Source organism: Enterobacter sp. BWH52, from assembly GCF_001037565.1.
GTDB classification, from domain to species: Bacteria; Pseudomonadota; Gammaproteobacteria; order Enterobacterales; family Enterobacteriaceae; genus Enterobacter; species Enterobacter hormaechei_C.
The window spans coordinates 1,063,766-1,525,138 of sequence record NZ_KQ089854.1 but is presented as its reverse complement, the minus strand read 5'-3'; the positions used below and the strand labels follow the sequence as shown (position 1 = coordinate 1,525,138).

Here is a 461,373-nt window from a genome sequence, read left to right as displayed (position 1 = left end):
CCAGCGTTTCCATCAGACGCTGTTGGATCTGCGCCAGGCCACTGCTGACCGTAGGAATGATTTTGTAGCCACCAAATTCACGGATACCCGTCATTGGTGGCGCTTTTGGATAGAAGTCCATATCGACATACAACGCCCCTGTGACCAGGTTGCCGGTTTTCAGCGAGCCGCGCAGCCCGCGATTCAGCAGGTCGCTGATATGCTCCCCAATATCCTGGTCCTCGCCTATCTGGTTAATCAAACGCTCAGGCTCAATGCGGATCAGCACCGGAATACGATAATCATCATCAAGCATCTGCTTCAGTCCCGGAACAAAGTAAGGCACTTGTCCCACTGTCCCCAGACGAATACCGCGGAACTCAACTGGCGCCCCTGGCTGCAAGCCGCGTACAGAGTCCTTAAAGAACATCAGGTAGTCGATGTGATCGGTATAGAGCGCATCCTGAATGCTTTTTTGATCGTCAAACAGTCTGAAGGCGGTTTTCTCCGCCACCGGTTGTCCCAGATCTATACCTTCCGGCACGTCAAAACTGACGCCCCCACCAAACAGCGTGGTGAGTGAACCCATCTCAACGCGCATCCCCGCAGAGGTGAGATCTACCGCGATCCCGCTGTCTTTCCAGAAGCGAACGTTGCTGGTCACCAGGCGGTCATTAGGCGCGTTGATAAATAGCTGATAGCTGATGGTCCGTTTTTGCGGATCGAAGGTGCTTGTTTCAACCGAACCGACGCGATACCCACGGAACAGCACCGGATCGCCCGGCGAGAGCTGGCCCGCTTTTTTACTGTCCAGAATAACGCGGATCCCTTTTGCATCCGGTGGCGCAAGCGGCGGTGAATCCAGCAGCTGATAGTTTGCTGGCTGGGCGCCTTTGTTGCCGGGCTGGAGTTCAATATAAGCCCCGGACAATAGCGTCCCTAAGCCGCTGATCCCTTCTCTCCCAACCTGCGGTTTCACTACCCAAAAAACAGAATCTTCATGGAGCAGTTTTTCCATGCCAGCATTCAGGCGGGCCTTGATTTCAACATGGGTTAAATCATCCGTCAGGGTCGCGCTTTCCACGACACCCACATCCACGCTGCGGCTCTTGATGGTGGTTTTTCCGCCCTCAATCCCCTCTGCATTGGTGGTAATTAGCGTGACTTCCGGTCCCTGATGGCTGTAATGATAAAACAGGATCCATGCACCGATCAGCGCGGTCACGATGGGGAAAATCCACACCGGCGACCAGTTTCTGACCTTCTGCACTTTAGCCTCTCCACTCTTATTTTCCATGCTCTTACTCTTCCTCATGGCTTGAATCGGGCTCACGATCCCACGATAAACGAGGGTCGAAGGTCATGGCCGCAAACATGGTCATAATGACGACCAACGCAAACATCAGCGCTCCCATAGCGGGATAAATACTCATCAGCCCACCCATACGCACCAGCGCTGAGAGAACCGCAATCACGAACACGTCAATCATCGACCAGCGGCCAACAAATTCCACGACCTCATAAATCAGATGCATGCGCTCGCTGTCTCGCTTACCGTGCCCTTTTGCATCCCAGCAAAGCCAGGCAATGGCAATCATCTTTAAGGTCGGAACCATAATACTGGCGAGGAATATGACGCCTGCTACAGGGTAAGATCCCTCGCTCCACAGCAAAATCACCCCGGCCAGTATGGTCGAGGGCATTCTGTCGCCGAGCAAATCGGTGATCATGATCGGCAAGATATTGGCGGGCAGATAGAGCATGACAGAGGTCACCAGCAGCGCCATGGTCCATTGCAGGCTATTTTTGCGCCGGACGTGACCTTTTGTTTCACAGCGCGGACACACCTCGACATCCGCGGGCAGCACGGCGGTGCAGCACGAGCAGGAGCGAAGCCCCTGACGGATACCCGGTACGCCCACCTTTACCGTCTGCGAGAGCGTCGGCGCCGGGGCAATATCGTCCCAGGCCCAGCGTCGGTCCACGCACTGGAACGCGCGCAGTTGCAGCACGCAGTACAGACACCACGGAATAAAGCTGCTGCCAATCCCCACATCGCCGTAGGCCATCAGCTTCACGAAGCTGACCAGGATACCCGCGAGAAAAATTTCCGCCATCCCCCAGCTTTTCAGCTGGAAAAGGATCCGCGCGAGTTTGATTTTAAGGACAGTGGGCATCCTGACGCGGTTGACCAGCAGCAGAATGACGACCAGGCAAAAAGCCGGGACGATCTGCACGAACAGAAGAAAGAAGGTGCCAAGGCTGGCGTAATCTTCCGAGAACATCACGCCAGGAATTTCCAGTAAATCTACCTGGCTGGTCATCCCACCTACTTTCATATAGATGAAAGGGAAGAGATTGGAGAGCAGTAACATGAATAAGGCTGCCAGCGCATAAGCCGTAGGACGCTGCCTTGGCGCGTCCCACTCGGTCGTCAGCGTAGCGCCGCAGCGCGGGCAGGCAGCCTTATGTCCGTGACCAAGCTCTGGCAACGCCACGAGCATATCGCATTGCGAGCATAATATATGCCGATCGGCATGGTGCTGGTCACACATAGATTATCCCTGTTTATGCGCCGTTTTTCAGAGACTCAAGGTACTCCCAGCGCTCAAATGCCTCTTCCAGCGCCTGTTCAGCCTGGGAGAGTTCAGCCAATACTTTCTGAGTATAGTCGTGAGGCTGCGTAAAGAATGACGCATCAGCGACCTGGATTTGCAGTGCTTCCAGTGCAGCTTCCAGCTCTTCCAGACGCTGCGGCAGCCCCTCCAGCTCGCGCTGCAAGTTATAACTCATTTTAGCAGGAGACTTTTTGACAGTTTCTGCTTTTGCAACAACAGGTTCAGCGACATTTTTGGTCTTCGCCTGTTTTTGCGCCAGCGACTGTGATTGCTGTCCACGCGCGTCATGATAGCCGCCTACATATTGCCCGATGCGTCCTTCGCCTTCGAAGATCCAGCACTCGGTCACGGTGTTATCGACAAACTGACGATCGTGGCTGACCAGCATCACGGTTCCCTGATAACCATCAATCAACTCTTCCAGCAGTTCCAGCGTTTCGACATCCAGATCGTTAGTCGGTTCATCGAGAATCAATAAGTTACTGGGTTTCAGGAACAAACGCGCCAGCAAAAGACGGTTACGCTCACCGCCGGACAGCGCGCGCACCGGCGTCATGGCGCGTTTCGGGTGGAACAGGAAGTCCTGAAGGTAGCCCAGCACGTGACGCGGCTTGCCGTTAACCATGACCTCCTGTTTGCCCTCAGCGAGGTTATCCATCACCGTACGGTCTGGATCCAGCTCTGCGCGGTGCTGGTCGAAGTACGCCACTTCCAGTTTGGTACCGCAGTGGATACGACCGCTGTCGGCCTGGAGCTGACCGAGCATCAGTTTCAGCAGCGTGGTTTTACCGCACCCGTTCGGGCCGATCAGCGCAATTTTGTCGCCGCGCTGAACCTGAGCGGAGAAATCGTTTACCAGCACTTTGCCGTCAACCGAATAATTCACGTTCTCCATTTCGAAGACAATCTTGCCCGAGCGGGACGCCTCTTCAACCTGCATTTTGGCGCTCCCCATGACTTCACGGCGTTCGCTACGTTCGCGGCGCATCGCCTTGAGGGCGCGAACGCGGCCTTCGTTACGGGTACGACGGGCTTTGATGCCCTGACGGATCCAGACCTCTTCCTGTGCCAGCTTGCGGTCGAACTCGGCGTTTTGCAGCTCTTCGACGCGCAGGTTCTCTTCTTTCTCCAGTAGATAGGTATCGTAATCGCCCGGATAAGTCACCAGCTTGCCGCGGTCGAGGTCGACAATGCGCGTGGCCATATTGCGGATGAACGAACGGTCGTGGGAGATGAAGATAATGGTGCCGTTAAAGGTTTTCAGGAACCCTTCCAGCCAGTCAATCGCTTCGATATCCAGGTGGTTCGTCGGTTCGTCCAGCAGCAGCACCTTAGGCCCGCTCACCAGGGCACGGCCCAGCGCCGCTTTACGCAGCCAGCCGCCGGAGAGCGCCGACAGCTCCATATCCGCTTCCAGGCCAAGCTGGGCCAGCACTTCATTAATGCGGTTTTCCAGCTGCCACAGACCGTGGTGATCGAGCATCTCCTGCACTTTTGCCAGCTCGTTGAGATTCTTGTCGCTCGGGTCCGTCATCACCAGATGCGAAATCTCGTGGTAACGCTTGAGGTATTCCGCCTGCTCTGAAATCCCTTCGGCCACAAAATCGTAAACGCTGCCGGTGACGTTACGCGGCGGATCCTGTTGCAGACGAGAGACGATCAGATCCTGCTCGTAAACAATACGTCCATCATCCAGCCCCTGCTCACGGTTGAGGATTTTCATCAGCGTCGATTTACCTGCGCCGTTACGGCCCACCAGACAGACGCGCTCGTTATCTTCGATATGCAGCTCTGCATTATCGAGAAGCGGTGAGTCGCTGAAAGAGAGCCACGCGCCGTGCATACTAATTAAAGACATTTATTTTTCCTTTCAGACCGCGGAAATCAGCCAGCAGTTGTGGATTTGACGGTTACGGGCAAAGTCCTGAGACAGCGTTTTTTGGCTGATTTCTTGTGCTTTCAGTCCCAGTTCGGCCAGGCCGTCGTGATCCATGCGGAATCCGCGCTTGTTGTTCGAGAACATAATGGTGCCGCCTTTACGCAGCAGGCGCTTCAGGTCGGTCATCAGGCGCAGGTGATCGCGTTGAACGTCAAAGCTATCCTCCATACGCTTGGAGTTAGAGAAGGTCGGCGGATCGATAAAGATCAGGTCAAACTGCTCGTCGGTATCGCGCAGCCAGCCCAGCACGTCGGCCTGTAACAGGCGATGCTGACGACCGGTTAAGCCGTTAAGACGCAGGTTGCGCTCTGCCCACTCCAGATAAGTTCGTGACATATCTACCGTGGTGGTGCTACGCGCGCCGCCAAGCCCCGCATGAACGCTGGCGCTACCGGTATAGGAGAACAGGTTCAGGAAGTCTTTGCCCTTGCTCATCTGGCCCAGCATGCGGCGGGCGATACGGTGGTCGAGGAACAGACCGGTATCAAGGTAGTCGGTCAGGTTAACCCACAGGCGCGCGTTATATTCGCCCACTTCGATGAAGTCACCCTTCTCGCCCATCTTCTGATACTGGTTTTTGCCTTTCTGACGCTCACGGGTTTTCAGCACCAGCTTGTTTGGCGAAATGCCGAGTACGGCGATGGTGGCCGCAATCACATCCAGCATACGCTGACGCGCTTTTTGCGCATCGATAGTTTTCGGCGGGGCGTATTCCTGAACCACTACCCAGTCCGCATAGCGGTCAACCGCCACGTTGTATTCCGGCAGGTCAGCGTCGTACAGGCGATAACATTCGATGCCTTCCTGCTTTGCCCACTTCTCAAATTTCTTCAGGTTTTTGCGCAGGCGGTTGGCGTAATCTTCCGCCACGCCTGACGGTTTGCTATCCGCCGCTATCTCTGCCAGATGGTAGTTTTTCTGCACGCAGTCCAGCGGGCCGTTTTTCGCCTTGAACTGGCGATCGGCACGCAATTGCAGGCAGCTCAGCAGCTCCGGCGAGGCGCTAAACAGGGAGAGGTTCCAGCCGCCGAAATGCGCTTTCATGTTGCGGCCCAGCAGGCTGTGCAGTGCAATCAGCGCCGGCTCGCTGTCCAGACGCTCACCATACGGCGGGTTGCTGATCACCGTACCGTACGGGCCTTTTGGCAACGGGTTGGTCAGGTTCGCCACGTCTTTCACCTCGAAGGTGACCAGCTCGCCGATACCGGCACGACGGGCGTTGCTGCGCGCACGTTCAATCACCCGTGCATCGCTGTCCGAACCGTAAAAGTGAGAGGTGTATTCCGCCAGCCCTTTACGGGCGCGGGTCTGCGCATCGTCTTTGACCTCTTTCCAGATGGCCTCATCGTGCTGTGCCCAGCCTTTGAAGCCCCAGTGGCCGCGGTGCAGCCCTGGCGCACGGTCGGTGGCCAGCATCGCGGCTTCAATCAGCAGCGTACCGGAACCGCACATCGGATCGAGCAGCGGCGTACCTGGCTGCCATCCGGAGCGCATCACGATAGCGGCAGCCAGCGTTTCTTTGATCGGCGCCATCCCGGTTCGATCGCGATAACCGCGCAGATGCAGGCCTGCGCCGCTCAGATCAAGGGAAATACTGGCCGTATCGCCGTTCAGCCAGACGTTGATACGCAGATCCGGGTTTTCACGGTCAACGTTCGGACGTTCTTTATTACGACGCGTGAAGCAGTCCACAATGGCATCCTTAACGCGCAGGGCACCGTACTGGCTGTTGCGAATCTCATCGTTGACGCCGTTGAAATGCACCGCAAAGGTGGCGTCCGGGGTGAAGATCTCTGTCCAGTCGATCATCTGTACGCCGGTGTAGAGATCAAGATCGCTGTAGACCTTGCACTCTTTCATCGGCAGCATGATGCGCGACGCCAGACGGCTCCACATCAGGCTCTGGTAAATAAGCCGCGTGTCGCCCTCAAAATGGACACCACCCTGAACCACCCGGCACTCTTTCGCGCCCAGGGCTTCCAGTTCAGTTTTTAACAGCTCTTCCAGCCCACGGGCCGTACTGGCAAACAGAGAATTCATATCGTCACTTTTACTCATAGAAAATTGTCGCGCATTATAGCTAATATGGCGTGTATGTCATAAAGTTGAAGGCTTATTTTCTTTAGCGGGAGTGTGTAGTGGCGACGTTATCCAGGCTTTTTATTCATCCGGTGAAATCGATGCGCGGTATCGGCGTGACTCACGCGCTGGCCGATATGAGCGGATTCGCCTTCGATCGTATTTTTATGGTCACCGAGCCTGACGGTACGTTTATCACCGCACGTCAGTTCCCGCAGATGGTTCGCTTTACGCCTTCCCCGCTTCATGACGGGCTGCATTTGACCGCGCCAGACGGTTCAAGCGTCGTGATCCGCTTTGCTGATTTTGCGCCGCTTGATGCGCCAACGGAAGTGTGGGGCAATCATTTTACCGCGCGTATCGCGCCGGATAACATTAACCAGTGGCTCAGCGGCTTTTTCTCCCGTGACGTTCAGCTGCGCTGGGTTGGGCCTGCGCTGACCCGTCGCGTGAAGCGCCACGATGCGGTTCCCCTCTCCTTCGCGGATGGTTTTCCCTTTCTGCTGACCAGCGAGGCCTCGCTGCGAGATTTACAAAAACGTTGCAAAGCCAGCGTGCAGATGGAGCAGTTTCGCCCGAATCTGGTGGTGACCGGAGCGGAGGCCTGGGATGAAGATACCTGGAAAGTCATCCGCATCGGCAGCGTTATTTTTGACGTGGTGAAACCGTGCAGCCGCTGTATTCTCACCACCATTAGCCCGGAGAAAGGCCAGAAGCATCCTTCCGGTGAACCGCTAAAAACCTTGCAGTCATTTCGCACCGCGCAGGATAAAGGTGATGTCGACTTCGGCCAGAACCTGATCCCCCGCTCCAGCGGTGTGATCCGCGTGGGCGACGAGATCGAGATCCTTACCCGCGGGCCTGCCAGGGTGTACGGCGCAGGTCAGGAAGAAGAGATGGTTGACGTGGTAACCAACGTCGCTTCCGCGGTGGATATTCACTGGGAAGGCAAAGTTATCCGTGGTAACAATCAGCAGGTGCTACTGGAACAACTGGAACAGGCGGGTATCCGCGTACCGTATTCCTGTCGCGCGGGGATTTGCGGATGCTGTCGCATTAAACTGGTCGATGGTGAAGTGAGTGCCCTGAAGAAATCTGCGATTGGCGGTGACGGCACGATCCTGTGCTGTAGCTGTGTCCCGAAAACATCCGTACAGCTGGAAGCTTAAACCGCCTGTTCGAGGCTGAAGGAATCAACGCGCAGCTGTGGCTTCAGCCTGTCGTTCATCACTTTGATGGCATCACCTAACTGCATAACTCGCCCGGCAATGGTCACGCCGGGTTGGGCCAGCAAACAGAGCGCAGCGTTTTCACCGGGTTCAACCACCAGCAAATTCACCTCCTCTTCGGTATCGCTCAGATTGACGCTCGCCGCATCGCCGATAGCCGGGGTCCAGCTCATGCCGTGCGCAAGGAAATGCCAGCTTTTCGGCATTTGCGGTTTCAGGAAACGGATCGCCACCAGTGCATTTAATACTAGTTCAGCGCGCTGTTCTTTGGAGAGATCGAACTCGCGGCATTTTTCTTCGAAAGAGAAATAGAGTGCAGCATCGTCAACGCAAAAGCCTGAGGGAGCAAACGCGTCTGGGGTTAACATTCGGCGCGCAAAACGAGAGCGAAACAACATGCCATTGGCTAAGTCGAGCATCATACGGTCATGCTCTTCACAAAAATACCAGCGCCAGTTATCGTCAGGTTTAATTCGCATGTTTCTCTCCCGTCCCCTAAACGTCCTGTACTAAAAATGTCCTGTTTGCCGCTTCGCTTATAACACTAGTAATAAAAGACTATAATGTCTAAATAAGCAACAATGACGGAATATAAAACAACCAGGGCTGGAAATAAAGCCCTGGTTGTCTGATTAAGAGAAAAGATTAGATATGCGTGACGATTTCTTTAATCAGCGGCGGCCCTTTAAAAATAAAGCCGGAATAAATTTGCACCAGCGATGCGCCTGCCGCCATCTTCTCACGTGCAGCGATGACGGAGTCAATGCCACCCACGCCAATAATCGGCAGCTGGCCTTTTAATTCCGCGGAGAGTGCGCGAATAATTTCGGTGCTTTTTAATTGTACCGGACGGCCACTTAATCCACCCGCTTCGTCACAGTTTTTCATTCCCTGAACGAGAGAGCGATCGAGTGTCGTATTGGTCGCAATCACACCATCAATATTATGGCGAACTAAACTGTCGGCAACCTGGATCAATTCTTCTGCCGAAAGATCCGGGGCGATCTTAACCGCGACCGGAACATATTTATGGTGGATCGCCTGTAGCGCCGTTTGTTTATTTTTAATGGCGCTAAGAAGATCGTCGAGCGCTTCGCCATATTGTAATGAACGCAGCCCTGGGGTGTTAGGCGAGGAAATATTCACCGCAATATAACCGGCATAGGCATAGACTTTTTCCATACAAATCAGATAGTCATCTTTACCCTGCTCGACCGGCGTGTCTTTATTTTTGCCAATATTTATACCCAGCACGCCATCAAAATGGGCTTTCTTAACGTTCTCAACCAGATGATCGACGCCAAGGTTATTAAAGCCCATGCGGTTGATCAGCCCTTCGGCTTCAACCAGGCGAAACAGGCGTGGCTTGTCATTTCCCGGCTGCGGACGCGGCGTTACCGTCCCGATTTCGATCGAGCCAAAGCCCATCGCACCGAGTGCATCAATGCATTCGCCATTTTTGTCCAGACCGGCCGCCAGGCCCAGTGGATTTTTGAAAGTCAGGCCCATGCACTGAACTGGTTTTTCCGGCACGTTTTGACGCACCAGCGCGGCCAGAGGCGTTCCTGTAATACGGCGTAACTGCTGAAATGTAAATTCATGAGCGCGCTCAGGATCGAGCTGGAAAAGGGCTTTACGAACGAAGGGGTAGTACATGAACTCTCCTGGATTCCCGGTGTGCAAACCGGGAGGGGATTATGTGCGATCCCGCCCGGAAAGGGAATTGACCTGTGGCAAAAAAAGCCACGTAAAACGCAATCGTTTACTTATCGGTTCGCTTCTTATGCATTTTTCTGCATTCATCCTGAGGATAAATCATTTAGTGGAATAACCACGCAATGTCACACTCCTGAAAATTGTTATGAATGTTAGATAAAAGCAAACAATTAGTTATAAGGAGCAACCATGCGCGTCATTACCCTGGCCGGAAGCCCCCGCTTCCCCTCTCGCTCCAGCGCACTGCTGGAATACGCTCGCGAAAAGCTTAATGCTCTGGATGTCGAAGTGTGTCACTGGAATTTGCACAATTTCGCGCCTGAAGATCTGCTCTACGCCCGTTTCGACAGCCCGGCGGTGAAAACCCTGATCGAACAGCTTAAGAGTGCTGACGGGCTGGTCGTCGCGACACCGATTTATAAAGCTTCTTTTTCCGGCGCACTGAAAACGCTCCTCGATCTGCTGCCCGAACGTGCGCTGGACGGTAAGGTCGTCCTGCCGCTGGCCACAGGCGGTACGGTAGCCCATTTACTGGCGGTGGATTATGCCCTCAAGCCGGTTCTGAACGCGCTGAAAGCACAGGAGATCCTGCATGGCGTCTTCGCTGACGACTCACAGGTAATCGACTACCAGCATAAACCGCATTTCACGCCGAATCTGCAAACCCGCCTCGACAGCGCGCTTGAAACCTTCTGGCACGCCCTGAACCGTCGGGATCGCCACGCGGCGGCATTTCATCAATCACAAGGAGTGGCGCATGTTTAAAACAGTTACCCGTATCGGGCTGGCAGGTCTGCTGGCAGTGGCGTCGCTGGCTCAGGCGACGGTGAAAGCGCCGGAGAGCCTGCGTATCGGTTATCAGAAAGGCAGCGTCAGCATGGTGCTGGCGAAAAGCCATGCGTTGCTGGAGAAGCGTTTCCCGGAGACCAAATTCTCATGGGTCGAGTTCCCTGCCGGACCACAGATGCTGGAGGCGCTGAACGTCGGGAGTATTGATTTAGGCAGCACCGGCGATATCCCGCCGATCTTTGCGCAGGCTGCCGGGGCGGATCTGGTTTACGTTGGCGTTGAGCCCGCCAAGCCGAAGGCAGAGGTTATTTTGGTGCCCGAAAACAGCGAGATCAAAAGCGTCGCCGACCTCAAAGGCCATAAGGTTGCTTTCCAGAAAGGTTCAAGCTCGCACAACCTGCTGCTGCGCGCGTTGCAGGAGGCCGGCCTAAAATTCACCGATATCCAGCCCGTTTACCTGACGCCTGCCGATGCGCGCGCGGCGTTTCAGCAAAAAAATGTTGATGCCTGGGCTATCTGGGATCCGTACTACTCCGCCGCACTGTTGCAGGGCGGTGTGCGGGTGCTGAAAGACGGCACCACCCTGAAGCAGACCGGTTCGTTCTACCTGGCGGCACGTCCTTACGCTGAGAAAAATGGCGCATTTATTCAGCAGGTGCTGGATACCTTCTCTCAGGCCGATGCGCTGACCCAAAGCCAGCGTCAGCAGAGCATCACGCTGCTGGCAAAAACCATGGGCCTGCCTGAACCGGTGATCGCCACCTATCTTGACCACCGTCCTCCCACCACCATAGCACCGGTTGACGCCCACGTTGCCGCTCTCCAGCAGCAAACGGCAGACCTCTTTTATCAAAACCGCCTGGTTCCAAAGCAGGTGAATATTCGCGAACGCATCTGGCAACCCGCTGGCATTGAAGGAAAAAAATCATGAGTCTGAATCTTTTCTGGTTTTTACCCACCCACGGTGATGGACACTATCTTGGCACAGAAGAAGGCGCCCGCCCGGTCGATCACGGCTACCTACAGCAGATCGCCCAGGCGGCAGACCGCATCGGTTTTACCGGGGTGCTGATCCCGACGGGCCGTTCATGTGAGGATGCGTGGCTGGTTGCCGCGTCAATGATCCCCGTCACCCAGCGCCTGAAATTCCTGGTAGCCTTGCGCCCGAGCGTGGTGTCGCCCACCGTCGCGGCGCGTCAGGCGGCAACGCTGGACAGGCTTTCCAACGGCCGTGCGCTGTTCAACCTTGTGACGGGCAGCGATCCGCAGGAGCTGGCGGGGGATGGCGTTTTCCTCGATCATACCGAACGCTATGAAGCCTCCGCAGAGTTCACCCGCGTCTGGCGACGTCTGCTGGAAGGGGAAACCGTCACCTTCGAAGGGAAACATATCCACGTTCGCGATGCGCAGCTCTACTTCCCGCCGGTACAGCAGCCGCGCCCTCCCCTCTATTTTGGCGGATCGTCGGACGTGGCGCAGGAGCTGGCGGCCGAGCAGGTCGATCTCTATCTGACCTGGGGCGAACCACCGGAGCTGGTGAAAGAGAAAATTGCTCAGGTACGCGCTAAAGCCGCAGAACATGGCCGTACGGTACGCTTTGGTATTCGCCTGCACGTGATCGTCCGCGAAACCAACGACGAGGCCTGGCAAGCCGCCGACCGTCTGATCGCTCATCTGGACGACGACACTATCGCCAAAGCACAGGCGGCGTTTGCCAAAACCGACTCCGTGGGCCAGCACCGGATGGCCTCCCTGCACAACGGCAAGCGTGAAAATCTTGAGATCAGCCCGAACCTGTGGGCCGGGGTGGGTCTGGTGCGCGGCGGCGCCGGCACGGCGCTGGTCGGCGACGGTCCAACCGTAGCGGCACGCATTAATGAATACGCGGCGCTGGGGATCGACAGCTTTATCCTGTCTGGCTACCCGCATCTGGAGGAGGCGTACAAGGTGGGTGAACTGCTGTTCCCGCACCTGGATGTCGCTATCCCGGAAATTCCGCAGCCACGCCAGCTTCAGTTACAGGGCGAAGCCGTGGCGAACGCGTTTATCCCGAGAAAAGTCGCGCAAAGCTAAGGAGCCACCATGTCTGCAACCGCACAAAAATGGCTACTGCGCGCCGCGCCGTGGTTTCTGCCCGTCGGCATTGTCCTCGTCTGGCAACTGGCGTCTTCAACTGGCTGGCTGTCGAGCCGCATTTTGCCCTCTCCGGAGGGCGTTGTGGAAGCGTTCTGGTCGCTCAGCGCCAGCGGTGAGCTGTGGCAACATCTTGCCATCAGCTCCTGGCGCGCGGTAATCGGCTTTTCGATTGGCGGAAGCATCGGCCTGACGCTGGGGCTGATCAGCGGCCTGTCCCGCTGGGGTGAGCGGCTGCTGGATACCTCCGTTCAGATGCTGCGTAACGTGCCGCATCTGGCGCTTATCCCGCTGGTTATTTTGTGGTTTGGCATTGATGAGAGCGCCAAAATTTTCCTCGTGGCGCTGGGAACGTTATTCCCGATTTATATCAATACCTGGCATGGGATCCGCAATATCGATCGCGGTCTGGTTGAGATGGCCCGCAGCTATGGCCTGTCAGGTTTTGCCCTGTTTACCCATGTGATCCTGCCGGGCGCCCTGCCCTCCATTATGGTTGGGGTGCGTTTTGCGCTCGGCCTGATGTGGCTAACCCTGATCGTGGCGGAAACCATTTCGGCTAACTCCGGCATTGGTTATCTGGCCATGAACGCCCGCGAGTTCCTGCAAACGGACGTGGTGGTGGTTGCCATTATCCTTTATGCCCTGCTCGGCAAACTTGCGGACGTCAGCGCCCAGTGGCTGGAACGTAGCTGGCTGCGCTGGAACCCGGCCTACACCGCTCAGGAGGCGAAAGCATGAATACTGCACGACTGAACCAGGGAACACCGTTACTGCTGAACGGCGTGACCAAACGCTACGGCGACAACACCATTCTGAATGCACTGGATCTGCACATTCCTGCCGGACAGTTTGTTGCCGTTGTCGGCCGCAGCGGTGGCGGCAAGAGTACCCTGCTGCGTCTTTTAGCCGGGCTGGAAGCGCCAAACAGCGGTGACATTCTGGCAGGCACTACGCCGCTGGCCACGATTCAGGATGATACGCGCATGATGTTTCAGGATGCGCGTCTGCTGCCGTGGAAAACGGTGATGGATAACGTCGGGCTGGGCCTGAAGGGCAGCTGGCGGGAGGACGCCCGGCAGGCACTCGCTGCGGTAGGGCTGGAGAATCGCGCGGGAGAGTGGCCTGCGGCCCTGTCGGGTGGACAAAAGCAGCGCGTAGCGCTGGCACGCGCGCTGATTCATCGTCCCGGCCTGCTGCTGCTTGATGAACCGCTCGGCGCGCTTGATGCCCTGACGCGGATCGAAATGCAGGATCTGATTGAAACCCTATGGCAGACGCACGGCTTTACGGTGCTGCTGGTGACGCATGATGTCAGTGAAGCCGTGGCAATGGCAGACAGGGTGCTGTTAATAGAAGAAGGTAAAATTGGTCTGGATCTGACGGTAGATATTCCGCGTCCTCGCCGCGTGGGATCGGCCCGACTGGGGGAGCTGGAAGCCGAAGTGCTGGATCGGGTGATGAAGCGTGGGGTAAGTGAACGGGTGTTGATTAAAGCTAATGCCTGATGCCCGCACCCCGGCCCTCTCCCACAGGGAGAGGGAGAAAAAACTAAAAACGGCAACCGAGGTTGCCGTTTTGCTTTTACCTGCCCACCGGGCAATTTTTTATTACGCTAAGGCCTTAGCAATCTTCTCGTACAGATCGCCAGACAGATTTTCCAGCCCTTTCAGCTGCTCAAGCGCGGCGCGCATTTTCGCCTGACGCTGCGCATCGTAACGTTTCAGGCGGATCAGCGGCTCAATCAGACGAGACGCCACCTGCGGGTTACGGCTGTTCAGCTCGGTCAGCATTTCAACCATGAACTGATAACCGCTGCCGTCTTCGGCATGGAACGCGGCCGGGTTGCTGCTGGCGAAGGCACCAATCAGAGAGCGGACGCGGTTCGGGTTGCTCATGGTGAACGAACGGTGCTTCAGCAGGCTACGTACTTTGCTGAGTACATCGGCTGCCGGACTGGTGGCCTGAAGGATGAACCACTTGTCCATCACCAGACCATCCTGATACCACTTGTCGTCGTACTCCTGCATCAGCGCATCGCGGCACGGCAGGTCGGCGGCAACGCTTGCAGCCAGCGCGGCCAGGGCATCCGTCATGTTATCGGCTTCGTGGTACTGCTTGCTGACCAGCGTGTTCGCCAGCTCTGCCTCACCAAACGCCAGATAGCGCAGGCAGGTATTGCGCAGGGAACGTTTACCGATATCCGCATGTTCCACCCGATACGCGTCCAGCTTGTTGGCGTTGTAAATGGCGAGGAACTCATCTGCCAGTTCGGTCGCCAGCGTGCGGGTCAGCGCTTCACGCACGGCGACGATGGCAATCGGATCAATGATGTCAAACAGCTCGGCGATTTCAGTCGCAGACGGCAGCGTTAAAATTTCAGCCGCCAGCGCCGGGTCAATGTTCTCATCCAGCAGGATGGCACGGAACGCGTCTGCCACATGAACCGGCAGCGTCAACGGCTGGCCCTGCTGGTAACGGTTGACGTTCAGCTTGATGTAGGTCGCCAGCAGACTTTGTGCCGCATCCCAGCGCGAGAAATCGTTGCGCGCGTGACGCATCAGGAACGTCAGCTGCTGATCGCTCCACTTGTATTCGAGTTTCACCGGCGCGGAGAATTCGCACAGCAGGGCGGGAACGGGCTGGAAATAGACGTTATCGAAGATAAAGGTCTGCTCTGCCTGGGTCACGTTCAGCACGTTATGCACCGGGTGACCGCCCTTCTGTAACGGGATCACATTGCCTTCGTTGTCGTACAGCTCAACGCTGAACGGAATGTGCAGCGGATGTTTCTCTTCCTGCTCCGCCGTTGGCGGTGTGCGCTGGCTGATGGTCAGCGTGTACTGCTCGGTTTCCGGGTTGTAGTCGTCTTTGACCGTCACAATCGGCGTACCGGCCTGGCTGTACCAGCGGCGGAAATGAGACAGATCCACGTTAGAGGCGTCTTCCATCGCCTGAACAAAATCGTCGCAGGTGGCCGCACTGCCGTCGTGACGCTCGAAGTAAAGCTGCATCCCTTTCTGGAAATTCTCTTCGCCCAGCAGGGTGTGGATCATGCGGATAATTTCAGCGCCTTTTTCATACACCGTCAGGGTGTAGAAGTTATTCATCTCAATGACTTTATCCGGGCGGATCGGGTGGGCCATTGGGCTGGCATCTTCTGCAAATTGCAGACCACGCATAGTGCGCACGTTGTTGATGCGGTTCACCGCCCGCGATCCCAGATCGGAGCTGAACTCCTGATCGCGGAAGACGGTTAAGCCCTCTTTCAGGCTCAGCTGGAACCAGTCGCGACAGGTGACGCGGTTCCCGGTCCAGTTATGAAAATATTCGTGGCCGATAACGCGTTCGATATCGAGGTAATCTTTATCCGTGGCGGTATCGGTACGCGCCAGCACGTATTTGGAGTTAAAGATGTTAAGACCTTTATTCTCCATCGCGCCCATGTTGAAGAAATCGACAGCAACAATCATATAGATGTCGAGGTCATATTCGAGACCAAAGCGCGTTTCATCCCACTTCATGGAGTTGATGAGAGAGGTCATTGCCCACGGTGCGCGGTCAAGGTTGCCACGATCCACGAACAGCTCCAGCGCGACTTCACGGCCAGAGCGCGTTTTAAAGGTGTCGCGGAGAACATCGAAATCTCCCGCCACCAGCGCAAACAGATAGCAGGGTTTCGGGAACGGATCCTGCCACTGTACCCAGTGACGGCCATTCTCCATTTCCCCCTCGCCAATCCGGTTGCCGTTGGAGAGCAGGTACGGGTACAGCGTTTTGTCGGCAATAATTTTGGTGGTAAAGCGCGCCAGGACGTCCGGGCGATCAAGATACCAGGTAATGTGGCGGAAACCTTCGGCTTCACACTGGGTACACAGGGCTACGCCTGACTGGTAAAGCCCTTCCAGCGCGGTATTGGCGGCAGGGCTAATTTCATTCACGATGCGCAGGGTAAAGCGTTCCGGCAGGTTGTCGATGACCAGCTGGTTGCCTTCTTCTTTATAGTCTGACCAGACTTCATCGTTAATATGCAGGGAAACCAGCGTCAGGTCTTCACCATCCAGACGCAGCGGCACGGCTGTCGCGCTCTGGCGCGTCACCTGGCTTACCGCCGTCACGACGGTTTTTGTGGCATCCAGGTCGAAAGTCAGATCGATATCGCTTATCAGGTATTCCGGCGCACGGTAGTCGTGGCGGTATTTAGCTTGTGGCTGTTGTGTCATAGAAAACCTTATGCATCGTTTGTCGAGTAACGATTCAATATATTCCTGTTGTGTAAAACGCGCTATGCAGAATGTTCATCTTTTCAGGCACAACGCCCTTTTTAGCTACATTTTTATAACACGGGGCACGAAATGCTCTCGACCATAAAGTGTGCTTATGTTGTGATCGGGGTTCAATAAATCACTAAACAGGGTATACTCCGGAGTTGTTTATTGTACTAAACGCTCCCGTGAGAGGATGCTACAGCGCACCTATGACTCAATTCGCTTCTCCGGTTCTGCATACGTTGCTGGATACCGACGCGTACAAGCTGCATATGCAGCAAGCCGTGTTTCACCACTATCATGATGTCCATGTTGCGGCGGAATTTCGCTGCCGGGGTGACGACTTGCTGGGTATCTACGCAGATTCCATTCGTGAACAGGTCGAGGCCATGCAGCATCTGGCGCTCACCGATGACGAATATCAGTGGCTTTCAGGCCTGCCTTTCTTTAAAGCGGACTATCTGAACTGGCTGCGTGAGTTCCGCTATAAGCCGGAACAGGTCACCGTCACCAATGATAACGGCAAGCTGGACATTCGTCTGACCGGCCCGTGGCGCGAGGTGATCATGTGGGAAGTGCCGCTTCTGGCCGTGATCAGCGAGCTGGCCCACCGCTATCGCTCCCCTGAAACCGGTGTGACGCAGGCGGTTGCCGCTCTGGAGAATAAACTCGTTGAGTTTTCCAGACTGACCGAAGGGCTGGATATGTCCCGCTTCCGTCTGATGGACTTTGGCACGCGCCGCCGCTTCTCTCGCGAGGTTCAGGAAGCCATTGTCAGACGTCTGCAACAGGAGCCGTGGTTCGTTGGCACCAGTAACTACGATCTGGCACGTCGCCTTGATTTAACGCCGATGGGCACCCAGGCGCACGAATGGTTCCAGGCGCACCAGCAGATCAGCCCTGACCTTGCCAACAGCCAGCGCGCCGCCCTCGCCGCGTGGCTAGAGGAATACCCGGATCGGCTGGGTATTGCCCTTACCGACTGCATTACCATGGACGCATTCCTGCGCGACTTTGGCCCTGAGTTTGCCGAACGCTACCAGGGGTTACGCCATGATTCCGGGGACCCGGTTGAATGGGGTGAGAAAGCCATCGCCCATTACGAAAAGCTGGGTATCGACCCAATGAGTAAGGTGCTGGTCTTCTCTGATAACCTTGACCTGGCAAAAGCCGTCGTCCTTTATCGCCATTTCTCATCGCGGGTGAACCTGAGTTTCGGGATTGGTACGCGGTTAACCTGTGATATCCCTCAGGTGAAACCGCTGAACATCGTTATAAAACTGGTGGAATGTAACGGTAAGCCGGTCGCGAAGCTCTCCGACAGCCCTGGCAAAACCATCTGCCATGACAAAGCGTTTGTCCGCGCATTACGTAAAGCCTTCGATCTGCCTCAGGTTAAAAAAGCCAGTTAACGGCTTCGGGGGAGCCTTCATGGCTCCCCTTCTCTTATTTATTTCTTATTTCTTCTCTCAAGACGGTGAAATTTACTTGTCTGATAGCGGATGGCAGGTAACATAGATATCCCCCCTATAAGGGCGGACAAGTGTTTATTTTTTCCGACTATTAACAGAGAGAATATTATGAGCGTTGTGCCTGTAGCCGACGTACTCCAGGGCCGTGTCGCCGTTGACCAGGAGGTCACCGTGCGCGGATGGGTGCGTACTCGCCGAGATTCTAAAGCTGGCATCTCCTTCCTCGCCGTCTATGACGGTTCCTGCTTTGATCCTGTACAGGCCGTCATTAATAATTCTCTGCCCAATTACAATGATGACGTTCTGCACCTGACAACCGGCTGTTCCGTGATCGTCACCGGTGTTGTGGTGGCCTCTCCGGGCCAGGGTCAGAGCTACGAAATTCAGGCGACCTCGGTGGAAGTGACCGGCTGGGTTGAAGATCCGGACACCTATCCGATGGCTGCAAAGCGTCACAGCATCGAATATCTGCGTGAAGTTGCGCACCTGCGTCCGCGCACCAACCTGATTGGTGCGGTTGCCCGCGTGCGTCATACGCTGGCGCAGGCGCTGCATCGCTTCTTTGACGAGCAGGGTTACTTCTGGGTTTCTACTCCGCTGATCACGGCATCCGATACCGAAGGCGCAGGTGAAATGTTCCGCGTTTCAACGCTGGATATGGAAAACCTGCCGCGTACGCCGGAAGGTAAAGTGGATTACGACAAAGACTTCTTTGGTAAAGAAGCCTTCCTGACGGTTTCTGGCCAGCTGAACGGCGAAACCTACGCCTGTGCGCTGTCTAAGATCTATACCTTCGGCCCAACCTTCCGTGCGGAAAACTCCAACACCAGCCGTCACCTGGCGGAATTCTGGATGCTGGAGCCGGAAGTGGCCTTTGCCGATCTGAATGACGTGGCAGGCCTGGCAGAAGCGATGCTGAAATACGTGTTCAAAGCGGTTCTCGAAGAGCGCGCAGACGACATGAAATTCTTCGCTGAGCGTGTCGATAACGACGCCATCGCCCGTCTTGAGCGCTTCGTCTCCGCAGACTTCGCGCAGGTGGATTACACCGACGCGGTCGCTATCCTGGAAAAATGCGGTGAGAAATTCGAAAACCCGGTTTACTGGGGCGTGGATCTCTCCTCCGAGCACGAACGTTATCTGGCAGAGAAGCACTTCAAAGCACCGGTTGTGGTGAAAAATTATCCGAAAGACATTAAGGCGTTCTATATGCGCCTTAACGAAGACGGTAAAACCGTTGCCGCGATGGACGTGCTGGCGCCGGGCATCGGTGAGATTATCGGTGGCTCCCAGCGTGAAGAGCGACTGGATGTGCTGGACGCGCGTATGCAGGAGATGGGTCTGAACCCGGCGGACTACAGCTGGTATCGCGATCTCCGTCGCTACGGCACCGTCCCGCACTCCGGCTTTGGCCTGGGCTTTGAACGTCTGATTGCTTACGTAACAGGTGTTCAGAACGTACGTGATGTGATTCCGTTCCCACGCACACCGCGTAACGCAAGTTTCTAACCGACCAAATCCTTAATGGCCAGCAAATGCTGGCCATTATTTTATCCTGCAATGTCAGTTTTCGTCAGTCAAAAGTAAGCGTCTTTAAACCACAACCCCGCGATTACCTCTACCTGTTACGTTTTGTTTCCACGAAATACCCTGAGATAAAAAATTAACTCCATTTTTATGGCGCTTAATACAATCCTTACGCAATAGCACAAAAAACAACCACCCTCACAGCCATCTGGATGGCTTTTGTCGATTATAAGAAAAAATGAGCCGTTTAACTTCTGTTTATACGAAAGACCTTTAGCTAAATTAAACATAAGGAAATCATATATATAAGAATAAAGCGGAGGGTTAATTCACCAGAAAGCGCTGAAGTTTGAGGTGCTTCACAAAGTTCCCAAAAATACATATTTAGTTACATATATTTTCTTTTGGTAACTGAATTTTGAAGATTGTAGCACTTTCAGTGTAGCGAAACGGTTCTATGAATGGAAAGATGCCTGTCAGACACATAAAGACACCTAACTCTCATCAATAGTTCCGGAAATATTTATTGACAGAAATTATTGACGGCAGTGGCGAGTGTCATAAAAAAACCAATGAGGGTAATAAATAATGATGAAGCGCAATATCCTGGCAGTGGTAGTCCCTGCCCTGCTGGTAGCCGGTGCAGCAAACGCTGCTGAAATCTATAACAAAGACGGCAACAAATTAGATCTTTACGGGAAAGCAGTCGGCCTGCATTACTTCTCCGATAATGACAGCAACGATGGCGACAACACTTACGCACGTCTGGGCTTCAAAGGCGAAACTCAGATCAACGATCAGCTGACTGGCTACGGTCAGTGGGAATACAACTTCCAGGGTAACAACTCTGAAGGTGGCGATGCACAGAACGGCAACAAAACCCGTCTGGCATTCGCAGGTCTGAAATTCGGTGACGCAGGCTCCTTCGACTACGGTCGTAACTACGGTCTGGTCTATGATGCAATCGGCATCACCGATATGCTCCCTGAGTTCGGTGGCGACACCGGCGCGAGCGATAACTTCTTCTCTGGCCGTACCGGTGGCCTGGCGACGTACCGTAACAGCAACTTCTTCGGCCTGGTTGACGGTCTGAACTTTGGTGTTCAGTACCTGGGCAAAAACGAGCGTACTGATGCAGTACGTTCCAACGGCGACGGCTGGGCAACCTCACTGAGCTATGATTTCGAAGGCTTCGGCATTGTGGGTGCTTATGGTGCAGCTGACCGTACCAACAACCAGCAGACGCTGGAATGGGGTAAAGGTGACAAAGCTGAACAGTGGGCAACCGGCCTGAAATATGACGCGAACAACATCTACCTGGCAGCTATTTATGGCGAAATGCGTAACGCAGCGCGTCTGGGCAGCCGTGGTTTCGCTAACAAGTCTCAGGACTTCTCTGTCGTCGCTCAGTACCAGTTCGATTTCGGTCTGCGTCCATCCATCGCTTATTACAAATCTAAAGCGAAAGACGTAGAAGGTATCGGTGACGAAGACTACATCAACTACATCGACGTTGGTGCGACATACTACTTCAACAAAAACATGTCTACCTATGTTGACTATCAGATCAACCAGCTGAAAGACGACAACAAGCTGGGCATCAACAACGACGACATCGTGGCTCTGGGTCTGGTTTATCAGTTCTAATCAGCACACCTCGTTGTTATATGCTTAATGAACAGGGCTTCGGCCCTGTTTTTTTATTCCTGAGAGAAAATAATAGCGACTTTTGAAAAGCCGCACGCTTTTCGTCGCAAACGGTTGGCATTTTGTAAATCTACCGTTAACCTGATAGCGGATTTCACTTCTGTAATCACAATGGAACTTCGTCATGTTTGAGAACATTACTGCCGCTCCTGCCGACCCAATTCTGGGCCTGGCCGATCTGTTTCGCGCCGACGACCGCCCTGGCAAAATCAACCTGGGTATTGGTGTATATAAAGATGAAACCGGCAAAACTCCGGTACTGACCAGCGTCAAAAAAGCTGAGCAGTATCTGCTGGAAAACGAAACCACCAAAAACTACCTCGGTATTGATGGTATCCCTGAATTTGGTCGCTGCACCCAGGAGCTGCTGTTCGGCAAAGGCAGCACCATTGTGAGCGAAAAACGCGCCCGCACGGCGCAGACCCCAGGCGGTACCGGCGCACTGCGCGTGGCGGCAGATTTCCTGGCGAAAAACACTTCTGTGAAGCGTGTGTGGGTAAGCAATCCAAGCTGGCCGAACCATAAGAGCGTGTTTAATTCTGCGGGTCTGGAAGTGCGTGAATACGCCTACTACGACGCAGCCAGCCACGCGCTGGATTTCGACGGCCTGCTGGCCAGCCTGAGCGAAGCCCAGGCGGGCGATGTGGTGCTGTTCCACGGCTGCTGCCATAACCCAACCGGTATCGATCCTACGCTTGAGCAGTGGGAACAGCTGGCTAAGCTGTCCGTTGAAAAAGGCTGGCTGCCGCTGTTTGACTTCGCTTACCAGGGCTTTGCCCGTGGTCTGGAAGAAGATGCAGAAGGTCTGCGCGCATTCGCCGCCGTGCATCAAGAGTTGATAGTCGCAAGCTCCTATTCCAAGAACTTTGGTCTGTATAACGAGCGTGTCGGCGCCTGTACGCTGGTGGCTGCTGACGAAGCAACCGTCGATCGCGCATTCAGCCAGATGAAGTCCGTGATCCGCGCTAACTACTCCAACCCACCGGCACACGGTGCGTCTGTGGTCGCGACGATCCTGAGCAACGATGCGCTGCGCGCCATCTGGGAGCAAGAGCTGAACGATATGCGTCAGCGCATTCAGCGCATGCGTCTGCTGTTTGTGAACACGCTGGCTGAGAAAGGCGCTGACCGTGACTTCAGCTTCATCATCAAGCAGAACGGCATGTTCTCCTTCAGCGGCTTGACCAAAGAGCAGGTGCTGCGCCTGCGTGAAGAGTTTGGCGTGTATGCCGTTGCATCTGGCCGCGTGAACGTTGCAGGTATGACGCCTGACAACATGGCGCCGCTGTGCGAAGCCATTGTCGCGGTGCTGTAACCTGCATCCCTAAAAAAAAGCCTGCATCGTGCAGGCTTTTTTATTTTACCGGGTTTACCAGACAGGCATTTCATCCTGAAGGAACGGGTTATGCAACCGCTCATCCCCCAGCGTTGACATTGGTCCGTGTCCAGGGATAAACGTCACATCATCACCTAACGGTAATAACTTCTGCTTAATCGACTGAATCAGCTGACCGTGATCGCCGCGTGGGAAATCACTGCGTCCTACGCCCCCTTTGAAAATCACGTCACCGGAAATCAGCAGACGCGACACGTCATCAAAGAAGACAATATGGCCGGGCGTATGTCCGGGGCAATGCAACACCTGTAAAGTTACATTCCCTACGTTAACGCGATCGTCTTCGTTCAGCCAGCGGTCCGGTGTCAGTGGCTGACAGTCTTCCAGGCCAAACATACGGCTTTGAGCAGGTAATCCCTGTAGCCAGAACTCATCTTCTTTTTCCGGGCCGATAATCGGCACACCGTAGTATTCAGCCAGTTCAGCCGCTGCACCCACATGGTCGAGATGGCCATGGGTGAGTAAAATCTGCATCAGCGTTACACCGCTGGCAGCGACTTCCTGCTTGATTGTCTCAGCGTCGCCACCGGGATCAACAAGCGCGGCCAGTTTAGTTTGTTCACACCAGATCAATGAACAGTTCTGTGAGAACGCGGTAACCGGAATAATACGATAGTTCATACTGCTCCTGTGTTTCGTTATTACCAGTGCCGAACCGGCCCGGTATCAATATGCACAAAGTTGCTACGTGGGTAGTATCCTACACCACCTGCGCGCATAGATAACGCCGCTTTGCGAATATTGGCTAACGAAACGCCCTCAATATGGAAATCCATCGCCTGCCCTTTGGTGTGATAGCTTTTTTTCGCTACCCCACGGCTGTGAGCACGCAGTTCATTGTTGGTATCCAGAGAGCGATAGCCAGAGATGAGCTGCACCGGCCTTTTGGTCCCCAGCAGTCCCTGCAAGCGGTAAAGCTGATCGAATAATCCAGGGTCGATGGCTTTGATTTTATTCGCGCGGAAATCACGGAAAAAATGGTTGAGTCTTGCTAATTCATCCTGAATATAGCCTCTGCCATCGAAAAATTCCGCTTTAAGCGTCTCACCAGTATGCAGATTGTTGAGCGTTAAAATACGCGGACGAGGTGTCGAGAGGGTGGCAAATGCTGGCGTCGGAAGGATGGCTGCTGCGCCCAGCGCAACGCCACCTAACGCCAGCAATTTGCGGCGATTAGCGTCAAATTTGTCCATGATAATCAGGTCTACAGGTAAAAGAAATTGTCAATATGCTTAGCGCACGAAGGGCACCATAACTGGCAAAACCTGTTACGTCAAGGCGCCCAACCCCAGTAAATACGCGGCTTGCAGCCAGATCGCCTCATATTCACCATAACTTACGACAATCATTTTTACCGAACTACTTCATTTACCTGATTAATTGTTCCGCTTTTGGCAAAATTTGTGCGCCGGATCGCGCTGTCAGATCATAATTGTAAATATCTGTACGATACTGGGTACGTCCGTCTGCCCCTACAAACGCCGTCAGATAGTAAAGATTGACCGGAATATTGTGGCGGATATTGACGTAACGCGTATCTCCCTGCTTCAGCGCATCTGATATCCGCGTATCGTTCCAGCCTGCATCCTGCAACAGCATATTTGCCAGCTCAGAGGCCTTGTTCACGCGGACACAGCCCGAGCTGAGCGCGCGTGCGTCTTTCTGGAACAAATTATGGTTCGGGGTATCATGCAGATAGATTGCGTCCGAACTTGGCATATTGAATTTGTAACGTCCCAGCGAGTTATGTGCGCCCGGTGCCTGCTGGAAACGGAACGGCAGGTTCGAAGGCGTAATCGTTGACCAGTCCACCATCCAGGGGTCAATCGCTTCTTTGCTGTTCCAGCCACGCATCACCGTATAGTTATGTCGCTCCAGATAACCCGGGTCATTCCAGACCTTAGGCAGAATATCTTTGCGCGCCAGCGTCGGCGGCACGTTCCACGGCGGGTTAACCACCACGTTATTCAGCGCGCTGCTCATCATTGGCGTTTTACGGTCAGGTCGGCCGACAATCACGCGGGACGCCAGCACTTCACTACCGTCCTGATAGTAGACCAGGGAGTACGCCGGAATGTTGACCATAATGCCGGTGGATAACGTGCCCGGCAGCAAGCGCAAGCGCTGGATATTCAACGCCAGCACTCCAGCCCGCTGGGCCGGAGAGACGTTCAGCCAGTCGCGAGTAGATGGACCAATCACGCCGTCAGCGCCCAGCCCCTGCGCGGCCTGGAACTGCTTCACTGCGGCGACCAGCTCGCGATCGTAAGCGGCGGGCTTATTGCTCAACGCAACGGCGGTTTTCTCTTTTACCGGCGCCGACGGGCTGACGACCGCATTTTGCGTCTCGTCACCGGGCAGCGCAATTTTAGGGCCGCTGTCGAGAATGCCGGAGCGTTTCATAATTTCGCGGATCGCAGGCACATCGCTACTCCACTGCCCCGGACGCAGCGTTGTGGTGCCGCGCAGCTGAGGCCACGGGCGGGAATCCGCAACCAGCTCAAGAAGCGACTGATGCATCGTGGCATACTGCGGATGGGCAGGCGCAAGGCTTGCGATAAAGCGCGGCAGTTCGCCGTTATCCAGCGACAGCTGCCACTGGTTAATGACGGACAGCGCAGGCGTCGCCAGCTTGTACGGCTTACTGCTGTATAACCAGCGGTTGCCGTTCACCGAAATCCCCGCAACAAATTGTAAGTAGCCCATCATGGCATCAGACAGCACCACGTCACGCGCTTGTCCGGTCACGGCAGGATCGGTCAGGAGTTCAACCCAGGTCGTGAACTGCGGCTGAAAACCTGCAATCGCCACTTCAGCCAGCTGCTGCTGGAAGGCACGTACCGCCTCGCGATTTTCCCACATCGGTTTCATATCGCGCGCAGCGTAAAGCAGCGTGAGCTGGTTAATATAAGCGGGAGTATAGCCCGAGGGCAGCCCGGTCATAAGCTGCTGACGTAATGATCCAGTATCGATGCCTTCCGGCAGTGGTTTAATGCCGGCCATGATGGCCGTCGCCGGAGACTGATCCAGCGGTTGTGACAGCGACGTCGGCTGCGCGCCCATCGTCGCGGAGCTGTCAGTCGGTACAATTTCAGGCTCATCGGCCTGAGCGGTAAACAGTGGAGCAAACATCACTGTCAGGCACAAACTCAGCGCAGACAGCTGACGACCACGATTCTTCTTAAGCAACATCCCTTGCCCCCTGTTTTTCACGACATGCCCAGTATTCTGGAGCTTTCCTTCAGTATAGAAAGGCATACACGCTGCTGCCTTGCCTTATGTAAAGAAGTTTAAAGATAACGCAGCCCTGAACACAAGTTAAGTGAATAAAAAAAGCGGCGCATGAGCGCCGCTATTTGTCGCACCCCAGGTTAAGAGGCGTCAGCCGTGCCCGGTAATGACTCCGGTGGCTGCGGGGCGAAACCACGCAGGCCCACGACGTGCACGTGTTCACTGTTCTGGAACACCTTACGCACCAGCTTATAGGTTGTCCCTTTTTCCGGACTGATGTTTTCCGGCGCCGCGATGATGAGCTGCATATCGAGTCGCTCGCAAAGCTCAAACAGCGTGGCGATGGAGCGGGCGTCGAGACGCGCGGCTTCATCGAGGAACAGCAGACGACATGGAGAGATGTCTTTGCCGCGCAGACGACGCGCTTCATCTTCCCAGCTCTGCACCACCATCACCAGAATCGACATACCGGTACCGATGGCTTCACCGGTAGAGAGCGCACCGGATTCCGCGCGCAGCCAGCCGTCTGAGCCACGGTTAACCTCAACTTCCATTTCCAGATAGTTGCGGTAGTCCAGCAGCTCCTCGCCGATGGTTTGCGGCGTACGCTGGCCCATGTCAATCTGCGGATTCAGACGCTGATACAGCTTCGCCAGCGCTTCGGAGAAGGTCAGGCGGTTACTGTTGAACAGATCCTGGTGCTGCTCATGCTGTTCAGACAACACGTCCAGCAGCGTGGAGTGCGCCTCACGCACGTTCACGTTCAGCCTCACGCTGTTGACCTGGCCAAACGACACGCTTTGCAGGCCCTGGTTCAGCTGACGGATACGGTTCTGCTCGCGCTGAATGGTTTTACGAATAATATTCGCCACGCTGCGGGAGCTGATTGCCAGCTTTTGCTCGCGGGAGGTCAGCTCTTCCGTCAGACGGCCCAGCTCGATCTCCATCTGTTCGATCGCTTCAACCGGATCGTCGGTACGGATGATGTCCTGACGGATACGCTCGCGCAAGTGCTGATACACCGCCACGAAGAACTGGATTTTGCGCTCAGGACGCTTCGGATCTTCGGACATGCGCAGCACGTCGCGCAGGTGTTCGTTATCCGCCACCGCCAGACGCAGCGCGCCCAGCGCCTTATCCGACATAGAACGCAGTTCATCGGCCGACAGATACGCCAGCTCGCGGCGGTGCAGACGACGCTCCACGTTGTTGTCTTTCACCATGCGCATCACCGCGCACCAGCCCGCCTTCGCGGTCACAACCTGCTCGCGCATCTCGTGATAGTCACGTTCCAGCTTGCGCAGGCGACGCGTCAGGTTGTCCATCTCCGCTTCACAGAAGGTCAGCGCTTTTTCCAGCTGATTACGACGCGCACGGTTGTTGCTGAGCTGAGCATGCAGCTCATCGCGGCGAATACGTGCCCGCTCTTCTGCACCGCTGTCGGCGCGCACGCCAATGTCCTGCAACTCTTTATGCAGGTCGTTTAACAGCTCTTTCTTGGTGTCGAAGGAGCTTTTCAACGACGCCATCACCTGACTGTACTGGCTCAGCTGTGCGGCGTGAGTACGCATCGCTTCGCGCGCGCGCGTACGTTCCGCTTCCGCCTGCTCAAGGCGCTGGCGCAGCTTTTCATTAAGATCGCTGTTCCCGCTCAGCATTTCTGCTGAATCGGAGTAGCCGAAGTGCGCGCGACGTTGCACCACTTCCGTCAGGGCAAACGCCTGCTGACGCGCTTCGCGCTGCACCTGCTGTGACCAGGCGTAATCCTCTTTTAACTGTTCAAACTGTTCCGGGTCGCTCTGGAGAACGGAAACCATCGGCTCCAGCTTCGCCAGCTGATTGCCGTGCTGCTGCACAAAGCGCGCGGCTTCCTGCGCCTCGTCCAGTCGTTCCTGAATTTCATCCACGCGGTCGGCGAGCGTATCGTCCGCCAGCAGGTTCAGACGCGGCAGAATGCGGTTAAGCGCCGCAACGCCCTCTTTCGCCTGCTCGAACTGGACGCGGCTCTGCTGGTTGTCATTTTCATGGCTAGCCAGCGCACGCTCCAGCTCACCGCGGCGGGTGTTGAGCTTGCGAATTTCGGCTTCCGGATCGGGCTCAAAGGCCACGCCCAGATGGCTGCCGATAAAGCGGCTGAACGCCTGATGCAGACGCTGCGTTTTTTGTACATCAAACGACAGGGTCGCAAAACGTTCAGAAAGCGTTTCGCGCTCGGCATGCAGGCTTTCAATGCGGCTTTCACGCGCGGCGCGGCCAAACAGCGGCAGTTCCGGGAAGCGCGAATAGCGCCACTGGCGATCGGCGATTTTCACCACCACCGCTTTTTCCAGCTCGTCAACGCTGAATACGCTGTCATCAAACGACTGCGGATCTCCTTCGATGAGGTAGAGATCTTCCGGGCAGTCTTCCAGCCCTGCAAGCTGGTCAGAAATCAGCGACAGATCCGGCACCACAATCGCGTTACGGGATGGACCGTACAGCGCGGAGAAGTACGGCGCATCGTCCAGACCAACATCGTCGTAAATTTCAGACAACAGCACGCCGCCGAAACGCTCGGCTAAGGCATTCAGACGCGGATCTTCTGAGCCGCCTGGCTGGCTTAAACGCTCGATCTCCTCATCGACGTCACGCTTGCGCGCGCCCACTTCGTCACGCTCAACAATCGCTTCGCGCTCGCGCTCCAGCAGCTGTTGCATGTATTCGGTGACGTCCTGGCTGGACGCAAACTCCTGGCCACACTGCTCGCTGAGTTGGTTCAGGCTGCTTTGTGCGGCCAGCCAGATCGGCGCACGCTGCAAGAGCGTCTTCGAACGGGACTGAAGCTGTTCCAGCTCCTGGCGCAGCGTCATGCGCTGTTCGCTGGCATTCGATACGGTATCGGACAGGGCCGCAATACGCGCTTCCAGTTCCTGATGCAGGGCCTCAAGCTCGTCGAAATCGTAATTTTTACCCTGACGCTTGCAGAATTCCGCCAGCAGACGCTCGGCTTCCTGCTGTTCACGCAGACGCTGTTCCAGCTCGTTCAGGCGCATGCGCAGCGGCTGCACCTGTTCGGCCAGATGGCGTTGATTGACGCCGTCGCGCAGCAGCTCACGGGCAACGTCCCACGCTTCGTTACGCGCCAGCGGACCGTTAATCGCCACCACCAGCTGGTACGCCTGCTCAAACTGGCTATGCGCCGTTTGCGCCACGCTCATTTTCTGATCGAGAGAAAGCAGTTTCTCAGTAGCTTCCTGCTCTTTGGCCTGGAAGGTATCCAGCCATTCGTCAGCGCTTTCCGGGGTCAGGTCCGGCAGATGGCACAGCTCTTTGGCACGCTGCAACGCCTGCAACGCCTGGTTGTACTGAATCGCACGCGTCTGCTGCACGTCCAGCGCCTGTTGGTAGTCAGCGAGCTGGCTTTTCAGCTCATCCACTTCCAGCTCGGCGGCTTCCGCGCGGGCTTCGTTCTCTTCCTGCAATTCGGCAGCTTCGGCCACCACTTCATTTTGCTCTTCAAGACGAATTTGCAGCTCATCAAGATCGGCTTCGTAGCGCTCGATTTTTTCCTGCTGACGCAGCGCGGTCTGCACCAGATTCAGATGATCGCTGGCCGCCTGGTAATCGGCTTCCAGATCCCCTTCCGCACCATTGTGCTCGCCCAGTTCGCGCGCCATTTCGACATGCTTATACTGCTCGGCCACCAGCTGTTTGCGGGAGGTAAACAGCTCGCGGCGATACTCCAGCGCCTGATCGAGATGAATACGGCGCTCGTTGGCGTGGCGCATATAGTCCGCCGCCACGTAGTTGGTGGCTTCGCTGATCAGGTGTTTAAACAGGTCCCGGTCAGACTGCGTAACGCGAATCGCTTCCAGCGTCATGCGGTTTTCACGCAGCGCGGCTTCCATATCCTGGAAGGCCTTACGCACGCCGCTGTTTTCCGGCAACAGGTAGTCGCGCAGGGAGCGGGTAATGGCGCTGGAGATACCGCCGTACAGGGAGGCTTCAATCAGACGGTAGTATTTACTACGATCTGACGCGCTGCGCAGACGACGGGCTACCACGCCGAGATCGAACATCAGAGAGTGGTAGTCGGTAATGGAATTAAACTGCTTAAACTGTACGCCTTCGATGGCTTCCAGCTTGTCTTTCAGCTCCTGGAGCGTCAGGACGCGCGCCTGACGTTCATTCAGGGTTTCCGTCAGCAGCGCGGTTGGCTGTACGGAGGTAGGCAGCCCCTGGATCGCAAACGGTTTGATATCTACTTTACGGTCGCGGCCGGCAACCTGTTGCAGACGCACGCCTACAACCACGCGCTGATGGCGGGAGTTGATCACGTCCAGCACTGAATAACAAACGCCCGCTTTCAGCTTACCGTGCAGACCTTTATCACGAGAGCCGCTCGTGGCGCCCGCTTCAGTGGTGTTACGGAAGTGCAGCAGGGTCAGGTCAGGTATCAGCGCCGTCACGAAGGCCGCCATGGTGGTGGATTTACCCGCCCCGTTACCGCCGGAGAGCGTTGTCACCAGCTCATCCAGATCGAAGGTTCGGGCAAAGAAGCCGTTCCAGTTAATCAGCGTCAGTGAGCGAAATTTACCGCGTTCAATCATTACTCTTCCTCCCCGCTATCCGGCTGATTCTCTTCGTGCTCGTCATTGAGCTGCAAATGGTTTTCCACCGGCATCGCTTCACCGTCACGGATCATGCGCAGCTGCGCTTCACGCGCATCATCACCCGCACGCACGTCGGCGCCAAAACGGAAGACCGATTCGGTGATGCGGAACTTGCTGCTGTCGTGACCCATGAACCAGACCATTCCCAGACGGCGTAGACGGTTAAGGGATGAGCGAACTTTTTCCTGTAATTTCTGACGGTCCAGATCGGACCCCGTTGAGCGGTTATTCACCAGCTTGAGCAGCTTGCTTTCATCCGCCAGCGACAGCAGCTCATCGTAAAGCTCCTGCTGGGTGAAGATCCCTTCATTCGCCAGACGTTCCGGGCTGAGATAGAGGTAGCAGAGAATTTTGCCGACCATCATATCCAGTTCGGAAAGCACCGAGCGCGGAATAAGCGTGGTAGAGCGCGGACGCAGGTAGAAAAACCCTTCCGGCGCGCGGATCAGCTCAACGTTATAGCGAGCGTAAAACTCTTCCAGGTACTCCTGAAAGTCCATCAAAAAGGCGTGATTATCCAGCTCGTCAAGGCCAATGTGACGACCGGCACGCAGCTGGCTGTCCAGCGCCGGAAACAACGGATTCGCCAGCGCCTGTGCCAGCTTAACTGGCATCACTTGTTCAATATTTGTCAATGACATGCGCCTGTACCTTGGCTCCGTAATCGTTAATCGGCTGCCACTTCGGCGGCAGTCCGGTGAAATCGGCTTGTGCGATGCCCAGGCGCACCGCCTGGTCTACAACAATGCGGGCAACATCGAAGTGGCGCGCGCGCGGATACTGCGCCAGATAGTCGCGTACCACGAGGCCAAGATCCAGCGGTGCTTGTCTGGTTTTGTAGACAGCGAGCTGTTCTTCGATCATCGCCGCAAGCTGCTCGCGAATTTCGTTAAATTCTTCGTATTCCAGATCCGGCGGCAGTTCACCGGTGACCTCTTCATCGCGCAGCGCCATCTCTTCGTCGCGCATATCCAGCAGACGATCGGCGTTGGCGTGGGTCAGCGCCCACGGCGCATCGAAATAGGTCTGTACCGACTGGCGCAGACGTTGAGCAAAGACGCGATTCTTATCCATATCGATGGCGGTACGGATAAATTTATGCACGTGGCGGTCGTAACCGATCCACAGGTCGATTGACTGCTGGCCCCAGCTGATAATGCGGTCAAGCTTGCTCTGCAAATCAAACACCAGACGGTCGATAAAATGCAGATCGTCGTGCGCCATTGTCGCGTCCTGGATGCGCAGCAGATTGGCCTGTAGCTTATCCCCCGCCGCCTCCAGCGTATCCTGCAACTCACGCAGCGTACCGGACGTTTCTGACAGCAAGAGTTCACAGCTGGAGATAGCCGCACGCCAGTCTTTATTAAGCAGTTGAGCGATATCGTCTTTCACCTGCTGCTGCTGTTCGTCCATCAGACGTTGAGTCAGATCGATACTGTCGAAAATCTCGGCGACCGAGTATTTCAGCGGCGCGTAAACGTTGCGATGCCAGTGGAATTCGTCACCGTTTTCATCAGCCGCGTCGGCGGCACGCTTCAGCTCACCTGCAACAATAGAGAGCTGCATGGAGAGACGCAGCGTGGAAAATTCGCGCTGGCGGATGTAATAGTCGGTAATGCCAATGCCCAGTGGCGTAAGACGATAGATGGCGTTTCCTTCCGCCTGCTCGCTGGTAAAGCGGTTCAGCAGACGTTGACGCACCATATCATTGATTGCGTTGTTGGCACGCACGCTAATGGTTTCGCTGGTTTGCTCAAACGCATCACTGACGTGGCGGAACGCATCCACCAGTTCGCCTTCACTCATTTCGCCATCCAGGCGTTCGCCGTTTAGCGTCGCAACCGCCAGCAGGAATGAGAGTCTGTCTACCGGCAGCGAGATGGAGAAATCGTTTTTCCTGGCCCAGGCAACCAGTTCGGGGACTGTCTGGGAAAATTCACTCATAGATTATCCTTGCATCTGCGGCTTGCGCGCGGTGACGTGTATATAGCGGCCAAGGCTCAGATAAGGCTCCTGGCGGCAGTACCGCGTCTCTATTTCTGTTAAGGCGTCTAAACAGTCATCCTGTTTTTGTTTATCACGCAGATAATCATGAAACACCCTCACGCCGGTTTTGCCGGTAATTTCCCAACCGATCTCCTCCAGCCAGCCATAGACCTGCTGCGGTTCACGGGGGAAATCCGGTGAAAGCGTGCGTCGTTTCTTTTTATACATGCCCTGCTGTACGTAGCCAAAATTGCCGACCAGCACGTTTCGCATTAGCAGGCCGTTGGCATTGTAAAACATCAGCGATAACGCACCGCCCGGGCGCAACATCGACCACAGCGTTTTTAACATCGCCTGGGGTTCGGCGATCCATTCGAGCACAGCATGAAACAATATCAGATCAACCTGCGTTTCCAAATGCTGCGGAATGTCCTGAGCGGCGCAATGTATAAAATGCATGTTGTCGCTCACACCTTTCTCTTCTGCCGCTCGCCCGGCGCGCGCAACCATCTCGGCAGAAAGATCGCAAAGCGTGACGTGATGTCCCCGCTGCGCCATCAGAATTGCAGTCTGACCTTCCCCACCGCCGGCATCCAGCACGCGCAACGGTCGGTCACCGAATTCAGCCAGCAGCTTGTCCAGATCCTGCCAGAGGATCGTCTGACGAAGCTGACCTTTGGTGGTGCCATAAATGTTGCGCGAAAACTTTTCCGCGATGTCATCAAAATTGCGATCCCGCATTGGGAGGGTTCCACTCACTGCAAAACCGCTATTTTGTCACACCCGCGCGGAGAATGAACCACTCTGGTGTAATATCACCGACAATCGCCTGCTGTATGGTTAAAAAAGGAACCAAAAAGGATGCTTTTTACCCTAAAAAAATATATCGGAGGCATGATGCTTCCCCTTCCCCTGCTGTTGCTTCTCATCGCGCTGGGGCTGGCAATGATATGGTTTAGCCGCTTTCAGAAAAGCGGTAAATCCCTTGTTACCGTGGGCTGGCTGGCGCTGCTGTTACTCAGCCTGCAACCGGTCGCTGACGGTTTATTACGTCCGATTGAAAACACCTACCCGACGTGGCAGGGAAATCAGAAGGTGGGCTATATCGTGGTGCTGGGCGGCGGGTATACCTGGGATCCGAACTGGGCGCCCAGCTCGAACCTGATCAACAACAGCCTGCCGCGCCTGAACGAGGGGATCCGCCTGTGGCTGGCCAATCCTGGATCGAAGATGATCTTCACGGGCGCTGCGGCAAAAACCAACCCGGTCAGTACCGCTGAAGCAGGAGCAAGAGTGGCTGAATCGCTTGGCGTACCGCGTTCCGCCATCATCACGCTGGATAGCCCAAAAGATACCGAAGAAGAGGCGGCGGCGGTGAAACAGGCCATCGGTGATGTACCGTTCCTGCTGGTGACCTCTGCTTCACACCTGCCGCGCGCAATAATCTTCTTTGAGAAGCAGGGCCTGCATCCGCTTCCTGCTCCGGCAAACCAGCTGGCCATTGACGCCCCGCTCAATCCGTGGGAACGGATAATCCCGTCCCCGGTATGGCTGATGCACAGCGACCGCGTCGGCTACGAGACGCTTGGCCGCTTGTGGCAGTGGCTTAAGGGTTCGTCAGGCAAGCCAGGGCAGGAGTAATTTTGCGGCCAGATCGAAACTGGCCCGATTAAAGCGCCCGGTGTTGACCAGTTGCGCCACCTCATCCCAGAGAAGATAGAGCCAGCGTCGCCAGAGAAAGGCCTCCGCAACGGGGGCGCGCTGGAGATAGTGCCAGAGCAAATCTTCCGCCGCCCCGCCCTCGCTCAGCCTGAACAGTTCGTACTCGCGCGGCGCCCAGAGCATGATCCCCGGCCCGACCATCGCCAGCAGTTGGTCGCTGCGCGAGTCTTTAAGCATACTGCGTAGCGTGAAGTTGCCGTGAACCAGCACGCAGTTGTCGTTAAAACCCTCAAACAGCGTCGGCAGACATTCCCGGGTGCGGAACAGAATACGTTTATCCTGCATCGTTAAGCCGGTGTTGTTGAACTGGTTCAGCGTGCCCCACAGCACTTCGACACGCTGGCGATACCACAGCGGCCACAGGTTTTCCTGGGTGCTGTCTACCGCGCCAACAAGACCCCGGCTGTCCTGCCGATGCCAGGCAAGCAGAGCCTCGACAATCTGATCTTTCAGCTGTTCCCAGCGCTCCGGTGTACGCGTCGGGGCTTCAACAGAAACCCCGCGTAAACGCTCGATAAGCAGAACATCCGGGCCGGGATGCTCCTCATGGGTCATCACGCCGTAGACCATCGGCATACGGACAGTCCCTTCCCGCGCCAGCATCGACATTTTCCAGGCCAGCTGTCTGGCGACGCCCGGCGAGGTAAAACTTCTGGCCATCAGCGGCATGGGGTTTCCCTGACTGTCATACAACGACCAGAGTGCGGTATCGGCCTTTTCATTCACGCATTCCACCCGGCTTAGCTTTTCGCCAAGGAGATGGCTGAGTTCAGCACGCAGCTGTTCCATATGAGATTACCCCCATTAAGACTACTGCTTTTATAATGAGCGCGCGAAACCCGGATGTCACCCGGTAGAGATCAATAATGAAAAAGAAAAGGAAAATCGCCTGGCGGGAGAGCATCCCCCCAGACGAGGGGATGCCAGCGAATTAACGCATTTCGACGCGTACGCGCTCGAGATCTTCAGGGGTATCCACGCCGGTGCCTGGGATTTCCTGGGCAACCGCAACGTGAATTTTCTCGCCGTACCACAGCACGCGAAGCTGTTCGAGCATTTCAATATGCTCCAGCGGGCTTGGTGCCCAGGCGACGTAGCGACGAATAAAGCCGGCGCGGTAGCCGTAAATACCGATGTGGCGCAGGAAGGTTTCGCCGATTGTCTCTTTCGATTGCGCGAAACGATCGCGATCCCACGGAATGGTGGCGCGGGAGAAATAGAGCGCGTAGCCCTCTGCGTCCATGACCACTTTCACCGCATTCGGATTGAACGCCTCTTCAGCGTGGTGAATCGGCACCGCGAGGGTTGCCATCCCGACCTGACGCCGAGCCAGGTTGTCGGCCACCTGACGGATAATCGCCGCCGGGATCATCGGCTCATCGCCCTGCACGTTCACAATCACCGTCTCGTCGCTGAAACCACATTTTTCGACGACTTCCGCCAGGCGCTCGGTGCCTGACTGATGATCGGCACGGGTCATGCACACTTCCCCACCCGCGGCCTCAACCGCTCGCGCGACATCCGGGTGATCGGTGGCGACGATGACACGTCCGGCGCCCGATTCGCGTGCCCGTTCAAGGACATGCACAATCATCGGTTTGCCATTGATATCCACCAGCGGTTTACCTGGCAGGCGCGTTGAAGCATAACGCGCAGGGATAATGACAACAAAACTCATGGTTTGATCTCTTCTGCCACCAGTGAACGGGCTTCATTTTCCAGCAGGACCGGAATACCGTCACGCAGCGGGAACGCCAGGCTGTCCAGTTTGCAAATCAGCTCTTGTTTATCCTGGCTGTAATACAGTTTGCCGTTGCACACCGGGCAGGCAATAATTTCTAGTAAACGGTGATCCATAGTTCCTCCGTATGGGTAATCGCTAAAGCTTATCACATTCCCTTTTCAGGGAGTGTCTGTTTCCCAGCCATCTCGACAGGTCGCAAACAGCTCCACAGGCACGCGACCGAGTACAATTTCATGCGCCCCCTGCCAGCGCGCAAATTCACTGAGCGCAGTCGTTAACCCTTTTTCCAGGCCAGCCGTCACCTTTATGCCCTCTTCCAGCCAGAGCGCGATAATTTCAAGCATGCCGGTTTTACGGTGCATTTTAGCGTCCATGCGCCCGACAAGCTGTCCTTTGTGCAGCAGCGGCAAAACAAAATAACCATACTGACGCCTGGGCGCCGGGGTGTAGCATTCCAGACGGTAGCTGAAATCAAACAGCTGTTCGGCCCGCTTTCTGTCCCAGACAACGGGGTCGAACGGCGACAGCACGGCACTGTGGGTCGCCTGGAGTTTGCCCTCCTGCGCCTGCGCCAGCAGAGGGAACAAATCCGCATGCAGCCACATTTCACCTAACGACTCTACCGAGACCGGCATAACGCGCTGTTCGCGCTGCCACGTTTCGAGCAGTGGTTTTAGCTGCGGCTGACGCAGACGATAATAATCCGCCAGCCACTGCGGGCGGAAGATGCCAAGGCTGCGGGCGCTGTTCCCGAGCATGATGGCTTCGGCTACCTCCTGAGACAGCAGGTCACGCGTATCGTCCCAGTGAGGCATAACGCGGTGCGTGAGGTCATAGACGCGCTGAAAGTTGCGGCGCTCGACCACCATCACTTTGCCCGACGTAAACAGCCCTTCAAGATGGCGTTTGTGCGGTTTCCACTCCCACCATCCGCTGGCGCCTTTTCGCGGGTGTTCAAAATCCGCGGAGCGTACCGGACCGTTTTTCTGAATATGGGCAATCAGTTGTTCTATTTCATCCGCGTGTTCCACCATCCACTCCTGGCGGTATTTCCAGCCCATTTTGTCCGGGGCGAGCATGCGGTGACGCACCAGTGCAAAATCGCTGCGCGGGAGAAAACAGGCTTCATGCGCCCAGTATTCCATCAGTTCGCCCTGACTCAGCGCATTATCCAGCCACTGCGGAGGATAGTTTCCCAGGCGGCTAAACAGGACCAGATACGGGCTACGCGCCACGATGTTAATGGTGTCGATTTGCAGCAACGACATGCGTTGCACGGTAGAGAGGATATCAGCTGGCTGCGCGCGGCGGCGGGGCTTTTTCAGAAGCCCCTGGGCGGCAAGATGCAAGTTTCGTGCGGCTGCAAGTGAGAGTTGCGGTAGAGACATGCGTTTTCCTGTCAGTCAAAGCGCCACCGGAACCGCGTAGAAGTTACTGCACTAACGCGAGCAGTTCCTTGAGCAAATGTTCCGGCTGTTCGCCGCTGAGTTCAGCGTCAACCGGCAGATACCACCAGTTTTCTTTCGCAAAGGCCCGGCATTTTACCGCGTCTTTTTCCGTCATGATCAGCGTCTGGCCCGGCGCTGCCAGCCTTTCAACCTCTTCGGCAACTAACGCCTGGTGATCGGCCAGCGGCACCCGTTTTTCCAGCCGCGCGCCGCACTGCTCCAGCGTTGCGAAGAAACGCGGCGGATGACCTATACCGGCCATCGCAACCAGATGTTCCAGTTGCGCGACATCTTTACGCTCGCCGGTCAGCATATTTACGGCCTGTCCGGGACGAAGAAGCATCGGGATTTCGCCCGCTCTGGCTTCACAACCGTTCACAATCACGGCATCGACGGTTTTCAGGCGCGACGCACGCTCGCGCATTGGACCGGCTGGAAGCCACCAGCCGTTGCCAAAACGCCGAACGCCGTCAATGACCACGATCTCTTTATCACGCGCCAGCGCGTAATGCTGCAAACCATCATCGGTAATGATGATTTGTACATCATGCTCCGCAAGCAGTGCCTTCACGGCATCACTGCGCACCGGCGATACCGCAACCGGCGCGCCTGTACGCTGGTAAATCAGTACCGGCTCATCACCGGCTTCAGCGGTTGTCGTAGCTGGGCTCAGCACCAGTGGATACTGCGCCGCTTTACCACCGTAACCGCGTGAGACAACTCCCGGGCGGATACCGCGCCTCTGGAGCTGCTCTACCAGCCAGATCACCACCGGGGTTTTGCCGTTTCCACCCGCCGTCAGGTTGCCGACCACCACTACCGGTACCGGTGCGCGCCAGGCGCGCTTGATCCCAAGGCGGTAAAGCAGACGAATAGCACCGCTCACCAGGCCATACAGCCAGGAGAGCGGGAGAAGCAGCACCCACAGAGGGGATTCACCCGACCAGATGCGTGCAATCATTGACCGAACTGCATTTTATGAAGCTGCGCGTAAACACCACGCTGTTCCAGCAGGTCCGCATGGCTGCCGCGTTCAACGATCACGCCATCTTCCACCACCACGATTTCGTCAGCCTGTTCGATGGTCGACAGACGGTGCGCGATAACCAGCGAGGTACGGTTTTTCTGTAATTCATCCAGAGCAGACTGGATAGCGCGTTCAGATTCCGTATCCAGTGCGGACGTTGCTTCATCGAGGATCAGAATCGGACTGTTGCGCAGCAGCGCACGGGCAATCGCGATACGCTGACGCTGACCACCGGAGAGCAGCACCCCGTTTTCGCCAATGATCGTATCCAGACCGTTATCCATTTTGTTAATGAAGTCCATCGCATAGGCCATACGCGCCGCATTCTCGATCTCTTCACGGCTGTACTCTTCGGTACGGGCATACGCAATGTTGTTCGCCACCGTATCGTTGAACAGATGCACGTTCTGCGAGACCAGCGCGACCTGGTTACGCAGCGACTGGAGGGTATATTCCCGCAGGTCGTGACCATCAAGCAGGATCTCGCCCTGGTCGATATCGTAGAAACGGGTAATCAGGCTGGCAATGGTCGACTTGCCCGAACCGGAACGACCGACCAGCGCGACGGTTTTACCCGCCGGGATGGACAGGCTGATATCACGCAGCGCCGGCACTTCACGGCCTGGATAGGTAAAGGTCACGTTACGGAATTCCAGGTCGCCTTTAGCGCGCTCGATCACGCGTGTACCTTCATCTTTTTCCTGTTCGGAATCGAGGATGCTGAACAGCGTCTGACAGGCTGCCATCCCGCGCTGGAACTGGGCGTTGACGTTAGTCAGCGATTTCAGCGGACGCATCAGCGCAATCATGGATGAGAACACCACGGTAATGGTACCCGCAGTCAGGGTTTCCATGACGCTCGGGAAGCTTGCGGCATACAGGACGAAGGCCAGGGCCAGAGAGGCAATCAGCTGAATGATCGGATCGGAAATCGACGAGGCCGATACCATTTTCATCCCTTGCAGACGCATTCTGTTGCTGACCTTGTCAAAGCGTTTGGTTTCGACTTCCTGACCGCCGAAGATCAACACTTCCTTATGGCCTTTCAGCATCTGCTCGGCGCTGGTAGTCACCTGCCCCATCGTATTCTGCATATTTTTACTGATGTTGCGAAAACGCTTTGATACCACGCGGATCGCGATGGAGACAATCGGCGCCAGCACAATAAGGATCAGCGACAGTTGCCAGCTGTAATAGAACATCATCGCGAACAGGCCGATGATGGATGCGCCTTCACGCACAACGGTAATCAGTGCGCTGGAAGAGGACGACGCAACCTGCTCTGAATCGTAGGTAATACGCGACAGCAGGGTACCGGTTGACTGCTTGTCAAAGAATGAGACCGGCATCCCCATCATATGGCTGAATAACCGACGGCGCATGGTCATCACCACTTTACCGGATACCCAGGAGATGCAGTAGCTGGATACATAGCTGGAGATTCCGCGTAAGATCATCAGCCCAATAACCACCAGCGGCATCCATAGCAGCACTGAACGATCCGTTTTACCGAAACCGTCATCCAGTAACGGTTTGAGAAGCGATAACATAAACGTATCGCTGGCTGCGTTGAGGATTAACGCTACGCCCGCCACGATCAAGCCTGCTTTGAAAGGAGCAATCATCGGCCAGAGCCGGCGGAACGTTTGCCACGTGGAGAGATCTTTGTCGTTATGCATTCAAAAAACCAGCATTTGTTGAAATAGCCGCATATTCTACCCGTTATCTACGGGCGCGCCAAACCACTGATGATACCAACGCGGTAAATAGTGTTCACGTAAGCGGCGAATTTGCCGACTTTGGTGCGAAAACGTCACAGATATCTGTCCGGACTGCGGAGTATCAAGCCAGAGATATCCCTCAGTTCGATAGCGCCTGACTACTTTGATGGAAGGGAAACGCCACGCGTTATAGCGGGCCATCGAGGCCAGCGAAACCTGTCCCTCCACGCGCTGTAGCAGCGGTGTTGAAGATGACGTGTTACTTCCATGATGCGGCACCTGAATCAGTGTAGACGCTAGTTGACGCCAGCGGTGGCTCAGCATTGCCAGTTCTGCCTGCCCTTCAATATCTCCGGTCAGTAAAACGCTTTGTTCGCCGTCATCGATTTTTACCACGCAGGAGCGGTTGTTACCTTTTGCCGAGGTATTTTCGGGTGGCCAGTGCACGGAGAACGTTAAACCCTGCCACTGCCATCGCTCTCCACGAAAGCAAGGAAGATGCCCGGCCCAGGATAAGGGGCTTCTGATCCACATTGCGGGCCAGGCAGCTTTTAGCGATGCCAGTCCCCCCGCGTGGTCGAGATGTTCATGGCTCAGGATCACCCCTTCCGGCCTCAGATGATGCCAGCGTAGCCAGGGGATAATCAGCTGCTGCCCGCTGTCCCCACCGGGCCATGCCAACCCAGTGTCATACAGAATGGCCTTCCCGTGACGCTCAATGACCATCGCCAGCCCCTGCCCTACATCCAGCATATGCAGGGACCAGCTGTCTGTTTTGGCCCTGTGCCAGAGGGGAAATGCCAGCACCACGCTGCCTGCCAGACAGACTGCGGGTACTGCACTGAAGGCCCTGAATCGCCAGCCAATGATCAGCAGCCATGGCAGTAACGTCAGGTATTGCCAGCGTTCATCAACGTCCTGCCAGCCATTCGGTAAACGCATCAATAGCCAGAAAAGCCCTGCCAGAGATTTATCGGCAGCCAGCCAGACGATACTTTCCAGCGTCGCCACCGGAAACAGATGCAGAAACATGCCGAGCAGGATCAGCGGAACTGAGATAAACGTGACCAGAGGAACGGCAAACAGATTCGCCGCCAGCGAGGAGAGACTGAAACCATGGAAAATCAGCACCTGAAGCGGCAACAGAAGCAGCAGCATACCGACCTGCAAATACAACAGCGTAACCAGCGGCCGCAGGCACCGGCCACGTTGCCAGAGCGGGAGAGGCAACCACTGATACCAAAAAATAAGCGCGGCGACCGCAAACGCTGATAGCGCCAGGCTTTGTGACAGGACCGCCAGTGGATCGAAAACCAAGATCGCCGCCACGCAGGTAAGCCATACCTGCCAGGGCGACCACTGGCGACCACTCATTTTTAATGCCGCCAGTACCACAAGCGCGATAGCCGTGCGCAGCGCAGGCGGCTGTAAGCCTGTTAGCCATGCGTAAAACGCGGCAAAAATCAGCCCTGCCAGCAAGGGGATTTGCCAGATAATCCAGCGGCCCGGCAGGAAGAACTGGATGCCTCGCGCCAGAAACCAGATGACAGAAGCGGCCAGCGCAATATGCAATCCCGAGATTGCCATCAGATGCATCGTTCCGGTCTCACGCATCAGGTTTTTTATCTCCCGCGAGACCGACAGCCGCTCCCCCATTCCCAGCCCCAGTATCACGGGTCCCCACTGATATGCTGAAAGCGTACTCTGTAGTGATGTCAGGTACTGCGCACGCAGGCTACAGCCTTCGTCAACGAGCGCCGCATGGGTAAACCGTCCACTCAGCGTCTGATGTCGGGCAAAGGCATTTTTCTGTGAATCATAGCCGCCATCGTTGAGTTCTCCGTGTACCGCCCTGAGCCGCAGGGTCATTGCCCAGCGTTGACCCACGCAGACGTTTTGCGGCAGATAGTTGCCATACAGCGCCACGCCCATGGCAGCCCACACACGTTCTCCATTGAGGCTGATAATCCTTCCCTGATGCATCGTTGCGCCGTCCGTTGCGGTAATGACCACCTCGGCCTGCTGCGGAACTTTCGTTAAATGGTTCATCGGCCACACGCTTTCCTGAGCGGCCAGGATCCCCCAGCACATAAAAAGCAATGCGAGGCCTGAAAACCTGAGCCATTTTCTCTGCTGTACTGATAACGCAATTCCTGCGGCAATCAGCAACCAGACAATATGCAAATCTGGCAAAACGGGTAACCAATAGAGCGGGATTATGGCCAGAATGGCGCACATACTGATAACGTGGATCCTCATCTTCACCTCCATGTTTCAGGCGATTATGCGGCGGGACTGATGCGTCGTCAGATAGAAAAGGCGTGATTTACAGCGGACGCTGCAACGTTTTTTAGCGTTTACAGTAAAGAGAAAATTTAAATGCGGCGCGTATTCAGAAATGCAGGGGCGGGATACAAAAAAAGCACCCTAAGGTGCTTTCTTTAAACTCAGTTTAACCCTGATGATTAAACTCAGTTACCGTAAATGTTGGCGCGATCGCGCAGTTCTTTACCCGGCTTAAAGTGCGGAACATACTTTCCTTCCAGCTCCACTTTATCGCCAGTCTTCGGGTTACGCCCGGTACGTGGTGCACGATAGTGCAGGGAAAAACTACCGAAACCGCGGATTTCAATGCGCTCGCCCTGGGCAAGAGTGGTAGCCATATGCTCCAGCATCTCTTTAACGGCATCTTCCACAGCCTTGGCAGGGATATGCGGTTGCTGACTGGCAAGTCTTTCAATCAATTCTGACTTGGTCATGATTCCTCCGGTTCCTTTCAAACCCATTAGCTGAACAGCTTATTAAACAAGGGCGGCCGTAGCCGCCCTTTGTTATTGATTACAGGACGAATCCTGCAATCTGTCAAGTCTGCTCTCCATCCTTCGCGCTGTAAATGCGTTACAGCTCAAATGATGGTGCGAACCTGAACTTACTCGCCTTTAGCTGCTTTGAAAGCTTCAGCCATTGCGTTGTTAGAGAAGTTTGCATCTTCCTGTTTGTTCACAGTTGCGATTGCATCTTTCTCATCAGCTTCGTCTTTAGCACGAACAGACAGGCTGATTGCACGGTTCTTACGGTCAACACCGGTGAACTTAGCTTCAACGTCGTCACCAACGCTCAGAACCAGAGTTGCATCTTCAACGCGGTCACGTGAAGCTTCGGAAGCGCGCAGGTAACCTTCAACGCCGTCAGCCAGTTCTACGGTTGCGCCTTTAGCGTCAACAGCAGTCACTTTACCGTTTACGATTGCGCCTTTCTTGTTCAGTGCAACCCAGTTGTTGAACGGATCTTCTGCAAGCTGTTTAACGCCCAGGGAGATACGCTCACGCTCTGCGTCAACTTGCAGAACAACTGCTGCGATTTCGTCGCCTTTTTTGTATTCACGAACTGCTTCTTCGCCTGCAACGTTCCAGGAGATGTCAGACAGGTGAACCAGGCCATCGATGCCGCCGTCCAGGCCGATGAAGATACCGAAGTCAGTGATAGACTTGATTTTACCTTCAACACGGTCACCCTTGTTGTGGGTTTCCGCGAACTGCTGCCATGGGTTGTTTTTGCACTGCTTCAGGCCCAGGGAGATACGACGACGTTCTTCGTCGATATCCAGAACCATCACTTCCACTACATCACCAACGTTAACAACTTTGGATGGGTGGATGTTTTTGTTGGTCCAGTCCATTTCGGAAACGTGCACCAGACCTTCAACGCCTTCTTCGATTTCAACGAAGCAGCCGTAGTCAGTCAGGTTGGTTACGCGACCAGTCAGTTTAGTACCTTCTGGGTAACGCTTAGCGATAGCTACCCATGGATCTTCGCCCAGCTGTTTCAGGCCGAGGGATACACGAGTACGCTCGCGGTCGAACTTCAGCACTTTAACAGTGATTTCGTCGCCCACGTTCACGATTTCGCTTGGGTGCTTAACGCGTTTCCACGCCATGTCGGTGATGTGTAGCAGGCCATCAACGCCGCCCAGGTCAACGAATGCGCCGTAGTCAGTGAGGTTCTTAACGATACCTTTGACTTCCATGCCTTCCTGCAGGTTTTCCAGCAGCTGATCGCGTTCTGCGCTGTTTTCGGATTCGATAACGGCACGACGGGAAACAACAACGTTGTTACGCTTCTGGTCCAGCTTGATTACTTTGAACTCAAGCTCTTTGCCTTCGAGGTGCAGGGTGTCACGGACTGGACGAACGTCTACCAGAGAACCTGGCAGGAACGCACGAATACCATTCAGCTCAACAGTGAAGCCACCTTTAACTTTGCCGTTGATAACACCGACCACAGTTTCAGCTTCTTCGTAAGCTTTTTCCAGCGTGATCCATGCTTCGTGACGTTTAGCTTTCTCACGAGACAGCAGGGTTTCGCCGAAGCCGTCTTCTACTGCGTCCAGAGCAACGTCAACTTCGTCACCTACCTGGATTTCCAGCTCGCCCTGGGCGTTTTTGAACTGCTCAGCCGGGATGGCAGACTCAGATTTCAGACCGGCGTCAACCAGTACAACGTCTTTGTCGATAGCAACAACAACGCCACGAACGATGGAACCCGGACGGGTTTCGATTTCTTTTAAGGATTCTTCAAACAGTTGAGCAAAAGATTCAGTCATGTTTAATCTTCAGGTTAATATTAACGTCCACCTGGCTCCGTGCCGGATGGGGTTGTTTCACATACCCGCCGTCAATCCATTGCAGCGGGGGTACTGCTAAATCGGTCGCGATTACGCGAGTGCCAGTTTTTGGCGCGCATATTGTAGCGCTTTTTCAATCACTTGCTCAATAGTTAAACTGGTTGAATCCAGCACTAATGCGTCTTGCGCGGGAACAAGTGGTGCGACGGCGCGGTTACGATCGCGGTCATCGCGCTCTTTTATCTCGGATAAAAGGCGATCAAAGTTAACACTAAACCCCTTTTCCTGCAACTGAAGCATGCGGCGATGGGCACGTTCTTCTGAAGAGGCGTCAAGGAAAATTTTCACTGGCGCATCAGGGAATACCACGGTTCCCATGTCGCGGCCGTCGGCGATCAGCCCCGGCGCTTCACGGAAACCGCGCTGGCGACGTAACAGCGCTTCACGAACGCGTGGGAAAGCCGCCACCTGAGAGGCCGCATTGGCCACTTCCTGGGTACGGATTTCACCGCTGACATCTTCCCCTTCCAGGATCACTTCAAGGTTGCCATCGGTCGAGACAAAGCGCACATCCAGATGCGCAGCCAGCGGTACCAGCGCTTCTTCAGACGCAACATCCACATGATGATGCAGCGCAGCCAGCGCCAGCACGCGATAGATTGCTCCCGAATCTAAAAGATGCCATTGCAATGCTTCCGCCATCGCTTTGCACAGAGTACCTTTCCCTGCGCCACTTGGCCCATCAATGGTGATTACCGGGGCAATTGCCGTCATCTTTTTCTCCTTAATTAAGGCATACCGTTTACATGAACGCCGCGCATTATACGCGCCAACGTGCGCAACTGTTACCTTTGCGTGCAAATTACGGAATGATTGAAGCAGAGTGTAGAAGAAATGAAAGAGGATGAGTGTCAGAAAGCGTAAGGAAATGCCGCATCAGGTGATGCGGCATACGATCATCAGGCCAGGGTGCTAATGCGCGTCAGCTGTTCGAAGTAGTCCGGGAACGTTTTTGCCGTACACTTCGGATCAAGGATAGTGACTGGCGTATCTGACAACGCCACCAGCGAGAAACACATCGCCATGCGGTGATCGTTGTAGGTGCCAATTTCTGCAAATTGCAGTTTTGCCGGCGGCGTGACGCGAATGTAGTCTTCGCCCTCTTCTACCTCGGCCCCCACTTTACGCAGCTCGGTTGCCATCGCGAACAGGCGGTCCGTCTCTTTCACACGCCAGTTGTAAATGTTTCGCAGCGTGGTGGTGCCTTTCGCAAACAGCGCAGCGGTAGCAATGGTCATCGCCGCATCCGGAATATGGTTCATATCCATATCAATGGCGTTCAGCTCACCGTGGGTACAGGAGATGAAGTCATCGCCCCAGGTCACCACCGCGCCCATTTTTTCCAGCACGTCAGCAAAACGGATATCGCCCTGCACGCTGTTGCGGCCAATGCCCGTCACTTTTACCGTACCGCCTTTAATCGCACCTGCGGCAAGGAAATAGGAGGCGGAGGAAGCATCGCCTTCAACCAGGTAGTGGCCCGGGGACTGATACTGCTGCGCTCCGCGCACCACGAAGCGCTGATAAGACTGGTTTTCCACCTCAACACCAAAGGTGTTCATCAGGTGCAGGGTAATATCAATGTACGGCTTAGAAACCAGGTCGCCTTTAATGCTGATGACGGTGTCCTGTGGTGCCAGCGGTGCGGTCATCAGCAGCGCGGTCAGGAACTGGCTGGAAACGCTACCGTCAACCTCTACATTGCCGCCAGTGAATCCCCCGCGCAGACGCAGGGGCGGGTAATTTTCCTGCTCAAGATAATCAATCTGCGCGCCGCCCTGGCGCAGGGCATCCACCAGATGGCCGATCGGACGCTCTTTCATTCGCGGCTCACCGGTCAGCACAATATCGTTACTCCCCAGACACAGCGCAGCGGCCAGAGGACGCATCGCGGTACCGGCGTTACCCAGGAAAAGCTCCAGCGCTTCAGCAGAATGTAACGCGCCGCCGTTACCGGTGACTTCACAACGGGTACGATCGTCAGACAGCGCGTACTGAACGCCCAACGCTTTCAGTGCATTGAGCATATGGCGCACGTCATCGCTGTCCAGCAGATTAGTGAGGACGGTGGTGCCGTTTGCCAGAGCTGCCAGCAGCAGAGCGCGGTTCGAGACACTTTTTGAACCAGGCAGATTAATGGTGCCATCTACCCGCGCGATAGGTTGTAACGTCAGGGATTCCATGAAACTCAACTCTCAACTCAACATAATAAAAACCCCGCAGGAACGCTGCGGGGGTGAAAAACAGCCAATTAACCGTGACGACGTTCGAAGTCGATCATGAAATCAGTCAGGGCTTTAACGCCTTCCAGCGGCATGGCGTTATAGATAGAGGCGCGCATCCCGCCTACCACACGGTGGCCTTTCAGCGCATGCAGACCCGCCGCGAAGGACTCTTCAAGGAACACGTTATCCAGGTTGCTGTCCGCCAGCTGGAACGGCACGTTCATGCGCGAACGGTTAGTTTTGGCGACATCGTTACGGTAGAAATCGCTCTTGTCGATCACGCCGTACAGCAGTTCAGCCTTTTGCTGATTGATCTTATCCATCTGCGCCACACCGCCTTTTAGCTTCAGCCATTTGAAGACCAGGCCGGAGAGATACCAGGCAAACGTTGGTGGGGTGTTGAACATGGAATCGTTGTCGTTCAGGACGGTGTAATCCAGAATTGACGGGCAAGACTTATGGGCTTTCCCCAGCAGGTCTTCACGCACGATAACGATTGTCAGGCCCGCAGGACCGATGTTTTTCTGGGCACCCGCGTAGATGACGCCGTAGCGGCTGACATCCAGCGGGGTGGACAGAATGGTTGAAGAGAGGTCCGCCGTCACAATGACATTTTCGCCAAAGTCTGGCTCTTCGTGAATGGCAATACCGTCGATGGTTTCGTTCGGGCAGTAGTGAAGATACGCGGCGTTGTCAGAAAGCTGCCACTCACTCATCGGCCTCACGGCGCGCAGACCGTCAACGGTCACTTTGGCATCGATGACATTCGGCGTGCAATATTTATGCGCTTCTTTTACCGCACTGGCCGCCCAGTAGCCCGCATCAACGTAATCAGCGGTGGTTTTGTCGCCCAGCAGATTGAGCGGGATACCCGCAAACTGGCCGCGTCCACCGCCGTGACAGAACAATACTTTGTAGTTCGAGGGAATGTTCAGCAGATCGCGAAAATCCTTTTCTGCCTCTTCCGCCACCTTAATAAACGCTTTACCCCGGTGGCTGACTTCCATCACCGACGTACCCAGACCGTTCCAGTCACACAGCTCCTGTTGAGCCTGTTTGAGCACATCTGTCGGTAACATTGCCGGACCTGAACTGAAATTAAAGACTTGAGCCATTTCCCCTCACCACGCTAAAAGCCATAAGTTATAACTGTGGATATCGGTTTTATCATTCAGTGACACGCGCCGCAATGTCTAAAACTGATGGCCGAAGAAATGTGCCCCTCGTCACACAAAACAATCTGCCGTACCGTTGTCACAAAACCGACAAAATCGCTGTCAGGTGATGCGTTTAGCCCGGCTAACCTTCGTCCATTCTGGATTCGTACAGCGGGGGCATAATTGATGATCGCCCGCCTGCATGACCACCACATGACTACATTTTATGCAGGCATACTCCCCCGCTTCAGGTACAGTTTTGTATCGCTCGATGAGCATATCCGGCAGGATGCACAGACCGGGCTTCACCTCATCGTCGGGATAGTAATAAACGCTGATTTGACCATTCGTTTCCATAATCGCCAGACGCACCTGCCCCAGTTGCTCAACACTGCTCAGACGGAGTTCCATAAAGAACTCAAACTCCGTCATATTGGCGCTTTGCACATTCTCCCAGGCCAGTTGACCATCTTCGACAATCACCACCGGCTTCCCTTCGAGCAGATCTTCAAGTTTCTCACTTTTCGACATCAGCCACATGACCAGCCGGTACAGCAGTGCAAGCGTCACAAAGACGATAAAGACCGGCACCATCGGCACATCGTCATAAAAGGCAACGTCCCCTGCCGCCGACCCCAGCGTCAGGATAATCAGTACTTCAAACAGCGACATCTGCCGCACGCCGCGACGTCCGGTGATTTTCAGAAACAGGAAGACGAGTACAAAGGTGTAAAGGCTACGCAACGCCACTTCGCCTAAAAACTCAGGCGGGACTTTATCAAACGCCATCCGCTGGAGATCAAATGCTTTCATTTTTCTATGCCTTAACAGTAGGTTACTGCTTATAAGCATAGCCCAGCCATTTATTTTCGCCGGAGATAGCACCCGTCACGCAAAACCCGTATCATTGCGCGCTTTACGTACGATAAAAGTGAACGCCATGACTCAAACGTTTATCCCCGGCAAAGACGCCGCTCTGGAAGATTCCATCGCTCGCTTCCAGCAGAAACTGACCGACCTGGGCTTTAATATCGAAGAAGCCTCCTGGCTGAATCCGGTGCCTCACGTCTGGTCCGTGCATATTCGCGACAAAGACTGTGCGCTGTGCTTTACCAACGGTAAAGGCGCGACCAAAAAAGCGGCGCTGGCCTCTGCGCTGGGTGAGTATTTTGAGCGTCTGTCCACCAACTACTTCTTCGCCGACTTCTGGCTGGGCGAAACTATCGCCAACGGTCCGTTCGTTCACTACCCGAACGAAAAATGGTTCCCGCTGACCGAAAACGATGAACTGCCGGAAGGCATTCTCGATGCCCGCCTGCGCGCGTTCTACGATCCGGAAAACGAGCTGACCGGCAGCATGCTGATCGACCTGCAATCCGGCAATGAGGATCGTGGGATCTGCACCCTGCCGTTCACCCGTCAGTCTGACGAGCAGACCGTTTATATCCCGATGAACATCGTCGGCAACCTGTATGTGTCCAACGGCATGTCTGCCGGTAATACCCGCAACGAAGCGCGCGTGCAGGGGTTGTCTGAAGTTTTCGAGCGTCACATCAAAAACCGCATTATTGCTGAATCCATCAGCCTGCCGGAGATCCCGGCTGACGTGCTGGCGCGCTACCCGGGCGTGGTGGAATCCATCGCCAAACTGGAAGCAGAAGGTTTCCCAATCTTTGCTTATGACGGCTCTCTGGGCGGCAAATATCCGGTTATCTGCGTAGTGCTGTTCAACCCGGCCAACGGCACCTGCTTCGCCTCCTTCGGCGCGCACCCTGACTTCGGCGTGGCGCTGGAGCGTACCGTGACCGAACTGCTGCAAGGTCGTAGCCTGAAAGATCTCGACGTGTTTACGCCGCCGACCTTTGATGACGAAGAGGTCGCCGAGCACACCAACCTCGAAACGCACTTCATCGACTCCAGCGGTTTGATCTCCTGGGATATGTTCAAACAGGACGCGGACTATCCGTTCGTGGACTGGAGCTTTGCCGGTACGACGGAAGAAGAGTTCGCCACCCTGATGGCGATCTTCCACGCGGAAGATCAGGAAGTCTACATTGCCGACTATGAACATCTCGGCGTTTACGCGTGCCGTATTATTGTGCCAGGTATGTCGGACATTTATCCGGCAGAAGATCTGTGGCTGGCAAACAACAGCATGGGCGCGCATCTGCGTGAAACCCTGCTGGCCCTGCCAGGCAGCGAGTGGGATAAAGAAGATTATCTGAACCTGATCGCCCAGCTGGACGAAGAAGGACACGATGATTTCACCCGCGTACGCGAACTGCTGGGTCTGGCGACCGGAAAAGATAACGGCTGGTACACCCTGCGCATCGGCGAGCTGAAAGCGATGCTGGCGCTGGCGGGCGGCGATCTGGATCAGGCTTTGGCCTGGACCGAGTGGACGATGGAGTTTAACCAGTCCGTCTTCTCCGCCGAGCGCACTAATTATTACCGTTGCCTGCAAACGCTGCTCCTGCTTTCTCAGGAAGACGACCGCCAGCCATTGCAGTATCTGAACGCCTTTGTGCGTATGTACGGTGCGGATGCCGTTGAAGCTGCCAGCGCGGCGCTGAGCGGTGAAGAACCATTCTACGGCCTGCAAGCGGTTGACAGCGATCTGCAAGCCTTCCCGGCGCATCAGTCACTGCTGAATGCGTATGAAAAATTGCAGAAGGCAAAAGCCGCTTACTGGTCAAAATAAGCGCATATAACATTAATGGCTGTAGGCGTATTCAATCGCCTGAGCTATATTACGGGGCAATTTCATTGCCCCTTTTTTTTATTTTTCCGCAATGACTTTTAATTGTAATAATTAAGTTAACCACGGGTAAATATAAAAACGCTTACCTGAGCTTTACTGTTACTAATTATAATAAATACTCCATTTTAATTAACTGTTCCATGGGAGGCTGAAGGAAAAAATTCAACTCTTTTCATAACTTTTAAAATTTATTTTTATACGGATAATCAAATACTTACTCCGCTTTTGCTGTAAAACCATACACACTGCGGGCCTATAAGCCAGGCGAGATATGATCTATATCAATTTCTCTTCTATAATGCTTTGTTAGTATCTCGTCGCCGACTTAATAAAGAGAGAGTTAGTGTGAAAGCTGACAACCCTTTTGATCTATTACTCCCCGCTGCGATGGCGAAAGTTGCCGAAGAAGCGGGTGTCTACAAAGCCACGAAACATCCGATGACGACGTTCTTTCTGGCCATTACGGCTGGGGTGTTCATCTCCATCGCTTTCGTCTTCTATATCACAGCCACCACCGGCACGGCCGGGATGCCTTTCGGCATAGCGAAACTGATTGGTGGTATTTGCTTCTCACTGGGCCTGATTCTCTGCGTCATCTGCGGCGCCGACCTCTTCACCTCAACGGTGCTGATTGTTGTGGCAAAAGCCAGCGGAAGAATTACCTGGGGTCAACTGGGTCGCAACTGGCTCAACGTTTACGTTGGCAACCTGATTGGCTGTCTGCTCTTTGTTCTGTTGATGTGGCTCTCTGGCGAGTATATGACCGCCAACGGCGGCTGGGGGCTTAACGTCCTGCAAACCGCCGACCACAAAATGCACCATACATTTATCGAAGCCGTTGCTCTCGGCATCCTCGCAAACCTGATGGTCTGCCTGGCGGTCTGGATGAGCTACTCTGGTCGTAGCCTGATGGATAAAGCCATGATTATGGTTCTGCCGGTTGCGATGTTTGTTGCCAGCGGCTTTGAGCACAGTATTGCGAATATGTTCATGATCCCGATGGGGATTGTTATCCGCAACTTTGCAAGCCCGGAGTTCTGGACTGCTGTAGGTTCAACCCCGGAAAGTTTTTCACACCTGACGATTATGAACTTCATTACTGATAACCTGATCCCCGTCACTATCGGGAACATTATCGGTGGGGGTCTGTTAGTTGGGTTGACATACTGGGTCATTTACCTGCGTGGCGGCGATCATCATTAATGGTTGTCTCAGGCAGTAAATAAAAAATCCACTTAAGAAGGTAGGTGTTACATGTCCGAGCTTAATGAAAAGTTAGCCACAGCCTGGGAAGGTTTTACGAAAGGTGACTGGCAGAATGAAGTCAACGTCCGTGACTTTATTCAGAAAAACTATACCCCGTATGAAGGTGACGAATCCTTCCTGGCTGGTGCGACTGACGCAACCACCAAGCTGTGGGACAGCGTAATGGAAGGCGTTAAACTGGAAAACCGCACTCACGCGCCAGTTGATTTTGACACCTCCGTTGCTTCTACCATCACTTCTCACGATGCTGGCTACATCAATAAAGCCCTTGAGAAAATTGTTGGTCTGCAAACTGAAGCACCACTGAAACGCGCAATCATCCCGTTCGGTGGTATCAAAATGGTTGAAGGTTCCTGCAAAGCGTATAATCGCGAGCTGGACCCAATGCTGAAAAAAATCTTCACCGAATACCGCAAAACCCATAACCAGGGCGTATTCGATGTTTACACCAAAGACATTCTGAACTGCCGTAAATCTGGCGTTCTGACCGGTCTGCCAGATGCCTATGGCCGTGGCCGTATCATCGGTGACTACCGTCGCGTTGCGCTGTACGGTATCGACTTCCTGATGAAAGACAAATACGCGCAGTTCGTCTCTCTCCAGTCTGACCTGGAAAACGGCGTAAACCTGGAAGCGACTATCCGTCTGCGTGAAGAGATCGCTGAACAGCACCGTGCGCTGGGTCAGATCAAAGAGATGGCGGCTAAATACGGCTGCGATATCTCTGGTCCTGCTACCAACGCTCAGGAAGCTATCCAGTGGACCTACTTCGGCTACCTGGCCGCAGTTAAGTCTCAGAACGGTGCAGCAATGTCCTTCGGCCGCGTATCTACCTTCCTGGATGCGTACATCGAACGTGACCTGAAAGCAGGCAAAATCACCGAACAAGACGCTCAGGAAATGATTGACCACCTGGTCATGAAACTGCGTATGGTTCGCTTCCTGCGTACCCCAGAATATGATGAGCTGTTCTCTGGTGACCCAATCTGGGCAACCGAATCTATCGGCGGTATGGGCGTAGATGGCCGTACTCTGGTAACCAAAAACAGCTTCCGCTTCCTGAACACCCTGTACACCATGGGTCCTTCTCCGGAGCCGAACATCACCGTTCTGTGGTCTGAAAAACTGCCTCTGAACTTCAAGAAATTCGCCGCTAAAGTGTCCATCGACACCTCCTCTCTGCAATATGAGAACGATGACCTGATGCGTCCTGACTTCAACAACGATGACTACGCTATCGCTTGCTGCGTAAGTCCAATGGTTGTTGGTAAGCAAATGCAGTTCTTCGGTGCGCGTGCAAACCTGGCGAAAACCATGCTGTACGCAATCAACGGCGGCGTTGATGAAAAACTGAAAATGCAGGTTGGTCCTAAGTCTGAACCGATCAAAGGCGACGTGCTGAACTATGACGAAGTCATGGATCGCATGGATCACTTCATGGACTGGCTGGCTAAACAGTACGTGACCGCGCTGAATGTTATCCACTACATGCACGACAAGTACAGCTACGAAGCCTCTCTGATGGCGCTGCATGACCGTGACGTCATTCGCACCATGGCATGTGGTATCGCAGGTCTGTCCGTTGCGGCTGACTCCCTGTCTGCAATCAAATATGCGAAAGTTAAACCAATTCGTGACGAAGATGGTCTGGCTATCGACTTCGAAATCGAAGGCGAATATCCGCAGTTTGGTAACAACGACGCTCGCGTTGATGACATGGCGGTTGACCTGGTAGAACGTTTCATGAAGAAAATTCAGAAACTCACTACCTATCGTAACGCTATCCCGACTCAGTCTGTTCTGACCATCACCTCTAACGTTGTGTATGGTAAGAAAACCGGTAACACCCCAGACGGTCGTCGTGCTGGCGCGCCATTCGGCCCAGGTGCTAACCCAATGCACGGTCGTGACCAGAAAGGTGCGGTTGCCTCTCTGACCTCCGTTGCTAAACTGCCGTTTGCTTACGCGAAAGATGGTATCTCTTACACCTTCTCTATCGTGCCAAACGCGCTGGGTAAAGACGACGAAGTGCGTAAAACTAACCTCGCGGGTCTGATGGATGGTTACTTCCACCACGAAGCGTCCATCGAAGGTGGTCAGCACCTGAACGTGAACGTGATGAACCGTGAAATGCTGCTCGATGCGATGGAACACCCTGAGAAATATCCTCAGCTGACCATCCGCGTATCTGGCTACGCAGTACGTTTTAACTCCCTGACGAAAGAACAGCAGCAGGACGTTATTACCCGTACTTTCACTCAGTCCATGTAAGTGGAATTGACTGAAATCACGCGTTAAAAAGCGTACAATAAAGGCTCCACGCAAGTGGGGCCTTTTTAACACCCTCGCTTCATCAGTCTCTTTTGTCCGCTATCTATACTTAATGGATAACAGCCAAAACAGACTCGACATAGCCTTTGAGCTGTGCATCTACATAGGCCCCCGGATGGGCCAAATTCGGAGATATCACCGCAATGTCAATTATTGGTCGCATTCACTCCTTTGAATCCTGTGGCACCGTCGATGGCCCGGGGATCCGCTTTATCACTTTCTTCCAGGGCTGCCTGATGCGCTGCCTGTACTGCCATAACCGTGACACCTGGGACACCCATGGCGGTAAAGAAGTCACCGTAGAAGATCTGATGAAAGAGGTGGTGACCTATCGCCACTTTATGAACGCGTCCGGCGGTGGCGTGACGGCATCCGGCGGTGAAGCCATTCTTCAGGCTGAATTTGTGCGCGACTGGTTCCGCGCCTGCCACAAAGAAGGCATTCATACCTGCCTCGACACCAACGGCTTTGTGCGCCGTTACGATCCAGTTATTGATGAACTGCTTGAAGTGACCGATCTGGTCATGCTCGATCTCAAGCAGATGAACGATGAGATCCACCAGAATCTGGTTGGCGTCTCGAACCACCGTACCCTGGAATTTGCCAAATACATTGCCAACAAAGGCGTCAAGACCTGGATCCGCTACGTGGTGGTGCCGGGCTGGTCAGATGATGATGACTCTGCACATCGTCTGGGTGAATTTACCCGGGATATGGGTAACGTGGAGAAAATCGAACTCCTGCCCTATCACGAGCTGGGTAAACATAAATGGGTGGCGATGGGTGAAGAGTACAAGCTCGATGGCGTGAAGCCGCCGAAAAAAGAGACGATGGAGCGCGTCAAAGGTATTCTTGAGCAGTATGGCCACAAGGTCATGTATTAACGAAAAGGCCCGGTGAAAACCGGGCCTTTTTATATTCTATTTAAAGACGCCGTTAATAACGGAAGTCACAATCGCTGTACTCAGCGCAATTAAGACCAGGTCGTCACCTACCACGCGCCATTCATAGCCCGGATAGGAAGGAAGCTGACCCAGCATATCGGCTGGCACGGTTTTCTTCGCAATGCCCGGAGGCAGTGGCTTACCGCGCGCCAGGTTTTTCGCAATACCCGGAGGCAGAGAGTCGTAGCCCGTTAAGCCGTAATTCAGGGCCAGATGGCGGGCATGATCGAAGCTTACGCGAGCATCCACATCATTACCGACATCTTTGCTGTTTTTAAAGCTCTTATCCGATTTCCCAGGGTTATCCTGACCGTTATTGTGCTTATTACCATGGTTACCAGAGTTCCCGTTACCATGATTGCCGCTATTACCTTGTCCGCCACCGTTTCCGTGACCACCGCCATTCCCGTTACCAGGATTAGCCATGGCCGGAGCCGTTGCAAACGTTAAAGCCAACACTACGGCAAGTGCGGTAGTGGAAAAACGACGAGTAGACATGATGGCTGCCTTTTAGTGGGAGAACTCATTGGAATTATCGCCAGGCAGTAAAAACTCACAATCAGTAAAAGTCTTATATGTGACAGGGACAAAAAAGCCTGTCATCGACAGGCTTTTAATAAATCAGGCATGGGCCACTGGCGTTGGATGTTCGCCCACTTTGCGCAGCAGCATTAGCAGATAAATAAACGACACGCTGGCGATCATAATAAACAGCAGATTATCAGAATAATTTTGCATGAGCATAGCGGTAAAAGTCGGCCCCAGTAAACTGCCGATAGTGTAACTCAGCAATAAAGCCTGGTTCATCGCCACCAGCTGGTGATGCTCAACTTTCTCACAGGCCCACGCCATCGCGACCGGATAGAGCGTAAAGCCCGCAGCCCCCAGAATGAACAGCGCGGGCGCCATCGCGGCGTTGCTGAGCATGGCGAGACAGCCCATGATGACCACGAAGACCTGAACGCGCAGCACCAGCAGACGACCAAAGCGGTCCGCCAGGCGGCCAATCGGCCACTGGCCGACAATCCCCGCGCTGACCATCACCGCCATCCAGAAACCGATCCCGGAATCACTGACGCCCTGATGGTTAAGATAGAGCGGCATCAGGCCATAGAGCGAGCCCAGCACAATCCCGGAAATAATGCAGCCGTTAACCCCCAGACGCGCCTGGCGCAGTCTCAGCATCGGCCAGACGTGGGTGGCTTCCTGATGTTCGCTGTTTTGATTCACAATACGGGTAAAGAGCAGCGGCAGGATCGCCGCCAGCACCATGCCCGTCACCCACGGCAGCACGCTCATCAGGTCGGTTGGCAGTTTGCTGACCATCAGCTGTCCCAGAACGGTACCGACGTAGTAAACCATCATATAGGCCGCCAGCAGACGCCCGCGATTACGGGACGTGCCGCTGCACATCAGCGCACTTTCAACCACCACCCAGATCATGGCGCAGCCGACGCCCGCAATAAAGCGCCAGACCATCCAGCTCCAGAAGCCGACCATAAGGCCTAAACCGGCGCAGCCGACGGCAAAGATCAGCGACGCCAGATAATAACTGCGGTTAAAACCAAAGCGCTTAATAAGGCTGCCCGTTAATAAGGTGCCCAGCAGATTGCCCGTAAAAAAGGACGAGCTAACCATACCCACCTGCCAGGTCGGTAAGTTTTCATGGGCGAGCCATAGCGGGACGAGTGTGTTTAACACCGCGATCGCCAGGGTCAGCAAAAGCAGGCCACAGAGCAACAAAAGCACCGGGCGGGTATAGGTGGTCATGGATTAAAAACCGTGAGGAAGTTCAGATTTCGTGCGCATCATGCCACTGGCAAAAACAAAGTCAATCCACCGATTCAGGCGTCACGCACGTTATGCGCCTTGTCGATTTAAAAAACTCATCCTGCTAATGCAAAGCCTGCTACTGATATTAATTATCTATTTGTTTTTATTTATTTCCGGGAATTTTTACAACGAAACATCAGTCGAAAAATTTCATGAATGAAAAAAGAAAAGCCGGGCGCTATGTCCCGGCTTTTTATAACAAAATCTAAAATTAGCTGGCGATAGCCAGACCGACCGTCATATGCAGACCATAAAATACGCCGCGACCAATTAACTCCCCTGCCAGCACCAGTACAAAGGCCAGGGACAGTAACGGCAGCGCAGGCGAGTAACCTTTAAGCTGAGGGGCAATCCAGCACACCAGCGCAGCCGTCAGCAGCACCACACGCCAGGCCATCAGCGAACCGTAATCCGGCACCAGCGCCGAAGCCTGCTGGATAGAGCTGTGAATGGTCGCCAGCTCCGCTCCCTGCATGAGCGCGACAACGGTACTGATTACCAGCGCCAGCAGCGAGACCGCGGGCAGCAGGCGCATCGCCCAACCATTAATGCCAGCCACGCGCAGCAGCAGATAACCCAGCAGGGGCCCGCCAATAAACATGGTCAGGAAGAAGCTCATCGGCGTCCAGACGCTGTACCAGGTTGGAACCGTATCAATGGTGTTGTACACCCTGACCATCATCCAGACGAAGACAACGCCCAGTACCATGGTGACGATGAGCCACAACGCGCGTAACCCTGACGGCAGCTTTTTCACCGCTGCCAGTAACCACCCCAGCCCGCCAACGGCAAAGAAGATTGCGCCGCTGGCAATCTCGTTACTCAGCGAAGAGGCACCTACGCGGTTCAGGGAGTTAAACGCGCGCATCGGTGAGCCCAGGTGCAGCGTAGAGGCGATAAACCCAATGCCCATCAACACCCACAGGCCAAACATGCTTAACACTAAACGCTGCTGCTGTTCAGTATTGAGGTTCCCTTTTAACAGCGCCAGCGCAAGAACGATAAACCCGCCCGCCACGCACTGCCCAAAGACCGTGAAGATCATCAGCGGCCATTCATGCCATCCACTTCCCATCTCACACCTCCTTCGGGTTTGCCAGGTAGCCGGTGGTGTCCCCCGTCGGACGGCTGTTGGCGTTAGGTTTAATCACAATACTCGGCTTTGTGAAGTGCGCAGACGGCAGCGGCGCGACGGCAGCAAGCTGGCCGTGTTTTTTGCGCAGCTCCTCAATCGGGCCAAAGTCCAGCGCGCGCAGCGGGCAGGATTCAACGCAGATAGGCTTTTTGCCGTCCGCCACCCGGCTGTGGCAGCCGTCGCACTTGGTCATGTGGCCTTGGGCGGCATTGTACTGCGGCGCGCCGTACGGGCAGGCCATGTGGCAGTAGCGACAGCCGATGCAGACATCCTCGTCCACCACCACAAAACCGTCGTCGCGCTTGTGCATTGCCCCGCTCGGGCAGACCTTGGTGCAGGCCGGATCTTCGCAGTGGTTGCAGGCAATCGACAGGTAATAGGCGAAAACATTCTGATGCCAGACGCCGTTATCCTCCTGCCAGTCGCCGCCCGCGTATTCATAAATACGACGGAAGCTAACCTCCGGGGTCAGATCTTTGTAATCCTTGCAGGCCAGCTCGCAGGTTTTGCACCCGGTGCAGCGGCTGGAATCAATAAAAAATCCATACTGGGTTGTCATCGGTTACTCCTTACGCCTTTTCAACCTGAACGAGGTTTGTGTGGGATGGGTTGCCCTTCGCCAGCGGCGATGGACGCTGCGTAGTGAGAACGTTGATGCAGCCCGCCTGATCGATACGGTTCGCATCCGGGTTATACCAGGCCCCTTCCCCCAGCGCGACAACGCCAGGCATCATACGCGGAGTCACTTTAGCTTCGATATGCACTTCACCACGTTCGTTGAAGATACGTACGCGATCGCCATTACTAATGCCGCGCGCTTTCGCATCCATCGGGTTGATCCACATCTCCTGTCGGCAGGCCGCTTTCAGTACGTCAACGTTGCCGTAGGTGGAGTGAACACGCGCTTTGTAGTGGAAACCGGTCAACTGAAGCGGGAATTTCTCCGTCAGCGGATCGTTGTAGTTTTCGAAGCCTGGCGTATAAATCGGCAGCGGATCGATAACGTCCCCTTCCGGCAATTCCCACGTTGCGGCAATTTTTGCCAGCTCTTCGGAGTAGATCTCGATTTTGCCCGACGGCGTGGTCAGCGGATTGGCCTGCGGATCGTCGCGGAAGGCTTTATACGCCACGTGATGCCCTTCCGGATCGCGCTGCTTGTACATGCCCTGCTTGCGGAAGGTATCGAAGTCCGGCAGGTCAGGAATGGCTTTGCGTGAGAGCTCGTGCAGATGGCGCATCCACCCTTCCTGAGTACGTCCTTCAGTGAACTGCTGCTCAACGCCAAGACGTTTCGCCAGCTCGGAAGTCATCTCATAGATGGTTTTGCACTCGAAGCGCGGTTTGATGGCCTGGTCAGTGAAGATCACATAGGACATGTTGCCGCAGGAGGCATCCAGCGCGAAATCCATCTGCTCAGACGCGGTGCAGTCTGGGAGCAGAATATCGGCATACTTTGCCGATGAGGTCATGTGGCAGTCGATCACCACAATCATTTCGCACTTCTTATCGTCCTGCAAAATTTCATGGGTGCGGTTGATCTCTGAGTGCTGGTTGATCAGGCAGTTACCGGCATAGTTCCAGATCATTTTGATCGGCACGTCCAGCTTATCTTTGCCCCGAACACCGTCGCGCAGCGCGGTCATTTCCGGGCCGCGCTCGATCGCGTCTGTCCACATAAACATGGAGATGCTGGTCTGAACCGGGTTATCCAGCGTTGGCATACGTTCAAACGGTACTTCATACGAGCCTTCACGCGCCCCGCTATTACCGCCGTGAATACCGACGTTGCCAGTCAGTATCGAGAGCATAGAAATAGCGCGGGTGGCAATTTCGCCATTCGCGTGGCGCTGAGGTCCCCAGCCCTGGCAGATATAAGCCGGTTTGGTTGAACCAATTTCACGTGCCAGCTGAACAATACGTTCGACAGGAATGCCGGTGATAGTGGATGCCCACTCCGGGGTTTTCGCCACGCCGTCGCTGCCCTGGCCAAGAATATAGGCTTTATAGTGCCCGTTAGCCGGTGCGCTGGCTGGCAGCGTCTTCTCGTCGTAACCGACGCAGTATTTATCCAGGAACGGCTGGTCGACGAGGTTTTCAGTAATCATCACATACGCCAGCGCATTGACCAGCGCCGCGTCGGTACCAGGGCGAATAGGGATCCACTCGTCTTCACGCCCTGCGCCGGTATCGGTGTAGCGCGGATCGACGATGATCATTCGTGCGTTGGATTTGGCGCGCGCCTGCTCAAGGTAATAGGTTACCCCGCCGCCGCTCATGCGCGTTTCGCCTGGGTTGTTGCCGAACAACACCACCAGTTTACTGTTCTCGATATCCGACGGGCTGTTGCCGTCTGCCCAGCCGCCGTAGGTATAGTTCAGGCCCGCGGCAATCTGTGCGGAAGAGTAGTCGCCGTAATGATTGAGATAGCCGCCGCAGCAGTTCATCAGGCGCGCCACCAGCGTTTTACCCGGCGGCCAGGAACGGGTCATGGTGCCGCCAAGCGTCCCGGTGCCGTAGTTGAGGTAGATAGATTCGTTGCCGTACTCTTTGATCAGGCGCTGCATGTTGGTCGCGATAATATCGTAGGCTTCGTCCCAGCTAATGCGCTCGAACTTCCCTTCCCCACGCTTACCGACGCGCTTCATTGGGTATTTCAGACGATCCGGGTTATATACGCGACGGCGCATTGAGCGACCACGCAGACAGGCACGAACCTGATGTAACCCTTCGTAGTTATCATCGCCGGTATTGTCGGTTTCGACATATTTGATTTCACCGTCCACCACGTGCATACGCAGTGGGCAGCGGCTACCGCAGTTAACGGTACAGGCACTCCACACCACTTTTTCCGGGGCTGAAGCGGGAGACAGAGCCTCCGCCGCCGACGCCAGTCGGGTAAAGGGGAGCGTAAAGGCGCTGCTGGCAACCGCCAGACCACCTATTGCCGTGGTTTTCATCAACCCACGGCGAGTGACCTCGGCAGCCATTAACGCTTCAGGCGCTTTGATTTTCATAAAGACTCACTTTGGTTGCTCACAAAGAAAAGAGAGGCGGCGCAAACCGCTATGTAGTTTTATTTATAACGAATTACAACGTTATTGGTGTTTTATGCTGACTTTCGTTCGGAGGAGTATTACTACTTTAGAGGGATGGGTTATTGCTTCGTATCAAATCAGAGGCATAAAAAAAGCGCCCTGAGGCGCTTTTTTGTCTTAGAGCAAATAATTATCCGATGAACTGCTGGCCTTTCATGTAAGGGCGCAGCACTTCAGGGATCTCAATGCGCCCGTCAGCCTGCTGGTAGTTTTCCAGCACAGCAACCAGCGTACGGCCTACTGCCAGACCAGAACCGTTCAGGGTATGAACCAGACGGGTTTTCTTGTCAGATTTGCTGCGGCAACGCGCCTGCATACGACGCGCCTGGAAATCCCAGACGTTGGAGCAGGAGGAGATTTCGCGGTAGGTGTTCTGCGCAGGCACCCAGACTTCAAGGTCGAAGGTTTTGCAGGCACCGAAGCCCATGTCGCCGGTGCACAGCGCCATACGACGGTATGGTAGACCCAGCAGCTCCAGCACTTTTTCCGCGTGGCCGGTCATCTCTTCCAGCGCGTCCATAGACTCTTCCGGACGAACGATCTGCACCATCTCAACTTTATCGAACTGGTGCATACGGATCAGACCGCGCGTATCGCGACCGTAAGAACCGGCTTCAGAACGGAAACATGGAGAGTGCGCAGTCAGTTTGATTGGCAGATCGTCTTCGTCGATGATCTCATCACGCACAAGGTTGGTCAGCGGCACTTCCGCAGTTGGGATCAGCGCGTAGTTGCTGCTGTCAGCTTCCTCGTCCAGCGGACGGGTATGGAACAGATCGCCGGCAAATTTCGGCAGCTGGCCTGTACCGTACAGCGTATCGTGGTTAACCAGATACGGAACGTAGGTTTCGCTGTAGCCGTGCTGCTCGGTGTGCAGATCCAGCATGAACTGCGCCAGCGCGCGGTGCAGGTGAGCAATTTGCCCTTTCATTACCACGAAGCGAGAACCGGTCAGCTTAACCGCTGCCGCAAAGTCCAGGCCCGCGTGCATTTCGCCCAGCGTCACGTGATCGCGCACTTCGAAGTCAAACTCGCGAGGCGTACCCCAGCGTTTCACTTCAACGTTGTCGTTTTCGTCTTTGCCGACAGGCACGCTGTCGTCAGGAATGTTCGGGATCGCCAGAGCAATATCGCGAATTTCAGCCTGAAGAACGTCCAGTTCAGCTTTCGCCTGATCCAGCTCTTCACCCAGTTTGTTCACTTCCAGGCGTAATGGCTCAATATCTTCCCCGCGCGCTTTCGCCTGGCCAATGGATTTCGATCGAGAATTACGCTCTGCTTGCAGATTTTCAGTTTGTACCTGCAAAACTTTACGACGCTCTTCAAGAGCGCGCAGCTTATCTACATCCAGCTTAAAGCCCCGGCGTGCCAGTTTTTCAGCGACTGCGTCTGGCTCATTACGCAGCAGATTGGGATCGAGCATGCTTATCCTGTGCTTATCGAATTAAAAAAGGAAAAAGTGACCACAGCCTGCGGCCACAGAGATATATTGCCAACATTACCGCAACGATTGAACTAACGGTAGCGTTTTATAGGGCTATTTTGATCCTGTCCGGCAAGCCAGGCGAGCTTTTCGCCAATCTTACCCTCAAGACCTCTGTTTGTAGGGTGATAATAGCGGGTTTGTGCCATCTCCTGCGGGAAATACTCCTCCCCGGCGGCGTAGGCATTGGGTTCATCATGGGCGTAGCGATACTCCTGCCCGTAACCCATCTCTTTCATCAGCTTTGTAGGGGCATTGCGAAGGTGTACCGGAACGTCGTAATCCGGACGTTCACGTGCATCCGACATCGCCGCTTTGAAGGCGGTATACACTGCATTGCTTTTCGGTGCGCAGGCCAGATAGACAATAGCCTGAGCAATGGCGCGCTCACCCTCCGCAGGCCCGACTCGGGTAAAGCAGTCCCAGGCGGAAAGCGCGACCTGCATGGCGCGCGGATCGGCATTGCCGACGTCTTCCGACGCAATCGCCAGGCAGCGACGCGCGACATATAACGGATCGCCACCTGCGGTGATAATACGCGCATACCAGTAGAGCGCCGCATCCGGGGCGCTGCCGCGCACGGACTTATGTAATGCCGAGATCAGGTCGTAAAAACGATCGCCTTTATTATCGAAACGTGCGCTGCGCTCGCCGGCTATTTCGGTCAGCAGCTCCTGCTTTAGCACCCGCTTTCCGGCATCATCCACTTCGGCCATATCGGCCATCATTTCAAGCGTATTCAGTGCCCGACGCGCATCGCCGTTGACCAGTTCAGCGATCGCACGACGCGTCTCGTCCGGCAGAACGATATCCTGTCCGCCGTAACCCCGCGCTTTGTCCTCCATCGCCTGGGTCAGAACCTTTTCGATATCCTCTGTGGTCAGGGATTTAAGCAGGTAAACGCGGGCGCGGGAAAGCAGCGCGGAGTTGAGTTCAAACGACGGGTTTTCCGTGGTTGCGCCGATGAAGAAAATCGTGCCGTCTTCAATGTGCGGCAGAAACGCATCCTGCTGGCTCTTGTTGAAACGGTGGACTTCATCAACAAACAGAATGGTGCGGCGCCCGGCATTACGGTTTTGCCGTGCGCGCTCGATCGCCTCGCGGATCTCCTTCACGCCGGAGGTAACCGCCGAGATGCGCTCAACGTCCGCGTTAGCATAGCGGGCGATCACTTCAGCGAGGGTGGTTTTGCCGGTGCCGGGTGGCCCCCAGAGGATCATGGAGTGCAGATGCCCCGCCTCAATAGCGCGCGGCAAGGGTTTCCCCGCAGCCAGCAGGTGTTGCTGGCCGATGTACTGCGCTAAATTTTCTGGCCGCATACGGGCGGCCAGAGGTTGAAACGCATTATCTGAAAAATCGAGCGACAGGTTGCTCACTCATGCCTCTTACTTATTACGTTGGTCGTCCACCGTTACGCCCTGCGGCGGGGTAAAGGTGAATTTCGAAGCATCTACAGCGCCGTTTTGCTGAGACTTAAGCTGATAGCTACTGCGCTGATCGTCCTGCTCAACCGCGCCGAACTGATTGATGGTACCGTTGCTGCTCACGTTAATCGTGAACTGCTTCAGATTACCGTTGCTGCCTTTTGGCGTCAGGACGAACTCATCACCGTTTTGTTTGATGTTGTACTGCTGCCAGTCGCTGGACTGGTTACGGGCAATGAGCATAAACGGCGTATTGCTGGTCGCGTCTTTCAGCCAGGTGGCGGTTGCCTGCTCAACAAACGGGTTGTAGAACCACAAGGTTTTCCCGTCGGACACCAGCACGCTTTCATCAGGCTGGGTCATGTGCCAGTTGAAGAGATTCGGGCGTTTCACCCACAAATCCCCCTGACCTTCCTGCACCGCGTTGCCGCTGCCGTCAGTCACTTTTTGCGTGAAGCTGGCGTGGAAGCTGCTCACTTTATCCAGTCGGCTTTTAAGGTCGCTGGCTGCATCAGCCCAGACGCTGCTGGCAACAAAACTGGAGAGTAATGCACAGGCGATGGCGATTTTTTTCATTGTTATTCCTTAAAATACGTCTTCCCGATATGGGGGTTCCGTTTCTATTCTGGACCTGCCCGAAGGCAGGCGACAGAAGAATATGCTTAATTTTTGCTGATTTACCCTTCTTTGCAATCGCTGAAGGTTAATCAAAAGGCGGTGGTGCCAGCACCTCTCGGTTACCGTTATGCCCCTGTTCGCTCACAATACCCTGGGCTTCCATCTGCTCGATAATACGCGCCGCGCGGTTGTAGCCGATACGGAACTGGCGCTGGACGCCGGAGATAGACGCCTTACGTTTTTCGGTGACGAAATTAACCGCCTGGTCAAATAACGGATCCAGTTCTTCGCCGCCGTCAAAACCACCGCCGCCACCTTCGCTTTCACTGTCGGAGGTGATGCCGTCAACGTATTGCGGCCGCCCGCGCGCTTTCCAGTCCTGTACCACCGCATGCACTTCCTGGTCGCGAACAAACGCACCGTGGACACGCACCGGCGAGGTGGAGTTCGGGCCGGAATAGAGCATATCACCCATTCCCAGCAGCGACTCTGCACCGCCCTGGTCAAGGATAGTACGCGAGTCAATTTTACTCGACACGGTAAACGCGATACGGGTCGGGATGTTTGCCTTAATAAGACCGGTGATAACGTCTACGGACGGACGCTGCGTTGCCAGTACCAGGTGGATGCCCGCCGCACGCGCTTTCTGTGCCAGACGCGCAATCAGCTCTTCCACTTTCTTACCAACGGTCATCATCAGGTCGGCAAATTCATCCACCAGCACCACGATGTAAGGCAGTTTTTCCAGCACCGGATGCTGGGCATCCATGCTGTCACCCGGCTTCCAGTATGGGTCCGGAATCGGACGGCCCATACGCGCCGCCTCGGCGATTTTCTCGTTATAACCGGCCAGGTTACGCACGCCCAGCGCCGACATCAGCTTGTAGCGACGCTCCATTTCATTGACGCTCCAGCGCAATGCGTTGGCGGCGTCCTTCATGTCGGTCACCACTTCCGTTAACAGGTGCGGAATGCCTTCGTAGACGGACAGTTCAAGCATTTTCGGGTCGATCATGATGAAACGCACATCTTCAGGCTGCGCTTTGTAGAGCATACTGAGGATCATGGCGTTCACCCCGACTGATTTACCGGAGCCGGTGGTACCCGCAACCAGCAGATGCGGCATCTTCGCGAGATCGGCAACCACCGGATCGCCGGCGATATCTTTACCCAGCACCACGGTCAGCGGGGACGGGTTGTCGCGGAATTTGGTGTTATCCAGAACTTCACGCAGATAAACGGTCTGGCGTTTCTTGTTTGGCAGCTCAAGGCCAACGTAAGGCTTACCTGGGATCACCTCCACCACGCGTACCGCCACGGTCGACAGAGAACGCGCCAGGTCACGGGACAGGTTAGAAATACGTGCCGCTTTTACGCCTGGCGCCAGATTCAGTTCGAAACGGGTGATCACCGGGCCAGGTGAGTAGTTCACCACGTCCGCTTTAATACGGAAGTCAGCCAGACGCGCTTCCACCAGACGGGCCATCTGTTCAAGGGCAAAGGTATCCACCGGCTCGACTTCCGCTGGCGGCGGCGTTAACAGATCCAGCGACGGCAGCGGCGTACTTGGTCGTTGCAGCGGACGGCTGTCTCCGTTACGCATCAGCAGCGGGTGAATCAGGCTTTCCTGCGGCTGTGGTGCTGGCTGCTGGAACTGCGGCTGCGGCGGTTGGGCAGGCGTCTGCGGCTGAGCATACGCCTGTGGCGCCGGTTGTTGCGGCTGCGCGTAAACCTGTGGCGGAGGCGACTGACGCACCGGTTCCGCTTCTGGCATCACGCTCGGCGTGAACAGCGGTTCGCTTGGGCCATCATCCACCAGATCTTTCATTGGTGAGAATTCGAAATCCGACAGCGAGAACGGGTTTGCCCCCGAAGGCTGCTCACCGGAATAACGCTGCTGCTGCGTAGCGGCAAACTGGCGCGCCAGCTCCGCTTCAGCCGCATCATCATCCTCCTGGTGTGAAGGCACGTCGTGCTGATACTCGTCGCCGTAGCGCTGATTCTGCTGGGCGGCAAACTGACGCGCCAGCTCGTCCTGATGCAGTTCGTCGGCATCATCTTCGTAGTCAGAACCACGCGCTTTCTCTTCCGCCATACGCTGGGAAGGCAGTTTAATGCCATAAGAGGCCAGCTCCCGGCGAGTCGGCACGCGCACGCGGTTAGGGCGCGGCAATTGTGGACCAATGCCCTCTTTCACCTGAGGACGCGGCGCACCGTCGGTTGCCGGGCTGAATAGCGGAGCGGACGCGGCAGCGGCTGCCGTTGCCTGCTTCACGGTTTCTGCTCCTGACGCAACGGCTGGCGCTGGGTCTACAGGTGCAACGCTCGCAGAAGGCGCTTTTACAACAGGCTCCTGCACCGGCTCAGGCACGGGCTGATACCAGGCGGCAAGCTGCTCGCGCTCACGGGCACGGCGCTCTTCCACTTCTTCAAAATAGTACAATGGCGGACGGGATGGCTTCGCTTCCTCCACCACTTCGGGTTCAGACACCGGCGCAACATATGGCTGTTCAGGCACAGCGGGTTCGGGCGTATAAGCCTGATACGGCTGTTGCGGCTCGCTGGCAGGCTCAGAGGGATGATACGATTGCTGACACTGTTCCTGCTGCACAGGAATATAGCTTTCAGGCTCCGGCGCAATGGTCGGTTCAGCCGTATGGACGCCTGGCGCAGTCTGCCAGTCCACCTGCGGTTGCTGGATCGCGGACTCCGGTGCCGGAACAGGCGAGGACGGCATCACGGCTTCAACAGGCGCAACATGGGCCTGCGCAGCCGTCGTTGCGGCAGCAGCAGCGGCTACCGGTTCAGTCACGGAATGACCATGCAACAGCGGATCGTATTCGTCATACTCACCCGGCGTAGCTCGATGACCAGAGAACAACACATCATCAGGATCGACGGCCGCACCGCGATACTCAATCTGCTCGTCTTCATCCATACGTTTGCCGGAGAAAAGCGCGGCATCCGTTTTACGGCCTAACGGGTTAGCGAATTTTTCAGCAACGCGCTGGCGGCGTGCCAGAGCACCGCGCAGAATACGGGCACGGCGGGATTCACGGCGCTGTACAGGTGCCTCGTCTTCCTCTTCGTATTCATCTTCATATTCGTCTTCATCGACCCACGTATCATCACGACGGGTACGATTGCTGGCAAACGTCAGCAGAGTCAGAATAAAGCTGCCGATTTTTTCGGCAATGCTCACCCAGGACCAGCCGGTAAACAGCGTCAGGCCCGCCGCCCAGATGCAGAGCAGCGCCAGCGTGCCGCCGCTGCTGTGAAGCATCGGTTGCAGCGCGGAGCTCAACAGGCTGCCAATCACACCGCCGGAGGCGAAATACCAGATGTCATCGGCATTGATCGCCGCCAGTCCGCAGGAGGTGAGGATCAGCGCCAGGGCGCCAATCAGGCGCAGCGAAACGGCAAAATAATCGATGTAGTCGTCGTTCTGTCGATGACGCCAGGCAAACCAGCATCCGCCAATAATGATGACAGGAAGGGTATAGGCCATCACACCGAAAATGAAGAAGAGCGTGTCCGCAAGCCAGGCGCCGGGAACGCCACCCAAATTATGGATAGGCTCATGCCATGCGGTTTGCGACCAGCTGGGATCTGAGGGGTTGAAACTGAGTAAGGCAGCCATCAGCCAGACGGCAAAAAGGGCAATAACAATCAGTAACGCCTCAAGGAGACGACGTCCGCTGCTTAGCTTAGATAATGTGACTTCTTTGTCTTCAGTGTATTCCTGGCTCAAGAAAGGCTCTCCAGGTATCAGGCATGTCCTGCCTGTGTGCTAAAACGGACAACAGCGCCGGGACTCCCCGGCACTGTTGCTGTATGGATTAACAGGAGTGTAATCAAACTACACTGATTTTGCACCTGTTCCGTGTTAGCGCGTCTTAATAACCAGACGATTGCTCTGTTTGACCTCTTCCATCACCACATAAGTACGGGTGTCGTTCACGCCTGGCAGACGCAGCAGGGTTTCCCCCAGCAGCTTACGGTAGGCGGACATATCAGGCACACGGGTTTTTAACAGGTAGTCAAAATCACCGGAAACCAGATGACACTCTTGAATTTCTTCAAGTTTTTGTACAGCGGCGTTAAATTGCTCAAACACATCTGGTGCACCACGATTCAGAGTAATCTCAACAAATACCAGAAGTGAGGCATCCAGATAATGCGGGTTCAGCAGAGCCGTATAGCCCTGAATAAAACCCTGTCTTTCCAGTCGACGCACACGCTCAAGGCACGGCGTCGGGGAAAGTCCCACACGTTTTGAAAGCTCGACGTTGGAAATACGCCCATCCTTTTGCAATTCATTAAGAATGTTACGATCGATACGGTCGAGATCTTTGCCAGGGCGCTTCTTGCTATCTACCATTATTATTGTCTCTCTGTATTCCTTCCCTACTCCTGCCTGGACCCTGTGCACATCACTGTTCAGAGCCTGTACCCGTTATTCATCACATCGCCTGGTTATGTATTAGACGCGATGTGGATTCGGGTTCTGCGGTAAGAAGACCGTTGCCCGAAAGCAGTCACAGACATCACGTATGGCGTCTGTCCACACCATGCGTAGATTTCACTGACCCGGTAAAAATGGCATTTCCGTGCATGTCTATGCGGCATGCAGTTCGTGCGTCTTTTTTTCTTCCTTGAATGTTTTCGCAAAAGCGCAGGGGATTGTCAAAGCAAAACATCGATTTTTAGTACAAGATGCCGGATATTCATTACGGAGGGGTATTAATCCTCATTTTATTGCCTTATAAACGCGCTGTTTTCAGTAGCAGACGTGATGTGACCGCCTCTGACCCATAGGGCGCGTCTATTGCATATATCGGAAGCAAAACTGCCGTGCTCTTTTTTTACGGCAACAAATTCCCTACAATCCAGCCCATTGCCTGCCAACAACAATGGGGATCTCATGGGCACGACCAAACACAGTAAGCTGCTAATCCTTGGATCTGGACCTGCGGGTTATACCGCAGCGGTCTATGCTGCACGCGCTAACCTGCAACCGGTACTGATCACCGGGATGGAAAAAGGCGGTCAGTTGACCACCACCACGGAAGTGGAAAACTGGCCGGGCGACCCGAACGACCTGACCGGGCCGCTGCTGATGGAGCGCATGCACGAGCATGCCGCCAAATTCGAAACCGAAATCCTGTTCGACCACATCAATAAAGTGGATTTGCAGAACCGTCCGTTCCGCCTGACGGGTGACAGCGGCGAATACACCTGCGATGCGCTGATCATCGCCACCGGCGCCTCTGCCCGCTATCTCGGTCTGCCGTCTGAAGAAGCGTTCAAAGGCCGCGGCGTGTCAGCCTGCGCGACCTGCGACGGTTTCTTCTATCGCAACCAGAAAGTTGCGGTGATCGGCGGCGGCAACACCGCTGTGGAAGAAGCGCTGTATCTGGCAAATATTGCCTCAGAAGTACACCTGATCCACCGTCGCGACACCTTCCGCGCGGAGAAGATCCTGATCAAACGCCTGATGGACAAAGTGGCGAGCGGTAACATTGTGCTGCATACCAACCGTACGCTGGAAGAAGTAACTGGCGATCAGATGGGCGTGGCGGGACTGCGTATCCGTGATACCCAGAACACCGATAACGTCGAAACGCTGGAAGTGGCAGGCCTGTTTGTGGCAATCGGTCACAGCCCGAACACGGCTATCTTTGAAGGTCAGCTGGAGCTGGAGAACGGCTACATTAAAGTGCAGTCTGGCATTCACGGCAACGCCACCCAGACCAGCGTTCCGGGTGTCTTCGCAGCTGGTGACGTGATGGACCATATTTATCGTCAGGCGATCACCTCTGCGGGCACCGGTTGTATGGCCGCGCTGGACGCAGAACGCTATCTGGACGGGCTGGCTGAACAAGGTAAATAATCTTTACAAGTCAGTAACAAACGTAAATAAAGGCGGCCACTGGTCGCCTTTATTTTTGCTCACGTGTAACATGCAGATGTCTAATTTCTTATAACGTCACCTGCAAAGTACGCAATGGAAAAAACCCGTCAACAAGAGTTAACCCGCTGGCTGAAACAGCAAAGCGTTCTGTCCCGCCGCTGGCTTATGATTTCCCGCGTTCTGGGATTTATCAGCGGTCTGTTGATTGTTGCCCAGGCATGGCTGCTGGCCCGCATTCTCAACCATATGATCATGGAGAACATCCCGCGCGAAGCGCTGCTGTTGCCGTTTATCGTTCTGGCGCTGGTTTTCGTTCTGCGTGCGTGGGTGGTCTGGCTGCGCGAGCGGGTTGGGTTCCATGCCGGGCAGCACATCCGCTATGAGATCCGCCGCAAGGTGCTCGATCGGCTTTCAGAAGCCGGGCCTGCGTGGATCCAGGGCAAGCCGGCCGGTAGCTGGGCGACGCTGATCCTTGAGCAAATCGACGATATGCACGATTACTACGCGCGTTATCTTCCGCAGATGGCGCTGGCGGTGTTTGTGCCTCTGATGATTGTTATCGCCATCTTCCCGGTTAACTGGGTGGCGGCGCTGATCCTGCTGGGGACCGCCCCGCTGATCCCGCTGTTTATGGCGATGGTCGGCATGGGCGCGGCTGATGCTAACCGCCGCAACTTCCTGGCGCTGGGTCGGTTGAGCGGTCATTTCCTGGACCGTCTGCGCGGTATGGAAACCCTGCGGATCTTTGGTCGTGGTGAAGCGGAAACCGAAAACATTCGCCTGGCGTCGCAGGATTTTCGTCAGCGCACCATGGAAGTGTTGCGCATGGCCTTTCTCTCTTCTGGCGTACTTGAATTTTTCACCTCCCTGTCGATTGCGCTGGTGGCGGTTTACTTTGGTTTCTCCTACCTCGGCGCGCTGGACTTTGGTCACTACGGTACGGCGGTTACGCTTTCCGCTGGGTTCCTGGCGCTGATCCTGGCCCCGGAATTTTTCCAGCCGCTTCGCGATCTCGGCACCTTTTACCATGCCAAAGCGCAGGCGGTGGGTGCTGCCGACAGCCTGAAAACCTTCATGGAAACGCCGCTGGCGCATCCGGAGCGTGGTGAGGTAACGCTGAATACGAACGATCCGGTGACCATTGAAGCACAGGATTTTTCTGTTCTGTCGCCTGAAGGCAAAGTACTGGCCGGTCCGCTGAACTTTACCCTGCCTGCCGGGCAACGTGTGGTGCTGGTGGGTACCAGCGGCTCAGGTAAAAGCTCATTGTTGAATGCGCTTTCAGGTTTTATGGCGTACACCGGATCGCTGCGTATCAACAAAACGGAGCTGCGCGAGCTCGATCCTGATGCCTGGCGTAAACAGCTAAGCTGGGTGGGGCAAAACCCGCAGCTGCCAGCTCCGACGCTTCGCGAGAATGTGCTGCTGGCACGCCCGGATGCGCGTGACGATGAGCTGCAATCGGTCCTCGACCGCGCCTGGGTCAGCGAGTTTCTGCCGCTGCTTGCGCAGGGTATCGATACCGTCATTGGCGATCAGTCTGCCGGGCTGTCAGTAGGCCAGGCACAGCGCGTCGCGGTTGCCCGTGCGCTGCTGAACCCCTCTTCGCTAATGCTGCTGGACGAACCCGCCGCCAGCCTGGACGCTCACAGCGAGCAGCGCGTGATGGATGCGCTTAACGCAGCCTCACGCCAGCAAACCACCCTGATGGTGACTCACCAGCTGGAAGGTATTGCCGACTGGGATCAGATCTGGGTGATGGAAAACGGACACATTGTTGAGCAAGGCGATTACGCCGCGCTTGTTGCCGCGCAGGGGCCGTTTGCGACCCTGCTGGCGAACCGTCAGGAGGATATCTGATGCGCGCCCTGCTTCCGTATCTTGCACTGTATAAACGCCACAAATGGATGCTGACGCTCGGGATCGTGCTGGCGATCGTCACGCTGCTGGCCAGCATCGGTCTGCTTACGCTTTCCGGCTGGTTCCTCTCCGCGTCTGCGGCCGCAGGCTTTGCCGGGCTGTACAGCTTTAACTACATGCTGCCTGCCGCCGGGGTGCGCGGTACGGCGATTACGCGAACTGCCGGGCGCTACTTCGAGCGTCTGGTCAGCCACGACGCGACCTTCCGCGTGCTGCAACACCTGCGTATTTATACGTTCAGCAAACTGCTACCCCTCTCCCCTGCCGGGCTGGCACGTTTTCGACAGGGCGAATTACTCAACCGCGTGGTCGCAGATGTGGATACGCTGGATCACCTCTATCTGCGCGTCATTTCACCCATGGTGGGCGCGTTTGTGGTGATTGTCGTGGTCACGCTGGGGTTGAGTTTCCTGGATGTTCCCATCGCACTGACGCTCGGCGGCATCATGCTGATGACGCTGATTATTCTGCCACCCCTGTTTTATCGTGCAGGTAAAACCACCGGGGAAAACCTGACGCGCCTGCGCGGAGAATACCGCCAGCAGCTCACCGCCTGGTTGCAGGGACAGGCCGAGCTCACCCTTTTTGGCGCCAGCAAGCGCTACCGCGCCCGCATGGAAAATACGGAGCTGAACTGGCATGAAGCCCAGCGTCGCCAGTCTGAACTGACCGCTTTCTCCCAGGCGCTGATGATGTTAATTGGTGGGATTGCCGTAATCGCCATGCTCTGGATGGCCTCCGGTGGCGTGGGCGATAACGCGCAGCCTGGCCCGCTAATTGCGCTGTTTGTTTTCTGTGCCCTGGCAGCCTTTGAAGCCTTAGCCCCGGTTACGGGCGCCTTTCAGCATCTCGGCCAGGTGATTGCCTCTGCGCTGCGCATTACGGATATTGCCGAGCAGGAGCCGGAAGTGAAGTTCAGCGCGGGTCAAACCGCTGTGCCGGAGCAGGTCGCGCTGACGCTCAGCAATGTCACTTTCGCCTACGACAAGCCGGCGCAAAACGCGCTGGAAGACATCACCCTTTCTGTTGATGCCGGGCAGCGCATTGCGATCCTTGGCCGTACGGGATGTGGAAAATCGACACTTCTGCAACTTCTCACGCGCGCGTGGGACCCACAGCAGGGCGAGATTCGGTTTAACGACGTTCCGCTGTCTGGTTTTAGCGAAGCGGCCTTGCGTAAAACGGTCAGCGTCGTGCCCCAGCGGGTGCATCTGTTCAGCGCTACGCTGCGCGATAATCTTCTTCTGGCGGCACCAGACGCCTCCGACGATACGCTGCGGGCAATGCTGGAGCAGGTTGGGCTGCACAAGCTGCTTGAAGACGATGGCTTGAACAGCTGGCTGGGTGAAGGGGGTCGACAGCTTTCCGGTGGCGAACTGCGTCGTCTGGCCATTGCGCGTGCGCTGCTGCACGATGCGCCGCTGATGTTGCTGGATGAACCGACAGAAGGACTGGATGCCACGACTGAGAGTCAAATCCTTGATTTACTGGCGAATGTGATGAAAGGTAAAACCGTACTGATGGTCACGCACCGTCTGCGCGGGCTGGTGAATTTCGATCAGATAATTGTGATGGACAACGGACACATAATTGAGCAAGGTAGTCACGCAGAGCTGCTGGCAAAACAGGGTCGCTACTACCAGTTTAAACAGCGCCTGTAGACTATATTTGTAGCGTCCTCTCTCGCGTACTGGAGTTCTGTTGTCATGCGCCTGGTGCAGCTTTCTCGCCATAATATTGCGTTCCCTTCACCGGAGGGGGCGCTGCGTGAACCTAACGGCTTGCTGGCTCTGGGCGGCGATCTCAGCCCGGCACGGCTCTTAATGGCTTACCAGCGCGGCATCTTCCCTTGGTTTTCGCCTGGCGACCCGATCTTATGGTGGTCTCCCGACCCGCGAGCCGTGCTGTGGCCTGGGCAGTTTCACCTGAGCCGCAGCATGAAGCGGTTTCATGCAAAATCACCCTTTCGCGTCACGCTCAATCACGCCTTCGGCCAGGTTATCGAAGGCTGCGCTGAAGATCGTCATGAAGGCACCTGGATAACCCGCGATATCATTATCGCCTACCACCAGCTTCATGAGCTGGGCTACGCGCACTCTATTGAAGTATGGAAAGAGGATAACCTCGTCGGCGGAATGTACGGCGTGGCGCAGGGCACGCTGTTCTGCGGCGAGTCGATGTTCTCCCGTGCCACGAATGCGTCAAAAACCGCGCTGCTGGTGTTTAGCGAGGAATTTGCCCGACGTGGCGGACGGCTGATGGATTGTCAGGTGCTGAATGAGCACACCGCCTCGCTCGGCGCCGTTGAAATCTCCCGCCGACACTATATCGAACACCTTGAACAATGCCGAAAAGAGACCCTTCCACGCGATTTTTGGGTTCCCAGAGCGCTCTTTATGCCCAATGCCTAAATGTTTTCCGCATATTTTTTATGAGGGTGTTATAATTATGCCGCAGAGTAGCTTCTGCCTGTTGCCCCGCCGCCGTTTGGGACCCTCGCTTCAGATAACGTCCTGACGTTTATCCTGTCGTCTCCCCTTTACGAATGCGCTTTCCGTTCGGTTATACCGTGACGCTTGGGCAATACGCTGAGACTGTTTTGCTGCGTTTTAAACGCGCAATTCTTTACTTAATTGAGGAATTTCGGCATTATCTTGCCGGTTCAAAACTTGGTAGTGATACCCCAGAGGATTAGATGGCCAAAGAAGACAATATTGAAATGCAGGGTACCGTACTTGATACGTTGCCTAATACCATGTTTCGCGTAGAACTGGAAAACGGTCACGTGGTAACTGCGCACATCTCCGGTAAAATGCGCAAAAACTATATCCGCATTTTGACGGGCGACAAAGTGACTGTTGAACTGACCCCGTACGACCTGAGCAAAGGCCGCATTGTCTTCCGTAGTCGCTAATTGTTTTCGCCTGTAATGGCAGATGAATATTTAAAAGGTCGGGATATTCCCGGCCTTTTTTATTTATGGTCTTAGTGTGGCTGTGTCGGCAGATGTATAGTCATGCACGGGTTCATAGGTACGATTAAATCTTCAGCTATCGCGTGGGTAATGTCATGCAGCAGTCCCGTCAGGTGCGGCAGCATATCGCGGTCAACATGCGATACCAGCAGCACATGGTTTAACGCCCGGCAGTAGTCGCATTTCGTTTCGGTATCTTCCAGCAGCCACTCTTTTTGTCGCGGTTGCTCCGCGTCGTCCTCAAATTCAACCACCTGAAAATCACGCATTGACTCTGTGAGGCCGGATTTCACCTCTTCCAGGTAGGCTCCGAGGCAACGGCAAACGGGCTGCGTTTGCGGAAGTGATTTGCAGTCGAGGAGGATTTCGGTGAGCAGTTTGCAGCGCTCGGCCAGGGTGGGGAGAGCGGGGTTGAGTGAGAGTTCAGTGTAGAAATGGGCGAAATTGTTTTCTGTATTCATTGGGTAATTCCTTCACACACTTTGAATTTACCACCGCAGGAAACGCCAATTTGCTGGCGGCGGACGAAAAGGAATTGGCGTACCAGTGTGTGTGCTACTGGCGCTTCAAAAGAAGCTTCCGATTCGCCCGCCAGATGCAGAATTATACCCTTTTCCTTAGGGCGAACGAAGCCTGCAGCATACTGCTGCTCACACACTTTCAGGACGCCAATCCCGGCACCTGATTTTGCAGGTGCGCCGCCATTTTATTACTGTAGATTTATCCAGCAACCAACGTAGTACGAAACTGGAAAGCGCTTCGCAAAATTCCTCTGCGGTCTGTTGCCCTCACCCCAACCCTCTCCCACAGGGAGAGGGGGAAAAGCAGGCATAAAAAAACCGGGCATTCGCCCGGTTTTTAACATTAACGTTCAATTCACTCAGTGAGCCGCTTCCGGCTTGTGCTTCGCCGCACTCTGGAAATCGTACGTCAGTTCGTTCTTCGCCTGATCCAGCCCTACCGTGACCTGGCCGCCGTCCACCAGCGAGCCAAACAGCAGCTCGTTCGCCAGCGGCTTCTTCAGGTTGTCCTGAATCACGCGCGCCATCGGACGGGCACCCATCGCACGGTCGTAGCCTTTCTCAGCCAGCCAGTTGCGGGCCTCCTGGCTCACTTCCAGCGACACGCCTTTCTGATCCAGCTGAACCTGCAACTCGACGATGAACTTGTCCACCACCTGATGGATCACCTCGGTAGACAGGTGATCGAACCAGATAATGTTGTCCAGACGGTTACGGAACTCCGGCGTGAAGATCTTCTTGATCTCTTCCATCGCATCGGTGCTGTTATCCTGGTGGATCAGGCCGATGGATTTACGCTCGGTTTCCCGCACGCCCGCGTTGGTGGTCATCACCAGCACCACGTTGCGGAAATCGGCCTTGCGCCCGTTATTATCGGTCAGCGTCCCGTTGTCCATCACCTGCAACAGGATGTTGAACACGTCCGGGTGCGCTTTCTCGATTTCATCGAGCAGCAGGACCGCGTGCGGATGCTTGATAACCGCGTCCGTAAGCAGGCCGCCCTGGTCAAAGCCCACGTAGCCCGGAGGTGCACCAATCAAACGGCTGACGGTGTGACGCTCCATATACTCGGACATATCAAAGCGCAGCAGCTCAATGCCCAGCGCTTTGGAGAGCTGAACCGTCACCTCGGTTTTCCCCACGCCGGTCGGACCGGCGAACAGGAAGGAACCAACCGGCTTGTGGTCATGCCCCAGGCCAGCACGGGCCATCTTGATCGCTTCGGTTAAGGCCTCAATGGCTTTATCCTGACCAAAGACCAGCATTTTCAGGCGATTGCCGAGGGTGCGCAGGGTATCACGGTCGCTCTGAGAAACGCTCTTCTCAGGAATACGCGCGATGCGGGCCACCACGGACTCGATATCCGCCACGTTCACGGTTTTCTTACGCTTGCTGGCTGGCATCAGGCGTGCACGCGCACCTGCCTCATCAATCACGTCGATCGCTTTATCCGGCAGATGACGATCGTTGATGTATTTCACCGCCAGCTCCACCGCCGCACGGACCGCTTTCGCGGTGTAACGCACGTCGTGGTGTGCTTCGTACTTGGTTTTCAGGCCGTTGATGATCTGCACCGTTTCGTCAACCGACGGCTCGGTAACGTCGATTTTCTGGAAACGACGCGCCAGCGCACGATCCTTCTCAAAGATGTTGCTGAACTCCTGGTACGTCGTGGAGCCCATCACGCGGATCTTGCCGCTGGAGAGCAGCGGTTTGATCAGGTTAGCGGCATCCACCTGGCCACCGGAGGCCGCACCTGCGCCGATGATGGTGTGGATCTCATCGATAAACAGGATGCTGTTGGTGTCCTGCTCCAGCTGTTTTAACAGCGCTTTGAAACGTTTTTCGAAATCACCGCGGTATTTGGTGCCCGCCAGCAGCGAGCCAATATCCAGCGAGTAGATGGTGCAGTCGGCAATCACTTCCGGCACGTCGCCCTGCACAATGCGCCAGGCCAGCCCTTCGGCAATCGCGGTTTTACCCACGCCAGATTCCCCCACCAGCAGCGGGTTGTTCTTGCGTCGACGGCACAGCACCTGGATGGCACGCTCCAGCTCTTTGTCGCGACCAATCAACGGGTCGATACCGCCAACGCGAGCAAGCTGGTTAAGGTTGGTGGTGAAGTTTTCCATACGATCCTCCCCGCCTGCTTGCTCTTCATTGCTGTTGATCTGTCCGCTGGGATCCGATGCCTGGTTAGGCTCGTCTTTTCGCGTTCCGTGAGAGATGAAGTTAACCACGTCGAGCCGGCTGACTTCGTGTTTGCGCAGCAGGTAGGCCGCCTGGGACTCCTGTTCGCTGAAGATGGCGACTAAGACATTGGCGCCAGTCACTTCGCTACGTCCGGAAGACTGGACGTGGAAAACCGCGCGCTGCAACACGCGCTGGAAGCTGAGCGTCGGCTGCGTGTCGCGCTCTTCTTCACTGGCTGGCAGCACCGGTGTGGTTTGTTCGATGAAGGCTTCGAGTTCCTGACGTAGCGCCACCAGATCCACGGAGCAGGCTTCCAGCGCTTCGCGGGCAGATGGGTTGCTAAGCAGTGCGAGCAGCAGGTGCTCGACGGTCATAAACTCATGTCGGTGCTCACGCGCTCTGGCGAAAGCCATGTTTAAACTGAGTTCCAGTTCTTGATTGAGCATAGGCACCTCCCCCAATTTTATGCCTTATCAGGCCTTTTCCAGCGTACACAGCAACGGATGCTCGTTCTCCCTCGCATAGTCGTTCACCATCGCTACTTTGGTTTCCGCGACTTCGGCAGTGAAGATGCCGCAGATCGCTTTGCCACGATAATGAACGGTAAGCATCAGTTGCGTTGCACGTTCAACATCATAAGAAAAGAACTTTTGTAGCACGTCAATAACAAATTCCATCGGCGTGTAATCATCGTTCATTAACATAACTTTATACATAGATGGCGGTTTTAGCGCGTCGCGCACTTTATCTTCCGCCAGCTGGTCAAAATCCAGCCAATCGTTGGTCTTACCCATTATGCATAACCACTTTGAATCTACCTCAGATGTTAGATAACAATCATCTATTACTGTCATCCGCGATGTCTGTCACAAACTGTTGCAATAGCGTTAACTGCCTCAAATTTTGGTTGATTATTGTCCCAACTCCAGCGCCAAACGCTTGACGGCTTCTTCCGTTTCTCTAAATTGTACAAGCGTGAGTTGGCGAGGTTTTGAACAGCCCCCACTCCACCACCGGTTCATTCCATCTTAATTTATAAGATTTACGAAGGATGTCGAAGCATGGAAATGGGTACTGTTAAGTGGTTCAACAACGCCAAGGGGTTTGGCTTCATTTGCCCCGAAGGCGGCGGCGAGGATATCTTCGCTCACTATTCCACCATTCAGATGGATGGTTACAGGACGCTCAAAGCCGGGCAGTCCGTCCGGTTCGATGTACACCAGGGGCCAAAAGGCAATCACGCCAGTCTTATCGTGCCCGTTGAAGCAGAAACGGTTGCATAGCTCTCTGATTCATTGTGTACACCCCGCAGGCAAAATGCCAGCCCGATCGGCTGGCATTTTTATTTTCGGGCTATTCCCGCGCCAGCGCATCCACCGGATCGAGCCGCGCCGCGTTTCGCGCCGGCAGCCAGCCGAAAAGAATACCGGTGAAGGTGGAACATAAAAACGCCGTCAGGATCGCCATCGGCGAGAAGCCAATTTCCCAGCCCGGTAAGAAGAGCTGGAGCGCGAAGGCGATCATCATCGAAAGCGCAATCCCCATCGCGCCTCCCACCAGACACACCAGCACCGCTTCAATCAAAAACTGCTGGAGCACGTCGCTGGCTCTGGCCCCGACCGCCATGCGGATGCCTATCTCCCGCGTACGTTCGGTCACCGACACCAGCATAATGTTCATCACCCCAATCCCGCCGACGACCAGCGAAATCACCGCCACCAGCGTCAGGAACAGCTGAAGAGTACGTGTGGTCTTTTCCGCCGTTTTCAAGAGGCCGTCCATGTTCCAGGTGAAGAAATCCTTTTTCCCGTGGCGCAGGGTTAACAGCCGCTCGAGCTGCTGTTCCGCCAGCGCGCTGTCGTAGCCCTCCTTCACTCGCACGGTAATGGAGTTAAGCCAGGACTGCCCCATAATGCGCCCGGAAATGGTGCTGTATGGCAGCCAGACGCGCAGGATCTTGCTGCTGCCAAACATGGACTGTTTCTCTTCCGCCACACCAATCACCGTGGCGGGCATGTTACCCACCAGGATCACTTCCCCCACTACACGGGTTTTATTGGGGAAAAGCTGTCTGCGCGAGTTCGCGTCCAGCACCACCACCTGCGCCCTGCCCGCCAGCTGCTCCGCGTTGAAGGTCGCCCCTTCGCTAAAGGTCATGCCGTAGACGTTGAAGTAATCTCCGCTGACGCCGTTAGCACTGGCCGCCACGTCGATGTTGCCGTAGCGCAGACGCAGGTTTTGCGACACGGCAGGCGTGGCGGAGTTCACCCACGGCTGCTTCTGAATAGCCGCCAGATCGTCGTATTTCAGCGCCTGCTGATACTGCGGCTCGTCGTCGCCAAAATCTTTGCCGGGGTAAACGTCGATGGTGTTAGTCCCGATGGCCCGAATATCCGCCAGCACCAGCTGTTTCGCCGCATCGCCCACCACCACAATCGACACCACCGAGGCAATACCGATAATGATGCCGAGCATGGTCAGCAGAGTGCGCATTTTGTTGGCCGCCATCGCCAGCCAGGCCATGGTCAGCGCCTCGCGGAAACCGCTGGAAAACTGGCCCCAGCCGGTGGACACAGGCAAAGCTTCTTTCGCCGCCGCCGCTCTGGACTGACGCGGCGGCGGGTTGCTGACCAGCTCGCCGTCGTGGATCTCGATAATGCGTTCCGCCTGCGCCGCCACCTGCGGATCGTGGGTGACGATAATCACCGTATGCCCCTGATCGCGCAATTGATGCAGGATCGCCATCACCTCTTCACCGGAATGGCTGTCGAGCGCACCGGTTGGCTCATCGGCGAGGATCACCTGTCCGCCGTTCATCAGCGCGCGGGCAATACTCACGCGCTGCTGCTGACCGCCGGAAAGCTGCGAAGGCTGATAATCAACACGCTCCGCCAGCCCAAGACGCGTTAACAGCGCCTTCGCGCGTTCAAGGCGTTTTTTGCGCTCGACGCCCGCATACACCGCCGGCACCTCCACGTTCTGCGCCGCGCTCAGGTGTGAAAGCAGATGGTAACGCTGAAAAATAAAGCCAAAATGCTCGCGACGCAGCTTCGCCAGCGCGTCGCCGTCCAGGGTGGAAACATCCGTCCCGGCCACGCGATAGGTGCCGCTGGTGGGCTTATCCAGACAGCCGAGAATGTTCATCAGCGTTGATTTACCCGAGCCCGACGCCCCGACAATCGCCACCATTTCACCGGCTTCAACGCGCAGGGAGATGCCCTTCAGCACCTCCACCGGCCCGTCGCCGGACGGATAGCTGCGACGAATGTCATTCAGCTCAAGCAGCGCCGTCATTGCGCGGCTCCGGGCAGGGTTTCGCTGGTGACCACTTCTTCACCCTCTTCCAGCCCTTTTACCACCACCACGTCGGTGTCGTTACGCGCGCCAATCACTACTTCCCGCTCGCGGGTTTCGCCGTTGCGCAGCACTTTCACCTTGTAGCGATTGTCCCCGGCGGATTCGCCCAGCGCGGAGAGCGGAACCGTCAGCACGTTTTTCACGCCGGTCAGCTGGATATGCACCTGGGCGGTCATGTCCAGACGCAGCACGCCCTGCGGGTTTGGCACCTCGAAACGCGCGTAGTAGAAGATGGCGTCGTTGACCTTTTCCGGCGTCGGCAGGATATCTTTCAGCACGCCCTCATAGCGGGTTTGTGGATCGCCCAGCACCGTAAACCAGGCTTTCTGCCCCGGCTTAAGGTGAATGACGTCCGCTTCGGATACCTGGGCTTTCACCAGCATGGTGCTCATATCCGCCAGGGTCAGGATGTTTGGCGCCTGCTGCGCGGCGATGACCGTCTGGCCTTGCAGGGTGGTTATCTGCGTCACTTCCCCGGCCATTGGCGCAACGATTTGCGTGTAATCGAGGTTGGTTTTCGCCGTATCCAGCGAGGCCTGATTCCGTTTGATTTGCGCATCGATGGTGCCAATCTGCGCCTGCTTCACCGCCAGTTCCGTGGCGGCTGTGTCCAGATCCTGTTTCGAGATGGCCTGCGTTTTCGCCAGCGCCTGCTGGCGCGTCAGGGTGACCTGAGCGAGATTACGCTCGGCCTGAGCCTGCGCGCGCTGCGCGCGCAGCTCCATCAGCGTCGCTTCCACTTCGCGGATCTGGTTTTGCGCCTGCTCAGGATCGATCACGCCCAGCAGCTGGCCTTTTTTAACCTTATCGCCAATCTCAACTGACAGGGTTTTAAGCTGACCGCTGACCTGCGCGCCCACGTCAACCTTACGCAGGGCATCCAGTTTCCCCGTCGCCAGCACGTTTTGTTGCAGCTCGCCCGGACGAACAATCAGCGTTTGATACTGTGGTACCGGCGCGTTCAGTACCTTCCATAACCAGAATCCGCCCGCTAACACCACTACCGCCAGCAGCAGAAACAGCTTTCTGCGTTTTCCCTTCAGGTTCATAAATATTCCAAATAGTTGTTCTGGCTATCATCACCGTTGATTTTATCTAAACCACTCCTCAACGAAACCCCCGATCCCCGTAATCGTCGGGAATTGTTTACCCGATGTTGATAAAGCGCCTGCTGAAATAGCGATATTCCACCAGAAGCAGGATCTAACATGTCTTCCATCGTCGATACACCTTATTCAACGCTGCCCCAGCCTAAATCGGGCTGGCAACTGTTTAAAAGCCTGACATCGGGTTCCCTCACGCCGGGGCTGGCGTGGCAAAATCCGGCCTATCGACGTAAGTTTATGTTGCGCTCGCTGGCAACGCCGTTCACCACTGCGCGCCTGCTCGGAAACCTTGCAAAACAGCCCCGTCTGATGCAGATCCTGCGCGTGCAGCCCGGCCTGCCGTGCCGCCTGCACCGGCCGTGGCTGACCGTAAATATGGGTCGTCAGAATACGCTGGACGCATTGAACGATCACTATCAGATGATGAGCCGCCATCTTCCGGCGTCGCTGCTCAACGGCTACCTCTCCAGCCAGGGCATCACGCTGGTGACGTTAACGGGCAAAGAGGAACAGCAGTTTAGCGTTCGCCTGAGCGCGGATGCGTTTCTGGACAAAGAAGGGGAAGCGACCCTCACTTTTTGCGACCACCAGAACACGGTGCTGGCCGAGCTGACCTTTACGCTGTGCAAATACCAGGGCAAGACAACGCTCTTCATCGGCGGAATGCAGGGGGCGAAAGCGCATGTCCCGCACGAGCACATTCAGCTGGCGACCAAAGCCTGTCACGGACTGTTCCCAAAACGTCTGCTGGTTGAAGCGGTCATGACGCTGGCAGGCGCCTTCCCGGTCGAGCAGATTCTCGCGGTGAGTAACGCCACCCACATCTACCGCAGCTGGCGCTATCGCAAGAAAAAAGAGGGAAAATTGCTGGCTGACTATGACAGCTTCTGGCGCTCCCTTGGCGGACAGCAGCAGGATAACGGCAACTTTGCCCTGCCACTGACCATGCCACGCAAACCGATGGAAGAGATTGCGAGTAAAAAACGGTCCGAATACCGCCGCCGCTATACCCTGCTTGATAGCCTGATCCAACAGGTTTCGCAGGCGACTGACCGCTAATCGGCCCTCCCGCGAGCCAGCCAGAGGACGCGGGAGAACATTTTACGCAGCAGCGTGGGCACCGACTCCACGCCTCGCCTGCCGGCTTCCGTCGCGACTTCAATGGCCAAATCCGGTTTTGACGACCGATGGATAGCTTTGGCAATCACCCGACGCATGTTCATGGGTACATCCACCGGGATCATCGCCACACGGTGAAAGACGTCGTCAAATCCCTGACGGTACATAAAGTGCTCCATGTCCATCGCAGGCAGCGCGGTCAGATGTTCCCGCTCCTCTTCACGATCGTTATTGAGCAGGCTGCGCACGGTCGCCGCATATTTTTTACCCGCCTCATCGCCATCCACCAGCACGTGCCACTCTATCCCCATCCGGCGCGCAAATTTGATCAGCGGTTTTAAGCCAGACTGAGCAAATTCGATCACTTTGATCCCTTCGGCATCAAAGTGGTGCCCGCACTGGCGAGCCAGCTCGTTTATCACCCAGGTTTCCGTTTCCCCTTCCACCAGCAACCAGCAGCGGGCAAACAGGGAAGAGGCACGGTTAAAACGGATATGAAACGCAATCCGTCGGCCATCTTCGGCATTTAACCCGCCGGGCCCGAGCCGGTAGGCGGTGACCCGCGACGATTCACGCACCAGGCGGCAGACATACTCTACCGGCGTCAGAGAGAGCAGCTCTCCGGAATTCGTGGTGGTGACTCGCTGCAACGGCAGCAGATTAAGAAGATGCCACGCCACGGAAAGCATAATCGGGTGGAGCCGCGTTTCCGGATCTTCCACCAGCAGCAGCGGGCGCGCGTCCCGATCCAGGCGCACCGTCCCTTTCGCCTGTAAAAGCGTGGAGAATAAACCCAGCAGGATCACCCGATGCGTGCGCCCGCCGGGGCGGTCGATCATGCGGTTGATAATATCGAGATAGCGCCAGCTTCGTTGTTCATCGTGCGAGCGGCGACGCATCAGACGGTGGCGCGCCTGCCCCGTTCCCTGCTCGGAGAAGTAGTGCTCCAGCAGTTGTACCATGGCAGACAGTCCCTGACGGATCTGGCCGTCGGTGAGGTTCTGCGGCCGTGAGACCAGTTCACGGGCGAGGAAATCCAGTTCGCGGGCGGTTACTTCCACCTCGGGCATATTCGGCACGGTGCCGTTACGGATCCGCCGCATAAAACGCGCGTCGCGTAAGCGCAATACGGGGGAGAGGCGGATAAGATGTCGGGCAAGCTCGTCAATATTATCGAGCGGGATCGGATTCCCCTTCTCATCAAGAAATTCACGCAGGGTTAATACCCCGTCGTTTTGCGCCATTTCGCCCTCAAGGCGATAGAAAATACGCTGGAACCCATCTTCACAGGGAACCCAGCAGGCCGACATAGGGCGAAAACGACGCACGCGATGGCGGCCGGGCTCGGATTCGCGGAAGGTCAGAATGATATGCAGGTGTTTCTCGCGCCCGTTGACATCCCCCGGCGGAAACCAGAAGTCATCATGAACGAAGTGGTACAAGTTCTCTTCGGGCGAAAGCAGCAGCGTCAGGGCATCCAGCAGGCTGGATTTACCCCAGGCGTTTTCGCCTATCAGGACGTTGTTCTGTTCCAGTTGCAGCGACAGGCGGTTAATCCCGCGAAACCCGACAATCTCCACACGTTCGAGTAGCATACATCCCCCGCAATTCGGCCACTTTTTCCTTCAAGTTATCAGCAGTATAGCGGCAGGCTGTGGGTCACGACAGCAGAATATACGCCCCCTTAATTATTGGGCTATGCTCTAATTACCTCCGTTCTGAACAAGGATTGACATCACATTGCCTTAAATCAAATTTAGTGAATTTATTTGAGTGGCGAAGGGATGTTGATGGTTTCAAAATACTGGCTCTTTGAGTCGTCATCCCTTTATGGCGATATAACCCGCGCGCAGGAATGGGCGCGGACGTTTATTATTGAGGTGGTTATGTTCAGAAAATTAGCGGCAGAATGCTTTGGCACATTCTGGCTGGTGTTTGGTGGCTGCGGTAGCGCAGTACTGGCAGCCGCATTTCCGGAATTAGGTATTGGATTTGTCGGCGTCGCGCTGGCATTCGGTTTAACCGTATTAACCATGGCATTCGCCGTGGGGCATATTTCCGGCGGTCATTTCAACCCGGCCGTCACATTAGGTTTATGGGCGGGCGGACGTTTCCCGGCGAAAGATATTATTGGCTATATTATTGCCCAGGTTATTGGCGGTATTATTGCCGCGGCGGTGCTGTACGTAATTGCCAGCGGAAAAGCCGGGTTTGACGCCGCGGCCAGCGGATTTGCGTCGAACGGCTTCGGCGAACACTCGCCAGGCGGCTACTCAATGCTGTCTGCTATCGTGATTGAAATTGTGCTCACCGCAGGTTTCCTGTTGGTGATCCACGGCGCAACGGACAAATACGCGCCTGCGGGCTTTGCCCCCATCGCTATTGGTCTGGCGCTGACGCTGATCCACCTCATCTCCATCCCGGTGACCAACACCTCCGTTAACCCGGCGCGCAGCACCGCGGTGGCTATTTTCCAGGGCGGCTGGGCGCTTGAACAGCTGTGGCTATTCTGGGTGATGCCAATTATCGGCGGTATTCTGGGCGGCGTGCTGTATCGCACCCTGCTGGAAAAACGCGATTAATGGTTTTCCCCCCTCTCCCTGTGGGAGAGGGCCGGGGTGAAGGCATCAGGCCGCACCACCCCAAATAGACAAGCCGGGTAAGGCGTAGCCGCCACCCGGCTTTTTTTGTAGCTTTACCTCACAGCCTTTATTGGGTAGTGTCTCTGGCGCTTAACTGATACTCAAAAGGACCGGCTGTTCATGTTCTCAGGACTCCTCATCATTCTTCTGCCCCTGATTGCGGGCTACCTTATTCCGCTGCGTCATGAATCGGCCTTAAAGCTTATTAATCGTTTTCTCAGCTGGATTGTTTACGTCATTCTGTTCTTTATGGGGATCAGCCTGGCCTTCCTGGATAATCTGGCGACGAACTTGCTTTCCATTCTGCATTATTCTGCGGTTACGGTAGTGGTTATTCTGCTGTGCAATATTGCCGCGCTGTTCTGGTTGGAACGCACTATTCCCTGGAAAAATCACCATCATCAGGAAAAGCTTCCCTCCCGTATTGCGATGGCGCTGGAATCATTAAAGCTGTGCGGCGTGGTGGTACTCGGTTTTTTACTGGGTCTGACCGGCTGGGCATTTTTACAGCACGCAACGGAAGCCAGCGAATATACGCTTATTTTCCTGCTCTTCCTGATTGGTATTCAGCTGCGAAATAATGGCATGACGCTGAAACAGATTGTCCTTAACCGCCGGGGCATGATGGTTGCCGTTATCGTTGTGGCCAGCTCACTGGCGGGGGGAGTGATTAACGCCTTTATTCTCGATCTGCCGCTGAAAACCAGCCTGGCGATGGCGTCCGGTTTCGGCTGGTATTCGCTCTCAGGTATTCTGCTGACCGAATCGTTTGGTCCGGTGATCGGCAGCGCCGCCTTCTTTAACGATCTGGCGCGCGAGCTGTTAGCCATCATGCTGATCCCCGGCCTGGTACGCCGCAGCCGCTCTACTGCGCTGGGCCTGTGCGGGGCCACCTCAATGGACTTTACCCTGCCGGTGTTACAGCGCTCGGGAGGGCTGGAGATGGTTCCTGCCGCCATCGTACACGGCTTTATTCTGAGCCTGCTGGTACCCATTCTGATGGCGTTCTTCTCAGCCTGATACTGCTTTGGCGGTAGTGAACCTGCCGCCAAAATTGCGCTAAATCAATAACCCTCCACTTAGTATAAGAAAGCACTTTTCTCTGCTGTGGCACAGGCATAACCTTAAACATGTATCTCAAATATAACTTTAACAGGTGTGATTATGTTTTGTGTGCAATGTGAACAAACCATCCGTACCCCAGCAGGCAACGGCTGCTCTTACGCGCAGGGTATGTGCGGCAAAACCGCAGAAACGTCCGATCTCCAGGATCTGCTGATTGCGGCGCTGCAAGGCTTGTCCGCCTGGGCCTTCAAAGCCCGTGAATATGGCATTGTCGATCACTATGTCGACAGCTTTGCGCCGCGCGCATTTTTCTCCACGCTGACCAACGTTAACTTCGATTCTCCACGCATTGTGGGCTATGCCCGCGAAGCGATTGCCCTGCGTGAAGCCCTGAAAGCGCAGTGCCTGAATGCCGACGCCAGCGCCCGCGTGGACAACCCGATGGCGGAGCTACAGCTGGTGAGCGACGACCTGGGCGAGCTACAGCGTCAGGCCGCAGAATTCACCCCAAATAAGGACAAAGCGGCAATTGGCGAGAACATCCTCGGCCTGCGCCTGCTGTGCCTGTACGGTCTGAAAGGTGCTGCGGCCTATATGGAGCACGCGCACGTACTCGGCCAGTACGATAACGCTATTTACGCCCAGTACCACAAAATCATGGCATGGCTGGGCACCTGGCCTTCCGACATGAACGCCCTGCTGGAATGCTCGATGGAAATCGGCCAGATGAACTTCAAAGTGATGAGTATTCTGGATGCCGGTGAAACCAGCACCTACGGCCACCCAACGCCAACGCAGGTCAACGTCAAAGCGACCGAAGGCAAATGCATCCTGATCTCCGGTCATGACCTGAAAGATCTCTACAACCTGCTGAAGCAGACCGAAGGCACCGGCGTTAACGTCTATACCCACGGCGAAATGCTGCCCGCGCACGGCTACCCGGAGCTGCGTAAATTTAAGCATCTGATCGGTAACTACGGCAGCGGCTGGCAGAACCAGCAGGTGGAGTTTGCCCGCTTCCCTGGCCCAATCGTCATGACCTCTAACTGCATCATCGACCCGACCGTCGGCGCGTATGACGACCGTATCTGGACCCGCAGCATCGTCGGCTGGCCGGGCGTGAGCCACCTTGAAGGCGACGATTTCGGTCCGGTTATAGCTCAGGCGCAGCAGATGGCAGGCTTCCCGTACAGCGAAATCCCGCACCTCATCACCGTCGGTTTTGGCCGTGAAACCCTGCTGGGTGCGGCGGATTCCCTGATTGACCTCGTCAGCCGTGAAAAACTGCGTCACATCTTCCTTATCGGCGGCTGTGACGGCGCGCGCGGGGAACGTAACTACTTCACCGATTTCGCCACCCGCGTACCGGAAGACTGCCTGATCCTGACCCTGGCCTGCGGTAAGTACCGTTTCAACAAGCTGGACTTCGGCAACATCGAAGGTCTGCCGCGCCTGGTGGATGCGGGTCAGTGTAACGATGCGTATTCAGCCATCATTCTGGCGGTCACGCTGGCAGAGAAACTGGGCTGCGGCGTGAACGACCTGCCGCTGTCGCTGGTGCTCTCCTGGTTCGAGCAGAAAGCGATCGTTATTCTGTTGACCCTGCTCTCTCTCGGCGTGACCAACATCGTCACCGGGCCGACTGCGCCAGGCTTCCTGACGCCGGACCTGCTGGCCATCCTGAACGAGAAATTTGGTCTGCGTTCCGTGACCAACGTTGAAGATGATATGAAGCAACTGCTGAGCGCGTAAGGAGTAACTCATGACCATGCCAACCTCACAATGTCCGTGGCGGATGCAGGTTCATCACATCCATCAGGAGACGCCGGATGTGTGGACGCTGTCGCTGCTGTGCCATGACTACTACCCGTACCGCCCAGGTCAGTATGCGCTGGTTAGCGTGCGTAATTCGGCGAATACCCTGCGCGCCTACACCCTCTCCTCCACGCCGGGCGTGAGCGAATACATTACGCTCACCGTCCGTCGTATTGATGACGGCGCAGGATCCGAGTGGCTGACCCGGGACGTGAAGCGCGGGGATTACATCTGGCTGTCTGACGCGCAGGGCGAGTTTACCTGTGACGACAAGACGGAAGATAAATTCCTGCTGCTGGCGGCAGGCTGTGGCGTGACGCCGATTATGTCGATGCGTCGCTGGCTGGCGAAATACCGTCCTCAGGCCGACGTGCAGGTGATTTTCAGCGTGCGTTCCCCGGAAGATGTGATTTTTGCCGAAGAATGGCGCAACTATCCGGTGACGCTGGTGGCTGAGCACAACGCGACGCACGGTTTTGTCGCGGGGCGCCTGAGCCGCGAGCTGCTGCAAAGCGTGCCGGATATTGCGAACCGTACCGTGATGACCTGCGGCCCGGCGCCTTATATGGAGATCGTGGAGAAAGAAGTGAAAGCGCTCGGCGTGACCCGCTTCTTCAAAGAGCAGTTCTTCACGCCTGTAGCGGCAGCGGCGACCAGCGGGATGAAGTTCACGAAGCTGCAACCGGCGCAGACTTTCTTTGGCCGCGTGGGCACCACGCTGCTTGAAGCGCTTGAAAGCAACAACGTGCCGGTAGCGGCGGCCTGTCGCGCCGGGGTGTGCGGTTGCTGTAAGACCAAAGTGGTTTCCGGTGAGTACACGGTCACCAGCACCATGACGCTGACCGACGCGGAAATTGCCGAGGGCTATGTGCTGGCATGTTCGTGCCATCCGCAGGGCGATCTTGTGCTCGCATAATCTGTCGTGGCTCACCTGTAGGCCCGGTAAGCGTCAGCGCCACCGGGCTTTTTGCCGGGTGGCACTACGTTTACCCGGCCTATGTTGTGCCTACTGCCTGTACGGCAGCCCGTTATTTGTTTGACTTTGCCAGGCGCGTCGCGCAGAAAAACCACCTGTACTTAAAGAGGACTGAGCAGGCAATACAGCGACTTTCTTCTAAGCTTGTAAGCGATATCACATAAAGGAGAAGGACCACCATGAAACAAACCGTGGCTGCATACATAGCGAAAACCCTGGAGCAGGCTGGCGTAAAGCGTATCTGGGGCGTCACCGGCGATTCGCTGAACGGACTCAGCGACAGCCTCAACAAGATGAAGACCATTGAATGGATGCCCACCCGCCATGAAGAGGTCGCCGCCTTTGCCGCGGGTGCCGAAGCGCAGCTCACGGGCGAACTCGCCGTCTGTGCAGGTTCCTGCGGACCGGGAAACCTGCACCTTATCAACGGTCTTTTCGACTGTCACCGCAACCATGTTCCGGTGCTGGCGATTGCCGCACATATTCCGTCATCCGAAATCGGCAGCGGCTATTTTCAGGAGACGCATCCTCAGGAGCTGTTCCGTGAATGCAGCCACTATTGCGAGCTGGTCTCATCACCGGAGCAGATCCCACAGGTGCTGGCGATAGCCATGCGTAAGGCGATCCTGAATCGCGGGGTTTCGGTGGTTGTGCTGCCGGGGGACGTGGCGCTGAAGGCCGCACCTGAAACCGCCACCACCCACTGGTACTCTGCGCCACAGCCAACCATTACCCCTGCCGAAGAAGAGCTGAAAAAGCTGGCGCAACTGCTGCGATACTCCAGCAATATCGCCCTGATGTGCGGCAGCGGCTGCGCCGGTGCGCATAAAGAGCTGGTGGAATTTGCCGGCAAGCTCAAGGCGCCAGTGGTGCACGCCCTGCGCGGGAAAGAGCACGTTGAATACGATAATCCGTACGATGTCGGCATGACCGGGCTGATCGGTTTTTCCAGCGGCTTCCACACCATGATGAACGCCGACACGCTGATCCTGCTCGGCACTCAGTTCCCGTACCGCGCGTTCTACCCGACGGATGCCAAAATTATCCAGATCGACATTAATCCCGGCAGCATCGGCGCGCACAGCAAGGTGGATATGGCGCTTATCGGCGATATCAAATCCACCCTCGCCGCCCTGCTGCCGCTACTGGAAGAAAAAACGGACCGCAAATTCCTGGATAAAGCCCTGAGCGACTATCGCGATGCGCGTAAGGGGCTGGACGATCTCGCCAAACCGAGCGAAAAAGCGATCCACCCGCAGTATCTGGCGCAGCAGATCAGCCACTTCGCCGACGACGATGCCATCTTCACCTGCGACGTGGGAACGCCCACCGTCTGGGCAGCACGCTACCTGAAAATGAACGGCAAACGACGCCTGCTTGGGTCGTTCAACCATGGCTCAATGGCCAACGCCATGCCGCAGGCGCTGGGCGCAAAAGCGACGGCACCGGAACGTCAGGTGGTGGCGATGTGTGGCGACGGCGGGTTCAGTATGCTGATGGGGGATTTCCTGTCGGTGGCGCAGATGAAGCTTCCGCTGAAAATCGTGGTCTTTAACAACAGCGTGCTGGGCTTCGTGGCGATGGAGATGAAGGCCGGAGGCTACCTCACGGACGGCACCGAGCTGCACGACACCAACTTCGCCCGCATCGCCGAAGCCTGCGGTATCACCGGTATTCGGGTGGAGAAAGCCTCAGAGGTGGACGACGCCCTGCAACGCGCCTTCGCCATCGACGGCCCGGTGCTGGTGGATGTGGTGGTCGCCAAAGAAGAGCTGGCGATCCCGCCTCAAATCAAGCTGGAACAGGCCAAAGGATTTAGCCTCTACATGCTGCGCGCCATCATCAGCGGGCGCGGTGACGAGGTGATCGAACTGGCAAAAACCAACTGGCTCAGGTAAAACATCTGGCATCGCCTTTTTAAATATAAGGACATGCCATGATTGATTTACGTAGTGATACCGTTACCCGTCCGGGCCGCGCCATGCTCGAAGAGATGATGGCCGCCCCGGTCGGGGACGACGTCTACGGCGATGACCCGACGGTCAACGAACTCCAGCGCTATGCGGCCGAGCTGAGCGGTAAAGAGGCTGCTCTGTTCCTGCCCACCGGCACACAGGCTAACCTGGTGGCGCTGCTCAGCCACTGCGAGCGCGGCGAGGAGTATATCGTCGGCCAGGGGGCGCATAACTACCTGTACGAAGCCGGCGGCGCAGCGGTGCTCGGCAGCATCCAGCCGCAGCCGATCGATGCTGCGCCGGACGGTACGCTGCCGCTGGACAAAGTCGCGGCGAAAATCAAAGCCGACGATATTCACTTCGCCCGCACTAAACTGCTAAGCCTCGAAAACACCCATAACGGTAAAGTCCTGCCGCGCGAATACCTGAAAGCGGCATGGGATTTTACCCGCGAGCGCAAGCTCGGCCTCCACGTTGACGGCGCACGTATCTTCAACGCCGTGGTGGAGTACGGCTGCGAGCTGAAAGAGATCACCCAATATTGCGACTCGTTCACCATTTGCCTCTCTAAAGGGCTGGGCACGCCGGTAGGTTCCCTGCTGGTTGGCAGCGCAGACTACATCAGACGCGCCAACCGGTGGCGCAAAATGACCGGCGGCGGGATGCGTCAGGCGGGTATTCTGGCGGCTGCCGGACTGTACGCCCTGAAAAATAACGTGTCACGCCTGAAAGACGATCACGACAATGCGGCGTGGATGGCAGCGCAGCTGCGTGAAATCGGCGCTGATGTCATGCGACACGACACCAACATGCTGTTTGTCCGCGTCGGCGATGAGCATGCTGCCGCGCTGGGCGACTTTTTGAAAGCCCGAGGCGTGCTGATCAACGCCTCCCCGGTCGTGCGACTGGTGATGCATCTTGACGTTAACCGCGAGCAGTTGACCGAGGTGGTGAAACACTGGCAGGCGTTTTTACAGCGTTAAGGAGCATACCGTGCCGCAACGTATTCTGGTGCTCGGCGCCAGCGGGTATATCGGTCAGCATCTGACCACTGCGTTAAGCCAGCAGGGGCACCAGGTGCTGGCAGCGGCACGCAACACGGAACGCCTGCAAAAGCTACATTTGCCTGGCGTGACGTGTCACAACGTTGACCTTAACTGGCCGAAAGCGCTTCCTGCGCTGCTGGAAGGGGTCGATACGCTTTACTACCTTGTCCACAGCATGGGCGAAGGCGGCGATTTTATCGCCCACGAGCGTCAGGTGGCGATGAACGTTCGTGATGCGCTGCGGCAAACGCCGGTGAAGCAGGTGATTTTTTTAAGCTCACTCCAGGCGCCTGAGAACGAGCAGTCAGATCATCTGCGCGCCCGACAGCTGACGGCAGAAACGCTGCGAAGCGCCCGTATCCCCGTCACCGAACTCCGGGCAGGGATCATCGTCGGCGCGGGTTCCGCCGCGTTCGAAGTGATGCGCGATATGGTCTACAACCTGCCTGTGCTGACGCCGCCGCGCTGGGTACGCTCGCGCACCACGCCCATTGCGCTGGAGAATTTACTCCACTATCTGGTGGCATTGCTGGATCACCCGGCGGAGCAGCATCGCGTGCTGGAGGCGGCAGGCCCGGAAGTGCTGAGCTATCAGGCGCAGTTCGAACATTTTATGCGGGTGAGCGGCCGCCGCCGCTGGCTGATCCCCATCCCCTTCCCGACCCGCTGGATATCAGTGTGGTTTTTGAATGTGATCACCTCCGTGCCGCCGACGACCGCCAAAGCGCTGATCCAGGGGCTGAAGCACGATCTGCTGGCGGACGATCGCGCGCTGCGCGCCTTAATCCCTCAGGAATTGATCCGCTTTGACGACGCGGTACGTAATACGCTGAAAGAAGAAGAGAAGCTGGTGAACTCCAGCGACTGGGGCTACGACGCGCAGGCGTTTGCCCGCTGGCGGCCCGAGTACGGCTATTATCCGAAACAGGCGGGCTGTACGGTCAAAACCACGGCCAGCCTTGCAGCGCTGTGGGAAGTTGTGAACCAGATTGGCGGCAAAGAGCGCTATTTCTTCGGCAATATTCTGTGGCAAACGCGCGGCGCGCTGGATCTGCTGGTCGGTCACCGGCTGGCAAAAGGCCGCCCTGCCCATCCCTGGCTGAAGGTGGGCGATACCGTCGACAGCTGGAAGGTGATTATCGTTGAGCCGGAAAAACAGCTGGCGCTGCTGTTTGGCATGAAGGCGCCAGGGCTGGGGCGGCTCTGCTTCACCCTGAAGGACAAGGGCGACCATCGTGAACTGGACGTTCGGGCATGGTGGCATCCGCACGGAATGCCGGGTCTGGTTTACTGGTTGCTGATGATCCCGGCACACCTGTTTATCTTCCGCGGAATGGCGAAACGGATTGCGCTACTGGCAGAAGAAAAGCGGGAAAATAACTAAATAAAACTCTTAATCTTTCACCTTTCCCATTGCAACACATCGTAATTCACGAAAGAATGCGCACGAAATTCTTTTCAACACAGTGGATTGTTATGAAGGTACTGGTTACCGGGGCGACCAGCGGCTTAGGCCGAAATGCGGTCGAGTTTCTGCGCAACAAAGGCATCAGCGTGAGGGCCACCGGTCGCAATGAGGCGATGGGTAAGCTCCTGCAAAAAATGGGCGCTGAATTTGTCCATGCCGATCTGACGGAGCTGGTCTCCTCTCAGGCCAAGGTGATGCTCGCCGGTATCGATACGCTGTGGCACTGCTCCAGTTTTACCTCCCCGTGGGGTACCCAGGAAGCCTTTGATCTCGCCAACGTGCGCGCCACGCGCCGTCTGGGTGAATGGGCCGTCGCCTGGGGCGTGCGTAACTTTATTCATATTTCCTCTCCGTCGCTCTATTTCGACTATCACCACCATCGTGATATTCAGGAAGATTTCCGCCCGGCGCGCTTTGCCTGTGAGTTTGCCCGCAGTAAAGCGGCGGGCGAAGAGGTGATCGACCTGCTGGCCCAGTCAAACCCGCACACCCGCTTTACCGTGCTGCGTCCGCAGAGCCTGTTTGGGCCGCACGACAAAGTCTTCATCCCGCGACTGGCCCAGATGATGCATCACTACGGCAGCGTGCTGTTACCGCGCGGCGGCGATGCGCTGGTGGACATGACCTATTACGAAAATGCCGTTCACGCCATGTGGCTGGCGAGCCAGCCGGAATGCGATAAGCTGGTGTCGGGGCGCGCGTATAACATCACCAACGGCGAACCCTGTACCCTGCGCAGCATTGTGCAAAGGCTGATTGACGAATTAAAAATCGACTGCCGGATCCGTTCCGTTCCCTACCCAATGCTGGACATGATTGCCCGCAGCATGGAGCGTTTTGGCAGCAAATCGGCGAAAGAGCCTGCGCTGACGCATTACGGTGTGTCGAAGCTCAACTTTGATTTTACGCTGGATATTTCTCGGGCGGAGAACGAGCTGGGATATAAACCGATTGTCTCGCTGGATGAAGGGATAGTGCGTACGGCGGCGTGGTTACGGGATCACGGGAAGTTGCACCGGTAAGCGTTCCTGCCTCATGTAGGCCGGGTAAGCGCAGCGCCACCCGGCAAAAAACAGAGAGTGCGGACTGATGCCCTCACCCCGGCCCTCTCCCACAGGGAGAGGGTGCAGACACTAAAACGGCAACCCTGGGGGTTGCCGTTTGCTTTTACAGAGCCGTCCAGGCTTCAGCCCATGCCAGACCTGCGCCTGGTTCATAGTACGTTGGAGAGTTGTTACACCAGCCGCTGTACGGGAACGGTTTGCACTGGAACAGTTTACCGTGGTTGTTCACGATATCACCGGCGTTGTACTTGCTGTTCGCGCTCCATGCCGGGTAAGACGTATCTTCTCCGGATGGCGTTGCCGCTTTCGCTTTCACGTTCAGCAGGTAAGACGTGGTGCTGCTCAGCTCGCCATCGCTGACGGTTAGGCTCACTTCATACTGCTGCGCCGTCGCAGACTCTGGCGCTGTGAAGGTCACAACCGCTTTGTCCTGACCGGTAACAGTCTGACCATCCTGGGAACGCCAGGTATACGTCAGTTTGTTGCCATCAGGATCGGTGGAGCCTTCCGCACTCAGAGAAACCTGCGCACCTGCTTCCACTGCACCGATCGGACCGGCAATCTGCGCAACCGGCGCGTGGTTCACCACAACAGGTTCGACCGGGGTTTCATCCGGCGTTGGTGTTGGCGCTGGCGTTTCATCGCCAGATGGCGTCGGTGTTGGCGTGACCGGGGTTTCGTCCGGGGTAACGGAAGAACCATCATCGTTAACGATTTTCACGTTAAAGAACTTCTGCACGCACTTGCTGTAGTCACCTTCTTTAAAGGCGCTGAACGGAGTCTGGTAGCCCACCAGCTGGCAAGAGTAGGTCTTGCCGTCCGGGGTATCCGCGCTCCATCCCCAGTCCTGTTCCCAGTAAATCTTCAGGGCGCCTGCGCCACCTTCGTCGAACTGCTTCATGTTGGCGCAACCCAACACTTCATTCGCCGGAACAGGCACTTTCAGGTAGTTTGCAAACTCTTTGTAGTATTTGATACGGTTCTGAGACTGCGCAATTTCAGTCGGGCCGCCGCACTCAACGCCGCCGTTGATGATCTGGGTGGTCACACCAAAGCCCGGAACCAGACCGTTGGCTTTATCGTGGTCGTTCGGCTGCCATGTACCGTCGATCACCTGCAACATGCTTGGTTTTGGCGGCTGCGGATAGGCGAAGAAGAAGATCGCACTCGCCAGGTTCAGCCAGGTGTCCGCCACCAGCTCAGGTTTGTCGAGCAGCGTACGCACGTCGCCGTACATCGCTTCAGAGAATGGACCGTAGTTGTAGTTGTAAGACAACTGTTTCGCACCGCGTCCGAAATAGCTCAGGAAATCGCCGTCTTTATCTTTACCGCAAGGCCAGGTCTGTCCTTGCCAGACGTCCGGGTTACATTCGCCGTTATAACCGCCCTTCTGCCCTTCGCTCCAGCCCATTTCACGTACGTGGACCAGCGCCTGACGCCATTCGGCTTCCGGACGCCAGCTTTCGTGGCCGCCAGTTTCCTGGGCAAAGTGGGCAAACATGGTGGCCAGCTCTTTGCGACAGATGGCGTCGCTGTCACGACCGTCATTATAGGTTTTACACAGCGCCGGGAATTTACCCACGGCTTTCAGGAAGTTGCTGTAGGTATAGGCCTGGGCGCGCAGCGGGAAGAGATATTCCCAGTCGCTGGCTTTCACAATCCCTTCAACGCGTTTAACGTTGTCCGGGTTCGCCGCCCGGCCTGGCTCAATCAGTTCGACCTGCGCGTTATCCAGCGTCTGGATGGTCTCTTTAACCGAAGCCATCAGCGGGAAGTCCGTCAGTTCCTTCTCTTTCTTCGCCAGATCGCTGGCTTTGATGGTGTACGTCTCACTGCTGGTCTCCTTCAGATTCGCAGCCTGGGCCATGAATGGCGCCACGCAGGCTCCCGCAATGAGTACACTCAGTAACGTCCTTTTGTTCATTTCAGTTTTCCTGTTCGTTTCAAATTAAATGTTAATATCCCGGCTTAGGTATTACTCCGTTAATACATAAACCACATTCAGCTGTTTTCACTTTTCGAAGAACACCTTCAGGAATTCTTCAAAAATAAAAAACGTTAATAACGTGCTGCTAATTTCAGTTGCTGATATTTGGCCCAGACCTTATGGGCATATTTCATCCTCTGCGGATAATTTTCTTTTTTCAGTCCGGCGTTATACGCGCCAACGGCTTCCCAGTTATAGCCATACACCCTGATCATCCCGGAAAGGATAGAAGCCCCGACCATGATCGAAGTACACGGCTCCGTGATTAATCGATATTCGTCGATGCCTCTGCTTTCCAGCGCGGTAAAATGCGAACTGTTGATTTGCATCAGCCCGACATCCCGCGTGCCATCACGGTTTTGCCCAACCGCATACGGATTCATACCGGATTCCACATTCGCTATCGCGTACAGTAAATAAGGATCGACATGATAATAATGCGCCGCTTTATCCCAACAATTTGCCAGTGCGCTTTGGCTTATTATCAATAACAACAAAATTAACTTTTTCATTTTTACCTGCTGACAGTTTCGGTTATTTCTCCTTACCAACATCCTGTAAAATGAATTTTGAATCACTCCCCCTCTAAAGGGGGAGTGATTAATGGGTTAGATTATTTGCAATCTGTTGATGCGCCTTCTTTTACCCATACGTCGCTGTTGGCTGGGTTATCACCACGGGTCCACCATTTCGCACGGTAAACGTTACCTTCATAGGTGGTAGTGTCGCCGCCGTTGTAGACCAGGTCAGAACGCCAGTTCATCTTCACGTTGCTCACCAGCTCCCATGCATCCACACCGAAGCCAGGCTGATTGCCCTGAGTCCAGTACTTCGCTTTCCACACCAGATGGTCGAAGCTTACGGTATCGCCACCGTTGTAGATTTTGCTGGATTCCCACGCCGCGTATTTGCTGGCGTTAGCATCCACAGGTGCATCGCAGCTTCCTTTGTCAGACGGAGGAGTCACATCATCAGCCGGAGGGGTAACGTCATCCACCGGGTTAGTGTCTTCGTCAGCAGGTACCGGTGCAGGCGCCGCTTTCGGATTCACGGTAACCTGGACGTTAGACTGCACGCTGGTCTTACCGTCGCTCACTACCACGCTCAGGGTGTAGGTAGACGTCGAGCTCACTTCCGGCGCCGTGATATTCACGTTCGCGGAGTCAGTTCCGGTGGCGTGCATATCTGCTGGTACGCTCCAGGCGTAGGTCAGCGCATCACCGTCTGGGTCCGCAGCCTGGGCATGCAGCGCATAGGTTTCACCAGATTCAAGCGTGATCGCTTCCATTGGGTTTAAAACCGGTGCCTGGTTAGCTTTCGGTGCCTTGTTCACCACCTGGACATCAATCGCGTTGCTCAGGCCTTTTGCATCGGTCACCGTCAGGCGGAACGTCATGGTCTGGTCGGTGGTCGCTGCCGCAACATTGAAGGTCGCTTTCGCTTTGGTGCTGTTGTTGATGGTGACAGACGGACCAGAGACCTGAGTCCATTTGTAGGTAATCGCATCGCCATCAGGATCGCTGGAAGCAGAGCCATCGAGCGTGACGGTTGCCGGGCCAGACACGTTCTGATCGGCAGAGGACGCGATTGGCGCGTGGTTGGTGACCACCGGATCAACCGGAGTCGAGTCGCCGCCCAGCAGGCTTTCGTTCATCGCATTCAGAATGTCGCCGGTATCAGAGTCGATAGACCACGCGAACAGACCGCCCAGTTTATTGGCCAGAACATACTTGCCTTTCGCCGTGGTTGAACGCGCATCTTCATACGAGATCAGGTCGCCGGTGGATTTGTTGAAGACGTAAGGGGCTTCAGCGGTCGTGTCGTAGCCGTATTCCCAGCCCGGTTTGCCTTTGTATTCGTTCACGATCTGACGATAGTCAACCACGCCCGGTTCCCAGGTGCCTTTCACCATGCCGGTTGCCGTACCGGTGAATGGATTGTCACCGGTGTAGCCATGCACGCCGGTCCAGCCGCGGCCATACATGCCCGCACCCACCACGATCTTGCCTGGCTGTACACCCTGCGCAAGCAGCGCGTTAACGCCATTTTCAGTGGTGTAATCAGTGTCCGGACGCCATGCTGGCGCACGCAGCGCAGCCTGGTGGCCGAGAACGGTGTTGCTCCAGCCGCCGTAGAAGTCGTAGCTCATCAGGAAGATGTGGTCGAGATACTGCTGAGCCGTGGTGTAATCCACGTCTTCGATCTTATCGCGGCCTGCACCGATGGCGCTGGTCAGTTCATAGGTACGGCCCGTCTGTGCAGACAGCTCGTTCAGCATGGTGCGCAGGTCGTGCATCAGTGCGGTATAGGTCGCTTTATCCTGCTGCGGGTTACCCAGGTTTTCGGTTACACCGCCACCGCCCGGGAATTCCCAGTCGATATCCACGCCGTCAAAGAATTTCCACGTCTGGAGGAAATCTTTCACAGAAGAGACAAAGCGTGCTCGGATAGCCGGGTCGCCCATGTGGAAGAACGGATCGGAAAGCGTCCAGCCGCCGATAGATGGCAGCACTTTCAGGCCTGGATGCGCTTTTTTCAGCGCCATCAGCTGGCCAAAGTTACCTTTGTACGGATCATCCCAGTTGGAGACGCCAGCCTGTGGTTTTTGCAGCGCAGCCCATGGGTCGTGGATCGCCACGGTAAAGTCAGGACGGCCCTTACAGTCGTTCTGAAGCACGCGGAAGCTGTTACCACCTTCAATGGTTTTCAGGCCGTCGTTGATGCCGTCACCGCCACAGATTGGAATGAAGCCGTACAGAATGTGGTTGAGGTTTGCCGCAGGGATCTTATCAACCGGGAAGTTACGGTCGTAAACGCCCCATTCCGGGAAGTAGGCCGCAACCACTTTATCGGTATGCTTCGCGAACGCTTTGTTGTTCTCCTGGAGAGACGTATTCAGCGGCAGCAGGTGGCTACCGTCGGTGTCAGCCACAATAATCAGCTTACTGGCGCTTTTCGCACAGCCGCTGGCATTACAGACTTCAACCTGTTCCTGATAACGCCCGCCTTTTTTCACTTTAAACGTTGCAGAGCCCGTCGCACCGGCTGCGCCGGTCCATACGGTCTGTCCGTCCAGCAGAACTTTCGCAGAAGTTGGCGCATCACCACTCCAGACGTTCCACTCAACTTTTACATCCACGCCATCGTTATGCACTTTGACAAGATTGTTATAATCCTGTGCAGCCTGATCCACTTCCACCAGGGCAAATTTGTCATTGCCATAGCCGATCGTCGGTGCACCTGGCGCTGCTGCAAATGCGGAGCTGGTTGCCGCCGCAATAAAGAGCGCCAGATATTTTGGCTTCATAAATTTCATTTTTATTTCCTGATAAATTTATTTATAACGTAGTAACCCATGTCTTCCGTGAGATCATGGATGCGTTTCGCGTAATGCGTATTTAACCAACGTGAGTGCCGTGAACAAAAAATTGTTGCTGCGTTGTATTCCTCCATTAAAAGATACAAGCCAAATCCCGTGTAGCTTATATCTCTTACGATACACTGAGCGTAAAGGATCGTCCTTTCCTTCCTCCATCAAAAAGATTTATAAAAAATCTTGACCTGTATATTTAAAATGTGAAAGCAATTTGCTGACTAATAAAAACCCCTATTCCAGCAAAGGCGAGATAAGGACCAAAAGAAATAGTGAGGTTATTTTTATTTAAATTATTTACGGCGAAATAACCGACAATACCGCTTAACGCTGCCGCCAGTTCAATAGAGGGCAACGCCTGCCAGCCGCACCAGGCGCCCAGCGCCGCCAGTAGCTTAAAATCCCCGTAACCCAGACCTTCTCGTCCCGTGATCAGACGAAAAGCCCAGTAGAGCAGCCAGAGCGACAGATAGCCCGCCACCGCGCCGAACAGCGCATCGCGTAGCGGCAACGTGTGGTCAAACACATGAAGCAAGAGACCTGCCCACAGCAGCGGCTGGGTCAGGCAGTCCGGAAGCAGCTGGTGCTGCCAGTCGATCATGGCCAGCGGCAGTAAAAAAGCCGCCAGTAACCACAAAGAGAACAGCGCCTGAACGTCCGGCATGCACCAGGCCGTGATGCCAAAAAACAAGGCGGAGATCAGTTCGACCAGAAAGAGTCGCAGCGGGATCGCGCTGCCGCACTGGTGGCAGCGCCCCCGTAATAAAAGCCAGCTGAGCAGCGGGATGTTTTCCCACGCGGCGAGGGCGTGCTGGCACACCGAACAGTGCGAGGCCGGAATGAGCAGATTACCGCTCCCCTCCTCATCCATCACCATCCCCGGTACGCGTTCGGCGACAACGCCAAGAAAACTGCCCACAATGCCGCCCAGGATCGCACTCATTATCGGGAACCCTACCGGAAAGGCATCCCGCATCAGCGCGAAGGTATTCATGCGTTTTTTGCCCAGGTGAGTTGCACCTGCGCTTTCACATCGCTGAGGTGGTCAACCGGCGTGAGGTTAATTTTTTGCAATCTCACACCGGTGGTCTGATTAATTTCACGCAGCCAGCTTTTTAATTCATACACATTAACCCGATTCACCACGAACGATAAAGTTTGCCCCTCCTGGCGCACATCCGTCAGCGAAAGGTTAATTTCATGGGCGCTATTCTCGACCACCGTACGCGGATTATCCGTTTTGACTAACTGGATCTGAAGATGATTTTTATCAATTTCACTGCGCATCCAGTTAAGCGTCTCTTTTTGTCTTTTAAGTGTCGATTTACTATTTTTAATCATATTATCCAAGGGGATCACTCCTGTGTAATACACCGCTGCCCCCACAATGGCAACGGCACATATTTTTAAAATGATTTTTTCCCGGGCGCTGTAATTCTGATAGCGCGCTTTCAGCTGTGCGATTCGCTCTTTCATTTATGTTTCCCTGCGATCATGGCGGTATACGGTTCGGTTGTTGAAACAGGCTGTAAGATAAAATCAAAATTCTCACTGGTCTGGTTAACAAACGCCTGCAACGCGGGCTGGTTTTGCGCGCTGACGCTCAGCGTCAGGGTGTTTTGCTGCGCATCGTATTCCAGCAGATCGATCTCCATCGCAGGGACTGACTGCCGGGCTTTCTCCAGCTCCTCAAGCTGAAGAAAGAACCCCTTGCTCTGTTTTTTCAGGCTTTGGCCAAAGTGATATTTGATATTGGTCTGCTGCCGCATGCTGGGGAAATGGTGCTGATAAACCTGGACGATCTCCTGCTGCACCCGATTTTCCTGCTGCACCAGCATCCAGGCCATCGCAATGCGTGGCCCCAGCAGCAGACCAACAGACAGCACGCCCGCCGCCACCATCGCGGCTTTCATCCTTTTCGCTGCCCGCCCATGACCGGCCTTAAGGCTGAATTCACCGTGAAGCAGGTTAACGCGACAGGTTTGCCACTGCGGCTGGATCAGCGCCAGCGGATGCTGCCAGGCATGCTGCACGTCAATGTGCACCTTCGCAGGCGCATCGCCGTAACACCACACTTCCCCGACCCCGGCTTTCTGCATTAACAGCGGCAGCAGGGTTGCCTCCATTTCACCCGCCACATGGGGCGATAAACGCAGCCAGTAGCCATCATCCTGCGCGACCAGCGTGCTGCCCCCTGCCGTCACGGGCAGGAGCCAGGCATCAGGCAGGGCCTGAATCACGTTTAATCCGGCCTCCTGACAGCGGGTTAATGTTGCGCGCAGGCGGTCGGCGTCAATGGCCACGGCGTCGACGTCGGCGCCTTTTTTGTGGAGTACCGTCCAGTGGAGGTTGTCCACGTCGCCAATCAGCGTCTCTTCTGCCATCCACGAGAAGGCCATTCCCTGAGAAGCCACCTTTTTCGGTAGCCTAAAATGGCGGAAAATCATGTCGCTGGCGGGTAACAGGAGACAAACGCGCGTAGCCAGGGGGTGTTCGGCCAGCATCTCCAGGCTGTCGACCACCTCGACGCGCTCGCTGCCGGACTCACACCACATTATTTTCCCGCCCTCGCGGCTGTCGGGACGAACAAAAAGTACCTGTTTCATAACGTTCTACTTTTCTTATTCAATCATTCGGTAACGACGCTGCCACGTCACGATCTCACCGGCTTCGTTATTCACCTGAAGCTGGCTGACCACGCGAAGCGTTAATTCATCGGTATTGCCGGTGTAATTCACGCGGAAGTACCGGCTGTTTATAGAAAATTGATCCACCACCTGCGGGAGATCGTCTTTTAACTGCGGGAAGGCCTGCTCCAGCGCTTTGCTGAACGCTTCCATATTTTCCCAGCCCGATTCCGGACGCGAATCCAGCAGGCGAACGGCGTCATCCCGCGTGAGTTTTCCCGGGAACATGGCCGCCAGCACGGCGGCCTGTTCCGGTTGCAGGGTGTTCACGTCCACCTTGCTGGCGGCGTCCGGCAGCGCGCATAACAGCTTGCTCACCTTTGGATATGCCGTAACAGGGAACGCCGGCAGCAGTTTGATTTCCGCGATGCTGCGCATCATCTGATTTGCCGGTTGCCGCGCGGGCACGACGCCAGCCCACGCATCGCTTTCGGCCCCCTCCTTCGCCGTGGTGCTGTCACCATCGAGATAATCCACCAGCTGGAAATAGACCGCCTCCGCCGTGCCCGGACTGAGCCCACTTTCCGTCAGAAGTTGTTCTACAATCCGCGCTTTACGCGGTGTTTCCGCCACCGCGGGAGCGCTTTGCCCCTGGGGTGCGATGTCGGCGGTCAACAGGTTATTGACGTTAAAGCAGTCCTGCGCATCTTCCACCTGGCTCACGACCGTGTAATCTTCACCCTGCGTCTCCAGCGGCTGATGCCAGTCGCCGTCCAGCGCCAGCGGCTTGCTCTCGCCGCTGGCGTCGGTCTGTAACCGGTCCTTCACCACTTTTTCCTGGGCCTGCATCGCCCAGCGCAGCTGCTGCTGGCTTACCTGATAATGCGTTTTCTGCAAATTACGGCAGAACTGCTGGCTGATTTTGGCGGCCAGCGCCGACATCATCACCAGCAAAATCAGCACCACCAGCAGGGCTACGCCCTGTTGTTGACGGATCCGCTTCATGGTCTGGTCTCCGGCGAAGGGGCAGGCGCAGGGGCTGCATCCGGGGGCGTCCCAGGCGCGTCGGCGGCTTTCTCTGGCGCCGCGGCAGCGGCCACCTCCGGCATATCACCCGGCGTGGTGAATACCCAGCGCCAGGTATCCCCGTTTTCCATCGTCAACGTAACCTCCACGCCGTCCGGCAGATGGGCGGCGTCGCTCCAGCTTTTCAGCCAGCCCTGACGATAAAACCGCCACTGCAATGATTTAACGCCGCTGACAATCGGCATTTCGTCAGGCTTAACGTCCGCCGGGCCGTCAATGACCGGCCAGACGTCGCGATACAAACGCCCCTCTTCCAGCCGCCAGCGCACGCGCTCCAGTTGGACCGTTCCGCTCACGCCATTCAGGGTGGTCAGTTCAAGGGCATCGCCCGCCTGACGAAACAGCTCCGGCTCATTACGCGGGGCGCGCGCCTGAAGCTGGAAAAAATCACGCTCCATCAGACTCCAGGCGCGCTGAAGCTGGTTGAGCTTTGCGGCGCTGGCATCCGTCGCCGAGCTGGTACGCATCGCGCCGTCCAGAATTTGCCAGGCCAGGGTGCTGATCACCGCGAAGATAGTCAGCGCAATCATGATCTCCAGCAGGGTAAATCCGCGCTGGCGTCGCATTTTCTTCACTTGCTCTCTCCCGGCGGAATGATATGCAGGGAAATAACCGGCTGGCTCTCATCGCCTTCCGCATACACGCGTATTGTATTCGCCCAGACGTTGTCGGCCGTTTTCACCCGCTGCTTACGCCAGTTCCACCTGCGCCCGCCCATGATTTCCGTCCCCTGCTGTTCAGCATCCGGGAAGTCGGTTTTCGTGAGCTGTGCTTCCGCCAGCTGGTTTTCCGCCACCCAACTAGCCTGCAAGGTATCGGCCAGGCCATGGGTAAAACGCACGTTCAGGGAGACCGAGTTCATCAGCGCCAGCGCGGCGGTGGAGAAAATCACCAGAGCGACCATCACCTCCAGCAGCGTCATCCCCTTTTGCTTTTTGTTGCCGTTAGCCATCGTTTTCTACCGATACCGGCGCCGCACCTTGCGACACCACGCGGAAATGGTGCTGTTTGTCATAACTTTGCAGCGTCAGCGTAAAGCGGCTGATTTCACCGTCCGGTAAAAAGATTACCTGCGGCTCGGACGTCACCGTCGCGGCCAGGCGCTGCGGCGAGAGCGACACATGCATCTCTTCCGGAAAATCACCTTTGGTGGAAATGCGTCCGGCAGATAATGGCACCCAGTGACGCTCGCCATTTTCATCGGCGATCGTCACCAGCTGATATTTATCGGTGGCGATCACCAGCCCGACAATATTTCCGTCCATCACCGCACGGTCTGAACCATAATCAACGAGCGCTTTTAATTGCTGGCCAAATATATCCGCGCCGCTGCGCGAAGGAAGGGTGGACACCACCATCATGGCGCAACTGGCAAATATCACCAGCGCCAGAATAATTTCCAGCAACGTAAAGCCGCGTTGATTTTTCATTATTTCTCTTTCTTATCCAGAGACCAGTTGGTAATGTCATCGGCGGTATTGGCTTCGCCGTCCGGACCGGCTGAGAAGACGTCCACCGCGCCGTGTTCACCCGGGCTCACCAGCAGATAATCATTGCCCCAGGGGTCCTGCGGCAGGCGACGGATATAGCCGTCCGTGCGGTAGCCGTTCGGGATTGGCGCGATTTCAGGTTTGGTCACCAGCGCCTGCAAACCCTGCTCTGTGGTCGGGTAGCGGTGGTTATCCAGCTTGTACATATCCAGCGAGCCTTCGAGCGCGACAATATCGCTGGTTGCTTTTTGCGTATCGGCTTTTTCCTTATTGCCCATTAAATTTGGCACTACCATACTCGCCAGTACGCCGAGAATAACAATGACCACCATTAATTCGAGCAATGTGAAGCCCGCCTGGCGAGCCAGGTTTTTACGTTTTAAAGCCATGATTTAACCTACCATATTATTAAGTTGCAGAAGCGGTTGTAATATTGAAAGCACGATGAATAAAACAATCGTCGCCATGGATACCACCAGCGCCGGTTCAAAGACCGACAGCGTTAATGTAATTCGATGTTGTAAGGCCGATTCCAGATTTTCCGCCGCGCGATCCATTAAATTACCTAATTCCCCGCTCTCTTCACCGGAGGCAATCATATACAGCATGGTGGGCGGGAATAATTTCGCCTGTTCCAGCGCCGCATACAGCGACGCCCCCTGGCGCACGGTGTCGGCGGCCTGCTCCAGCACCTGCCGGGCATAGCGGTTTTCGATACCGTCCATCGCGATATACATCCCCTCCAGCAGCGGCACGCTACTGGCCTGCAAAATACTCAGGGTACGGATATAGCGGGCGCTGTTGATGGCGCAGACCAGCTTTTTAATCGGCGAGCCGTTCACCAGCCAGCTGTGCCAGCGAAAACGGTTTTTGGCATTCCTCAGCCAGGTTTTGAAGCCGATAAAGCCGCCCCCCAGAATACCCACAATATAAATGCCCCAGGCTTGCAGGAAATCACTTACCGCAATCAGCGTCCGGGTGGTGATCGGCAGCTGCTGCTTCATGTGAGTGAACTGCTCGATCACCTGCGGCACCACCGCCACCAGCAGGATGCTGATGACCGCGATGGCGACCACGGTGAGGGTTATCGGGTAGACCATCGCCTGCGTCAGCTTACTTTTCATTTTCTGGCGCTGCTCGTTGTACTCCGCCAGCTTCTCCAGCACGTCGCCCAGGTGACCGGTTTTCTCCCCGGCCATCACCAGCGTGCAGTAAAGCTTGTCGAAGGTGCGCGGGAACTGGCTGAAGGCATCGAACAGGGTGTGGCCTTCCACCACCTTCTCGCGGATCTCCACCACCATCGCCGCCAGCTTTTTGTCTTCCGTCTGCTTCGAGATCGCTTTCAGCGCGCTCTCCAGCGGCAGCGCGGCGTTGACCAGCGTCGAAAGCTGACGGGTAAACATCGACAGCACCGGAGTGGAGAGCTTCACCCCGGTTTTCGCTTTCCCGCCAGCCGCCGTTTCGCGGGTTTCGGTAATGCTGACGGGCATCAGCTTTTGCTCGCGAAGCCACTGGCGAACCTGCTTCTGCCCCTCGGCCTGTAACGTCCCGCGCTGGGTTTTCCCCGCGGCATCCGTCGCTGTCCAGGCGTAGAAAGCCATTATGCATCCCCCCCACGCTCGGCGGTGACGCGCATGACTTCTTCCAGAGACGTCACGCCGCCGATCACCTTCAGCAGCCCGTTTTCACGCAGGCTGTAGGCCTGCTTAAAGAGCTGCGTTTCGAGGGACATTTCGTCCTTATCTTCATGGATGGCGCGGCGCATGGCGCTGTCCACCACCAGAAATTCATGAATACCGGCGCGGCCCTGATAGCCGCTCTGATGGCAGTGTTCGCACCCCACCGCGCGGTAAATCGCTTCTGGCGGCGCGTCCATAAAGCTGAACAGCGCTTTTTCATTGGCGTCCAGCGGACTGGTGGTCCGGCAGTGCGTACACAGCCGACGCACCAGACGCTGGGCAATGACACCGAGCAGCGATGAACCGATTAAAAACGACTCCAGCCCCATATCCCGCAGACGGGTTATCGCCCCTGCGGAAGGTGTGTAGCGTCGACATCACCAGGTGACCGGTCAGCGACGCCTGCACCGCGATCTGGGCGGTCTCACCGTCGCGAATTTCCCCGATCATCACCACGTCCGGGTCCTGACGCAGAATCGCGCGCAGCCCACGGGCAAAGGTCATGTCCACGCGCGGGTTAACCTGCGTCTGCCCCACCCCTTCCAGCTCGTACTCAATCGGATCTTCCACGGTCAGAATGTTGCGTTCGTGGCCGTTCAGCGCCGAGAGTATGGCGTACAGCGTGGTACTTTTACCGGAACCCGTCGGGCCGGTAACGAGGATGATCCCGTGCGGGCGGTCGATCAGCCCATTCAGCTTCTCCAGCTCTTCATCAATCAGCCCCAGCTTGTTGATGTCGGGCTTGAGATTGCTTTTATCGAGCAGGCGCATCACCACGCGCTCGCCGTACTGGGACGGAATAGTCGACACACGCACGTCGATGGCCTTCCGACCGATGCGCAGAGAGATACGGCCATCCTGCGGGAGGCGTTTTTCGGCAATGTCGAGTTTCGACATGACCTTGATACGCGACACCAGCAGCGGGGCGAGCTTACGCGCCGGTTGCAGCACCGGGCGCAGCACGCCGTCAACGCGAAAGCGAATGCTCAGGGTGCGCTCGAAGGTTTCGATATGAATATCCGACGCGCCGTCCTTCACCGCCTCGCCGAGAATGGCGTTGATCAGGCGGATCACCGGCGAGTTTTCGTCGTTATCGAGCAGATCTTCGTTATCCGGGATCTCCTCGGTTAACGCCATCAGATCGATATCCGCGTCCATGTCGTCCACCAGCTGCTGCGACACGCCGCTGCTCTGCTGCCAGATTTTAGCCAGCATCTCGTCAAACGCTTCCGGCGCCAGGGTGATCGGGACGAACGCGCGTCCCAGCACCCGGCGCACCTCCAGCAGTGCTAACGCCGGGGTGTCCTCACGGATATAGACGTCATTTTTGTAAAGCAGAACGCCGTTATCTTTTGCGTAGTTGCTGCTACACAGGGTTTTACTCAGTTCGTCCACGGTATCCCTCCGCCTTACTCTTTGAACGTATTGCGTGCCGCGGAGGTTTTCGCGGGTGCGGCGCTGGCGGCAGGGAACGCTGGCAGTACGGCGTTGTCCGTCGGTTCAATAATGCCCAGCTTCTTCTCTTCCGCTCGCTGCATCTGGCGCACCCGGATCTGGTCATATTTCTCTTTCGAGGCTGCGCTGTAGTTGTCGTCGTCACGCAGGACGGTGGTATGAATAAACACCATCAGGTTGCGTTTAGAGGTATCCTGCGAGGTGTAGCGGAACAGCTGACCGACCAGCGGGATATCGCCGAGCAGCGGCACTTTGGAGACGGACTGTTTGGTCACATTTTCCATCAGGCCGCCGAGCACCACCGTCTGGCCACTGTGAACCATCACTTCGTTATTGATCGTGCGCGTGTTGAAGGTTGGGCCGAGGCTCGAATCTTCCGTCGCGCTGTTGTCAACGCTGGACACTTCCTGCTCAATCTTCAGGTGGATCATGTCGCCATCGTTGATTTGCGGCACAATCTTCAGCTTGGTACCGACGGTTTTACGCTCAACGGAGTTAAACACGTTGTCGCCGCTGGTGGTTTGCGAACCGGAAAGCACCGGCACATCCTGACCGACGTTGAATGACGCTTCTTTGTTATCCAGCGTGACCACGCTTGGCGTGGAGAGGATGTCGTTTTTGCCGTTGGTGGAGAGCGCGGTCATCAGCGCACCGAAATCACCGTTAAAGAAGCCGGTCGCAAGGCCCGTGAAGCTCGCCCCTTTCATGGTGCCATTTTTAATCTGGCTGATTGGCAGGCCGGTAGCGCCAAACTGCACGCCGCCGTGCTTGCTGGTCCACTGCACCCCAAGATCCAGGCCGTTGCCGTCCTGCACTTCGGCAATGATCGCTTCCACCAGCACCTGCGGACGGCGAATATCCAGCTTGTCGATCACCTTCTCCAGGGAGTTCATCACATTAGGCTGCGCGGTGATCACCAGGGAGTTGGTTGACTCGTCGGCGGTGATATTCAGATCGGTTGAGGCGCTCGCGGTTTTCGCTTTGGCCGCGCCCGGCTTGTCTTTCAGCTGCTCGCCAATCCCGGTCAGCACCGGCACCACTTTGGTGGCGCTGGCATATTTGAGGTAGAAGACGCGGGTGTTCCCCTCGTTATTCTGCTCGCGATCCAGCTGATGGATAAGGGAACGGGTACGCGCGCGCGCATCTTCCGAACCGCTGATCACCAGGCTGTTGGTTTCGTCATCCGCCACCACCTTGGTCGCCAGCTGTGGCGCGTTCTGCCCTTTCTGCTCTTCGTTGTTGAGGTTGTTCAACATATCCGAAAGTTCTTTGGCAGAGGCAAAGCGCAGCGGGATGATTTCGCGGCGCTGAATACCGTCTTTATCGACGCGCTGCACCAGATCCACCAGGCGGTTCACCACCGAGGCTTTACCGGTTAACAGCAGGACGTTGGACGGCTCAAAGTGCACCACGTTTCCGATGCCAGTGGCATCGTTGAGCTGACGCAGCAGCGGGGCCAGCTCGCGAACGGGTACGTTTTCCATGCGCACCACGCGGGTGATGATCTCATCACCTTTGCCCGGGTTCTTGCTGTCTGCCAGCGGCGCACCGGCGGTACGCGCCACGCTTGAGCGCACCACTTTGACCATGCCGTTGTCCAACGGGATCACCGACAGGCCGTAGAGATCCAGCACGCTCAGGAAGAACTGGTAATACTCATCTTCCGTCAGCACGTTGTAGGTTCGGACCGAGACGGTGCCCTGGACGGACGGGTCGACCAGAATGGTTTTGTTGAGATTGCGGCCTACCGTATCGATAAACTCGCGAATATCAGTATTTTTAAAACTCGCGCTAAAGTTAGCTGCAAGCAGCGAACTGGAATATAACGACAATGCGGTCAGCGCCACGCACGCCCAGGGAAATTTTTTCATGTCTGCACACTTGTTAATTGTTTAGAACATTAACCCGAATATTTTCAAGGTGAGCGTGACGCCGCACGACGACATCCGCTTCTTTCATTTTCGACCAGTTCGCAATAATGCTTTTCGCTTTTGCTTCATCGGTCATATCGACAGAGTTAACCTGAACCGCCACATCGCCTTTTTCCAGACCTGACTGACTGTAAAAGGCGGAGGCATTCCTTGGATTTATCCTGTAGCCTTCCAGTCGGCCTTTTTCAATGATGGGTTTTAACACCAGATAATCATCAAGATGCAAACTTTCTGCGCCAGCATCTTTCGTCGATTTTGTAACCGGGCCGCTATCCACGCCCCCCTTAAAATAGTCCGGTTTATTTAACACCAGTACCTGCGTAGCACCTTCATAATTAACCACCACATTATCTTTGTTTATTTCCTGAATAAATGCGTCGTTAAATCCGGCGAGAGGTTCACCCTCACGGTAGCTTCGCTGACCGCCTGGGGTTTTGATAACAGCAAAGGAGAGCCAGGCGTCATCACTGCGCACAATGCCCTCTATCTCCGCTGCCAGCGGGGCTTTTGCCGCATCCGCTAAGTTCTCCTGACGGACGGCAGCCGTAAAAAGCGTGAAGGGTTTATCTTCGCGCGTTTTTTTCAGCGGCTGTAGATCAGCTTTAGCCAACTTATTCGTAACTTTTTTATAATCTTTTAAGGTGAGATACCCTTGCTGGCCGCTAAAAATGAGCAGCGCAAACATAATACAAGGCGTTATCCACCGTGACAGAAATGAGAACCTCATTTTTTATCCGGCCTATAGCAAAGCAAAAATAAGCAGCGTCATACTGCGCCAATATGGAGGAAAATAGTAATAAGCTGTTGCAAATACGACCACTGACTTCGCCACCAACTTTCATACAGAAAAATATTGACCGTATAAAATCCAGATGTTAGGCGCGGCCAGCTGGATATTTTTACCCTGTCTGCAAATTGACCGCTCAGGGGCATTACCTTACTTTCTGCTGCTGTTGCTATTCCTAATCAGAGACGGTCAGTCGTTATGTATCAGAGCCACTTTAATTTTAAAAATCCGCCATTCAGGACAATCACCCGTTTATCCGGTGATTTTCTGGTGCCTTATCATCAGGACGTGTTCAACCTGCTGAAAGAGAAAACCCAGCTGGCGGGTATTATCGGGCTTTTTTGCGACGACGCTCCGCTTCTGAGCCACTTCATCGACGCGCTGAAAGCCAGCAGCAATACCGTTATTGCCATCAACGCGTTTCCCAAACTGAGTGCCAGTAGCCTGCTGTACAAACTCAACCCGGGAACGAAAGCGATTAAAGATCGCATGCAGGCGGTGGATGCCGTCCTGCGCCAGTGGCAGGAGGGGAAAGCAAAATCCAGAGTGCTGACGATCGCCCATTCCGAAGCCATGAAGGAGAGCTGCCGTGAAGTCCTGGGAACGCTGCTCACGCGCGCCCAGGAGCTGAACTTCCGGCTCGCCGTGGTGCTGACGGGTGCTGCGGAGCAGGAACGACTGCTAAAGCAACCTGAACTGCGCGAATATACGCACACACATCATGTCCTGCGCCCCCTCACCTGCCGCGAATACCTGAGCTATGTGCAGGCGCAGTGCGAAGAACACGACTGTGAACATTCGCCGTTGCCGCCTGCCCGCGTGCGCAAAATGCACACGCTGACCAAAGGCAACATCAGCAAACTGAACGCGCTGGCACACCTGTCAATGCTCGCCGCCTGGACGGAACGCGCGGTGCAGGTCAGCCCACGCCATTTACGTCTGGCGGCGGGAGAGATCCTGCCCGCCAAAAAACACGGTAAGCGCCTGGCAACCGTGGGGCTGTTTGCGTCCGTGCTGTTTGCCGCCTGCGGCTGGTATTTTACCTCGTCGATCGGCGCGCGCCTGCCGATCCAGCTGCCGGTACCCGTCAGCTGGAAACAGCAGACGCCAAAACCTGAGGCAGCCGTAGTGCCGGTTATCGACAACGAAATAGTTAATCAGCCGGATGCGATGCATCAGCTTTATCTCATGTGGGGGTATGACGCCTCGGCCGACGATGCGCTGTGCCAGAACGCCGCTAAAGTGAACCTGATGTGTAAACAGGGGAACGCGTCCCCGCAGACGCTGGCGCAGGAAGGGTATCCGTGGGTCAGTGAGCTGAAAACCAGCGGTCACCTTAACTATGCAGTGGTCGCCAGGGTCGGAGATACATCAATTGACTTGTTAATGAATAACCGGACCTGGCAGGTAAGCCGCAGCTGGTTTAACCGGCATGCGACCGGCAACTTCACCCAGTTGCACCGCCTGACACCGGAAGGAAAAGACGCGATCGGCACGGCCAGCGACAGCAAAGACATGGCCTGGCTCGATCAGCAGTTAAGCATCGCGTTGAGCCAGCCCGAAACGCATGCCCGGATCTGGACCGCAGAAATGATGAAACGCACCCGCGAGTTCCAGCAAAAAATGCATCTGCACGTGGATGGTATCCCCGGTGAAGAAACGCTGATGCAGCTGATGCGCGTGACCAACAGCACGCCGGGCGTACTGATTCAGGCAACCCGCACCACCCCGGACGCAAAAATGCAGGAGAAGAAAGCCTAATGTCGACCATCTGCCTTGCGGCTCAGCGCAGCTATACAACCGGGGAAGCGGTCTGGTTTTCGTACCGCCTCCCCAGCCTGAAAAACGTATTCGGCAAAACAGCGTTATGGCTGGTCGGCCTTTGCGCCATGCTGGTTGTCGGCCTGTATATGCACGTCTACTGGAACCTGCGCCACCCGGCACCTGAACCGGTCAACGCCAGCGTTGCCAAACCGGAAACGCAGCTTTCGGAAATGCATTACGTGTACGTGAGTAAACCGTTCCCGCATCCGCAGCCTAAAGTTGCGCCAGTGCATGTTGATGTTCCACCGATGCAGGATCTGCCGATCAGCAGTGATGATGCCGACTGGCAGCAGGCGCCCGAGGGCGCGGTGCCGCACGATACCTCGCGGGATACCTTACCCGGAACCGAGGCGCATGAGCACGATATCGCCCCCGCCAGCACGAGCAGTGAAGAGTCATCATTAACGGAATTATTTAAGCAGGCATTAAAAGAGCAGGAGCAGGATTATTCTCAAGGAAAAATTCCCGCGCCGCCGGTTGACGAAACGCAGGATAATTCACAAGCGAGTGTAAAAAACAGTGGAAATAGCCGTTCTCCTTTGAGTGAGAAAGGAGAACAGCGGGAGTAAGTATTAATATTTTTCAGGCAGTGCGGTGAGGTTAAGCAATCGACCTTTTTCCACCACAATATATTGACCTTTTTTCAGATCGGAGAGGATTTTGATAATAGTACTACGTGCGAGGTTAGTGTATTCCTGAATGTAATCATAAACGTTAATATCACGTTGCTGATGAACAGTCAGATCGTTAATCTCATATAAAAATTCACGAACAACAGAATACGCACTGCGGGCAACCAGAACATCATCACGTTTGCTCATCAGGCATATGTACCAGGAAAGGACTTTGGTCAGGTCAGGCCACAGATTTTTTTCGGTCATCAGCTGGGCGAAGACCTCTTTCTTGATCGAGCGAACGACCGTATTCGTCCGGACAAGGCCGTACATATGGGTGGCGTTGTAATACATTGACGATAGGCCGAAAAGGCATTGTCCGGTGACAGTAAACATGCACAGTTCGTCAGATTCACGTCGAAATTCGACTTCGCCGCTGACGATGACATGAATGTAACCGGAATCAGTAGTGGAAATTTTCTGCCATTTCTTTAACGTTTTTTCTTCAACGCCTGCGGTTGCAGAAATAATTCTTTCCATTTCATATTGTGGACGTAATTTTTTTCCATAGATGCTTAACATTGTTATACCCGATTTAAGATGTGATTTTTTAAAATAAGATGGCCGCGGCATTTACGCCGAACCATAAATTTTTACCTGATGAAAATATCAAGAATAAAAATAAAAGAGTAAGGTTTTTGATTAATTCGCTACATTACTTAGCGCGCTATGTGTCCATCTTAAATCGGGATAATTTTAAGTCAATTAACTAAAAATGAAATGAGTTTGTACTTAGGATTAATCTGATAGAAACTTAAGAAAATATACTCACTCGGGGGTAATCCGAAGGTTTAACCCTGCCCGTATTTCTCTAAAAGTGCTTCGGCAATCGCCATGGTTTCCACATCCGCTACGCCATTCCATAACTGCGGGCGGAAATGCATCTGGAAAACCATGATGATGCGTTTTTGCTGTGCGGGCGTGCTGTTTTCTGGCACCTCGTAACCGTAGCGCGCCAGCAGATCGAGCAGCGCTGCGGTATCAACCTGCTGATAATGCGGTCGGCCGTTGATATAAAAATTCACCCGCGCCGGATCGGGCCAGGCCCCGATACCCTGCTGCGCCAGCTCGCGCCACGGAAACATCGGGCCAGGATCGTCTTTGCGCTGCGGGGCGATATCCGAGTGTGCCACCACGTTCTGCGGTTTTATGTCGTAGCGGGCGATGATATCTCTGGCAAGCGGGATCAGCGCCGCAATTTGCCCCGGTTCGAAGGGGGTAAAGGTTTTCACGCCATCGGTTTGCCGCCAGCCGCGATTTTCCAGCTCAATGCCGACGGAGGTATCATTTATGCGGTTGGTGCCACGCCAGAAGCTGATGCCCGCATGCCAGGCCAGCTCGCTCTCCGGGACCAGCTGCCAGATACGCGGTTTGCCCTGTGGAGCTGGGGGCTTTGCGGGAATGAGATAGTGAGAGCTGACGTTTTTATCGGTCAGGGTCGCAAGCGAGGTGTCGAAATCGTCGGCGGTGTAGTGAATAACCAGCACCTTTATACGCGGGTAGGCCGCCTGCGCCTGATGGCGCGTATCCAGCTCGTACGCGCCTTTATCAACGATGCCCTCTTCCGAGGCGCATCCTGCCAGCAATATCGCCAGCAGGAGGGTTGAGAGCGAACGCTTCATCGACGGGTTTTCACCGCCGTACCGCTTACGCTCACCATCAGCATGCTGGCATCTTTCCCGACCGTTTCGTAGTCGATATCAATGCCTACCACCGCATCCGCGCCCAGCGATTTGGCCTGCTCGCCCAGCTCCTTAAACGCAATGTCACGCGCTTTACGCAGCTCTTTCTCGTACGCGCCGGAGCGACCCCCGACGATATCCCGAATGCCGGCAAAGAAGTCCCGGAATATGTTCGCGCCCAGAATCGCCTCACCGGTGACCACGCCGCAGTACTCGGTAATCGGTTGACCTTCCAGGGTTGGCGTTGTTGAAAACTGCATACTTTCTCTCCTTCTTTAGCGTTCAATGCGTTAGCAACTGCATTATCGGTTCGTTACGCTATGATTGAAAGGATAGTTAATAAATAAGGAAATCAACATGCGCTACTCTGCTTTAACGCTTTTAGTGCCATGCGCGCTGGTGCTCAGCGCCTGCACAACGCCGGTCACGCCAGCCTTTAAGGATATCGGAACCCGCAGCGGCCCTTGTATTGAGGGTGGCCCGGACGCCGTGGCGCAACAATTTTATGATTACCGTATTCAGCATCGCGGTAATGACCTGACCGCCCTGCGCCCGTACCTGAGCGATAATCTGGCGAAACTGCTCACCGACGCTTCGCGCGATCCGCAGCATAACGCCCTGCTGTCATCCGATCCGTTCTCCAGCCGCGCCACGCTGCCGGACAGCGCCGACGTCGCCAGCGCATCCACCATTCCAAATACTGACGCACGCAATATTCCCCTGCGCGTGAAGCTAACCCAGGGGACGCAAACCTGGCAGGATGAGGTGCTGATGATCCGTGAAGGCCAGTGCTGGGCAGTAGATGATGTACGCTACATTGGCGGCAGCGTTCATGCCCCGGCAGGCACCCTTCGCCAGTCGATTGAGAACCGCTAACGCATCCGTTAAATAAACGTTAACCCCGTAAAATGTCCGGCATTTCAGGCGGAATGCCGACATTTATACTCGCCCCCCTTTCCCGTCGCTATTTTGTGCTATGTTTAAGAGTAAACACGGGTTATATTTAACTTTTAACGCATAAATATTGCATAACTATTCTGTCAACGGTACTATCTGCGGCCTCAATTGCTATAGTTTGCCTGGATGAGTAAAGACTGCCCCGATGAGTATTAAACTAAACGGCATTAACTGCTTCTACGGCGCACACCAGGCGCTGTTCGACATTACGCTGAGTTGCCCGGAGGGCGAAACGCTGGTTTTGCTTGGCCCAAGCGGCGCGGGAAAAAGCTCCCTTCTGCGTGTTTTAAATCTGCTTGAAATGCCCCGTTCGGGAACGCTGGCCATCGCGGGTAACCATTTTGACTTCGCGAAAACCCCTTCTGATAAAGCGATTCGTGAACTGCGTCAAAACGTGGGCATGGTTTTCCAGCAATACAATCTCTGGCCGCATCTGACGGTGGTGCAAAACCTGATTGAAGCCCCGTGCCGCGTGCTTGGCTTAAGCAAAGACCAGGCGATGGCGCGTGCTGAAAAGCTGCTGGAACGTCTGCGTCTGAAACCGTACAGCGACCGTTATCCTCTGCATCTCTCTGGTGGTCAGCAACAGCGTGTGGCGATCGCCCGTGCGCTGATGATGGAGCCAGCGGTGCTGCTGTTCGATGAGCCGACCGCGGCGCTGGATCCGGAAATTACTGCCCAGATCGTGAGTATCATTCGTGAGCTGGCGGAAACCAACATTACCCAGGTCATCGTGACCCACGAGGTGGAAGTGGCGCGCAAAACCGCCAGCCGCGTGGTCTATATGGAAAACGGGTATATCGTTGAGCAGGGTGACGCGAGCTGCTTCACTAACCCGCAAACCGATGCCTTCAAAAACTACTTATCACACTGATGTGTTAGGGAAATTATAATGAAAAAAGTATTGATTGCCGCGCTGCTTGCTAGCGTCAGCCTTTCCGCTACCGCAGCCCAGACCATCCGTTTCGCCACTGAAGCGTCCTACCCTCCGTTTGAATCCATTGATGCGAACAACAAGATTGTTGGCTTCGACGTGGACCTGGCAAATGCCCTGTGTAAAGAGATCGACGCGACCTGTACCTTCAGCAACCAGGCGTTCGACAGCCTGATCCCAAGCCTGAAGTTCCGCCGTATTGACGCCGTAATGGCCGGTATGGACATCACTCCGGAGCGTGAGAAGCAGGTTCTGTTCACCGCCCCTTACTACGACAACTCGGCGCTGTTCATCGGTCAGAAAGGTAAATACGCCTCCGTTGACCTGCTGAAAGGCAAGAAAGTCGGCGTGCAGAACGGCACCACGCACCAGAAATTCATCATGGATAAGCACCCGGAAATCACCACCGTGCCGTATGACAGCTACCAGAATGCGAAACTGGACCTGCAAAACGGTCGTATCGATGCGGTGTTCGGGGATACGGCTGTCGTGACTGAATGGCTGAAAGCGAACGACAAGCTGGCTGCCGTGGGTGACAAGGTGACCGATAAAGACTACTTCGGTACAGGTCTGGGTATTGCCGTACGTCAGGGCAACACCGAGTTGCAGCAGAAATTCAACGCTGCGCTGGAAAAAGTGAAGAAAGACGGCACCTACGAAACCATCTACAAAAAATGGTTCCAGAAGTAATTCCTGATGAATGAAATTTTTCCTTTAGCAAGCGCCGCCGGGATGACCGTCGGCCTTGCCGTTTGTGCACTGATTATCGGCCTCGTACTGGCGATGTTCTTTGCGGTGTGGGAGTCCGTTAAGTGGCGCCCTGTCGCATGGCTCGGTTCAGCGCTGGTGACTGTGCTGCGTGGACTCCCGGAAATTCTGGTGGTCCTGTTTATCTATTTCGGCTCCTCACAGCTGCTGTTAACGCTGTCGGACGGCTTCACGATTAATCTCGGCTTTGCGCAAATCCCGGTGCAGATGCAGATCGAGAACTTCGACGTCAGCCCGTTCCTGTGCGGCGTGATTGCGCTCTCCCTGCTCTATTCAGCCTATGCGTCACAAACGCTGCGCGGCGCGCTGAAAGCGGTGCCACAGGGTCAGTGGGAATCCGGTCAGGCGCTGGGCCTGTCGAAAGCGGCGATCTTCTTCCGCCTGGTGATGCCGCAGATGTGGCGTCATGCCCTGCCAGGGCTGGGTAATCAGTGGCTGGTACTGCTGAAAGATACCGCGCTGGTAAGCCTGATCAGCGTGAACGATTTGATGCTGCAAACCAAAAGTATCGCCACCCGTACGCAGGAGCCGTTTACCTGGTACATCGTCGCGGCGGCAATCTACCTGGTGATCACGTTGCTGAGCCAGTACGTTCTGAAGCGTATTGACCTGCGCGCAACGCGTTTTGAACGGAGACCAGGCTGATGCTGGATTATTTACCCGAACTGATGAAAGGGCTGCACACCAGCCTGACGCTGACCGTCGCGTCTATCATCGTGGCGCTGATCCTGGCGCTGATCTTCACCATCGTCCTGACGCTGAAAACGCCAGTGCTGGTGTGGATTGTACGTGGCTACATTACGCTCTTTACCGGTACGCCGCTGCTGGTGCAAATCTTCCTGATTTACTACGGCCCGGGGCAGTTCCCGTCATTACAGGAATACCCGGTGATCTGGCACCTGCTCTCTGAACCGTGGCTCTGCGCCCTGATTGCCCTCTCGCTGAACAGCGCCGCCTACACCACGCAGCTGTTCTACGGTGCCATTCGCGCGATCCCGGAAGGCCAGTGGCAGTCCTGCGGAGCGCTGGGCATGAGCAAGAAGGATACGCTGGCGATCCTGCTGCCCTATGCCTTTAAGCGCGCGCTCTCTTCCTATTCCAACGAAGTCGTTCTGGTGTTCAAAAGCACCTCACTGGCCTACACCATCACCCTGATGGAAGTGATGGGCCACGGACAGCTGCTGTACGGACGCACCTACGACGTAATGGTGTTCGGTGCGGCGGGTCTGGTCTATCTGGTGGTCAACGGTCTGCTGACGCTGATGATGCGTCTTATCGAGCGTAAGGCGTTAGCGTTTGAGCGCAGGAATTAACCACGCAAATGCATAAAACGGTATTCATGGAGCGGGTAACCTGATGGGTTATCCGCTTTTTTTTTGTGATTAAAATAATACTTAATCATTTTTATTGCATATAAATTCATTAACTGGCATTGTACATCCAGGCCGCAGACACGGCGCATCAATAAGACAGACGGGAGCATTACAATGAAAAAGTTAGTTCTGGCCGCATTACTCGCAACCTTCGCCGCTGGCGCATCCGCCGCCGATAAAATCAATTTTGGCGTTTCTGCCACCTATCCGCCGTTTGAATCGCTGGATGCCAGCAACCAGATCGTCGGTTTCGACATTGACCTGGCGAAAGCGCTGTGCAAACAGATGCAGGCCGACTGCACCTTTACTAACCACGCGTTTGACAGCCTGATCCCGTCCCTGAAATTTAAAAAATACGATGCGGTGATCTCCGGCATGGACATTACGCCAGAGCGCAGCAAGCAGGTCGCGTTCACCGACCCGTACTACGCGAACTCTGCGGTGGTGATTGCGAAGAAAGGAGCTTATAAATCTTTCGACGAGCTGAAAGGCAAGCGCATCGGCATGGAGAACGGCACCACGCACCAGAAATACCTCCAGGACAAGCATCCTGAAGTGAAAACCGTGGCCTACGACAGCTACCAGAATGCCATTATCGACCTGAAAAATGGCCGTATCGATGGCGTATTTGGCGACACCGCAGTCGTGAATGAGTGGCTGAAAACCAACCCGCAGCTGGGTACAGCGACGGAGAAAGTGACCGATCCGCAGTATTTCGGCACCGGCCTCGGTATTGCCGTGCGTCCGGATAACAAGGCTCTGCTTGAGAAACTGAACGGCGCGCTGAAAGCGATCAAAGCTGACGGTACGTACCAGAAAATCAGCGAGCAGTGGTTCCCTCAGTAATCTCTTTTTGCCGGGTGGTCTGGCCTGCGGGGGTGGTCTGTAGGCCGGATAAGCGCAGCGCCACCCGGCAATTTCTCATAGCGGTACAAAGAACCTGAACCGCGCCCCGCTCACGGACTCCATCAGCCTGATCCCACCGCCGTGCAGCTCCAGCATTCTCTTCACGATTAACAGCCCTAATCCCCCACGGTTCTCCCGCGACGCCTGAGGATTTAACGCTGAAGGCCGCTGGAACAAATCGTCGCGCAGCGAGGCATCTACGCCCGTACCATTGTCTGCCACTTCGACCTGAAGTCGTTCATTCTCCTGCCAGACCGCCAGACGAATTTCTCCGCCGCTCGGCGTATGACGGATGGCGTTATCCAGAAGGTTAGTGACCACGCGCTCGATCATCGACACGTCGGCATTCACCAGCGGCAATCGCCCCGGCACATCAATACGCAGGTTCACCTCGCGCGTGCGGGCGGTAAGCTCAAACTTCTGCGCCACGTCGGAAATCAGTTCAGCCATGGCAAAACGCTCGCGCTGGGGCTTGATGCCGCCGTGCTCAAGACGCGCCAGCTCGAACAGCTGCTGCGACAGATGGCGTACCTTTTGCCCCTGACGCAGCGCGGTAGCGAGGTACTGCTGATGCTCCTGCGGCGACAGCGTGGCGGATTTGAGCGACAGCGTTTCCAGATAACCCAGCAGCGACGTCAGCGGGGTGCGTAAGTCGTGCGAAATGTTGGCGATAAACTCCCGGCGCTGGCGGTCGCTGTCGGCCAGCCGATCCCACTGAGAGGTGATTTTGCGCGCCAGCTCGATAAAGGTATTGCGCAGGATCGCCACTTCATCCTGGCCGGCAGGCTCAAGCGGCTGGGCCGCCAGCTGCTTAATCGCGCTGATGCTGTCCTGCTCCAGCCCGGCCACGTCCAGCGTGAGCTCTTTAACCGGGCGCGTCACCCAGTACCAGAGCAGCACCCCCGCCAGCAGACCAAACAGCGCCACCAGCAGCATCGACCACAGCGCCGTACTCCAGAGCGCTTTGTGCCAGGCCATCTCCGCCAGCGCGTTGGACTCTTCCCCCTGTAAAATAATGTACAGATACCCCTTCAGCTCGCCGTCCTGCCGCAGCGGGGTGGCGCTGAAGACTTTCTTATTCTGGCTTCGGGGATCGTCGCCAAACACCGGCATCACCGTCCCGCTCAGGAAATTCTGTATCGGCGCGAGGTCAATTTTTTGCCGCTGAATGTGCCCCGGCGGGGCAGCATCGGCCAGGATATCGCCATCAGGCGAGACAACATACAGCTCGACGCTCGGATTAAAGGTCATCAGCCGGTCGAACAGCGGTTTTAAGGCGCTGCGATCCACCCTGCCCTGCGAATCCAGAATCGCTTCCCGCTGCACAATCTGCTGCGCCAGCCCGCCGGAGAGCCGCTGCACCATCGCGTTGCCGTACTGCATGCTACTGTAGAGCTGCACCGCACAGGCGACGGTGGCGCAGAGCAGCAGTAACACCGTAAACAGCAGCGTCAGGCGCTGGCTCAGGCTAAAGCGACGCATCATGATTCTGCTCCGCGAATTTGTAGCCTTTGCCCCAGACGGTGCGAACGATCTCCGGCTCGGCGGCATCTTTTTCTATTTTGATGCGCAGGCGGTTAATATGGGTGTTGACGGTGTGTTCGTAGCCTTCGTGCTGATACCCCCACACCTGCTCCAGCAATGCCAGACGTGAAAAGACCTCTCCAGGATGGCGAGCAAAAAAATAGAGCAGTTCAAATTCACGCGGAGTGAGATCGACGTGTTGACCGTTAAGACGCACGGTGCGCGCCAGCGGATCGATAGTCAGACCGTGCGCCTGAATAATGCCGTCCGTCTGCGCCTGGCCCATCGCCTGCTGTCGGCGGAACAGCGCCTTAATGCGGGCAATCAGCTCCTGCACCGAGAAAGGTTTTGCCAGATAATCATCCGCCCCGGTTTCCAGGCCGGTAATACGGTCAGTTTCACTGCTGCGGGCGCTAATGATGATAATGGGCAGGTAACGGGTCATCTGGCGGATACGGCGGCAAATCTCCAGACCATCAACATTCGGCAGCATCAGATCGAGGATCACCGCGTCCCACGGCTGTGTTTCAAGACGCTGTAAGGCGTTGCCCCCGTCGGGCTCGTGGGTAATGGCGTAGCCTTCATCTTCCAGGTTAAGACGCAGGAGTGCCGCGATATCGTGGTCATCTTCTACCAGCAGGATCTGCTTCATGGGTAAGCCTTCAATCATTTGTTATGTCGTAAGCTTACCTGATTTCGAGCGGGGGAAGAGTTCACATTTTGTTGAACATTGTGTGGGGTTTATGCCGGGGGGCGGCTTCGCCTTACCCGGCCTACGCTTTGGTTAACAACGTCAACACTTCATAATGGGCGGTATGGGGGAACATATCGAAAAGCTGAACGCGCGCGATGCGGTAGCCCGGCAGGCTGGCGATATCCTTCGCCATGGTCTGCGCGTTACAGCTGGAGTAGAAGATGTACTCCGGCGCCATCTGGCTCAGGTAGTCGCAGAGCGCCTGGCCGATGCCCCGGCGCGGCGGGTTCACCAGCACCAGCTCCGGCACGTTGCCCTGCCCGGTCGCGAACTGCGTGGAGTCCAGCGCCTGGAAGTGCAGATTCGTCAGCCCCAGCTCCGCGGCGGACTGCTTCGCGCAGGCAATCGCTTCGGCGGAGATCTCAATGCCGGTGAGCTGCATGTCTGGCGTGGCACAGTGCAGGCCAAAGCCGCCGACGCCGCAGAACAGATCCCACATGTGATGAACCTGTAACGCACGCACCCAGTCGCGCGCGGTGATGTACAGCGCGCTGGCGACGGTGGGGTTAGTCTGAAAGAAGCTTTGCGGACGGATCCACAGCGGCACGCCGTTAAAACGCTCCTCCAGCGCATGCTGTTCGGTGAAGAAGATCTCTTTCTCCCCTTCCATGATCGCCATATGCACCGGCTGAATATTTGCGGTGATAACCTTGAGCTGCGGAAGCTGTTGCTGCAATCCCGGAAGTGCCGCGCGCAGCTGCTCTAGTTTGGTTTCCGAACGCAGCACAAAGCGCAGCATCATCCCGCCGTCGATCTGGCTTTCGGTCAGCAGAAGGTATTTCAGCTCGCCGCGCCTGCGGGCAACGTTATAGGGCGTTAACCCCGCCCGGGCGATAAACGGTTTCAGAGCGCTAAACACCGACTCAAACGAGGCGGGATACAGCGGGCAGTCGGTTAAATCTTCCGGCGTACCGTCGCGGTGCAGCATCCCCAGCAGCGGCTTTTCAACGCTGCCGCTGACCACCATTTTGGCTTTATTGCGAAAGCCCTGCTCCGGGCCGCTGACGGGTGCGCACCACTCGCCCACCGCGTGTGCTGCCAGTAGCTGTTGCAGGTTGGCCATTTTGGCGGTGAGTTGTTGAGAGACCGGCTGTTCTATCCACTGACAGGAGCGGCAGCGTCCGGCGTCATAGAGTGCGCACTGCATATGAAAACCTTAAGAAACACGAGGGCTGCGATTATACACATTATTGCAGGCGGAAGAACCGCCGGCTCGAAGCTGGTGCAAATAGCAGGAACAGAACCAGCATATCCGGCAGTTTTTGCATCACCAGTGAATGGAAAATCTCACGTCGCGACTCACCGGGTATGCTGAACAGCTCCGGATAGCCATAGCCCAGCGAGGCGGCCCACAGGTAGCCTGCGGCTGTGATCTGCGTCAGCAGATACACCCAGCGCGCCCAGTTACGGCCTTTCACCAGCGAGAACGCACAGTAGATCTCAATAAACACCAGCATCAGGCTGCTGAGAAACACCAGCGTCAGATTCCACGTCTGCGCGCTGCGGTGAATAAATTCCCCCATTCCGCGCGGACCCAGCGTGTTCATTATCATCAGCACATCCAGACAGCGGATCATAATAATGGCGAGCGCCGCCACCTGCACCAGTGCAGGGACGTTCGGACGGGCGTGCGAATGACGTGTTTTTTGTAAGAATCCCAATGTTTTTACTTCCCTGAAAAACAGTGCCGCGTCATACGCGGCACATCACTGGAAATAGTAATTCCTTCAGCCGCGTCTTGCACGCTGGATATCGCGCACACGCTGTTTTTCCGCGCGCGCCATCAAATACCAGGCGATAAATCCGACAATTCCGACCACGCCAAGGATGATGGAGGCCAGGGCGTTGATCTCCGGATTCACCCCCATCCGCACGCTGGAGAAGACCAGCATCGGCAGCGTCGTCGCGCCCGGTCCCGACACAAAGCTGGCGATAACCAGATCGTCGAGCGAGAGCGTGAACGCCAGCAGCCAGCCGGAGATCACCGCCGGCATAATCATCGGCAGCGTGATGATGAAAAAGACCTTCAGCGGCGTGGCGCCGAGATCCATCGCCGCCTCTTCAATGGAGCGATCCAGCTCGCGCAGCCGCGAGGAGATGACCACCACCACATATGCCGTACAGAAGGTGACGTGCGCCAGCCAGATGGTGAGCATCCCGCGATCCGCTGGCCAGCCGATGGCGTGCGCCAGCGCGACAAACAGCAGCAGCAGCGACAGTCCGGTGATCACGTCCGGCATGACCAGCGGGGCGGTGATCATAAATGCAAAACCATTTGCCCCGCGGAAACGGCCAAAGCGCACCATCACCAGCGCGGCAATCGTGCCCAGCACGCAGGCCATCGTCGCCGCCAGCGCCGCAATGGTCAGGCTCAGCCCCACCGCGCTCATCATCGCATCATCGTGGAACAGCTCGCTGTACCAGCGCGTCGACCAGCCCGCCCAGACGGTGACCAGCTTAGAGCTGTTGAACGAGTAGATCACCAGCATCAGCATCGGCGCATACAGGAAGGTAAAGCCGATAATCAGGATCGCAATTCGCCACGGGGAGCGTACTACCGGTAAGTTGTTCATCCGTGGTCTCCCATCTGTTTCTGCTGATGTTTATGGAACCACATGATCGGCACGATCAGCAGCAGTAACATGACGATCGCCACCGCCGAGGCCACCGGCCAGTCGCGGTTATTGAAGAACTCCTGCCACAGCACGCGGCCAATCATGATGCTGTCCGGGCCGCCGAGCAGTTCCGGGATCACAAACTCCCCAACAGCCGGGATAAACACCAGCATCGATCCGGCGATGATTCCGCCTTTGGTGAGAGGGACAATGACGCTGAAGAAAGTCTTCAACGGGCGTGCGCCGAGATCCAGCGAGGCTTCCACCAGCGAGTAATCAATACGCGTCAGCGCCGTATAGATCGGCAGCACCATAAACGGCAGATAGGCATAGACAATCCCGATATACACCGCAAGGTTGGTATGCAGGATCGTCAGCGGCTGGTCGATCACCCCAAGCCACAGCAGGAAGTTATTCAGTATGCCGTTATTCTTCAGGATCCCCATCCACGCATACACGCGGATCAGGAACGACGTCCACGACGGTAAAATGACCAATAGCAGTAAAATATTTCGCGTCGACGGCTTGCTGTGCGCCACTGCCCACGCCAGCGGGTAGCCCATCAACAAGCAGCAGATCGTAGAAATAGCCGCAACCTGTAACGACTGCAAATAGGCTTCGAAATAGAGCGGATCGTCGGTCAGTTGCAGGAAATTACCGAGGTTTACGGTCAGCGTCAGCTGCCCGTCGGCCCACTCCCACAGATCGGTATACGGTGGGATCGCCCGCGCCATCTCCGCCAGGCTGATCTTAAAGACGATCAGGAACGGCAGCAGAAACAGCAGGATCAGCCAGATATAGGGCATGGCGATGACCAGCTTGCGGCCATGCGCCATCTGCATGCGCGCCAGCCAGAGCGCGAAACCGCCCGGTTTTTTGACGCGGGCTGGAGGTTCAAGTGTACTCATGACCGCTCCTTATACCGTCAGGACTACGCAACTGTCCGCATCCCAGCAGAGGCTCACTTCGTCGCCCCAGGTTGGCTGTCCCTTGCGATACCGGTGTTCGTTCTGTAACTGGGCGCTGAGCATCTGGCCGCTTTTCAGGCGGACATGGTAAATCGACAGATCGCCGAGATAGGCAATGTGCACCACTTCGCCCACGGCAAAGTTATAGCCATCGGCGGGTGGCTCATCGCATAGCATGATTTTTTCCGGGCGCAGGGCAACGTAAACCGGCACGTTGTCCACCACGGAGTTATCAGAATCAACCTTCAGCGGGTGCACCAGCCCCGGCGATTCAATCACCAGACCGTCGTCCTGGCGTTCCTTCAGCAGCCCTTCGAAGACGTTCACCGAGCCGATGAACTCCGCGCTGTAGCGGGTTGTCGGGTGTTCGTAAATCTCTTCCGGCTCGCCGATCTGCACGAACTTACCGCGATTCATGATCGCAATGCGCCCGGCCATGGTCATCGCCTCTTCCTGGTCGTGAGTCACCATCACGCAGGTCACCCCAACGCGCTCGAGGATATCCACCACTTCCAGCTGCATCCGGTCGCGCAGCTTTTTATCCAGCGCGCCCATCGGCTCGTCGAGCAGTAATAATTTTGGACGCTTCGCCAGACTTCTTGCCAGCGCCACGCGCTGACGCTGGCCGCCGGAAAGCTGATGCGGCTTACGCTTCGCAAACTCCTGCATATGCACCAGGCTCAGCATCTCCGCCACGCGCGCGGTGATTTCGGCTTTCGGCAGTTTGTCCTGCTTCAGGCCGAAGGCGATGTTCTGCTCGACGGTCATGTGCGGGAACAGGGCATAGGACTGGAACATCATGTTGATGGGCCGCTGGTACGGCGGCACGCTGGAGAGGTCTACCCCATCCAGCACGATCTGCCCGGCGGTGGGCTGTTCAAACCCGGCCAGCATGCGCAGCAGGGTCGATTTACCGCAGCCGGATGCGCCAAGCAAAGCAAAAATTTCACCTTTGTAGATCGTCAGGCTGACATCGTCCACGGCATGCTGGCCGTCGAAGGATTTGGTGAGGTTACGAATTTCAAGAAGCGGGGTCAGCGCTTTACGGACTTTCGCCTGCGGGCGGGGGATCGCGTCATTCACGGGGTGCTCTCCGGCATAGATCAACACTGGTGCAAACGCACCGTCAGGGTGCGCATCGCCGGGCGGCGCTAACGCTTGCCCGGCCTACGGTATTTGTCGGCCCGGTAAGCGACGGCGCTACCGGGCAACGATATCAAACGCCGTTACTTACCACTTTTCACCTTGGTCCACGCGCGGGTACGCACACGGTCAATTTTTGGTTCCTGCACTTTCAGGGTGAAGAGCTTGGCAAACACATCGGCTGGCGGGTAGATCGCCGGATTATTGCGGATTTCTTCGCTCACCAGCGGCTCGGAGGCCTTGTTACCATTGGCGTAATAGACGTGGTCGCTGATGTGAGCAATCACGTCCGGACGCATCAGGTAGTTGAGGAACTGATACGCTTCCTCTTTGTTTTTCGCATCAGCCGGCATCGCGAAGACGTCGAAGAACGCCAGCGCCCCCTCCTTCGGAATGAAGTAGGAAACATTCACGCCGTTTTTTGCCTCTTTCGCGCGGTTCGCCGCCTGCCAGACGTCGCCCGCCCAGCCGATGGCCACGCAGATATCCCCGTTCGCCAGGTCGTTGATGTACTGAGAGGAGTGGAAGTAGCGAATATTCGGACGCAGCTTCAGTAGCAGGTCGGTCGCCGGACCGGTGTAGTCGTCGGCCTTGCTGCTGTTTGGATCTTTGCCGAGATAGTTAAGCACGGTGGCGAAAATCTCTTCCGGCGCATCGAGGAAAGAGACGCCGCAGCTTTTCAGCTTCTCGAGGTTTTCCGGCTTCAGCACTACGTCCCAGCTGTCCAGCTTGACGTCCGGGCCCAGCGCCGCTTTGACTTTATCCACGTTATAGCCAATACCGGTGGTCGCCCACAGGTAAGGCATCGCGTATTTGTTGTCCGGGTCGTGCTTCGCCACCAGCTTCAGCACGTCCGGATCGAGATTTTTCCAGTTCGGTAATTTGCTCTTGTCCAGCGGCTGGAAGACACCGGCGGTCAGCTGACGCTCCAGGAAGCTTGCCGACGGCACCACCAGGTCGAAACCGGTGCTGCCCGCCATCAGTTTGCCTTCCAGCACTTCGTTGGAATCGAATACGTCGTAGACAACCTTAATGCCGGTCTCTTTTTCAAAATTGGCGACGGTATCCGGCGCAATATAGTCAGACCAGTTATAGACGTGCAGCGTTTTTTGTTCCGCAGCGAGCGTGCCGGCAGAGACGGCCATCAGAGCACCCGCAACCAGACCCGATAACCATTTTTTATTCAAGGCGATCATATTGTTATTCCTTCTGAAAGTTCGTTAACAAACGAACCAAAACTGTGCAGCCTGAAGATATGCAATAATCATGCATAGTTTGTCGCTCTGCCCGAAATAAAATACCCCCTCATCCCGGCAGGTTCCGCTCGCTTTTTTAAGCACCGCAAGAATAACTGTAGCCCGTGTCTCCGGCTATAGCCCAGACGAAAAAACGCCTTTTATCAATTTTTTATGCAGATTATGTCTACGTGATAAGCCGAAACGGCCGGAGAGGAGGTGAAAAATTCTTTAAAGAAAGGTTAAAAGCAGCAGAAAAAATGGTGTTATGCAGCCGCTCTGGCAGCGACTGCGCAAAAGTCAGACAGGCTTAGTGGAGAAAATTGGGAGATGCATCATTATTCTCGGCGTCATCTTCCGCGCTATACAGCAGGTGATGTGCGTTGGCTTCCATCATTACCATGGAAATTTGCTCTTCGCTCAGGCGCATAAACCAGGCGAACTGCTTGAAGGAGAGCCCCGCGCCGGAGAATAAAGACTGGCAAACCACCAGCTTTGGCAGATTATCATCCTGTATGTCGAGAAACGCTTTCACCGTCAAAGAACTGGCGTTGATCGCTGACAGATCGGATGCCAGCGCCAGCAGCGCGGACGGCTTTACTTCAGCCAGCGCCGAGAACAGGATCACGTCGTTAATCAGATCGATTTTGGCATCAAAAATGCCGTCGAAATTTTGCATGTGAGGCAGATGCAGCGCCTGGCAGGAGTCGCATTCGAAGAAAGTAATACCGGCATCATCGAGCCATTGACGTAACGTATCCAGTGTAGGTACGACCTGTAAATCCATCGCAGTGCAGCCTCTTAAATAAAAACGTTGTCCAGATTACGCAAAAAGTGCGCGCCGATCCATTTAACCGCCCGTTTTCAGGCAAAATCCCGGCGTCGCATGGCGTTCAATCCATGCGATCATTTTACCTGCAATATCGACGCCTGTGGTTTTTTCCACCCCTTCCAGCCCCGGCGAGGCGTTAACTTCCATCACCAACGGCCCGCGGTCGGCACGCAGCAGATCGACCCCCGCCACGTCCAGGCCCAGCGTCTGCGCCGCTTTCACCGCAATCTCACGCTCGCGCTCGCTGATAAGGGCCACCCGTGCGATACCGCCGCGGTGAAGGTTAGAGCGAAAATCGCCCTCTTTCGCCTGCCGCTCTATAGCGGCCACCACTTCATTGCCCACCACAAAGCAGCGGATGTCGCACCCTTTAGCCTCTTTAATATACTCCTGCACCAGAATATGGGCATTCAGACCGCGAAACGCATCGATCACGCTTTCCGCCGCCTGACGCGTCTCCGCCAGTACCACTCCAATACCCTGCGTACCTTCCACCAGCTTAATGACCAGCGGCGCACCGCCCACCATATCGATTAAATCGCTGGTGTCGTCCGGGGAGTGGGCAATCCCGGTGACGGGCAGATCGATCCCCTGGCGCGCCAGCAGTTGCAGCGAGCGCAGCTTATCGCGGGCGCGGGAAATCGCCACGGATTCATTGAGCGGATAGCTTCCCAGCATTTCAAACTGGCGCAGCGCGGCCGTACCGTAATAGGTGATCTGGGAGCCAATACGGGGGATCACCGCATCAAAATGCGGGAGTTTGCGGCCTTTGTAATGAATCGACGACGCCGCAGGGTCGATGTTCATATAGCAGGACATCGGATCGAGGATCTCAACCTGATGTCCGCGTTTCGCCGCCGCTTCTCGCAGGCGTTTACATGAATAGAGCGTTCCATCCCGGGACAATATGGCAATTTTCACCCTGCACCTCTCTAAAGACATGGTAAAAGCCTGCCTATCATACACGAGGCGCAGGAGGAATGGACTACCGCGTTGCCCAGCCCTGTTTGTGCAGGTAGTCGAGAATGAACGGGCGGTTCTCCTTGATGATGGTGCGACGAATATGGTCGCTCCAGGTGTCGCGGCGGTTGTTGCTGTCACGCGTCAGATAGTAGTTCGCCAGCTCTTCATCGTATTGATGCAGAACGTCCTGGTCGACCGGCTGGTAGTGGTTTTCATGCACCAGCATCGCAGCAGGAATGCGCGGCTTCAGATCCGGGTTATCCGCCGGCCAGCCGAGGCACAGACCAAACAGCGGCAGCACGTGTTTCGGCAGCTTCAGCAGTTCCGTCACGCTTTCGATGTTGTTACGCAGCCCGCCAATATAGACGCCGCCAAGCCCCAGTGATTCCGCCGCCGTGAACGCGTTTTGCGCCATCAGTGCCGTATCCACAACGCCCAGCAGCAGCTGTTCCGCCAGCCCCAGCTCGGCCTCAGGACAGATTTGCAGGTGACGGTTAAAATCGGCGCAGAACACCCAGAACTCAGCCGCCTGGGCAACGTGCTTTTGTCCGCCCGTCAGCGTTACCAGCTGCTCACGCATCGCCGGATCGGTGATGCGGATAATGGAGCTGCACTGCAAAAAGCTGGAGCTGGAGGTACCTCTTGCGCTGTCGATGATCGCGTCCCGCTGCGCCTGGGTAATTGGCTCATCGGTGAAATGGCGAATGGAACGGTGGGAACGAAGCAGGTCAATGGTTGGCGTCATTTTGTCTCTCTTTGTGTTGCGTAAAACGTATGGCAGCCAGTATAGGCAATGATCCACCTGATGTAATTGGCGAAACATAGCCTGACTGTATCAAAGTGACAGGTGAAACCTTCTTTCCATGACGGCAGGTTATCGTGCACTATAGGTGCTATTCGCCGTCAGGCTTGTTTTTTGAGGAGAGAGAAATGTTTGCAGTAATTTTTGGTCGTCCAGGATGCCCTTACTGTGTGCGCGCGAAAGAACTGGCAGAGAAACTGACTGAAGAGCGTGATGATTTCAACTTCCGTTATGTGGATATCCACGCGGAAGGCATCACTAAAGCCGATCTGGAAAAAACCGTGGGTAAACCGGTTGAAACCGTGCCGCAGATCTTCCTCGATCAGAAACACATCGGCGGCTGCACCGATTTTGAGGCCTACGCCAAAGAACACCTGGGCCTGTTTGCGGCTCAGTAATGCGAAGACGCCCTCACCCTGAGGGCGTTTTTATTTACGGTGCTTCCGCTGTTGCAGCAGGCTGCGCGTAAATAAGAAACAGAGCGCGCCCAGCGCACACCAGAAAACGCCACTCAGTAGCCACGCCACTTCCTGCCAGACGCTTCTCGACGAGAGAAACAGCACGCGCATCAGAAGCAGGCAGAGCGGGGCCGCAAGCATTGCCCCAATAAGCGGCATCACCACCTCGCCTTTACGTGAGAGAAAACCGGCTACTACCCCCGGCAGGATGAAGAACAACAGGCCCAGCTCGGGATGACCGGACGCTCTGAAGGCGCCTTTCACGTTAAAAGCGAGTGACATGCAAACGACCGTAAACAGCAAAAAACAGCTGATTACGCCAGCCCAGTTTCGTTTAAAGTTCAAACTATCCTCCTGACTTATCTCTATCAAATACAAAAATCGTCCGGTGGACGCCCAGTCAGATAAAGCAATGCGGCAATCCTTGCCAAAGCACGCACAGAAGTCGTGCGATAATAGGTGGCTGTCGGTAGCTATTACGATTAAACTAACCGACTGCTAGTGTTTAGGGTATTTATCAGGAAGCAGGGAGATGCAAAGTGATTCCCTGACTCTGAAAACAGTAGCCCAAATAGTCCTTTCATTCAACAACTTACTGGTAAACAAGAAGTTAGCCTCCGTGAATATAAACGTCGCAGACTTGTTAAATGGGAATTACATCCTGTTATTATTTGTGGTACTGGCGCTGGGCCTTTGTCTGGGTAAATTACGCCTGGGTTCAGTTCAACTTGGTAATTCCATTGGCGTTTTAGTCGTCTCCCTGTTATTAGGTCAACAACATTTCAGTATTAACACGGACGCGCTTAACTTAGGTTTCATGCTGTTTATTTTTTGCGTAGGCGTGGAAGCCGGTCCGAACTTTTTTTCCATTTTCTTCCGAGACGGCAAAAATTACCTGATGCTGGCGCTGGTGATGGTCGGCAGCGCCCTGCTGATTGCGTTAGGGCTGGGCAAGCTGTTTGGCTGGGACATCGGCTTAACGGCCGGTATGCTGGCAGGCTCGATGACCTCCACACCGGTGCTTGTCGGCGCGGGCGATACGCTTCGTCATTCTGGCATGGCCGGCACGCCGCTTTCCTCCGCGCTGGACAACCTGAGTCTGGGCTATGCCCTGACCTATCTGATTGGTCTGGTGAGCCTGATTGTTGGCGCGCGCTATCTGCCAAAACTTCAGCATCAGGATCTCCAGACCAGCGCCCAGACCATCGCCCGCGAGCGCGGCCTGGACACGGACTCCAAACGTAAAGTTTACCTGCCGGTGATCCGCGCCTACCGCGTCGGGCCGGAGCTGGTTGCCTGGACCGACGGGAAAAACCTGCGCGAGCTGGGGATCTACCGTCAGACCGGCTGCTACATCGAACGTATCCGTCGTAACGGCATTCTGGCAAACCCGGACGGTGACGCGGTGCTCCAGATGGGCGATGACATCGCCCTTGTTGGCTACCCGGACGCCCACGCGCGTCTCGATCCGAGCTTCCGCAACGGGAAAGAGGTGTTTGACCGCGACCTGCTGGACATGCGTATTGTCACCGAAGAGATTGTGGTGAAAAACCACAATGCCGTGGGCCGCCGTCTGGCACAGCTGAAGCTGACCGACCACGGTTGTTTCCTCAACCGCGTGATCCGCAGCCAGATTGAAATGCCTATCGACGATAACGTGGTGCTCAATAAAGGCGATGTGTTGCAGGTTAGCGGCGATGCCCGACGTGTTAAAACCGTTGCCGACCGTATCGGCTTTATCTCGATCCACAGCCAGGTGACGGACCTGTTAGCCTTCTGCGCCTTCTTCATTGTCGGCCTGATGATCGGGATGATCACCTTCCAGTTCAGCAACTTTAGCTTCGGCATTGGTAATGCAGCCGGTCTGCTGTTCGCCGGGATCATGCTGGGCTTCCTGCGAGCGAACCATCCCACCTTCGGCTATATCCCTCAGGGTGCGCTGAACATGGTGAAAGAGTTCGGTCTGATGGTCTTTATGGCGGGTGTCGGCTTAAGCGCCGGGAGCGGCATTGGCAATGGCCTGGGTGCGGTCGGCTGGCAAATGTTGGTTTCCGGACTTATCGTCAGCCTGGTACCGGTGGTGATCTGTTTCCTGTTCGGCGCCTACGTGCTCCGCATGAACCGCGCCCTGCTCTTCGGGGCAATGATGGGCGCGCGCACCTGCGCACCGGCGATGGAGATCATCAGCGACACCGCGCGCAGCAACATCCCGGCGCTGGGCTATGCAGGCACCTACGCCATCGCAAACGTGCTGCTGACGCTGGCAGGTACGCTAATCATCATTATCTGGCCAGGACTCGGATAAATCTCAAGTTTGCGTGTGGCGCAAAAAATTTTCGTTACGCGCAGAACTTTTTACGCAGGGTGCAGTCATAACTAGTGCCACTGCTTTTCTTTGATGTCCCCAATTTGTGGAGCCCATCAACCCCGCCGTTTTGGTTCAAGGTTGATGGGTTTTTTGTTGCCTGCTATTATAACCCTTTCTAATCAATCAGTTAGGAACTAACAATTGCGACTGTGGCGGCAAAGTGGCGACAGCGCTCTACTTCCCGTTCCTTAGGCCTGTATCATGTCATCAAAAAATCAATCCCAGTATTTTTCAATTGCTGTATACATCCCTGAGGAGTTGAAGCAGACTTTTGTAGAAGAATGCAGTATTGTCGGCATTGACGCCAAAAGAGTACAATGTTTCTCCTCCAATCCAGGCATACGTGAATATCTGAGCATTTTAGTTGAACGTGGGCAGAAGTTTGCGCCATACCTTCTTAAGGTACTGAACTTGTTGCAGTCAAAATCCAAAATAAGAATTGAAGTCGCAGCCGATAGAAAAATCATAGACTTACAAGGTGTAAGTGTTGATGATGCTCTAAAGTTGATTCAAGCTGCTGATGCCATTCGGGTAATTGACCAGCAAGAACCGGAAGATATGAACAGTGATTCCGCAAAACACACAATCTGACTAATTGAGAATTCCAGTGAACTATATAGATCAATTTATCAATTTTGTTTCTACCTTGTACACTCCTAGAAGAGCCTGCACAACATTATTTATGATATGTGGTGGAGTCCTATCCTTATGTAAAATATTACCGCTTCTACATTTATGGCTAACGACTGCAATAAAACCGATAGCACAAAACTATGAAACTTATATTTTATTAATTTCACTTGTAATAGGTGTTTCATTAGGAATTGTTGTTTTCAGCATAGTTGATTTGATTGTATTAACAATCTATGAACACCTCATTTCTAAAAAGAAAAAATCCCAAAGTGAATTAAAAGCGATTAAGGAAAAGAATATACGTGACGAAGTAATATTTTCAAATTTTAAAACTGCTTACTTCCATCTCAGTATTGATAAGATTAATATTATTAGAAGCTTAATCACATTCCCTTCCCTTAGCTTTCATAGCGAACATGAAGATGTAAAATTCCTTGAAAAATCAGGGTGGATTGAAGCGTTAACTTACATCAGTGATGAGGAGAAGGTATATCAACTTAATCAAACAATCAGGTTATATGCTGATGATAGATGGAACGAGGAAGTAAATTTCAACACGGATCATTTTCATAGCTTTGACGCAGAAACAGCTATATCCATTATTAATGCCATGTCCGATGTAAAAATCAAGGCAGAATTAGATGAGTTCAACTTTTCATTTTATAAGAGCGACATTGAAAAATGTTTTGAAGTAAGTGAGTTTACCGAGACGCTTTACTCTTTAAGATTCAAAGAAAGATATGAAAAAAAGTTTTCCGAGCTACACCTCAAACCTTTCAGAAGTGAGCGATTATTTTCTATAAAGGTTCGTGAAAACATTCCAGATTTAGACATTCCTTTTTAGGGTAACAGTGATTTTTTAAAAGTTCCTAATTGTCACTTTTTTCAGTGAATAAATCTTCTCAATATGCTGTCTGGGCTTGTCCTGACTGACATACAAACATATCCATCTAAGATGGCAAATAAATACGGCTCTTGCTTCAAACACACTTAAACCAACCATTACCCTTAATTATCAATGAGTTACCAAAGAAGCAAGAAATTTGTTATATATTCAAAAATGAAAAACACTGAAATTCTTTTCAACCTTTTCAGTTTTGGATTTCTGCTTAACCGCCAGCACTGGTGCGGCCAAGCGGTCTGGTTTGAAGAAAAATAAAACTGAAAAATTTTTATGATCCAAAAACCGCAGGTGGGTGCGGTGTAGTGCGATTTTGGTCTGCGAAAGATTTTTTTGGCCATGCTGTGACGCGCCAGCGCCCTGCTGGGGGCTCGATCTGCTTTAAGGGTGGCGCTAACTGCCAGAAAGGCTGGAACACGCCAGAGCGCTACTAGTTGCGCGTGGCAAAGTCTGTATGTGATGATATTTCTGTTGGATTTTGGAACGAGTCACTCAATGTTGAACTTATCTATTCGCACTAAAAGCTCGCTGATAAATCGCATATTGGTTAAAAAACATCAAGTCATTATCCTAAAAATACCCTGCTTTTCATGAACATGATCTGCTTTGAACTTCCATATTAGTTACAGATATACGCTGGAGCGGATAGAAACACTATGGAGGGGACAGGAATGCAGTTTTCAAGTTCAGTAATAGCAATGCCGGTCTTAGGGGATGCAGCAAAAAATCGCTCAATTGAGCTGAAGTGCGAGGTCAGTAAGCATGTACCATTCTGAAGAGATCATCCGCCAGCTTCAGAGCCAAAAGATACTGGCAATGAAGCTGGACCGGGCGGTACGTGATGTAGGTGAAGAGGTAAAGAGCCACCTGAATAATATAGGTGCCGGTGCCCAACGCCTGCTGTACTACACCTCCTGCTTTACTGATGAATATTACGATGTATGCACCCGACAAAACCTGGAGGACGCTCGATTCCGAAAGGGCATATTCCATCTCATTTCTCGCTGGAACATCGTCTTTGACCTAATCAACACGTACGTAGAGGAGCTGGTTAAGGATTATTCCCCGGCAGAATTATCAGCGATACAGCATGCTCTAATGCGCGCTAACGTTTATATATCCACCAGCACGCTAACCTCGTATTCATTCTCTGCAGGCGTCGCATCGACTGTTTGCCTCTATGTGACCCTTCCACCTTCAGGGTTAAAGGTCGTTTCAGGATTAACGGGCGCGGCTATTGGAGGGCTGGGGATATACGGGGTTGTGCAAAAAGCTGCTGACAGCGCTCATCGCCTGCAAGTGATGCATCCCGCCTACTATCAAGCGTTATACCTGCAAGAACTGGAGATGATGTATTTCCTGGTGGAGCCTGCTTTTATGCGCGCGGGCGTGCTAACCCAGCAATGGACTGACAGTCAAAGCCCTTATGATGCTGCTGACACGATCCTGAAGCTAATGGGTAGACACTGATGGGCTTTTTAAGACGCTGGTTCAAATCTCAGGCTCAGTTTTTCTTCTGGACCTATGTCCCGATCATCCTCACGTTCATTTTTGGCTATGTCCTTGACGTTTACTTCCCTGAGGTTAGCCAGGGATTCATCCTCCTGTTTTACCTGGTAACACTGGGACTGGCTTACTGGATATGGCATTGAGGAACATCAATGCGTTACGCTTACTAATAAGGAAATTACATGTCTACACCCGCACACCTATGGCTAGAAGACGAGAACGGTTCGCCGATTATCGGTAGCTGCATGATGCCCACGCGTCTTGGTTCCATAGAGCTAAAATCGTTCTCCCACGGTGTAACCATTCCGGTTGATCCAAGCTGGGGTAAACTCACCGGCACGCGCGTCCATCGCCCTATTACGATAGTTAAAGAATTTGATCAGACTACCCCGCTTCTTTACCGCGCCGTGTGCGAAGGGAGAGTTATGAAGAAGGGGATCATTAAGATGTACCGCATTCTGGAGTCCGGGATCGAGGCCGAATATTTCAATATCGTGATGGAAAACGTTAAGTTCACGACAGTGGCACCCTTCATGACCCCTAACGGGATGAGCAGCACCCATCTTGAAACGCTCGAATTGCGTTACGAAGCAATCTCATGGAAGTACACGGAGGGGAATATCATTTACCGTGACACCTGGAACGATCGCTGCTGCGCCTGAGCACAGAAGAGCGTTGAAAGTGAGCAGATATAAAGAAACCGTCCCCCTGGGGCGGTTTCTTTCCCATGACTATCAGGAGTAGTCCGGACAAGCCATAAAGACTATTTTGACCTTAGCGAGTCCTCCAGTCGCTTTTTTATCCTTCCTGCTATCTCCTTCTTCTCTCCTTTACTACAATCACATATGATTTAATGCATATGAAACAAAACATTCAGGATGACAGAATGCTCCACCCGCTCCAGCTCTTCAAAACCCTCTCCGACGAAACGCGCCTCTCCATCGTCATGCTGCTCCGTGAAGCAGGAGAATTGTGCGTCTGCGATCTCTGCTCCGCTACCAACGAGCCGCAGCCGAAAGTCTCGCGCCATATGGCCTTACTGCGCGAGGCCGGGCTGGTCATCGATCGTCGTGAGGGTAAATGGATCTACTACCGTCTCTCTCCCAACATGCCCGCGTGGGCGGCAACCGTTATCGATAACAGCTGGAACTGCCTGCGGGAAGAGACACGTATGAAGCTGAAAAACCGCCTCCCGGGCTCTTGCTGACCACAACACATTCACAAAAACAGATATAACGGAGTAAAAGATGTTTCTGGCAGGGGCTATTTTTCTGTTTACGCTGGTACTGGTTATCTGGCAGCCCAAAGGGCTCAGTATCGGCTGGAGTGCCACCATTGGCGCCGCGCTGGCGCTGGCGAGCGGTGTGATCCACGTTAACGATATTCCGGTGGTCTGGAACATCGTCTGGAATGCGACGGCCACGTTTATCGCGGTAATCGTTATCAGTTTGCTGCTGGATGAGTCCGGCTTTTTCGAGTGGGCGGCGCTGCACGTTGCTCGCTGGGGAAACGGTCGCGGGCGGTTGCTGTTTACCTGGATCGTGCTGCTGGGTGCGGCCGTGGCGGCGCTGTTCGCCAATGACGGTGCGGCATTGATCCTGACGCCTATCGTTATCGCCATGCTGCTGGCGCTGGGGTTCAGCAAGCAGGCCACGCTGGCGTTCGTGATGGCGGCGGGATTTATCGCCGATACCGCCAGCCTGCCGCTGATTGTCTCCAACCTGGTCAACATCGTCTCAGCGGACTTCTTTAAGCTGGGCTTTAGCGAATACGCCTCGGTGATGATCCCGGTTGATATCGCTGCGATTGCCGCAACGCTGGTGATGCTGCATCTGTTCTTCCGAAAAGAAATCCCCCCCGAATATGACCTGGCAAAACTCCGCGAGCCCGCACGGGCCATTCACGACCTGCCGACGTTCAGAACGGGCTGGATCGTGCTGCTGCTACTGCTCGTCGGTTTCTTTGTGCTTGAACCTCTGGGTATCCCGGTCAGCGCTATCGCAACAACTGGCGCGCTGATTTTGTTTGCCGTTGCTAAACGCGGGCACGCCATTAACACCGGAAAAGTGCTGCGCGGCGCGCCGTGGCAAATTGTTATCTTCTCGCTGGGGATGTATCTGGTGGTGTATGGCCTGCGCAACGCCGGGCTGACGGAGTCTCTTTCAGGCGTTCTTGATTACTTAGCCGGATACGGACTCTGGGTCACCACGCTGGGAACCGGATTTATCACCGCCTTCCTGTCATCCATAATGAACAATATGCCAACGGTGCTGATTGGCGCGCTCTCCATTGAGGGTAGTGCTGCAACAGGGTTGGTTAAAGAGGCGATGATTTACGCTAACGTGATTGGCTGCGATTTGGGGCCGAAAATTACCCCCATCGGGAGCCTGGCTACCCTGCTATGGCTTCATGTGCTGGCACAGAAAAACATGACTATTACCTGGGGCTACTATTTCAGGACGGGCATCATAATGACGCTGCCAGTTCTCTTTGTGACGCTTGCCGCGCTGGCGCTACGTCTCTCCTTCACACTGTAATGAGTAACGGATATGAGCCATATCACTATCTACCACAACCCGGCCTGCGGCACGTCGCGCAATACGCTGGAGATGATCCGCAACAGCGGTACGGAACCCGAAATTATTCTCTATCTTGAGAACCCACCGTCGCGTGATGAACTGACCAGGCTGATTGCAGATATGGGGATTTCCATAGGCGATCTGCTGCGCAAAAACGTCGAGCCTTATGAGCAACTGGGCCTTTCACAGGGACATTTCACCGACGACCAGCTTATCGATTTCATGCTGCAATACCCTATTCTGATTAACCGTCCGATTGTGGTGACGCCGCTGGGTACCCGTCTGTGCCGCCCTTCTGAAGTCGTTCTCGACATCCTTCCGGACGCGCAAAAAGGGGCATTTACGAAGGAAGATGGCGAAGTCGTCGTTGACGCCAGCGGGAAAAAAATCTCCTGACATCAGGCGTGGCCGGGGCGAGCGCTATCAGACGGTATCCTCGCCCGCAATCCGCCCCACCATCACCCGGATCTCCTCCCGGGTTAACGGCGACCGGTCGGTTACAAAATGCAGCGTCATCCCCTCGATAAACGCATCCAGCGCACGGGCGGTGGCCGGATCAAACCACTGCTCAAGCGTAGTCTGGCTCATCTTCATCCAGTCCTGCATCACCGTTTTCAGCGCGGCGCTGCGGTGCATAAACGCGTATAACTGATACATCAGCGCCATATTGTGTGGCGTGGTCACGGCTGAACTGTGGATCAGCGTGGTAATGGCCTCGCACGCCCTCTCCCGCCCGGTCACCCCCGCGAAGAAATCCCGGTACTGCTGAGACATCTGCTGCGTAAACCACGTGAAGGCCTCCTCCAGAAGCGACTCCATCCCGTCGAAATAGTAGGTCATCGACCCCAGCGGCACGCCTGCGCAGGTGGCAATTTTGCGGTGCGTGACGGCATGAATACCGTGCTCAGCAATGGTGTCCAGCGTCGCCTGGAGTATCTTCTCGCGGCGGTTAGGGTCGTTCGGTGGTCTGCTCATAAAATCCTCATCCAGTTTGTGTACAAATGTACACAAAGTTGCTAGTGTTGTCGCTATTGTTGTACTTCTGGTGCTGATCCCAATGACGCTAACTTCTCCTCGCAAAGCCCTGCATCTGCGCATGTGGGCGCTGTTTATGTTCTTCTTCATCCCCGGGCTGCTGATGGCTTCCTGGGCAACGCGCACCCCGGCAATCCGCGATACGCTGTCCGTCTCGACGGCGGAGATGGGGATCGTGCTGTTTGGCCTGTCGATTGGCTCGATGAGCGGCATCCTCTGCTCGGCCTGGCTGGTGAAGCGCTTTGGCACGCGCGCGGTGATTCGCACCACCATGTGCTGCGCCGTGGTGGGAATGCTCGGTCTGAGCGTGGCGCTGTGGTTCGCCTCGCCGCTGATGTTTGCCCTTGGGCTGATGGTATTTGGCGGCAGCTTTGGTGCGGCGGAAGTGGCCATTAACGTCGAGGGGGCCGCCGTCGAACAGGCGATGAACAAAACGGTGCTGCCGATGATGCATGGCTTTTACAGCCTCGGCACGCTGGCGGGCGCGGGCGTGGGGATGGCGCTGACGGCGCTGGGCATTGCGGCCAATGTGCACATTTTGCTGGTGGCGCTGGTCTGTATTATCCCGATCCTCACCGGCATCAGGGCTATTCCCGCAGGCACAGGACAACACGCCACGGACGAACAGAAGTCTGCGGCAAAAGGGTTGCCCTTTTATCGTGATTTCCAGCTAATGCTGATTGGCGTGGTGGTGCTGGCGATGGCGTTTGCTGAAGGCTCGGCCAACGACTGGCTACCGTTGCTGATGGTGGACGGGCACGGATTTAGCCCCACCTCCGGCTCGCTGATCTACGCCGGGTTTACGCTCGGCATGACCGTCGGACGCTTTACCGGGGGCTGGTTTATCGACCGTTACAGCCGCGTGGCTGTCGTCCGTGCCAGCGCCCTGCTGGGCGGGCTGGGCATCGCGATGATTATCTTTGTGGATGTGGACTGGATTGCCGGCGTGTCGGTGATCCTGTGGGGACTGGGCGCCTCCCTTGGCTTCCCGCTGACCATTTCCGCTGCCAGCGATACCGGCCCCGACGCGCCGACGCGCGTGAGCGTCGTGGCGACCACGGGCTATCTCGCTTTCCTGGTGGGCCCGCCGCTGCTTGGATTCCTCGGTGAGCACTACGGGTTACGCAGCGCGATGCTGGTGGTATTAGGGTTAGTCATTATTGCCGCCCTGGTGGCGCGAGCGGTGGCAAAACCGGAAGCAGTAACAACGTCAATGGAGAAGGGATATGAGCGTTAAACTGATTGCAGTCGACATGGATGGCTCCTTCCTGAGCGATGCGAAAACCTATAACCGCGCGCGTTTTCTGGCGCAGTACGCGCGCATGAAAGCGCAAGGCATCCGTTTTGTGGTCGCCAGCGGAAACCAGTACTACCAGCTGATCTCATTTTTCCCGGAGATCGCCCATGAAATCGCCTTCGTCGCCGAAAACGGCGGCTGGGTGGTGGATGCGGGCGAAGACGTGTTTAACGGCGAACTGTCGAAAGAGCACTTTCTGACCGTCGCCACCCTGTTAAACGACGTGCCCGGCATAGAGATAATTGCCTGCGGAAAAAACAGCGCCTACACGCTGAAAACGTATAACGACCTCTTCAAAGCGATTGCTGCGAAATACTATCACCGCCTTGAAAGCGTCAGCAGCTTTGACAACCTCAACGATATTTTCTTCAAATTCGGGCTAAACGTCTCTGACGACGAAATTCCGCGCATTCAGGCGCTGCTGCATGAGAAGCTTGGCGACATCATGGTGCCGGTGACCACGGGACACGGCAGTATCGACCTGATTATCCCCGGCGTACACAAAGCTAACGGCCTGCGGATCCTGCAAGCGCGCTGGGGCATTGAGGACAGTGAAGTGGTGGCCTTTGGCGACAGCGGTAACGACGTGGAGATGTTGCGCCAGGCTGGGTTTGGCTTCGCGATGGCCAATGCCAGACCGCACATTAAGGCGGTGGCCCGCTATGAAGCGCCGAACAATAATGACGAAGGGGTGCTGGACGTAATTGATAGGGTGCTGGACGGGGAGGCGCCGTTTAATTGATTCCGTGCGCTCTGGTGCCCTCATCCTAACCCTCTCCCACAGGGCTGAGGGTTCCCCACAAAATAATGCCTGCACAGACGGCCCCCTCTCCCTTGAGGGAGAGGGCTGGGGTGAGGGGGAACATACGGCTCTGGTGGTCATTCCGTTCACTTTATGTTCCTTGCTACTCTGTCACGACATGACCGGTGAACGTGCCAGGGTGGCTCAGTCGCCACCACCCTGGCGACCCGGGCTTCCGGCGGAAAATCGCCGCTTCGAGGTGCCTTCGGCTTATTCCTTCCGGCTTATCGGGGACGGGCGGAGGTAACATCCCTGTAAAGCCCGCCCTCTCGGCGCATCCCTGCGCCTCGCCCCGGCCTACAGGAAACGCCTCAGCGATTTACAGCCGGACCGAGGCATCGCTGAAAGCCCTCAGTTATTCTGAGGCAACGTTATCGCTTTTGCTTTCAAATTACTGGGGATCCCTCAGCCCACAGGGAGAGGGAACTGTCCCGAGCTCGCCCAGGGGGGAGAGGGGATAAGGATTACGGTTGCAGGGCGTTTCCGACGCGTTTGTCTTTCAGGAATACCACCATCAGGGCAATCCACAGCACGCCGTTGGCGAGGTTGAACAGGCTGAACAGCCCGTTACCGCCGAAAGCATAAGCATGCTTGCTCACCTCAATTCCGACGGTGAAAATCAGCATTTGCAGCATCCCCATCGCGGCAGAGACCGTGCCTTTACTCATTTCACTGGCGAACAGCGTCAGGCGTACCAGACCGGCATTCGCCACGCCGATACCAAACGCGTAAATGCTCAGCCCCGCCGTCATCCACAGGTACGCATGAGACGAGGCTACGGTCGCCACCGCCGCGATAATCAGCCCTGCCGCTATGGGCCAACCGCCCATAATAATCAGCGAACGCACGGTACGGCGTGACGTCAGACGCGCCAGCACCAGGTTACCGATAATCAGCGCGCCAAAAATCGGCACCTGTAACAGGCCATACTCATAGCTGCTAAGCTGTTCGCCGCTGATGATAATGACCGGCGACTGGGCAATCCACGCCAGCAGCGGCAGGCTGACAAAGCCCGTCGCCAGTGCGCCCGCGACGAAACGGCCATTTTGCAGCACCGCCTTATAGTCACGCCCCAGCTCTTTAAGCGAGAGCTTTTCGCCCAGGCGGGTGGCGGTCTCCGGCATCGCACGGTGCAGACCAAAGAAAGAGATGGCCGCAAGCGCGGCAAAGAGCACGAACATCCCTTCCCACGGCGCGACGTGGACCCATGCGGCTCCCACCAGCGGCCCCAGAAGCGGTGCAATCAGCGCCACGTTCGCCATCAGCGCGGTAATTTTGATACATACCGCCTCCTCAAACGACTCCTGAATAGCGGCGTAGCCCACGGCACCAATAAAGCACAGGCTCACGCCCTGAAGAAAACGCAGCAACGTGAACTGCTCAATGTTCTGCGCCAGCAGCGTGGCGAGACAGGTGACGATAAACCATACCACGCCCGTCAGCATCACCGGGCGGCGGCCAATACGATCCGACAGCGGCCCTAAAAGCCACTGTAAAAACATGCCGCCCGCGAGATAGGCGGTCATCGATGTAGGTACCCACTCAATACCTGCGTTGTACTGCTCAACCACAGCCAGCATGCCTGGCTGGATCATGTCGTTGCCGATGTAGGTAGAGAATTCGTAAAGCACCAGACACAGAGGAAAAAGTAACGCCTGACGACCCAGACGATTACCGGAAGAAGAACGGTTTATCATGCAATATCTTTAATATGAAAAAATCGCGATGAGTGTAATGAATTGCCGCTGTCTGAGATAGCAAATTAACGTGAAAAAACAGAAATAACGCACTTATCGTTGTTGTTTAAGGTTTCCTTAAGTTGCCCTCCTTATGATAGTGCTATTTCACGTTATTGACCGAAACTATGACACACGCCGTCAGCCCTTCAGAATTATCTAAGTTACCGACAAATAAGACAAAACGCCTTTACCGTTTGCCTGCCCGCTTTTATGGTTATCAGCTTTTCGTGCTGATCGTCCTTGCGCTGCTTTTTACCTGGCTTTCGCGCGATGAATCGCTTGACCGATGGATCACCGGCTTCTGGTATGACGCGGCGACGCATCATTTCCCGCTACAGCAAAATCCGCTGCTGGATCTGCTCAACCATCGGCTGGCGAAATATGTGGCCATTGCCCTGGCCGTCATCGCGCTGGTTTACGGGACTTACAGACGCAATGCCCGGCTGGTGACAGCCGCGCTTCTGATGAGTCTGGGCGCGCTCGTTGTAGGAGCCCTGAAAAGCATGAGCCACCACAGCTGTCCGTGGGATCTGGTGGAGTATGGCGGCAAAGCCGTCTCGTATCCCCTGTTCAGCGCGATTCCGGCAGACAGCGGACCGGGACGCTGCTTTCCCGGCGGCCACGCCTCAAGCGGGTTTATGGTGATGGGGCTGTTTTTTGCCTTCTGGCGTGAACGTCCACGCCTGGCCTGGACCTTTGTCGCGTTGGGCGTTGTTATGGGGCTGCTGATGGGATTCGGGCAGGTCATGCGCGGCGCGCATTTTTTCTCTCACAACCTGTGGGCCGGGTGGTGGGTCTGGTTTTCCCAGGTGCTGGTTTACGGGCTGGTTTCCGCCTGGTTTGCTAAAGAGTAACGAGATTATGTTAGAAAATCTGAACTACGAACTGTTTTACCTGCTCAACGCCACGCCGTCGTCACCGGAATGGATGATCGATCTCGCCACCTTCATTGCGAAAGATGTGATCAGCATCGTACCGGCGCTGGCGGTGATCCTCTGGTTATGGGGACCTCGTACACAGGTCACCGCCCAGCGCCATCTGGTGATCAAAATGGCGATGGCGATCGGCGTCAGCGTGCTGGCAAGCTACGTGCTGGGCCACGCCTTCCCACACGATCGTCCGTTTGTCGATCGCGTCGGCTACAACTTCCTGCACCATGCGCCGGACGACTCGTTCCCGAGCGATCACGGCACGGTGATCTTCACCTTTGCGCTGGCCTTCCTGTTCTGGCATCGCCTGTGGTCCGGCGTAGTGCTGATGGGCGTGGCGGTCGCCATCGCCTGGTCCCGCGTCTACCTGGGCGTGCACTGGCCGCTGGATATGGTCGGCGGTTTCCTGGTGGGACTGATGGGCTGCATCAGCGCAGCCATCCTGTGGAGCCTCTTTGGTCCGGCGCTTTATCGTGGATTATCACAGGCCTATCGCGTTCTGTTTGCCCTTCCGATCCGCAAAGGCTGGATACGTGACTAACCCCGGTCCGTCAGGTTACACTTGAGCCCCCGCCCTGCGGGGGCTCACTTTTTTAGCCCGAGGATCTATGGAAACACGTCGCGATGACCGCATTGCTCAGCTGCTCCAGGCGCTGAAGCGCAGCGATAAGCTGCATCTTAAGGAAGCCGCTACCCTGCTTGGCGTGTCTGAAATGACCATTCGTCGCGATCTGAACAGCGACAGCGCCCCCGTTGTGCTGCTTGGCGGGTATATTGTTCTGGAGCCGCGTAGCGCCAGCCATTATCTGTTAAGCGATCAAAAAACACGCCTGGTGGAGGAGAAGCGCAAAGCCGCGCGGCTCGCCGCCTCGCTGGTGCAGCCGCATCAAACGCTTTTTTTTGACTGCGGTACGACAACCCCGTGGATCATCGAGGCCATCGACAGCACCGTTCCCTTTACCGCCGTCTGTTATTCGCTAAACACCTTCCTTGCCTTGCAGGAGAAACCGGCGTGCCGGGTGATTTTGTGTGGCGGCGAATTTCATGCCAGCAACGCCATTTTCAAACCGCTGAATATTCAGGACACGCTGAGCAATGTATGCCCGGATATCGCCTTTTACTCTGCGGCGGGCGTGAATGTGAAACAGGGGGCAACCTGTTTTAATCTTGAAGAGTTACCGGTGAAACAGTGGGCGCTCAACGCCGCACAGCAGCATGTGCTGGTGGTTGATCACAGTAAATTTGGCAAGGTCCGTCCGGCAAGGATGGGTGAACTGTCGCGATTTGACGCCATCGTCAGTGATTGCCGCCCGGATGACGAGCTGGTGGCATACGCGAAAGCGCAGCAGGTGAAGTTGATGTATTGAGGTTATGCCGGGTGGCGGCTTCGCCTTACCCGGCCTACAACGGCTCGAACGTAGGCCGGGTAAGCGCAGCGCCACCCGGCAAAAACTTAGCTGAACCAGCTGCCAAACCAGCCGTGGAATTTCATTAACACAAAGTCCCATATCCGGCTGAAGAAGCCGCCCTCTTCCACCGCTTCCATTACCACCAGCGGACGCTGCTCAATGGATTTGCCGTTAAGCTGGAAATCTATCGTCCCGACCACCTGGCCTTTTTTTAACGGCGCGGTCAGCTGTGGCTCGGTCAGGGTATAGCTCGCTTTCAGGTTTTTCAGCTGGCCGCGCGGAATGGTGACGGACCCCGCTTCACCTGCCCCCAGGTTTACTTCACTTTTATCACCAAACCAGACGCGCTGGCTGACGAAGGTGGCGTCCGGCTTAATCGGCGTGACGGTTTCAAAGAAGCGGAAACCCCAGGTCAGCAGTTTTTCTGACTCGTTAAAACGAATGCGGTCGGTTTTCGTGCCCAGCACCACCGAGATCAGGCGCATATCGCCCTGCGTCGCAGAAGCCACCAGGTTGTATCCGGCCCCGGCAGTTGTACCGGTTTTCATGCCGTCCACGTTAACGTTACTGCTCCAGAGCAGGCGGTTACGGTTAGGCTGGCGAATATTATTGAAGGTAAACTCTTTCTCTTTATGGATGGCGTACTCATCCGGAACGTCATGGATCAGCGCTTTGCCCAGCAGCGCCATATCGCGCGCGGTACTGAACTGACCCGGCGCATCCAGGCCGTGAACGGTTTTAAAGGTGGTATTGTTCAGACCCAGTTTTTTCGCGTAGCCATTCATCAGCCCAATAAATGAGTCCTGACTGCCCGCGACGTAATCGGCCAGCGCAATACAGGCATCATTTCCCGACTGAATAATGACCCCTTTATTCAGATCGGAAACGGAGACCTGATCACCGGGCTTCAGGAACATCACGGACGAGCCGCGCAGCGCCGGGTTACCGGTCGCCCAGGCATCTTTCCCGACGGTGACCATGTCATTCAGCTTGATCTTGCCCGCTTTCAACGCCTGGCCGACCACATAGCTGGTCATAATTTTCGTCAGGCTCGCCGGGTCGAGTTTTTCGTCGGCGTTACCTTCCGCCAGCACTTTCCCGCTGGCGTAATCCATCAGGATCCAGGCGCGCGCATCAACAGGCGGCGCTTCGGGCGCAGTCTGTTCCGCCGCATGAAGCGTTGGGGCAAAAAGGAAAAGCAGCGCCGAGCCTGCCGCCAGGCTGCGCAGAGAAGAAGTTTTTTGCGTCATAAATGCCACCCGAGTGTCCATTCTAAAAATCACGTCACAATCACCGTGTCGCAAGAAGCGATGAGTAATAGCGCACTACAGCCTTCAAAGAAACCTGTTCCAGGTAAAGTTTTTAAAGTTTATGCAATAACATTCAGATACGCTTTGATTGCGGCGTTTTTTTTAGCATCTGTTGCGTAATTGTTAGGTTTATCTCACCATGGCGAAAAGCTGACTCGGATTCACATCTCATCGGGAGTAAATATGATTACGCTGTGGGGCAGGAACAATTCGACTAACGTGAAGAAAGTGCTCTGGACGCTGGAGGAGCTGGATTTACCGTTCAACCAAATTATGGCTGGCATGGCGTTCGGGGTGAATAAAGACGCCGACTATCTGGCGATGAACCCAAACGGGCTGGTGCCGTTGCTGCGCGATGACGAGACAGACGCCACGCTGTGGGAGTCCAATACCATTGTGCGTTATCTCGCCGCGCAGTACGGCCAGGGTCGCCTGTGGGTTGAAAATCCGGCCCAGCGCGCGCAGGGCGAAAAATGGATGGACTGGGCAAACCAGACGCTTTCCCCCACGCACCGCGTGATCCTGATGGGGCTTATCCGTACGCCGGAAGCCGATCGTGATTATCCCGCCATTCATGCCGCCCAGGATGCGTGTGAGTCGCTGTTTGCGATGATGGACGACGAACTGGCGAAGCATACCTGGTTCTCCGGCGACACGTTCGGCGTGGGCGATATCGCCGTCGCCCCCTTCGTCTGGAACCTCACTAACATGGGTCTCAGCTGGACCCCGCGCCCTCACCTTGAGCGCTGGATCCAGCAGCTCAGCGAGCGCCCGGCGTATCGCAACGTGGTGATGATCCCGGTGACCTGATTACGACCCGGACGGGCTGACTTTCCAAAGCTGCCCGTCCGTCTCGTCGGTCAGCACGTACAGATAACCATCCGGCCCGACGCGCACATCGCGGATACGCTGATCTTTATCCCCAAGAATTCGCCCATCCTCCGTCACGCTATTGCCCTTCACGCTCAGCACGATGACGTCTTTCTCCTTCAGCGCGCCGATAAACAGCTTTTTTTTCCACTGCGGGAAGACGTCGCTGTTGTAGAACGCCATGCCGCTGACGGCGGGCGACACTTTCCAGACAAACAGCGGTTTTTCAGTGCCCTCAACGTGCTCGCCTTTCGCTTCCGGGATTTTCAGGCCGCTGTAATTGATCCCGTGCGTCGCCAGGGGCCAGCCGTAGTTTTTGCCCTTCTCAGGAATGTTAACCTCATCCCCACCGCGTGGTCCGTGTTCGTTGAGCCACAGCGTGTCACTCCACGGGTTCATCGCCATTCCCTGCGGGTTGCGAATGCCATAGGACCAGATTTCCGGGCGCGCACCGGCGGTGTTCACAAACGGATTATCCGGTGGCACTTTTCCGTCCTCCGTCAGGCGCACCACCTTGCCCTGAAGCTTGTCCAGATCCTGCGCCGTCGGGCGCTGGTTGTTTTCACCCAGGCCAATAAAAAGATGGCCTTTGCCGTCGAACACCAGCCGTCCGCCAAAGTGGTTGCCGGTAGAGAGCTTCGGCATCTGTCGGAACACCACCTGGAAGCCCTCAATGCGCGACAGGTCATCGCTCAACCGCCCGTAGCCCACCGCGGTACCCGCTTTGCCATCATTACCTGCCTCGGCGAAGCTGAGCCAGACCCGCCGTGATTGTGCAAAATCCGGGGCCAGCGCGACGTCCAGCAGTCCGCCCTGGCCGCTCGCCCACACTTTCGGCACGCCGACAATCGGATCGGAGAGCCCTTTCCCTGCCTGCCAGTGCTTAAGCTGCCCGTCTTTGAGCGTGATGAGCAGCCCCTTGTTATCTGGCAGAAACGCCAGCGACCAGGGGTGATCCAGTTTTGTCTGTAGCACGTCGACCTTAACCGTCTCAGGCGCTGCAAGCAGTGAAAGCGGGAATAACAAGACTGGAAGGAAAATCAGCGAGGATCGAGGCATAACGCACTCCTTTATCGACATATGGCTTAAAGATTAGCCACTGTTCCCGGGTGCGTTACCACTTTTACAAAAGCTTAATCAGAAGGGGGAGTTGCCTCCCCCGGGTTCAGTGCCGGGCAAGCGTTTCCGGCTTGTTCAGACACATGATGCAAAGCGCGAGCGTGGTCAGGCAGTTTTCAAGCTTCTCCGCGTTAACGGCAATAAAATTCGGGCAGTCGTGACGTCCGTTCATCAAACAGACCCCGGCGATGGAGAGCACCTCGGCGGCGCGGCGCAGCGCCACTAATTCGCTTTCAGCGTAGTGCGCTTTCAGGATGGGTGCTTTTTCACGCATGAAATTGCAAAGTTCAAAGAAGTTATCACGCAGATTTTCGCTTTCGCTGACTGACATATACCCTTTCGCCTTGCGGAGTTGCAGATATGCAGCCAGGTCGATTCGGGCGTTGATCAGCTTGTTAAGCAGATCGCGTTTCAGTCTGTCAACGGACATGCTATTCCTCCTCTGTCAGCCATGTTACCTCATTAAGAATAAGGTCATTTTTTGTACAATGTAATGCCTGGGATCAATAAACGATAACTGATTAACATTCTTTACAATGTTACAACGATTGCCGGCCTCAACTGCGCCATCAAGAGTGTATAAATCCCCTGCGATACGCTGTAAAATCCCGCCCTGATAACTCCATAATTGATGAATTTTTAACCTATGAGCAATGTTACGCACCCGCCGAAAATCGGCTTTGTCTCCCTGGGCTGCCCGAAGAACCTGGTGGACTCCGAACGCATCCTGACTGAACTTCGCACTGAAGGCTATGACGTGGTGCCAAGCTACGACAACGCCGACATGGTGATCGTCAACACCTGCGGCTTTATCGACAGCGCGGTTCAGGAATCCCTGGAAGCCATTGGTGAAGCCCTGACGGAAAACGGCAAAGTGATTGTGACCGGCTGCCTGGGCGCAAAAGAAGACCAGATCCGTGAAGTGCACCCGAAGGTGCTGGAGATCACCGGTCCACACAGCTACGAGCAGGTGCTGGAACATGTTCATCACTACGTCCCCAAACCAAAGCACAACCCGTTCCTGAGCCTGGTGCCGGAACAGGGCGTGAAGCTGACGCCGCGCCACTACGCCTACCTGAAAATTTCCGAAGGCTGCAACCATCGCTGCACCTTCTGCATCATCCCGTCGATGCGTGGCGATCTGGTGAGCCGTCCGATTGGCGAGGTGCTGGCAGAAGCCAAACGCCTGGCCGACGCGGGCGTGAAGGAGCTGCTGGTCATCTCCCAGGACACCTCCGCCTACGGCGTGGACGTTAAACACCGTTCCGGTTTCCACAACGGCGAGCCAGTGAAAACCAGCATGGTCGGCCTGTGCGAGCAGCTGGCTAAGCTCGGGATCTGGACGCGCCTGCACTACGTCTATCCTTACCCGCACGTTGACGATGTGATCCCGCTGATGGCGGAAGGCAAAATCCTGCCGTATCTGGATATCCCGCTACAGCATGCCAGCCCGCGCATTCTGAAGCTGATGAAACGTCCTGGCTCCGTTGACCGCCAGCTGGCGCGCATCAAGCAGTGGCGTGAGATCTGCCCGGATCTTACCCTGCGCTCCACCTTTATTGTCGGCTTCCCGGGTGAAACCGAAGAAGATTTCCAGATGCTGCTCGACTTCCTGAAAGAGGCGCGTCTGGATCGCGTCGGCTGCTTCAAGTACAGCCCGGTTGAAGGCGCAACGGCCAACGAGCTGGCGGACCAGGTACCGGAAGAGGTAAAAGAGGAGCGCTGGAACCGCTTTATGCAGCTGCAACAGCAGATCTCTGCTGAACGCTTGCAGGAGAAAGTGGGCCGCGAAATTCTGGTGATTATCGACGAAGTGGACGAAGAAGGCGCGATTGGCCGCAGCATGGCGGATGCGCCTGAAATCGACGGCGCGGTGTACCTGAACGGCGAAACCAACGTCAAGCCGGGCGATATTATTCGCGTGAAGGTCGAAAACGCCGACGAGTATGATTTGTGGGGCAGCCGGGTTTAATCTCCCCACGCCTCTGTTCCAGGCCGGGTAAGGCGTCGCCGCCACCCGGCACATTCCACAGCACTACCCTTTTATCCGCGGATCCAGCGCGTCGCGCAGCCCATCCCCCAGTAAATTAAACGCCAGCACGGTCAGGAAAATCGCCAGGCTCGGGAAGATCGCCACGTGTGGCGCAATCACCATATCCGCCCGCGCCTCGTTCAGCATCGCGCCCCACTCCGGCGTCGGCGGCTGTGCGCCTAACCCCAGAAACGACAGGCTGGCCGCCGAGATAATCGACACGCCTATGCGCATGGTGAAATAGACCACGATAGACGAGACCGTTCCCGGCAGAATATGGCTGAACAGGATGGTGGCATCGCTGGCTCCCATGCTGCGCGCCGACTCGATAAATGTCTGCTGCTTCAGCACCAGCGTGTTGCCACGTACCAGACGCGCGAAAGCGGGAATCGAGAATACCGCCACGGCGATGATGACGTTCGCCATGCCGCTGCCCATCACCGCCACCACGGCAATCGCCAGCAGAATACCAGGAAAGGCAAACAGCACATCGCAGATACGCATGATGATGCGGTCCCACCAGCCTTCGTAGTACCCGGCCACCAGCCCCAACACGGTGCCAATTGCTGCGCCCATCAGCACCGCAAAGACCCCGGCCGCCAGCGAGATCTGCGCCCCTACCAGCACGCGGCTGAAAATATCGCGCCCGAGCGAGTCCACGCCAAACCAGTGCATCATCGACGGTCCATCGTTCAGCCGGTCGTAATCGAAGTAGTTTTCCGCATCAAACGGGGCTAACCAGGGGGCGATAATCGCCACCAGGATCAGCAGTAACACAAACAACCCGGCGACCATAGCGACGGGCTGACGACGGAATCGACGCCAGAACTCAATCCACGGGGTGCGAATATGGTCCGGCCTGATCCCCGGCATAGCGTTTAAAATGGCCTGGCGACGCCAGTTCAGTAATCGCATCTTACTTATACCTGATGGCCGGGTTAATGGCGGCGTACAGCACATCCACCACTAAGTTGATAAGAATAAACTCCAGCGAGAAAAGCAGGACTTCAGCCTGAATGACCGGATAGTCACGCATATCGACCGAGTCGACCAGCAGGCGCCCCAGCCCCGGCCAGTTGAAGACCTTCTCAACCACAATAGAGCCGCCCAGCAGGAAGCCGAACTGTAGCCCCATCATCGTGACCACCGGTATCATCGCATTACGAAAACCATGCTTCAGAATGACCCATTTCTCACTCACCCCTTTTGCCCGCGCGGTGCGAATGTAATCTTCGCTCAGCACGTCGACAAACGAGGCGCGGGTAAACCGGGCCATCACCGCCGCAACGGCCGCGCCAAGCGTCATAGAGGGAAGAATGTAGTGCTTCCAGGTGTCGGCCCCGACGGTCGGCAACCAGCCCAGCTCAACGGAGAAAATCTGCATCAGTAGCATGCCCAGCGCAAACGCCGGGAAAGAGATGCCGGTGACCGCCAGCGCCATACCGAGCTTATCCGGCCAGCGGTTGCGCCAGACGGCGGCGACAATCCCCGCGCCCAGGCCAAACACAACCGCCCAGCTCATACTGGCAATCGTTAACCAGAAGGTAGGCATAAAGCGGCTGGCAATCTCCTCCGACACCGGACGACGCGACACCATTGAGATGCCGAAATCGCCCTGAAGGACATTGCCAATGTAACGCAGAAATTGCCTGTACAGCGGCTGGTCAAGACCGAGCTGTTTACGCACCAGTTCAATAACCGTCGCATCCGCTTCCGGTCCGGCAATCAAACGCGCCGGATCGCCGGGCAGCATATGGACAAACAAAAACACCAGCACGGCCACAATCAGCAGCGTCGGGATAAGCCCCAGCAGGCGTTTACACACATAATTCAGCATGAGTTTTATTTTAAATCCGCGTCATCAAAGCTAAAGCCCGTATCCGGCATGATGTAAAAACCGGTCAGCGCTTTGTTGTGGGCTGAGACCAGTTTTTCCACCACCAGCGGCACCCACGGCGACTCTTTCCAGATAATGTCCTGCGCCTCTTTGTACAGGCGCGCTTTCTCTTCCGGTTTGGTGGTTTTCAGGGCATCGGCCAGATCTTTATCCACCTGCGGATTACTGTAGAACGCGGTATTGAACAGCGTTGGCGGCCAGTTCTGGGAAGCGAACAGCGGCGACAGGGACCAGTCCGCTTCGCCGGTTGAAGCCGTCCAGCCGGTGTAGAACATCCGCACGCCGCTCTCTTTCTGCCCTTTGCCTTCTACTTCCGCCGCTCGCTGTCCGGCATCCATCGCCGTGACCCTGGCTTTAATGCCCACCTGCGCCAGCTGCTGCTGGGTAAATTGCAGCACCTTCTGCGCGGTACTGTGGTTATGAGACGACCACAGCGTGGTGCTAAAGCCGTTCGGATAGCCCGCCTCTTTCAGCAGCTCCCGCGCTTTCGCCGGATCGTACGGCCATGGCTGGTAGCTCTGCGCATACTCGATGGCTGGCGGCATCACGCCCGTCGCGGGAGTGGCGTAACCGGCAAAGGCCACCTTCACCAGCGCCTGACGGTTAATGGCGTAGTTGATGGCTTCGCGCACCTTCGGGTTATCGAACGGTTTCTGCGTGACGTTCATGCTGATGTAGCGCTGCATAATCGACGGGCTGGCCACCAGCTCCAGCTTGCTGTTTTTCGCCAGCAGCGCCGCCTGTTCGTAAGGGATCGGGAAGGCAAACTGCGCTTCGCCGGTTTGCAACATCGCGGCACGGGTATTGTTGTCCACGACCGGACGCCAGGTGATTGTATCCAGCTTCGGCAGCCCCTGCTGCCAGTATCCGGCGAATTTTTTCACCTTCACAAAATCGGTCTGGTTCCAGGTAAGCAGTTCGTACGGCCCGGTTCCCACCGGGTGGAAGCCAATCTCTTTGCCGTATTTTTTCAGGGCGGCGGGCGAAATCATCGCCGTCGCGGGATGCGCCAGAATATTGATAAACGCCGAGAACGGCTCTTTCAGGACGATCTTCACCGTCGCCGGGTCAACCGCCTCGGTGCTGGCGATATTTTTATACAGGTTGTAGCGCTTAAGGCCGTTCTCCGGATTGCTGGCACGGTCCAGGTTGATCTTAACCGCCTCGGCGTTGAAGTCGGTGCCGTCCTGGAACTTCACGCCGGTACGGAGCTTAACGGTATAGACCAGCCCATCGTCCGACACGGTATAGCCTTCCGCCAGCACGTTTTTCAGCTTCATCTCGCGGTCCAGGCCGAACAGCCCCTGGTAGAAAGATTTTGCCACCGCCTGAGAAAGGGTGTCGTTAGCATCATACGGATCCAGCGTCGTGAAGTTAGACCCCACAGCCACCACCACATCTTTCGCCGCGAACGCGGGGGCGGCGGCCAGCGCAGCCGTCACGCTCGCGGCAAGCAGCCATTGACCAGCAACAAAAGGAACCATTGTGTTCTCCTGCCTGTTGTAAGTTATAACCGCGAGAATGCATTGCCCTGACGCGGTGGTGCGACAAAATGACCGGGACCCACCTCACGCAGCGCCACGCGCTCAAGGGTTTCGCCCCGTTTACGAATATTGCTCGGCATTTCGTCCTGCAACAGCACGCGCTGGGCGTGACGATGCTCAGGATCGGCAACCGGTACGGCGGCCATCAGCTTGCGGGTGTACGGGTGCTGCGGGTTTTCAAACACCGCCCGACGGGGGCCGATTTCAACTATTTGCCCCATGTACATCACCGCCACGCGATGGCTGATCCGCTCCACCACCGCCATATCGTGGGAGATAAACAGAAACGCAATGCCTAAATCCCGCTGTAAATCGAGCAGGAGATTGATGATTTGCGCGCGGATGGAGACATCCAGCGCTGACACGGACTCATCCGCAATCACCACCTTCGGATTCAGGGCTAATGCCCGGGCTATGCAGATACGCTGTCGCTGACCGCCAGAAAATTCGTGCGGATAACGCCAGGCATGCTCCGGCTTCAGGCCCACGCGCTCCAGCAGCCACGCGACGCGGCGCTGCGCGGCTTCACCGTCGAGCAGGTTATGCACCCGCAGCGGCTCCATAATCGAGTACCCCACCGTATGGCGCGGATCGAGCGACGCATAAGGATCCTGGAATATAAACTGAATATCCCGGCGTACCGCCTGCAATTTACTGTTAGGGAGCGTGTCGATGCGCTCACCGTTGAAGGTGATGCTCCCCTCCTGCGACGCCACCAGCCTGAGCAGCGCCCGTCCGGTGGTGGATTTACCGCAGCCGGACTCCCCCACCAGCGCCAGCGTTTCGCCCGGCCAGAGATCAAAACTGACGTTTTCAACCGCATGCACTTCGCGCTTCACGCGATTGAGGATCCCGCTACGCAGCGGGAAACGGGTCACCAGGTCACGCACTTCGAGGATTGGCCTGCCGGGAACCACCGTATCCTGCTCGGTTTCGTCTTCCTGCTTACCCTGTTCGGTCTGTGAGATCAGCGGAAAACGGCGCGGAAAATCACTGCCATTCATGGCCCCCAGACGCGGGACCGCCGCCAGCAGCGCTTTGGTATAAGAATGCACCGGCGCATGAAAGACCTGCTCCACCGTGCCGGTTTCCACGGCATTGCCCTGATGCATAACCAGCACCCGATCGGCAATGTCCGCCACCACCCCCATATCGTGGGTGATGAAAATCACCCCCATCTCCATCTCCTGCTGCAACACCTTAATCAGTTGCAGGATCTGGGCCTGAATGGTGACATCCAGCGCCGTGGTGGGTTCGTCCGCAATGAGTACCGCCGGACGGCACGACAGCGCCATCGCAATCATCACCCGCTGGCGCATGCCGCCGGAAAGCTGATGCGGGTAGCGGGACAAAATCGCGTGCGCCTCAGGGATACGCACCAGCTCCAGCATCCGTTTTGCTTCGTTGAGCGCCTCATCACCGCTCAGTCCCTGATGCAGGCGGATAGATTCGGCAATCTGCTCGCCCACCGGGAAAACCGGGTTCAGGGAGGTCATCGGCTCCTGAAAAATCATCGCAATATCTGCCCCGCGCACACCCTGCATCCGGGACGCGCTCAGCTCGTTGAGATCGATAACCTGACGGTTGCGACGGCGCAACAGCATCCGCTCGCTGGTGACCTGCCCGCCCGTCTGCTCAAGCAGACGCATCAGCGCCAGCGCGGTAACGGATTTACCGGAACCTGATTCGCCAACAATCGCCAGCGTCTCGCCGCGCCTGAGCGAAAACGATAAATTCTGTACTGCGGGGATGAACTGCCGCTCTTCCTGAAACGCAATATTCAGTTGGTGGACAGCCAGCACTTCGCAGTTGTCCAGCTCTTCACGGTGCGGCACGCAATGCCCCCTTATTCACGATAAATGCCTGTGCTGGGCGCATCGCCGGCATACCCCCACGCCCGGTACATCCCTTCACTGTTGAACGGCAGAGCCACGTTGCCCTCCCGATCCACCGCAATTAAGCCGCCAATCCCGCCCAGCGCCGGCAGTTTCTCCATCACTACCCGCTCGCAGGCTTCACTCAGGCTTAATCCGCCGTAATCCATTAGTGCGGTAATGTCGTAGGCCGCCAGCGCGCGGATAAACACTTCGCCAGTGCCGGTGCATGACACCGCCGCGGTGGCGTTATTGGCGTAACACCCGGCCCCCGGCAGCGGGCTGTCGCCGACGCGACCGGGAAGTTTGTTGGTCATGCCGCCTGTCGACGTCGCGGCGGCGAGGTTTCCGGCTTTATCCAGCGCCACCGCGCCTACCGTGCCCATTTTGCTGCGTTCATCGAGCGGCGCGGCATGGTCCAGCTGCGTCATCCCCGCTGTACGGGCCTCCAGCAGTTGCCGGTAACGCTCCTCGGTGGAAAAAAGCTCGGGCGAGACCGTGTCCATCCCGTGCTCGACGGCAAATTTTTCCGCCCCCGCCCCGGCCAGCAGCACATGCGGGCTTTGTTCCATCACCAGACGCGCGGCCAGCACCGGATTACGCAGACGGCTGACGCCCGCTACCGCGCCCGCTTTCAGGGTGACGCCGTCCATCACGCAGGCATCCAGCTCGTGCGTTTCATCGCGCGTAAAGACCGAGCCAATACCGGCATTAAACAGCGGACACTCCTCCAGCAGGCGCACCGCTTCGGTCACCACGTCCAGCGCGCTGTCGCCCGCTTCCAGCATCCGCTGGCCTGTTTCCACAATGGCGTTCAGCGCATCGATATAACGCTTCTCCTGCTCGGGACTGAGCTGTGCACGGGTGATTGCCCCGGCACCGCCATGAATTGCGATAACCGCTTTACTCATTTCGCATCACCCATCAGCCTGGCTGGCTGCTTTTTCTATAAATATCATTATCGTCGACGAATCTTCAGATGATTTTTGAATATAGAAAGACGCAACTGTGATGTAAAGCGTACACCCATCGGGTCATACAGTTAGCCGCACTTTTCTGCCATAATGAGCGCTTTCGTTGTTACTCCGCAGGAGCCCACCATGGATTTTACCGCCGGACTGATGCCGCTTGAGACGGCACTCTCGCAGATGCTTGATCGTATTACTCCCCTGCACGACGTTGAGACGCTGCCGCTTGTGCGCTGTTTTGGCCGTATTGCCGCGCGCGATATCGTCTCGCCGCTGAACGTGCCGGGGTTCGATAACGCGGCGATGGACGGCTATGCCGTACGTCTGGCGGATCTGCAAACGGGTCAGCCGCTGCCGGTGGCAGGGAAAGCGTTTGCCGGGCAGCCGTTCAACGGTGAGTGGCCAGCGGGCACCTGCGTGCGCATTATGACCGGCGCGCCGGTGCCAACGGGCTGTGAAGCCGTGGTGATGCAGGAAGAGACCGAACAAACGGACGACGGCGTGCGTTTTACCGCCAGCGTCAAAGCGGGACAGAATATCCGCCATATCGGGGAAGACATTACCCTGGGCGCAACGGTCTTTGCCGCCGGGCAAAAACTGACGGTCGCCGAACTGCCGGTGCTGGCATCGCTTGGCATCGCGGAGATTGACGTGGTCCGCAAAGTGCGCGTAGCGGTGTTCTCCACGGGAGACGAGCTACAGCTTCCGGGTCAGCCGCTGAACGAAGGGCAGATTTACGACACCAACCGTCTGGCGGTGCACCTGATGCTTGAGCAGCTGGGCTGCGAGGTGATTAACCTCGGTATCATTCCTGACGATCCGCAAAAACTGCGCTCGGCGTTTATCGACGCTGACGCCTCTGCCGACGTGGTGATCAGCTCCGGCGGCGTTTCGGTTGGCGAAGCGGATTACACCAAAACCTTGCTTGAAGAGCTGGGTGAAATCGCCTTCTGGAAGCTGGCGATTAAGCCGGGCAAACCGTTCGCGTTTGGTAAACTTCCGCACAGCTGGTTCTGTGGCCTGCCGGGTAACCCGGTCTCTGCCGCGCTGACCTTCTACCAGCTGGTGATCCCGCTGCTGGCGAAGCTTTCAGGCAACAATGCCAGCCCGCTGCCGGAACGTGTGCGCGTGCGGGCGGCAACGCGCCTCAAAAAATCACCGGGCCGTCTCGATTTCCAGCGCGGCATTCTGGCGCGCAACGCCGACGGCGAGCTGGAGGTGAGCACCACCGGGCATCAGGGTTCGCACATCTTTAGCTCCTTCAGCCAGGGTAACTGCTTTATCGTGCTGGAGCGCGATCGCGGCCACGTTGAGGCGGGCGAATGGGTTGAAGTGGAACGCTTTAACCACCTGTTCGGAGGCTGACATGACGATGGAACTGAGCGACCCGGAGATGATGCGCTATAACCGCCAGATCGTGCTGCGCGGATTTGATTTCGAGGGTCAGGAGGCGCTCAAGGCGGCCAGCGTGCTGGTTGTTGGTCTTGGCGGGCTGGGCTGCGCGGCAGCGCAATACCTGGCTGCGGCGGGCGTCGGCAGCATGATGCTGCTGGATTTCGACACCGTGTCGGTGTCCAACCTGCAACGCCAGACGCTGCACAGCGACGCGACGGTCGGTCAGCCTAAAGTGGAATCAGCACGCACGGCGCTGGCGCGCATTAACCCCAACGTTCAGTTCACCCTGATTGACGCGATGCTGGATGACGACGCGCTGTTTGCGCAGATTGCACGGCATGACCTGGTGCTGGACTGCACCGATAACGTCGCCATTCGCAACCAGCTCAATGCGGGCTGCTTTGCCCATAAAACGCCGCTGATTTCCGGCGCGGCCATCCGCATGGAGGGGCAAATCACCGTCTTCACCTACGCTGAAGGAGAGCCCTGCTACCGCTGCCTGAGCCGTCTGTTTGGCGAGAATGCCCTCACCTGCGTCGAGGCGGGCGTAATGGCGCCGCTGGTTGGCGTTATCGGTTCCTTGCAGGCCATGGAGGCGATCAAAGTGCTGGCGCACTATGGCACGCCCGCCGCGGGTAAAATCGTGATGTATGACGCGATGACCTGCCAGTTTCGCGAGATGAAGCTAATGCGTAATCCCGGGTGTGAGGTGTGCGAAGGTTAAAGCAAACGGCAACCTTCAGGTTGCCGTTTTAGTGTTTGCTCCCTCTCCCTGTGGGAGAGGGTTGGGGTGAGGGCATCAGGCCACACCCATCAAATAGACGTCCGCCCAAACGCCCCCTGCCAGTCCTGCTCAAACTTCACAATTGCCGCATCCACCGCCGGAGAGGTAATAAACTGCTGCGCCACGTCCAGCGGCAGCGTGATGGACTCGCACCCTGCCAGCAGGCAGTCCAGCGCCTGACGCGGGGTTTTAAAGCTCGCGGCCAGCACCTTTGACTGCGGCGCGTGCAGCGTCAGCAGCTGTTGCAGCTCAATTACGGTCTGAATCCCGTCCCCGCCCTGCGCGTCCACGCGGTTAACGTAAGGGGCCACATACTCCGCCCCCGCCAGCGCGGACAACATCCCCTGCGCGGCACCGTAGACCGCCGTGCCTAGGGTCGGGATCCCTTCCGCCTTCAGCATCTTGATCGCCGCCAGCCCTTCTGCGGTCACCGGCACTTTCACCACCAGATCGTTAATGATGGCGCGCAGCTTACGCGCGTCTTCCACCATCCCCTCGGCGGTCTTCGCCATCACCTGAGCGAACAGCCGGCCCTTGCCGCCCAGCGCGTCGTGCAGCGCGGGCAGCAGCTCTTCCAGGGGGGTTTTACCCGCCGCCACAATGCTTGGGTTAGTGGTCACGCCCGCCAGCGGGAAGATACGCGCCAGCTTTTTGACTGCCGCAACGTCAGATGTGTCGAGATAAAGTTCCATGATGTCACCCTCAAATTTAGCCTGCACTTACCCTATCACAGCAAAACCTGCTCAGGAATTGACCCACATCAAGACAGCTTTCATTCGAAAGTAATTTAATCTTCATATGTAATCCGAGGGCAAAAAAATGATCTTCAATATACAGCGTTACTCCACCCACGACGGCCCAGGTATTCGAACCGTGGTATTCCTGAAAGGCTGCTCGCTGGGCTGTCGCTGGTGTCAGAACCCGGAAAGCCGCTCCCGCAGCCGGGACGTGCTGTTTGATGCGCGTCTGTGCCTGGACGGCTGTGAACTGTGTCAGCAGGCCGCGCCGGGGTGTGTTGAACGCGCGCTGAACGGGCTGGTCATTCATCGTGAGAAGCTTAACGACGAGACGCTCACTGCCCTCACCGACTGCTGTCCGACCCAGGCGCTTACCGTCTGCGGTGAAGAGAAGCAGGTGGAGGAGATTATGGCCACCGTGCTGCGAGACAAGCCCTTCTACGACCGCAGCGGCGGCGGGATCACCCTTTCCGGCGGCGAGCCGTTTATGAATCCTGACCTGGCGCACGCCCTGTTTAAAGCCAGCCATGAACAAGGCATTCATACCGCCGTTGAAACCTGCCTTCACGTGCCCTGGCACTATATCGAGCCGTCATTACCGTACGTCGATCTGTTCCTCGCCGACCTGAAGCATGTCGACGGAGATGTTTTCAAGCAGTGGACGGACGGTTCGGCTAAGCGCATCCTGGACAACCTGAAACGCCTGGCCGCCGCCGGGAAAACGATCACCATCCGCGTGCCGCTGATCCAGGGCTTTAACGCCGATGAAGCGTCCGTTACCGCCATTACCAATTTCGCCGCCGATGAACTCGGCGTCGATGATATTCATTTTCTGCCGTATCACACGCTGGGCATGAACAAATACACCCTGCTCGGCCAACCCTACTCTGCCCCTGACAAACCGCTGGATAACCCTGCCCTGCTGGACTTCGCACAGCAGTATGCCTGCCAGAAAGGGTTAACCGCGACCTTACGAGGATAAACTTATGACCACCCTGAATCTCAACACCCTCAGCGAGCGCATTAAGGCGCACAAAACGGCCCTGGTGCATATCGTAAAGCCGCTGGTCTGTACCGAGCGCGCCCAGCATTACACCGAAATGTACCAGCAGCACATGGACAAGCCGATCCCGGTGCGCCGCGCGCTGGCCCTCGCCCACCACCTGGCCAAGCGCACCATCTGGATCAAGCACGATGAGCTGATCATCGGTAACCAGGCCAGCGAAGTGCGTGCCGCGCCGATCTTCCCGGAATATACCGTCTCCTGGATTGAGAAAGAGATTGACGATCTGGCGGACCGTCCGGGCGCGGGCTTTGCGGTGAGCGAAGAGAACAAGCGCGTGCTGCATGCGATCTGCCCGTGGTGGCGCGGCCAGACGGTGCAGGATCGCTGCTACGGCATGTTCACCGACGAGCAGAAAGGCCTGCTGGAAACCGGCATCATCAAAGCCGAAGGCAACATGACCTCCGGCGACGCGCACCTGGCGGTGAACTTCCCGCTGGTGCTGGAGAAAGGTCTCGACGGCCTGCGCGCCAAAGTGGCCGAGCGCCGCTCACGCATCAACCTGACGGTGCTGGAAGACCTGCACGGCGATCAGTTCCTGAAGGCGATCGATATCGTGCTGGAAGCGGTGAGCCTGCACATCAAACGCTTTGCCGAACTGGCGCGTGAAATGGCCTCCACCGAAACCCGCGTAAGCCGCCGCGACGAGCTGCTGGCGATGGCAGAAAACTGCGACGTGATTGCTCACGAGCCGCCAAAAACCTTCTGGCAGGCGCTACAGCTGTGCTACTTCATTCAGCTAATCCTGCAAATTGAGTCCAACGGTCACTCCGTTTCCTTCGCCCGTATGGACCAGTACCTTTACCCGTACTATCGCCGCGACGTGGAGCTGGACCAGAGCCTGGATCGCGAGCACGCCATCGAGCTGCTGCACAGCTGCTGGCTGAAGCTGCTGGAGGTGAACAAAATCCGCTCCGGCTCGCACTCTAAAGCTTCCGCCGGTAGCCCGCTGTACCAGAACGTCACCATCGGCGGCCAGAAGCTGGTTAACGGTGAGCCTATGGACGCGGTGAACCCGCTCTCCTACGCGATTCTGGAATCCTGCGGTCGCCTGCGATCCACCCAGCCTAACCTGAGCGTGCGCTACCACGCGGGCATGAGCAACGACTTCCTCGACGCCTGCGTGCAGGTGATCCGCTGCGGCTTCGGGATGCCGGCGTTCAACAACGATGAAATCGTCATTCCTGAATTCATCAAGCTCGGCGTTGAACGCGACGACGCCTACGACTACGCGGCCATTGGCTGTATCGAAACCGCGGTGGGCGGCAAATGGGGCTACCGCTGCACCGGTATGAGCTTTATCAACTTCGCCCGCGTGATGCTGGCCGCGCTGGAAGGCGGCCGCGACGCCACCAGCGGCAAGGTGTTCCTGCCGCAGGAGAAAGCCCTCTCTGCCGGTAACTTCGATAACTTCGAGGAGGTGATGGCGGCGTGGGACACCCAGATCCGCTACTACACCCGCAAATCCATCGAAATTGAATACGTGGTGGACACTATGCTGGAACAGAACGTCCACGATATTCTCTGCTCGGCGCTGGTGGACGACTGCATCGAGCGCGCGAAAAGCATCAAGCAGGGCGGCGCGAAGTATGACTGGGTTTCCGGCCTACAGGTCGGTATCGCCAATCTCGGCAACAGCCTGGCGGCGGTGAAGAAGCTGGTGTTTGACCAGGGCGTCATCGGCCAGCAGCAGCTGGCGGCGGCGCTGGCAGATGATTTCGACGGGCTGACCCACGAGCAGCTGCGCCAGCGCCTGATCAACGGCGCGCCGAAGTACGGCAACGACGACGACAGCGTGGACCTGCTGCTGACCCGCGCCTACGAAACCTACATTGAAGAGCTGAAGCAGTATCACAACCCACGCTACGGCCGCGGCCCGATTGGGGGTAACTACTACGCGGGCACGTCGTCTATCTCAGCAAACGTGCCGTTTGGCGCAGCGACCATGGCGACGCCGGACGGGCGTAAGGCGCATACCCCTCTGGCGGAAGGGGCCAGCCCGGCTTCCGGTACCGACCACCTCGGGCCGACGGCGGTGATTGGCTCCGTGGGTAAACTGCCGACGGAAGCGATTCTTGGCGGCGTGCTGCTTAACCAGAAGCTGAACCCGTCGACGCTGGAAAACGACAGCGATCGCCAGAAGCTGATGGTGCTGCTGCGCACCTTCTTCGAGGTGCATAAGGGCTGGCATATTCAGTACAACATCGTCTCGCGCGAAACGCTGCTGGAAGCGAAGAAACACCCGGACCAGTACCGCGACCTGGTAGTGCGCGTCGCGGGCTACTCGGCGTTCTTCACCGCCCTGTCACCGGATGCGCAGGACGATATTATCGCCCGTACTGAGCATACGCTGTAATAGTGTATCCCCTCTCCCTTGAGGGAGAGGGAGAAAACACTAAAAACGGCAACCTCGGTTGCCGTTTTGCTTTTACTTTCGAATGAAATTAAATTTGTGCTCCCCGTCACCTTGTTATTAGAATGTTTCAAAACGCAGTGACCCAGGAGCACAGTATGACCGTAAAAGTTATCGTCACCGATATGGACGGAACTTTCCTTGATGATGCCAAGCAGTACGATCGTGACCGCTTCCAGGCACAGTTTAAACAGCTTAAAGCCCGCAACATTGAATTTGTTGTCGCCAGCGGCAACCAGTATTACCAGCTCATCTCGTTTTTCCCGGAACTGAAGGATCAAATCTCCTTCGTGGCGGAAAACGGCGCGCTGGTCTTCGATCACGGCGAACAGATTTTCCACGGCGAACTGACCCGCCATGAGTCGCAGATCGTGATTGGCGAACTGCTGAAAGACAAAGGGCTGAACTTCGTGGCCTGCGGGCTGGAGAGCGCCTACGTCAGCGATAAAGCGCCGGACGCGTTCGTGGCGCTAATGTCAAAGCACTACCACCGCTTAAAGCGCATCAGCGATTACCGCGACATTGACGACGTGCTGTTTAAGTTCTCCCTGAACCTGCCGGACAGCGATATTCCTAATCTGGTGGATAAACTCCACGTCTCCCTGGACGGCATCATGAAGCCGGTCACCAGCGGCTTTGGCTTTGTCGATTTAATTATCCCCGGCCTGCACAAAGCCAACGGCATCAGCCGCCTGCTGAAGCGCTGGAAAATCTCTCCGCAAGAGTGCGTGGCCATTGGCGACAGCGGCAACGATGCCGAGATGCTGAAGCTGGTGAAATATTCCTTTGCGATGGGCAACGCGGCGGAAAGCATCAAAGAAATCAGCCGCTACAGCACCGACGACAACAACCATCAGGGCGCGCTGAACGTCATTCAGGCCGTGCTCGACAACCATTCCCCGTTCGACGCCTGATCCTCTTCTCGCCGGAGCCCTGCTCCGGCACCCTCACTCATTTTCCCGTCCTGTGGCACACGTCAAGTTTTTAAACTTGCATTAACTTATTTTTAACTTAAAGTATCACTTGCAGACACTTTTACTTTCGAATGAAAGATGCGAGGCAGTTATGACCTTTACCAGTGAAACCTTGCCGGCGGATCACAAAGCGGCAATCCGTCAGTTGAAACGTGAGTTACGCGCGCAGATCGGCGACGTGCAGGCGGTGTTCGACAAGCTCAGCGACAGCATTGCCACCCGCGTGGCGGAAATTAACGCCCTTAAAAATAAAGGTGAATCCGTCTGGCCGGTGATCCCGTTTAACGATGTGAAAAACGGCACGATTACCGACTCACAGCGCGAGGCCGTTAAGCGCCGCGGCTGCGCGGTGATTAAAGGTCACTTCCCGCGCGAGCAGGCGCTGGCGTGGGATCAGTCGATGCTCGACTACCTCGATCTGAACAAGTTTGACGAGGTGTACAAAGGGCCAGGCGATAACTTCTTCGGCACCCTGACCGCCTCCCGTCCGGAGATTTACCCGATCTACTGGTCGCAGGCGCAAATGCAGGCGCGCCAGAGCGAAGAAATGGCGCAGGTGCAGTCGTTCCTGAACCGCTTATGGACGTTCGAGAGCAACGGCAAGCAGTGGTTCGACCCGGACGTGAGCGTGATTTACCCGGATCGTATTCGCCGCCGTCCGCCGGGAACCACCTCGAAGGGACTTGGCGCACACACTGATTCTGGCGCGCTGGAGCGCTGGCTGCTGCCCGCTTATCAGCAGGTCTTTGCCCGCGTGTTTGACGGCAACGTTGAGAAATACGATCCGTGGAACGCCGCGCATCGTACCGAAGTGGAAGAGTATACCGTCGATAACACCACCAAATGCTCGGTGTTCCGCACCTTCCAGGGCTGGACGGCGCTATCGGACATGATCCCCGGCCAGGGGCTGCTGCACGTGGTGCCGATCCCGGAAGCAATGGCCTATATTCTGCTGCGTCCGCTGCTGGACGACGTGCCGGAGGACGAGCTGTGCGGCGTGGCGCCGGGGCGCGTGCTGCCGGTTTCCGAGAAGTGGCACCCGCTGCTTATCGAGGCGCTGACCAGCATTCCTGCGCTGGAGGCGGGTGATTCGGTGTGGTGGCACTGCGATGTGATCCACTCCGTCGCGCCGGTGGATAATCAGCAGGGCTGGGGCAACGTGATGTATATCCCCGCCGCACCGATGTGCGAGAAAAACCTCGCCTATGCGAAGAAGGTCAAGGAAGCGCTGGAGACCGGCGCGTCGCCGGGAGACTTCCCGCGCGAGGATTATGAAAAAACCTGGCAGGACCGCTTTACCGTGAACGATCTCAACATCCACGGCAAACGCGCGCTGGGTATGGTCTAGCTGTCATACAGCCCTTCCCGCTCCACGGCGGTGCGTCGTTTCCCCTGACGTATCCGCCGTACCGACTCCCGCACGGTCAGCGTGCCATTCAGCAGCAATGTGCCTACCGGTGCGTCCGGGCGCATGAGCCGCTGCTGGAGCATGTGTACCGCTTCCGTTCCCAGCTCATCGCGGGGAACATGCACGGCCGTTAATGGAACATCCTGAATCGCCGCCAGGTTAAAGCCGTCGATGCTCATCACCGAGACGTCCTGCGGCACGCGCAGGCCGTGGTTTTGTAAGGCGCTGATGGTGCCCGCCGCCATAAAGTCGCCGCCAACCAGGAATGCCGTCGGCAGGTCTTTTCCCTGCTGCTGATTTAGCCAATCGCTCACCAGCTGCTCCGTCTCTCTGGCGCTGAAGCTTGGCACCACCAGCAGATCGCGCTTGTCGTTGAACGCCAGGTTGTGGGACTGCCACGCGTCGCGGATCCCCGACAGGCGCAGCTCCATGGTGTAGCGACGCAGGCACAGCACGTTCATTACCTCCCGGTGCCCCATCTCGAACAGGTACTCCGCCGCCCGCTCGCCGATGGCGCGGTGATCCGGCGCAACGGCAGGCAGACGCATGTGCCGGTCGCGGCAGTTAATCAGCATGCAGGGTTTGCCCACGTCCACCGCCAGATCGTGGATATGCGGATCGTCAATACCAAGAAGAATGGCCGCCTGCGTGTCCGGCTCGTTCATCCGCGCCAGAAACAGCTGGGCGTCGCTGTCGTTCTCCTCCAGCGCGCAGTAGCGCAACCGGACCTCGTGGGAGGCAAGTGCTTTGCTCACGCTCTGGATCACGCGGTAGTAAAAGATGTCGGACCGCTCGTCGAAAGCGCGCTGCGGGGCAAAAACCACCAGGCTGTTAAGCAGCAGACGCCCTGCCGCCATGCCGTCCATTACCCCCAGCTCGCGCGCGCACGCCAGCACCTTTGCACGCGCTTTTTCGCTGGTATTCGCTTTCCCCGCCAGCACCCGCGAAACGGTGCTGATGGAGAGCTGCGTACGGGCCGCGATTTCGGTGATTTTTAGCCTTTTGTCCATTTTGTGATCTGGCTCCATTTGCGAAATGAAAAAATTTTCATAGCGTGTGTGTGAGGCAATAACTGACGTGAATGCCATCATGCCAGAGTGTTTTCGTCGGTTATGAGAAATTTTGCACAAAATCCACTTTTGCCCACTCATTTTCTTCCTTAAGGTGAACTTGTCACACAGCTTCCATACTAGTTGTATAGCAACTTAAGCATTATAAGCGGATTGAAATCAAAGGCATAACAATCTGTGTGACACCTGAACCTCCGTCCCCTTACCGTCCGTCTTGTGGAGAGTAAAATGAGTCAGGACATCAATAACACCATTGCGACAAGCAAAACCCGTCGCGTCATCAAGAACCTGCGCTGGTACGTGCTGGTGCTGTTTTTGCTGGGCGTCACCGTTAACTACATCACCCGAAATTCCTTAGGTATTCTCGCTCCGGAGCTGAAAGAGAGCCTCGGGATCACCACAGAGCAGTACTCCTGGATCGTTGGCGCCTTCCAGATCGCCTATACCATTTTCCAGCCCCTGTGCGGCTGGCTGATTGACGTCATTGGCCTGAAGATTGGCTTTATGGTCTGCGCCGGGATCTGGGCGCTGATGTGTATTTTCCACGCGGGCGCCGGAAGCTGGCTGCACCTGGCCATACTGCGCTTCTTTATGGGGGCTTCAGAGGCCGCCGCCACCCCGGCGAACGCCAAAACCATCGGCGAATGGTTCCCGAAATCAGAGCGTCCCGTTGCTGCTGGCTGGGCAGGCGTGGGCTTCTCCATCGGCGCGATGCTGGCTCCGCCTATCATCTACTTTGCTCACGCCTCGTTCGGCTGGCAGGGCGCGTTTATGTTTACCGGCGTGCTGGCGCTGCTGTGGGTGATCCTCTGGTGGGCGTTCTACCACAACCCCGAGCAGCACCCGAACCTGAGCAAGGACGAGCTGGCGTTTATCAAGCAGGATAACGAACCAGCGCCGGTCAAATTGCCCTTCCTGACCGCGCTGAAAACCGTTTCAAAAAACAAACGTTTCTACGGTATCGCCATTCCGGCCTTTATGGCAGAACCCGCCTGGGCGGTGCTGAGCTTCTGGGTGCCGCTGTACCTCGCCAAAGAGCACGGCATGGACCTGAAGCAGATTGCGATGTTTGCCTGGCTGCCGTTCCTCGCCGCCGACCTCGGCAGCGTGGCGAGCGGCTACCTGACGCGTCTGTATACCCGCCTGTTCGGCTGCTCCCGCGTGAACTCGGTTGTCGCCAGCTCCGTGACCGGCGCGTTCCTGATGATCTCGCTGGCCATCGTGGCCATTACCCGCGACCCGTATATCACCATCGTGCTGATCTCCATCGGCGGCTTCGGGCACCAGATCATCTCCTGCATGCTCAGCGCCCTGGTCGTGGAGTCATTCGACAAAGGCCAGATGGCGACCGTCAACGGCATGCGCGGCTCGGCGGCGTGGATCGCCAGCTTCCTGTTCTCGCTGTTAATCGGTGTGACCGCCGACAAAATCGGCTTTAACCCGCTCTTTATCGCCATGGGGTTCTTTGACCTGATTGGCGCTCTCTTCCTGGTAGCATTTATTGCTGAACGTCGCGCGAAGCGCGCCTGATAGTGGATGTATTGCATATGAAAACCCTGAAAAACTGGACCCTTGATACGCAGTCGGCAAACCATCTGGAACTGCTGGTCGATAGCCAGCACCGCCTGTGCCTGTATGTGCTGGAAGAGAACCTGTTCCGCGTGCTGATCAAGCGTAAAGGCGAGCTGGCGCTGGACCGCACCTGGAGCATCGCACCGGAAAAAGACGTGCCGTGGGAAGGTCGCCGTCGTGACGATATCAGCGGCTTCTCCTGCCCCGCCTGGACGCTGACGCAGCAGGACGATACGTTAACCGTGGCAACCGAGCAGCTGCGCGTCACCGTCCACCAGCCGCTGTGGCTGGAGTGGCACTACCGCAATGAGGCGGGCGAATGGCAGCCGCTGGTCAACGACCGCCCCACCAGCGCCTACCTGCTGAACGCTCACGGCGACGGCGTGGCGCACTACCTCAGCCGCCGCAAGGACGAGCGTTTCTACGGCCTGGGCGAGAAAACGGGCGATCTGCAGCGCAACGGTAAACGCTACGAGATGCGCAACCTCGACGCCATGGGCTACAACGCCGCCAGCACCGACCCGCTCTACAAGCACATTCCGTTCACCCTTACTCGCCGCGACGACGTGAGCTACGGCCTGTTCTACGACAACCTGAGCAGCTGCTGGCTGGATCTGGGTAACGAGATCGATAACTACCACACCGCCTATCGCCGCTGGCAGGCGGAAGCGGGCGATATCGACTACTACATCTTTACCGGCAGGCGCGTGCTGGACGTCACCAAAGCCTTCGTGCGCCTGACGGGGAAAGCGCTGTTCGGACCGAAATGGAGCCTGGGCTACAGCGGCTCGACCATGCACTACACCGACGCGCCGGACGCGCAAAACCAGCTGATGAACTTCATCCGCCTGTGCGATGAGCATGCCATTCCGTGCGACTCGTTCCAGCTCTCCTCCGGCTATACCTCGATTAACGGCAAGCGCTACGTCTTTAACTGGAACTACGACAAAGTGCCGCAGCCGAAGGTGATGAGCCAGGCGTTCCACGACGCGGGGCTGCGGCTTGCGGCCAACATCAAGCCGTGTCTGTTGCAGGATCATCCCCGCTACGGCGAAGTGGCGGAACGCGGCCTGTTCATTCGTGATTCAGAAACCGATGCGCCTGAACGTTCCAGCTTCTGGGATGATGAAGGCTCACACCTCGACTTTACCAACCCGCAGACGGTGCAGTGGTGGCAGAACGGCGTGACCACGCAGCTGCTGGAGATGGGCATCGACTCCACCTGGAACGACAACAACGAGTATGAAGTGTGGGACGGGGAAGCGCGCTGCTATGGCTTCGGCAAGGAGATAGCCATCAAGCATATTCGCCCGGTGATGCCGCTGCTGATGATGCGCGCCTCGCTGGAAGCGCAGCAGCGCTTTGCGCCGGAAAAGCGTCCGTATCTGATCTCCCGCTCCGGCTGCGCCGGGATGCAGCGCTACGTCCAGACCTGGAGCGGCGACAACCGCACCAACTGGGACACCCTGCGCTATAACATCCGCATGGGGCTGGGCATGAGCCTGTCCGGGCTGTTCAACGTCGGGCACGACGTCGGCGGTTTCTCCGGCGACAAGCCGGACGCCGAGCTGTTCGTGCGCTGGGTGCAGAACGGCGTGATGCACCCGCGCTTTACCATTCACTCGTGGAACGATGACCACACGGTGAACGAGCCGTGGATGTATCCGGGCGTCACGCCTGCCATCCGCGGCGCGATTGAGCTGCGCTACCGCCTGCTGCCGTATCTTTACACCCTGCTCTGGCAGGCGCACGCCGACGACGAACCGATGCTGCGCCCGACCTTCCTCGACCACGAGCACGATGCGCAGACCTTTGAAGAGTGCGACGACTTCCTGCTGGGCCGCGACCTGCTGGTCGCCAGCGTCGTCGAAGCCGGGCAGCGCGAGCGCCGCGTCTGGCTGCCGGATAACGAAACCGGCTGGTACGATTTTTACACCCACGCGTGGTATGCGGGCGGGCAAGCGATCGTCCTTGATGCGCCGCTGGAAAAACTGCCGCTGCTGGTGCGCGCCGGGGCCGGTCTGCCGCTCAGCGAGCGCATCCGTCACGTGAGCGCCGATAAAGACGATACCCGTGAGCTGAAGCTGTTCCCGGTGAAAGGCGTCGGCACAACCTCGGGGCTGCTGTTTGAAGACGACGGTGAAAGCTGGGGCTACCTGAACGGCAATGCGCTGTGGGTGGAATGGGAAATGGTGTGCGATGGCGCAACCATCAACCTGAAGGTGAACGCTCGCGGCGACTATCGTCCGGCATGGAAGGCGCTGAAGGTATCATTACCGGCGGGGGAAAAACGTACGCTGCGGGTGAATGGAGTTGAAGGGGGCGAGTGGGTGGTGTAGTGCGGCCTGTAGCCCTCACCCTAACCCTCTCCCACAGGGAGAGGGGATAAAATGTAGGCCGGGTAAGGCGAAGCCGCCACCCGGCTATTTTTTAACTCTCGATACCTTTACTGCGCAGGTAATCTTCGTAGTTACCGGTGAAGTCCACCACGCGCTCTGGCGTAATTTCGATCACGCGGGTCGCCAGCGAGCTGACGAACTCACGGTCGTGAGAGACGAAGATCAGGGTGCCCTGATACATCTCCAGCGCCATGTTCAGGGATTCGATCGATTCCATATCCAGGTGGTTAGTCGGTTCGTCCATCACCAGAATATTCGGTTTTTCCATCATCAGCTTGCCGAACAACATACGGCCCTTTTCACCACCGGAGAGCACTTTGGCGGGCTTTTTGATGTCGTCCTGGCTGAACAGCAGACGCCCCAGAATGCTGCGTACCGCCTGCTCATCGTCGCCTTCCTGCTTCCACTGGCTCATCCAGTCGAAGACAGTCAGATCGTTTTCGAATTCATATTCATGGTCCTGCGCGTAGTAACCAATCTGCGCGTTTTCAGACCATTTCACGGTTCCGTTGTCCGGTTGCAGTTCACCCACCAGGGTTTTCAGCATAGTGGATTTACCCACGCCGTTGGCGCCGAGGATGGCAATCTTCTCGCCCACTTCCAGCAGCAGGTTGAAGTTTTTGAACAGCGGGCCTTCATCGAAGCCTTTGGTGAGGGCTTCCACTTCCAGCGCGTTACGGAACAGCTTCTTGTCCTGCTCGAAGCGGATGAACGGGTTCTGACGGCTGGAGGCTTTAACCTCTTCCAGCTTGATTTTGTCGATCTGACGCGCACGCGAGGTCGCCTGACGCGACTTAGAGGCGTTGGCGCTGAAGCGGCTGACGAAGGATTGCAGGTCCGCAATCTGCGCTTTCTTCTTGGCGTTGTCGGCCAGCAGACGTTCACGTGCCTGGGTTGCCGCCGTCATGTACTCATCGTAGTTGCCCGGATAAACGCGCAGCTCGCCGTAGTCCAGATCCGCCATGTGGGTACATACCATGTTCAGGAAATGACGGTCGTGCGAAATGATGATCATGGTGCTGTCGCGATCGTTCAGCGTCTGCTCCAGCCAGCGGATGGTGTCGATGTCCAGGTTGTTGGTCGGTTCGTCGAGCAGCAGGATGTCCGGGTTAGAGAACAGCGCCTGCGCCAGCAGCACACGCAGCTTCCAGCCTGGCGCAACTTCGCTCATCGGACCATAATGCTGTTCAACAGGAATGCCGACGCCCAGCAGCAGCTCGCCCGCACGCGCTTCCGCAGAGTAGCCGTCCATTTCGCCGTATTGCGTTTCCAGGTCGGCCACTTTGTAACCGTCTTCTTCGCTCATCTCAGCGAGACCGTATATACGATCGCGCTCCTGCTTCACTTCCCACAGCTCCGCATGCCCCATGATCACGGTGTCGAGCACGGTGAACTCTTCGAAGGCGAACTGATCCTGACGCAGCTTACCGATGCGCTCGTTAGGGTCGAGCGACACGTTACCGAGCGTTGGCTCCAGGTCACCGCCGAGGATCTTCATAAAGGTGGATTTTCCGCTACCGTTGGCACCAATCAGGCCGTAACGGTTGCCGCCGCCAAATTTGACGGAAATATTTTCGAACAGCGGCTTACTGCCAAACTGCATAGTGACGTTGCTGGTAACTAACACGGAGAGATTCCTGCGAAAAGTGTGATAAACGCGGCATTATGCCACAATTCCGAATTGAGATCCCGTGTTGCAGTAATCCACTAAACTTTAACAAAATCGAAAAAAATGTGATTTCGTACACATCTGAATTCCCAGTTAACGGGAATGCACATATAATGCGCTCCCATTACTGATTCAGACTTATCAACTCATCGCCAGAATGGCTTAGATACCTCGCATAACATGAACATGAAATTAACAACGCTTTTTGCGGCGGCGTTAGCCGTAGTAGGTTTTTGTAAGACCGCGTCTGCGGTGACGTATCCCCTGCCGACAGACGGAAGCCGTCTGGTGGGTGAAAACCAGGTGGTGACGGTGCCGGAAGGTAACACTCAGCCGCTGGAATACTTCGCGGCGCAGTATCAGCTCGGCCTGTCTAACATGCTGGAAGCGAACCCGGGCGTTGACCCGTATCTGCCGAAAGCGGGTACCGTACTCAACATTCCACAGCAGCTGATCCTGCCGGATACCGTGCACGAAGGTATCGTAATTAACAGCGCCGAAATGCGTCTGTATTACTACCCGAAAGGCACCAACACCGTGATCGTTCTGCCTATCGGTATCGGTCAACTGGGTAAAGACACCCCGCTGAACTGGACCACCAAAGTGGAGCGTAAGAAAGCGGGCCCAACCTGGACGCCGACCGCCAAAATGCACGCTGAGTACATTGCTGCCGGTGAACCGCTGCCAGCCGTTGTGCCTGCCGGCCCGGATAACCCGATGGGTCTGTACGCGCTGTACATTGGTCGTCTGTATGCCATCCACGGTACAAACGCCAACTTCGGTATCGGCCTGCGCGTAAGCCACGGCTGCGTGCGTCTGCGTAATGAAGACATCAAATTCCTGTTCGATAACGTGCCGGTTGGTACGCGCGTGCAGTTCATTAACGAACCGGTGAAAGCGACGTCAGAGCCGGACGGCAGCCGTTACATTGAAGTGCATAACCCGCTGTCCACCAGCGAAGATCAGATCAACAACAACGAAATCGTACCGATTAAGCTGACCAGCGCGGTGCAGTCCGTCACCTCTCAGGCGGATGTTGACACGACCATCGTTGACCAGGCGATTCAGAACCGTTCCGGTATGCCGGTGCGTTTAAACTAATCGTGATAATTAAAAAAGCGGACCTTGAAGTCCGCTTTTTTTTATCCGTTATTCACGATAACGATGCCGCCATGGTCATAGCGATAGTGACAATGGGCGTACTCCAGCGGCGTACCATCTTCCAGATAGATCACCTGCTCTACCTCCAGCACCGGGTCGGTTGGCTCGCAGACAAGGTGCTGCATATCCAGCGCACTGGGCTTCAGCGCCCGCACCACCCGATACGATCCCATGATCTTCAGCCCCAGCGTCTCCTGCACATACCGGAATACCGAACTTTCAAGATGGGTTTTGTTCAGACCGGGGACCAGATTGAGCGGCATTACCGTGGCGTCCAGAGACATCGGCTCACCGTTCAGTAAACGCAGACGGATAAAGTCATAGATCGGCGTATCCGGATTTATCATCAGCGATGCCTGCTCTTTCTCGTTCGGGAAGCGCAGTTCGAAGTGCACAACCTGACTGCTCACCGTGCCTAAATGTTCCCAGGTTTTGGTCGCCCCGAAGTAGTCGCTGCCGGAGAGATCCCACTGGGAAAGCTGGAGGAAATTTTTGCGGATGAACGTGCCCTGCCCCTGTCGGGTATAGACCAGCCCTTCAACGATCAGCTGGCGCATCGCCTGCTGAATGGTCATCCGGCTGGTGCTGAACTCCGCCGCCAGCGCGAACTGGTCCGGCAGCGGTTCATTGGCGGCGTACTGCTGGGTAATAATGCGTTTCTTAATTTCCCGCGCTATGGTGATGTACTTCGCCGCCATCTTCCTTCCTTTCAGTTAGTTTTCTATCCCGCTGTTTTTCAAGGCCACTCGCTCGGCCACCTTTAGGAAAGGCAGGTAGAAGAATACACCAAATACGATGATTGCCAACTGCACCACCACCGCCCGCCAGTCCCCCGCCGTCGCCAGCCAGGCGCTGAGGATCGGCGGGGTCGTCCACGGGATCATCACCACGCAGCGCGACATGAACCCCAGCGTGGTACAGAGCCACGCAAAGTAAATCCCGATAGCAGGCAGCAGCACAAACGGGATCATAAGCGGCAGGTTAAAGACTATCGGCAGGCCGAAAATCACCGGCTCGTTGATGTTGAACAGACCCGGCGCCAGCGACAGACGCGCCACCTGCTTCGCTGATTTCTGTCTTGAGAAGATGAAGATAGCGATCAGCAATGAGATTGTGCTGCCCGTCCCGCCCACCATGCCAAAGGTCGGCACAAAGATGTTGTTGATGATGTGCGGGATCGGCTGGCCGTTGGCGAAGGCCAGCATATTTTCATTGGTATTGATCAGCAGGAACGGCTCCAGCACCACGCTGTTGACCACCGACTGATGAATACCGAGCGTGAACAGGAAGTTACCGAAGCTGTAGATGAAAATCGTCCCGGGCAGACTGGTGTTGATCAACCGCAGCGGCTGCTGAATAAATGTCGTAATGAGATGGATCAGATCCGTGTGCAGCACGTTCGCCAGTATGGCCGCCAGCACCGCAAACAGGGAGAGCGTGAGGATCGTTGGGATCAGCGCGGTAAAGGATTTGCTCACCGCTGGCGGTACGTTCTCCCCGAGCGAAATGTGCAGCGCCTTCAGCCGTGAAATGGCGATAAACAGCTCGGTTGAGAGCAGCCCAATCAGCACCCCGGCGAAAATCCCGGTGGAGCCAATGTTGGCGAACGTCAGCACCTGGGTGACGTTTACCGTGGCGTCGCTGCCGACGGGGGTAATCTGTAAGCGCATCGGCATCATGATAATGAAACTGCTGACGGCGATAACCACTGCCGAGACCGGATTGTCGAAATCTTTGTTGCGCGCCAGCGACCAGGCGATCATCGGGGCCAGCAGCAGCGCGGCGATGTTCAGCGTGCCGTTGATAATCGCCTCGCCCCACACCTTAAACTGCGTAAGCGTGTCGCCCGCAAAAATCCACGGGAACACCACGTTATTCACCAGCACCGCCAGACCGGCAAGGATGAAAATCGGCATTACCGTGGCGAAGGCATCGCGCAGGGAGCGAAGATGCACCTGGTTTGCCAGGCGCGCCGAGAACTCTACAAATTTATCGACAAAAGACTGCATGTGCGGTGTTATTTTTGTTTCAGACATAGCGGAGTGTTCCCATTAATCAGTCACAAAAACGGCCCGGCAGCGTACGGCTTACATCTCGCGTCCGTTGGTATGGATAACCTGTTTTAACCACGCGTAGCTCTTCTTCGGCACGCGCTTCAGGTCTTTCAGGTCGTGATTTTCACGGTTGACGTAGACCACGCCGTAGCGCTTGCGCATGTCACCCTGCGAGCTGAGAATGTCAATCAACCCCCAGCCGAGATAGCCCATCACCTCTGCCCCATCCTCGAATATTGCCGCTTTCATCGCCTCGATGTGCGCCCGGTGGTAGTCGATGCGGTAGGTATCCTCAATCGGATTCACGCCATCCCAGGACTCAATCACCCCAATACCGTTCTCAATCGGGAATACCGGCATCCGCCAGTCGTTGGCGTAGCGGGTGATGATGGTGCGAAAGCCCAGCGGATCGATCTGCCAGTTCCACTCGGTGGCCTTCAGGTACGGATTGTTTTTCTCGCCGTGCAGCAGGTAATAGTTAACCGGCGTGCCTTCCGGGATGGCATCGCTGTCCAGCGTTTTGCTGGCGTAGTAGCTGAAGGCCATAAAGTCGTTCTTCGTGCGCGCAAACAGCGCGAGATCGTCTGCGCGGTAGATATCGCCGAAGCCCTCCTGCTCCACCACCGCCATTACCGCCGGGCTGTAGCCCTGGCCCGCGAAGACGCGCAGCAGGTTCTGGTTGAGGAATTCGTCGTACTGCTGGGCGCAGAAGATATCGCGCGGTTTGCAGGTGGCCGGATAAATCAGCTGGTGCGCCAGCATGCCGCCCATCAGCTTGCCCGGCTTAGTCTGGTGCAGGTATTCGGTCAGAGTCATGTGCGCCACCATCGCATGGTGCTGAAGCTCATACAGCTCGCGCAGGGTTTGCTCACCTTTCATGTAACCGGAAATGCGAAAAGCTTCCGGCATATGGAAAATGTTCTGCTCGTTGAAGGTCAGCCAGTACTTCACCCGGTCAGCGAAGCAGTCGATCATCTTTTTGCCGTAGCGGATAAAGGCGTCCACCACGCGGCGATCGTTGAAGCCGTTGTACTCCTGCGCCAGCGCCAGCGGCATATCGAAGTGGTAGAGACAGACCATCGGCTCGATACCGCGGGCGAGCAAATCGTCAATAAAGCGGTCGTAAAAGGCGATGCCCTCGTCGTTGAACTCGCCGTCACCCTGCGGGCAGATGCGGCTCCAGGAGATCTGGAAGCGGTAGCAGTTCATGCCCAGATCCTGCATCAGGTCGAAATCTTCCCGGTAGCGGTGGTAGGAGTCGGTCGCCACTTTCCAGTCAGAGATGTTTTCACCGGCTTCCCGAATGTCATACACCGACATCCCCTTCCCGCCCTCATTCCAGGCCCCTTCCGTCTGCATGCTGGATACCGAGTTGCCCCATAAAAAGTTGGCTGGCAGTGATTTGTTCATGGTTGCTCCCTTTATGACTAGTCATTTAAATTTCATGACTAGTCATATAGGCGAAGATGGTATGTCGATCAAAGGTGTGGATCGTTTTTTGTGAGGTTGATGGAAATAAAAAGCCCCGGCAGTTGCCGAGGCTAAGTTCCTGTTTAACGTTTAAAGCCCGCGTTCGGCTGCAACTTTTGCCTGAGCAATTGCTCCGGCATTGAATATGGGATGCTCGTGATTGTTCGTTAAGTCACGAACGCGGTAGATTTTCCATGCATCATCTTCACGACGAAGAAATACTTCAAGGTGAATGCTCCTCCCGCCACCTGCCCCTTCCATCACCTGGACTACTTCCCCGTTTAAAAATGGCCTTACGTTTTCCACCCGTAACGCAGGTATCCATTCGCGGGCGTAATCCTGGGTATACGTAAAATAGTCAGACTCTATTAATTCTTGTTCCGGGATTTCCTGAATAGCACCAATGCGAGCAATAGTATCAGCAGAAACATATTTACGCAGTTCGTCGGCAGGATAGGGCCTGGCTTCATTACTGCCGAATGCACAAAGATAGGATTTATAAAATGATTCGGTAGTATCTTTCGCACTCTGATCTTGACTGGCAGCAGAACTACATCCCACCAGCAATATAGCGACTGATAAAAATATCCTTTTCATCAATGCATCCTGTAAATTTTAAATGATGGTTGCATTTTGCGGTACCCAGGCCCCGGATACATGCTTTTTTGAACAAAATCAGAAATCCACTGCGTGCCGTCATACATAGTCATGTGACCTATGCCGTTTCCTCCGGGATAAGGCTGTATCACAGCCACATCGCCAGCTATTAAAGTCGAACCGGGCGGCAGCTCACGGAATCCAGCACGTAATAATTCCGCCCCATAATCTTTTGCATAATCTGTATTAGGCACCTTAACACCTCCAGCCAGAATCGCCAGACGGGTAAACTTAGCACATTCACTATGAGAGTGCCCCAGCGCGTGTGAACGGAGATACGAAACAGCAACATCTTTATTCCAACTCATTCTTAGTTCCCTTAAGTAAGTAAGAACGGAATTATTGTGCCAGTCATTAACCTGATGTTGGTTAAATAATGCTTAAATTTGTCCGGCCAAAATATTAATTTCGCGCCCAATAAAAAGGCCGGATTCGCTGCGCGGATCCGGCCAGAGTCATCGCTGTTAAAAGATTATCCGCGCGGGGCGTCGCCAAAGACGCTGTAGTCTGGCAGCCGCACCTGCTGATACGGCTCCCAGCCGCCGCCGAGGGCTTTGTAGAGCGCCACCAGATCAAGCGCGCTCTGCACCTGCGCCTGCGCCCGCTGCTGTTCGGCCTGAGCGAGCTGACGCTGGGCGTCCAGCACGTCAATAAAGCTGGCGATCCCCTGCCGGTAGCTGTCGCTGGCGAGATCAAAGGCGTTTTGCAGCGCGTCGATGGTTTTCGCCAGGCCCGCTTCACGCTGCTGGTCGGTGCGATAGCTCACCAGCGCGTTTTCAACGTCGCCGAGCGCCGTCAGCACCGTCTGACGATAGTCCAGCACCGCCGCCCCCTGCTGCGCGCGCGCCACCTTAACGCTGGAGACCAGCCGTCCGCCCTGGAAAATCGGTATGGAAACCTGCGGGCCAAAGCTGTAGAAGTGGCTGCTCCAGTCGGTTAGCCAGTTGGATTCGCTGTTGCGCAAGCCAAACTGCCCGGAGAGGGTAAAGCTCGGGAACAGCTCTGCCACCGAGACGCCAATCTGCGCCGTGGCGGCATGGAGATTCGCCTCCGCTTCGCGCACGTCCGGGCGACGGCGTGCGAGGGTGGACGGAATACCGGTCTGCACAATATCCGGCAGGGCAGGCATCGGCTGTACGGATTGCAGTTCGGCATCCAGCGCGCCCGGCGGCTTACCAAGGAGGATCGCCAGCCCGTTCATCGCCTGGCGTTCCTGCGCCTGATACTGCGGCAGCTGGGCTTCAAGATTGCCCAGCTGCGCCCGGGCGTTCTCCACGTCCATCTGCGGCGACAGCCCGCCCCGCTGGCGGCTTTCGGTCAGCTCCAGCGTCTGCTGTGCGCTTTCAATTTGCGTATTAAGCGTGGCAATGATGCTCTGCGCCCCACGCAGCTGTAGCCACGCCCGCGCCACTTCGGCTTCCAGCGAGACCAGCGCATCGTTACGCTGCTCGATCGCTGCCCGCTGCTGCGCCTCGGCCGCTTCTACCTGACGGCGCACCTTGCCCCACAGGTCGATTTCCCACTGGGCGTCGAAGCTGCCCTGATAGAGGTTAATCGGCTGCGTCAGCGGGCCTAACGCGCCCCGCAGTTCAGGATCGACATTATTCAACTGGTCGTACACACCGTGGGATTTTAGCTCCCCTTCCAGCCCAAGCTGCTGGCGCGTCGCCTGCACATTGCCATTCACCGACGGGAAAAACGCCCCGCCGGCCTGGTTAATCTGTTCGCGCGCCCCGGCAATGCGTAATACGGTTTGCTGTAGCGTCAGATTTCCGGCGATGGCGCGTTCAATCAGGCTGTCGAGCTGCGGCGAGCCGAAGGTTTTCCACCAGCGCGGGTTAGTGGCGGCGGAGGAAGTTTGCGATTTCACCGCGCTGTCGCCCTTATCGTTCCAGTGCGTGGTGGCGAGCGGTGCAGGCTGTTGGTAGTCCGGCCCGACGGCGCAACCCACCAGCAGCATCATTATCATCAGGGGGTGTAAACGTCTGTGTATCATCAGTGTGCTCCTGCACTCCCCTCGCTCTTAACCGGCGAGAGCAACAAACAAAACGGAATCAGTAATAAGGCCACCGCGCTCAGAATGGTGAAGACGTCAATGTAGGCCAGAAAGCGCGACTGCTCGATCATCGTCTGGTACATCCGTCCGGTGGCAATGTCGGTCGGATCGCCCACCTGAGTGGTGAAGTTCTGGATCGCCTGGGCGCTTTCGCGAATCGCCAGCTGGAATTGCTCGTTAAACGGCGAAGCGTGGTAAGCCAGATGCGCGCTGTGCGCCTGCGAGCGCTCGGTGATCGCCGCCGTCGAGAGCGAAATCCCAATCGAGCCGGCCACGTTGCGGAACATGGTAAACAGCGCCGCCGCGTCGGCGTTAAGCCGCCTCGGGATCGAGATAAAAGCAATTGTGGTGAGGGGCACAAACAGGAACCCCAGTCCAATCGACTGAGCGCTGCGGAACAGCACCAGCGTTTCGAAATCGATATCCGGCGTCAGCGTGCGGGACCAGAAGAACGACACCGCCAGGCAGGTAAAGCCGAAGGCGATGATCCAGCGCGTCTGCACCACCGGCATCAGCTTCAGCACCAGCGGGATGGTCAGCACAATCAGCACCGCGCCGGGCGAGAGCACCAGCCCGGACCAGGTGGCGGTATAGCCCAAATCCTGCTGCGCCAGCTGCGGAATAACCACCGAACTGCCGTACAGGATCATCGCCATCCCCGCCATCAGCAGGCTGGAGATCGCAAAGTTGCGGTCCTTCATACAGTGCAGATCCACCACCGGCTTTCTGGCATACATCAGCCAGTAGATCGCGCCGATAATACCGACCAGCGTCAGTACTGCGAAGGTGCGGATAAAGTTCGAATAAAACCAGTCATCATCTTCGCCCCGGTCGAGCATCACCTGCAAACAGCCAAGACCGAGGGCGATCAGGCCGATCCCCGTCCAGTCGACGGTGAGCTTCTCTTCCGACTTTTTCTCCCACGGCGGATCTTCCAGCAGCTGATAGATGGCCAGCACCGTCACAATCCCTACCGGGATATTGATAAAGAACACCCAGCGCCAGGAGTAGTTATCGGTGATCCAGCCCCCCAGCGTGGGGCCGAGTACCGGCGCGACGATAATGGCAATGGATGAAAGGCCAAAGGCTTTGCCCCTGTCCTCCGGCTTAAAGTAGTCGAGTAGCACCGACTGCTGGGTAGGCTGCAACCCGCCGCCAAAGAACCCCTGCATCACGCGGAACAGGATGATTTGCCATAGCTCGGTGGCGATACCGCACAGGAACGAGCAGATGGTGAACATCACAATGCAGATCAGGAAGAACTGTTTGCGGCCAAACAGGCGGCTGAGAAAGGCCGAAATCGGCAGCACGATGCCGTTCGCCACCAGGTAGCTGGTGAGCACCCAGGTGGATTCGTCATAGCTGGCCGAGAGCGACCCCGCGACGTGGGGCAGCGCCACGTTGACGATGGTGGTGTCCAGAATTTCCATAAACACCGCCAGGGTGACCACAATCGCCACCGCCCACGGGTTACTGGCTGGCTTCCAGTTATCGTGGCTGTGATCCGTCATTCCACGGTGACCTTCGGTTCAACCGACAGCCCCAGCGGCAGCGGCTTGTTCGGATCCAGCCCTTTGTCAATCACGATTTTCACCGGTACGCGCTGAACGATCTTCACAAAGTTACCGGTGGCGTTTTCCGACGGGAAGGCGGAGAAGCGCGAGCCGCTGCCCTGCTGGATGCTGTCGATATGGCCTTCCAGCTCCATATCCGGCCAGGCATCGACGGACACGGTCACTTTGTCGCCCGGCTTCATGCGCTCAAGCTGCGACTCCTTGAAATTCGCCACCACCCACACGTTCGGGGAAACCAGCGAGAACAGCGCCGTACCTGCCTGCACCAGCGTACCGGGCTGGACGTTGCGTTTGGTGACAAAACCGTCGAACGGGGCGCGGACTTCGGTATAAGAGAGATTCAGGTTGGCGGTTTCCAGCTGCGCTCTGGCCTGATCGACCTGGCGTTCGCGCGCTTCGACGTTGGTCTCCTGCTGGCGAATTTGCAGCTGTACCTGCTCCGCCACTTCCAGCTGCGCCTGCGCGCTGGCAAGGCCAGCCTGGGCACTGCGCAGCTGAGCGTTCGCGGCATCGATACTTTGTTGCGTGGTCGCGCGCGGGTCAACGCCGCGCTGACGGCGGTACTCCGCCTGCGCGTTGGCCATATCCGCCTGGGCTTTAAGTACCTGGGCTTTGGCTTCATCACGCTGGGCGGGATATTGCACCTTCGAGAGCGCCAGCTGCGCCTGGGCCTGATGCAGCTGCGCCAGCGCCAGCCCAAGCTGGGCCTGAGCCTGATCGCGCTGGGCGGTGGTATCACGCGGATCGATCACCACCAGCACATCCCCTTTTTTCACGCGCTGGTTATCCCGTACGCGAAGTTCTGTGACGTAGCCTGCCGTTTTTGGGGCAATGGTCACTACGTCGCCATCGGTAAAGGCGTCGTCGGTGGTCTCTTCGTTACGGGTTAAAAACCACCAGACCAGCGCCACAATCACCATCACGATGACCACGATACCAAGGATAATTAACGGTTTTTTCCCCGGGCGCTTGCGCTCGTTATTGTTTTGATCCTGCTCGTCAGCAGGTGGGTTTTGATCTTCTGCCATAGTTCAGCAACGGTCCTGTCAGTGAGCGGCATCACACTATGCCGTTCACTAAAGCTAGGACGTTGCTATACATTTGCCAGGAAAAACTGACAAATTGCGCACTATATGAGAAGGAATAGTCCGAAACCGACCGCCGCTGACCAGAGCAGCATCGGGATTGACCATAAATGGAAGCGCCACCAGATGCGGCGATCGTTGGCCATCCGCAGGGCGATGAGGTTAGCCAGCGAGCCGGGCAGCAGCCCAAAGCCGCCGACGTTGACCGCCCACGCCAGCAGTACCGTAGGGGGAACATAGTTAAGCAGCAAAATGGTGGACGGCACGTTACTGATCACCTGCGAGAGACCAATCGCCGTCAGCCATAATCCCGGCTGCGACAGACCGCCAACGCTATGGAGAACGTTCTGCAATACCGGGAGCTGGATCAGCAGATGGACGTCAATAAACATCGCCATAAACACCAGCAGCAGCGTCCAGTCAACGCTCACCAGCACCCGCCGGGCGAGGAACAGGAAGCCACACGCCACCAGCAGCGCGCCAGCCAGCGCCTGGTTTAACTCCAGCGCGATAAGAAAAACGATATACAGCCCCAGGCAGCTCCAGACGAGACGCGGCTGCCACTGGGGCCCGGTTGTACCGCTGTGGTACTGCAACGATTTATTCGGGAAAGCAAACCAGCCCACCGCCAGCAGCGACGCCACGATCGCCAGCGCCAACGGCGCCATCTGCCCGGTAAATGCGGTAAACGACAGGCCGGAGCGTCCCCACAGCAGAATGTTCTGCGGGTTACCGATCGGCGTGAGCAGCGAGCCCGCATTGACGGCCAGCGCTTCAAAGATAATCAGACGGGTAACCGGTATTTCGCACAGCTTACGCAGCGTGAGCGTAAGCGGCACCACGATAAACAACGCCACGTCATTAGTGAGAAACGTCGACAGCAGCGCCGCCGAAAAGACCATGAACAGGGCCAGCTTGCGCTCGGTGGCGAAGCGGCGCACCATTTTGCGCCCCAGCACGTCAAAATAGCCGCTCAGCTCCACGCCTTTGGTGAGCATCATCAAACCGCTCAGGGTAATAATGGTGCGCCAGTCTATGGCCGCCGGCCAGGTGTGCGGCGTGAAGGGCACAAAGACGCTGAGCCCAACGCCAGTGATAAGTAAAAGATGGAAAAAGCGATCGCGTTTCAGGGCCTGCAAGCCGGGGATGTTCATTCAGCGGAGGGACCGTATTTGAGCGTAAATTCGCGGAACTTCACCAGCGTCTCTTCGCTGACGTGGTGTTCCATACCTTCGGCATCCCGACGGGCAATTTCCGGGCTGACGCCCAGCACCAGTAAAAAATTCTCGACGATCTGATGGCGCTCGCGGCTCTCCTGCGCCAGTTTTTCGCCTTCAGCGGTGAGAAACACCCCGCGCCAGGGGATCATCTCGATCAGCCCGACCGACGCCAGACGTTTTAACATTTTGGCAACGGTTGGCTGCGACACCCCAAGGCGTGCGGCCATATCCACCTGGCGCGCTTCTCCAACCTCACGAATCAGATCAGAGATCAGTTCGACATAATCATCAATCAGCTCCCGGCGATGCGCCTCGCGCACCTGGCGGAAGCCTTCCACATGCTCTTCAACGTTCACCAGTTGCGTCGTTTTTTTTGTTATTGGCTTACCTGCGCGACGGTTCATTGTGCTTCCTCAATGGGGTTGACGCTTCCAGCGCCCTGTAACGGAGCGCACATTGTAAACCATAGCTCTACAAGCACAAAAAATTAACGAATTAGCCATAGCTATACAATATAGCCTGTGCTATATCTGTATGTAATGCAGTCACCCTTCACGGATCGAAGGGATCATGAATCAGGAGGTCTTATGAACGAATTCAAGAGGTGTATGATCGTGTTTACCCACTCTCCTTTTAAAGTGCGCCTGATGCTGTTGAACATGCTGTGCGATATGTTTAACGCCAAACCCCAGCAGGACGACAACTCTTCCCACTAAGCGGCGTCGCGGTACGCCGCTTCATTTTCATGTCACACTTTCGCTGTAAGCTGGCCTGTTCCCGATTATTTTTGCGTATTTGCAGCCCCCTTCGCAAAACATCTGTTTAGCAACTGTTGACCTTAATTCACGCTCGCACTATCTTCTTGCAGCCCTGCACAATTTGCGGCTCGCTGAAGCGGACCTCTCATTCCCTTTCCACGCACTGTCCGGCAGGCTTTGACCCTTGACGCCAGGGTGAGCACATGGCGTTTTCGTGATAGTGATCTATGAACGTAACCCTGATTGATACACTTGTTACCCGCAGCCGGGGCTTAAGCCCGTGGACGGGATTCTATTTTTTGCAATCGCTGTTGATTAACTTTGCTCTTGGCTACCCCTTTAGCCTGCTTTATGCCGTCGGGTTCACCTGTATTCTTCACCTTCTCTGGCGAAGCGCACCGCGCATGCAGAAGGTGCTTATCGGGATCTGTTCTCTGGTTGCTGCCGCCTATTTCCCGTTTGGCCAGGCCTATGGCGCGCCAAACTTTAATACCCTGCTGGCGCTCCACTCCACCAATATGGAAGAGTCCACAGAGATCCTGACGATCTTTCCGTGGTACAACTACGTGGTTGGCCTTTTCATTTTTGCCCTCGGCGTGATTGCGGTTCGCCGTAAGCCCGTCGGGAAAAAAGCATGGGGTAAAATTGAAAGCCTGTGCCTGGCCTTTAGCGTGGTGACGTTTTTTGTTGCGCCGGTACAAAATCTGGCCTGGGGCGGCGTGTTTAAGCTTAAAGATACCGGGTATCCGGTGTTTCGCTTCGTCAAAGACGTGGTGGTGAATAACGAGGAAGTGCTCGACGAGCAGGCACGTATGGCCGAGCTTTCCACCATGAAAGACACCTGGAACGTGCTGGCGGTGAAACCGAAGTATCACACCTACGTGGTGGTGATCGGAGAAAGCGCGCGTCGCGATGCGCTCGGCGCGTTTGGCGGTCACTGGGATAACACGCCGTTTGCCAGCGCCGTTAACGGTACGCTGTTTACCGACTACGTGGCGGCCAGCGGCTCGACGCAGAAATCACTCGGTCTGACGCTCAACCGCGTGGTGGATGGAAAACCGCAGTTTCAGGATAATTTTGTCACCCTGGCCAACCGGGCAGGTTTTCAGACATGGTGGTTCTCTAACCAGGGACAGATCGGCGAATATGATACCGCCATCGCCAGCATCGCGAAGCGTGCCGACGAGGTACAGTTCCTGAAAAGCGGTGATTTCGAAGCCGATAAAAACACAAAAGATGAAGCGTTGCTAAAAATGACGGCGCAGGTCTTTGCCACCCAGCGCACCCAGCCGCAGCTGATTGTCCTGCACCTGATGGGGTCACACCCGCAGGCATGCGATCGTACCGGGGGAAAATATGCGGAGTTTGTGCAATCCAAAGAGACGTCCTGCTACCTCTACACCATGACGCAAACCGACGATCTGCTCAGCAAGCTGTACGGGCAGCTGCGCAACAGCGGCGACAGCTTCTCGATGGTCTATTTCTCTGACCACGGCCTGGCGTTTAAGGAGCGCGGTAAAGAGGTGCAGTATCTGGCCCACGATGACAAGTTCCAGCAGAACTTCCAGGTACCGTTTATGGTGCTGTCGAGTGATGACAAAACGCATCGCATTATAAAAGCGCGCCGTTCCGCGAACGATTTCCTGAAATTCTTCTCACAGTGGACGGGGATTAAGGCGAAAGAGATAAAAAATGATTACCCGTTTATCTCCGGGAAGAAGGGCCCGCCAGTTTACATTACCAACTTTAAGTTACAGAAAGTCGACTATAACCATCTTGGGACGGATATTTTCGATATTAAGAGTAAGTAATTTCTGCCGTTTCGTGCGGGCTAATGCCCTCACCCTGGCCCTCTCCCACGGGGAGAGGGTACAAACAAAAAAATCCGCCTCAAAGGGCGGATTTTTTACTGGCTCACCGAAGTGATTAGAAGCGGTAACCTACGCCCGCGATCCAGGTGCCAACGTCAACGTTGCGGATACGGCTCTGCTCATAGGAGAAGTCCAGAGCAACGTTTTCGATTGGGTTGAACTGCATACCTGCGCCATAGGAGAAACCATAGTCGCTGTTGCTTGCAGTACGGTTCAGACCCTGGTTTTCGGTCTGCTGGAATTTACCGTAGCCAACACCTACAACACCGTAGATGCTTGCCCAGTCATTCAGGCGGTAAGCAGGACCCGCGGTGATGCCGTAGTACTGACCTTTATTGTAAGAGCCATTTTCAGTACGATCTTTCTCGGTGTAAGTGAAAGAACCGATCACACCCAGCGGGTTGTTGTCTTGCTCGTAACGGTACTTCAGGTTGAAACCGTTGGTTTTGTTCATCACGCCCTGCATATCGCTCTGAGCGTAACCACCAGTTACAGTAGAAGTTGCCGCTACAGCGGTACCTGCGGAAACAGCCAGAACAGCTGCCAGTGCTGAAAGACATGCAATTTTTTTCATAACCACCTCAAATGTGCTTCAAGTAAGTCCGTAAGTTTTAAATATATCAAAAAAATCTGTGAAACTCTTTGTCATTCACGATGTCTAATGCGACCTTTCCTGTAACAGAACATTTCCAGCACCAGCTATCTTGTTAAAATAACTCCAGATTTTCACCTTCAAACGCTAATAGTGCGCGTCATCGCCAGAAAGTTCATCCAGATTATTCCTAATCTTTCAGGCGATAAAAGCATCAACCTTTCCTCATTTTACGGATTTTCCCTGGATTTTTTTCAACAGTAGCTCAACCGTCGCAGCTTATTTCCATTACACTGCGACTTTTACCTCTTTTGACAAAAATTGACAGGAGAAAGGATGCCAGGTTTACCCCGTAAATCGTCGGTCTGGATGCCGGTGGCAGTCATACTTATCGCGATGATGTCCATACAAAGCGGCGCGTCGCTGGCAAAATCGCTGTTTCCGCTGGTTGGTGCGCCCGGCGTCACGGCGCTGCGTATCGCATTAGGCACCCTGATCCTCGTGGTTATCTTTAAACCCTGGCGGCTACGGTTTAAAAAGGAGCAGCGACTGCCACTGCTTTTTTATGGGCTGGCACTGGGAGGGATGAACTACATGTTCTATCTCTCTATTCAGACTATCCCGCTGGGGATCGCGGTCGCGCTTGAATTTACCGGCCCGCTGGCGGTTGCCCTCTTCTCTTCTCGTCGTCCGGTAGATTTTATCTGGGTCATACTGGCCGTGCTGGGGCTATGGTTCCTGCTGCCGCTCGGGCAAAGCGTTTCACAAATCGATTTGACAGGGGCAGCTCTGGCGCTGGGCGCGGGGGCATGCTGGGCGGTGTATATTCTCACTGGCCAGCGTGCGGGCGAAGAGCACGGCCCCGCGACGGTCGCCTTAGGCTCACTAATTGCCGCCGTAATCTTTGTCCCAATCGGAATGGCACAAGCGACAGACTCAATATGGCAGTGGTCAATCCTGCCGGTTGGTCTGGCGGTTGCCATTCTCTCTACGGCCCTGCCCTACTCTCTGGAGATGATCGCCCTGACGCGCCTGCCCACACGCATTTTTGGTACGCTCATGAGCATGGAGCCCGCGCTGGCCGCCATCTCAGGAATGATTTTCCTCGGTGAAACCCTGACCCTGGTACAAACGCTGGCGCTCTGTTCCATTATCGCGGCGTCAATGGGCTCCACCCTGACCATGCGCCCGGAACCTAAAGTGCAAAAAATCGATCTCAACTAGGCCTTAAATTCTGCATGGCTAACCCGCCATGCAGAATATACGCCTCGTCAGTACTTCAAATAATTTCTTACAAACTATCTTGTATTGCCAAAATATTTCACCTGCCCGGCTTCCCGAAGAATGAATTAAGATTGATCTGTATCAACTTTAATAAACTACTTATTTTTCAATCAGTTGATAATACAATCTTACTTTCACTATTAAACCAATAGGCAGAGCCAAACCGCAGAGAAAAAATCCGGTGCTATACTTAGTCCCGTAATTACCTGGGACACAAACATCAAGAGGATATGAGATTATGAGTACCGCTAAACTGGTGAAAACGAAAGCGTCTAATCTGCTTTATACCCGTAACGATGTATCGGATAGCGATAAAAAAGCGACCATTGAGCTGCTGAATCGCCAGGTGGTCCAGTTCATCGATCTTTCGCTGATCACCAAACAGGCTCACTGGAATATGCGCGGTGCAAACTTTATTGCCGTTCATGAAATGCTGGATGGCTTCCGCACAGCACTGGTGACTCACCTGGATACCATGGCCGAACGTGCCGTACAGCTGGGTGGCGTGGCACTGGGTACCACACAGGTGATCAACAGCAAAACGCCATTGAAAAGCTATCCGCTGGATATCCATACCGTTCAGGATCACCTGAAAGAGCTGGCGGACCGCTACGCGATTGTGGCGAATGATGTTCGTAAAGCGATTGGCGAAGCCAAAGATGAAGATACTGCTGATATCTTCACTGCCGCATCACGCGACCTGGATCAGTTCCTGTGGTTCATTGAGTCCAACATCGAATAATCCCTGCGGATTTTCCGAATAACCCTCGCCCCTGGCGGGGGTTTTGCACATTTATGGTGCGCACTTTTGCCCGCAACGGCCGCAAAAGTGAATAAAATGTAATAATCACCTCACACAACCGTTAACGGAAGATTGTTTTTTCGTCAGATTCTGCGCTAAATATCCCCCTGTCAGAAGACCTTAACGAAGCGCACCAAAACGGTGCTCCATTCTGGTGCAACCTGGCAGGATTGCCACGCTTTTCGTGCAATGCGTGACATCATCCCCTTTGCAAAACAACAGCTTGTAAAACTGGCATGATTTTTTCATTGTGCCTGAGGTTCTCGCAGGGGATCGCCCCGTGGATATAAAAGGAAATGCTATGAAGTCTGTATTAAAAGTTTCACTGGCTGCACTTACCCTGGCGTTTGCGGTGTCCTCGCAGGCTGCCGACAAACTGGTTGTGGCGACGGACACGGCGTTCGTACCGTTTGAATTTAAACAGGGTGATAAATACGTTGGTTTTGACGTGGATCTGTGGGCCGCTGTCGCAAAAGAACTCAAACTGGATTACACCCTGAAGCCAATGGACTTCAGCGGCATTATCCCGGCACTGCAAACCAAAAACGTTGACTTGGCGCTGGCAGGCATCACCATTACCGAAGAGCGTAAAAAGGCCATCGATTTCTCTGACGGCTACTACAAAAGCGGCCTGCTGGTGATGGTGAAAGCGGATAACAACGATGTGAAAAGCGTGAAAGATCTCGACGGTAAAGTGGTCGCCGTGAAGAGCGGCACTGGCTCAGTTGATTACGCGAAAGCCAACATCAAAACCAAAGACCTGCGTCAGTTCCCGAACATCGACAACGCTTACATGGAACTGGGCACCAACCGCGCGGATGCGGTGCTGCACGATACGCCTAACATCCTTTACTTCATCAAAACTGCCGGTAACGGCAAGTTCAAAGCGGTAGGTGATTCTCTGGAAGCTCAGCAGTACGGTATTGCATTCCCGAAAGGCAGCGACGACCTGCGTAACAAAGTTAACGGCGCGCTGAAAACCCTGAAAGAGAACGGCACCTATAACGAAATCTACAAAAAATGGTTCGGTACCGAGCCTAAATAATTTCACCTGACTTCAGGTTTGTAACGCCCGGTGGCGCTTACGCTTACCGGGCCTACGTTTTTCGTTTTTCACCACGGTATACAGGAATACATCATGCAGTTTGACTGGAGCGCCATCTGGCCTGTCATTCCACTCTTGCTTGAAGGCGCTAAAATGACCCTGTGGATTTCGGTCCTCGGTCTGGTTGGCGGGTTGATTATCGGTCTTGTCGCCGGTTTCGCCCGCACCTACGGTGGCTGGATTGCAAATCACATCGCACTGGTTTTCATCGAAGTGATCCGCGGCACACCCATTGTGGTGCAGGTCATGTTCATCTACTTCGCCCTGCCGATGGCCTTCACCGACCTGCGCATTGACCCGTTCAGCGCCGCCGTTGTCACCATCATGATCAACTCCGGCGCCTACATTGCGGAAATTACCCGCGGTGCGGTGCTGTCGATTCATAAAGGGTTCAGTGAAGCTGGCCTGGCGTTAGGTCTTTCCCGTCGCGAAACCATCCGTCACGTGATCCTGCCGCTGGCGCTGCGCCGCATGCTGCCGCCGCTGGGTAACCAGTGGATCATCAGCATCAAAGACACCTCGCTGTTTATTGTTATCGGCGTGGCCGAGCTGACCCGTCAGGGCCAGGAGATCATCGCGGGTAACTTCCGCGCCCTGGAAATCTGGAGTGCGGTCGCCGTTGTCTACCTGATTATCACGCTTGTCCTGAGCTTTGTTCTGCGTCGTCTTGAAAGAAGGATGAAAATCCTGTGATTGAATTTAAAAACGTTTCCAAGCACTTTGGCCCAACCCAGGTGTTGCACAATATCGATTTGAACATCAGGCAGGGCGAAGTGGTGGTGATCATCGGGCCGTCCGGTTCCGGTAAATCCACCCTGCTGCGCTGCATTAACAAGCTTGAGGAGATCACCAGCGGCGATTTGATCGTCGATGGTCTGAAGGTTAACGATCCGAAAGTTGACGAGCGCCTGATCCGCCAGGAAGCGGGCATGGTGTTCCAGCAGTTCTACCTGTTCCCGCACCTCACGGCGCTGGAAAACGTGATGTTTGGTCCTCTGCGCGTGCGCGGGGCCAGCAAAGCGGCAGCGGAAGCGCTGGCAAAAGATCTGCTGGCGAAGGTTGGTCTGGCGGAGCGTGCCCACCACTATCCTTCCGAGCTGTCCGGCGGCCAGCAGCAGCGCGTGGCCATTGCCCGTGCGCTGGCGGTGAAGCCAAAGATGATGCTGTTCGATGAGCCAACGTCGGCACTCGACCCGGAGCTGCGTCACGAAGTGCTGAAAGTTATGCAGGATCTGGCGGAAGAAGGCATGACGATGGTCATCGTTACCCACGAAATCGGCTTTGCCGAAAAAGTGGCGTCCCGTCTGATCTTCATTGATAAGGGCCGCATCGCGGAAGACGGTAATCCGCAGACGCTGATTGCGAACCCACCAAGCCAGCGCCTTCAGGAGTTCCTGCAACACGTCTCCTGATAACCACACACAGAGCCGGGCATGCCCGGCTTTTTTATGCCGGATTGTTCCCAAAAACTCCCCTCCGCTCCGCGCGCTCTATACTTATCATTTTGCACGATATTTTTGTCGGAGGACGCCGTGCCGTGGATCCTGTTGCTACTGTTTAGCCTGTTTAGCGCGCCATCACTTGCTGTAACCCTTCCCGGCGTCACCACCGGAGCCACCGCCACCCAGCAAAATGCGCCGCCAGAGCCAGACGCTGAAAAGAAAAAAGCCGCTTACGGCGCGCTTGCCGACGTGCTTGAGAACGACACGTCCCGGCAGGAGCTGATCGATCAGCTGAGGAAGGTGGCCGCCACGCCGCCTCAGGATCCGGTTCCTGCTATTGCGCCGCCGGAAGCCGAAGAAGAAAAAACGGTGCTGGAAAACGTCACCGACATCAGTCGCCGCTACGGGGAAGCCCTGTCGTCGCGTTTTGCCCAACTCTATCGCAACCTGGTTGGCACCTCACATAAGCCTTTTAATCCTCACACCTTTTCCGCCGCCGCCACCCAGTTTGCTATTCTGGCTGGTGCCGTCTTCATTTTTTACTGGCTGTTGCGCCTGTCTGTCTGGCCGCTTTACCGGAAAATGGGACAGTGGGGACGCAAAAAGAATCAGCATAAAAGCAGCTGGCTGCATCTTCCGGCAATGATTACCGGGGCGTTTGTCATCGATTTGCTGCTGCTGGCCCTGACGCTGTTTGTCGGTCAGCTGCTGGCTGACCGACTTAATACCGGAAACAAAACCATCGCGTTTCAGCAGGGACTGTTCCTCAATGCGTTTGCCCTGATTGAGTTCTTTAAAGCCCTCCTGCGGTTGATCTTCTGCCCGCGCGTGCCGGACCTTCGCCCCTTCGCCATTTCGGATCAGAGCGCCAAATACTGGGCGGTGCGGCTTAGCGTGCTGAGCGGGTTGATTGGTTATGGCTTGTTGGTTGCCGTGCCGATTATTTCCAACCAGGTTAACGTGCAGTTCGGGGCGCTGGCGAACGTGCTGATCATGCTGTGCATTACCGTCTGGGCGCTGTACCTCATCTTCCACAATAAAAAAGCGATCACCGACAGCCTGCTGCACCTGGCCGATCGCTCCCTCTCCTTTTTCAGCCTCTTTATTCGCGCCTTTGCGCTGGTGTGGCACTGGCTGGCCAGCGCCTATTTTATTGTGCTCTGTTTCTTCTCCCTGTTCGACCCGGGCAATAGCCTGAAATTTATGATGGGGGCGACGTTCAAAAGCCTGGCGATTATCGGCATTGCGGCCTTTGTCTCTGGCCTGCTTTCCCGCTGGCTGTCGAAAACGATCACCCTGTCGCCGCAGGTTCAGCGTAACTACCCGGAACTGCAAAAGCGGGTGAATGGCTGGATGACCGTATCCCTGAAGGTGGCGCGTATTCTGACGGTCTGCGTGGCAATTATGCTGCTGCTGAACGCGTGGGGGCTGTTTGATTTCTGGAACTGGCTGCATAACGGCGCGGGGGAAAAGACCGTTGATATTCTTATTCGTATCGCGCTGATCCTGTTTTTCTCCGCCGTCGGCTGGACGCTGCTGGCAAGCCTTATCGAAAACCGTCTGGTGTCGGATGTCCACGGCAGGCCGCTACCGAGCGCCCGCGCCCGCACGCTGCTAACCCTGTGCCGCAACGCGCTGGCGGTGATCATCAGTACCATCACCATCATGATTGTGCTGTCGGAAATCGGCGTGAATATCGCCCCGCTGCTGGCGGGTGCCGGTGCGCTGGGGCTGGCGATCTCCTTCGGTTCTCAGACGCTGGTGAAGGATATTATCACCGGCATTTTTATCCAGTTTGAGAACGGGATGAATACCGGGGATCTGGTGACCATCGGTCCGCTCACCGGCACGGTCGAGAGGATGTCCATTCGCTCCGTCGGCGTGCGTCAGGATACCGGCGCGTACCACATTATTCCGTGGTCATCGATCACCACCTTTGCCAACTTTGTGCGCGGCATTGGTTCGGTGGTGGCGAATTATGATGTCGATCGTCACGAAGATGCAGATAAGGCGAAGCAGGCGCTGCGGGATGCGGTGAACGAACTGATGGAGATGGAGGATATTCGCGGGCTGGTGATTGGTGAACCATCGTTCGCGGGCATCGTCGGGCTGACGAACACTGCCTTTACCCTGCGCGTGTCGTTCACCACCCAGCCGCTGAAGCAGTGGACGGTGCGCTTCGCCCTCGACAGCATGGTGAAAAAACACTTCGATCTGGCGAACGTGAGAGCGCCGGTGCAGACGTATCAGGTATTGTCGCCGCCCGCTTCGCCGCTCCCTCCGCAGGAGCCGACGCTGTAAACGAGCCGGGTGGCGGCTTCGCCTTACCCGGCCCGAGAAACGATTATTTGCGGCGTTTGTTATCGTCCATAAAGGACCAGGCAATAAAGCGGCTCTGCTTCTGGCCCTGCGCCATCTCTTTTTTAACCACTTTCACCGCGCCGACGTCGGTCAGCGCGCGGTAAAGCGGCGGCAGGTTATCGCCACGGGAGACCAGCGTGGTAAACCATTTCACCTGACGACCGAAGCCCTTACTCTCGGCAATCATGCGCAGAATAAATGCCACTTCCCCGCCCTCGCACCACAGCTCCTGCTGCTGGCCGCCAAAGTTCAGCGCGCCATCTTCAGCCTGGCCCAGGTTACGCCGCTTGCGTTCACTTCCCGCACGAGCAGAGGCGGCGGAGTCGTGGAATGGCGGGTTGCACAGGGTGGCATCATATTGTTCGTTCTTATGAATAATGCCGTTGAAAATAGCAGCGGCATCCTTCTGACGACGCAGACGAACGGCCCGGCTTAACCCCGGGTTAGCGTTGATAATGGCCTGCGCGCTGGCGAAGGCCTCAGCACCGATCTCGCTGCCGGTAAACCGCCACTGATATTCATGTGCGCCTATCAGGGGGTAGATCAGGTTCGCGCCCGTACCGATATCAAGCACGGTGGCCTGTTTTGGCACCACGCCGCCATTGTCATCCGCCAGCAGATCGGCAAGATGATGGACGTAATCCGCACGTCCTGGCACCGGTGGGCAGAGAAAGCCATCCGGGATGTCCCAGTGCGTAACGCCATAAAAATGGGCCAGCAGCGCTTTGTTCAGCGTCTTAACCGCCAGCGGATCGGCAAAGTTTACCGACGGTTCACCGGCTGGTGTCTGAACAATAAAATCCTGCAATTCGGGGCAGCTCAGGCACAGGGCTTTCATGTCGTAGCGGCTACGGTGGCGGTTACGCGGGTGCAATCCCGGCTTTTGGGAAGTCATGGCATTCTCCTTTAAACAGCCGCGTAAGATACCCTGTGACGGCGCGGGGGTAAATATCTGTCTGAGTCGCACAAAAAAACGACAAAAATCAGCGGCCTGTATGTCTATGATCTGTCAACAAATTGTCAGAATTTATCGTTCAAAAAATAAGCAGATCATCATCAAATTTTTGCGCTAAATCACACGCGTCAGGCTTCTAAACTTAAGAGGAATCACCTGTTGTTTCCCCTGAGGATGTGATTATGAAAAAATATCTGACCTTTATTATTGCGGGTGCGCTGGCAGGCGCATCGTTCTCAGCCTGGTCCGTTCAACCTCTGACCGACAGCAACGACACCAGCCAGCTACGTGCGGCGGGGACGGTCTCTGTCAGCCGGGCAAGCAACCTTGATGACCTTCAGGACAAGCTGGCCGAAAAAGCGCGTCAGGAAGGGGCTAAAGGCTTCGTGGTGAACGCTGCCGGTGGTGATAACCATATGTACGGCACCGCGACCATCTATAAATAATCGATTTCCTTCCCACACTGCATCTGCCAGGCAGATGCAGTTCTCATTCCCTTCCTTCGCCTTGACTGTGCGTTTTTTAACCCCATATTAAGATGAATGGCTTAAACAGATCAGGAGAACATGATGGCTTCCGGCTGGGCGAATGACGACGCCGTTAACGAACAGATCAACAGTACTATTGAAGATGCGGTCGCGCGTGCTCGCGGTGAAATTCCACGCGGCGAAAGTTTGACGGAATGCGAAGAGTGCGGAGATCCGATTCCTGAGGCACGGCGTAAAGCCATTCCTGGCGTACGGCTATGTATTGCCTGTCAGCAGGAGAAAGATTCGAAAAATGCGACACATTCAGGATATAATCGCAGAGGATCGAAAGACAGCCAGTTACGTTGACTTTCCTTTACCGAAGTTAACCGCGCCAGCCGTTTACTTTACGCTCACGACTTTTAGCGATACGCGTAGCAAATCGTGCCCTTCCGATGGCTTCTGTAAAGCGCATCCACAAGAAGTGTCAATTCCGCTTCTGAATTTATTAATAATCAATAAGTTATTTGTCATTCAATTTTTTTGAGCAACCACGTCAATTCTCTTCGATTTTATCTTCCGCTAAAAACCGTGATACTTATCACATCGACGGAACATCGTCCCTTTAACAGAATAACCTGCGAGAATTGACCTATGAAAACCATCAAATATGCTGTTGCCGCTGTTGCCCTGTCCGCTCTCTCTTTCGGCGCTTTCGCCGTAGAGCCAGTCTCCTCTACTCAGGCACAGGATCTGAACAAAATCGGGGTGGTGAGTGCTGAAGGCGCGACCACGCTGGACGGTCTGGAAGCCAAACTGGCGGAAAAAGCAGCCGCTGCCGGCGCAAGTGGATACACCATCACGTCCACTAACGGTAATAACAAACTGAGCGGTACTGCGGTTATCTACAAGTAATCGAACGAATTATGCTCCACCCTCACCATACCCTCTGGTGAGATGCTCCAACCCTCATTGACCCTGTTGTTACCCTTGTTTGCCCGTCCGCCACTGGACGGGCTTTTTTTTACTTAAACGACTGTGCCACGCGCTGCAATCCGGCTTCCACGGATGCCACTTCCCCTGCCGCCAGCAGGCAGCAGGCCATTTGCAGCTTGATCGACTGAGGAACCGGCACCTTTCCGGCCAGACACTGTACGATCCAGTGCGCGGTGACCTGCGGATCTTTTGACTCGGGCAAGATCACATCGCAGTTCTCTTCCCCACGTTCCAGTACGACCCGCGTCCCGGCAGGCTCAATCAGCATCAGCTGTGGACAACGCTGCGGGTTGGCATAAATCTCCCCTTCCGTCCCGTGCATCAGCAGCGCCCGCCCGCCGATTTCGGCAAAAAATTGTCCGACCCGCGTCACGTACTCCGGATGGGAGACGCTGGAAAGACGTAGCGCGGCGTCTTCGGCAAACGGCGTCGCCAGCTTCGCCAGGGTGTGGGCGCTGTTACGTACTCCCATTCGCCATCGCATGTCCAGCTGCTTTTCCAGCGGCGGGCAGAGCGCGCGCACGGGAATATAGACCGGCTGGTTCCCCTCCAGTTTGGCCTGCGCCTGGCCAGCATGGAGAGTAGGTTCGATGCCTAATAATTCCAGAATGGTTTCTGTCAGCACGCGCGTTGGATCTTCGCTCACGCCATGCACCACCACCGGGAAACCGAGTTTCTGCAACAGAATAGCCAGCAGCGGCGTGAGGTTTGCCTGCTTACGCGCGCCATTGTAGGTCGGGATCACTATCGGCATCGGCTTCGTGACGGGCGGGGTTAAACGCATCGTCTGCGACTGCATGGCCTCATAAAAACCCCGCATCTCCGCCTCACCTTCCCCTTTGATGCGCAGCGCAATCAGAATGCCGCCCATTTCCAGCTCCGGCACGTCGCCATTCAGCATATGCGTGTACAACGCACGGGCCGTGTCCTGGTCCAGATCGCGAGCATGGTTTTTCCCACGCCCTACCTCTTTGATAATTTTGCGGTAATCCACGACATTTCTCCTGACAGCATCATCTTGTTAACAATATAGCCCGATGGACACGCACCCGATAGTGTTTTGTGATCATTATCAACCTGCTGTTTTCAGATAAAAAAATAAACTCAAGCATTATTTGCAATATTTGTGATTGGGACAAAAGATTCGTCTCTGTCCTTTTTTTGATTAAATAAACATCGAAAAGTCATTAAAGGTCAACGGTGAAAACGTCCAGGCAACGTTTTTGCCAGAAACACATCGGGATTTACTATGAACAAGGTTGCATTAGGGTTGTTTATCGCCGCAACGGTGGGATGTTCTGCATCTGCATTTGCGGCAACCAACGGTGAAGGGCAGATTAATTTCACCGGAGAAATTATCGATTCTGCTTGCCAGGTCGTGAATGGATTAAGTAATCCATTAGATGTTCAGTTGGGAAAAGTATCTAAAACGGTATTTACCGGCGCAGGCTCTACCAGCACATTAACGAAGTTTGATATTAAGTTAACCAATTGTCCGGAAACCGTAACCTCGGCAGCGATTAACTTCGGTGGTACCCCGGATGCGGATAATAATGCCGCGCTGGCGTTAACGCCCGATACCGATGCGGCTACCGGTGTGGCTATTCAGCTGGTTGACACGTCCGGGCAGCCTGTCAGCCTGTATACCCCTTCGAAGCAATATCCTTTAGCCTCCGGCACGGCGGTTAACGATCTGGAGTTCGGTGCGCGTTATATTCAAACCCAGGCGGCAGTCACCGCAGGCCCTGCTAACTCTGTATCAACCTTCACCGTTATTTATAACTGATCTTATCAATCCTGAGATATTAATGCTTTTGCGAGCATTAATATCTCATCTTTTTATTGAGAAATCTTTATGCGCCACGGTTATTTACTGAGCACTCTTTTACTGGTAGCAGCCTCGGCACAGGCGGGGGTCGTGATTAATGGCACCCGGCTGGTCTATCAGGGAGATAAAAAGGAATCATCTCTCGGTCTTTCAAACCCGGATACCACGGATTATCTGGTGCAGTCCTGGGTCGATTCTGGCGGTAAAAACCAGGCCAAAGCCCCGTTCCTGATCACGCCGCCGCTTTTTCGACTGGATGCGAAAGAGGATAACGTCCTGCGCGTAGTCCGTACGGGAGGAAATTTACCGGAAGACAGGGAATCTCTGTACTGGCTGAATATTAAAGCGATCCCGTCCTCGAAGCATGTCGAAGGGGTAAATACGCTGCAAATTGCCATTAATACCCGCATTAAATTGCTCTATCGCCCGTCAGCGGTAAAAGGCAGACCAGAAGATGTGGCCGATAAACTTGAATGGCATCGCGAAGGGAATGATTTAGTGGTGAATAATCCCACACCTTTCTATATGAATTTTCAGACTCTCACCCTGAATGGTCAGAAAGTCAAAAAAGCCACCTGGGCTGTGCCGAAAACTGAAACGCATTTTGCTTTACCTGGCAACGTCGGAGGTTCTACCGTCGCGTATTCCATTATTACCGATTACGGCAGCATCAGTCAGACATGGTCTAAACCCGTTCATTAATCGTATTACCCGGTAATAAAATCATCATGTACAGCCATAAAAAGCCGTTCACCTGCCGATTTTCGTCATTGCTGATGGCTATTTGTTGCCTGGCAATGGCGTTCTTTGCGCAGCAGGTTTTGGCTGATGATTATTTTAACCCTGCCCTGCTGGACATTGATAACCCGCAGCAGGGAAAGACCGATCTGTCTGTCTATGAAAAAGGTCCCGGCCAGGCACCAGGTAAATATCAGGTCGCGATCTTTATCAATAACAATAAAATTGATACCCGCGACGTGACCTTCAACTTAGTTAAAGATCCACAGGGCACCAGCACGCTCCAGCCTTGTTTTACACTGGACGAATTAAAGAGCCTCGGGATCAAAACGCAAAAATATCCGCAGATGAGGGCAGAAGGTCAGTGCGCCGATCTACACGCCATCCCTTCGGCATCCGCGACCTTTCGCGTGCGCAATCAGCAGCTGCTGCTGAGCATTCCGCAAAAGGCGCTCGGTCAGGTTCCTCGCGGTTACATCGACCCGAAAGAGTTTGACGAAGGGATCAACGCGGGCCTGCTTAATTACAGCGTCAACACCAGCCAGAGCCATGCGCGCCAGCAGGGTGAAGAGAATAGCAGCAGCCAGTACGTTAACCTGCGTCCCGGCTTCAACATCGGGGCATGGCGCGTTCGTAACTACTCCACCTGGAATCGCAGCACCACGGGTCATGAGGAGGAACAGAAATTCACCTCCGTTTATACCTATGCGCAACGCGATATTGTGGCGATGAAAAGTGACGTGACGGTGGGCCAAAGCACCTCACCTTCTGACGTTTTTGACAGCGTCCCCTATACCGGCGTGGAGCTAAAATCCGACAGCGACATGCTGCCGGACAGCGAGAAAGGCTATGCCCCTATTATTCGCGGCAGCGCCCACAGTAACGCGCAGGTGGTGGTACGCCAGAACGGTTACATCATTTATCAGAACACGGTCGCCCCCGGCGCGTTCGAAATTAACGATCTCTACCCTACCGGCAGCAGCGGCGATCTCCAGGTCACGGTGAAAGAAACAGACGGTAGCGAAAGCCACTTCGTGGTGCCGTTTGCCTCCGTGCCGGTATTGCAGCGTGAAAAAAACCTGCGCTACAGCGTAACCGCCGGGCGTTATCGCTCTTATGACAAAGACGTTGAAAAGACCCCGTTTGCCCAGGGAAGCGCCATCTACGGTTTACCCTTCGGCTTCACGGCCTACGGCGGCGTGCAGCAGAGTAGCCATTATCAGTCACAGGCGATAGGCGCCGGGAAAAACATGGGCGATCTGGGGGCGTTCTCCATTGACGTAACCCGCGCCAGAGCCCTGTTGAAAAAACAGCAGTCCAGCAAGGGCCAGTCATGGCGCATCCGTTACAGCAAAGATTTCGCCGGTTCGGGCACCAACTTTACCCTTGCGGGCTATCGCTATAACAGCGAGGGGTTTTACACCCTGGACGACACCATGGAGTCGTATACCCGCTCCGACGACTGGTCTGCTCCCCAGCAGCGCCGCGCCCGTACCGAAGCCACCGTTGACCAGACGCTGCCAGAAGGCTGGGGGTCGGTCACGCTGAGCATGGTGAAAGAGACGTACTGGAGCCAGAGCCAGAACATGACCTCCCTGAGCGTCAGCTACAACAATAGCTGGCATGGGGTGAGCTACAGCCTCAGCTACAGCATGAACAAAAACACCCAGGACAGCGATGAAGACGGTAACGAGGTGACAAACGACAACCAGTTCTCGCTGAGCGTCTCGGTGCCGCTGGACCGCTGGATGCATAACACCTGGGCCACCTACAACCTGAACAACACCAAAGACGGCACGACGCAGAACATCGGCCTGAACGGCACGGCGCTGAAAGAGGACAACCTGAACTGGAACATCCAGGAAGGGCTGAGCAGCACCGGCAGCGGTAACTCCACCAGCATCAACGCCGATTACAAAGCGACCTATGGCGAAGTGAGCGCAGGCGTCAGTCAGGATAAGTATCAGCAGACCCTGAACGTCGGTTTGCAGGGCGGCGTGGTTGCCCATGCGAACGGAATAACCCTGAGCCAGCCGCTCGGTGACACCATCGCGCTGGTGAAAGCGCCGGGCACGCACGGAACCCATATCACGAACCAGACGGGCGTCGAGACCGACTTCCGCGGCTACACCGTCGTGCCGTTTGTTACCGCGTATCGCCGCAACACCATCGCGCTGGATACCGAAACGCTACCGGACAACGCCGACGTCACCCACGCGGCGCAGATCGTGACGCCAACCCGCGGGGCCGTGGTGCGCGCCAGCTTTAATACCCGCGTGGGTAACCGCGTCCTGATGACGCTTACGCAAAAGGGTAAACCGCTGCCCTTCGGCGCAACGGTCACCACCGAGGATAAGGACAGCGAATTTATTGTCGGGAATGACGGCCAGACCTACCTCTCTGGTCTGCCGCAGCAAGGGCATCTCTACGTTTCCTGGGGACAGGGGGCGAACGAGCACTGCGTCGCTGACTATGCGCTAACGGATGAGAAAGAGAAAACCAGCATCATTAACGCTGCCGCGCAGTGTCACTGATCCACCGTTCAGGCTAACGATTATGCAAATGATTAAACAGTGCTTTTTCTTACTGGTTCTGGGAACCGCCGCGTTATTTATGCCGCATGCGAAGGCGACATGCACCACGCCGGATCTGCCCAAAATGATTAACGTGGCCTCTATCTCCGTTCCCACGACGCTGGCCGTTGGCGAAACGATCCCGGGTACAGAGCAGAGTGTTCATGTTGCCGGGCACTGCGATCAGAGTATCGACAGCGGACTGGAAATTGTCTCGTGTTACTACGGTACCGGAGCGGAAATTCCGGGGCTGAAGGGAGTATACGAATCCGGCGTACCGGGTGTCGGGGTCGCATTGATGAACGATCAGGGTCAGCGAATCAGCGGAGCAGGCGGAGTACAGTGCGATTCACGCGGAACGCCTGTTGGCTATGTTTCTGGCGATGGCACACAGTCGTTTAACTTTGACGTCACGCTTGAACTGGTCAAAACAAGCGACGCCGTGACCTCCGGCACGCTGGTGCAGTCTCAGACCGAATTCGGCATTGGCGTTTTCGGTCACGAAGGGATCGGCAGCCCTAACCATATTGCGTATGCAGGTAACGTCATTTTGCATCAGGTCACCTGCTCTGTTTCGCCAAAAAATCTCACCGTTAATTTGGGTGATTTTCCCGTCAGTGATTTTATGAGCGTGGGTTTTTTATCCAGCCCCGCTCAAACGTTTAATATCACCGTTAACTGTGACACAACCGTTCAGCCTGAGCTAAAAATCACCAGTGCTAACGGCTACGAGACGGCATTCGAGGGGGTGATCAAACTGACGAAGCAGACAGGCATGGCAACGGGCGTCGGGGTGAGAATGCTGTTTGATGACCGCATTGCGACCTTTGATACCTACGTCAACACTCAAAGCCAGGCCGTTGCCAATGAAACGCTGGAGATCCCCTTTCAGGTTCGCTACGAGCAGATCAGCGATGTGGTGACGCCCGGCCCCGCCAACACCGTAGCAACCATCACTCTCGCCTATAAGTGACCGACATGAAAAAGACAATCGCGTTTCTGACGATGGGCTTACTGGCCCAGGCCCACGCAGACGATATTCAGATCCAGATGACGGGAAATATTTACGCCAATACCTGCATCATTGACAGCGCCAGCCGCAACCTGACGGTGGATTTAGGTCAGGCGGCATCCGGTGATTTTAAAGACGTGGGCGATACCGGCGAGTGGAAAGACTTTTCCCTGTCAGTATCGCACTGTCCTGCCACGCTGGCGCTTGCCACGGCCTTTTTCTATGGCCAGGCAGACAGCGTGCATCCGACCAAATTTGCCAATATCGGCAGCGCAAAGGGGCTGGCGCTGGAGCTGGCAGACCGGCAGGACAAAAAACTGATTGCCCCGCAGGCCGCCTTTAACGCCGCCATCAATCCGAGCGACCACACGGCAACCTTTCCCCTGTCCGCGCGCTACTACGCCACCTCAATGCCCGTCACTGCCGGGACGTTCAGCAGCGTGATTCAGGTGACATTCACTTACCAGTAGGACCGCGCCTCTTTGCACGGATGCTTTTTGTACGCCCGGCAGAGGGTTTTGCCGGACGTTTTTTTACCTCCGGCACTTCTGGCTGCTCAATCGGGAAGATCGGCAGCGCATTCAGCAGCCGTTGGCCGTAGTTTTTGGTGAGCAGTCGTTTGTCATAAATCACCACCTCGCCCCAGCAGCCGTGGCTACGGATCAAGCGCCCGACCTGCTGAATAAGGTTAAACGACGCCGCAGGCAGGCTTTGCACTTCAAACGGATAACGGTTCAGGCTTTTCAGCCATTCGCCTTCGGTGATCACCACCGGGCTGTCGATGGGCGGGAAGGCAATTTTATGGATATGCACCTGCGTCAGGTAGTCACCTTTCAAATCAAGCCCTTCCGCAAAGGACTGTAACCCCACCAGCACGCTGCGCTCGCCGTTATCGATGCGTTTACGGTGGGTTTCCACCAGCCGATAGCGCGGCTGATCGCCCTGCACCAGCAGGAGCAAGCGCAGATCGGTGACGTGCTCCAGGAAGCGTTGCATCGCGCGGCCGCTGGCAAACAGCACCAGCATACCTGGGTATTTTTTACTCTCAACCTGCTCGCGGAAGTAGGCCGCCATTTCCGCAATATGCTGCTCTTCGTTATCGATAAGCGGCTCATAGTTCATGCGCGGGATCACCAGCTTGCCCTGCTCACAGTGGTTGAACGGCGAGTCCAGGGCCACAAAACGGTCCCCCGCTTTCTCTTTCAGGCCGCTCATTTCCTGCAACCTTGAGAAGCTGTTCAGTGAACGCAGGGTCGCCGATGTCACTACCACGTGCGGCACGCTGCGCCAGATCAGCTTTTCCAGCTGATCGGCCACGCGGATGCCCACGCAGTGGAAGAAAAGATGTACCTGCCCGTCTCGCACTTCGCGGGTGGCCCACTTTGTCACCGGCGCGCCGGACGCCTGCGCCATTGAGGCCAGCCGCCAGAGTTTGCTCTGCGCCTCAAACATGCCCAGCGCGCGGTTCATTTGCAGCAGAATGCGGTGCAAGCGCACCACGTCATGGGTACCGGTTTTCTCGCTGAGATCATTTAAGAACATCTCCGCCAGCCCGCGCAGCTTTTCAAGGTGCTTCGCCAGCTGCTGACAAATTTCCATCACTTCCTGCGGCAACTCCCCCATCGCAAAGCGGTGTTCCGCCTCCTGGGTGGCGGGGAGATACAGGTTAAGAATGTTATTCAGCGAGGCGATGAGGCCGTACACCTCTTCACAGTGCTCGCTCAACCGCTCCGGAACCGCCAGCGGCGGCGTGGTTTTCGGGCGGAACTGCTCCATGCAGGTTGCCACCAGCTTACAGAACAGATCCAGTTGCAGGCGAAACCACGGGGCGGTAATTTCCGCGCTCATCTCCAGCGCATCCCGCGCCACGTCGGGCAGATGATGACCTTCATCGAGCACCAGCAGCAGGTTTTTGGGCTCCGGCAGGACCGCTTCACTCTCCAGTGCGGCCATCACCAGCGCATGGTTGGCGACAACCACCTCCGCTTCCTGAATCTCACGCCGGGCAACAAAGAAAGGGCACTCGCGGTAGTAGTGACAGTTGCGGTTCAGGCAGCTCGCTTTATCGGTGCTGAGCCTGTGCCACAGGTCGTCGCCGATCGCCTGGCTGGTGTGATCCCGCAGGCCGTCCCACCTGTAGCCGTCGAGATCGGCCTTCAGCTTTGCGCACTGCTCCTGCTCCGCCTTGTTGTTTGGCGTCAGCTCGTCATCAAGAAACGCGAGCAGATCCTGCTGGGAGGGTTCACTGCTGGCCAGCGCCGCCAGATTGCGCGGGCAGACGTAGCGCCCGCGACCAAAGGCGGCGGTGAAGCGTAAATCGGGGATAATTTTGCGCAGCAGCGGCAAATCTTTGCTGAAGATCTGATCCTGCAAGGCCACGTTGGCGGTGCTGACCACCAGCGTTTTGTCCTCCTCCCGCGCGATGGCGATGCCGGGAATGAGATACGACAGGGTTTTCCCGACGCCGGTCGGGGCTTCAATCGCCAGATGTCGCCCGTCGTCCCCGGCGAGCGTTTTTGCCACGTCGGCAATCATCTGCCGCTGCGGCGCTCGGGGGATAAAATCGGGGATCTGCTGCTGTAGCGCCTTATACCAGGCGCCTATTTGCGCTTTCAGCGCAGCGGTTAAAGCCATCGGAAAACCTGAAATACTGTATAAACAGCCACTATTGTGGCACTTTCTCTCCGCTGCCGCAAAAAGAAAAGCCCGGCTTTACGACCGGGCTTCCAGATTACTGCGGGTTAGCAGGTTTACGCGGGCGGCGTCGGCGCTGCCCCTCGCCTGCCGGTTTCCCTTCGCCGCTACGCCACGGGTTTTCACCGGCTGGTTTGCTGTCGTTATTACGACGCGGCGGTTTGCCCGAAGATTTCGGCGCGCCACCTTCTGAACGGCGCGGCTGCTGACCGCGACCACCGCCGCCCTGACCGCGCCCGCCACCCTGACGACCGTTCTGAATTGGCTCGGCTTTGATCGACGGGTCCACTTCATAGCCCGGGGTTTCAATGCGCGGGATCTCTTTCTTCAGCAGGCGTTCAATGTCGCGTAGAAGCTTGTGTTCATCCACGCAAACCAGAGAGAGCGCTTCCCCGGTTGCCGCCGCACGGCCGGTACGGCCGATACGGTGAACGTAATCTTCCGGCACGTTTGGCAGCTCGTAGTTCACCACGTGCGGCAGCTCTTCGATATCCAGACCGCGTGCGGCGATGTCGGTCGCCACCAGCACGCGAATGTCGCCAGATTTAAAGTCCGCCAGCGCGCGGGTACGCGCGCCCTGGCTCTTGTTGCCGTGGATCGCCGCGCTGCGGATGCCGTCTTTATTCAGCTGTTCCGCCAGGTGGTTGGCGCCGTGCTTGGTGCGGGTAAAGACCAGCACCTGCTGCCAGTTGCCCTGACCGATCATCTGAGAGAGCAGTTCCCGCTTGCGCTTCTTATCCACAAAGTGAACGTGCTGCGTCACCTGCTCGGAGGCGGTGTTGCGGCGCGCGACTTCCACTTCCAGCGGGTTATGCAGCAGCTTTTCCGCCAGCGCCTTGATCTCGTCGGAGAAGGTCGCGGAGAAGAGCAGGTTCTGACGACGCGTCGGCAGCTTCGCCAGCACGCGGCGAATGTCGTGGATGAAGCCCATGTCCAGCATACGGTCGGCTTCGTCCAGCACCAGGATTTCGATGTTATCGAGCTTCACCGCGTTCTGGTGTTCCAGATCCAGCAGACGCCCCGGTGTTGCCACCAGCACGTCCACGCCGCCGCGCAGCTTCATCATCTGCGGGTTAATGCTTACCCCGCCGAAAACTACCAGCGAACGAATGTTGAGGTAGCGGCTGTATTCACGCACGTTCTCGCCAATCTGGGCCGCCAGCTCGCGGGTTGGGGTGAGGATCAGCGCACGCACCGGACGACGGCCTTTGGCGTGCGGCTGGTTTTTTACCAACAGCTCCAGCAGCGGCAGGGTAAAGCCCGCGGTCTTACCGGTACCGGTCTGCGCGCTTGCCATCAGGTCACGGCCCTGCAAAACGGCCGGAATGGCCTGCTGCTGGATAGGGGTTGGCTCAACGTAGCCCTGCTCTGCGATGGCGCGCAGAATTTCCGGGTTCAGACCAAGGGAATCAAAAGACATAAAAACTCCGAACCGCCCCGACCATCACAGGTGTAGTTTTCAGGGAGATATAACGAATAGAAGGACAAAAACCACAATGTCGCGAAGGTGCGGAGTGTAGCAGCTTTTGTGACGTGGCGCATAAAATATCCCCGGCGATGACTCGACGTTTGCGCAAATCAGGCATAATCTTAATCAATCGATTGATTAATTTTTAATGCTGCTATGAATACAACCCCAACGACAACCAAAGGCGAACAGGCGAAAAGTCAGCTTATCGCCGCCGCGCTGGCGCAGTTTGGCGAGTATGGTCTGCATGCCACCACGCGGGATATCGCCGCTCAGGCCGGGCAGAATATTGCGGCCATCACCTACTATTTTGGCTCAAAAGAGGATTTATACCTCGCCTGCGCCCAGTGGATCGCGGATTTTATCGGCACCAGCTTTCGCCCGCACGTGGAAGAAGCCACCGCGCTGTTCAGCCAGCCAGAGCCTGACCGGGCTGCCATCCGCCAGCTGATCCTTAACGCCTGTCACAACATGATCCGCCTGCTGACGCACGACGATACGCTGAACCTGAGCAAATTTATCTCCCGCGAGCAGCTCTCCCCCACTGCCGCGTACCAGCTGGTGCACGATCAGGTGATCGCCCCGATGCACAGCCATCTGACCCGGCTGATCGCCGCCTATACCGGACGGGACGCCAGCGATACCGACACCATTTTGCATACCCACGCCCTGCTGGGCGAAGTGCTCGCCTTCCGTCTGGGGCGTGAGACCATCCTGTTACGTACGGGCTGGACACAATTCGATGAGGATAAAGCCGCGCAAATTAGCCAGGTCATTACCTGTCACGTTGATCTGATCCTGCAAGGCTTAACGCAAAGGAGCCAGAAGTCATGAAAAAACCTGTCGCCATCATTCTGGTGGTTGTTGTCTTGCTTGCCGCGGGAACAGGCGGCTGGCTGTGGTATCAGAGCCAGCAGGATCGTGGCCTGACGCTGTATGGCAACGTGGATATCCGCACCGTGAACATGAGCTTCCGCGTTGGCGGACGGCTGGCCTCGCTGAACGTTGACGAAGGCGATGCCATCAAAGCCGGGCAGACGCTGGGGATGCTGGACAAAGCCCCGTTTGAGAACGCGCTGATGCAGGCAAAAGCAGGCGTCTCCGTCGCACAGGCGCAATACGACCTGATGCTGGCGGGCTATCGCGACGAAGAGATCTCCCAGGCGGCCGCTGCCGTTAAGCAGGCAAAAGCCGCCTATGACTATGCGCAGAATTTCTATAACCGTCAGCAAGGCTTATGGAAAAGCCGTACTATTTCCGCCAACGACCTGGAAAATGCGCGCTCATCCCGCGACCAGGCACAGGCGACGCTGAAATCTGCCCAGGATAAGCTAAGCCAGTACCGCACCGGTAACCGTGCGCAGGACATTGCCCAGGCGAAGGCCAGCCTTGAGCAGGCGCAGGCGCAGTTAGCCCAGGCGGAGCTGGATCTGCACGACACCACGTTAATCGCCCTGTCTGACGGCACGCTGATGACCCGCGCCGTGGAGCCGGGCAGCATGCTCAGCGCGGGCAGCACCGTGTTAACGCTCTCCTTAACCCGTCCGGTGTGGGTGCGCGCTTACATTGATGAGCCGAATCTTGGCCAGATGCAGCCGGGCCGCGAACTGCTGCTCTATACCGACGGTCGCCCGGACAAGCCTTATCACGGCAAAGTGGGCTTCGTCTCCCCTACCGCCGAGTTCACGCCAAAAACCGTTGAAACCCCGGACCTGCGTACCGACCTGGTGTATCGCCTGCGCATCATCGTCACCGATGCGGACGACGCGCTGCGTCAGGGCATGCCTGTTACCGTGACCTTAAACGACGGGGAACGACATGAATGACGCGGTTATCCAGCTCAACAATCTGGTCAAACGCTTCCCGGGAATGGCTAAACCGGCGGTCGCACCGCTGAATTGTACGATTCAGAAAGGCTATGTGACCGGGCTGGTGGGGCCGGACGGCGCGGGTAAAACCACGCTGATGCGGATGCTGGCGGGATTGCTGAAGCCGGATGAAGGCAGTGCCAGCGTGCTTGGCCTCGATCCGATCAAAGACGACGCGGCGCTCCACGGCATACTCGGCTATATGCCGCAGAAGTTTGGTCTGTACGAAGACCTGACGGTGATGGAAAACCTCAACCTGTACGCCGACCTGCGCAGCGTCACCGGCGAAACCCGGGAGAAAACCTTCGAGCGCCTGCTGGCGTTCACCTCCCTCGGCCCGTTCACCGAACGGCTGGCGGGCAAACTTTCCGGCGGGATGAAGCAGAAGCTGGGGCTGGCCTGCACGCTGGTGGGCGAACCGAAGGTGCTGTTGCTGGATGAACCCGGCGTCGGCGTGGACCCGATTTCCCGCCGTGAACTGTGGCAGATGGTGCACGAGCTGGCGGGTGACGGCATGCTGATCCTCTGGAGTACCTCATACCTTGATGAAGCAGAACAGTGCCGCGACGTGCTGCTGATGAATGAAGGCGAACTGCTCTATCAGGGCGAACCCACCGAGCTGACGCAAACCATGGCCGGGCGAAGTTTTCTGCTGCACAGCGCGCAGGAATCCAACCGCACGCTGCTGCAACGGGTGCTGAAGCTGCCCCAGGTGAGCGACGGGATGATTCAGGGCCGTTCGGTGCGCGTGATCCTCAAAAAAGAGGCCACCGCCGACGATATCCGGCGTGCGCAGGGGATGCCTGAGATCGACATGACAGAGACCGCGCCGCGCTTTGAAGATGCGTTTATCGATCTGCTGGGCGGGGCGGGAACCTCAGAATCACCGCTTGGCGCCATTCTGCACACGGTGGAAGGTACGCCGGGCGAAACGGTCATTGAAGCGAAATCGCTCACCAAAAAATTCGGCGACTTCGCCGCCACCGATAACGTCAATTTTGCCGTGAAGCGCGGCGAGATATTTGGCCTGCTCGGGCCGAACGGCGCAGGAAAATCCACCACCTTTAAAATGATGTGCGGTCTGCTGGTACCGACGTCCGGCAAAGCGCTGGTGCTGAACATGGATCTCAAAGTCAGCTCCGGCAAGGCGCGCCAGCACCTGGGCTATATGGCGCAGAAGTTTTCGCTCTACGGCAACCTGACGGTGGAGCAAAATCTGCGATTTTTCTCCGGCGTCTATGGCCTGCGGGGACGGGCGCAGAACCAGAAGATCGGCCGCATGTGCGACGCCTTCGGCCTGACCGATATCGCCTCGCAGGCGACCGACGCGCTGCCGCTTGGCTTCAAACAGCGGCTGGCGCTGGCCTGCTCGTTGATGCACGAGCCGGATATCCTGTTTCTTGATGAACCTACGTCAGGCGTGGATCCCCTCACCCGCCGTGAATTCTGGTTGCATATCAATAGCATGGTGGAAAAAGGCGTGACCGTGATGGTCACCACCCACTTTATGGACGAGGCGGAGTATTGCGACCGTATCGGGCTGGTCTATCGCGGCAAGCTGATTGCCCACGGCACGCCGGATGACCTGAAAGCGCAGGCCGCCGACGACTCGCAGCCAGACCCGACCATGGAGCAGGCGTTTATCACCCTCATCCACGACTGGGATAAGGAGAATACTCATGCGCAGTAACGCCCTCTCCTGGCGCCGGGTGCGCGCCCTGTGCGTTAAAGAGACGCGTCAGATCGTGCGCGATCCCAGCAGCTGGCTGATTGCGGTGGTGATCCCCCTGCTGCTGCTGTTTATTTTCGGCTACGGGATTAACCTCGACTCCAGCAAGCTGCGGGTCGGGATTTTGCTGGAGCAGCAGAGCGAAGAGGCGCTGGACTTCACCCACGCCATGACCGGCTCGCCCTACATCGATGCCACCATCAGCGACAATCGGCAGGAACTGATCCAGAAAATGCAGGCCGGGAAGATTCGCGGTCTGATCGTCATTCCGGTGGATTTCGCGGCCAACATGGCGCGCCCGGGCGCCGATGCGCCGATCCAGGTGATTACCGACGGCAGCGAGCCGAACACCGCGAACTTTGTGCAGGGCTACGCGGAGGGGATCTGGCAGCTCTGGCAGATGCAGCGCGCCGAGGACCGGGGGGAGGAGTTTGAACCGCTGATTGACGTGCAGACACGCTACTGGTTTAACCCCGCCGCCATCAGCCAGCACTTTATTATTCCGGGCGCGGTAACGATTATTATGACGGTGATTGGCGCGATCCTCACCTCGCTGGTGATCGCCCGCGAATGGGAGCGCGGCACCATGGAGGCGCTGCTTTCAACCGAAGTGACGCGCGTCGAGCTGCTGCTGTGCAAGCTTATTCCCTACTACTTCCTCGGCATGCTGGCGATGCTGCTCTGCATGCTGGTGTCCGTCTTTATCCTCGGCGTGCCGTATCGCGGCTCGCTGGTGGTGCTGTTCTTTATCACCAGCCTGTTCTTACTCAGCACGCTGGGGATGGGACTGCTCATCTCCACCATCACCCGCAACCAGTTTAACGCCGCGCAGGTGGCGCTGAACGCCGCTTTTCTGCCGTCGATAATGCTCTCCGGGTTTATCTTCCAGATAGACAGTATGCCTGCCGTCATCCGCGCCGTGACCTACATTATCCCGGCGCGCTACTTCGTGAGCACGCTGCAAAGCCTTTTCCTGGCGGGGAATATTCCGGTGGTGCTGATTATCAACACGCTGTTTTTAATGGCGTCGGCGTTGATGTTTATCGGGTTGACGTGGATGAAAACCAAACGGCGGTTAGATTAAGGAGCGCGCATGTTTCACCGTTTATGGACGTTAATACGCAAAGAGCTGCAATCCCTGCTGCGCGAGCCGCAAACCCGCGCCATTCTGGTGTTGCCGGTGCTGATCCAGGTTTTACTGTTCCCGTTTGCCGCCACCCTTGAGGTGACCAACGCCACCATTGCCATTTACAACGAAGACAACGGCAAACACTCCGTCGAGCTGACGCAGCGCTTTGCGCGTGCGAAAGCCTTTACCCACATCCTGCTGCTGAAAAGCCCGCAGGACATTCAGCCCACCATCGACACGCAAAAAGCGCTGCTGCTGGTGCGCTTCCCGGCGGATTTCTCCCGCAATCTGGATACCTTCCAGACCGCGCCGATGCAGCTGATCCTCGACGGGCGTAACTCCAACAGCGCCCAGATCGCAGCCAACTACCTCCAGCAGGTGGTGAAGGATTACCAGCAGGAGCTGATGGACGGCAAACCGAAGCCCAACAACAGCGAACTGGTGGTGCGCAACTGGTATAACCCGAATCTGGACTACAAGTGGTTTGTGGTGCCGTCGCTGATCGCCATGATCACTACCATCGGAGTGATGATTGTGACCTCTCTCTCCGTCGCCCGCGAGCGCGAACAGGGCACGCTGGATCAGCTGCTGGTCTCGCCGCTCGCCACCTGGCAGATATTTGTCGGCAAGGCGGTGCCGGCACTGATTGTCGCGACGTTCCAGGCCACCATCGTGCTGGGGGTGGGAATATGGGCGTACCAGATCCCGTTTGCCGGATCGCTGGCGCTGTTTTACTTCACGATGGTGATTTACGGCCTGTCGCTGGTGGGGTTTGGGCTGCTGATTTCCGCGCTATGCTCAACGCAGCAGCAGGCGTTTATTGGGGTGTTTGTCTTTATGATGCCGGCGATTTTGCTTTCTGGGTACGTTTCGCCAGTGGAGAACATGCCGGTGTGGTTACAGGATTTGACGTGGATAAACCCGATTCGTCACTTCACGGATATCACCAAGCAAATCTATCTGAAGGATGCGAGTCTGGATATTGTGTGGGGAAGTTTGTGGCCGCTACTGGTCATCGCGGCCACTACGGGCTCAGTGGCCTATGCGATGTTTAGACGAAACATCGCGTAGCTTTTTCTCTTTGGTGAGCAACGACACCACCGCGGGTCCTGCGAGGATAGCCAGACCCGCCAGGGCCAGCAGCAGGTTGTTTTGCAGCACGCGTGACAACAGCCACAGGACGATCATTGCCGCACCAAAATACCAGGTGGTGGTGAGCTCTTCGAGCACATCTCCCACTTCGCGCCAGCGCGCGTCGTGATGACGCTGTAAAAACAGCATCGACAGCACGGTCACGCCGTAAACCACGCATAACCCTAAGCCAACACGCACCAGCGTGCCGCTCATCCAGCCCATCACCAGTACGGCCACGACCAGTAAATGCAACATTATCTGCCAGCAACTCAAACCGGTTGCGACACGAACGCGTTGTTGCCACTTCATGGCTTCTCTCCTGAAGGATTTTTCTCTGCTAATTCAGACTACCGCACTTTACGGAAAATTCCGTAACGCCGCATCTTTTTGTGACGCCTACTACACTTTATTTTCATCGGGATAGTCACCCAGGAAGGTGTTTATGAGCAAAAAAACGCAGCATTTCTCGCTTAAGGTGCTGACGATAAACATTCATAAGGGCTTCACAGCATTTAACCGCCGCTTCATTTTACCGGAGCTGCGCGACGCGGTGCGCACCGTCAGCGCCGATATTGTCTGCCTCCAGGAGGTCATGGGCGCGCATGAAGTGCACCCGATGCATTTCGAAAACTGGCCCGACACGCCCCACTACGAGTTTCTGGCGGATACCATGTGGAGCGATTACGCCTACGGGCGCAATGCGGTCTACCCGGAGGGGCATCACGGTAACGCGGTGCTGTCGCGTTTTCCTATCGAGCATTATGAGAACCGGGACGTCTCCGTTGGCGAGAGTGAAAAACGCGGGCTGTTATACTGTCGTATCACCCCCCCAGAGCTCGATTTTCCCATTCATGTAGGCTGTGTTCATCTTGGCCTGCGTGAAGCCCACCGTCAGGCCCAGCTACAGATGCTGGCAGACTGGACAAATGCGCTGCCGGAGGGCGAGCCCGTGGTGGTGGCCGGTGATTTCAACGACTGGCGACAGCGTGCCAACCATCCGCTGAAGGTGAATGCGGGGCTGGAGGAGATTTTTACCCGCGCACGCGGTCGTCCCGCGCGAACGTTTCCGGTGCGCTTCCCCGTGCTGCGCCTTGACCGTATCTACGTAAAAAATGCCCACGCCAGCAGCCCGACGGCGCTGGCTTTACTCAACTGGCGACATCTCTCCGACCATGCCCCACTCAGCGCGGAGATCCACTTATGAAATGCACATGGCAGGAAGGTAACCGTATTACGCTGCTGGAAAATGGCGATAACTATTATCCGGCGGTTTTTGAGGCGATTAGCCACGCACAGCAGAAAGTCTTTCTGGAAACGTTTATCTGGTTTGAAGATGACGTGGGCAGGCAGTTGCATAGCGCACTGCTGCATGCCGCTCGTCGCGGTATAAAAATCGAGGTCCTGCTCGACGGATATGGTTCGCCGGATCTCAGCGACGAATTTGTTAACGAGCTCACCGCCGCAGGGGTGGTGTTCCGCTATTACGATCCCGGCCCGCGTCTGTTCGGCATGCGCACCAACCTGTTCCGCCGTATGCACCGCAAAATTGTGGTGGTGGATGAAACGGTGGCCTTCGTTGGCGGCATTAACTACTCCGCCGAGCATATGTCGGATTACGGTCCCGAAGCGAAACAGGACTACGCGATCCGTATCGAAGGGCCGGTAGTGCAGGACATCCAGCTGTTCGTGCTGGAAAACTTACCCGGCAAGGAGGCCGTCCGCCGCTGGTGGCGACGCCGTCATCGCCCGGAGGAGAACCGCAAGCCCGGCGAGGCGCAGGCCCTGTTCGTCTGGCGTGATAACGAGGAGCATCGGGACGATATCGAGCGTCATTACCTGAAGATGCTGGCGAACGCGAAGCGCGAGGTGATTATCGCCAACGCCTATTTCTTCCCCGGTTACCGGATTTTGCATGCCATGCGCAACGCGGCCCGACGCGGCGTGAGCGTGAAGCTTATCGTGCAGGGTGAGCCCGATATGCCGATTGTGAAGGTGGGCGCGCGTCTGCTCTATCGCTATCTGGTCAAAAGCGGCGTGCAGATCTATGAATATCGCCGCCGCCCGCTGCACGGCAAAGTCGCCGTGATGGATGACCACTGGGCGACCGTCGGCTCCAGCAACCTTGATCCGCTGAGCTTATCGCTGAATCTGGAAGCGAACCTCATCATCCACGATCGCCAGTTTAATCACACCCTGCGCGATAACCTTCAGGGTCTTATTAATAAAGACTGCGTGCGTGTGGATGAGTCCATGGTGCCGAAACGGAGCTGGTGGAACGTGGGCATCGGCGTGGTGGTGTTCCACTTCCTGCGCCACTTCCCGGCCATGGTGGGCTGGCTGCCCGCGCATACGCCGAAACTGGCGCTGGTGGATCCGCCTGTGCAACCCGAAATGGAAACCCAGGACCGCGTAGAGGCGGAAGATGGAGGGAAAACCTGATGTCGAAATCTCATCCTCGCTGGCGGCTGGCGAAAAAAATCCTGACCTGGCTGTTCTTTATTGCCGTCGCGGTCCTGCTGGTGGTGTATGCCCAGAAGGTGGACTGGGAAGAGGTGTGGAAAGTTATTCGCAACTACAACCGGACAGTCCTGCTGGGTGCCGTTGGGCTGGTGATTGTGAGCTACCTGATGTACGGCTGCTATGACCTGCTGGGACGCGCCTACTGCGGGCATAAGCTTGCCAAACGGCAGGTTATGCTGGTGTCATTCATCTGCTACGCCTTTAACCTGACGCTGAGCACCTGGGTGGGCGGGATTGGTATGCGCTATCGCCTGTACTCCCGCCTTGGCTTACCGGGCGGCACCATTACGCGTATTTTCTCCTTAAGCATCACCACCAACTGGCTGGGGTATATTCTGCTGGGCGGGGTGATTTTCACCATCGGCGTGGTGCAGCTGCCTGCGCACTGGTACATCGATGAGGCCACTCTGCGCATTCTGGGCATCGTACTGCTGCTGATCATCGCGGCCTACCTGTGGGCCTGCGCCTTTGCCAAACGTCGTCACATGACCATTAAAGGCCAGAAGCTGGTGCTGCCGTCATGGAAGTTTGCCGTCCTGCAAATGGTGGTTTCCAGCGCCAACTGGATGGCGATGGGGGCTATTATCTGGCTGTTAATTGGCGAAGATGTGAATTACTTCTTCGTGCTGGGCGTGTTGCTGGTAAGCAGTATTGCCGGGGTGATTGTGCATATTCCGGCGGGTATTGGCGTACTGGAAGCGGTGTTTATCGCGCTGCTTGCGGGGGAGCATGTGTCTCACGGGACGATTATCGCCGCCCTGCTCGCGTACCGCATGATCTACTACTTCCTGCCGCTGGCGCTGGCAACGGTCTGTTATCTGGTGCTGGAGAGTCGGGCGAAGAAGCTGCGCGCGAAGAACGAGAAGGCAATGGCAAAATAAAAGCAAAACGGCAACTTCGTTGCCGTTTTTAGGGTTTGTTCCCTCTCCCTGTGGGAGAGGGTCAGGGTGAGGGCATCAGACAGCGCCACCCTCACTAACGACGGTTGCCGAAGATACGCAGCAGCATCAGGAACAGGTTGATGAAGTCCAGATAAAGCGTCAACGCGCCCAGAATCGAGTATTTGCGCAGGTTTGAACTGTCACGAACATCAATTTGCTCACCGATGTTTTTCAGCTTCTGGGTGTCGTAGGCGGTTAAGCCCACGAAGATCACCACCCCGATATAGGTCACCGCCCACATCAGCGCGTCACTCTTCAGCCACAGGTTCACCAGCGACGCCAGCACAATCCCAATCAGCCCCATAAACAGCATGTTGCCGAAGCCGCTCAGGTCACGTTTGGTGGTGTAGCCGTACAGGCTCATCACACCGAACATCCCGCCGGTCACCACAAAGGTGCTGGCGATGGAGGAGTAGGTGTAAACGATGAAAATACTGGAAAGCGTCAGCCCGGTCAGCGCCGAATAGAGCATAAACAGCGTGGTCGCCATACCCGAGCTGAGCTTGTGCACCAGCCCGGAGAGCACAAATACCAGCGCCAGTTGCGCAATAATCAGCCCAAAGAAGGTGATTTTGCTGGAGAAGATAAACATCATCAGTTCAGGCGTGTTTGCCGCATACCACGCGATAAACGCGGTAAGCAGCAGGCCAACCGTCATCCAGCCATATACCTGAGCCATGTAGGTTTGCAGCCCGCTACGGGTCTGCTGAACTATCGAATCGGAACGCGGAAATCGGTCCATGATTCACTCCTGATTAAGTAAACACACACGTTAAGACTAACACATCCACGTAAACCTGTTACCAACGGCTGGCGGCATGCTTATCGCTGTCGCGTGATTCCACCCAGCGCTCACCTTCCGGCGTCGCTTCACGTTTCCAGAACGGCGCTTTGGTTTTAAGATAATCCATGATGAACTCCCCCGCCGCAAACGCACTCCCGCGATGGGCGCTGGTGACGCCGACAAACACAATCTCTTCGCCGGGCCACATTTCGCCGATGCGATGGATAACCGTAACGCGTCCCAGCGGCCAGCGGCCTCGCGCCTCTTCGACAATGGCCGCCAGTGATTTTTCGGTCATCCCCGGATAGTGCTCCAGCGTCAGCGCTTTTACGCTGTCGCCGAGGTTGTGGTTACGCACTTTTCCGGTAAACGTCACGACCGCGCCGTCTTCATCGCGCTCTGCCAGCCAGCTGTATTCGGTACCGACGCTAAAGCGCTCAGGGCCGACCAGAATTCGGGTTTCCGTCATCTTAACCCCCTGTGACCGGCGGGAAGAAGGCCACTTCGTCCCCATCGGCCAGCGGGTGGGTCAACTCCACCAGCGTCTGATTCACGGCGGCCAGCAGTTTGCCTTCATCCAGCGCCAGCGCCCAACGGTCGCCTTGCGCCGCCAGATGCGCGCGCAGGGCGGCGACGTTTTCGAAAGAGCCGTCCAGCGTCAGGCTGTCGGTATTGACCAGCTCACGGACCTGGGCAAAAAAAAGCACCTTAATCATGGCTTTCTACCTTAAAATCGCCGGATTTGCCGCCGCTTTTTGCCAACAGACGCACCGGGCCAATCACCATATCTTTCTGCACCGCTTTACACATGTCGTAGATGGTCAGCGCCGCCACGGAGGCCGCCGTCAACGCCTCCATCTCCACGCCGGTTTTCCCGGTTAAGCGGCACAAGGACTCGATACGCACGCGATTATGCGCCGGCTGCGCCTGCAAATTTACCTCCACTTTGCTGAGCATCAGCGGATGGCAGAGCGGGATGAGGTCCCAGGTACGTTTAGCGGCCTGAATACCAGCGATACGGGCGGTGGCAAACACATCACCCTTGTGATGGCTGCCGTCGATAATCATCGCCAGCGTCTCCGGCAGCATGGTGATGAACGCTTCAGCACGCGCCTCGCGCACCGTTTCGGCTTTGGCGGAGACATCCACCATATGCGCTTCGCCAGCGGCGTTTATGTGGGTCAGTTGTGACATAGCTTATTTCTTTAAATGGGGATGGAAATTACACGGACGGGTACGAGCATCCAGCTGCGGGGCAATAATGTTTTCCCACGCGGTGCGGCAGGCTTTGGTCGACCCCGGCATGGCGAAGATCAGCGTCTTGTTCGCCACCCCCGCGACAGCACGGGACTGAAGCGTAGAGGTACCAATCTCTTCAAACGAGAGCATGCGGAACACTTCGCCGAAGCCTTCCACTTCGCGATCGAACAGCGGGAGCAGCGCTTCCGGCGCCTGGTCGCCTGCGGTAAAGCCGGTGCCGCCAGTGATCAGCACCACCTGGACGTCATCGTTCGCAATCCACTGTGAGACCTGAGCGCGAATGGCGTAACGGTTTTCTTTGACGATCGCTTTATCAACAATCTGGTGTCCGGCTTCGTGTGCCGCCTCGCGCAGCCAGTGGCCGGAGGTATCATCCTCTTCACCACGACGTTCGGAAACGGTAAGAATAGCAATGCGTGTCGGGATAAATTCCGCGCTTACTTGACTCATCTTCTGGTTCCTTCTAAAGCCTGATTACCCGCCGATATAGGACAGGTTCTGAGTAATGCCGGTGTTGCCCTGATGCAGGAAATGGGTCTGCTTTTTGTGCGTCAGCGCCTCGGAAATGCGTGCTTCAAGCGCGTCCTGTTGAGCGTCATCTTCCAGCAAATCGCGCAGATCGACGCCGCCATCCCCGAACAGGCAAAGATGGAGCTTGCCAACGGAGGAGACACGCAGGCGGTTGCAGCTGGCACAGAAGTCTTTTTCATAGGGCATGATCAGGCCGATTTCGCCTTCATAATCCGGATGACAAAAAACCTGCGCCGGGCCATCGCTGCGCTGGCGGATCTGGTGGATCCAGCCGCGTTTCAGCAGTTCATCGCGCAACACCATGCCGGAAATATGGTGACGGCGGAACAGCTCGCTGCCCTCGCCCGTTTCCATCAGCTCGATAAAACGCAGTTGAATGGGACGGGATTTAATCCACGCCAGGAAGGTGTCCAACTGATGGTGGTTTACGTCGCGCATCAGCACCGTGTTGACTTTGACTTTTTCGAACCCGGCGGTAAACGCCGCATCGATGCCGTCCATCACCTGGCGGAACTTGTCCTGACCGGTAATGGCGTGAAACTGCCGGGCATCAAGGCTGTCCACGCTGACGTTGATCGCCGTCAGCCCCGCATCGCGCCAGTACGCCACGTCACGCGCCATGCGGTAACCGTTGGTGGTCACCGCGATCTGGCGGATACGTTCGTTTTCACGCACGGCGGCAATAATGTCAGGGAAATCACGACGCAGGGAGGGCTCTCCCCCGGTAAGACGCACTTTTTCCGTGCCGAGTTCCGAGAACGCACGCGTAACGCGGCGTACTTCATCCACGGAGAGAAAGCCATTATTGGTGACGCTGCCCGGCTTGTAGCCATCGGGCAGGCAGTAGGTGCAACGGAAGTTGCACACATCGGTAATCGACAGACGCAAGTAGTAAAACTTACGCGCGAAAGCATCAGTAAGTTGTGAAGCCATGTACACCTTTCCAGATCGGGAGGCACAGTCATTTCTTTCTGTACCCTGGTGGCAAATCCGCCACGGCCAGGGCGCCATATCTCTCGACACAGGCGCCAGGGCTAGAGTGTATGTTTTCAGTTTTGAAAACGTGGTTATGGCGATAGTAGCGTGGAAATCGCCACTTCGCCATTGTCGCCTTTCGCTATATAAATTTATACATAACGATGTTATCGTGCATTTTCACTACAGAATACGCAAAAACAGCGCTTTCGCATTGATATACGTCATTATGGATTGTGAGAGGCATCGTCTTTTAGGAGTAGTTGCGTTACTGTGACGCAAGCTTAACAGGATAAGGAATAGGTATGCGCAATCGCACTTTTGCGGATCTGGACCGCGTGGTCGCTCTTGGCGGAGGTCACGGGCTGGGACGGGTTATGTCGTCGTTATCGTCACTGGGCTCACGCCTGACGGGCATCGTGACAACAACGGACAACGGCGGCTCAACCGGGCGGATCCGACGTGCTGAAGGCGGGATAGCCTGGGGCGACATGCGCAACTGCCTCAACCAGCTCATCACTGAGCCAAGCGTGGCCTCGGCGATGTTTGAGTACCGTTTTGGCGGGAATGGCGAACTTTCAGGCCATAACCTTGGAAATCTGATGTTAAAGGCGCTGGATCACCTGAGCGTGCGCCCTCTGGAAGCGATCAATTTAATTCGTAACCTGCTAAAAGTGGATGCGTTCCTGATCCCAATGTCCGAACAGCCGGTAGATTTGATGGCGATCGATGCTGACGATCACGAAGTGTATGGTGAAGTGAATATCGACCAGCTTCTTCTGCCGCCAAAAGAGCTGATGACCTACCCCAGCGTACCCGCAACGCGTGAAGCGGTAGAAGCGATTGGCGAGGCCGATCTGATCCTGATTGGGCCGGGAAGTTTTTACACCAGCCTGATGCCGATCCTGCTGGTGAAAGAGCTGGCGCAGGCGCTGCGCAGAACGCCTGCGCCCATGGTCTATATCGGTAATTTAGGCCGCGAACTCAGCCCGGCGGCGGCAAGCCTGTCGCTGGCGGATAAGCTGGACCTGATGGAACAGTACGTTGGTAAGAAAATTATCGATGGTGTCGTGGTCGGACCGAAAGTGGATGTATCAGGGATTGGCGATCGCGTGGTGGTACAGGAGCCGCTGGAAGCCAGCGATATTAAATATCGCCACGACCGCCATCTGCTACGCGAGGCGCTGGAGAAGGCGATTCAGGCATTAGGTTAGGTTCGTTTTGTGCGGCCTGATGCCCTCACCCCGGCCCTCTCCCACAGGGAGAGGGAGAAAACGCCACCGGGCAAAAAATTCACGATGCCGCAATAAACAGATCCCGCAGCTGATGCAGCTGATCGCGGATTTGCGCAGCCTCTTCGAACTCCAGGTTCTGCGCATGCTGCATCATCTGCCCTTCCAGCTCGTGGATCTTCTGCTGCAACGCTTTCGGCGTCAGCGCGACGGTATCCTCTTCCACCACTGAACGGGCCTTGCCGCGGCCTTTCACTTTGGTCTTCGCAATGTTCTGACCCAGCGCCAGGATATCCACCACCTTCTTGTTCAGCCCCTGCGGCGTGATGCCGTGCTCTTCGTTATAGCGCTGCTGCTTCTCGCGACGACGTTCCGTTTCGCCAATCGCTTTGGCCATCGACGGGGTGATTTTATCCCCGTACAGGATCGCCTTCCCGTTGACGTTACGCGCGGCGCGGCCAATGGTCTGGATCAGCGAGCGCTCGGAACGCAGGAAGCCCTCTTTGTCCGCGTCCAGAATCGCCACCAGCGACACCTCCGGCATATCCAGACCTTCTCGCAGAAGGTTAATTCCTACCAGCACGTCGAACTCGCCCAGACGCAGATCGCGGATGATCTCCATACGCTCCACGGTATCGATATCCGAGTGCAGATACCGCACCTTCTCGCCGTGTTCTTCCAGATACTCCGTCAAATCTTCCGCCATACGTTTGGTGAGCGTGGTAACCAGCACGCGCTCGTTGATGGCGGAACGGGCACGTATTTCCGAGAGCAGATCGTCCACCTGCGTCGCCACCGGACGCACCTCGATAATCGGATCCAGCAGCCCGGTCGGACGCACCACCTGGTCCACCACGTCATCACCGGATTTTTCCAGCTCGTAGTTGCCCGGCGTCGCCGATACGTAGATGGTCTGCGGAGCAAGCGCCTCAAATTCTTCAAACTTCATCGGACGGTTGTCCAGCGCTGACGGCAGTCGGAACCCGTACTCCACCAGCGTCTCTTTACGCGCGCGGTCACCGCGGTACATCCCGCCTATCTGGGGGATCGTAACGTGGGATTCGTCGATCACCAGCAGGCCGTCCGCCGGAAGGTAGTCAAACAGCGTCGGCGGCGCTTCGCCCGGCCCGCGCCCGGAGAGGTAGCGCGAGTAGTTTTCGATGCCGGAGCAGTAGCCCAGCTCGTTCATCATCTCCAGATCGAACTGGGTACGCTGGCTCAGGCGTTGCTCTTCCAGCAGCTTATTGTTCGCCAGCAGCACCTTGCGGCGGTCCGCCAGCTCAATTTTGATCTCTTCCATCGCCTGCACGATACGCTCGCGTGGCGTCACGTAGTGCGTTTTCGGGTAGATGGTGAAGCGCTGGATCACCGACTCGACGTGACCGGTCAACGGATCGAACAGCGACAGGCGTTCAACCTCTTCGTCGAACAGCTCCACGCGCAGCGCCATGTCGTCCGATTCCGCCGGGAAGATATCAATCACCTCGCCGCGCACGCGGAAGGTCCCGCGCTGGAACGCCTGATCGTTACGGGTGTACTGCAACTCCGCCAGACGGCGCAAAATCGCCCGCTGATCGATGATCATCCCCTGCGTCAGGTGCAGCATCATCTTGAGATAAAGATCCGGATCGCCCAGGCCGTAGATCGCCGACACCGAGGCCACCACCACCACATCACGACGCTCCAGCAGCGCCTTGGTCGCCGACAAACGCATCTGCTCGATATGTTCGTTCACCGAGGCATCTTTCTCGATAAACGTGTCGGAGCTGGGAACGTAGGCTTCCGGCTGGTAGTAGTCGTAGTAGGAGACGAAATACTCCACCGCGTTTTCCGGGAAGAACTCTTTCATCTCACCATACAGCTGCGCCGCCAGCGTTTTGTTCGGCGCGAGGACCATCGTCGGACGCTGGAGATCGGCAATGACGTTGGCAATGGTAAAGGTTTTGCCCGAACCGGTAACCCCCAGCAGGGTCTGGTGCGCCAGCCCGTCCTCCAGCCCCTCTTCCAGGCGACGAATAGCCTCGGGCTGATCCCCGGAAGGACGGAAAGCAGAATTCAGTTTAAACGGTTTACTCATGGGCGACGACCTGATGACAGAATAAGCGGCAGGTGAGTAATTTTACTCGTTGTGGCCAGGATTGCCAGTAAAAAACACTGGATGAAAAACCAGTAGCGTGTCAGGATATTTAGCGTAGCGCAGAGAGGATTAGTGCGTTCGCGAGCCAAATTTCGACTGTGACAAAATAAAACACCAGCCTCAGGGGGTTATCCCCAGAACTATTACTTTTTTAACATTTGTCAAGGGCGGTTATGAAAGTTTTATGGCAACAGGTGTCGCTGGCGTTGAGGGAATTGCTTTTATCTAATTCGTTAAAAAATAAAGACTAATTTATTAAGCCGCGTTTCCCATCAATTTGGTCGTAACCCGCGTATTCTCTCGCTTATCGCGTGTTTTCTAACTCTAATGCACAAGGTTATCCACAGGAATAGTGGATAACTGCCTCCAGCCCGTACAGCATGCACTTCAGCAAATTCCCGGTTTTTCCCACGAAGCGGCAGTAAAAAATTTTTATCACTCTTTTTTGCCTGGAAAACGTTCATTTTTTCATAAGCAACTGGCGAGATCTTAATCACAATTCTGTCATTTCTCCTGCACCACGATTCGACATACGCGGCACCGGGAATGTGCATTTCGTATAAACGTACAGCTTTTGATAGTGAGTTATTCCTAAAAATGGTCTTTTTTTAATCATTATGAAGTTCCTGGCAGGCGTTTTGCAGACATCACTCTGTGCATCACCCCCACACATTTTTAAGGAGAGAAAGATGTTGAGTCTGCGTGCTGTAAATCAGTTTTACGGAAGCCAACATACGCTATGGAACGTGAATATCGATTTCCCGCAAGGCATCTGTACGGGCATTGTTGGCCTGCCTGGCATGGGTAAATCCACGCTCATGAACTGCATTACCGGAAAGGTGCCCGTTGAGAGCGGCACCATCATCTGGCATGAGGCTGGCGCGCCGCCGCGTAATTTGCTCAGCCCTGCGTCAGCATTCACGGCGCCGCCGACGATAGGCTACGTCCCGCAGGATCGGCGGATATTTTCCCAGCTGACCGTCGATGAAAATCTGCATATCGCTATGCGGGCGACAGGGAAACCTGACCCGACATCAAAAAGTGACGTGTATGCCCTGTTTCCGGAGCTCTATCCGCTGCGACAGAGCCGTGCCTCTTCGCTGTCCCCTGACGACCAGTATCAGCTGGCCCTCGCCAGTGCGCTGGTTAATCGCCCGCGCGTGTTGATTCTGGATGAGCCCATGCATGGCGCAGGGCACGGTTTCGCGCGCAGGCTGGGGCAGCTGCTGGTGCGGCTGAATCGGGAGCTGGGAATGACGGTGCTGTTAGCTGAGCAACAGCTGTCGTTTATCCGCCGGGTAGCGGATCGTTTCTGCATGCTCTATCGCGGGCGTAACGTGGCACAGGGCCACGTTAACGAGCTGGATGACGACCTTATTGCGCACTGGATGGCGCGGGACATAAGGCGCTAAGGTCAAGATAGCGTCCGGTTTCCGCCTGCTCTGCGCCGTCGGCAAGCCACGGGATCTCGCCGAGAAACGGCGCAGGCAGCCCCCGCTTCAGCGTCGCCAGATACTCAGCATGACGTTTACCCGGCGCAACCACGTCATTGGCAATCCACCCTGCCAGACGCAACCCGGCCTGCTGCACGGCCTGAGCGGTCAGCATGGCGTGATTGATACAGCCAAGCTTCACGCCGACCACCAGAATGACCGAAAGCTGCTCGGCCTGCACCCAGTCAGCAAATGTCTGCTCGTCGGACAGCGGGGTAAACCAGCCGCCAGCCCCCTCCACCAGCACCCAGTCGGCCTGCGTTTCCAGGTCGCGTAACCCGGAAGAGAGCACCGAAAAATCAATCGGACGATCTTCATCGGCGCTGACGATGTGCGGCGAGGTGGGTTCAGCAAAGGTATAGGGGTTCACCGCAGAATAGGCCAGCGCAAGGCTGCTATTACGCTGTAGCGCCAGCGCATCGGTATTGCGTAAGCCTTCCGGCGTCATCTCGCTGCCGGAGGCTACGGGCTTATACCCGGCAGTTGTTTTCCCCAGCAGACGCGCCGCCTGCAACAGCGCGGCGCTGGCAACCGTTTTACCGACTTCAGTGTCCGTGCCGGTAACAAAATAACGTTCAGTCACGTTCAATAATCCCATGAAAAAGATGATAAGAGAGCGGGAACCGGCCCCGCTCCTGCGGCCAGGCCAGCTCGAGACGCTGGAGTTGGCCGCGGGTAAGGGGTTTCTTCTCCCGTCCGGCGTGCAGGTGCGTCGCGCCTATGCCCTTAAGCGATCGCATGGCGCTTAACGCATCGCTAAATTCGAGGGTGACGGTCTGGACCACGCTGCGATAGCGCCAGCCTGCCAGCGCCTGAGTGACCTGTTCGTGCGAGAGAAACCGGTTGGCATGAGGCTGTGCATCCACTGCCCTCCACGCCTGATTCAGCTCCGGCAACGAACTTTCCAGCAGGGTGGTAAAGGCCACCGCTCCGCCGGGCCGCGCCACGCGGTATAACTCGCGTAGGGCCTGCGGCAGGCTGGCGCACCACTGCACCGCCAGATGGCTCCAGACGAGGTCAAACAGCGCATCCTCCAGCGGGATGGCCTCGATATCGGCCACCAGATAACGGTCTGCTGACTGCTGCTGGCGGGCTTCATCCAGCATCTGCGCGGATAAATCCAGCGCCGTGACGTGGCTACCTGTTGCGCGCCAGTAACGGCTATTGCCGCCTGGCCCGCAGCCTGCGTCGAGCACCTGCGCAAAACGCCCGTCACCGAGCGCGGCCAGCAGCCCGCGGGCGCTCAGGCGTTGCAGCTCATCGTGCTGTGAATAGCTTTGCGCTGCCCGGCCAAACGCGGCGGCAACGGCCTGTTTATTGACGAGAGACATACAGTGCCTCCAGAAGCGTATCGATATCCTGCGGCTCATGCGCTGCCGTGAGCGTCAGACGCAAGCGCGCGGTGCCTGGTGGCACGGTGGGTGGGCGGATCGCCGTGACCCACTGCCCGCGTTCTCGTAGCGCCTGTGCCACCATCAGCGCCCGATGGTTTTCACCCACAATTACGGGCTGAATGGCGCTGTGCGAGTCGGTAAGCCGGTAAGACAGCTCGCTTATCCCCCGGCGAAAACGCTGAATATGGTCGGCCAGGCGCGCCCGGCGTTCAGCGCCGTCTTCGCCGCGGATCACCGCAAGCGACGCAGAGAGCGCCACGGCCTGCGCCGGGGGCATGCTGGTGCTGTAGATCAGGTGACGGGCGAACTGCACCAGGTAATCGGCCACCGGCTCGCTGCACAACACCGCGGCGCCGCTGACGCCGAAGCCTTTGCCGAAGGTGACCACCAGCAGTTCCGGCCTGACGCGTTGCTGGTGCGCGCTTCCGCGCCCCTCCTCGCCGGTGACGCCAATGCCGTGGGCATCGTCGACCAGCAGCCAGGCGTTCTGCTGTTTTGCGACGTCATGCAAGGTGGCAAGGGGCGCGCTGTCGCCGTCCATGCTGAATACCCCTTCCGTCACCGCCAGCTGAAGCCCAGAACAGGGTTTACCCAGCAGAACGTTCAGCTGAGAGGCATTGTTATGGGCAAAACGCCGCAGCTGCGCCGGGCTGAGACTGGCCGCTTCAAGCAGAGACGCGTGGCTCAGGCGGTCCGCGACGATGCGGTCATCTTTGCCCATCAGGGCGGCAATCACCGCCTGATTCGCGGCAAAACCGGAGATAAACAGCAGCGCCCGCGGGTAGCCCAGCCAGTCGGCCAGCTCTTCCTCCAGCGCCTGATGCGCCGTGGTGTAGCCGCTGACGAGCCCGGAGCCGCCGCTGCCCACGCCGTAACGATCCGCGCCCTGCTGCCAGGCGCGAACGATCTGCGGGTGCTGGCTCAGTCCCAGATAATCGTTGCTGGAGAAATTACAGAACCGCTCTCCTTCCCGGGTGAGAAAACGGCCTGCACCGTTTTCCACTACCCTGCGCACCCGAAACGCATCCGCCGCCCGCCGCTCGTCGAGCGCGGTCCTGATACGTGCCTGCCAGGTCATACGGCTGCCGCGTTGTAGAACTGGTCGGTGTCGGCGTTAAAAATCTGCTGCTCCAGCTGCTGCTGTTGCTCGTTATCCCCCACCTGTACCCCGGTCTGGTGTGGGTTCAGCCCCAGCTTGCGGAACAGCTGGACATCTTTGTCCTCTTCCGGGTTTGGCGTGGTCAGCAGTTTGCAGCCGTAGAAGATGGAGTTGGCCCCGGCCATGAAGCACATCGCCTGGGTCTGCTCGCTCATCTGCTCACGACCGGCAGAGAGGCGAACGTAAGAGGTCGGCATCATGATGCGCGCCACCGCGATGGTGCGGATGAAATCGAAGGCATCCACGTCCTCGTTATCCGCCAGCGGCGTGCCTTTTACCTTCACCAGCATGTTGATGGGCACGCTTTCCGGCGGGGTCGGCAGGTTTGCCAGCTGTAACAGCAGGCCGGCACGATCTTTTACCGTCTCGCCCAGTCCCACGATCCCGCCGGAACAGACCTTGATCCCCGCATCACGCACTTTATCCAGCGTGTCCAGACGCTCCTGATAGGTACGCGTGGTGATGATGTTGCCGTAGAACTCCGGCGAGGTATCAAGGTTGTGGTTGTAGTAATCCAGCCCCGCCGCCGAGAGACGCTGCGCCTGCTCTTCGTTCAGCGTACCCAGGGTCATGCAGGCTTCAAGCCCCATCTCCTTCACCCCCTTCACCATCTGCTCCAGATAGGGCATGTCGCGGTCATGCGGATTTTTCCACGCCGCGCCCATGCAGAAGCGGGTCGAGCCAGCGTTTTTGGCCTTGCGCGCGGAGTCGAGCACTTGCTCGACTTCCATCAGGCGCTCGGATTCGAGACCGGTTTTATAGCGCGCGCTTTGCGGGCAATATTTGCAGTCTTCCGGGCAAGCCCCGGTTTTGATCGACAGCAGCGTGCTGACCTGAACATGACGCGGATCGAAGTGCTGGCGGTGCACCTGTTGCGCCTCAAACATCAGCTCCAGGAAAGGTTTATTGAATAATTCAGTGACTTGCGACATCGTCCAGCGTGCGTGGTGAGCCATCGGGCTTCTCCAAAGGGTTTTGTTAATTGTCGGTTCGGTTTATACTTGTAAACCTAAAACTTTTCAAAATGGTTTACAAGTCGATTATGACCCAGGACGATCTCGCCTTCGACAAGCAGCATATCTGGCACCCTTACACCTCCACGACCCGCCCCCTTCCCGTCTATCCGGTAGCCTCTGCCCACGGCTGCGAGCTGCATCTCGCCAGCGGCGAGCGGCTTGTTGACGGGATGTCCTCCTGGTGGGCGGCGATCCATGGCTACAACCACCCGCGTCTGAACGCGGCGATGAAAGCGCAGATTGACCAGATGTCACACGTGATGTTTGGCGGGATCACGCACCAGCCCGCGGTGGATTTATGCCGTCGCCTGGTAGCGATGACGCCTGAATCGCTGGAGTGTGTTTTCCTGGCCGACTCCGGCTCGGTGGCCGTGGAAGTAGCGATGAAAATGGCGTTGCAGTACTGGCATGCGAAGGGCGAAACGCGCCAGCGGTTCCTCACCTTCCGCAACGGCTATCACGGCGACACCTTCGGGGCGATGTCGGTGTGCGATCCGGACAACTCCATGCACAGCCTGTGGAAAGGCTACCTGCCGGAAAACCTGTTTGCGCCAGCCCCGCAGAGCCGCTTCGACGGCGAATGGGACGAGATGGACATGGTGGGCTTCGCGCGGCTGATGGCGGCCCATCGCCACGAGATTGCCGCCGTTATTCTCGAACCGATTGTGCAGGGCGCGGGCGGAATGCGGATCTATCACCCCGAGTGGCTGAAGCGCATTCGGAAGATGTGCGACCGCGAAGGAATTTTGCTGATTGCCGATGAGATCGCCACCGGCTTTGGCCGTACCGGGAAGCTGTTTGCCTGCGAGCATGCGGGGATCGCGCCGGATATTCTGTGCCTGGGGAAAGCGCTCACCGGCGGCACCATGACGCTCTCCGCCACGCTTACCACGCGCCAGGTTGCCGACACCATCAGCGACGGTGACGCGGGCTGCTTTATGCACGGCCCGACGTTTATGGGCAACCCGCTGGCCTGCGCCGTGGCAAGCGAAAGCCTCGCCATTCTGGAGAGCGGCGCGTGGCAGACGCAGGTGGCGGCGATTGAGGCGCAGCTGAAGCAGCAGTTAAGCGCGGCGGCGGAGGCGGAATACGTCGCGGACGTCCGCGTACTGGGCGCCATCGGGGTAATCGAGACAACGCATCCGGTGAACATGGCCGCGTTGCAGCGCTTCTTCGTTGACCAGGGCGTGTGGGTGCGACCTTTCGGTAAGCTGATTTACCTCATGCCGCCGTACAGCATTTCTGCGGATCAGCTCCGCAAGCTGACCGGGGCAGTGGTTGAAGCCGTTAACACTTCAGCGCATTTCGCGATTTAACCCCATGCGTTACACTTTCTGAATGAGTGAGTAACGAGGAAAATCGGATGAAAATCATCAGTAAAGATTTGCGCGACGGCGAAAAGCTGCCGGAACGTCACGTGTTTAACGGGATGGGTTATCAGGGGGATAATATCTCTCCCCATCTGGCGTGGGACGATGTGCCAGCGGGAACCAAAAGTTTTGTTGTGACCTGCTACGATCCGGATGCGCCAACCGGGTCGGGCTGGTGGCACTGGATCGTGGCAAACCTGCCCGCCGACACGCGCGTATTACCGCAGGGCTCCGGTTCCGATCTGGTTGCTCTGCCTGACGGTGCGATTCAGACGCGCACTGACTTTGGCAAAGCGGGCTACGGCGGCGCGGCGCCGCCAAAAGGGGAAACGCACCGCTATATCTTCACCGTGCACGCGCTGGATGTGGACAAGATTGAGGTCGACGAAGGGGCGAGCGGCGCGATGGTAGGCTTTAACGTGCATTTCCATTCGCTGGGTAGCGCGTCGATTACGGCGATGTATTCGTAATCGTGCGGGCTGATGCCCTCACCCCGGCCCTCTCCCACAGGGAGAGGGTTAGGGTGAGGGTAAAAATCACAGCACGGAAGGCAATAACCCCACCAGCCGCCCTTCTTGCAGAAGCTGCATCGCCTTATCAATATCCGGCGCAAAGAAGCGGTCGTCATCGTAGTGCGTAACGTGCTCGCGCAGCGTATGACGCGCCTGCTCCAGCAGCGGGCTGGATGTTAGCCCTTCGCGCAAATCAATACCCTGACACGCCGCCAGCCACTCCACCGCCAGCACGCCGCGGGTGTTAGAGGCCATCTCCCACAGACGACGCCCGGCAGCCGGGGCCATCGACACGTGATCTTCCTGGTTGGCTGAGGTTGGCAGGCTGTCCACGCTGTGCGGGTGCGACAGCGCCTTGTTCTCGCTTGCCAGTGCCGCGGCGGTGACCTGGGCGATCATAAAGCCCGAGTTCACGCCGCCGTTACGCACCAGGAATGGTGGCAGCTGGGACATGTGCTTATCCATCATCAGCGCGATTCGACGCTCAGACAGCGCCCCGATTTCGGCAATCGCCAGCGCGATATTATCTGCCGCCATCGCCACCGGCTCGGCGTGGAAGTTGCCGCCAGAAACCACCTCGTTTTCCTGGGCAAACACCAGCGGGTTATCGGACACCGCATTGGCCTCCACCAGCAGCACTTCTGCCGCCTGGCGCAGCTGAGTCAGGCATGCGCCCATCACCTGCGGCTGGCAGCGCAGGGAATACGGGTCCTGCACCTTCTCGCAGTTATGGTGTGATTCGGCAATGTCGCTGGTATCGGTAAGTACGTGGCGGTACATGGCAGCGGCATCAATCTGACCGCGCTGGCCGCGCACCTCGTGGATGCGGGCATCGAACGGACGACGCGAGCCGAGCACCGCCTCAGTGGTCAGTGCACCGCACACCACCGCCGAGGCGAACAGATCTTCCGCTTCAAACAGACCGCGCAGCGCGAAAGCGGTCGACGCCTGCGTGCCGTTGAGCAGCGCCAGCCCCTCTTTTGCCGCGAGGGTGATCGGCGTTAAACCGGCTTTTTTCAGCGCCTCTTTCGCAGGCAGCCACTCCCCTTGCCAGCGCGCCTGGCCTTCACCCAGCAGGAGCAGCGACATATGCGCCAGCGGCGCCAGATCGCCGGAGGCGCCGACGGAGCCCTTCGCCGGGATCCACGGATAAACTTCCGCATTGACCAGCGCCATCAGCGCCTGGATCACGCTCAGACGAATGCCGGAAAACCCACGCGCCAGGCTGTTGATTTTCAACACCATCATCAGGCGGACGATCTCATCGTCCAGCGGCTGGCCAACCCCCGCCGCGTGCGACAGCACCAGCGAACGCTGTAAATTCTCCAGATCGTGCGTGGCGATGCGGGTCTGCGCCAGCAGGCCAAACCCGGTATTGATGCCGTAGGCGGTGCGCCCCTCCGCCACAATCGCCTCCACGCAGGCCACGCTGTCGTTAATGGCACGGTGGGCGCTTTCATCAAGGGAGAGTGTCACCGGCTGACGCCAGACGTGACGCAGCTGTTTGAGCGTCAGCGAGCCGGGAGTAAGTGTTAACGCGTTCATGCAGGCTTTCCTTGTGTGGCGGGGATCATCGGCAGGTTCAGGCCCTGCTCTTTGGCACAATCAATGGCAATCTCGTAACCCGCATCCGCGTGACGCATCACGCCGGTTGCCGGGTCGTTGTGCAGCACGCGAGCGATACGCGCGGCCGCTTCATCAGTTCCGTCACAGACGATGACCATCCCGGAGTGCTGGGAGAAGCCCATCCCGACGCCGCCGCCGTGGTGCAGCGACACCCAGGTCGCGCCGCTGGCGGTGTTCAGCAGGGCATTCAGCAGCGGCCAGTCGGAGACCGCATCCGAGCCGTCGCGCATGGCTTCGGTTTCACGGTTCGGACTGGCGACAGAGCCGGAGTCCAGGTGGTCGCGGCCAATGACGATCGGCGCGGAGACTTCGCCGCTGCGCACCATTTCGTTAAAGGCGAGGCCGAGTTTTTGCCGCCACTCCAGCCCGACCCAGCAGATACGCGCCGGCAGGCCCTGGAAGTTAATGCGCTCGCGCGCCATATCCAGCCAGCGATGCAGGTGTTCGTCATCGGCGACAATCTCTTTCACTCTGGCATCGGTTTTGTAGATATCCTCCGGATCGCCGGACAGGGCAACCCAGCGGAACGGCCCAATGCCGCGGCAGAACAGAGGACGGATATAGGCGGGCACGAAGCCGGGGAAGTCAAAGGCGTTATTCACCCCCATTTCTTTCGCCATCTGGCGGATGTTATTCCCGTAATCAAAGGTCGGAATACCCATCTTACTGAAGGCCAGCATCGCGGAGACGTGTTCCGCCATGGCGCGTTTAGCCGCCAGTACCGTGCCCTCAGGATCGGTTTCCGCTTTTTGCTGGTAGTCTTCCCACGTCCAGCCTTTTGGCAGATAGCCGTGGAGCGGATCGTGAGCGCTGGTCTGGTCGGTGACCAGATCCGGACGCACGCCGCGCGCCACCAGTTCCGGCAGAATATCCGCCGCGTTGCCGCACAGGGCAACCGACACGGCTTTGCCTTCAGCGGTGTACTTTTTGATGCGCGCCAGCGCGTCATCGAGGTTGTCGGCCTGTTCATCGACATAGCGGGTACGCAGACGGAAATCGATGCGGCTCTGCTGGCACTCAATGTTCAGGGAGCACGCGCCCGCCAGCGTCGCGGCCAGCGGCTGCGCGCCGCCCATGCCGCCCAGTCCGGCGGTGAGCACCCAGCGGCCTTTCAGTGAGCCGTTATAGTGCTGACGGCCCGCTTCCACGAAGGTTTCATAGGTGCCCTGCACAATCCCCTGGCTGCCGATGTAGATCCAGCTACCGGCGGTCATCTGGCCGTACATGGCCAGCCCTTTTGCGTCCAGCTCGTTGAAGTGTTCCCACGTCGCCCAGTGCGGCACCAGGTTGGAGTTGGCAATCAGTACGCGGGGCGCATTTTTATGGGTTTTGAATACGCCAACCGGTTTGCCGGATTGCACCAGCAGCGTTTCGTCGTTTTCGAGATTCGTCAAAGACTCGACAATCGCGTCATAGCACGCCCAGTTGCGCGCGGCGCGGCCAATGCCGCCGTAGACCACCAGCTCGTGGGGATTTTCTGCTACCTCAGGATCAAGGTTGTTCATCAACATGCGCAGCGGTGCTTCGGTGAGCCAGCTTTTTGCGGTGAGCGTGGTGCCGCGCGCGGCGCGGACATCCTGCTTGCGGTATTTATCTGACGACATTGTGTGTTCCTCATAAGGGACAGATGATGCATTTAGATATACTTGTATAGACAAGCACACACAAGGTCGGATTTAACAAAAAAGATACAATTTTGCTATATTGCGTTAGCGATCACGCTTATAAAACTTATGACATAAAGTGGCCCTGCAACCGGTAGCGATTTCCCGGGAACAGCAGCTTCGCATGCGACACAATTTGCGAGGACGACCAGGTACGACGGCGGATCAGCAGGCAGGGATCGTGCTCTTTAATACGCAACAGCTCGCATTCCTGCGGCGTGGCGCGCACGGCTTCCACGATATGCTCCCCTTCCGTCAGCGGGGCGACGAGCGAGAGATACGCATGCGGTGTGGTTTGGGTGTAATCCTGATTCAGATAGTCCGGTATCCGCTCCGCGTTGACGCAGCGATCTTCAATCTGGACCGGAATGTCGTTCTCATAGTGCACCATCACCGAATGGAAAATCCGGGTGCCCTCGGTAACGTTCAGCTCGATGGCCTGTTCGGCGCTGGCCTGCGTCTCTTCAAGCACCAGCACCTCGCAGTGGTGCTGATGGTTGCGGGCGGCAATTTCATCGGCAATGCTGCGGATTTCAAACAGCGCCGACTGTCCTTTTGGCTCCGCCACAAATGTCCCGACCCCTTGCAGGCGCACCAGCAACCCTTCATCGGTCAGCTCCCGCAGCGCCCGGTTAATGGTCATTCGACTAAAGCCAAACTGCGCGACCAGTTCGGCTTCGGAGGGAATACGGTCATGCGGGCGCCAGACGCCGGCTGCGATTTTTTCGCTGATCGCCTGCTTCACCTTTTCGTAAAAAGGCGCGGGAGGGCTCGGCTGCGGCAGGGGCGAGCGTGAAAACATCATGACTCCTTGAATGTTGTTATGCCCACCAGTGAGCAATTTGCCAGGCCAGTCGGGCGGCAAGCTTCGCCCCCTGACCGTCCCGATCGTAGTGCGGATTAAATTCCACCAGATCCGCCGCCTGTAGTTTACCGCTTCGGCAGATACGCTCAATCACCGGGAACAGATCCAGCGCCGGGATCCCCAACGCCGCAGGGGCGGACACGGCGGGCATTTCTGCGGCAGGCAGCACATCGAGGTCAACGGTGAGATAAACCCGGTCTGCCTGCGTAAGCACGCTATCCAGCGCGGATAGCGCATCCCGGCGAAAATCGAGATCTTCAACCAGCGTCACGTTCAACCGCTCAGCTTCCTCCCACAGCGCCTGAGTATTCGCCGCACGGCTTACCCCCAGGCAGGCGTAGTGAAACACCCGAGACTGAGACGCGCAGTAGTGCGCCAGCTGGCGGAACGGCGTGCCGGACGTTGCCCGTTCAGCCTTGCGTAAATCGAGGTGCGCATCCAGGTTGATCACCGCAATGCGATCGTTCGGAAAGGCGTCCAGCACGCCGCGCCCGTGCGCCCAGGCGGTTTCATGTCCACCGCCGAAAACCAGAGTACGCATCCCGGATTGCTGGCACGCGGTTATGGCCTCGCTCAGCGCCTGCTGTGCCGCCTCCAGCGCGTGTCCTTCAACATAAACAGAACCCATATCCACGAGGCGCGCATGCCCCTGATGGCTCGCCATATTCGCCAGCGCGCCGCGCAACACATCGGGCGCCTGTGCAGCACCGGGCCTGCCCTGGTTACGCTTAACCCCTTCATCACATTCAAAGCCCAGCAGGGCAATGCCTGACGGCACGGGAGAAAAGTGTTCGCGCTGCTGTATGGTCTGGAAGAGACGTTTCGCGGTGCTGGACTCGGCGCTGTCGTCACGCCCCTGCCAGACCTGCGGGGAGACGGGATGCCACAGTTTCATGCTACCTGCCCCCGAAACACGCGTTGATACAAAGGATTCCGCCCCGGCTCGTAAACCATCTCAACCGGATGATTCGCCTCCCAGACGACGAAATCAGCCACATAACTGGGCTTTAACTGCCCGTGCGTCGCAGCACGTCCTAGCGCCTGCGCCGCATGCCGCGTCACGCCAGCCCAGGCCTCTTCCGGCGTGAGGCCAAACTGGACGCAGGCCATGTTCATTGCCAGATGCAGGCTGGCAAACGGACTGGTGCCCGGGTTGTAGTCGGTAGCCACCGCCATCGGCACACCCTGCTCTCTGAGCTGCGCCACCGGTGGACGCTGGCGCTCCTGAAGAAAATAGAACGCGCCGGGGAGCAATACCGCCACCGTGCCGCTTTGCGCCATCGCCTGAATACCTGCATCATCGAGATACTCAATATGATCGGCCGACAGCCCTTTATACTGGCTGACCAGCGCCGCGCCGCCAAGATTCGACAGTTGTTCTACATGCCCTTTTACCGGGATCCCGAGCGCGGCGGCGGCCCGGAACAGGCGCTCGGTTTGCGCCGGGGTAAAGCCGACGTTTTCACAAAACACGTCCACCGCTTCAAATAACTCTTTTTGCCACAGCGTGGGCATGATCTGCTCACAGACCAGCGCCAGATAGGCATCCGGATCCTGTCGGTACTCGGCAGGAACGGCATGCGCGGCCAGCAGCGTCGGGCTGATATCGACCAGATTATTCAGGCTGAGCTGGCGGGCAACCAGCAGCATTTTCTCTTCGGCTTCGGCATTCAGACCGTATCCTGATTTGATTTCAACGGTCGTTACGCCTTCATTCATCAGCCGCTGGAGTCGCTGCTGCGCCACCGTCAGGAGCGTTTCCGGCGAACTGTTGCGGGTGGCCGTGACCGTGGCGTTAATTCCGCCGCCCTGCGCGCTAATGGTCTGATATGACACGCCGTTAAGCCGTTGCTCCCATTCCGCTGCACGATCGCCGCCGAACACCAGGTGGGTGTGGCAATCGATCAGGCCGGGAGTAACCAGACGCCCGTCGAGATCGACACACTGACGATGCCCGGAGGGGATCTCGGATTCAGGAATAATGGCCAGAATCGTCTGGCCGCGCACAACGAGGGCATGTTGTTCTCTCAGGCCGTAGGGTTCCGCCTCGCCTGTCGCCAGGGTTGCCAGTCGCGCATTTCGCCATATAACATCATCGGGATTAAGCTGCTGCATGTGCCTTCCACTTGTCATGGGTTGTATAGACATTTATTTTCATCTGCCGCCTGCTGTCAACCGCATTGGGGGAAAATGTTATTTATTTGTGATGACTTTCCCGTCGCCTGCGGGCAAAAATGCAACTTTTCCGGTTTTTATCTTCCCGTTTCGCTCAACTTAGTATAAAAAAGCAGGCTATTTCGTCTATCCAGATAAGACTTGCATACCCAGGAGCATTACCTTGAATATTTCCAGGATTTCCCGTCTGGCGTTGGCACTCGCCTTTGGCGTGACTTTATCCGCTTGCAGTTCAACACCACCGGATCAGCAACCTTCTGAGCAGGTTGCTCCGGGCACCGCTTCCCGTCCGATCCTGTCAGCGGCTGAAGCGAAGAACTTCACCCGTGCGCACTATTTCTCGGCGATGGATCCCAATGCAGCCCCGTGGACGCCTTCTTCTATTAACCTGCCGAAACAGCCAGACTTCGTTGTCGGCCCGGCCGGGGCGCAGGGCGTTACACACACCTCTATTCAGGCAGCCGTTGATGCCGCAATCACCAAACACAGCGCATCTCGTCAGTACATTGCCATCCTGCCGGGTGAATACGAAGGAACCGTTTATGTTCCGGCGGCACCGGGAAGCATTACACTTTACGGCCTGGGCGAAAAAGCGGTCGACGTAAAAATTGGCCTGGCGATTGATTCAGAGATCGACAGCACCACCTGGCGCCATCTGGTGAACCCGGCCGGTAAATACATGCCAGGTAAACCGGCGTGGTATATGTTTGATAACTGCCAGCGCAAGCGTGCCGCCACCATTGGCGTGATGTGTTCGGCGGTATTCTGGTCACAAAACAATGGCCTGCAATTGCAAAACCTGACCATTCAGAACACCCTGGGCGACAGCGTTGACGCAGGTAATCATCAGGCCGTGGCGCTGCGTAGCGATGGCGACAAGGTACAGATTAACAACGTCAATATCCTGGGCCGCCAGAACACCTTCTTCGTGACCAACAGCGGCGTGCAGAATACCCTTCAGAACAACCGTCTGACGCGTACTCTGGTCACCAACAGCTACATTGAAGGCGACGTGGATATGGTCTCCGGTCGCGGCGCGGTGGTATTTGATAACACCGACTTCCGCGTGGTGAATTCTCGTACGCAGCAGGAAGGTTACGTCTTTGCACCGGCCACGCAGTCTAACCTGTTCTATGGCTTCCTGGCCGTGAATAGCCGCTTTACTGCTGCTGGCGATGGCGTGGCGCAGCTTGGTCGCTCTCTGGACGTGGACTCCGCCACTAACGGCCAGGTCGTGATCCGCGACAGCGTGATTAACGAAGGCTTTAACATGGCGAAACCGTGGGCGGATGCGGCGATCTCGAAACGTCCTTTCTCCGGCAACACCGGCACGGTGGATGATAAAGACAACGTGCAGCGTAACCTGAACGACGCTAACTTCAACCGCATGTGGGAATACAACAACCGCGGTCTGGGTAGCAAAGTGGTTGCTGAGCCGAAGCAGTAAAATGCCTGCTGCCGGGTGGCGGCTGCGCCTTACCCGGCCTGCCACATGCATTAACCGCGCATAAAAAAACCTCGCATTTGCGAGGTTTTTTTTCGTCTACGGATCAATGAGCGTTAATCACAACCCACATCGGCCCTTGTCCGACCGCATAGCGTCCTTTCTCTTCCAGTAGACCCTGCACGCCCTGGATTTCATAGAGCGCAATGTGGTGGGATTTCTGCCCCGCCGCAATCAGGTATTTGCCGCTGTGGTCGACATTAAAGCCGCGCGGCTGGGTTTCAGTTGGCTGGAAGCCTTCAACTGCCAGAACGCTGCCGTCTTCAGAGACGCTGAAGACGGTGATCAGACTGGAGGTACGGTCACAGGCATACAGGTGACGGCCATCCGGCGTGATGTGAATGTCTGCCGCCCAGCGTGTGTCGGAGAAATCAGATGGCATCATGTCCAGCGTCTGTACGCACTCGATCTGCCCGTTAGGATCGTTCAGCTCCCACACGTCTACCGAGCTGTTCAGCTCGTTAACGACATAGGCATACCGCTGATTCGGGTGGAAGACCATGTGGCGCGGGCCTGCGCCTTCCACGGTGGTGACTTCCGCCGGGCTCTGCGCGACCAGATGGCCGTCATCGCTCAGGGTAAACAGGCAGATGCGGTCCTGCTTAAGCGCTGGCACCCACAGCGTGCGGTTATCCGGCGAAATGTTGGCTGAGTGGCAACCTTCGAGCCCTTCTACCACGTCGACGGTTTCAACGGGAATACCGTCTTCCAGGCGGGTGACGCTCACGCAGCCTGCATTGTAGGAGCCGCTGAAGATAAAGTTGCCTTTATGGTCAGTGGAAATATGGGTCGGGCTGCCCGGCAGCGGGGCTTCTGCGGTATAGGTCAGCGCGCCGTCATCCGGGGAGATGCGGTATGCCAGTACGCGGAATTCGGGGCGTACGCCGACATAAAGAAAACGTTTATCCGGGCTGACGACCATCGGCTGCACCTGGCCTGGCACATCAACAACCTGAACCAGCGTAAGCGAACCTTCTGTATTCAAACGCCAGACATGGATCTGCTGACTTTCAGGACTGGCGGTATAAACGGTTTGTTTCATGAATACTCCTGATTATTTTTAACGGTGAATGCTGAATTGTAGTCCGGGATTTTGCAGGGTTCCGCTCTCGGTGTACCATCCCGACAGACCTTAAATTCAACATTAACCCGGAAGAAAAAATGACCTCGCGAGTGATTGCCCTGGATTTAGACGGAACACTGCTTACCCCTCAGAAAACCCTGCTCCCCTCTTCTCTTGAGGCCCTCAAACGAGCCCAGGAAGCGGGGTATCAACTTCTCATCGTAACGGGTCGACATCACGTAGCCATTCATCCTTTTTATCAGGCACTGGGCTTAGATACACCTGCAATTTGTTGTAATGGCACCTATTTGTATGATTATCAGGCAAAAAAGGTTTTAGCCTCCGATCCGCTTCCCGTTACGCAGGCGCTGCAATTGATTGATTTACTGGATGAGCACGCCATTCACGGCCTGATGTATGTGGATAACGCCATGGTGTATGAACGCCCTACCGGCCATGTGATCCGCACCAGCAACTGGGCTCTGTCTTTGCCGGAAGCGCAGCGTCCGGTGTTCACTCAGGTTTCCTCCCTGCGCCAGGCGGCGGAAGACGTCGAAGCAATCTGGAAATTTGCCCTGACCGATGAAGACACCGCCAAACTGAATACCTTCGCAAAACATGTCGAGCATACGCTGGGTCTGGAATGTGAATGGTCCTGGCACGATCAGGTGGATATCGCCCGCAAAGGCAACAGCAAAGGAAGGCGTCTGACTCAGTTCGTTGAATCGCAGGGCGGATCAATGCAGGACGTAATTGCCTTCGGCGATAACTATAACGACATCAGCATGCTGGAAGCGTCCGGAACGGGCGTGGCGATGGGTAATGCCGATGACGCGGTGAAAGCGCGCGCTGACGTGGTGATTGGCGATAACACCACCGACAGCATCGCGCAGTATATCTATACCCACCTGCTGTGATCAGGCGGTTATGGAAACGCTCTTGATTTGCGCGTAAAGCCACAGGCCAGGCTTGATACCCAGCTCATCCCTGGCCCACGGGCTGATGCGCGCCCACAGCGTTCTGCTGCCTACTTCCAGCTGCACTTCCACCTGGCCGTTATCATCAAAACACTGCGCCACTTTTGCGCGCAAAATATTGCGGATACTGGTTTGCAGCGGCGGTTGCAGCACCAGGGAGACATCCGACGCCTGAATGCGGATCCGTAACGTGGACTGAATTGGCGTATCGATTTTATTCACCCACAAATGCTGATCGCCCAGCGCCAGCGCGGTCATCGCGTAGTGCGGATGGTGCTCCAGCACGCTCACCTTCAGAATGCTGCTCTGCTGCTCCTTTGGCAGCCATGGATGCATAACGCTGCTGCCCCACACCTCCTCCAGATTGCCGAATGCCTTCACCCTGCCCGCTTCCAGCACCAGCACTTTGTCGGCCAGATGTAAAATCTCATCCAGCGAATGGCTGACGTAGAGCATGGGCACGTTGATTTCCCGCGCCAGACGTTGCAGATACGGCAGCAGCTCGCGCTTGCGCGGAATATCCAGCGAGGCCAGCGGCTCATCCAGCAGCAGCAGTTCCGGCGCGGTTAACAGGGCGCGGCCAATCGCCACACGCTGTTTTTCACCACCCGACAGCGACGACGGCAGACGATCCAGCAGCGGTTCGATGCCCAGCAGCGCCACCAGCTTATTGAACTGTCCGGCCATGCTTTTTGCCATGCCGTAACGCAGGTTCCCGCGAACGCTGTAGTGCGGAAACAGGCGCGCATCCTGAAACACATAGCCGATACGGCGTTTGTCCGGTGACAGGCAGACCTTCTTCTCCGCGTCATTTAAGACGCGGTTATTTAGCACAATACGGCCAGACTGGGGACGCGTCAGGCCGCTAATCGCATTAATCAGCGACGTTTTCCCCGCCCCGGACACGCCAAAAATGGCGGTGATACCGCTGGCAGGCAGCGTTTCGTTCAGCGTCAGGGTGTGACTGCCCAGGGTTTGCGTAAAGTTGAGTTCCAGCATCACGATTTCCCCATCCGTTCACGGCTGAGGCGCGCCAGCCACTCAGACACCAGCAGCGAGACCAGAGCGAGCACAATCGAAATAATACACAGCCGGGCCGCCGCACCTTCGCCGCCCGGGGTCTGAATCAGGGTATACATGGCCGACGGGATGGTCCGCGTCTCGCCGGGAATGTTCGACACAAAGGTAATGGTCGCGCCAAACTCACCCAACGAGCGGGCGAAGGCTAACACCGTACCGACGATAATGCCCGGTAACGTAAGCGGAAGCGTAATGGTCAGGAATACCCGCCAGCGGCCTGCGCCCAGCGTGCGGGCGGCCTGTTCTAACCGGATATCCACCCCTTCCAGCGCCAGGCGGATAGCGCGCACCATCAGCGGGAAGGACATTACTGCCGCGGCCAGAACCGCGCCGCGCCAGCTGAAAGCAAAGGTCAGTCCGAACCAGTCGTACAGCCATTCGCCGATAAAACCGCGTCGCCCCATGGAGATCAGCAGCAGATAGCCGACCACCACAGGCGGTAAGACAAGCGGAAGATGGAGAACACTGTCGAGCAGGGCTTTGCCTGGAAACTTCACGCGAACCAGTAACCAGGCAAAGAACACCCCAAAGGGCAAACTCAGCGCAACCGCCAGGGAAGAGACTTTCAGGCTCAGCAGCACGGCCTGCCATTCAGGTTCGGTCAATATCATTCGTGAGTCGTAAATCCGTAACGTTTAAAGATAGCGGACGCTTCAGGCCCCTTCAGGTAGTCAACGAAGGCCGTCACGCTCGCATTTTTATGTCCATCAACTATCGCAACAGGATATTCCACTTTCTTATGCGAGTCTTCCGGGAAGGTGCCCACCACCTTCACACCTTTACTGGCGACGGCATCGGAGCCGTAAACAATCCCGAGTGGCGCTTCGTTACGCTCCACCAGCGCCAGCGCGCCACGCACATCTTCTGCGGGAGCCAGCTTCGGCGATAAGGTTTCCCATGCGCCAAGTTTTTGCAGCGCTTCTTTCGCATAAATCCCGGCAGGAACATGCTCCGGATCGCCCACCGCCAGACGACCACCGTTGAGCAGACGGGTCCAGTCCGTCTGTTTGTTGATGGCGATGTCGCCCTGCTTGCTGTTTGCGGGTGCAACCACCACCAGGCTATTTCCCAGCAGCGTTTCGCGGGTAGCCGTATCAACAGATTTTTTCTCCACCGCGTAATCCATCCATTTCTGATCGGCAGAGATGAACAGATCCGCGGGCGCCCCCGCTTCAATCTGGCGGGCCAGCGTGGACGAGGAGGCAAACGACGAGACCACCTCGACGTTTTTCTCTTTTTTGTATACCGCAGCAATATCCTGCATCGCGTTAGTCAGCGACGCCGCCGCAAAGACCGTGATTTTTCCTTCATCCGCCAGCGCGTGGCCGGTGAGTGATAGAGTCAGCGTTGCCCCTGCGAAAAGGCGTACCCATGAACGTGCCATTTGAAGCTCCTGTGCGTATCGTTATATACAAACAAATATAACGATATATCGCAGGCGTTCCTAGCGCTAAATCGTACCCATTAATGCGTAAACTCAAGGAACGTTGTAAAAGATATCGGCGGGAGAGGAATAAACTTGAGAGCAAAACGCCCGGGCTGGCCGGGCGTTTTGGAGGAAATCATTGCTGCTTTTTAGGCTGGTCACGACGATGACCAATGTTCGAAAAGACGTTGAACACTTCACCCAGGCCGTAGATGGCACCGAGGATGATAGCCATCACTACTGGCACCATGATTACCGCGAATACCAGACTTTTCAACAACTCTAACATGGTTTTCTCCAGATCTTGTGAACGGCTTATTCTACCCTGAAAAGTAAGAAAAACATCCCCTTTTGTGCGGTGCGCTTTCCGCCCCCGGGCATTTGGGTCACAATAGCCTTTTTGCCGGGACACTGTTATGCAGGCCGAAATTCTCCTCACCCTACGACTTCAGCAGAAGCTTTTCGCCGATCCGCGACGTATCGCCCTGTTAAAACAAATAGAACAAACTGGCTCGATTAGCCAGGGAGCAAAAAACGCCGGCATCAGCTATAAAAGTGCCTGGGATGCGATTAACGACATGAACACCCTGAGTGAACACACGCTGGTTGAGCGCGCCACCGGCGGGAAAGGCGGCGGCGGCGCCGTGTTGACGCGTTACGGGCAACGTCTGATCCAGCTCTACGATTTACTGGCGCAGATCCAGCAAAAAGCATTTGATGTGCTGAGCGATGACGACAACCTGCCGCTGGACAGCCTGCTGGGCGCCATCTCCCGTTTCTCTTTGCAGACCAGCGCCCGTAACCAGTGGTTTGGTACGGTGACGGGGCGCGATCATTCGCAGGTGCAGGAGCATATTGAGATCCTGCTCGCGGACGGCACGACGCGCCTGAAAGCCGCCATCACCGCGCAAAGTGGTCAACGCCTTGGGCTGAACGAAGGTCAGGAGGTGCTGGTATTACTCAAAGCCCCCTGGATCAGCATCACGCTTAACCCTGAGCAGGCCGCAGAGGCCGACAACCAGCTGCGGGGACGCATCAGCCACATCGAGCGCGGCACAGAACAGTGTGAAGTGCTGATGACCCTGCCGGATGGACAGTTGCTCTGCGCCACCGTTCCGGTGAACGACGCGACCGAATTAGACGAAGGTGCTGTGGTGACCGCATATTTCAATGCAGACAGGGTAATTATCGCCACATTGTGCTAAGCGCATTGACAACCCTGCTTACACTGAGTATCCCTGACATCTGTTGCTGCAAAAAATGGGATAACACATGTCATCATTGCATATTTCGCAAGGCACGTTTCGTCTTAGCGATACCCGTACCTTATCGCTGCCAGAGTTAACCCTTCGCGCCGGAGAAAGCTGGGCGTTTGTGGGCTCTAATGGCAGCGGAAAATCCGCGCTGGCCCGCGCTTTGGCTGGCGATATAACCCAACTGAAGGGTGAACGTCGGTGCACCTTTACCCGGCTGACGCGCCTTTCCTTCGAACAGCTGCAAAAGCTGGTCAGCGATGAGTGGCAGCGTAACAATACCGATTTGCTCAGCCCCGGCGAAGAAGATACCGGCCGCACGACGGCGGAAATTATCCAGGATGAGATAAAAGATCCTGCCCGCTGTCAGCAGCTGGCGGAGCAATTTGGCATTACCGCCCTGCTTAACCGCCGTTTCAAATATCTTTCTACCGGCGAGACGCGCAAAACGCTGCTGTGCCAGGCGCTGATGAGCGAGCCGGAACTCTTGATCCTGGATGAACCGTTTGACGGACTGGATGTGCAGTCCCGCGCACAGCTGGCAGCGTTGCTGGCGTCGCTTAACCAGCAGGGATACACGCTTGTGCTGGTTCTTAACCGCTTTGATGAGATCCCGGATTTCGTACATTATGCAGGCGTGCTGGCGGACTGTAGCCTGACCGAAATCGGCGAGAAGGCCGTCCTGCTCCGTCAGGCGCTCATTGCACAGCTGGCCCACAGCGAGAAACTGGACGGTATTGCCCTGCCGGAGCCGGATGCGCCTTCGGCGCGCCACGGGCTGGAGCCTGACCAGCCGCGCATTGTGCTGCGCGATGGGGTGGTTGCTTACGACGATCGCCCTATTCTTAATCACCTCAGCTGGACGGTTAATCCTGGTGAGCACTGGCAGATCGTCGGCCCCAACGGGGCGGGTAAATCCACGCTGCTGAGCCTGATCACCGGGGATCACCCGCAGGGATACAGCAACGATCTCACCCTGTTCGGCCGTCGCCGCGGCAGCGGGGAAACCATCTGGGATATCAAAAAGCACATCGGCTATGTCAGCAGCAGCCTGCATCTGGACTACCGGGTGAGCACCACGGTGCGAAACGTGATCCTCTCTGGCTTCTTCGACTCCATTGGTATTTATCAGGCGGTATCCGACAAGCAGCACAAGCTGGCGCAGCAGTGGCTGGATATTCTGGGTATGGATAACCGGGTCGCCGATGCACCCTTCCACAGCCTGTCGTGGGGGCAGCAGCGGCTGGCATTGATCGTCCGCGCGCTGGTTAAGCACCCTACGCTGCTGATTCTGGATGAACCGTTGCAGGGGCTGGATCCGCTCAACCGTCAGCTGATCCGCCGCTTTGTGGATGTCCTGATTAGCGAAGGTGAAACCCAGCTGCTGTTTGTGTCCCACCATGCTGAAGATGCCCCGTCCTGCATCACCAATCGGCTGGAATTTGTCCCTGACGGCGAGCAATACCGCTACCTGCTGAACAAAATCGATTAACGCTCGGAGGGCGCTGCCCTCCGCTTTTCAGACAACCTGCAACAATACATCTCTATCTCTTTGATCTACAATGCACTCAGTCTGAGAAAAAGCGCGTGTGAAAACCAGTGTAAACGATACCACTATTTTATCCCATGTCACACTTTTCGCGTCTCTGATATGCTATGGTTAATTCATACCATAAGCCTAATGGAGCGAAATATGCGAGTTCTGGTAACAGGTGGTAGCGGTTACATAGGAAGTCATACCTGTGTGCAACTGCTGCAAAGCGGCCACGATGTTGTCATTCTTGATAACCTGTGCAACAGTAAGCGCAGCGTGCTGCCGGTCATTGAACGCCTTTCGGGTAAACAGCCGACTTTCGTTGAAGGCGATATCCGCAATGAAGCATTGATGACTGAAATCCTTCACGATCACGCGATTGAAACCGTTATCCACTTCGCGGGCCTGAAAGCGGTTGGCGAATCGGTGGCAAAACCGCTTGAGTACTATGACAACAACGTCAACGGTACCCTGCGTCTGATCTCCGCCATGCGTGCGGCCAACGTTAAAAACTTTATCTTCAGCTCTTCCGCAACCGTCTACGGCGATCAGCCAAAAATTCCTTACGTTGAAAGCTTCCCGACCGGTACGCCGCAAAGCCCGTATGGCAAAAGCAAGCTGATGGTAGAGCAGATCCTGACCGACCTGCAAAAAGCCCAGCCTGAGTGGAGCATCGCGTTGCTGCGCTACTTCAACCCGGTCGGCGCGCATCCTTCAGGTGATATGGGCGAAGATCCGCAGGGCATTCCTAACAACCTGATGCCGTATATCGCGCAGGTTGCCGTAGGGCGTCGCGATTCCCTGGCGATTTTTGGTAACGATTATCCCACCGAAGATGGCACCGGCGTGCGCGATTACATTCACGTCATGGATCTGGCCGACGGCCACGTGGCGGCGATGCAGCAGCTGGCGGACAAACCGGGCGTGCATATTTACAACCTCGGCGCCGGGGTTGGCAGCAGCGTGCTGGATGTGGTGAATGCTTTCAGTAAAGCCTGCGGCAAGCCGGTGAAGTATCACTTCGCTCCCCGCCGTGATGGCGACCTCCCGGCTTACTGGGCCGATGCCACCAAAGCGGATAAAGAGCTCAACTGGCGTGTCACCCGCACGCTCGATGAAATGGCACAGGATACCTGGCACTGGCAATCACGCCATCCGCAGGGCTATCCGGACTAAGGATTTGTCATGACGCAATTCAATCCCGTCGATCACCCGCATCGTCGTTTTAACCCGCTCAGCGGGCAATGGATTTTAGTTTCACCGCATCGCGCCAAGCGCCCCTGGCAGGGGGCGCAAGAGACGCCTGCCAAACAGACGCTGCCGCAGCATGATCCGGACTGTTTCCTCTGCCCGGGCAATACCCGCGTGACGGGCGATAAAAACCCGGACTACAAAGGCACCTTCGTGTTTACTAACGACTTTGCCGCGCTGATGACCGATACGCCGGACGCGCCGGAAAGCCATGACCCGCTGATGCGCTGCGAAAGCGCCCGCGGCACCAGCCGCGTGATCTGCTTCTCGCCCGATCACAGCAAAACGCTGCCGGAGCTGAGCGTGGATGCCCTGAAAGAGGTGGTCAGCACCTGGCAGGTGCAAACCGCGGAGCTGGGCCAGAGCTATCCGTGGGTACAGGTGTTTGAAAATAAAGGCGCGGCGATGGGCTGCTCCAACCCACATCCGCACGGTCAGATCTGGGCGAACAGCTTCCTGCCGAACGAAGCCGAGCGTGAGGACCGACTGCAAAAAGCGTATTTCGCCCAGAACGGTTCGCCTATGCTGGTGGATTACACCCAGCGTGAGCTGGCGGATGGCAGCCGTACCGTGGTGGAAACCGAACACTGGCTTGCGGTAGTCCCTTACTGGGCGGCGTGGCCATTTGAGACGCTGCTGCTGCCGAAAGCCCATGTTCAGCGCATTACCGAACTCAGCGACGCCCAGCGTGACGACCTGGCGCTGGCGCTGAAAAAACTGACCAGCCGCTACGACAACCTCTTCCAGTGCTCCTTCCCCTACTCCATGGGCTGGCACGGCGCGCCGTTTAACGGCGAAGAGAATCAACACTGGCAGTTACATGCACACTTCTACCCGCCGCTGCTGCGCTCAGCAACGGTACGTAAATTCATGGTGGGCTATGAAATGCTGGCGGAAACCCAGCGCGACCTGACGGCGGAACAGGCGGCAGAACGTCTGCGTGCCGTTAGCGACGTCCATTACCGCGAATCAGGAGTCTAAAAATGAGTCTGAAAGATAAAACACAATCCCTGTTTGCTGAAAAATTTGGCTACCCTGCCACCCATGTTATCCAGGCGCCAGGCCGCGTTAATCTGATCGGCGAGCACACCGACTATAACGACGGTTTTGTCCTGCCGTGTGCCATCGACTACCAGACGGTGATCAGCTGTGCGAAACGCGACGATCGTCATGTGCGAGTAATCGCCGCGGATTACGGCAACGAAATTGACGAATTTTCCCTCGATGCGCCGATCGTGACCCACGACAGCCAGCAGTGGTCGAACTATGTTCGCGGCGTGGTGAAGCACTTGCAAAAGCGTAACAAGAATTTCGGCGGGGCCGATCTGGTGATCAGCGGCAACGTGCCGCAGGGGGCGGGATTAAGCTCTTCCGCATCTCTGGAAGTGGCGGTCGGCACCGTGTTCCAGCAGCTTTATCATCTGCCGCTGGACGGGGCGCAGATCGCCCTGAACGGTCAGGAAGCGGAAAACCAGTTCGTGGGCTGCAACTGCGGCATTATGGATCAGCTGATTTCCGCGCTGGGCAAGAAAGAACACGCTTTGCTGATTGACTGTCGCTCCCTCGGGACCAAAGCGGTTCCGCTGCCTAAAGGTGCGGCTGTGGTGATCATCAACAGCAACTTCAAACGCACCCTGGTGGGCAGCGAGTACAACACCCGTCGCGAACAGTGCGAAACCGGCGCGCGCTTCTTCCAGCAGCCAGCCCTGCGTGATGTCTCACTTGATGAATTTAACAAGGTCGCCCACGAGCTGGACCCGGTTGTCACGAAGCGCGTGCGCCATATACTGACCGAAAATGCCCGTACCGTAGAAGCCGCCTCCGCGCTGGCGAAAGGTGACCTGAAACGGATGGGCGAGCTGATGGCCGAATCGCATGCCTCCATGCGTGACGATTTCGAAATCACCGTGCCGCAAATCGACACCCTGGTTGAAATTGTGAAAGCCACGATTGGCGACAAAGGCGGCGTGCGTATGACCGGCGGCGGATTTGGCGGGTGCGTCGTCGCCCTCGTGCCGGAAGAGCTGGTCCCTGCCGTCCAGGACGCCGTGGCTAAGCAGTACGAAGCCAAAACGGGCATCAAAGAAACTTTCTACGTCTGTAAAGCATCACAAGGAGCCGGACAGTGCTAAACGAAATACCTACACTCGCACCGGATGGTCTGCCGTATCGCCTGTTAACCCTGCGCAACAGCGCCGGGATGGTGGTTACGCTGATGGACTGGGGCGCAACGTTACTTTCTGCCCGCGTACCGATGCCTGACGGCAGCGTGCGCGAAACCCTGCTCGGCTGCGCATCGCCGGAGCAGTATATCGAGCAGACCGCTTTTCTGGGCGCATCCATAGGCCGCTACGCTAACCGCATCGCCAGAAGCCGGTTTACGCTGGACGGCGTAACGTATTCCCTGCTTGCCAGCCAGGGCGAAAATCAGCTGCACGGCGGCCCGGAAGGGTTTGATAAACGTCGCTGGAAGATTGTGCAGCAAAATGACGGTGAGGTCTGGTTCTCTCTGGACTCCCTCGATGGAGACCAGGGTTTCCCGGGCAATCTCACCGCAACGGCGCGCTTCACCCTGACCGAAGATAATCGCATCGCCATTGAGTACCGCGCGACCGTCGATAAGCCGTGCCCGGTCAACCTGACTAACCACGCCTATTTCAACCTTGACGGTAATCAGACCGATGTCCGCAGCCACAAACTCCAGATCCTGTCGGACGAGTATCTGCCGGTCGATGAGATGGGTATCCCTTATCAGGGGCTGAAACCGGTAAGCGGTAATAGCTTTGATTTTCGTCAGCCGAAAACCATCGCCCAGGATTTCCTGAGTGATGACGATCAGCGCAAGGTGAAAGGCTACGACCACGCGTTCCTGTTGCAGGCGAAAGGCGATCTTTCTCAACCTGCCGCACAGGTCTGGTCTGCTGATGAGAAGTTACAGATGACGGTCTACACCACCGCCCCCGCCCTACAGTTCTATTCCGGTAACTATCTGGAGGGTACCACGGCGCGCGAACATGACGCCTACGGCGCCTGGCAAGGCCTGGCGCTGGAGAGCGAGTTCCTGCCAGACAGTCCTAACCATCCTGAATGGCCGCAGCCGGACTGCGTGCTACGTCCGGGTGAAGAGTACGTAAGCGTCACCGAGTATCATTTCATTCCGCGCGCTTAATGTCCGGCGGCGCACGGGCCTACAAATGTAGGCCTGATAAGCGAAGCGCCATCCGGCAAAAAAGCCTGGCCCTCACCGCGAGGGCTTTTTTATCTCCGCCTTGCTGAAAATAGCGGCGATCGCAGACAAAATCATAACCCTGGATTCACATGCATCTTACACTCTCGAACTATTTTCGCTATGGTTAGGGTTAAGCGTTGCTGCTGGCACAGTCACGGCAATATAATGAGAATTGTTATCATTCAAAATGCTTGAGGAGTAAGAAATGGCTAATACTAAGCTTGTCCTGGTGCGCCACGGCGAAAGCCAGTGGAACAACGAAAACCGCTTCACCGGTTGGTATGACGTTGATCTGTCCGAGAAAGGCGTGAGCGAAGCAAAAGCGGCAGGTAAACTGCTGAAAGAAGAAGGCTTCACCTTTGACTTTGCTTACACCTCTGTGCTGAAACGTGCCATCCATACCCTGTGGAACATTCTGGACGAGCTGGATCAGGCCTGGCTGCCGGTTGAGAAATCCTGGAAACTGAACGAGCGTCACTACGGTGCGCTGCAAGGTCTGAACAAAGCGGAAACCGCAGAAAAATACGGTGACGAGCAGGTTAAGCAGTGGCGTCGTGGTTTTGCGGTTACGCCTCCAGAGCTGAGCAAAGATGACGAGCGCTACCCGGGCCACGATCCGCGTTACGCGAAGCTGACTGAGGCTGAACTGCCGCAGACCGAAAGCCTGGCGCTGACCATCGACCGCGTTGTGCCTTACTGGAACGAAACCATTCTGCCACGCCTGAAAAGCGGCGAGCGCGTCATTATCGCTGCTCACGGTAATTCCCTGCGTGCGCTGGTGAAATACCTGGACAACATGGGTGAAGATGAAATCCTCGAGCTGAACATCCCTACCGGCGTGCCGCTGGTGTACGAGTTCGACGAAAACTTCAAGCCAGTTAAACATTACTACCTGGGTAACGCCGACGAAATCGCTGCAAAAGCGGCAGCCGTGGCGAACCAGGGTAAAGCGAAGTAATATTTGCCGGACATAAAAAAAGCGTGGAGAAATCCACGCTTTTTTATTACCCGCGACATACTTAGCCGCGACGCGCTTTAACCGCATCCGCCAGCTGACGCAGGATCGCATCGGTATCGTCCCAGCCAATGCAGGCATCCGTCACGCTCTTACCGTAGACCAGCGGCTCGCTGCCCTCCAGGTTCTGGTTGCCTTCAACCAGATGGCTCTCAATCATCACCCCAATCACTGCGCGTTCACCGCTGGCGATTTGCTGACACACATCTGCGCCGACTTCCATCTGCTTTTTGAACTGTTTGCTGGAGTTGGCATGGCTGAAATCGATCATCACCTGCGGTGCCAGACCTGCTTTCTCCAGCCCTGCTTTTACCTCCGCTACGTGTTTAGCGCTATAGTTAGGCTCTTTACCGCCGCGCAGTATGATATGGCAATCGCCATTACCGCTGGTATTCACGATAGCCGAGTGGCCCCACTTGGTCACCGACAGGAAGCAGTGCGGCGCGCCCGCCGCATTAATGGCGTCAATGGCGACCTTGATGGTGCCATCAGTGCCATTTTTGAAACCCACCGGGCATGACAGGCCAGACGCCAGCTCGCGGTGAACCTGAGATTCAGTCGTACGCGCACCAATAGCGCCCCAGCTCATCAGGTCAGCCAGATACTGCGGGGTGATCATATCGAGGAATTCTCCGGCAGCAGGCAGCCCGCTGTCGTTGATCTCCAGCAGCAGCTTACGCGCAATGCGCAGGCCGTCGTTAATCTGGAAACTGTTGTCCATATGCGGATCGTTGATTAACCCTTTCCAGCCCACGGTGGTACGCGGTTTTTCGAAATAAACGCGCATCACGATTTCCAGTTCGCCTTTCAGCTCTTCACGCAGGGCGAGCAGACGCGACGCATACTCTTTGGCCGCAGCAGGATCGTGAATGGAGCATGGCCCGATCACTACCAGAAGACGATCGTCGCTACCTTTCAGGATCTTGTGGATCGCCTTGCGGGCATGAGACACCGTGTTGGCGGCATTTTCGGTGGCGGGGAATTTTTCAAGGAGCGCTACGGGAGGTAATAACTCATTAATCTCTTTAATGCGTAAATCGTCGTTCTGATAATTCATCTTCTTTCCGGCTCTGCCATATCTTTAGTAATGAAAGCAATCCTTTCAATCTAACTTGTCGGCCACGAAGTGTAAACGGGCTTTTACACTTCGCGCAGATAATTCCTGGAATTCGCCTAAAATACGCAACAAAATAGCGAAAAATGAGATCTGGCCTAAGCTTTTTACTTGTAACGACTGTTTTTAAATATTTATACGCGATTCCATCCTGACATAATTCAGGAGTCCGGAATCTTTCGCCACTGAACAAGATGCACTGTTGGAGAATGTTATCCAGCGTAACGATAAGAACAGGAGCACCATGATGAAAATGACGAAACTGACTACGCTTTTCCTGACGGCAACCCTTACCCTGGCAAGCGGTAGCGTACTGGCTGCTGATGCAGGCTCATCCGGCAGCAACGGCGACGCGAATGCCGCTGCCGAAGCAGGCCAGGTTGCGCCGGATGCAAAACAGAATATCGCGCCAAACAATGTTGATAACAGTAATATCAACACGGGCAATACCAATACTGGCGGGACGAACACAGGCACGATGAACCATGAGGGTATGACTACCGACGAGGTGCATAAAAACTCAGTCTGTAAAGACGGGAAATGCCCGGACCCGAATGACAAAGTGGGCAGCGATGCCAATACCAAAACGGACGGTACTACCCAGTAACCTTCCATAAGGTAAAACAGGGAGAGCGAATGCTCTCCTTTTTTATTTAAGCTCTTAAAAACGCTACACTAAAAATAATAATAAATCAGGAACGATACCATGGCGCACTCCCACTCCCATTCCCACTCCACTGGCGATGAAAATGCCAAACGGCTTTTGCTGGCTTTTGGCGTCACTGCCACCTTTATGATTATTGAGGTCACAGGCGGGCTGATATCCGGATCGCTGGCGCTGCTGGCCGATGCCGGGCATATGCTGACCGACGCTGCCGCGCTCCTGTTTGCTCTGCTGGCCGTGCAGTTTGCCCGTCGCCCTCCCAATACCCGCCACACCTTTGGCTGGCTCAGACTGACCACGCTTGCCGCCTTTGTGAATGCGATTGCACTGGTGGTCATTACTATTCTTATCGTCTGGGAGGCTTTTCAGCGCTTTCGGCATCCACAACCGATAGCCGGGACGACAATGATGGTTATCGCCATTGCCGGGTTGGTCGCCAATATTCTGGCGTTCTGGATATTGCACCGCGGCAGCAGTGAAAAAAATCTGAACGTACGGGCCGCGGCGCTTCATGTGCTGGGCGATCTGCTGGGTTCTGTTGGTGCGATTGTGGCCGCGCTGATCATTATGGGCACGGGCTGGACCCCTATCGACCCGATTCTTTCCGTGCTGGTATCGTGCCTGGTATTGCGCAGCGCCTGGCGGCTACTGAAGGAGAGCGTAAATGAGCTACTGGAAGGCGCGCCCACATCACTGGATATTGGCGAACTGAAGCGCAACCTGAGTCGTTCCATTCCTGAAGTCCGTAACGTTCACCACGTTCACGTCTGGCTGGTGGGTGAGAAACCGCTGATGACGCTGCACGTTCAGGTTATTCCGCCCCACGATCACGATGCGTTGCTTGAACGTATTCGGCATTTCCTCGAGCATCACTATGAGATTGCGCACTCCACTATCCAGATGGAGTACCAGCCTTGCAGCGGGCCAGACTGCCACCTTAACGAGGCGCAGTCCGGCCACTCACACGCACATCACCATTAACGGGAAAGCGCGCGAGAGCCACGCTCACGCGCGCTGTTAATCCACATGCGGCTGCCGTTGAGAGCAATGAAGGTCAGGAGCATATACTCCAGCGACATGGCATAAACACCCTGGCGGGCAAAAATCACCACGCTAATGACATTGATGACCACCCACAACAGCCAGTTCTCAACGTATTTACGCGTCATCAGGATCATCGCCGCAATCGACAGCACCATCATGCAGGAATCCCAGAACGGGAAGGCATCCGGCTGAAGCTCAGGCAGGGTGACGTTCAATCCCAGCCCCGACATCACCGAGACCGCCACGCGCGTCAGGAAGGCAAATACCGGATCAATAAAGACGGTCATAAAGCCGATAGCCACCACGCAGGCCGCGAACCAGGCGATGGCTTTAGGCAACGGCAGCCAGCGGATTTGCAACTCCGCCTCCTGCTGGCTGTTTTGCCGAGACCAGGCGTACCAGCCATAGATATTGGCCGCGAAGAAGAACAGCTGTAGAAGCAGGCTGGCGTAGAGCTGGATCTGGAAGAAGATGATCGCAAACAGCGTGACGTTTATCAGCCCGAACGCATAGTTGCTGATCTTCTCAAGGCTGGCCAGCCAGATACAGAGTAAACCGGCCAGCGTACCCACCGCTTCAATCCACGACAGGTCATAGCCGCCCGCACCAATCGGGATATGAACCAGGATGTTCTGTGTGCTAAAAAAATCCATTTTTTCTCCGGGGCGTAATAAGTTAAGTACGTAGTGTAGCCGCAAAATCCAGCATACGGTTAAGTGGAATTAACGCGCCTTCACGCAGAGCGGCATCCACGTGGATCTCATGCGCTGCGCCACCGTTCTCAAGCGCCTCCGAAATCGCTTTGAGCCCATTCATCGCCATCCACGGGCAATGCGCGCAGCTTCGGCAGCTCGCCCCTTCTCCGGCGGTTGGCGCTTCAAGCAGCTCTTTTTCCGGCACGGCCTGTTGCATTTTGTAGAAGATACCGCGATCGGTCGCCACAATGAGCTGCTTGTTCGGCAGGGTTTTCGCAGCATGAATAAGCTGGCTGGTTGACCCGACGGCATCCGCCATGTCGACGATGGACTGCGGGGATTCCGGGTGCACCAGAATCGCGGCGTCCGGATATAACCCCTTCATGCGCGTCAGAGCCTGGGTCTTAAACTCGTCGTGAACGATACAGGCGCCCTGCCAGCACAGCACATCAGCACCGGTTTGTTTTTGTACGTAGTTTCCCAGGTGACGATCGGGCGCCCAGATGATTTTCTCCCCCAGGCTGTCCAGATGTTCAATCAGCTCAACGGCGATACTGGACGTCACTACCCAGTCCGCCCGGGCTTTCACCGCCGCAGACGTGTTGGCATAGACCACCACGGTACGGTCAGGGTGGGCATCACAGAAGGCGGTGAACTCATCAATCGGGCAACCGAGGTCAAGGGAGCATTCGGCATTCAGCGTCGGCATCAGTATGGTTTTTTCCGGGCTGAGGATTTTTGCCGTTTCGCCCATGAAGCGCACACCTGCAACCAGCAGCGTGGAGGCAGGATGTTTAGCACCGAAACGCGCCATTTCCAGGGAATCTGAGATACAGCCGCCCGTCTCTTCCGCCAGCTGCTGAATTTCCGGGTCGGTGTAGTAATGCGCCACCATCACCGCATCACGCTCTTTAAGCAGGCGCTTGATTTTCTCTCGATAGAACTGTTTTTCATCCCGGCTTAGCGGAGCAGGCTTTGGCGGGAAGGGATAGATTGCGGTTTCGGGATCAAACATCACACTCATTATGGCTTCTCGTTTTACTGGCTTAACAATATTGCCTTTGTTTTGCATGAGATAACAAAAATGAGGCAATGGTGTTTTGTATACTAAACAAGATAGCGAATTTGAGGGGGAATGTCATCGGGAATTGATGCCGGCAGCATTTGTCGGGTGGCGGCTTCGCCTTACCCGACCTACAAGGCACTGGCGAACGACAGATAGCAAAAAGGCGCCTTTAGGGCGCCTTTTTACATTGGTGGGTCGTGCAGGATTCGAACCTGCGACCAATTGATTAAAAGTCAACTGCTCTACCAACTGAGCTAACGACCCGAGTGGTGGGTGATGACGGGCTCGAACCGCCGACCCCCTCCGTGTAAAGGAGATGCTCTACCAACTGAGCTAATCACCCACTCTGTGCTGCCGGAACTGCTTTAAGTGGTGGGTCGTGCAGGATTCGAACCTGCGACCAATTGATTAAAAGTCAACTGCTCTACCAACTGAGCTAACGACCCACTTTTGCGCTGCTTTCACGTTGTTTGATATCCCGTGGCAACGGCGGCATATATTACTGATTTAAGAATTCTGCGCAACAAAAATTTCGATGAAGATCACTTAACTGCTTAGGAATCATGCTGCACGACCAGAAATAACGCGATTTCTGGTCATGCGATAATCAACCCATCGAACTCAAACGTTTTTGTGCCTGTTTGGCGCCGTCTGTACCCGGGAATTTCGCAACCACCTGCTGATAAACCGCTTTGGCTTTTGCAGTGTCGCCTTTGTCCTGCATGATCACGCCGACTTTATACATCGCATCAGGCGCTTTCGGTGATTTCGGGTAATTTTTCACCACAGAGGCAAAATAAAACGCCGCATCATCCTTTTTACCCTTGTTGTAATTCAACTGACCCAGCCAGTAGTTCGCATTTGGCTGGTAAGTGGAATCAGGGTACTTCTTAACGAAGTTCTGAAACGCAACGATAGCATCGTCCTGGCGCGATTTGTCCTGCACCAGGGCAATGGCCGCGTTGTAGTCCGTATTCGCGTCACCGCTCTGTACAGGCGCACCAGACGACGCGGAGGCATCTGCCGCAGGTGCAGGCGTCGCCGCACCGCTTTGATCGCCTGCTGCTGGCTGTGCTGCTGCTCCGCCGCTGTTCAGGCTATCCATCTGCAACAAAATTTGCTTCTGGCGCTCCACAACCTGATTAAGCTGATACTGACTCTCCTGGATCTGACCACGAAGGGAATCAATATCATTCTGGTTATCGGAAAGCTGCTGCTGGAGTTGAGTTAAAAGCTGGCTGTGAGCGTTAGAAATACGCTCGAGTTGAGTGACTCGATCTTCTACCGAGCCTGAGCCGACACTACTGATTGGTGCCTGAGCAAAAGCGGCCCAGGGGGCCGCTATTCCAACCAGTAACGACAGACTCATCAGATGATGTCTGAAGTTACTGCTCATGCAATTCTCTTAGTAAACGAGTACGGCACGACGGTTTTTGGAGTAAGCCGCTTCGTCGTGACCCAGTACTGCTGGTTTTTCTTTACCGTAAGAAACGATGGAGATCTGGTCAGCAGAAACGCCTTTACCCTGGAGGTACATTTTAACAGCGTTTGCACGACGTTCACCCAGGGAGATGTTGTACTCCGGAGTACCACGTTCGTCCGCATGACCTTCTACGGTGACTTTGTAAGACGGGTTGCTACGCAGGAAGTTTGCGTGCGCATCCAGCATTGCAGCGAAGTCAGAACGAATGTCGTATTTATCCAGATCGAAGTAAACGATGTTGTTCTGCTGTAACTGCTGCATCTGAAGACGCGCTTGCTCTTCAGAAGACATATTGCCATTGCCGTTAGCGTCCATACCGGTGCCGGCACCCATCATGCCTTCGCCGCTCTGGTCATTGCTTGCGTTCTTGTTAGAAGAACACGCTGCGATTGCCATAACAGGCAGAGCGATCATCAGCCCCTTCAGCACTTTGTTCAGTTGCATTTCTAAGATTCCTTTAGTAATCAATTAATTATTATTACAGATACGGCGACCAGGCAGGTGATTTTACCTGTCCATCAGTTGCCGGAAGACGCGCTTTGAAACGCCCATCTGTAGAAACCAGATTCAGCACGGATCCCATCCCCTGAGAAGAGCTGTAGATTACCATGGTGCCGTTAGGTGCCAGACTTGGCGTTTCATCCAGGAACGTTGACGACAGTACTTGTACGCCCCCCGTTACCAGATCTTGTTTGGCAATGTGCTGCTGACCACCCGCAGTACTGACCATTACCATTGTTTTACCATCGGCACTGACGTCAGCATCCTGGTTCTGAGAACCTTCCCAGGTAATACGCTGCGCTGCTCCGCCGTTGATATTCACTTTATAAACTTGTGGACGACCTGCCTGGTCAGACGTAAATGCCAGATTCTGGCTGTCCGGGAACCAGGTTGGCTCAGTGTTGTTGCTACGACCATCCGTGACCTGACGGATCTGACCAGAACCAATATCCATCACGTACAGGTTCAGGCTACCGGTTTTAGACAAGGCAAACGCCAGCTTGGTACCGTCCGGAGAGAACGCAGGCGCACCGTTGTGACGCGGGAATGACGCAACCTGACGCACAGCACCGTTAGACAGTGTCTGGATAACCAGCGCGGAACGGCCGCTTTCGAAGGTCACGTACGCCAGCTTAGAGCCATCCGGAGACCATGCCGGAGACATCAGCGGCTGTGGTGAACGGTGTACGGTGAACTGGTTGTAACCATCGTAGTCAGAGACGCGCAGCTCATAAGGGAACTGGCCGCCGTTGGTCTGTACTACGTACGCGATACGGGTACGGAACGCACCTTTAATACCGGTCAGCTTCTCAAACACTTCGTCACTCGCCGTGTGGCCTGCATAACGCAGCCACTGCTTGTTCACCTTATACGTGTTTTGAGCCAGAACGGTACCCGGCGCACCGCCGGTATCCACCAGCTGATAAGCGACGTTATAGCCGCCGTCTGGCGCAGGAGTAACCTGTCCGACAACCACGGCATCAATACCCAGTGCAGACCATGCAGCAGGTTGAACTTCCTGAGCTGTACCCGGCTGCTGCGGCAGACGAGAACGATCCAGGGGGTTAAATTTACCGCTGTTACGCAGGTCAGCTGCAACAATGCCGCCAATATCTTCAGGCGCAGCGCCCGGGCCTGCCCACTGGAACGGAACGACACCGATTGGACGCGCTGAGTCGTTCCAGTCGGTAATGTCGATGCTTACTGTGGCATGCACTGCTGACGTCAACAGTACTAAAAAACCAAAAGCTAATCGTAATGCCTGCTTCATCATATCTCCCTTATCCGAACAATAAGTCCTGGATAATTTAGCAGAAGGTTAACAAACTCAAATACACAAAACTATCAGAACCGGATAACAGCAGCTCTGCTTATGGCTTAAAGTTCAGCGAAGCGTCTTTGAACACTTCATAGACAGCCTGTGATGGAGGTTTTGGCAGTTTTGCCTGATTCACTGCCACAAGTGCAGCCTGGCATAACGCTTCATCTCCCCCTTCTGACTCAACGCTCAGCACCATACCATCCGTAGCCAGTTTAATATGCAGTCGGCACGTTTTCCCGGTATAGAGCGATTTATCGTTAAGTCTGCTGGCAATAGCCGCGGCAATCTGATTCTTATAGTCGTTGATCTCAGCGCCAGAAGCACCGTTGTTCTTAGTGTTACCACTTCCTGCCGGTGCTGCGTTACTTCCTTTCGCCCCTCCGCCCGTTTTCGGTGCATTCTTACCGGAGCTCAGGTCCCCCAGCAGATCGTCAACCCCTGCGGCAGCGGCTTTTTCCGCAGCAGCGGCCTTCTTAGCTGCGGCTTTTTCAGCAGCAGCTTTCTTATCAGCAGCGGCTTTCTCAGCTGCCGCTTTTTTATCAGCAGCGGCTTTTTCCGCAGCGGCGGCTTTTTCTGCCGCAGCTTTCTCGGCGGCGGCCGCTTTTTTCGCAGCATCGGCAGCCGCTTTCTTCTCTGCTTCCTGCGCAGCTTTTTTGGCGGCTTCCGCTTCGGCTTTCTTCTGTGCGTCAGCGGCAGCTTTTTTCGCCGCTTCGGCTTCTGCTTTCTTCTTCGCATCAGCAGCGGCTTTCTTCGCCGCTTCGGCTTCCGCTTTCTTCTGCGCATCAGCCGCCGCTTTCTTCGCGGCTTCTGCGGCTAACTTAGCCTGAGCATCTGCCTGCGCCTTCGCGTCTGCCGCGGCTTTGGCTGCCGCCTCTTCCGCCTGCTTCTGCTGTTCCTGAGCTTTCTTCGCTGCGGCTTCAGCCTGTTTCTGCTGCTCCGCCTGCTCTTTAGCGGCTTCCTGAGCCTGCAAACGCTCTTTCTCAAGCTGCTTCAGACGTTCCTGCTCGGCGGCCTGCTTTTCACGCAGCTCTTCCGCCTGCTGTTGCGCCTGTTTTTCACGCTGTTCTTCCGCGCGTTTTGCGCTCGCCTGCTGCTGTTGCTGGCGATTATAGTTCTGCACTACCGCACCGGGATCCACCATGACGGCGTCGATGGACGAGCCCCCACCGCCGCCTGATGCATCAAGGTGCTCATCGAACGAACTCCAGATCAGCGCTGCAAAAAGAATTACGTGCAGCACTGCGGAGACGATTATCGCTCGCTTAAGCTTGTCGTTCTGTTCGGTTGCCTTTGACACTATCGGTTCCCAAAAACTACGCAGATGATCAAATAGGCTGAGTCATTAAGCCAACTGACTTAACGCCCGCGCTATGTAGCAAGTTCAGCGCTTTGATAATTTCATCATATGGTACGTCTTTCGCACCACCGATTAAGAAGACCGTCTTCGGATTTGACTCCAGACGTCGTTGCGCTTCAGCAATAACCTGCTCTGGCGGAAGCTGATCCATACGATCTTTCTCTACCACCACGCTGTACTGCCCTACGCCGGAAACCTCAATGATGACCGGAGGATCGTCATTGGTGCTTACCGCCTGTGATTCTGTCGCATCCGGCAGATCAACTTCCACGCTCTGGGTGATGATGGGCGCTGTCGCCATAAAGATCAGCAGCAGCACCAGCAGCACGTCCAGTAACGGAACGATATTGATTTCGGACTTGAGCTCGCGACGACCTCGTCCACGCGATCTGGCCATGGTTTACCCCTTGTTGCTCTCGGTGCTGGTAAACGCCTGACGATGCAGAATCGCGGTGAACTCTTCCATAAAGTTGTCGTAGTTCAGTTCCAGTTTGTTCACGCGCTGGTTCAGACGGTTGTACGCCATTACCGCCGGAATTGCGGCGAACAGACCGATTGCGGTCGCGATCAGTGCTTCTGCGATACCCGGTGCAACCATCTGCAACGTTGCCTGCTTCACCGCCCCCAGGGCGATAAAGGCGTGCATGATCCCCCACACCGTACCAAACAGGCCGATATACGGGCTGATGGAGCCAACGGTTCCGAGGAAAGGAATATGCGTTTCAAGATTTTCCAGTTCGCGGTTCATGGAGATGCGCATCGCACGCGACGCCCCTTCTACCACGGCTTCCGGCGCATGGCTGTTAGCGCGATGTAAGCGAGCGAACTCTTTGAAACCGCTGTAGAAAATTTGTTCGGAGCCTGAAAGGTTATCACGGCGTCCCTGGCTTTCCTGGTACAGACGAGAAAGCTCAATTCCCGACCAGAACTTATCTTCAAACGCTTCGGCTTCGCGGCCAGCGGCATTAAGGATACGCGTTCTCTGGATGATGATGGCCCAGGATGCGATTGAAAAACCAATCAAAATCAACATGATAAGTTTAACCAGAAGGCTTGCCTTCAGGAACAAATCAAGGATATTCATGTCAGTCACTGCTTAAACTCCGCGACAATAGACTTAGGAAGCGCACGAGGCTTCATTATGGTTGGATCAACACAGACAATCAGGACTTCAGCTGAGTTCAGTACCGTGTTCTCTGCATTGACTATCCGCTGCGTGAAAACCAGTGAAGTTCCGCGCATTGATGTAATTTCTGTTTGAACTTCGAGCATATCGTCGAGTCTGGCAGGCGCAAAATACTCAAGCGTCATCTTGCGTACCACGAAGGCAACTCGCTCAGCCAACAGCACCTGTTGACTAAAGTGATGATGGCGCAGCATCTCTGTGCGTGCCCGTTCATAAAAAGCAACGTAGCTGGCGTGGTAGACCACACCACCGGCATCGGTATCTTCGTAATAGACACGTACCGGCCATCGAAACAGCGTTGTATTCACTTTACATCCCGGTAATACAAGAAAAGTTGGAGCTTTCAAACTTCGCTACTATACGCGCGGGAATGATGGTTTGGAATGGGGGAAAGTAAACGGAGAGTAAATTTTTATGGGCCATGGTAAGCCCATAACGTTAACGGACATTTCTTATTCAGAAGAAGAAGAAAATCAAACCGGCGAGGAGAACCAGATCGGCAATCAGTGGGCAGAAGATGCCCTGCCAGTGTAGCGCTTTCGGACGAAAGCCGACACCGTGAATCACGCCTGCGCACACAGCCCACATAATCAGGAAGCCATGCCAGATTTCAAGCTCGCTGGTTTTCGCCGCGAAGCGCGACGGGTCCCAGAAGATACAGCCTGCCAGCAGTAATGCCATAATGAGGGAAAGCGCCCTCAGGGGGCGCTTATCCATTACCGCATATAAGGTTGCGATAATATTCATTAGTGCTTTTCTTCACCTGCTTTGGTCGCTTCTACATGCTCAAGCGCCAGGGCAGTGATGACACCAAACGCACAGGCAAGAAGCGTCCCTAAAATCCATGCGAAATACCACATATTCAGCTCCTTACTTAGTACATAGAGTGGGTGTTGCTTTCGATATGTTCTTTAGTGATGCGACCGAACATTTTCCAGTAACACCAGGTGGTGTAGAGCAGGATAATCGGTACGAACACGCAAGCAACATAGGTCATTAAGTTCAGCGTCAACTGACTGGACGTTGCATCCCACATGGTCAGGCTGGCATTCATCATGGTGCTGGATGGCATCACGAACGGGAACATCGCAATCCCCGCCGTCAGGATGATGCATGCCAGCGTCAGTGAAGAGAATACGAACGCCAGAGCGCCTTTCTCCAGACGAGACGTCAGCACGGTCAGCAGCGGCAGCAGCACACCCAGAGCCGGGATAGCCCACAGCGCAGGAGTATTGTTGAAGTTCACCAGCCATGCACCGGCCTGACGCGCCACTTCTTTGGTCAGCGGGTTAGACGGTGCAGTATGGTTGATCGCGGAGGTCACCACGTAACCATCAATACCGTACACCACCCACACGCCAGCCAGCGCGAAGCAGACCAGCGTCACCAGCGCCGCCACCTGAGCGGTAGCGCGGGAACGCAGGTGCAGTTCACCTACGGTACGCATCTGGAGATAGGTTGCGCCCTGGGTGATGATCATCGCCACGCTCACCACGCCCGCCAGCAGACCAAACGGATTCAGCAACTGGAAGAAGTTACCGGTGTAGAACAGACGCATATATTCGTCGACGTGGAACGGTACGCCCTGCAACAGGTTACCGAACGCCACACCAATGACCAGCGGTGGAACGAAGCTACCGATGAAGATGCCCCAGTCCCACATGTTACGCCATCGGGTGTCTTCAATCTTGGAACGGTAGTCGAAACCCACCGGACGGAAGAATAAAGAGGCCAGCACCAGAATCATCGCCACATAGAAGCCGGAGAACGCAGCCGCGTAGACCATCGGCCAGGCAGCGAACAGCGCGCCGCCTGCGGTGATCAGCCACACCTGGTTACCGTCCCAGTGCGGGGCGATGGAGTTGATCATGATTCGACGCTCGGTGTCATTACGACCGAGGAAACGGGTGAGCATGCCCACGCCCATGTCGAAACCATCGGTGACCGCGAAACCAATCAGCAGAACACCGATCAGCAGCCACCAGATAAAACGCAATACTTCATAATCGATCATTTGATGACTCCTGTCTTAGCGTGCCGGCTGAGTAGTCGCAACAGACTGCTCGTAGTGATAGCGACCGGTTTTCAGGCTGCTTGGGCCAAGGCGCGCGAACTTGAACATCAGGAACAGTTCAGCCACCAGGAACAGGGTGTACAGACCGCAAATGAGCAGCATGGAGAAGATCAGGTCGCCTGCGGTCAGGGAGGAGTTCGCTACCGCTGTTGGCAGCACCTCACCGATCGCCCACGGCTGACGGCCATATTCCGCAACAAACCAGCCGGACTCGATAGCAATCCATGGCAGTGGGATACCGTAAAGCGCGGTGCGCAGCAGCCATTTTTTCTCACCGATACGGTTACGAATGACTGACCAGAACGAGGCCGCGATGATCAGCAGCATGATAATGCCGCAACCCACCATGATGCGGAACGCGAAGTACAGCGGCGCAACGCGTGGAATAGAGTCTTTGGTTGCCATCTGAATCTGCGCTTCCGTCGCGTCAGAGACGTTCGGGGTATAGCGTTTCAGCAGCAGACCGTAACCGAGGTCTTTCTTCACGTCGTTAAATTGATCGCGAACGGCCTGGTCGGTAGAGCCGGCGCGCAGCTGTTCCAGCAGCGAGTAAGCTTTCATCCCGTTACGGATACGCTCTTCATGCTGCACCATCAGATCTTTCAGGCCAGTCACCTGTTTGTCGACGGAGCGCGTGGCGATAATACCCAGAGCGTAAGGAATTTGAATGGCGAAGCGGTTTTCCTGCGCTTCCTGGTCAGGCACGCCGAACAGGGTAAACGCTGCCGGTGCCGGCTGGGTTTCCCATTCAGCTTCAATTGCGGCGAGTTTGGTTTTCTGCACGTCGCCCATTTCGTAACCGGATTCATCACCCAGAACAATAACGGACAGAATCGCGGCCATACCGAAGCTTGCTGCAATAGCAAAAGAACGCTTGGCGAACGCGAAGTCACGGCCGCGCAGCATATAGTAGGAGCTGATGCCCAGCACGAACATCGCGCCGCACACATAGCCAGACGCCACGGTGTGAACGAATTTAACCTGGGCAACCGGGTTCAGGACCAGCTCAGCGAAGCTGACCATCTCCATACGCATGGTTTCGAAGTTGAAATCAGATGCGATTGGGTTTTGCATCCAGCCGTTCGCCACCAGGATCCACAGTGCGGACAAGTTGGAGCCTAATGCCACCAGCCAGGTTACCGCCATATGCTGGACTTTACCCAGACGGTCCCAACCGAAGAAGAACAGACCTACAAAGGTGGATTCGAGGAAGAAGGCCATCAGACCTTCAATGGCCAGCGGCGCACCGAAAATATCCCCCACATAGTGGGAATAGTAAGACCAGTTTGTCCCGAACTGGAACTCCATGGTCAGACCGGTTGCCACGCCCAGCGCAAAGTTGATACCAAACAACTTGCCCCAGAACTTGGTCATATCTTTATAAATCTGTTTGCCGGAGAGGACGTAAACCGTTTCCATGATGGCCAGCAGGAACGCCATACCGAGCGTCAGCGGCACAAACAGGAAGTGGTACATCGCGGTCAAGGCAAACTGTAAGCGCGACAGTTCGACTACGTCTAACATTATGACTCCTTGCTCATCGCATGAAGACTCCGAGAGTGAACCCCGTTAGATAAGGATCCACACGCATGCCCCAATACAAAGTTATCTGCTTCCCTTCTTCGTTGCTTATTCTCTACATGAGGAAAAAGCAATGATGAAAGGTTACAAATACGTTAAGAAAAATCCAAATTGATCCCGTAAATATAATACGCTGCAAAACCCTTACAATAAACAGGTTTTTATTCGAACAGATTTACGTTTTTCGACGGCGATCAATTTATAGCAAAATTACCACTTTTCGGCCATTTTGATCGGGAACAATTTAACGCCTTTTAGAGCCTTTTTCCAAGGATTAAACATTGATTTAAATCAAAAACAGCCAGAGCTGTTAATGATGTTTCTTTGTAGTGCGGATAGTAAAAACCTTGTTAATGATATGTACATTTAAAGGCGTTGATGGTTATAAAAGCCAGAAGATAATATAAACAGTTGTGATTTTTATTAACGCGCGTGAAAAAACGCATTTTGCCGGAAGATAAACATATAATGTTATCTGCTTCACAGTATTTTTCTTTCGCTTTGCTACCTGCTGAAACGATTACATTTTATTCACTTTTAATAATCTTAAAATTAACACCCTTTCGTGACTATTTGATGAAATAAAGGCCGCAGGAATGCGGCCTTTATTTTATTTTGAGGCTTACCTTTCAATTTTTATGCTGAAGGTACGTGACTGGCCTGGCCGGAAAGACCCCGTAATGGCTGAGCCCTCTTCCCCTTGCGCCTTGTACACCTCATTCATGTCCGTTTCGCAGCAGGCCTGGATCTCACGGTTCACAGACAAAGCCACGTCACAGGAGCGGGTCTCCGAAGGGTTGTACAGACGAAGAATCATCTCGTCACGATCCTCCGCTTTTTTCAGCGCACTGAGTACGCATCCGTTAGGCGCCAGCGTTAGCAGACTATAGCTACAGGGGGTGGTGAAAGAGGCGCGGTTAAGCTTCATCGCATCCCACGGAATTTTGTTATAACAGTGCACTGGCGTTAACCACGACTTCGCCTGCTGCGCAACACCAGCACTGACGGGCGTACCATTAAAACTGAACAGGCTAAAGCGACAGGTTAACTGGCCCCGCATCTGCGAATCAGGCACCGGCATTTTGATCCCGGACGGTCTGCCGGGGCGCAGCAGTAAATCTTCCTTCCCAAGTACCCCCACGCCGCGAAGCAACGTCAGGGCAAACGTTTTTTGACGCTCGCCAGTCACTTCAAATTCGCGTAACCCTTCGGTAAACAGCGCCATCCCGTTACGCCGTTCCTGGAGCACCGCGTAGTTAAGCAGATTCCACACCGGCAGCGGCGCTTCCTTCCAGCCCTCCTCCTGCCAGTTCGCCATCGCTTCATCCTGTACAGGTCGCGTCAGCGAACCGAACTGGGTATCAGCTAACACCGTGTCTGCGGTGAAGGGCGTCGGGATCAACACCCGAACACGGTGGTCATCCGCGTGATTTCCGAGACGCGCCTCAATGTCGATACGTCGGCTGTTATGGCTGAGCGTGACCGTGAGCTCTGCCTCAAGCGTTCCCGTCTGCTGACGCGCAGAACGTTCAGCGAGATCCGCCGGCACCGCCATGCGATGGCGGATCACCGCCCTGCTCTGCCAGACCTCGTGGATCACGTCAACCTCATGCTCGCCCTGCGCGGAAGTGAGTCTCCACTCTTCCCGTGAAGGCGAGTAGTCGTACTCATCGCCATCATCCGAGCTCTCTTCTATTTCCAGCGCACGGTCATAGATAAGCCCGGACGCTTTATCGAGCAGACGCAGGGTGCCGTCGTCGTTTAACGTTATTTCCCAGAAAGCATTTTCCAGTAATGCCTCCGACGTTGTTTCTGGCGCCAGCAGCTTGCCAGCCACGTGCGGCTCGATATAGAGCGTGCGGTAACCCATTGATGGCAGGATCTGGTTGAGCTGGATATCAAACTCCATAAAGGGATCGTAGTTGCCGTAATGCACAATCTGCCGGTCTATTAAGCCGGGGTCGATTTCACGCGCGCTGCGCAGGCAGTAAGGGATTTCATTCCCCCTATCGTCCAGCAGGCGGAACTGGCTGGCGCGCAGGCGTATCGTAGTGTTAATCACTTCCTCACGCGGCCAGGGCGTGAGGTTAAACATCACCAGTTTGTCTTCCTCGCACTGCGGCATGTTGTCGACAATCTTGCGCATATAGAAGCATGTCAGGTTATCGGCCATGTCTTCCGCCAGCTCGAAGCGTGACATCACCTCACGATGCACTTTGTCACTACAGCAGCAGCCGATACTGTCATGGGCGTGATTCTTGAGGATCTCTTTCCACATTTTTTCCAGCAAGCCGTGGTGATACTCAAAGCCCAGCGTCCAGGCAACCGTGGCCAGCGGCTCAAGGACATTGACGATTTTATGCTCTATCCGGGCGTGGGCGATTTTGATGTCCATTCGCGTGGAGCCTATTGTCCGGTGCACCCGCATATATTTACCGTCAATAAACTCCCCTTTCAGCGTCGCCAGTTCATCGCGGTGCTCGTCAATGTGGTCAAACACCTCCTCGAAGCGGCTCATCACAAACTGACGCTGCGGATAGATTTCGCGCAGCTTATCCATCACCGCAAAGATGTTCTGCTGGAGCGGCATCTGATCATGGCCGTTAGGCAGCAAAATTTCTTTCGTCACGGAGGCTTTTTCCAGCACCTCGAAGTACGTGTCGAGCCGTTTGCGCAGCCCGGCCTCATCCTCCGGTAAGTACTTACCAATCGCGTAGCCCAGCGGTAGCACCTGTGCCGTCACTTCACTGCCGTCCTGACTTTGCCAGAGAAATTCGGTTTTATCGGTACCATGCCGCTCGGAACACCCGCGCCAGAACATGGTGCGCGTGATGCCAAAACCGTTGTAAATGTGTGGCAGCTGGGAAGACATGCCGAAGGAGTCCGGCAGATAGCCAATTTTCATCGGCTCGCCAAAGGCCAGACAGTCGCGAATGCCGTACATCAGATTTCGGACAATCGACTCGCCGGAGACAAGGGTGGTGTCCGTCTGGGTATACCACGGCCCGATAATCAGCTTCCCGGCCGCCACCAGCGCCTTCACGCGTGGCCTGTTTTCCGGTTTCACGGCAAAATAATCTTCCAGCACCGCCGTCTGGCCGTCGAGAACGTAGTATTTATACTCTGCGTCCTGCTCAAGACGGGTAAGGATCTCTTCCATATTATTGACCAGAAGAATACGTGACGCTTCGGTGGTGAAGTACCACTCCCGGTCCCAATGCATATGTGGCGTGATATGAACGCGAGATACAGCTTTCATCTTCGTTTCCTGTCAGTGCGTGTTTAGGATGTTATGTCTTCAGTCACGTAGGTGCCGCTCTTCACGGCCTGGCGTCGCCAGAGGAGTAAAATGAGCGTAGAGATTGCGGCGCCAATCAGCGCGGCGCCAAACCAGCCGGCAGCGGCCATCACGCCACCCAGCCCGGCATCATGCAGTAAGAAGAGAGAGAAAATGCCCGCGCCCGGGGTGGATAGCCCAATCCCCATCGCCCCGACAATCGCTCCGGTCGCCATTGACCCCAGAACAAATGAGCCGATGACCCGCAACGGATCCTCGATAGCCATCGGAATTGCTCCTTCGGTGATGCCCGCCAGCCCCAGCAGCCAGGTGGACTTGCCGGTTTCAATTTCGAACTGTTTGAACAGGTTCGGAGCCAGCATCGTTGATGCCGTCACGGTAAAGGCCGATACCATTTTGACGGAGGCAAAAATCGCATAAGGCCCGTATACGCCATTGGCCATCGCCCCCAGACAGAACGCGTAAGAGGCTTTGTTGACCGGACCGCCCAGATCGAACGAGCACATAAAGCCCAGGCTCGCCCCCAGCAGCAGCGCGTTCGCGCCGGACAGACCGTCAAGCCAGGCGGTGAGGGCGTTATTGATCCAGGCCACCGGTTCGCCGATCACAAACAGCATCAGGCTGCCTGCGCCCAGCACGCCAATCACCGGATAAAGATAAAAGGTCAGAAAGCCGTTGTAGCGGCTACTCAGCCGGATGTGGTTTTTCACCCAGCGCATCAGGTAGCCCGCAATCAGCCCGCCGACGATGGCCCCCAGAAAGCCGGAGCCGATCATATTGGCGGCAAGACCCGCCGCAAAGCCTGGCGTTAGCGCAGGTTTATCCGCCAGCGAGTAAGCGGTGTAGGCCGCCAGAACAGGCACCATCAGAATACCGAGCATCCCGCCGCCCAGTTTGCGGTACATCCACAGCCACGAATTTTCCTGATCGAACAGATGCTGCAAGCCCAGGATTTGCGCCAGCAGTACCGACACGGCCAGCACCGTGCCGCCAGCGACAATCAGCGGCACCGCAAAGGAGATACCGCTGAGCAGCGCCTGCTTGAGTTCGGTTTTAACGCACTTTTTCGCGTCCGTGTCGACGTGCGCAGGACGCGCATCGGATACAGGCTGTAGCGCCAGCGCACGCTCAATGAGCGCTTCCGCATGGCGCAAGGGTTCCGCGACGGGCACGGAAATGGCGGGGATCCCCTGAAAACGCTCGCGCTCTTTAATCGCCACTTCCGCCGCGAAGATACACGCTTTTGCCTCCTGCAACTGCTGCGCGGTGATGCGCCCCTCAATACCGTTTGCCCCCTGCTTTTCGACCACCACATTGACGCCGAGCTTTCGTCCCGCTTTTTCGAGATATTCCGCTGCCATGTAGGTATGGGCGATCCCGGCCGGACAGGCGGTAACGCAGACGATCGTCGGGGCATTCTCCGCAACGGCGGTTTCTTGCGCCTCAGGCGCCGTTTCCAGCGCTGCAAGCACCGCTTCCGCGCTGGTCGCCGTCATCACGCGCGCCCTGAGATCGTCATCCGCCAGGCGAGACGTCAGTTCCGTCAGGACCTGAATATGCGTTGACCCCGCTTGTGCGGGGGGAATGGCGAGCAGAAAAATCAGCTCGACCTCCTCCGGTCCGTCCACGCCTTCCCAGGCCAGCGGCTCGCACAGTGTGGCCACGGCAAAAGCCGCTTCCTTTACCGCCGCTGATTTACCATGAGGTACGGCCAGCCCCTCGCCCAGCGCCGTCGGGCCAAGCGATTCCCGATGGAAAACGTCTGCCAGAAACGTATCGGCGTCGGCTATTTTGCCCAACGCTACCAGCCGCGTCGCAAGCTGGCGGATTGCCTCATCACGGCTGGTAAACTGCGCCTGCTCGCAGACAGCACGGGGGTCGGTCAGAGTCGTCAGGTTCATAAAGATCCTCACCTATCCAAAGTTTTTGTCTGGGGAGAATTGTGGCAGAGCCAATAAGACATTTATGTGATCATTTTCACTAACACCGAAATTTGTATCTTATTTGTATTATTTACAAATCCGCCGCTGAAGGCATAATTCCCTGAAAACGTATTAAAAAGGCGCGACACAATGGGCAATAAACCGATGTACCGGCAGATCGCCGATGCGTTCCGCGAGAAAATTAATGCCGGTGAGTTAAAACCTGGCGACGCGCTGCCGACAGAATCCAGCCTTCAGGAGGCGTTTAGCGTCAGCCGTGTCACCGTGCGGCAGGCGTTGAAGCTGCTCGCCGACGAGCAGATCATTGAAAGCATTCAGGGCAGCGGCTCGTATGTAAAAGAGGAGCGGGTGAATTACGATATTTACCAGCTCACCGGCTTTTACGAAAAGCTGGCGGATCGCAACGTCGATACGCACAGCGACGTCAGCGTCTTCGAAGTGGTGAAAGCCGATGAGCGGCTCGCGGCAAAACTGGCGCTCAATCCAAATGATAAGGTCTGGCACGTCAAGCGCGTACGCTTCATCAGGGAAAAGCCGGTGAATCTGGAAGAGACATGGATGCCGCTGGCGATGTTCCCCGACCTCACCTGGGAAGTGATGGAACAGTCGAAATACCATTACATTGAGCAGATCAAAAAGATGGTTATCGATCGCAGCGAGCAGGAGCTGGTGCCAGTCATGCCATCGGACGAGGCGATTGCCGCCCTGGCGCTCGATCCGGCAAAACCGATTCTGGAAAAAGTCTCCCGTGGCTTTCTGAAAGACGGCCGGATATTTGAATACAGTCGCAACGTGTTTAACTCCGACGACTATAAATTCACTCTGGTGGCTAAACGCAGACAATAAAAAAAGGCCGCTTTACAGCGGCCAACCATGTCGAAACGGACATTTTTTTATACTTCAACGCGCCCCATACGGGGAGCAGAGAGGACTTACTTAATGATGGATTTCAGTGCTTCACCGATATCCGCCAGGCTGCGAACGGTTTTCACGCCTGCGGCTTCCAGTGCTGCGAATTTCTCATCAGCCGTACCTTTACCGCCTGCGATAATCGCGCCCGCGTGACCCATACGTTTGCCTTTCGGCGCGGTCACACCCGCGATGTAACCCACCACCGGCTTGGTCACATGATCTTTGATGTAAGCAGCCGCTTCTTCTTCCGCGCTACCACCGATCTCACCGATCATCACGATCGCTTCGGTCTGTGGATCTTCCTGGAACAGCTTCAGGATGTCGATGAAGTTAGAGCCCGGGATCGGGTCACCGCCGATGCCCACGCAGGTGGACTGGCCGAAACCGTAGTCGGTGGTCTGCTTAACCGCTTCATAGGTCAGGGTACCGGAACGGGACACAATGCCCACTTTGCCTGGGCGATGAATGTGGCCCGGCATGATGCCGATTTTGCATTCGCCCGGGGTGATAACGCCTGGGCAGTTCGGGCCGATCATGCGCACGCCTGCTTCGTCCAGCTTCACCTTCACGGTCAGCATATCCAGCGTCGGGATACCTTCGGTGATGGTGATGATCAGCTTAATGCCTGCGTCGATCGCTTCCAGAATAGAGTCTTTGCAGAACGGCGCCGGAACGTAGATCACGGTCGCGGTCGCGCCCGTCGCTTCTACCGCTTCACGCACGGTGTTGAACACCGGCAGGCCCAGATGCGTGGTGCCGCCTTTACCTGGCGTTACGCCGCCTACCATCTGCGTACCGTAGGCAATTGCCTGTTCGGAGTGGAAAGTCCCCTGGCTACCGGTGAAGCCCTGGCAGATAACCTTGGTATCTTTATTAATTAAAACGGACATTATTTCCCCTCCACTGCGGCAACAACCTGCTGAGCTGCATCCGTCAGACTTTTCGCTGCAATAATATTCAGGCCGCTGTCAGCCAGTTTTTTCGCGCCGAGTTCAGCGTTGTTCCCTTCCAGACGTACAACAACCGGAACGTTAACGCCCACTTCTTCTACCGCGCCGATGATACCGTCGGCGATCAGGTCGCAACGTACGATACCGCCGAAGATGTTCACCAGAACCGCTTTCACGTTGCTGTCAGAGAGAATGATTTTGAACGCTTCGGTTACGCGCTCTTTGGTTGCGCCACCGCCCACGTCGAGGAAGTTCGCTGGCTCACCGCCGTGCAGCTTAACGATGTCCATGGTGCCCATTGCCAGACCCGCACCGTTAACCATGCAGCCGATGTTACCATCCAGCGCCACGTAGTTCAGTTCCCACTGTGCAGCCTGCGCTTCACGCGGATCTTCCTGAGACTGGTCGCGCATTTCGCGCAGATCGGACTGGCGGAACAGCGCGTTGCCGTCAGCGCCCAGCTTGCCGTCGAGGCAGATCAGGTCGCCCTGGGTGGTGATCACCAGCGGGTTGATCTCGATCAGCGCCAGATCGCGCTCCAGGAAGATGGTCGCCAGACCCATGAAGATCTTGGTGAACTGCTGAACCAGCTTGCCTTCCAGACCTAGTTTGAACGCCAGCTCACGACCCTGGTAAGGCATTGGGCCCGCCAGCGGATCGATAGCCACTTTGTGGATCAGGTGCGGGGTTTCTTCCGCCACTTTTTCGATTTCCACACCGCCTTCGGTAGACGCCATGAACACCACGCGACGGGAGCTACGGTCTACGACTGCGCCGAGGTACAGTTCTTTCGCGATGTCGGTCGCCGCTTCAACCAGGATCTGGTTAACCGGCTGGCCGTTCGCATCTGTCTGATAGGTTACCAGACGCTTGCCGAGCCAATGTTCAGCAAACGCACGGATCTCTTCTTTGCTCTTAACAACCTTCACACCGCCCGCTTTACCACGGCCACCAGCGTGAACCTGACATTTAACTACCCACGGGCCGGCACCGATTTTAGACGCGGCTTCTTCTGCTTCACGCGGGGTAGTACAGGCATAACCCACCGGAGCCGGTAAGCCATACCGGGCAAACAGCTGTTTGGCCTGATATTCATGTAAGTTCATGTGTTCTATCCATCCTTCAGGTAATCGTTAGGTAGTGCTTTTGTAAGCCCGGCAAGCAACGCGCCGCCGGGCAAGACTGCAAAAACTAGACGTCCAGCAGCAGACGCGTTGGATCTTCCAGCAGCTCTTTAATGGCAACCAGGAAGCCTACGGACTCGCGGCCGTCGATCAGGCGGTGATCGTAAGAGAGCGCCAGGTACATCATCGGCAGGATCTCCACTTTACCGTCTACCGCCATTGGACGATCTTTAATGGCGTGCATACCCAGGATCGCGCTCTGCGGCGGGTTGATGATCGGGGTAGACATCAGCGAGCCGAACACACCGCCGTTGGTAATGGTGAAGTTACCGCCGGTCAGGTCCTCAACGGTCAGCTTGCCGTCGCGGCCTTTCACGGCCAGCTCTTTGATTTTCTTCTCAATGTCAGCCATACCCAGGGTATCTACGTCACGCAGAACCGGGGTCACCAGGCCGCGTGGAGTAGAAACCGCCATGCTGACATCGAAGTAGTTGTGGTAAACCACGTCATCGCCATCGATAGACGCGTTCACTTCCGGGTAGCGTTTCAGCGCTTCAACTACCGCTTTCACGTAGAAGGACATGAAGCCCAGACGGATACCGTGACGTTTTTCAAACGCGTCACCGTACTGCTTGCGCAGGTCCATGATTGGTTTCATGTTGACTTCGTTGAAGGTAGTCAGCATCGCGGTGGAATTTTTCGCTTCCAGCAGACGCTCGGCCACGCGCTTACGCAGGCGGGTCATTGGCACGCGTTTTTCGCTACGTGCGCCCAGAGCGGGCTGTGCCGCTGGTGCTGCCGCAGGGGCTTTCGCTTCCGCTTTCGCCTCAGAAGGCGCTTTTGCCAGATGCTTGTCGATGTCTTCGCGCGTCAGACGGCCACCCACGCCGGTGCCTTTGATGGCTGCCGGATCGAGGCTGTGCTCAGCCAGCAGGCGACGGATCGCCGGGCTGAGCGCGTCGTTGGTCTGATCGGACAGAGACGCCTGCTGGCGCTGGGCCGGGGTTGACGCTTTTTCTTCAGATTTGGCGCTGGACTCTTTGCCCGCGCTGTTACCTTCACGCAGGCGACCCAGGATCTGGCGAGAAGTGACGGTCGTACCTTCATCTTCCAGGACTGCATCCAGAATGCCATCCGCTGAAGCCGGTACTTCCAGTACCACTTTGTCAGTTTCGATTTCTACCAGCACTTCGTCACGGGTTACCGCGTCGCCTGGTTTTTTGTGCCAGGTGGCGACGGTTGCATCTGCTACGGACTCAGGCAGGTCGGGAACAAGAATATCTACGCTACTCATTATGTATCCTTTAATTAATCGACGTTCAGCGCGTCATTGACCAGATCTTGTTGCTGCTTCTGGTGAACGGACATATACCCTACCGCCGGAGAGGCGGAGGCCGGGCGACCTGCATAACGCAGGGCAGACCCAAATGGAATCACTTCACGGAAATGATGCTGGCTGCAATACCATGCGCCCTGGTTGAGCGGCTCTTCCTGGCACCAGACAAAATCATGAACGTGAGCGTACTGTTTCAGCACTTCCTGCATCGCCTGATGCGGGAACGGATAAAGCTGCTCGATACGCACGATGGCGACATCTTTCTGATCGTTTTTACGGCGCTGTTCCAGCAGGTCGTAATAAACCTTACCAGAACACATTACGACACGCTTAACGGCCTGCGGATCCAGCTCGTCAATTTCACCGATGGCCGGCAGGAAGGTGCCGTTTGCCAGCTCTTCCAGGCTGGAGACCGCCAGTGGATGGCGCAGCAGGGATTTCGGCGACATGACCACCAGCGGACGACGCATACCGCGCAGCGCCTGACGACGCAGCATGTGGTAAACCTGCGCCGGGGTCGACGGCACGCAAACCTGCATGTTCTGCTCGGCGCAGAGCTGCAGATAACGTTCCAGACGCGCGGAGGAGTGCTCCGGACCCTGGCCTTCATAGCCGTGCGGCAGCAGCATCACCAGGCCACACATACGGCCCCATTTCTGTTCGCCGGAGGAGATGAACTGGTCGATCACCACCTGCGCACCGTTGGCGAAGTCGCCGAACTGCGCTTCCCAGATGGTCAGGGTGCGCGGTTCTGCCGTGGCGTAACCGTATTCGAAAGCCAGTACCGCTTCTTCAGACAGCACGGAGTCCCAGACCTTGAACTGGCCCTGACCGTTGTGCACGTGCTGCAGCGGGGTGTAGGTTGAACCGTTAGACTGGTTGTGAACCACCGCGTGACGGTGGAAGAAGGTGCCACGGCCCGCATCTTCACCGGACAGACGAACAGGAATGCCTTCGTCAACCAGCGTCGCGTAAGCCAGCGTTTCCGCGCCGCCCCAGTCGAACAGCTTCTCGCCTGCCGCCATGGCCTGACGGTCAGCATAAATTTTCGCCACGCGAGACTGCATCTCGATAGCGTCCGGCACGGTGCTGATGCGTTTAGCCAGCTCCTGCAGGCGCTTCATCTCCACCTTGTTCGGGTAGCTCTCATCCCACTCGTGGTTGAGGTACGGCGACCAGGTAAAGGAGTGCATGTTCATCGGGCGCAGCTCTTTCACTACGCATTCACCCGCATCCAGCGCGTCGCGGTAGAGGTTGACCATTTCGGTCGCATCTTCCAGCGTCGCCACTTTGTCGCTCTCCAGCTTGTCAGCATAGATTTTGCGCGGGGTCGGGTGTTTTTTGATTTTCTGGTACATCAGCGGCTGGGTTGCACTTGGCTCATCCGCTTCGTTGTGGCCGTGACGGCGGTAGCAGAAGAGGTCAATGAACACATCGCGTTTGAAGGTATTACGGAAGTCCAGCGCCAGACGGGTCACGAAAGCCACGGCTTCCGGGTCATCCGCGTTAACGTGGAAGATCGGCGCCTGCACCATCTTACCGATGTCGGTGCAGTACGGGGTAGAACGTGCGTCCAGCGGGTTAGAGGTGGTGAAGCCCACCTGGTTGTTGATCACGATGCGAACGGTACCGCCCACTTCGTAACCACGCGCTTTGGACATGTTCAGGGTTTCCTGCACCACGCCCTGCCCTGTCACCGCCGCATCACCGTGGATGGTGATTGGCAGAACTTTGTTGCTGCTCGGCTCGTCCAGACGATCCAGACGCGCGCGCACGGAACCGATAACCACCGGGCTGACGATCTCGAGGTGCGACGGGTTAAACGCCAGCGCCAGGTGAACCAGACCGCCTTCGGTTTCGATATCAGACGAGAAGCCCATGTGGTACTTCACGTCGCCGGTACCGAGGTGTTCTTTATGTTTGCCCGCGAATTCGTCGAACAGGTCCTGCGGTTTTTTACCCAGCACGTTGACCAGTACGTTCAGACGACCACGGTGTGCCATGCCCAGCACCACTTCACGGGTGCCGCTCTTGCCTGCGTGACGAATCAGCTCTTTCAGCATCGGCACCAGGGCGTCACCGCCTTCCAGCGAGAAGCGTTTTGCGCCCGGGAACTTCGCGCCCAGATAGCGCTCAAGGCCTTCTGCTGCAGTCAGTTCGCTGAGGAAGCGTTTTTTCTCGTCAGCCGAGAAGGTCGCGTGGCCCGCTACGGATTCTATGCGCTGCTGGATCCAGCGCTTCTCTTCGGTAGAGGTAATGTGCATGTATTCCGCGCCGATGGAGCCGCAGTAGGTTTGCTTGAGCGCGTCAATCAGATCGCCCAGCTTCATCGTGTCTTTGCCGATGGCAAAGGAACCTACGTTAAAGCTTTCCTGGAAATCGGCCTCGGTCAGATCGTGATACGCCGGATCGAGATCGGCCACACGGTCTTGTTTCCAGAGTCCCAGCGGATCGAGATTCGCATGCTGGTGACCACGGAAGCGATAAGCGTTGATAAGCTGCAGGACTTTAACCTGCTTCGCATTGGTGTCAGGGTCGGAAATCGCAGAAGAGTAACGTGAGGCATCCTTCGCCAGACGACGGAAATAATCACGTGTTTTGGAATGGAATTGATCCGGTTTGACCCCTGTACCAGGCAACTGCTGGAACATGGAACGCCAGTTTGCGTCCACTGAGTCAGGATCGGTTAAGAAGTCTTCATAGAGCTGTTCTATCCAGCTCTGGTTTGAACCAGAGAGGTAAGAAGAGTCCAGCCAGGCTTTCATTGCGCCGTTCTGCATCGTGATCCCTTAAGCATTTTTATGCTTACTTTCGCCGTAGAAACTACCACGCACACCACGTGTACGTGCCGGGGTTCACCTGCGAGCTCTTTTCATTTGGCCCGCGAAGGAACCTTTAGAAACTGTCTAAACTTCAGGGCAGTTTTTAAAGGTTTCTGCAATCTGTCCCCTCTCCCTTTGGGAGAGGGTTAGGGTGAGGGGAACAGCGCTCCCCTCTCACTACTTACGCACTGCGCTGCAACAACATCGACTTAATATGGCCGATGGCGCGCGTTGGGTTCAGCCCCTTAGGACACACACTGACGCAGTTCATGATGCTATGGCAGCGGAATACGCTGAAAGCGTCACTTAGCCCTTCCAGACGATTCTCGGTTTCGGTATCGCGGCTGTCGATCAGGAAGCGATAGGCAGCCAGCAGACCCGCAGGGCCGATAAATTTATCCGGATTCCACCAGAACGACGGGCATGACGTTGAACAGCATGCACAGAGAATACACTCGTACAACCCATCGAGTTTTTCACGCTGCTCAGGAGACTGTAAGTGCTCGCGAGCGGGTGGATTTTGCCCATTATTCAATAAGTAAGGCTTAATCTTCTCATATTGTGCATAGAATTGCCCCATGTCCACCACCAAATCACGCACGACCGGCAGGCCAGGCAGAGGACGGATAACAATTTTCTGGCCAGGGCGGTTTAGCGCTGAAATTGGCGTGATGCAGGCCAGGCCATTTTTGCCGTTCATGTTCACACCGTCAGAACCACACACCCCTTCACGGCAGGAGCGACGGAACGACAGCGTAGGATCTTTCTCTTTCAGCTGGATTAAGGCATCCAGCAGCATCATGTCGCGACCTTCTTCCGCTTCGAGGGTGTAATCCTGCATACGCGGAGCATCGTCTACATCCGGGTTATAACGATAAACTGAGAATTCGAGTTTCATTATCCTGTCTCCGCATTAGTAAGTACGAATCTTCGGCGGGAACGCCGGACGCAGTTTCGGTTCCATATTAACGCTACGACGCGTCATGGTTTCCGACTCTGGCAGATACAGGGAATGGCACAGCCAGTTTTCGTCATCACGATCCGGGAAATCGAAGCGGCTATGGGCGCCACGGCTTTCGGTACGGAAGTTTGCCGACATCGCGGTCGCGAACGCGGTTTCCATCAGGTTATCCAGCTCAAGGCACTCAACGCGCTGGGTGTTGAACTCGCTGGAGGTATCGTCCAGACGGGCATTCTTCAGACGCTCGCGAATCGCTTTCAGCTGCTCAAGCCCTTTGGCCATCGCGTCACCTTCACGGAATACCGAGAAGTTGTGCTGCATACACTCTTGCAGCGCTTTACGAATTTCCACCGGATCTTCGCCGTTACGGTTGCCGTTCCAGCGGTTGAGGCGCTCAAGAGAGGCATCGATTTCGTCGTCGGTCGCATCACGCAGCGCGCCCTGCTCGGCAATAGATTCCTGGAGATGCAGCCCCACCGCACGACCAAATACCACCAGGTCCAGCAGGGAGTTGCCGCCCAGACGGTTTGCGCCGTGCACGGATACGCAGGCGATTTCGCCTACCGCGAACAGGCCAGGGATGACCACGTCTTCGCCCTGCTCGTTCACGGTCAGCGCCTGACCGGTCACTTTGGTCGGAATACCGCCCATCATGTAGTGACAGGTTGGGATAACCGGAATTGGCTCTTTCACCGGGTCGACGTGCGCGAAGGTGCGGGACAGCTCCAGAATGCCCGGCAGACGGGATTCCAGCACTTCTTTACCCAGATGGTCGAGTTTCAGCTTCGCGTGTGGACCCCAAGGGCCGTCACAGCCTCGGCCTTCACGAATTTCGATCATGATGGAACGCGCCACCACGTCACGGCCCGCCAGGTCTTTCGCGTTTGGCGCATAACGCTCCATGAAGCGCTCGCCATGTTTGTTCAGCAGGTAGCCACCTTCACCACGGCAGCCTTCTGTCACCAGTACGCCCGCCCCGGCGATACCGGTTGGGTGGAACTGCCACATCTCCATGTCCTGCACCGGCACGCCCGCGCGGATAGCCATACCGACACCATCACCGGTGTTGATGTGGGCGTTGGTGGTGGACTGGTAAATACGGCCTGCACCGCCGGTCGCCAGCACCGTAGCGCGGGCTTTGAAGTAGACCACTTCACCAGTTTCGATGCACAGGGCGGTACAACCCACCACGGCGCCATCGGCGTTTTTCACCAGATCCAGCGCATACCACTCGGAGAAGATGGTGGTGTGGTTTTTCAGGTTCTGCTGATATAACGTGTGCAGCAGCGCGTGGCCGGTACGGTCAGCCGCCGCTGCGGTACGTGCCGCCTGCTCGCCGCCGAAGTTTTTCGACTGGCCGCCAAACGGACGCTGATAGATGGTGCCATTTTCCAGACGGGAGAACGGCAGACCCATGTGGTCCAGCTCCAGAATCGCTTCCGGGCCGGTTTTACACATATATTCGATGGCATCCTGGTCACCGATGTAATCGGAACCTTTTACCGTATCGTACATGTGCCATTCCCAGTTATCTTCATGGGAATTACCCAGCGCAACGGTGATACCGCCCTGCGCAGACACTGTGTGGGAACGGGTCGGGAATACTTTAGAGAGCAGCGCACAGGTCTGGCCGCTCTGGGAAATTTGCAGTGCGGCGCGCATACCTGCGCCACCCGCACCAATCACAACAGCATCAAATTCTCTGACTGGCAGTTTCATTACACACCCCACACCACAACAAATCCATAAATGACGTAAACCAGCAGAGCAACAACAATAATCAGTTGCAGCGGAAGGCGAATCGCCAGCGGTTTAACGTAATCGGTCAACACCTGCCACATGCCAATCCAGGCATGAATAAGGATGGAGAACAGGGCCAGCAGGGTGAACACTTTGGTGAAGGCCGATCCGAAGAAACCACTCCAGATTTCCCACGTCAGCGTCCCGCTGGTCGCGAAGAAACCGATCATATAGATGATGTAAAGGGTGAGAACGATGGCGGTAGCACGGACCAGGATGAAGTCATGTACGCCGTTGCGTCCTAATGCGGAGGCGTTGCTTACCATACGAGAACTCCTGCGAGAAGTGAAAGCACGACAGTGATCACAAATGAAATGTTAGCGGTACGTTTACCGGCCTCGAACGTCTCTTCCAGGTAGCCAAAGTCCATCAGCATATGGCGAACGCCACCAACCACGTGATAGGCCAGCGCGGTCAGAATGCCCCACATGATAAATTTCACGAAGAAGCTGTTCATGATGGCTGAGGCCTGGAGGAATCCTTCAGGGGATGAGAGGCTGGTTCCCAGTAACCACAGCAAGATACCGACCGCCACAAACGTAATCACACCAGAAACACGGTGCAGAATGGACGCTATTGCTGTTACAGGGAATCGGATCGTTTTGAGATCCAGATTGACAGGTCTTTGTTTTTTCACATTTCTTATCATGAATAACGCCCACATGCTGTTCTTATTGTTTCCTTCCTCCGGACTGCGATGCGGGTCAGACAGCGTTCCTTTTCTATAACTGCGCGTCATGCAAAACATTGCTTCCAAATGCTAAAACGACACGTTACAACGCTGGGTGGCTCGGGATTGCAGGGTGTTCCGGAGACCTGGCGGCAGTATAGGCCGTTCACAAAATCATTACAATTAACCTACATACAGTTTGTTGGGTTTTCTCTGGAACAGTGATCGGGGTCACGATAACAACATCTTTTTAAATTTTAATCATCTGATTTGACAAATGTTAAACAATATTGTTACAAACGTCATCAGAAAAGGCATATAATGCGCAAAAGTTATGAGGTCTCTCTTTCACCTGACAAATAGTTATGTAACAGTGTGATGGTATTGACCGAAGTTATCAGGACAGTTATTAGTGATATACAGGTTTGAATAATTCGGACTGCAAAAACGCTGATTTGCTGTTGTTTCACTGATATTTCATTCGTTTACCTGCAAGGCGCCATAGCTCTGTACCCTGGTTTCTCCTCGTGAGCTGAGCGGTAAGCCAAATAACAATCTGGTAACGATGATTAACAGCTGAAAGCAAATCCGGTAAAGCGCAGTCTTAAGCATAAGGCGCTAAGGAGACCGTAAATGGCTGATACAAAGGCAAAACTCACCCTAAATGGTGATGATGCTATTGAACTGGATGTGCTAAAAGGCACGCTCGGTCAGGATGTTATTGATATCCGTACGCTGGGTTCCAAAGGGGTATTCACCTTTGACCCTGGATTCACCTCCACCGCATCTTGCGAATCCAAAATCACCTACATTGACGGTGACGAAGGTATCCTGCTCCATCGCGGCTTCCCCATCGATCAGTTAGCCACCGAATCCAACTATCTGGAAGTGTGCTACATCCTGCTGAACGGCGAAAAACCGACGCAGGCTCAATACGATGAATTTAAAACCACCGTGACCCGTCACACCATGATCCATGAGCAGATTACCCGTCTGTTCCATGCGTTCCGTCGTGACTCTCATCCGATGGCGGTTATGTGCGGTATTACCGGTGCGCTGGCGGCGTTCTACCACGATTCTCTGGACGTGAATAACCCACGTCACCGTGATATTGCGGCGTTCCGTCTGCTCTCCAAAATGCCTACCATGGCGGCGATGTGTTACAAATACTCTATCGGTCAGCCGTTTGTGTATCCACGCAACGACCTCTCCTACGCGGGTAACTTCCTGCGCATGATGTTCTCCACGCCGTGCGAAGAGTATGAAGTGAACCCGGTGCTGGAACGCGCGATGGACCGTATTCTGATCCTGCACGCTGACCACGAACAGAACGCCTCGACCTCTACCGTCCGTACCGCAGGCTCTTCCGGCGCGAACCCGTTCGCCTGTATCGCTGCGGGTATCGCCTCCCTGTGGGGACCGGCGCACGGCGGCGCGAACGAAGCAGCACTGAAGATGCTGGAAGAGATCAGCTCCGTTGAGCATATTCCTGAGTTCGTGCGCCGCGCGAAAGACAAGAATGACTCCTTCCGTCTGATGGGCTTCGGTCATCGTGTTTACAAAAACTACGACCCTCGCGCGACCGTCATGCGTGAGACCTGCCACGAAGTGCTGAAAGAGCTGGGCACCAAAGATGATCTGCTGGAAGTGGCGATGGAGCTGGAACACATCGCACTGAACGACCCGTACTTCATCGAGAAGAAACTCTACCCGAACGTCGATTTCTACTCTGGCATTATTCTGAAAGCGATGGGCATTCCGTCTTCCATGTTCACCGTGATCTTCGCCATGGCGCGTACCGTGGGCTGGATTGCGCACTGGAACGAAATGCACAGCGAAGGCATGAAAATCGCCCGTCCTCGTCAGCTGTATACCGGCTACGAGCAGCGTGATTTTAAGTCTGACCTGAAGCGCTAAAAGTTAAGCCCGGTGGCGCTACCGCTTACCGGGCCTACAAATGCGAAACGTAGGCCGGGTAAGGCGTAGCCGCCACCCGGCTTTTTTATTTTTGACAATGTGGACACCAGTAAAAGGGTCTCGAAGAGAGCATAATCCTGTCGATAATCCCGCCGCACCGCTCACACTTTTTACCCGCCCGATGAAACACCTTGAACCGGAACAGCGCCCCGTGGTGCTTGTTTTCATCTACGATGCCACGCGTGTTGTACGACAGCCGTGGAATATCCAGCAACGCGTGCGACAGCGCCTCCAGCTTTTCATCGCTTAGCTGCGACGCTTTGTGCTGCGGTGCCAGCCCGACTTCCCAGAGGATCTCCACCCGCAGGTAGTTTCCCAGCCCCGCCAGAAATGCCTGATCGAGCAACAGCCCGGAAAACTGCCGGTTGCGGAATGTGGGCGATAGCAGTCGGGCCTTCACATCGCTCGCCGTCAGGCGCATATCCAGCACGTCCGGCCCAACCCGCTGTAAGAACGGGTGCGTGAGCAACTGCTCCGGCGTTAACATTTCGATATCAGAAGCGCTGTAGAGCAGGATCGCCTTATCCGCCGTTTGTAGCCGCACGCGCAGCACGCGGGTCGTTTGCGGCTGCTCGTCCGCTTCCACCACCCGCCAGACGCCGTAAAGCTGATTATGGCTGTATAACGTCAGGTTATGGGAAAAGTGGGTGAGTAACGCTTTGCCGCGCGTTTCAATGTGGGTCACCGTCTGTCCCACCAGCTGCGCTTCAAACGGTTTGAGTTGAGGAAAGGCAAACCAGACGTGTGTCAGAGGTTTGCCCTTTATCGCCGCCTCCAGGCTATCCGCCGCGCGGCGGATCTCCGGACCTTCTGGCATGTTATTGTCCTTTCATGATTATTCTGCGCTGACAACAATGCCCTCTTCCGAGAACGCCGTCCGCAGGCGTCGCGCAAACTGGAGCGCATGCTCGCCGTCACCGTGTAAGCACACCGTATCAGCCTGAACGTTTGCCGTTGTACCCTCCGTTGAGGTTACTCGCCCGAAGCGCACCATCTCCAGCGTCTGCGCCAGCGCTTTACCTTCGTCGGTGATCAGCGCACCGGCCTGCGTGCGCGGAACCAGGCTGCCGTCCGGCAGGTATCCCCGATCGGCAAACACTTCCTGCCGCGTAATCAGCCCCAGCCGTTCGCCGGCACGGATAAGCTCGCTGCCCGCCAGGCCAACCAGAATCAGTTGCGGATTACAGTCCCGCACCGCACGGGCAATAGCATCCGCCAACACCGGATCTTTCGCCGCCTGGTTATAGAGCATGCCGTGCGGCTTGACGTGGCGCAACACGCCATTCTCAGCGCGCACTATCGCCTCCAGCGCGCCGATCTGGTAGAGCATTTGCGCGTAAACCGTCTCAGGCGGCAGATCCATCGCCGTGCGGCCAAAGTTTTCCCGGTCCGGAAAGCTGGGGTGAGCGCCTATCGCCACGCCGTTTTTCATGGCATTGCGCACGCTCGCCAGCATAGTCTGCGCATCGCCGGCATGAAACCCGCAGGCGATATTCACCGAGGAGACCAGCGTCATCAGCGCCGCATCGGCGCTGCTGCCCTCTCCCAGATCGGCGTTTAAATCAATCTTTACCATCGAGCCTCCACGCCAGCTGTTCGAGATAACGCTGCTGATCCTGCCGGGCTTTCAGTGCCTCCTCCAGCGAACACTGCACAAAATGAATTGGCTGACCGAGAGGAATTTGCGCCAGATGGTAGCGATCCGCTTCGATAATGCAGGCAATACGCGGATATCCTCCCGTGGTTTGCGCATCGTTCATCAGTACAATGGGCTGTCCGTTGCCTGGCACCTGAATCACCCCCGGCAACAGACCATGGGAAAGCAGCTCCCGGTCAGTTGTGCGGGTCAGCGGCTGGCCCTGAAGCCGGTAACCCATGCGGTTACTCTGCGGGCTGATCTTCCACGGCGAGCGCCAGAAAGACTCTTTCGCGGCTTCATCAAACTCCTGGTATTCCGGTCCTGGTAAGGCGCGGATCACGTTCCCCCACAGCAGCTGTTTCACGCCCTGCGTGGTGGTGAAATGGCGCGTTGAGGTCTTTATTCGCAGACGATCGCCGTCGCGCAGCAGCCGTCCTTCATGGCCGCCCATTCCCGCTTTCTGGTCAGTGCTGGATGAGCCCAGCACCTCCGGCACGTCGATCCCCCCCGCTACCGCAAGATAGCTACGCACGCCGTGCAGAGGACGCTTGAGCGTCAGACGCTGCCCGGCCTTCGCCCGCAGGCGCCAGCCGGTCCACACCGCTTTGCCGTCCAGCGTCGCGTCACAGCCCGCGCCGGTTAAGGCAAACCAGGTTTCCTGACCAAACTCAATCACGCACTGACCCAGCGTAATTTCTAACGCCGCCGTGCTGCCTGCGTTACCTACCAGCAGGTTGGCAATCTCCAGCGAGGGACGATCAAGCGCACCGCAGTAGCTCACGCCCGACTGACGCAGCCCAAAACGCCCGGCATCCTGTACCGAGGTGTAAAGCCCTGCGCGAATAAGCGTTAACATACTCCCTCCTTCTGCGGGATAAAGCGCAGCGTATCCCCCGGACGCAGGAGTATGGGCGCGTCCTGGCCTGGTTCGAATAACGGCGTGGACGTGTGCCCAATCAGCTGCCAGCCTCCCGGTGAAGCGAGCGGATAAATTCCCGTTTGCTCGCCACCAATCGCCACGCTGCCCGCCGGTACGCTCAGGCGCGGCTCAGCCCGGCGCGGCGTATGCAGCTGGGGCGATAACCCGCCCAGATAAGGGAAACCCGGCTGAAATCCCAAAAACCAGACAACATAGTCGACTGAGCTATGCAGCTCCACAACCTGCTTCTCCGTTAATCCACAGTGCTCGGCCACCACGCCAAGGTCGGGGCCTCCCTTGCCGCCATAGACAACCGGGATCTCAATCGTGCGCGATTCCGGCTCCAGCGCCTCGCTCTCCTCCCACCAGCGTTGCAGACGCTCAATGGCATCCAGCGCCCCCGTGTGCGGATCACGCAGCACCACGGTGATATTATTCATACCCGGAATAGCTTCAACCACGCCGGGTAGCTCGGGCAGTCGCTGAGCCAGACGCCAGATACGCTTTTGCGTGGCAAGCGTCACCGGAGGCTCAAGTTCCAGAACCACTGCGGTTTCACCCAGAAGATAACAACGCGCTCGCTGCACTTAACTACCTCTCATCAGGCCGGATTAGGGATATCAATAAACGTCACATCCAGATCGGTATTTTCCGTCAGCCACTCGCTGAGGGCGCGGATGCCGCCACGCTCGGTGGCGTGATGGCCCGCCGCGTAAAAATGCAGGCCTTGTTCACGGGCTGAGTGGATAGTCTGCTCGGAGACTTCGCCGGTAATGAAGGCATCGACACCAAAACGCGCCGCGCTGTCAATAAAGCCCTGGCCGCCGCCGGTGCACCATGCCACGCGCTTCACGGTATCCGGCCCGGTGTCGCCGCACCACAGCGGACGACGCCCCAGGCGCGCTTCGATCCACGAGGCCAGCTCCAGACCCGGAACCGGCATCGACAGTTCGCCCCACGGCACCAGGGGTTCAATTTCACCCATCACGGTAATCCCCAGCAGCTGCGCAAGCTGAACGTTGTTCCCCAGCTCAGGATGCGCATCGAGCGGCAGGTGATAGCCGTACAGGTTGATGTCATTCGCCAGCAGCGTTTTGAGTCGGTTGCGCTTCATGCCGCGAATAATCGGTGATTCGTTTTTCCAGAAATAACCGTGGTGGACAATCACCGCATCGGCTTCCTGACGCACCGCCTCATCCAGCAGCGCCTGGCTTGCCGTCACGCCGGTGATAATTTTTTGCACCGTCTCGCGCCCCTCCACCTGCAAGCCATTCGGGCCGTAGTCGCTAAACGAAGCCGTGTTGAGTTTTTCGTTAATCAGGCGTTCCAGTTCACTGTTTTTCATCATCATTCTCTCAAACTTTTCGGGCGGCTTCGTACGCCGCCAGCGTGGCGACGCGCGCCTGTTTATGGTCGACAATGGGACGGGGATAGTTCAGGGTAACACGCTGTTTATCCGCCCATACCCAGGGTTCATGAATGGCTTTGGCCGGGACATCCTTAAGCTCAGGCAGCCAGCGGCGGATAAACTCGCCGTCGGCGTCAAATCGTTGTCCCTGCGTGGTCGGATTGAAGATCCGAAAATAGGGAGCCGCATCCGTTCCGGTGGAGGCCGCCCACTGCCAGCCGCCGTTATTCGCCGCCAGATCGCCATCGATCAGCTGAGAGATAAAATAACGCTCTCCGGTTCGCCAGTCGATAAGCAGATCCTTCACCAGGAAGCTGGCGGTAATCATACGCAGACGGTTATGCATCCACCCGGTTTCATTGAGCTGCCGCATAGCTGCATCAACAATCGGGAAGCCGGTAAGCCCATGCTGCCATGCCTTAAGCAGCTTCTCATTCGACTGCCACTGTACCTGTTCGGTCCAACGAATAAAGGGCCGATGTTTACACAAATCAGGATGATACGTCATCAGATGTCGATAGAACTCACGCCAGATCAGTTCGTTCAGCCACACTGCGCCCGCCCCCCCGTCTAACGCCTGAGGCTGTTCCGCCAGCAGGCGATGTAAACACTGGCGCGGAGAGAGCGCGCCCAGCGCTAGACAGGCCGACAAGCGGCTGGTGCCTTCAATCGCTGGAAAATCCCGACGCGCCTCGTACTCAACCGCCCCCTGCGCGCAGAACTGACGCAACCGGGCGATAGCCGCTTTCTCGCTGGCGGGGAATACTGTTTCATCGAACGACTGCTGGGGATAATTCAGCCTGATCGCCGGCAGATCCGTTATCGTTTCCCCTCTCACGGACGGGGCGGTAACGCACTCAGGTAGTCCCTCTTTCAGGCGTTTGATAAAGGCATTTTTAAACGGCGTGAAAACTTTATACATCTCGTGACTGCCGGTCATTACGCTGCCAGGCGCGAGCATCACGCTGTCATCAAAGCCTTCACAGACCACGCCCGCAAGGGATTTCTCCAGCTGACGATCCCGCTGCTGCTCGTTGAATTCATACTGATAGTTGTAATAAAGATGCGTTACTGCGTACTGCTGGCAGATTGCCTGCACCGTCTGACGCTGAGCGGCAAAATCATGGGCCTCTTTATAGATCAGCGGAATGCCTTTTTCGGCCAGTGAATGTTGCAGGTCATTCAGATACGCGCTGAGCAGTGCCGCTTGCCGGGGCGCCATGTCATGCTGCCGCCACTGTTCAGGCGTGGCGATAAACAGGGCCAGCACATTCGCGTCTTTAGCGCGGCAGGCCGCCGCGAGAGCGAAGTTGTCGTGAATGCGTAAATCCGCGCGAAACCAAACCAGATGGGTGGGCATAAAACTCCTGGCAATTGTCCATTATGTCCGTAAGGGCATGCCGTAAAAGGAAAAAGGCATGCATTGAACTACTTTGCCATGAAGTGTAGACGGGATGAAATAAAAAAGGCCGCCCGAGGCGGCCTTAACGCTACTTGTCCTGCACTATCGGGGTAAAGGCAATAAACACATCCGGTTTATCACTCTTTACAACGAGTGCGCTGGCGACAATGAACGCAATGCATAAATAGCGTTTCACTATGCGGTCCCTGCTGCTAACCGCTCCACCTATCACCACCGGTGATAAATCGGTGGACACAAGCCCGGGTAGGCGGGCTGCTTTACGGCTATGGATACATCTTTCCCAGGACCGATGCCCATTTGCGAGATGGCGGAAAGGGACGTGGCATCATAATTAACACCAACGCCAAAAGTAAGTTATTTCAGTAAAATTAGGAATTTATAAAGGTGAAGTGGATTGCGAACTTTTTAAAGAAGGGTATGATAAAAATCCCGGGTAGGGGCTGCAAGATTACCCAACGGACCGCGAATCCCGAGGGACAAAAAAACCGCCACTTTGCTGTAGGCGGTTTTTTTATGGCTAAGATGTCACACCGTATCAGTAGAAATCGCAGGTTGCTTTCTCGGCCTGATCCATCCACACCGGCTTCTCGCTGGTTTTCGCCCAGACGCGATGCAGGTAACTGTAGAAACGTGCGCGATCTTTCCAGAACAGCATCACCGGCAGGGCCAGCACGCCAGCCACAACGGCGAAAGTGCGACGCATGAAAATGATATGAGCCGGAAACTCTTTATAAAGATCCATATTTTTCTCCCCTGTAGTTGGCCGGAAACCGTCTCCGGAAAATGTGAAATCTGTGACCTGGTTAAAATAATACCGCTTTGTTTGTAATTTTACTACTCATCCGACCACTTATTTTCATCCATTTCGTGAATATTTACATTCATGCCTGTAATTAAGTTACAAAAAAGTTAACGATTTACTTACCAATAGTTAAATTGTGGCTTTTCCCTTTTTTATACTTTTTTTACACCTGCCCTTCTGATTTTTGCGAAATCTTTGCGCCACAAATCCTACCGTTTGTACAACAACAAAAGTCACCCGGAGGTGGAGTGTGAGTGCAGGTCTGATTGCCGGCATCGTGCTGGTGTTCCTGTTATTGGGTTATCTGATTTATGCCCTGATTAATGCGGAGGCATTCTGATGGCTGCTCAGGCGTTTTTGCTTATTGCCAGCTTTTTACTGGTACTGTTTGTGCTCGCCAGGCCGCTGGGAACAGCGCTGGCGCGGCTGATAAACAACGTGCCATTGCCGGGCACGCGAAATATTGAAAATGTGCTCTGGCGCATTTCAGGTATCAGCGACCGGGAAATGAACTGGCGCCAATACCTGATGGCGATACTGCTTCTGAATATCGTGGGGCTTATTGCCCTCTTTACGCTGCTAATACTCCAGGGCAGTCTGCCGTTGAACCCGCAGCATTTACCGGGGTTATCCTGGCATCTGGCGCTGAACACGGCGGTCAGCTTTGTCACCAACACCAACTGGCAGTCTTACGCCGGTGAAACCACGCTCAGCTACTTCAGCCAGATGGCCGGGTTAACCGTGCAGAACTTTCTTTCTGCGGCCAGCGGTATCGCGGTGATCTTCGCCCTGACGCGCGCGTTTGCCCGTCAGAATGTCAGCACTCTCGGCAACGCCTGGGTTGATGTCACACGCATCACCCTTTGGATCCTGGTGCCTGTTGCGCTGATTATTGCCCTGTTCTTTATTCAGCAAGGCACTCTGCAAAACCTGCTGCCTTATACCCCTTTCACCTCGCTTGAAGGGGCCAGGGAACTCCTGCCAATGGGGCCGGTGGCGTCGCAGGAAGCAATCAAGATGCTGGGCACCAATGGGGGCGGCTTCTTCAACGCCAATTCATCGCATCCATTTGAAAACCCAACGGCGTTAACCAATTTTGTACAGATGCTGACGATCTTCCTGATCCCCACCGCGCTCTGCTTCGCCTTTGGCGATGTAGTTAACGATCGCCGCCAGGGTCGTACGCTGCTGTGGGCCATGTCGTTAATCTTCGTGGTCTGCGTAGCACTGGTGATGTGGGCCGAATGGAACGGCAACAGCCACTTCATGCAGCTGGGGGCTAACAGCAATATCAACCTGGAAGGCAAAGAGAGCCGCTTCGGCATTCTTGCCAGCAGCCTCTATGCGGTGGTCACCACGGCGGCCTCCTGCGGGGCGGTGAACGCCATGCATGACTCTTTCACCACGCTCGGCGGCATGATCCCGATGTGGCTGATGCAGATTGGCGAGGTAGTTTTCGGTGGGGTCGGTTCGGGGCTGTACGGCATGCTGTTGTTCGTCCTGCTCGCCGTGTTTATCGCCGGGCTGATGATCGGCCGCACGCCGGAATATCTCGGCAAAAAAATCGACGTCCGCGAAATGAAATTAACCGCGCTGGCGATCCTGGTCACCCCCGCCCTTGTGCTGCTCGGTACCGCGCTGGCGCTGATGACCGACGCCGGGCGCAGCGGCATCTTTAACCCGGGCATTCACGGCTTTAGCGAAGTGCTTTACGCCGTTTCGTCTGCCGCAAACAACAACGGCAGCGCCTTTGCAGGGTTAAGCGCCAACTCACCGTTCTGGAACTGTCTGCTGGCGTTCTGCATGTTCGTCGGTCGTTTCGGCGTGATTATTCCCGTCATGGCGATCGCCGGAACACTGGTGAATAAGAAGATCCAGCCGACCACCACCGGTACGTTACCGACTCACGGCGCGCTGTTCGTCGGCCTGCTGATTGGCACCGTTCTGCTGGTAGGTGCCCTGACCTTTATCCCCGCCCTCGCGTTAGGCCCGGTTGCGGAATATCTCTCTTTACGCTGATTTTGCGGAGAATTTTTCATGAGTCGTAAACAACTGGCCCTGCTCGAACCGACCTTAGTTCGTCAGGCCCTCATGGATGCGGTAAAAAAACTGAGCCCGCGCGTCCAGTGGCACAACCCGGTGATGTTTATTGTCTGGACTGGAAGTTTACTCACCACCGTACTGGCGATTGCCATGGGAACGGGACACCTTTTGGGGAATGCAACCTTTACCGGCGCCATCAGCCTGTGGCTGTGGTTTACCGTGCTGTTCGCCAACTTCGCCGAAGCGCTGGCGGAAGGCCGCAGTAAAGCGCAGGCCAACAGTCTGAAAGGGGTCAAAAAAACCGCCTTTGCGCGCAAATTACGCGAACCTAAATACGGCGCGCAGATGGACCACGTACCGGCGGATGAACTGCGTAAAGGTGACGTGGTGCTGGTGGAAGCCGGCGACATCATCCCCTGCGACGGGGAAGTGATTGAGGGCGGCGCGTCGGTAGACGAAAGCGCCATTACCGGGGAATCCGCACCGGTGATCCGTGAGTCGGGCGGAGATTTCGCCTCAGTTACCGGCGGAACGCGCATTCTTTCCGACTGGCTGGTGATCCAGTGCAGCGTTAACCCGGGCGAAACCTTTCTCGACCGGATGATCGCCATGGTGGAAGGCGCGCAGCGTCGTAAAACGCCGAACGAGATCGCTCTGACCATTCTGCTGGTGGCGCTCACCATTGTCTTCCTGCTGGCAACGGCGACCCTGTGGCCTTTCTCCGCCTACGGCGGTACAGCGGTCAGCATCACCGTACTGATCGCCCTGCTGGTCTGTCTGATCCCCACCACTATTGGTGGCCTGCTTTCCGCGATTGGCGTGGCGGGGATGAGCCGGATGCTGGGCGCGAACGTCATCGCCACCAGCGGACGCGCCGTTGAAGCGGCGGGGGACGTAGACGTTCTGCTGCTGGATAAAACCGGGACCATCACCCTGGGCAATCGTCAGGCCTCTGACTTTTTACCTGCTCCCGGCGTGGATGAAAAAACGCTGGCTGACGCGGCGCAGCTTTCCTCGCTGGCTGATGAAACGCCGGAAGGCCGCAGTATCGTGATCCTCGCCAAGCAGCGCTTTAACCTGCGCCAGCGCGACGTACAAAGCTTGCACGCCACGTTCGTTCCCTTCACGGCGCAAACCCGCATGAGCGGCATTAACATTCAGGACCGGATGATCCGTAAAGGGTCCGTTGATGCCATTCGCCGTCATATTGAAGCCAATAATGGACACTTCCCCCCGGAAGTCGACCATCTGGTGGAAAGCGTGGCGCGTCAGGGGGCAACCCCGCTGGTGGTGGCGGAAGGTGCAAGCGTTCTGGGGGTGATCGCTCTGAAGGATATCGTTAAAGGCGGTATAAAAGAGCGTTTCGCCCAGATGCGTAAGATGGGCATTAAAACGGTGATGATCACCGGGGATAACCGTCTGACTGCGGCGGCCATTGCCGCCGAAGCGGGCGTGGATGATTTCCTTTCCGAAGCGACGCCGGAAGCGAAGCTGGCGCTCATTCGCCAGTATCAGGCGGAAGGTCGTCTGGTGGCGATGACCGGCGACGGCACCAACGACGCCCCGGCGCTGGCGCAGGCCGACGTGGCGGTGGCAATGAACTCCGGTACCCAGGCGGCAAAAGAGGCGGGCAACATGGTGGATCTCGACTCGAACCCGACCAAGCTGATCGAGGTGGTGCACATCGGGAAGCAGATGCTGATGACGCGCGGCTCGCTGACCACGTTCAGTATCGCCAACGACGTGGCAAAGTATTTCGCCATCATTCCGGCGGCGTTTGCGGCAACCTACCCGCAGCTAAATGCCCTGAACGTGATGCACCTGCACTCTCCGGCCTCGGCCATTCTGAGCGCGGTGATCTTCAACGCGCTGATTATTGTCTTTCTTATTCCGCTGGCGCTGAAAGGGGTGAGCTATAAGCCGCTGACGGCCGCCGCCATGCTGCGCCGTAACCTGTGGATTTACGGTCTGGGTGGGCTGGTGGTGCCCTTTATTGGGATCAAGGTTATCGACATGTTGCTAACGCTGTTCGGGCTGGTTTAAAAGGTGGATCCAATGACGATGTTACGTCCCGCTATACTGTTGTTTATTCTGCTGTCTCTGATTACCGGCGGGCTTTACCCGCTGATGACTACCGCGCTGGGCCAGTGGTGGTTTCAGGATCAGGCCAACGGCTCGCTGATTATCCAGAACGGTGAAAACCGCGGCTCGCGTCTGATTGGGCAGAACTTTACGGACCCACGCTACTTCCAGGGACGCCCTTCCGCCACTGCGGAAAGCCCGTATAATCCAATGGCCTCCGGCGGCAGCAATCTGGCGGGCAGTAACCCTGACCTGGACAAAGCCATTGCTGAACGCGTTGCCGCCCTGCGCGCTGCGAATCCGCAGGCCAGCCGTGAGGTGCCGGTTGAGCTGGTCACCGCCTCCGCGAGCGGGCTGGATTACAGCCTGACGCCGGACGCGGTGGTCTGGCAGATCCCACGCGTGGCCGCCGCCCGTCAGCTGACCGTCGAGCAGGTGAGCCAGCTGGTTGCAGAACATACGCAAAAGCCGCTGGTCAGCTTCATCGGCATGCCGGTAGTGAACATTGTTGAGCTGAATCTGGCGCTGGATGCGCTAAGGAAGAACTAAATGACCGACGAGCCCATGCGCCCGGATCCGGACAGGCTGCTTGAACAGACGGCTGAAGCCCACCGTGGCAAGCTGAAAATTTTTTTCGGCGCCTGCGCGGGTGTCGGGAAAACCTTCGCCATGCTGATGGAAGCCCAGCGGCTTCGGGCGCAAGGGCTTGATATTCTCATCGGCGTGGTGGAAACCCACGGTCGCAAAGAGACGGCTGCGCTGCTGACGGGGCTGGCGACGCAGCCGCCCCAGCGTATCAGCCATCGCGGGCGGCTGGTCACGGAGTTTGATCTTGATGCCGCCCTTGCCCGCCGCCCTGCCCTGATCCTGATGGACGAACTGGCGCACAGCAATGCGCCAGGCTCCCGCCATCCGAAGCGCTGGCAGGATGTTGAGGAGCTGCTTGAGGCAGGCATTGACGTCTTCACCACGGTGAATGTTCAGCATCTGGAAAGCCTGAACGACGTGGTGAGCGGCGTAACCGGTATCCAGGTGCGGGAAACCGTCCCCGATCCGTTTTTTGATTCTGCCGATGAAGTCGTACTGGTTGACCTGCCGCCGGACGATCTGCGCCAGCGCCTGCATGAAGGCAAAGTGTATATTGCCGGCCAGGCCGAACGCGCCATCGAACATTTTTTCCGCAAAGGAAACCTGATTGCCCTGCGCGAGCTGGCCCTGCGCCGCACCGCCGATCGCGTTGATGACCAGATGCGCGCCTGGCGAGACCTACAGGGACAAGAGCGCGTCTGGCACACGCGGGACGCCATTCTGTTATGCATTGGTCACGGCAGCGGCAACGAAAAACTGGTTCGCACCGCCGCCCGGCTTGCAGCGAAGTTTGGCAGCGTCTGGCACGCGGTCTACGTCGAAACGCCGCAGCTGCATGGCCTGCCGGAAAATCAGCGCCGCGCCATTTTGAGCGCGCTGCGGCTGGCGCAGGAGCTGGGCGCCGAAACCGCAACCCTTTCCGATCCGCAGGAAGATAAAGCCATTCTGCGCTACGCGCGGGAGCACAACCTGGGCAAGATTGTCATTGGACGTCGCCAGCACCGCCGCTGGTTTAGCCGCGAATCTTTTGCCGACAGGCTGGCCCGCCGCGCGCCGGATCTTGATTTAGTCATCGTCGCGCTGGAAGACAAGCCCGCCCCTCTGCCCAACCGCACGCCGGACGTTCGCACCTTTGGCGATAAATGGCGTATTCAGATCCGCGGCTGCCTGGTGGCCGTGGTCCTCTGCGCCCTGATTACGGTGATTGCCAGCCAGTGGCTCATCGCCTTCGACGCCGCCAATCTGGTCATGATTTATCTGCTGGGCGTCGTTGTGGTCGCGCTCTTTTATGGCCGCTGGCCGTCGGTGCTGGCAACGGTGATCAACGTCATCAGCTTCGATCTCTTCTTTATCGCTCCGCGCGGGACGCTTGCTGTCTCGGACGTGCAGTACATTCTGACCTTTGCCGTGATGCTTACCGTCGGGCTGGTGATCGGGAATCTGACGGCAGGCGTGCGCTACCAGGCACGCATTGCCCGCTATCGCGAACAGCGCACGCGCCATCTGTATGAAATGTCAAAATCGCTGGCGGTTGGCCGCACGCAGCGGGATATCGTGCAGACCAGCGAGCAGTTTATCCGTTCGACCTTTCATGCCAGCAACCTGATTTTGCTCCCCGACGAACAGGGGCGCCTTCGCCCGCTGACCTCCCCTTCGGGGATGACGCCCTGGGATGAAGCGATTGCCCGCTGGAGTTTCGATAAGGGGTTACCTGCCGGCGCCGGCACCGACACGCTGCCCGGCGTGCCTTACCAGATCCTGCCGCTGCGCAGCGCGGATAAAAATCACGGGCTGGTCATCGTCGAGCCGTCTAACCTGCGTCAGCTGATGATCCCCGAGCAGCAGCGCCTGCTTGAAACCTTCACCCTGCTGGTCGCCAGCGCCCTTGAACGGCTGGCGCTCACCGCCAGCGAAGAGCAGGCGCGGCTGGCAAGCGAGCGCGAAAGTATTCGCAACTCGCTGCTGGCAGCGCTGTCTCACGATTTGCGCACCCCGCTTACCGTGCTGTTTGGCCAGTCCGAAATTCTGACGCTGGATCTGGCGGCGGAAGGATCAAAGCACGCGATGCAGGCCAGCGAAATTCGCCAGCACGTGCTGAATACCACGCGCCTGGTGAACAACCTGCTGGACATGGCGCGCATTCAGTCCGGCGGGTTTAACCTCAAAAAAGAGTGGCTCACCCTTGAGGAGGTTGTCGGCAGTGCGCTGAAGATGCTGGAGCCGGGTCTCGGCGGGCGCCATATTGAGCTGGACATGCCGGAACCCCTGACGTTAATCCATGTGGATGGCCCGCTGTTTGAGCGCGTGCTGATTAATCTTCTGGAAAATGCCGCTAAATACGCCGGGGCAAAGGCCCGGCTGGGGATTTCTGCCAGGGTGGATAAACGTGTGCTGCGGCTCGACGTCTGGGATAACGGGCCGGGTATTCCGGCCGGTCAGGAGCGCGCCATATTCGAAAAATTTGCGCGCGGTAATAAGGAATCCGCCATTCCTGGCGTTGGGCTGGGGCTGGCGATCTGCCAGGCGATTGTCGACGTGCATGGCGGCACCATTTCCGCAGAGAACCGCCCGGAAGGTGGGGCACGCTTTTGTGTTACACTTCCTCTGGAAAGCCCACCAGAACTTGATGAATTACCAGAGGATTTGTGATTAACGTTCTGATTGTTGAAGATGAGCTCGCTATCAGCCGATTTCTGCGTACCGCGCTGGAAGGCGACGGTTTGCGCGTTCATGAAGCCGGAACGCTTCAACGAGGGTTGATTGAAGCCGCGACCCGCAAGCCAGATCTGGTGATCCTGGATCTGGGACTTCCGGATGGCGACGGCATCGATTTTATTCGTGAGGTGCGTCAGTGGAGCCAGATGCCTATTCTGGTGCTCTCTGCCCGCACCGAAGAGACGGATAAAATCGCCGCGCTGGATGCCGGAGCGGATGATTATCTGATCAAACCGTTTGGCATTGGCGAGTTACAGGCCCGGCTTCGTGTGGCGCTGCGTCGACACAGTGCCACCTCCCCTTCCGACCCGGTGTACGCCTTTGGCGATATCCGCGTCGATCTTGCTGCACGCCGCATCGTAAGAGGAGAAGAAGAGATCCACCTTACGCCTATTGAGTTTCGTCTGCTGGCCGTGCTGCTCAATAACCATGGTAAAGTGTTAACGCAGCGACAGCTGTTAAGCCAGGTCTGGGGGCCGAATGCTGTCGAGCATAGTCACTATTTACGCATTTATATGGGACACCTTCGCCAGAAGCTTGAAGCCGATCCCGCGCGTCCTCGTCATTTATTAACAGAAACCGGTATCGGATATCGGTTTATGATCTGAATAAGTATTCACCTTCATTTTAAATAAAAACTTACCAGCCTGAATATAGCCATGAAAATAACGATGAGATTATTTTCACGGCTATATTCGCCCTCTTTAAACACAATTAAAACATCAATTTAACACCGAACCAACAAAACAGCATTTTGATCTGCGTTATTCACTCAAAACGACTAATTATTTCTGAAATGATCGGTTATTGGTGATCTGTTTCACAGTTAATCCCTTTTTCCTGGATAAAATGACCATGCTTTCAATTACTGAAAGGAAATTGAACATGGAAAACAATAATCGTTTAATGCCCCATATAAGGCGGACAACACATATCATGATGTTTGCCCACCGAAACTGTTTTGACTTTCATCTCTTTAACGCCCGGTAGTCCTTCGACTTCTGGCGCATCTGCTTACAGGTTATCCTGAAACACGCTATTTTACAGGCTGTTGCCTGTGAACACCTGCGCTCATTCCTTGTGATTCAGATTCTCCGCAACCGGGCGGACTGAATTCTACTCAGCAAAAAAGCAATTAACTGATTTCGTATCAGCGGACACGCTTTGCTTTTTTTTTCCGGAAATAATCGATTTCTTTACCGCAAGAAGTCGAGGGCCCCATATTGCCTGAAATAAAGAGATAAAGATGAAAACGTTAAAAATTGCCGTCAGCCGTGCCTGCCCTGAATGCTTTACCACTTCGCGCGACATTGTGGATATCACCGCATCGGATTATATTGATGTGGCAGCCGTGGTTCTGGCCGTCAGCGATATTTTCAATGGCGCCATAGAAGAAATAGAAGCCACGGGATTCGGTATTCCGGTGTTTATTGCCACGCATAAAGAAGAAAGGGTTCCGGCTGAATTTCTGTCGCGTATTCACGGCGTTTTTGAGTACTCCGACACCAGCAATGCGTACTACGGACGCCAGCTTGAAGCGGCTGCGCAGAAGTACGAAACCCAGCTCCGCCCGCCGTTCTTCCGCGCGCTGGTCGATTACGTCCAGCAGGGGAACAGTGCGTTTGACTGCCCCGGACATCAGGGAGGCCAGTTCTTCCGCCGCCATCCGGCCGGAAACCAGTTTGTCGATTTCTTTGGCGAAACGCTTTTCCGCGCCGATCTGTGCAATGCCGACGTGGCAATGGGCGATCTGCTGATCCATGAAGGCGCGCCATGCATCGCCCAACAGCATGCGGCAAAAGTCTTTAATGCGGATAAAACCTACTTCGTGCTGAACGGCACCTCCTCTTCCAACAAAGTGGTGCTCAATGCCCTCCTCACGCCAGGCGATCTGGTGCTGTTCGATCGCAATAACCATAAATCTAATCACCACGGAGCACTGTTACAGGCAGGCGCGACGCCGGTGTATCTGGAAACGGCGCGCAACCCGTACGGGTTTATCGGCGGTATTGACGCACACTGTTTCGACGAGAGTTACCTGCGGGAACTGGTGTCAGAGGTCGCGCCTGGTCGCGCGCGGGATGAACGTCCGTTCCGTCTGGCGGTGATCCAGCTGGGCACCTACGACGGTACCATTTATAACGCCCGTCAGGTGGTGGATAAGATTGGTCACCTGTGCGATTACATTCTGTTTGACTCCGCCTGGGTGGGTTACGAGCAGTTTATCCCGATGATGGCCGACTGCTCGCCGCTGCTGCTGGAGCTGAACGAAAACGATCCGGGCATTCTGGTTACCCAGTCGGTGCATAAGCAGCAGGCGGGCTTCTCGCAAACCTCGCAAATCCATAAGAAGGACAGCCATATAAAAGGCCAGGCGCGCTATGTCCCGCATAAGCGCCTCAACAACGCCTTTATGATGCACGCCTCCACCAGCCCGTTCTATCCGCTGTTTGCCGCCCTGGATATCAACGCCCGCATGCACGAGGGGCAAAGTGGGCGCAACATGTGGATGGACTGCGTGGTGACCGGTATCGAAGCACGGAAACTGATCCTTCAGAACTGTCAGTTTATTCGTCCGTTCGTGCCAGAGACGGTGGATGGCCGTCCATGGGAAAGCTGGGATACGGCAGAGATTGCAACCGATCTGCGCTTCTTCCATTTTGTTCCGGGCGAACGCTGGCACGCCTTTGAGGGATATGCCGAGCATCAGTATTTTATCGATCCCTGCAAACTGCTGCTGACCACGCCAGGCATCAACGCCCGCACCGGCGAGTACGATGATTTCGGCGTGCCCGCCACCATCCTCGCCAACTTCCTGCGTGAAAACGGCATCGTGCCTGAAAAATGCGACCTCAACTCCATTCTCTTCCTGCTCACCCCGGCGGAGGACATGGGCAAATTGCAGCAGCTCGTCGCCCAACTGGTGCGCTTCGAAAAACTGCTCCAGAGCGATGTGCCGCTGAAAGAGGTTCTGCCCTCTCTTTATAAGCAACATCCGGAACGTTATGCGGATTATACCCTGCGTCAGATTTGTCAGGAGATGCACGACCTCTATGCCCGCCATAACGTGAAGCAGCTGCAAAAAGAGATGTTCCGCAGGTCTCACTTCCCGCGCGTCATGATGAACCCGCAGGAGGCGAACTATGCCTATCTGCGCGGTGAGGTCGAGCTGGTGTCCCTGCGCGACGCGGAAGGCCGTATCGCCGCGGAAGGCGCGCTGCCTTACCCACCGGGGGTGTTGTGCGTGGTTCCGGGGGAAGTCTGGGGCGGTTCCGTGCTGCGCTACTTCGCCGCGCTGGAAGACGGGATCAATCTGCTGCCGGGCTTTGCGCCGGAGTTACAGGGGGTTTACGTCGAGGAGTGTGACGGTCGCAAACAGGTGCGCTGCTACGTCATCAAACAACCTGCCGCTCAGCCATCGCTGCTGAAAGGAGAAAAATTATGAGTAAGGCCAACAAGATGGGCGTGGTGCAACTCACTATTCTCACCATGGTGAATATGATGGGTTCGGGGATCATCATGCTGCCCACCAAGCTCGCTGAAGTGGGGACGATTTCGATTATCTCCTGGCTTGTTACCGCCGTGGGTTCGATGGCGCTGGCATGGGCCTTTGCCAAGTGCGGAATGTTCAGCCGCAAGTCCGGCGGGATGGGTGGCTATGCCGAATATGCGTTCGGTAAGTCCGGTAACTTTATGGCGAACTATACCTACGGCGTGTCGCTGCTGATCGCCAACGTGGCGATTGCCATTTCCGCTGTCGGTTACGGCACGGAGCTGTTTGGGGCGACGCTGACCCCGGTGCAGATTGGGCTGGCAACCATCGGCGTGCTGTGGATCTGTACCGTCGCCAACTTTGGCGGCGCGCGCATCACCGGACAACTTAGCAGCATTACCGTCTGGGGCGTGATCATCCCGGTTGTCGGCCTGTGCATCATCGGCTGGTTCTGGTTCAGCCCGACCCTGTACGCCAACTCCTGGAATCCGCATCACGTACCGTTCTTCACTGCCGTGGGATCGTCCATCGCCATGACGCTATGGGCCTTCCTCGGGCTGGAGTCAGCCTGTGCGAATGCGGAAGTGGTGGAAAACCCGGAGAAAAATGTGCCGATCGCGGTACTCGGCGGGACGCTGGGGGCGGCGGTGATCTATATCGTCTCGACCAACGTGATTGCGGGAATTGTGCCCAACATGGATCTGGCCAACTCCACGGCGCCGTTCGGGCTGGCGTTTGCGCAGATGTTTACGCCGGAGGTAGGGAAAGTGATCATGGGACTGATGGTGATGTCCTGCTGCGGCTCGCTGCTGGGCTGGCAGTTCACCATCGCTCAGGTGTTTAAATCCTCGGCTGACGAAGGCTATTTCCCGAAAATCTTCTCCCGCGTGACCAAAGCGGATGCGCCAGTGCAAGGGATGCTGGCGATTGTCATCTTCCAGAGTGGTTTGTCGCTGATGACCATCAGCCCGTCACTGAACAGCCAGTTTAACGTGCTGGTCAACCTGGCGGTGGTGACGAACATCATTCCGTACATTTTGTCGATGGCGGCGCTGGTGATTATTCAGAAGGTGGCGAAGGTTGATCCGCGCAAAGCCCGTGCGGCCAATATTGTGGCGCTGATTGGCGCAATTTACAGCTTCTATGCGCTCTATTCCTCCGGCCAGGAAGCGATGCTGTATGGTGCGATGGTGACCTTTATGGGCTGGACGCTGTACGGTCTGGTGTCGCCGAGATTTGAATTGAAGAACAAGCACAGTTAGGTAAAAGCAAAACGGCAACCCTGAGGTTGCCGTTTTTAGTGTTTTCTCCCTCTCCCCGTGCGAGAGGGCCGGGGTGAGGGCATCAGCCCGCACCAAACACCACTTACGCGTTTTTCAGCACTTCGCTGACAATCTCTACCGCTTCTTTCTCAATCTGCTGACGATGCTCAGCGCCGAGGAAGCTTTCGCAATAGATTTTGTACGCATCTTCCGTACCGGATGGACGCGCGGCGAACCAGCCGTTTTCGGTCATCACCTTCAGGCCGCCGATGGATGCGCCGTTACCCGGTGCCGCCGTCAGACGCGCGGTGATCGGGTCACCTGCCAGGGTGCTGGCGCTGACCATCTCCGGAGAGAGTTTTGACAGAGCTGCTTTTTGCGCAGACGTGGCGCCAGCCTGGATACGGTTATAGCTTGGCGCACCAAAACGTTCCGCCAGCTCGTTGTAATGTTCCTGCGGGTTCTTACCGGTGACCGCGGTGATTTCCGCCGCCAGCAGGCACATGATGATGCCGTCTTTATCGGTTGACCATGGGGTGCCGTCGAAGCGCAGGAAGGATGCCCCCGCGCTCTCTTCACCGCCAAAGCCGAAGCTGCCGTCGTGCAGACCGTCAACAAACCACTTGAAGCCCACCGGCACTTCCACCAGCTTGCGGCCCAGCGCATCGACCACACGGTCAATCATGGCGGAAGAGACCAGCGTTTTACCCACCGCGACCTCTTTGCCCCACTGCGGACGGTGCTGGAAGAGATAATTAATGGCCACAGCCAGGTAGTGGTTCGGGTTCATCAGCCCAGCCGGGGTGACGATACCGTGACGGTCGTAGTCCGGGTCGTTAGCAAACGCCAGATCGAACTTGTCGCGCAGCGCCAGCAGGCCAGCCATTGCGCATTCGGAGGAGCAGTCCATACGGATCGCGCCGTCTTTGTCCAGGTGCATAAAGCGGAAGGTCTGATCGACGTGATCGTTCACGATGGTCAGATCCAGCTTGTAGTGCTCGGCAATGCGTTTCCAGTATTCAATACCGGAGCCGCCCAGTGGATCCACGCCCAGCTTCAGACCGGCTTTCTGGATAGCGGCCATATCGACGATATCCGCCAGCCCTTCCACGAACGGCTGAACCAGATCCTGCTCTTTCACATGGCCGGAGGCCATGGCTTCATCCAGTGAGATACGCTTCACGCCGCTCAGACCGTTAGCCAGTAACGCGTTGGCGCGATCTTCCACCACTTTCGTGACGTTGGTATCCGCCGGGCCACCGTTTGGTGGGTTGTACTTGATGCCGCCATCTTCCGGTGGGTTGTGGGACGGGGTGATCACAATGCCGTCAGCCTGCGCGCCACCTTTTTTGTTGTGTACCAGAATAGCGTTAGACACCGCAGGCGTTGGCGTGAAACCGTTGTTCTCCTGAACAATCACGTCTACGCCGTTCGCCGCCAGCACTTCCAGCACGGAGATAAAAGCAGGTTCAGACAGGGCGTGGGTATCTTTCCCTACATAGCACGGACCGGTGACGCCATTTTTGGCGCGCTCTTCCGCGATGGCCTGAGCAATGGCCAGAATGTGCGGTTCGTTAAAGCTGTGGCGCGCCGCGCTGCCGCGGTGGCCAGATGTACCAAACTTCACTGCGTGTTCTGCGTTGCCCACCACCGGTTTCAGCACGTAGTACTGCGCGGTCAGTTGAGCGACGTTAATCAAATCGCGTTGTTGCGCAGGTTGTCCTGCACGGCTGTGATTTGCCATTGCCTGGTCCTTCTGATGCAAGGGTTAAATTGTACCGCAAACCTTTTCGATCAATTCCGCCGGGAACTGCATGGACTGCATGATATGTTCGATCATGCTGCACTTGCGGCCCGTATTGGTATTGGTGATCACCCAGTATGGCGTACCGGGAACGTGTTTGGGTTTGGTTTGGTTGCCATTTTGCAGCAAGGTCTGCTCGTCGCCTGCGAAATAAACGCGCGTGCGACCGTGCAGCGACTCTGTCGCTTCTGCAAATGCGTTGTTATCCAGTGAGTAAAGTGTAGACAGCACCAGCATAAAGCGGTTAACGGCCTTTTTCTGCTCGGCATATTCATCGGACAGCAGCAGCTCGCGCATCGCGCGCACTTTGTCCTTTGCCGGCATGACGGCAGGTTTTACTTGTGCAACAACGCTCGGCTGAGACACGACATCTTTAGTGACAGGAGTGGGCTGTGAGGCGGCGGAAATTTTAAGCATGCGCCGTAAAATGTCGGACGCGCTCTCCCCAATATGCCGCGTCTGGCTGGCAATATACTGATAGAGTTCGTCATCAACTTCGATTGTTTTCATCTTAATCCAGTGCGATATCTTATCTGAATACAAGTCGTTGAGATTATAAGGTCAAATCCCAACAGCGGATAGCGTCAAACCAGGTTGGCGGCAAAAGTCAGATTAAACTGGATCCTTGCCCCCGGGCGGCAGAATGGTCAACATGATACCCTAACCTGACAAACCTAAAAAAAGAACTTTGCCATGAAATTGAATACCCGAGCGCAAACTGCACAATCGCCGAACAATAATTCTCCCATCGTACTGGTTCACGGCCTGTTTGGTAGCCTGGATAATCTGGGTGTGCTGGCGCGCGATTTAGTGACCGATCACGAGATCCTCCAGGTTGATATGCGCAATCACGGTCTTTCAGGGCGCTCGGAGGAGATGACATACGCAGCCATGGCGCAGGATCTGCGGGACACCCTCGATGCGAATAATATTCAGAAAGCGACGCTTATCGGGCATTCAATGGGCGGTAAAGCGGTGATGGCGCTCACTGCGCTGGCACCTGAGCGAATTTCCGGGCTGGTGGTCATCGACGTTGCGCCCGTCAATTACGACGTTCGCCGTCACGATGAGATTTTTGCCGCCATCAATGCGGTCACCGAAGCGGGTGTCGCAACCCGCCAACAGGCGGCTGCCGTTATGCGCGAGCATCTTGATGAAGAAGGCGTGGTCCAGTTCCTGCTGAAATCGTTTGTTGACGGGCAATGGCGCTTTAACGTCCCGGTGCTGTGGGATCAGTATTCGCATATTGTGGGCTGGGAAGCCGTCCCCGCCTGGCCGCACCCTACCCTTTTTATTCGCGGCGGCAACTCCCCTTACGTCACTGACGCGTACCGTGACGCGCTGCTGGCGCAATTCCCGCAGGCTCGCGCTCACGTCATTGCGGGTGCCGGGCACTGGGTCCACGCGGAAAAACCGGATGCCGTCCTGCGCGCCATTCGCCGCTATCTTACTGATACAGCGAATTGATTAAAAAGCCAGCGACCGGAAGACGACGGGCTTCCAGTCGTTGGCGTGTGGATTTGGGTGATGTATGATGGCGCGCTTATCGCCCGGACATTAGCAGGGCGGCGTGTTTCCCCCGAAGTCTCAGAATCATGGCCAAAGAACAAACGGACCGTACGACACTAGATCTGTTCGCGAATGAGCGTCGACCGGGACGACCGAAAACGAATCCGCTTTCGCGCGATGAACAGCTGCGTATCAATAAACGCAACCAGCTTAAACGCGATAAAAATCGTGGGCTTAAGCGTGTCGAACTGAAGCTGAATGCCGATGCCGTCGATGCGCTTAACGAGTTAGCTGACGCGCGCAACATCAGCCGCAGCGAACTGATCGAAGAGATGCTGATCGCCCAGCTTGAGACGTTACGCGGCAAGGCGTGAGTCAGAAAATCCCCAATATTACCTTTTTCATGTAGCACAGAGTGCAGTCCTGCGTGATAGCTGTTTCCGCAGGGTTGCCTGTTCTGCTATTATTGCCCTTATCCGTGGACAATTTGCGCCACCATACCATTAAGTTTCAAGAGGTTATTTTACTCATGGCAATCATCGGCATTTTCTTTGGCAGTGATACCGGCAATACTGAAAATATCGCAAAAAACATTCAAAAACAGCTCGGTAAAGACGTTGCTGATGTGCATGACATCGCCAAGAGCAGCAAAGAAGATCTCGAGGGCTATGACATCCTGCTGCTGGGCATCCCCACCTGGTACTACGGTGAAGCACAGTGTGACTGGGACGATTTCTTCCCGACGCTGGAAGAAGTAGACTTCAACGGCAAGCTGGTTGCCCTGTTTGGCTGTGGCGATCAGGAAGACTATGCTGAGTATTTCTGTGATGCGCTGGGCACTATTCGCGACATCATTGAGCCACGCGGTGCGGCGATCGTCGGTCACTGGCCAACGGCGGGTTACCATTTCGAAGCTTCCAAAGGTCTGGCAGATGACGATCACTTCGTTGGCCTGGCCATTGATGAAGACCGTCAGCCAGAGCTGACCGCTGAGCGTGTAGAAAAATGGGTTAAGCAGGTTCGTGAAGAGCTGAACCTGGACGATATCCTTAACGCCTGATATCCCTGCGGCGCAACTCCGGTTGCGCCCGTTTTCCAGGTAAAACCGATTAAATTAATTGCTACAAACTTTTAACTTTTTCGCCCAGACCTGTACAATATCCCCCTGGTAAAAAGTGGGTGCCATCGAACAAGTTTGTTGGTGATACCACGTTTTTATAAGCATACTTTGCTTGAGACTTGCAGTTTTCATTTAGCCATGGCAGTTCTATAATGAGACGCATTATCCCAAGTGCATTTTCTGTCACTTCTTCTTTTGAAGTGAATCGTTTAGCAACAGGACAGATTCCGCATGACTGACAACAATACCGCATTAAAGAAAGCTGGCCTGAAAGTAACGCTTCCTCGGTTAAAAATCCTTGAAGTGCTTCAGGGGCCAGACAATCACCATGTCAGTGCGGAAGACCTTTATAAGCGTCTTATCGATATGGGTGAAGAGATTGGGCTGGCAACCGTCTATCGTGTGCTGAACCAGTTTGATGACGCGGGCATTGTTACTCGTCATAATTTCGAAGGCGGTAAATCCGTGTTCGAGCTGACTCAGCAGCACCACCACGATCACCTGATCTGCCTCGATTGTGGCAAGGTCATTGAATTTAGCGATGATTCCATTGAATCGCGCCAGCGTGAAATCGCCGCCCGTCATGGCATCCGCCTGACCAACCACAGCCTGTACCTGTACGGTCACTGTGCTGAAGGTGATTGCCGCGAAAATGAACATGCGCACGACGCAAAATAAGTGAGTGTTCATACTCTGAGCCAGCCGTGAGGTTGGCTTTTTTTTGCCTGAAAAAAGCCCGGTGACGCTGCGCCACCGGGCGTAAAGCAACTTATTTATTGTTATTGCGTATCTCGTTCCAGATCTTATCGCAACGCTTCGCCACTTCCTGATCGTTACCGGTTTTCCGCGCCTGGATACAGGCCTGGTAATCCATCACGCGAACATTTTCCTGCGTCGCAAACTGCACATGCGCTTTCTCTTTTTTCAGCACATTCAGCACGCTCTGACAGGCTTCAATTTTCTCCGGCGATCCTTCGGCAGTATTAATACAGGCGCTATACGCCTCCTTCAGACGGGAGTCTTCTTTCTGCGCCTGATCATGCGCACACGCCACCAGCCCCGATGCCAGCAGCGCAACGATTACCATTTTTTTCATCATATGCAGTCTCCATGCTGGCGGGATCTCGCCCGCCAGCGTGTTCATCAGAAGATGGTAAATGGCGCAATGACCATGAATTTCACGTCACGTTCATCCTGGAAGATGTTGCCGTAGCCGCCCGCGTAGCTCGGGATATCGGAGTGGTTGTCATACTGGGTGAAGTGCAGTTTGAACATCGTGCCTTTCGCACGGCCCTCCTGAAGGGTGTAAATCGCATCCAGGCTGTATGAAGACTCTTTCAGACGGTAGTTTGGATCGTAGTAGGCGTCTGGCGTAGCCATATCCGCTGGCTTCGCATCCCAGGCGTAAGCGTGGGACGCGCCCACAGCCCAGCCAGGCAGGTTCCAGTTCTTCAGGTCATACATTGCGCCGAAGAAAACTGCCTTTTCGCCGTCGGCGTTGAAGTCAGAGCGGTTATCCCACCAGATATCCAGACGACCATTGGAAGAGGCGTAGGTTGGGGTCATACGTTGCAGGAAGTAGCCCTGCTGCCCTTCTGCCTTGACCCATGTTCCCTCCAGACGCAAATCAACCTGACCTACCTTGTAGCCGAAGGTCAGCGCCTGTAACCACGCGGTGCCGTCATAGATATCATTTACGCTGCCATCACTGACCTTGTCGCGCGTACCGTAGAACTGATAGCTGGTGCTCAGCGGGCTACCCGCGATATCAAATTTGTAGCTGGCTTTAGCAAAGTACTGATCGATATAGCCTTCAGCCTGACCAAATGCAGCTTCCAGCACCAGATCGTTTTTAAAGTCGTACTTCGCTCCCAGCGAGTGGAGATAATCAACTTTGGTTTTTTTATCGTTCTGATAGAACTTGTCCATCTCAATGTGCCACGGCGCTTTGTACTCGTTGGTCCACATATAGGAGAAGCTCAACGCCCCCGCATCGCCGTAGTCAAAATTAGCACCGGCTTCCGCCCCCTGATAGGTGCCTGGCATAAAGCTCCAGTGCGGCGCTAACAGCGTCTGACCGGTTGGCTGGATATAACCTCCGCGCGCCCAGACCGGACCATATTTGAATTTTGCAGCCGCTTTATACAGGCTGATTCCGCTTTTATCGCCGGACCAGTCTTCGTCGTAGGCTTTATTGCTGGAGGAGAACGCAATTTCGTTCGGATGGCCGCTGTCGCCATTTTCGGCCATTTCAATTGCGGTGAACGCTGCAATATCGATCCCGAACATATCGGCGGCATATCCCGACTGGAAATCAAGGTTGGCGTTCCAGGTCGAGTGAGAAAGGTTGGTTTTGTATTTATCTTCAGTGACGTCTTTACGGTCACGCTCACGCTGCCAGTAATAAATACCGCCCGTGAGGGTGGAATCTTCGATGAAACCTGCTGCTTTTGCCTCTGGCGCAACCACCAGGCCCGACATTGCTGTCACACCGGCGATAGCCAGCGCCAGCGCACTACGTTTGCCACTGAACGTACGCATAGATTATTCCTCTTTGACGAATTAAAACGCCTTAAACGGCGAAAAACAGAAAAGACCAAGTGGTCAGGGGTAGTCAGAAATACCCTCGAATTAACTACCGTCTTTAGGTTATTTTTCGCGACGCGAATTATCAATGCTTTTAATCAGGCAAAAGTCAGGATTATGACGAAGAGCACATATTTCGTAGTGCTTTGTAACATTTACCGGGAAGCGAGTACTGGCGGGGGAATGCGCTAATTTTCAGTAAGTAACATTGATATTGTGAATATATTTTTCAGTGTTTCTGTTTTTGGAAAACAACAAACTTTTTTTAAATAAAATAAGTAGCACCACATTGACCTGGAATGTTGGGTTTAAATGATTATCCCGATGCTTAACGACATGATCGTTAAATAAAAAAACGCCGCATTACGCGGCGTTTGTTTCTCATTGACCAGAGCAGCGTTATTATTCGCCGATCTTAGTCCAGGTATCACGCAGACCGACGGTACGGTTAAATACCGGTTTTTCTGCCGTGCTGTAACGGCTGTCCAGGCAGAAGTAACCCTCACGTTCAAACTGGAACGCTTTACCGGCTTCAGCGGCTTTCAGAGACGGCTCGGCATACCCCTGCTTGATAATCAGCGACTCAGGGTTGATAACCGCCAGGAAGTCCTCCGCAGCGCCTGGATTAGGCACGCTGAACAGACGATCGTAGAGCCGGATCTCAACCGGCAGCGCATGCTGCGCGCTCACCCAGTGGATTACACCTTTTACTTTACGACCATCCGCCGGATCTTTACTCAGCGTCTCTGCGTCGTACGTACAGAAGATGGTCGTGATGTTACCTTCCGCATCTTTCTCTACTCGCTCTGCTTTGATCACATAGGCGTTACGCAGACGCACTTCTTTGCCCAGCACCAGACGCTTGTACTGCTTGTTCGCTTCTTCGCGGAAGTCGGCGCGATCGATCCAGATTTCACCGCTGAACGGCACGTCGCGGGTGCCCATTTCCGGTTTGTTCGGATGGTTAGGCATCGAGACCTGTTCGCTTCCGCCCTGCGGATAGTTTTCGATAACCAGTTTCACTGGATCGATCACTGCCATCGCGCGCGGCGCGTTTTCGTTCAGGTCTTCACGAATGCAGGATTCCAGAGACGCCATTTCGATGGTGTTGTCCTGCTTGGTGACGCCAATACGTTTGCAGAACTCACGAATGGACGCCGAGGTGTAGCCACGACGACGCAGGCCAGAGATGGTCGGCATACGCGGGTCGTCCCAGCCTTCAACGTGCTTGTCGGTGACCAGCAGGTTCAGCTTACGCTTGGACATCACGGTGTATTCCAGGTTCAGACGAGAGAACTCGTACTGACGCGGATGCACAGGAATGGTGATGTTATCCAGCACCCAGTCGTACAGACGACGGTTGTCCTGGAATTCCAGCGTGCACAGAGAGTGCGTAATGCCTTCCAGCGCATCGCTGATGCAGTGGGTGAAGTCGTACATCGGGTAGATGCACCACTTGTTACCGGTCTGGTGGTGTTCAGCGAACTTAATGCGGTACAGCACCGGATCGCGCATCACGATGAACGGAGACGCCATATCGATTTTGGCACGCAGACACGCTTTACCTTCTTCGAAGCCACCGGCACGCATTTTTTCAAACAGCGCCAGGTTCTCTTCCACGCTACGATCGCGGAACGGGCTGTTTTTACCAGGCTGAGTCAGCGTACCGCGGTATTCACGGATTTCGTCAGCTGACAATTCGTCGACGTATGCCAGACCTTTGTTAATCAGTTCAACCGCGTAGGCATACAGCTGATCGAAATAGTCTGAGGAGTAGCAGATATCGCCAGACCAGTTGAAGCCCAGCCATTGCACGTCGTTTTTTATCGACTCAACGTATTCGATGTCTTCTTTTACTGGGTTGGTGTCATCGAAACGCAGGTTGCACTGCCCCTGGTAATCTTGCGCAATACCAAAGTTCAGGCAGATCGATTTGGCGTGACCAATGTGCAGGTAGCCATTTGGCTCCGGCGGGAAACGCGTGTGGACTGTGGTGTGCTTACCACTGGCCAGATCTTCATCGATGATCTGACGAATAAAGTTACTCGGGCGGGCTTCTGCCTCACTCATCGTGGATTCCTCAAAGCGTAAACAACGTATAACGGCATATGATCTTATAAGCCGGACGTAGTGACAACCCTTAAAACGTCCCGGAAGAAAATAATGGGGGCAATTGCTGCAAAAAAAAGCGGCGGAGGATATCCCCCGCCGCTAAAGGCATAACTCTACTCAGGAGCGATTACTTGCCTTTAATCTCATACAGTGGCGTCTGGCCTGCAACTACCTGTCCCTGCGCCTGGATCACCAGACCGCTGAAGTCGTCGATGTTGCTGCACACGACCGGGCTTATCATGGAGCGCGCGTTAGCATTCAGGAAGTCCAGATCCATTTCCAGAATCGGCTGGCCTGCCGCCACTTCAGCACCCTCTTCCACCAGGCGAGTAAAGCCCTGGCCGTTCAGCACAACGGTATCGATACCCATATGGACAACGATCTCCGCGCCTTTTTCCGTTTCCAGGCAGAACGCATGGTTGGTGTTGAAGATTTTCACGATAGTACCGGCAGCCGGAGAGACCACAGTTTTGTCCGTTGGTTTCACCGCCACGCCGTCACCGACCGCTTTGCTGGCGAACGCTTCGTCAGGCACCTGTTCAAGCGCAACAACGTCACCTGTCACCGGAGAAACCAGCGCAGCGATGGTCACCGCGTTTGGCACAGCCTGCGGTTTTGCAACCGGCGCGTCAGCCACCGGTGCGTTATCCGTTGAGGCGGCAGCGACCGGCCCACGGGCAACCACTTTTTTCATTTCATCGCCGATAGATTCGGCTTTCGCACCCACGATAACCTGGATGGTTTGTTTGTTCAGCTTCACCACACCAGACGCACCAAGGCGTTTGCACATTGCATCGCTCACGCGCGCGGAGTCGCCCACGGTCAGACGCAGACGGGTAATACAGGCATCGATCGCTTTCAGGTTGTCGGTGCCACCCACAGCGGCAATATAGCTGGTTGCCAGCTGGGTTAAACCCTCTTCGGTATTGCTGTTGGCTTCACTGGTCACAACATCATCTTTCGTATCTTCGCGGCCAGGCGTCTTCAGGTTAAACATACGAATAACCGCGCTGAACAGAACGAAGTAGATAACGAAGAAGATCAGGCCCATCACCATCAGGATCCAGACGTTGCTGCTTGCCGCCGGCAGGTTGTACATCAACACATAGTCGATGGCGCCTGCGGAGAAGGAGAAGCCAGCATGGATACCCAGAAGGGTGGCGACGAACAGGCTGATACCGGTCAGGATCGCATGCATCAGATACAGCAGCGGAGCCAGGAACATGAACAGGAATTCCAGTGGCTCGGTCACGCCGGTCAGGAAGGCGGTGATCGCAACGGACAGCAGCATCCCGCCAACCATTGGGCGACGCGCTTTCGGCGCAGCCAGGTACATTGCCAGCGCCGCGCCAGGCAGACCAAACATCATGATTGGGAAGAAGCCAGACATGAACATGCCCGCGGTGCCGTCGCCTGCGTAGAAGCGGTTGATATCACCGTGGAATACCGCGCCGGCCGCGTTGGTGAACTCACCAATCTGGAACCAGGCGATGGTGTTCAGTACCTGATGCAGACCGGTTGGGATCAGCAGACGGTTAATGAAACCGAAGATGCCCGCGCCCATTGCGCCCGCAGACACGATCCACTCACCACCCGCATGGATAGCATGCTGCACCGGTGGCCAAACGTAGCCAAAGATGGCGGCGAGGATCAGACAGAAAAAGCCCGTCGCAATCGGCACAAAACGTTTACCGCCGAAGAAGCTCAGGAAGTCAGGAAGTTTGATACCTGCCCAACGGTTGTATACGGCGCCACCCACCAGGCCAGTAATGATACCTGCCAGCACACCCATGTTGATTTCAGGATTGATGGTTACCATCGCTTTCGTGAGGATGAAGTAACCGACAGCCCCTGCCAGTGCCGCGGCACCCGCGCTGTCTTTTGACCAGCTTGACGCCACACCGATGGCGAAAATCAGCGCCAGGTTGTCAAAAATTGCGCCGCCTGCCTGGGCAATAAACGGCACGTTAAGAAGATCGGGTTGCCCGAATCGCAGCAGCAATGCTGCAACCGGTAGCACGGCGATAGGGAGCTGCAAAGCCCTACCGAGGCGCTGGAAAAAACCTAAAATATTCATCCTATTCCCCCTACGAGACCCTTTGTTAAGACTCGCGCATAAACTATGTTTTTATTGTGTCACGAACGATAGATACAGTTGATGATTCACTGGCAGTGTGAGTGTGTGAAAAATTAATTCGTATCGCAAATTAAACACCTATTTTTTGTGATTATTGTCACCAAATATCGTATTAAACCCTCCCTGTCACTGGCTAACGACGAAAACTTATTTTATCATTCAAAAAATCAAGGCGGATTGATCCGGCCTGAAAGGTTCCAGGTTACGCTTAGTTCAGGTTGCACTAATCATCCGCCCACTTTTACTTAAACTTTAGAGGTGAATAATGAGACTGATTCCCCTGGCAACAGCTGAACAAGTCGGAAAATGGGCTGCTCGTCATATCGTTAATCGCATCAACGCGTTCAAACCAACAGCCGATCGTCCTTTCGTTCTCGGTCTTCCAACCGGCGGCACGCCCCTGACCGCGTATAAAGCTCTGGTTGAAATGCACAAAGCGGGCCAGGTTAGCTTTAAACACGTTGTGACCTTCAACATGGACGAATATGTCGGCCTGCCAAAGGAACATCCGGAAAGTTACCACAGCTTTATGCACCGTAATTTCTTCGATCACGTTGATATTCCGGCTGAAAACATTAACCTGCTGAATGGAAACGCGCCTGATATTGACGCAGAATGCCGTCAGTATGAAGAAAAAATCCGTTCCTACGGTAAAATCCACCTGTTTATGGGCGGCGTAGGCAACGATGGTCATATCGCGTTCAACGAACCGGCATCTTCACTGGCTTCCCGTACCCGTATTAAAACGCTGACCCATGATACGCGCGTGGCTAACTCCCGCTTCTTTGACGGCGACGTCAATCAGGTGCCTAAATACGCGCTGACCGTGGGCGTGGGCACGCTGCTGGATGCCGAAGAAGTGATGATTCTGGTGCTGGGCGCGGTGAAAGCGCAAGCGCTTCAGGCTGCCGTTGAAGGCAACGTGAACCATATGTGGACGATCAGCTGCTTACAGCTGCATCCAAAAGCGGTTGTCGTGTGTGACGAACCGTCCACCATGGAGCTGAAAGTGAAAACGCTGAAATACTTCAACGAGCTGGAAGCTGAGAACATCAAAGGTCTGTAATTGAATAACCGCCTCTTTTATCCGGGGCGGTCGCTTTTTTTAACCGGGGGTCGATATGTACGCTTTAACTCACGGTCGGATTTATACCGGCCATGAAATTCTGGATGACCATGCGATTGTAATCGCCAATGGCCTGATTGAACGTGTTTGCCCGCTGGCGGAACTGCCGCCGGAGATCGAACAGCGTTCACTCAATGGAGCTGTAATCTCCCCCGGTTTCATCGACGTACAGCTTAACGGCTGCGGCGGTGTCCAGTTTAACGATACCGCAGAGGCGGTGACGGTTGAAACGCTGGAAATCATGCAGAAAGCCAACGAGAAATCGGGCTGCACCAGCTATCTGCCAACGCTGATCACCAGCAGCGATGACCTGATGAAACAGGGTATCCGCGTCATGCGCGAATACCTGGCAAAACATCCGAATCAGGCGCTGGGCCTGCACCTGGAAGGGCCCTGGCTGAATATGGTCAAGAAAGGCACCCATAACCCAAACTACGTGCGCAAACCGGATGCCGAGCTGGTGGATTACATGTGCGCCAATGCCGATGTGATCACCAAAGTGACGCTGGCCCCGGAAATGACCGGCACGGACGTTATCAGCAAACTGGCCGCCGCCGGGATTGTGGTATCTGCGGGCCATTCGAACGCGACGCTGAAAGAGGCGAAGGCCGGTTTCCGCGCAGGCATTACATTTGCCACACACCTTTATAACGCGATGCCCTATATTACTGGCCGCGAACCGGGACTGGTTGGCGCAATTCTGGATGAACCAGACGTCTACTGCGGCATTATCGCCGACGGCTTGCATGTCGATTACACCAACATCCGCAACGCCAAACGCCTGAAAGGCGACAAGCTCTGCCTGGTGACGGATGCTACCGCTCCGGCAGGAGCGAATATTGACCAGTTCATTTTTGCTGGTAAAACAATATACTACCGGAATGGACTGTGTGTGGATGAGAACGGCACGCTGAGCGGTTCTTCTCTGACGATGATCGAAGGGGTACGTAATCTCGTTGAACATTGCGGCATCGCGCTTGAGGAAGTGCTGCGCATGGCCACGCTTTATCCGGCGCGCGCCATTGGCGTCGATAAACAGCTCGGTGGTATTGCGCCAGGTATGGTTGCAAACCTGACGGCGTTCACACACGATTATAAAATTATTAAGACCATCGTTAATGGTAACGAGGTCGTCACTGAGTAAGTAAAAGTATGACACCAGGCGGACAAGCTCAAATCGGTAATGTCGATCTCGTTAAACAACTTAACAGCGCGGCAGTTTATCGCCTGATTGACCAGCACGGGCCAATCTCACGCATTCAGATAGCCGAACAAAGCCAGCTTGCTCCCGCCAGCGTGACAAAAATTACACGTCAGCTTATTGAGCGCGGCCTGATCAAAGAAGTCGATCAGCAGGCCTCCACCGGGGGCCGCCGCGCGATTTCCATCGTCACGGAAACCCGCAATTTTCAGGCCATTGGCGTTCGCTTAGGACGTCATGACACCACTCTTACGCTCTACGACCTGAGCAGCAAGGCCATTGCCGAAGAGCATTACCCCCTTCCTGAGCGCACGCAGGAGACGCTTGAACATGCGTTACTGAATACCATTGCGCAGTTTATCGAAAGCTGTCAGCGCAAGATCCGTGAACTCATCGCCATCTCGGTGATTTTGCCCGGCCTGGTTGACCCGGAAAGCGGCGTTATTCGCTACATGCCGCATATTAAGGTAGAGAACTGGGGGCTGGTTGAGGCGCTGGAAAAGCGCTTCAAGCTGACCTGCTTTGTTGGTCACGATATTCGCTCGCTGGCGCTGGCGGAGCACTACTTTGGTGCGAGCCAGGACTGCGAAGACTCTATTCTGGTGCGCGTTCACCGTGGTACAGGTGCGGGCATCATCTCGAATGGCCGCATTTTTATTGGTCGTAACGGTAACGTAGGCGAGATTGGTCATATCCAGGTGGAACCGCTTGGCGAGCGTTGCCACTGCGGTAATTTTGGCTGTCTTGAAACCGTTGCCGCCAACGCCGCCATTGAACATCGCGTTCGCCATCTGCTGGAGCAGGGTTACCAGAGCCGCGTCACGCTGGACGATTGTAAGATCGGCACCATCTGCAAAGCGGCAAACAAAGGCGATGCGCTGGCTTGCGAAGTGATCGAACAGGTAGGACGCCACCTGGGTAAGACCATCGCCATTGCCATCAACCTGTTTAATCCGCAAAAGGTGGTGATTGCCGGCGAGATCGTTGAAGCCGAAAAAGTGTTACTGCCCGCCATTGAAGGCTGCATCAATACCCAGGCGCTGAAGGCATTTCGCCAGAATTTGCCGGTGGTGCGATCTACGCTCGATCACCGCTCGGCAATTGGCGCATTCGCCCTGGTAAAACGTGCCATGCTGAACGGGATCCTGCTGCAACATTTGCTGGAATCCTGATCGGATCTTATAGTAACGCCTTCTTTTTTTGATGTCGGATTGTCCATGACCATTAAGAATGTAATTTGTGATATCGACGGCGTGCTGATGCACGACAACGTTGCCGTGCCGGGTGCTGCGGAGTTTCTTCACCGCATCATCGACAAAGGAATGCCACTGGTTCTTCTCACGAACTACCCTTCACAGACTGGTCAGGATCTGGCAAACCGCTTTGCTACTGCGGGCGTCAACGTCCCGGACAGCGTGTTTTATACCTCTGCGATGGCGACCGCGGATTTCCTGAAGCGTCAGGAAGGCAAAAAAGCCTATGTCGTTGGCGAAGGTGCGCTGATCCACGAGCTGTATAAAGCGGGCTTCACCATCACCGACGTGAACCCGGACTTTGTCATCGTGGGCGAAACGCGCTCCTTTAACTGGGAGATGATGCATAAGGCAGCCTACTTTGTCGCCAACGGTGCGCGTTTTATCGCCACCAACCCGGACACGCACGGTCGCGGTTTTTATCCCGCCTGCGGTGCGCTGTGTGCCGGTATCGAAAAAATCTCGGGCCGTAAGCCGTTTGTTGTCGGTAAACCGAGCCCGTGGATTATCCGCGCCGCACTGAATACGATGCAGGCACACTCAGAAGAAACCGTCATTGTGGGCGACAACCTGCGTACCGATATTCTTGCTGGCTTCCAGGCGGGGCTTGAAACCATCCTGGTGCTTTCTGGCGTTTCACAGCTTGATGACATTGATACGATGCCGTTCCGGCCAAGCTGGATTTACCCCTCTGTCGACGAAATCGACGTTATTTGATCAGAACCACGCCTCAGGGCGTGGTTTTTCATTTCTGCTGTCTGAAAACATCACTTCATCTAACGAAATAAGCCCTTCATTGAGAAATCATCAATAGAATCGCTTAAGGCATACTCTTTTTTTAAGATTCGGCAATTGCCATTGCACTTTTTACGCTTTCATCGGTAAAACGCTTGCTCCCCCTCCCCTTTTTGCGGCATTTTCATAAGCAAGCAACATCACAACGCAACAGGGTTAACGGAGAAGGTTATGTGTTCTATTTTTGGCGTACTGGATATTAAAACTGACGCGGGCGAACTGCGTAAAAAAGCACTCGAATTGTCCCGCCTGATGCGCCATCGCGGTCCGGACTGGTCAGGCGTTTACGCCAGCGATAAAGCGATTCTGGCTCACGAACGTCTCTCCATTGTTGATGTCAACGCTGGCGCACAGCCGCTGTATAACGAGAAAAAAACGCACGCGCTGGCTGTTAACGGTGAAATTTACAACCATCAGGCGCTGCGCGCTGAGTACGGCGATCGCTACGCGTTTCAGACCGGCTCAGACTGCGAAGTGATCCTGGCGCTGTATCAGGAGAAAGGCCCGGAGTTCCTCGACGACCTGCAAGGTATGTTCGCCTTCGCCCTGTACGACAGCGAAAAAGACGCTTTCCTGATTGGCCGCGACCATATTGGTATTATCCCGCTGTACATGGGACACGATGAACACGGTAACTTCTACGTTGCCTCAGAAATGAAAGCCCTGGTACCGGTATGCCGCACCATCAAAGAGTTCCCGGCAGGTAGCTACCTGTGGAGCCAGGACGGCGAGATCCGCCCGTACTACCAGCGCGACTGGTTTGATTATGAAGCGGTGAAAGACAACGTGACGGACAAAGCCGAACTGCGTCAGGCGCTGGAAGAGTCAGTGAAAAGCCACCTGATGTCAGATGTCCCCTACGGTGTACTGCTCTCCGGCGGTCTGGACTCCTCCGTGATCTCCGCGATCACCAAGAAATTCGCCGCACGTCGCGTGGAAGATCAGGAGCGCTCTGAAGCCTGGTGGCCACAGCTGCACTCCTTTGCCGTGGGTCTGGAAGGGGCACCTGACCTGAAAGCCGCCCAGGAAGTGGCGAACCATCTTGGCACGGTGCACCATGAAATTCACTTCACCGTACAGGAAGGTCTGGATGCGATCCGCGATGTGATCTATCACATTGAAACCTATGATGTGACCACCATTCGCGCCTCCACGCCGATGTATTTGATGTCGCGGAAGATCAAAGCGATGGGCATCAAGATGGTGCTCTCCGGCGAGGGTTCTGACGAAGTGTTTGGCGGTTACCTCTATTTCCACAAAGCACCGAACGCCAAAGAGCTGCATGAAGAAACGGTGCGTAAGCTACAGGCGCTGCACATGTTTGACTGCGCGCGCGCCAACAAAGCGATGTCCGCCTGGGGTGTGGAAGCCCGCGTGCCGTTCCTCGATAAGAAATTCCTCGATGTGGCGATGCGCATCAACCCACAGGACAAAATGTGCGGCAACGGCAAAATGGAGAAACATATCCTGCGTGAATGTTTTGAATCCTACCTGCCGGCGAGCGTGGCGTGGCGTCAGAAAGAGCAGTTCTCCGATGGCGTAGGCTACAGCTGGATCGACACCCTGAAAGAGGTGGCGGCGAAACAGGTTTCTGATCAACAACTGGAAACTGCGAGCTTCCGTTTCCCGTACAACACGCCAGCCTCGAAAGAGGCGTATTTGTACCGTGAGATCTTTGAGGAGCTGTTCCCGGTTCCAAGCGCAGCCGAGTGCGTACCGGGTGGTCCTTCGGTCGCCTGCTCTTCTGCTAAAGCCATTGAATGGGATGAATCCTTCAAAGCGATGAACGATCCGTCAGGACGCGCGGTGGGCGTTCACCAGTCTGCTTATAAATAATGTCCAGACTATAATCAGGCCCTCCGGGGCCTGATTTTTTTGCCTCTCTTTTCCCGGCATAAAATCGATTAATAACCAATAATTGTCGAATATTCGGCCTCGCTGTTCGCAACCTAACCAAACAGTCACATTCCGGCTATTTTCATTGAAAAAGGTGTTGACGCTGCAAGGGTCTATACGCATAATGCGCCCCGCAACGCCGATAAGGTAACGCGAAAAAAAGATGGCTACGTAGCTCAGTTGGTTAGAGCACATCACTCATAATGATGGGGTCACAGGTTCGAATCCCGTCGTAGCCACCATCTTTTTTGCGGGAGTGGCGAAATTGGTAGACGCACCAGATTTAGGTTCTGGCGCCGCAAGGTGTGCGAGTTCAAGTCTCGCCTCCCGCACCATTCCCAGGTAAGCGTTGCACGGATGGGGTATCGCCAAGCGGTAAGGCACCGGTTTTTGATACCGGCATTCCCTGGTTCGAATCCAGGTACCCCAGCCATCGAAGATTGCAGTACTGGCTACGTAGCTCAGTTGGTTAGAGCACATCACTCATAATGATGGGGTCACAGGTTCGAATCCCGTCGTAGCCACCATATTTACGTTATCGAATACGATTCGGTAAACTGAACATTGTTGGGGTATCGCCAAGCGGTAAGGCACCGGATTCTGATTCCGGCATTCCGAGGTTCGAATCCTCGTACCCCAGCCACTTTAAAGTCGTTAAACAGTTTGTTTAACGCAATTGGGGTGTCGCCAAGCGGTAAGGCTCTGGTTTCTGATACCAGCATTCCGGGGTTCGAATCCCTGCACCCCAGCCACTTTAAACAAACAAGCCCGCTCTGCGGGCTTTTTTGTTTTTGTTGTTCAGAATAGTGCGGCCTGATGCCTTCACCCTAACCCTCTCCCACGGGGAGAGGGAATAAAGATCAGAGTCCGAGGGCGTACTTCAGGGCCTGACGCTTCAGACCACCGGCACGTTCCGCTGCCATCAATCCAATATTGCGCACTATACGCACCGGACCAACATCATTGCTGAACCCGGCATAGAACAGATCCATCCCCGACTGCATAATGAAGTTATCCGCCATACGGCGCGTCTGGTAGCGCTTCAGAACCTGATGGCTGGCCCAGGCTTCCGCGTGGGCGCGAGCGTTACCCAGCACATCCAGTAACGCATCGACGTCACGGTATCCCAGATTCACCCCCTGCCCCGCCAGCGGATGAATGGTGTGCGCCGCGTCCCCCACAAGCACCAGTCCTTCACGGGCATACTGCAACGCATGGCGTCGCATCAGCGGGAATGCGCCGGCGGCAACCGGGGTCACGTTGCCCAGACGGCTCGGGAAGTGCTGGCGGATTTCGCGCTGCAACTGATCCATGGACAGCCCCTGCAACTGTCGAATGCGCGCCGGTTTGTCGTACCACACCAGCGAAGCCCAGTTATCAAACAGCGGTAAGAATGCATGCGGGCCGTTCGGCGTAAAATGCTGCCAGGTGCTTTCGCCCGGCGCGTTTTCTGACTGAACGGTGATCAGCATGCAGGACTGCTGGTACTGCCAGGCATGGATCCCAATGCCTGCCATCTGCCTGACCTGCGAGTTCGCGCCATCCGCCCCCACCACCAGCTTCACGGCCAGCTCATCGTCGTTGTCCAGCGTCAGGAGATACCCGCCCTCATGACGATGCAGGCCTTTCAGCGAGTCCGGCACGCGCAGCGTCACCTTCGGGTGCGCCTCCAGCGCCTGCCAGAGTGCCTGCTGGAGCACGTTGTTTTCCACCATATAGCCCAGGCGCGGCAGTTTCAGCTCGGCGGCATCAAACGACACGTGAGCATTTTCCCACTCCCAGGTTTCGAGACGGCTGTAAGGATGCGCGCGCATCGCCAGCACCGCCTCCCAGACGCCCAGCCCGCGAAGCAGATCAACAGAGGCCGCGCTGATGGCGGAAATACGCACGTCCGGTTGGCTGGCAGGATCGAATGCCGGCGGAGCCGCCTGTTCAATAACGGTTACGTCAAATCCCTGCTGCGCCAGCCCCAGCGCCAGTGCGCCGCCGACCATACCGCCGCCAACAACGGCAACTTCGGTGTTCAGGAGTGTCATGGTCACTATTCCTTATTGAAGAATGCCTTAAGTTTACCGGATTTTTGCGGCCCTGAGGTTGACAACCTTCATACTGGTCACAACCGCACCAAAGCATTACAATACGCGGCTTGCAATCCTGAGCTGAGCAAGTCGATGACTAAAAAACTCCATATAAAAACCTGGGGCTGTCAGATGAACGAATACGATTCATCGAAGATGGCCGATCTGCTGGATACCACCCACGGATACCAGCTGACTGAAAATGCGAAAGAAGCCGATGTGCTGCTGCTGAACACCTGTTCAATTCGTGAAAAAGCACAGGAAAAAGTCTTTCATGTGTTAGGCCGCTGGAAGCTTCTCAAACGGAAAAATCCGGACCTGATCATTGGCGTGGGTGGCTGCGTCGCATCGCAGGAAGGTAAGCTGATCCGCCAGAGAGCCCCCTATGTGGATATCGTTTTTGGCCCTCAAACCCTGCACCGCCTGCCAGAGATGATTAACCAGGTTCGCGGCAGCCGTAGCCCGGTGGTTGACGTGAGCTTCCCGGAGATCGAGAAATTTGACCGTCTGCCAGAGCCGCGCGCTGATGGCCCGACCGCCTTCGTCTCCATCATGGAAGGCTGCAACAAATACTGTACTTACTGCGTGGTGCCTTATACCCGCGGTGAAGAAGTGAGCCGCCCGGCAGACGATATCCTGTTTGAAATCGCGCAGCTTGCCGCGCAGGGCGTTCGCGAAGTGAACCTGCTGGGGCAGAACGTGAACGCCTGGCGCGGGGAAAACTACGACGGTACCACCGGCAGCTTTGCTGAACTGCTGCGTCTGGTGGCGGCGATTGACGGCATCGACCGCATTCGCTTTACCACCAGCCATCCGATGGAATTTACCGACGACATTATTGACGTCTATCGCGATACGCCAGAGCTGGTGAGCTTCCTGCACCTGCCGATCCAGTGCGGCTCTGACCGCGTGCTGAACCTGATGGGTCGTCCACATACGGTGCTGGAGTATAAGTCCACCATCCGCAAGCTGCGTGAAGCGCGCCCGGATATCCAGATTAGCTCCGACTTTATCGTCGGCTTCCCTGGCGAAACCGCTGATGACTTCGAGCGCACCATGAAGCTCATCGGCGAGGTGAATTTCGACGTCAGCTACAGCTTTATCTTCTCTGCGCGCCCGGGCACCCCTGCGGCCGATATGGTTGATGATGTACCGGAAGAAGAGAAAAAGCAGCGTCTGTATATTCTACAGGAGCGTATCAACCAGCAGGCCAACGCCTGGAGTCGTCGCATGCTCGGCACTGTCCAGCGTATTCTGGTGGAAGGCACCTCCCGTAAGAGCATCATGGAACTGTCTGGTCGAACCGAAAATAACCGCGTGGTGAATTTTGAAGGCACCCCGGACATGATCGGTAAGTTTGTGGACGTCGAGATTGTCGAAGTGCTCACGAACTCGCTGCGCGGGAAGGTGGTACGCACTGAGGATGAAATGGGTCTGCGAATTGCACAGACTCCGGAATCCGTTATCTCTCGCACCCGCAAGGTCAACGACTCTGGCGTAGGTATTTACCAGCCGTGATCCTCCTGGCCTGCCTGTCCGGCAGGCCTTGTATTTCCTCTCATCACCCCCAATATCTACCGCAACGCTTGCGCCTTTATTCTGTGGCGTGAATAATTTCGGTAATGACCGTTTTATTACGCCGTGTGGCCACAGGTCAGTTAACCAATTAAAGAGGAACAGTTTGAACATAGATACGCGTGAAATTAGCCTTGAGCCCGCAGACAACGCTCGCCTGCTGAGCCTGTGCGGGCCGTTTGATGACAACATCAAACAACTGGAGCGACGTCTGGGTATCGAAATCAATCGTCGCGATAACCATTTCAAACTCACCGGACGCCCAATCTGCGTCAACGCCGCGGCAGATATTCTCCGCAGCCTGTATGTTGATACCGCCCCGATGCGCGGTGAGATCCAGGACATTGAACCTGAACAGATCCACCTGGCCATCAAAGAGGCGCGCGTGCTTGAGCAGAGCGCGGAGAGCGTGCTGGACTATGGCAAAGCCATCAACATCAAAACTAAACGCGGCGTGATTAAGCCTCGTACCCCGAACCAGGCGCAGTACATCGCCAATATTCTCGACCATGACATCACCTTCGGCGTGGGCCCGGCGGGTACGGGTAAAACCTATCTGGCCGTTGCTGCTGCGGTCGATGCGCTTGAGCGTCAGGAGATCCGCCGTATCCTGCTGACCCGCCCTGCTGTTGAAGCCGGTGAAAAACTGGGCTTCCTGCCGGGCGATCTGAGCCAGAAGGTCGACCCGTATCTGCGCCCGCTGTATGACGCGCTGTTCGAAATGCTCGGCTTCGAGAAAGTTGAAAAGCTCATCGAGCGTAACGTGATTGAAGTGGCCCCGCTGGCCTACATGCGTGGCCGTACGCTTAACGACGCGTTCATCATTCTGGATGAGAGCCAGAACACCACTATCGAACAGATGAAGATGTTCCTGACGCGTATTGGCTTTAACTCGAAAGCGGTTATCACCGGTGACGTCACCCAGATTGACCTGCCGCGTAACACCAAATCGGGTCTGCGTCACGCCATCGAAGTCCTGGCCGAGGTAGAGGAAATCAGCTTCAACTTCTTCCACAGTGAAGACGTGGTACGCCATCCGGTGGTCGCGCGTATCGTTAACGCTTATGAGGCCTGGGAAGAGGCAGATCAGAAGCGCAGGGCCGAACTGGCCGCAGAACGTAAGCGCGAAGCGCAGGAGCATGAACAGAAATGAGTCAGGTGATCCTCGATTTACAGCTGGCCTGTGAAGATAATTCCGGCATGCCAGAAGAGTCACAGTTTCAGAAATGGCTGGATGCCGTTATCCCCCAGTTTCAGGAAGAATCAGAGGTCACGATTCGCCTGGTGGATGAAGCAGAAAGCCATGAGCTCAACCTGACCTACCGCGGGAAAGATAAGCCGACCAACGTGCTCTCTTTCCCGTTCGAAGCCCCTCCGGGCATTGAGATGCCGCTGCTGGGCGATCTGATCATCTGCCGTCAGGTGGTTGAGCAGGAAGCCAAAGAGCAGCAAAAGCCGCTGGAAGCGCACTGGGCACACATGGTGGTGCACGGTAGCCTGCATCTTCTGGGTTACGACCATATTGAAGATGACGAAGCGGAAGAGATGGAATCCCTCGAGACAGAGATAATGCTTGCTCTGGGCTATGAGGATCCGTACATTGCCGAGAAAGAATAGTCAGTCACTGACTACCATGCCGCCGCGCAGGGACATAGCGCGGCGGTTAACGTTGAACTAACAAGAGAACCCTTAACAAACGCCATGAGCGACGACAATTCACACAGTAGCGACACGACAACCACTAAAAAGGGATTTTTCTCCCTCATTCTGAACCAGCTTTTCCACGGCGAACCGAAAAACCGTGATGAACTGCTGGAGCTGATTCGTGATTCCGGGCAGAACGACCTTATCGACGAAGATACGCGCGAAATGCTCGAAGGGGTGATGGACATCGCCGACCAGCGCGTCCGCGACATCATGATCCCCCGCTCGCAGATGATTACCCTGAAACGCAACCAGACGCTGGACGAGTGCCTCGATGTGATTATCGAATCGGCTCACTCACGTTTCCCGGTCATCAGCGAAGATAAAGATCACATTGAAGGGATTTTGATGGCGAAAGATCTGCTGCCGTTTATGCGCAGCGATGCCGAAGCCTTCAGTATGGAAAAGGTGTTACGCCCGGCCGTGGTTGTGCCGGAAAGTAAGCGTGTGGATCGGATGCTGAAGGAGTTTCGCTCCCAGCGCTATCACATGGCGATTGTTATTGATGAATTTGGTGGCGTTTCCGGTCTGGTCACAATCGAAGACATCCTTGAGCTGATCGTGGGCGAAATCGAAGATGAGTATGACGAAGAAGAGGATATCGACTTCCGTCAGCTGAGCCGCCACACCTGGACCGTGCGCGCGCTGGCCTCCATTGAAGACTTCAACGATACCTTTGGCACCAGCTTCAGCGATGAAGAAGTGGACACCATTGGTGGTCTGGTGATGCAGGCCTTCGGCCATCTTCCGGCCCGCGGTGAAACCGTTGACATCGATGGTTACCAGTTCAAGGTCGCAATGGCTGACAGCCGACGTATTATTCAGGTTCACGTCAGAATGCCGGACGACTCACCGGTGCCAAAACTGGAAGATTAATGTAAATGGCATTTGCCCCACTCTTTGAACGCCAGCGCGTCCGTTTGCTGCTGGCGCTGTTACTCGGAGCCAGCGGTACGCTGGCTTTTTCTCCTTACGATATCTGGCCAGCCGCTATTCTCTCCCTGATGGGGCTACAGGGGCTTACCCTGAACCGTCGTCCGGTACAGGCCGCGGCCATCGGCTACTTCTGGGGGCTGGGACTGTTTGGCTCTGGTATCAACTGGGTCTACGTCAGTATCGCGCAATTTGGCGGAATGCCGGGGCCGGTTAACGTCTTCCTGGTTGTGCTGCTCGCCGCCTATCTTTCGCTCTACACTGGCCTGTTCGCGGGCATCCTGTCTCGCCTGTGGCCAAAAACGACCTGGCTGCGCGTGGCGATAGCGGCACCCGTTGTCTGGCAAATCACCGAATTTCTGCGCGGCTGGGTACTGACCGGCTTCCCGTGGTTGCAGTTCGGCTATAGCCAGGTAGACGGCCCGCTGAAAGGCCTGGCCCCGGTCATGGGCGTGGAAGCCATCAACTTCCTGTTGATGATCGTCAGCGGCCTGCTGGTGCTGGCCCTGGTGACACGTAACTGGAAGCCGCTGGTTGCCGCGTTAATCCTGTTTGCCCTGCCCTTCCCGCTGCGTTATATCCAGTGGTTTACGCTGGAGCCCGCGCGCGCCACGCAGGTTTCTCTGGTCCAGGGCGATATCCCGCAGTCCCTGAAATGGGATGAGAATCAGCTGCTGAACACGCTGAAAATCTACGCCAACGCCACTGAAAAGGTGATGGGCAAATCGCAGCTCATCATCTGGCCTGAGTCTGCGATCCCAGACCTGGAGATCAATCAGCAGCCCTTCCTGAAGATGATGGACGATCTGCTGCGCGCACGCGGCAGTACGCTGATCACCGGAATTGTGGATGCGCGTCTCAATCAGCAGAACCGCTATGACACGTACAACACGATCATTACGCTCGGTAAGGGCAGCGAATACAGCTATACCTCCACCAATCGTTACAACAAAAACCACCTTGTACCGTTTGGCGAATTTGTTCCGCTGGAGTCTATTCTGCGCCCACTGGCACCGTTCTTTGATTTGCCGATGTCCTCATTCAGCCGGGGCCCTTACGTTCAGCCGCAGCTGCATGCGCACGGTTTTGCCCTGACGGCCGCCATTTGCTACGAGATTATCCTCGGCGAGCAGGTGCGCGATAATTTCCGCCCGGACACCGACTATCTGCTGACCATCTCAAACGATGCGTGGTTCGGTAAATCGATTGGTCCGTGGCAGCACTTCCAGATGGCGCGAATGCGTTCTCTGGAGCTGGCGCGTCCGTTGCTGCGCAGCACCAATAACGGCATTACCGCCGTGATTGGTCCGCAGGGTGAAATCCAGGCCATGATCCCGCAATTTACCCGTGAGGTGCTGACTACTAACGTCACGCCAACTACCGGGCTCACCCCTTACGCGCGCACCGGGAACTGGCCGCTGTGGATTTTGACCGTGCTGTTCGGCTTTGGCGCAGTGCTGATGAGCCTGCGTCAGCGTCGTAAATAACCTTACCTTCTGTTGCCGGGTGGCGGCTACGCCTTACCCGGCCTGCTCTCCGGCGCCGGCGCCGCCCGACAATTTCCTCCCAAACTTCAATTCTGGCACGCCTGTTGCTTTGTTTAATTACATCAACGCTGTCTGGCTTAACGTGCAGCCTTGTCGCACCAGCGTAGATCATCGGTAGCACCGAAACGGTGCAACGAGGGATTATTGCCTCTGAATGGTGCGGCGCGCTTCGCAAAAATAAACAATAACGCAGCAAAATCTTTACATTAAGCCAGACTAAATGTTAACAAGCTTGCATAACACTGCACTCGCATTGCGCGAGATATAACAACATCACAATGGGTATCTATGCGTCACTGGCGCTGATAAGAAAGGAGTTGGGTATGCAATTACGTAAACTGGCCACAGCAATGCTGGTTATGGGAATGTCTGCGGGGGTTGTCCACGCAGAAGACGCTCCGGCAGCAGGAAGCACTCTCGACAAGATTGCCAAAAACGGCGTGATCGTGGTCGGCCACCGTGAATCTTCTGTCCCGTTCTCTTACTACGACAACACGCAAAAAGTCGTGGGCTATTCACAGGATTACTCCAACGCCATCGTTGAAGCCGTGAAGAAAAAGCTGAACAAACCTGACCTGCAAGTGAAGCTGATCCCCATCACTTCACAGAACCGTATTCCTCTGCTGCAAAACGGCACATTTGATTTTGAATGTGGCTCAACCACCAACAACCTTGAGCGTCAGAAACAGGCCGCTTTCTCGGACACCATCTTCGTTGTGGGCACCCGCCTGCTGACAAAGAAAGGCGGCGACATCAAAGATTTTGCTGACCTGAAAGGCAAAGCGGTTGTCGTGACCTCCGGTACCACGTCCGAAGTGCTGCTGCACAAGCTGAACGACGAAAAGAAAATGGACATGCGCATCATCAGCGCGAAAGACCATGGCGACTCCTTCCGTACCCTGGAAAGCGGCCGTGCCGTCGCGTTTATGATGGATGACGCTCTGCTGGCAGGCGAGCGCGCCAAGGCGAAGAAACCAGACAACTGGGAAATCGTCGGTACCGCCCAGTCGAAAGAAGCCTACGGCTGTATGCTGCGTAAAGGTGACGAGGACTTCAAGAAACTGATCGATGACACCATCGCTCAGGCGCAAACCTCCGGCGAAGCGGCAAAATGGTTCGACAAATGGTTCAAGAACCCAATTCCACCAAAAAACCTGAACATGAACTTTGAACTGTCTGACGACATGAAAGCGCTGTTCAAATCACCAAACGACAAAGCTCTTAACTAATTAGAACGACAGGGGCGGGATCTCCTGCCCTCTCGATTGTCGGGAAGCATGGACAGACTATACGTTGAGTGGTCGTTCCCCACTCAGCGCAAAAATTGAGCTTCTCACCAATCTTCGAGGGTAGCGCTGCTACCCTTTTTTTTCTGGAGTTTACTATGTCAATTGACTGGAACTGGGGCATCTTTCTGCAACAAGCCCCGTTCGGCAACACCACCTATCTCGGCTGGCTGTGGAGCGGCTTTCAGGTTACCGTTGCGTTATCGATAACGGCGTGGATTATCGCGTTTCTTGTCGGTTCGCTGTTCGGTATTCTGCGTACCGTCCCTAACCGTTTTCTCTCTTCGATTGGCACGCTCTATGTGGAACTGTTCCGTAACGTTCCGCTGATCGTGCAGTTCTTTACCTGGTATCTGGTGATCCCGGAACTGCTGCCGGAAGATCTCGGCATGTGGTTTAAGGCCGAGCTGGATCCTAACGTACAATTTTTTGTCTCCTCTATGCTGTGTCTGGGGCTGTTCACCGCTGCGCGCGTCTGCGAGCAGGTACGTGCCGCCATACAGTCACTGCCGCGCGGGCAAAAAAATGCGGCACTGGCAATGGGCCTGACTCTGCCCCAGGCCTACCGTTATGTACTGCTGCCTAACGCTTACCGCGTCATCGTTCCGCCGATGACCTCCGAGATGATGAACCTGGTAAAAAACTCGGCTATCGCCTCAACCATCGGTCTGGTGGATATGGCGGCGCAGGCGGGCAAACTGCTGGATTACTCCGCTCACGCCTGGGAATCTTTCACGGCGATCACGCTCGCCTATGTTCTGATTAACGCTTTCATCATGCTGGTGATGAACCTAGTTGAACGCAAAGTACGCCTGCCGGGCAATCTGGGGGGCAAATAAATGTACGATTTTGACTGGAGTTCCATTGTTCCCTCCATGCCCTATCTGCTGGATGGACTGGCAATCACCTTAAAGATCACCGTTATCGCCATTATCGTCGGTATTGTCTGGGGCACCCTGCTGGCAGTGATGCGCCTGTCGAGCTTTAAGCCGCTCGCCTGGTTTGCCACGGCTTACGTTAACGTGTTCCGCTCCATTCCACTGGTCATGGTGCTGCTGTGGTTTTATCTGATTGTTCCCGGCTTTTTACAGAACGTACTGGGACTGTCGCCAAAGACCGATATCCGCCTGATCTCTGCCATGGTGGCGTTTTCCATGTTTGAAGCCGCCTACTACTCAGAGATCATCCGCGCAGGTATTCAGAGTATCTCACGCGGGCAGTCCAGCGCTGCGCTGGCGCTCGGTATGACGCACTGGCAGTCCATGAAGCTCATTATTCTGCCGCAGGCGTTTCGCGCCATGGTTCCGCTGCTGCTGACGCAGGGCATCGTCCTGTTCCAGGATACCTCCCTGGTCTACGTGCTGAGCCTGGCAGATTTCTTCCGTACCGCCTCCACCATTGGCGAACGTGACGGAACGCAGGTTGAGATGATCCTCTTCGCGGGCGGGGTCTATTTTGTGATTAGTTTAAGCGCATCGCTGTTGGTCAGCTGGCTGAAGAAAAGGACGGTATAATGATTTCCCTGAAAAATGTTTCTAAATGGTATGGGCACTTTCAGGTGCTGACCGACTGCTCAACAGAAGTGAAAAAAGGCGATGTGGTGGTGGTCTGCGGCCCGTCCGGTTCCGGTAAGTCCACGCTTATCAAAACCGTTAATGGGCTGGAACCTGTCCAGCAGGGCGAGATTGTCGTTAACGGCACCAAAGTGAATGACCGCAAAACCAACCTTGCCCAGCTTCGCTCCCACGTAGGGATGGTGTTCCAGCATTTTGAGCTGTTCCCTCACCTCTCCATCATTGAGAACCTGACGCTGGCGCAGGTGAAAGTGCTGAAGCGCGACAAAAAAGCGGCGCGCGAAAAGGGCCTGAAGTTGCTGGAACGCGTCGGGCTGTCTGCACATGCGGATAAGTTCCCGGCGCAGCTTTCGGGCGGCCAACAGCAGCGTGTGGCAATCGCGCGTGCGCTGTGCATGGATCCGGTGGCTATGCTGTTTGATGAGCCGACGTCCGCGCTCGATCCTGAGATGATCAACGAAGTACTGGACGTCATGGTGGAGCTGGCGCACGAAGGGATGACCATGATGGTGGTGACGCACGAAATGGGCTTCGCCCGTAAAGTGGCCAACCGCGTGATCTTCATGGATGAAGGGAAAATTGTTGAAGACTCACCAAAAGAAGAGTTCTTCGCAAATCCTAAATCTGAACGTGCAAAAGACTTCCTCGCCAAAATCCTGCATTAATCTTTTTAGTGCGCAATCTGCGGATTGCGCACTGCTTCACGATTTAGATCTCTTTTTCTATTCGGCTTCACATCACAGCGTTAACCTTGTCACAAATAATGCTGAGAATGGAGAACGCTATGGCACAGCCAATTATTCTCGACTGCGATCCGGGTCATGATGACGCGATCGCACTCGTCCTTGCTCTTGCTTCCCCTGAACTGGACGTAAAAGCTGTCACCTCCTCCGCCGGAAACCAGACGCCGGATAAAACCTTGCGAAACGTGTTGCGCATGTTGACGCTGCTGAAACGCACCGATATTCCTGTCGCAGGTGGCGCCGTTAAGCCGCTGATGCGCGAGCTGATCATTGCGGATAACGTTCACGGTGAAAGTGGGCTGGACGGTCCGGCGCTGCCGGAGCCGGATTTCGCACCGCAAAACTGCACTGCCGTCGAGCTCATGGCGAAGGTGCTGCGTGAGAGCGCAGAGCCCGTGACGCTGGTGGCGACCGGCCCGCAGACCAACGTTGCGCTGCTGCTGAACAGCCATCCTGAACTGCACAGCAACATCGCCCGTATCGTCATCATGGGCGGGGCAATGGGGCTGGGGAACTGGACGCCAGCAGCAGAGTTCAACATCTTCGTTGACCCGGAAGCCGCGGAAATCGTCTTCCAGTCGGGCCTGCCGATTGTGATGGCGGGGCTGGACGTTACCCACCGCGCACAAATTATGGTGCAGGACATCGAACGATTCCGTTCTGTGGGTAACCCGGTTGCAACAACCGTGGCAGAGCTGCTCGATTTCTTTATGGAGTATCACAAAGCCGAGAAGTGGGGCTTCCACGGCGCCCCGCTGCATGACCCATGCACCATCGCCTGGCTGCTGAAGCCGGAAATGTTTACCACGGTCGAGCGTTGGGTTGGTGTGGAAACACAGGGGAAATATACCCAGGGAATGACGGTGGTGGACTATTACTCGCTAACGGGAAACAAGCCGAATACCACGGTGATGGTGGATATCGATCGGGAAGCGTTTGTGGATTTGCTGGCGGAGCGGCTGGCTTATTATTCTGCGGCCTGATGCCCTCACCCCGACCCTCTCCCACAGGGAGAGGGTGCAAACAGTTTTGCTTTTACCTACGGCTCAAACGGCCGACGCTGGAACTGGTCGTGCCCGCACTTCGGACACAGCGACAACACCTCCGGCGTATAAACGGCAATATGGTGGTGGCACTTCTCACACACCAGGTTCCCCAGCCCCACTACTTCGCCGCTGTGATAGACACCGTGGTGGTTTAAATCCTGGAACACCTCGCGCCACTCCAGCTGAGTTTTATCGGTAATATCCGCCAGCTCCTGCCACAGGCTCTCTTTAATTACCCGCATAAAAACACTGTCGGCGATCTCGTCCTGGCTCTCTTCATAGCTTCGCGCGAACTCCTCCAGGTCACGGCGCACGGCGCGCGTCACCTCTTCCACTTCGGTTCGCGTTAACTCACCCGTTTGCGTCACGCGTGCGCGTGCCTGTTCGACCAGCGCGTCGATATCACGCTCGCCGTTACGCAGCCGTTCCGTCAGAGTCGCTACCAGTTCACGGTAAAATTGAGCAACCTTGTTCATCATTTTGCCTCCCGGGTAAGTAACTGTCTCTAATAATAGACCTTATTTCGCCGCCGCTTTGTCAGGTGAAGCACAGACCCGGTAAATTCCTGCAAAGTGCATTTGCGTGAAAGGCTGTTTTGACGCGGGCGTTTGGGCTATGCTATGCGGATCTGAATTACCACATCCATTGGCTACATTTGTAGCTGTATTGAACACAGGACCACTGGCTGCCATGCAAGAGCAATACCGCCCGGAAGAGATAGAATCAAAAGTCCAGCAACACTGGGACGAGAAGCGCACCTTTGAAGTAACCGAAGACGAGAGCAAAGAGAAGTATTACTGCCTGTCGATGCTTCCCTATCCTTCTGGTCGACTACACATGGGCCACGTGCGTAACTACACCATCGGTGACGTGATTGCACGCTACCAGCGCATGCTGGGCAAAAACGTTCTTCAGCCTATCGGCTGGGATGCGTTCGGCCTGCCTGCTGAAGGCGCGGCGGTGAAAAACAACACGGCACCGGCTCCGTGGACGTACGACAACATCGCGTACATGAAAAACCAGCTGAAAATGCTGGGCTTCGGCTATGACTGGAGCCGCGAGCTGGCAACCTGTACCCCGGAATACTACCGCTGGGAGCAGAAATTCTTCACCGAGCTGTATAAAAAAGGCCTGGTGTACAAGAAGACCTCTGCCGTTAACTGGTGCCCAAATGACCAGACCGTTCTCGCGAACGAACAGGTTATCGATGGCTGCTGCTGGCGCTGCGACACCAAAGTAGAGCGTAAAGAGATCCCGCAGTGGTTTATCAAAATCACCGCCTACGCTGACGAACTGCTGAACGATCTGGACAATCTGGACCACTGGCCAGATACCGTTAAGACCATGCAGCGCAACTGGATCGGCCGTTCCGAAGGTGTGGAAATTACCTTCAACGTTGAGAACTACGATCAAACCCTGACCGTCTACACCACCCGCCCGGACACCTTCATGGGCGCGACCTACCTGGCCGTGGCCGCAGGTCACCCGCTGGCGCAGAAAGCGGCAGAAAACAATCCAGAACTGGCGACCTTCATCGACGAATGCCGCAATACTAAAGTGGCCGAAGCCGACATGGCGACGATGGAGAAAAAAGGCGTTGATACCGGCTTTAAAGCTATTCACCCGCTGACAGGCGAAGCGATCCCTGTCTGGGCCGCCAACTTCGTACTGATGGAATACGGCACAGGCGCCGTGATGGCCGTGCCGGGTCACGACCAGCGCGACTACGAATTTGCCACCAAATACGGCCTGACCATCAAGCCTGTTATTCTTGCTGCTGACGGCTCTGAACCCGATCTCTCTGAGCAAGCGCTGACTGAAAAAGGCACCCTGTTTAACTCCGGTGAGTTCAGCGGCCTGAGCTTCGAAGAGGGCTTCAACGCCATCGCCGACAAGCTGGCCTCCCTGGGCGTGGGCGAGCGTAAAGTGAACTACCGTCTGCGCGACTGGGGCGTTTCCCGTCAGCGTTACTGGGGTGCGCCAATCCCAATGGTGACGCTGGAAGATGGTACCGTGATGCCAACGCCGGAAGATCAGCTGCCGGTGATCCTGCCGGAAGACGTGGTCATGGACGGCATCACCAGCCCGATCAAAGCCGATCCTGAGTGGGCGAAAACCACCGTCAACGGTCAGCCAGCGCTGCGTGAAACCGACACCTTTGACACCTTTATGGAATCCTCCTGGTACTATGCGCGCTACACCTGCCCGCAGTACAAAGAAGGCATGCTGGATTCTGATGCAGCAAACTACTGGCTGCCGGTAGACATTTACATCGGTGGCATTGAACACGCCATCATGCACCTGCTCTACTTCCGCTTCTTCCACAAACTGATGCGTGACGCAGGCCTGGTCAACTCCGACGAGCCGGCAAAACAGCTGCTGTGTCAGGGTATGGTGCTGGCAGATGCGTTCTACTACGTTGGCGCGAACGGCGAGCGTAACTGGGTTTCTCCGGTTGATGCGATTGTCGAGCGCGACGAGAAAGGCCGTATCGTGAAGGCGAAAGACGCTGAAGGTCATGAACTGGTTTATACCGGCATGAGCAAGATGTCCAAGTCTAAAAATAACGGCATCGACCCGCAGGTGATGGTTGAGCGTTATGGTGCGGATACCGTGCGTCTGTTCATGATGTTCGCCTCCCCGGCAGATATGACCCTTGAGTGGCAGGAATCCGGTGTTGAAGGGGCCAACCGCTTCCTGAAGCGCGTCTGGAAACTGGTTTACGAGCACACCTCTCAGGGCGATGCGCCAGCGCTGAACGTAGCTGCACTGACTGAAGATCAACAGGCGCTGCGTCGTGATGTTCATAAAACTATTGCGAAAGTCACCGATGATATTGGTCGTCGTCAGACCTTCAATACCGCAATTGCGGCTATTATGGAACTGATGAACAAGCTGGCGAAAGCCCCGCAGGATGGCGAGCAGGATCGCGCGTTAATGCGTGAAGCGCTGCTGGCGGTCGTTCGCATGCTGAACCCGTTCACGCCGCACGTTAGCTTTACCCTGTGGCAGGAACTGAAAGGCGAAGGCGATATCGACAATGCGCCGTGGCCAGTGGCGGATGAATCCGCTATGGTGGAAAACACCACGCTGGTGGTGGTGCAGGTTAACGGTAAAGTGCGCGGTAAAATTACCGTCGCGGTCGACGCAACCGAAGAACAGGTTCGCGAGCGCGCAGGCCAGGAGCATCTGGTCGCTAAATACCTTGAGGGCGTTACCGTACGTAAAGTGATCTACGTACCTGGTAAACTGCTGAATCTGGTCGTTGGCTAAGCGCGGGAGGAAACGTGCGACAACTGGCAACAATACTCTTATCTCTGGCGGTGCTTGTCACCGCTGGCTGCGGCTGGCACCTGCGCAACACCACGGCAGTGCCTGCGCAGATGAAAACGATGATCTTCGACTCATCCGATCCGAACGGACCGCTGAGCCGGGCCATTCGTAACCAGCTGCGTTTGAACGATGTTAAGCTGATCGAGAAGGGAACCCTACGTCAGGATGTTCCTTCGCTCCGTGTCCTGAAATCAACGCTGTCACAAGATACGGCCTCGATCTTCCAGGATGGGCGGACGGCGGAATATCAGATGGTGCTAACCGTTGATGCGGCCGTCTTGATGCCAGGTAAAGATATTTACCCTATCAATACCAAAGTCTACCGCTCGTTCTTCGATAACCCGCAGACGGCGCTGGCAAAAGACGCCGAACAGCAGATTATCATCAAGGAAATGTATGATAAGGCCGCGGAACAGCTGATCCGCAGGCTGCCTGCCATTGCCGCGTCGACGAAAAAAGGCGCTGACGTTATCGAAACACCGGATGCCAGCACGCCGGATATGCCAACGTCTCTGGGTAACTGATGATCAGGTTGTATCCTGAACAACTCCGCGCGCAGCTCAACGAAGGGCTGCGCGCGGCCTATCTGCTACTCGGCAACGACCCCCTGTTACTACAGGAAAGCCTTGATGCGGTTCGCCATGCGGCAGCCGCGCAGGGTTTCGATGAGCATCATACGTTCCAGATCGATAACAGTACCGACTGGAACGCTATCTTCTCGCTTTGTCAGGCCATGAGCCTGTTTGCCTCTCGTCAGACAATCCAGATCCTGCTGCCTGAGAATGGTCCTAACGCTGCCATCAATGAACAGCTGGCTATGCTGGTGAGTTTGTTACACGGCGATCTGCTGCTTATCGTACGCGGCAACAAACTCACAAAAGCGCAGGAAAACGCTGCCTGGTTTACCCGGCTAACCCCCAGTGCGGTGCTTGTCTCCTGCCAGACTCCAGAGCAGGCGCATCTGCCAAAATGGGTTGCCGCGCGAGCAAAGCAGCACAATTTGCAGCTGGATGAGGCCGCCAGTCAGCTCCTGTGCTACTGCTACGAAGGCAACCTTCTGGCACTGGCGCAGGCGCTGGACAGGCTCGCCCTGCTGTGGCCCGATGGCAAGCTGACGCTGCCGCGCGTGGAACAGGCGGTGAATGATGCCGCGCACTTTACCCCCTTCCACTGGGTTGATGCGCTGCTGTCGGCGAAAAGTAAACGTGCTCTGCACATCCTGCAACAGCTGCGCCTGGAAGGGAGTGAGCCGGTCATCCTGCTCCGTACGCTCCAGCGCGAATTACTGCTGCTGAACAACCTTAAACGCCAGTCAGCACACACGCCCCTGCGCGCCTTATTCGACAAACATCGCGTCTGGCAAAACCGTCGGGCGATGACCACGGAGGCGATAAATCGCCTGAGCCAGGAGCAGTTGCGTCAGGCAGTGCAACTTCTGATGCGCGCCGAACTGACGTTAAAACAGGATTACGGTCAGTCTGTCTGGGCGGAGCTGGAGAGTCTCTCTTTGCTGCTCTGCCATAAGGCGCTGGCAGACGTATTTATCGATGGGTGATATGCATTCTTTACAGGCAATGTATGGCGGGACCTTCGACCCGGTGCACTATGGGCATCTTAAGCCGGTAGAAATCCTCGCGAATTTGATTGGGTTGCAGCGGGTAATCATCATGCCCAACAATGTTCCGCCGCACCGTCCTCAGCCAGAAGCAACCAGCGAGCAGCGTAAAGCGATGCTCGCGCTGGCTATCGCCGATAAGCCTCTCTTCACGCTGGATGAGCGTGAACTGCGCAGGGATACCCCTTCCTGGACATCGCAAACGCTGCGGGAGTGGCGCGCTGAGCAGGGGCCCATGAAACCGCTGGCGTTTATCATCGGCCAGGATTCCTTGCTCAACTTTCCCAGCTGGTACCAGTACGAAACCATTCTGGAAAACAGTCATCTGCTGGTCTGCCGCCGTCCGGGCTACCCGCTGACCATGCGCGACGCGCAGCATCAGCAGTGGCTTGACGCACATCTGACGGACAATATAGAAGACCTGCACAGTCTCCCCGCCGGGAAAATTTACCTCGCTGAAACGCCGTGGTTTGATATTTCCGCGACCCTCATCCGCGAGCGTCTCCAGCAGGGTTTAGACTGTGACGATCTCCTCCCCTCGCCCGTGCTGGCCTATATCCATGCGCACGGTCTGTATCAGAAAAGTACAGATGTCTGAGCATCGCCGGCGAAATTGTCCGTTAATGATTATCCTGCCTTGACAGGCTAAGCCATACTGATATCCTCCGCTGCCAGACTTTCCCGCCGATCGCTGCTTTACAGAAATTGTTTTACAAAAATGGCGATGCAATCTCAGGCGGAGGGTGGGATGATACCCGCCTTCAAAAGCCGGGCGGTGACATTTGTCCCGCGACTGGCGTCAGTTCAGGTATACTGACTGGCCACGAATTCATAGTTGTACAATCTCATTCACCCAGGGGGAAAACTTGCAGGGTAAAGCACTCCAGGATTTTGTTATCGACAAAATTGATGACCTGAAAGGTCAGGACATCATCGCTATCGACGTTAAGGGTAAATCCAGCATCACCGACTGCATGATCATCTGCACCGGCACCTCAACTCGTCACGTTGTTTCGATTGCTGACCATGTTGTTCAGGAATCGCGCGCGGCAGGGCTGCTTCCGCTGGGCGTTGAAGGTGAAGCGACCGCTGACTGGGTGGTTGTCGATCTCGGCGATGTGATTGTCCACGTCATGCAGGAAGAGAGCCGTCGCCTGTATGAGCTGGAAAAACTCTGGGGTTAATGCGTGAAGTTGCAACTGGTCGCCGTCGGCACCAAAATGCCGGACTGGGTACAAACCGGTTTTACTGAGTATCTGCGTCGTTTCCCAAAAGATATGCCGTTCGAACTGGTGGAGATCCCAGCAGGAAAGCGCGGCAAGAACGCAGATATCAAACGTATTCTCGATAAAGAGGGAGAGCTGATGCTGGCTGCCGCAGGCAAAAACCGCATCGTGACCCTCGATATCCCGGGCAAACCCTGGGATACGCCGCAGCTGGCGCACGAACTGGAGCGCTGGAAGCAGGATGGTCGGGACGTCAGTCTGTTGATTGGCGGACCAGAGGGGTTATCTCTCGCCTGCAAAGCGGCAGCAGAACAAAGTTGGTCACTCTCGGCGCTGACGCTGCCCCACCCGCTTGTACGGGTTCTCGTGGCAGAAAGTTTGTATCGCGCATGGAGCATCACTACCAACCACCCTTATCACCGCGAGTAATGACTGACCAGGGTAATTTAAGCAGCGGATGAAACTACAGAATTCTTTTCGCGACTATACGGCTGAGTCCGCGCTGTTTGTGCGCCGGGCGCTGGTCGCCTTTACGGGGATTTTGCTGCTTACCGGCGTGCTGATCGCCAACCTCTATAATCTGCAAATTGTCCGCTATACCGATTACCAGACCCGCTCAAACGAAAACCGTATCAAGCTGGTGCCCATCGCGCCCAGCCGCGGCATTATCTACGATCGTAACGGCACGCCGCTGGCGCTTAATCGCACCATCTACCAGATAGAGATGATGCCCGAGAAAGTGGATAACGTGCAGGATACCCTGAACGCGCTGAGAAGCGTTGTCGACCTGACTGATGACGATATCGCTGCGTTCAAAAAAGAGCGCGCACGTTCTCACCGCTTCACCTCCATTCCGGTAAAAACCAACCTGACGGAAGTGCAGGTCGCCCGTTTTGCCGTTAACCAGTACCGTTTCCCCGGAGTGGAAGTCAAAGGCTATAAACGCCGCTACTATCCTTACGGCTCCGCGCTGACGCACGTCATTGGTTACGTCTCCAAAATCAACGATAAAGACGTCGAACGCCTTGATAAAGACGGCAAGCTGGCTAACTACGCCGCAACCCATGATATTGGCAAGCTGGGGATCGAACGTTATTACGAAGATGTACTGCACGGTCAGACCGGGTATGAAGAGGTTGAAGTTAACAACCGTGGCCGCGTGATCCGGCAACTGAAAGAGGTGCCCCCGCAGGCGGGGCATGACGTCTATCTGACGCTCGACCTGAAGCTACAGCAGTATATCGAGACGCTGCTGGCGGGTAGCCGTGCTGCGGTTATTGTGACCGACCCGCGTACCGGCGGCATTCTGGCGATGGTTTCGATGCCAAGCTACGATCCGAACCTCTTCGTGGATGGCATCTCCAGCAAGGATTACTCCGGCCTGCTCAACGATCCAAACACGCCGCTGGTAAACCGCGCGACGCAGGGGGTTTATCCTCCAGCTTCAACGGTTAAACCGTATGTCGCCGTGTCTGCGCTGAGCGCGGGCGTCATCACCCGTAATACCAGTCTGTTTGACCCCGGCTGGTGGCAGTTGCCTGGCTCTGAGAAACGCTACCGCGACTGGAAAAAATGGGGCCACGGCCATCTGAACGTGACCAAATCACTGGAGGAGTCGGCGGATACCTTCTTCTATCAGGTCGCCTACGACATGGGTATTGACCGTCTGTCTGAATGGATGAGCAAGTTCGGCTACGGGCATTACACCGGTATAGATTTGGCGGAAGAGCGTTCCGGCAACATGCCAACCCGCGAATGGAAGCTGAAGCGCTTTAAAAAACCCTGGTATCAGGGTGACACCATTCCGGTGGGGATCGGCCAGGGCTACTGGACGGCAACGCCGCTGCAAATGAACAAGGCGATGATGATCCTCATCAACGATGGCGTCGTGAAAGTGCCGCACCTGCTGCAAAGCACCGTTGAAGACGGCAAAAAAGTGCCATGGATACAGCCGCACGAGCCGCCAGTGGGTGACATTCATTCCGGATACTGGGAAATCGCGAAAGACGGCATGTACGGTGTAGCCAACCGCCCTAACGGGACGGCGCACAAATATTTCGCTGGCGCACCGTATAAGGTAGCCGCGAAATCAGGTACGGCTCAGGTCTTCGGTCTTAAAGCGAATGAAACTTACAACGCACATAAAATTGCCGAACGTCTGCGTGACCACAAGCTCATGACGGCGTTTGCCCCTTATGATAACCCGCAGGTTGCGGTGGCGATGATTCTGGAGAACGGCGGCGCAGGCCCGGCGGTGGGTACCATCATGCGTCAAATCCTCGACCACATCATGCTGGGTGACAACAACACCGAACTGCCAGCTGAAAACCCGGCAGCCGCTGCGGCGGAGGACCAATAATCATGACGGATAATCCGAATAAAAAATCGCTGTGGGACAAGATCCACATCGACCCTGCCATGCTGCTGATCCTGCTGGCTCTGCTGGTGTACAGCGCCCTCGTTATCTGGAGCGCCAGCGGCCAGGATATCGGCATGATGGAGCGTAAAATCGGCCAGATCGCCATGGGTCTGGTTATTATGGTGGTGATGGCGCAAATACCGCCGCGCGTGTACGAGGGTTGGGCGCCCTATCTCTATATTTTCTGTATCATTTTGTTGGTGGCAGTAGATGCTTTCGGCGCCATCTCGAAGGGGGCACAACGCTGGCTGGATCTGGGGATTGTCCGCTTCCAGCCGTCGGAAATCGCCAAAATCGCCGTCCCGCTGATGGTGGCGCGCTTTATTAACCGCGACGTCTGCCCGCCGTCGTTGAAAAATACCGCCATTGCGCTGGTGCTGATTTTCCTGCCGACGCTGCTCGTGGCCGCACAGCCGGACCTCGGCACCTCGATTCTTATCGCCCTCTCCGGCCTGTTCGTCCTGTTCCTGTCCGGCCTGAGCTGGCGTCTGATTGGTATCGCCGTGGTGCTGGTTGCCGCGTTTATTCCTATCCTCTGGTTCTTCCTGATGCATGATTACCAGCGTCAGCGCGTTATGATGCTGCTCGATCCCGAGACCGATCCGCTGGGCGCAGGCTATCATATTATTCAGTCGAAGATTGCGATTGGCTCCGGCGGCCTGCGCGGCAAAGGCTGGCTGCACGGTACGCAGTCGCAGCTCGAATTTTTACCGGAACGCCACACCGACTTTATCTTTGCCGTTCTGGCTGAGGAGTTAGGGCTGGTTGGCATCCTGGTTCTGCTTGCACTCTACGTGCTGCTGATCATGCGAGGTTTGTGGATTGCCGCACGCGCCCAAACCACCTTTGGTCGCGTGATGGCAGGCGGATTAATGTTGATTTTGTTCGTTTATGTCTTCGTAAATATTGGTATGGTGAGTGGGATTCTGCCGGTTGTCGGCGTACCGCTGCCGCTAGTGAGTTACGGGGGCTCGGCACTGATCGTGTTGATGGCCGGGTTTGGTATCGTCATGTCGATCCATACCCACAGGAAAATGTTGTCCAAAAGCGTATAAAAATAAGGGGATCGCAATGCGTAAGCAGTGGCTGGGGATCTGCATCGCAGCAAGTTTACTTGCCGCCTGTACAAGTGATGATGGTCAGCAACAGGCAACCGTCGCGCCGCCGCAGCCTGCGGTCTGTAATGGCCCGATTGTTGAGATTAGCGGTGCCGATCCCGTTTATGAACCGCTGAACGCCAGCGTGAATCAGGATTATCAGCGCGACGGTAAAAGTTATAAAATCGTTCAGGATCCTTCCCGTTTCAGCCAGGCTGGCTTTGCTGCCATCTATGACGCTGAGCCCGGTAGCAACCTGACCGCGTCGGGTGAAACCTTCGATCCGATGCAGATCACGGCGGCACACCCGACGTTGCCTGTCCCGAGCTATGCACGCATCACTAACCTGGCGAATGGCCGAATGATCGTGGTGCGTATCAACGATCGCGGGCCTTACGGCACCGATCGCGTGATCTCCCTGTCCCGCGCGGCGGCCGACCGTCTGAACACCTCAAACAATACTAAAGTGCGTATCGACCCGATTATCGTGGCGCAGGATGGTTCACTGTCTGGCCCGGGCACGGCCTGTACCACGGTCGCGAAACAGACCTATGCCCTGCCCGCTCGCCCGGATCTGAGCGGTGGTATGGGGGGCGCTTCAACGCCGGCAGAGCCCACACAGCCGCAGGGTGAAGTGCGTGCTATCAGCAACGATACGCTGCAAAGTGAAGACGCGACAGGCGCCCCGGTGAAAAGCAGTGGTTTCCTTGGCGCACCCACCACGTTAGCGCCGGGCGTGATTGAATCAAATGAACCTGCCCCAGCGCCTGCGCCCGTCGTTGCTGCACCCGCTGCACAACCCGCCCCGGTGACCGCGCCTGCTGCTACGCAGACTGCGGCGCCTGCGACGGCGAGCGGCAGCTACGTGGTTCAGGTTGGCGCTGTCAGCGATCGGACCCGTGCAGAGCAATATCAGCAGCGTTTAAGCAAACAGTTTGGCGTGCCAGGCCGCGTTGAGCAAAACGGTGCGGTATGGCGTATCCAGATGGGTCCGTTTGCCAGCAAATCGCAGGCAGCATCCCTGCAACAGCGTTTGCAGAGCGAGGCGCAGCTCCAGTCGTTTATCGCTGTTGCAAAATAATTATTCGGTGGTATCCGAAATGTCAGTTTGTGTAAACCACGTTAACACTCTCATGATGAAAGTCGGATGCCTGCCCGTATAGCATTTGCTATAGTAAGGCACTTTTTTAATTCCATCACGGATGTCGTAGTTCTGACCATGAAGACCACTTTTTCTGCTCGTTTTGTGCAGCGCATGGCGCTGACCACGGCCCTTTGCGCTGCTGCGTTCTCCGCAGCTCACGCGGATGACCTGAACATCAAGACCATGATCCCTGGCGTTCCGCAGATCGACGCGGAATCCTACATCCTGATTGATTACAACTCCGGCAAAGTTCTGGCAGAACAGAACGCCGATGCCCGCCGCGATCCGGCCAGCCTGACCAAAATGATGACCAGCTATGTTATCGGCCAGGCTATGAAAGCAGGCAAATTCAAAGAAACCGACCTGGTGACTATCGGTAACGATGCGTGGGCAACCGGCAACCCCGTGTTCAAAGGTTCATCGCTGATGTTCCTGAAACCTGGCATGCAGGTTCCGGTCTCTCAGCTTATCCGTGGCATCAACTTGCAGTCCGGTAACGACGCCTGCGTGGCCATGGCTGATTTTGCCGCGGGCAGCCAGGACGCGTTTGTGGGCCTGATGAACAGCTACGTCTCCGCGCTGGGTCTGAAAAACAGCCACTTCCAGACCGTTCACGGCCTGGACGCCGAGGGTCAGTACAGCTCCGCGCGTGACATGGCGCTGATCGGTCAGGCGCTGATCCGCGACGTGCCAAACGAGTACTCTATCTACAAAGAGAAAGAGTTCACCTTCAACGGCATTCGTCAGACCAACCGTAACGGCCTGCTGTGGGACAACAGCCTGAACGTCGACGGTATCAAAACCGGCCACACCGATAAAGCTGGTTATAACCTGGTGGCCTCCGCCACTGAAGGCCAGATGCGTCTGATCTCTGCCGTGATGGGGGGGCGTACGTTTAAAGGACGCGAAACGGAAAGCAAAAAACTGCTGACCTGGGGCTTCCGCTTCTTCGAAACCGTGAACCCGCTGAAAGCCGGTAAAGAATTTGCCTCTGAACCTGTCTGGTTTGGCGATAACGACCGCGCTTCCCTGGGCGTGGACAAAGATCTCTATCTGACTATCCCACGCGGTCGTATGAAAGATCTGAAAGCCAGCTATGTGCTGAATACCACCGAGCTGCACGCCCCGCTGCAAAAGAATCAGGTCGTGGGTACTATCAACTTCCAGCTGGATGGCAAAACCATCGATCAACGCCCGCTGGTGGTGCTGGAGGAGATTCCTGAAGGCAATTTCTTCGGCAAAATCATTGATTACATTAAGCTGATGTTCCATCACTGGTTTGGTTAAAAATTGAACACTTGAAAGTGTGATTTTGATCCCCATATACTACGTATCAGTAAAACTCCCGCCCCGTGGCGGGAGTTATTATTTTTTACACACACGCCGGAGCTGACATGAAAACCAAACTTAACGAACTGCTTGAATTCCCTACCCCTTTTACTTACAAAGTAATGGGTCTGGCGAAACCTGAGCTGGTTGATCAGGTGGTTGAAGTGGTACAGCGCCATGCGCCGGGCGACTACTCTCCATCAGTCAAACCGAGCAGCAAAGGTAATTACCACTCGGTCTCAATCACCATCACTGCGACACACATTGAGCAGGTTGAGACGCTGTACGAAGAGCTCGGCAATATCGAAATTGTTCGTATGGTGCTGTAGTCCCTCTGCGGTTACCCGGTTTGCCGGGTAACCCACTTCCCCGCTGTGATATACTCCGCGTTACCTATTCTCCCTTGTCTTCGGAGACGTCCTTTTGTACCAGGATAAAATTCTTGTTCGCCATCTTGGGATACAGCCTTACGAGCCAGTCTCTCAGGCTATGCATGACTTTACCGATATGCGCGATGACACCACCCCTGATGAAATCTGGCTGGTTGAACACATGCCGGTGTTTACTCAGGGCCAGGCAGGAAAAGCCGAACATTTATTGATGACGGGTGATATCCCGGTGATCCAGAGCGATCGCGGTGGACAGGTAACCTACCACGGCCCGGGCCAGCAGGTAATGTATGTCCTGCTTAACCTGAAACGCAGAAAGCTGGGCGTACGTGAGCTCGTGACCTTACTGGAACAGACCGTGGTGAACACGCTCGCTGAGTACGGTATCGACGCTCATCCTCGCGCCGATGCCCCGGGCGTCTACGTGGGAGAGAAGAAAATCTGTTCGCTGGGGCTGCGTATCCGTAAAGGCTGCTCGTTCCACGGGCTGGCGCTGAATATCAATATGGATCTGACCCCTTTCCAGCGCATCAACCCATGCGGGTATGCGGGTATGGAAATGACGCAAATGCGCCAGTGGGTCGCTACCGCCACGCCTGAGAATATCCGCCCCGTGCTTTTGAAGAAGTTTTTAGCGCTGCTTAACAATCCTGACTACGAATATATTGCTGCTTAACACACTTCCGGCAGTGGTTCGGTTATTTGACCAGCCACTGCTTAATTGCCGCATTTACGCTTTACAATAAACCGCATATTCTATATTTTCGAGTCGCCCATATATTAGCGTCCCATATTAATTAGAACCTTAATAGTACCATCACCGGGTATCGTGTAACGTGCGTGATAATCACCCAACTGCTTGTTTTCGATAAACAAGGGAAACTTACGAAACACTTTACGAATCTCTGCAAGCATAATAAATAAATTCAACTATCATTCATATTGTGAATGGATACGGAGTAAGAGCGTGGAGCCTACTAATTTACCAGCCAAACGCCTGAATGAAACCAGCGGCGAAGATAAGCCGCAAATTTTCCGGACTTTACGTAATATTGATCTCAATTTATTGACTATTTTTGAGGCGGTATATGTCCACAAAGGTATCGTTAATGCTGCGAAAATTCTTAATCTCACACCCTCTGCTATTAGCCAGTCAATTCAAAAATTGCGCGCGATATTTCCCGATCCCTTATTTATTCGTAAAGGCCAGGGCGTAACCCCCACCGCGTACGCCACCCATCTGCATGAGTACATCAGCCAGGGTCTGGAATCGATTCTGGGCGCGCTGGATCTCACCGGCAGTTACGATAAGCAACGAACCATCACCATAGGCACCTCTCCCTCTGTGGGCGTTCTGGTCATGCCCGCTATTTACCAGGCTGTTAAACAGCATGCGCCACAGCTGCTGATCCGCAATGTGCCCGTTAACGATCCGGAAACTCAGCTGGCGCAATTCCAGACGGACCTGATCATCGACAGCAACAGCTTCGCGGCCAGAGCATTAGGGCATAACGTTCTCTATACCGACTCTCTGGCGCTCGTTTGTCGTCAGAATCATCCTGTATTGAGCGCACCTTTGACGCCTGAAAATTTGCGTCATTACGAACATGCAACCTTTATGTCCGAGGGGCAGGGCCCGGATCCTCTGCGCCAGCGTATTGACGAACTGTTCCCGGACCGTCTGATCAGCTTCAGCAGTTACAATATGTTTACCCTCGCGGCCCTGATTGGCAGCAGCGATTTGCTCTGTATTATGCCTGTGCGTCTCTTCGCTTTGCTTCAAAAATGCTGGCCGCTGGAGAGGATTCCATTGAGTCAACTTACGACGGAATCTGTTGAAATCTCACTGCATTACAACAAGCTAAGCCTGCGCGATCCGGTGCTGGAAAACGTCATTAACGTGATCCGCCAGGCTTTCTGATCCCGCCTTTCAGCGCAAGCCCCTGCCGCAAGCGGGGCAAAAGGCACAAAACAACAACTATTTTACAAATTGGCGACCTGGCAGGCTGCTTTATCGCCCCTTTAAATGATATACTGCCTGTCGTTCGTTCAAAAATAGTTGATAATTACAACATTCCCTTGAATTGAAACGCTTTCCTTCGATATTCGCAACTGGAACACGCACGCTATGAGTAAACCCATTGTGATGGAACGCGGTGTTAAATACCGCGATGCCGATAAAATGGCCCTTATCCCGGTTAAAAACGTGGCTACAGAGCGCGAGGCGCTGTTAAGAAAACCGGAATGGATGAAAATCAAACTTCCGGCCGACTCTTCGCGTATCCAGGGGATCAAAGCGGCGATGCGCAAAAATGGTCTTCACTCTGTCTGTGAAGAGGCCTCGTGCCCTAACCTTGCTGAATGTTTCAATCACGGTACCGCGACATTTATGATTCTGGGTGCCATCTGCACCCGCCGTTGTCCGTTCTGTGACGTTGCCCATGGCCGTCCCGTTGCGCCAGACGCTAACGAACCGCAAAAACTGGCGCAGACGATTGCCGATATGGCGCTGCGTTATGTTGTTATTACCTCCGTTGACCGTGACGATCTGCGCGATGGCGGTGCTCAGCATTTTGCTGACTGTATTACCGCCATCCGCGAAAAAAGCCCGAACATTAAGATTGAGACGCTGGTGCCGGATTTCCGTGGCCGTATGGATCGCGCGCTCGATATCCTGACCGCGACGCCACCAGACGTGTTCAACCACAACCTGGAGAACGTACCGCGTATCTACCGTCAGGTACGTCCCGGTGCAGACTACAACTGGTCGCTGAAGCTGCTGGAACGCTTTAAAGAAGCCCATCCGCATATTCCAACCAAGTCTGGTCTGATGGTCGGCCTGGGTGAAACCAACGCTGAGATCATTGAAGTGATGCGCGATCTGCGCCGCCACGGCGTCACCATGCTGACGCTGGGCCAGTACCTCCAGCCAAGCCGTCACCACCTGCCTGTACAGCGTTACGTAAGCCCGGATGAGTTCGATGAAATGAAAGCCGAAGCGATGGCGATGGGCTTTACCCATGCCGCGTGCGGTCCGTTTGTTCGCTCCTCTTATCACGCCGATATGCAGGCGAAGGGCGAAGAAGTGAAATAAAGCTGTAAAATTTATTTACAGTAAAACAAAAAACCGGCCTCGTGAGCCGGTTTTTTTATGCAAGCCTTGCAGCATTGCCATTACTCTTTGTGTGAAAGCTTCTGTGCAGTGATGTCATCTTCGGCACTTTTCTTCGCTGCCGCGTCGTCATCGTTCATTGCTTTCTTAAAGCCCTTAATGGCAGCACCCAGGTCTCCACCCAGCGTGCGTAACTTCTTGGTACCGAACAGCAGGACGACCAGTGCGGCAACCACCAGCAGTTTGGTAATACTAATCTCACCCATAAATACCTTCTTTACATGAAACAGGCTGCATTCCGCCAAAAAACCTGAACGTATTAACGGTCATTTGGCGCGTGCACACAATAGCAATCTGTAACAAGGTGAATCAAGCATTGTTGAAAAAAACATCACATTAATTGCGGTGGCGCAAACCTGCGGTTGCGCAGAACAGGTAATTGCTGCCGCGCAAGCGCTATTCGGGCTGAAATTATCTCCGTCAGCAATAACGCAGGCGTCTCCGCTGCCGCAACAACCGTCACCCCCAGCGGATCGACAACCCTGCTCTGCCCAATATTTTTGTTACCACATTCACCCGCGGCTACCACGTAACAGGTGGTATCCAGCGCGCGTGCTGCCAGCAGCGTCGCCCAGTGATGCTCCTTAAGCGGTCCTTTGACCCACGCGGCGGGCAGAACCAGCACCTCCGCCCCCTGCAATGCCAGGTTCAGCGCCAGCTCGGGAAAACGGATATCGTAGCAGGTCATCAGGCCAACCTTAAAACCCTCCACCTCAATCAGCGGCGGAATTACACTCCCCGGATCGACCAGGCGCGACTCCTGAACGCTGAACGCATCATACAGATGAAGTTTGGCGTAGCTCGCGACAATGGCACCCTCACGTATCGCCACCAGCGTGTTCACCGCGCGCCCCGGCGAGGACGGAATATGGACCGTCAATATGGTGGTGAGCGTGTTGCCAACGCTTTCGGCCAGCAGTCGTTTCAGAAACCCCCCTTCCAGCGTTTGCGCAGACTTTACCGACAGATCCGGATCGCCATCATCACGGGCCAGTAACGCCTCGGGAAGTACCAGCAACGACGCCCCCTTTTGCTTCGCCGCATGCATCAGGGAGACGCATTTATCCGCGTTTTCATTCCAGTCCGGCGTCACCGCGAACTGCCCTACTGCAACATACATAATTGTCTCCCGGTCAAAAACAGCGTTACACTCGACGCACTTACACAGCAAATAGCAGGTATTGACAGTGTTACAACTACTTATAGCCGTTTTTATTGGTGGAGGCACGGGTAGCGTTGCGCGGTGGCTCTTAAGCATGCGGTTTAACCCTCTGCATCAGGCCATTCCGATGGGGACACTGGCGGCAAATCTGATCGGGGCGTTTATTATTGGGATGGGGCTGGCCTGGTTTAATCGCATGACCAACATCGACCCTATGTGGAAGGTTCTGATTACAACCGGCTTCTGCGGCGGCTTAACAACGTTTTCTACCTTCTCTGCGGAGGTGGTGTTTCTGTTTCAGGAAGGCCGGATGGGCTGGGCGCTGACGAACATTGCCGTTAACATGCTTGGCTCGTTTGCGATGACTGCGATCGCATTCTGGTTATTTTCCTCCGCCAGCGGACATTAAGCACTGCAACCTTAATGTTGGCTTAATTTTTCTCTGTCACTCTTGGCTCAATATTGAACGAGGGTGATAGCATGAAAGAAAATCTCTTAGGCGTGGGTATGGTATTGCTAAGCGTCGCGATCGTCGCCAGCTTCCTGAAGATCTATCTTATCGGTTGATTCAGAACGAAAAAAACCCGCTCATTGAGCGGGTTTTGAAATTCTTGCTGACGCGTCTGAATTACAGAGCGATTACGTTAGCAGCAGAAGGGCCTTTGGCACCGTTAGTGATTTCGAACTCTACGCGCTGACCTTCAGCCAGAGTTTTGAAACCATTAGACTGGATTGCAGAGAAGTGTACGAACACGTCTTTGCTGCCATCTTCAGGAGTAATGAAACCGAATCCTTTGGACTCATTAAACCACTTAACGTTACCTTTAATCTTAGACATCAAAATTACCTTTACATTAAAAAACGACACAAATGCTGTGTCGGGTATCAGTACAACAATTGTGAGGCGTTTTGTCCAGCGGATCTTTGATAAAAAGTGACAAAAGTCGCGTTAATTTTCGCTGTCCGATTTTTATCCTTTACATTTTAATGTCTGTGCATTTTTTGGCCGATTTAGCAGAAAAATTCAGTTAAAACTGAAACCGCATCCAGGCAAAGTAAACGTTACCGTTGTTATAGGTACCCGGTATGTAGGTCATCTGAAACGTCGCCGGACCGTAACCAATGGAGGCAAGCGGCAGCAGTACCGGAACAGGAATGTATTTCCAGTTATCACGCGCCGTAAACCCTGCCGTATAGCCCAGCCCGAGACGGAAGTTGTCGTCTGATAACGGACGCCAGGTTTTTTCCCAGCCGTAGCCGCCAATAGGCTCCCATTTATTGTAGGAGTCCTTAAACGCCATCAGGTACAGGCCATGCCAGTTACCTTTTTCATCCCAGCGAGACTGACCGAAGCCGGCCCCCCACGGACGTTCGTTATAACGGTCTGTTTTTTCTTTATCGTAGGCGAAACGTGCATGCCACGTAATGGCCGGAATATAGAGATCGTAATGCTCAGGTTCATTCCATGTTTGCGCGACGTTATCCGTGAAGGTGGTGAACCAGCCTTTATCCGCTGTATTGCTGTCTGCATTAACAGCAGACGCACACGATAACTGCCCAATAATAAACAACAAAATCAGGGGGAATTTAATTCGTACAATCACAATGCCATTACCATATTTAGTATTCGGTGCAGACCTTAACACAGAATACTTGAATGAACGCTTAACAGCATGGGTGTTATTCCTAATTACCATCCCGTTCCTGGGAATAATCTGAGGATACATAAACTGCATGCCTGAATAAGCACATGCAGTTGACATATTTAACGTTGATGTAACAATTTGTAGAGTGCGGGAATAACTAACATCGACAATAACGGTGCCGTTACCATGCCACCAATCATCGGCGCGGCAATACGTTGCATCACCTCCGAGCCACTCCCACTCCCCCACATGATGGGCAGCAGTCCTGCCATAATAGTGGCGACCGTCATCACCTTCGGACGCACGCGCAGCACGGCACCTTCGTGGATCGCCCGCATCAGCACCGTATTTCCCCCTTCTGGCTCCAGCCTGTGATATTTATCGATCGCATGATTCAAATAAAGAACCATAATTACGCCGAATTCTGCCGCCACTCCGGAGAGGGCGATAAAGCCAACGCCCCCCGCCACTGACAAATTATATTCAAGCAGCCACAATAACCACACGCCCCCAATAAGCGCGAACGGCAATGTCCCCATTATTATCAGGACATTTGATATCCGCCTGAAGGTTAACCATAAAAGGACGAATATAATCATCAGCGTGACAGGTAAAACTATTTTGAGCCTCTCGGTCGCCCGTTCCAGATATTCAAACTGCCCGGACCAGGAGAGAGACACGGCCTGCGGCAATACCACCTTCTCTCCCACCCGTTTTTGCATTTCATCCACGGCGGACTTCAGATCGCGCCCGCGCAAGTCAACATAGATCCAGCTGGAAAGGCGCGCGTTTTCACTTTTTAGCATCGGTGGGCCTTCCGTCACGACGATATCGGCCAATTCCCCCAGCGCCACCTGGCTACCGCTGGCGGTCACTACCGGCAACACCCGCAACGCGTCGACGTTATCACGCAAATCGCGGGGATAACGCAGGTTGATGGGATACCGCTCGCGTCCCTGGATCACCTCGCCAATGTTATCGCCCCCGACCAGCGTGGAGACCAGGCTTTGCAGTTCATCGACGGAAACGCCGTAGCGCGCGGCTTTTTGCCGATCGATACGAATATCCACGTAGCGTCCGCCTTCCAGACGCTCCGCCAGCGCAGAGGAGACGCCAGGAACGTCCTTCACCACCTGCTCAATCTGCCGGGCCACACGCTCAATGTCGGCAATATTATTGCCGTTCACCTTAATGCCGACCGGGCTTTTGATCCCGGTTGCCAGCATGTCCAGACGGTTACGGACAGGCGGCACCCACACATTGGCAATGCCCGGCAGCGACACGGTTTTATCGAGCTCCTCCACCAGCTTTTGTGGCGTCATTCCTGGCCGCCACTGCTCGCGGGGCTTAAAGTGGATGGTTGTTTCCAGCATGGTTAATGGCGCGGGATCGGTTGCCGACTCCGCCCGACCGGCTTTGCCAAACACGCTCGCCACCTCCGGGACGCTTTTGATCAAGCGGTCCGTCTGCTGAAGCAGCCGTGATGCCTCGCGAGCAGAGATCCCCGGCAGCGTGGAGGGCATATAGAGTAAATCTCCTTCATCCAGCGGCGGCATAAATTCGCTTCCCAGGCGGCTCAGCGGCCAGAGCGTGGCGATCAGCAGCAGACATGCCAGTGCCAGCGTCGTTTTCGGGAAGGTCAGTACCTTGTCCAGCAGCGGCTCATACAGGCGGATCAGGAGGCGGTTGATCGGGTTTGCCTTCTCATCCGGGATTTTCCCGCGAATGAAAAAGCCCATTAGCACCGGCACCAGGGTGATCCCAAGCCCGGCGGCCACGGCCATCGACCAGGTTTTGGTGAACGCCAGCGGCGAGAACATTCTGCCCTCCTGCGCTTCCAGCGAAAAAACCGGTATAAATGACAGCGTGATGATTAACAGGCTGCAAAACAGCGCCGGTCCCACTTCAACCGCCGCCTTTTCCGCCAGACGCCAGTATTCCCCCGGCGCGGGCTCCTTGCCCGGATTATCATGCCGCCACAGCTCCAGCACCTTGTGCATGTTTTCAATCATCACAATTGCGGCATCCACCATCGCCCCGATGGCAATGGCGATCCCGCCGAGCGACATCATATTCGCGTTAATGCCCTGATAGTGCATCACCACAAAAGCCCCGAGGATCCCCAGCGGCAGAGAGACCATCGCCACCAGCGCGGAGCGCAGGTGGAACAGGAACAGCGCACACACCAGTACCACCACGGCAAACTCTTCGAGCAGCTTGTGCGTCAGCGTTTTGACCGAGTCCTCAATCAGCGTGGAACGATCGTAGACCGGAACAATCTCGACGCCCTGCGGCAGCGTTTCTTGCAGCTCGCTCAGTTTCGCTTTTACCGCGCGAAGGGTTTCCAGCGCGTTCTGCCCGTAACGCATCACGATTACGCCGCCAGCAACCTCCCCTTCACCGTTAAGCTCTGCCACACCCCGGCGGATCTCCGGGCCAATGCCAATGGTGGCGACATCTTTCAGCAGGACAGGTACGCCATCGCGGGTGGCGATCACCACATTGCGAAAATCCTCCAGCGAGCGCAAATAGCCCGTTGTCCGCACCATATACTCCGCTTCGCCCATCTCCAGCAGGGCGCCGCCGCTCTCCTTATTGGCGGCCTGCACCGCGCCGGATAGCTGGCTGTGGGTAATATTCAGCGCGCGCATTTTCGCCGGGTCCGCCACGATCTGATACTGACGCACCATTCCGCCAATACTTGCCACCTCAGATACATTCGGTACCGTCTTAAGCTCGAACTTAAGCGTCCAGTCCTGTAGGGCCCGCAGATCTGCCAGGCTGTGTTTTCCACTACGGTCGATCAGTGCATATTCGTAGATCCAGCCGACGCCCGTCGCATCCGGCCCCAGCGACACCTTCACGCCCGGCGGAAACTGCGCCTGTACCTGGCTTAAATATTCCAGCACCCGGGATCGCGCCCAGTAGAGATCGGTGCCATCCTCAAACAGCACATACACATAAGCGTCACCAAACATTGAAAAACCGCGCACGGTTTTGGCGCCCGGCACAGACAACATGGAGGTTGTCAGCGGCCAGGTCACCTGATCTTCAATCACCTGCGGCGCTTTCCCGGGGTAACTCGCTTTGATAATGACCTGCACATCAGACAGATCGGGCAACGCGTCCAGCGGCGCGCGTTGCACCGCCCACCAGCCCCAGCCTGCCATCATCAGTGCGGCCAGGATCACCAGCAGGCGGTTATGCAACGAGGCGCGAATCACAGCGGCAATCATGGCGTCACCTCCGGCATCACGCTACGCAGGCTGGCTTCGGAATCAATGAGGAATTGCCCGGACGTCACCACCTTATCGCCCTCTTTGACCCCGGACAGGATCGCCGTCCAGCCCTGCGCCGTCAGGCCGGTTGTCACCGTCACAGGCCGGAAATAACCGTCCCCGCTAGCCAGCAGCAGACGCGCAGACTCTCCGCTGTTAATCACCGCCTCTTCCGGCACCGCCAGCACCGGCGGGCCTTTCATCTCTTCCGCACGCCTGACGGAGAGGTACATGCCCGGCTTCAGCTTATGTGCGGAATTTTCCAGCACGATACGGGCTTTCAGGGTTCGCGTGGTCGTCTCCATCTGCGGCAGCAATTCGCTGACCGTGCCGTGGAATTGCTCCCCCGGCCAGCTTTCTGACGATGCGACCACGTTGCTGCCCACTGCCAGAGACTGCGCCTGCGTTTGCGGGTAATCGACCACCAGCCAGACCGGATCGAGGCTGGCGATCTCAAACAGCGGAGCCGTTGCGGTGATTTGCGCCCCTTCCCGCACGTCCAGCTTCACCACATAGCCGGCCCGGTCAGCGCGCAGGATGAGCGTGGTCTGCGGCTTGCCGCTACGCTCCAGCAAACGAATGACCTCTTCCGGCATAAACTGCAACGCCAGCCGCTCGCGTGCGGCGCGGGTCAATGCGGCATCGCCAAGCTGACGAACTGCGAGATACTCCTGCTGGGCGGTGGTCCATTGCGGGATCCACAGTTGCGCCAGCGCCTCTCCGGCTTTCACCTGCTGCTGCGGTGCATTAACAAACAATTTTGACACCACGCCATTGGCCGGAGCTGACACCACCGAGACGTTACGTTCATCCGTTGCAACCGTGGCAAAGGCCGAGAACGGCGAAACCAGCTGGCGCATCTCAACGTTGGCGGTTTTCATCCCCAGGTTTTGCTGCTGTTGAGTGCTGATGGCCACGCCTGACGCCGCCTGCGCTTCATCAGCGTAGCGCGGGACCAGATCCATATCCATAAAGGGGGATTTACCCGGCTTATCGAAGCGCTGACCGGGTACCATGGGGTCGTACCAGTAAAGCACCTTACGTTCAGAGGGTTGTGCAGCCGCAGCCGGCTGATGCGTCTGCTTCTGTCCGACAAAATAGCCGCCAGCGGCAGCTATCGCGATGGCAATCGCCATTAACGTTGTTTTTTTCATTGCGCCAGCTCCTGCGGGATCAACCAGTTCACGGCAGCCCAGGTTCGCGCCATTTCGCGCTCCGCCTGGTTCACCGCCAGTTCCGTATCCAGTACGCCACGACGCGCCTCCAGCAGGGCCGGAAGCGCCGACTGTCCAGAGCGATATTGCGCCGTCAGTACCGCCAGCCGTTGACGCTGCAACGGTAGTACCTCGTCCCGCTGTCGCTGCCACACCGTTTGCGCAGCCTGATACTGCGCCACCAGCGTTTGCACCTGGGCAATGTGTTCGCGCTTGAGCAGCGTCAGTTGATCCGCCGCCTGCATAGAGCGGGAAACATCGGCGGCGTAATCCTTGTCCTGACGTTTTGACTGGAACAGAGGCAGATCCACGCTGAACATCACGCCAGCCATATCGTCATAGCCTTCAGCGCGGTGGGCGTAATAGACCTCCACATCCACATCGGGTATCGCCGCCACGGCAGATTGCGCTGAACGCGCTTTCGCGGTCTCGGCTTCACGTCGTGCGGCCTCCACTTCCGGGTGCCTGACGATCCCCTCCTGCAACGTTTTTTCATCGGCAGGAAGACGCTGATAGCGCGGCAGCGGACCGCGAACCGCCGTAATCGCGTGCCCCGTAAGCTCCAGCAGACGGCTTTGCGCCAGCTGCACATCCCGCTGCGCCAGCGTCTCTTTGTCGCGCATGGAGCTGAGGATCATTTGCAGGGCCAGTACGCTGTCCGGCATTGCGCTTCCCGCCCCGACGCTCGCCTTCTGCACGCCGCGCTGACGTTCCGTTTCACGGACCAGCGTTCTGGCCGTGTTCAGTGCCTGCTGGGCCAGCGCCAGATCCAGCCAGGCCTGGGCGGTATCACGCTGAAGCGCGGCGCGGACGGCTTCGGATTTTGCCAGCACGCTTCGCGCCTGCGCCTGCAAGGTCTGCGCTTTACGTTCCCGCTTCTCTGAGCTGACGTAGCTTTGCATGATGCCAACCTTCTGCATGGTCATCCCTTCGCGCGTCAGCCGCCGATCGTTGCTGCCCTGTACCGGCACGTTTTCGATGCCGAATTTCAGTTTTGGGTCAGGTAATTGCGTGGCGGAAACCGCCATCGCATCCAGCGCCTGCGCTTCGTTACGGCTGGCGGAGAGTTCTGCTGAGTAGCGCTGGGCTTCGGTCAGGGTGTGTTCGAGCGTCCACGGCTCCGCCTGCGCGGCGGAGGTTAACAGGCCGAACAACACCCCACCGAGCCACAGACTCAGTGTGTGTTGTTTCATGGTGACCTCGCTTAGCGTGCTGGCGTCAGCGAGATAATCTGGAAACCGTCACCCGCACGCTGAAGCGTGAAGGTCACCTCATCCCCCGGTTTGGCGCCATTCAGCGTAGCGCCGGCAGATAAAGTAAACGGCATGGTCATTGCTGGCCATTTTAGTTCCGGTATGGCCTCGTGCCGGAGCATGACGGCGCTGTCAGAGATCGACTGAACCACGCCGCGGCCCTGCCAGGTCTGGTTTGCCTGAACGGTATAAGAAGCGAAAGAGACGGACGCGCCAACCAGCGCGGAAAGGAATACGGTACGCATGATAAAACTCCTGTTAAACGTTAAGTAAATAAAATCAACGAATTAACAGGTTTTTACTCCCGAAACCGGCAATAGCGGATCGTTGCCGGCGGCCCCACAGCAGGAGGGGTAACGGACCACGCAGAATGGCTTGAAGACGAGCACTCTGGCGGAGTTAAGGTCAGGGTCATGGCGGCAGGCAGCGCCACCAGATGCGGCTGGGCAGGATCTTTTTGTACCTGATCCGGCACACAATGTTTTTCACACAGCGGTGAAGCACCGGCAGCATAATGCGGCCCCGGTTGCGCCATCATCTCCATATGCTGGATGGTGGCCACCTCGCCGCGCAAATCCATTGAACATTGATGGGAGGCGACGGCCACCTGAGTCTGGATCAACAGCCAGCCAAACGCCAGCAAAAACATCAGCAGATGTTTTTTGATAAAGCGCAGGCGATATGTCCAGCTGGCGTACATATTCAGATCGTCGGACAGGAGAAAGTGAACCGAGTATAAGCAGGCAAAAGAATGAAAGAGAAGTGGTTTTAAAGAGATTTACGTTTTAAATCGATTGTCGGCAAGTAATACTCAAAACCTTAACACTTCACCATCAATTTAATGACATATAATATCTATTCATCAGGTCAATAACGTCTTAATATAAATGACGCAGGGTTAGCAAAAATATCGTCATCAGTGCCTTTAGTAGTCTCTTTCTTGATTTTAATCAGCAAGGACTGGACATTTATTCGGCACATTTCAGCTTCTTTTTTATTGATTATTTGTCTCTCGGGCAGCAAGGAAATAGGGGAAATCATGCTTACTTTTCTCGAACTCCTCATTGGAGTCGTGGTCATTGTCGGTGTAGCACGCTACATCATTAAAGGTTACTCAGCCACCGGCGTGCTATTTGTCGGCGGCCTGACGCTGCTGATCATTAGCGCGCTAATGGGTCATCAGGTTTTACCCGCCAGCGAAGCCAGTACCGGATATACCGCTACCGATATTGTGGAATATATAAAAATTCTGCTGATGAGCCGCGGCGGCGATCTGGGCATGATGATCATGATGCTCTGCGGATTTGCTGCCTATATGACCCATATCGGCGCGAATGATATGGTGGTAAAGCTGGCTTCTAAGCCGCTGCAATATATTAATTCCCCCTATCTGCTGATGGTCGCGGCCTATTTCCTGGCCTGTCTGATGTCATTAGCCGTTTCCTCAGCAACGGGCCTTGGCGTGCTGTTAATGGCAACTTTATTCCCGGTAATGGTTAACGTCGGGATCAGCCGTGGTGCAGCGGCGGCTATTTGCGCCTCTCCGGCGGCGATTATTCTCTCCCCTACTTCCGGTGACGTAGTGCTGGCCGCGAAAGCCGCGGAAATGTCTCTAATTGACTTCGCCTTCAAAACCACACTGCCGATCTCCATCACCGCTATTCTCGGCATGGGCGTGGCGCATTTCTTCTGGCAGCGCTATCTCGATAAGAAAGAGAACGTCAGCCACGAAATGATGGACGTCAGCGAAATCACCACTACCGCCCCGGCGTTTTATTCCATCCTGCCCTTCACGCCGATTATTGGCGTGCTTATTTTCGACGGCAAATGGGGCCCGCAGCTGCACATCATCACTATCCTGGTGATCTGTATGCTGCTGGCGGCCATCCTGGAGTTCGTTCGTGGTTTTAACACCCAGAAAGTGTTCACGGGTCTGGAAGTAGCCTTCCGCGGTATGGCGGATGCCTTCGCGGGCGTGGTGATGCTGCTGGTTGCCGCGGGGGTGTTTGCCCAGGGGCTGAGCACCATCGGCTTTATTCAGAGCCTGATCTCTATCGCCACCTCGTTCGGCTCGGCCAGCATTATCCTGATGCTGGTGCTGGTGGTGCTGACCATGCTGGCGGCGATGACCACCGGCTCCGGTAACGCGCCGTTCTACGCCTTTGTTGAGATGATCCCTAAGCTGGCACACTCCTCCGGCATCAACCCGGCTTACCTGTCCATTCCAATGCTTCAGGCCTCCAACCTGGGTCGTACCATTTCTCCGGTATCGGGCGTGGTGGTTGCGGTTGCGGGGATGGCGAAAATCTCTCCGTTTGAAGTGGTAAAACGCACGTCAGTGCCGGTGCTGGTTGGCCTGATTATCGTTATTATCGCCACCGAAGTACTGGTTCCCGGCGCTGCCTAAGCGAAATTCCTGATTTCCAAAAAGCGCCTGCGGGCGCTTTTTGTGCTTTAATAACCCCCAGAAATTAATCGCGCCCAACCAATCAGGAAAGCAAATGTTCAGGAAGGATATCGTTATCCCGTCTGGCGCAGTAGCGCTTGCACTCTGTGTCTTCTCAATTCAGGCAGATCCGCTTAAGCCAACCCAGTACGGCGATTTCGATCGCTACGTTCTGGCCCTTTCCTGGCAAACCGGATTTTGCCAGAGCATGGTCGAACGTAACCGTGACGAACCGGAAGAGTGTCGCCTGCAAAAAGAGAGCAGCAACAAAACCGATTTTCTGACCGTCCACGGCTTATGGCCAGCATTGCCGAAATCGATTGCCGCTCGCGGAGTGGATGAACGCCGCTGGATGCGCTTCGGCTGCGCCACTCGTCCGGTTCCGAATATGCCGGAAGCAAAAGCCAGCCGCAAATGTGACGCCGCAGAGACCGGACTATCGCTAACGGGCGCGGCGAAGCTGAACAGCGTGATGCCCGGCGCGGGCGGCAACTCCTGCCTTGAACGTTATGAATACGCGAAACACGGCGTCTGCTTTGGGTTTGATCCCGACGCTTACTTCGGCACCATGGTGCGCATGAACCAGGAAGTGAAGCACAGCGCGGCAGGAAAATTTCTGGCGGAAAACTATGGCAAAACCGTCCGCCGCAGCGACTTCGATGCAGCCGTGGCCAAAAGCTGGGGAAAACAGAGCGTAAAAGCGTTCAAGCTTACCTGCCACGGCAATCCGGCTTATCTGACCGAAATGCAGATCTCGCTGAACGCCAGCACCATCAACAACCCACTCTCTGCCGGCTCCTTTGCGCCACAGCCGCATCCGGGCAACTGCGGCAAACAGTTTGTCATTGATAAAGCCGGTTACTGATGCTGCGCCGGGCAACTTTTTGCCCGGTTTTTCATTGGCTTTCGTGATATGACGATTAACCTCACACTTCCGCTCACACGCATCATTTTTCCAGCAAAAGCATTATTAATCCGGTAAACATCACTGAAACCTCCCCGTCATAATCGTGGCGTTATCTACAGGAGGAATTTCACATGGCTAAAAAACTGATTGCACTGTGCGCCTGCCCGATGGGCCTGGCACATACCTTCATGGCAGCCCAGGCGCTGGAAGACGCGGCGACGGAAGCCGGTTATGAGGTAAAAATTGAAACCCAGGGCGCGGACGGGATCCAGAATCGCCTGACCCCGCAGGATATTGCCGACGCTGACATTATCATCCACGCCATCGCGATCACCCCGGAAGACAATGAACGCTTCGAAACGCGCGACGTGTATGAGATTACGCTTCAGGACGCCATTAAAAACGCGGCAGGCACCCTGAAAGAGATCGAAGAGATGATTGCAGCAGAACAATAATAATCTTCACATCCAGGGGTTTTCGTCATGGCTATTAAAAAACGCAGCGCGGTTCGCCCGAACAGTCACGAGGGTGACACACTTGCCATCAAATCCGCACCGGTTGCCGCCGGTGCGTCTTTCTGGAAAGAGCTTCCACAGCACATTATGTCGGGGATATCCCGCATGGTGCCAACACTTATCATGGGCGGGGTTATCCTCGCCATTTCACAGCTTATCGCCTACGTCTGGCTGGAGATCCCGCCTGACACCGGTATTCTCGACGCGCTTAACTCAGGCAAATTCACCGGTTTCAATCTCTCGCTATTGAAATTTGGCTATCTGACTGAATCGTTCGGCGGGCTGCTGTTCAGCTTCGCCATCCCAATGTTTGCCGCCTTTGTCGCCAACTCTATCGGCGGAAAACTGGCCTTCCCGGCCGGGTTTATTGGTGGCCTTGTCGCCACGCAGCCGACGCTGGTGCTGAACTTTGATGCGGAAAAACTGACCTGGCTTGCCACCAAACCCGTGCCCTCCACGTTTATTGGCGCACTGATTATCGCCATAGCCGCAGGCTATCTGGTCAAATGGCTGAATAGCCGCATTAACGTTCCACAGTATCTGCTGGCCTTTAAAAGCACCTTTCTGATCCCAATCCTCTCGGCGCTGTTTGTGATGCTGGCGATGTATTACATCATCACGCCGATTGGCGGCTGGCTGAATGCAGGTATGCGGACCGTACTGCTGGCGGCGGGTCAGGCGGGCTCCATGATGTACGCCATCGGGATGGCGGCGGCCACGGCGATTGATCTTGGCGGCCCCATTAACAAAGCGGCGGGATTTGTTGGCCTGGGGCTGACAACCGATCATGTCCTGCCCATCACCTCCCGCGCCGTGGCGATTGTTATTCCGCCCATTGGTCTGGGGCTGGCCACGCTGATTGACCATCGTCTGACCGGCAAACGCCTGTTTAGTCCGCAGCTTTATCCGCAAGGCAAAACGGCCATGTTCCTCGCCTTTATGGGCATCAGTGAAGGGGCCATCCCGTTCCTGCTGGAAAATCCGCTTGCGACGCTGCCGGCGTATATGGCGGGCGCGATCGCCGGTGCAATGACCGCCACCGCGCTCGGTGCCGTGCAGTGGTTCCCTGAATCGGCGATCTGGGCGTGGCCACTGGTCACCAATCTGGGGGCGTACATGCTCAGTATTGTGGTCGGGGCGGCGATCACCGCGCTGTTGGTAGTGATTATTCGTAACAGTCTGCACAAGCGCGGGAAACTCGCTATCGACACGCTGTAACGGGGTGAACCATGGAATTACTGAGAAGGCTTCGTGCCTGGCTGGCTGCGGAAAAACTGGACGGCGTGCTCATCTCTTCGCGCCAGAATAAACAGCCGCACCTGGGCATTTCAACCGGTTCGGGCTATGTGCTGGTGACACAAACCGCGGCACATATCCTGGTGGATTTCCGTTACTACAGCGATATCGCTTCACGAGCGGCGGGCTATGAGATGCACCTGCTTAACACGGAGAACCCGTTTGCGCAGGCGGTGAACCAGATTATTGCGAAGGAAGCTCTCACCCGTCTTGGCTTTGAGGGTGAATACGTGAGCTGGCAAACAGGCGTGCTGTGGCGCGATACGCTGAATACCGCCCTTTGCAGCACCTCGCTTGACGCGCTGCGGCAGATAAAAACCGCTGACGAAATCGACCGTATCCGTGCAGCATGCGGCATTGCCGACCGCGCCGCACAGCACATCCGGCGTTTCATTCAGCCCGGTATGCGCGAACGTGAAGTCGCTGCCGAGCTGGAGTGGTTTATGAAGCAGGAGGGCGCGGACAAGCCCTCTTTCGACACCATTGTCGCCAGCGGGCCGCGCGGTGCGCTGCCCCACGGCAAAGCCTCTGACAAAGTGATTATGCCTGGCGAGATGATCACCCTTGATTTCGGCGCCCAACACCAGGGGTATTGCTCGGATATGACAAGGACCTTTCTTGTCGCCGGGCAAAACACGCCGCCGGAGGAACACCCTCTCTATGCGGTGTACCAGATCGTTCTGGCGGCACAACAGGCAGCTATTGATGCCATCCGCCCCGGCGTTTCCTGTCATCAGATCGATAGCGCCGCACGTTCCGTGATTGAACGTGCAGGTTACGGTCCGCAGTTCGGGCATAACACCGGCCATGCCATTGGTATTGATGTTCATGAAAATCCACGTTTTTCCCCTACTGACCGCACCCCGTTGCAGCCCGGCATGGTGCTGACCGTTGAGCCGGGGATCTACCTTGAACACCTGGGCGGGGTACGAATTGAAGATGTGGTGCTGGTGACGGAAACGGGCGCCGAGGTGCTTTATACCTTCGACAAACAGCTATTGCTGACGGGAGAACAAGAGTGGACAGCGATTTACTGCGCGCCCTGAGCGAAGCAGACGCCATTGCGGCCTCAGAGCAAGAGGTGCGCGACATCCTGCTCAGTGAGGCGCAAAAATACCATAAAGAGGTTCAGTTTGATGGGCTGGGTTCCGTGCTTATCCGCGTCAACCAGAGCCGGGGCCCGAAGGTGATGGTCTGCGCCCATATGGATGAAGTCGGTTTTATGGTGCGCAGCGTCTCGCGCGAAGGGGCCATTGATGTCCTGCCCATCGGCAACGTGCGCATGATGGCCCGTACCCTTCAGCCGGTGCGCATCACCACGCGTAACGGGGAAAAAATACCGGGACTGCTGGATGGGGATCTGAAAGGAGAAAACGTTGACAATTTGCGTGTCGACATTGGCGCGACGTCGGCGGAGGAGGTGTTCGCCGCCGGTATCGACGCAGGCGACCGCGTGACGTTCGATACACCCTTTCAGACCCTTCCCCACAATCGGGTGATGGGTAAAGCCTTCGACGATCGTCTCGGCTGTTACCTGCTGATCGCGCTGCTGCGCGAGCTGCACCAGACGCCGCTCGACTGCGAGCTTTGGCTGGTGGCCAGCTCAAGTGAAGAGGTCGGCCTGCGCGGCGGCCAGACCGCCACGCGCGCCATTCATCCTGATATCGCGCTGGTGCTGGATACCGCCTGCTGGTCAAAAAATTTCGATTATGGCAGCGCCAACCATCGCCAGATCGGTGCGGGCCCGATGCTGGTGCTGTACGACAAAACGCTCATCGCCCCAGCCAAACTGATTGCGCTGGCTGAGACAATCGCGCGCTCGCAGGGGATCCCGCTGCAAAAAGACATGTTCAGCAACGGAGGAACGGACGGCGGGGCGATCCATCTCTCCGGCACTGGCGTGCCGACTCTTGTGCTTGGTCCCCCTACCCGACACGGGCACTGCGCGGCATCCATTGCCGACGAAAAAGACATTCATCACACCCAACAACTGCTTGTCGCGCTTGTGGCAGGCATGAACCGTGAGACCGTGGATCATCTGACGGACTTCAGATGCTGAGCTCACGCGGCCAGGAGGAAGTATGCTTTCAATTGAATTTTTCTGCCCACTGCCCAACGGCCTGCATGCGCGTCCGGCCTGGGCGTTAAAAGAGCAGTGCAGCGCATGGCGCAGCGACATCCGTTTTATCAACAGACGGCTTAACACTCACGCGGATGCCAAAAGCTCGCTGGCGCTGATCAGTACCGGTACGCTGTTTAATGACGGCTGCGTGCTGGAAATTAACGGCAGCGACGAGGAGCAGGCCCGACGCGTGCTGGAGGCATATCTCACCGGCGCGTTTATCGACAGCGACAGTATTCCCTCCGGCGACGCGCCGCACGTTGCGCATCCCCTGCCCCGCTCGCTTGTAAGGCTTGCTCCCCATCTTCAGCACGGCATTACGCTCGCCAGTGGCATCGGGGCTGGCACTCTGCGAGGCTGGCAGAGCGATAACCTCAAACGTTATTGTCAGATCCCCGCCTCGCCGGAAGATATTACCCGCCTGGAACACAGCCTGGCGACGCTGGCTGAACAGCTCAACCACCGCCTGCGCGGGCTCGATGGCGAGAGTAAAACCATTCTTAGCGCGCATCTTTCGCTGATCCAGGATGAGGAGTTTGGCGGCACCATACGCCGACTGATCGCCGAGGAGCGGCTAAGCCTTGCGGAGGCGATCATTCGTAATATGGAGCTGATCTGCGACAAGCTGTCACTCTCCGCCAGCGACTACCTGCGTGAACGTGTCAGCGATATTCGCGACATCAGCGAGCAGCTTCTTAACATTACCTGGCCGGAGTTGCAGCAAACCTCTGCATTCACCCTCAGCGCCCCCACTATTCTGGTGGCGGAAGATCTGACGCCCAGCCAGTTTCTCAGCCTCGACACGCAGTACCTGAAAGGCATGGTGCTTGAAAAAACAGGCCGGACGTCGCATACGCTGATCCTGGCACGCGCGGCCTCCGTGCCTGTGCTGAGTGGTTTAACGGTCGCCTCACTGGCGCCGTTGATGGGAAAAGAGGTCATTATGGACGGCATCTGTAGCGTGCTGGTCGTTGAACCCAACGACGCGGTGAATGATTACTACAGCGTGGCGCAGCGCCTTGCCGACCGACGCCACCAGCAGCAGATCAAAGATGCGGGTCTTCCAGCGCTCACCCGCGACAACGTACCGGTAGAGATTGCCGCCAACATCGGCAGCGCGCTGGAAGCGCCCGGGGCGTTTACCTGCGGCGCGCAGGGTATCGGGCTGTTTCGCACTGAAATGCTGTATATGGACAGAGACACCGCGCCGGACGAGCAGGAGCAATTCGAAGCCTATCAGCAGGTGCTGCTCTCCGCGCAGGGCAAGCCGGTCATCTTTCGCACAATGGACATCGGCGGCGATAAGCAGATCCCTTACCTGAACATTCCCCAGGAAGAAAACCCGTTCCTCGGCTATCGCGCCGTTCGCATTTATCCCGAATTTGCCGATCTCTTCCGCACCCAACTGCGCGCGATCTTACGCGCAGGCGCAAGCGGCAATGCGCTGTTGATGATCCCGATGGTGCACAGCCTCGATCAGATTTTATGGATCAAACAGGAGCTGCAAAACGTTCGTGACGCCCTGGCCTCACAGGGGTTACGTCACACCGCGCGCCTGCCGCTGGGGATCATGGTTGAAGTGCCTTCAGTCTGCTTTATCATCGATCACTTCTGCGAAGAGGTGGATTTCTTCAGTATCGGCTCGAACGATATGACTCAGTATCTCTACGCTGTCGATCGCAACAACCCGCGCGTTTCGGGGCTGTATAACCCCATCACACCGTCTTTTTTACGCATGGTTCGCCAGATCGTCACCGCAGCGCATCGTCACGGGAAATGGGTCGGCATTTGCGGGGAACTTGGCGGAGAGCAGCGCTACCTCCCTCTTCTGCTTGGGCTGGGCTTGGATGAGTTCAGCATGAGCGGGCCGCGCATCCCTGCGGTAAAAACCCAGTTGCGTCAGCTGGACATGGCGACCTGCCGGGCGCTGGCAGATAAGGCCTGCGACAGCCGCAGCGCAGAGGAGATTTAAGCCCTGCTGGCGGATTTCACACCGGAAGCGCCGCCGCGTCCATTGCTGGCGCTGGAGACTATCGTGGTCAATGAGCCGCTGACCTCAAAAGAGCAGGTGCTTCAGTTCTTATGCGGAAATCTTGCGATTCATGGCAGGACCGAAAACCCGCTCGAGCTTGAAGAAGATCTCTGGCAGCGCGAAGAGATTGTCACCACCGCCGTCGGGTTTGGCGTGGCGATCCCTCACACCAAATCGCAATGGATACGCCACTCCAGCATCAGCATTGCCCGTCTGGACAAGGCGATTGACTGGGAGTCGGATTTGGGCGACGTCGAGCTGGTGATCATGCTGACGCTCGGCGCTCAGGAAGGGATTAATCACGTGAAGGTCTTTTCCCAGTTGGCGCGGAAGCTGGTCAATAAAACATTTCGCGAGTCGCTGTTTGCAGCAACGACGCCGCAAAGTATCCTGGATCTGTTGAACGCTGAAATCACGTTCTGACTGTCACTGAAAGCGTGCGCGATACTCCCCCGGCGTCAGGCCAAACTGGCGCCGGAAAAGACGGCTAAAATAGTCGCTATCGGCATAGCCGCAGCGCTTCGCCACTTCCCCCACCGGCAGGTGGTATTTTTGCAGGATGGTTCTCGCCTTCGCCATACGCACCCAACGAACGTAATCCACAAAACTCATCGTCCCCTGTTGAGAGAACAGGCGTGACAGATGGTTAGCCGAAATATTAAACAGCGAAGCGACGCTGTCCCGCGACAGGGGTTCAGCATAGTTTTCCTGCACCCAGTACAAATGCTCTGATAGAGGAAATCCCCGCGCGACACTCCCGGTTCAGGCAGCGACGACACCACTTTACGGCACCAGTGCAGCAGACTCAGCACCAGTGGTTGAATAATAGCCTGGTCCTGCGGGGAAGCGCTCAGGTGCGTCAGGGCCATCAGCATCGCGGCACATTCACCTCGTTCAGGGTGAGGAAGCTCCACGTGTCGCTGCGCAGGCACGGATCGCCCGTGCCGGGTATCATGAAACACCAGCCCCAGCCACGACGGCGCGAAAAGAATGCTCAGCAGCATGACCGGTCGTTCAAACACCGGGACGCTGGCGGCCTGGGCGGGAAGAAACAGCATTTCTCCCTGGTGGAGGGGCTGCTGCCCGGCAACCAGTCTGTTGCCATATTCCCCGCGAAGAACGACGTCAAGCCGTGGCCAGTCGCGGCTCACGCTTCCGACAGCGTCAGACGCGCCACGATGAGCAAACCAGACTCGCCCCAACTGCTGTGGGTTGAGCACCAGGCCGCTCAACAGATCGGCAAAAAACTGCTGATCGGCGGGCAACAGGGTTGCGCGCATATTACCCCCTGCGCGCATCCGGGCGTACCAGGTCGAAGCGATGGCTATCACTGATGGCATAGTAGGCCGTCGGTCCACCCGCACGCAGAATGGGCTGCGCTTTCGCGGTCTGGTAAATCCCCTCTTCCAGCAAACTCTCGGCGATATGGACGCCCACGACTTCGCCGAGCACCAGCCAGGTATCAATCGGTGTCCCATCCGCGCCGGTAAGCTGAATGCACTGTGACAATCGACACTCGAAATTCACCGGGCTTTCCGCCACGCGCGGCGAGCTCACAAGCTGGCTGGCTACGGGCGTCAGGCCGGCAAAGGTAAATTCATCCTCGCCATGAGGGAGCGTGGCGGAGGTTTCATTCATCGCCTCGGCCAGATCGCGCGTTGCGAGGTTCCAGACAAACTCCCCCGTTTCGGTAATATTCCGCACGCTATCCTTCCAGCCATTGCTGGAAAAACCAATGATCGGTGGGCGATAGTTAAAACAGTTAAAGAAGCTGTACGGGGCAAGGTTCAGTTGACCGGCCTTATCACAGGATGAGATCCAGCCAATTGGACGTGGACCGATAATGGCGTTCAGCGGGTCGTGCGGCAGGCCGTGCCCCTGAGAAGGTTGGTAAAAGTACATATCGCTCTCTCTACGCTGGGGCTGCAACGCGCATTGCCCGGGTTCAGTCTTTCCAGCGTAACGAAATTTCCGTTCAGCGTGAATCGGGACGCCGGGTTTATTGCCAAAAATTCATATGGCGCATGATTGTGACCTTCATCACTTCAAACTTACGGTTTCAGACAGTATCATCAGCTAAGTTAAACCCTCGCTGCCAGACGGCGAGGGTTTTCTTTTGGATTGGTTTCTGCGTTACACGCAGCATTAACGACATGGAGTAAAAATGTCCAGACCTACGATTATCATCAATGAACTCGACGCAGAACGTATTGACCGACTGTTGGAGAAACCAGAATTCGCCTCGCTGCCGGTAGCCGATGCGCTGAACGAAGAGCTAGACCGGGCGCAGATGTGTACGCCTGAGACCATGCCGCATGATGTGGTCACCATGAACAGCCAGGTGAAGTTCCGCAACCTGACCACCGGCGAGGAGCTCACCCGTACGCTGGTCTATCCGGCGCAGATGACCGACAGCAGCACGCAACTGTCGGTGCTGGCACCCGTGGGCGCGGCGCTGCTTGGACTGCGCACAGGCGATACTATCCACTGGGAACTCCCGGGCGGTGCCTCAGCTCACCTGGAAGTGCTTGAGCTGTTCTACCAGCCCGAAGCCGCTGGCGATTACCTGCGTTAATCCCTTCTGAACAAGTGACCCCGCTTTGCACAGAGGATGCACCCGCATCCTCTTTCCGCAAATTCACCCGATTGTGTTATATCGGACAAAAACCGCTTAATCCACGCTTACTCTGTTGTGGTGCCGTGGGGACGGTCATGGGTGAGATACTTGTTATCACACTGGTTTTTCTCATCATCCTGGCGATCCTCGTCGTGGCCGTGCTATACCTTGAGCGCCACTGGTGAGTGAGGAACCTCACACAACGCCGCCGGGGAAGGCATTCACCAGTCCCTTCACTTTCTGCTGCGCTGCCTCCGGGGTGTCTGCACCAGGCACCAGGATCACCTTGCGGCACTCCTCCTCCCGTTTTTCGAAGATTTTATAGGCGCGCTCCGCATCAGCCAGCGGAAGATAGTGGGTGACAATATCTTCCGGTGTAAGCAGCCCTTTTTCGATAAGCGGCAGCAGCTCTCCCAGCCAGGCATGGACGTGGGTCTGCCCCATCTTAAAGCTCAGCCCTTTATCGAAGGCATCGCCAAACAGGAAGCCGTGTATAAAACCGGCATACACGCCCGGCACGCTGACCACGCCTCCGCGCCGCACCGCAGCAATGCACTGGCGCAGGGCTTTGCCGCTGCTGCCTTCAATTTTCAGGTTACTGAGGATCGTTTCCGTGGTGCTGCCTTTGGCCTCAAACCCGACGGCATCAATCACCGCATCCACTCCGCGCTGTCCGGCCGTTTGCTCAATGATTTTCTCCGCCGCGTCGTTATCGTCATCAAAGTTAATCGGGATCGCGCCGTAGCGCTCCTGGGCAAACCGCAGTCGATAGGGATGATGATCAACCACAAAAATCTGCTCTGCGCCGAGAAGCCGCGCGCAGGCAATGGTCAGTAGCCCCACCGGCCCGGCCCCGAATACGGCGACGCTGGAGCCTCTCTGAATCTGCGCATTTTTCGCCGCCTGCCAGGCGGTAGGCAGAATATCTGACAGGAAAAGCGCTTTGTCGTCAGACAGCAGTTGAGGCACTTTAAACGGCCCCACGTTGCCTTTCGGGACGCGCACATACTCCGCCTGTCCGCCCGGCACGCCGCCGTAAAGATGGCTGTAGCCAAACAGCGCGGCAGGGGCGGGAATTTGCTTTTTGTTCAGCGCCGCGCCCTGCCCGCGATTCGTGTTTTCGCAGGCCGCGTACTGTTGCATCTGGCAAAAGAAGCAGTCACCGCAGGCAATTACAAACGGGATCACCACCCGGTCACCTTTCTGCACGTTCTTCACTTCGCTCCCGCACTCCACCACCTCGCCCATAAATTCATGACCAAAGATATCGCCATGCTGGACCTTGGGAATTTTTCCGCGATAAAGATGCAAATCAGAACCACAGATCGCCGTGGCCGTTACGCGCAGGATGATATCGTCAGGCTGTTCGATGCCCGGATCGGGGACATTATCGACCCGAACATGATGTGGACCGTGATAGGTGAGAGCTTTCATGCAACCTCCGAAAGGGTGTGGGTAAGCTTATAAAAGGGTAGCTACCTCTCGGGATCTGCCCCGGAATCCGGCTGTTTTGAGATTTATCCTGGCGAGATAAAAAAGTGCTGTCGGGATTACAGAAACCATTTATATTTTGTGGTTGAATGATTCCAGCGTTTATTAACAAGGAGAAACGGTTATGTATCAAACAATCATTATGCCGGTTGATGTTTTTGAAATGGAACTGAGTGATAAGGCTATACGTCACGCGGAATTTCTCGCGCAGCAGGACGGAATTATTCATCTTCTGCATGTTTTGCCGGGCTCTGCCAGCCTGAGCCTGCATCGTTTCGCTGCTGATGTGCGTCGTTTTGAAGAGCATTTACAGCACGAAGCCGAGACGCGCCTGCAAACCATGGTCGGGCACTTCAGCATCGATCCTTCCCGCATCAAAACCCACGTCCGGTTCGGTAGCGTGCGCGACGCCGTTAATGAGCTTGCCGGGGAATTAAATGCCGACGTGGTAGTGATTGGTTCACGTAACCCTTCCATCACCACTCACCTGCTGGGGTCGAACGCCTCCAGCGTGATCCGCCACACCCACATTCCGGTGATGGTCGTCAGATAAAAAAAGAGGCCACCTTTAGGTGGCCTCTGGCATTGCAGGTGTCGTCTTGCTTTCTTTTATTATGCAGTTTTGGTGCGGATCAGGTAATCAAACGAGCTCAGCGACGCTTTCGCACCTTCACCGGTAGCGATGATGATCTGTTTATACGGCACGGTGGTGCAGTCGCCCGCCGCAAATACGCCCTTCACGCTGGTTTCGCATTTCGCATCGATGATGATCTCGCCCATGCGGTTACGCTCAATAGCGCCTTCCAGCCAGGTGGTGTTTGGCAGCAGGCCAATCTGAACAAAGATCCCTGCCAGCGCTACGCTGTGGATATCGCCGCTCACGCGGTCACGGTATTCCAGACCAGTCACTTTGCTGCCGTCGCCTTTCACTTCTGTCGTCTGGGCATTGAGCACAATGTCGACGTTATTCAGGCTACGCACCTTATCCTGCAACACCTGGTCCGCTTTCATCTCCGGAGCGAACTCCAGCAGGGTAACGTGTTCCACAATTCCCGCCAGATCGATAGCCGCTTCCACGCCGGAGTTACCGCCGCCGATCACCGCGACGCGTTTACCTTTGAACAGCGGGCCGTCACAGTGGGGGCAATAGGTCACGCCTTTGGTGCGATACTGATCTTCGCCCGGGACGTTCATGTTGCGCCATTTCGCGCCGGTGGCAATGATCACGCTGCGCGCCTTCAGCACCGCGCCGGACGCCGTTTCAATCTGGTGCAAACCACCCTCGACCGCCGCCGGAACCAGTTTGCTGGCGCTCTGGCTGTCAATGACATCCACGTCGTAGTCGCTGACGTGCGCTTTCAACGCACCGGCCAGCTTCTGGCCTTCGGTTTTCGGCACGGAAATGTAGTTTTCAATGTCTACGGTATCCAGAACCTGACCACCGAAACGCTCGCCCATCAGACCGGTACGGATCCCTTTACGTGCGGAGTAGACCGCTGCCGCCGCGCCCGCCGGGCCGGAACCGACAATCAGCACATCGTACGCATCGCGTTGGTTCAGCTCTACCGCCGTGCGTTTTTCTGCGCCGGTATCCACTTTGGCGACGATTTCGGTCAGCGTCATGCGTCCCTGGCCGAACTCCTGGCCATTCAGGTAAACCGCCGGAACGCCCATCACGTTGCGCTCGGTGATTTCGTTCTGGAACGTACCGCCGTCAATCGCCGTGTGCTTAATGCGTGGGTTGAGGACAGACATCAGGTTTAGCGCCTGCACCACGTCCGGGCAGTTGTGGCAGGAGAGCGAGTAATAGGTTTCAAACTCAAAATCACCGTCGATATCGCGGATCTGCTCCAGCAGCGCCTGCGCTTCTTTTGACGGATGACCACCGGTCCACAGCAGCGCCAGCACCAGGGACGTAAATTCGTGCCCCAGCGGAGAGCCCGCGAAACGCGGCCCCTGGTCAGACCCTGGGTTGGCGATCAGGAAAGAAGGCTTACGGACTGCCAGCGTGTTGTCTTCTTTGAAGGTCACTTTCGGCGACAGCTCAGCAATCTCTGTCAGCAGTGCTTTGATTTCTGCCGATTTCGCGCTGTCGTCCAGCGTGGCAATCAGCTCAACAGGTTTGGTCAGTTTCTCAAGGTAGGCCTTGAGCTGGGTTTTCATGTTAGTGTCGAGCATTATTCTTCCCTCTCTTAAAACGTCATCATGCAAGCCGCCTTATACGGGCTGCCTGAATGCAACTTGCATCATGGTGCTGGAATGAAATGGGCGCGGGGAGCGCCCATGACTGAAACAATTTCCAAAGTATTTCGCGTCAGAGCAAGGCGGCTAGCCTGAGAATCCCCGGGAGCTTACTAAAGTAAGTGACCGGGGTGAGCAGGCGACGCCAACGCAGCTATGGCGTGAAAAACAACGGAAATTTAGATCTTGCCGACCAGGTCCAGAGATGGCGCCAGCGTCGCTTCGCCTTCTTTCCATTTCGCCGGGCACACTTCGCCTGGGTGAGAAGCAACGTACTGAGCCGCTTTCACTTTGCGCAGCAGGTCAGATGCATCACGGCCGATACCTTCAGCGGTAACTTCGATAGCCTGGATAATGCCCTGCGGGTCAACAACGAAGGTCGCGCGGTCTGCCAGGCCTTCATCTTCACGCATGTTGTCGAAGTTACGGGTCAGGGCGCCAGTCGGGTCGCCGATCATCGCGTATTTGATTTTCGCGATAGTTTCAGAGCTGCTGTGCCACGCTTTGTGGGTGAAGTGGGTATCGGTAGAAACAGAGTAAACGTCTACGCCCAGCTTTTGCAGTTCTTCGTAGTGGTCTGCCACGTCGCCCAGTTCGGTCGGGCAAACGAAGGTGAAGTCAGCCGGATAGAAGAAGAACACGCTCCAGCGGCCTTCGATATCTTTCTCGGTTACTTCGATGAACTCACCGTTTTTGAACGCCTGGTTTTTGAAAGGTTTAATTTTAGTGTTAATCAAAGACATCTGTACTTCCTCCGTGTTTTCGTTGAGATGTAAGGTAACCAACTTTATCCATCGGGGCTAATGCGTATGCTTTATCAAATCAATCAGCCAAACCTTACAACAGCAACAAGACAGCAAGGTGAACCTTTTACAGGAAAGCCTGAAAGTAAAAAGGCCGCCTCAACGGGCGGCCCTGATACCTGAATTCCCCGCAGGTACATTCAGTGCCAGCCGAAGCTGGCGTTGCGTTGCGCTCTACATACCTTGTATCAAGGCCGTAACAGCGCTTTGATTACAGCACCCCTGCGCGCATTGAGCAATGCATAAGAGGGATAGTCCTGCCTATGGCTGTGATAGGCAGTATCGAAGAGTTCTCTGAAAGATTATAAATTTAATTTCATTATGGGTTTCACGCTATATATAAACACCACTTTTCATTCAAATAATTCAATCAAACTTTAAAGATAAAATTATCTTAATTAGTCTTGAAGTTATGTTTCAATAATCCAAAGCCGTGATATATTAAGATCACTTAAATTTTAAATTAAGCGAGTTATTCACACGGATTGTAAAGGGTAACTTCCCTCTGTCGTACTCCAGGATGTGATAACGACAGCAAACTCAACTCACTCAGGACGAAACATGGCAAACCTCTACGACCTAAAAAAATTCGATCTCAATCTGTTAGTCATCTTCGAATGCATTTACCAACACCTCAGTATCAGTAGGGCTGCCGAGACGCTTTATATCACGCCATCCGCCGTCAGCCAGTCGCTGCAACGCCTGCGCGGTCAGCTTAATGACCCCCTGTTTATCCGTTCAGGGAAGGGAATTACGCCAACCACGGTAGGTACCAACCTGCATCATCATCTGGAAAAAAATCTCAATCAGCTTGAGCAGACGATCAACATGATGCATCACTCGGACATCAAAAAAAAGTTCGTTATCTATTGCTCTCAAATGGTGTCTCCTGGTTCGATGCTCGAACCGTTGAAGCTTTTAATATCTGAAGAGAATTATGAGATAGAGCAAAGAGACATGCTCATTTCCTCCGAATCAGCGGAAGATTTGTTGGCCTATCGTAAGGCCGATCTCATCTTCTCTATCGCACCTATCCACAATCGCTCTGTGGTCTGCACCCACTTCACCACGGTGCCGATAGCCTTAATCTGTAGAGCAGACCACCCAAGGCTCGCTGACGCAGTCACGCTGGAAGTGCTATACCAGGAGAAATTCACTTTTTACCAGAGTGCTCATCCGGGTGTAAAAGAGTTTCAGAGTCGCGCAAATGACGCGTTTCCGGAAAGAAATATTGCTTTTCGTACGGACTCCCTTAGCTCTCTCATCTCCATGGTCTGTTCATCTGATCTGTTAGGCTTCATCCCGGTGTCGATCTATGAAACATATAAAGAACCGTTGAAATTAAAAAGGCTTGAGCCACCGTTTGAGCTGCCTGAATTAAAGATCTATATGCTCTACAGCCGTTCATCACTGAATAGCACTGTTTTTTCAACATTCATTGAAAAAATGCATAAGCTCTGCGTTTCTCCGCCGTCTGCGTAAAATACATTTGCATGGTGAATGCAAATAAGGCAACCCGAAGAAAATGCCCCCGTGAAATTAAGGACAAATAATTCCATAATATCGTTTTGTTTTTTTCCAGACATTTAACACGCAGGACGCGATTAATCATGTCGATCTATAAAATCCCTTTACAGGAAAATGTTTTAGACGCTTCTGCGGAACGCATAGACTGGACGCTTAACAATTTCTCCAGAGTCTGCGTTTCCTTTTCCGGTGGAAAAGATTCTACCGTGATGCTGCATCTCGTTGCCCAGAAAGCACGGCAATTAAAGCGAAAAATAGATGTCATCTTTCTGGACTGGGAAGCGCAATTCTCCTCAACCATTCAGCATGTTGACACGATGAGAACGCTGTATCGGGATGTTATCCATCAGTTCTGGTGGGTAGCGCTTCCGCTCACGACCCAGAACGCCCTGTCACAGTTTCAACCTGAATGGCAGTGCTGGGAACCCGGGACAAACTGGGTTCGCCAGCCACCGGAAGATGCCATTACCGATTACCACTATTTCGATTTTTATCAGCAGGGAATGACGTTTGAAGCCTTCGTGCGCGAGTTTGCCGAATGGTATGCACAAAGACGTCCTGCCGCCGTCATGGTGGGGATCCGCGCCGATGAATCTTACAACCGCTTTCTGGCTATCGCGTCGGCGCGTAAGCAGCGCTTTTCTGACGATAAACCCTGGACGACCGTCGCCCCGGGTGGGCACGCCTGGTATATCTACCCCTTGTACGACTGGAAAACCGCCGACATCTGGACGTGGTTCGCGAAATCAAAATGTTGCTATAACCCGTTATACGACCTGATGTACAAGGCGGGGGTGCCGCCGCGTTATATGCGCATCTGCGAACCGTTTGGCCCGGAACAGCGTCAGGGCTTGTGGCTCTATCATGTCATTGAACCCGAACGCTGGGCGGCGATGTGTGAACGCGCCTGCGGCGTGCGAAGCGGAGGTATTTATGCCGGGCACGATAACCATTTTTATGGCCACCGGAAGATCCTGAAACCAGACCATCTCGGCTGGCGCGAATACGCCATGCTGTTACTCGACAGCATGCCGCAAAATACGGCGGAACATTACCGCAACAAAATCGCGGTTTATCTCCACTGGTATCAAAAGCGAGGCATGAACGATATTCCCGACACGCAGGAGGGTGACATTGGTGCAAAAGATATCCCTTCCTGGCGACGCATTTGTAAGGTTTTACTCAACAATGACTATTGGTGCCGGGCACTTTCGTTTAGCCCAAATAAGCCTAAACACTATCAGCGCTACAGCGACAGAGTGAAAGCAAAACGCAAGGAATGGGGGATTTTATGCAACAACGAATAATCACCGAAATGGAAACGTACCTTCAGGCACTTTCAGAAGAAGAGCGAATAGCCGCTATTAATGCGTTTCGTCAGGCATTACATGAAATCAGCCCTTTTCGCGATCAGCCCGTCGATTGCGTATTGTGGATAAAAAAGACAAACATCACCGCTAACGATTACAACCCAAATAACGTCGCGCCGCCGGAAAAGCGGCTGCTCAGCAAGTCACTGGAGCTGGATGGATTCACACAACCTATCGTTGTGACGGAAAATGCGCCACAGCACTACGAAATTGTCGATGGTTTTCACCGTCATGATATCGGCAGTAACCGGGCGATCCTGAAGCGCCAGCTTAAAGGTTACCTCCCTGTTACCTGCCTGCGTAAAGCGCGCCAGGAAAAGTTCGATCGCATGGCGGCAACTATTCGTCACAACCGCGCGCGTGGACGCCACCAGATCAACGCCATGTCAGAAATCGTGCGAGAACTGGTGCTTATGGGCTGGAGTGAGCAGAAAATTGGCCAGGAGTTAGGTATGGACAGCGATGAAGTGCTGCGTCTGAAGCAGATCAACGGTCTGCTCGAACTCTTCGCAGACCGTCGTTTTTCAGAAGCCTGGACGGTGAAATAGTCAGAGCGTCGCCAGACGCTCTGCCGCAGCGAGCAGCGTCGATTCCTGCTTCGCAAAGCAAAGACGAATCAGCTTATGCGGGAAGGGATCGGCGCAGAACACCGACAGCGGAATGGCCGCCACTCCCACCTCTTTCGTCAACAACTGGCAGAAACTCACGTCGTCCAGATCGGAAATCGCGCTGTAGTCGGCCAGCAGGAAATAGGTTCCTTCAGACGGCAAAATTTCCAGGCGGCTTTTGCTCAGCGCCGCCACAAACAGATCCCGACGTTCACGATAGAAGTGCGGCAGCTCGCGGTAATGCCCGGGTTCCGCACGCAGCATATCCGCCAGCGCCAGCTGAGCCGGTGTGTTCACGGCAAACGTCAGGTACTGATGCACTTTGCGCAGCTCAGCGCTAATGGCCGCCGGGGCCACGCAGTACCCTACCTTCCAGCCGGTCATATGGTAGGTTTTCCCAAATGACGATACCGCGATTGCACGCTCGCGAAGTTGCGGATGCGCCAGCACGCTGGCATGCCCCTCTTCGGCGAAGCAGATATGCTCATACACCTCGTCGCTCAGAACATATATTTCACGTTCGGCGATGGCCTGCCACAGCGCAGCAAAATCGGCTTTTTGCCACACCGTCGCCGACGGATTATGCGGAGTATTCAGGATCACCAGACGGGTTTTGTCACTCAGCAGCGCAGCAAATGCCTGCCAGTCAGGGCGAAAATGCGGTGGCTGGAGCGCCACGCGCTTCACCACGCCGCCGGCCAGTTCAATCGCCGGGGCGTAGCTATCGTAGCTCGGGTCAAAACAAATCACCTCATCACCCGTACGCACCAGGGCGGTTATCGCCGCATACAGCGCTTCGGTCGCCCCTGCCGTCACCGTGATATCGCTGTTCGCGTCAGGCTTATGGCCGTATAACTCCGCCGTTTTATCCGCAATGGCTTCACGCAACGTCTGCACGCCGGTCATCGGCGCATACTGGTTGGCTCCCTGCGCAACGTGGTACGCCAGACGCTCCTGCAAATATTTCGGCCCATCAAAATCCGGGAAACCTTGTGAGAGGTTAATGGCGTTGTGCTGCTGCGCCAGGGCGCTCATCTGCGTAAAAATCGTCGTGCCGAGATTGGGAAGTTTACTCTGCGGGATCAACGGGTTATTGCTCATTGTAGTGTGCCTGCCTGTAATACTTATGTTGCTGACACTATAACACGATGTTAGTCTTTGGCAATCAAGACGCTTAGACGTCTAAACGATATAAATATTCCTGGCCGAGAGGGTAAAAGGAAATGACAGACAACCTGCAACTCACACACCTGGTCGAGGCCTGCCGCTGGATTGGCGCTAAAGGCTGGGCGCCCGCTACCGGCGGCAATATGTCCGTGCGTCAGGATGAACAACTGTGCTGGCTGAGCGAATCCGGAAAAGATAAAGGTAGCCTGACCACCGCCGATTTTCTACAGGTTGAAATCGCCACCAACCGTGCGCCGTCTGGCCGTAAACCGTCGGCAGAGACCGGGCTGCATACCCTCATCTATCGCCTGTTCCCCGAAGCTAACGCCGTCCTGCACGTTCACACCGTCAATGCCACGGTGCTGTCGCGGCTGGTGAACGAGGCCGAGCTGAAGATCACCGGTTTCGAGATGCAAAAATCCATTACCGGGCAGACCACGCATCGGGATACGGTGGCCATCCCGGTGTTTGATAACGACCAGGACATCGACGCCCTCGCCTCGCGCATCGCCCATTACGCGCAGGAACGCCCGCTTAATTATGGTTTTCTTCTGCGCGGCCATGGCTTAACCTGCTGGGGACGCGACGTGGCCGAAGCCCGCCGTCATCTGGAAGGTTTAGAATTCTTATTTGAATGCGAAATGCGTTTACGACAATGGGAGAGAGTATGATTCGCGCGATTGTGACGGATATTGAAGGGACCACCAGCGATATCCGTTTTGTCCATGATGTTTTGTTCCCCTACGCGCGTGAGCGGCTGGCGGCCTTCGTGACCGCGCAGCAGTACGCCGAGCCGGTCAAATCGATTCTGGACAACCTGCGCGATGAAATAAGCGCTCCGCATGCCAGCGTCAGCGATCTCATCAACGTGCTGTTTACCTTTATGGATGAAGACCGCAAATCGACGGCGCTCAAAGCCCTGCAAGGCATCATCTGGCAGGACGGTTACGTCAATGGTGACTTTACCGGACACCTCTATCCTGACGTACTGCCCGCGCTGGAAAAGTGGAAGGCACAAGGGATTGATCTCTATGTTTATTCCTCTGGCTCCGTCGCCGCGCAGAAACTGTTATTTGGCTACAGCGACGAAGGTGATATTACTCACTTATTCAGCGGCTATTTTGATACCCACATTGGCGCCAAGCGCGAGGTGCAGTCTTATCAAAATATTGCGGCGCAAACGGGCATCGCCCCGTCGCAGATCCTGTTTCTGTCGGATATTCATCAGGAGCTGGACGCGGCTGAACAGGCGGGTTTTCGTACCCTGCAACTGATTCGCGGTGAAGATGACGGCGCAAGCCATCACCATCAGATCCACCAGTTTGACGAGATTAATCCGGAGCAGATCCCTTCATGAGCGCATTGACCATTTATTCCGATAAAGACGCCAGTCAGCACCAGTGGCACAGCACCGACGCCGCCGAGATTGCCCAACAGCTCAACGCAAAAGGCGTGCGGTTTGAACGCTGGGCTGCGGATCGCGATTTAGGGCACGATCCCGCGCCTGAAGCCGTGATCGCTGCGTATCAGCATGCGATCGACAAGCTGGTGGCAGAGAAAGGTTACCAGAGCTGGGATGTGATCAGCCTGCGCGCCGACAATCCGCAGAAAGAGGCGCTGCGCGCGAAGTTCCTGAACGAACACACCCACGGCGAAGACGAAGTACGTTTTTTCGTGGAAGGGGCGGGATTATTCTGCCTGCACATCGGCGATGAGGTATATCAGGTCTTGTGCGAGAAAAACGACCTGATCTCCGTGCCCGCGGGCACGCCGCACTGGTTTGATATGGGCTCAGAGCCGAACTTTACCGCCATTCGTATTTTCGATAACCCGGAGGGTTGGGTGGCGCAGTTTACCGGGGATGCGATTGCGGATGCGTATCCGCGCCTGGCCTGATCTTTTCTCCCTCTCCCTGTGGGAGAGGGTCGGGGTGAGGGCACCAACGCGCACTAAGCGTTAAGCCCTTTCACATACCCCACCAGCTGATCCAGCACAATCCCCCACCCTTCGTGAAATCCCATCTGTTCATGCTGCTCGCGGATTTCCTTCGTGGGGTGGCGCGCTATCGCCGTATAGCGGGTTTTGCCCTCCCCGGCGTCTTCCAGGAGCAAAATTGCCGTCATAAACGGCTTCTCGGCCGGCTTCCAGCCTTCGGTATAGCCGTCGGTAAAGACCAGCTTTTTCCCCGGATCGATTTCAAGGAATACGCCCCGGTTATCCATCCGCTGCCCGTCCACCTCAAACACGGTATTGAACCGCCCGCCCACGCGCAGGTCGAGGTCGCATTCGGTCACCTTATGGGGAGCAGGAATGAAGAAGTTTTTGATGTGCTCTGGCGTAGTCCAGCAGAGCCACAGCAGATCGCGCGGTGCGTCCACCACGCGCTCCAGTTTTAAGTCTGTTTCAGGATCGAGCGTCACGATGTTGTCCTCTTAAGGGAGCCCCTTAAAGGATAGCCGGACTCAGGCAAATCTCCCTTCCGCCACCTCGTCCGGAGTGACCACGCCTGTATCCAGTACCCAGCCGCTAATCAGCGAGGCGGGGGTGACGTCAAACGCCGGGTTATAGACCTGCGCTTCTTGCGGCGCCCACTCCACCGCGCCAAAGCTCCCCGCCACGCCCGTCACTTCGCTGGCCGCACGCTGCTCAATCGGGATTGCGTCACCGTTCGGGCAGTCCGGGTCGAGGGTCGTTTGCGGCGCGGCGACATAGAACGGAATGCCGTGGAATTTCGCCAGCACCGCCAGAGAGTAGGTGCCGATTTTGTTCGCCACGTCGCCGTTGGCCGCAATGCGGTCTGCCCCCACCCACACGGCGTCCACCTGCCCTTTTGCCATCAGGCTGGCGGCCATGGAGTCGGTAATTAGCTGATACGGCACGCCCAGCTCGCCGAGTTCCCACGCGGTCAGCCTGCCGCCCTGCAATAGCGGACGGGTTTCATCCACCCAGACGTTGCTTACCTTGCCTTCCTTATGCGCGCGAGCAATCACCCCCAGCGCGGTACCGACGCCCGCCGTCGCCAGCCCGCCGGTGTTGCAGTGGGTCAGCAGACGGCTGCCGGGCTTCACCAGCGCGCTGCCCGCTTTTGCAATCGCGTCGCAGAGCCGTTTGTCTTCGTCAATCAGGCGCAGCGCCTCAGCCACCAGCGCCGGAACGAAATCCTCTTCCCACAGCGCAAGCTTCATGCGGTCGAGGTTGTTCATCAGGTTTACCGCCGTCGGGCGGGAGGCGCGCAGGGTTTCCAGCGCCACCGCCAGCTCGTCGCGGCTTTTGCCGCTTTCCGCTAACAGCGCCAGCAGCAGGCTTGCAGAGAGACCAATCAACGGCGCGCCACGTACGCGCAAAGCGTGGATATGCCCGACCAGCGCCTCGACCGTCGAGGCATCCACCCAGCGTTTCTCCTGCGGAAGCGCCTGTTGGTCGAGAATAAAGAGCTGATTATTCGCCACCCGCAGGCTGGTCGTCTGTAATGTCTGCATGTCGTTAATTCCCTGTTGCGTTGTTGTAGCACATTGTGTCAGGATGAAATCCAGATGTATAGACGTCTACATGTCTTAATTAGCAAAACTGAGGAGCAGGCCATGTCGCAATACCGTACCTTTACCGCTCAGGACGCCGTGGAGTATGCCAGGCAGTTTGGCGGACTTGACGATCCGTCATCGCTGGTAGAGGCGCAGGAAGTGGGCGACGGCAACCTCAATCTGGTTTTTAAAATTTTCGACAGCGCGGGCGTCAGCCGCATCGTCGTTAAGCAGGCGCTGCCCTACGTACGCTGCGTCGGCGAATCCTGGCCGCTGACGCTGGATCGTGCCCGTCTTGAAGCGCAAACCCTGGTCGAGCATTACCAGCACAGCCCTCAGCACACCGTGAAAATCCACCACTTTGATCCGGAACTGGCGGTGATGGTGATGGAAGATCTCTCCAGCCATCGCATCTGGCGCGGCGAGCTGATCAGAAATAATTATTACCCACAGGCAGCGCGTCAGCTGGGGGAATATCTGGCTCACACCCTTTTCCACACCAGCGATTTTTATCTGCATCCGCACGAGAAAAAAGCGCAGGTGGCAAAATTCATCAACCCGGAGATGTGCGAGATCACCGAAGATCTGTTCTTCAACGATCCGTACCAGATCCACGCGCGCAACAGCTACCCGGCCGAGCTGGAAAACGATGTTGCCGCCCTGCGCGACGACGCCCAGCTTAAAATCGCCGTGGCCTCCCTCAAGCACCGCTTTTTCTCGCACGCCGAAGCCCTGCTGCACGGAGACATTCACAGCGGTTCGATTTTTGTGGCCGACGGCAGCCTGAAGGCCATCGACGCTGAGTTCGGCTATTTCGGGCCGATTGGCTTTGACGTTGGCACCGCCATCGGCAACCTGCTGCTGAACTTCTGCGGCCTGCCGGGGCACCTCGGCATTCGCGATGCCGCCGCCGCGCGCGAGCAGCGCCTGACCGATATTCAGGAACTGTGGAACACCTTTGCGGAGCGCTTCCAGGTGCTGGCAAACGAGAAAGCCCGCGACGCCGCACTCAGCGCACCGGGCTATGCCTCCGCATTCCTGAAAAAGGTCTGGCACGATGCCATCGGATTCTGCGGCACCGAGCTGATTCGCCGCAGCGTCGGGCTTTCCCATGTGGCGGATATCGACACCATTCAGGATGAAGCGATGCGTCACGAATGCCTGCGCCACGCGATATCCCTCGGTAAAGCGCTGATTGTGATTGCCGACCGCATCGACAGCGCGGAAGAGCTGGTGGCGCGGGTGCGGCAGTACAGTTGATTTTCTCCCTCTCCCCGTGGGAGAGGGCCGGGGTGAGGGCATCAAACCGCACTCACCCCAGATACTCAATCACCGACAACCCACCGTTATAATCCGTGCTGTAAATAATCCCCTGCGCATCCACAAACACGTCGCACGACTGGATCACCTGCGGGCGATTCGGCCGCGTATCCATCATCCTCTCCGGCGCCGCGGGCACCAGCGCTCCCGTTTCCACCGGGCGATACGGATTGGAAATGTCATACGCGCGCACGCCCGCGTTCTGATACGTCGCGAAGATCAGCGTGGAGCTGACAAAGCTCCCCGGCCGGTTCTCGTGCAGGTTGTGCGGGCCAAAATGCGCCCCTTTCGCCACATAGTCGATTTCATCCGGCTGCGGGAAGGTAGAGATACTCACCGGGTTCGACGGCTCGCGAATATCAAACAGCCAGATCAGCTTCTCGCCGTCTTCCTGGTTATCGAGCACCGCTTCGTCCAGCACCACCAGCAGATCGCGGTCCGGCAGCGGCAGCGCGGTGTGCGTCCCACCGCCAAACGGCGGGCTCCAGTTACGGTGGCTAATGAGCTTAGGCTGGGTGCGATCCTTCACGTCCAGCAGCGTCAGGCCGCCGTCGCGCCAGCTGCCGTACGCGGTATCCCCCGCAATAATCGCGTGGTGCAGCGCGTAGCGTTTCCCTTCCGGCCAGTCCGGCTGTTCGCCTGCGGCCTGGTTCATCCCCGGCAGCCACCAGCGCCCCGCCACCTCGGGCTTGCGCGGGTCCGCCAGGTCAATGGTCAGGAAAATGTAGTCGGTAAAACCGTCGATCAGCGCCGACACGTACGCCCAGCGGCCACCGACGTACCAGATGCGGTGAATGCCGATGCCGCTCAGCGACAGAAAGCCGATTTCGCGCGGCCTGTCCGGCGTGGAGATATCAAAAACGCGAAGCCCGGCGCTCCAGCCCCTGTCCTGAACGTCGCTGACGGTCTCTCCTACCTGACGGGTGTAGTAGACCTTCTCGTCGGCGAAGCGGGCATCGGCAAACAGATCCCGGGCGTTGATCACCAGCAGCAGGTCGTCATGCGCCTGGAGGTGCACGTTCCAGGTGCCCGGCGGCGCGGGGACATAGCCCGCGGGTTTCGGATTTTTTGGATCGCGCACGTCGACAATCGAAAAGCCCTGCGACACCATATGGCCGATATACGCAAAGCCGCGGTGCACCATCAGCTGCACGCCGTCCGGGCGACCGCCCTGGTCGCTATGGCCAATCAGCCGCATATTGCGGCTGTATTCTGGCGTAGGAAGCATGCTCATTTATTTTTCGCTTCCAGCGTCGCAAACCACGGCGCGATAAAATCTTCCGTCTGGCCCCAGCCCGGAATGATTTTGCCCAGCGACGCCACGTTCACCGCCCCCGGCTGCGCGGTCAGCAGCGCCTGCGGGATCGCAGCGGCTTTGAAGTCGTAGGTGGCAGGCGTGGCTTCACCGGCAATCTTGTTGGCGATCAGGCGTACGTTGGTCGCGCCAATCAGCTTCGGATCTACCGCCACGCTCACCTTCCACGGGCTACCCGGCTCGCGCATCAGCTGTAAATCCTGGTTGGAGATGTCGATGCTGTAGAGTTTGATCTCGGTGCGGCCGTTCTCTTTCAGCGCCTTATACGCGCCCTGGCTGAAGGCATCCCAGGTCCCCCAGATGGCGTCGATTTTGCCTTTCGGGTATTTCGCCAGGATCGCACCCACCTTGTTGGCGGTGTCGCCCTGCACGTCAGAGGAGACCGCGCCGATGGACTCCAGCTCTTTAATCTCCGGGTATTGCTTTTGCAACTCTTTATACGCCGCCTGACGACGCTCCATCGGCGGGAAGCCCGCTACCCACAGCTTGACGATATTGGCCTTGCCGTTGAAATCTTTCGCCAGCTGGCCGAAGGAGAGATTGGTCAGAGAGGCATCGTCCTGTTGGGTAACGGTCACGCCCGGGATCTCGCCGTTGACGGCGGTATCAAATACGGCGACCTTGATCCCGGCATCCACCGCCTTTTTTACCAGCGCGGTGGAGTACGGATCGCGGCCCTGAGACAGGATGATCCCGTCATATTTCTGGCTGATGGCCTGGTTCACGAAGTCCTGGAATTTAGCGTCATCCCCGTTGCTCAAAAAGGTGCTGACCTTAAAGCCGAGCTTTTTCCCTTCCTGAATGGCCCCGGCAACAAACTGCGTGGTGTTGTCGTCTGAGCCGAGGTTGCGGATCACCGCAATGCGAATGGGGCCGTCATGGTTGGCAATGGCCGCCGGGAGCGGTGCGGGCGTGGCCGCGAAGCCAGGCAGAGCGGTGAATAACCCTAATGCCACCAAAGAGAGTGCAATCTTTTTCATTTTTTATCCCGTTGTGTTGTCAGCGTTTTTGTATGTAGGTAATCGCCAGCGCTACCGCGAGCACCAGCCCTTTTATAATGTCCATGGCGTAATACGGCACGGAGAGCATCACCAGCCCGTTCGACAGCACGCCGAGAATCACCGCCCCGACCAGGGTCCCCAGGGCATTCGGCTTGCCGGACCCGGCCAGCGAGAAGCCGATCCACGCCGCCGCCACCGCATCCATCAGGTAACCGCCGCCCGCGTTCACCTGCGATGAGCCAATACGCGAGGCCAGCAAAATCCCGCCCAGGCCCGCCAGCAGGGAGGCAATCACGTAGGCCGCCACCTTGTAGCGCGTGGTGCGAATCCCCGAGAGGCGCGCCGCTTCCGGGTTACCGCCAATGGCGTACATCCGACGACCGTGAGTGGTCAACGAGAGGCCAAGCTGCGCCAGCACCGTCACCACCAGCATGACGATCACGATAGTCGGTACCTGTCCCAGCAGGCTGAACGTCGCAGGGATGGTGCCTTCCGCCATGTCGCCGCTCGGCAGCACCATGTTCTCAGTAATCGACCCGCCGTAACTGTAGGTCATCGCCACGCCCTGGATGACAAACAGGCTGGCGAGGGTGGCGAGCATGTCCGGAATACGCAGGATGACGATCAGGAAAGCGTTAAACAGGCCGACCAGCGTGCAGAGCGCGAGAGTGATTACAATCGACTCGGTGGTGCCGAAGCCGTGCCAGACGAAGAGCGAAATCACCAGCGCGTTCGCCAGCGACGCGGTGGATCCCACCGAGAGATCGAACCCGCCGACGGTCAGGGAGATCGACACGCCGATGGCAATCACCGTCACGATGGCAATCGAGCGCAGAATGTTGATGATGTTGTTCGGATCGAGGAAGCTGTCCGACGCCAGGCCAAAGACGGCCACCAGCGCGACGACGGTCAGCAGCATGCCCCACTTATAAAGAAAATCGAATAGTTGCTGACGGCCAGACGCCGCCGCGGTCACTGAAAGGGCCTTGCTCACGACGCCGTTCCTCCGGTTGAATAATAAAGTAGTGTCTCTTCCCGGGCCTCTGCCCCGGCGATTTCCGCCACGATGCGCCCGTCCCACAGCACGCAGATGCGGTCGCAGAGCCCCACCAGCTCGGCGAACTCGCCGGAGGCGTAAATCACCCCTTTGCCCTCGCGCGCCAGGCCGTCGATAAGCTGAAACAGATCGGTTTTGGCCTTCACGTCCACGCCTTTGGTCGGCTCGTCGAATATCAGCACGCTGGCGTCATTACGCAACCATTTACCGATGGCGACCTTCTGCTGGTTGCCGCCGGAGAGACGTCGCAAAACCTGCCCGGGACCGCGGGCGCGAACGCCGACGCGGGCGATCACCTCCTCCGCCCAGCGCCACGCCTGACGATGGCCGAACAGGCTCCAGCGCGAGAAGCTGTTATCGGCGCACACGGCAAGATTCATGCTCACCGTCTCGTCGATAAAAATGCCCTCTTTGCGCCGCTCTTCCGGCACCAGCGCCAGGCCGCGCAGCACCGAGTCCGCCGGGTCGCGCGGTTTCCAGTCCTGATGGTTCAGCTCGCCGTTCGCGACGCGGCTTTTACTGGCGCCAAACAGCGCCTTACAGAGTTCGGTTTTGCCCGCGCCCGCCAGCCCGGCAATGCCGAGAATTTCGCCCTTGCGCAGGTGCAGAGAGATATCTTTCAGCAGCGCGTCGTCGTGCAGCCCTTCAACCCGCAGCAACGTTTCGTCGCCGTGCGGCGGGCGCGGGGGCGGATAGATATCGCTCAGCTCGTGGCCGAGCATCTTCTCAACAATCTCTTCACCGCTGAGATCGGCCATCGGGCCAGACTCAATCAGCCTGCCGTCGCGCAGCACCGTGAGGGTGTCGCAGATAGCTTTTAGCTCGTGAATGCGGTGAGAGATAAACACCACGCCGATGCCCTGCTGTTGCAGACGTCTTACCACCGCAAACAGACGCTCGCTCTCGTGCGCGTCCAGCGGCGCGGTGGGCTCGTCAAGAATTAAAAAACGGCAGTGGTGGGACAAAGCGCGTGCCAGCAAAATCTGCTGTTTTTCAGCCAGCGTGCAGCTGTCGATGGAGCGGCGAACGTCGAGCGAAACATCCAGCTGCGCCAGCGCCTGCCGCGCCTGCTGGCGGATGTCGCGCCAGCGGTAGCGGTGCCCTGGCTGCGCCAGCTGGTCGAGCATGATGTTTTCAGCAATGCTTAACCCCGGGATCAGCGCCACGTCCACCTCCTGCTGCACGAGGTGGATGCCCAGCCGTTTGGCGTCCAGCGGCTCGCGGATGCTTACCGGCTGGTTGTTAATGCAGATTTCGCCTTCATAGTGGTCGTGCGTCCCGCACAGCACCGCCATCAGCGTCGATTTCCCCGCGCCGTTGGCGCCGGTCAGCGCATGCACCGACCCGCCGTTCAGGGTGAAATCCACGCGCGACAGGGCCTGAAAGCCGGAAAAGGCCAGGCTGATACCGCGCATCTCAAGGCGACTGGAAACCATCCGCGTAAATCCTTCATTACTCTTCTGATTTAGCGAATTTTTCACAGCTCCGGTTGACTGACAACGACGGAAAAGGCATAAGATAAAGCGAAATATTATTAGCCATCCGGATGTCCAGACATAACATCGGGTTAGCGCTTGCTAAAAAAGGACAACTTCATGAGCAACACCGATATCCGCGTCGTACCCGGCCCGGCGAACTACTTCTCTCATCCGGGAAGCCTTGCACACCTGGATAATTTCTTTACTCCGGAACAACTTTCCCGCGCGGTGTGGATCTACGGCGAGCGGGCAATCGATGGCGCACGCCCTTATCTGCCGCAGAGTTTTAACGCGACGGGGGCAAAACATCTGTTGTTTAAGGGCCATTGCAGCGAGCGTGACGTCATTCATCTGGTAAACGAGTCGGGAAGTGAAACCAGCGTGGTGATTGGCGTGGGCGGCGGTGCGGTAATGGATACCGTCAAGGCCGTGGCGCGTCGTCTGGGCGTGCCGTTCGTGGGCATTCCCACTATCGCCGCCACCTGCGCGGCGTGGACCCCGCTCTCCGTGTGGTACAACGATGCCGGTCAGGCGCTACAGTTTGAGATTTTTGACGACGCCAACTTTCTGGTGCTGGTGGAGCCGCAGATCATCCTTAACGCCCCGGCGGAATACCTGCTGGCGGGCATCGGCGATACGCTGGCGAAGTGGTACGAAGCGGCGGTGCTCGCCCCTCAACCTGAGAGTCTGCCGCTGACCGTGCGTCTTGGCCTGAACGGTGCGCTGGCGATCCGCGACGTGCTGCTGGAACGCAGCGAAGAGGCGCTTGCAGATCAGCAGCGCGGCGAACAGACGCAGGCGTTCCGGGACGTGGTGGATGCGATTATTGCCGGAGGCGGAATGGTCGGCGGTCTGGGTGAGCGCTATACCCGCGTGGCGGCGGCGCACGCGGTGCACAACGGCTTAACCGTGCTGCCGCAGACGGAAAAATACCTGCACGGCACCAAGGTGGCCTATGGCATTCTGGTCCAGAGCGCCCTGCTCGGTCAGGACGACGTGCTGGCGCAGCTGGTGGCGGCGTACCGGCGCTTTAACCTGCCAATCACGCTTCGCGAGCTGGACGTCGATATTCACAACCGCGACGAGCTGGATAAGGTCATTGCCCACACCCTGCGCCCGGTGGAGTCGATTCACTATCTGCCGGTGACGTTAACGCCTGAGGTGCTGCGCGCCGCGTTTGCGAAGGTGGAATCCTTCAGCCGTTAATTGCGCCGACGGGCTATACCTAATGATGATTCTCTCCACTCTTGCAACGAGGTCATCATGCAGATCGATTTAACAGGTAAAAAGGCGCTGGTTACCGGCGCCAGTCGTGGGCTGGGTCGGGCGATTGCGCTGTCGCTGGCGCGAGCCGGTGCCGATGTGGTTATCACCTACGAAAAATCCGTCGATAAAGCCCAGCAGGTCGTCGATGAGATCAACGCGCTGGGGCGACACGGCGAGGCGATTCAGGCCGACAGCGCCAGCGCGCAGGCGATTCAGGATGCGGTCACGCAGGCGGCGCGCTCCCTCGGCGGGCTGGATATTCTGGTCAATAACGCCGGGATTGCGCGCGGCGGCCCGCTGGAGTCCATGACCCTGGCGGACATCGACGCTCTGATCAACGTCAACATCCGCGGCGTGGTGATCGCCATTCAGGAAGCGCTGGTGCATATGTCGGACGGCGGACGCATCATCAACATTGGCAGCTGTCTGGCGAACCGCGTGGCGCAGCCGGGGATCGCCGTCTACTCGATGACCAAGTCTGCCCTTAACTCTCTCACCCGAGGTCTGGCCCGTGATTTAGGCCCGCGCGGCATTACCGTCAACCTGGTCCACCCCGGCCCGACCAACAGCGATATGAACCCGGAAGACGGTGAGCAGGCTGACTCTCAGCGTCAGCTTATTGCCCTGGGCCATTACGGCCAGCCGGAGGATATCGCAGCGGCAGTCACCTTCCTCGCCAGCCCGGCTGCGGGGCAAATTTCCGGCACCGGTCTGGATGTCGACGGCGGTCTGAACGCCTGATCGCAAATTTACTGTATGCCTCTGTCGCCCGGCAGAGGCCTGTTCGAGCCGCCTCGACGATTCGCGTTTTGCCGCTTTCTCGCGGTTATTCTCCGCTCTACAGTACCTCATTAGAAATTCGGAATTTATCTAATAGTCTTATTATTTCCTTATATTTTGTGTGGGCGTACAGTGGAGGTACGGATGAAGATTGTGTGGTCTAAAACAGCAGAGAAGCAGTTTTCTAAAATCGATCCTCGATATCAGAACCGCATTAAATTCAGGCTGGAGAAGATGGACGATAAAACATCACCTGTCGCGGATATCAAGAAATTATCTTCTCCCGAAAACCACTACAGGTTGCGATTAGGTGATTACAGGGTCATTTACACCTTCGGAGACCCGCCGGGTGATATCTGCTACGTAGTGGCAGTAAAACGCCGGACAACCACTACCTACCTTCATGAGGAGCATACGGAATATGGCTATTCAGTTCATCAAGGATGAAGAAGGAAAAAAACAGTATGTTGTCATACCCTACGGTGAATATTTTCGCATGCGTTTAGCCATGCTTGAGTACGATGACGATGATGAAAACGACTGGGAAGACATCCCTTACGAATCAGACATCTACGATAACGTAGGTTTACCGGGTGAAGTGTGCGACATCATGCATAACGAGAACGTCAGCCTACAGGCCGCCTGGCGCATTTTACGCGGCATGTCCCAGCAGGAGGTGGCGGAGAAGCTTGGCATCAGCCAGTCCGCCGTATCACAGCTGGAAGCGCTGGACTCCCGACCGCAAAAGCGCACCCGCGAAAAGCTGGCGGCAATTTACGGCTGTAAACAGGAGCAGATCAGCCTCTATTTACCAAAAGAGGGTTAACAGCACTTCGCCCCGCCCTTGCCGCCGTAGCGGGCGTCCTGACGGTCGCGGAAAAATTCTTCGTAGGTCATGGGCGTCTGGTCCGGGTGGTTGACGCGCATATGCTCGACGTAGTTGTCGTAATCCGGCACGCCAATCATCATTTTAGCGGCCTGGCCCAGGTATTTACCTGCTTTGGAAAGGGTGTCGAACATAATCAGTTTCTCGTTTGTATTCCCCTCACCCTGACCCTCTCCCCAAAGGGGAGAGGGAACTTTAACACCCTCTCCCCTTTGGGGAGAGGGGTGGGGTGAGGGGGTTTGGTAATGTTAATGCGCCCCTTTCGCCTGGGTGACAATCTCGTCCAGGTTCTCAGGCATTGGCTCATACGGCGTCTCTTTCGCCGTCGGTTTGGCGACTTTCAACGCCGCCAGCGCGGTTTTCAGAGAATACAACGCCAGCACCACAACCACCACCATAAAGAAGATGGTCAGCCCGGCGTCCAGACGGTTGTTAAACACCAGCTGCGACAGCTGAGATTCGGTGTACTGTGCCGGGATCTTACCGCTGTCGATCATCGCCTGGAACTTGTTGGCGATCGCCAGGAAGCCCACCTTGTTGTCCGGGCTGAAGGCTTTCTGCCAGCCCGCGGTCAGGGTACAGATCAGCAGCCACGCCGTTGGCACCAGCGCCACCCATGCGTAACGCTGGCGCTTCATCTTGAACAGCACTACCGCGCAGAGCATCAGGGCCATGCCCGCCAGCATCTGGTTGGCGATACCGAACAGCGGCCACAGGGTGTTAATCCCGCCCAGCGGGTCGACCACGCCCTGATGCAGGAAGTAGCCCCACGCCAGCACGCACAGCGCTGTCGCCAGCAGGTTAGCCGGGAGTGAATCGGTACGCTTCAGATTCGGGGAGATCACCCCCAGCAGATCCTGCAACATAAAGCGCGCCGCGCGCGTACCGGCATCCACCGCCGTCAGAATAAACAGCGCCTCGAACAGAATGGCGAAGTGATACCAGAACGAGACATCCATCAGCCCGCCCAGCGCGCCGTGCAGGATGTAGGCCATGCCCACCGCCAGCGTTGGTGCCCCGCCTGCGCGGGAGATAATCGACTGCTCGCCGACCTCATTAGCGATATGCGTCAGCGTTTCAGGCGTAATCGCAAAACCCCAGCCGCTCACCACCTGCGCGGCGGAAGCGACCACGTCAACGGTGCCCGCCGGAGCCAGGACCGCCATCGGGCTGTTCATCGCGAAATACACGCCCGGGTCAATAATGCAGGCGGAGACCAGCGCCATAATCGCCACGAAGGACTCCATCAGCATGCCGCCGTAGCCAATCAGGCAGGCCTGATTCTCATTCGCCAGCATCTTCGGCGTGGTCCCGGAGGCAATCAGCGCGTGGAAGCCCGACACCGCCCCACAGGCGATGGTGATAAACAGGAACGGGAACAGATTGCCGGTCCAGACCGGGCCGGTGCCGTCAATAAATTTGGTCAGCGCAGGCATGGTCAGGGTCGGGCGCATAATCAGAATGCCGATCGCCAGCCCGACGATGGTGCCGATTTTCAGGAAGGTAGAGAGGTAGTCACGCGGGGCCAGCAGCAGCCATACCGGCAGCACCGCCGCCACGAAGCCGTAGCCTACCAGCATCCAGGTCAGCTGCACGCCGGTGAAGTCGAAGAACGGTGCCCAGGTCGGGCTTTCCGCCACCCAGCCGCCGGAGATAATGGCAAACACCAGGAACACCAGGCCAATGACTGACACTTCACCAATGCGCCCCGGACGCAGGTAGCGAATGTAGATCCCCATGAACAGCGCCAGCGGTATGGTGAAGGCGACGGTATAGGTTCCCCACGGGCTGTGGGTCAAGGCTTTCACCACGATCATCGCCAGCACCGCGAGGATGATCACCATGATCATAAAGGTCGCCACCAGCGCAATCACCCCGGCGGTTGCCCCCATCTCTTCTTTCACCAGCTCACCCAGCGAACGACCGTCGCGACGGGTGGAGACGAACAGCACCATGAAGTCCTGCACCGCGCCCGCCAGCACCACCCCCGCGAGGATCCAGATCATCCCCGGCAGGTAGCCCATCTGCGCGGCCAGTACCGGCCCCACCAGCGGGCCTGCCCCGGCAATCGCCGCGAAATGGTGACCGAACAGCACTTTTTTATCGGTCGGCACGTAGTCCAGACCATCGTTGTGGCGCACGGCAGGCGTCATGCGCGTGCCGTCTACGCCCAGCACCGTCTTTGCGATATAGCGGCCATAAAAACGGTATGCGATCAGATAAATGCAGACGGAGGCGACGACGATCCACAGCGCGTTGATCTGCTCCCCCCGGTTGAGGGCGATATAGCCCAGGGCAAAGGCTCCCACCACGGAGAGCACCGCCCACGTAAGGTATTTCCCTGAGTTGTTCATAGTTGTTGTCCGTTGTTGTGAAACAGTTAGATGTTACATTTTGTTTCTAGAACAACGGGTAAAATTTAACAACTTTGAAACGCAATAATGCGTGGTCAAACCAGAGATTTACACCACAGTGTTAAGCCGATCACTTTCAGCTGAATGACTTACCCCAACACCATCGTACTCAACCGACAGGTACAGCACCGCCGTCCCTGCTCGTCGAACACCACGATCTCCCAGCTCTGGCTGGAACGGCCCAGATGCAGCGGCTGACACACGCCGCGTACCTTACCGTGTGAGACTGCGCGGTGGTGCGTGGCATTCAGTTCCGTACCCACCACGTTCTGCCCGTCACGGGTCATCAGAAAACCGGCCATCGAGCCCAGCGTTTCCGCCAGCGCCGCCGAGGCGCCGCCGTGCAGCAGGCCAAACGGCTGATGGGTACGCGCATCCACCGGCATTTCGGCTTCCAGCGTATCGTCCCCGAGGCGGGTATAGACGATGCCAAGGTGCCCCACCATCGTATTCAGGCTGGTGGCGTTCAGCTCCTCGAGCGTTAAATGACGTTTCCAGATCATTACGCCCCCAGCGTGGAGCCGCCGTCCACCACGATATCCTGCAAGGTGATATGGCTGGCGGCATCAGATGCCAGGAACAGCACGGTCGCAGCAATCTCCTGCGGACGGGCAATTTTACCAAGCGGAATGCCGAGCTTGAATTGCTCGCCAAAGCCGCGAATGCGCCGCTGTTCCGCATCGTCGCTGGTCCACAGGGTGCGCTGCATGTCGGTATCCGTTGAACCCGGCGACACCAGGTTACAGCGTACGCCGCTGCCCGCCAGTTCCAGCCCGACTGTCAGCGCCAGGCTTTTCAGCGCCGCTTTCGACGCGCCGTAGGCGCTCATGCCTATGCGCGGCGTGTGCGCCGCGTCAGAGGCTACGGTCACAATCGCCCCGCCCTGCTGACGACGGAACTGGCCCATCGTCTGCTGGAACAGGTTGAACGCGCCGCCGACGTTGACCGCAAAGGTCTGCTGCCAGTCCTCCTGCGAAAGCTGATCCGTCGCGCCCATACGCAGAATGCCCGCTGCGTTAACCAGCACGTCGAGCCGCTCAAGGCTGCTGAGCAAACGCCCGCAGACGTCACTCGCCTGCGCCGCATCCGCCACGTCCAGCGTTTCGGTGGCAAACGGATATTCGCCGTGAGGGAAAGCCAGATCGAACCCGGTCACCTGCGCCCCGGCCTCCACAAATGCCAGCGCGGTCGCATAGCCAATGCCCTTACCCGCGCCCGTCACCCAGACGGTTTTACCGGTAAAATCAAAAGCCATCACTTCACCTCGCGGGAGAGCAGCGCCCACCAGGCATCGAGGGTCGGATTTTTTGCCAGCATCACGAAATCAATGTCGCCGTGCACTTTGCGCCAGCGGGCGGCGAGCGCCATCATCCGTACTGAATCCAGACCGTAGTCGATCAGGTTTTCATCATCCATCGGCTCGTCGGACTCGTCCAGCAGCGGCAGGATCAGCGCGCGCAGCGCGGCTTTCGTTGCCGGAACGGACGGCAGCAGCTCGTCGGTCATCACCACGCGGCCCGAACGCCCGGCCACGTATTTCAGCGACATCAGGTGCTCGTCGCGGGTGAAATCCGCCAGCGCGTCGGCGATAAAGAACGGTTTGATGTCGCGCATAAAGGCGTCGGTGGCGGTGGTCATGCAGCCGATGTGGGCGTATACGCCGGTGATCAAAAGCTGGTTGCGCCCGGTCTCTTTCAGCATCTGCTCCAGCGGCGAGCGGTGAAACGCGCTGTAGCGCCACTTCACCAGCACGGTGTCCGCTTCATCCGGGGTCAGCTCAGCGACGATGCGCTGCTGCTCCGGCGAACGGGTCAGGCCCGGCCCCCACATGTCGTTCAGCAGGGCACGGTCTTCATCGCTCTGATCTTTCGGCTGCGCGGTGTAGTACACCGGAATATTGTGCTCTTTGCAGTACGCGCGCAGTTTAGCGATGTTCGCCACTACCTGCTGCATCATGTCGCTATTTTCGCCCCAGAAGTTCAGGAAGTACTCCTGCATATCGTGGATCAGCAGCGCGGCGCGCTCCGGTTCAAACGCCCAGTTCACTTTACTGGTCGGCAGTTCGGCGGCGGTTGGCAGCGCGTATGCAGTTAATTTTGGAATGGCCATTCTCTGTTCCTCAGCCCCGGGCGCGTTCAGCAAGCCACAGGCGCAACTGTTTCTTATCAACTTTGCCGACCGGCGTGAGCGGAAGCGCATCCACGCTCTCCACGCGGTCCGGCAGCTTAAATTCGGCAACGCCCTGCTCGCGCAGGAAGCGTCGCACCTCCACCGCGCGCAGGGGCTGTTTCACCACCAGGTACGCGCAGCTTTTTTCGCCCAGCAGGCTGTCCTCCATGCTCACCAGCGCGGCGTGGATCACCGCGTCGTGGCGCAGCAGCAGGTTTTCGATCTCTTCGGCGGCGATCTTCTCGCCACCGCGGTTGATCTGATCTTTCTCGCGCCCCTGCACGGTGATGTAACCCTGCTCGTCGATGGCGATCAGATCGCCCGAGCAGTAGAAACCGTTGGCATCAAAGGCGCTGGCGTTGTGTTCCGGGCTGTTGAAATAGCCGCGGAAGGTGTACGGGCCGCGCGTCATCAGGCGTCCGACTTCCCCGCGCGGCAGCGGGTTGCCGTCCTCGTCCGCCACCCACACTTCGTCGTCCGGGCACATCGGGCGGCCCTGGGTATTGATGATGCGCTCCGGCGCATCGTCGAGGGCGGTGTAGTTCACCAGCCCTTCCGCCATGCCAAACACCTGCTGAAGCTGGCAGCCAATTTCCGCCGGAATGCGCGCCGCAAGCGTGGCGGAGAGACGTGCGCCGCCTACCTGGAGCAGTTCGAGGGATTTCAGCTGGGCGTTCCCCGCGCCGTCGGCAATCGCCTGCAACCACAGGCTGACCGCGGGCGGCACCAGCGAGGTGACGTTGATCTGATGCTGCTCAATCAGCGGGAAGCAGAGCGTGGCGCTCGGATCGTTCGCCAGCACCACGCAGCCGCCCGCCGTGAAAACGCCTAACGATCCCGGCGAACTCATGGCGTAGTTGTGCGCCGCGGGAAGCGCGTTCAGATAGCGGGTGTGCGCAGTGATACCGCAGATTTCGTTGCTGCGGCGAATGCTGTAGTCGTAGTCGTTGTGCGTACGCGGGATCAGCTTCGGCGTGCCGGTGCTGCCGCCGGAGAGCTGGAAGAACGCCACTTCGTCGGCGGGCGTCGGGTTCGGGATGAAATTGTCCGCCGGGCGTGAAATCGCCGCCTCCAGCGCGTGTTCGCCCTTATCGCCGCGTAGCAGCACAACGCGTACCGAGCGATGCGCATCCACAAAGGTGTTGAGAAAATCATCGCCCGAGAACAGCGCGTGGTCGCGATCGGCAATCAGTACGGCGGGTTTGATCTGCTCCGCGTAGGCGTTGAGTTCACTGCGCTGATGGCTAAAGAGCGCGTTGACCGGCGCGACGCCGATTTGCAGTAGCGCGAAGAAGGTGATGTAGAACTCGGCCACGTTGCCGAGCTGCACCAGCGCGGTCTCGCCGCGATGCAGCCCCTGCGCCTGAAGGGCGGACGCCAGATTCGTCACCGCCTGATTAAACGCGCGGTAGGTAATGCGGCGATCGCCGTCAATTATCGCGACCGCATCGCTGTCCGCATGGTCCGTCAGGATGTGGGTCAGCGGCAGATCCTGCCAGTAGCCTTTTTCACGGTAGCGCCGGGCAAAATCCTCAGGCCAGCGGGTAAAAGGGATGGTCATGAGTATTCCTTAGTGCAAACCAAACACGTTGAGCATGGTGGAGAGCTTCACGCCCGTCTCGCGCCACTCGCCCACCGGGGAGGAAGCAGGCACAATGCCCGCGCCGGCAAACAGGCGAACGGTATTTTGATGCAGCCGCGCGCAGCGGATAGTTACCACCCACTCGCCGTTACCTTCGCTGTCGCACCAGCCAACAATGCCGCCGAACAGTTCGCGGTCGAAGGGCTCCAGCTCGGCAATGAGTTCTTTTGCCGCCTGATGCGGGAAACCGCTCAGGGCCGGGGTCGGGTGCAGCAGGCAGGCCAGCGTCAGGGCGTTCTCGTTTTCACGCGCGTCACCCTCAACCGGCGTGGCCAGATGCCACAGCGTTGGGGTGGTAATGAGCTGCGGGGAAGCCGGCATGCTCAGATGATGGCTGCGCGGTTCCAGAATGGTTTTCATCGCCTGGGTTACCAGGTCGTGCTCGTGACGGTCTTTTTCGGAGGCCAGCAGCTTAGTGCCCGCTTCGCGATCCAGCACATCGTCCGGCTGACGGCGCGCAGAGCCCGCCAGCGGCAGCGAACTAAAGTGCGCGCCCTCTTTACGCAGCAGCAGTTCCGGGCTGGCGCCCAGCAGCACGCCGCCGTCTTCCAGCGGTACGTGGAAGTTAAAGCTCGCCGGGTTCTGGGCGATAAGACGCTCCATCAGCGCGCTGCTATCAATCTGTTTGTCGGTGGCAATATCAATCAGGCGCGACAGCACCACCTTATTCACCTGCGGCGTGGCGGTGAGCGACGCGGCGCGGGCCACCATCTCCTCGAAAACCGGCTGCGGCGGGATCTCGGTGCGTTGTTGCACGTTCAGCGTCTGCGCGCCGGAGGCGTAGCGTGCGGACTGCTGACGCGCCGGGCGGGAGAAGGTTTGCCAGCGTTGCGGAATAAACAGCGAGGACGGTTTGCGGGTATCGAAGGGGATCGCCCCTACCATCACCGGATGGGCAATGCCGCTGTTTTTCGCATTCCGGAAAGCCTGAGCTAATTTCTGCTGAAAGGGACCCGCCGGATCGTCACCGCCGACGGCGGGTTCAGAAAAACGGGCAAAACAGCCGGACGTGGTAAAACTGCGGTAAGGCGACATAAAGAAAAAGCTATCTGCTTGCAGCGTAGTCGCGGTGTGCTGAACTTCCTCAGCCAGGGACGTGTCCATATCATCCTCCTTAAAATGATAAAAGAAGCAATAATGATTATCATTTATATTTTCGTCGGCTAACCTAATCCCACATCGCCCCGCTGTCAACCGTCGGGCAAATAACTTGTGCGACAAACGCTTGCATCCCTTCCCTACAGCCCTGAAAATGAGAAGCATTATCTTCAATAAAATCAGGATGCCGCTCTGTGAAAATCGCTGCCGTTTGCCGCAATGCCCTTCTTTTAACAGGACTTTTTGTTTTAGGACTAACCTCAGCCGCCGCCGACGACTGGCCGCGCCAGGTCTCCGACAGCCGCGGCGTTCACACGCTTGAGAGCAAACCGACGCGCATTGTCTCTACCAGCGTGACCTTAACCGGCTCGCTGCTGGCCATTGACGCGCCGGTCATTGCCAGCGGTGCGACCACGCCGAACAACCGCGTGGCGGATGCGCAGGGCTTTTTACGTCAGTGGGGCGATATCGCGAAGCAGCGTAAGGTTGCCCGGCTGTACATCGGCGAGCCGAGCGCCGAAGCGGTCGCGGCCCAGATGCCGGACCTGATTTTGATCAGCGCCACCGGCGGGGATTCCGCGCTTGCGCTCTACGAGCAGCTTTCCGCCATCGCGCCGACGCTTATCATCAATTACGACGACAAAAGCTGGCAGGAACTGCTGACCCAGCTGGGGACGATCACCGGGCAGGAGACACAGGCCGCAGAGCGCATCGCTGCCTTCGATAAACAGCTCGCCCAGGTGAAGCAGCAGATGAAGCTGCCGCCACAGCCGGTGAACGCCATCGTTTACACCGCCGCGGCACACACGGCGAACCTGTGGACGACAGACTCCGCGCAGGGCAAGCTGCTGCACCAGCTGGGCTTTACGCTGGCGGACCTGCCTGCCGGTTTGCAGACCTCAACAAGCCAGGGCAAGCGCCACGACATTATTCAGCTGGGTGGAGAAAATCTGGCGACGGGGCTGAACGGCGAAGGGCTGTTCGTGTTTGCCGGCGACCAGAAAGACGTGAATGCGATTTACGCCAATCCGCTGCTGGCGCATCTGCCGTCGGTGAAGAACAAGCGCGTCTGGGCGCTGGGAACGGAGACGTTCCGCCTGGATTATTACAGCGCGATGCTGGTGTTAGACAGATTGAATGCGTTGTTTAAGTAGGCATTTTTCCTCCCTCTCCCCGTGGGAGAGGGCCGGGGTGAGGGCATCAGGCCGCACCGTCGTTCAACGCGACCTCCTGCCTGAACCGCCGCAATTCCACCAGCGTCACCAGTAAGATCGCGCCAATCATCGCTAACACAAACCCGCTGCTGCTCGCCGACGCCACCGGGGTCATTATCGCCCCCATCCCGCCGAGGATCGCCGCGCCAATTGCATCGCCCGTCACGTTCTGCGCGGTCCACAGGCCGTTAATGCGCCCGAGCATCCCTTCCGGCGTCTGGGTCTGGATCAGGGTGTACTGTAAAAGCGAGCTGACCGCGCTCAGCCAGCCAAAAATCACCAGACACATTACCCCCAGCGCCCACACCGGCATCAGGCTGAAGAAACCAATCGCGATAAACGAGGCCAGCGTCGCCACCAGCATGATCAGCCCCGGTCTCGCGCTCTGCGCCAGGTTGCCGCTGGTCAGCGCCCCACACGCGGCGCCGAGCGGAATGGCGGCGTACAGCACGCCAATCTCTGAGGCGCTCATCTGCCACTCGCCCGCCAGCGCCGGGTACAGCACGCGCACGGCGCTCGCCATCGTCAGCAGGCCGCCGAGCAGCGCAATGCCGCCAATCAACGGGTTGCTGAACAGAAAACGAATCGCGGCCATCAGGGACTTCAGCGGATGCTCGCGCGGCTGCGGCGGCGGTGGCAGGAGCGGCAGACGCAGCAGCGTCAGGGTGGTGATAAAGGTTCCGGCTGCGGCAAGGCCGTAGTTCCACGCCACGTTGCCGGTCGCCAGCAGCAGACCGCCGACCATCGGCGAAATCACCGAGCCGAGGCGCACGGTGAGCATGGTGATCGCCCCCGCCTGCATCAGGTTCTCGCGCCCGACCAGCGCGGGCGTGGCCGCCAGCAGCGCCGTCACGCCTAACGAGGCAAAAAAGCCGTCCCACAGGCCCAGGGCATAAATCACCATCAGCGACGGCTCCGGCAGCATGGCGTTCAGACACAGCCCGACAAAGCCCACCCCGCAGGTGCCGCGCGCCAGCAGGATAAGCTTTTTACGCTCGTAGCGGTCCGCCAGCACGCCGCCCACCATCAGGCCGATAAACATCGCCCCGCCGGTTAAGGTGACGGATAGCCCTACCAGCCAGCTGGAGTGAGTGATGGTCTGGATTTGCACCGGCACGGCCACACCAAGCAAACCGAGGGACAAAATGGAGATAAAGCGAGCGATAAAAACGGCGCGATACGCCGGGTGTGTTTTGAGCAGGCTGAGGTTAAGCAGCCAGGATTTTTGATTCATGACAAAGCCTTGAGTCTATTTCTACCCATTCCATGGGCGCACATGCTAACATAGCCAAATAAGATAGATAACGATAATCACTATCATTATCAAATCATGGATGTTGCTATGTCGTTTTCCTCTTCTGCGGTGCGCACCCTTGCCGTGCCCGTTTTATTGCTACTGCTAATCCTTGCGATTGCACTCAGCCTGCTGGTCGGCGCAAAACCGCTGCCCGCGTCCGTTATTGTCGATGCGCTATCCGGTACCTGTCAGAGCGCCGACTGCACCATCGTGCTCGACGCTCGCCTGCCCCGCACCCTTGCCGGCCTGCTGGCCGGTGGTGCGCTCGGCCTTGCCGGTGCCCTGATGCAAACCCTCACCCGCAACCCGCTGGCGGACCCTGGCATTCTCGGCGTGAACTCTGGTGCCAGCTTCGCCATTGTGCTCGGCGCGGCGCTGTTTGGTTTCACCTCTCCGTCTGAACAGCTGGTGATGGCCTTCTGCGGCGCGCTGGCCGCCTCGCTGGTGGTGGCGTTTACCGGCAGCCAGGGCGGCGGACAGCTCAGCCCGGTACGCTTAACGCTGGCGGGCGTAGCGCTCGCGGCGGTACTGGAAGGCTTGTCCAACGGCATCGCCCTGCTCAACCCGGACGTGTATGACCAGCTGCGCTTCTGGCAGGCGGGTTCGCTGGATATTCGTACCCTTGAAACCTTAAAAGTGGTGGTGATCCCGGCGAGCGTCGCTGCCGCCGTGGCGCTCTGTTTAAGCCGGGCGCTGAACAGCCTGAGCCTCGGCAGTGACACCGCGACCGCCCTCGGCAACCGCGTGGCGCGTACGCAGCTGACGGGCCTGCTTGCCATCACCGTGCTGTGCGGCAGCGCGACCGCCGTGGTCGGCCCGATTGCCTTTATCGGCCTGATGATGCCGCACATGGCGCGCTGGCTGGTGGGGGCGGATCACCGCTGGTCGCTGCCGGTCACGCTGCTGGCGACCCCTGCCCTGCTGCTGTTTGCCGACGTGCTGGGCCGCCTGCTGGTGCCGGGCGAACTGCGTGTCTCGGTGGTCAGCGCCTTTATCGGCGCGCCGGTGCTGATCTTCCTGGTACGACGCAGACGCGGGGGTAGCGCATGATGGCCCCGTCCCGTCGTTTACTCACCAGCGTCGCCCTGCTGGTCGTCGCCTGTCTGCTGCTGGCGGTCTGGAGCCTGCAAAGCGGTGCCGTAACGCTTGATTTCGCGCAGGTCTTTCACGCTCTCACCGGCAGCGCGCCGCGTAACATCACCATGGTGGTCACCGAATGGCGACTGCCGCGCGTGGCAATGGCGATCCTGGTTGGCGCGGCGCTTGGCGTCAGCGGCGCGATATTCCAGTCGCTGATGCGTAACCCCCTCGGCAGCCCGGACGTGATGGGCCTGAATACCGGCGCGTGGAGCGGCGTGCTGGTGGCGATGGTGCTGTTCGGGCAGCATCTCACGGCCATTACCTTTACGGCGATGGCGGGCGGCATTCTCACCTCCCTGCTTATCTGGGCCCTGGCCTGGCGCAACGGCATCGACACCTTCCGCCTGATCATCATCGGGATCGGCATCCGCGCGATGCTGATGGCGTTTAACACCTGGCTTCTGCTACAGGCGTCGCTGGAAACCGCACTCTCCGCCGGACTGTGGTACGCCGGTTCCCTCAACGGTCTGACGTGGGTAAAAACCTGGCCCGCCGCGCCGCTGATTATCCTGATGTTTATCGGCGCGTTGCTGCTGGTCAGGCGCATGCGGCTGCTGGAGATGGGCGACGACAGCGCCTGCGCGCTGGGCGTGAGCGTAGAGCGCTCGCGCCTGATGCTGATGCTGGTGGCGGTCTTGCTGACCGCAGCGTCTACCGCCATCGCCGGGCCGATCTCGTTTATTGCCCTTGTCGCGCCGCATATCGCGCGGCGACTTAGCGGCACCGCGCGCTGGGGATTAACCCAGGCGGCGCTGTGCGGTGCAGTATTACTGCTGGCCGCCGATCTCTGCGCCCAGCGGCTGTTTACGCCTTATCAACTGCCGGTGGGCGTGGTGACCGTCAGCCTCGGCGGGATTTACCTCATCGTCTTGCTCGTTCAGGAGTCACGCAAGAAATGACAGATTTAACCACCCGCTTGCGCGGCGAAAACTTGACCCTCGGCTACGGCAAAAAAATCATTGCCCGGGACTTATCCGTCGCCATTCCGGACGGCCACTTCACCGCCATTATCGGGCCAAACGGCTGCGGCAAATCAACATTGCTGCGCACGCTGAGCCGCCTGATGTCGCCGGTTGAGGGCAGCGTGTTCCTCGACGGGGAGCAGATCCAGCGCTTCGCCAGCAAAGAGGTGGCGCGCCGAATTGGGCTGCTGGCGCAAAACGCCACCACGCCGGGGGATATTACCGTGCAGGAGCTGGTCTCCCGCGGGCGCTATCCGCACCAGCCGCTGTTTACCCGCTGGCGCAAGGAGGACGACGAGGCCGTGAAGCGCGCGATGCAGGCGACGGGCATCACCGAGCTGGCCCAGCAAAGCGTCGATACCCTCTCCGGCGGACAGCGCCAGCGCGCGTGGATCGCAATGGTGCTGGCGCAGGAAACCTCGATCATGCTGCTGGACGAGCCGACGACCTGGCTGGATATCAGCCATCAGATTGACCTGCTGGAGCTGCTGAGCGAGCTGAACCGTACGCAGGGGTACACCCTGGCGGCGGTGTTGCACGACTTAAACCAGGCGTGCCGCTACGCGACGCATCTGATTGCGCTGCGCGACGGCGAGATTGTGGCGCAGGGCGCGCCGAAGGAGATTGTTACGCCAGAGCTGATCGCGCGGATCTACGGCATGCGCTGCATGATTATTGACGATCCGGTGGCGGGTACGCCGTTGGTGGTGCCGCTTGGAAAACGTGCGGTCTGATGCCCTCACCCCGGCCCTCTCCCACAGGGAGAGGGAGCAAACCATCCCCTCTCCCCGTGGGAGAGGGTTAGGGTGAGGGGCATTTGCACTATCCTAAAATTTCCTTCAGTACCGGCCCAATTTTCTCAAACGCCTGCGGTGAAATAATATCCACGTGAGCGCAGTCCTGGCTGTAGACCTCCAGCTCGCCCACCCACGGCGCCCACGCGGCCTGAGGATCCAGGGTTCGCGTTCGCTCGGCGACAAACAGCGTCGCTTTACCGTCAAAGCGCGCGCTGTGCGCGGTGGTGAGCAGCCGCACCGCGTCGGCGTAGTTGCCCTCAATGGCGTTAAACAGCTCGCTGGAGCCCTGCCCCTGCTGGGCGGCGATAAACGCCTGACGCTCGCGCTCGATCTCTGCCAGCACCGCCGGGTCGAGGCCGTTAGCCTCTTTCTCCGCCCAGTTCTGGGTTTCCGGCGGCCAGGTATCCAGCAGGCCGAGGAACGCCACTGCTTCACCCTGCTCGCGCAGGCGGGCCGCAATGCCCTGCGCCAGCGTGCCGCCGAGGGAATAGCCGAACAGGTAATACGGCCCCTGCGGCTGCTGCTTACGCAACGTGTTCAGATGATGTTCGATCACCCCATCGAGATCCGCGCACTGCTGCATCGGGCCGTTTGGCCGCGGCGACTGAATGCCGACGATGGACCAGCGCGGGCTGAGGTAGCGCGCCAGGACGCTAAACTGCCAGGCAAAGCCGGACGCCGGATGGAAGCAGAACAGCGTCGGGCCGTTGCTTTCACGCAGCGGCAGAAGGGTTTCATACCCCAGACGCTGCGCCTGTTCGTCGCTCATCTGCGAGTCCAGCAGGGCGCTAAGCTTGCTTACCGTCGAGGCGACCATAATCTGCCCCGGCGTGACCTTACGGCTGAACGCACGGCTGAGCTGAGCCGCGAGGCGCATCGCCAGCAGCGAGTGGCCGCCGAGGGCAAAGAAATCGGCCTCGATATCGTTCACCGCGCAGCCCAGCAGGGAAGAAAACGCCTGCGCCACGGCCACTTCGGTTTGCGTCTCAGGTGCGCGACCGGAAGTTTTGCTGGTCAGCTCCGGCAGCGGCAGCGCCTTGCGATCCAGCTTGCCGTTGGCGCTTAACGGCAGCGCGCTGATTTGCAGCAGCACCACCGGCACCATATGCGGTGGCAGCTGGGCTTTGAGTGATGCAAGCAGCGCGTCGCGATCCAGCGGTAAGCCGGATTCGGAAACCACGTACCCCACCAGCTGTCGGGCATCGCCACCCGTGGCTGCCGCCTGGTTGAACACGCAGGCGTGCGCCACGGCCTGGGCCACATCCGGCAGCGCAAGCATGGCCCGGTCGATTTCACCCAGCTCGATGCGCTGGCCGCGAATTTTCAGCTGGTCGTCGCTGCGGCCCAGATATTCCACCGCGCCGTTATCCAGCCAGCGGGCAACGTCACCGGTGCGGTACATCCGCTCGCCCGGCGCGAACGGGTCGGCGATAAAGCGGCTGGCGGTAAGGTCGGGGCGTCCCAGATACCCCTGCGCCAGCTGGATGCCGGTGAGATACAGATCCCCCGCCACGCCGAACGGTACCGGGCGCATCATCGCATCCAGAATGCGCAGCCCCGTATTCCATACCGGGAAACCGATCGGCACGCTGTTGCCCTCCACCGCCGCCAGCTCGGGGCCGTACGCCGGATACCAGCTGACGTCCACCGCCGCTTCGGTCGGGCCATAGAGGTTGTGCAGCGGCGCATGGGTGAGCTGTTCCCACTCGCGACACAGCGCAGTCGGCAACGCCTCGCCGCTACAGAACACCTGCTTCAGCGTCCTGCAACAGTGGGCGTTTTCCGGCGTCAGCGAGGCAACGAACGCCGCCAGCATCGACGGCACGAAGTGGGTGGTGGTTACGCCATATTCTGCGAAGAAGCTCTGCATCGCCTGCGGATCGCGGTGCGCGTCCGGCTCGGCCATCACCAGCTTTGCCCCGGCGATAAACGGCCACCAGAACTCCCACACCGACACGTCAAAGCTGCACGGCGTTTTCTGCGCCACCACGTCATGCGCCGTCAGTGGATAATGATCCTGCATCCACTTCAGGCGGTTAACGATGGCGGTATGGCCGACCATCACCCCTTTTGGACGCCCTGTCGAACCGGAGGTAAAGATGATGTACGCGGTTTGCTCCGGCTTCGCCAGGCGCAGAGGTTCAGCATCGGTGGCCGGTAATAGTGTGTTGTAACTAAAGGTGGCGATCGGCAGATCGCTAAAGCGCGGAAGCTGTTCGTCGGTGGTAATGAGCAGCGACGGCTTCGCGTCCTCCAGCATCATCCGCAGACGGTCATCCGGGTAACCGGTGTCGAGCGGCAGCCACGCGGCGCCCGCCTCCACAATGCCGTGCAAGGCTAACGTCAGGAACACCGAGCGCGGAAGCGCCACCGCCACGCTGTCGCCCGGCTTCACGCCGCGCGCGCGCAGCAGGTTTGCCAGCGCGACCACCTGCTCGCGCATCTGGCGGTAGTTCAGTTCAGTATGGGCATCCGCCAGCGCGGGGGCGTCCGGCGTTTTGCTCGCCTGCTCCGCGACCAGATCCGCCAGCGTGGTGGACGGCAGCGCCAGCCCGGTATCGTTAATGCGCGCCAGCCGGGCGTATTCCTGCTCTGATACGGTGTCCACGTCGCCACAGCGCAGGTCCGGGTTGGCGGCAAACTGCGTCAGCATTGCGTTCAGCCGCACCGCGTGACCCTTTAGCGTCGCCTCGTCGTAACGCTGCCCGTTGGCGAGGATCTCAATGCTCAGTCCGCCCTGCTCGTCCGGGAACAGCGCAAGCTCCAGATCGTTCACCGGGCCGGTCGCCAGCGTGTGGGTAATGGCCTCCACGCCGTCGATATCCAGCTGATAATCGAACACCTTGACGTTCAGCACCGGACCAAACAGGGCTTCATCGCCTGCGGCACGTCCGCTGTCGCGCACGATCTGTTCGGCGTCGTAACGCTGATGGCGACGCATCTTTTTCAGCTGGTTCGCCAGGCGCAGCGCCAGTTCCGGCAGGCTCTCGTGCGGGCGAATATTCACCGCCAGCGGCAGGACGTTGAGCACCGGTCCGGTCGCGGTCAGCGCGGCGGAGCCCATGCGGCGCATAAAGATAAACCCGGCGGCGTAGTCCAGCCGTCCGGTCAGGCGGCCCAGCCACAGCACCACCAGCGCAAGCGCCAGATCGGTACGCTGCGCCTGGCCTGCCATCTGTGCAAGCTGGCTGAAAGCACGTCCGTCCATCGCCATTTTCAGGCGCAGGATGTCGGTGGTGGCGGCGTGTCCAGGCAGGGGCGCGGAAGAGAGCGAGACCGGAGAAGGAAGCTGTTGGCGCTGTTCGGCCCAGAAAGCACCGTCGCGCTGATACGCCTCACTGTCGCGATAGCGCTGATACTCCTCCACCACCTCGGCGAACGGGGTAAACGGGGAGGCGGGCGCGGGTTCCCCTTTCTGCCACGCAGCGTAAATGGCGGCGATCTGACGCGTAATGGCCGGGAAACTGAAGCCATCTACCACCAGATGATGATACCGCTGATACCAGTACCAGTGGCTTTCTCCCACCTGGATCAGCTGGTGAAACGCCAGCGGCAGACCGCTGTCGACGCGCAGGTTCTGGTTGAGATCGGCCTCCATCAGCGCCACGGCGGCGTCGTGGGAGTCAACGCGCACGATGGACGGCTCCGGCAGGAGCATGGCCTCATCGATCCACTGCCACACCTCACCGTTATCTTCGGCAAAACGCATCCGCAGGGTGTCGGCCTGCATCATGCCTTCAGCGATGGCTTTTGCCAGCAATGGCGCATCGATAGCGCCTTTCAGCTCGGTATAGTGCGCGACGCTCCAGGCGTTTGGCAGGGAGGAAAGCTGCTCTGCCATCCAAATCCCCGGCTGGGCGGCGACAAGAGGGAGACGGTTCATGCGCGCTCCCCCGCAAAATAAAACGGCTCAAGCGTCTGCCACTGTTCCGCCAGCCACTGCTGGCACGCCTCCTGAGATTGCGGTTCGCAGACCACGCGCCAGCCCGCGGGCAACTCGCACTGCTGCGGCCACAGGCTGTACTGCCCCTGGTCATTTTGCAAAATGGCGAACTGTCCCTGCGGATTATCGAAAGGATTGCTGAATTCCATACAGACTCCGTTATTGAATAAGCGGCTGCCAGAGGGTCATCAGCCCCTGCGTCAGCCCACCGCGCCAGCAAAGCGCATCGTGTCCGCCGTCAACCTGACGCCAGAAAACCGGTTGCTGAGTGTGTAGTTCGGCGAAGATCGCCTGGTTGGCGCGCAAAATAAGCGGCTCGTTGCGCCCGGCCTCAAGGACAATGCGCAGCCCGCGAGCGGTTTTTTCACCCGCTTTGAGTTGTTCGATGAGCAGCCCGTCCTGCTGCGCGCCGCGGTGCGGCCACCAGTAGGATCCGGACTGGCTGAGGATGCAGCCAAAACGCTGCGGCCAGTTGAGGCCCGCATAGAGGGAAGAGAGTCCGCCGAAGCTCTGACCCGCCACCACGGTATGGTCGGCGCGGTCGCTGAACGGGGCCATGCTTTTCACTTGCGGGAGAAGTTCTTCCTGCACTGCCAGCCAGAAATCAGGGTTGCACGGCAGCTCGCGGCTGCGGTGTGCGGTGTCAATGACGTCAATTAAGACATAAACCGCAGGCGGCAGTTTGCCTTCATGGGTGAGCGACGCCAGAGCAGGCCAGACGGGCATGCTTTCGGCCCAGAACTGCCCGTCAAGGAGCACCGCCAGCGGGCGCTCGGGGCTTTCATCCCCGGTGGTAAAAATCCACACGCGACGACGGTTCTTCAGACGCGCGCTGTGCCAATCAATACAGACAGGCTTATTGTAAGGGGTATCGGGATGGTTCCAGCCGGGCTGTACGGGCGCCTCCGGCATCTCCAGCGCCGAGACGGCGTGCCCGCGCCCGCCGCGCCAGCTTTGCGGATTCAGCGGGTCGGACACCGCGTGCGGCAACAGTTTACGCCAGCCTTCGCGCAGCGCCATGCGGTCCGGCTGCTCGCCTTCAAACACTGCATCGGCAAAATCGTTTTCGTTATCGGAGGGGATAAAACAGTAGCTGCCGCGCCATTCGGGACTGAACTCGCCCTGCCACTGCCAGACGTCGGTATCCGGGATACGTTCAAGGGATTGCGGACGGGCATTTTGATGATGATCGGTCACGCCGGTGACGTAGAGCCAGACGCGTTTCACCGTCGAGGTTTTCTGCGTTCCCGCCGGGTCCCGCCACCAGAATGTCACGCGATAGTTTTCCTGATGACGTTCCCGTTCCGGCCCGTTTTTCGTCTGCCACCACGCTTCACTTCCGGTTGTTAACACCGTCACCCTTATAACCCCATGTTTAACAGTCTTTTTTGTTTCAGAGCAAATTTTATTGATAATATTATTGATAACTATTTGCATTTGCAATAGCGTAATGCCCGCGCTGTGGGAAGCGCGCTCATTAAATAACCATAAAAGCGGGACGTACAATGAATAAGAAGATTCACTCTCTGGCCTTGCTGGTCAATTTAGGGATTTATGGTGTCGCGCTGCCCGCCATGGCAGACGACAATACCGCCTCCGCGCAGCACGAAGACACCATGGTGATCACCGCCGCCGAGCAGAATTTGCAGGCGCCGGGCGTGTCGACCATCACCGCCGATGAGATCCGCAAAAACCCGCCCGCGCGCGACGTGGCGGAAATCATCCGCACCATGCCGGGCGTTAACCTGACCGGCAACTCCACCAGCGGCCAGCGCGGGAACAACCGTCAGATTGACATTCGCGGCATGGGCCCGGAAAACACCCTGATCCTGATCGACGGCAAGCCGGTCACCAGCCGCAACTCCATCCGTCTGGGCTGGCGCGGCGAGCGTGATACCCGCGGCGATACCGGCTGGGTCCCGCCGGAGATGATCGAGCGCATCGAAGTGATCCGTGGCCCGGCTGCTGCCCGCTACGGTAATGGTGCGGCGGGCGGCGTGGTGAACATCATCACCAAAAAATTTGACGACCAGTGGCACGGCTCCTGGAACACCTACCTGAACGCGCCAGAGCATAAAGACGAAGGTTCCACCAAACGCACCAACTTCAGCCTGAGCGGCCCGCTGGGCGGGGATTTCAGCTTCCGCATGTACGGTAACCTGGATAAAACCCAGGCCGACGCGTGGGATATCAACCAGGGTCACCAGTCTGACCGCACGAAAGATTACGCCAACACCCTGCCCGCAGGCCGTGAAGGTGTGGAAAATAAAGACATCAACGGCGTGGTGCGCTGGGACTTCGCGCCGATGCAGTCGCTGGAGTTTGAGGCGGGCTATAGCCGCCAGAACAACCTGTATGCGGGCGACACGCAGAACACCAACAACGACAACGCGCTGGTGAAGAAGAACTACGGTAAAGAGACTAACCGTATCTATCGTCAGAACTTCGCCGTGACCTGGAACGGCGGCTGGGATAACGGCATCACCACCAGCAACTGGGCGCAGTACGAGCACACCCGCAACTCTCGTCTGGGTGAAGGGCTGGCGGGCGGTCTGGAAGGCCTGTTCAACAGCAATAAATTCACCGATACCGATCTGGCCGACGTGATGCTGCACAGCGAAATCAACCTGCCGATTGATTTCATTGTGAACCAGAACCTGACGCTCGGCACCGAGTGGAACCAGCAGCGCATGAAGGACTCAACCTCATTTACACAAACCCAGCAGGGGGGCACCATCCCGGGCATGAGCGAAGATCGTAGCCCGTACACGTCAGCGGAGATCTTCTCCCTGTTTGCCGAAAACAACATGGAGCTGACCGACAGCACCATGCTGACCCCTGCCCTGCGCTTCGACCACCATACTATTGTGGGTAATAACTGGAGCCCGTCCCTGAACCTGTCGCAAGGTCTGGGGGATGACTTCACCCTGAAGATGGGCATCGCGCGCGCCTATAAAGCGCCAAGCCTGTATCAGACCAACCCGAACTACCTGCTGTACAGTAAAGGCCAGGGCTGCTACGCCAGTTCCGACGGCGTGGGCTGCTACATGATGGGTAACGACGATCTGAAAGCGGAAACCAGTATCAACAAAGAGATTGGCCTGGAGTGGAAACGCGACGGCTGGCTGGCGGGCGTGACCTGGTTCCGCAACGACTATCGCAACAAGATTGAAGCGGGCTACGCGCCGATTGGCCAGACGTCCACCGGCAAAGTCACCACCGACATCTACCAGTGGGAAAACGTGCCGAAGGCGGTGGTGGAAGGTCTGGAAGGCTCCCTGAACGTGCCGGTCAGCGACACCATCAACTGGACCAACAACATCACCTACATGCTGCAAAGTAAGAACAAGGAGACCGGCGATCGTCTGTCGATCATCCCGGAGTATACGCTGAACTCTACCCTGAGCTGGCAGGTACGTCAGGATGTCTCATTGCAGTCGACCTTCACCTGGTACGGCAAGCAGCAGCCGAAGAAGTACAACTACAAAGGTCAGCCGGTGACCGGGTCTGAGAAAGACGAAGTCAGCCCGTACAGCATCGTTGGCCTGAGCGCGACCTGGGACGTGACCAAAAACGTCAGCCTGACCGGCGGCGTGGACAACGTCTTCGACAAGCGCCAGTGGCGCGCGGGTAACGCCCAGACCACGGGTAATACCACGACGGGTGCGTATATGTACGGCGCGGGTGCGTATACGTATAATGAACCGGGTCGCACCTGGTACATGAGCGTAAATACGAGGTTCTGATACAGGCAGTGACTTCCCCCTCTCCCTGTGGGAGAGGGCCGGGGTGAGGGCATCAGGCCGCACAATACTGAAGGGAAAACCATGCACACCACCCACAGCACATTTTCTCTCGCTGGCCACACCCTCCACCGCATCACCTTCGACCCCACCACCTTTACGGACGCCGATCTCCTCTGGCTCCCCCACCACGCCCAGTTGGCTAACGCCGGACGCAAACGCAAGGCCGACCACCTCGCAGGCCGCATCGCCGCCGCGCACGCCTTACCTGACTACACCATGCCCGCCATCGGCCCCAGCGGGGAACCGCTCTGGCCGCAAGATATTTCCGGCAGCATCACCCACAGCGGCACGCAGGCGATAGCCGTCGTCACGCAATACCCGGTGCTTATCGGCATCGATTGTGAAACGATCCTCTCCGAAAACGAAGCCAGGGAAATCAAAGACGGCATCATTGATACACAGGAAGAACCTGTGCTTTCCCGCCTGGGATACCCGTTCGCCCTCGCCCTGACGCTGGTCTTCAGCGCCAAAGAGAGCCTGTTTAAGGCCCTCTTTCCGCAGGTACAGGCCTGGATGGGTTTTGACTGCGCCCGCGTTACCATGCTCGACGATAAGACGCTTACGCTGGCATTGACCTGTCAACTGGCAGACTTTCAAGAAGGCACCGCCTTCCGCCTGCACTGGCAGCAGCACGGCGAACAGGTCATCACCCTGCTGTCACACGCTCCTGGCGACGAGCCTTCACGCTGGTCACCACAAACGTCACGATAAACACCATCGCGAACAGGACCACAATGGTCGGCGCAGGCGCGCTGTCGAGATAAAACGAGGCATAAACGCCGCTTACCGACACCAGCGCTGAAACGGCGACCGCCACCAGCAGCGCCATGTGAAAGCGTCGGGTAATCAACACCGCCACGGCGCCGGGCGCAATTAGCAGGGAAATCGACAGAATGATCCCCACCGCTTTCAGCGTCGCGACGATGGTCAGCGAAACCATGCACAGTAAGCCGTAGTGCAGCCAGCGGGTGCGCAGGCCACTCGCCTGCGCCTGCTGATAGTCAAAGCAGAACAGCAGAAAATCGCGCCACTTCAGGCCAATCACCAGCGCAATCATCCCCGCGACGAGACCGCTTTGCAGAATGTCCATCCCGTTAATACCCAGCATATCGCCGAACAGAATGTGGTCGAGATGCACCTCAGGTTTGACAGCGATATAGAGGATCAGCCCGGCGCCGAACATGCCGGAAAAGACGATCCCCATGACCGTATCCTGTTTGATGCGGCTGTTATCCTTCAGGTATCCGGTGGCGACCGCGCAGAACAGACCGGCCACGAACGCGCCCAGCGCCAGCGGCAGGCCCATCATCCAGGCCAGCACGACGCCGGGAAACACCGCGTGGCTCATGGCGTCGCCCATCAACGCCCAGCCTTTCAGCACCAGAAAAACCGACAGCAGCGCGCAGGGCACGGCCACCAGGAGTGAAATCAGCAGCGCGTTGTTCATAAACGCAAACTGGAAGGGTTCGAGGAGCAGCGTCATCATGGGTGTGCCTCCCGCGCCCGACGACGGCTGGCAAGCAGTCCGTGCTTCGGCGCAAAGACGAACGCCAGCAGAAACAGCAGCGTCTGGGCGACCACGATAATGCCGCCGGTGGCGCCGTCCAGGTAATAGCTGGCCCACGCGCCGAGGAAGCTGGTGATGCTGCCAATGGCGACGGCAATCATCAGCAGGCGCGGGAAGCGGTCGGTCAGCAGCCACGCGGTCGCGCCGGGCGTGACTACCAGACAGATCACCAGAAACGCGCCGACGGTTTGCAGCGCCGCCACGGTAGAGACCGCCAGCAGCGTGAAGAAGAGAATTTTCAGGCGTTCAGGACGCAGGCCGATGGCGCGGGCGTGGTTCTCATCAAAAAAGGTCACCATCAGATCTTTCCATTTGAACAGCAGGATAACTATCGACACCACGCCGATAATCGCCAGCTGGACGATATCTTCCGGGGCGATAGCCAGAATATTGCCGAGGACGATGGTCTGAATGTTCACCGAGGTCGGGTTGAGCGAGACCATAAACAGCCCCAGCCCGAAAAAGGAGGAGAAGATCAGCCCGATAATGGCGTCCTCCTTCAGGCGGCTGCGCTGGTTGAGAAACAGCATGCTGCCCGCCGCCAGCCCGCCCGATAAAAACGCCCCCAGCGAGAACGGCAGCCCGAGCATGTAAGCGCCCGCTACGCCCGGCACGATGGAGTGCGACAGCGCATCGCCGATCAGCGACCAGCCTTTAAGCATCAAATAGCAGGAGAGAAACGCGCACAGCCCGCCCACCATCGCCGAGACCCACATCGCGTTGAGCATGTACTCGTAGCCGAAGGGTTCGAGAAGCGCGTTCATTTGGCCTCCTGTCGGTGCGTGACGAAGGGGCGCTCGTCGTCGGTTATGATGCGATCTTCCGAGCCGCTGAGCACCACGTGGCGCAGCACGCCGCTGAAGGCGCGCTCAAGATTCTCGGCGGTAAAGGTGATATCCGTCGGGCCGCTCGCCAGCACGGTGCCTTTGACCATCACCGTGTAATCGCAGAATTCCGTGACCGAGCCCAGATTGTGGGTCGAGACCAGCATCGTTTTACCCTCGTCACGCAGCTCCCGCAGCAGGCTGATGATCCTGGCTTCGGTTTTGACGTCCACGCCGGTAAACGGCTCGTCGAGCAGGATCACCTCGCCCTGCTGGGCAATCGCACGGGCCAGAAACACGCGCTTCTTTTGGCCGCCGGACAGTTCGCCAATCTGCCGATGACGCAGCTCAAGCATGTCCACGCGCTTCAGGGCGTCGGTGACGATCTGCTTATCGCATTCTTTGGGGCGACGCAGAAACCCCATATGCCCGTAGCGGCCCATCATCACCACGTCCTCGACGAGCACCGGAAACGACCAGTCGACCTCTTCCGACTGCGGCACGTAGGCGACCAGGTTCTGACGCAGCGCCCGGTGAGGCGGCAGCCCCAGAATGGAGATAGTGCCGCTCGCCGCCCGCACAAACCCCATCACCGCCTTAAACAGCGTGGACTTGCCGGAACCGTTCACCCCCACCAGGGCAGCAATCGATCCGCCCGGCACGCTGAACGACGCGTCGCGCAGCGCCGTGTGGCCGTTGCGGTAGGTCACGGTCACGTCGGTTACAACAATACCTTTCTGCATGATTACTCCTTCATCCCGTCGCGGATGCCCTGCACCAGCGTGCGGGTGGTGACGTTCAGCAGATCGATATAGGTTGGCACCGGGCCGTTTTCCGCGCTCAGAGAGTCGACGTACAGCACGCCGCCATAGTGGGCGCCGGTTTCACGCGCCACCTGACGGGCGGGCTTATCGGAGACCGTGCTTTCGCTGAACACCGCCGGAATGTGATGTTTTTTCACCAGATCGATAACCTTGCGCACCTGCTGGGGCGTGCCCTGCTGATCGGCGTTGATCGGCCACAGGTAAAGCTCCTTCAGGCCCAAATCCCGCGCCAGATAGGAAAAAGCCCCTTCGCTGGTCACCATCCAGCGTTTGTCTTCCGGTATCTCCGCGACCTGCTTGCGCAGCGGTTCGAGAGTGGCGGTGATCTTCTGCTTGTAAGCATCAGCGTTGCGCTGATAGATCTGTGCGTTGGCCGGATCGTACTTCACCAGCGCGTCGCGGATGTTATCGACGTAAATCAGGGCGTTGTCCGGCGACATCCACGCGTGCGGATTGGGCTTGCCGTTATAGGGCCCTTCGCTGATGCCCATCGGGGTGATGCCTTTGGTGACCACCACCTCCGGCACACCGTTCAGATGCTGATAAAAGCGCTGGAACCACAGCTCCAGGTTCATGCCGTTCGCCAGGATCAGCTGCGCCTTCTGCGCGCGTTTGATATCGCCCGGGGTGGGCTGGTATTCGTGAATTTCCGCGCCCGGTTTGGTGATGGAGGTGACCTCTGCGGCATCCCCCGCCACGTTTTTCGCCATATCAGCGATAACGGTAAAAGTGGTGATGACCTGGAACTTTTCAGCCGCCAGCGCGCCCGTGGTGGTCGCGGTCATGAGCAGCGCGCCGAGCAACAGACGCTTCAATCCTTGCCGTGGATGCATCGCAGAAGTCTCCTGAGGTGATTAAAATCAAAGCAAAATTAGCCTGTGCTATAAGGTATAGCACAGGCTATATTTAAATGAAAATAATTATCATTAAAGTTGTGTCAACGGAGGGAGAGCCTGATGGCGCTTCGCTTATCAGGCCTACGGTAAAGCAGTTTTGGAGTTTTGTTGGCCGGGTAAGCGCAGCGCCACCCGGCATAAGGGCGACTCACTGCCCGGCAAGTGCCTTATAAAATGCAGGATTCTCCCGAATCACATTAAGTACCTTCGCCGCCAGCCCGGTTGGGTTGCGACGTTTGGACTCCCAGCTTTTTATAGTGTCAACGCTCGTGCCAAGCGCCTTCGCCATTTCGCATTGGGTAATATTGAGCTGTTCTCTGATTGCGCGAACATCTGCAACTTCATAGCGGGTTATTCTGGAAGCTGCTTTCCTTCCGCTGTGGATCTCAACCGCCTCTTCAAGCGAAGTTTTAAGTTCATCAAAGATGCTCATTTTATACCTCGGAACAACATAAAGGCGTACATAGTACACCTCTAGTAAAAGATATAATAAGCACTATTCGAAAAGTACAGGGCCAGATTCATAACAATCTGGCCCCTTAACTTTCACGCACTTTATTCAGATCAAACTTTAGGCATCCGGGAACATCACGCTATTCCCCGGCGCTTCCCTGTGCAGATGGATAAAGTTCAGGTGCCGTTCATACTGGTCCAGAATGTCCGTGATCACCTGCTCCTTGCTGTAATCCATCAAATCATTCCCCTGGCTGCCTTCCAGCAGGAACGTCTCCAGCCGGTAGTAGGTCGACTTCCCGCTGCGCGCCCGGTAGGTAAAGCCGGGTACCGAATACTGCTGCGGCCAGATCTGATAGACAAAGTTCTGCTCGTCGCCCATGTGCACCAGCAGATCCAGGTGCCCCAGATTTTCGCCCTCTTCCGGGGGCAGGTTTTTCAGCTCCACGTAGGCGCCACGCAGCTTCAGCTCCTGTGCCACCTCTTCCATCGCCGGGAAACAGACCGTCTCCATCATCTGTTTGGTGTAGCGCGTACCGGGGTAATTCATCAGGCGCGAGAGGCGTTTTTTCCAGCTCAGCCTGTCCTGCGCGCCCAGCGGACGCGGGGCGGTGTCGCGGCTGGCGCTGACGCGGCGGTAGTCTTCCACCTTAAGCGATTTATACAGCCCGGCCATCACGAAGAAGATCACGAAGCTGAACGGCAGGCCCATGATCACCGTCGTGTTCTGCAACGCCGAGATACCGTTGGTCATCAGCATGCCGAGCGTCAGCAGGCCGATGGCGACGGACCAGAAGATGCGCAGCCAGTTCGGCGCGTCGCTGTTAATGTCCTTGAGCTTCGAGGTGAAGTTCCCCAGCACCAGCGCGCCAGAGTCCGCCGAGGTGACATAGAACAGCAGGCCGGTGATGGTCGCTACGGACGCGCTAAAGGTGAACGCCGGGTACTGCGCCAGCAGGCTGTAGAAGCCGCGCTCCGGGTGCGCCATCGCTTCCTGGGCAAAAGTCGCATTGCCGTGGATGATCTCGTGCAGCGCGCTGTTGCCGAAAATCGACAGCCACAGCAGGGTAAAGGTGAACGGGATAATCAGCGTGCCCATCACGAACTGACGGATGGTCCGCCCACGCGAAATACGCGCCAGGAATAGGCCGACAAACGGCGACCACGCCACCCACCACGCCCAGAAGAACAGCGTCCAGTTGTTCATCCACTCTGTCGGACGGTCAAAGGCGAAGCTGTTCAGCGTCATGCCCATAAAGCGGTTCACGTAATCACCCACGTTCAGTACTAAGGCATTGAGCAGGAACGAGGTGTTGCCCATAAACAGCACGAACAGGATCAGCCCCAGCGCCAGCGCGACGTTCAGTTCGGAGAGCACGCGAATCCCTTTATCCACGCCGGAGGTCACCGAGATGGTGGCGATAATCACCGACAGCGCAATCAGCGCCGCCTTCGCCGCCATCGAATCCGGGATGTCAAACAGCACGCTCAGCCCGTAGTTGAGCTGCACCACGCCAATTCCGAGCGTGGTGGCGATGCCGAAGATGGTGCCGATCACCGCCGCAATGTCGACGCTGTGGCCAATCGGACCGTTGATCTTTTTGCCGAAAATCGGGTACAGCGCGGAGCGGATGGTAAGGGGCAAATTATAACGATAGCTAAAGTATCCGAGCGCCATGCCCATCAGAGCATACATCGACCAGCCCGTCAGGCCGTAGTGGAACAGCGTCCAGACCATCGCCTGGCGCGCGGCCTCCATCGTCTGCCCTGCCCCTTCCGGCGGCTGCATATATTGCGTGACCGGTTCCGCCACGGAGAAGAACATCAGGTCGATGCCGATGCCTGCGGCAAACAGCATTGCGGCCCAGCTCAGCAGGCTGAACTCGGGCTTGGACTGCTCTGGCCCGAGCTTCACCGACCCAAAGCGCGAGCAGGCAATGCAGACCACGAACACGATGTAAAGCGTCGCCGCCAGCAGATAGTACCAGCCGAAGGTCTTTGACACCCAGTCCAGAGTGCGCCCAATCCACTCGGCAGAAAAATCACGAAAGAAGATGGTCGTCAGGGAAAACAACAAAATCAGCCCGGCGGACGTATAAAAAACGACCGGGTTGATTTTGTCTTTTTCTCTGTCTTGTGAAAGGTCTGTCATCCAGTATCCCCACTGTTTTTGTAACTATTGAAATCCAAAATCGCAACAATTAAGACACATTTTATATTGAACGTCCAATCAAAAACCGCTTTAATAGATTACCAACGCTGATGAATGGAGTGGCAAAAATGCCCAAAGTGGGGATGCAGCCGATCCGGCGCAGGCAGCTAATCGATGCCACGCTGGAAGCAATTAATGAAGTGGGAATGCATGACGCAACCATCGCGCAGATCGCCCGTCGGGCGGGCGTATCCACGGGGATCATCAGCCACTATTTCAAAGATAAAAACGGTCTGCTGGAAGCGACCATGCGCGACATCACCGGTCAGCTGCGCGACGCGGTATTAAGCCGTTTACGCGCCCTGCCGGACGGCAGTGCAGAGCAGCGCTTGCAGGCGATTGTCGGCGGCAATTTTGATGAAACTCAGGTTAGCGGCGCGGCGATGAAGGCCTGGCTGGCCTTCTGGGCCAGCAGCATGCATCAGCCGATGCTCTACCGTTTGCAGCAGGTCAGCAGCCGTCGGTTGCTCTCAAACCTGGTGTACGAGTTCCGCCGCGAGCTGCCGCGTGAACAGGCTGAAGAGGCGGGCTACGGGCTCGCCGCACTGATTGACGGGCTGTGGCTGCGCGCTGCGCTCAGCGGCAAACCGCTGGATAAAACCCTGGCCCAGTCGCTTACCAGCCACTTTATCAGCCAGCATTTACCGACCGACTAACCGAGGAGAATTTATGTCCCGAATGGCAGAACAGCAGCTTTATATCAATGGTGGTTATACATCCGCCACCAGCGGTCGCACCTTCGAGACCATCAACCCGGCGAACGGTGAAGTTCTGGCGACCGTGCAGGCCGCCGGGCGCGAAGACGTGGACCGCGCCGTCGAAAGCGCAAAGCGCGGGCAAAAAATCTGGGCGGCGATGACCGCCATGGAGCGCTCGCGCATCCTGCGTCGCGCCGTCGATATCCTGCGCGAGCGTAACGACGAGCTGGCAACGCTGGAAACCCTCGACACCGGTAAAGCGTATTCCGAAACCTCGACCGTCGACATCGTCACCGGCGCGGACGTGCTGGAGTACTACGCGGGGCTGATCCCGGCGCTGGAGGGCAGCCAGATCCCGCTGCGCGACACCTCGTTCGTCTACACCCGCCGCGAGCCGCTGGGCGTGGTGGCGGGCATCGGCGCGTGGAACTACCCGATCCAGATCGCCCTGTGGAAATCCGCGCCGGCGCTGGCGGCGGGCAACGCAATGATCTTCAAGCCGAGCGAAGTGACACCGCTTACCGCCCTGAAGCTTGCTGAAATCTACACCGAAGCGGGCCTGCCGGACGGCGTGTTTAACGTCCTGCCGGGCGTAGGCGCGGAGACCGGCCAGTACCTGACCGAGCATCCTGGCATCGCGAAAGTCTCCTTTACCGGCGGCGTCGCCAGCGGCAAAAAGGTGATGGCCAACTCGGCGGCCTCGTCCCTGAAAGAGGTGACGATGGAGCTGGGCGGTAAATCCCCGCTGATAGTGTTTGACGATGCGGATCTGGATCTCGCGGCAGATATCGCCATGATGGCCAACTTCTTCAGCTCCGGCCAGGTGTGCACCAATGGCACCCGCGTGTTCGTGCCCGCGAAGTTCAAAGCCGCGTTTGAGCAAAAAATCGTTGAGCGCGTGGGCCGCATCCGCGCGGGCGATCTGTTCGATGAAGCTACCAACTTTGGTCCGATGGTCAGCTTCCCGCACCGGGACAGCGTGATGCGCTACATCGCCAAAGGCAAAGAGGAAGGCGCGCGCGTGCTGTGCGGCGGCGACGTGCTGAAGGGCGAAGGCTTCGACAACGGCGCGTGGGTGGCCCCAACCGTGTTCACCGACTGCACCGACGAGATGACCATCGTGCGCGAAGAGATCTTCGGCCCGGTGATGTCCATCCTCACCTATGAGTCCATTGAGGAAGCGATTCGCCGCGCCAACGACACCGACTACGGGCTGGCGGCAGGCATCGTCACCGCCAATCTGAACCGCGCCCACGGCGCTATTCATCAGCTCGAAGCGGGCATCTGCTGGATCAACACCTGGGGCGAATCCGCCGCGGAGATGCCGGTGGGCGGCTACAAACACTCCGGCATTGGCCGTGAGAACGGCGTCATGACGCTTCAGAGTTACACCCAGGTGAAGTCCATCCAGGTTGAGATGGGTAAATTCCAGTCCATATTTTAACCGGGAGGTTTATTTGCAATTTGACTACATCATTATCGGGGCCGGCTCTGCCGGCAACGTACTGGCAACACGACTGACTGAAGATCCAAACACCACCGTCCTGCTGCTTGAAGCGGGCGGGCCGGACTACCGCTTTGACTTCCGCACCCAGATGCCTGCCGCGCTGGCCTTCCCGTTGCAGGGCAAGCGCTACAACTGGGCGTATGAAACCGAGCCAGAGCCTTTCATGAACAACCGCCGCATGGAGTGCGGACGGGGTAAAGGGCTGGGCGGCTCGTCGCTGATCAACGGCATGTGCTACGTGCGCGGCAATGCAATGGATCTGGACAACTGGGCGAAAGAACCGGGTCTGGAGCACTGGAGCTATCTCAACTGCCTGCCCTACTACCGCAAGGCAGAGACCCGCGACGTGGGGCCGAACGACTACCACGGCGGCGACGGTCCGGTGAGCGTCACCACCTCTAAGCCGGGTGTGAACCCGCTATTTGAAGCGATGGTGGAGGCAGGCGTGCAGGCGGGCTACCCGCGCACCGACGATCTCAACGGCTATCAGCAGGAAGGCTTTGGCCCGATGGATCGCACGGTCACGCCGCAGGGCCGACGCGCCAGCACCGCGCGCGGCTATCTGGATCAGGCCAAACCGCGCCCGAATCTGACCATCCGCACCCACGCCATGACCGATCACATTATCTTTGACGGCAAGCGCGCGGTGGGCGTCGAGTGGCTGGAAGGCGAAAGCACCATTCCGTCAAAAGCGACAGCGAAGAAAGAGGTACTGTTGTGCGCGGGCGCCATCGCGTCTCCGCAGATCCTCCAGCGCTCCGGCGTGGGCAACGCTGAACTGCTGAAGCAGTTTGATATCCCGCTGGTACATGATTTACCCGGAGTGGGTGAAAACTTGCAGGATCACCTGGAGATGTATCTTCAGTATGAATGTAAGGAGCCGGTCTCCCTCTACCCTGCCCTGCAATGGTGGAACCAGCCGAAGATTGGCGCGGAGTGGCTGTTTGGCGGCACGGGCGTGGGCGCGAGCAACCACTTCGAAGCAGGCGGGTTTATCCGCAGCCGCGAGGAGTTCGAGTGGCCGAACATTCAGTATCACTTCCTGCCGGTGGCGATTAACTACAACGGCTCGAACGCGGTGAAAGAGCATGGTTTTCAGTGCCACGTTGGCTCCATGCGCTCCCCGAGCCGCGGCCACGTGCGCATCAAGTCGCGCTATCCGCACCAGCATCCGGCGATCCTGTTCAACTACATGTCCCACGAGCAGGACTGGCAGGAGTTCCGCGACGCGATCCGCATCACCCGCGAGATCATGCACCAGCCTGCGCTGGACAAGTATCGCGGTCGTGAAATCAGCCCGGGCGTCGAATGCCAGACCGACGAACAGCTGGACGAGTTCGTGCGCAACCACGCCGAAACCGCCTTCCACCCGTGCGGTACCTGCAAGATGGGCTACGACGAAATGGCGGTGGTCGACGGCGAAGGCCGCGTTCACGGGCTGGAAGGGTTACGCGTAGTGGATGCGTCGATTATGCCGCAGATTATCACCGGCAACCTGAACGCCACCACCATCATGATTGGCGAAAAGATTGCCGACGCCATTCGCGGGCGCGAGCCGCTGGCGAAGAGCACGGCGGCGTATTATGTGGCGAACGGGGCGCCGGTTCGCCGCTGAGTGCGAACTTCTCCCCTCACCCTAACCCTCTTCCCAAAGGGGAGAGGGAACTTGAACACCTTCTCTCCTTTGGGGAGAGGGTTGGGGTGAAGGGTAAGGCTTTTACGTCCGAAATTCCTCTAACCGCCTGACCTGCCGCCCTTCCCCGTCAAAATTCTCCGCTGCCAGCCAGGCCCGCAGAGCCGCATCCTTTTCCGGCCATTCGCCGTCAATAATCGAGAGCATATCGCTGTCGCGGTTGCGGCCTTTGCGCACCAGCTTCTGGCGCAGTCGCCCTTCCCAGACAAACCCCAGCCGCTCCGCCGCGTTGCGTGAGGCGATGTTCATCGAATCGCACTTCCACTCCAGCCGGCGATATTGATGCTCAAAGGCATTTTTCAGCAGCAGCCACACCGCTTCGGTACCCACGCGGGTGCCCTTCATTCTGCGCGACCAGGTGACGTGGCCGATCTCAACCGAGCCCTGAAAGCGTTCTATCGCCATATAGCTGACCAGCCCTACCGCCTTTTCGGTGCGCAGATCGATAACGGCAAAGGGCACCAGGTCGTCATCCAGCACCTTTCCCAGCACCCAGTGCGCAGTGGCCTCAACGCTCACAGGCTGGGTGCTGGCAAGCCACGTCCAGTCGCTGTCGTCACCCAGCGCATAGGCTTCAAACAAATCAGCCGAATGGCGGTCAGCATCCAGCGGCTCCAGGCGGCAATACTGGCCGGTGAGCAGAGTACGGGTTAACGCGCGGGCGCATTTCCAGTCCGGGACAATATCGTTAACGGTTTGACCATGTTGATTGATTTCGGGCACGGCAGTGACTCCCTGAAAGGTAAGGATTTTGTTATAGCAGGTTAAAAAGCGAACGAAAAGAGAGGTGACTCATAACCAGACCGAATGCGTTATTCCCGGATGGCATAAGCAAAGCAGAATTTCGACTTTGAGGAAATCCTCAGCCAGCCTACCGTAACGGTGCATAAAACAATCACAATATATTTTCTTCAGGGATCGCTATGACTAAAAAACTGCTGCCGTTACTGGTGCTGGCTGCGCTCTCAAGCGCTGCTCACGCCGCTACCCCGCCCAACACGCTGGTTGTCGCCCAGGGTCTGGATGATATCGTGAGCCTTGACCCGGCCGAAGCCAACGAGCTTTCCAGCATCCAGACCGTGCCGAGCCTGTACCAGCGTCTGGTACAGCCGGACCGCGATAATCCGGAAAAAATCACGCCGGTTCTGGCAGAAAGCTGGGACGCGGACGCGGCAGCAAAAACCCTGACCATCAAGCTTAAACCCGATGCGAAATTCTCCTCCGGCAACCCGCTGCGCCCGGAAGACGTGATCTTCTCTTATACCCGCGCCGTGACGCTGAACAAATCCCCGGCGTTTATCCTCAACGTACTGGGCTGGGACGCCAGCAACATCGCCAGCCAGCTAAAGAAAGTGGACGACCATACCCTCACGCTTCACTGGACGGCCGACGTTAGCCCGTCGGTGGCGCTGAATATTCTCTCCACGCCGATTGCCTCCATCGTCGATGAAAAACAGGTTGCGGCGAACGTGAAGGATAACGACTTCGGCAACGCGTGGTTAAAAATGCACTCTGCGGGCAGCGGCGCGTTCAAAATGCGCGTTTACCAGCCGCATCAGGCCATCGTGCTGGAAGCCAACGAATCCGCGCCCGGCGGCGCGCCGAAGCTTAAAAGCATCATCATTAAAAACGTCCCCGATCCCGCTTCCCGCCGCCTGCTGATCCAGCAGGGTGATGCGGACGTGGCGCGCGATCTGGGTGCAGACCAGATAAGCGCCCTCAGCGGCAAGCCGGGCGTGAAGGTACTGAGCATCCCTTCTGCCGAGCAAAACTATCTGGTGTTTAACACCGGCAACAGCGCTAACCCGCTGCTGAATAATCCAGCGTTCTGGGAAGCCTCGCGCTGGCTGGTGGATTATGAAGGCATCACCAAAGACCTGCTGAAAGGCCAGTATTTTGTTCATCAGAGCTTCCTGCCGGTCGGCCTGCCGGGCGCGCTGGAGGACAATCCGTTCACGTTTGACCCGGCAAAAGCAAAAGCGATCCTCGCCAAGGCGGGCATCAAAGACGCGCATTTCACGCTGGACGTGGAGAATAAACCACCGTTCATCACCATCGCGCAATCCATGCAGGCGAGCTTTGCTCAGGGTGGCGTGAAGGTGGATCTGCTGCCCGCTGCGGGTAGCCAGGTGTACGCCCGCGTGCGCGCTAAGCAGCATCAGGCGGCGATTCGCCTGTGGATCCCGGATTACTTCGATGCGCACTCCAACGCCAGCGCCTTCGCGTGGAACGACGGGAAGTCCAGCACCGTGGCCGGTCTGAACGGCTGGAAAATCCCGGAGCTGAACAAGGCCACGCTGGCGGCGGTTGCCGAGCCGGATCCGGCGAAACGTCTGGATCTGTATAAGAAGATGCAGGAACAGTTACAGCATAACTCGCCGTACGTGTTCGTTGACCAGGGCAAAACTCAGATCGTGGTGCGCGATAACGTGAAGGGGTATCAGCAGGGGCTGAACGCGGATATGGTCTGGTACGATCGCGTTATGAAGTAGCTTTTCCCCCCTCTCCCTCTCCCGTGGGAGAGGGGGTCGTTCGTGCATATTTTCAGGATAACGATTTTCCCATGCCACATCTTTCCACCCGCGTGCTTCAGGGTCTGCTGACTCTCCTGCTCACGCTGTTCGGGCTACTGCTGGTCACGTTTGCGCTCTCTGCCTTTTCCCCGGTCGATCGCGTATTGCAGATCGTCGGCGATCACGCCAGCCAGTCCACTTACGATCAGGTACGCCACCAGCTTGGGCTGGATCGGCCCCTGCCGGTGCAGTTCTGGCACTACCTACAAAACCTCGCTCACGGGGATTTAGGCACCGCCAGCGCTACCGGTCAGCCGGTATTGCAGGACCTGCTGCACGCCTTTCCCGCCACGCTGGAACTGGCAACGCTGGCGCTAATTATCGGCACAGTACTCGGCGTAATTGCGGGTGTGCTGTGCGCCCGCTACGCCGGTTCGCCACTGGACTTAGCGATCAGAACGCTCACCCTGCTCGGCAATTCGGTGCCGATATTCTGGCTCGGCCTGCTGATGCTGGCTCTGTTCTACGCGAAACTACAGTGGAGCGCTGGCCCCGGCAGGCTGGACGACATCTGGCAATTCACCGTCGAGCCACGAACCGGATTTGCGCTGGTAGATACCTGGCTTTCCGGCGACCGCGAGGCGTTCCGCAACGCCATCAGCCACCTGGTGCTGCCGGTGCTGCTGCTGGCCTACTACTCGCTGGCAAGTATCACCCGCCTGACGCGCTCCGCCTGTCTGAGCGAGATGAACAAAGAGTACATATTGCTCGCCCGCGCCAAGGGCGCCGGAGAGATGACCATCCTGCTGCGTCACGTGCTGCCGAACATTCGCAGCACGCTGCTGACGGTGATTGCGCTGGCCTACACCAGCATGCTGGAGGGCGCGGTATTAACCGAAACCGTCTTCTCGTGGCCGGGCATCGGGCGCTACCTCACCACGGCCCTGTTCGCCGGTGACACCACCGCCGTGATGGGCGGCACGCTGCTGATTGGCGTCTGCTTTGTTCTGATCAATAACCTTACCGACCTGCTTGTGCGGGCGACCGATCCCAGGGTGCGCTAATGCCGTTTTATCTCTTCTTACGCCGCCTGCGCCGCTCCCCTGCCGCGTTTTGCGGGCTGATCGCCATCGCGCTGCTGGTGCTTATTGCTCTGTTCGCGCCGTGGCTTGCGCCGCAGGATCCCAACTGGCAGGACGCCGCCGCGCGTCTGCAACCGCCCAACGCGCAGCACTGGCTGGGTACTGACAGCTATGGGCGGGATCTGCTCTCCCGATTAATCTACGGCACCCGTCCGGCACTGGGGCTGGTGGCCTTAGTCACCGTTATTACCCTCCCCGCCGGTCTGCTGGTGGGGATTTTGTCAGGCTACTACGGCGGCTGGATGGAGCGCATCCTGATGCGCTTTTCCGACGTGGTGATGTCGATGCCGCGCCTGATCCTCGCCTTCGCGTTTGTGGCGATGCTCGGCCCGGGGCTGGTCAACGGCGCGCTGGCGCTGGCCTTAACGACCTGGCCTGCCTATGCGCGCCAGGCGCGCAGTGAAATCCAGCGTCTGCGCCACAGCGATTATCTGGCCGCCGCGGAGATGATGGGCATTCGCGGCCCGCGCCTGCTGGTCGGCCATATTCTGCCCCTGTGCCTGCCCTCCGCGATTGTGCGACTGGCGCTGGATCTGGCCGGGATTATTCTGGCCGCTGCCGGGCTGGGCTTCCTTGGTCTGGGCGCGCGTCCACCGATGGCGGAATGGGGCGCGATGATTGCCGACGGCATGCAGGTCATTTTTGACCAGTGGTGGATTGCCGCCATTCCAGGCGGGGCGATTCTGTTTGCCAGCCTGGCCTTTAACCTGCTGGGCGATGGCCTGCGCGACGTACTGGAGCCACAGCATGACTGAACACCGCGTCATCGTCGATGCGCTGAATATCGACTACCCCGCCGCGCGCGTGGTCAACAACCTGAGCTTTACGTTGGGCAAAGAGCGGCTGGCGCTGGTAGGAGAATCCGGCTCCGGCAAGTCCATGTCTGCCCGCGCCCTGATGGGGCTGGTGCGCAAGCCCGGCATCGTGAGCGCTAAGCGGCTTAACGTGCTTGGCAACGACCTGCTGACCCTGAACAGCCGCCGCTGGCAGGCGCTGCGCGGCAACGGCATAGCGATGGTTCTACAGGACCCGCGCTACGCGCTAAACCCGGTGAAAACCGTCTCCGCCCAGCTTGATGAGGCGCTGACCCTCCATCAGCGCCTGCCCCGCGCCGAACGACTGGCGCGCATTCACGATATCATCCGCGCCGTGGGGCTGAACGAGCACGTGCTCCAGCGCTATCCCGGCGAACTTTCCGGCGGCATGGGCCAGCGCGTGATGATCGCCATTGCGCTCGTCAACAACCCGCAGGTGCTGATCGCCGACGAACCGACTTCCGCGCTGGACGCACGCCTGCGCAACCAGATCCTGGAGCTGCTGGTACAGCAGTGCGAGGCGCGGCAGATGGCGATGCTGTTAATCAGCCACGACTTGCCGCTCGTCGCGGAACACTGCGACCGCGTGCTGGTGATGTATCAGGGTGAGAACGTTGATGAAATGGCGGCGAGCCAGTTGCCGCAGGCAACCCATCCCTACACGCGCACGCTCTGGACCTGCCGCCCGAACGCCGGGACGTTTGGCAAGATGCTGCCGACGCTCGACCGTTCGCAACCGTGGAAGGAGGACGACAATGGCACTCGTTGAGGTTAACCAGCTCCGGGTGAGTTTTGGTGAAAAAACGGCGGTTTCCGCCGCCAGTTTTGCCATCGAAAAAGGTGAAACCTTCAGCCTGATCGGTGAATCCGGCTGCGGCAAATCGACTCTTCTGCGCGTGCTGGCGGGGCTGCTGCCCGAGTGGAATGGCCACATTTCCGTCCTCGGGGAAAATTTACGGCCAGGACGACGTTTTGAAGGCGCGCTTCGCCGCAACGTGCAGATGGTGTTCCAGGATCCGTGGGCGTCTTTGCACCCGAACCACACCATTGCCCGCACCCTGTCGGAGCCGTTAAACATCCACGGCGAAAGCCAGGTTGCCGAAAAAGTGGCGGATGCGCTGCAACAGGTAGGTCTGGCTGCCGATGCGGGCAGGCGTTACCCGCATCAGCTTTCCGGCGGACAGCGTCAGCGCGTGGCCATTGCCCGCGCGCTGCTGCTGCGCCCGCAGCTTCTGCTGCTGGATGAACCGACCTCGGCGCTGGATATGTCGGTACAGGCGGAGATTCTGAACCTGCTCAACCGCCTGAAGGCGCAGCACGGCATGACCTACCTGCTGGTGAGCCACGATGCGGACGTGATTGCGCATATGTCCGACCGGGCGGCATTTATGGCGCACGGGGAGATCCAGCGGGTATTTGAACGTGAAGCAATGTTGCGGGGCGAGCACAGGATGGGGTAAACCGTGCGGCGGCGAGTGCCGCACGCATTTCGTAGGCCGGGTAAGGCGTAACCGCCACCCGGCAAAACGTTACTTCAGCAGCTTCACCGTGGCGTCGATGTCGATCTCATCTTCAGTGAAGATCAGCGTCGTGTTCTGGAAGGTAGTGATCGCCAGCTTCTTCACCGTGCGCATTTCGCCCGGCTTTTTCTCGGATTTTGGTTTGATGCTGTTCATCAGCAGCCCCACCGACAGCACCGCGTTCTCTTTGTCGATTTTAGTATCAACGGGCTCTTCTTCGCTGAACACCACGAAGGATTTAATTGAGGTGAGCTTCACGCGCTCGCCTGCAATATAGAGGTGCTTACTTTCGGGGATCACCTTCACCGCATACGCGGAAAGGCCTTTGCTGTTGGTGGTTGGCTCGAAGGTCACCGCCGCATCTTTCTTAATCAGATCAGGGTTGGCGACCTTAATCACATGAAAGTAGCGGTTGTCGCCGTTTTCATCTTTGATAAATCCAAAGCCTTTATCTTTAAACCACGTTGTGATTGTACCGTTCATCGCTGTTACCGCCTGTCAGATCTCAAGACTAAAGTTTTGCAGCGCGCAGTGTAATGCACAATGGCTGACGAGACAAAAAAAAGCCCCTGCACGGGAGCAGGGGAAAGTTCATGTCAGAGCTTTTTAGTATTGTGTATTTAGTTGAACACCATCCCACCATCAATCAGCAGCGACTGACCAGTCATGTAGTCGGAATCCGGCCCGGCGAGGTAAGAGACGCAGGCGGCCACGTCTTCCGGCTCGGACAAACGGCCAAGCGTGATGCGTTTGGCAAAGGTTTCCGTCCCGTAGCCAAGCGGTTTACCCGCCGCCTCGGAGACCTGACGGTCGATTTCCGCCCACATCGGCGTTTTGACGATGCCCGGGCAATAGGCGTTAACGGTGATCCCCAGCGGCGCGAGATCCCGCGCGGCGGTCTGGGTTAAGCCACGCACCGCGAACTTGCTGGAGCTGTAGACCGCCAGTTCCGGGTTGCCGGTATGGCCCGCCTGGGAGCAGGCGTTGATGATTTTGCCGCCGTGCCCCTCTTTGCGGAAGGCGTCAATTGCGGCCTGAATGCCCCAGATCACCCCTTTCACGTTGATGTTGTAGACCTTGTCGACAATCTCCGGCGTGATGGATTCGATGGGCGTGGACGGCGCCACCCCGGCGTTATTGACGATGACGTTAAAACCGCCCAGCGCAGTGCGGGCTTTTTCCACCGCCGCGAACACCTGCTCGCGGTCAGAGACGTCCACCTTCACGGCGACGGCCTTCCCGCCGTTGCGGGTGATCTCATCCGCGACCGCTTTCGCCGTCTCTTCGTTATAATCCGCAATAGCAACGGCAAAACCATCCTTCACCAGGCGAAGCGCAATCGCTTTGCCAATCCCCTGGCCGGAGCCGGTTACGAGAGCCACTTTTTGCATTTCTGTGTCCTTATATTGATTCACAAAATCTGGCTGAGATGGAGCTGGCCCATCAGCAGCGGGTTATCGCTGTAGTCGACGGGAATGGCCACCACGGCCGGGCCATCGATATCCATTGCCGCACGCAGCGTCGGTTCGAGCGCATCGGCGCTCTCGACGGCAAAGCCTTTCGCACCGAACGCGTCGGCATAGGCTTTGAAATCGACCGGGCCGAACTCCACGCCAGAGAGACGCTGATATTTTTTCTCCTCCTGGATGGCCACCATGTTGTAGGCGTTATCCACCCAGATGATGTGCAGAATATTGGCGTTGAGGCGTACGGCGGTTTCCAGCTCCATGCTCGACTGCAAAAAGCCGCCGTCCCCGGAGACCGACACCACCTTGCGCCCCGGGTTGACCAGCCACGCGCCAATCGCCCACGGCAGCGCCACGCCCATGGTCTGCTGACCGTTGGAGATCATTACCTGACGCGCGCGGAAGCTGTAGAGGTAGCGGGCGATCCAGATGTGGAAGCTGCCCATGTCGACGGTGAGCGTCACGTCGTTGTTCACGATGTCCTGCATGGCGCGCACGATGCGCAGCGGATGCAGGGCAAACTGGTTTAGCGATGCGCCGCGACGGTCGAGGAGGTCCCGCTGATGCTGGCGATCGACAAGAATTTCCGAGGCGCGCTGGCTGAGTTCAAGCTTGTGCTCGATTCGGCTGGCAAGCAGATTCAGCGTGGCGGCAATATCCCCAACCAGTTCCAGATCGGGAACATACTTGCGCTCCTCATAGGCGGGCAGCACGTCAATGTGCACCAGGGTGGCGTCGCCGCTGTTCCACATGGACGGCTCGTATTCCACCGGGCTGTAACCGATACAGATGATCAGATCCGCCAGATGCAGGAGCCGATCGCCCGCCTGGTTGTTAAACAGACCGACGCGTCCGGCGAAGCGGGTGAAGTGTTCCTGATTCACCGCCCCGGCGGCCTGATAGGTGCTGGTGACCGGAATACGGCTTCTCTCCAGCAGTTTATGCAGCGCGGCGCTGTTGGCGGGCTGGCTGGCCATCAGGCCGAGTAAGATGACCGGGTTTTTGGCCTTCGCGATAAGCTTCGCCACCTCGTTGATGGCGGATTCCGGCGCCGGGCCCATCAGCGCCGCAGTGCTGGCGGGTAAAATCGCCCCCGTGGTGGGCTGGTCGACAATATCCTGCGGCAGGCTGACAAACGCCCCGCCCGGCCTGCCCTGCTCGGCAGCGCGAAACGCGTTCGACACCACCTCGGCAATCGCGTCAGGCGAATTGACCTCCACGGCGTATTTGGTCACCGGGCTGAACATGGCGACGGTATCCATGCTCTGGTGCACCAGCTTCGCTTTATCTGCCCGCTTCACCGCCCCGCCCAGCGCGACCACCGGGTCACCTTCGCTGTTGGCGGTGGCGATGCCGGTGATCAGGTTGGAGCAGCCCGGCCCGGAGGTGACCAGCGCGACCCCGGCCTTGCCGGTTAGCCGCCCTACCGCTGCCGCCATAAACGCCGCGTTCGCCTCGTGACGCACCGGGATAATCTCGATGGAGGAGTCCAGCAGGGAGTCAAAGACCTTGTCGATTTTTGCGCCCGGTATGCCGAACACCTGCTTCACACCCTGCGCTTCCAGCTGGCCGACAACCATATCGGCGCCGTGCGCCCACTGACGTGACTGTTTCTCACTGTTCACGGTAGTTCTCCTGTTAGTTTTCGACGGCGCGGATAGCCGCATCAAGGTTGCTGGGGTGCAGGTTGGCCTGTAAAAACGCGCTGTCGGCGGGCAGGTCAATCATCAGCTTGTGGATTTCGCCGAAGGTGAGCACGCCGTTCTCCAGCTGATAGTCGAGCAGGTGGCCCCCGCCCTGACGGTCGTCGGTGATAAAGTGCTCGTGATAGCCCGCCACGTTTATCCCCTGCATATGCTGCGGGGTGCGGAACCCGACCAGCACGCCCTCGCGCTGGTTAAAGCGGAACACCGGCTGGTCATCCAGCACGTCGGTCATCGCCCGGTACGGTGGCGTCTGGCGCGGTACGGTGCGGGTGTGCGCGTGGCGGAAATTGCCGTCGATGCGCAGCGCGCAGAACAGGTTATCGGAGGGGATTTGCTGGTCGATCACGTCGTGGATCTGCTGACGGCTGACCGGCCCGTCGAAGGCTTTGCGGTACTGCGGCTGGAACCAGGTCATCACCGCGAACGGCGTTTTTTGCTCCGGCTTCGCGGCGCGGGCGCTGCCGTCGGCGCGCAGCTGGTACACCTGGCTGCTGAAGGCAATCATTTCACCGTCCAGCTCGTTAAAGGTACCGAGACCAAAATCGCCGTGCGCCAGCAGGTCGGCGATGGTGGTCTCCCCTTCGTAGACGCCGCTTAGCAGGGCGCTCATTAGCGATGTCTGATAGATCACGCTGTCAGGATGCTGAGCCGAGAATCCGCGCAGGGTCTCGCATAAGCTCGCCTCACAGTCGCATGCAGATGAATGCATCATCATGCCCGTCCTCTTCAACTTTATTTATAAAGGTTAAATAAATGTTGACCCGATTCAGCAGAGAGTTCCAATATAGAATCCATGCTGGTTTGAGACGTTTTTGATATGGAACTTCGTTATCTGCGCTATTTTGTCGCGGTAGCACGCGAGCGACACTTCACCAGGGCGGCCAAAGCGCTGGGTATTTCACAGCCTCCTCTGAGTCAGCAGATCAAACGGCTCGAAGAGGAAGTGGGCACGCCGCTGTTCAGGCGCCTGACGCGGGGCGTGGAGCTGACCGAGGCGGGAGAAGCCTTCTATGAGGACGCCTGTAAGATCCTGGCGCTGAGCGACGCCGCGCTGGAGAAAGCCCGGGGCATCGCGCGCGGGCTGAACGGCAGCCTGTCGATTGGTATCACCAGTTCAGATGCTTTTCATCCCAAAATCTTCGCCCTGATTCGCCAGTTTCAGGTGCAGAACATGGCGGTGCAGGTTCACCAGGTGGAAGCCAATATGTCGTCGCTGACGACGATGCTGGCGGAGGGTGAGCTGGATATCGCCTTTGTGCGCCTGCCGTGCGAGAGCAGTAAGGTGTTCGAGCTAAAAATCCTCGACCGGGAGCCGATGGTGGTGGCGCTGCATCGCGATCATCCCCTGGCAGCGTGTGGCGATCTGGCGCTGGAGGAGCTGCGGGATACGCCGGTGGTGCTGTTTCCCCAGGAGGTCGCGCCGGGGCTGTATGACCGCGTTTACGGCAGCTGCGAGCGGGCCGGGATCGATATGCAACACACGCTGCAATCTTCACAACTTTCCTCTTCCCTGAGCATGGTCTCCGCTGGCGGCGGGTTCGCGCTGGTACCGAAATCGATGGCCGCTATTTCTCCGCCGAATGTCACCTACCATGCGCTGCGCTCGCCGGAGCTTTATACCGATATCGCGCTCTGCTGGCGGCGTTTTGAACGCTCGCGGACGGTGAAGCGGTTTCTGGCGATGATGAGCGAGGGGTAGCTACGGTGTGGCTGTGCCCGGCGGCGCTGCGCTTGCGCGGGCCTACGGTTCGTGTCGCGGGTTGGTTGGCTTGTTGGCGGTTTTGTAGGCCGGGTAAGGCGCAGCCGCCACCCGGCAATGCCCTTTGGAAGCCGCCTCGCAAACTTTTAAGCAACCTTATGTAATTCAGGGGCATCCCTTTTCATCCCTTCTCCGCGGTCGTAAAGTGCCTGCGTTGCGGCACATCCGTAACCGGGCGTAGGAACCCGTTAGCATAAAGCGATATTTTTTGTCGCGACAGCGCATATCCCGTTAGAATCACGGTGGCGCTGACGGAGCAGTCGAAAGGCTGGCCGTTTTTCTTTATGCACGGTATTCCTACCTCCGTCAGCGCTACCCCCTCTGAGCGTAGGAACTCATCGGGCGGTTAACATTTTTTGCATAAAGAGGATGCCTTATGGCTACTATCCCTGGGTTTTCTTACGCGCTTACTGAAGAAAGCGCTCTTCATCACCTTCTCCACCTGCAACTGCCTGAGTCTGCGGATCTCTTTGAACTCGCTGATGCCTGCACTACATATGTGAGCGTGCTGGTTGAAACGGACGACGCGGTGACATTTGCCACGCTATGCGAGCGAATGCTGGCTACGCTGAAGCGGCTGCGCGAATGCTGTGACTCGGCACTTCCGCCGTATCTGGTTGAACGGCTCATTGCGGGGGAAAAGATCGCCTCCTGCGTGCCGGAATGCTGGCAAGAGACGGCGCTACAGGTGGATTATGCCGTGGCGTTAACGCTGGCAGTAATGGGCGGGACGTTACCTGCGAGCGTGGCGAAAGAGCTCACCGGGCTGTTGCATGATATGGTCTGGCTGCTGGCGGAGTTTGTGAAAGAGCCTTATATCACGGCGCACTAAGGCGGGTGATGGGAGGCCGGGGTTCTGCTGGGTAAAAAGCAGGATTTCGGCCTTATGTAAAGTACAAGGTTTTATGTTGAATGTCTGGTAAGAGCAAGGAGCTGAGGTCACGGAAAGAGATTAGTATTCGGGGTTTGTGGGTCAACCGAAAGAAAACCACGTTTAGTTACTAACCGACTGAAAGATAGAGATTTATCAGACTACATATTTAGACCAATAATGCGGTTCCAAATATATTTTTTGGTTATTTTGATGACCGGATCACATCACAATCGATTTCTAATACCGCTTAGGGTGGTAATCATCAGTTAATTACTTTTAATAAGATCGTAAGACTTGAATCTACGCATGGGGAGATATGTGTTTATCTTCATGGGGTTAAGTTCTTCTTTGAAGTGCAATCAAGACATCAGTCTAAAATTTAACATACTGACTGGTACTAGAATCATCAGTAGAATTCGAATAGAATCATGAAATTAGGAGTAAACTCATATCATATAACAGGATAATCTATGTCAAACCATCTTGCATCAACTCAAGCCCTGTTAAGTGCAGTAACCAAGAGTAAAAAACCACTCACCGTTTTATTAGGTTCCCCTGCATCAGCTCCAGATAGCCCTAATGCGTTAGGAGTTTCTTCTGTGACTGAAATTGTTGGAATGATCGAAGAATCTGTAAAAAAAGAAGATCTATTTGATCAATTTAATGATGTTGTAACATCTATTAATTCAAACGATAGATATCAAGATGGGTTCGACTTCATTAAAAATTACATAAGTCAAGATGCAGTAAACGATATAATAAAAAAAGCCGTATTGAAGGCTTACGATGATAAAACAAACTCATGGTATATACCAAAAGGACTAAATGCACTTTGCTCACTCATCTCATCTAGTTCTTTGAATGTCTCAAACATTATCACCACAAACTTTGATCCTTTAATTGAAGAAGGCATCAAAAAACATGGGATGTATCCGTTCAAAACAATCTTTCATACTGATGGTAGCTGGAACCATACACGTGATGATATACCAAAGAGCATTAATGTAGTTCATTTGCATGGTTTCTGGGAAGGTTCAGATACATTACATACTCCAAAACAACTAACTACAAAAAGACCACAGTTAAAATCATCTCTTTCTCAAATCCTTAAAAATACGACTGTAATAGTTGTTGCTTATGGTGGATGGGATGACATCTTTATCGAATCTTTAAATGATATAGCTTTAGATTCAAACGCAAATGTTGATGTTGTGTGGGCTTTCTATGAGCAGGATGAATCAATAGTACAAAAAAAATATGAAAAACTCTTATCCAATGTCAAGAATATCAGTCAACGAGGTCGCTTCAGATCATATTTTGGCATAGAGTGTAATGATTTCTTCGTTGCATTACAAAAATATCTGGAAAAGAAAGATTCTTTTACCACCATTGATAAAAAAAATTCTAAAGATAACGTAAAAATTTCATTTGACACCGTTAAAAATGAAATAAAGAACTTCATTATAAGTAAGAATGAAACTGATACAGACTTTCCATTCGAACAAATGACATTAAAAAGGTTCCCGGCCCATAAAAACATTCGACTTGTAGAACAGATCCAATTTATTGATGAGATAAAAACGAATAGAACAGTATCTTTGTTTTCTGAATGGGGTATGGAAAGGAATGGTTTTTTATATTCAATAATTGAGAATGATGCTAGCCCATTATACAAAAAAAACATATACAGTATAAAATTAGATAACTGCCTTTCTATTGAAGATGTTAACAATCGCTTTAACGAAAGATTCAATCAAGGTCTACAAAACTTTGTTATGCTTGCTGCGGAAAAGAAAGATATTGTTATTCTTTTCGATGAGATATCATCGCTAGATAACTCCGCATGGAGAAATGAATATATAAAACTAACAAATGTACTAATGGATTACATACCTAACTTATTAATTATAAGTAGTGGCGATAATACTTTGGTTAATTTAAACCATCCAATAATAACTTTAAAAGCATTATCAGAACCGGATATAAAAACATACATCTTAGAGCATCCGGAGGGAGATGGTGACTATCTTAACCAAGCATGCTTTGATTCAATTGTTCGTTTATCTGCGGGATTACCATCAAGACTAAATAACATAATAGCACAACTCAGAATAAGTGGAATCGCTACACTTATAGAAGACGAAAATAATCAACGAATTGATTTTGAAGAATATGGTGAAGACGATCCAATACCAGCACGCTTAAAAGAATCCCTTCTTAGTTTCATTAAAAGCAAGAATGATACCAAACATTATTCATTGCTAAAAATACTCTCGATTCTTCAGTATGGAGAGACATTCTCAAGACTGCGGAAATTTAATTCCAAATCACCATTCTCGACTGAGGATTTTATAACATTATCAAATGCGGGGCTGATTACCGCATCTGAAAAAATATTAGTACTTAATAACAAAGGTTTCGCCGAAAAAGAACCCATACATGTTATACACTCATTAGTTGGTATATACATACGACAAGGTATTGATAAAGAAGAATACATTGGTATTGTTCGAAAATATCTTGATATTACGTTCGGCGAAAATTGGATAAGTGGTGAGATAAAGTTTAATCAGACGTCACTACAATACTTGCATGACTTTAATAAATCTGGCCCAGGCAACGCTCATATATTAATTTGTACATTTTTAAGATATGCAGTCGAAAATGATGCAAGAAGAGAAATCAAGGCGACTTTCAACTTAGCCCTATCATTCTTCAAATTCCTTGAAAATAACGATCGCTATAGAGATTTAATTTTCTCGGCCAGTGAAGTCAAAGCACTAATAAAAGAGTCTTCTGAAATCATTCCTCTTGGTAGGTTGCACTACTCATTGGCTAAAGGTCTTCGAATGCTTGGCCACACAAGAGAAGCTATTGATGAAATGCTGTTAGCATTAGAGCACCCTAGCTTGTTTGATAAGAAGGAACTGGCATCATGCAAATTAGAGATTGCATTAGCCTATGAGCATGCTAAAAATCATGAGAACGACGCGATAAAATATGCATTAGAAGTTAAGAAATTAAGTAGAACAGATTCATCCCAGTATACACAAGCTGAATTAATATTGGCAGAAAAATCGCCCCACCAAAATAGAATTAATAATATCAAAAAAGTGCAACGTAAAGCCGAAAGGTTAGGATTCAACATTATTAAAAGCCAGGCAATTCTGGCTATTACAAAACTTCAAAAAAATAACAATGAGAACAAAAAACTATTCCAATCAGCATTAAGAAGCCTTCCTGCAAAAGACAATTACTCAATCTACAATGTAATTGTGCAGAAAAATCTTGGTTTACTTGATGATAATCGAGTAGACGAGATTAGTGATGCAGATGTCATCACACTCTGCAAAGCATACTCATATTTTTATACACAACGGATTGATGTTCAACTTAACAAAACCCATCGTATTTTATGGGCTGTATTTGTAGATAGGAAAGACAATGATAGTTTGATTAAAATGTTCCGATACAGCTCATTTATATGGCGAATGAACAATGATAAAAGCTCAGAAGAAAAGTATGCCAATTTATTAAGCATTATAGAGATGAATATTAATGATAGTTATCTCATAGAATTAGTGAAATATGCAAGAGTACGAATAAAATTCCTAAAAAGCACATTAGATAAATCCATTTAAAATCAAAAGGATATATATTCAAAAATGAATCATATATCCTTTCCTTACACCCTGCGACTATGTTTTAAAAATGCTTTCATTTCTTTCTCACACGAAATACTATAGCTCTGCCACAATCATATAACTTAGCGATCTCGTCGGGCGTGTTCTTACCTTACCGACTTGTAATATACGGCTGTTTTTAATATTAATTTTCTATTTTTACTTACCCTTGTACTTCTTAGCTTATTTGGCAAGTTCGATCTCCTCGAAGCGGCGTGATGCGATCACACCTCTTAAATTCAGCAGCAGTCCAAATTGAACCACTTCTCATAAATCAAAATATCACGATGCTATTAACGTCCGCTCCTAGCACAAATCGGACATAACTTTCAAGGTCATCTCTTACAGTATTCGCATCCATAAATGAGCGTCCTTATCACCAGAATATAAAAAACGGAGTTCATGACAGTTTCCCATTGTCACCCCACCTAAAACCATATTTTTTCCTATCTGAAAACCTAGGGGCAAGGATGCACGTAGTCTCAATAACGCCTTTCGACACGGCGGCCAAATACTTTTCCAATCAAGCACAAGCCCTGGACGATCTTTACCGGGTACTAACAAAGGAACACTACCCGTCACCGGACGCCATGCGAAAGCGATTCCCCAGCCTGGACAGGATGAAATACCGGGAAAAATGGTGGGTCATCGATGTAGGTGGCTAGCACTAACGAGTAATGTTTTTTGCTGATTTTGAACTAGGAAAGATCTTCATCAAACACATCAGCACTCACGCAGAGTATGACAAGCTCACGGACTTCTACCGGAGAACAAAAGAATGAATTATGCAGCAGCCATCAAAGCGGCAAACAATCTGACAAACGAGCTCCCATTTCTCGGTTCAAGCCCGTCGCGACAAGACTACGAGGATGCGCTGGCGCTGGTGGAGTATCTTATTGAGCACGACCCCGATAACCCACTGGTAGACATGCTCACCGCCAAAATCGATAAATTCGAAAACGAGTACCCCGAATTTGCAGAATTTAACGCGCGTGTTGCCAGCATTCCCTTAGGCGTTGCGCTATTGCGAACGCTGATAGATCAGTACCAACTCACTCAGAGCGATTTCGAGAACGAGATAGGCAAGAAGTCTCTGGTAAGTCGGATACTGAACGGACAGCGCACGTTAACGCTGGATCATATGCGGGCGCTGGCAAAGCGTTTTGACGTGCCGGTGAGCGCGTTTGTGGGAGATTGATGGAAAGTAGGCTCTGTGCGCTCATTCCGAGGGCTATTTGATTAATTGACAGTTAAAAAATCCTGGTAAATCACCAAGCCAATGTTTGCATTATCAAATTGCAATACGTCGGCTTTCATAATCTGTATCAACGGAAGTTGATATATCTCATACCCCTGTTGCGCCATCATTGACGGGATTTTTTATAAACGATAACGTCCTACCCGTCATTTAACTTACTGTAATAGAAGAATTTATTAGGATTTTCTTAAATGGAGTTTAAGCACATGTCTATAACCGTTTATGTAAGGTGCAAAAACGATGTCGGCGAGCGGGGAATAGCGCGATGAAATACCCAATCGTTCTATTGCTATCGGCTCTCACCGTCCCAGCTATTGCAGCCAGCACTGACTGGCCCTCAGCACTTCATGGAATCGCCTCTGGTGATGCAAACTGGATAGCGCAAGCCCCATCGCTGGCTGCCATGGCAGACGTTAGACAGGCGCAACTGCTCGAGGATGCCTTAGCCGCGGCGCTCACAACAAACACCAGCGCTACGCTGAAAGCGCTCCGCATTATTGACGCTGGAAAGTGGCCGCACATGGTTGGCAGCGATATCGTCTGCACACCGCCGTTAGAGAAATCACCTACAGAAATCGACGCGTTCTATCATCAAACCCGCCGGGCACTGCTGGAGACGGTTGAGGGTGCTCAGTGCCTCTGGATCCTGGAGGCAACAATGGAAGAATTGAAAGCAGAGAAAGCCCGTCAGGCTAAGTAAGAGACTTACCCGGCATACCACGGCCGGGTCTTTTTTCGCCCCGACCGTATTTCACCCCGTCCCCCCACTCCCCGCCGCCAGCAACGGCGTGCGTCCCGCGTCATGCAACACCGCGGCAATGGTGGTCCCAATCGCACCGGGACCAATCAGCGCAATCACTGGATTCTCAGACATGGTTAACCCCCTTTTCGCTAAGCCAGCTATCCGTTATACCACCACGAGACGAGCGCGCCACACCCATTGTCTATACTCAACACACAACAGACAACGGAGTGCGCCATGCCTTTACCTGATTTCAAATCCTCTGAACTCTACACCCTCGGCATCGAGCTTGAACTCCAGGTGGTGAACCCGCCGGGCTACGACCTGAGTCAGGACTCTTCCGCGCTTATCGCTGCCGTCAAAGACGACATTAAAGGCGGTGAAGTCAAACACGACATTACCGAAAGCATGCTCGAAATCGCCACCGGCGTGTGCCAGACCATCGACCAGGCAGCGGCGCAGTTCTCGGTGATGCAGCAGAGCATCCTGCGCGCGGCGGCGGAGCATCACATCCAGATCTGCGGCGGCGGGACGCATCCGTTCCAGAAGTGGCAGCGTCAGGAGGTGTGTGACGACGAGCGCTATAACGTCACGCTGGAGCGCTTTGGCTATCTGATTTTGCAGGCAACGGTGTTCGGCCAGCACGTACACGTCGGCTGTCGGACCGGGGACGACGCAATTTATCTACTGCACGGCCTGTCGCGCTTTGTGCCGCACTTTATCGCCCTGGCCGCCGCATCACCGTATATGCAGGGCACGGACACGAAGTTCGCCTCATCGCGTCTCAACATCTTCTCGGGCTTCCCGGATAACGGACAGATGCCGTGGGTCAACAGCTGGCAGGAGTTCGAGGGGCTGTTCCGCCGCTTGAGTTCCACCAGCATGATCGACAGCATTAAGGATCTGCACTGGGACATCCGCCCCAGCCCGCATTTTGGCACCGTGGAGGTGCGGGTAATGGATACGCCGCTGACGCTCGGCCACGCGATTAACATCGCCGGGCTTATTCAGGCGACGTCGCACTGGCTGTTGACCGCGCGGCCGTATAAGCATCAGGAACGGGATTTTCTGCTGTATCGCTTTAACCGTTTTCAGGCCTGTCGCTACGGGCTGGAAGGCATTCTGACAGACGTGCATACCGGCGAGCACAAAACCGTGGCGGAAGATATCGCCTGGCTGCTCGAGCAGGTTGCGCCGTCCGCCGAGAAGCTCGGCGCGACAAGCGCCATCAAGGAAATTGCCCTGCTGTTAAAGCAGGGCAAGAGCGAGGCGCAGCGCATGCGGGACTTTATCGCCGATGGCGGCTCGCTGATTTCTCTGGTGCAGAAGCACTGTGAGCTGTGGGCGACGAGTCCGTAATGCCGTGGCCCCACTCGCGCAGGCGCTGGAACAGCACGAACAGCGCCGGGATGAACACTATCCCCACCACGGTCGCCACCAGCATGCCGCTGAAGACCGTAGTGCCGATGATGCGGCGGCTCTGGGCACCCGCCCCGGTCGCCAGCATCATCGGCAGGACGCCGATAATGAACGACACGGCGGTCATCATTACCGCGCGGAAGCGGCGCGATGCTCCCTCCCGTGCGGCATCGACAATCGCCATTCCGTCCATGCGCCGGGCGCGGGCAAACTCCACGATAAGAATTGCGTTCTTGGCGGCGAGGGCTATCAGTAGCACCAGACCAATCTGCACGTACACGTCGTTGGCATAGCCCGCCAGCCACAGCCAGACCAGCGCCCCGCCGATGGCGAACAGCACCGAGAGCATCACGCTCGCCGGCAGCGTCCAGCTCTCATACTGGGCGACGAGGAACAGCCACGCCATCACCACCGCCGCCAGCACGATCCATATCGCCTGATTGCCGGTCTGCTGCTCCTGATACGACATGCCGCTCCAGGCGTAGTCGTACCCGGCTGGCAGGTTTTCCGCCAGAATCTCGCCCATCGTCGCCATTGCGGTGCTGCTGCTCACCCCTTCCGCTGCCGAGCCGCTCACCGATACCGACGGGAACTGGTTGTACTGCTGAATAAATGGCGCGCCGACGGTCGGCGTGATGGTGACGAGGTTGCTCAGACGCACCCGCTCGCCGCTGTTGCTGCGCACGAAAAGCTCGCTGATTTGCTCCGCGCGCTCGCGCCACTGCATTTCGTTCTGCATCACTACGTGGTAGACGCGGTTGTTGACGCTGAAATCCCCGGCGCGCGTGCCGCCAAAGGCGGTTTGCAGGCTGCTGAAGATGCGTGACACCGGCACGTCGAGGCGGGCCGCGCGCTCGCGGTCAACGGTGAGCGTCATCTGCGGCACGTTGCTGCTCCAGGTGGTGAACACGCGGCTCAGCTGCGGGTGCTGGTTGGCTTTCGCCAGCACCTCACGCGTCACGCGCTCCAGCTCCGCCGGGCTTTGCCCCGCCTGCGCCTGAATGCGCAGGTCAAAGCCGGAGGCGTTGCCCAGCCCCGGCAGCGTCGGCGGCGCAAAGGTCATGATGGTGGCTTCCGGCAGGGCCAGCAGCTGGCGCTGAAGGGTGCCCATCACCTCATCCAGCGGCGGACGCTCGCTCCAGTCTTTGAGCATGATGGAGATAAACCCGCCGTTCGATGCGCTGGTGCCGTTGAGGATGTTAAACCCGGAGACCTGAATCACGTCTTCTACCGCCGGGTTTTTAACGATCAGCTCGCGCGCGGTGGTCATCACCGCTTCGGTGCGCTCCAGCGAGGCTGCCTCCGGCAGTTGGACGCTGGCGAAGAAGTAGCCCTGATCCTCCTGGGGCAGGAAGCCCTTTGGCATCGACATAAAGCTGAATACCACCACCGCCGCCGCGCCTGCGGTGGCCAGCAGCGCCAGCCACGGACGGAGGTTGAACACGCTCACGATCCGGGTGTAAAGCGTGCGCGTGGCGTCCAGCCCGCGGTTGAACCCACGGAAAACGGCGGCGGGCTGTGCCGGACGCGGGCGCAGCAGCAGCGCGCAGAGCGCGGGCGTCAGGGTCAGCGCCACCAGGCTTGAGAGCGTGACGGCGGTCGAGAGCGTCACCGCAAACTGGCGGTATAGCTCGCCCACTATCCCTGGCAGGAGCGCCACCGGTACAAACACCGCCAGCAGCACCAGCGTGGTGGCAATCACTGGCCCGGCAATCTGGCGCAGCGCCAGCGCGGTCGCCGCCGTGCGGCTCTGCCCTTCCGCCATCAGGGTTTCGACGCTCTCCACCACCACGATGGCGTCATCCACCACCATGGTCAGCGCCAGAATGATGGCGAACAGGCTCAGCGTATTGGCGGAGTAGCCGAGCGTATAGAGCACCGCGAAGGTGCCCACCAGCGACACCGGAATGGCAAGGGCGACAATCAGCGTCGCGCGCCAGCTTTGCAGGAACAGGGACACCACGACCACCACCGCCAGCATCGTCAGCGCCAGCGAGACGCCAATCTCTTTGATGGTGGCGGCCACAAACGAGGTGGTGTCGAATTTGACTTCATAGACCAGATCGTCCGGGAAGCGCGTGGATAACCGTTCCAGCTCCGCGCGCACCGCATCGGCCACGCGCAGGGCGTTGGCGGACGGCGTCGGGTAGATACCCAAATAGGCGGAGTCATGCCCGTTCAGCTGCGCGCCAGAGCTGTAGCTGCGCGAGCCAAGCTCGATGGTGGCGACGTCCTTCAGGCGCACCAGCTGCCCCATCTCCCCGGCGCGGATAATGATATTGGCAAAGTCGTCGGCCTGGTTTAAGCGCCCCAGCCCGTTAATGGTCAGCGTCTGCTGCTGGCCGTTAAACACCGGCGGCGTGCCGACCTGGCCCGCCGCCCCCTGCACGTTCTGCTCGCGCAGCGCCTGCGCCACGTCATCGCTGGTCACGTTCAGGGCGTTCATGCGGTCCGGCCTCAGCCAGATGCGCATGCTGTAGTCCCGTGCGCCAAACATCTGTACCTGCCCGACGCCCGGCAGACGCGACAGCGCCTCGCGCACCTGGGTGCTGGCGTAGTTGCTGACGAACAGCGGCGTGTGGGTGTTGTTCGGTGAGTAAAGGCTTACCCCCATCATCAGGTTGGTGGCCCGCTTGCGCACCTGCACGCCGTTTTGCTGCGCCTCGGTCGGCAGCTGCGCCACGGCCTGCGCCACGCGGTTCTGCACGTCGATGGCGGCGAGATCCGGATCGGTGCCCGCCGCAAAGGTGATGTTCAGGCTGTAAGAGCCCTCATCCGAACTGGTGGACTCCATATAGAGCATGTGATCCACGCCGTTCAGCTGCGTTTCCAGCGGCGTGGCGATGGCCTCCGCCACGTCAGCCGAGCTGGCGCCCGGCCATGACGCTGACACATTCACGACCGGCGGGGTGATCTGCGGGTACTGCTCCACCGGAATAATCCTCAGCGCGATGGCTCCCAGCAGGGTGATGACCAGCGCAATCACCATCGCAAAGCGCGGGCGTTTGATGAAAAACGTCAGCATGATGGCTCCTTAATTCAGTATCTGGACGGCAACGCCTGGCTGCACGCGCTGCGCACCGTCAGTAATCGCTCGCTCACCGGGCTTCACGCCGGAGGCAATCTGGAACTGCTGGCCGATCTGCCCGGCGACCTTCAGCGGACGCATTTCGGCTTTATCCTCGGCGTTAATCACCCAGGCGAAGAACCCGTCGCCATTCTGCTGTACGGCAGCGGCGGGCAGAGTCAGCACCGGTAGCTCGCTTGCCGGACGCAGGTAAACGTTCACATTGCCGCCGGGCAGCAGCTGATGGCGCGGGTTGGCGAACTCGGCACGCAGCATCACGCTGGCGGTACGCGGGTCGATGCGGTTGTCCACGGAGGTGAGTTCCCCGCTGATGCGCTGGCCGTTGCTGTCAATCAGCGCCTGCCAGGCCTGCTTCATGGCGCTGATATCCGCATGCTGTCCGGCTTTGGTGGCAAACGCGCCCTCTTCCAGCGCAAAGGCGATGCGGATCGGATCGAGCTGCACCACCTCCACCAGCACACCGCTGGCAGGATTCACCAGGCTGCCGACGTGAAAGTTGCTGTGCCCCACGCGCCCGTCAATCGGCGAGGTGATGCGGGTGTAGTTCAGGGTGACGCTGCGGGTGTCGAGCCGGGCTTTGGCCTGCTCCAGCGCGGCGCTCGCCACGTCGCGCTGCATGCGGGCATTGTCCACGTCGTGACGGCTGATGGCGTTGCTGTTGCCCAGGCTTTCGAAGCGGGAAAGCTGCTGCTGCGCCTGACGCAGCGTGGCTTCAGCGCTTCTCACTTCGGCCTGCGCCAGACGCAGGGCGGCGCGCGGCTCGGCGTCGTCCAGCTCGAACAGCACGTCGCCTTTTTTCACGTACTGCCCGTCGCGGAAGTGGATTCTGGTGATGACGCCTTCCGTACGTGCACGCAGTTCAACGGTGTGGATAGCTTCAATGCGGCCCGGAATTTGGCGCTCGGCGGCGTGGGCGGTTTGCTCCACGGTGGCGACGCGAACGGGAATGACTGCGGCGAATGCGGGTTGCAGGGTGCAGGCGAGGAGCGCGAACAGGAGTGGGAATTTCATTAAGAAGTACCTCGGCGTTGTTTTCCCTCACCCCGGCCCTCTCCCACAGGGAGAGGGCGGTCAGGGTTCCCTCTCCCTGTGGGAGAGGGTTAGGGTGAGGGCAAAAAGTTATGCAGCCTTACGGAACCTGCGGGTCAGTCGCTTCTCGATTTCGACGACGAAGAACATCACCCCCGCCACCGCCAGCGTCACGAACCAGTAGCGCAGCGGAAGCGCTTCGGTGCCGAACAGCATCTGCATAAACGGCAGGTAGATGATCGCCGCCTGGAGCAGGAACAGCACGCCCGTTACCAGCCAGATCCCTTTGTTCGCCAGCAGGCCGCGGTTCAGGGAGAACCCTTCGGTATTGCGGCAGTTAATCATGTACACCCACTGGGCGCAGACCAGCATCTGGAGCAGCACGGTGCGGATGAACTCCGCGCTGTGGCCGCGCGGGGCCAGCCAGGCTTCCAGCGCAAAGGCGGCGATGGCAATCATGGTGCCGACGAAAGCCACGCGCCATACGGCGTAGGCGTCCATTACGTGCTGCCCGGTCTGGCGCGGCGGGCGGCGCATGATGTTGCGCTCGGCGGCCTCGAAGGCCAGGCCGAAGGAGAGCGTGGCGGAGGTCGCCATGTTCATCCACAGAATCAGCACCGGCGTCAGCGGAATGATGTTCCCCGCCAGCAGCGCAATCACAATTAAAAGCCCCTGCGCCAGGTTGGTCGGCATGATGAACAGGATGGTCTTCTTCAGGTTGTCGTAAACGCGACGCCCCTCTTTCACCGCGCTGGCGATGGTGGCGAAGTTATCGTCCGTCAGGACCATGTCCGCCGCCTCTTTGGTGACTTCCGTGCCTTTGATGCCCATCGCGATACCCACGTCCGCCTGGCGCAGCGCCGGCGCATCGTTCACGCCGTCACCGGTCATGCCGACGATTTCGCCTTTTTCCTGTAACGCTTTCACCAGGCGCAGCTTATGCTCCGGGCTGGTACGGGCGAAGATGTCATACTTCACCGCCGCTTCCGCCAGCTCGGCGTCGTCCATTTTCTCCAGCTGATAGCCGGTAACCGCCTGCTCGCTGTTGGTGATCCCAAGCATCTGGCCGATGCTCATCGCCGTCTGCGGGTGATCGCCGGTGATCATCTTCACGCGGATCCCCGCCTGCTGGCAGGCGTTAATCGCCTCAATCGCTTCCGGACGCGGCGGATCCATCATCCCGGCGATGCCGAGGAAGATCAGGCCGTGGCTCAGATCGTCGTGAGTCAATGCCTGCTCACCGTTCGCTGGCTTGAACGCCGCGGCGACCATGCGCAGCCCCTGACGCGCATAGCGCTCCATCTCCGTTTCCCAGTACGCGCGGTCAAAGGCTTGCGCACCGTTGCGGGTCTGCTGCTGCTCACACAGGGCGAAAATCACGTCCGGCGCGCCGGTGATCAAAATCTGCTCCTCACCGCCAATCTGGTAGTGGGTGCTCATGTACTTGTACTGAGAGTCGAACGGGATCTTGTTAACCAGCGTGGTCACGACCGGCTCGAGGTGGGCCTTGGCCGCCAGCACCTTCAGCGCGCCCTCGGTCGGGCCGCCGGTGATGCCCCACAGGCCGCGCTCGTCCTGAATCAGCTGGCTGTCGTTACACAGGTCGATGGTGCGCAGGTACTGCTCCAGCACGGTGCCCGGCTGGATCTGCACCGGCTCATCGCTGCCTTCGAGATAGATGTTGCCCACCGGCTCGTAGCTGTTGCCGTCCACGCGGTAGCAGGTGTCGGCGGTAATGATGGCTTTCACCGTCATCTCGTTCATGGTCAGGGTGCCGGTTTTATCCGAGCAGACCACGGTCATCGCGCCCAGGGTTTCAACCGTCGGCAGCTTGCGGATAATCGCCCGCTTGCGCGCCATCGCCTGCACGCCCAGAGAGAGGATGATGGAGATAATTGCCGGCAGACCTTCCGGTACGGAGGCGACCGCCAGGCTAATCAGGGAGAGCAGCAGCTCGCCCATCGGGATCTCGCGGAACACCAGGCTGAAGACAAACAGCGCGGCCATCATCGCCAGAATGATGGCGAAGATCGCTTTGCCCAGCTTGTCCATCTGCACCAGCAGCGGGGTGCGGTGTTTTTCAATGCCCGCCATCATCTGGTTGATGTGGCCGAGTTCGGTCTCCTGGCCCGTGGCAATGACCACGCCCACGCCGCCGCCCGCGCTGACCGTCGTACCGGAAAAGACCAGGTTCGTACGGTCGCCCAGCGGTAATTCGCCGCTCAGCGGGTTCGTGTGTTTATCCACCACGGTGGATTCACCGGTCAGAATAGCCTCTTCCACGCGTAAATTATGCGCTTCGATTAAGCGCATATCCGCCGGAATACGATCTCCTGCGCGCAACACAATAATATCGCCCGGGACGATTTCCGTCGTCGGGATAGTTTCATGGTTGCCGTTACGAATAACGCGCGCCTCGCTGGAGAGCATATTGCGAATACTCTTCAGGGATTTTTCCGCGTTACTTTCCTGAATGTGGCCAATTAAGGCATTGATTACCGCCACGCCCAGAATAACCAGCGTATCAACCCAGTGTCCCATTACTGCCGTTAATACGGCGGCTGCCAGCAGGACGTAAATCAGGACATCGTTAAAATGCGCGAGAAAACGCAGCCAGCCCGGCTTGCCTTTTTTCTCCGGCAGCGCGTTCGGGCCATGTTTCTGCAAACGTGCCTGCGCCTCGGCGCGGTCCAGGCCATTAGCCTGGCTCTGCGCCTGAGCAAGCACCTGCTCTACGGTCTGCTGGTACGCCTGCCCGCCTGCGGGTGGCATATTCTGCGAGAAATTTTTTTTGGTCATGGTATTTTTCCTTCAATATCCGGTGGACGGAAGCCGGAATTCCTTTCTGGCTTTAAATAATTCATTTTTAAGTCTTGCGGGTTAAATTGATCTACCGCAATATATTGACTACCCGGTTATTCAAAACTGATTAAAATTATTTCGACGCGTTGATTTTTACAAAATATTTCTAAACCAACACTAAACGAGGAGGAAGCATGTTTGGTATTTATCGCGCACGGCGCCTGGCGTTATACATTGTCGCAGCCATTGTTATTGCGACGTTAATTGGATATAGCACCTATAGCTTTGTAAAATTATTTTCATGAGAAAGACGTTTATTTACATAACGCGATATTAATTTAATCGTCCCGAAAATATTATCTGTTTTCTGTTATTAATTCGCAGAATAACGGTGGCCTTTCACCCAATTTTGCCAGCGGGGATGATATTGCTTTACGTTTCAGGATGCCGGACAATGACATTTTTAACTGACGATTAACATTACGATGAAACACCCGTTAGAATCGCTGCTCACCGCAGGGGGCATTTTGCTGATGGCCCTGCTCTCCTGCCTGCTGTTACCTGCGCCGTCGCTGGGTCTGGTGCTGGCGCAGAAGCTGGTTCAGACCTTTCATATGGTCGATCTGAATCAGCTGTACACCATTCTGTTCTGTCTGTGGTTTTTGGTGCTCGGCGCCATCGAATTCTTTATCCTGCGTTTCATCTGGCGCCGCTGGTTTTCACTGGCGTCGTAAGCCAGTGAGATCGCGCATCCCGTGGATCAGCGCTTCACACCAGGCCGCGTAGTCGTGGCCGCTGGATGAGGGGTGGAAGCTGACGCGGTAGCCTTTTTTCCTCAGCACCTGTTCAAAATCATGCGTGGTGCGATAGATGCCGCCGCCCGGCCCCGCGGTTTCAAACTTCCCGGCCTGTAACCAGAAGCGCACCGGATACGGTGGAGACTGTTGGTACTGACGCGTCAGCCAGCCCGGGGCGTCACCTTCCGGCGCCCACCAGTAAGAACCGGAAAGGCTCAGCACGTTGCCAAACAGGCGCGGATAGCGCAGCGCCACCCATGAAGAGGCAATTCCCCCGTAGCTGGATCCTGCCAGTACGGTTTTCTGCCGCTGCATGCCGATGCCCTTCCCCCGCAGCCACGGCAGCAGCTCGTGCGCCATAAAGTCAGCAAAATCCGGGTTCGGCGGCAGCTCGTTGCCGCGGCGCGCGTGATCGAGGCTGTCGATAAACACCACGTTAATCGGCGGCAGGTGATGCCGGGCAATCAGACCGTCCAGCACGTTGGCAAAATGGTATTCGTCCTGATAAATCTGCCCGTCGAACAGAATTAACGTCCAGCGTGCGGGCTGTGCGCCGCGCGGTTTGTAGATCATCACGTCGCGGGCGTTGCCAAGGATGTGGCTGGAAAAACTCTGACGGCTCAACGTCCCGTGTACCAGCGGCTGTGCCGTAGCCCGAACGGAGCAGTAGCGCGCCGGGCTGAGATCGAGCAGCGAATAGCGATTCCAGCGATCGGTCTTCTGCTCCCCGAAGGTATTCGGGTTAAGCGGATCGGCCTGCGCGCTTACCAGGATGGCGCGGCGTTGATCGCGTGTGGAACCCTCGACGATCGGCACATCGGGCGCGAGCTTGTACTGCATTACCGTATCAGAGGGGACTACATAGCTGCGGAACCAGACGTCGCTGTTGCCCAGGCGGAACAGCGGATCGTGATCCCCCGCCGGCGAGCCGAGAATGAAGACGTTATCCCGCGCGCCGCGCCACAGAAAGGTCACGCGCTTATGGCTCGCATCTACCGGCTCCACCATCGGCGTTCCCCGTCGACGCTGCGCCTGCCAGAACGCCTCGGTACTTCCACCGGCAGAAATGACGCTTGCCAGCGCCTTCAGCGTCGGGCTTTCAGGCGCCAGCATCTGCACGCGTGGTAACGGAGAGGTCTCTTTCATCCGCCACTGAAAACGCCACGGCTTACCGGCTTCTCCGTGTAGCACCAGCGAGGTGTTCTGTTTCACCGGCAGGGCAAACAGCAGCGTGTGTTCCCCGTCCGCAGGACCATTTTCGATCAGCGTGCGGATGCGGCGGTTTTGCCCATCAAGCAGGCGCGCATCCGTCACGCCATTCAGCGTGGCGGAAACATAGTTTTCACCCAGTTCAGGCAGGGAGAAGCAGACTTCGCCGCTGGCATCAAACTTTCCCTGAATATCGCCCTGCCGGGACGTCTGCTCGCACGTTGCCGCCACGGCGGGCAGCGCGCCGATCCCCAACAGCAACCCACTCCATACCCTCTTCATTACCGCTTGTTCCCCAACGAAATTTGTTAACAACGCTAATGCAAATGGTAATAATTTGCAATATCATCAACGGGGATTTACCGGTGATTTTATGGCGATAGCAACCAAGGACGTTCAATAAAAATGTTTAAAAATAATAAGATAATGCGGCTCTGGCTGCTGAGTCTGGCGACGACCAGCGTCGCGGCTCAGGCAGAAACGAAAGAAGAAACGATTACGGTGACGCAGGGCGTGAGTGAAGAGCCCACTGCGCCCGTAAAAGGCATTGTGGCGACGAAAACGCTCTCCGCCACCAAGACCAGCGCGGAGATCGTGAAGACGCCGCAGTCGGTATCGGTGATCACCCGCGATCAGATGAACATGCAGGACGTCACCTCCGTTTCGCAGGCGCTGCGCTACTCGGCGGGCGTGTTTACCGAGTACCGGGGCTCGTCTAACCGTAACGACGAGGTGTTTGTGCGCGGCTTTAGCTACGTGCCGAAATTCCTCGACGGTTTAAGCTTTGGCGCAACGGCCTCATCACAGACGGGCACAGTTGACCCGTGGCTGCTGGAGCGCGTGGAGCTGGTGCGCGGCCCGGCCTCGGTCCTGTTTGGACAGGTCAATCCGGGCGGGTTAATCAGCATGACCAGCAAGCGCCCGACGGCGGAGGCCATTCACAACGTGCAGTTCCGCACCGGCAATAACGATCTCGCCGAAGGTGCGTTTGATTTCGGCGGCAGGCTGAGCGACGACGGCCGCGTGCTGTATCGCGTGAACGGTATCGCCCGTACGCAGCATAATCAGGTGGACGATTATAAAGAGACGCGGATGGCGATCGCCCCGGCAATCACCTGGTACCCGAACGATCAGACCCGCTTTACGCTGCTGACCAGCTACCAGAAAGATCCGGATGCCGGATACCGCAACTTCCTGCCCGCGTATGGCACGGTGAAAAGTGCCGACGGGAAGTACATCCCGCGCGATTTTAACGTCAGCGATCCGAATTACAATCAATCCTGGCGCGAGCAGACGATGATTGGCTACGAGCTGGAACACCAGTTCGCCGACAACCTCACCTTCCGCCAGAACGCCCGTTACGCCACCATCAAGCAGAAATATCGTTATCTGGTTTACGCCAACAGCGCGGCCAACAGCACGGTGTTGACCCGTCGCGCCCAGCGTGAAGCGCGCACGACCAACGAATTTGGCCTTGATAACCAGCTGGAATATCAGCTGGAGACCGGAAGCGTCAGCCACACCCTGCTCGGCGGGTTTGATTACAAGACCAGCAAGGATAAACAGCTGCTGGCGCGCGGGAGCGGCTCACAGTATGACCTTGACTGGACAAACCCGGTTTACGGCGTGAACGTGGATGAAAGTACCTTCAAAACGGCGTCCGACGAGCAGCAAAATCTCGACCAGATGGGCCTGTATCTTCAGGATCAGATGAGCTGGAATAACTGGGAGTGGCTGGTTTCCGGGCGCTACGACTGGAGCGAAGTGCGTACCAGCGACTTCACCGATAACAGCGTTACGCAGCAGAACGACAGCAAATTTACCTGGCGCACTGGCCTGCTGTACGCGTTTGATTCTGGCCTGTCGCCGTACATCAGCTACAGCACCTCGTTTGAACCGAACCTGCAAACCAACCGTGCGCCGGGCGTTGCGCCATTCAGGCCTACTACCGGGGAGCAGACCGAGATTGGCGTGAAATATCAGCCGGTCGACACCACGCTGATGACCCTGGCGCTGTACGATTTAACTCAGAACAACGTCGCGACCTATAACAGCGCTGAAGGCTGGTTCGAAAATGCGGGCAAGGTGCGTTCGAAAGGCGCTGAAGCGGAAATCCACGCCACGCTGATGGATAACATCAACCTGATTGGCTCCTACACTTACACCGATGCAGAAACCGAAAGCACCACGGTGGCGGGAACTGAAGGCAAAACGCCTGCACGCATTCCGGCACATATGGCATCGGCGTTCGCCAGCTATACCGTTCCGGGCGGCGCGCTGAAGAGCCTGACCGCTGGCGTGGGGATGCGCTACATCGGCACCAGCTACGGCGATGCGAAGAATACCTTCAAGGTGCCATCGGTGGATCTGTATGACGCGATGCTGCGCTACGACCTGGGCGAGATGAACCGCAGCCTGAAAGGGGCAAGCGTGCAGTTCAACGTCAATAACGTGGCAGACACAAAGTATGTGGCGTCGTGCGCAAGCGATACGGCGTGCTTCTACGGGATTGGCCGGACGGTGACGGCGACGGTGAATTACAGCTGGTAAGCATGGTGCGGTCTGATCCCCTCACCCTAACCCTCTCCCCAAAGGGGAGAGGGGACGATTACGCCCTCGCCCCTTTGGGGAGAGGGCCGGGGTGAGGGGATGTTTTTCAGTGCGCCCGACCGTGGTTTTCTTTGCGGTACGCACCGGGCGGCTGGTTGAAGGTGCGGGTAAAGATGCGGGTAAACGTCTGCTGCGAGTCAAACCCGTAGCGCAGGCAGATATCGTACACGCGCTCGTCTGACTCACGCAGATCGCGCGCCGCCATCAACAGCTTGCGTTCGCGGATGTAGCGCCCCAGACTTTCGCCTTTGTACTGCATAAACAGCCGCTGTAAATGCCATTTTGAGTAACCCGCATGGCGGGCAATCTCTTCGATGCGTAACGGCTGGTGTAGGTTGTCATCGATCCATTCGACAATCGTATCAATGACCTGAGCGGAAATCGTCATACTGCTCTCCCCCTCTGCTTCTCGCTTAAACATTATTCCCACCACTCGCGAAATTGTTGCGTGGTATCACTCACCCGCACGGGCTCGCCCAGCTCCGGCGTCAGCAGCCGGTAGTTTTTATCCTTGCTGGCTTTCGCCAGCTGGATCAGTGGATCGTTCCAGGTATGTTTCGCCAGCACAAAACGCCCGTTATGTCCCGGTACGACCGCTTTGGCATTGAGATCTGCCGAGGCCTGCGCCGTTTCCGCCGGATGCATATGGATGTACTTCCAGTCCTGGTCGTACTGCCCGTTTTCCATAATGGCTAAGTCCACTCCGCCAAACTGCTCGCCAATAGCCTTGAAGTGCGGGCCGTAACCGGAGTCTCCGCTGTAGTAAACCTTTCGCTCTGGGGTGACAAACATAAAGCTCCCCCACAGGGTCTGGTTACGCTTAATGCCGCGCCCGGAAAAATGGCGCGCGGGCAGAACATGTACCGTCAGCGCATCGCTGATATGCACCGACTGGTTCCAGTCCCGCTCGTCGATTATCTCCGGGGTCATCCCCCAGTAGCGCAGATGCGAACCCACGCCCAGCGGCGTGACCACGCGCTTAACCTTCGGCAGCAGCGCCTTGATGGTGGCGTAATCCAGATGGTCATAATGATCGTGGGAGATAATCAGCAGGTCGATCTCCGGCATGCTCTCCGCACGCCACGGGTACTCCCCCGCAAACGCTTTATTGAGAAACGAGAACGGTGCGGCGTAGCTACTCAGAACCGGATCGATCAGGATGCGTTTCCCTGCCAGCTGCATATACCAGGAGGAGTGGCCGAGCCACACCAGCGTGTCCTGTTCAGGCGACAGGCTCGCCAGATCGGTTTTCACCAGCGGCAGCGGCTGCGCAGGACGGGCGTTTTCGGTTTTACGGGTAAGGAACTGCCACCACGCCACCAGCATATTTTGTTTCCCGGTAAAGCCCGGCGTAGGGAGCGTGTTATGGAATTGCCCGTCGCGATAGTGCGGAGAGGCTTCCACTTCAGAGAGCTGCGCACCCTGCGGTGGCTGGCCAAATCCGGCATTCAGTACAAACGGTAAACTGGCAGCTGAAGCAATAATCATGACTAACACCACGCAGATGAATAGAGGCTTTTTCATTTCCTGACCCGCCTACGCGCCCCATCCGATGGTTTGCGCGGGTGATACTTGATTATGAGTGAGTAAGCACTCATTATAGATAGGATGATTACGCCGTCAAGAAGGTTTTCGATCTTTGACATTCCGCGTTGCAGCGTATCAAGGCTCGTGTTTCAATCAGGGCTTTTACAATTGACGGGAGGAAAAATTTAGTGGCACGTCCGAAGAGTGAAGATAAAAAACAGGCCTTACTGGAAGCAGCAACGGCTGCGTTTGCGCAGTCAGGTATTGCCGCCTCAACGGCGTTAATTGCCCGTAATGCGGGCGTCGCTGAAGGGACACTGTTTCGCTACTTTGCTACCAAAGACGATCTGCTGAATGCCCTCTACCTGCATCTGAAGCAGGATCTCTGCCAGACCATGCTGGCGAATCTCGATCGCACCATCACCGAGCCAAAAGAGCATACCCGCAATATCTGGAACAGCTATGTGGACTGGGGCATTCGTAACCCCCTGGCGCATGCGGCTATCCGTCAGATTGGCGTCAGTGAAAAGCTGAACGCCGAAACCGAGCAGGCGGTGAAAGACATGTTCCCGGAACTGCATGAACTGTGTCGTCGTTCGATCCGCCCGGTGTTTATGTCTGACGAGTTTAAGACCTTCGGTGATGCAATGTTCTTATCGCTGGCTGAAACCACCATGGAGTTTGCCGCCCGCGATCCGTCCCGTGCCGTCGATTTTAAAGCGCTGGGCTTTGAAGCCATGTGGCGCGGGCTTGCTGAGGAAGATAACCATGGACAGTAAATCCTTGCAGGAACATGCCAGACGCGTCGCGCTGGAGATGCCTTTTACCGAACATTGCTGGCCGTTTGGCCCGGAGTATGACGTGTTTAAGGTGGGCGGGAAAATTTTTATGCTGATGGCGACCGCACACGGTCGGGCCCACGTCAGCCTGAAATCCGATCCGGAAAAATCGCTGCTCAATCAGCAGATCTACCGTGGCGTGGAGCCCGGTTACCATCTGAATAAAAAACACTGGATCTCCCTTTATGGCACGGACGACATCACGCCTGAACTGGTCACCGACCTGATTACGGATTCGTGGAATCTGGTCGTTGATAAACTGCCGAAAAAAGATCAGAAGTGGATTCGACCAGCCTGATTGTTCGTCTCAGACGAACAGAATAAGCGCTCGAATCGCACTTATCTTTTCCCGCTTCGCGCGGTAATCTGCTTTCCTTTCACGCCCGCCCGCGGGCGAATTTCATCACCAGGAGTTGTTATGGATATTATTTCTGTCGCCCTGAAACGCCACTCTACCAAGGCGTTCGACCCAGCCAAAAAACTGACCGCAGAAGAAGCGGAAAAAATCAAAACGCTGCTGCAATACAGCCCGTCCAGCACCAACTCCCAGCCGTGGCACTTTATTGTTGCCAGCACTGAAGAGGGTAAAGCGCGCGTGGCAAAATCCGCGGCGGGCACCTATGTGTTTAACGAACGCAAAATGCTGGATGCCTCTCACGTAGTGGTGTTCTGCGCGAAAACCGCGATGGACGATGCCTGGCTTGAGCGCGTTGTCGATCAGGAAGAGGCTGACGGCCGTTTCGCCACGCCAGAAGCAAAAGCCGCGAACCACAAAGGCCGCTGCTATTTTGCCGACATGCACCGCGTGGATCTGAAAGATGACGACCAGTGGATGGCGAAGCAGGTTTACCTGAACGTCGGCAACTTCCTGCTGGGCGTGGCCGCGATAGGCCTGGATGCGGTACCCATCGAAGGGTTTGACGCCGCGATCCTCGACGAAGAGTTTGGCCTGAAAGAGAAAGGCTTCACCAGCCTGGTGGTGGTCCCGGTCGGGCATCACAGCGTGGAAGATTTCAACGCCACGCTGCCGAAATCTCGCCTGCCGCTGAGCACGATTGTGACTGAGTGCTAAGCGCTTCTGGCACGCCGGCTATCGGCGTGCCCGTTTTCAGTAAAGCGTTATCTGCGGATGCTTTACCCCGCACACCAGCGCATAACGCGTTAATGTATCGAGACTCGCCCGGGTAATATTTGCTTCCATTCGTGATACCGTCGGTGCGCTGACGCCCATCCGCTCCGCCACCTGGGCGCGCGTCAGACCAGCATGATTGCGCCATTGCGCCAGCATCTCCCGCAGACGCTCCTTGCGCTCTTCTGCATCAAAGGAAGCCTGAATTTCTGAATCGCTTAACAGTTCAGCTCTGAGTTCATCCCAGTCAATAATCTTCTTGCTCATCCAACATCTCCTGTTGTCGTTTCAGTGCCAGACGGAGTTCAGCAGAGGGCGTTTTTTGCGTCTTCTTGATAAACATCCGCAGGCAATGAGAGGATCTCCTCTCTGACTGCCGCATGAACGATAAGTCTGAACACTGTATTTCATCCCTGATAATATTAGCATGTAAGGCAATTTGCATTAAAGGCTAATTTTGCCTTTCGTGATTCACCTTACCAGCTTATTCCAGGCAGGACCGGAGCAGCGTTGATTCCCTGAAAGCCCCTCGCAAAAAATTTATATCCCCTGCTCCGCCAGCCACGCCATCGCCCTCTCCCCTGCCTCATCCACGGGTAAATAGACCAGCAGCCGCGATCCGTTTCGCGGGGCGGAGTACCAGTACATCTGCTGGAGATGAAAATCCCCCAGCTCGGGATGGGTGAACAGCTTGAGCTGGTTCTCCACGCCGCGCACGTCGTTACGCTGGTGCCACAGGGTTTTGAACTCTTCGGACACCGCAAAAAAACGCGCCAGCTTCGCTTCCCAGAGCGGGTCGCCACGGTGCTCAGCCATTGCCGCGCGGAAGTAGGAGACGAAAATCGGCAGCACGTCGTCACGTTTGCCGAGCCGCGCGCGCCACGCCGGATGGGTGAGGAACAGGTAAATACAGTTGCGATCTTCCGGCGGGATAGCGTTGAAATCGACGCCCATCAGGTGTCCGAAGCTGTCGTTCCACGCCACGATATCAAAGTTCGGTTTCTGAATGCTGGCGGGTTTCGGCATCAGGGTATCCAGCAGGCGACGCGTGCCTTCGCTGATCCCCTCACAGCACACCGCCTGCGGGGCTTCGCCCGGCGGCAAACCGGCGAGCACAAAAAGATGCCGGGCTTCGGTCGGGGTGCATTGCAGCGCTTTTGCGATGGCGGCCATCACCGCGCTGGACGGATTGACGTCCCGACCCTGTTCCAGCCAGGTGTACCAGGTCACGCCGACATCCGCGAGCATCGCCACCTCTTCCCGGCGCAGGCCCGGCGTGCGGCGGCGGCCGCTGCGCGGTAAGCCGAGGCGCTGCGGATCGAGGCTTTCGCGCCGGGCACGCAAAAACGCGCCCAGCTGCTTGCGGGTGTCATCCTGGAGAGAGGTGACAGGTTCAGACATCAGCGCCATAACATCTCCTGCATGGTAGTGTCAGTACCAGTATAAGTAAGAACTGGTACCCGTTTATCAGATGGTTGATGCTACGACTCTACGCTGTTTGACGCAATGGAGTCACCATGAATACGTCAGTTGTTTCACCGGGTCGTGCGGGCCTGATATTGCTGTTAACCGGCCAGATGCTGCCGCTGATTGATACCTCAATCACCAACGTGGCGCTGGATTCCATCACCCATTCATTACACGCCACCGCCACTGAACTGGAGCTGATCGTCGCCCTCTACGGCGTGGCCTTTGCCGTCTGCCTGGCACCCGGCAGCAAGCTGGGCGATAACCTTGGCCGCCGTCGCCTGTTTATGTGGGGCGTGGCGTGTTTTGGCCTGGCCTCACTGCTGTGCGGCATGGCGGGCAATATCGAACAGTTGCTTGGCGCGCGCATTATTCAGGGTGCGGGCGCCGCGCTGATCATGCCGCAAATTCTCGCGACGTTGCATGTGACGTTAAAAGGAACGGCACACGCCAAAGCGATCAGTCTGTTCGGCGGTATCGGCGGAATTGCGTTTATCGTCGGCCAGATGGGTGGCGGCTGGCTGGTGTCGGCGGACATCGCCGGGCTTGGCTGGCGTAACGCCTTCTTTATCAACGTGCCGATTTGTCTGGTGGTGCTGGCGTTGAGCCGTCGCTACGTACCGGAAACCCGCCGCGACACGCCGTCGCGCATTGACTGGACCGGGACTGTCCTGCTGACGGCAATACTGTGCTGCCTGCTGTTCCCGATGGCGCTCGGCCCGCAGTGGCACTGGTCGTGGCCGCTGAAGGCCGCACTGCTGGCGATTGTGCCGCTGGTCTGTGTAATGGTGCTGAACGCGCGCAAAAAAGAGCGTGAGAATGCCCACCCGCTCATCGCGCCGCGCCTGTTGCAGCTGCGCAGCATCCGCTTTGGCGTGCTAATCGGGATACTCTTTTTCAGCGTCTGGTCCGGGTTCATGTTCTGTATGGCGCTGACCATGCAAAGCGGTCTGGGGATGGCGCCGTGGCAGTCCGGGAACAGCTTTATCGCGCTTGGCGTCACCTATTTTATTTCTGCCTGGTTCGCCCCACGCCTGATTGCCCGCTACAGCACCAGCGCCATCCTGCTGACCGGACTTGCGATTCAGCTTGTCGGTCTGGTGGCGTTGATCGCCACGTTCCGTCACTGGGGAATGCAGAATACCGCGCTGACGCTGGCCCCGGCCACCGGGCTGGTGGGTTACGGGCAGGCGCTGATTGTAAACAGCTTCTACCGTATCGGGATGCGTGATATTCAGCCTGACGACGCGGGGGCCGCGAGCGCGATTTTAAGCACGCTGCAACAGGCTGCGCTGGGGCTTGGCCCGGCCATTTTCGGCGCGATTTTGCTGCACGGGCTGCAAAATCATCACGGAGATTACACCCAGGCGGTCAATGTCTTCCTGATGGTGGAAACGGCCATGATGGTGGTGCTGGCGCTGGCCACGCTGCGTATGCGCCATCGTCTGTGTTTACCGGTCGTCAAGGCCTGTCCGGCGACAAAATAAAACTGCCTGAATTTGCATAATAGATCCGCAGCCGCCATTATGGGGCTGCATCAATACAGGAGACGTTATGCAGGAATTAATTGCTCAGGTTGAAGAGTTAGGGATTGAAATTAATCACACCACCTCTTTAGTGATTATCTTTGGTATTATTTTTCTTACGGCCATTATCGTTCATTTTATTCTGCACAAAGTGGTGCTGCGCGCATTCGAGAAACGCGCCCAGGCCAGCAGCCATTTATGGTTGCAGATCATTACGCAGAACAAGTTATTTCACCGTCTGGCGTTTACCCTCCAGGGGATAATCGTCAACGTTCAGGCGGTTCTGTGGCTGCAAAAAGGCAGCGAAGCGGCGGAATTACTTACCACCTGCGCGAAATTGTGGGTGATGGTTTATGCCCTGCTCTCCTTCTTCTCGTTGCTGGACGTGATTTTCAATCTGTCGCAGAAAATGGCCACCGCGTCACAGCTGCCGCTGAAGGGGATATTCCAGGGCATCAAGCTGGTGAGCGCCATTCTGGTGGGGATACTAATTATCTCCCTGCTGATCGGTCAGTCACCCGCCATTCTGATAAGCGGCCTGGGTGCGATGGCTGCCGTTCTGATGCTGGTCTTTAAAGACCCGATACTCGGCCTGGTGGCCGGTATTCAGCTCTCAGCCAACGACATGCTCAAGCTCGGCGACTGGCTGGAGATGCCGAAATACGGCGCCAACGGCACGGTGACCGACATCGGCCTGACCACCGTTAAAGTGCGCAACTTCGATAACACCATCACCACCATCCCGACCTGGGCGCTGGTGTCCGATGCGTTCATCAACTGGAGCGGCATGTCCGCCTCCGGTGGTCGCCGCATCAAGCGCAGCCTGAATATCGATACCACCAGCATTCATTTCCTCGACGAGCAGGAGCAGCAAAAACTGATTCAGGCGAAACTGCTGAAGCCGTATCTGGCGGCGCGTCATGAGGAAATTAACCTGTGGAATCAGCAGAACGGCGAAGGGGAATCGGTATTAAACCTGCGCAAGATGACCAATATCGGCACCTTCCGTGCCTACCTGAATGAATATCTGCGTAACCACCCGCGTATTCGTAAAGATATGACGCTGATGGTGCGCCAGCTCGCGCCGGATGCCAACGGGCTGCCGATTGAAATATATGCCTTTACCAACACGGTGATCTGGGCGGAATACGAAGATATTCAGGCCGACATCTTCGATCATATTTTCGCGGTGGTGGATGAATTTGGCCTGCGTATTCACCAGTCGCCAACCGGGAACGATATTCGCTCCCTGGCTGGCGTCATCGCGCAATAATCAGGTGCTGGCGCGGGAAATAAAGCGCCAGTCC

407 protein-coding genes, 9 tRNA genes, 7 pseudogenes and 1 riboswitch (2 of these 424 only partly in view) are annotated in these 461,373 nt (G+C 56.3%); of the genes and pseudogenes, 204 read left to right on the top strand and 219 right to left on the bottom strand.

Annotated elements, in window-relative coordinates; translation table 11 throughout:
- The 4 genes in view from pqiB to rlmKL are tightly spaced (at most 13 nt apart) and all read right to left on the bottom strand, a layout consistent with a single transcriptional unit that may run on beyond the window.
- Nucleotides 1-1,276, bottom strand: partial view of an intermembrane transport protein PqiB gene (gene pqiB, locus SK47_RS07080; RefSeq protein ID WP_003858166.1) — the 5' portion only. The gene continues 365 nt to the left of window position 1, outside the view; 1,276 of the gene's 1,641 nt are visible here — the first part of the coding sequence; its start codon is at nucleotides 1,274-1,276; the stop codon falls past the left edge of the window.
- A gap of 4 nt (nucleotides 1,277-1,280) precedes the next feature.
- Entirely contained in the window at nucleotides 1,281-2,534 is a 1,254-nt protein-coding gene (gene pqiA / locus SK47_RS07075; RefSeq protein WP_017693685.1) for a membrane integrity-associated transporter subunit PqiA, read from the bottom strand.
- 13 nt (nucleotides 2,535-2,547) lie between these two features.
- Complete coding sequence (locus SK47_RS07070; RefSeq protein WP_006809352.1) at nucleotides 2,548-4,455, bottom strand: ABC transporter ATP-binding protein; 1,908 nt, start codon at nucleotides 4,453-4,455, stop codon at nucleotides 2,548-2,550.
- Nucleotides 4,456-4,467: 12 nt separating this feature from the next.
- Entirely contained in the window at nucleotides 4,468-6,576 is a 2,109-nt protein-coding gene (gene rlmKL, locus SK47_RS07065) for a bifunctional 23S rRNA (guanine(2069)-N(7))-methyltransferase RlmK/23S rRNA (guanine(2445)-N(2))-methyltransferase RlmL (protein WP_003858171.1), read from the bottom strand.
- Between the two features lie 98 nt (nucleotides 6,577-6,674).
- Here rlmKL and SK47_RS07060 point away from each other — a divergent pair, with 98 nt between their 5' ends.
- Nucleotides 6,675-7,784, top strand: a complete 1,110-nt coding sequence (locus tag SK47_RS07060) for a YcbX family protein (RefSeq protein ID WP_003858174.1) — start codon at nucleotides 6,675-6,677, stop codon at nucleotides 7,782-7,784.
- On the opposite strand, the gene zapC is transcribed toward SK47_RS07060, so the two are convergent.
- Together zapC and pyrD are read right to left on the bottom strand one after the other, a co-directional pair.
- Complete coding sequence (gene zapC, locus SK47_RS07055) at nucleotides 7,781-8,323, bottom strand: cell division protein ZapC (protein ID WP_022650736.1); 543 nt, start codon at nucleotides 8,321-8,323, stop codon at nucleotides 7,781-7,783. The two genes, SK47_RS07060 and zapC, sit on opposite strands and share 4 nt — an antisense overlap.
- 166 nt (nucleotides 8,324-8,489) lie before the next feature.
- Entirely contained in the window at nucleotides 8,490-9,500 is a 1,011-nt protein-coding gene (gene pyrD, locus SK47_RS07050; RefSeq protein WP_015570907.1) for a quinone-dependent dihydroorotate dehydrogenase, read from the bottom strand.
- Nucleotides 9,501-9,749: 249 nt separating this feature from the next.
- On the opposite strand from pyrD, the gene ssuE reads away from it, so the two are divergent.
- The 5 genes from ssuE to ssuB are packed head-to-tail and all read left to right on the top strand — an operon-like array spanning nucleotide 9,750 to nucleotide 13,990.
- On the top strand, nucleotides 9,750-10,325 hold the full coding sequence (ssuE, locus tag SK47_RS07045; protein ID WP_048243724.1) for an NADPH-dependent FMN reductase: 576 nt from the start codon (nucleotides 9,750-9,752) through the stop codon (nucleotides 10,323-10,325).
- Entirely contained in the window at nucleotides 10,318-11,280 is a 963-nt protein-coding gene (locus SK47_RS07040; protein WP_023315761.1) for a sulfonate ABC transporter substrate-binding protein, read from the top strand. The genes ssuE and SK47_RS07040 overlap by 8 nt, the downstream gene beginning before the upstream one ends.
- A complete protein-coding gene (gene ssuD / locus SK47_RS07035) occupies nucleotides 11,277-12,422 on the top strand; it encodes an FMNH2-dependent alkanesulfonate monooxygenase (protein ID WP_017384817.1) in 1,146 nt (381 codons plus the stop codon). The genes SK47_RS07040 and ssuD overlap by 4 nt, the downstream gene beginning before the upstream one ends.
- A gap of 9 nt (nucleotides 12,423-12,431) precedes the next feature.
- On the top strand, nucleotides 12,432-13,223 hold the full coding sequence (gene ssuC / locus SK47_RS07030) for an aliphatic sulfonate ABC transporter permease SsuC (RefSeq protein ID WP_003858185.1): 792 nt from the start codon (nucleotides 12,432-12,434) through the stop codon (nucleotides 13,221-13,223).
- A complete protein-coding gene (ssuB, locus tag SK47_RS07025; protein ID WP_023324411.1) occupies nucleotides 13,220-13,990 on the top strand; it encodes an aliphatic sulfonates ABC transporter ATP-binding protein in 771 nt (256 codons plus the stop codon). Before ssuC ends, ssuB begins: the two co-directional genes overlap by 4 nt.
- 102 nt (nucleotides 13,991-14,092) lie before the next feature.
- Here the strand turns inward: ssuB and pepN are convergent, their stop codons facing one another.
- Entirely contained in the window at nucleotides 14,093-16,705 is a 2,613-nt protein-coding gene (pepN, locus tag SK47_RS07020; RefSeq protein WP_048243722.1) for an aminopeptidase N, read from the bottom strand.
- A 254-nt stretch (nucleotides 16,706-16,959) separates the two neighbouring features.
- Between pepN and pncB the strand changes: the two genes are divergently transcribed.
- The 4 genes from pncB (at nucleotide 16,960) to SK47_RS07000 (ending at nucleotide 22,771) form a co-directional block, all read left to right on the top strand.
- A complete protein-coding gene (pncB, locus tag SK47_RS07015) occupies nucleotides 16,960-18,162 on the top strand; it encodes a nicotinate phosphoribosyltransferase (RefSeq protein WP_048243720.1) in 1,203 nt (400 codons plus the stop codon).
- Between the two features lie 168 nt (nucleotides 18,163-18,330).
- A complete protein-coding gene (gene asnS / locus SK47_RS07010; RefSeq protein WP_003858191.1) occupies nucleotides 18,331-19,731 on the top strand; it encodes an asparagine--tRNA ligase in 1,401 nt (466 codons plus the stop codon).
- Between the two features lie 606 nt (nucleotides 19,732-20,337).
- Entirely contained in the window at nucleotides 20,338-21,396 is a 1,059-nt protein-coding gene (gene ompF, locus SK47_RS07005; protein WP_022650730.1) for a porin OmpF, read from the top strand.
- 184 nt (nucleotides 21,397-21,580) lie between these two features.
- Nucleotides 21,581-22,771: an amino acid aminotransferase gene (locus tag SK47_RS07000; protein ID WP_003858198.1), complete on the top strand. Its 1,191-nt coding sequence runs from the start codon at nucleotides 21,581-21,583 to the stop codon at nucleotides 22,769-22,771.
- Between the two features lie 54 nt (nucleotides 22,772-22,825).
- Here the strand turns inward: SK47_RS07000 and SK47_RS06995 are convergent, their stop codons facing one another.
- The 7 genes from SK47_RS06995 to cmoM all read right to left on the bottom strand — a co-directional run bounded on the left by SK47_RS06995 (nucleotide 22,826) and on the right by cmoM (nucleotide 33,462).
- Nucleotides 22,826-23,473 (bottom strand): MBL fold metallo-hydrolase, encoded by a 648-nt coding sequence (locus tag SK47_RS06995; RefSeq protein ID WP_022650729.1) that lies wholly within the window; start codon nucleotides 23,471-23,473, stop codon nucleotides 22,826-22,828.
- A 20-nt stretch (nucleotides 23,474-23,493) separates the two neighbouring features.
- Nucleotides 23,494-24,045 (bottom strand): YcbK family protein, encoded by a 552-nt coding sequence (locus SK47_RS06990; protein WP_003858202.1) that lies wholly within the window; start codon nucleotides 24,043-24,045, stop codon nucleotides 23,494-23,496.
- 175 nt (nucleotides 24,046-24,220) lie between these two features.
- Entirely contained in the window at nucleotides 24,221-26,044 is a 1,824-nt protein-coding gene (gene ldtD / locus SK47_RS06985; RefSeq protein ID WP_003858203.1) for a L,D-transpeptidase, read from the bottom strand.
- A 179-nt stretch (nucleotides 26,045-26,223) separates the two neighbouring features.
- Nucleotides 26,224-30,672, bottom strand: a complete 4,449-nt coding sequence (gene mukB / locus SK47_RS06980) for a chromosome partition protein MukB (RefSeq protein ID WP_003858206.1) — start codon at nucleotides 30,670-30,672, stop codon at nucleotides 26,224-26,226.
- A complete protein-coding gene (mukE, locus tag SK47_RS06975) occupies nucleotides 30,672-31,376 on the bottom strand; it encodes a chromosome partition protein MukE (RefSeq protein WP_003858208.1) in 705 nt (234 codons plus the stop codon). Before mukE ends, mukB begins: the two co-directional genes overlap by 1 nt.
- The gene (mukF, locus tag SK47_RS06970) at nucleotides 31,357-32,679 is read right to left on the bottom strand and encodes a chromosome partition protein MukF (protein WP_003858210.1); all 1,323 of its coding nucleotides are present in this window, start codon (nucleotides 32,677-32,679) and stop codon (nucleotides 31,357-31,359) included. The genes mukE and mukF overlap by 20 nt, the downstream gene beginning before the upstream one ends.
- 3 nt (nucleotides 32,680-32,682) lie before the next feature.
- The gene (cmoM, locus tag SK47_RS06965) at nucleotides 32,683-33,462 is read right to left on the bottom strand and encodes a tRNA uridine 5-oxyacetic acid(34) methyltransferase CmoM (protein WP_003858212.1); all 780 of its coding nucleotides are present in this window, start codon (nucleotides 33,460-33,462) and stop codon (nucleotides 32,683-32,685) included.
- 120 nt (nucleotides 33,463-33,582) lie between these two features.
- Here cmoM and elyC point away from each other — a divergent pair, with 120 nt between their 5' ends.
- Nucleotides 33,583-34,362 (top strand): envelope biogenesis factor ElyC, encoded by a 780-nt coding sequence (gene elyC / locus SK47_RS06960; RefSeq protein ID WP_048243718.1) that lies wholly within the window; start codon nucleotides 33,583-33,585, stop codon nucleotides 34,360-34,362.
- Here the strand turns inward: elyC and SK47_RS06955 are convergent.
- From SK47_RS06955 to SK47_RS06895, 13 genes are all read right to left on the bottom strand, one after another.
- Nucleotides 34,339-35,232 (bottom strand): YcbJ family phosphotransferase, encoded by an 894-nt coding sequence (locus SK47_RS06955; protein ID WP_048243716.1) that lies wholly within the window; start codon nucleotides 35,230-35,232, stop codon nucleotides 34,339-34,341. The genes elyC and SK47_RS06955 overlap by 24 nt on opposite strands.
- A gap of 142 nt (nucleotides 35,233-35,374) precedes the next feature.
- Entirely contained in the window at nucleotides 35,375-36,121 is a 747-nt protein-coding gene (gene kdsB, locus SK47_RS06950) for a 3-deoxy-manno-octulosonate cytidylyltransferase (RefSeq protein ID WP_003858218.1), read from the bottom strand.
- Entirely contained in the window at nucleotides 36,118-36,300 is a 183-nt protein-coding gene (gene ycaR, locus SK47_RS06945; protein ID WP_003858220.1) for a protein YcaR, read from the bottom strand. The genes kdsB and ycaR overlap by 4 nt, the downstream gene beginning before the upstream one ends.
- A gap of 45 nt (nucleotides 36,301-36,345) precedes the next feature.
- Nucleotides 36,346-37,575: a winged helix-turn-helix domain-containing protein gene (locus SK47_RS06940; RefSeq protein ID WP_022650726.1), complete on the bottom strand. Its 1,230-nt coding sequence runs from the start codon at nucleotides 37,573-37,575 to the stop codon at nucleotides 36,346-36,348.
- Between the two features lie 43 nt (nucleotides 37,576-37,618).
- Nucleotides 37,619-38,596, bottom strand: coding sequence for a tetraacyldisaccharide 4'-kinase (lpxK, locus tag SK47_RS06935; protein WP_048243714.1), 978 nt, complete (start codon nucleotides 38,594-38,596; stop codon nucleotides 37,619-37,621).
- Nucleotides 38,593-40,341, bottom strand: coding sequence for a lipid A ABC transporter ATP-binding protein/permease MsbA (gene msbA, locus SK47_RS06930; RefSeq protein WP_003858227.1), 1,749 nt, complete (start codon nucleotides 40,339-40,341; stop codon nucleotides 38,593-38,595). Before msbA ends, lpxK begins: the two co-directional genes overlap by 4 nt.
- A 36-nt stretch (nucleotides 40,342-40,377) precedes the next feature.
- The gene (locus SK47_RS06925) at nucleotides 40,378-42,642 is read right to left on the bottom strand and encodes a ComEC family protein (protein WP_023315753.1); all 2,265 of its coding nucleotides are present in this window, start codon (nucleotides 42,640-42,642) and stop codon (nucleotides 40,378-40,380) included.
- A 212-nt stretch (nucleotides 42,643-42,854) separates the two neighbouring features.
- The gene (gene ihfB / locus SK47_RS06920) at nucleotides 42,855-43,142 is read right to left on the bottom strand and encodes an integration host factor subunit beta (protein ID WP_003858233.1); all 288 of its coding nucleotides are present in this window, start codon (nucleotides 43,140-43,142) and stop codon (nucleotides 42,855-42,857) included.
- A 170-nt stretch (nucleotides 43,143-43,312) separates the two neighbouring features.
- On the bottom strand, nucleotides 43,313-44,986 hold the full coding sequence (rpsA, locus tag SK47_RS06915) for a 30S ribosomal protein S1 (RefSeq protein ID WP_003858235.1): 1,674 nt from the start codon (nucleotides 44,984-44,986) through the stop codon (nucleotides 43,313-43,315).
- Between the two features lie 111 nt (nucleotides 44,987-45,097).
- Nucleotides 45,098-45,781, bottom strand: a complete 684-nt coding sequence (gene cmk, locus SK47_RS06910; protein WP_003858236.1) for a (d)CMP kinase — start codon at nucleotides 45,779-45,781, stop codon at nucleotides 45,098-45,100.
- Between the two features lie 185 nt (nucleotides 45,782-45,966).
- Nucleotides 45,967-47,250: a 3-phosphoshikimate 1-carboxyvinyltransferase gene (gene aroA, locus SK47_RS06905; RefSeq protein ID WP_003858238.1), complete on the bottom strand. Its 1,284-nt coding sequence runs from the start codon at nucleotides 47,248-47,250 to the stop codon at nucleotides 45,967-45,969.
- Between the two features lie 68 nt (nucleotides 47,251-47,318).
- Nucleotides 47,319-48,407, bottom strand: a complete 1,089-nt coding sequence (serC, locus tag SK47_RS06900; protein WP_048243712.1) for a 3-phosphoserine/phosphohydroxythreonine transaminase — start codon at nucleotides 48,405-48,407, stop codon at nucleotides 47,319-47,321.
- Between the two features lie 162 nt (nucleotides 48,408-48,569).
- Nucleotides 48,570-49,262, bottom strand: a complete 693-nt coding sequence (locus SK47_RS06895) for a DUF421 domain-containing protein (protein ID WP_003858241.1) — start codon at nucleotides 49,260-49,262, stop codon at nucleotides 48,570-48,572.
- A 127-nt stretch (nucleotides 49,263-49,389) separates the two neighbouring features.
- Between SK47_RS06895 and ycaO the strand changes: the two genes are divergently transcribed.
- From ycaO to pflA, 4 genes are all read left to right on the top strand, one after another.
- The gene (gene ycaO, locus SK47_RS06890; RefSeq protein WP_032610194.1) at nucleotides 49,390-51,150 is read left to right on the top strand and encodes a 30S ribosomal protein S12 methylthiotransferase accessory factor YcaO; all 1,761 of its coding nucleotides are present in this window, start codon (nucleotides 49,390-49,392) and stop codon (nucleotides 51,148-51,150) included.
- A 405-nt stretch (nucleotides 51,151-51,555) separates the two neighbouring features.
- On the top strand, nucleotides 51,556-52,413 hold the full coding sequence (gene focA / locus SK47_RS23855) for a formate transporter FocA (protein WP_017384832.1): 858 nt from the start codon (nucleotides 51,556-51,558) through the stop codon (nucleotides 52,411-52,413).
- Nucleotides 52,414-52,464: 51 nt separating this feature from the next.
- Nucleotides 52,465-54,747 carry a formate C-acetyltransferase gene (pflB, locus tag SK47_RS06880; protein ID WP_023315750.1) on the top strand — a complete coding sequence of 761 codons (2,283 nt, stop codon included), beginning with the start codon at nucleotides 52,465-52,467 and terminating at the stop codon, nucleotides 54,745-54,747.
- Nucleotides 54,748-54,950: 203 nt separating this feature from the next.
- Nucleotides 54,951-55,691 (top strand): pyruvate formate lyase 1-activating protein, encoded by a 741-nt coding sequence (gene pflA / locus SK47_RS06875; RefSeq protein ID WP_003858250.1) that lies wholly within the window; start codon nucleotides 54,951-54,953, stop codon nucleotides 55,689-55,691.
- Nucleotides 55,692-55,727: 36 nt separating this feature from the next.
- Here the strand turns inward: pflA and SK47_RS06870 are convergent, their stop codons facing one another.
- From SK47_RS06870 to lrp, 10 genes are all read right to left on the bottom strand, one after another.
- Entirely contained in the window at nucleotides 55,728-56,249 is a 522-nt protein-coding gene (locus tag SK47_RS06870) for an anti-virulence regulator CigR family protein (protein ID WP_022650721.1), read from the bottom strand.
- Nucleotides 56,250-56,372: 123 nt separating this feature from the next.
- On the bottom strand, nucleotides 56,373-57,521 hold the full coding sequence (locus SK47_RS06865) for an MFS transporter (protein WP_003858254.1): 1,149 nt from the start codon (nucleotides 57,519-57,521) through the stop codon (nucleotides 56,373-56,375).
- Nucleotides 57,522-57,795: 274 nt separating this feature from the next.
- Entirely contained in the window at nucleotides 57,796-58,659 is an 864-nt protein-coding gene (locus tag SK47_RS06860) for a dimethyl sulfoxide reductase anchor subunit family protein (RefSeq protein WP_003858256.1), read from the bottom strand.
- A 1-nt stretch (nucleotide 58,660) separates the two neighbouring features.
- Nucleotides 58,661-59,278: a DMSO/selenate family reductase complex B subunit gene (locus SK47_RS06855; protein WP_048243710.1), complete on the bottom strand. Its 618-nt coding sequence runs from the start codon at nucleotides 59,276-59,278 to the stop codon at nucleotides 58,661-58,663.
- 10 nt (nucleotides 59,279-59,288) lie between these two features.
- Entirely contained in the window at nucleotides 59,289-61,733 is a 2,445-nt protein-coding gene (gene dmsA / locus SK47_RS06850; protein ID WP_048243708.1) for a dimethylsulfoxide reductase subunit A, read from the bottom strand.
- 211 nt (nucleotides 61,734-61,944) lie between these two features.
- On the bottom strand, nucleotides 61,945-63,237 hold the full coding sequence (gene serS / locus SK47_RS06845) for a serine--tRNA ligase (protein ID WP_003858266.1): 1,293 nt from the start codon (nucleotides 63,235-63,237) through the stop codon (nucleotides 61,945-61,947).
- A 92-nt stretch (nucleotides 63,238-63,329) separates the two neighbouring features.
- A complete protein-coding gene (gene rarA, locus SK47_RS06840; RefSeq protein WP_032608957.1) occupies nucleotides 63,330-64,673 on the bottom strand; it encodes a replication-associated recombination protein RarA in 1,344 nt (447 codons plus the stop codon).
- A gap of 9 nt (nucleotides 64,674-64,682) precedes the next feature.
- Entirely contained in the window at nucleotides 64,683-65,297 is a 615-nt protein-coding gene (gene lolA, locus SK47_RS06835) for an outer membrane lipoprotein periplasmic chaperone LolA (RefSeq protein ID WP_003858270.1), read from the bottom strand.
- Nucleotides 65,298-65,424: 127 nt separating this feature from the next.
- Nucleotides 65,425-69,090, bottom strand: coding sequence for a DNA translocase FtsK 4TM domain-containing protein (locus SK47_RS06830; RefSeq protein ID WP_048243706.1), 3,666 nt, complete (start codon nucleotides 69,088-69,090; stop codon nucleotides 65,425-65,427).
- A gap of 135 nt (nucleotides 69,091-69,225) precedes the next feature.
- Nucleotides 69,226-69,720: a leucine-responsive transcriptional regulator Lrp gene (lrp, locus tag SK47_RS06825; protein WP_000228469.1), complete on the bottom strand. Its 495-nt coding sequence runs from the start codon at nucleotides 69,718-69,720 to the stop codon at nucleotides 69,226-69,228.
- Nucleotides 69,721-70,263: 543 nt separating this feature from the next.
- Between lrp and trxB the strand changes: the two genes are divergently transcribed.
- The 5 genes from trxB (at nucleotide 70,264) to infA (ending at nucleotide 76,087) form a co-directional block, all read left to right on the top strand.
- On the top strand, nucleotides 70,264-71,232 hold the full coding sequence (gene trxB / locus SK47_RS06820) for a thioredoxin-disulfide reductase (protein ID WP_003858303.1): 969 nt from the start codon (nucleotides 70,264-70,266) through the stop codon (nucleotides 71,230-71,232).
- A gap of 114 nt (nucleotides 71,233-71,346) precedes the next feature.
- Complete coding sequence (gene cydD, locus SK47_RS06815; protein WP_023324401.1) at nucleotides 71,347-73,113, top strand: heme ABC transporter permease/ATP-binding protein CydD; 1,767 nt, start codon at nucleotides 71,347-71,349, stop codon at nucleotides 73,111-73,113.
- Nucleotides 73,113-74,834, top strand: a complete 1,722-nt coding sequence (gene cydC, locus SK47_RS06810) for a heme ABC transporter ATP-binding protein/permease CydC (protein ID WP_023315743.1) — start codon at nucleotides 73,113-73,115, stop codon at nucleotides 74,832-74,834. Before cydD ends, cydC begins: the two co-directional genes overlap by 1 nt.
- Before the next feature lie 45 nt (nucleotides 74,835-74,879).
- Nucleotides 74,880-75,584, top strand: a complete 705-nt coding sequence (gene aat, locus SK47_RS06805) for a leucyl/phenylalanyl-tRNA--protein transferase (RefSeq protein ID WP_032608953.1) — start codon at nucleotides 74,880-74,882, stop codon at nucleotides 75,582-75,584.
- Nucleotides 75,585-75,868: 284 nt separating this feature from the next.
- Nucleotides 75,869-76,087 carry a translation initiation factor IF-1 gene (gene infA, locus SK47_RS06800; RefSeq protein WP_002211347.1) on the top strand — a complete coding sequence of 73 codons (219 nt, stop codon included), beginning with the start codon at nucleotides 75,869-75,871 and terminating at the stop codon, nucleotides 76,085-76,087.
- 71 nt (nucleotides 76,088-76,158) lie between these two features.
- Here the strand turns inward: infA and SK47_RS06795 are convergent, their stop codons facing one another.
- From SK47_RS06795 to clpS, 3 genes are all read right to left on the bottom strand, one after another.
- A complete protein-coding gene (locus SK47_RS06795; RefSeq protein ID WP_048243704.1) occupies nucleotides 76,159-76,608 on the bottom strand; it encodes a hypothetical protein in 450 nt (149 codons plus the stop codon).
- 419 nt (nucleotides 76,609-77,027) lie between these two features.
- Complete coding sequence (clpA, locus tag SK47_RS06790) at nucleotides 77,028-79,307, bottom strand: ATP-dependent Clp protease ATP-binding subunit ClpA (RefSeq protein WP_006809407.1); 2,280 nt, start codon at nucleotides 79,305-79,307, stop codon at nucleotides 77,028-77,030.
- A gap of 27 nt (nucleotides 79,308-79,334) precedes the next feature.
- Complete coding sequence (gene clpS, locus SK47_RS06785) at nucleotides 79,335-79,655, bottom strand: ATP-dependent Clp protease adapter ClpS (protein WP_006174393.1); 321 nt, start codon at nucleotides 79,653-79,655, stop codon at nucleotides 79,335-79,337.
- A gap of 267 nt (nucleotides 79,656-79,922) precedes the next feature.
- Between clpS and cspD the strand changes: the two genes are divergently transcribed.
- Complete coding sequence (cspD, locus tag SK47_RS06780; RefSeq protein WP_006809408.1) at nucleotides 79,923-80,144, top strand: cold shock-like protein CspD; 222 nt, start codon at nucleotides 79,923-79,925, stop codon at nucleotides 80,142-80,144.
- Nucleotides 80,145-80,214: 70 nt separating this feature from the next.
- Here the strand turns inward: cspD and macB are convergent, their stop codons facing one another.
- Nucleotides 80,215-82,155: a macrolide ABC transporter ATP-binding protein/permease MacB gene (macB, locus tag SK47_RS06775; protein ID WP_032608952.1), complete on the bottom strand. Its 1,941-nt coding sequence runs from the start codon at nucleotides 82,153-82,155 to the stop codon at nucleotides 80,215-80,217.
- Nucleotides 82,152-83,267 (bottom strand): macrolide transporter subunit MacA, encoded by a 1,116-nt coding sequence (macA, locus tag SK47_RS06770; RefSeq protein ID WP_017384842.1) that lies wholly within the window; start codon nucleotides 83,265-83,267, stop codon nucleotides 82,152-82,154. The genes macB and macA overlap by 4 nt, the downstream gene beginning before the upstream one ends.
- Before the next feature lie 159 nt (nucleotides 83,268-83,426).
- Between macA and SK47_RS06765 the strand changes: the two genes are divergently transcribed.
- Nucleotides 83,427-84,383, top strand: a complete 957-nt coding sequence (locus SK47_RS06765) for a VirK/YbjX family protein (protein ID WP_022650714.1) — start codon at nucleotides 83,427-83,429, stop codon at nucleotides 84,381-84,383.
- On the opposite strand, the gene SK47_RS06760 is transcribed toward SK47_RS06765, so the two are convergent.
- Nucleotides 84,380-86,038, bottom strand: coding sequence for an ATP-dependent endonuclease (locus SK47_RS06760; RefSeq protein ID WP_023324396.1), 1,659 nt, complete (start codon nucleotides 86,036-86,038; stop codon nucleotides 84,380-84,382). The genes SK47_RS06765 and SK47_RS06760 overlap by 4 nt on opposite strands.
- A 291-nt stretch (nucleotides 86,039-86,329) precedes the next feature.
- Between SK47_RS06760 and aqpZ the strand changes: the two genes are divergently transcribed.
- From aqpZ to SK47_RS06720, 8 genes are all read left to right on the top strand, one after another.
- A complete protein-coding gene (aqpZ, locus tag SK47_RS06755; protein WP_026080729.1) occupies nucleotides 86,330-87,025 on the top strand; it encodes an aquaporin Z in 696 nt (231 codons plus the stop codon).
- Between the two features lie 180 nt (nucleotides 87,026-87,205).
- A complete protein-coding gene (locus tag SK47_RS06750; RefSeq protein WP_048243701.1) occupies nucleotides 87,206-88,105 on the top strand; it encodes a LysO family transporter in 900 nt (299 codons plus the stop codon).
- Nucleotides 88,106-88,249: 144 nt separating this feature from the next.
- Entirely contained in the window at nucleotides 88,250-89,902 is a 1,653-nt protein-coding gene (gene hcp, locus SK47_RS06745; protein ID WP_017384847.1) for a hydroxylamine reductase, read from the top strand.
- Nucleotides 89,903-89,912: 10 nt separating this feature from the next.
- Nucleotides 89,913-90,881 (top strand): NADH oxidoreductase, encoded by a 969-nt coding sequence (gene hcr, locus SK47_RS06740; RefSeq protein WP_048243699.1) that lies wholly within the window; start codon nucleotides 89,913-89,915, stop codon nucleotides 90,879-90,881.
- 239 nt (nucleotides 90,882-91,120) lie between these two features.
- Nucleotides 91,121-92,839, top strand: a complete 1,719-nt coding sequence (poxB, locus tag SK47_RS06735) for a ubiquinone-dependent pyruvate dehydrogenase (protein WP_017693711.1) — start codon at nucleotides 91,121-91,123, stop codon at nucleotides 92,837-92,839.
- 38 nt (nucleotides 92,840-92,877) lie between these two features.
- Nucleotides 92,878-93,879: a low-specificity L-threonine aldolase gene (ltaE, locus tag SK47_RS06730; RefSeq protein WP_032657903.1), complete on the top strand. Its 1,002-nt coding sequence runs from the start codon at nucleotides 92,878-92,880 to the stop codon at nucleotides 93,877-93,879.
- A 10-nt stretch (nucleotides 93,880-93,889) separates the two neighbouring features.
- The gene (locus SK47_RS06725; protein ID WP_047654012.1) at nucleotides 93,890-95,326 is read left to right on the top strand and encodes an SDR family oxidoreductase; all 1,437 of its coding nucleotides are present in this window, start codon (nucleotides 93,890-93,892) and stop codon (nucleotides 95,324-95,326) included.
- Nucleotides 95,327-95,418: 92 nt separating this feature from the next.
- A complete protein-coding gene (locus SK47_RS06720) occupies nucleotides 95,419-96,432 on the top strand; it encodes an NAD-dependent epimerase/dehydratase family protein (RefSeq protein WP_017384852.1) in 1,014 nt (337 codons plus the stop codon).
- 145 nt (nucleotides 96,433-96,577) lie between these two features.
- On the opposite strand, the gene SK47_RS06715 is transcribed toward SK47_RS06720, so the two are convergent.
- The 15 genes and pseudogenes from SK47_RS06715 to gspC form a co-directional block, all read right to left on the bottom strand.
- The gene (locus SK47_RS06715) at nucleotides 96,578-98,398 is read right to left on the bottom strand and encodes a chitinase (RefSeq protein ID WP_047654013.1); all 1,821 of its coding nucleotides are present in this window, start codon (nucleotides 98,396-98,398) and stop codon (nucleotides 96,578-96,580) included.
- 134 nt (nucleotides 98,399-98,532) lie between these two features.
- On the bottom strand, nucleotides 98,533-98,973 hold the full coding sequence (iagB, locus tag SK47_RS06710; protein ID WP_022650708.1) for a type III secretion system invasion protein IagB: 441 nt from the start codon (nucleotides 98,971-98,973) through the stop codon (nucleotides 98,533-98,535).
- 101 nt (nucleotides 98,974-99,074) lie between these two features.
- On the bottom strand, nucleotides 99,075-101,777 hold the full coding sequence (locus SK47_RS06705) for a glycosyl hydrolase family 18 protein (RefSeq protein WP_022650707.1): 2,703 nt from the start codon (nucleotides 101,775-101,777) through the stop codon (nucleotides 99,075-99,077).
- A 253-nt stretch (nucleotides 101,778-102,030) separates the two neighbouring features.
- Nucleotides 102,031-102,828: a prepilin peptidase gene (locus SK47_RS06700; protein WP_023315730.1), complete on the bottom strand. Its 798-nt coding sequence runs from the start codon at nucleotides 102,826-102,828 to the stop codon at nucleotides 102,031-102,033.
- On the bottom strand, nucleotides 102,825-103,310 hold the full coding sequence (gene gspM, locus SK47_RS06695) for a type II secretion system protein GspM (protein WP_022650705.1): 486 nt from the start codon (nucleotides 103,308-103,310) through the stop codon (nucleotides 102,825-102,827). Before gspM ends, SK47_RS06700 begins: the two co-directional genes overlap by 4 nt.
- A complete protein-coding gene (gene gspL, locus SK47_RS06690) occupies nucleotides 103,307-104,440 on the bottom strand; it encodes a type II secretion system protein GspL (RefSeq protein WP_048243697.1) in 1,134 nt (377 codons plus the stop codon). The genes gspM and gspL overlap by 4 nt, the downstream gene beginning before the upstream one ends.
- 15 nt (nucleotides 104,441-104,455) lie before the next feature.
- Nucleotides 104,456-105,466 carry a type II secretion system minor pseudopilin GspK gene (gspK, locus tag SK47_RS06685; RefSeq protein WP_023315728.1) on the bottom strand — a complete coding sequence of 337 codons (1,011 nt, stop codon included), beginning with the start codon at nucleotides 105,464-105,466 and terminating at the stop codon, nucleotides 104,456-104,458.
- The gene (gene gspJ, locus SK47_RS06680; protein ID WP_048243695.1) at nucleotides 105,463-106,122 is read right to left on the bottom strand and encodes a type II secretion system minor pseudopilin GspJ; all 660 of its coding nucleotides are present in this window, start codon (nucleotides 106,120-106,122) and stop codon (nucleotides 105,463-105,465) included. The genes gspK and gspJ overlap by 4 nt, the downstream gene beginning before the upstream one ends.
- The gene (gspI, locus tag SK47_RS06675; protein ID WP_023315726.1) at nucleotides 106,119-106,499 is read right to left on the bottom strand and encodes a type II secretion system minor pseudopilin GspI; all 381 of its coding nucleotides are present in this window, start codon (nucleotides 106,497-106,499) and stop codon (nucleotides 106,119-106,121) included. The genes gspJ and gspI overlap by 4 nt, the downstream gene beginning before the upstream one ends.
- Nucleotides 106,492-106,977 carry a type II secretion system minor pseudopilin GspH gene (gspH, locus tag SK47_RS06670; protein ID WP_048243693.1) on the bottom strand — a complete coding sequence of 162 codons (486 nt, stop codon included), beginning with the start codon at nucleotides 106,975-106,977 and terminating at the stop codon, nucleotides 106,492-106,494. The genes gspI and gspH overlap by 8 nt, the downstream gene beginning before the upstream one ends.
- Entirely contained in the window at nucleotides 106,977-107,426 is a 450-nt protein-coding gene (gspG, locus tag SK47_RS06665; RefSeq protein ID WP_003858352.1) for a type II secretion system major pseudopilin GspG, read from the bottom strand. The genes gspH and gspG overlap by 1 nt, the downstream gene beginning before the upstream one ends.
- A 3-nt stretch (nucleotides 107,427-107,429) precedes the next feature.
- Nucleotides 107,430-108,638: a type II secretion system inner membrane protein GspF gene (gspF, locus tag SK47_RS06660; RefSeq protein ID WP_048243691.1), complete on the bottom strand. Its 1,209-nt coding sequence runs from the start codon at nucleotides 108,636-108,638 to the stop codon at nucleotides 107,430-107,432.
- A pseudogene (gspE, locus tag SK47_RS06655) lies at nucleotides 108,638-110,111 on the bottom strand (type II secretion system ATPase GspE). The gene gspF and the pseudogene gspE overlap by 1 nt, the downstream one beginning before the upstream one ends.
- 14 nt (nucleotides 110,112-110,125) lie before the next feature.
- Complete coding sequence (gene gspD, locus SK47_RS06650; protein ID WP_048243689.1) at nucleotides 110,126-112,042, bottom strand: type II secretion system secretin GspD; 1,917 nt, start codon at nucleotides 112,040-112,042, stop codon at nucleotides 110,126-110,128.
- Nucleotides 112,043-112,055: 13 nt separating this feature from the next.
- Entirely contained in the window at nucleotides 112,056-112,787 is a 732-nt protein-coding gene (gene gspC / locus SK47_RS06645; protein ID WP_048243687.1) for a type II secretion system protein GspC, read from the bottom strand.
- A gap of 300 nt (nucleotides 112,788-113,087) precedes the next feature.
- Here gspC and SK47_RS06640 point away from each other — a divergent pair, with 300 nt between their 5' ends.
- Both SK47_RS06640 and SK47_RS06635 read left to right on the top strand, forming a co-directional pair.
- Nucleotides 113,088-114,650 (top strand): ExeA family protein, encoded by a 1,563-nt coding sequence (locus SK47_RS06640; RefSeq protein WP_048243685.1) that lies wholly within the window; start codon nucleotides 113,088-113,090, stop codon nucleotides 114,648-114,650.
- Nucleotides 114,650-115,282 carry a hypothetical protein gene (locus SK47_RS06635; RefSeq protein WP_023315719.1) on the top strand — a complete coding sequence of 211 codons (633 nt, stop codon included), beginning with the start codon at nucleotides 114,650-114,652 and terminating at the stop codon, nucleotides 115,280-115,282. The genes SK47_RS06640 and SK47_RS06635 overlap by 1 nt, the downstream gene beginning before the upstream one ends.
- Before the next feature lie 3 nt (nucleotides 115,283-115,285).
- On the opposite strand, the gene SK47_RS06630 is transcribed toward SK47_RS06635, so the two are convergent.
- From SK47_RS06630 to SK47_RS06620, 3 genes are all read right to left on the bottom strand, one after another.
- Complete coding sequence (locus tag SK47_RS06630; protein WP_023315718.1) at nucleotides 115,286-115,909, bottom strand: helix-turn-helix domain-containing protein; 624 nt, start codon at nucleotides 115,907-115,909, stop codon at nucleotides 115,286-115,288.
- A 269-nt stretch (nucleotides 115,910-116,178) separates the two neighbouring features.
- Entirely contained in the window at nucleotides 116,179-117,009 is an 831-nt protein-coding gene (locus tag SK47_RS06625; protein WP_022650694.1) for an N-acetylmuramoyl-L-alanine amidase, read from the bottom strand.
- The gene (locus SK47_RS06620; protein ID WP_032657871.1) at nucleotides 117,006-117,329 is read right to left on the bottom strand and encodes a heavy metal-binding domain-containing protein; all 324 of its coding nucleotides are present in this window, start codon (nucleotides 117,327-117,329) and stop codon (nucleotides 117,006-117,008) included. The genes SK47_RS06625 and SK47_RS06620 overlap by 4 nt, the downstream gene beginning before the upstream one ends.
- A gap of 97 nt (nucleotides 117,330-117,426) precedes the next feature.
- On the opposite strand from SK47_RS06620, the gene SK47_RS06615 reads away from it, so the two are divergent.
- From SK47_RS06615 to artJ, 6 genes are all read left to right on the top strand, one after another.
- Nucleotides 117,427-117,945 carry a lipoprotein gene (locus SK47_RS06615; RefSeq protein WP_023315717.1) on the top strand — a complete coding sequence of 173 codons (519 nt, stop codon included), beginning with the start codon at nucleotides 117,427-117,429 and terminating at the stop codon, nucleotides 117,943-117,945.
- A 226-nt stretch (nucleotides 117,946-118,171) separates the two neighbouring features.
- Nucleotides 118,172-118,900, top strand: coding sequence for an arginine ABC transporter ATP-binding protein ArtP (artP, locus tag SK47_RS06610; RefSeq protein WP_006809439.1), 729 nt, complete (start codon nucleotides 118,172-118,174; stop codon nucleotides 118,898-118,900).
- Nucleotides 118,901-118,918: 18 nt separating this feature from the next.
- On the top strand, nucleotides 118,919-119,650 hold the full coding sequence (artI, locus tag SK47_RS06605; RefSeq protein WP_048243682.1) for an arginine ABC transporter substrate-binding protein ArtI: 732 nt from the start codon (nucleotides 118,919-118,921) through the stop codon (nucleotides 119,648-119,650).
- A 6-nt stretch (nucleotides 119,651-119,656) separates the two neighbouring features.
- Nucleotides 119,657-120,373 (top strand): arginine ABC transporter permease ArtQ, encoded by a 717-nt coding sequence (gene artQ / locus SK47_RS06600; protein WP_003858367.1) that lies wholly within the window; start codon nucleotides 119,657-119,659, stop codon nucleotides 120,371-120,373.
- Nucleotides 120,373-121,041, top strand: coding sequence for an arginine ABC transporter permease ArtM (artM, locus tag SK47_RS06595; RefSeq protein ID WP_003858369.1), 669 nt, complete (start codon nucleotides 120,373-120,375; stop codon nucleotides 121,039-121,041). The genes artQ and artM overlap by 1 nt, the downstream gene beginning before the upstream one ends.
- Nucleotides 121,042-121,215: 174 nt before the next feature.
- Nucleotides 121,216-121,947 carry an arginine ABC transporter substrate-binding protein ArtJ gene (gene artJ, locus SK47_RS06590; RefSeq protein WP_015571008.1) on the top strand — a complete coding sequence of 244 codons (732 nt, stop codon included), beginning with the start codon at nucleotides 121,216-121,218 and terminating at the stop codon, nucleotides 121,945-121,947.
- Between the two features lie 75 nt (nucleotides 121,948-122,022).
- On the opposite strand, the gene SK47_RS06585 is transcribed toward artJ, so the two are convergent.
- The 11 genes from SK47_RS06585 to nfsA all read right to left on the bottom strand — a co-directional run bounded on the left by SK47_RS06585 (nucleotide 122,023) and on the right by nfsA (nucleotide 132,786).
- Nucleotides 122,023-123,492: a sensor histidine kinase gene (locus SK47_RS06585; RefSeq protein WP_022650691.1), complete on the bottom strand. Its 1,470-nt coding sequence runs from the start codon at nucleotides 123,490-123,492 to the stop codon at nucleotides 122,023-122,025.
- The gene (locus SK47_RS06580; RefSeq protein WP_022650690.1) at nucleotides 123,476-124,183 is read right to left on the bottom strand and encodes a response regulator transcription factor; all 708 of its coding nucleotides are present in this window, start codon (nucleotides 124,181-124,183) and stop codon (nucleotides 123,476-123,478) included. Before SK47_RS06580 ends, SK47_RS06585 begins: the two co-directional genes overlap by 17 nt.
- A gap of 121 nt (nucleotides 124,184-124,304) precedes the next feature.
- The gene (gene rlmC, locus SK47_RS06575) at nucleotides 124,305-125,432 is read right to left on the bottom strand and encodes a 23S rRNA (uracil(747)-C(5))-methyltransferase RlmC (RefSeq protein WP_048243681.1); all 1,128 of its coding nucleotides are present in this window, start codon (nucleotides 125,430-125,432) and stop codon (nucleotides 124,305-124,307) included.
- 40 nt (nucleotides 125,433-125,472) lie between these two features.
- Nucleotides 125,473-125,970: a YbjO family protein gene (locus SK47_RS06570; protein ID WP_086527936.1), complete on the bottom strand. Its 498-nt coding sequence runs from the start codon at nucleotides 125,968-125,970 to the stop codon at nucleotides 125,473-125,475.
- Nucleotides 125,971-126,012: 42 nt separating this feature from the next.
- Nucleotides 126,013-126,858, bottom strand: coding sequence for a putrescine ABC transporter permease PotI (gene potI / locus SK47_RS06565; RefSeq protein WP_048243679.1), 846 nt, complete (start codon nucleotides 126,856-126,858; stop codon nucleotides 126,013-126,015).
- On the bottom strand, nucleotides 126,855-127,808 hold the full coding sequence (potH, locus tag SK47_RS06560; RefSeq protein ID WP_017384875.1) for a putrescine ABC transporter permease PotH: 954 nt from the start codon (nucleotides 127,806-127,808) through the stop codon (nucleotides 126,855-126,857). Before potH ends, potI begins: the two co-directional genes overlap by 4 nt.
- Before the next feature lie 9 nt (nucleotides 127,809-127,817).
- Nucleotides 127,818-128,951 (bottom strand): putrescine ABC transporter ATP-binding subunit PotG, encoded by a 1,134-nt coding sequence (gene potG, locus SK47_RS06555; protein ID WP_017693732.1) that lies wholly within the window; start codon nucleotides 128,949-128,951, stop codon nucleotides 127,818-127,820.
- A gap of 143 nt (nucleotides 128,952-129,094) precedes the next feature.
- Nucleotides 129,095-130,207 carry a spermidine/putrescine ABC transporter substrate-binding protein PotF gene (gene potF, locus SK47_RS06550; protein ID WP_022650689.1) on the bottom strand — a complete coding sequence of 371 codons (1,113 nt, stop codon included), beginning with the start codon at nucleotides 130,205-130,207 and terminating at the stop codon, nucleotides 129,095-129,097.
- Between the two features lie 349 nt (nucleotides 130,208-130,556).
- Entirely contained in the window at nucleotides 130,557-131,033 is a 477-nt protein-coding gene (locus SK47_RS06545; protein WP_003858385.1) for a YbjN domain-containing protein, read from the bottom strand.
- A gap of 63 nt (nucleotides 131,034-131,096) precedes the next feature.
- Nucleotides 131,097-131,999 (bottom strand): 30S ribosomal protein S6--L-glutamate ligase, encoded by a 903-nt coding sequence (gene rimK, locus SK47_RS06540; protein ID WP_032608931.1) that lies wholly within the window; start codon nucleotides 131,997-131,999, stop codon nucleotides 131,097-131,099.
- A gap of 64 nt (nucleotides 132,000-132,063) precedes the next feature.
- On the bottom strand, nucleotides 132,064-132,786 hold the full coding sequence (gene nfsA / locus SK47_RS06535; protein WP_003858388.1) for a nitroreductase NfsA: 723 nt from the start codon (nucleotides 132,784-132,786) through the stop codon (nucleotides 132,064-132,066).
- Nucleotides 132,787-132,971: 185 nt separating this feature from the next.
- On the opposite strand from nfsA, the gene SK47_RS06530 reads away from it, so the two are divergent.
- Entirely contained in the window at nucleotides 132,972-133,241 is a 270-nt protein-coding gene (locus tag SK47_RS06530; protein ID WP_006809455.1) for a GrxA family glutaredoxin, read from the top strand.
- Nucleotides 133,242-133,271: 30 nt separating this feature from the next.
- Here SK47_RS06530 and SK47_RS06525 read toward each other — a convergent pair whose 3' ends face one another.
- Nucleotides 133,272-133,646: an inner membrane protein YbjM gene (locus tag SK47_RS06525; protein ID WP_017384878.1), complete on the bottom strand. Its 375-nt coding sequence runs from the start codon at nucleotides 133,644-133,646 to the stop codon at nucleotides 133,272-133,274.
- 274 nt (nucleotides 133,647-133,920) lie between these two features.
- Between SK47_RS06525 and SK47_RS06520 the strand changes: the two genes are divergently transcribed.
- From SK47_RS06520 to arsC, 8 genes are all read left to right on the top strand, one after another.
- Nucleotides 133,921-135,606, top strand: a complete 1,686-nt coding sequence (locus SK47_RS06520; protein ID WP_032610193.1) for an aspartate:alanine antiporter — start codon at nucleotides 133,921-133,923, stop codon at nucleotides 135,604-135,606.
- Between the two features lie 264 nt (nucleotides 135,607-135,870).
- Nucleotides 135,871-136,260 (top strand): hypothetical protein, encoded by a 390-nt coding sequence (locus SK47_RS06515; RefSeq protein ID WP_032657859.1) that lies wholly within the window; start codon nucleotides 135,871-135,873, stop codon nucleotides 136,258-136,260.
- 16 nt (nucleotides 136,261-136,276) lie between these two features.
- Entirely contained in the window at nucleotides 136,277-137,146 is an 870-nt protein-coding gene (locus SK47_RS06510; RefSeq protein WP_125321722.1) for a hypothetical protein, read from the top strand.
- Between the two features lie 819 nt (nucleotides 137,147-137,965).
- A complete protein-coding gene (locus SK47_RS06500) occupies nucleotides 137,966-138,673 on the top strand; it encodes a hypothetical protein (RefSeq protein WP_032657854.1) in 708 nt (235 codons plus the stop codon).
- Between the two features lie 221 nt (nucleotides 138,674-138,894).
- Nucleotides 138,895-139,374: an Hcp family type VI secretion system effector gene (locus tag SK47_RS06490; protein ID WP_023305768.1), complete on the top strand. Its 480-nt coding sequence runs from the start codon at nucleotides 138,895-138,897 to the stop codon at nucleotides 139,372-139,374.
- Between the two features lie 224 nt (nucleotides 139,375-139,598).
- Entirely contained in the window at nucleotides 139,599-139,919 is a 321-nt protein-coding gene (locus SK47_RS06485; RefSeq protein WP_038415737.1) for a metalloregulator ArsR/SmtB family transcription factor, read from the top strand.
- A 40-nt stretch (nucleotides 139,920-139,959) separates the two neighbouring features.
- Nucleotides 139,960-141,249, top strand: a complete 1,290-nt coding sequence (locus SK47_RS06480; protein WP_048243677.1) for an arsenic transporter — start codon at nucleotides 139,960-139,962, stop codon at nucleotides 141,247-141,249.
- A gap of 12 nt (nucleotides 141,250-141,261) precedes the next feature.
- On the top strand, nucleotides 141,262-141,687 hold the full coding sequence (arsC, locus tag SK47_RS06475; RefSeq protein ID WP_022650684.1) for a glutaredoxin-dependent arsenate reductase: 426 nt from the start codon (nucleotides 141,262-141,264) through the stop codon (nucleotides 141,685-141,687).
- A 27-nt stretch (nucleotides 141,688-141,714) separates the two neighbouring features.
- Here the strand turns inward: arsC and SK47_RS06470 are convergent, their stop codons facing one another.
- Nucleotides 141,715-142,266, bottom strand: coding sequence for a TetR/AcrR family transcriptional regulator (locus SK47_RS06470; RefSeq protein WP_022650683.1), 552 nt, complete (start codon nucleotides 142,264-142,266; stop codon nucleotides 141,715-141,717).
- Between the two features lie 82 nt (nucleotides 142,267-142,348).
- On the opposite strand from SK47_RS06470, the gene SK47_RS06465 reads away from it, so the two are divergent.
- Both SK47_RS06465 and SK47_RS06460 read left to right on the top strand, forming a co-directional pair.
- Nucleotides 142,349-143,563, top strand: coding sequence for an MFS transporter (locus SK47_RS06465; protein ID WP_048243675.1), 1,215 nt, complete (start codon nucleotides 142,349-142,351; stop codon nucleotides 143,561-143,563).
- Nucleotides 143,553-144,365 (top strand): Cof-type HAD-IIB family hydrolase, encoded by an 813-nt coding sequence (locus tag SK47_RS06460; RefSeq protein WP_048243673.1) that lies wholly within the window; start codon nucleotides 143,553-143,555, stop codon nucleotides 144,363-144,365. Before SK47_RS06465 ends, SK47_RS06460 begins: the two co-directional genes overlap by 11 nt.
- A gap of 524 nt (nucleotides 144,366-144,889) precedes the next feature.
- On the opposite strand, the gene SK47_RS06455 is transcribed toward SK47_RS06460, so the two are convergent.
- Entirely contained in the window at nucleotides 144,890-146,122 is a 1,233-nt protein-coding gene (locus tag SK47_RS06455; protein ID WP_045142266.1) for an MFS transporter, read from the bottom strand.
- Between the two features lie 167 nt (nucleotides 146,123-146,289).
- On the opposite strand from SK47_RS06455, the gene SK47_RS06450 reads away from it, so the two are divergent.
- The 3 genes from SK47_RS06450 (at nucleotide 146,290) to deoR (ending at nucleotide 148,460) form a co-directional block, all read left to right on the top strand.
- Nucleotides 146,290-147,018 (top strand): phosphatase PAP2 family protein, encoded by a 729-nt coding sequence (locus tag SK47_RS06450; RefSeq protein ID WP_048243671.1) that lies wholly within the window; start codon nucleotides 146,290-146,292, stop codon nucleotides 147,016-147,018.
- Between the two features lie 7 nt (nucleotides 147,019-147,025).
- A complete protein-coding gene (gene ybjG, locus SK47_RS06445) occupies nucleotides 147,026-147,634 on the top strand; it encodes an undecaprenyl-diphosphate phosphatase (protein WP_048243669.1) in 609 nt (202 codons plus the stop codon).
- Between the two features lie 67 nt (nucleotides 147,635-147,701).
- On the top strand, nucleotides 147,702-148,460 hold the full coding sequence (gene deoR / locus SK47_RS06440) for a DNA-binding transcriptional repressor DeoR (RefSeq protein ID WP_022650678.1): 759 nt from the start codon (nucleotides 147,702-147,704) through the stop codon (nucleotides 148,458-148,460).
- A gap of 86 nt (nucleotides 148,461-148,546) precedes the next feature.
- On the opposite strand, the gene dacC is transcribed toward deoR, so the two are convergent.
- A complete protein-coding gene (gene dacC / locus SK47_RS06435; RefSeq protein ID WP_048245041.1) occupies nucleotides 148,547-149,752 on the bottom strand; it encodes a serine-type D-Ala-D-Ala carboxypeptidase in 1,206 nt (401 codons plus the stop codon).
- 243 nt (nucleotides 149,753-149,995) lie between these two features.
- On the opposite strand from dacC, the gene SK47_RS06430 reads away from it, so the two are divergent.
- Nucleotides 149,996-150,622, top strand: a complete 627-nt coding sequence (locus SK47_RS06430) for a glutathione S-transferase family protein (protein ID WP_003858411.1) — start codon at nucleotides 149,996-149,998, stop codon at nucleotides 150,620-150,622.
- Here the strand turns inward: SK47_RS06430 and SK47_RS06425 are convergent, their stop codons facing one another.
- Together SK47_RS06425 and bssR are read right to left on the bottom strand one after the other, a co-directional pair.
- Nucleotides 150,623-151,741, bottom strand: a complete 1,119-nt coding sequence (locus SK47_RS06425) for a PQQ-dependent sugar dehydrogenase (RefSeq protein WP_048243667.1) — start codon at nucleotides 151,739-151,741, stop codon at nucleotides 150,623-150,625.
- Between the two features lie 106 nt (nucleotides 151,742-151,847).
- Complete coding sequence (gene bssR, locus SK47_RS06420) at nucleotides 151,848-152,231, bottom strand: biofilm formation regulator BssR (RefSeq protein WP_003858412.1); 384 nt, start codon at nucleotides 152,229-152,231, stop codon at nucleotides 151,848-151,850.
- 216 nt (nucleotides 152,232-152,447) lie between these two features.
- Here bssR and rimO point away from each other — a divergent pair, with 216 nt between their 5' ends.
- Nucleotides 152,448-153,773: a 30S ribosomal protein S12 methylthiotransferase RimO gene (gene rimO, locus SK47_RS06415; RefSeq protein WP_022650675.1), complete on the top strand. Its 1,326-nt coding sequence runs from the start codon at nucleotides 152,448-152,450 to the stop codon at nucleotides 153,771-153,773.
- Between the two features lie 63 nt (nucleotides 153,774-153,836).
- Here the strand turns inward: rimO and gsiD are convergent, their stop codons facing one another.
- Genes gsiD through iaaA form a run of 5 tightly spaced genes read right to left on the bottom strand, consistent with a single transcriptional unit; the run spans nucleotide 153,837 to nucleotide 160,059 of the window.
- Nucleotides 153,837-154,748, bottom strand: a complete 912-nt coding sequence (gsiD, locus tag SK47_RS06410; RefSeq protein WP_003858425.1) for a glutathione ABC transporter permease GsiD — start codon at nucleotides 154,746-154,748, stop codon at nucleotides 153,837-153,839.
- Between the two features lies 1 nt (nucleotide 154,749).
- Nucleotides 154,750-155,670 (bottom strand): glutathione ABC transporter permease GsiC, encoded by a 921-nt coding sequence (gene gsiC / locus SK47_RS06405; RefSeq protein WP_006809475.1) that lies wholly within the window; start codon nucleotides 155,668-155,670, stop codon nucleotides 154,750-154,752.
- Between the two features lie 5 nt (nucleotides 155,671-155,675).
- Nucleotides 155,676-157,214, bottom strand: coding sequence for a glutathione ABC transporter substrate-binding protein GsiB (gene gsiB, locus SK47_RS06400; protein ID WP_048243666.1), 1,539 nt, complete (start codon nucleotides 157,212-157,214; stop codon nucleotides 155,676-155,678).
- A 23-nt stretch (nucleotides 157,215-157,237) separates the two neighbouring features.
- A complete protein-coding gene (gene gsiA / locus SK47_RS06395; protein ID WP_048209045.1) occupies nucleotides 157,238-159,109 on the bottom strand; it encodes a glutathione ABC transporter ATP-binding protein GsiA in 1,872 nt (623 codons plus the stop codon).
- Between the two features lie 11 nt (nucleotides 159,110-159,120).
- The gene (iaaA, locus tag SK47_RS06390) at nucleotides 159,121-160,059 is read right to left on the bottom strand and encodes a beta-aspartyl-peptidase (protein WP_023315701.1); all 939 of its coding nucleotides are present in this window, start codon (nucleotides 160,057-160,059) and stop codon (nucleotides 159,121-159,123) included.
- A 189-nt stretch (nucleotides 160,060-160,248) separates the two neighbouring features.
- Between iaaA and moeA the strand changes: the two genes are divergently transcribed.
- Both moeA and moeB read left to right on the top strand, forming a co-directional pair.
- The gene (gene moeA / locus SK47_RS06385) at nucleotides 160,249-161,481 is read left to right on the top strand and encodes a molybdopterin molybdotransferase MoeA (RefSeq protein ID WP_048243664.1); all 1,233 of its coding nucleotides are present in this window, start codon (nucleotides 160,249-160,251) and stop codon (nucleotides 161,479-161,481) included.
- 1 nt (nucleotide 161,482) lies between these two features.
- Complete coding sequence (gene moeB, locus SK47_RS06380) at nucleotides 161,483-162,235, top strand: molybdopterin-synthase adenylyltransferase MoeB (RefSeq protein ID WP_048243662.1); 753 nt, start codon at nucleotides 161,483-161,485, stop codon at nucleotides 162,233-162,235.
- Between the two features lie 89 nt (nucleotides 162,236-162,324).
- Here the strand turns inward: moeB and fsa are convergent, their stop codons facing one another.
- Nucleotides 162,325-162,987 carry a fructose-6-phosphate aldolase gene (gene fsa, locus SK47_RS06375; RefSeq protein WP_032624911.1) on the bottom strand — a complete coding sequence of 221 codons (663 nt, stop codon included), beginning with the start codon at nucleotides 162,985-162,987 and terminating at the stop codon, nucleotides 162,325-162,327.
- Nucleotides 162,988-163,114: 127 nt separating this feature from the next.
- Here fsa and SK47_RS06370 point away from each other — a divergent pair, with 127 nt between their 5' ends.
- From SK47_RS06370 to SK47_RS06355, 4 genes are all read left to right on the top strand, one after another.
- The gene (locus SK47_RS06370; protein WP_022650667.1) at nucleotides 163,115-164,014 is read left to right on the top strand and encodes a glycyl-radical enzyme activating protein; all 900 of its coding nucleotides are present in this window, start codon (nucleotides 163,115-163,117) and stop codon (nucleotides 164,012-164,014) included.
- Nucleotides 164,015-164,018: 4 nt separating this feature from the next.
- Nucleotides 164,019-166,451, top strand: a complete 2,433-nt coding sequence (locus SK47_RS06365) for a formate C-acetyltransferase/glycerol dehydratase family glycyl radical enzyme (protein WP_048243660.1) — start codon at nucleotides 164,019-164,021, stop codon at nucleotides 166,449-166,451.
- Nucleotides 166,452-166,606: 155 nt separating this feature from the next.
- Nucleotides 166,607-167,422 carry a Cof-type HAD-IIB family hydrolase gene (locus SK47_RS06360; RefSeq protein WP_048243658.1) on the top strand — a complete coding sequence of 272 codons (816 nt, stop codon included), beginning with the start codon at nucleotides 166,607-166,609 and terminating at the stop codon, nucleotides 167,420-167,422.
- Between the two features lie 151 nt (nucleotides 167,423-167,573).
- A complete protein-coding gene (locus tag SK47_RS06355) occupies nucleotides 167,574-168,830 on the top strand; it encodes a DUF1479 domain-containing protein (protein ID WP_048243656.1) in 1,257 nt (418 codons plus the stop codon).
- Here SK47_RS06355 and SK47_RS06350 read toward each other — a convergent pair.
- On the bottom strand, nucleotides 168,827-169,900 hold the full coding sequence (locus tag SK47_RS06350) for a LacI family DNA-binding transcriptional regulator (RefSeq protein ID WP_048245039.1): 1,074 nt from the start codon (nucleotides 169,898-169,900) through the stop codon (nucleotides 168,827-168,829). The two genes, SK47_RS06355 and SK47_RS06350, sit on opposite strands and share 4 nt — an antisense overlap.
- Before the next feature lie 288 nt (nucleotides 169,901-170,188).
- Between SK47_RS06350 and SK47_RS06345 the strand changes: the two genes are divergently transcribed.
- Both SK47_RS06345 and SK47_RS06340 read left to right on the top strand, forming a co-directional pair.
- Nucleotides 170,189-171,490, top strand: coding sequence for an MFS transporter (locus SK47_RS06345; protein WP_008501189.1), 1,302 nt, complete (start codon nucleotides 170,189-170,191; stop codon nucleotides 171,488-171,490).
- A gap of 17 nt (nucleotides 171,491-171,507) precedes the next feature.
- On the top strand, nucleotides 171,508-173,871 hold the full coding sequence (locus SK47_RS06340) for a glycoside hydrolase family 31 protein (RefSeq protein WP_048243654.1): 2,364 nt from the start codon (nucleotides 171,508-171,510) through the stop codon (nucleotides 173,869-173,871).
- A gap of 91 nt (nucleotides 173,872-173,962) precedes the next feature.
- Here SK47_RS06340 and SK47_RS06335 read toward each other — a convergent pair whose 3' ends face one another.
- Nucleotides 173,963-175,558 (bottom strand): ABC-F family ATPase, encoded by a 1,596-nt coding sequence (locus SK47_RS06335; RefSeq protein WP_003858434.1) that lies wholly within the window; start codon nucleotides 175,556-175,558, stop codon nucleotides 173,963-173,965.
- Nucleotides 175,559-175,780: 222 nt separating this feature from the next.
- Here SK47_RS06335 and ldtB point away from each other — a divergent pair, with 222 nt between their 5' ends.
- Complete coding sequence (ldtB, locus tag SK47_RS06330; protein WP_003858435.1) at nucleotides 175,781-176,701, top strand: L,D-transpeptidase; 921 nt, start codon at nucleotides 175,781-175,783, stop codon at nucleotides 176,699-176,701.
- A gap of 41 nt (nucleotides 176,702-176,742) precedes the next feature.
- Here ldtB and SK47_RS06325 read toward each other — a convergent pair whose 3' ends face one another.
- From SK47_RS06325 to mntR, 10 genes are all read right to left on the bottom strand, one after another.
- Complete coding sequence (locus SK47_RS06325) at nucleotides 176,743-177,459, bottom strand: GntR family transcriptional regulator (protein ID WP_023305749.1); 717 nt, start codon at nucleotides 177,457-177,459, stop codon at nucleotides 176,743-176,745.
- Between the two features lie 15 nt (nucleotides 177,460-177,474).
- Nucleotides 177,475-178,797 (bottom strand): PTS sugar transporter subunit IIC, encoded by a 1,323-nt coding sequence (locus SK47_RS06320; RefSeq protein ID WP_023324365.1) that lies wholly within the window; start codon nucleotides 178,795-178,797, stop codon nucleotides 177,475-177,477.
- Nucleotides 178,798-178,848: 51 nt separating this feature from the next.
- Nucleotides 178,849-180,225 carry a glycoside hydrolase family 1 protein gene (locus SK47_RS06315; RefSeq protein ID WP_048243652.1) on the bottom strand — a complete coding sequence of 459 codons (1,377 nt, stop codon included), beginning with the start codon at nucleotides 180,223-180,225 and terminating at the stop codon, nucleotides 178,849-178,851.
- A 150-nt stretch (nucleotides 180,226-180,375) separates the two neighbouring features.
- A complete protein-coding gene (locus SK47_RS06310) occupies nucleotides 180,376-180,882 on the bottom strand; it encodes a YqhG/Tai3 family protein (RefSeq protein WP_023324363.1) in 507 nt (168 codons plus the stop codon).
- Nucleotides 180,882-181,250 carry a hypothetical protein gene (locus tag SK47_RS06305; protein ID WP_032628178.1) on the bottom strand — a complete coding sequence of 123 codons (369 nt, stop codon included), beginning with the start codon at nucleotides 181,248-181,250 and terminating at the stop codon, nucleotides 180,882-180,884. The genes SK47_RS06310 and SK47_RS06305 overlap by 1 nt, the downstream gene beginning before the upstream one ends.
- Nucleotides 181,251-181,414: 164 nt before the next feature.
- Nucleotides 181,415-182,938, bottom strand: a complete 1,524-nt coding sequence (locus SK47_RS06300) for an efflux transporter outer membrane subunit (RefSeq protein WP_023324362.1) — start codon at nucleotides 182,936-182,938, stop codon at nucleotides 181,415-181,417.
- Nucleotides 182,938-184,509: a DHA2 family efflux MFS transporter permease subunit gene (locus SK47_RS06295; protein ID WP_048243650.1), complete on the bottom strand. Its 1,572-nt coding sequence runs from the start codon at nucleotides 184,507-184,509 to the stop codon at nucleotides 182,938-182,940. Before SK47_RS06295 ends, SK47_RS06300 begins: the two co-directional genes overlap by 1 nt.
- On the bottom strand, nucleotides 184,506-185,600 hold the full coding sequence (locus SK47_RS06290; RefSeq protein WP_023324361.1) for an HlyD family secretion protein: 1,095 nt from the start codon (nucleotides 185,598-185,600) through the stop codon (nucleotides 184,506-184,508). Before SK47_RS06290 ends, SK47_RS06295 begins: the two co-directional genes overlap by 4 nt.
- Before the next feature lie 101 nt (nucleotides 185,601-185,701).
- On the bottom strand, nucleotides 185,702-186,811 hold the full coding sequence (locus SK47_RS06285) for an anion transporter (protein ID WP_023315683.1): 1,110 nt from the start codon (nucleotides 186,809-186,811) through the stop codon (nucleotides 185,702-185,704).
- The gene (gene mntR, locus SK47_RS06280) at nucleotides 186,808-187,281 is read right to left on the bottom strand and encodes a manganese-binding transcriptional regulator MntR (RefSeq protein ID WP_048243648.1); all 474 of its coding nucleotides are present in this window, start codon (nucleotides 187,279-187,281) and stop codon (nucleotides 186,808-186,810) included. The genes SK47_RS06285 and mntR overlap by 4 nt, the downstream gene beginning before the upstream one ends.
- A 183-nt stretch (nucleotides 187,282-187,464) precedes the next feature.
- Between mntR and mntS the strand changes: the two genes are divergently transcribed.
- Nucleotides 187,465-187,593 carry a manganase accumulation protein MntS gene (mntS, locus tag SK47_RS06275; protein ID WP_032657691.1) on the top strand — a complete coding sequence of 43 codons (129 nt, stop codon included), beginning with the start codon at nucleotides 187,465-187,467 and terminating at the stop codon, nucleotides 187,591-187,593.
- A gap of 269 nt (nucleotides 187,594-187,862) precedes the next feature.
- Complete coding sequence (locus SK47_RS06270) at nucleotides 187,863-189,446, top strand: phosphoethanolamine transferase (RefSeq protein WP_032608903.1); 1,584 nt, start codon at nucleotides 187,863-187,865, stop codon at nucleotides 189,444-189,446.
- A 115-nt stretch (nucleotides 189,447-189,561) separates the two neighbouring features.
- Here the strand turns inward: SK47_RS06270 and ompX are convergent, their stop codons facing one another.
- Entirely contained in the window at nucleotides 189,562-190,080 is a 519-nt protein-coding gene (gene ompX / locus SK47_RS06265) for an outer membrane protein OmpX (protein ID WP_003858450.1), read from the bottom strand.
- Between the two features lie 354 nt (nucleotides 190,081-190,434).
- Between ompX and rhtA the strand changes: the two genes are divergently transcribed.
- From rhtA to ybiO, 6 genes are all read left to right on the top strand, one after another.
- Nucleotides 190,435-191,322 (top strand): threonine/homoserine exporter RhtA, encoded by an 888-nt coding sequence (rhtA, locus tag SK47_RS06260; RefSeq protein WP_022650655.1) that lies wholly within the window; start codon nucleotides 190,435-190,437, stop codon nucleotides 191,320-191,322.
- A 298-nt stretch (nucleotides 191,323-191,620) separates the two neighbouring features.
- Complete coding sequence (dps, locus tag SK47_RS06255) at nucleotides 191,621-192,124, top strand: DNA starvation/stationary phase protection protein Dps (RefSeq protein ID WP_000100801.1); 504 nt, start codon at nucleotides 191,621-191,623, stop codon at nucleotides 192,122-192,124.
- 361 nt (nucleotides 192,125-192,485) lie between these two features.
- Nucleotides 192,486-193,229 carry a glutamine ABC transporter substrate-binding protein GlnH gene (glnH, locus tag SK47_RS06250; protein ID WP_003858455.1) on the top strand — a complete coding sequence of 248 codons (744 nt, stop codon included), beginning with the start codon at nucleotides 192,486-192,488 and terminating at the stop codon, nucleotides 193,227-193,229.
- Between the two features lie 93 nt (nucleotides 193,230-193,322).
- Nucleotides 193,323-193,982 carry a glutamine ABC transporter permease GlnP gene (gene glnP, locus SK47_RS06245; protein WP_045897302.1) on the top strand — a complete coding sequence of 220 codons (660 nt, stop codon included), beginning with the start codon at nucleotides 193,323-193,325 and terminating at the stop codon, nucleotides 193,980-193,982.
- Complete coding sequence (glnQ, locus tag SK47_RS06240; protein WP_003858465.1) at nucleotides 193,979-194,701, top strand: glutamine ABC transporter ATP-binding protein GlnQ; 723 nt, start codon at nucleotides 193,979-193,981, stop codon at nucleotides 194,699-194,701. Before glnP ends, glnQ begins: the two co-directional genes overlap by 4 nt.
- 120 nt (nucleotides 194,702-194,821) lie before the next feature.
- Nucleotides 194,822-197,032, top strand: coding sequence for a mechanosensitive channel protein (ybiO, locus tag SK47_RS06235; protein WP_032608902.1), 2,211 nt, complete (start codon nucleotides 194,822-194,824; stop codon nucleotides 197,030-197,032).
- A 43-nt stretch (nucleotides 197,033-197,075) separates the two neighbouring features.
- Here the strand turns inward: ybiO and rlmF are convergent, their stop codons facing one another.
- Nucleotides 197,076-197,987 carry a 23S rRNA (adenine(1618)-N(6))-methyltransferase RlmF gene (gene rlmF, locus SK47_RS06230; RefSeq protein ID WP_023315680.1) on the bottom strand — a complete coding sequence of 304 codons (912 nt, stop codon included), beginning with the start codon at nucleotides 197,985-197,987 and terminating at the stop codon, nucleotides 197,076-197,078.
- Between the two features lie 242 nt (nucleotides 197,988-198,229).
- Between rlmF and mcbA the strand changes: the two genes are divergently transcribed.
- The 3 genes from mcbA to ybiJ all read left to right on the top strand — a co-directional run bounded on the left by mcbA (nucleotide 198,230) and on the right by ybiJ (nucleotide 199,429).
- The gene (mcbA, locus tag SK47_RS06220) at nucleotides 198,230-198,493 is read left to right on the top strand and encodes a DUF1471 family periplasmic protein McbA (protein WP_003858470.1); all 264 of its coding nucleotides are present in this window, start codon (nucleotides 198,230-198,232) and stop codon (nucleotides 198,491-198,493) included.
- 123 nt (nucleotides 198,494-198,616) lie between these two features.
- Complete coding sequence (locus SK47_RS06215) at nucleotides 198,617-198,883, top strand: DksA/TraR family C4-type zinc finger protein (RefSeq protein ID WP_003858472.1); 267 nt, start codon at nucleotides 198,617-198,619, stop codon at nucleotides 198,881-198,883.
- A gap of 285 nt (nucleotides 198,884-199,168) precedes the next feature.
- Entirely contained in the window at nucleotides 199,169-199,429 is a 261-nt protein-coding gene (gene ybiJ, locus SK47_RS06210) for a DUF1471 family protein YbiJ (protein ID WP_003858474.1), read from the top strand.
- A 109-nt stretch (nucleotides 199,430-199,538) separates the two neighbouring features.
- On the opposite strand, the gene ybiB is transcribed toward ybiJ, so the two are convergent.
- On the bottom strand, nucleotides 199,539-200,504 hold the full coding sequence (ybiB, locus tag SK47_RS06205) for a DNA-binding protein YbiB (RefSeq protein WP_048243646.1): 966 nt from the start codon (nucleotides 200,502-200,504) through the stop codon (nucleotides 199,539-199,541).
- A gap of 255 nt (nucleotides 200,505-200,759) precedes the next feature.
- Between ybiB and SK47_RS06200 the strand changes: the two genes are divergently transcribed.
- The 5 genes from SK47_RS06200 to SK47_RS06180 all read left to right on the top strand — a co-directional run bounded on the left by SK47_RS06200 (nucleotide 200,760) and on the right by SK47_RS06180 (nucleotide 206,131).
- Complete coding sequence (locus SK47_RS06200; protein ID WP_003858476.1) at nucleotides 200,760-201,296, top strand: fimbrial protein; 537 nt, start codon at nucleotides 200,760-200,762, stop codon at nucleotides 201,294-201,296.
- 69 nt (nucleotides 201,297-201,365) lie between these two features.
- Nucleotides 201,366-202,040: a fimbrial biogenesis chaperone gene (locus SK47_RS06195; RefSeq protein WP_048243644.1), complete on the top strand. Its 675-nt coding sequence runs from the start codon at nucleotides 201,366-201,368 to the stop codon at nucleotides 202,038-202,040.
- Nucleotides 202,041-202,066: 26 nt separating this feature from the next.
- The gene (locus tag SK47_RS06190; RefSeq protein ID WP_072255610.1) at nucleotides 202,067-204,610 is read left to right on the top strand and encodes a fimbria/pilus outer membrane usher protein; all 2,544 of its coding nucleotides are present in this window, start codon (nucleotides 202,067-202,069) and stop codon (nucleotides 204,608-204,610) included.
- A 22-nt stretch (nucleotides 204,611-204,632) separates the two neighbouring features.
- Nucleotides 204,633-205,622, top strand: a complete 990-nt coding sequence (locus SK47_RS06185) for a fimbrial protein (RefSeq protein WP_032657674.1) — start codon at nucleotides 204,633-204,635, stop codon at nucleotides 205,620-205,622.
- 5 nt (nucleotides 205,623-205,627) lie between these two features.
- Nucleotides 205,628-206,131 (top strand): fimbrial protein, encoded by a 504-nt coding sequence (locus SK47_RS06180; protein WP_048243640.1) that lies wholly within the window; start codon nucleotides 205,628-205,630, stop codon nucleotides 206,129-206,131.
- On the opposite strand, the gene dinG is transcribed toward SK47_RS06180, so the two are convergent.
- Nucleotides 206,118-208,295: an ATP-dependent DNA helicase DinG gene (gene dinG, locus SK47_RS06175; RefSeq protein WP_023324351.1), complete on the bottom strand. Its 2,178-nt coding sequence runs from the start codon at nucleotides 208,293-208,295 to the stop codon at nucleotides 206,118-206,120. The genes SK47_RS06180 and dinG overlap by 14 nt on opposite strands.
- Before the next feature lie 97 nt (nucleotides 208,296-208,392).
- Nucleotides 208,393-209,775 (bottom strand): ATP-dependent RNA helicase RhlE, encoded by a 1,383-nt coding sequence (gene rhlE / locus SK47_RS06170; protein WP_003858487.1) that lies wholly within the window; start codon nucleotides 209,773-209,775, stop codon nucleotides 208,393-208,395.
- A 204-nt stretch (nucleotides 209,776-209,979) separates the two neighbouring features.
- Between rhlE and cecR the strand changes: the two genes are divergently transcribed.
- The 5 genes from cecR to SK47_RS06145 are packed head-to-tail and all read left to right on the top strand — an operon-like array spanning nucleotide 209,980 to nucleotide 215,620.
- Nucleotides 209,980-210,657: a transcriptional regulator CecR gene (gene cecR / locus SK47_RS06165; protein ID WP_003858489.1), complete on the top strand. Its 678-nt coding sequence runs from the start codon at nucleotides 209,980-209,982 to the stop codon at nucleotides 210,655-210,657.
- A complete protein-coding gene (hlyD, locus tag SK47_RS06160; RefSeq protein ID WP_048243639.1) occupies nucleotides 210,654-211,649 on the top strand; it encodes a secretion protein HlyD in 996 nt (331 codons plus the stop codon). The genes cecR and hlyD overlap by 4 nt, the downstream gene beginning before the upstream one ends.
- Nucleotides 211,642-213,381 (top strand): ATP-binding cassette domain-containing protein, encoded by a 1,740-nt coding sequence (locus tag SK47_RS06155; protein WP_048243637.1) that lies wholly within the window; start codon nucleotides 211,642-211,644, stop codon nucleotides 213,379-213,381. Before hlyD ends, SK47_RS06155 begins: the two co-directional genes overlap by 8 nt.
- Nucleotides 213,371-214,504 carry an ABC transporter permease gene (locus SK47_RS06150; RefSeq protein ID WP_048243636.1) on the top strand — a complete coding sequence of 378 codons (1,134 nt, stop codon included), beginning with the start codon at nucleotides 213,371-213,373 and terminating at the stop codon, nucleotides 214,502-214,504. The genes SK47_RS06155 and SK47_RS06150 overlap by 11 nt, the downstream gene beginning before the upstream one ends.
- Before the next feature lie 9 nt (nucleotides 214,505-214,513).
- Nucleotides 214,514-215,620, top strand: coding sequence for an ABC transporter permease (locus SK47_RS06145; RefSeq protein ID WP_008501150.1), 1,107 nt, complete (start codon nucleotides 214,514-214,516; stop codon nucleotides 215,618-215,620).
- Here SK47_RS06145 and SK47_RS06140 read toward each other — a convergent pair.
- Complete coding sequence (locus tag SK47_RS06140; protein ID WP_003858499.1) at nucleotides 215,582-215,992, bottom strand: YbhQ family protein; 411 nt, start codon at nucleotides 215,990-215,992, stop codon at nucleotides 215,582-215,584. The two genes, SK47_RS06145 and SK47_RS06140, sit on opposite strands and share 39 nt — an antisense overlap.
- A 133-nt stretch (nucleotides 215,993-216,125) precedes the next feature.
- On the opposite strand from SK47_RS06140, the gene SK47_RS06135 reads away from it, so the two are divergent.
- The 3 genes from SK47_RS06135 to SK47_RS06125 are packed head-to-tail and all read left to right on the top strand — an operon-like array spanning nucleotide 216,126 to nucleotide 219,084.
- Nucleotides 216,126-216,887 carry an endonuclease/exonuclease/phosphatase family protein gene (locus SK47_RS06135; protein WP_032657660.1) on the top strand — a complete coding sequence of 254 codons (762 nt, stop codon included), beginning with the start codon at nucleotides 216,126-216,128 and terminating at the stop codon, nucleotides 216,885-216,887.
- Nucleotides 216,884-218,122, top strand: a complete 1,239-nt coding sequence (gene clsB, locus SK47_RS06130) for a cardiolipin synthase ClsB (protein ID WP_003858503.1) — start codon at nucleotides 216,884-216,886, stop codon at nucleotides 218,120-218,122. The genes SK47_RS06135 and clsB overlap by 4 nt, the downstream gene beginning before the upstream one ends.
- Nucleotides 218,122-219,084, top strand: a complete 963-nt coding sequence (locus SK47_RS06125; RefSeq protein WP_003858505.1) for a lysylphosphatidylglycerol synthase domain-containing protein — start codon at nucleotides 218,122-218,124, stop codon at nucleotides 219,082-219,084. The genes clsB and SK47_RS06125 overlap by 1 nt, the downstream gene beginning before the upstream one ends.
- 94 nt (nucleotides 219,085-219,178) lie before the next feature.
- Here the strand turns inward: SK47_RS06125 and SK47_RS06120 are convergent, their stop codons facing one another.
- The 6 genes from SK47_RS06120 to moaA all read right to left on the bottom strand — a co-directional run bounded on the left by SK47_RS06120 (nucleotide 219,179) and on the right by moaA (nucleotide 222,652).
- Nucleotides 219,179-219,886 carry a Bax inhibitor-1/YccA family protein gene (locus SK47_RS06120; RefSeq protein WP_003858508.1) on the bottom strand — a complete coding sequence of 236 codons (708 nt, stop codon included), beginning with the start codon at nucleotides 219,884-219,886 and terminating at the stop codon, nucleotides 219,179-219,181.
- A gap of 58 nt (nucleotides 219,887-219,944) precedes the next feature.
- A complete protein-coding gene (gene moaE / locus SK47_RS06115; RefSeq protein ID WP_003858509.1) occupies nucleotides 219,945-220,397 on the bottom strand; it encodes a molybdopterin synthase catalytic subunit MoaE in 453 nt (150 codons plus the stop codon).
- A 1-nt stretch (nucleotide 220,398) separates the two neighbouring features.
- Entirely contained in the window at nucleotides 220,399-220,644 is a 246-nt protein-coding gene (gene moaD / locus SK47_RS06110) for a molybdopterin synthase sulfur carrier subunit (protein ID WP_003858510.1), read from the bottom strand.
- Nucleotides 220,637-221,122, bottom strand: coding sequence for a cyclic pyranopterin monophosphate synthase MoaC (moaC, locus tag SK47_RS06105; protein WP_003858511.1), 486 nt, complete (start codon nucleotides 221,120-221,122; stop codon nucleotides 220,637-220,639). The genes moaD and moaC overlap by 8 nt, the downstream gene beginning before the upstream one ends.
- A 3-nt stretch (nucleotides 221,123-221,125) precedes the next feature.
- Nucleotides 221,126-221,638, bottom strand: coding sequence for a molybdenum cofactor biosynthesis protein B (gene moaB, locus SK47_RS06100; RefSeq protein WP_003858514.1), 513 nt, complete (start codon nucleotides 221,636-221,638; stop codon nucleotides 221,126-221,128).
- 24 nt (nucleotides 221,639-221,662) lie between these two features.
- On the bottom strand, nucleotides 221,663-222,652 hold the full coding sequence (gene moaA / locus SK47_RS06095; protein WP_003858516.1) for a GTP 3',8-cyclase MoaA: 990 nt from the start codon (nucleotides 222,650-222,652) through the stop codon (nucleotides 221,663-221,665).
- Nucleotides 222,640-222,773: riboswitch (molybdenum cofactor riboswitch) on the bottom strand. Its footprint overlaps the gene before it by 13 nt.
- Before the next feature lie 226 nt (nucleotides 222,774-222,999).
- Here moaA and yvcK point away from each other — a divergent pair.
- On the top strand, nucleotides 223,000-223,908 hold the full coding sequence (gene yvcK, locus SK47_RS06090; RefSeq protein WP_023299636.1) for a uridine diphosphate-N-acetylglucosamine-binding protein YvcK: 909 nt from the start codon (nucleotides 223,000-223,002) through the stop codon (nucleotides 223,906-223,908).
- 79 nt (nucleotides 223,909-223,987) lie between these two features.
- Here yvcK and uvrB read toward each other — a convergent pair whose 3' ends face one another.
- Nucleotides 223,988-226,003, bottom strand: a complete 2,016-nt coding sequence (gene uvrB, locus SK47_RS06085) for an excinuclease ABC subunit UvrB (protein ID WP_048243635.1) — start codon at nucleotides 226,001-226,003, stop codon at nucleotides 223,988-223,990.
- A 749-nt stretch (nucleotides 226,004-226,752) separates the two neighbouring features.
- On the opposite strand from uvrB, the gene SK47_RS06080 reads away from it, so the two are divergent.
- Nucleotides 226,753-227,475, top strand: a complete 723-nt coding sequence (locus tag SK47_RS06080) for an ABC transporter ATP-binding protein (protein WP_003858522.1) — start codon at nucleotides 226,753-226,755, stop codon at nucleotides 227,473-227,475.
- On the opposite strand, the gene bioD is transcribed toward SK47_RS06080, so the two are convergent.
- The 4 genes from bioD to bioB are packed head-to-tail and all read right to left on the bottom strand — an operon-like array spanning nucleotide 227,438 to nucleotide 231,065.
- On the bottom strand, nucleotides 227,438-228,139 hold the full coding sequence (bioD, locus tag SK47_RS06075; protein WP_072199879.1) for a dethiobiotin synthase: 702 nt from the start codon (nucleotides 228,137-228,139) through the stop codon (nucleotides 227,438-227,440). The genes SK47_RS06080 and bioD overlap by 38 nt on opposite strands.
- Entirely contained in the window at nucleotides 228,132-228,887 is a 756-nt protein-coding gene (gene bioC, locus SK47_RS06070) for a malonyl-ACP O-methyltransferase BioC (RefSeq protein ID WP_032608895.1), read from the bottom strand. Before bioC ends, bioD begins: the two co-directional genes overlap by 8 nt.
- Nucleotides 228,871-230,028 carry an 8-amino-7-oxononanoate synthase gene (gene bioF, locus SK47_RS06065; protein ID WP_045350707.1) on the bottom strand — a complete coding sequence of 386 codons (1,158 nt, stop codon included), beginning with the start codon at nucleotides 230,026-230,028 and terminating at the stop codon, nucleotides 228,871-228,873. Before bioF ends, bioC begins: the two co-directional genes overlap by 17 nt.
- Nucleotides 230,025-231,065 (bottom strand): biotin synthase BioB, encoded by a 1,041-nt coding sequence (gene bioB, locus SK47_RS06060; RefSeq protein WP_003858529.1) that lies wholly within the window; start codon nucleotides 231,063-231,065, stop codon nucleotides 230,025-230,027. The genes bioF and bioB overlap by 4 nt, the downstream gene beginning before the upstream one ends.
- 68 nt (nucleotides 231,066-231,133) lie before the next feature.
- On the opposite strand from bioB, the gene bioA reads away from it, so the two are divergent.
- A complete protein-coding gene (gene bioA, locus SK47_RS06055) occupies nucleotides 231,134-232,441 on the top strand; it encodes an adenosylmethionine--8-amino-7-oxononanoate transaminase (protein WP_023315662.1) in 1,308 nt (435 codons plus the stop codon).
- Nucleotides 232,442-232,488: 47 nt separating this feature from the next.
- Nucleotides 232,489-232,965 (top strand): kinase inhibitor, encoded by a 477-nt coding sequence (locus SK47_RS06050; protein WP_003858531.1) that lies wholly within the window; start codon nucleotides 232,489-232,491, stop codon nucleotides 232,963-232,965.
- A gap of 66 nt (nucleotides 232,966-233,031) precedes the next feature.
- On the opposite strand, the gene hutH is transcribed toward SK47_RS06050, so the two are convergent.
- The 5 genes from hutH to hutI form a co-directional block, all read right to left on the bottom strand.
- On the bottom strand, nucleotides 233,032-234,552 hold the full coding sequence (gene hutH, locus SK47_RS06045; RefSeq protein WP_023324343.1) for a histidine ammonia-lyase: 1,521 nt from the start codon (nucleotides 234,550-234,552) through the stop codon (nucleotides 233,032-233,034).
- Entirely contained in the window at nucleotides 234,549-236,237 is a 1,689-nt protein-coding gene (hutU, locus tag SK47_RS06040) for a urocanate hydratase (RefSeq protein WP_003858533.1), read from the bottom strand. Before hutU ends, hutH begins: the two co-directional genes overlap by 4 nt.
- A 127-nt stretch (nucleotides 236,238-236,364) precedes the next feature.
- Nucleotides 236,365-237,099 carry a histidine utilization repressor gene (locus SK47_RS06035; protein ID WP_003858534.1) on the bottom strand — a complete coding sequence of 245 codons (735 nt, stop codon included), beginning with the start codon at nucleotides 237,097-237,099 and terminating at the stop codon, nucleotides 236,365-236,367.
- A gap of 19 nt (nucleotides 237,100-237,118) precedes the next feature.
- A complete protein-coding gene (gene hutG, locus SK47_RS06030; protein WP_003858535.1) occupies nucleotides 237,119-238,057 on the bottom strand; it encodes a formimidoylglutamase in 939 nt (312 codons plus the stop codon).
- Nucleotides 238,054-239,277, bottom strand: a complete 1,224-nt coding sequence (gene hutI / locus SK47_RS06025; RefSeq protein WP_048243632.1) for an imidazolonepropionase — start codon at nucleotides 239,275-239,277, stop codon at nucleotides 238,054-238,056. The genes hutG and hutI overlap by 4 nt, the downstream gene beginning before the upstream one ends.
- A gap of 223 nt (nucleotides 239,278-239,500) precedes the next feature.
- On the opposite strand from hutI, the gene SK47_RS06020 reads away from it, so the two are divergent.
- Complete coding sequence (locus SK47_RS06020) at nucleotides 239,501-240,784, top strand: putative acyl-CoA thioester hydrolase (protein WP_003858537.1); 1,284 nt, start codon at nucleotides 239,501-239,503, stop codon at nucleotides 240,782-240,784.
- A gap of 103 nt (nucleotides 240,785-240,887) precedes the next feature.
- Here the strand turns inward: SK47_RS06020 and pgl are convergent, their stop codons facing one another.
- The gene (gene pgl, locus SK47_RS06015) at nucleotides 240,888-241,883 is read right to left on the bottom strand and encodes a 6-phosphogluconolactonase (protein WP_032657644.1); all 996 of its coding nucleotides are present in this window, start codon (nucleotides 241,881-241,883) and stop codon (nucleotides 240,888-240,890) included.
- A gap of 119 nt (nucleotides 241,884-242,002) precedes the next feature.
- Between pgl and SK47_RS06010 the strand changes: the two genes are divergently transcribed.
- Nucleotides 242,003-242,821 carry a pyridoxal phosphatase gene (locus SK47_RS06010; protein WP_003858539.1) on the top strand — a complete coding sequence of 273 codons (819 nt, stop codon included), beginning with the start codon at nucleotides 242,003-242,005 and terminating at the stop codon, nucleotides 242,819-242,821.
- On the opposite strand, the gene modC is transcribed toward SK47_RS06010, so the two are convergent.
- From modC to SK47_RS05990, 4 genes are all read right to left on the bottom strand, one after another.
- A complete protein-coding gene (gene modC / locus SK47_RS06005; protein ID WP_003858541.1) occupies nucleotides 242,822-243,880 on the bottom strand; it encodes a molybdenum ABC transporter ATP-binding protein ModC in 1,059 nt (352 codons plus the stop codon).
- The gene (gene modB, locus SK47_RS06000; protein ID WP_003858545.1) at nucleotides 243,880-244,572 is read right to left on the bottom strand and encodes a molybdate ABC transporter permease subunit; all 693 of its coding nucleotides are present in this window, start codon (nucleotides 244,570-244,572) and stop codon (nucleotides 243,880-243,882) included. The genes modC and modB overlap by 1 nt, the downstream gene beginning before the upstream one ends.
- The gene (gene modA / locus SK47_RS05995) at nucleotides 244,569-245,345 is read right to left on the bottom strand and encodes a molybdate ABC transporter substrate-binding protein (protein WP_022650631.1); all 777 of its coding nucleotides are present in this window, start codon (nucleotides 245,343-245,345) and stop codon (nucleotides 244,569-244,571) included. Before modA ends, modB begins: the two co-directional genes overlap by 4 nt.
- 178 nt (nucleotides 245,346-245,523) lie before the next feature.
- Entirely contained in the window at nucleotides 245,524-245,676 is a 153-nt protein-coding gene (locus SK47_RS05990) for an AcrZ family multidrug efflux pump-associated protein (RefSeq protein ID WP_003858549.1), read from the bottom strand.
- Between the two features lie 127 nt (nucleotides 245,677-245,803).
- Between SK47_RS05990 and modE the strand changes: the two genes are divergently transcribed.
- The 7 genes from modE (at nucleotide 245,804) to gpmA (ending at nucleotide 253,612) form a co-directional block, all read left to right on the top strand.
- Nucleotides 245,804-246,592: a molybdenum-dependent transcriptional regulator gene (modE, locus tag SK47_RS05985; RefSeq protein WP_032608886.1), complete on the top strand. Its 789-nt coding sequence runs from the start codon at nucleotides 245,804-245,806 to the stop codon at nucleotides 246,590-246,592.
- A gap of 67 nt (nucleotides 246,593-246,659) precedes the next feature.
- Nucleotides 246,660-248,132, top strand: coding sequence for a molybdate ABC transporter ATP-binding protein ModF (gene modF / locus SK47_RS05980; protein ID WP_048243631.1), 1,473 nt, complete (start codon nucleotides 246,660-246,662; stop codon nucleotides 248,130-248,132).
- Nucleotides 248,133-248,333: 201 nt separating this feature from the next.
- Nucleotides 248,334-249,350, top strand: a complete 1,017-nt coding sequence (gene galE, locus SK47_RS05975; protein WP_023299622.1) for a UDP-glucose 4-epimerase GalE — start codon at nucleotides 248,334-248,336, stop codon at nucleotides 249,348-249,350.
- A gap of 9 nt (nucleotides 249,351-249,359) precedes the next feature.
- The gene (galT, locus tag SK47_RS05970) at nucleotides 249,360-250,406 is read left to right on the top strand and encodes a galactose-1-phosphate uridylyltransferase (RefSeq protein ID WP_045336995.1); all 1,047 of its coding nucleotides are present in this window, start codon (nucleotides 249,360-249,362) and stop codon (nucleotides 250,404-250,406) included.
- Between the two features lie 2 nt (nucleotides 250,407-250,408).
- On the top strand, nucleotides 250,409-251,557 hold the full coding sequence (gene galK, locus SK47_RS05965) for a galactokinase (protein WP_003858559.1): 1,149 nt from the start codon (nucleotides 250,409-250,411) through the stop codon (nucleotides 251,555-251,557).
- Nucleotides 251,551-252,594 (top strand): galactose-1-epimerase, encoded by a 1,044-nt coding sequence (gene galM, locus SK47_RS05960; RefSeq protein WP_003858560.1) that lies wholly within the window; start codon nucleotides 251,551-251,553, stop codon nucleotides 252,592-252,594. Before galK ends, galM begins: the two co-directional genes overlap by 7 nt.
- Before the next feature lie 265 nt (nucleotides 252,595-252,859).
- Nucleotides 252,860-253,612, top strand: coding sequence for a 2,3-diphosphoglycerate-dependent phosphoglycerate mutase (gene gpmA / locus SK47_RS05955; RefSeq protein ID WP_003858562.1), 753 nt, complete (start codon nucleotides 252,860-252,862; stop codon nucleotides 253,610-253,612).
- A 61-nt stretch (nucleotides 253,613-253,673) separates the two neighbouring features.
- On the opposite strand, the gene aroG is transcribed toward gpmA, so the two are convergent.
- Nucleotides 253,674-254,726, bottom strand: coding sequence for a 3-deoxy-7-phosphoheptulonate synthase AroG (gene aroG / locus SK47_RS05950; protein ID WP_003858564.1), 1,053 nt, complete (start codon nucleotides 254,724-254,726; stop codon nucleotides 253,674-253,676).
- Between the two features lie 304 nt (nucleotides 254,727-255,030).
- Here aroG and SK47_RS05945 point away from each other — a divergent pair, with 304 nt between their 5' ends.
- Nucleotides 255,031-255,390, top strand: a complete 360-nt coding sequence (locus tag SK47_RS05945) for a protein YbgS (RefSeq protein WP_003858566.1) — start codon at nucleotides 255,031-255,033, stop codon at nucleotides 255,388-255,390.
- 99 nt (nucleotides 255,391-255,489) lie between these two features.
- A complete protein-coding gene (zitB, locus tag SK47_RS05940; RefSeq protein WP_022650624.1) occupies nucleotides 255,490-256,428 on the top strand; it encodes a CDF family zinc transporter ZitB in 939 nt (312 codons plus the stop codon).
- Here zitB and pnuC read toward each other — a convergent pair.
- From pnuC to mngA, 18 genes are all read right to left on the bottom strand, one after another.
- On the bottom strand, nucleotides 256,425-257,144 hold the full coding sequence (gene pnuC / locus SK47_RS05935) for a nicotinamide riboside transporter PnuC (protein WP_045337001.1): 720 nt from the start codon (nucleotides 257,142-257,144) through the stop codon (nucleotides 256,425-256,427). The genes zitB and pnuC overlap by 4 nt on opposite strands.
- A gap of 22 nt (nucleotides 257,145-257,166) precedes the next feature.
- Nucleotides 257,167-258,210, bottom strand: coding sequence for a quinolinate synthase NadA (gene nadA / locus SK47_RS05930; RefSeq protein WP_047054654.1), 1,044 nt, complete (start codon nucleotides 258,208-258,210; stop codon nucleotides 257,167-257,169).
- 230 nt (nucleotides 258,211-258,440) lie between these two features.
- Nucleotides 258,441-258,516, bottom strand: a tRNA-Lys gene (locus SK47_RS05925).
- A gap of 3 nt (nucleotides 258,517-258,519) precedes the next feature.
- Nucleotides 258,520-258,595: transfer RNA gene (locus SK47_RS05920), tRNA-Val, on the bottom strand.
- Between the two features lie 27 nt (nucleotides 258,596-258,622).
- Nucleotides 258,623-258,698 (bottom strand) — tRNA-Lys (locus SK47_RS05915).
- Nucleotides 258,699-258,859: 161 nt separating this feature from the next.
- Nucleotides 258,860-259,648 carry a cell division protein CpoB gene (cpoB, locus tag SK47_RS05910; protein WP_003858574.1) on the bottom strand — a complete coding sequence of 263 codons (789 nt, stop codon included), beginning with the start codon at nucleotides 259,646-259,648 and terminating at the stop codon, nucleotides 258,860-258,862.
- A 9-nt stretch (nucleotides 259,649-259,657) separates the two neighbouring features.
- Complete coding sequence (pal, locus tag SK47_RS05905) at nucleotides 259,658-260,179, bottom strand: peptidoglycan-associated lipoprotein Pal (RefSeq protein ID WP_003858578.1); 522 nt, start codon at nucleotides 260,177-260,179, stop codon at nucleotides 259,658-259,660.
- A gap of 34 nt (nucleotides 260,180-260,213) precedes the next feature.
- Nucleotides 260,214-261,506, bottom strand: coding sequence for a Tol-Pal system beta propeller repeat protein TolB (tolB, locus tag SK47_RS05900; protein WP_017384962.1), 1,293 nt, complete (start codon nucleotides 261,504-261,506; stop codon nucleotides 260,214-260,216).
- A 100-nt stretch (nucleotides 261,507-261,606) separates the two neighbouring features.
- Entirely contained in the window at nucleotides 261,607-262,854 is a 1,248-nt protein-coding gene (tolA, locus tag SK47_RS05895; RefSeq protein WP_003858583.1) for a cell envelope integrity protein TolA, read from the bottom strand.
- Between the two features lie 28 nt (nucleotides 262,855-262,882).
- The gene (gene tolR / locus SK47_RS05890) at nucleotides 262,883-263,311 is read right to left on the bottom strand and encodes a colicin uptake protein TolR (protein ID WP_003858589.1); all 429 of its coding nucleotides are present in this window, start codon (nucleotides 263,309-263,311) and stop codon (nucleotides 262,883-262,885) included.
- A 3-nt stretch (nucleotides 263,312-263,314) separates the two neighbouring features.
- Nucleotides 263,315-264,007 (bottom strand): Tol-Pal system protein TolQ, encoded by a 693-nt coding sequence (gene tolQ, locus SK47_RS05885; RefSeq protein ID WP_003858590.1) that lies wholly within the window; start codon nucleotides 264,005-264,007, stop codon nucleotides 263,315-263,317.
- Nucleotides 264,004-264,408 carry a tol-pal system-associated acyl-CoA thioesterase gene (ybgC, locus tag SK47_RS05880; protein ID WP_003858593.1) on the bottom strand — a complete coding sequence of 135 codons (405 nt, stop codon included), beginning with the start codon at nucleotides 264,406-264,408 and terminating at the stop codon, nucleotides 264,004-264,006. Before ybgC ends, tolQ begins: the two co-directional genes overlap by 4 nt.
- Nucleotides 264,409-264,556: 148 nt before the next feature.
- Nucleotides 264,557-264,847, bottom strand: coding sequence for a cyd operon protein YbgE (gene ybgE, locus SK47_RS05875; RefSeq protein ID WP_003858596.1), 291 nt, complete (start codon nucleotides 264,845-264,847; stop codon nucleotides 264,557-264,559).
- Nucleotides 264,847-264,960: a cytochrome bd-I oxidase subunit CydX gene (gene cydX, locus SK47_RS05870; protein WP_003858598.1), complete on the bottom strand. Its 114-nt coding sequence runs from the start codon at nucleotides 264,958-264,960 to the stop codon at nucleotides 264,847-264,849. Before cydX ends, ybgE begins: the two co-directional genes overlap by 1 nt.
- A gap of 14 nt (nucleotides 264,961-264,974) precedes the next feature.
- On the bottom strand, nucleotides 264,975-266,114 hold the full coding sequence (cydB, locus tag SK47_RS05865) for a cytochrome d ubiquinol oxidase subunit II (RefSeq protein WP_003858599.1): 1,140 nt from the start codon (nucleotides 266,112-266,114) through the stop codon (nucleotides 264,975-264,977).
- Nucleotides 266,115-266,129: 15 nt separating this feature from the next.
- A complete protein-coding gene (cydA, locus tag SK47_RS05860; protein WP_003858601.1) occupies nucleotides 266,130-267,698 on the bottom strand; it encodes a cytochrome ubiquinol oxidase subunit I in 1,569 nt (522 codons plus the stop codon).
- Nucleotides 267,699-268,377: 679 nt separating this feature from the next.
- On the bottom strand, nucleotides 268,378-271,014 hold the full coding sequence (gene mngB / locus SK47_RS05855; RefSeq protein ID WP_048243630.1) for a mannosylglycerate hydrolase: 2,637 nt from the start codon (nucleotides 271,012-271,014) through the stop codon (nucleotides 268,378-268,380).
- Between the two features lie 23 nt (nucleotides 271,015-271,037).
- A complete protein-coding gene (mngA, locus tag SK47_RS05850) occupies nucleotides 271,038-272,954 on the bottom strand; it encodes a PTS 2-O-a-mannosyl-D-glycerate transporter subunit IIABC (protein ID WP_048243629.1) in 1,917 nt (638 codons plus the stop codon).
- A gap of 171 nt (nucleotides 272,955-273,125) precedes the next feature.
- Between mngA and SK47_RS05845 the strand changes: the two genes are divergently transcribed.
- Nucleotides 273,126-273,842 (top strand): GntR family transcriptional regulator, encoded by a 717-nt coding sequence (locus SK47_RS05845; RefSeq protein ID WP_032665443.1) that lies wholly within the window; start codon nucleotides 273,126-273,128, stop codon nucleotides 273,840-273,842.
- Nucleotides 273,843-273,928: 86 nt separating this feature from the next.
- Here the strand turns inward: SK47_RS05845 and sucD are convergent, their stop codons facing one another.
- The 8 genes from sucD to sdhC form a co-directional block, all read right to left on the bottom strand.
- On the bottom strand, nucleotides 273,929-274,798 hold the full coding sequence (gene sucD, locus SK47_RS05840) for a succinate--CoA ligase subunit alpha (protein WP_003858609.1): 870 nt from the start codon (nucleotides 274,796-274,798) through the stop codon (nucleotides 273,929-273,931).
- Nucleotides 274,798-275,964, bottom strand: a complete 1,167-nt coding sequence (gene sucC / locus SK47_RS05835; protein ID WP_003858611.1) for an ADP-forming succinate--CoA ligase subunit beta — start codon at nucleotides 275,962-275,964, stop codon at nucleotides 274,798-274,800. Before sucC ends, sucD begins: the two co-directional genes overlap by 1 nt.
- 85 nt (nucleotides 275,965-276,049) lie before the next feature.
- Complete coding sequence (gene odhB / locus SK47_RS05830) at nucleotides 276,050-277,276, bottom strand: 2-oxoglutarate dehydrogenase complex dihydrolipoyllysine-residue succinyltransferase (RefSeq protein WP_003858613.1); 1,227 nt, start codon at nucleotides 277,274-277,276, stop codon at nucleotides 276,050-276,052.
- A gap of 14 nt (nucleotides 277,277-277,290) precedes the next feature.
- Nucleotides 277,291-280,098 carry a 2-oxoglutarate dehydrogenase E1 component gene (gene sucA, locus SK47_RS05825; protein WP_048243627.1) on the bottom strand — a complete coding sequence of 936 codons (2,808 nt, stop codon included), beginning with the start codon at nucleotides 280,096-280,098 and terminating at the stop codon, nucleotides 277,291-277,293.
- Between the two features lie 223 nt (nucleotides 280,099-280,321).
- Entirely contained in the window at nucleotides 280,322-281,038 is a 717-nt protein-coding gene (gene sdhB / locus SK47_RS05820) for a succinate dehydrogenase iron-sulfur subunit SdhB (protein ID WP_003858617.1), read from the bottom strand.
- 15 nt (nucleotides 281,039-281,053) lie between these two features.
- Nucleotides 281,054-282,820: a succinate dehydrogenase flavoprotein subunit gene (sdhA, locus tag SK47_RS05815; RefSeq protein WP_003858619.1), complete on the bottom strand. Its 1,767-nt coding sequence runs from the start codon at nucleotides 282,818-282,820 to the stop codon at nucleotides 281,054-281,056.
- The gene (sdhD, locus tag SK47_RS05810; RefSeq protein ID WP_003858621.1) at nucleotides 282,820-283,167 is read right to left on the bottom strand and encodes a succinate dehydrogenase membrane anchor subunit; all 348 of its coding nucleotides are present in this window, start codon (nucleotides 283,165-283,167) and stop codon (nucleotides 282,820-282,822) included. Before sdhD ends, sdhA begins: the two co-directional genes overlap by 1 nt.
- Nucleotides 283,161-283,565 carry a succinate dehydrogenase cytochrome b556 subunit gene (gene sdhC, locus SK47_RS05805; protein WP_026080740.1) on the bottom strand — a complete coding sequence of 135 codons (405 nt, stop codon included), beginning with the start codon at nucleotides 283,563-283,565 and terminating at the stop codon, nucleotides 283,161-283,163. The genes sdhD and sdhC overlap by 7 nt, the downstream gene beginning before the upstream one ends.
- A 639-nt stretch (nucleotides 283,566-284,204) precedes the next feature.
- On the opposite strand from sdhC, the gene SK47_RS05800 reads away from it, so the two are divergent.
- Nucleotides 284,205-285,488, top strand: a complete 1,284-nt coding sequence (locus tag SK47_RS05800; RefSeq protein WP_003858624.1) for a citrate synthase — start codon at nucleotides 284,205-284,207, stop codon at nucleotides 285,486-285,488.
- An 85-nt stretch (nucleotides 285,489-285,573) separates the two neighbouring features.
- Here SK47_RS05800 and nei read toward each other — a convergent pair whose 3' ends face one another.
- From nei to SK47_RS05765, 7 genes are all read right to left on the bottom strand, one after another.
- Nucleotides 285,574-286,365 (bottom strand): endonuclease VIII, encoded by a 792-nt coding sequence (nei, locus tag SK47_RS05795; RefSeq protein ID WP_023315645.1) that lies wholly within the window; start codon nucleotides 286,363-286,365, stop codon nucleotides 285,574-285,576.
- Nucleotides 286,366-286,383: 18 nt separating this feature from the next.
- Complete coding sequence (pxpA, locus tag SK47_RS05790) at nucleotides 286,384-287,124, bottom strand: 5-oxoprolinase subunit PxpA (RefSeq protein WP_023315644.1); 741 nt, start codon at nucleotides 287,122-287,124, stop codon at nucleotides 286,384-286,386.
- Nucleotides 287,111-288,043, bottom strand: coding sequence for a 5-oxoprolinase subunit PxpC (pxpC, locus tag SK47_RS05785; protein ID WP_023315643.1), 933 nt, complete (start codon nucleotides 288,041-288,043; stop codon nucleotides 287,111-287,113). The genes pxpA and pxpC overlap by 14 nt, the downstream gene beginning before the upstream one ends.
- Nucleotides 288,037-288,693: a 5-oxoprolinase subunit PxpB gene (gene pxpB / locus SK47_RS05780; RefSeq protein WP_003858633.1), complete on the bottom strand. Its 657-nt coding sequence runs from the start codon at nucleotides 288,691-288,693 to the stop codon at nucleotides 288,037-288,039. Before pxpB ends, pxpC begins: the two co-directional genes overlap by 7 nt.
- A gap of 14 nt (nucleotides 288,694-288,707) precedes the next feature.
- The gene (locus SK47_RS05775) at nucleotides 288,708-289,451 is read right to left on the bottom strand and encodes a type 2 GTP cyclohydrolase I (RefSeq protein ID WP_003858635.1); all 744 of its coding nucleotides are present in this window, start codon (nucleotides 289,449-289,451) and stop codon (nucleotides 288,708-288,710) included.
- Nucleotides 289,452-289,461: 10 nt separating this feature from the next.
- Complete coding sequence (gene phrB / locus SK47_RS05770; protein WP_022650613.1) at nucleotides 289,462-290,874, bottom strand: deoxyribodipyrimidine photo-lyase; 1,413 nt, start codon at nucleotides 290,872-290,874, stop codon at nucleotides 289,462-289,464.
- A 598-nt stretch (nucleotides 290,875-291,472) separates the two neighbouring features.
- The gene (locus SK47_RS05765; RefSeq protein WP_003858637.1) at nucleotides 291,473-291,679 is read right to left on the bottom strand and encodes a YbfA family protein; all 207 of its coding nucleotides are present in this window, start codon (nucleotides 291,677-291,679) and stop codon (nucleotides 291,473-291,475) included.
- A 310-nt stretch (nucleotides 291,680-291,989) separates the two neighbouring features.
- Here SK47_RS05765 and kdpF point away from each other — a divergent pair, with 310 nt between their 5' ends.
- The 9 genes from kdpF (at nucleotide 291,990) to potE (ending at nucleotide 303,922) form a co-directional block, all read left to right on the top strand.
- Entirely contained in the window at nucleotides 291,990-292,079 is a 90-nt protein-coding gene (gene kdpF, locus SK47_RS23645; RefSeq protein WP_003858638.1) for a K(+)-transporting ATPase subunit F, read from the top strand.
- Nucleotides 292,079-293,758 carry a potassium-transporting ATPase subunit KdpA gene (gene kdpA, locus SK47_RS05755; RefSeq protein ID WP_048243626.1) on the top strand — a complete coding sequence of 560 codons (1,680 nt, stop codon included), beginning with the start codon at nucleotides 292,079-292,081 and terminating at the stop codon, nucleotides 293,756-293,758. Before kdpF ends, kdpA begins: the two co-directional genes overlap by 1 nt.
- Nucleotides 293,759-293,776: 18 nt before the next feature.
- The gene (kdpB, locus tag SK47_RS05750) at nucleotides 293,777-295,825 is read left to right on the top strand and encodes a potassium-transporting ATPase subunit KdpB (protein ID WP_022650611.1); all 2,049 of its coding nucleotides are present in this window, start codon (nucleotides 293,777-293,779) and stop codon (nucleotides 295,823-295,825) included.
- A gap of 12 nt (nucleotides 295,826-295,837) precedes the next feature.
- Nucleotides 295,838-296,413, top strand: coding sequence for a potassium-transporting ATPase subunit KdpC (kdpC, locus tag SK47_RS05745; RefSeq protein ID WP_003858641.1), 576 nt, complete (start codon nucleotides 295,838-295,840; stop codon nucleotides 296,411-296,413).
- On the top strand, nucleotides 296,414-299,101 hold the full coding sequence (gene kdpD / locus SK47_RS05740; protein WP_048243625.1) for a two-component system sensor histidine kinase KdpD: 2,688 nt from the start codon (nucleotides 296,414-296,416) through the stop codon (nucleotides 299,099-299,101).
- Nucleotides 299,098-299,775, top strand: coding sequence for a two-component system response regulator KdpE (gene kdpE / locus SK47_RS05735; RefSeq protein ID WP_003858643.1), 678 nt, complete (start codon nucleotides 299,098-299,100; stop codon nucleotides 299,773-299,775). The genes kdpD and kdpE overlap by 4 nt, the downstream gene beginning before the upstream one ends.
- A gap of 277 nt (nucleotides 299,776-300,052) precedes the next feature.
- Nucleotides 300,053-300,157, top strand: a complete 105-nt coding sequence (gene speFL / locus SK47_RS22940) for a leader peptide SpeFL (protein WP_003858645.1) — start codon at nucleotides 300,053-300,055, stop codon at nucleotides 300,155-300,157.
- A gap of 256 nt (nucleotides 300,158-300,413) precedes the next feature.
- Nucleotides 300,414-302,612, top strand: coding sequence for an ornithine decarboxylase SpeF (gene speF, locus SK47_RS05730; protein WP_022650609.1), 2,199 nt, complete (start codon nucleotides 300,414-300,416; stop codon nucleotides 302,610-302,612).
- A complete protein-coding gene (gene potE / locus SK47_RS05725; protein WP_003858648.1) occupies nucleotides 302,609-303,922 on the top strand; it encodes a putrescine-ornithine antiporter in 1,314 nt (437 codons plus the stop codon). Before speF ends, potE begins: the two co-directional genes overlap by 4 nt.
- 103 nt (nucleotides 303,923-304,025) lie before the next feature.
- On the opposite strand, the gene pgm is transcribed toward potE, so the two are convergent.
- Entirely contained in the window at nucleotides 304,026-305,666 is a 1,641-nt protein-coding gene (gene pgm, locus SK47_RS05720; protein ID WP_023315638.1) for a phosphoglucomutase (alpha-D-glucose-1,6-bisphosphate-dependent), read from the bottom strand.
- 24 nt (nucleotides 305,667-305,690) lie between these two features.
- On the bottom strand, nucleotides 305,691-306,236 hold the full coding sequence (gene seqA, locus SK47_RS05715; protein WP_003858650.1) for a replication initiation negative regulator SeqA: 546 nt from the start codon (nucleotides 306,234-306,236) through the stop codon (nucleotides 305,691-305,693).
- Between the two features lie 183 nt (nucleotides 306,237-306,419).
- Here seqA and ybfF point away from each other — a divergent pair, with 183 nt between their 5' ends.
- The 4 genes from ybfF (at nucleotide 306,420) to fur (ending at nucleotide 309,033) form a co-directional block, all read left to right on the top strand.
- A complete protein-coding gene (gene ybfF, locus SK47_RS05710) occupies nucleotides 306,420-307,193 on the top strand; it encodes an esterase (RefSeq protein ID WP_003858651.1) in 774 nt (257 codons plus the stop codon).
- Nucleotides 307,194-307,321: 128 nt separating this feature from the next.
- Nucleotides 307,322-307,609 (top strand): LexA regulated protein, encoded by a 288-nt coding sequence (ybfE, locus tag SK47_RS05705; RefSeq protein WP_003858652.1) that lies wholly within the window; start codon nucleotides 307,322-307,324, stop codon nucleotides 307,607-307,609.
- 155 nt (nucleotides 307,610-307,764) lie between these two features.
- Nucleotides 307,765-308,295, top strand: a complete 531-nt coding sequence (fldA, locus tag SK47_RS05700) for a flavodoxin FldA (protein WP_003858653.1) — start codon at nucleotides 307,765-307,767, stop codon at nucleotides 308,293-308,295.
- Nucleotides 308,296-308,586: 291 nt separating this feature from the next.
- Nucleotides 308,587-309,033: a ferric iron uptake transcriptional regulator gene (gene fur / locus SK47_RS05695; protein ID WP_003858655.1), complete on the top strand. Its 447-nt coding sequence runs from the start codon at nucleotides 308,587-308,589 to the stop codon at nucleotides 309,031-309,033.
- A 91-nt stretch (nucleotides 309,034-309,124) separates the two neighbouring features.
- Here the strand turns inward: fur and chiQ are convergent, their stop codons facing one another.
- Nucleotides 309,125-309,451, bottom strand: coding sequence for a ChiQ/YbfN family lipoprotein (chiQ, locus tag SK47_RS05690; RefSeq protein WP_048245037.1), 327 nt, complete (start codon nucleotides 309,449-309,451; stop codon nucleotides 309,125-309,127).
- Nucleotides 309,452-309,498: 47 nt separating this feature from the next.
- On the bottom strand, nucleotides 309,499-310,896 hold the full coding sequence (gene chiP / locus SK47_RS05685; RefSeq protein ID WP_048243623.1) for a chitoporin ChiP: 1,398 nt from the start codon (nucleotides 310,894-310,896) through the stop codon (nucleotides 309,499-309,501).
- Nucleotides 310,897-311,022: 126 nt separating this feature from the next.
- On the opposite strand from chiP, the pseudogene SK47_RS24445 reads away from it, so the two are divergent.
- Nucleotides 311,023-311,091: pseudogene (locus SK47_RS24445) on the top strand (hypothetical protein); the annotation flags it as partial.
- A 252-nt stretch (nucleotides 311,092-311,343) separates the two neighbouring features.
- On the opposite strand, the gene glnS reads toward SK47_RS24445, so the two are convergent.
- Both glnS and nagE read right to left on the bottom strand, forming a co-directional pair.
- Entirely contained in the window at nucleotides 311,344-313,011 is a 1,668-nt protein-coding gene (gene glnS / locus SK47_RS05680) for a glutamine--tRNA ligase (protein ID WP_023315634.1), read from the bottom strand.
- Between the two features lie 169 nt (nucleotides 313,012-313,180).
- The gene (gene nagE, locus SK47_RS05675; protein WP_045896882.1) at nucleotides 313,181-315,130 is read right to left on the bottom strand and encodes a PTS N-acetyl glucosamine transporter subunit IIABC; all 1,950 of its coding nucleotides are present in this window, start codon (nucleotides 315,128-315,130) and stop codon (nucleotides 313,181-313,183) included.
- Nucleotides 315,131-315,455: 325 nt separating this feature from the next.
- On the opposite strand from nagE, the gene nagB reads away from it, so the two are divergent.
- The 11 genes from nagB (at nucleotide 315,456) to SK47_RS05620 (ending at nucleotide 322,213) form a co-directional block, all read left to right on the top strand.
- A complete protein-coding gene (gene nagB, locus SK47_RS05670; RefSeq protein WP_003858663.1) occupies nucleotides 315,456-316,256 on the top strand; it encodes a glucosamine-6-phosphate deaminase in 801 nt (266 codons plus the stop codon).
- Between the two features lie 55 nt (nucleotides 316,257-316,311).
- Nucleotides 316,312-317,460 (top strand): N-acetylglucosamine-6-phosphate deacetylase, encoded by a 1,149-nt coding sequence (nagA, locus tag SK47_RS05665; RefSeq protein ID WP_003858664.1) that lies wholly within the window; start codon nucleotides 316,312-316,314, stop codon nucleotides 317,458-317,460.
- An 8-nt stretch (nucleotides 317,461-317,468) separates the two neighbouring features.
- Nucleotides 317,469-318,689 carry a DNA-binding transcriptional regulator NagC gene (locus SK47_RS05660; RefSeq protein ID WP_003858665.1) on the top strand — a complete coding sequence of 407 codons (1,221 nt, stop codon included), beginning with the start codon at nucleotides 317,469-317,471 and terminating at the stop codon, nucleotides 318,687-318,689.
- Nucleotides 318,690-318,734: 45 nt separating this feature from the next.
- Nucleotides 318,735-319,487 (top strand): ribonucleotide monophosphatase NagD, encoded by a 753-nt coding sequence (gene nagD, locus SK47_RS05655; protein ID WP_003858667.1) that lies wholly within the window; start codon nucleotides 318,735-318,737, stop codon nucleotides 319,485-319,487.
- A gap of 249 nt (nucleotides 319,488-319,736) precedes the next feature.
- On the top strand, nucleotides 319,737-321,401 hold the full coding sequence (gene asnB, locus SK47_RS05650) for an asparagine synthase B (RefSeq protein ID WP_048243622.1): 1,665 nt from the start codon (nucleotides 319,737-319,739) through the stop codon (nucleotides 321,399-321,401).
- 225 nt (nucleotides 321,402-321,626) lie between these two features.
- A tRNA-Met gene (locus SK47_RS05645) sits at nucleotides 321,627-321,703 on the top strand.
- 8 nt (nucleotides 321,704-321,711) lie between these two features.
- Nucleotides 321,712-321,796 (top strand) — tRNA-Leu (locus tag SK47_RS05640).
- 23 nt (nucleotides 321,797-321,819) lie between these two features.
- Nucleotides 321,820-321,894 (top strand) — tRNA-Gln (locus tag SK47_RS05635).
- Between the two features lie 17 nt (nucleotides 321,895-321,911).
- Nucleotides 321,912-321,988 (top strand) — tRNA-Met (locus tag SK47_RS05630).
- 41 nt (nucleotides 321,989-322,029) lie between these two features.
- Nucleotides 322,030-322,104 (top strand) — tRNA-Gln (locus SK47_RS05625).
- Nucleotides 322,105-322,138: 34 nt separating this feature from the next.
- A tRNA-Gln gene (locus tag SK47_RS05620) sits at nucleotides 322,139-322,213 on the top strand.
- A 108-nt stretch (nucleotides 322,214-322,321) separates the two neighbouring features.
- Here the strand turns inward: SK47_RS05620 and ubiF are convergent.
- The gene (gene ubiF, locus SK47_RS05615; protein ID WP_003858670.1) at nucleotides 322,322-323,497 is read right to left on the bottom strand and encodes a 3-demethoxyubiquinol 3-hydroxylase; all 1,176 of its coding nucleotides are present in this window, start codon (nucleotides 323,495-323,497) and stop codon (nucleotides 322,322-322,324) included.
- Nucleotides 323,498-323,632: 135 nt separating this feature from the next.
- Here ubiF and miaB point away from each other — a divergent pair, with 135 nt between their 5' ends.
- The 10 genes from miaB (at nucleotide 323,633) to rihA (ending at nucleotide 333,884) form a co-directional block, all read left to right on the top strand.
- A complete protein-coding gene (gene miaB, locus SK47_RS05610) occupies nucleotides 323,633-325,057 on the top strand; it encodes a tRNA (N6-isopentenyl adenosine(37)-C2)-methylthiotransferase MiaB (protein WP_003858672.1) in 1,425 nt (474 codons plus the stop codon).
- Nucleotides 325,058-325,220: 163 nt separating this feature from the next.
- Nucleotides 325,221-326,267: a PhoH family protein gene (locus SK47_RS05605; RefSeq protein WP_048243621.1), complete on the top strand. Its 1,047-nt coding sequence runs from the start codon at nucleotides 325,221-325,223 to the stop codon at nucleotides 326,265-326,267.
- Nucleotides 326,264-326,731 carry an rRNA maturation RNase YbeY gene (ybeY, locus tag SK47_RS05600; protein WP_048243619.1) on the top strand — a complete coding sequence of 156 codons (468 nt, stop codon included), beginning with the start codon at nucleotides 326,264-326,266 and terminating at the stop codon, nucleotides 326,729-326,731. The genes SK47_RS05605 and ybeY overlap by 4 nt, the downstream gene beginning before the upstream one ends.
- A gap of 84 nt (nucleotides 326,732-326,815) precedes the next feature.
- Entirely contained in the window at nucleotides 326,816-327,694 is an 879-nt protein-coding gene (corC, locus tag SK47_RS05595; RefSeq protein WP_003858679.1) for a CNNM family magnesium/cobalt transport protein CorC, read from the top strand.
- Between the two features lie 5 nt (nucleotides 327,695-327,699).
- Nucleotides 327,700-329,238: an apolipoprotein N-acyltransferase gene (lnt, locus tag SK47_RS05590; RefSeq protein WP_023315631.1), complete on the top strand. Its 1,539-nt coding sequence runs from the start codon at nucleotides 327,700-327,702 to the stop codon at nucleotides 329,236-329,238.
- Nucleotides 329,239-329,621: 383 nt separating this feature from the next.
- Nucleotides 329,622-330,527 carry an amino acid ABC transporter substrate-binding protein gene (locus tag SK47_RS05585; protein WP_003858681.1) on the top strand — a complete coding sequence of 302 codons (906 nt, stop codon included), beginning with the start codon at nucleotides 329,622-329,624 and terminating at the stop codon, nucleotides 330,525-330,527.
- A 155-nt stretch (nucleotides 330,528-330,682) separates the two neighbouring features.
- Complete coding sequence (gene gltJ / locus SK47_RS05580) at nucleotides 330,683-331,423, top strand: glutamate/aspartate ABC transporter permease GltJ (protein ID WP_015571133.1); 741 nt, start codon at nucleotides 330,683-330,685, stop codon at nucleotides 331,421-331,423.
- Nucleotides 331,424-332,098, top strand: coding sequence for a glutamate/aspartate ABC transporter permease GltK (gene gltK / locus SK47_RS05575; RefSeq protein WP_003858686.1), 675 nt, complete (start codon nucleotides 331,424-331,426; stop codon nucleotides 332,096-332,098). It abuts the gene before it with no gap.
- Nucleotides 332,098-332,823, top strand: a complete 726-nt coding sequence (locus SK47_RS05570; protein ID WP_006809622.1) for an amino acid ABC transporter ATP-binding protein — start codon at nucleotides 332,098-332,100, stop codon at nucleotides 332,821-332,823. The genes gltK and SK47_RS05570 overlap by 1 nt, the downstream gene beginning before the upstream one ends.
- A gap of 119 nt (nucleotides 332,824-332,942) precedes the next feature.
- Nucleotides 332,943-333,884 (top strand): pyrimidine-specific ribonucleoside hydrolase RihA, encoded by a 942-nt coding sequence (gene rihA / locus SK47_RS05565; protein WP_045332370.1) that lies wholly within the window; start codon nucleotides 332,943-332,945, stop codon nucleotides 333,882-333,884.
- A 56-nt stretch (nucleotides 333,885-333,940) separates the two neighbouring features.
- Here the strand turns inward: rihA and SK47_RS05560 are convergent, their stop codons facing one another.
- Nucleotides 333,941-334,423, bottom strand: coding sequence for a zinc ribbon-containing protein (locus SK47_RS05560; protein WP_003858689.1), 483 nt, complete (start codon nucleotides 334,421-334,423; stop codon nucleotides 333,941-333,943).
- 214 nt (nucleotides 334,424-334,637) lie between these two features.
- On the opposite strand from SK47_RS05560, the gene leuS reads away from it, so the two are divergent.
- From leuS to lipA, 14 genes are all read left to right on the top strand, one after another.
- The gene (gene leuS, locus SK47_RS05555) at nucleotides 334,638-337,220 is read left to right on the top strand and encodes a leucine--tRNA ligase (RefSeq protein ID WP_022650605.1); all 2,583 of its coding nucleotides are present in this window, start codon (nucleotides 334,638-334,640) and stop codon (nucleotides 337,218-337,220) included.
- A 14-nt stretch (nucleotides 337,221-337,234) separates the two neighbouring features.
- Nucleotides 337,235-337,804: an LPS assembly lipoprotein LptE gene (lptE, locus tag SK47_RS05550; protein ID WP_022650604.1), complete on the top strand. Its 570-nt coding sequence runs from the start codon at nucleotides 337,235-337,237 to the stop codon at nucleotides 337,802-337,804.
- A complete protein-coding gene (holA, locus tag SK47_RS05545; RefSeq protein ID WP_022650603.1) occupies nucleotides 337,804-338,835 on the top strand; it encodes a DNA polymerase III subunit delta in 1,032 nt (343 codons plus the stop codon). Before lptE ends, holA begins: the two co-directional genes overlap by 1 nt.
- The gene (nadD, locus tag SK47_RS05540) at nucleotides 338,828-339,493 is read left to right on the top strand and encodes a nicotinate-nucleotide adenylyltransferase (protein ID WP_003858694.1); all 666 of its coding nucleotides are present in this window, start codon (nucleotides 338,828-338,830) and stop codon (nucleotides 339,491-339,493) included. Before holA ends, nadD begins: the two co-directional genes overlap by 8 nt.
- 268 nt (nucleotides 339,494-339,761) lie before the next feature.
- Nucleotides 339,762-340,079 (top strand): ribosome silencing factor, encoded by a 318-nt coding sequence (gene rsfS / locus SK47_RS05535; RefSeq protein WP_003858696.1) that lies wholly within the window; start codon nucleotides 339,762-339,764, stop codon nucleotides 340,077-340,079.
- Nucleotides 340,080-340,082: 3 nt separating this feature from the next.
- The gene (rlmH, locus tag SK47_RS05530) at nucleotides 340,083-340,550 is read left to right on the top strand and encodes a 23S rRNA (pseudouridine(1915)-N(3))-methyltransferase RlmH (RefSeq protein ID WP_048243618.1); all 468 of its coding nucleotides are present in this window, start codon (nucleotides 340,083-340,085) and stop codon (nucleotides 340,548-340,550) included.
- Between the two features lie 28 nt (nucleotides 340,551-340,578).
- Nucleotides 340,579-342,480: a peptidoglycan DD-transpeptidase MrdA gene (gene mrdA / locus SK47_RS05525; protein ID WP_015571138.1), complete on the top strand. Its 1,902-nt coding sequence runs from the start codon at nucleotides 340,579-340,581 to the stop codon at nucleotides 342,478-342,480.
- 2 nt (nucleotides 342,481-342,482) lie between these two features.
- A complete protein-coding gene (mrdB, locus tag SK47_RS05520; RefSeq protein ID WP_015571139.1) occupies nucleotides 342,483-343,595 on the top strand; it encodes a peptidoglycan glycosyltransferase MrdB in 1,113 nt (370 codons plus the stop codon).
- 16 nt (nucleotides 343,596-343,611) lie between these two features.
- Complete coding sequence (gene rlpA / locus SK47_RS05515) at nucleotides 343,612-344,718, top strand: endolytic peptidoglycan transglycosylase RlpA (RefSeq protein WP_003858712.1); 1,107 nt, start codon at nucleotides 343,612-343,614, stop codon at nucleotides 344,716-344,718.
- A gap of 138 nt (nucleotides 344,719-344,856) precedes the next feature.
- A complete protein-coding gene (gene dacA, locus SK47_RS05510) occupies nucleotides 344,857-346,068 on the top strand; it encodes a D-alanyl-D-alanine carboxypeptidase DacA (RefSeq protein ID WP_003858714.1) in 1,212 nt (403 codons plus the stop codon).
- A gap of 107 nt (nucleotides 346,069-346,175) precedes the next feature.
- Nucleotides 346,176-346,439, top strand: a complete 264-nt coding sequence (gene ybeD / locus SK47_RS05505; RefSeq protein ID WP_003858718.1) for a DUF493 family protein YbeD — start codon at nucleotides 346,176-346,178, stop codon at nucleotides 346,437-346,439.
- A gap of 94 nt (nucleotides 346,440-346,533) precedes the next feature.
- Complete coding sequence (gene lipB / locus SK47_RS05500; protein WP_022650601.1) at nucleotides 346,534-347,175, top strand: lipoyl(octanoyl) transferase LipB; 642 nt, start codon at nucleotides 346,534-346,536, stop codon at nucleotides 347,173-347,175.
- Nucleotides 347,176-347,466: 291 nt separating this feature from the next.
- A complete protein-coding gene (locus SK47_RS05495; protein ID WP_022650600.1) occupies nucleotides 347,467-348,420 on the top strand; it encodes a YbeF family transcriptional regulator in 954 nt (317 codons plus the stop codon).
- 207 nt (nucleotides 348,421-348,627) lie between these two features.
- Nucleotides 348,628-349,593, top strand: coding sequence for a lipoyl synthase (lipA, locus tag SK47_RS05490; RefSeq protein WP_006809637.1), 966 nt, complete (start codon nucleotides 348,628-348,630; stop codon nucleotides 349,591-349,593).
- 80 nt (nucleotides 349,594-349,673) lie between these two features.
- Here the strand turns inward: lipA and tatE are convergent, their stop codons facing one another.
- Both tatE and SK47_RS05480 read right to left on the bottom strand, forming a co-directional pair.
- On the bottom strand, nucleotides 349,674-349,877 hold the full coding sequence (gene tatE / locus SK47_RS05485; protein WP_003858723.1) for a twin-arginine translocase subunit TatE: 204 nt from the start codon (nucleotides 349,875-349,877) through the stop codon (nucleotides 349,674-349,676).
- A 125-nt stretch (nucleotides 349,878-350,002) separates the two neighbouring features.
- Complete coding sequence (locus SK47_RS05480) at nucleotides 350,003-350,791, bottom strand: deaminated glutathione amidase (protein WP_022650599.1); 789 nt, start codon at nucleotides 350,789-350,791, stop codon at nucleotides 350,003-350,005.
- A 67-nt stretch (nucleotides 350,792-350,858) separates the two neighbouring features.
- On the opposite strand from SK47_RS05480, the gene crcB reads away from it, so the two are divergent.
- A complete protein-coding gene (gene crcB, locus SK47_RS05475; RefSeq protein ID WP_017382474.1) occupies nucleotides 350,859-351,242 on the top strand; it encodes a fluoride efflux transporter CrcB in 384 nt (127 codons plus the stop codon).
- A gap of 219 nt (nucleotides 351,243-351,461) precedes the next feature.
- Here the strand turns inward: crcB and cspE are convergent, their stop codons facing one another.
- The 7 genes from cspE to SK47_RS05440 all read right to left on the bottom strand — a co-directional run bounded on the left by cspE (nucleotide 351,462) and on the right by SK47_RS05440 (nucleotide 358,924).
- Complete coding sequence (gene cspE / locus SK47_RS05470; protein WP_002439184.1) at nucleotides 351,462-351,671, bottom strand: transcription antiterminator/RNA stability regulator CspE; 210 nt, start codon at nucleotides 351,669-351,671, stop codon at nucleotides 351,462-351,464.
- A 190-nt stretch (nucleotides 351,672-351,861) separates the two neighbouring features.
- The gene (gene pagP, locus SK47_RS05465) at nucleotides 351,862-352,437 is read right to left on the bottom strand and encodes a lipid IV(A) palmitoyltransferase PagP (RefSeq protein WP_045342250.1); all 576 of its coding nucleotides are present in this window, start codon (nucleotides 352,435-352,437) and stop codon (nucleotides 351,862-351,864) included.
- Nucleotides 352,438-352,598: 161 nt separating this feature from the next.
- Nucleotides 352,599-355,715: an efflux RND transporter permease subunit gene (locus SK47_RS05460; RefSeq protein WP_047654081.1), complete on the bottom strand. Its 3,117-nt coding sequence runs from the start codon at nucleotides 355,713-355,715 to the stop codon at nucleotides 352,599-352,601.
- Nucleotides 355,712-356,911, bottom strand: coding sequence for an efflux RND transporter periplasmic adaptor subunit (locus tag SK47_RS05455; RefSeq protein WP_047654082.1), 1,200 nt, complete (start codon nucleotides 356,909-356,911; stop codon nucleotides 355,712-355,714). Before SK47_RS05455 ends, SK47_RS05460 begins: the two co-directional genes overlap by 4 nt.
- Nucleotides 356,908-358,164 carry a TolC family protein gene (locus SK47_RS05450; protein WP_048243617.1) on the bottom strand — a complete coding sequence of 419 codons (1,257 nt, stop codon included), beginning with the start codon at nucleotides 358,162-358,164 and terminating at the stop codon, nucleotides 356,908-356,910. The genes SK47_RS05455 and SK47_RS05450 overlap by 4 nt, the downstream gene beginning before the upstream one ends.
- A gap of 11 nt (nucleotides 358,165-358,175) precedes the next feature.
- On the bottom strand, nucleotides 358,176-358,469 hold the full coding sequence (locus SK47_RS05445) for a copper-binding protein (protein WP_003858733.1): 294 nt from the start codon (nucleotides 358,467-358,469) through the stop codon (nucleotides 358,176-358,178).
- A gap of 53 nt (nucleotides 358,470-358,522) precedes the next feature.
- Nucleotides 358,523-358,924, bottom strand: a complete 402-nt coding sequence (locus tag SK47_RS05440; protein ID WP_022650594.1) for a hypothetical protein — start codon at nucleotides 358,922-358,924, stop codon at nucleotides 358,523-358,525.
- Between the two features lie 339 nt (nucleotides 358,925-359,263).
- On the opposite strand from SK47_RS05440, the gene dcuC reads away from it, so the two are divergent.
- The 7 genes and pseudogenes from dcuC (at nucleotide 359,264) to ptsP (ending at nucleotide 367,965) form a co-directional block, all read left to right on the top strand.
- Nucleotides 359,264-360,631: an anaerobic C4-dicarboxylate transporter DcuC gene (gene dcuC / locus SK47_RS05435; RefSeq protein WP_017382481.1), complete on the top strand. Its 1,368-nt coding sequence runs from the start codon at nucleotides 359,264-359,266 to the stop codon at nucleotides 360,629-360,631.
- Between the two features lie 94 nt (nucleotides 360,632-360,725).
- Nucleotides 360,726-361,535 carry a ribonuclease I gene (gene rna, locus SK47_RS05430; RefSeq protein WP_003858741.1) on the top strand — a complete coding sequence of 270 codons (810 nt, stop codon included), beginning with the start codon at nucleotides 360,726-360,728 and terminating at the stop codon, nucleotides 361,533-361,535.
- A 173-nt stretch (nucleotides 361,536-361,708) separates the two neighbouring features.
- Nucleotides 361,709-362,032 carry a PTS fructose transporter subunit IIB gene (locus SK47_RS05425; RefSeq protein WP_017382483.1) on the top strand — a complete coding sequence of 108 codons (324 nt, stop codon included), beginning with the start codon at nucleotides 361,709-361,711 and terminating at the stop codon, nucleotides 362,030-362,032.
- A 27-nt stretch (nucleotides 362,033-362,059) separates the two neighbouring features.
- Complete coding sequence (locus tag SK47_RS05420; RefSeq protein WP_045342256.1) at nucleotides 362,060-363,310, top strand: PTS fructose transporter subunit IIC; 1,251 nt, start codon at nucleotides 362,060-362,062, stop codon at nucleotides 363,308-363,310.
- An 11-nt stretch (nucleotides 363,311-363,321) separates the two neighbouring features.
- Nucleotides 363,322-364,434: an aminopeptidase gene (gene ypdF / locus SK47_RS05415; protein ID WP_048243616.1), complete on the top strand. Its 1,113-nt coding sequence runs from the start codon at nucleotides 363,322-363,324 to the stop codon at nucleotides 364,432-364,434.
- Nucleotides 364,407-365,447 carry an aminopeptidase gene (gene ypdE / locus SK47_RS05410; RefSeq protein ID WP_048243615.1) on the top strand — a complete coding sequence of 347 codons (1,041 nt, stop codon included), beginning with the start codon at nucleotides 364,407-364,409 and terminating at the stop codon, nucleotides 365,445-365,447. Before ypdF ends, ypdE begins: the two co-directional genes overlap by 28 nt.
- Nucleotides 365,448-365,469: 22 nt before the next feature.
- A pseudogene (gene ptsP / locus SK47_RS05405) lies at nucleotides 365,470-367,965 on the top strand (phosphoenolpyruvate--protein phosphotransferase).
- A gap of 3 nt (nucleotides 367,966-367,968) precedes the next feature.
- Here ptsP and SK47_RS05400 read toward each other — a convergent pair.
- Together SK47_RS05400 and SK47_RS05395 are read right to left on the bottom strand one after the other, a co-directional pair.
- Nucleotides 367,969-368,822, bottom strand: a pseudogene (locus SK47_RS05400) (helix-turn-helix transcriptional regulator).
- A 1-nt stretch (nucleotide 368,823) separates the two neighbouring features.
- Complete coding sequence (locus SK47_RS05395) at nucleotides 368,824-369,444, bottom strand: flavin reductase family protein (RefSeq protein ID WP_003858756.1); 621 nt, start codon at nucleotides 369,442-369,444, stop codon at nucleotides 368,824-368,826.
- 262 nt (nucleotides 369,445-369,706) lie between these two features.
- Between SK47_RS05395 and rnk the strand changes: the two genes are divergently transcribed.
- On the top strand, nucleotides 369,707-370,117 hold the full coding sequence (gene rnk / locus SK47_RS05390) for a nucleoside diphosphate kinase regulator (protein WP_032608834.1): 411 nt from the start codon (nucleotides 369,707-369,709) through the stop codon (nucleotides 370,115-370,117).
- Nucleotides 370,118-370,254: 137 nt separating this feature from the next.
- Complete coding sequence (gene yldA, locus SK47_RS24410) at nucleotides 370,255-370,344, top strand: small membrane protein YldA (protein WP_015571155.1); 90 nt, start codon at nucleotides 370,255-370,257, stop codon at nucleotides 370,342-370,344.
- 10 nt (nucleotides 370,345-370,354) lie between these two features.
- Here the strand turns inward: yldA and SK47_RS05385 are convergent, their stop codons facing one another.
- Nucleotides 370,355-371,593 carry a zinc-dependent alcohol dehydrogenase gene (locus SK47_RS05385; protein WP_022650589.1) on the bottom strand — a complete coding sequence of 413 codons (1,239 nt, stop codon included), beginning with the start codon at nucleotides 371,591-371,593 and terminating at the stop codon, nucleotides 370,355-370,357.
- Nucleotides 371,594-371,774: 181 nt separating this feature from the next.
- Between SK47_RS05385 and uspG the strand changes: the two genes are divergently transcribed.
- Nucleotides 371,775-372,203: a universal stress protein UspG gene (uspG, locus tag SK47_RS05380; protein ID WP_022650588.1), complete on the top strand. Its 429-nt coding sequence runs from the start codon at nucleotides 371,775-371,777 to the stop codon at nucleotides 372,201-372,203.
- Nucleotides 372,204-372,262: 59 nt separating this feature from the next.
- Here the strand turns inward: uspG and ahpF are convergent, their stop codons facing one another.
- Nucleotides 372,263-373,828: an alkyl hydroperoxide reductase subunit F gene (gene ahpF / locus SK47_RS05375; RefSeq protein ID WP_048243614.1), complete on the bottom strand. Its 1,566-nt coding sequence runs from the start codon at nucleotides 373,826-373,828 to the stop codon at nucleotides 372,263-372,265.
- 242 nt (nucleotides 373,829-374,070) lie between these two features.
- Entirely contained in the window at nucleotides 374,071-374,634 is a 564-nt protein-coding gene (ahpC, locus tag SK47_RS05370; RefSeq protein WP_003858764.1) for an alkyl hydroperoxide reductase subunit C, read from the bottom strand.
- A gap of 621 nt (nucleotides 374,635-375,255) precedes the next feature.
- Between ahpC and SK47_RS05365 the strand changes: the two genes are divergently transcribed.
- From SK47_RS05365 to SK47_RS05355, 3 genes are all read left to right on the top strand, one after another.
- Nucleotides 375,256-376,176, top strand: coding sequence for a DNA-binding transcriptional repressor CitR (locus SK47_RS05365; RefSeq protein WP_022650586.1), 921 nt, complete (start codon nucleotides 375,256-375,258; stop codon nucleotides 376,174-376,176).
- A 128-nt stretch (nucleotides 376,177-376,304) separates the two neighbouring features.
- Entirely contained in the window at nucleotides 376,305-377,528 is a 1,224-nt protein-coding gene (locus tag SK47_RS05360; RefSeq protein WP_023324302.1) for a phosphoadenosine phosphosulfate reductase, read from the top strand.
- Nucleotides 377,513-378,139: an IbrB-like domain-containing protein gene (locus SK47_RS05355; RefSeq protein WP_022650584.1), complete on the top strand. Its 627-nt coding sequence runs from the start codon at nucleotides 377,513-377,515 to the stop codon at nucleotides 378,137-378,139. The genes SK47_RS05360 and SK47_RS05355 overlap by 16 nt, the downstream gene beginning before the upstream one ends.
- Here SK47_RS05355 and SK47_RS05350 read toward each other — a convergent pair whose 3' ends face one another.
- Nucleotides 378,140-379,300, bottom strand: a complete 1,161-nt coding sequence (locus SK47_RS05350) for a pyridoxal phosphate-dependent aminotransferase (RefSeq protein ID WP_023315606.1) — start codon at nucleotides 379,298-379,300, stop codon at nucleotides 378,140-378,142. It lies immediately after the preceding gene.
- A 122-nt stretch (nucleotides 379,301-379,422) separates the two neighbouring features.
- On the opposite strand from SK47_RS05350, the gene SK47_RS05345 reads away from it, so the two are divergent.
- The 3 genes from SK47_RS05345 to SK47_RS05335 are packed head-to-tail and all read left to right on the top strand — an operon-like array spanning nucleotide 379,423 to nucleotide 381,262.
- Nucleotides 379,423-380,037, top strand: a complete 615-nt coding sequence (locus tag SK47_RS05345; protein ID WP_048243613.1) for a methylthioribulose 1-phosphate dehydratase — start codon at nucleotides 379,423-379,425, stop codon at nucleotides 380,035-380,037.
- Nucleotides 380,034-380,723, top strand: a complete 690-nt coding sequence (gene mtnC / locus SK47_RS05340; RefSeq protein ID WP_006809660.1) for an acireductone synthase — start codon at nucleotides 380,034-380,036, stop codon at nucleotides 380,721-380,723. The genes SK47_RS05345 and mtnC overlap by 4 nt, the downstream gene beginning before the upstream one ends.
- A complete protein-coding gene (locus tag SK47_RS05335) occupies nucleotides 380,720-381,262 on the top strand; it encodes a 1,2-dihydroxy-3-keto-5-methylthiopentene dioxygenase (protein WP_023315605.1) in 543 nt (180 codons plus the stop codon). The genes mtnC and SK47_RS05335 overlap by 4 nt, the downstream gene beginning before the upstream one ends.
- Nucleotides 381,263-381,315: 53 nt before the next feature.
- Here the strand turns inward: SK47_RS05335 and SK47_RS05330 are convergent, their stop codons facing one another.
- Both SK47_RS05330 and mtnA read right to left on the bottom strand, forming a co-directional pair.
- The gene (locus SK47_RS05330) at nucleotides 381,316-381,786 is read right to left on the bottom strand and encodes an SRPBCC family protein (protein WP_023315604.1); all 471 of its coding nucleotides are present in this window, start codon (nucleotides 381,784-381,786) and stop codon (nucleotides 381,316-381,318) included.
- Nucleotides 381,787-381,828: 42 nt separating this feature from the next.
- Complete coding sequence (gene mtnA, locus SK47_RS05325) at nucleotides 381,829-382,845, bottom strand: S-methyl-5-thioribose-1-phosphate isomerase (protein WP_048243610.1); 1,017 nt, start codon at nucleotides 382,843-382,845, stop codon at nucleotides 381,829-381,831.
- A gap of 102 nt (nucleotides 382,846-382,947) precedes the next feature.
- On the opposite strand from mtnA, the gene mtnK reads away from it, so the two are divergent.
- The gene (gene mtnK, locus SK47_RS05320; RefSeq protein WP_045342263.1) at nucleotides 382,948-384,147 is read left to right on the top strand and encodes an S-methyl-5-thioribose kinase; all 1,200 of its coding nucleotides are present in this window, start codon (nucleotides 382,948-382,950) and stop codon (nucleotides 384,145-384,147) included.
- Between the two features lie 52 nt (nucleotides 384,148-384,199).
- Here the strand turns inward: mtnK and SK47_RS05315 are convergent, their stop codons facing one another.
- From SK47_RS05315 to SK47_RS05300, 4 genes are read right to left on the bottom strand one after another with little or no spacing between them, the layout of a single operon-like run.
- Entirely contained in the window at nucleotides 384,200-385,441 is a 1,242-nt protein-coding gene (locus SK47_RS05315) for an LVIVD repeat-containing protein (RefSeq protein ID WP_045332393.1), read from the bottom strand.
- Nucleotides 385,438-386,502: a sugar ABC transporter substrate-binding protein gene (locus SK47_RS05310; RefSeq protein WP_022650577.1), complete on the bottom strand. Its 1,065-nt coding sequence runs from the start codon at nucleotides 386,500-386,502 to the stop codon at nucleotides 385,438-385,440. The genes SK47_RS05315 and SK47_RS05310 overlap by 4 nt, the downstream gene beginning before the upstream one ends.
- A gap of 19 nt (nucleotides 386,503-386,521) precedes the next feature.
- Complete coding sequence (locus SK47_RS05305) at nucleotides 386,522-387,517, bottom strand: ABC transporter permease (RefSeq protein WP_045332394.1); 996 nt, start codon at nucleotides 387,515-387,517, stop codon at nucleotides 386,522-386,524.
- Nucleotides 387,514-389,016: a sugar ABC transporter ATP-binding protein gene (locus tag SK47_RS05300; RefSeq protein ID WP_023315599.1), complete on the bottom strand. Its 1,503-nt coding sequence runs from the start codon at nucleotides 389,014-389,016 to the stop codon at nucleotides 387,514-387,516. The genes SK47_RS05305 and SK47_RS05300 overlap by 4 nt, the downstream gene beginning before the upstream one ends.
- Nucleotides 389,017-389,175: 159 nt before the next feature.
- On the opposite strand from SK47_RS05300, the gene SK47_RS05295 reads away from it, so the two are divergent.
- The 4 genes from SK47_RS05295 to SK47_RS05280 all read left to right on the top strand — a co-directional run bounded on the left by SK47_RS05295 (nucleotide 389,176) and on the right by SK47_RS05280 (nucleotide 391,930).
- The gene (locus tag SK47_RS05295; protein ID WP_048243609.1) at nucleotides 389,176-390,264 is read left to right on the top strand and encodes an oxidoreductase; all 1,089 of its coding nucleotides are present in this window, start codon (nucleotides 389,176-389,178) and stop codon (nucleotides 390,262-390,264) included.
- A gap of 57 nt (nucleotides 390,265-390,321) precedes the next feature.
- Nucleotides 390,322-391,065, top strand: coding sequence for an SDR family NAD(P)-dependent oxidoreductase (locus SK47_RS05290; RefSeq protein WP_017382507.1), 744 nt, complete (start codon nucleotides 390,322-390,324; stop codon nucleotides 391,063-391,065).
- Nucleotides 391,066-391,248: 183 nt separating this feature from the next.
- Nucleotides 391,249-391,551, top strand: a complete 303-nt coding sequence (locus tag SK47_RS05285; RefSeq protein ID WP_048243607.1) for a type II toxin-antitoxin system RelE family toxin — start codon at nucleotides 391,249-391,251, stop codon at nucleotides 391,549-391,551.
- On the top strand, nucleotides 391,526-391,930 hold the full coding sequence (locus tag SK47_RS05280) for a helix-turn-helix domain-containing protein (RefSeq protein WP_048243604.1): 405 nt from the start codon (nucleotides 391,526-391,528) through the stop codon (nucleotides 391,928-391,930). Before SK47_RS05285 ends, SK47_RS05280 begins: the two co-directional genes overlap by 26 nt.
- Here the strand turns inward: SK47_RS05280 and SK47_RS05275 are convergent.
- The 7 genes from SK47_RS05275 to entC form a co-directional block, all read right to left on the bottom strand.
- Nucleotides 391,927-392,124, bottom strand: a complete 198-nt coding sequence (locus tag SK47_RS05275) for a YbdD/YjiX family protein (RefSeq protein WP_006809671.1) — start codon at nucleotides 392,122-392,124, stop codon at nucleotides 391,927-391,929. The genes SK47_RS05280 and SK47_RS05275 overlap by 4 nt on opposite strands.
- Nucleotides 392,125-392,238: 114 nt before the next feature.
- Nucleotides 392,239-394,344: a pyruvate/proton symporter CstA gene (gene cstA, locus SK47_RS05270; protein WP_045896367.1), complete on the bottom strand. Its 2,106-nt coding sequence runs from the start codon at nucleotides 394,342-394,344 to the stop codon at nucleotides 392,239-392,241.
- A 149-nt stretch (nucleotides 394,345-394,493) separates the two neighbouring features.
- Nucleotides 394,494-394,907 carry a proofreading thioesterase EntH gene (gene entH, locus SK47_RS05265; protein WP_015571173.1) on the bottom strand — a complete coding sequence of 138 codons (414 nt, stop codon included), beginning with the start codon at nucleotides 394,905-394,907 and terminating at the stop codon, nucleotides 394,494-394,496.
- A complete protein-coding gene (entA, locus tag SK47_RS05260) occupies nucleotides 394,907-395,659 on the bottom strand; it encodes a 2,3-dihydro-2,3-dihydroxybenzoate dehydrogenase EntA (RefSeq protein WP_023305663.1) in 753 nt (250 codons plus the stop codon). Before entA ends, entH begins: the two co-directional genes overlap by 1 nt.
- Nucleotides 395,659-396,513: an isochorismatase gene (locus SK47_RS05255; RefSeq protein WP_048243602.1), complete on the bottom strand. Its 855-nt coding sequence runs from the start codon at nucleotides 396,511-396,513 to the stop codon at nucleotides 395,659-395,661. Before SK47_RS05255 ends, entA begins: the two co-directional genes overlap by 1 nt.
- 10 nt (nucleotides 396,514-396,523) lie before the next feature.
- Nucleotides 396,524-398,134 (bottom strand): (2,3-dihydroxybenzoyl)adenylate synthase EntE, encoded by a 1,611-nt coding sequence (entE, locus tag SK47_RS05250; protein ID WP_023324293.1) that lies wholly within the window; start codon nucleotides 398,132-398,134, stop codon nucleotides 396,524-396,526.
- 9 nt (nucleotides 398,135-398,143) lie between these two features.
- Nucleotides 398,144-399,319 carry an isochorismate synthase EntC gene (gene entC / locus SK47_RS05245; protein WP_032608824.1) on the bottom strand — a complete coding sequence of 392 codons (1,176 nt, stop codon included), beginning with the start codon at nucleotides 399,317-399,319 and terminating at the stop codon, nucleotides 398,144-398,146.
- A 188-nt stretch (nucleotides 399,320-399,507) separates the two neighbouring features.
- Here entC and fepB point away from each other — a divergent pair, with 188 nt between their 5' ends.
- Nucleotides 399,508-400,467, top strand: coding sequence for a Fe2+-enterobactin ABC transporter substrate-binding protein (gene fepB, locus SK47_RS05240; protein WP_048209166.1), 960 nt, complete (start codon nucleotides 399,508-399,510; stop codon nucleotides 400,465-400,467).
- 46 nt (nucleotides 400,468-400,513) lie between these two features.
- Here fepB and entS read toward each other — a convergent pair whose 3' ends face one another.
- On the bottom strand, nucleotides 400,514-401,761 hold the full coding sequence (gene entS / locus SK47_RS05235; protein WP_045896360.1) for an enterobactin transporter EntS: 1,248 nt from the start codon (nucleotides 401,759-401,761) through the stop codon (nucleotides 400,514-400,516).
- A 108-nt stretch (nucleotides 401,762-401,869) separates the two neighbouring features.
- Between entS and fepD the strand changes: the two genes are divergently transcribed.
- The 3 genes from fepD to fepC are packed head-to-tail and all read left to right on the top strand — an operon-like array spanning nucleotide 401,870 to nucleotide 404,660.
- Nucleotides 401,870-402,874: a Fe(3+)-siderophore ABC transporter permease gene (gene fepD / locus SK47_RS05230; RefSeq protein WP_048243600.1), complete on the top strand. Its 1,005-nt coding sequence runs from the start codon at nucleotides 401,870-401,872 to the stop codon at nucleotides 402,872-402,874.
- Nucleotides 402,874-403,863, top strand: a complete 990-nt coding sequence (gene fepG / locus SK47_RS05225) for an iron-enterobactin ABC transporter permease (protein WP_072139725.1) — start codon at nucleotides 402,874-402,876, stop codon at nucleotides 403,861-403,863. The genes fepD and fepG overlap by 1 nt, the downstream gene beginning before the upstream one ends.
- On the top strand, nucleotides 403,860-404,660 hold the full coding sequence (fepC, locus tag SK47_RS05220; protein ID WP_022650565.1) for an iron-enterobactin ABC transporter ATP-binding protein: 801 nt from the start codon (nucleotides 403,860-403,862) through the stop codon (nucleotides 404,658-404,660). Before fepG ends, fepC begins: the two co-directional genes overlap by 4 nt.
- A gap of 88 nt (nucleotides 404,661-404,748) precedes the next feature.
- On the opposite strand, the gene entF is transcribed toward fepC, so the two are convergent.
- Genes entF through fes form a run of 3 tightly spaced genes read right to left on the bottom strand, consistent with a single transcriptional unit; the run spans nucleotide 404,749 to nucleotide 410,025 of the window.
- Nucleotides 404,749-408,606 (bottom strand): enterobactin non-ribosomal peptide synthetase EntF, encoded by a 3,858-nt coding sequence (entF, locus tag SK47_RS05215; protein WP_048243598.1) that lies wholly within the window; start codon nucleotides 408,604-408,606, stop codon nucleotides 404,749-404,751.
- Nucleotides 408,603-408,815, bottom strand: coding sequence for an MbtH family protein (locus SK47_RS05210; protein ID WP_003858806.1), 213 nt, complete (start codon nucleotides 408,813-408,815; stop codon nucleotides 408,603-408,605). The genes entF and SK47_RS05210 overlap by 4 nt, the downstream gene beginning before the upstream one ends.
- Nucleotides 408,816-408,825: 10 nt before the next feature.
- On the bottom strand, nucleotides 408,826-410,025 hold the full coding sequence (gene fes, locus SK47_RS05205; RefSeq protein WP_048243596.1) for an enterochelin esterase: 1,200 nt from the start codon (nucleotides 410,023-410,025) through the stop codon (nucleotides 408,826-408,828).
- 146 nt (nucleotides 410,026-410,171) lie between these two features.
- Here fes and SK47_RS05200 point away from each other — a divergent pair, with 146 nt between their 5' ends.
- Together SK47_RS05200 and entD are read left to right on the top strand one after the other, a co-directional pair.
- Nucleotides 410,172-412,412: a TonB-dependent siderophore receptor gene (locus SK47_RS05200; RefSeq protein WP_048243594.1), complete on the top strand. Its 2,241-nt coding sequence runs from the start codon at nucleotides 410,172-410,174 to the stop codon at nucleotides 412,410-412,412.
- An 81-nt stretch (nucleotides 412,413-412,493) separates the two neighbouring features.
- Nucleotides 412,494-413,183: an enterobactin synthase subunit EntD gene (gene entD, locus SK47_RS05195; protein ID WP_045350569.1), complete on the top strand. Its 690-nt coding sequence runs from the start codon at nucleotides 412,494-412,496 to the stop codon at nucleotides 413,181-413,183.
- Here the strand turns inward: entD and SK47_RS05190 are convergent.
- From SK47_RS05190 to betT, 6 genes are all read right to left on the bottom strand, one after another.
- On the bottom strand, nucleotides 413,119-413,958 hold the full coding sequence (locus SK47_RS05190) for a metal ABC transporter permease (protein ID WP_047654089.1): 840 nt from the start codon (nucleotides 413,956-413,958) through the stop codon (nucleotides 413,119-413,121). The two genes, entD and SK47_RS05190, sit on opposite strands and share 65 nt — an antisense overlap.
- A complete protein-coding gene (gene sitC / locus SK47_RS05185; protein WP_022647369.1) occupies nucleotides 413,955-414,803 on the bottom strand; it encodes an iron/manganese ABC transporter permease subunit SitC in 849 nt (282 codons plus the stop codon). Before sitC ends, SK47_RS05190 begins: the two co-directional genes overlap by 4 nt.
- Nucleotides 414,800-415,606 carry an iron/manganese ABC transporter ATP-binding protein SitB gene (sitB, locus tag SK47_RS05180; RefSeq protein WP_032657506.1) on the bottom strand — a complete coding sequence of 269 codons (807 nt, stop codon included), beginning with the start codon at nucleotides 415,604-415,606 and terminating at the stop codon, nucleotides 414,800-414,802. The genes sitC and sitB overlap by 4 nt, the downstream gene beginning before the upstream one ends.
- 2 nt (nucleotides 415,607-415,608) lie before the next feature.
- Nucleotides 415,609-416,520, bottom strand: coding sequence for an iron/manganese ABC transporter substrate-binding protein SitA (sitA, locus tag SK47_RS05175; RefSeq protein WP_022650558.1), 912 nt, complete (start codon nucleotides 416,518-416,520; stop codon nucleotides 415,609-415,611).
- Nucleotides 416,521-416,731: 211 nt separating this feature from the next.
- The gene (nadS, locus tag SK47_RS05170) at nucleotides 416,732-417,016 is read right to left on the bottom strand and encodes a NadS family protein (RefSeq protein WP_032652913.1); all 285 of its coding nucleotides are present in this window, start codon (nucleotides 417,014-417,016) and stop codon (nucleotides 416,732-416,734) included.
- Nucleotides 417,017-417,154: 138 nt separating this feature from the next.
- Nucleotides 417,155-419,188 carry a choline BCCT transporter BetT gene (gene betT, locus SK47_RS05165; RefSeq protein ID WP_047654090.1) on the bottom strand — a complete coding sequence of 678 codons (2,034 nt, stop codon included), beginning with the start codon at nucleotides 419,186-419,188 and terminating at the stop codon, nucleotides 417,155-417,157.
- 128 nt (nucleotides 419,189-419,316) lie between these two features.
- On the opposite strand from betT, the gene betI reads away from it, so the two are divergent.
- Genes betI through betA form a run of 3 tightly spaced genes read left to right on the top strand, consistent with a single transcriptional unit; the run spans nucleotide 419,317 to nucleotide 423,068 of the window.
- Entirely contained in the window at nucleotides 419,317-419,904 is a 588-nt protein-coding gene (gene betI, locus SK47_RS05160; RefSeq protein WP_003858827.1) for a transcriptional regulator BetI, read from the top strand.
- A 13-nt stretch (nucleotides 419,905-419,917) separates the two neighbouring features.
- Entirely contained in the window at nucleotides 419,918-421,390 is a 1,473-nt protein-coding gene (betB, locus tag SK47_RS05155; protein WP_047654091.1) for a betaine-aldehyde dehydrogenase, read from the top strand.
- A gap of 13 nt (nucleotides 421,391-421,403) precedes the next feature.
- On the top strand, nucleotides 421,404-423,068 hold the full coding sequence (gene betA / locus SK47_RS05150) for a choline dehydrogenase (protein ID WP_047654092.1): 1,665 nt from the start codon (nucleotides 421,404-421,406) through the stop codon (nucleotides 423,066-423,068).
- Nucleotides 423,069-423,170: 102 nt separating this feature from the next.
- On the opposite strand, the gene SK47_RS05145 is transcribed toward betA, so the two are convergent.
- The gene (locus SK47_RS05145; RefSeq protein ID WP_003858833.1) at nucleotides 423,171-423,869 is read right to left on the bottom strand and encodes a GNAT family N-acetyltransferase; all 699 of its coding nucleotides are present in this window, start codon (nucleotides 423,867-423,869) and stop codon (nucleotides 423,171-423,173) included.
- 200 nt (nucleotides 423,870-424,069) lie between these two features.
- Between SK47_RS05145 and SK47_RS05140 the strand changes: the two genes are divergently transcribed.
- From SK47_RS05140 to SK47_RS05120, 5 genes are all read left to right on the top strand, one after another.
- Nucleotides 424,070-425,638 (top strand): ABC transporter substrate-binding protein, encoded by a 1,569-nt coding sequence (locus tag SK47_RS05140; protein ID WP_023315582.1) that lies wholly within the window; start codon nucleotides 424,070-424,072, stop codon nucleotides 425,636-425,638.
- A 71-nt stretch (nucleotides 425,639-425,709) separates the two neighbouring features.
- A complete protein-coding gene (locus SK47_RS05135; protein ID WP_023303249.1) occupies nucleotides 425,710-426,723 on the top strand; it encodes an ABC transporter permease in 1,014 nt (337 codons plus the stop codon).
- Nucleotides 426,723-427,556: an ABC transporter permease gene (locus SK47_RS05130; protein ID WP_023324282.1), complete on the top strand. Its 834-nt coding sequence runs from the start codon at nucleotides 426,723-426,725 to the stop codon at nucleotides 427,554-427,556. Before SK47_RS05135 ends, SK47_RS05130 begins: the two co-directional genes overlap by 1 nt.
- A complete protein-coding gene (locus SK47_RS05125) occupies nucleotides 427,549-428,385 on the top strand; it encodes an ABC transporter ATP-binding protein (protein ID WP_023315580.1) in 837 nt (278 codons plus the stop codon). Before SK47_RS05130 ends, SK47_RS05125 begins: the two co-directional genes overlap by 8 nt.
- Nucleotides 428,372-429,076 carry an ABC transporter ATP-binding protein gene (locus SK47_RS05120; protein ID WP_003858844.1) on the top strand — a complete coding sequence of 235 codons (705 nt, stop codon included), beginning with the start codon at nucleotides 428,372-428,374 and terminating at the stop codon, nucleotides 429,074-429,076. The genes SK47_RS05125 and SK47_RS05120 overlap by 14 nt, the downstream gene beginning before the upstream one ends.
- Nucleotides 429,077-429,145: 69 nt before the next feature.
- Here the strand turns inward: SK47_RS05120 and SK47_RS05115 are convergent, their stop codons facing one another.
- The 4 genes from SK47_RS05115 to budA form a co-directional block, all read right to left on the bottom strand.
- Entirely contained in the window at nucleotides 429,146-429,619 is a 474-nt protein-coding gene (locus SK47_RS05115) for a cold-shock protein (RefSeq protein WP_003858845.1), read from the bottom strand.
- 137 nt (nucleotides 429,620-429,756) lie between these two features.
- Complete coding sequence (locus SK47_RS05110; RefSeq protein ID WP_003858846.1) at nucleotides 429,757-430,527, bottom strand: (S)-acetoin forming diacetyl reductase; 771 nt, start codon at nucleotides 430,525-430,527, stop codon at nucleotides 429,757-429,759.
- A gap of 20 nt (nucleotides 430,528-430,547) precedes the next feature.
- Entirely contained in the window at nucleotides 430,548-432,269 is a 1,722-nt protein-coding gene (gene alsS / locus SK47_RS05105; protein ID WP_196238848.1) for an acetolactate synthase AlsS, read from the bottom strand.
- Complete coding sequence (budA, locus tag SK47_RS05100) at nucleotides 432,241-433,020, bottom strand: acetolactate decarboxylase (RefSeq protein ID WP_026080550.1); 780 nt, start codon at nucleotides 433,018-433,020, stop codon at nucleotides 432,241-432,243. Before budA ends, alsS begins: the two co-directional genes overlap by 29 nt.
- A 105-nt stretch (nucleotides 433,021-433,125) precedes the next feature.
- Here budA and SK47_RS05095 point away from each other — a divergent pair, with 105 nt between their 5' ends.
- The 7 genes and pseudogenes from SK47_RS05095 (at nucleotide 433,126) to SK47_RS05070 (ending at nucleotide 440,582) form a co-directional block, all read left to right on the top strand.
- A complete protein-coding gene (locus tag SK47_RS05095) occupies nucleotides 433,126-434,007 on the top strand; it encodes a LysR family transcriptional regulator (RefSeq protein WP_022650550.1) in 882 nt (293 codons plus the stop codon).
- A gap of 302 nt (nucleotides 434,008-434,309) precedes the next feature.
- Nucleotides 434,310-434,417: an ash family protein gene (locus SK47_RS24440; RefSeq protein WP_157843337.1), complete on the top strand. Its 108-nt coding sequence runs from the start codon at nucleotides 434,310-434,312 to the stop codon at nucleotides 434,415-434,417.
- 26 nt (nucleotides 434,418-434,443) lie between these two features.
- Entirely contained in the window at nucleotides 434,444-434,899 is a 456-nt protein-coding gene (locus SK47_RS05090) for a hypothetical protein (RefSeq protein WP_048243589.1), read from the top strand.
- Nucleotides 434,900-435,411: 512 nt separating this feature from the next.
- On the top strand, nucleotides 435,412-438,582 hold the full coding sequence (locus SK47_RS05085) for an SIR2 family protein (RefSeq protein WP_082139080.1): 3,171 nt from the start codon (nucleotides 435,412-435,414) through the stop codon (nucleotides 438,580-438,582).
- 512 nt (nucleotides 438,583-439,094) lie between these two features.
- Nucleotides 439,095-439,406: pseudogene (locus tag SK47_RS05080) on the top strand (type II toxin-antitoxin system HigB family toxin).
- Nucleotides 439,403-439,822, top strand: a complete 420-nt coding sequence (locus SK47_RS05075; RefSeq protein WP_048243585.1) for a helix-turn-helix domain-containing protein — start codon at nucleotides 439,403-439,405, stop codon at nucleotides 439,820-439,822. The pseudogene SK47_RS05080 and the gene SK47_RS05075 overlap by 4 nt, the downstream one beginning before the upstream one ends.
- Nucleotides 439,823-440,147: 325 nt before the next feature.
- On the top strand, nucleotides 440,148-440,582 hold the full coding sequence (locus tag SK47_RS05070; RefSeq protein ID WP_048243583.1) for a hypothetical protein: 435 nt from the start codon (nucleotides 440,148-440,150) through the stop codon (nucleotides 440,580-440,582).
- A gap of 78 nt (nucleotides 440,583-440,660) precedes the next feature.
- Here SK47_RS05070 and SK47_RS23845 read toward each other — a convergent pair.
- Nucleotides 440,661-440,756: pseudogene (locus tag SK47_RS23845) on the bottom strand (oxidoreductase); the annotation flags it as partial.
- 105 nt (nucleotides 440,757-440,861) lie between these two features.
- Here SK47_RS23845 and SK47_RS05065 point away from each other — a divergent pair.
- Complete coding sequence (locus SK47_RS05065; protein WP_048243581.1) at nucleotides 440,862-441,983, top strand: YbdK family carboxylate-amine ligase; 1,122 nt, start codon at nucleotides 440,862-440,864, stop codon at nucleotides 441,981-441,983.
- Here the strand turns inward: SK47_RS05065 and SK47_RS05060 are convergent.
- The 3 genes from SK47_RS05060 to SK47_RS05050 form a co-directional block, all read right to left on the bottom strand.
- The gene (locus SK47_RS05060; protein ID WP_048243579.1) at nucleotides 441,913-445,068 is read right to left on the bottom strand and encodes an efflux RND transporter permease subunit; all 3,156 of its coding nucleotides are present in this window, start codon (nucleotides 445,066-445,068) and stop codon (nucleotides 441,913-441,915) included. The two genes, SK47_RS05065 and SK47_RS05060, sit on opposite strands and share 71 nt — an antisense overlap.
- Before the next feature lie 9 nt (nucleotides 445,069-445,077).
- Entirely contained in the window at nucleotides 445,078-446,142 is a 1,065-nt protein-coding gene (locus SK47_RS05055) for an efflux RND transporter periplasmic adaptor subunit (RefSeq protein WP_048243577.1), read from the bottom strand.
- 108 nt (nucleotides 446,143-446,250) lie between these two features.
- Nucleotides 446,251-448,959, bottom strand: coding sequence for a cation-transporting P-type ATPase (locus SK47_RS05050; protein ID WP_045335869.1), 2,709 nt, complete (start codon nucleotides 448,957-448,959; stop codon nucleotides 446,251-446,253).
- Between the two features lie 488 nt (nucleotides 448,960-449,447).
- On the opposite strand from SK47_RS05050, the gene SK47_RS05045 reads away from it, so the two are divergent.
- Entirely contained in the window at nucleotides 449,448-449,696 is a 249-nt protein-coding gene (locus SK47_RS05045) for a DUF1158 domain-containing protein (RefSeq protein WP_003858875.1), read from the top strand.
- On the opposite strand, the gene SK47_RS05040 is transcribed toward SK47_RS05045, so the two are convergent.
- A complete protein-coding gene (locus SK47_RS05040; RefSeq protein ID WP_048243575.1) occupies nucleotides 449,682-451,250 on the bottom strand; it encodes an alpha/beta hydrolase-fold protein in 1,569 nt (522 codons plus the stop codon). The genes SK47_RS05045 and SK47_RS05040 overlap by 15 nt on opposite strands.
- Nucleotides 451,251-451,373: 123 nt before the next feature.
- Here SK47_RS05040 and SK47_RS05035 point away from each other — a divergent pair, with 123 nt between their 5' ends.
- Nucleotides 451,374-453,518 (top strand): TonB-dependent siderophore receptor, encoded by a 2,145-nt coding sequence (locus SK47_RS05035; RefSeq protein ID WP_023324272.1) that lies wholly within the window; start codon nucleotides 451,374-451,376, stop codon nucleotides 453,516-453,518.
- 106 nt (nucleotides 453,519-453,624) lie between these two features.
- On the opposite strand, the gene SK47_RS05030 is transcribed toward SK47_RS05035, so the two are convergent.
- Both SK47_RS05030 and SK47_RS05025 read right to left on the bottom strand, forming a co-directional pair.
- The gene (locus SK47_RS05030; protein ID WP_003858880.1) at nucleotides 453,625-453,966 is read right to left on the bottom strand and encodes a RamA family antibiotic efflux transcriptional regulator; all 342 of its coding nucleotides are present in this window, start codon (nucleotides 453,964-453,966) and stop codon (nucleotides 453,625-453,627) included.
- Nucleotides 453,967-453,998: 32 nt separating this feature from the next.
- Nucleotides 453,999-455,102 (bottom strand): RomA family MBL fold metallo-hydrolase, encoded by a 1,104-nt coding sequence (locus SK47_RS05025; RefSeq protein ID WP_045896331.1) that lies wholly within the window; start codon nucleotides 455,100-455,102, stop codon nucleotides 453,999-454,001.
- 191 nt (nucleotides 455,103-455,293) lie between these two features.
- Between SK47_RS05025 and SK47_RS05020 the strand changes: the two genes are divergently transcribed.
- From SK47_RS05020 to nfsB, 3 genes are all read left to right on the top strand, one after another.
- Nucleotides 455,294-455,884: a TetR/AcrR family transcriptional regulator gene (locus tag SK47_RS05020; RefSeq protein ID WP_003858882.1), complete on the top strand. Its 591-nt coding sequence runs from the start codon at nucleotides 455,294-455,296 to the stop codon at nucleotides 455,882-455,884.
- Nucleotides 455,874-456,242, top strand: coding sequence for an MmcQ/YjbR family DNA-binding protein (locus tag SK47_RS05015; protein ID WP_003858883.1), 369 nt, complete (start codon nucleotides 455,874-455,876; stop codon nucleotides 456,240-456,242). The genes SK47_RS05020 and SK47_RS05015 overlap by 11 nt, the downstream gene beginning before the upstream one ends.
- A 120-nt stretch (nucleotides 456,243-456,362) precedes the next feature.
- Complete coding sequence (gene nfsB, locus SK47_RS05010; protein ID WP_048243573.1) at nucleotides 456,363-457,016, top strand: oxygen-insensitive NAD(P)H nitroreductase; 654 nt, start codon at nucleotides 456,363-456,365, stop codon at nucleotides 457,014-457,016.
- A 36-nt stretch (nucleotides 457,017-457,052) separates the two neighbouring features.
- On the opposite strand, the gene SK47_RS05005 is transcribed toward nfsB, so the two are convergent.
- From SK47_RS05005 to SK47_RS05000, 3 genes and pseudogenes are all read right to left on the bottom strand, one after another.
- A complete protein-coding gene (locus SK47_RS05005) occupies nucleotides 457,053-457,340 on the bottom strand; it encodes a helix-turn-helix domain-containing protein (protein ID WP_003858885.1) in 288 nt (95 codons plus the stop codon).
- A pseudogene (locus tag SK47_RS24435) lies at nucleotides 457,321-457,422 on the bottom strand (type II toxin-antitoxin system RelE/ParE family toxin); the annotation flags it as partial. The pseudogene SK47_RS24435 and the gene SK47_RS05005, both read right to left, overlap by 20 nt.
- Before the next feature lie 191 nt (nucleotides 457,423-457,613).
- On the bottom strand, nucleotides 457,614-458,483 hold the full coding sequence (locus tag SK47_RS05000; RefSeq protein WP_003858886.1) for a helix-turn-helix transcriptional regulator: 870 nt from the start codon (nucleotides 458,481-458,483) through the stop codon (nucleotides 457,614-457,616).
- A gap of 107 nt (nucleotides 458,484-458,590) precedes the next feature.
- Between SK47_RS05000 and SK47_RS04995 the strand changes: the two genes are divergently transcribed.
- Both SK47_RS04995 and SK47_RS04990 read left to right on the top strand, forming a co-directional pair.
- Nucleotides 458,591-460,027, top strand: a complete 1,437-nt coding sequence (locus SK47_RS04995; RefSeq protein ID WP_032667137.1) for an MFS transporter — start codon at nucleotides 458,591-458,593, stop codon at nucleotides 460,025-460,027.
- A 67-nt stretch (nucleotides 460,028-460,094) separates the two neighbouring features.
- Complete coding sequence (locus tag SK47_RS04990) at nucleotides 460,095-461,339, top strand: mechanosensitive ion channel family protein (RefSeq protein WP_023315564.1); 1,245 nt, start codon at nucleotides 460,095-460,097, stop codon at nucleotides 461,337-461,339.
- On the opposite strand, the gene SK47_RS04985 is transcribed toward SK47_RS04990, so the two are convergent.
- Nucleotides 461,340-461,373, bottom strand: the 3' portion of a protein-coding gene (locus SK47_RS04985) for a LacI family DNA-binding transcriptional regulator (RefSeq protein WP_048243571.1). Its footprint extends 938 nt past the window's final position; the window shows 34 of its 972 coding nt (coding positions 939-972); the start codon falls outside the window, past its right edge — the gene reads right to left on this strand; the stop codon is at nucleotides 461,340-461,342. It abuts the gene before it with no gap.

What these genes read in the sequence shown, in the direction of transcription:
- galK (WP_003858559.1), top strand. Translation starts at nt 250,409, where the DNA reads ATGAGTCTGAAAGATAAAACACAATCCCTGTTTGCTGAAAAATTTGGC.
- odhB (WP_003858613.1), bottom strand. Translation starts at nt 277,276, where the DNA reads ATGAGTAGCGTAGATATTCTTGTTCCCGACCTGCCTGAGTCCGTAGCA.
- ihfB (WP_003858233.1), bottom strand. Translation starts at nt 43,142, where the DNA reads ATGACCAAGTCAGAATTGATTGAAAGACTTGCCAGTCAGCAACCGCAT.
- SK47_RS05440 (WP_022650594.1), bottom strand. Translation starts at nt 358,924, where the DNA reads ATGTACGCCAGCTGGACATATCGCCTGCGCTTTATCAAAAAACATCTG.
- dmsA (WP_048243708.1), bottom strand. Translation starts at nt 61,733, where the DNA reads ATGAAAATCAAAGCGCCTGAAGCGTTAATGGCTGCCGAGGTCACTCGC.
- pgl (WP_032657644.1), bottom strand. Translation starts at nt 241,883, where the DNA reads ATGAAACAAACCGTTTATACCGCCAGTCCTGAAAGTCAGCAGATCCAT.
- SK47_RS06640 (WP_048243685.1), top strand. Translation starts at nt 113,088, where the DNA reads ATGTATCAGAGCCACTTTAATTTTAAAAATCCGCCATTCAGGACAATC.
- elyC (WP_048243718.1), top strand. Translation starts at nt 33,583, where the DNA reads ATGCTTTTTACCCTAAAAAAATATATCGGAGGCATGATGCTTCCCCTT.
- SK47_RS06195 (WP_048243644.1), top strand. Translation starts at nt 201,366, where the DNA reads ATGCGCCACGGTTATTTACTGAGCACTCTTTTACTGGTAGCAGCCTCG.
- bioC (WP_032608895.1), bottom strand. Translation starts at nt 228,887, where the DNA reads ATGTCTCTCGTCAATAAACAGGCCGTTGCCGCCGCGTTTGGCCGGGCA.
- SK47_RS06925 (WP_023315753.1), bottom strand. Translation starts at nt 42,642, where the DNA reads ATGAGGATCCACGTTATCAGTATGTGCGCCATTCTGGCCATAATCCCG.
- ahpF (WP_048243614.1), bottom strand. Translation starts at nt 373,828, where the DNA reads ATGCTCGACACTAACATGAAAACCCAGCTCAAGGCCTACCTTGAGAAA.
- SK47_RS05000 (WP_003858886.1), bottom strand. Translation starts at nt 458,483, where the DNA reads ATGGCGCTGATGTCTGAACCTGTCACCTCTCTCCAGGATGACACCCGC.
- yvcK (WP_023299636.1), top strand. Translation starts at nt 223,000, where the DNA reads ATGCGCAATCGCACTTTTGCGGATCTGGACCGCGTGGTCGCTCTTGGC.
- betT (WP_047654090.1), bottom strand. Translation starts at nt 419,188, where the DNA reads ATGACAGACCTTTCACAAGACAGAGAAAAAGACAAAATCAACCCGGTC.
- fldA (WP_003858653.1), top strand. Translation starts at nt 307,765, where the DNA reads ATGGCAATCATCGGCATTTTCTTTGGCAGTGATACCGGCAATACTGAA.
- SK47_RS06940 (WP_022650726.1), bottom strand. Translation starts at nt 37,575, where the DNA reads ATGTCTCTACCGCAACTCTCACTTGCAGCCGCACGAAACTTGCATCTT.
- SK47_RS06855 (WP_048243710.1), bottom strand. Translation starts at nt 59,278, where the DNA reads ATGACAACCCAGTATGGATTTTTTATTGATTCCAGCCGCTGCACCGGG.
- entD (WP_045350569.1), top strand. Translation starts at nt 412,494, where the DNA reads ATGCACACCACCCACAGCACATTTTCTCTCGCTGGCCACACCCTCCAC.
- SK47_RS05125 (WP_023315580.1), top strand. Translation starts at nt 427,549, where the DNA reads ATGACTGAACACCGCGTCATCGTCGATGCGCTGAATATCGACTACCCC.
- SK47_RS05045 (WP_003858875.1), top strand. Translation starts at nt 449,448, where the DNA reads ATGAAACACCCGTTAGAATCGCTGCTCACCGCAGGGGGCATTTTGCTG.
- SK47_RS06365 (WP_048243660.1), top strand. Translation starts at nt 164,019, where the DNA reads ATGACCACCCTGAATCTCAACACCCTCAGCGAGCGCATTAAGGCGCAC.
- rlmF (WP_023315680.1), bottom strand. Translation starts at nt 197,987, where the DNA reads ATGACTTCCCAAAAGCCGGGATTGCACCCGCGTAACCGCCACCGTAGC.
- tatE (WP_003858723.1), bottom strand. Translation starts at nt 349,877, where the DNA reads ATGGGTGAGATTAGTATTACCAAACTGCTGGTGGTTGCCGCACTGGTC.
- SK47_RS06190 (WP_072255610.1), top strand. Translation starts at nt 202,067, where the DNA reads ATGTACAGCCATAAAAAGCCGTTCACCTGCCGATTTTCGTCATTGCTG.
- SK47_RS05040 (WP_048243575.1), bottom strand. Translation starts at nt 451,250, where the DNA reads ATGAAGAGGGTATGGAGTGGGTTGCTGTTGGGGATCGGCGCGCTGCCC.
- serC (WP_048243712.1), bottom strand. Translation starts at nt 48,407, where the DNA reads ATGGCTCAAGTCTTTAATTTCAGTTCAGGTCCGGCAATGTTACCGACA.
- clsB (WP_003858503.1), top strand. Translation starts at nt 216,884, where the DNA reads ATGAAATGCACATGGCAGGAAGGTAACCGTATTACGCTGCTGGAAAAT.
- sdhA (WP_003858619.1), bottom strand. Translation starts at nt 282,820, where the DNA reads ATGAAACTGCCAGTCAGAGAATTTGATGCTGTTGTGATTGGTGCGGGT.
- msbA (WP_003858227.1), bottom strand. Translation starts at nt 40,341, where the DNA reads ATGCATAACGACAAAGATCTCTCCACGTGGCAAACGTTCCGCCGGCTC.
- gspL (WP_048243697.1), bottom strand. Translation starts at nt 104,440, where the DNA reads ATGAAACAGGTACTTTTTGTTCGTCCCGACAGCCGCGAGGGCGGGAAA.
- leuS (WP_022650605.1), top strand. Translation starts at nt 334,638, where the DNA reads ATGCAAGAGCAATACCGCCCGGAAGAGATAGAATCAAAAGTCCAGCAA.
- ompX (WP_003858450.1), bottom strand. Translation starts at nt 190,080, where the DNA reads ATGAAAAAAATTGCATGTCTTTCAGCACTGGCAGCTGTTCTGGCTGTT.
- gspG (WP_003858352.1), bottom strand. Translation starts at nt 107,426, where the DNA reads ATGGCTTTAAAACGTAAAAACCTGGCTCGCCAGGCGGGCTTCACATTG.
- sucC (WP_003858611.1), bottom strand. Translation starts at nt 275,964, where the DNA reads ATGAACTTACATGAATATCAGGCCAAACAGCTGTTTGCCCGGTATGGC.
- SK47_RS06760 (WP_023324396.1), bottom strand. Translation starts at nt 86,038, where the DNA reads ATGCTACTCGAACGTGTGGAGATTGTCGGGTTTCGCGGGATTAACCGC.
- potH (WP_017384875.1), bottom strand. Translation starts at nt 127,808, where the DNA reads ATGAGTACACTTGAACCTCCAGCCCGCGTCAAAAAACCGGGCGGTTTC.
- SK47_RS06995 (WP_022650729.1), bottom strand. Translation starts at nt 23,473, where the DNA reads ATGAACTATCGTATTATTCCGGTTACCGCGTTCTCACAGAACTGTTCA.
- SK47_RS05445 (WP_003858733.1), bottom strand. Translation starts at nt 358,469, where the DNA reads ATGCGTACCGTATTCCTTTCCGCGCTGGTTGGCGCGTCCGTCTCTTTC.
- SK47_RS05315 (WP_045332393.1), bottom strand. Translation starts at nt 385,441, where the DNA reads ATGAGCATGCTTCCTACGCCAGAATACAGCCGCAATATGCGGCTGATT.
- SK47_RS05290 (WP_017382507.1), top strand. Translation starts at nt 390,322, where the DNA reads ATGCAGATCGATTTAACAGGTAAAAAGGCGCTGGTTACCGGCGCCAGT.
- cpoB (WP_003858574.1), bottom strand. Translation starts at nt 259,648, where the DNA reads ATGAGCAGTAACTTCAGACATCATCTGATGAGTCTGTCGTTACTGGTT.
- SK47_RS06895 (WP_003858241.1), bottom strand. Translation starts at nt 49,262, where the DNA reads ATGAAAGCATTTGATCTCCAGCGGATGGCGTTTGATAAAGTCCCGCCT.
- SK47_RS06460 (WP_048243673.1), top strand. Translation starts at nt 143,553, where the DNA reads ATGAGCGTTAAACTGATTGCAGTCGACATGGATGGCTCCTTCCTGAGC.
- dacA (WP_003858714.1), top strand. Translation starts at nt 344,857, where the DNA reads ATGAAGACCACTTTTTCTGCTCGTTTTGTGCAGCGCATGGCGCTGACC.
- gspD (WP_048243689.1), bottom strand. Translation starts at nt 112,042, where the DNA reads ATGAAAAAATTTCCCTGGGCGTGCGTGGCGCTGACCGCATTGTCGTTA.
- gsiC (WP_006809475.1), bottom strand. Translation starts at nt 155,670, where the DNA reads ATGCTGAATTATGTGTGTAAACGCCTGCTGGGGCTTATCCCGACGCTG.
- SK47_RS05050 (WP_045335869.1), bottom strand. Translation starts at nt 448,959, where the DNA reads ATGACCAAAAAAAATTTCTCGCAGAATATGCCACCCGCAGGCGGGCAG.
- SK47_RS05295 (WP_048243609.1), top strand. Translation starts at nt 389,176, where the DNA reads ATGAGCAACACCGATATCCGCGTCGTACCCGGCCCGGCGAACTACTTC.
- SK47_RS06305 (WP_032628178.1), bottom strand. Translation starts at nt 181,250, where the DNA reads ATGAGTTGGAATAAAGATGTTGCTGTTTCGTATCTCCGTTCACACGCG.
- bioB (WP_003858529.1), bottom strand. Translation starts at nt 231,065, where the DNA reads ATGGCTCACCACGCACGCTGGACGATGTCGCAAGTCACTGAATTATTC.
- asnB (WP_048243622.1), top strand. Translation starts at nt 319,737, where the DNA reads ATGTGTTCTATTTTTGGCGTACTGGATATTAAAACTGACGCGGGCGAA.
- SK47_RS06715 (WP_047654013.1), bottom strand. Translation starts at nt 98,398, where the DNA reads ATGAACAAAAGGACGTTACTGAGTGTACTCATTGCGGGAGCCTGCGTG.
- aqpZ (WP_026080729.1), top strand. Translation starts at nt 86,330, where the DNA reads ATGTTCAGAAAATTAGCGGCAGAATGCTTTGGCACATTCTGGCTGGTG.
- SK47_RS06370 (WP_022650667.1), top strand. Translation starts at nt 163,115, where the DNA reads ATGATCTTCAATATACAGCGTTACTCCACCCACGACGGCCCAGGTATT.
- SK47_RS05140 (WP_023315582.1), top strand. Translation starts at nt 424,070, where the DNA reads ATGACTAAAAAACTGCTGCCGTTACTGGTGCTGGCTGCGCTCTCAAGC.
- seqA (WP_003858650.1), bottom strand. Translation starts at nt 306,236, where the DNA reads ATGAAAACAATCGAAGTTGATGACGAACTCTATCAGTATATTGCCAGC.
- SK47_RS05005 (WP_003858885.1), bottom strand. Translation starts at nt 457,340, where the DNA reads ATGAGCAAGAAGATTATTGACTGGGATGAACTCAGAGCTGAACTGTTA.
- ybjG (WP_048243669.1), top strand. Translation starts at nt 147,026, where the DNA reads ATGTTAGAAAATCTGAACTACGAACTGTTTTACCTGCTCAACGCCACG.
- clpS (WP_006174393.1), bottom strand. Translation starts at nt 79,655, where the DNA reads ATGGGTAAGACCAACGATTGGCTGGATTTTGACCAGCTGGCGGAAGAT.
- SK47_RS06625 (WP_022650694.1), bottom strand. Translation starts at nt 117,009, where the DNA reads ATGAAGCGTTCGCTCTCAACCCTCCTGCTGGCGATATTGCTGGCAGGA.
- entH (WP_015571173.1), bottom strand. Translation starts at nt 394,907, where the DNA reads ATGATCTGGAAACGTCATTTAACGCTCGAGGAGCTGAACGCCACCAGC.
- ybfE (WP_003858652.1), top strand. Translation starts at nt 307,322, where the DNA reads ATGGCCAAAGAACAAACGGACCGTACGACACTAGATCTGTTCGCGAAT.
- rlpA (WP_003858712.1), top strand. Translation starts at nt 343,612, where the DNA reads ATGCGTAAGCAGTGGCTGGGGATCTGCATCGCAGCAAGTTTACTTGCC.
- miaB (WP_003858672.1), top strand. Translation starts at nt 323,633, where the DNA reads ATGACTAAAAAACTCCATATAAAAACCTGGGGCTGTCAGATGAACGAA.
- lrp (WP_000228469.1), bottom strand. Translation starts at nt 69,720, where the DNA reads ATGGTAGATAGCAAGAAGCGCCCTGGCAAAGATCTCGACCGTATCGAT.
- pflA (WP_003858250.1), top strand. Translation starts at nt 54,951, where the DNA reads ATGTCAATTATTGGTCGCATTCACTCCTTTGAATCCTGTGGCACCGTC.
- SK47_RS06340 (WP_048243654.1), top strand. Translation starts at nt 171,508, where the DNA reads ATGAAAACCCTGAAAAACTGGACCCTTGATACGCAGTCGGCAAACCAT.
- SK47_RS05385 (WP_022650589.1), bottom strand. Translation starts at nt 371,593, where the DNA reads ATGAAAGCTCTCACCTATCACGGTCCACATCATGTTCGGGTCGATAAT.
- gsiD (WP_003858425.1), bottom strand. Translation starts at nt 154,748, where the DNA reads ATGCGATTACTGAACTGGCGTCGCCAGGCCATTTTAAACGCTATGCCG.
- SK47_RS05845 (WP_032665443.1), top strand. Translation starts at nt 273,126, where the DNA reads ATGGGCAATAAACCGATGTACCGGCAGATCGCCGATGCGTTCCGCGAG.
- gspI (WP_023315726.1), bottom strand. Translation starts at nt 106,499, where the DNA reads ATGGCTAACGGCAACAAAAAGCAAAAGGGGATGACGCTGCTGGAGGTG.
- iaaA (WP_023315701.1), bottom strand. Translation starts at nt 160,059, where the DNA reads ATGAGTAAAGCGGTTATCGCAATTCATGGCGGTGCCGGGGCAATCACC.
- potF (WP_022650689.1), bottom strand. Translation starts at nt 130,207, where the DNA reads ATGATCGCCTTGAATAAAAAATGGTTATCGGGTCTGGTTGCGGGTGCT.
- pncB (WP_048243720.1), top strand. Translation starts at nt 16,960, where the DNA reads ATGACTCAATTCGCTTCTCCGGTTCTGCATACGTTGCTGGATACCGAC.
- iagB (WP_022650708.1), bottom strand. Translation starts at nt 98,973, where the DNA reads ATGAAAAAGTTAATTTTGTTGTTATTGATAATAAGCCAAAGCGCACTG.
- mtnC (WP_006809660.1), top strand. Translation starts at nt 380,034, where the DNA reads ATGATTCGCGCGATTGTGACGGATATTGAAGGGACCACCAGCGATATC.
- potI (WP_048243679.1), bottom strand. Translation starts at nt 126,858, where the DNA reads ATGAACAACTTACCGGTAGTACGCTCCCCGTGGCGAATTGCGATCCTG.
- SK47_RS06705 (WP_022650707.1), bottom strand. Translation starts at nt 101,777, where the DNA reads ATGAAATTTATGAAGCCAAAATATCTGGCGCTCTTTATTGCGGCGGCA.
- hutI (WP_048243632.1), bottom strand. Translation starts at nt 239,277, where the DNA reads ATGCAGCAGCTTAATCCCGATGATGTTATATGGCGAAATGCGCGACTG.
- pflB (WP_023315750.1), top strand. Translation starts at nt 52,465, where the DNA reads ATGTCCGAGCTTAATGAAAAGTTAGCCACAGCCTGGGAAGGTTTTACG.
- SK47_RS05190 (WP_047654089.1), bottom strand. Translation starts at nt 413,958, where the DNA reads ATGATGACGCTGCTCCTCGAACCCTTCCAGTTTGCGTTTATGAACAAC.
- ycaR (WP_003858220.1), bottom strand. Translation starts at nt 36,300, where the DNA reads ATGGATCACCGTTTACTAGAAATTATTGCCTGCCCGGTGTGCAACGGC.
- ycaO (WP_032610194.1), top strand. Translation starts at nt 49,390, where the DNA reads ATGACTCAAACGTTTATCCCCGGCAAAGACGCCGCTCTGGAAGATTCC.
- SK47_RS06180 (WP_048243640.1), top strand. Translation starts at nt 205,628, where the DNA reads ATGAAAAAGACAATCGCGTTTCTGACGATGGGCTTACTGGCCCAGGCC.
- dinG (WP_023324351.1), bottom strand. Translation starts at nt 208,295, where the DNA reads ATGGCTTTAACCGCTGCGCTGAAAGCGCAAATAGGCGCCTGGTATAAG.
- SK47_RS05455 (WP_047654082.1), bottom strand. Translation starts at nt 356,911, where the DNA reads ATGAAAAAAACAACGTTAATGGCGATTGCCATCGCGATAGCTGCCGCT.
- bioF (WP_045350707.1), bottom strand. Translation starts at nt 230,028, where the DNA reads ATGACCTGGCAGGCACGTATCAGGACCGCGCTCGACGAGCGGCGGGCG.
- cspD (WP_006809408.1), top strand. Translation starts at nt 79,923, where the DNA reads ATGGAAATGGGTACTGTTAAGTGGTTCAACAACGCCAAGGGGTTTGGC.
- SK47_RS05480 (WP_022650599.1), bottom strand. Translation starts at nt 350,791, where the DNA reads ATGTATGTTGCAGTAGGGCAGTTCGCGGTGACGCCGGACTGGAATGAA.
- holA (WP_022650603.1), top strand. Translation starts at nt 337,804, where the DNA reads ATGATCAGGTTGTATCCTGAACAACTCCGCGCGCAGCTCAACGAAGGG.
- ompF (WP_022650730.1), top strand. Translation starts at nt 20,338, where the DNA reads ATGATGAAGCGCAATATCCTGGCAGTGGTAGTCCCTGCCCTGCTGGTA.
- SK47_RS05365 (WP_022650586.1), top strand. Translation starts at nt 375,256, where the DNA reads ATGGCAAACCTCTACGACCTAAAAAAATTCGATCTCAATCTGTTAGTC.
- SK47_RS06360 (WP_048243658.1), top strand. Translation starts at nt 166,607, where the DNA reads ATGACCGTAAAAGTTATCGTCACCGATATGGACGGAACTTTCCTTGAT.
- ssuB (WP_023324411.1), top strand. Translation starts at nt 13,220, where the DNA reads ATGAATACTGCACGACTGAACCAGGGAACACCGTTACTGCTGAACGGC.
- uvrB (WP_048243635.1), bottom strand. Translation starts at nt 226,003, where the DNA reads ATGAGTAAACCGTTTAAACTGAATTCTGCTTTCCGTCCTTCCGGGGAT.
- SK47_RS06350 (WP_048245039.1), bottom strand. Translation starts at nt 169,900, where the DNA reads ATGGACAAAAGGCTAAAAATCACCGAAATCGCGGCCCGTACGCAGCTC.
- SK47_RS06285 (WP_023315683.1), bottom strand. Translation starts at nt 186,811, where the DNA reads ATGAACATCCCCGGCTTGCAGGCCCTGAAACGCGATCGCTTTTTCCAT.
- SK47_RS05275 (WP_006809671.1), bottom strand. Translation starts at nt 392,124, where the DNA reads ATGTTCGACACCCTTTCCAAAGCAGGTAAATACCTGGGCCAGGCCGCT.
- cydC (WP_023315743.1), top strand. Translation starts at nt 73,113, where the DNA reads ATGCGCGCCCTGCTTCCGTATCTTGCACTGTATAAACGCCACAAATGG.
- SK47_RS07000 (WP_003858198.1), top strand. Translation starts at nt 21,581, where the DNA reads ATGTTTGAGAACATTACTGCCGCTCCTGCCGACCCAATTCTGGGCCTG.
- hcr (WP_048243699.1), top strand. Translation starts at nt 89,913, where the DNA reads ATGACCATGCCAACCTCACAATGTCCGTGGCGGATGCAGGTTCATCAC.
- SK47_RS06035 (WP_003858534.1), bottom strand. Translation starts at nt 237,099, where the DNA reads ATGTTTTCACGCTCGCCCCTGCCGCAGCCGAGCCCTCCCGCGCCTTTT.
- SK47_RS05120 (WP_003858844.1), top strand. Translation starts at nt 428,372, where the DNA reads ATGGCACTCGTTGAGGTTAACCAGCTCCGGGTGAGTTTTGGTGAAAAA.
- uspG (WP_022650588.1), top strand. Translation starts at nt 371,775, where the DNA reads ATGTATCAAACAATCATTATGCCGGTTGATGTTTTTGAAATGGAACTG.
- hlyD (WP_048243639.1), top strand. Translation starts at nt 210,654, where the DNA reads ATGAAAAAACCTGTCGCCATCATTCTGGTGGTTGTTGTCTTGCTTGCC.
- SK47_RS06300 (WP_023324362.1), bottom strand. Translation starts at nt 182,938, where the DNA reads ATGATACACAGACGTTTACACCCCCTGATGATAATGATGCTGCTGGTG.
- SK47_RS05450 (WP_048243617.1), bottom strand. Translation starts at nt 358,164, where the DNA reads ATGAAACAACACACACTGAGTCTGTGGCTCGGTGGGGTGTTGTTCGGC.
- SK47_RS06290 (WP_023324361.1), bottom strand. Translation starts at nt 185,600, where the DNA reads ATGGCAGAAGATCAAAACCCACCTGCTGACGAGCAGGATCAAAACAAT.
- moaE (WP_003858509.1), bottom strand. Translation starts at nt 220,397, where the DNA reads ATGACGGAAACCCGAATTCTGGTCGGCCCTGAGCGCTTTAGCGTCGGT.
- zapC (WP_022650736.1), bottom strand. Translation starts at nt 8,323, where the DNA reads ATGCGAATTAAACCTGACGATAACTGGCGCTGGTATTTTTGTGAAGAG.
- SK47_RS06320 (WP_023324365.1), bottom strand. Translation starts at nt 178,797, where the DNA reads ATGTCTGAAACAAAAATAACACCGCACATGCAGTCTTTTGTCGATAAA.
- fepG (WP_072139725.1), top strand. Translation starts at nt 402,874, where the DNA reads ATGGCCCCGTCCCGTCGTTTACTCACCAGCGTCGCCCTGCTGGTCGTC.
- fur (WP_003858655.1), top strand. Translation starts at nt 308,587, where the DNA reads ATGACTGACAACAATACCGCATTAAAGAAAGCTGGCCTGAAAGTAACG.
- pyrD (WP_015570907.1), bottom strand. Translation starts at nt 9,500, where the DNA reads ATGTACTACCCCTTCGTTCGTAAAGCCCTTTTCCAGCTCGATCCTGAG.
- mntS (WP_032657691.1), top strand. Translation starts at nt 187,465, where the DNA reads ATGAACGAATTCAAGAGGTGTATGATCGTGTTTACCCACTCTCCTTTT.
- rna (WP_003858741.1), top strand. Translation starts at nt 360,726, where the DNA reads ATGTTCAGGAAGGATATCGTTATCCCGTCTGGCGCAGTAGCGCTTGCA.
- cydA (WP_003858601.1), bottom strand. Translation starts at nt 267,698, where the DNA reads ATGTTAGACGTAGTCGAACTGTCGCGCTTACAGTTTGCCTTGACCGCG.
- artI (WP_048243682.1), top strand. Translation starts at nt 118,919, where the DNA reads ATGAAAAAAGTATTGATTGCCGCGCTGCTTGCTAGCGTCAGCCTTTCC.
- mrdA (WP_015571138.1), top strand. Translation starts at nt 340,579, where the DNA reads ATGAAACTACAGAATTCTTTTCGCGACTATACGGCTGAGTCCGCGCTG.
- kdpD (WP_048243625.1), top strand. Translation starts at nt 296,414, where the DNA reads ATGACCGACGAGCCCATGCGCCCGGATCCGGACAGGCTGCTTGAACAG.
- kdsB (WP_003858218.1), bottom strand. Translation starts at nt 36,121, where the DNA reads ATGAGTTTTGTTGTCATTATCCCTGCGCGTTATGCTTCAACGCGCCTG.
- kdpB (WP_022650611.1), top strand. Translation starts at nt 293,777, where the DNA reads ATGAGTCGTAAACAACTGGCCCTGCTCGAACCGACCTTAGTTCGTCAG.
- SK47_RS06345 (WP_008501189.1), top strand. Translation starts at nt 170,189, where the DNA reads ATGAGTCAGGACATCAATAACACCATTGCGACAAGCAAAACCCGTCGC.
- pxpC (WP_023315643.1), bottom strand. Translation starts at nt 288,043, where the DNA reads ATGTTAACGCTTATTCGCGCAGGGCTTTACACCTCGGTACAGGATGCC.
- SK47_RS05360 (WP_023324302.1), top strand. Translation starts at nt 376,305, where the DNA reads ATGTCGATCTATAAAATCCCTTTACAGGAAAATGTTTTAGACGCTTCT.
- tolB (WP_017384962.1), bottom strand. Translation starts at nt 261,506, where the DNA reads ATGAAGCAGGCATTACGATTAGCTTTTGGTTTTTTAGTACTGTTGACG.
- entE (WP_023324293.1), bottom strand. Translation starts at nt 398,134, where the DNA reads ATGACCATCCCTTTTACCCGCTGGCCTGAGGATTTTGCCCGGCGCTAC.
- ldtB (WP_003858435.1), top strand. Translation starts at nt 175,781, where the DNA reads ATGAACATGAAATTAACAACGCTTTTTGCGGCGGCGTTAGCCGTAGTA.
- modA (WP_022650631.1), bottom strand. Translation starts at nt 245,345, where the DNA reads ATGGCACGTTCATGGGTACGCCTTTTCGCAGGGGCAACGCTGACTCTA.
- SK47_RS06140 (WP_003858499.1), bottom strand. Translation starts at nt 215,992, where the DNA reads ATGAAGTGGCAACAACGCGTTCGTGTCGCAACCGGTTTGAGTTGCTGG.
- entF (WP_048243598.1), bottom strand. Translation starts at nt 408,606, where the DNA reads ATGAACCGTCTCCCTCTTGTCGCCGCCCAGCCGGGGATTTGGATGGCA.
- SK47_RS06450 (WP_048243671.1), top strand. Translation starts at nt 146,290, where the DNA reads ATGACACACGCCGTCAGCCCTTCAGAATTATCTAAGTTACCGACAAAT.
- SK47_RS06490 (WP_023305768.1), top strand. Translation starts at nt 138,895, where the DNA reads ATGTCTACACCCGCACACCTATGGCTAGAAGACGAGAACGGTTCGCCG.
- SK47_RS06700 (WP_023315730.1), bottom strand. Translation starts at nt 102,828, where the DNA reads ATGAATACCTTCGCGCTGATGCGGGATGCCTTTCCGGTAGGGTTCCCG.
- nagB (WP_003858663.1), top strand. Translation starts at nt 315,456, where the DNA reads ATGAGACTGATTCCCCTGGCAACAGCTGAACAAGTCGGAAAATGGGCT.
- SK47_RS06465 (WP_048243675.1), top strand. Translation starts at nt 142,349, where the DNA reads ATGACGCTAACTTCTCCTCGCAAAGCCCTGCATCTGCGCATGTGGGCG.
- sdhD (WP_003858621.1), bottom strand. Translation starts at nt 283,167, where the DNA reads ATGGTAAGCAACGCCTCCGCATTAGGACGCAACGGCGTACATGACTTC.
- lpxK (WP_048243714.1), bottom strand. Translation starts at nt 38,596, where the DNA reads ATGATTGCACGCATCTGGTCGGGTGAATCCCCTCTGTGGGTGCTGCTT.
- ybfF (WP_003858651.1), top strand. Translation starts at nt 306,420, where the DNA reads ATGAAATTGAATACCCGAGCGCAAACTGCACAATCGCCGAACAATAAT.
- SK47_RS06425 (WP_048243667.1), bottom strand. Translation starts at nt 151,741, where the DNA reads ATGCCTCGATCCTCGCTGATTTTCCTTCCAGTCTTGTTATTCCCGCTT.
- gltK (WP_003858686.1), top strand. Translation starts at nt 331,424, where the DNA reads ATGTACGATTTTGACTGGAGTTCCATTGTTCCCTCCATGCCCTATCTG.
- tolR (WP_003858589.1), bottom strand. Translation starts at nt 263,311, where the DNA reads ATGGCCAGATCGCGTGGACGAGGTCGTCGCGAGCTCAAGTCCGAAATC.
- rnk (WP_032608834.1), top strand. Translation starts at nt 369,707, where the DNA reads ATGTCCAGACCTACGATTATCATCAATGAACTCGACGCAGAACGTATT.
- SK47_RS06480 (WP_048243677.1), top strand. Translation starts at nt 139,960, where the DNA reads ATGTTTCTGGCAGGGGCTATTTTTCTGTTTACGCTGGTACTGGTTATC.
- modC (WP_003858541.1), bottom strand. Translation starts at nt 243,880, where the DNA reads ATGCTGGAACTCAACTTTACGCAAACCCTGGGCAGTCACACCCTGACG.
- SK47_RS05285 (WP_048243607.1), top strand. Translation starts at nt 391,249, where the DNA reads ATGAAGATTGTGTGGTCTAAAACAGCAGAGAAGCAGTTTTCTAAAATC.
- nagD (WP_003858667.1), top strand. Translation starts at nt 318,735, where the DNA reads ATGACCATTAAGAATGTAATTTGTGATATCGACGGCGTGCTGATGCAC.
- SK47_RS06355 (WP_048243656.1), top strand. Translation starts at nt 167,574, where the DNA reads ATGACCTTTACCAGTGAAACCTTGCCGGCGGATCACAAAGCGGCAATC.
- moaC (WP_003858511.1), bottom strand. Translation starts at nt 221,122, where the DNA reads ATGTCACAACTGACCCACATAAACGCCGCTGGCGAAGCGCATATGGTG.
- pxpA (WP_023315644.1), bottom strand. Translation starts at nt 287,124, where the DNA reads ATGGTAAAGATTGATTTAAACGCCGATCTGGGAGAGGGCAGCAGCGCC.
- SK47_RS06470 (WP_022650683.1), bottom strand. Translation starts at nt 142,266, where the DNA reads ATGAGCAGACCACCGAACGACCCTAACCGCCGCGAGAAGATACTCCAG.
- ldtD (WP_003858203.1), bottom strand. Translation starts at nt 26,044, where the DNA reads ATGTTGCTTAAGAAGAATCGTGGTCGTCAGCTGTCTGCGCTGAGTTTG.
- asnS (WP_003858191.1), top strand. Translation starts at nt 18,331, where the DNA reads ATGAGCGTTGTGCCTGTAGCCGACGTACTCCAGGGCCGTGTCGCCGTT.
- ahpC (WP_003858764.1), bottom strand. Translation starts at nt 374,634, where the DNA reads ATGTCTTTGATTAACACTAAAATTAAACCTTTCAAAAACCAGGCGTTC.
- SK47_RS05990 (WP_003858549.1), bottom strand. Translation starts at nt 245,676, where the DNA reads ATGTTAGAGTTGTTGAAAAGTCTGGTATTCGCGGTAATCATGGTGCCA.
- SK47_RS05065 (WP_048243581.1), top strand. Translation starts at nt 440,862, where the DNA reads ATGCCTTTACCTGATTTCAAATCCTCTGAACTCTACACCCTCGGCATC.
- SK47_RS06155 (WP_048243637.1), top strand. Translation starts at nt 211,642, where the DNA reads ATGAATGACGCGGTTATCCAGCTCAACAATCTGGTCAAACGCTTCCCG.
- chiP (WP_048243623.1), bottom strand. Translation starts at nt 310,896, where the DNA reads ATGCGTACGTTCAGTGGCAAACGTAGTGCGCTGGCGCTGGCTATCGCC.
- moeA (WP_048243664.1), top strand. Translation starts at nt 160,249, where the DNA reads ATGGATTTTACCGCCGGACTGATGCCGCTTGAGACGGCACTCTCGCAG.
- SK47_RS05070 (WP_048243583.1), top strand. Translation starts at nt 440,148, where the DNA reads ATGAAATACCCAATCGTTCTATTGCTATCGGCTCTCACCGTCCCAGCT.
- SK47_RS05015 (WP_003858883.1), top strand. Translation starts at nt 455,874, where the DNA reads ATGGACAGTAAATCCTTGCAGGAACATGCCAGACGCGTCGCGCTGGAG.
- SK47_RS05350 (WP_023315606.1), bottom strand. Translation starts at nt 379,300, where the DNA reads ATGAGCAATAACCCGTTGATCCCGCAGAGTAAACTTCCCAATCTCGGC.
- ssuE (WP_048243724.1), top strand. Translation starts at nt 9,750, where the DNA reads ATGCGCGTCATTACCCTGGCCGGAAGCCCCCGCTTCCCCTCTCGCTCC.
- lolA (WP_003858270.1), bottom strand. Translation starts at nt 65,297, where the DNA reads ATGAAAAAAATCGCCATCGCCTGTGCATTACTCTCCAGTTTTGTTGCC.
- SK47_RS05210 (WP_003858806.1), bottom strand. Translation starts at nt 408,815, where the DNA reads ATGGAATTCAGCAATCCTTTCGATAATCCGCAGGGACAGTTCGCCATT.
- SK47_RS06580 (WP_022650690.1), bottom strand. Translation starts at nt 124,183, where the DNA reads ATGAAGCAGATCCTGCTGGTAGAAGATGACCACGATATCGCGGCACTC.
- SK47_RS06310 (WP_023324363.1), bottom strand. Translation starts at nt 180,882, where the DNA reads ATGAAAAGGATATTTTTATCAGTCGCTATATTGCTGGTGGGATGTAGT.
- potE (WP_003858648.1), top strand. Translation starts at nt 302,609, where the DNA reads ATGAGTAAGGCCAACAAGATGGGCGTGGTGCAACTCACTATTCTCACC.
- moeB (WP_048243662.1), top strand. Translation starts at nt 161,483, where the DNA reads ATGACGATGGAACTGAGCGACCCGGAGATGATGCGCTATAACCGCCAG.
- SK47_RS05085 (WP_082139080.1), top strand. Translation starts at nt 435,412, where the DNA reads ATGTCAAACCATCTTGCATCAACTCAAGCCCTGTTAAGTGCAGTAACC.
- SK47_RS05560 (WP_003858689.1), bottom strand. Translation starts at nt 334,423, where the DNA reads ATGAACAAGGTTGCTCAATTTTACCGTGAACTGGTAGCGACTCTGACG.
- artM (WP_003858369.1), top strand. Translation starts at nt 120,373, where the DNA reads ATGCTGGATTATTTACCCGAACTGATGAAAGGGCTGCACACCAGCCTG.
- SK47_RS07040 (WP_023315761.1), top strand. Translation starts at nt 10,318, where the DNA reads ATGTTTAAAACAGTTACCCGTATCGGGCTGGCAGGTCTGCTGGCAGTG.
- SK47_RS06315 (WP_048243652.1), bottom strand. Translation starts at nt 180,225, where the DNA reads ATGAACAAATCACTGCCAGCCAACTTTTTATGGGGCAACTCGGTATCC.
- SK47_RS05310 (WP_022650577.1), bottom strand. Translation starts at nt 386,502, where the DNA reads ATGAAAAAGATTGCACTCTCTTTGGTGGCATTAGGGTTATTCACCGCT.
- nfsB (WP_048243573.1), top strand. Translation starts at nt 456,363, where the DNA reads ATGGATATTATTTCTGTCGCCCTGAAACGCCACTCTACCAAGGCGTTC.
- ybeY (WP_048243619.1), top strand. Translation starts at nt 326,264, where the DNA reads ATGAGTCAGGTGATCCTCGATTTACAGCTGGCCTGTGAAGATAATTCC.
- hutU (WP_003858533.1), bottom strand. Translation starts at nt 236,237, where the DNA reads ATGTCGTCAGATAAATACCGCAAGCAGGATGTCCGCGCCGCGCGCGGC.
- SK47_RS06720 (WP_017384852.1), top strand. Translation starts at nt 95,419, where the DNA reads ATGAAGGTACTGGTTACCGGGGCGACCAGCGGCTTAGGCCGAAATGCG.
- SK47_RS05300 (WP_023315599.1), bottom strand. Translation starts at nt 389,016, where the DNA reads ATGGTTTCCAGTCGCCTTGAGATGCGCGGTATCAGCCTGGCCTTTTCC.
- ybeD (WP_003858718.1), top strand. Translation starts at nt 346,176, where the DNA reads ATGAAAACCAAACTTAACGAACTGCTTGAATTCCCTACCCCTTTTACT.
- betB (WP_047654091.1), top strand. Translation starts at nt 419,918, where the DNA reads ATGTCCCGAATGGCAGAACAGCAGCTTTATATCAATGGTGGTTATACA.
- cydX (WP_003858598.1), bottom strand. Translation starts at nt 264,960, where the DNA reads ATGTGGTATTTCGCATGGATTTTAGGGACGCTTCTTGCCTGTGCGTTT.
- SK47_RS05800 (WP_003858624.1), top strand. Translation starts at nt 284,205, where the DNA reads ATGGCTGATACAAAGGCAAAACTCACCCTAAATGGTGATGATGCTATT.
- SK47_RS05425 (WP_017382483.1), top strand. Translation starts at nt 361,709, where the DNA reads ATGGCTAAAAAACTGATTGCACTGTGCGCCTGCCCGATGGGCCTGGCA.
- mukE (WP_003858208.1), bottom strand. Translation starts at nt 31,376, where the DNA reads ATGTCATTGACAAATATTGAACAAGTGATGCCAGTTAAGCTGGCACAG.
- ubiF (WP_003858670.1), bottom strand. Translation starts at nt 323,497, where the DNA reads ATGACACTCCTGAACACCGAAGTTGCCGTTGTTGGCGGCGGTATGGTC.
- gspK (WP_023315728.1), bottom strand. Translation starts at nt 105,466, where the DNA reads ATGAAGCGGATCCGTCAACAACAGGGCGTAGCCCTGCTGGTGGTGCTG.
- nadS (WP_032652913.1), bottom strand. Translation starts at nt 417,016, where the DNA reads ATGAGCATCTTTGATGAACTTAAAACTTCGCTTGAAGAGGCGGTTGAG.
- phrB (WP_022650613.1), bottom strand. Translation starts at nt 290,874, where the DNA reads ATGCCCACCCATCTGGTTTGGTTTCGCGCGGATTTACGCATTCACGAC.
- speFL (WP_003858645.1), top strand. Translation starts at nt 300,053, where the DNA reads ATGGAAAACAATAATCGTTTAATGCCCCATATAAGGCGGACAACACAT.
- cspE (WP_002439184.1), bottom strand. Translation starts at nt 351,671, where the DNA reads ATGTCTAAGATTAAAGGTAACGTTAAGTGGTTTAATGAGTCCAAAGGA.
- gspC (WP_048243687.1), bottom strand. Translation starts at nt 112,787, where the DNA reads ATGTTTGCGCTGCTCATTTTTAGCGGCCAGCAAGGGTATCTCACCTTA.
- SK47_RS05025 (WP_045896331.1), bottom strand. Translation starts at nt 455,102, where the DNA reads ATGAAAAAGCCTCTATTCATCTGCGTGGTGTTAGTCATGATTATTGCT.
- cmk (WP_003858236.1), bottom strand. Translation starts at nt 45,781, where the DNA reads ATGACGGCAATTGCCCCGGTAATCACCATTGATGGGCCAAGTGGCGCA.
- ssuD (WP_017384817.1), top strand. Translation starts at nt 11,277, where the DNA reads ATGAGTCTGAATCTTTTCTGGTTTTTACCCACCCACGGTGATGGACAC.
- rlmKL (WP_003858171.1), bottom strand. Translation starts at nt 6,576, where the DNA reads ATGAATTCTCTGTTTGCCAGTACGGCCCGTGGGCTGGAAGAGCTGTTA.
- mngA (WP_048243629.1), bottom strand. Translation starts at nt 272,954, where the DNA reads ATGAACCTGACGACTCTGACCGACCCCCGTGCTGTCTGCGAGCAGGCG.
- mcbA (WP_003858470.1), top strand. Translation starts at nt 198,230, where the DNA reads ATGAAAAAATATCTGACCTTTATTATTGCGGGTGCGCTGGCAGGCGCA.
- SK47_RS06325 (WP_023305749.1), bottom strand. Translation starts at nt 177,459, where the DNA reads ATGGCGGCGAAGTACATCACCATAGCGCGGGAAATTAAGAAACGCATT.
- moaD (WP_003858510.1), bottom strand. Translation starts at nt 220,644, where the DNA reads ATGATTAAGGTGCTTTTTTTTGCCCAGGTCCGTGAGCTGGTCAATACC.
- SK47_RS05355 (WP_022650584.1), top strand. Translation starts at nt 377,513, where the DNA reads ATGCAACAACGAATAATCACCGAAATGGAAACGTACCTTCAGGCACTT.
- glnP (WP_045897302.1), top strand. Translation starts at nt 193,323, where the DNA reads ATGCAGTTTGACTGGAGCGCCATCTGGCCTGTCATTCCACTCTTGCTT.
- nagA (WP_003858664.1), top strand. Translation starts at nt 316,312, where the DNA reads ATGTACGCTTTAACTCACGGTCGGATTTATACCGGCCATGAAATTCTG.
- gspF (WP_048243691.1), bottom strand. Translation starts at nt 108,638, where the DNA reads ATGGCTTTCTACGCCTGGACAGCGACGGATGCCGCGGGGAAAACCCAG.
- nadD (WP_003858694.1), top strand. Translation starts at nt 338,828, where the DNA reads ATGGGTGATATGCATTCTTTACAGGCAATGTATGGCGGGACCTTCGAC.
- rimO (WP_022650675.1), top strand. Translation starts at nt 152,448, where the DNA reads ATGAGCAATGTTACGCACCCGCCGAAAATCGGCTTTGTCTCCCTGGGC.
- SK47_RS05585 (WP_003858681.1), top strand. Translation starts at nt 329,622, where the DNA reads ATGCAATTACGTAAACTGGCCACAGCAATGCTGGTTATGGGAATGTCT.
- arsC (WP_022650684.1), top strand. Translation starts at nt 141,262, where the DNA reads ATGAGCCATATCACTATCTACCACAACCCGGCCTGCGGCACGTCGCGC.
- dcuC (WP_017382481.1), top strand. Translation starts at nt 359,264, where the DNA reads ATGCTTACTTTTCTCGAACTCCTCATTGGAGTCGTGGTCATTGTCGGT.
- pal (WP_003858578.1), bottom strand. Translation starts at nt 260,179, where the DNA reads ATGCAACTGAACAAAGTGCTGAAGGGGCTGATGATCGCTCTGCCTGTT.
- sitC (WP_022647369.1), bottom strand. Translation starts at nt 414,803, where the DNA reads ATGAACGCGCTTCTCGAACCCTTCGGCTACGAGTACATGCTCAACGCG.
- entS (WP_045896360.1), bottom strand. Translation starts at nt 401,761, where the DNA reads ATGAATCAAAAATCCTGGCTGCTTAACCTCAGCCTGCTCAAAACACAC.
- aroG (WP_003858564.1), bottom strand. Translation starts at nt 254,726, where the DNA reads ATGAATTATCAGAACGACGATTTACGCATTAAAGAGATTAATGAGTTA.
- rihA (WP_045332370.1), top strand. Translation starts at nt 332,943, where the DNA reads ATGGCACAGCCAATTATTCTCGACTGCGATCCGGGTCATGATGACGCG.
- sucD (WP_003858609.1), bottom strand. Translation starts at nt 274,798, where the DNA reads ATGTCCGTTTTAATTAATAAAGATACCAAGGTTATCTGCCAGGGCTTC.
- SK47_RS06585 (WP_022650691.1), bottom strand. Translation starts at nt 123,492, where the DNA reads ATGATGCGTCGCTTTAGCCTGAGCCAGCGCCTGACGCTGCTGTTTACG.
- sdhC (WP_026080740.1), bottom strand. Translation starts at nt 283,565, where the DNA reads ATGTGGGCGTTATTCATGATAAGAAATGTGAAAAAACAAAGACCTGTC.
- mntR (WP_048243648.1), bottom strand. Translation starts at nt 187,281, where the DNA reads ATGAACCGTCGCGCAGGTAAGCCAATAACAAAAAAAACGACGCAACTG.
- SK47_RS06010 (WP_003858539.1), top strand. Translation starts at nt 242,003, where the DNA reads ATGACCTCGCGAGTGATTGCCCTGGATTTAGACGGAACACTGCTTACC.
- SK47_RS06955 (WP_048243716.1), bottom strand. Translation starts at nt 35,232, where the DNA reads ATGGAACAGCTGCGTGCTGAACTCAGCCATCTCCTTGGCGAAAAGCTA.
- lnt (WP_023315631.1), top strand. Translation starts at nt 327,700, where the DNA reads ATGGCATTTGCCCCACTCTTTGAACGCCAGCGCGTCCGTTTGCTGCTG.
- sdhB (WP_003858617.1), bottom strand. Translation starts at nt 281,038, where the DNA reads ATGAAACTCGAATTCTCAGTTTATCGTTATAACCCGGATGTAGACGAT.
- SK47_RS04990 (WP_023315564.1), top strand. Translation starts at nt 460,095, where the DNA reads ATGCAGGAATTAATTGCTCAGGTTGAAGAGTTAGGGATTGAAATTAAT.
- rhlE (WP_003858487.1), bottom strand. Translation starts at nt 209,775, where the DNA reads ATGTCTTTTGATTCCCTTGGTCTGAACCCGGAAATTCTGCGCGCCATC.
- entC (WP_032608824.1), bottom strand. Translation starts at nt 399,319, where the DNA reads ATGGACACGTCCCTGGCTGAGGAAGTTCAGCACACCGCGACTACGCTG.
- SK47_RS05945 (WP_003858566.1), top strand. Translation starts at nt 255,031, where the DNA reads ATGAAAATGACGAAACTGACTACGCTTTTCCTGACGGCAACCCTTACC.
- SK47_RS04995 (WP_032667137.1), top strand. Translation starts at nt 458,591, where the DNA reads ATGAATACGTCAGTTGTTTCACCGGGTCGTGCGGGCCTGATATTGCTG.
- cydD (WP_023324401.1), top strand. Translation starts at nt 71,347, where the DNA reads ATGGAAAAAACCCGTCAACAAGAGTTAACCCGCTGGCTGAAACAGCAA.
- deoR (WP_022650678.1), top strand. Translation starts at nt 147,702, where the DNA reads ATGGAAACACGTCGCGATGACCGCATTGCTCAGCTGCTCCAGGCGCTG.
- SK47_RS06545 (WP_003858385.1), bottom strand. Translation starts at nt 131,033, where the DNA reads ATGGATTTACAGGTCGTACCTACACTGGATACGTTACGTCAATGGCTC.
- SK47_RS06200 (WP_003858476.1), top strand. Translation starts at nt 200,760, where the DNA reads ATGAACAAGGTTGCATTAGGGTTGTTTATCGCCGCAACGGTGGGATGT.
- SK47_RS06530 (WP_006809455.1), top strand. Translation starts at nt 132,972, where the DNA reads ATGTTTGCAGTAATTTTTGGTCGTCCAGGATGCCCTTACTGTGTGCGC.
- SK47_RS07070 (WP_006809352.1), bottom strand. Translation starts at nt 4,455, where the DNA reads ATGTCTTTAATTAGTATGCACGGCGCGTGGCTCTCTTTCAGCGACTCA.
- hcp (WP_017384847.1), top strand. Translation starts at nt 88,250, where the DNA reads ATGTTTTGTGTGCAATGTGAACAAACCATCCGTACCCCAGCAGGCAAC.
- aat (WP_032608953.1), top strand. Translation starts at nt 74,880, where the DNA reads ATGCGCCTGGTGCAGCTTTCTCGCCATAATATTGCGTTCCCTTCACCG.
- clpA (WP_006809407.1), bottom strand. Translation starts at nt 79,307, where the DNA reads ATGCTCAATCAAGAACTGGAACTCAGTTTAAACATGGCTTTCGCCAGA.
- SK47_RS06765 (WP_022650714.1), top strand. Translation starts at nt 83,427, where the DNA reads ATGTCTTCCATCGTCGATACACCTTATTCAACGCTGCCCCAGCCTAAA.
- SK47_RS05420 (WP_045342256.1), top strand. Translation starts at nt 362,060, where the DNA reads ATGGCTATTAAAAAACGCAGCGCGGTTCGCCCGAACAGTCACGAGGGT.
- SK47_RS06455 (WP_045142266.1), bottom strand. Translation starts at nt 146,122, where the DNA reads ATGATAAACCGTTCTTCTTCCGGTAATCGTCTGGGTCGTCAGGCGTTA.
- artP (WP_006809439.1), top strand. Translation starts at nt 118,172, where the DNA reads ATGAGTATTAAACTAAACGGCATTAACTGCTTCTACGGCGCACACCAG.
- trxB (WP_003858303.1), top strand. Translation starts at nt 70,264, where the DNA reads ATGGGCACGACCAAACACAGTAAGCTGCTAATCCTTGGATCTGGACCT.
- SK47_RS05765 (WP_003858637.1), bottom strand. Translation starts at nt 291,679, where the DNA reads ATGGATCTTTATAAAGAGTTTCCGGCTCATATCATTTTCATGCGTCGC.
- sucA (WP_048243627.1), bottom strand. Translation starts at nt 280,098, where the DNA reads ATGCAGAACGGCGCAATGAAAGCCTGGCTGGACTCTTCTTACCTCTCT.
- rlmC (WP_048243681.1), bottom strand. Translation starts at nt 125,432, where the DNA reads ATGCAGTGCGCACTCTATGACGCCGGACGCTGCCGCTCCTGTCAGTGG.
- gltJ (WP_015571133.1), top strand. Translation starts at nt 330,683, where the DNA reads ATGTCAATTGACTGGAACTGGGGCATCTTTCTGCAACAAGCCCCGTTC.
- SK47_RS05335 (WP_023315605.1), top strand. Translation starts at nt 380,720, where the DNA reads ATGAGCGCATTGACCATTTATTCCGATAAAGACGCCAGTCAGCACCAG.
- SK47_RS05075 (WP_048243585.1), top strand. Translation starts at nt 439,403, where the DNA reads ATGAATTATGCAGCAGCCATCAAAGCGGCAAACAATCTGACAAACGAG.
- modB (WP_003858545.1), bottom strand. Translation starts at nt 244,572, where the DNA reads ATGATATTGACCGAACCTGAATGGCAGGCCGTGCTGCTGAGCCTGAAA.
- nagE (WP_045896882.1), bottom strand. Translation starts at nt 315,130, where the DNA reads ATGAATATTTTAGGTTTTTTCCAGCGCCTCGGTAGGGCTTTGCAGCTC.
- SK47_RS06150 (WP_048243636.1), top strand. Translation starts at nt 213,371, where the DNA reads ATGCGCAGTAACGCCCTCTCCTGGCGCCGGGTGCGCGCCCTGTGCGTT.
- SK47_RS05060 (WP_048243579.1), bottom strand. Translation starts at nt 445,068, where the DNA reads ATGCTGACGTTTTTCATCAAACGCCCGCGCTTTGCGATGGTGATTGCG.
- SK47_RS06620 (WP_032657871.1), bottom strand. Translation starts at nt 117,329, where the DNA reads ATGCAGTTTTCAACAACGCCAACCCTGGAAGGTCAACCGATTACCGAG.
- SK47_RS05115 (WP_003858845.1), bottom strand. Translation starts at nt 429,619, where the DNA reads ATGAACGGTACAATCACAACGTGGTTTAAAGATAAAGGCTTTGGATTT.
- SK47_RS06870 (WP_022650721.1), bottom strand. Translation starts at nt 56,249, where the DNA reads ATGTCTACTCGTCGTTTTTCCACTACCGCACTTGCCGTAGTGTTGGCT.
- SK47_RS05570 (WP_006809622.1), top strand. Translation starts at nt 332,098, where the DNA reads ATGATTTCCCTGAAAAATGTTTCTAAATGGTATGGGCACTTTCAGGTG.
- SK47_RS05030 (WP_003858880.1), bottom strand. Translation starts at nt 453,966, where the DNA reads ATGACGATTTCCGCTCAGGTCATTGATACGATTGTCGAATGGATCGAT.
- SK47_RS06050 (WP_003858531.1), top strand. Translation starts at nt 232,489, where the DNA reads ATGAAAATCATCAGTAAAGATTTGCGCGACGGCGAAAAGCTGCCGGAA.
- ltaE (WP_032657903.1), top strand. Translation starts at nt 92,878, where the DNA reads ATGATTGATTTACGTAGTGATACCGTTACCCGTCCGGGCCGCGCCATG.
- kdpA (WP_048243626.1), top strand. Translation starts at nt 292,079, where the DNA reads ATGGCTGCTCAGGCGTTTTTGCTTATTGCCAGCTTTTTACTGGTACTG.
- SK47_RS05460 (WP_047654081.1), bottom strand. Translation starts at nt 355,715, where the DNA reads ATGATTGCCGCTGTGATTCGCGCCTCGTTGCATAACCGCCTGCTGGTG.
- SK47_RS05135 (WP_023303249.1), top strand. Translation starts at nt 425,710, where the DNA reads ATGCCACATCTTTCCACCCGCGTGCTTCAGGGTCTGCTGACTCTCCTG.
- ybgE (WP_003858596.1), bottom strand. Translation starts at nt 264,847, where the DNA reads ATGAATATTATCGCAACCTTATATGCGGTAATGGATAAGCGCCCCCTG.
- SK47_RS06990 (WP_003858202.1), bottom strand. Translation starts at nt 24,045, where the DNA reads ATGGACAAATTTGACGCTAATCGCCGCAAATTGCTGGCGTTAGGTGGC.
- SK47_RS06865 (WP_003858254.1), bottom strand. Translation starts at nt 57,521, where the DNA reads ATGACCACCTATACCCGCCCGGTGCTTTTGTTGCTCTGTGGCCTGCTT.
- SK47_RS05395 (WP_003858756.1), bottom strand. Translation starts at nt 369,444, where the DNA reads ATGTACTTTTACCAACCTTCTCAGGGGCACGGCCTGCCGCACGACCCG.
- kdpC (WP_003858641.1), top strand. Translation starts at nt 295,838, where the DNA reads ATGACGATGTTACGTCCCGCTATACTGTTGTTTATTCTGCTGTCTCTG.
- alsS (WP_196238848.1), bottom strand. Translation starts at nt 432,269, where the DNA reads ATGCGGCTATCCGCGCCGTCGAAAACTAACAGGAGAACTACCGTGAAC.
- nadA (WP_047054654.1), bottom strand. Translation starts at nt 258,210, where the DNA reads ATGAGTGTGATGTTTGATCCCGAAACCGCAATCTATCCCTTCCCGCCA.
- dacC (WP_048245041.1), bottom strand. Translation starts at nt 149,752, where the DNA reads ATGACGCAAAAAACTTCTTCTCTGCGCAGCCTGGCGGCAGGCTCGGCG.
- SK47_RS05200 (WP_048243594.1), top strand. Translation starts at nt 410,172, where the DNA reads ATGAATAAGAAGATTCACTCTCTGGCCTTGCTGGTCAATTTAGGGATT.
- SK47_RS05090 (WP_048243589.1), top strand. Translation starts at nt 434,444, where the DNA reads ATGGCTACTATCCCTGGGTTTTCTTACGCGCTTACTGAAGAAAGCGCT.
- gspM (WP_022650705.1), bottom strand. Translation starts at nt 103,310, where the DNA reads ATGAAAGAGCGAATCGCACAGCTGAAAGCGCGCTATCAGAATTACAGC.
- SK47_RS05255 (WP_048243602.1), bottom strand. Translation starts at nt 396,513, where the DNA reads ATGGCCATTCCAAAATTAACTGCATACGCGCTGCCAACCGCCGCCGAA.
- ypdF (WP_048243616.1), top strand. Translation starts at nt 363,322, where the DNA reads ATGGAATTACTGAGAAGGCTTCGTGCCTGGCTGGCTGCGGAAAAACTG.
- sitB (WP_032657506.1), bottom strand. Translation starts at nt 415,606, where the DNA reads ATGCAGAAAGGTATTGTTGTAACCGACGTGACCGTGACCTACCGCAAC.
- sitA (WP_022650558.1), bottom strand. Translation starts at nt 416,520, where the DNA reads ATGCATCCACGGCAAGGATTGAAGCGTCTGTTGCTCGGCGCGCTGCTC.
- SK47_RS06270 (WP_032608903.1), top strand. Translation starts at nt 187,863, where the DNA reads ATGAACGTAACCCTGATTGATACACTTGTTACCCGCAGCCGGGGCTTA.
- modF (WP_048243631.1), top strand. Translation starts at nt 246,660, where the DNA reads ATGTCATCATTGCATATTTCGCAAGGCACGTTTCGTCTTAGCGATACC.
- pepN (WP_048243722.1), bottom strand. Translation starts at nt 16,705, where the DNA reads ATGACACAACAGCCACAAGCTAAATACCGCCACGACTACCGTGCGCCG.
- ssuC (WP_003858185.1), top strand. Translation starts at nt 12,432, where the DNA reads ATGTCTGCAACCGCACAAAAATGGCTACTGCGCGCCGCGCCGTGGTTT.
- SK47_RS06795 (WP_048243704.1), bottom strand. Translation starts at nt 76,608, where the DNA reads ATGAATACAGAAAACAATTTCGCCCATTTCTACACTGAACTCTCACTC.
- pnuC (WP_045337001.1), bottom strand. Translation starts at nt 257,144, where the DNA reads ATGGATTTTTTTAGCACACAGAACATCCTGGTTCATATCCCGATTGGT.
- glnS (WP_023315634.1), bottom strand. Translation starts at nt 313,011, where the DNA reads ATGAGTGAGGCAGAAGCCCGCCCGAGTAACTTTATTCGTCAGATCATC.
- SK47_RS06135 (WP_032657660.1), top strand. Translation starts at nt 216,126, where the DNA reads ATGAGCAAAAAAACGCAGCATTTCTCGCTTAAGGTGCTGACGATAAAC.
- SK47_RS05345 (WP_048243613.1), top strand. Translation starts at nt 379,423, where the DNA reads ATGACAGACAACCTGCAACTCACACACCTGGTCGAGGCCTGCCGCTGG.
- SK47_RS06185 (WP_032657674.1), top strand. Translation starts at nt 204,633, where the DNA reads ATGCAAATGATTAAACAGTGCTTTTTCTTACTGGTTCTGGGAACCGCC.
- SK47_RS05280 (WP_048243604.1), top strand. Translation starts at nt 391,526, where the DNA reads ATGGCTATTCAGTTCATCAAGGATGAAGAAGGAAAAAAACAGTATGTT.
- fepD (WP_048243600.1), top strand. Translation starts at nt 401,870, where the DNA reads ATGTCGTTTTCCTCTTCTGCGGTGCGCACCCTTGCCGTGCCCGTTTTA.
- glnH (WP_003858455.1), top strand. Translation starts at nt 192,486, where the DNA reads ATGAAGTCTGTATTAAAAGTTTCACTGGCTGCACTTACCCTGGCGTTT.
- cydB (WP_003858599.1), bottom strand. Translation starts at nt 266,114, where the DNA reads ATGATCGATTATGAAGTATTGCGTTTTATCTGGTGGCTGCTGATCGGT.
- artQ (WP_003858367.1), top strand. Translation starts at nt 119,657, where the DNA reads ATGAATGAAATTTTTCCTTTAGCAAGCGCCGCCGGGATGACCGTCGGC.
- galT (WP_045336995.1), top strand. Translation starts at nt 249,360, where the DNA reads ATGACGCAATTCAATCCCGTCGATCACCCGCATCGTCGTTTTAACCCG.
- rhtA (WP_022650655.1), top strand. Translation starts at nt 190,435, where the DNA reads ATGCCAGGTTTACCCCGTAAATCGTCGGTCTGGATGCCGGTGGCAGTC.
- SK47_RS06615 (WP_023315717.1), top strand. Translation starts at nt 117,427, where the DNA reads ATGCGCTACTCTGCTTTAACGCTTTTAGTGCCATGCGCGCTGGTGCTC.
- SK47_RS06485 (WP_038415737.1), top strand. Translation starts at nt 139,599, where the DNA reads ATGCTCCACCCGCTCCAGCTCTTCAAAACCCTCTCCGACGAAACGCGC.
- mukF (WP_003858210.1), bottom strand. Translation starts at nt 32,679, where the DNA reads ATGAGTGAATTTTCCCAGACAGTCCCCGAACTGGTTGCCTGGGCCAGG.
- SK47_RS05095 (WP_022650550.1), top strand. Translation starts at nt 433,126, where the DNA reads ATGGAACTTCGTTATCTGCGCTATTTTGTCGCGGTAGCACGCGAGCGA.
- SK47_RS06120 (WP_003858508.1), bottom strand. Translation starts at nt 219,886, where the DNA reads ATGGACCGATTTCCGCGTTCCGATTCGATAGTTCAGCAGACCCGTAGC.
- zitB (WP_022650624.1), top strand. Translation starts at nt 255,490, where the DNA reads ATGGCGCACTCCCACTCCCATTCCCACTCCACTGGCGATGAAAATGCC.
- pgm (WP_023315638.1), bottom strand. Translation starts at nt 305,666, where the DNA reads ATGGCAAATCACAGCCGTGCAGGACAACCTGCGCAACAACGCGATTTG.
- SK47_RS06080 (WP_003858522.1), top strand. Translation starts at nt 226,753, where the DNA reads ATGTTGAGTCTGCGTGCTGTAAATCAGTTTTACGGAAGCCAACATACG.
- SK47_RS06860 (WP_003858256.1), bottom strand. Translation starts at nt 58,659, where the DNA reads ATGGGAAGTGGATGGCATGAATGGCCGCTGATGATCTTCACGGTCTTT.
- SK47_RS06295 (WP_048243650.1), bottom strand. Translation starts at nt 184,509, where the DNA reads ATGACGGATCACAGCCACGATAACTGGAAGCCAGCCAGTAACCCGTGG.
- bioA (WP_023315662.1), top strand. Translation starts at nt 231,134, where the DNA reads ATGGTTTACAAGTCGATTATGACCCAGGACGATCTCGCCTTCGACAAG.
- SK47_RS06430 (WP_003858411.1), top strand. Translation starts at nt 149,996, where the DNA reads ATGATTACGCTGTGGGGCAGGAACAATTCGACTAACGTGAAGAAAGTG.
- SK47_RS05035 (WP_023324272.1), top strand. Translation starts at nt 451,374, where the DNA reads ATGTTTAAAAATAATAAGATAATGCGGCTCTGGCTGCTGAGTCTGGCG.
- speF (WP_022650609.1), top strand. Translation starts at nt 300,414, where the DNA reads ATGAAAACGTTAAAAATTGCCGTCAGCCGTGCCTGCCCTGAATGCTTT.
- bssR (WP_003858412.1), bottom strand. Translation starts at nt 152,231, where the DNA reads ATGTCCGTTGACAGACTGAAACGCGATCTGCTTAACAAGCTGATCAAC.
- gpmA (WP_003858562.1), top strand. Translation starts at nt 252,860, where the DNA reads ATGGCTAATACTAAGCTTGTCCTGGTGCGCCACGGCGAAAGCCAGTGG.
- moaA (WP_003858516.1), bottom strand. Translation starts at nt 222,652, where the DNA reads ATGGCTTCACAACTTACTGATGCTTTCGCGCGTAAGTTTTACTACTTG.
- nfsA (WP_003858388.1), bottom strand. Translation starts at nt 132,786, where the DNA reads ATGACGCCAACCATTGACCTGCTTCGTTCCCACCGTTCCATTCGCCAT.
- aroA (WP_003858238.1), bottom strand. Translation starts at nt 47,250, where the DNA reads ATGGAATCCCTGACGTTACAACCTATCGCGCGGGTAGATGGCACCATT.
- macA (WP_017384842.1), bottom strand. Translation starts at nt 83,267, where the DNA reads ATGAACCTGAAGGGAAAACGCAGAAAGCTGTTTCTGCTGCTGGCGGTA.
- hutG (WP_003858535.1), bottom strand. Translation starts at nt 238,057, where the DNA reads ATGAAACTGTGGCATCCCGTCTCCCCGCAGGTCTGGCAGGGGCGTGAC.
- entA (WP_023305663.1), bottom strand. Translation starts at nt 395,659, where the DNA reads ATGGCTTTTGATTTTACCGGTAAAACCGTCTGGGTGACGGGCGCGGGT.
- cecR (WP_003858489.1), top strand. Translation starts at nt 209,980, where the DNA reads ATGAATACAACCCCAACGACAACCAAAGGCGAACAGGCGAAAAGTCAG.
- SK47_RS05130 (WP_023324282.1), top strand. Translation starts at nt 426,723, where the DNA reads ATGCCGTTTTATCTCTTCTTACGCCGCCTGCGCCGCTCCCCTGCCGCG.
- galE (WP_023299622.1), top strand. Translation starts at nt 248,334, where the DNA reads ATGCGAGTTCTGGTAACAGGTGGTAGCGGTTACATAGGAAGTCATACC.
- SK47_RS05775 (WP_003858635.1), bottom strand. Translation starts at nt 289,451, where the DNA reads ATGAAAAACAGTGAACTGGAACGCCTGATTAACGAAAAACTCAACACG.
- fepC (WP_022650565.1), top strand. Translation starts at nt 403,860, where the DNA reads ATGACAGATTTAACCACCCGCTTGCGCGGCGAAAACTTGACCCTCGGC.
- poxB (WP_017693711.1), top strand. Translation starts at nt 91,121, where the DNA reads ATGAAACAAACCGTGGCTGCATACATAGCGAAAACCCTGGAGCAGGCT.
- ybiJ (WP_003858474.1), top strand. Translation starts at nt 199,169, where the DNA reads ATGAAAACCATCAAATATGCTGTTGCCGCTGTTGCCCTGTCCGCTCTC.
- SK47_RS06145 (WP_008501150.1), top strand. Translation starts at nt 214,514, where the DNA reads ATGTTTCACCGTTTATGGACGTTAATACGCAAAGAGCTGCAATCCCTG.
- mukB (WP_003858206.1), bottom strand. Translation starts at nt 30,672, where the DNA reads ATGATTGAACGCGGTAAATTTCGCTCACTGACGCTGATTAACTGGAAC.
- infA (WP_002211347.1), top strand. Translation starts at nt 75,869, where the DNA reads ATGGCCAAAGAAGACAATATTGAAATGCAGGGTACCGTACTTGATACG.
- chiQ (WP_048245037.1), bottom strand. Translation starts at nt 309,451, where the DNA reads ATGAAAAAAATGGTAATCGTTGCGCTGCTGGCATCGGGGCTGGTGGCG.
- modE (WP_032608886.1), top strand. Translation starts at nt 245,804, where the DNA reads ATGCAGGCCGAAATTCTCCTCACCCTACGACTTCAGCAGAAGCTTTTC.
- yldA (WP_015571155.1), top strand. Translation starts at nt 370,255, where the DNA reads ATGGGTGAGATACTTGTTATCACACTGGTTTTTCTCATCATCCTGGCG.
- SK47_RS05110 (WP_003858846.1), bottom strand. Translation starts at nt 430,527, where the DNA reads ATGCAAAAAGTGGCTCTCGTAACCGGCTCCGGCCAGGGGATTGGCAAA.
- hutH (WP_023324343.1), bottom strand. Translation starts at nt 234,552, where the DNA reads ATGAACGCGTTAACACTTACTCCCGGCTCGCTGACGCTCAAACAGCTG.
- SK47_RS06635 (WP_023315719.1), top strand. Translation starts at nt 114,650, where the DNA reads ATGTCGACCATCTGCCTTGCGGCTCAGCGCAGCTATACAACCGGGGAA.
- SK47_RS06215 (WP_003858472.1), top strand. Translation starts at nt 198,617, where the DNA reads ATGGCTTCCGGCTGGGCGAATGACGACGCCGTTAACGAACAGATCAAC.
- macB (WP_032608952.1), bottom strand. Translation starts at nt 82,155, where the DNA reads ATGACGGCGCTGCTTGAGCTGAATGACATTCGTCGCAGCTATCCGTCC.
- SK47_RS06515 (WP_032657859.1), top strand. Translation starts at nt 135,871, where the DNA reads ATGTCATCAAAAAATCAATCCCAGTATTTTTCAATTGCTGTATACATC.
- SK47_RS05055 (WP_048243577.1), bottom strand. Translation starts at nt 446,142, where the DNA reads ATGAAATTCCCACTCCTGTTCGCGCTCCTCGCCTGCACCCTGCAACCC.
- cmoM (WP_003858212.1), bottom strand. Translation starts at nt 33,462, where the DNA reads ATGCGGGATCGCAATTTTGATGACATCGCGGAAAAGTTTTCGCGCAAC.
- moaB (WP_003858514.1), bottom strand. Translation starts at nt 221,638, where the DNA reads ATGAGTCAAGTAAGCGCGGAATTTATCCCGACACGCATTGCTATTCTT.
- pqiA (WP_017693685.1), bottom strand. Translation starts at nt 2,534, where the DNA reads ATGTGTGACCAGCACCATGCCGATCGGCATATATTATGCTCGCAATGC.
- SK47_RS06125 (WP_003858505.1), top strand. Translation starts at nt 218,122, where the DNA reads ATGTCGAAATCTCATCCTCGCTGGCGGCTGGCGAAAAAAATCCTGACC.
- serS (WP_003858266.1), bottom strand. Translation starts at nt 63,237, where the DNA reads ATGCTCGATCCCAATCTGCTGCGTAATGAGCCAGACGCAGTCGCTGAA.
- dps (WP_000100801.1), top strand. Translation starts at nt 191,621, where the DNA reads ATGAGTACCGCTAAACTGGTGAAAACGAAAGCGTCTAATCTGCTTTAT.
- SK47_RS06750 (WP_048243701.1), top strand. Translation starts at nt 87,206, where the DNA reads ATGTTCTCAGGACTCCTCATCATTCTTCTGCCCCTGATTGCGGGCTAC.
- nei (WP_023315645.1), bottom strand. Translation starts at nt 286,365, where the DNA reads ATGCCAGAAGGTCCGGAGATCCGCCGCGCGGCGGATAGCCTGGAGGCG.
- gsiB (WP_048243666.1), bottom strand. Translation starts at nt 157,214, where the DNA reads ATGGTTCCTTTTGTTGCTGGTCAATGGCTGCTTGCCGCGAGCGTGACG.
- corC (WP_003858679.1), top strand. Translation starts at nt 326,816, where the DNA reads ATGAGCGACGACAATTCACACAGTAGCGACACGACAACCACTAAAAAG.
- SK47_RS06630 (WP_023315718.1), bottom strand. Translation starts at nt 115,909, where the DNA reads ATGTTAAGCATCTATGGAAAAAAATTACGTCCACAATATGAAATGGAA.
- artJ (WP_015571008.1), top strand. Translation starts at nt 121,216, where the DNA reads ATGAAAAAGTTAGTTCTGGCCGCATTACTCGCAACCTTCGCCGCTGGC.
- betI (WP_003858827.1), top strand. Translation starts at nt 419,317, where the DNA reads ATGCCCAAAGTGGGGATGCAGCCGATCCGGCGCAGGCAGCTAATCGAT.
- mtnA (WP_048243610.1), bottom strand. Translation starts at nt 382,845, where the DNA reads ATGCAGACATTACAGACGACCAGCCTGCGGGTGGCGAATAATCAGCTC.
- fsa (WP_032624911.1), bottom strand. Translation starts at nt 162,987, where the DNA reads ATGGAACTTTATCTCGACACATCTGACGTTGCGGCAGTCAAAAAGCTG.
- rpsA (WP_003858235.1), bottom strand. Translation starts at nt 44,986, where the DNA reads ATGACTGAATCTTTTGCTCAACTGTTTGAAGAATCCTTAAAAGAAATC.
- mtnK (WP_045342263.1), top strand. Translation starts at nt 382,948, where the DNA reads ATGTCGCAATACCGTACCTTTACCGCTCAGGACGCCGTGGAGTATGCC.
- budA (WP_026080550.1), bottom strand. Translation starts at nt 433,020, where the DNA reads ATGATGCATTCATCTGCATGCGACTGTGAGGCGAGCTTATGCGAGACC.
- mrdB (WP_015571139.1), top strand. Translation starts at nt 342,483, where the DNA reads ATGACGGATAATCCGAATAAAAAATCGCTGTGGGACAAGATCCACATC.
- SK47_RS06500 (WP_032657854.1), top strand. Translation starts at nt 137,966, where the DNA reads ATGTACCATTCTGAAGAGATCATCCGCCAGCTTCAGAGCCAAAAGATA.
- lipA (WP_006809637.1), top strand. Translation starts at nt 348,628, where the DNA reads ATGAGTAAACCCATTGTGATGGAACGCGGTGTTAAATACCGCGATGCC.
- cstA (WP_045896367.1), bottom strand. Translation starts at nt 394,344, where the DNA reads ATGAACAACTCAGGGAAATACCTTACGTGGGCGGTGCTCTCCGTGGTG.
- mngB (WP_048243630.1), bottom strand. Translation starts at nt 271,014, where the DNA reads ATGAAAGCTGTATCTCGCGTTCATATCACGCCACATATGCATTGGGAC.
- SK47_RS05660 (WP_003858665.1), top strand. Translation starts at nt 317,469, where the DNA reads ATGACACCAGGCGGACAAGCTCAAATCGGTAATGTCGATCTCGTTAAA.
- gspH (WP_048243693.1), bottom strand. Translation starts at nt 106,977, where the DNA reads ATGAAAAATCAACGCGGCTTTACGTTGCTGGAAATTATTCTGGCGCTG.